Below are 461,373 nucleotides of genomic sequence, written 5' to 3' on the forward strand. Positions count from 1 at the left end.
GACGCTGTGCTCGTTCACCGTGCTCCTCCCCGGTTGATGTTCACGCCCTGCAGGTGGGTCGTGCGCAGCATGAGGTAGTTGGCCTCGCCGAACACGCCGCCGGTGAGGCCGGTGCCGCCGTGGGTGGGCAGGAACGGGCGGAACGCGGAGTGCGAGTCGTTGACGTTGACCACGCCGCCGGAGGTCACTCCGGCGGCGACTTCGGCGACCAGCGCTTCGTCCTGGACCCAGAAGGAGTTGCGCAGGCCGTAGCGGTTGGCGTTGACGAACCGCACGATCTCGTCGAACAGTCCGTCGTGCTCTTCGGGGACGACGACCGGCAGCAGCGGTGAGAACGTTTCTTCCCGCACCGCGGGCATGTCGCGGGCGCGGTCGAAGCCGTCGACCCGCAGCACGGCGGGTTCCACGAAGAAGCCCGTGTCCGATGGTGTCCCGTCGACTTCGAGTCGTCGTCCGCCGTGCAGCAGTGTCGCGCCTCGGCGCACGGCGTCGGCGATGTCGGCGAAGTAGGCGTCGGCCATCAGCACCGGTGTGAGCACCACGCCGGGTTCGTCGGGGTAGCCGGGTTTCGTGGCGGCCGCGGCGGCCACCAGTTTCTCCAGCAGCGCGTCGGCGATGGCCGGGTGTGCGATGACGTGGTTGGGGATGTTGCAGATCTGCCCGGATTGGCGGAAGTTCTCCGTGATCGCCGCCGCCGCGCTGTCGAGGTCGGCGTCGGCCCACACGACCACGCAGTCGTTGCCGGCGAGCTCCAGCACGGGTTTCTTGCCGGCGGCGATGGCGGCGCGTTCGAACTCCAGGCCCTTGGCGCTGCCGCCGACGTAGACGATGTCGTTGACGTGCGGGCTTGTGAGCCACAGGTCGGTCATCGGTGGCCCGCAGAGGATGTTGAGCACTCCGGTGGGTGCTCCGGCTTCTTCCAGCACGGGTACGACGACCTCGCGCAGTGCGTGGGTGGTGGCCAGTGGGACGCCGCGGGGGGCGCGCACCACCACGGCGTTGCCCGCGAGCAGTGCGGTTGCGCCGAACAGGGCGTTCGGGGTCGAGGCGTTCTGCGGTGGGTTCACGCACACCACGCCGTCGGGTACGCGTCGCACGATCGCCTGTCCGCCGCAGCCGCGGTGCTTGGTGGTCTGCATCTGCGATGCGCACCAGGTCAGCGTCTCGGCGCTGAAGTCGGCCCGCCAGTACTCGTCCAGTGTCGGGCCTGCCAGGTCGCGGGGCTGTCCTTCGGCCACCAGGAGTTCGACGATGTCGTCGCGCTTCTCCCGGAGTCGTTCGCCGATGCGCATCCCGATCTCCAGGCGGTCGCGCAGTGGCACCCGTGCCCACTCCGGTGCCGCTCGCGCCGCTGCTTCCAGTGCGTCGGTCGCCATCCGGTCGTCCGCCAGGGCGCATCCGCCGACCACGGCGGGTCCAGCGGTGCGCGGGTCGGTCAGACCGGCGTCGAGGTCGCGTTTGAGCGCGAGCGCCGGCATCGTGTCCTCCAGCACGGCCCGTGCCGTCACCGTGTGCACGTACCGGCCCTGTGGGTGCTCGACGTCCTTGCCGTCGATGTAGGCCGGGTACATCAGCAGGTCGTTCATGTCATCACCCCTCGTCGCACGTGCGCGGCGATCTCCGCCGCCTGCGCCCGGATCTCCGGTACCGCGGTGCTCTCGAACTCCTCGCCCCGGCGCAGCGCGCCGAGTGTGAACACCCGTCGTGGCGTGCCCCACCGGTCCAGCACGCGGCCATCGGTGCCGGTCCGCACGCCGAGCCCGACCGGGTCGGGTCGCGCGGTGCCTTCCGCGACCAGCTCCCGCACCAGTGGGCCACCGTCGCGGCGGAAACCGGTCGCGTTGACCAGCCACCCCACCCGCAGCGCCTGTCCGCCGGTCAGGACGACTTCGAACCCGTCCTGCACGGGTGTCAGCGCTTCCACGCGGCCGCGGTGCAGCCGCAAGCGTCCTGAGGCGAGCAAGGCCCGCACCGCGCGGTGGGTGTCGGGTGCGGCCCGGTGCCGGTGCACGTTCCAGTAGTGGTGCACCCGTTCCAGGAACCGCCGTTGTTCCGCCACTCCCAGCTGTCGCCACAGCCGGCGGGTGTGCGGCCGGAGGTGGTCCACGAACTCGCGCCACCGCTCGGGGTCGGCGGACACGCAGCGGCGGGCGAACCGGAGCAGCTCACCGAGCGAGCCGATCTGTTCCGGCGGGTCCGGGAAGGACGGTGCGCCCGGCTTGCGGCGGTGCGGGCGGGGGAGCAGTCCGTGCCGGGACACGGCGTGCAGCGGCGAGTCCGGTGCCAGGCTCACGGCGATGTCCATCATGGACAGTCCTGTGCCGAGCACCAGCACCGGTGCGCCAGCGGTGTCGGGCAACGGTCCGGCCCACGGGTCCGCGACGTAGCGCGGTGACCCGTCGGGCAGCAGGTCGGCGAGCGGGTCGCCGCCGCCCGCGCCCGGTGCGAGGACGGCGAAGTCGGCGTGCACCGGCCCGGTGCGGGCCAGTTCCACGGTGACGCCGTCGTCGCGGGTGGACAGTCCGACGGCGGTGTCGGCGACGTGCCGCACCTCGGCCTGGCGGTCTGCCTGCTGGTTCTCGGCCCGCTGTTCCTCGGCGGCCAGGGTCTGGGCCAGGTAGCGCCCGTAGTCCCGGCGGGGCAGGAACGCTCCCGGTTCCGCTCCGCTCCAGCGCACGAAGTGCTCCGGGTCGTCGTCGAACGCGCTCATCTTCTCGGCGACGGTGTTGAGCAGGTGCCCGGGATCGCCGGTCCGGTACGCCCGGCCCGGCCCGAACTCGCCGCTGCGGTCCACCAGGACCAGCTCGACGGGGACGCCGGAGCGCAGCAGGTGCACCGCGGCCAGCGTGCCGCTCGCGCCCGCGCCGATGACGACGACCCGAACCCGCTCGTCGGTCACGGGGCGGTCCCGGTCGCCGGCGACGACCCGGTCGTGCTGACCCGTCACCGGGCGGCCGCCGGCGCCGTCCTGCTCACCGGCGGCCGCCCGGACGCGCTCTTCCGCGACGCCCCGGTCCCGCTCACCCATCACCGCGCCCGTCGGTCACCGCCGAGAGCGTGTCGCCGACCTGGCCCGCGGCGAGGGTGTTGCCGCCGTTGGGGTCGATGAGCAGGAACGCGCCGGTCGCGACGCAGTCGGTGTAGTCGTCGAACGGCAGGGCGTCGGCGACCTCCAGGCGCACCTGGCCGATCTCGTTGAGCTCCAGGCACTCCGGGTCGCGTTCGAGCACGAGCTCCTGCTCGTCGAACCGGGCGGCCAGGCTCGGGACCCGGCACTTCGTGGTGCGCGTGCCGTGCCTGAGCAGCACCCGCGCACCGGGGCGCAGGGGTTCCTCGGCGAGCCAGCACACGGTGGCGGTGAGCTCGGCGGCCAGCTCCGGCAGGCGGTCGGCGGCGGCGATCAGGTCGCCGCGGCTCACCGGCAGGTCGTCGGCCAGCGTGAGGGCCACCGGCTGCCCGACGGTCGCCTCGTCGACCGGGCCGTCGGGGGTGCCGATCTCGGTCACCGTCGAGCGGGTGCCGGCGGGCAGCACCACGACCTCGTCGCCGGTCCGCACGGCGCCGGCGGCGATCTGCCCGGCGTAGGCGCGGTAGTCGTTGTCGCCGTCGCGCAGCACGTACTGCACCGGCACCCGCAGGCCCACGTCGCAGCCGCGGTCGTCGGGCTGCACGGTCTCCAGGTGCTCCAGCAGTGTCGGTCCGTCGTACCACGGGGTGTTCTCGGAGCGGGTCACGACGTTGTCGCCGGTCAGGGCCGACAGCGGGATGGTGGTGATCTGCTCTGGCCGGAAGCCCAGCGACTGCGCGTGTGCGACGAACTCCTCGCGCACGGAGGTGTAGGTCTCCTCGGAGAAGTCGACCAGGTCGAGCTTGTTGACCGCGAGCGTGATGCCGGGAACGCCCAGCATCGCCATCACGGCCAGGTGCCGGCGCGTCTGGGGGAGCACGCCCTTGCGCGCGTCGGTCAGCAGCACCGCGTGGTCCGCGGTCGACGCACCGGTCACGGTGTTGCGCAGGTAGTGCACGTGACCGGGGGTGTCGGCGAGCACGAAGGTGCGTTTGGCCGTGGCGAAGTAGCGGTAGGCGACGTCGATGGTGATGCCCTGCTCGCGTTCGGCCCGCAGGCCGTCCACCAGCAGCGAGAGGTCGGGGTTGTCGAGCCCGCGTTCCTCGCTGCTGCGCAGCACGGCGTCGATCTGGTCGCTGAGCACGGACTTGGTGTCGTAGAGCAGCCTGCCGACCAGGGTGGACTTGCCGTCGTCCACGCTGCCCGCCGTCACCAGTCGCAACAGGTCGGACGTCATCAGAAGTACCCCTCCCGCTTGCGGTCCTCCATGGCGGCCTCGGACATGCGGTCGTCGGCCCTGCTGGCACCGCGCTCGGTGAGCCGGCTCGCCTTGATCTCCTCGATGATGTCGGTGACCGTGGCCGCGTCGGACTCCACGGCACCGGTGCAGGAACCGTCGCCGACGGTGCGGTAGCGCACGGTCTTCTCGACGGTCTCCTCGTCGTCGGCCGGGCCACCCCACTGCCCGGAGGTCAGCCACATGCCGTCGCGCAGGAACACCTTGCGCTGGTGGGCGAAGTACAGCGAGGGCAGCTCGATGTCGCGGGCCTCGACGTAGCGCCACACGTCCAGCTCGGTCCAGTTCGAGATCGGGAACACCCGCACGTGCTCACCGGGGGAGTGCATGCCGTTGTAGAGGTTCCACAGCTCCACGCGCTGGCGGCGCGGGTCCCAGCGGCCGAAGCTGTCGCGGACGCTGAAGATCCGCTCCTTGGCCCGTGACCGCTCCTCGTCCCGGCGGCCGCCGCCGATCACCGCGTCGAACTTCTGCTCGGTGATCGTGTCGAGCAGCGGCACGGTCTGCAGCGGGTTGCGCATCCCGTCCGCGCGTTCCTGCACCGCGCCCTTGTCGATCCAGTCCTGGACCTCCGCGACGTGCAGCCGCAGCCCGAAGCGGTCCACGATGTCGTCGCGGAACTGCAGCACCTCGGGGAAGTTGTGGCCGGTGTCGACGTGCACCAGGGTGAACGGCGGTGCGATGGGGGCGAACGCGCGCACCGCCAGGTGCACCAGGACCGTGGAGTCCTTGCCGCCGGAGAACAGCAGTGCGGGCCGGTCGAACTCGCCCGCCACCTCCCGCAGCACGTGGATCGCCTCGGCCTCCAGCTGTTCGATGCCGGTGACCGCTTTTTCCTTGGCCGGCGCGCTCATCGCAGCACCACCTCCCGGATGTCCTGTTCACGGCGTTCGGACTCGCAGCGCTCCAGGGCGCGTTCGATCATCTCGACGCTCTCCTGCACGCTCAGCGACGCGGTGTCGACGAGCACGTCGGGGGAGGCGGGTGCCTCGTAGACGTCGCTGACCCCGGTCATCGCCTCGACCTGGCCGGCGTCGGCCTTGGCGTAGAGGCCCTTGACGTCGCGTTCGGCGCACACCTGCACCGGTGCGTCGACGTAGACCTCGACGAACGTCAGCCCCGCCGCCTCGTGCGCGGCGCGGACCTCCTCGCGCACCTCGCGGAACGGTGCGATCACCGACACCACCGACAGCACGCCGTGGGAGGCGAGCATGGCGGCGAGCTTGCCGATGCGGCGGATGTTCTCGGTGCGGTCGTGCTTGCTGAACCCCAGCTCGGGGAAGAAGTCCTTGCGCACGGCGTCACCGTCGAGGTGCTGCACCGCACGGCGGTCGCGCAGCCGCTCGACCAGCTCCCGGCCCAGTGTCGACTTGCCCGAGCTGGGCAGCCCGGTCAGCCACAGCGTGGTGGTCACGTGTTCCTCCTTGTCCAGTCGTGGTTTCGGTCCGGGCCCGTCAGGGCGCGTGCTCACGGCCCAGCAGCTCCCGTGCCACCACGAGCTTGGTGGCGTTCTCGGTGCCGTCGGCGATCTCCTGCCCGATGGCGTCGCGCACCCGCCGGCTCGCCGGGTGCTCGTCGCTCCAGCCGCGGTGGCCGAGCGTGAGCAGGGCCTGGTGCGCGGCGTCGACACCGACGCGCGGTGCCCACCACTTGGCCATGTTCGCCTCGGCGCGGTGCGGCAGCCCTGCGTCGGCGCGCCACAGCGCCTCGAACGCGAGCAGCCGGGCCGCGTGCACCCGTGTGGCGTGTTCGACCAGTGGGAACGCCACGCCCTGGTGCTTGCCGATGACCTGCCCGAACGACTCGCGCTCACGGGCGTAGGCCAGTGCGTCGTCCAGTGCGGCCTGGGCGTTGGCCACGGCCAGCACGGCGATCAGTGCGCGGGAGTGGTCGAAGCCGCGCATCACCCCGCTGAAACCCTCGCCGACACCGCCGACGACCTCGTCGTCCGCGGCGCGCACGCCGTCGAAGTGCAGCGTGGCCCGGCCTCCCGCGCGCACACCGAGGTCGGTGAGCCGTTCGCGGGAGATGCCGTCGCGGTTGAGCGGGACGAAGAACGCGGTCACACCGCGCGCCCCGTCCTCGCCGGTGCGGGCGAACACCAGCCCGTGGGTGGCGTGCATCCCGAGCATGATCGAGGTCTTGGTGCCGGTGAGCAGCCAGCCCTCGCCGTCGCGTTCGGCGCGCAGCTCGATCGCGGCCGCGTCCGTGCCGTGCTCGGGTTCGGTGAGCACCAGTGCCACCACCGAGTCACCCGAGGCGACCGCCGGCAGCCACCGGCTCTGCTGCTGCGCGGTGCCGCTGCGGCCGATGATGCCGCCGATCAGCGCCGCGTTGAGCACCGGGTAGCACGCCGTCGCCTCGGCGCGGGCCAGCTGCTCCACCGCGATGCCGACCTCGACCGCGCCCAGCCCGCGGCCGCCGTGTTCCTCGGAGATCGCCAGACCGGTCAGCCCGGCCCGGCCCAGCTCGGCGAAGAACCCGGACCAGAACGTGCCCTCCCGGTCGTCGAGTGCCGCGTGCCGGGCGATGGTGTCCTGGGCGAACGCGCGGACCTTGTCGGCCAGCGCCTGTTGCTCGTCGGTGAACGAGAAGTCCATCTCCTGCCCTCCCTCAGCCGCTGACCAGCTGCTCGCGCAGCTTGAACTTCTGGACCTTGCCGCTGGGCGTCGTCGGCAGCTCACCGACGTGCTCGACGCGTTCGGGCCAGTACTGCTTGGCCATGCCCAGCCCGTCGAGGTGCTCGCGCAACGCCGGCAGCTGCGGTGGCTCGCCCTGTGCCACGATCACCGCGCACGCCCGCTCACCGAGCCGGTCGTCGGGGTAGGCCACCACCGCGACGTCCTTGATGTCGGGGTGGCGGCGCAACGCCGCCTCGACCTCCACCACGGGCACCTTCTCGCCGCCGCGGGAGATCACGTCCTTCTCCCGCCCGGCGATGCGGATGCCGCCGTGTCCGTCGTCGCGGGCCAGGTCACCGGTGTCGAACCAGCCGTCGGCGGTCACGTTGTCCGCGTAGACCTCCGGGCGTTCGAAGTAGCCCAGGCACTGGGTCGCGCCCCGCACCTGCAGCCTCCCCGTGGCTCCCGGCTCGACCAGGGCGCCGTCCTCGTCGACGATGCGGACCTCCATGCCCGGCACCGGGGAGCCGTCGCTCTCGGCGGCCCGCATCTGCGGGTCCTCCGGCCGGGTGATCGTGGGGGCGCCGTTCTCGGTCATGCCCCACAACGCGTACAGCCGGCAGCCCAGCACGTCGCGGGCCTGCTCGACCAGCACCGGTGGGATCGGCGCGCTGCCGGTGGCGAACGTGCGCAGGCTCGACAGGTCGCGCTGCTGCTCGCGCTGGCGGTCGATCAGGTCCACCAGGAACGGTGGCGCGCCCATGAAGAACGTGACCTGCTCGGTTTCGAGGACGCGCAGCATCAGGTCGGCGTCCCAGTTGTCGATGTGCACGCACGTGGCGCCGAGCAGCAGCGGCATCGTGAAGTTCCACGTCCACCCGGCGTTGTGGGTGGTGGGGGAGCCCATCGCGGTGACCTCGTCGTCGCGCAGGTGCAGCGCGTCGATCTGCATGCGGTTGGTGGCGTGCAACGTGTTGTGGCTGTGCATCACGCCCTTGGGCTCACCGGTCGTGCCCGAGGTGAACATGACGTAGGCCAGGTCGTCGGGCTTGGCCTCACGGCCCTCGATGTCACCGAAGACCGCGCCCTCGGTGCCGGGTTCGCCCAGCAGCGCGGTGTCGAAGTCCCGGGCGTCACCGAGGTCGGCGTCCGAGCCGGCGGCGCCGACCAGGACACGTTCCCTGATCGACGCCACCTCGCGGGCGACCTCCTCGCTGAGACGGGCGTGCGAGAAACCGCGGTGCTCGACCGGTCCGATGTAGACCGGGCTCTTCGTCAGGGTCGTCATGAACGCCAGCTCGCGGCGGCGCATGATCGGCAGCACCGGTCCGGCGACCGCGCCGATGCGGGCGCACGCCAGCGTCGTCGCGAGCAGCTGCCAGGAGTTCGGCAGCTGCAGCGTCACCACGTCACCGCGTTCGACGCCGAGGCCGGCCAGTCCCGCCGCGATCCGCTCGACTCGGCGTTCCAGCTCGGCGTAGGTCAGCGTCTCGGTGTCGCGGCCGTCGGTGTGCCACACGACGACCGCGCGCCGGTCGGGGTGCTCCCGCGCCGCCCGGCGCAGGTCGTCGACGAGCGTCTCGTCGGTGCGCCACCACCCGTTGGCGCGGTAGGTCTCGGCCAGGTCCATCGTTCTCACTCCTGTCGCGGGGTCGTGGTCACACCGGCGCGCGCGTGTTGCCGCCGTCGACCAGCAGCAGCGCGCCCGTGACGAAGGCGGCCTGCCGGGAGGCGAGGAACGCGGCCAGCGCACCGAAGTCGTCCGGGTCGCCGACGCGGCGCAGCGGTACCTCGGCGGCCGCGGCGGAGGTGTCCTCACCGGACGGTCCGCGCAGCGCCGGGGTGTCGTGGTAGCCGGGTGCGAGGACGTTGACCGTCACACCGCTGTCGCCGAAGGCGTGCACGAGGTTGCGGGCGTAGGACAGCACCCCCTGCCGGGCCACCCCGGACAGCACGTTGTGCGGCATCGGCTGGCGCACCGCCTCCGAGGTGATCATCAGCACCCGCCCGTCGCGGCGCAGGTGCGGTGTCGCGGCCTTCACCAGCGCCACGTGGGGGATGAGCGCGGTGTCGACGGCCCGGCGGTAGTCCTCGGGCCCGAAGTCGGCGACCGGGCCCTGCACGACCCCGCCGGTGTGGCTGACCACGACGTCGATCCCGCCGAACTCGGCCACGGCGCTGTCCACCCAGCGCTGCACCGCGCCGTCGATGCCGACGTCGGCGATCTGGGCGTGCACCCGGCCACCGCCCAGCGCCTCCAGCTTGCCGCGCGCCTCGGTGAGCCGGTCGCGGTCGCGGCCGCAGATCGACACGTCCGCACCCTCGGCCACCAGGGCGCGGGCCACACCGAGCCCGAGGCCGCTGCTGGCGCACGCCACGAGGGCGACCTTGCCGTCCAGTCCGAGGTCCATCAGCCCTCCCTGCCCGCGCGCACCGGGTAGCCGTAGCGCACCAGCTGCGGTGCCGCGGCGGCCGTGGTGAACGCCCTGGGCTTCCACGGCAGGTCGGTGCGCCACCGGCCGTCGGCCTTGATCAGCACCTGGCCGTGGTGGAAGCGGTCCGGGTTGCCGGTCACCGTGTGGTTCACGCCCAGCTCGACCGTGCCGCCCGCGGTCACCGGGACGCTGCCCGGGATGCCCGCGAACGCCATCACCTCACCGATCACCTCGTCCGGGCGTGCGGAGAAGTCCTCGTGCCGCACCCGCAGGTACCGGTCGCGGCCGGCCAGCGCCAGCAGGTCGGAGGCGGCGTTGACCGCGCTCCAGTAACCGGTGCTGCGGGCCGCGCTCATGCGCGTCACGTAGCTCTTGTCCTTGCGGTAGGAGTGCGCGGTGGCCCGTGCGTCGCGGACCACGTGCAGCACCCGCACGTCCAGGTCGTCGCGGCCCAGCAGCGCGGCGGCCTCCGCGGGGTACTTCGAGCTGTCCACGACCACCTCGGCACCGGCGGCGCGTGCGGCGGCGCGGTAGAGCTCGGTGGTCACCCCGGTCACCCACCGCACGTCCGGGGGTGTGCGCAATGGGCCGAGCGACTCCGCCAGGCGCAGCGGGGTGTGGCGGGCGCGCAACCGGGTGGCCTGCACGGCCTCGACCGCCTCGGCGACGTGCCGGTCGGCGGCCACCTCCTCGGCCAGCACCTGCGACCACACCGGGCAGCCGGTCAGCGGTTCACCGCAGCCGCAGCTGGAGTTCGTGCCCCGCGTGAGGATTCCGTTGCGCCACAGGTAGTGCAGCTCGCCCACGTGGACCGCGTGCGGGGTCTCGTTGAGGACGTTGCCGATCATCGTGCTGCCGCAGCGCATCATGCCGGTGACGTAGAGGACCCGCATCAGCGCGCACCCTCCTGCTCCACGAGCACGAAGTGCTGCGGCAGGTGCACCGCGAGACCCATGCGGCTGCCCGCCTCCAGCAGGTCACCGCCGTCCGGGGCGGCACCGCGGCGCAGCGTCAGGTGCGAAATGCCGGGGTCCAGGAACGTGGTGGCGGCGCGGAAGTCACCGAGCAGCACCTGGTGCTCCGGGATCATCCTGGTCCGCGCGATCCGCACGCCCGCCTCGGCGAGCCGGCCCAGCAGCCCGGACTCCACGGCCTGCCAGTACACGGCGTTGTGCGCCACGATCCCGTCGCACGACCCACCGGTTTCCTCGACCAGTGCCGCCGCCCTGGTGAGCAGGTCCACCGGCCGGCAGTCGACGGTCATGCGGCGGGCCTCCGGCAGCTCCAGCAGACCGGGCACCGCGCCGTCGTCGCTGCCGCGCAGCAGCACCTGGTTCTCCGTGGTGCCGAACCGCACGATCAGCCGGAAGTCGATGAACGCCGCCAGCAGCCGCGGGTGCTCCAGCAGGCCGGCGGGCACCGGCAGCGACACCCCGATGTCGGTGAGCTTCGCCGCGTCCAGCAGCGGCTGGAACCCCGCCTCCGGGGTCGTGTCGAACGTGACGCCCGAGCGTTGCCCGCGGTCGGACTCCGGCTGCGGTTCCCGCACGAACGGCGTGTCGCCGTCGCGGACCGTCGCCATCTTCATCAGCTGCCGCACGGTGAACCGCGGTCGTTCGGCGAACAGCGGGAACGCCGTGGGCAGGTAGCCGCGGTAGGTGACGGTCACGTCCTCCGCGCGGTTGCCGAACGCCGCGGCCTGTGCGAACTCCGAGCCGGGCGAGCTCTCGGTCATCGCCGGGTCGGCCAGCAGCTGCCGCATCTGCTTGATCTGAGCAGTCATGAGTGCCTTTCCTCCCCGGTTCAGGCCGCGATCGCCATGCGGCCGTGCACGACGTCACCGATGTCCCTGGCCAACCGGCCGGGAGTGGGGTGCTGGAAGATGTTGCGGCCCATGGCGAGCCCGGCCGCTCCCGCCCGCATGGTGGCGGCGACGCGCTGCAGCAGCTCCCGCCGGTCGTCCACCGGTGCCCCGCCCGCGACCAGCACGGGGATCGGGCAGGCGCGCACCACGTCCGACAACGCGTCCGCCGTGCCGGGGTAGGTGACCTTCACCAGGTCCGCGCCCAGGTCCGCCGCGAGCGTGGCGGAGTGCCGCACCAGCTCGGTGTCGGTGCCGTCGTCGATCTGCGGGCCGCGGGCGTACATCATGGCCAGCAGCGGCACACCCCAGCGGTCGGTCTCCTCCGCGGTGCGGGCGAGGTCGGCGATCTGCTCGGCCTCCTGCTGCGAGCCCATGTTCACGTGCACGCTCACCGCGTCCGCGCCCAGCCGCAACGCGGCCTCCACGCTGGTGACGAGGTACTTGGCGTCCGGGTCGGGGGCGTGGGCGGTGCTCGCGCTCAGGTGCACGATCAGGGAGGTGTCGACGAACAGCTTCGGGTCGAGGTGGCGGACGGTGCCCTTGTGCAGCACCACCGCGTCGACCTTGGCGGCGACGAGCTGGCCGATCAGGTCGCCCAGGGAGTCGTCGGGGGTCACCGGTCCGTCGGCGACGGAGTGGTCGAGCGGGACGACCAGCAACCGCCCGTCGCCGTTGCGGTCGATGCGGTTCAGGCGCAGCTTCGCGCCGAAGGATTGCGGCTGGTTCACCGGAACTGGCTCCTTTCGCACAGTGGTGGGGTCAGGCGGGCAGTGCGCTGTCGGGGTCGTGCAGCCCGAAGCGCTCGTGCAGCGTCCGCACGGCGTCGTGCACGCGGTCGCGGGCCACCAGGAACGTCGTGCGTTCCTGGCTGCACGACACGCATTCGGCCGGGATGCCCGCTGTTGTCAGGGCGTTGAGGCCCAGCGCGGTGAGGCCGGGCCGGCTGAGCAGGCCGGTGCCGACGGCGCAGACCCGGCCGAGGTCCTGGCGCAGGGTGACCGCGCAGTCGTCGTCGGGCAGCTCACCGCGCACCGCGCCGGCCGCGTCGTCCGCGGCGGTGTCGGTGACGCAGAACCGCATCCGCAGCGGAGCGCCGCGGTGCGACAGCCACTGCACCGAGTCGACCGCGATTCCCAGGCGCGCCACCGCTTCCAGCACGCGCGCACCGCCGTCGGCCGGGTCCCGCCCTGCCTCGACCACGACCTGGGTGACCTTGTCGTCGTGGGTCACCGCCACCACACCGGCGCGTCCTTCCAGGACGTCCGAGTCGAGCATCGCCGCTCTCCCTCCGAAGATCGTGCTTCCCTCGCCGAGCCCGGCCGAGTCGCGCACCACGATGTCCACGCCGTGCGCCGCGGCCAGCTCGACCGACCGCGGGTGCAGCACCCGTGCGCCGGAGAACGCCATCTCGGCCATCACCGCGGCCGGCAGCCGCTGCAACAGCCCGGCACCGGGCACCACCCTGGGATCGGCGCTGGCGACCCCGAGGACGTCGGTGTAGATCTCGCACACCGGCGCGCCGTGGGCGACGGCCAGCGCGACCGCCGAGGTGTCCGACCCGCCGCGGCCCAGCGTGACCACCGCGCCCTCCTCGTCGAGGGCCTGGAAACCGGCCACGACCACGACGTGGCCGCGGTCGAGCCACTGCCGCACCGTGCCGGTGTCGATCGAGGCGATCACCCCGGCACCGGGCGGGCCCACCGCCTTGAGGCCGGCCTCCGGCCCGGACAGCGACACCGCCGGCACGTCCAGCTCGCGCAACGCGATGGCGAGCAACGCCGCGGAGGCCAGCTCACCGGTGGCGAGCAGCTTGTCGGTCTCCCTCGGGTCCGGTGACGTGCTGACCGCCGTGGCCGCCCGGACCAGCTCATCGGTCGTGGCACCCCGTGCGGACACCACGACGACCACCTCGGCGCCGGCCCGGTGGGTCTGCGCCACCCGCCGCGCCACCGCCGCCACCTGGGCGTCGTCGGCCAGCGAGCTGCCCCCGTACTTCTGGATGCTGATCTGCATGCCACTCCGTCCGGAATAAGTCCAGAAGGGAAGTCGAATTCGCTCAGAACCGGTCCGAGCAGCGCCACTCGTGGTGGGCTCGAACTCGTCGCGAATTAGAAGTTCCCCGTGGCGGGGGTCCGTGAAGCTCGCTCAAATCCATGAACCTGCGCGCGGCGAATGCCGAATGCGTGCGGCGCTTCTCACGTGAATGAGTGAGGCCAGATGGCGGTGAAAGAAAAAGAACGCCCGCCGGTGGCACCGGCGGGCGTTCGAAGGTCGGGGGTCGGTCAGGGGGTGCGGCGGGGTGCGCGGTCGCGGTCGTGGGCGATGACCTGCAGCGCCAGCTCGACCCGGTTGGTGACCTGCAGCTTCGTGAACGCGTTGCGCACGTGCGTGCCGATGGTGTTGGGGGAGAGGGTCAGCCGGGTGGCGATCGCCTTGTTCGTCAGGCCCTGGGCGACCAGCCGGGCCACCCTCACCTCGGTCTCGGTGAGGCTCGCCCACAGCTCCAGCGACGGCTCCGGCACCGCCTCCCGCGGCGGGCGGGTCTGCCGGGGGCCGTCGGCGAGGTAGCTGCCGGTGCGGCCGGGGGCCAGCGGGACACCGCACGCCGCCCACGTCTGCCGTGCCTGCTCCAGCAGCTCACGGGCCCGGTCGGGGTCGTCGTGGGCACGGGCCAGCCTGCCCGCGTCGGCCAGTGCGGCCGCGGCGGCCGCCCGCCGGTCGCTCAGCCGGTTCAGCTCCGCGGCGCGGACCACCGCGTCCGGGTCACCGTCGCGCAGGCCCGTGGCGTGCGCGGCCGCGGCGGCCACGCCCAGCACACCGGGGTTGAGCTCGCTGAGCTGCTGCGCGATCCGCACGACCTGGTTGACGCGGTGCTCGTCGGCGCGCCGGCGGGCCAGCCCCACCAGCACCGGTGCGACCGGTGACGGCGCGGTGGCCGTGATCGCCAGCAGGTCCGCGCCGCTGAGCAGCCCCTCGGCGACCTCGGCCGCCTCGTCGTGCCGGTCAGCCGCGCACAGCCACAGCACCCGCCGCCACGCCAGCCGGGCCGCCCCGGCACCGCGGCCGCCGACCTGTTCGGCCTCCCGCAGGTTCGCCTCGGCCGCCCCCAGGTCGCCCAGCCCCGTGCGGATCTCCGCGAGCAGCAGCAACGCCCGCCCCAGCAGCGGCGTGAACGGCCGGTCCCTGGCGCTGCGCACCGCCAGCTCGGCGTCGGACTCCGCGGTGCGCAGCCGGCCGCTGGCCAGGTGCGCCCTGGCCCGGTGGTACTGCCAGCGCGGCATCGGCCACGCCGTCCCCAGCTGGGCCGACTCACCGGCCACCACGGTCAGCGTCGAGTGCACCTCGTCGAACCGGTCCAGCGCCACCAGCGGCGCGCACAGCCACAACCGGGAGTGGTGCCTGCGCGGGAACGGCCCGGTCCGGTCGGCCTCCCGCACGGCGGCCCTGGCCAGCTCCAGCGACCGGCTCAGCTCTCCGCGGCGCAACGCGACCTGCGCCCGTGCCGCGGACCCGAACACCACCGCCTCACCACCGGCTGCCCGCGCCCGTGCCGCGGCGCTCTCCGCGGCGTCGGTGTGCCCGGCGGCCGCGAGCCGGTAGGCCTGCACCGCCGCGAGGTCGGCCCGGTGCTGGTCGTCGAGGTCCGGCCGGGCCAGCGCACGCCGCGCGTACTCCACGACCACGTGGTCGTGACCGGGGTCGCGGCCGTCGGCCAGCTCGCCCAGCGCGCAGACCAGCCGCGTCTGCGTGGCGGGGCCGGGCACCCGGCTCAGTGCCCGCACCGCCAGGTCCCAGGCCTCGCCCGTGCGCCCGGCCAGCGCGAGCAGCCGCACCGCCTCCACCACCAGCTCGTCACCGCCGGGGTGGTCGTCACCGACCACGTCCAGCAGCTTCACCGCCAGCTCAGCGGCCTCGACCGGGCCACCGGTGCGTTCCCGCACGGCCTTGCGCAGCGCCTCGACCACCGCGGGCGAACCCCGGCGGCCACCGCGTTCGAGGTGGCGCACGACCTCCGCCGGCGCACCGCCCTCCGCGGCGACGACGTCGGCGGCCTCGCGGTGCAGCGCGACCCGCACCGGCTCGGCCAGCCCCGCGTACACCACCCGCCGCACCAGCTCGCTGCGGAAGGCCAGGCCTCCGGCATCCGGTGCCAGCACCCCGGCCTCGACCAGCTGCGCGGCGGCCTGCAGCAGCTCGGGCACCGGCCTGCGCAACAACGCGGCCGCCTCGTGCACGGTGAACGCCCTGCCCAGCACCGCACCGGCGTGCAGCACGGCGGTGGGTGTCGCGGCCAGGTCACCCAGGGCGGCGCGGACGTCCGCGACCAGCCAGGACGGCAGCGGCTGCCGGTCGGCGTCGGCGGCGAGCACCGCCGTACCACCGCCGACCTGGATGTGCCCGGCCTCGTGCAACGCGCGCAGGACCCGCTCCGCGTCACCGTCGACGTCCGTCGCGATCGCGACCACCGCCGGGTCGGGCTCGGCGCCGAGCACCTGTGCGCACAGGCGCCGCGCGTCGTCCCCGGCCGGCCACCGCGCGGGCAGCAGCCGCGCACCGGCGTCCAGGAGCACGTCGACGACCCCGCGCACGGCGGGGGAGGCCTGCGCCGGGCGCAGCGAGAGCAGCCACAGCACCGGGGTGGTCGCCAGACCGGGGATCAGCACCCGCAGCGCCAGCGCCGTCGCGTCGTCGGCGTGGTGGAAGTCGTCCAGGCACACCAGCACGCCACCGTCACCGGCCAGCCCCACCAACTGTGCTCTGACCTGCCGCAACGCGGTCAAGTGGTCGACGTCGAAGTCGCGGTGGGCGTCGGGCACCCCGGCGCTGAGCGCCGCTCTGAGCGTGGACAGCGGTGCCACCCGGTCGACGTGGGTCGCGCGCCCGTGCACCACTCTCGTGCCCCTGCGCGCGGCCTCGGCCCGCGCGTGCCCGACCAGCGCTCTGCGCCCCAGCACGCCGTGCTGCTCGGCAACGAGCACGCTGCCCTCGCCGCGTTCGAGTGCGGCGAGGGCAGCGGTGACGAGCTCGGGGCTGCCGGGTGTTCGCGGTGCTCCCGGTGTTCGCGGTGCTCCCGGTGTTCGCGGTGCTCCCGGTGTTCGCTGTGTGGACGGTGCTGTGGCGGGCTGCTCGACGTCCTTGAGCACAGAGGTCCTCCCCGTCGGCGGACGTGGCGCGTCGTCACCCTCAGGCGCCGCGGTACTACTGCACGTACCCACTCGCTCACCCGCTTGAACCGCCCATCCAGGTGCTAATCGGACATCCGTGGCTGGGCTGATCCCGTGACGACTTTGGTTGGTCCTACGTGCGAAAATACGCGCAGATCCACCGGACCCGCGCTGAATGCCTGCGGGACCCCGTAGTCCGTCACGGGGAAATTTGCTTAGCCGTGAAGCGAGCTGAGAACCCTCTGCGCAATTGCGTTGTCGACGCGCACGCCTGGAGGGGGCAGTGAAGAGGATTTGGATATGGGCTTTGTTCAGCGGCGCGTTCGCGGTGGCGTGCACCGAATTCGCCGTCGTCGGACTGCTGCCCCAGATCGCGCGTGACCTGAACGTGTCGGAGGCGGCCGCGGGCCAGCTGGTGACGCTCAACGCCGTCGCGTTCGCCATCAGCGCCCCGGTGCTCGCCGCCGCCTGCCACCGGATGGACCGGCGCAAGGTCCTGTTCGGCGCGCTCATCGTGTTCGCCGTCGGGCACCTCACCGCCGGGCTCGCACCCAACTACGCGGTCCTGCTGGGCTCGCGCATCCTCTCCGGCGCCATGATGGGCCTCTACCTGGCCACCGCCATCGGTGCCGCCGCCCGCCTGGGCGGGGAGGAGAAGCGCGCCTCGAAGATCGCCACGATCCAGGCCGGCGTCAACACCGCCACCGCGCTGGGCGTGCCCATCAGCACCCTGCTCGGCCACCAGATGGGCTGGCGGGTCCCGATGCTCGTCATCGGCGGCATGGCGTTGCTGTCACTGGCGTTCATCGCCATCGCACTGCCGCCCACCGGTGCCGACGACGGCCCGCCGCTCAAGGTCCGCCTGCGCGCCATCCGCACCGCGCCCGTGCTCATCGGCCTCGCCGCGATCACCCTGTTCTGGGGCGCCTCGTTCACCGTCTACACCTACCTCGTGCCACTGCTGGAACAGCGCGCAGGCCTCGACAGCACGATGGTCATCGTCGTGCTCGTCATCGCCGGTGTCTGCGCCGTGGTCGGCAACGTCATCGGCGGCAAGGGAGCCGACACCGACTCCCGCAAGACGCTGCTCATCACCTCCGCCATCACCTCCGTGGCCCTGCTCGCCGTGCTGCCGATGTCCACCAGCGCCCTCCAGACCATCGCGCTCGTCGTGGTGTGGCAGCTGGCCGCCTGGTCGTTCGTCCCGGCGGTGCAGGCCGCGCTGTTCCAGGCGGCGGGGGAGGGCGGCGAGCTCGCGGTCTCGTTCGCCGTCTCGGCGTTCAACATCGGCATCGTCGCGGGCGCCGGCTTCGGCGGCATCGCACTCGACCAGTTCGGCCTGCCCGGTGTGGCCGTGCTCGGCGCGGCACTCAGCCTCGTGGCACTGGGCTTCGTCGTGCTGCTCGTCCGCCAGGTCGCGCGCCGCGAGCTCGCGGACACCACAGCGAAGTAACAGCACCGCGGTGAGGCCAGCCGGTCGTGACCGCCGTGACCCCTGCACCACCGGATCGAAGGGATGACCATGGGACTCGAATTCGACGCCGTCCTGTTCGACATGGACGGCACCCTGATCGACTCCACCGCCGCCGTGCGCAGGGCGTGGCACCGCTGGGCCGAGGAGGAAGGCGTCGACCCGGCCCGCCTCGCCGGCACGGAAGGCAAGCCCGCCAAGGACATCGTCGCCGCCCTGCTGCCACCGGACCGGCACGAGTCGGGCCTCGCCCACTACTCGCACATCGCCACCCACGACCTCGACGGCGTCGTCGTGCTGCCCGGCGCGCTCGACGCGACCACCGCCGTCGGCGACCGCAAGGCCATCGTCACCTCCTGCACCCGTGACGTGACCGACGCCCGCACGACCGCCGCCGGGTTACCCGTGACCGACGTGCTGGTGACCGCCGACGACGTCGACCGCGGCAAACCCGAGCCCGTCCCGTACCTCAAGGCCGCCGAACAGCTCCACGTCGACCCGCGCCGCTGCCTGGCCGTGGAGGACACCGCCTCGGGCCTCGCCTCCGGCCGTGCCGCCGGCTGCACCACGCTGGGCGTCGGCACCGACCTGGACGCCGACATCGTCGTGCCCGACCTCTCCCACGTCCGCTTCGAGCTCGCGGGAGACCGCGTGACCCTCCACGTCCGCACCCCGGCCTGAGCATCTGCAAGTACCACCAACCTGTTCGCCACCCGCAGGGGCCGGAGGTGCTGTTGGCGGTGGTTACGAGCCTGTTGATGTCGAGTTGGTGGTACTTGCAGATGCGGGGGGAGCGGTCAGAGGACGTCCAGGGGTTCGGGGCCGTCCGGGGGAGGGAAGGCCGTGTCGAGGTCGGCCAGGTCCTGGACGGTGAGGTCGAGGTCCACGGCCGCGGCGTTCTCCCGCACGTGCTCCGGGGAGCTGGACTTGGGAATGGCGGTGACACCGGGCCGGCGCAGCACCCACGCCAGCGCGACCTGCGCGGGGGAGGCGTCGTGGCGGCGGGCGACCTCCGCCAGCACCGGTGAACGCAGCAACCGGCCCTGCTCGACGGGGGAGTAGGCCATGACCGGGATGGACCGCTCCGCCAACCACGGCAGCAGGTCGTGCTCCGGCCCGCGGCGGCTGAGGTTGTAGAGGATCTGGTCGGTCTGGCAGACCCCGGACAACGCCGTCAGCTCGCTCATGTCGGCCACGTCGAAGTTGCTGACGCCCCAGTGCCGGATTTTGCCCGCCTCGACGAGCGCGGCGAACCCGTCGAGGGTCTGCTCGAACGGCACCCGCCCCCGCCAGTGCAGCAGGTACAGGTCGATCCGGTCGGTGCCGAGCCGCCGCAGGCTCGCCTCGCACGCCCGCACGGTGCCCGCCGCGCTGGCGTTGCGGGGGAGCACCTTCGACACGAGGAACACCTCGTCCCGCCGCCCCTCGACGGCCTCGCGCACGACCTCCTCGGCGCCGCCGTCGGCGTACATCTCGGCGGTGTCGACCAGCGTCATGCCCAGGTCGAGGCCCAGCCGCAGCGCGGTCACCTCGTCCGCGCGCGCCGCCCGCGACTCACCCAGGTGCCACGTGCCCAGGCCGAGGGAGGGGATGGACTCACCGGAGGGCAGCCGCACGTGCGTGGTCGTCATGCGCACAGGATGCCCGCCGCACCGCGCTTGTCACCCGTTGATCAGCCGGAACCACACGCACACGACAGGTGCCCGTCCGCTGGGCCGGCCACCGCCGTGCTCCGCCCAGAACCCGGCGTGCACCTCCCGCCAGTGCTCCACCGAGGTGAACCCCTCGCCCTCCGCCTCGGCGAGCTCCCAGCCGACCAGGTCGAACGGCGTCACGAGCACGGCCGTCACCTCGACCACCGCGAGCCGGTCACCGGCGCTGTCCACGAGCACCAGCCGCTCACCGACGTGCTCGGGCAGCTCACCCTCACCGGTGTAGCCGGCCAGCAGACCGGCGGTGGCCTGCTTCGTCCCGGCGAGCACCAGGGCGGTGAGCCGGTCGCGGTGCTCACCGGGCAGGCCGAGCTCGAGCGTGCGCAGTCCGTCCAGGCGTGGCCACATGATCAAGATCCTAGGCCGCACCCGGTGCGCCGCGTGCGGCTTTCCGGGCACGCAAAAAGCCGCCCCGGAAGGCGACCGGGACGGCTTGAGCGTCTGTGCTCGGATCAGGCCGTGCGGGTGCGGCGTCCGCGCAGCTCTTCGAGGCGCTCGTCGAGCAGCTCCTCGAGCTCGGGGATCGACCGGCGCTCCAGGAGCATGTCCCAGTGCGTGCGCGGCGGCTTGACCTTCTTCACCTCCGGCTCGACACCGTCGATGATCTTCGACTCGGTGCCGTGCAGACGGCACTCCCACGTCGGAGGCAGCTCGGCGTCGTCGGAGAACGGGACCTCGAAGTCGTGTCCCTTGGGGCAGGCGTACCGCGCTGCCCGGCGCGGAGCGAGATCGTGGTTGCGGTCGGTCTCGTAGCTGACTGCTCCGAGCCGGCTTCCACGCAAAACGCGGTCGGCCATGGCGGTGTCCTTTCGCTCGGCTCAGGGCCGGGGCCCAGGCTTCTTGCTCACCGTGTGCAACGCCCGGATTGCTCCGTTTGTTTCCGGTTCGCTCTCATGGTTGCCCACAGTGACGTCGTTCACTCGTCAACGAAGGCTTCCTACTAATGGATGCGATCGCTCAAGGATCGTGACGCGTTATCAAGCTACTGGGCTTATGCGTCACTCTAATGGCCTAGCAGGCCGCTGGGAAGTCGATCACGCCAACCGGAGTTGACCACTTTGTGCGACGTCAGGACCCAGATCACCTAGCCGGAAGTGACGCCGACAGAGGACCTGGTAGCGGACAGTAGTTTCCGTGGTATCGGTTACACAGTTGCTGTCCGTACCCGATCGGTGCTGTTCCGTGTCCGGCACCGTGTCGGCCACCAGAACCGTGTCCCCGGCCCGGATCACCCGTCCGGCCCGCACCCGCGCGTTGAACCGTCCCGGCACCCCGCACCAGCACAGGACCTCGACCTGGATCGCCTTCAGCTCGTCCGCGAGCTCGAACAGCCGCTGCGAGCCCGGGAACATCTCCCCGCGGAAGTCGGTGGCGAGCCCGAAGCAGTAGACGTCGACCTGGACGTCGTCCGCGAGCTCGGCCAGCTGCTCCACCTGGACGGGGGTGAGGAACTGCGCCTCGTCCACGATCAGGTAGTCCACCCGGCGGCCCTGCGCCCACTCGGCGCGCACCAGCCGGCGGAGATCGTCGTCGCGGATCTCCGCGGCCTCCCTGGTGATGCCGATGCGGCTGGAGATCTGCGGACGCCCCGACCGGTCGTGCCGCACCAGCAGCAGGCCGCGCCGGCCCTGCCGCGAGTTGTTGTGGTCGATCTGCAGGGCGAGCGTGGACTTGCCGCAGTCCATCGGGCCGAAGAAGAACTTCAGGTGCCCCACCACCGGGGTGGTCCGCCGCGAACCCGCTACGGGCACGGCGGACAGGGCGTCTGTCGGATCGGGTAGGGCGTCCACGGCGGGTCACCCTAGTGCCTGGCCGGTGATCAACAGGAATCGGCTGATCAACGCCGACCGGCACCGCGGCGTCCCCGCGCTGTGTCGTTGTCCATCGTGCTCCTCCTGTTGTGCTCGCCGGCCCCGGTGGGCTGGAGATAGCCGGTGCGCCGGAGGCCGAAACATCACGTTTGAATACACCTCCACCGCCGGTACCAGGTCGGTTCGCTGCGCCATGAGATCGGAACAATTGTTTTCAGAGTCTCCATGGCTTCAGTGTTGACTAAAAGAGATGCTTCACCGATGTCCGGCTTCCCGATATAGCTCGCGTCGCGATATATTCAGGCACATGAGTGGTCGGATCATGTCCGAGCAGGCGTTCCTGGTGCTCACCGCACTGGCCGAGGAGCCGCTGCACGGGTACGCGATCGTGCAGGCGGTGGAGCAGTTGTCGCAGGGCCGGACCGTGCTGCGCGTCGGCACGCTGTACGGGGTGCTGGACCGGTTGGTGGCCGACGGCCTGGCCGAGCGCGACCGCGAGGAGGTTCACCAGGGCCGCCTGCGGCGCTACTACCGGCTCACCGACTCGGGGGTGCGGGCGTTGCAGGCGGAGGTCGCCAGGCTCAGCGCGAACGTGCGCGCGGCGGCGGCGGTGCTGCGGGGGAGGGGGATCGAGGCATGAGCAACCTGGAGCGCCGCTACCGGCGGCTGCTGAAGGTCCTGCCGGGCTGGTACCGGCGTGACCGCGAGGAGGAGATGGTCAGCATCTTCCTCGCCGAGCGGACCGACGAGCTGGACCTGGAGCACAGCTGGCCGGGCTGGGGGGAGACGTGGGCGACGCTGGGCCTGGGGGTGCGCACCCACCTGGCCGCCGGCGCGGCGCTGGTGCACGTGCCGGACCGGGCGCGGTGGCGCGGTGAGGTCGTGCGCGCCCTGGGGGTGCTGGGACTGCTGCTGGGCGTGTTCTACGCCGGTGCCGCCGCCCTGCACCTGGTGCTGACCCGCGGCGGTTCACCGTGGGTGCCGCCGGCCGCGCCCGTGCGGTGGTTCGAGCTCGCGCCGGTCGTGGCGTTCGCGGCGCTGCTGGCGGGCAGGCGCACGGTGGCGAAGGCGGTGGCCGCGCTTGCGGTGGTGCCGGTCGTGGTGGCGCTGTCGGAACCGGGGCCGGTGCTGTTCTCGCTGGCGTTCCAGGTGCCGTCGCTGGTGCTGTTCGCGTGCCTGTGCCTGGGTTTCCACCGGGAGGCACCGACGCCGCCCGCGCGCAGGCCGGCGTGGTGGGGTGGGGGAGCGCTGGTGCTGGGGCTGGGTGCCGGACTCGCGCCGGGAGTCGGGCTGGTGGTCGTGGCGCTGCTGGCGGTCGCGGTGCGCGTGGTCGCCTACGTGCGCGGGGATGTGGTGCTGGGGAGGGCGCTGTCGGTCTTCGCGGCGTTGCTGCTGGTGCCGGTCGCGGTGCTGCTGGCCGGCGAGGTGACCTGGGTGGTGTGCGCGCTGGCCGTGCCGTTGGTGGGGAGCGTGGTCGCGCCGGTGCGGCGGGCGCGGGTGGCGTTGTCGTGACGGGGAAGGGGCGCTGACCGCGGTCAGCGCCCCTGAGCGGGTCAGACGAGGGTGGGTTCGGGGTTGCCGACGGCCTTGATGGCCCTGCGGACCGGCACGAAGATAAGCAGGACGAAGCCGGCGACGAAGAAGATGATCAGCGCGAGGATCGCGGGCCGCAGGCTGCCGGTGGCCTGGCCGACGCCCGCGAACACCAGCGGGCCGAGCCAGCTGGTGGAGCGCTCGCCGACCTCGTAGAGCGAGAAGTACTGCGCCTCGCGTCCTGGCGGGACCATCTGGCTGAACAGGCTGCGCGACAACGCGTTCGTGCCGCCCAGGACGATGCCGATGCCGGCGGCGACGAGGTAGAACTGCATCTCGTCACCGGCCTGCACGAAGAACGCCGCGGTGATGACGACGATCCACACGAGCAACGAGCCGAGGATCGTCTTCTTCGCGCCGACGCGCTTGGCGACGAAGCCGTGCAGCACGCCGCCGAGGAAGGCGACGAACTGGACGATCAGGATCACGGTGATCAGCGTCTGCTGCTCGAACTTGAGCTCGACGCTGCCGTACTGCGCGGAGACGTTCGCGACGGTGGCGATGCCGTCGGTGTAGATCAGGTAGGTGCCCAGGAACGCGAGGGTGAGCGGGAAGGCCTTGGCCTGGCGCAGGGTCGTGCCGAGCTCCTTGAAGCCGGCGGAGATGACCGAGGTGCCGTGTTCGCGGCCGTGCGGGTTCTGGTGCTCGGTGAGGGCGCGCAGCGGGATGATCGTGAACGCGGCCCACCAGATGCCGGAGATGACGAACGCGATGCGCGCGGCGTCACCGGAGCTGATGCCCAGCGAGTCGGCCGAGAGCGTGATGCCCAGCTGGACCGCGAGCGCCACGCCGCCGCCGAGGTAGCCGAAGGCCCAGCCGCGGCTGGAGACGGCGTCGCGTTCGTCGGGGGTGGCGATCTCGGGCAGGAACGCGTAGTAGACGACGACGCTGGAGCCGTAGCAGATGTTGGCGATGACGAAGAGGAGGACGCCGAGCTTCCAGTTGGTGCCCTCGACGGTGGCGAGGGCGATGGTGGCGGCCGAGCCGGTGAAGGCGAAGGCGCCGAGCATCTTCTTCTTGTTCTGGGTGCGGTCGGCGATGGCGCCCATGACCGGCAGGACGAGGACCTGGACCACCGTGGCGACGGAGAGCAGGTAGCCCCACAGGGACCCGGCGGGGAACTGCAGCCCGAGCAGCGTGACGTCGCAGCGGTCGAAGGCGTTGTCGCCGGCGCACGGGGTGGCGCCGTTGAGCGCGCTGTCGGCCTTGGCGGCGTTCTCGGCGATGCTGGTGAGGTACAGCGAGAGGAAGACGGTGATCACGGACGTGGGGAACACGGAGTTCGCCACGTCGTACCAGACCCAGCCGCGCTGTTCCTTGCGGCGGCCGGCGGTGGTGGCGTCAGTGGGGTCGTCGCCCTTGACCTTCATGTCGGCGGACTGTACTTGTCCGCCGACTCACCCGATCCGGTGACTGTCCAACCTGTTACCAGTCGCCACGTGAGCGCAGGACGTCGCGCAGGACGTCGGGCCGGTCGGTCACCAGGCCGTCGACTCCGAGGTCGAGCAGGGCGCGCATGTCGGCCTCGTCGTCGATCGTCCACACGTGCACCTCGAGGGCCCTTTTGTGGGCTGCGGCGACGAAGCGGCGGTCGACGACGGTGAGGCGGCCCTGGCTGCGGGGGACCTGGGCGACCTGGCCGCGGACGGCGAGCCCGGCGAACGGGACGCGGCGTGCTGCCCACAGCGCGCCGGCGGAGCGGGGGCCCATGGAGGTGAGCAGGCCCGCTCCGCCGAGGCGGCGCAGGCGGGCGAGGCGGTGGTCGGAGAAGCTCGCGAGGCAGACCCGGTGCAGCGCCCCGGTCCTGCGCAGCAGCGTGACGACGGGTTCGACGGCGTTGTCGGCCTTGACGTCGATGTTGAAGAACGTCTCGGGCAGTTCCTCCAGGACGTCGGCGAGGCGGGCGATGGGTTCGCGGCCGCCGACGCGGGCGTCGCGGACCCGGGCCCAGGGGAGTGCGGAGACCACGCCTTCGCCGTCGGTGGTGCGGTCGAGGGTGCGGTCGTGGTGGACGACGACCTCGCCGTCGCTGGTGGCGTGCACGTCGGTCTCGACGTAGCGGTAGCCCTCCCGGGCGGCGCGGCGGAACGAGCTCAGCGAGTTCTCCATGCCGGTGAGGTCGTCGAGGTGCCAGCCGCGGTGGGCGAAGGCCCGCGGGTGCGGGCCGGCGAGGTAGGGGTGGGTCACGGGTGCGAGTGTGCCTGGCGAAGCCGGCCGTGAGGTGGCGGTTGGGTGGCGCACCACTTTCTTGTTCAACTCTATGGTTTCAGTGCAGACCAAAGTTAACACTCCAAAGTGGTCACGCTCCCAACCAACCCCAGGACCACAAACAACCAGGAAAAGGCCAAGCAGGTCTGTGGCGGAATGGGACCAATCGCGCGACCGGTGCTGTCCGGTTCCCTACGAACGTCGGGGTTTGTGGCGCGTCGCTTACGCCCACCCCAGCTCACCCGCTACCGTCGCGCGCCATGGAGCGCTCCATGGAGGCGGATGAGCCCAGGCACTGCGCGTGGTGCGGGCGGCGGTTGCCGGGGAGTGGGCGGATCGGCCGGCCGCGCAGGTACTGTGCTCAGCCGTGTCGCCAGCGGGCGTACGAGCGGCGGGCGGCGTTGCAGCGCGGCGGGCTCCCCGAGGACGCCGTGGTGCTCAGCACGGCGGAGTTGGCAGACTTGCAGGACCGGCTGTTCCAGCTGCGGTGTGCCGCGGAGGACGTGGTGACGGCGGCGCAGGACGGTGCGGAGAACGAGGAGCTGCGCAAGTTGGCGGCGGAGTTGGTGGAGTCGGCGAAGGGGTTGGAGCGGCTGCGTTAGCCGTTCGCACTCCAGCGAACCAACCGGCGTAGCGGGTTGCTTACGTCCGGTGATCGGACGATCATGACGCGCGTGACCTCCTATTGCCGCACGGTGCTCGACCGGGCGGATGTCGGCTATGCCGTGACGGATGCGCGCGGCAGCCTGTTGTGGTGCAACCGCGCGCTGGGCGCTGTGCTGGGTGTGCCGGTCGAGCAGGCGTACGGGCGGTCGTTGCCCGCGTTGCTGCCGGGGGTGCCGGAGGGGCCGTCGCCCGCGCGGGAGGTGCTGGCGCCGGGGCCGCGGTGGCTCGAGGTGCGGTGCAGCCGTTTGGGTGACGACCTGATGTACGAGGTCGTGGACGTGTCGACGTGGCGTGACCGGGAGCTGACGGTGACGCAGGAGGCGGACGCGCTGCGGCGGGCGCAGGCGCTGGGCCGGATGGGCACGTGGGAGTGGTCGATCTCGGAGGACCGGGTGACGTGGTCGGACACGTTGCTGGAGATGTTCGGGTTCGCTCCGGGCACGGCGTTCGACTTCGAGATGTACGCGCAGCTGGTGCACCCCGACGACCTGCCGATGATCGAGGAGAAGCTGGACACGGCGCTCAAGACGGGGTCGGTGTTCACCTACACGCACCGGATGTTGCGCCCGGACGGTGCGGAGCGGGTGTTCGAGTGCTTCGGTGAGGTCGTGGTCGACGAGACCGGGGCGCCGTTGCGGGCGTTGGGGACGGCGCACGACGTGACGCAGTCGAGCCGGGTGCACGACGAGCTGGTGCGGATGGCCGAGCAGGACCCGTTGACGGGGTTGCCGAACCGGCGTGCGCTGACGCGGGCGTTGGAGAAGGAGCTGGCGAACAACGGGTCCGGTGCGTTGCTGGTGCTGGACCTGGACAACTTCAAGGACGTCAACGACCTGCGCGGGCACGCGGTGGGTGACCGGGTGATGCGGATGCTGGCGTCGGCGCTGCAGTCGCGGCTGGGTGAGCAGTTGATCGCGCGGCTGGGTGGTGACGAGTTCGCGGTGGTGCTGCCGGGGTCCTCTGCGCGGGACGCGGGTGCGGTGGCGGACGGGTTGCGCGACGCGGTGGCGGGTTTTCCGCTGGCGGGGATCGGGACGCCGGCGCGGATCACGGTGAGCACGGGGCTGGCGGAGTACGGGCCGGGTGACTCGTGGGAGCTGGTGCTGGCGAACGCGGACCTGGCGTTGTACGCGTCGAAGGCGGCGGGCCGGGACCGGGTGACGGTGTACGAGCCGAACCACTACGCGGACACGGTGAAGCGGGTGTCGGTGCTGGACCGGTTGCGGCAGGCGCTCGCGGGTGAGGGTCTGGCGTTGTACGGGATGCCGATGGTGGAGCTGCAGTCGGGCAAGACGCTGGGGCACGAGCTGTTGCTGCGGTTGGAGGACGGTCAGGAGCCGTACCTGGGGCCCGCGGACTTCCTGCCGGTGGCGGAGCGGTCGAACCTGATCCTGGAGGTCGACCGGTGGGTGTTGTCGACGGCGATCGACGCGCTGGTGGCGGAGCCGAGCTCGTCGTTGCGGTTCAACGTGAACGTGTCGGGGCGGACGTTGGAGGACCCGGACTTCGCGGGGTTCGTGCTGGACCGGTTGGGGCGTGCGGGGGTGGCGCCGGGCCGGTTGGGGTTGGAGATCACGGAGACGGCGGCGGTGACGAACCTGGACGCGGCGGTGTCGCTGGCGACGCGGCTGCGGCAGTTCGGGTGCCGGATCACGCTGGACGACTTCGGTTCCGGTTTCGGGTCGTTCGTGCACCTGAAGCACCTGCCGATCACGGGGATCAAGATCGACGGTGAGTTCGTGAAGGGGATCGAGACGAACGACGCGGACGCGGTGCTGGTGTCGGGGATCGTGCAGATCGCGAACGGGCTGGGGTTGTCGGCGGTGGCGGAGTGGGTGGAGCGGCCTTCTCAGGTGGAGGCGTTGCGGCGGTTGGGGGTGCGGGTGGGGCAGGGTTTCCACCTGGGCCGGCCGGTGCCGTTGCGTGAGGTGGTGAACGCGGAGCGCATGCCGCCGAATGGTGCATTGTCGTCTCGGGTGGTCGGCGCAGAGGATGGTGCGCGCTCCTGATCACCGCCTTGATGGGATGCCCGTGTCGTCTTGTGGTCTGCGTCGTCTTGAGTTGGGTGTTGCCGAGCCCGAGGTGTCGGTGGACTTCTTCGCCGGTGTGCTGGGGTGGACGGTGATCGCGGAGCCGGGTGGTTCGTTCTCGGGCTGGGTCGGTGACCGGTTGGCTGCGCGGGTGGCGGTGGGGGAGTCGGGCTGGCGCGTGGTGTTCGGTGACGACGGGGCGCGGGAGCTGAGGGACGGGTCCTGTGTGGACGTGGGCCGGGTGTTGCACGGTCCGTGGGCGCCGGCGCCGCGTGCGGGGGAGCCCTGCTGGGTGGAGCTGATGGTGGAGCGGCCCGACGACGCGTTCTGGGCCGGGGCGCTGGGGTGGGACGTGGAGGCGAGGTCGGAGGACTTCGCGGTGTTCCTGGCGGCGCGGCAGGGTGATCGGCGTGCGGTGGCGGGCCGGTTGCGGACGGGGCGGGCGCCGGGGTGGATGACGTACTTCGCCGTGGACAGCGTGGAGGACGCGTGTGCGCGGGTGTCCGAGTTGGACGGTCGGGTGCTGCTGGGGCCGACGACCGTGCCGACCGGACTGGTCGCGTCGATCTCGGGGCCGCACGGTGGTGCGTGTGCGGTGCTGGAGCGGCCCCGCGGCTGGGGCGGTGCCTGGGCGGTCTGAGCCCGGTCCGCGCGGTGCTCAGGCGTCGAGCTCGGGTGGGAAGCCGCCGGTGGCGATGGGGCCCCAGGTGTCGATGGTGATGCGGAGGAGGGCCTTGCCCTGGCGGAGCATGGCGGCGCGGTACTCGTCCCAGTCGGGGTGTTCGCCCGCGATGCAGCGGTAGTACTCGACGAAGTCGTCGAGGGCGTGCGGCAGGTCGAGGACCTCGGCGGTGCCGTCGACCTGGACGTAGGGGCCGTCCCAGTCGTCGGAGAGCACGCAGAGGGTGACGGCGGGGTTGCGGCGGGCGTTGCGGACCTTGGCGCGTTGCGGGTAGGTCGCGATGACGATGCGGCCGCTGGTGTCGACGCCGCAGGAGACGGGGGAGACCTGCACGCCGCCGGTGCTGGAGCGGTGGGTGATGAGGACGCCGTGGTGGCGCGTGCGGAGGAACTCGAGCAGCTGCGGCCGGTCGACGAGGTCGGTCGTGGCGATCTTCGGCATGATGTGCAGCATGGCACGGTTCACCTCGTTCGACGGTACTCGGCTCGCCTACCGGGAGGTGGGGGAGGGTGCTCCCCTGCTGGTGCTGGCGGGTGGTCCCGGCAGGGCGTCGGAGTACCTGGAGACGCTGGGCGGGCTGGACCGGCACCGCAGGCTGGTGGTGCTGGACAACCGGGGTACCGGTGAGTCCGACGAGCCGGTGGAGGCGTTCACCTACCGGCGGGACGTGCTGGTGCGGGACGTGGAGGTGCTGCGCAGGCACCTGGGGCTGGAGCGGGTCGACGTGCTGGGGCACTCGGCGGGTGCGGGGATCGCCATGGGGTACGCGGCGGACTTCCCGGACCGGGTGGGCCGGTTGGTGCTGCTCACGCCGGCGTTGCGGTCGGTGGGGCTGTCGCCGGAGCAGAGCGACTGGGACACCTTCCTCGCCGCTCGCGCCGATCAGCCGTGGTTCGCGGCGGCGCAGGAGGCGCTGGAGCGCAGCGCGGCCGGTGACGACTCGGTGGAGAACCGGGTGGCGGCGTCCCCGTTGCTGTACGCGCGGTGGGACGAGCGGGCGCGGGCGCACGCGGCCGCGGAGCTGGGGCAGTGGAAGTACCCGGTGGCGCTGGGCTACAACGCCGAGGGCGCGTTCGTGCCGGGGGTGCTGCGGCGGGCGTTGGTGGAGTTCGACCACCCGGTGCTGGTGTACGCGTGCGGTGAGGACCCGATCTCGCCGGTGCGGCGGTGCCGGGAGCTGGCGGAGCTGTTCCCGGACGCGGTGCTGACCGTGCACGAGGGTGTGGGGCACTACCCGTGGGTGGAGGAGCCGGACGAGGTGTCGGCGCGGATCGCGGCGTTCCTGGACGCGTGAGGGTTCGCCTGGGGGCCGGTCAGAACGCGGGTGCGGTGGCCACGCGGTCGCGGCCGGAGTTCTTGGCCCGGTAGAGCGCTTCGTCGGCGGCGAGCAGCAGTGGGCTGAGCTCGGTCGCGGTGTCGGGGAACACCGCCGCGCCCACGGAGGCGGTCAGGCCGGTGATGACGCGGGGTTCGCCGCTGCGGTCGACGGCGGGGACCTCGAGGCGGGCGATGTCGAAGCGGATGCGTTCGGCGGTGGCGCGGACCTCGTCGGTGCCGACGCCGGGCAGCAGGACGGCGAACTCCTCGCCGCCGAAGCGGCCGACGAGGTCGTAGGAGCGCACGGCGTGGCGGACGGAGTCGGCGATGGCGCGCAGGACCCGGTCGCCCGCGAGGTGGCCGTAGGTGTCGTTGATGACCTTGAAGTGGTCGATGTCGAGGATGAGGACGCCGACGGTGGAGGTCAGGCGGCGGGCGCGGGCGAGCTCGCGTTCGGCGACGTCGTGCCAGAAGGTGGCGTCGACCAGGCCGGTCTTGGAGTCGGTGCGGGCGGCGACGCGGAACTGCGGCAGCAGCAGGCCCATGTGCAGGGCCAGGACGGTGAGCAGCAGGATCGGCGTGAGCCAGGGCCGTGCGGTGGCGATGATGGCGACGCCGGAGCCGAGGCCGACGGAGGCGGTGACGATGAGGACGTCGGAGGCGTGGCCGAGCGCGGTCTTCACCGGGTTGGCCGGGTTGGTCATGATGATGGCGCCCACGACCAGGGCGTAGTTGACGAACCAGTAGAGGAACCCGGCCACCGCGAGGGCGATCAGCCCACGTGGACCGTCCAGATCAGACGGAGCTGACGCCGAGAACATGTGCAGCACCCATTGCGCTGCGGCACATCCAAGTATGACAGTGGCGGCGGAGAACAGCTTCCGGTACAGGACCGCCCGGCGTTTGTAGACCCGCAGCCACGCGTGCAGGTAGATGGTCACGACCAGCAGGACGACCAGTGGCATCGGGAGTACGAGCACGCCCGCGAACTGCCACACCGACTGCATCTGCGCGTGCGGGGCACCCTCCACGGAGATCTCGCGGATGCGTTCGATGCCGCGCGCCGCTTCCAGGTGGACCAGGGCGGCGACGGCGAGTGCCGCGAACCACGTCCACGAGCGCGCCTCGACAGGGGTAAGCCGTGCGGTTGCGAGCGTGACGAGTGCCGCCGTCACGGAGATCGTCACGACGTAGGTCAGCACGACAGGAGGAAGAGACCATAGCTTCCACCGGCGCGGGTCGAGCCAAGGCACGCTGCCACCCCCACCGAAAACCATCAGGAACCAACCACTGTAGCCACCGGGTCACGCCAAGTCGTGGCTCCATGTGGGGGACCTCACCCTGAGTAGTCCTCGCGTTCTCGCGCACCATTCACCCCTTGCAACTCCCGCATTCCCACAAGGAGACGGTCATCATGATGAACACCGCGCTGTCCACCGACTGGACCTTCGCCGCGTCGACGGACTGGACCTTCCGGTCCTCCACCGACTGGACGTTCACGTCGACGGACTGGACGTTCGCCTCGACCGACTGGACCTTCGCGTCCACCGACTGGACCGTCTGACCACCTGGGACGCAGTGGGAGAGGGGTGCGCCGGCCGGTGTGGACGGCCGGCACCCCGCTCTCTCGTTCACGGCGTGCCGCGGGCAGGCGCTGCCACCGCCTGCCGCCACGACCAGCCCGCCGCGCACGCCGCGAGCACGCCCGCGAGGCCCGCGGCGGCGATGACCTGGTGCGCCGCCCACCGTTCGGCCAGCAGCCCGGCCAGGCCGACCCCGACGCCCTGCGACACCCGCAGTGCGGTGACGGCGAGCCCGAAGGCCTGCCCGCGGGCGGCGTCGGGCACCTCGCGCACGAACGTGGTGTTCGCGAGCAGCTGGTAGGCGCTCGCGACCCCGGACAGTGCGATCAGCGCCAATGACCAGCCCAGTCCCGGTCGCAGCAGCACGGGCAGCAGCACCGCGCAGGAGGCGACCGCCAGCCACGGCATGGCGGCGAGCTGCCGGTGGTGCGGGATGCGCGCGACCACGGCCATGCCGGCGACGGCACCGGCGGCGTGCGCGGCGAGGATCAGCCCCACCGCCGACGCGCCCGCTCCCAGCTGTGCCGCGTAGGGAGCGGCCAGTGCCTCGGCGACGATGTAGAACCCGGACACGCAGGCCAGTGCGACCAGGGCCCGCAGCCGGCGGGCCCGCCAGACCAGCCGTGCGCCGCCCAGCAGGTCCGAGGACCAGGCCCGCACGTGCGGGTGCTCCGGGACCGCACGGCGCAGCACGTGGGCGCTGACCAGCAGGGCGGAGACGGCGAAGGTCACCGAGTCGGCCACCAGCACCGGACCGGGCCCCCACCACGCCACCAGCGCGCCGCCGGCGACGAACCCCAGCACCTGCGCGGCCTGGGTGACGGTGCTCAGCGCCGCCATCCCCAGCGGGTAGCGCTCATCGGGCAGCACGTGCGGCAGCAGCGCCGCCCGCGCCGCACCGTGCGGGGCCCCGGCGAGCTGCACCAGCACCAGCACGGCCGCCAGCACCCACAGCGGCAGCCCCGGTACGGCCATGACCAGCAGCAGCACCGCCCGCACCAGGTCGGCGGCCACCATCACGTCCCGGCGCGCGAACCGGTCGGCCAGCCCGGACAGCAGCGGCCCGCCCACCAGGTCGGGCAGGAACGTCAACGCGTAGGTCAGCGCCGTCAGCCCCGCGCTCGCCGTGCGGTCGTAGACGTGCACCGCCAGCGCGACCCGCGCGAACTGGTCCCCGGCCACCGACACCACGTGCGCGGCGAAGAGGGCGCGGAACTCACCGTCACGGGCAAGATCGCGGTAGCCGGGCATGGGCTACAGGATGGCCGACCCGGCCGCGTGCCGGGTGATCACCGGCGAAATCCGCTGTCCGGGTTGCCCCACCTGCCGTCACCGCGCCGCCGAACGCGACGACCCCCGCGGCAGGCACATGCAAATTGCACGCCCACGGCCGCCCCGGCCCTTCCGGTGACGCAGCGTCACCAGCAGGGCCGGGGCGGGCCGCGCCCGTTCCCGGTCTCAGAGCTGGGCCCAGAACCCGCACCGGTGGTCGCGGGCGAAGTCGGTGGGGCCGATGGCACCCGGAGCCAGCGACTGCACCGCGGCCCGCCAGCCGGGGTCGCCGGTGCGAGCGAACCGGCCCCACGCCGTGATCATGTAGTCCGACACCTCGCGTTGGGCCGGGGTGAGCACCACGCCGGGGAAGTCGAACAGCATCAGCAGCTCGGAGGCGTGGTAGGCCCTGTACCCACCGGGGAACGGCGGCAGGTCCGGGAACAGCAGCGGCACGCCCGCGTCCGCGAACTCGTAGCCCGACACCCGCTGGTGGCGGCCCAGCTCCCGGCGCGCGTCGGCCACCGTGCACGCCCACGACTGGTCGGTCATCAGCCGGGCCAGCTCGTCGCGCACGTCGCCGTTGCCGTCGGCGGGGTAGCGGGCCAGCACCCGGTCCACGTCCTCGGCCGCGTACAGCCCGGCCAGCGCCTGCCGGTAGGCCGCGGTCGGGATGGGCTGCGGGAAGAGCAACGCCGCGAACAGCGTCGCCTCGTCGTGCGTGGAGCCCACCAGGGTGGGCACGTGGTGCATCCGGCCCGTGCGCTGCGCCACCACCGGGTCGACCGGCAGCACCGCCGTGCCGTGCGCGGGGGTGCCGAACGCGGTGTGCACACCGAGCAGCGCGGTCACCGGCAACGCCCGCAGGCACGCCACGTCCGCGCACCCCAGCCCCGCGGCGGCCTGCGCGCCGGTCTGCTCGACCGCCGCCCGCTCGCGCCACAGCGTCGAGAACACCCCCGGCTGCCCGCCCGGTGTCGTCAGCCCGCACGGACCGGACTGGATGATCGCCTTGTCGAACAACCCCGCCGCCCGCGGCGATGCCAGCAGCGCACACACGCTCAACCCACCGGCGGACTCGCCGAACACCGTCACGTTGCCCGCGTCGCCGCCGAAGGCCCGCGCGTTGCGCTGCACCCACCGCAGCGCCGCCTGCTGGTCGGCCAGCCCGAACGCACCCGACCCGGCGAGGCCGGGCAGCCCGAAGAACCCGAACACCCCGAGCCGGTAGTTCACCGTCACCACGACCGCGCCGGTGCGGGTCGCGAGCCGGCGCGCGTCGTAGTCCGACGCCGCCCCCGCGGTGAACCCGCCGCCGTGGACCCACACCATCACCGGTCGCGGCCGTGCCGGGCCGGTGGGTGCGGTGACGTTGAGGTACAGGCAGTCCTCGGTCTGCGAGCCCGGCTGGCCCAGCTGCGGCAGCTGCGCGCACTTCGGGCTCGGCACCGTCGCGTCCCGCACCCCGCGCCACGCCGCGGCCGGCTGCGGGTCGCGCCACCGGTTCGCGCCCACCGGCGGCGCCGCGAACGGGATGGCGCCGAACGTCCGGTACCCCTCGGCCACCGTCCCGGCCACCAGGCCCTTGTCGGTGCGCACCACCCGGCCAGTCCCTGCATCGGCGGCCGCCGGGGCCGTCACCACCGCCGTGGCGAGCACCGCGGTCAGCGTCGCGGTCAGCACGGACCTCATCGGCTTGCGTCTCATGGAACCCCCTCAGTCCGCCACCGAACGTAGCGAGGCCGCCACGGGGCCGATACCGCCGGAGGTCGCCGTCCCCGTCATCCGAAGGCGGTCGCCCGGTTGCCGACATACCGACCGGTCGGTACCCTCCGGTCCGTGGGTGACACGACACTTCCCGACAGCCCGTCGGTCGACGCGCTGGTCTTCGACTGGGGCGGGGTCATGACCGTCTCCGTACCCGAGTTCGTCGGTCAGTGGATGCACGCCGAGGCCGTGGACCGCGACGTCTACGGCCGCATCATGCGCGACTGGCTGGGCCGGGAGGCCCGTCCCGGCAACCCGGTGCACCTGCTGGAGACCGGCGAGCTGACCGTGGCGGAGTTCGAACGGCTGCTGGCCGCCGAGCTCATCACCACCGGCGGCGACCCGATCCCCGGCAAGGGGCTGCTGCGGCGCATGTTCGGCGGCGCCACCCCCGACCCGGCGATGGTCGAGCTGGTCCGCAAGGCCCGCGCCGCCGGCCTGCACACCGCGCTGCTGTCCAACAGCTGGGGCGAGGGCTACCCCGCAGACCTGCTCGTCGAGCTGTTCGAGACCGTCGTCATCAGCGGCCGCGTCGGCCTGCGCAAACCCGACCGGCGCATCTACCACCACACCCTGGAGCAGATCGGCGTGCCCGCCGGGCGTGCCGTGTTCTTCGACGACGCGCCCGTCAACGTCGAGGCCGCCCAGGCGATCGGCATGCACGCCTTCCGCCACACCACCGCCGATGCCACCCGCGCCCACCTCGCCACCCTCGGAGTGACCCTGTGAGTGAACCCGTGACCGACCGCCCTGCCCCGGACCAGCCCGGCTCGGAGCTGCCTGGCTCGGAGTTGCCCGGCCTCGACCTGCGTGCCCTGGCCACCCACCTGGGCACGGGCCCGCTCACCGGTGAGCTGTTCCGCGGCGGCCGTTCCAACCTCACCTACCGCGTCGGCGACGGCACCCGCACCTGGGTCCTGCGCCGCCCGCCGCTGGGTCACGTGCTGGCCACCGCCCACGACATGGCCCGCGAGTTCCGCGTCATCTCCGCCCTGGCCGGCACCGCGGTGCCCGTGCCCGGCACCCACCGGCTCGTGGAGGACCCGTCGGTCATCGGCGCGCCCTTCTACCTGATGGACGAGATGCCCGGTGCCGCCCTGCGCGAACGCTCCCAGTGCCCGTGGCTGACCCCCGAGGACGCCCGCGCGTTGTCGCAGCGCCTCGTCGACGTGCTCGCCGACCTGCACGCGGTCGACCCCGCCTCGGTGGGCCTGGCCGGCTTCGGCCGCCCCGACGGGTTCCTCACCCGCCAGGTCACCCGCTGGGGCAAGCAGCTCGACGCCTCCCGCAGCCGCGACCTGCCCGGCATCGACGAGCTGCGCGACAAGCTCGCCGCCACCGTCCCCGCCTCCGGGCGCGCGACGATCATCCACGGCGACTACCGCCTCGACAACGCGCTGGTCACCCGCGACCCGCTCGCCATCAGCGCCGTCCTGGACTGGGAGATGGCCACCCTCGGCGACCCGCTGGCCGACCTCGGCCTGCTCTACGTCTACTGGGCAGGCCTGGGCGCGGACCCCGGCAAGGGCGCCGACCCCATCACCGGTGGCGTCACGTCCCTGCCGGGTTTCCTCACCGCCGACGAGCTCGTCGCCCGCTACACCGCCCGCACCGGCACCGACACCTCCGGCCTGGGCTGGTACATCGCCTTCGGCTACTTCAAGCTCGCCGTCATCGTCGAGGGCATCCACTTCCGCTTCGCCAGCGGCAAGACCGTCGGCGCGGGCTTCGACAAGCTCGGCGCCTTCACCGTCCCCCTCGTCCGCCAAGGACTCGCCGCCGCCCACAAGGAGCTCTGACATGGACTTCGCCTACGACGCCAAGACCGAGGAACTGCGCACCCGGCTCCTCGCGTTCATGGACTCCCACGTCTACCCCGCCGAGGCCGTGCTGGAGCAGCAGCTGCACGACGCCGAGGACCCGTGGCAGCGCCAGCCGGTCCTGGAGGAGCTCAAGGCCGAGGCCCGCCGCCAGGGCCTGTGGAACCTCTTCCTGCCCGACCCCGAGCACGGCGGCGGCCTGACGAACCTGCAGTACGCGCCGCTCGCCGAGATCACCGGCCGCAGCCCCCACCTCGCCCCCGAGGCCCTCAACTGCGCCGCCCCGGACACCGGCAACATGGAAGTGCTCGCCATGTTCGGCACCGACGAGCAGAAGAAGCAGTGGCTGCAGCCGCTGCTCGACGGCGAGATCCGCTCCGCGTTCTGCATGACCGAACCCGACGTGGCCTCCTCCGACGCCACCAACATCGCCACCCGCATCGAACGCGACGGCGACGACTACGTCGTCAACGGCACCAAGTGGTGGTCGTCGGGGGCGATGAACCCCAACTGCGCGATCTTCATCGTCATGGGCAAGACCGACCCCGACGCCGAACGCCACCGCCAGCAGGCCATGATCCTCGTCCCGCGCGACACCCCCGGCGTCACCGTCAAGCGCGCCCTGCACGTCTTCGGCTACGGCGACCACGCACACGGCGGCCACGCCGAGATCGAGTTCACCGACGTCCGCGTGCCGGCGGCGAACCTGATCGCGGGGGAGGGCGAGGGCTTCGCCATCGCGCAGGCCCGCCTGGGCCCCGGCCGCATCCACCACTGCATGCGCCTGATCGGCATGGCCGAACGCGCCCTCGAGCTGATGTGCCGCCGCGCCGTGTCCCGCGTCGCGTTCGGCCGTCCCATCGCCGCCCAGGGCGTGCTGCAGGAGTGGATCGCCGAGTCCCGCGTCCGCATCGAACAGGCCCGCCTGCTCGTGCTCAAGACCGCGTGGCTCATGGACACCGTGGGCAACAAGGGCGCCCACACCGAGATCCAGTCGATCAAGATCGGCGTCCCTGCCATGGCTGAATGGGTCATCGACAAGGCCATCCAGGCCCACGGTGGCGGTGGTGTCAGCCAGGACTTCCCGCTCGCGGAGCTGTGGGCGGCCACCCGCACGCTGCGCCTGGCCGACGGCCCCGACGAGGTCCACCGCATGTCGCTGGCCAAGCGGGAGCTCAAGAAGTACCTCTAGGACACGACCACCGGGCCGGGCCGCCACCGCCGTGGCGACCCGGCCCCGTGATGCTCAGGTGAACAGGCAGAACGGGTGCCGTCCGGGTCGAACAGCACCCGCACGCCGGGCTGCGGCTGCACCGGGGCCAGCACCGCCCCGCACGCCGGCGCGTGCCCGGTGGCCGCCTCCAGGTCCTCCACCTCGATGTCGAGGTGCTGCGTCGCGTTCTGCCCCGAGCGCGTGCTCGGCCACACCGGCGGCGTGAACTCGCGCTCCAGCTCGAAGTTCACCGCAAGCCCGTCCGGCGTGCGCACCAGCGCCCACCGCGGTTCCGCCTCCGCCACGTCCGCGCCCAGCAGCCGCGCGTAGAACTCCGCCAGCTCCCGCGGCCGCGCACAGCCGACCGTGACCGAGGTGAGCCGCATGCCGTGAACCTCCCGTGTCGCCTCCACCGGCAGGCGGCACCCGCCGCGGCCGGGTACCCGACACCGGTCAGTTGTTCAAGGCCTCGCGGGCCGCGAGAGCCGCGCGGCAGGCGTGCACGAAGTCCCAGAACACCTCGGTCGTGGTGTGCCGGCGGTCGGAGCGGGAGTTCTCGGCGAACATGGCGCCGCGCAGGGGAGTGGTGAGCTCCAGCTGCCCGCCCCGGCGCGACCGGGTGCGGTTGGCGATGTTCGCCCGGTCGCCGCCACCGAGGATCGGGTGGTCGGCGGCGTCGACCGTGTGGAACCCGGCGCGGCGCAACCGGGTCAGCAGCTCCGCGCGCAGCAGGGCGTCGCGGCCGCCGACCAGCACCGCCCGGTCGTGGTCCTCCAGGCCCGCCGCCGCCGCGGTGCACCCGTGCAGGCCCAGTGCGTGCGCCGCACCCGACACCAGCGTGCGCGCCACCCGGTCGTCGCAGTGCGACGAGGTCACGTGCAGCTCGTCGTTGGCGACCGAGCGCAGGCCCTCGAACATCCAGTAGTCGTGGGTCTGCCCGATGGGCACCCGCGTCGAGGGGTGGTAGCCGGCGATCGCGAGGCACAGCTCGGACGTGCCGACCTCGATGCCGCCGCCGTGCGGGGCGAGGACGACCGACTGCGTGCGGGGACGGTGCCGCTTGAAACGGCGCCGGTAGTCCACCCGTTCCACCAGTCGGGGATCGGCGTAGAGGTCGGTGTTGGACGCGTAGACGTCCAATGCCGCCCATTGGGGCTGGGGTCTCATGGCGGGCGGAAGCCTACCCGGGATCACCCGGTCGGCCGCCGCCCGCCGTGTGAATCATCACGCGCGGTGAGTCGTCACGCGCTGGGAACGGTCACGCGTCGATCTGCTTCGGGGACTCGTCACCCGAGGTGATCGCGATCTTGCGGGGCTTGGCGCGCTCGGCGATCGGGATCCGCAGCGTCAGCACACCCGCCTCGTAGCCCGCGTCGATGTGGTCGGTGTCGAGCGTGTCGCCCAGGAACAGCTGCCGCGAGAACACGCCCAGCGGCCGCTCCGAGACCTGCATCTCGACGTCCTTGCCGACCGGCCTGCGCTCGGCCTTGACCGTCAGCACGTTGCGCTCGACGTCGAGCTCGATCGCGTCCGGCGAGACACCCGGCAGGTCGAAGCACACGACGAACCGGTCACCGTCGCGGTAGGCGTCCATCGGCATGGCCGAGGGCCGCGACCACGTGCCCTGTCCGCCGAACACCTGCTGCGTCAGCCGGTCGAGCTCGCGGAACGGGTCAGTGCGCATCAACATCTGACACCTCCTGTCACCTCGTGGACTGTCAATGCGCTGCACCACTGTTGTAGCATGTCGTCGAGACGATGACAAGCCACCGATGTCATCAGGAGGACGACATGCCGAGTGACTACGAGACGGTCCGCGCGACCGCTGCCCGGCCGGGCAGCGCCACCGAGGTCCTGTCAGCCCTGATGCTGCTGCGCCGGCTGCGCGACGAGCTCTCCGACTACGAGCCGCAGCTCATCGAGGCCGCCCGCTCCCTGGGCACCAGCTGGGCCGACCTCGCCCCCGCGCTCGGTGTCGCCAGCCGCCAGGCCGCCGAACGCCGCTACCTGCGCGTGCGCCGCACCGATGACACCGGCACCGGCGACGAGCGCGTGCAGGCCGAACGCGACCGCCGCGCCGGTGACAAGGCCGTCACCGCCTGGGCGCGCGAGAACGCCGCCGTCCTGCGGGTGCTCGCCGCCCAGGTCGGCCCGCACGACGCGGGCGTGCAGGACGCCCTCGGCCACACCGACGCCGCCCAGCTCCTCGAACCGCTGACCCAGGCCGGTCCCGGCCTGCGCGACGGCCACCCCGGCCTCGCCGACCAGATCAGCGCCATCGGCCGGCAGACCGACCGGCTGCGCCTCGACGCCCAGCAGCGCCGCACCGCCCTCTGATCACCCACACGAGCCCCACCCGCCACATCCGAGGGCACGCGGGGACCTTTCGTACCCCTGGAGGGAACGAAAGGTCCCCGCGTGCCCTGAACAGACGGGGTCAGAGGAGGCGGAGTGTTGTGGCGGCGGCGTCGAGTTCCGCCGCCACGCCCAGAGGCAACGTCCACTGCCCGGCGCAGTGCCCGAACCCGAAGTCGCCCAGCACCGGCACCCCCAGCGGCACGAGCCGGTCCAGCAGCACCGCCGACGGGTCACCGCACCCGGTCCACGACCCCAGCACGATCCCCGACACCGGCTCGAACCACCCGGCCCGCAGCAGCTGCGTCAGGATCCGGTCCAGCCGGTAGGGCTCCTCACCGACGTCCTCCAGCAACGCGATGGCCCCCGGCTCGGGCACCGACCACCGCGGCCCGCCCACCGACGCCGCCAGCAGCGCCGCGTTCCCGCCCACCAGCACCCCGCGGGCGGTACCGGGCACCACGGGCGTTCCCGCGGTCCACGACGACACGCCCTCGAACAGGAACCGCCGCAGCCGCTCCTGCGCCACCGGGTCCTCGACGAAGTCCCGCGTGCCCGGCATCGGCCCGAACACCGTCGGCTGCCCGGCCGCGTTGAGCTCGGCGTGCAGCACCGTCACGTCCGAGGAGCCCACGAACACCCGCGGCGGCAGTGACCGCCACGGCACCAGGTCCGTCATCCGCAGGCACCCGTACCCGCCGCGCACGCAGAACACCGCCGCCACGTCCGAGCACCACGCGTCCACGAACTCCGCCGCCCGGTCGGCGTCGGAACCGGCCAGGTACGGCAACGACCACGCGTCCACCACAGGTGTGGTGACCGTCAGCCCCCACGACCGCAGCACCGCCACACCCGCGGCGACCAGCGGCGCGAGAGCCGGGCCGGCCGGTGACACCAGCGCGACCCGGTCCCCGCGCTTCAGAACGCTCACGAACGCACCGCGCGCAGGGTCACGAACGCAGGTCCAGCACCGGCACACCCGGCGGCGTGAACCCGAACACCTGCCCGTAGAACGACAGCTCCGCCTCCAGGGCGGCCTTGATGTTCTCGGCCTTGCGGAACCCGTGCTGCTCGCCCTCGAAGGTGAGGTAGGCGTGCGGGATGCCCGACCCGTCCAGGTCCGCGGCGAACCGGTCGGCCTGCTCGGGCGGGCAGATCTCGTCCTCCAGGCCCTGCAGCAGCAGCACCGGACCGGACACCGACCGCGCCTTGTTCGACGGCGACCGGTCCCGGTAGCGGTCAGCGGCCTCGGGCAGCGTGCCCACCAGGCCCTCGACGTAGCGGGACTCGAAGTCGTGGGTCTCCCCGCCCTCCGAAGTCCAGCCCGCCAGGTCGAGGATCGGGAACGCCACCATGCCGCACCGGTAGACGTCGGTGGAGGTCAGCGACGCCGCCGAGGTCCAGCCACCGGCCGAGCCACCGCGGATGGCCAGCCGCTGCGGGTCCGCCGTGCCCTCCTTCGCCAGCTCCTGGGCCACGAAGGCGCAGTCCTGCACGTCCACGACACCCCACTGCTCGCGCAGCCGTTCCCGGAACGCCCGGCCGTAGCCGGTCGAGCCGCCGTAGTTCACCGCCACCACGCCGATACCGCGGCTGGTGAGGTAGGCGATGTCGGAGTCGAGCTTGGGCAGCGCCCGCCCGGTCGGCCCGCCGTGCACGTGCACCACGTACGGCGGCAGCTCACCCTCGGGAGCGGCGAAGTCGGGGTTGGTCGGCGGGTAGACGTAGGCGGGGACCTCCCCGAACACCCGCTCCACCGGCACCGGCAGGTACGCGGCCTGCGCCGGTTCCTCACCGCCGGTCAGGTAGGTCAGCTCGCCGTTGGACAGGTCCAGCCGCACGACGTTGAACTCCGAGGTCGGCCCGGCCGCCCCGTCGATCACCACGCCGTCGCGCACCGACAGGTCCGCCGCCCACATCGGCAGGTCGGTCTCCACGTCGGTGACCGTGCCGCTGCGCTCGTCGAGCACCGCCAGGTGACCCGAGCGCACCACCAGGTAGCGGCCCGGCGCCAGGGTGGCGAACCAGCGGTTGCCCAGCCGCCACATCGGCCCGCCCAGCTCCTCCGCGCACTCGGCCAGGTTCGTGCGCGAGCCGTCCAGCCCGACGCGGAACAGGTTCCACCAGCCGTGCGGGTCGGTCAGCGCCAGCAGCGAGTCGCCCTCCCACTCGAACTGGCACACCGCCTCGGTCGTCGACCCGGTGAGCACCCGGTGACCGGGTTCGCCGATGTCGGCCACGCACAGCTCGGAGCCGTCCCACGGCATCTGCGGGTGGTCCCAGCCGATCCACGCGAACTTCGTGCCGTCGGGGCTGATCTTCGGGCCGGTCATGAAGTGGTGCGACGACCCCAGCACCCGCACCTCACCCGACGGTGTGATCGCCACCAGGTCGCGGCGCACGTCGGTGCGCGCGTCCCCGGTGATCGACTCGCGCACGCACCACACCTCGCCGTCCGGTCCCGCGGACAGGTCGGCGTAGCGCAGCCCGTGGTGGCGCTGCGGTTCCGGCGTCAACGGCGCCGGCGGCACCTGCGGGGTGTCCGGGTTGAACACGTAGACGCGCTGGTCGGCCCAGTGCGTGAACGCCACCCGGTCCTCGGCGAGCACCACGAACGGCCGCCCGCCGTACTCGTGCACCCGGTTGCGGGCGTTCCACGGCGCGGGCAGCACCTCCACCCCGTCGCGCACCAGAGCGACCCGGCCACCCTCGGCCGGCCTGCTCTCGGCCCACCACACCTGCTCACCGTGCAGGTCGGCCCACTGGAACCCACCACCCGGCTTGGAGGTGTCGCCGGCGCTGATCGGCGAGGTCCACGTCCCGTACGAAGCGATCTTCACCACAACCCGACCCTATACGCGGAGTGTTTGGTGGGGGAGGACCTGCCGACGATCTCCGCGTGGCCTAGGGTCGTAGGTGCCATGGCTCGCGTCATTCACGTATTCCGCGCACCCGACCGGTTCATCGCAGGAACCGTCGGGCAGCCCGGCGACCGCATCTTCTACCTGCAGGCCTCCGAGCAGAGCAGGTTGATCAGCGTCGCGCTGGAGAAGCAGCAGGTCCAGGTCCTCGCCGAACGCATCGGCTCGCTCCTGGAGGAGGTGCATCGCCGCTTCGGCACCGAGGTGCCCGACGACGCGCCACCCGACGACGTCGACACCGAACCCCTCGACGTGCCCGTCGAGGAGGAGTTCCGCGTCGGCACCATGGGACTGGGCTGGGACGCCGAGTCCAAGGCCGTCGTGATCGAGCTGCTCGCGATCTCCGAGGAGGAGGTCGACGAGGCGGTGGTGCTCGACGACACCGAGGAGGGCCCCGACGCCGTGCGGGTGTTCCTCTCACCCGGTGCCGCCCGCGCCTTCGCCGCCCGCGCCGACCGCGTCGTCAACGCCGGCCGCAAACCCTGCCCGCTGTGCGCCGAACCGCTCGACCCCGACGGCCACATCTGCCCGCGCCAGAACGGCTACCGCCGCACCGAGGAAGACTGACGTGGACACCGCCGCGGCCATCGAGTTGCTGACTCACGGCCGCATCGAGGTCGAGGGCAGGCTCGTCGACGCCTCCAACGCGACGCTGTTCTGCAAGATCTCCCACAACGGGCTCGACGCGCAGTGCGTGTACAAGCCGGTGCGCGGCGAACGGCCGCTGTGGGACTTCCCCGACGGCACCCTCGCCGGCCGCGAGGTCGCCACCTACCTGATCTCGGCGGCCTCCGGTGTCGGCGTGGTGCCGCCCACGGTGCTGCGTCCCGGCCCGTTCGGCTCGGGCATGGTGCAGCTGTGGGTGGACACCCGCGAGGAGGACGAGCTCGTCGACATCGTCGGCGTCGACGACGTGAAACCGGGCTGGATCCCCGTCTTCCACGCCCACGACCGCTTCGGCGACCCGGCCGTGCTCGTGCACGCCGACCACCCCCGCGTCCAGCTGATGTCCGCGTTCGACGTGGTGGTGAACAACGCCGACCGCAAGGGCGGCCACGTCCTGCACGCCGTGGACGGCGGGGTGTTCGGCGTCGACCACGGCATCTGCCTGCACGTCGAACCCAAGCTGCGCACCGTGCTGTGGGGCTGGGCCCGCGAACCGCTGCCCGAGCCGGTGCTGGAGGCCATGCGCCGCCTCAGGTCCGCGCTCGAGGGCGATCTGGGCGAACAGCTGCACGACCACCTCACCCGCGCCGAGGTCCGCGCGGTCTCCGAACGCACCGACAAGCTGCTCGCCGACGGCGTGTTCCCCGAACCGTCGGGCGACTGGCCGGCAATTCCGTGGCCCGCGTTCTGACGCACGGTTAGCGTCCGGGGTTGTGATCACCCCGCCCAAGCCCGTGCCCGGTGACCGCGTCGCGGTCGTCTCCCCCTCCGCGGGCCTGCCCGGGCTGTTCCCGCTGCCCTACGAGCTCGGCCTGCGGCGGTTGCGCGAGCTGGGCCTGGAACCCGTGGAGTACCCGGCCACCCGCAAGATGGGCGCGAGTCCGCGTGAGCGCGCCGCGGACCTGCACGCCGCGTTCGCCGACCCGGACGTCAAGGCCGTGATCGCGAGCATCGGCGGCGACAGCCAGATCGAAGTCCTGCCGCACCTGGACGTCGAGCTGGTCACCGCCAACCCCAAGCCGTTCGTCGGGTTCAGCGACAACACGAACCTGCTGGTCTGGCTCGCCAACCGCGGCATCGTCGGCTACCACGGCGCCACCGTCATGACCGAGCTCGGCCGTCCCGGTGCCCTGCACCCGGCCACCCGTGACTCGCTGCACGCCGCCCTGTTCACCACCGGCGAGTACGCACTGCCGCAGTCCACCGCCTACGGCGACGTGAACAAACCCTGGGACGACCCCGCCACGTTCGACGCCGAACCCGAGCTGCGGCCCGCTGCCGGCTGGCAGTGGCACCACGGCGACCGCGTCGTGGAGGGCCAGGCGTGGGGTGGCTGCCTGGAGGTCCTGTCGTGGCTGCTGATGGCCGACCGCGAGATCAAGCCGCCCGAGCACTACGAGGGCAAGGTCCTGTTCTTCGAGACCTCCGAGGAGATGCCGCCCGCCACCGAGGTGTTCTACGTGCTGCGCGCGATGGGCGAACGCGGCCTGCTGGCCCGGTTCGCCGCCGTCCTCGTCGGCCGCGCCCGCGCCTGGTCGTTCACCAAGCCCGGCACCGACCGGGCCGCTTACACCGCAGACCAGCGCGAGGCCGTGCTGCGGGCGTTCGCGCGGTACGCGCCGGGCACGCCGATCGTGTTCGACGTCGACCTCGGCCACACCGACCCGCAGCTGGTGGTCCCGGTCGGCGGCCGGGTGCGGGTGGACGGCCCGAACCGCACGATCACCGTCACCTACTGACCCGCACAACCTCACCTCCCCGCACCGATCTGCCCCCGGTAGCGACCGGAAAACGACCGGAAACCGGGGTGAATCCGGCCTCCGGGGCGAAACAGACCCGGCGTTCTGGCCCGAGTCGCTAGCGTGAAGCGGGTGATCGACGACCCCGCCAGAGCCCGCCTGGTCCGCCGTTTCGGAGACTCCGTCACCACCTGGCTCGACGCCCTGCCCGACCTGGTCGCCACCCTCTCCGCCCGCTGGGGCCTCACCGTCGTCGAGCCGATGCCCGGCGGCACCGGTGTCACGTTCCGGTGCACGAACGCGGTGCTCAAGCTGACCCCCGAGCACGACATCGCCGCGCACGAGGCCAAGGCGCTCACCGCGTGGGCCGACACACCCGCGGCGGTGGACCTGCTCGACACCGACCTCGCCCGCGGCGCCCTGCTGCTGGAGCTGCTGCACCCCGGCACCGAGGCCACCGTCCCGGCGCGGGTGGTGCCGGTGCTGCACCAGGCCGACCCGAAGGGGTTCCCGCCGCTGCGCGCCCGCGTGGACTTCCTGTTCGAGACGTTGCTGCCGCGCCGCACCGGCACCTACTACGCCACCGAGCACGCCAAGGCCCGCCGGCTCGCCACCGACAACACCCCGGTGGTGCTGCTGCACGGCGACATGCACCCCGGCAACGTCCTGCAGAGCGCGCGCGGGCCGGTGGCGATCGACCCACGGGCGTGCGTGGGTGACCCGGCGGTGGACTGGCTGGACTTCGTGCACGGCGGGTACGACCTGCACGGCGCCGACGTGGACCTCGACCGCGTGCACGAGTGGCTCACCGCCTTCAAACCGTTCTACGGCTAGGGTCTGCGGGTGCGTTCTCACGACTACGGCCGCGATGTCCTGTCCACCCCGAAGCGCAAGAAGGTCCGCGAGGTCGCGGCCGAACCCGGTCTCGTCGTCGAGGACCCCGCCAGCGGCTTCTGCGGCGCGGTCGTGAAGTTCGAGCACGGCAACGTCGTGCTGGAGGACCGCCACGGCCGCCACCGGCTGTTCCCGCTCACGCCCGCCGGGTTCCTCGTCGACGGGCAGCCCGTCACGCTCGTGCGGCCCGTGGCCGTGCCGCAGAAGGCGCGCATCAGCGCCTCCGGTTCGGTGAAGGTCGAGGGGCTGCGGGCGCGGACGGCCAAGGCCAGCCGCATCTGGGTCGAGGGCAAGCACGACGCCGAGCTCGTCGAACGCGTCTGGGGCCACGACCTGCGCGTCGAGGGCATCGTCGTGGAACCCCTCGACGGCGTCGACGACCTGCCCGCCCGCATCGCCGAGTTCGGCACCGCGGCGCACCGCCGCCTGGGCGTGCTGGTGGACCACCTCGTCGCCGGGTCGAAGGAGCAGCGCATCGTCGATCAGGTCCGCGACGACAACGTGCTGGTCACCGGCCACCCCTACGTCGACATCTGGCAGGCCGTGAAACCCGCCGCCGTGAAGATCGAGGCGTGGCCGGTGGTGCCCAGGCACATCCCGTGGAAGGAAGGGGTGTGCGCGCAGCTGGGGTGGGGTGAGACCTGGGAGGGCTGGCAGCGGGTGCTCGGCGCGGTCAGCAGCTACCGCGACGTCGAGTCCGACCTGCTCGGCGCCGTGGAGCGGCTCATCGACTTCGTCACCGTTCCCCGGGACTGACCCGCCTGTAGCGGGCGACGAGCACACCCGTGCCGGTGGTGGTGCTGCCGGTGAGCGCGAACCGGGTCAGCGGCGCCGGCCCCTCCCTCACACGAACGGCGGCCGCAGGTGTCGACGCCGCAGGATGATCGGTTTTGTCACGGTCGGGGGCGCAGCGCGCTGAAGTTCAGCCGGTCGGGCGGCCCGTGGTGTATGTATGGGCGCATGGCCGCGCTGATCTGGCTGATCGTCGGGATCCTGCTCGTCGTCGCCGAGGTTCTCTCCGGTGACTTCGTGCTGGTGATGCTCGGCGCCGCCGCGCTGGCCGCGGCGGGGGTGACCGCGCTGGGTGCTGGTGACCTGGTGAGCGTCCTCGTCTTCGCCGCGTCCTCGGTGGGTCTGATCGCCGGTGCCCGGCCGCTGCTCAAGAGGCGGCTGCAGCTGGGTTCCAGCGTGAGGATGCACCACGAGGCGCTGCTGGGCAGCAAGGCCGTCGCGGTGTCCGAGGTGGACGAGCACGGCGGGCAGGTCAAGATCGGCGGCGACACCTGGAGCGCGCGCACCCTCGACGGGTCCGTGATCGCGGCAGGCGAGGCCGTCACCGTAGTCGAGATCTCGGGAGCGACGGCCGTGGTGATCGCCGCGGTCTGACCGCCGCGCTGCGATCACGCGACCGGCCGTCGGAGCCCAGAAGGATGTGAACCGAGTTGGACCCGATCACCGGCGTGGTCGCGGCCGTCATCGCCCTGTTCGTGTTGATCGTCGCCGTGAAATCGGTGCTGGTCATCCCGCAGGCGCAGGCCGCCGTCATCGAACGTCTGGGCCGCTACCGCAACACCGCCGCGCCCGGCCTGAACATCATCGTGCCGTTCATCGACAAGGTGCGGGCCCGCATCGACCTGCGCGAGCAGGTCGTGTCGTTCCCGCCGCAGCCGGTGATCACCCAGGACAACCTGACGGTGTCGATCGACACGGTCGTGTACTTCCAGGTCACCGAGCCGCGCAGCGCCGTCTACGAGATCTCCAACTACATCGTCGGTGTCGAGCAGCTCACGATCACGACGCTGCGCAACCTCGTCGGTGGCATGAGCCTGGAGGAGACGCTGACCTCCCGCGACCACATCAACGGTCAGCTGCGCGGGGTGCTCGACGAGGCCACCGGCCGCTGGGGCCTGCGGGTGGCGCGGGTGGAGCTGAAGTCCATCGACCCGCCGCCGTCGATCCAGGACTCGATGGAGAAGCAGATGCGCGCCGACCGCGAGAAGCGCGCCATGATCCTCAACGCCGAAGGCCAGCGCGAGTCGTCCATCAAGACCGCCGAGGGCCAGAAGCAGTCGCAGATCCTCGCCGCCGAGGGCGCCAAGCAGGCCGCGATCCTCACCGCGGAGGCCGAGCGGCAGTCCGCGATCCTGCGCGCGCAGGGTGAACGCGCCGCCCGCTACCTGCAGGCGCAGGGCCAGGCGAAGGCGATCGAGAAGGTCTTCGCCGCCATCAAGGACGGCCGTCCCACCCCGGAGGTGCTGGCGTACCAGTACCTGCAGACGTTGCCGCAGATGGCGCAGGGCGACGCGAACAAGGTGTGGATGATCCCGTCGGACTACGGCAAGGCCCTCGAGGGGTTCGCCCGCATGCTCGGCGCACCCGGTGAGGACGGTGTGTTCCGCTACGAGCCGCCCGCCGACACCGGTGAGCGGCCGAAGCCGGAGCAGGACGACCCGTCGGTCGCCGACTGGTTCGACACCAAGCCCGACCCGAAGGTCGCCGAGGCCGTCGCCGCCGCGGAGGCGGTGGCCCGCAAGGAGGTGCCCAGTCCGCTGAGCGCACCGCCGCGGTCCGTGGGCGGCGCGGCGGCGTTCCCGGAGCTGGAGGCCGAGCAGCCGCGTTCCCTGCACCAGCCCGACGAGCAGGCCTGAGCACAAGACACGACGAGGAACGGCCCGCCCCTGCCACCGGGGGCGGGCCGTTCGCCGTCGTGAGCTGCGGAAACAAGAAAGTTCGGAAAATCTGCGGGCCGGGTGTCGATCCCGGCACCGGCCCGTTCGACCTGGGCGTGAAAGGGTCCACACCGGACCCACCCGAACCCCCTGGGGAGATCGTCATGAAGTTCATGCTCATCTGGCGCGTCGAGTCCGACGAGGCGTGGAGCAACCTGGGCGAGATCGACTTCGACCAGATGATCGAGACCGTCGGCCGCTTCAACGAGGAGCTCATCGAGGCCGGTGTGCTGATCGCCGCCGAGGGCCTCGCACCCGCGGAGGAGGGTGTGGTCGTCGACTTCTCCTCCGAGCCGCCGGTGGTCACCGACGGCCCCTACGGGGAGACCAAGGAGCTGTTCAACGGCTTCTACCTGATCCGGGTGGACTCCATCGAGGAGGCCGTCGAGTGGGCCAAGCGCACCCCGATGACCGCCGCCGGGTTCAAGACCGAGATCCGCCGCGTGTCCGAGATCCACGAGTTCCCCCAGGACAACGAGTGGATCAAGAAGGAGCGGGCCTGGCGCGAGTCCACCGGCCAGCTCTGAGCACACGCGTCTGATCTATTTTGGGCGCCATGAGCGACCCCACCGGCCGCAAGGCCGTCGCCGCGGTGTGGCGCATCGACTCCGCACGGATCGTCGGTGCGCTCACCCGCTACACCGGTGACTTCGCCCTGGCCGAGGACCTCGCGCAGGAGGCGCTGGCCGAGGCGCTGGTGACGTGGCCGCGCGAGGGCGTGCCGGCCAATCCGGCGGGGTGGTTGCTCACCGTCGGGCGGCGCCGGGCGATCGACGCGTTCCGCCGGCGCAGCACCCGTGACGAGAAGTACGCCGCCCTCGCCCACCACCTGCCCGAGGGCGGCGCGCTGACCGGTGCCACCGAACCCGGCCCGGCCCCCGGCGACGTGCTGTGGGACCCCGACCAGATCGATGACGACACCTTGGCGCTGGTGTTCACCTCGTGCCACCCGGTGCTGTCGCGGGAGGCCGCCGTCGCGATGACGTTGCGCGTGATCGGCGGTCTGAGCAGCGACGAGATCGCGCGGGCGTTCCTGGTGCCGACCGCGACGGTGCAGGCGCGCATCACGCGGGCGAAGAAGACGCTGGGCGCGGCGAACGTGCCGTTCGAGGTGCCGCCCGCCGCCGAGCGCCCGAAGCGCCTCGCGCAGGTGCTCAGCGTGATCTACCTGATCTTCACCGAGGGTTCGTCGGCCAGCTCCGGTGACGAGGTGATGCGCCTGGACCTGGCCGGTGAGGCGCAGCGCATGGCCCGCATCCTGGCGCGGCTGATGCCGGGGGAACCCGAGGTGCACAGCCTGCTGGCGTTGCTGGAACTCACGGCCGCCCGCTTCCCGGCCCGCCGCGGCCCCGACGGGGAGACGGTGCTGCTGGAGGACCAGGACCGCTGCCGCTGGGACCGCTCGGCCATCACCCGCGGCCGCGCCGCCCTGGCGAAGGCCGCCGACGCGGGCCGCGGCTACGGCTACTACGGGCTGCAGGCCGCGATCGCCGAGTGCCACGCCTTGGCGCCCTCGGTCGAGCAGACCGACTGGAACCGCATCGTCGTCCTGTACGAGGCGCTGGGCCGGCTCGCGCCCTCACCGGTGGTGGACCTCAACCGCGCGGTGGCGGTGTCGATGGCGCGGGGGCCGGAGGCGGCGCTGCCGATCGTGGACGCGCTGGCCGGGTCGGAGGCGTTTCGCGACTCCCACCAGCTGCCGGGGGTGCGGGGGGAGTTGCTGCGGCGGTTGGGGCGGGTGGACGAGGCCCGTGCCGAGCTTGAGCGCGCGTTGGTCCTGTGCGGCAACGAGCGTGAGCGGGCGGTGCTGACCCGCAAGCTCGCCTCCCTCTGACCTCGCCTGGCCGTACTCGTCTGACACGAGGTGGGTGGGTGCCGTAGGTTCGGCCGGTGCAGCAGGTCCGGTTCGTCCTCAACGGGCGCCCCTACGAGTTGTCCCGAGCGCACGTGGAAACACGCCTGTCCGGCGTGGTGCCGGAACCTGTGCACAAGCACGCTGTCCTGGTCGACGGCATCTGGTTCCCGGTCGTGCAGGCGTTCGAGGCGGCGGTCGGCGTTCCGCGATCGGAGTTCATCTCGCACACCGCTCGGCGCCACTTCGTCGCCCTCGGCTTCGAGATGCGCGGGGAGATCACCCTGCGCGACGCTCACGCCGGTGCCGCGGCCGGAGACCGGACGAGCTCCGCGCGCCGGGAGGCGCCTGCTGTCAGCGCGGTCGAGGAATGGCACTCCGAGGTCAACGCGCAGGCAGCCGTGGTGGCCGCACTGGTGGCGGCAGGGTGGAGGATCCGCTCGGTGGCGAACACGGTCACGAAGGAACACGGCGTCGATGTCATCGCCGACCGCGCGTCGATCACCGTCGGTGTCGAGGTCAAGGGCTATCCAAGCCGCGGCTACGCCGACCCGGCCCGCGCGGGCGAGATCAAACCGACCCCTCCGGGCACCCAGGCCGGTCATTGGTTCGCCCAGGCCGTCCTCGCGGCCATGCGCCTGCGCGGCCGTGAGCCTTCGTGGCGCAGTGTCGTGGCGCTGCCGGACTTCCCGCGCTATCGGCGGCTGCACGACGAGGTCGCGGGTTCGCTCCGGGCCGCGCAGATCGAGGTCTGGTGGGTGCTCGAGGACGGCGCGGTGCCTGCCGTGACCGGCGGCTGACTCGACCCCGCGTGCCGTCACGACCACGAGCGGTGAACAGCAGGGTTCCGTTAGGGCGACATCGGTAGCACTCGGTCGAGTGACGAGTGTTTGATGTTGTGATGAACTCGCTGCCCGCCGCCGTGGCTTCCGCGCTCGCCGAGGCCGGTGGTGAGGACGACGCCGATTGGCCGGCGCGCTGGCAGGAGCTCACCGCCGTGTCGGTGGAGCTGCAGTCGTTGCTGCTCACCGATCCCGGGCCGGAGCTGGTGGCGCTGGTCGAGCAGATCGTCACGCAGCTCGCCGACGGGGTCGCGGGCAGCCGAAGACACCGGGTGGAGCTGGCGGAGCTGACCCACCGGGTGCTCGACATCCACGCCCGCGCGTGCGCGGTGAGCACGCCTGACCCGGTGCGGCTCGCCGACTGGCTGCTGGACCTGCAGCTGGAGCACCCGGAGGCGCCCGAGGTCGCGCTGGCGCCGTACGCGGGGGCGCTGGACGACGAGGGGCTGGCGCACTACCGCGAGCGGGCGGTCGCGTTGTTCGAGCCGTTGCCGGTGGTGGGGTTCGGGGAGACCGGCCGCTACGACCGGGCCCGGTGGGCGTTGCTGCGGGTGATGGAGGAGCTGGCCGAGTACACCGACGACGTGGACCTGCAGCTGCTGGTGCTGTCCAAGGACCTGTCCTCGGGGTGGCACTACCTGCAGGTCGCCACGGTGCTGCGCGACGCGGGCCGCGCCGATGAAGCGCTGGAGTGGATCGACCGGGGGTTGCGCGCGACCGGTGGGCGGGGTGCGGCGTTGCGGTTGATCGACCTGGCGGTGGAGGAGCACCTGCGCCGGGCGGCACCGCACCGGGCGGTTGCGGTGTGCCGGGAGGCGTTCCTGGTGCGGCCCAACCTGGAGATCTACCTCAAGGCCCGTGCGCTGGTGGTGCACACCGACGAGTGGCCGCCGTTGCGCGCGGAGCTGGTGGAGCACCTGGTGCGTGACGGTGGCCGGTTGGCGATCGAGGTGTACCGGCGCATCGTCGAGGTCGAGCTGGCGCGGCGCGGGGTGCAGGAGCAGGAGGTGGTCGTGGGGTGGTTGCGGCAGCTGCGCGGTCTGCAGCCGGACGCGTTCGCCGACTACCTGGAGCACATCAAGTCACGGCACGTCGCCGACCGGGAGCTGCTCGACGAGCTGTCGCGCCGCGGCCTCTGACCAGTTCACCTCCGGACAGTCCGCACTCGTGCTGCGTGGTCGAGGCCGGAAGGGGTCCGGTCCGCCCACGGCCGGACGCGTTCGAGCTGGGCGGAGAGCGAGAGCAGGGTGCACTCGTCGTGCTGGCGGCCCACGAGCTGCACCGCGAGCGGCAGTCCCGCGGCGCTGCGGCCAGCGGGGACGCACGCGGCCGGGTTGCCCACGATGTTCCACAACGGCAGGAACGTCGTGTAGCGGGCGGCGGCCAGCAGAGCCGCGACGACGGTGGTGCGGTTCCACTCGCCCACGCGGATCGGCGGCCGGGTCAGCGCCGGGGTCAGCAGCACGTCGACCCGGCCGAAGACGCGGTTCGCGTGCGCCGTGAGCGCCGCGTCCTGGCTGCGTGACCAGCGCACGAGCGCCCGCGGCAGGCGCCGGCCGAGGTCGGCGGCGGCGCGGGTGCGCGGTTCGAGCAGGTCCGGCAGCTCCACCTCGGTGCGGGCGAGGTGGGCGTTGTGCAGGTAGCGCAGCGCGAAGCGGGTGGAGGCCGACAGGTCCTTCATCGGCGGGTCGAGCCGCACGACGTCGTGGCCCAGGTCGGTCAGCAGGGCGGCGGTGTCCTGCACGGCGTCGCGGACCTCGTCGTCGATGCCGATGCCCGGTCCCCACGGCCGCAGCGACACCCCGATGCGCAACCGGCCGGGGTCGGTGCGGGCGGCGTCGGTGAACGTGGTGCGCGACGGGTGGGCGACGTGCGCGTCGCCGGGCACGGGGCCGTGGATCTGATCGGCGACCAGTGCCCAGTCCTCGACCGTGCGGGTGATCGGCCCGGCCACCACGAGCCCACCCCACGCCTGGGGCTGCGGGGCGAGGGAGACGCGGCCGCGCTGGGGCTTGAGCCCGAACAGGCCGGTCACCGCCGCCGGGATGCGGATGGACCCGGCGCCGTCGGTGCCGATCGCCGCCGCGGCCAGTCCCGCCGCGACCGCGACCGCCGATCCGCCGCTGGACCCACCGGGGGAGTGCGTCAGCGACCACGGGTTGCGCGTGGGCCCGGCCCAGCCGCTCTCGGTGTGGGGCCACAGCCCCAGCTCCGGCATCCTGGTGCGGCCGATGACCACCGCGCCGGCGGCGCGCAGCCGGGCCACGACCGCGGAGTCGGCCGGCTGCGGGGTGCGTGCGGCGTTGGTGCCCCCGGTGGTGGGCAGACCGGCGACCGCGAGGTCCTCCTTGACCGCGATCGGCACACCGCGCAGCGGCAGGTCGGCATCGCAGCGGTCGGCGGCGTCGGCTTCGGCCAGCGCCTGCTCGGCGAACACGACCCGGAACGCCCGCAGCACCGGGTCGAGCCGTTCGATGCGCTCCAGGTGCCGCCGCACCAGCTCACGCGAGGTCACCTCGCCCGCTCTGATCGCCGCGGCCTGCCCGGCGACACCGGCGAACACCAGCTCCTCGGTCATGGCCCGACCCTAACGTGATCACCCGGACCGCAGTACCGGTATGAGAGTCCGCGGTCCTCGTCACCGGCTGAGCCGGCCGGGGGAGTCAGGCGGGCCGGCGGCTGCGGTGGTTGGCGACGTTGACGCGGTTGGCGCACCTGGTGGAGCAGAACCGGCGGCGGCCGTTGCGGCTGGTGTCGACGTAGACGGTGTCGCAGCCGTCGCGGTCGCACCAGCCGATGCGCCCGGCGTCCTCGCAGAACAGCGCCGCCATCCCCGCCGCGGTGTAGGCCTTGAGCCGCACGTCGGTCGGCGCGTCCTCGCGTGCGTAGTGCAGGTGCGGCGCGCGGCCGTCGTGGGTGGAGATGTAGTGCGTGGTCGAGGACCGGGCGAGCAGGTCGTTGAGCAGGTCGACGCCCGGTTCGCGGAAGACCTGCCGCAGCCGCTCGACCCAGTTCCGCACGTCACGTTCCTGGCGTGCGTCCAGCGAGCCCAGCGGCCTGTAGTCCGAGGCTTTCAGCACGTCGAGCAGGGGTGTGGCGGGGTCGGCGTTGACCAGGGTCGCGGCGAGCTCGGCGGCCGCCCCGCCGTAAGGGTTGAAATGCACTAGACCATGACACCAGAGTTGGGGGCATGATCGCCACCTGCCCCGCGTGCCACTGGCCCTGCGACTCCGCCCTGTCCCGCCACGGCCCGGTCGCCTACGTGCGGTGCGTGTGCGGCCTGTTCCTGGTGATCGACCGCGGGGTGCTCACCGCGACCGCCGGGACCAGCGCGTTCCGCCCGGTGCCGCGGACCAGCGGTGACCAAGTACCCTCGGGGCGTGAGCCGTCGTGATCTCCTGTGCGACACCGCGATCCAGATCCTCGCGGTGGAGGGCGGCCGGGGACTGACCCACCGCGCGATCGACCGCGAGGCCGGCGTCCCCATCGGCACCACCAAGAACTACTTCCCGACCCGCGAGGCCATCCTCGAGGCCTCCGCCGCGCGCATGACCGCACTGCACCGCGCCGCCGTGGACCGCCTGCGCGAGACCACCCCGGCCGACATCAGCCCCGCCGACGTCGCCGAGCTCTACCCGGCGCTGCTGCGGCGCGCGGTCGCCGAGGACCCGACGCAGATGCTCGCGATGGTGGAGCTGTACCTGGAGGCGGTGCGCCGGCCGGGGGTGCGTGCGGCGTTGTCGGGCATGGTGCTGGCCAACGCCGAGGCCGCCGCCGCTCTGCAGCAGGCCGCGGGGCTGCCCTCGACGGTGCGCGACACGGGCCTGCTCGACGCGTACTTCCTGGGAGTGGCGATCTCGTTGCTGGCGTTGCCGGTGGACACGCTGGAGACCGTGGGCCTGGACGACCCGTACGCGCTGGGCATCGGCGTGTTCTCCGCGACCGTGCCCGACCCGGTCGCGCCCCCGGCGCAGCACCGCGAAGCGGGCAGCTAGCCCAGGGCCGCGAGCAGCGCGGCGTAGGTCTGTTCCACGTCCAGCCCGCCGTTGTCGATGACCGTCGTCCCCGGTGTCAGGTACCGCCGCAGGTCGTCGAACACCTGGTGGATCAGCGCCTGCCCGCCCAGTGCCCTCACCACGGCGTCGATGGGGTCGTCGCGCTGCTCGAACCGGGTGATCGCCGTGGTCCGCGGGGCGAGCAGCACCACCTCCACGTACCACGCGCCGGCGGAGCTCACCGCGTCGGCGAGGACGTCGCGCTGGTCGCGGCGGGTGATCAGCTGCGGCATCACGACGTCGTGCCCGGTGCGCAGGTGGTGGGCGGCCATGGTGAGCGCGAGCGGGCGGACCAGGTCGACGGTGGCGAAGAAGTCGTCCTGCCAGCCGCCGACCAGGCCCACGATCCGGTCGGCGTCGAGGTTGAGCGTGAGCGGGTGGTCGGCGGCGTAGCGGGCGGCGAGGGTGGACTTGCCCACGCCGGTGGGACCGTTGAGGTGGATCAGCCTGGGCGGCACGCGCTCACCAGTTCGTCGACGGCGGTCGCGACCAGTGCGGTCGCGGTGTCGGGTGAGCGGCCGCAGCTCGACGGGCGCGGGGGCACCGGCCGCTCGGTCAGGGTCACCCGCCATTCTCGGCCATCGGCGTGGCGCACGGTCGCGGAGCCGGCGTTCTCGGCCACGACGGTGAGCACGTCGCCGGTCTCGCCGATCCGCTCGCGCACGGCGACCTCGGCGACCTGCCCGCGCGGGGTGAAGCAGGACCGGCCCCGGCAGCGTTCGGCGGAGACGCCCTTGGTGGTGAGCCGTTCGGCCAGGTCGTGGTCCAGGCGCCCGTAGAGGTGGCCGGTGGGCAGCAGCACACCGGTGGGGGCGAAGCGGTGGCCGCCGGTGTGGGTGCACTCCCACAGGTTCAGGGCGGTGGCGATCGGCCGCCCGTACAGCGCGCAGCACACGTCGCGTTTGCTGTTGGTGCACACCAGCAACAACGGGTCGTGCACCGGTGTGCCGAACGCCGTGGAACGCCCAGCGCCCAGCGCGGCGAAGTCCAGCTCCAGCAGCTCCTCGGGCGCGCCGACGTCGGCCTGTTCCAGCCACGACGCACCGGGGGTGGTGGCGGCGAGGTAGACGCGGCGGCGGGCGGGCACACCGGTGTCGGCGTGGCGGCCGGGACGGCGGATCAGCAGGATGCGCACCCCCGTGCCACTCGCACGGCGGTGCAGCTCGGCGCCCAGCTCGCGGTCGAGGTGGCTGTCGAGCAGCGCGTCGCGGCCCCACGGGCCGGGCTGCTCCAGGCACAGCCAAGCGGTGGCGGTCGCGGCCGTGCCGGCCAGCGGCTCACCCGCGAGGTCGGCGAGTACAGAGCACCTCATCTGCGCACTCTATACGGCCGATCGGGTGATGGCTAAGGACACCCTTACCTTCATCGTCGGCGGGTACCCGGCATCGACCGGGTGAACACACCACTGGGTTGTGCGACGGCGCCGCCTGCGTGCACGGCCGCCACGAGACCACGACCGCCCCGGTCAACGTCGTGCTCGCCGCGTTCGTCGCGGTGACCCGCGCCGGGCAGCTCTGACCGCGGGCGTGCGGGTCCTAGGGTGACCGGCATGACAACGGTCATCACCGGGGGAAGCCGGGGGATCGGTGCCGCGACCGCGCGCAGGCTGGTGCGCGACGGGCACCGGGTCGTGATCAGCTACCGGCAGGCCGCCGACGAGGCCCGTGCCCTGGAGCAGGAGCTGGGTGTGGTGGCCGTGCGGGCCGACACCGCGGACGAGCACGACGTGGCGCGGCTGTTCGACGCCGCCGGCGAGGTCACGGGCGTGGTGAACAACGCGGGCATCACCTCGCCGGTGGGGACGCTGGCCGAGCTGCGCACCGAGGATCTGCGCCGCGTCGTGGACGTCAACGTCGTCGGCGCGTTCTTCGTGGCCCGCGAGGCGGCCCGGCGGATGAGCGCGGGCGCGATCGTGAACGTGTCCTCCGGTGCCGCGACGCTGGGCAGCCCCGGCGAGTACGTGCACTACGCCGCCACGAAGGCCGCGGTCGACGCGCTGACGATCGGCCTGGCCAAGGAGCTGGCGCCGCGCGGGATCAGGGTGAACTGCGTGCAGCCGGGCACCGTCCGCACCGACATCCACCGGCTCTCCGGTGTGCCGGACCGGGCCGACCGGGTGGCGCCGCGGGTGCCGCTGGGACGCGCGGGGGAGGCCGAGGAGATCGCGAACGCCATTGCCTGGCTGCTGTCGGCGGAAGCCTCCTACACCACCGGGGCGGTTCTGCGGGTGACCGGCGGGATGTGACGGGCGGGCGCACCTAGACTGCTGGGTCATGTCCGCTCCGACCCTGGCGGAGTTCGTGCTCGCGAACACGACTCCGACGCCGGTGCCGCTCGTGCCCGAGATCGTGCTGCACAGCGCGTGCGAGGCCATGGAGCTGTGGGAGCGCACGCACCACGACCAGCCGCCGTTCTGGGCGTTCCCGTGGGCCGGTGGGCAGGCGCTGGCCCGGCACGTGCTCGACCACCCCGAGCTGGTCGCGGGCCGCACGGTGTTCGACCTCGCGTCCGGTTCGGGGCTGGTGGCGATCGCCGCCGCGCTGGCGGGAGCGCGGGAGGTCGTCGCGAACGACATCGACCCGTTGTCGCTGGCGGCGGTGCGGCTCAACGCCGAGGCCAACGGGGTGCGCGTCACGACCCTGGCCGCCGACCAGCTCGCCGGGGACGCCGCGGGCGCCGGCGTGGTGCTCGCCGGGGACGTGTTCTACGACGCGCGGATCACCGCGCTGGTGCTGCCGTTCCTGCACCGGGCGGCGGCACGGGGCGCGGTGGTGCTGCTGGGCGACCCGGACCGGGCGCACCTGCCGCGCGAGCGGTTCACGCAGCGGGCGCGCTACGAGGTGCCGGTGCCGTTGACGCTGGAGAGCACCGAGACCCGCAGCGCGACCGTGTGGACCGCCTAGTTGGTCACCAGGCAGAAGGGGTGACCGGCGGGGTCGGCGTAGACGCGGAACCCCGTCTTGGACCGCGAGCCCTTGAGCTTGGTCGCCCCGAGTTCGAGCACGAGCGGTTCGGACTCGTTGAGGTTGCTCACCATGACGTCGAGGTGCACCTGTTGCGGGTGCTCCTGGCCGGGCCACTGCGGCGGCTCGTAGTCGTCGACGCGCTGGAACGACACCCGCATCCCACTGGGAGCCTCCAGGGTGGTCCACCACCCGTCGGAGTCGGTGACCTTCCCGCCGATCAGCTCGCGGTAGAACTCCGCGAGCTCGTCCGGTTCGGGGCAGTCCAGCACCACGTCGTAGAGCTCACCGATCGCCACGACTCTCCTCGTCAGCCGCACCTCGCGCCACCTGCTGGCGGCGCGAGCGACCTTAACGCCCACCCGCCGGGCACCCCGCGTCAGCCCAAACGTTCCACCACGAACGCCGTGAGGAACCCCGCCGTGGTGCACAGCCCGGTGTAGAGGCGGGCCCGTTCGAAGGCCTCGGGGATCATGGTGTCGGCGATCATCGCCAGGATCGCACCGGCGGCCGTGGCGGTGATGACGGCGATCACCTGCGGGGAGGCGCCGTCGAGCAGCACGTTGCCCAGCGCCGCCGAGATGCCGCTGGCCACGGCGATCACACCCCACACGCCGAAGACGTAGCCCGCTCCGCGCCCCGCCTGCTTCATGCCCGCGACGCTGGACAGGCCCTCCGGGACGTTGGAGATCACCACGGCCACCAGCATCGCGACCCCGATGCCCCCGCCGTCGAGCAGCGACACACCGAGCACCACCGACTCCGGCACCCCGTCGAGCAGGGCGCCGACCGCGATCGCCGTGCCGCTGCCGGCCTGGTCGGACTCCGAGGGCTGGTTCGCGGCCCGTTTGCGGTGCCGTGCCCCGTGGCGGGCCAGCACCACGTTCGCCAGCACGTAGGCCAGCGCGCCCCCGGCGAACCCGGCCGAGGTGGCCAGCAGGCCACCGGTCTGCTCGGCCTCGTCCACCAGCTCGAACGACGCCGCCGCGATGAGCACGCCCGCGCCGAAGGCCATCACCACCGCGACCACGTCGCGCGGCACGCGCACGAACCAGGCGACGACCGCGCCCGCGACGAGCGCGCCGCCACCTGCCAGACCCCACAGTCCCGCTTCGATCCACTGCGTCACCGAGGCGGGGTGCCCTGCAACTTCGCGAAGAACACCTTCAGGTCCTCGGCCAGCAGATCGGGTGCCTCGTGCCCGGAGCAGTGCCCGCCGCGGCCGAACTCCGACCAGTGCACCAGGTTGTGGTGGTCGCGTTCGGCGAAGCGGCGGATCGACTGGAAGTCGTCGGGGAAGACCGCCACGCCCAGCGGGAACGTCGTCGGCTCGCCCGGGGTGTCCTCGCGGTGGGCGTCCTCGTAGCACAGCCGCGCCGAGGACCCGGCGGTGCGGGTGAACCAGTGGATCGACACGTTCGCCAGCAGGAAGTCCCTGCTCACCGCCGGCTCACCCATCAGCTGCAGGATCCAGGCGAGCTGACCGGCGGGGGAGTCGGCCAGGGCGAACACCACGTTCTGCGGCCGCGACTGCTGCAGCTTCGCGTACCCCGACATGGTGTCGTAGAAGTTCTGCAGCACCCCCGGGCGCCGGTGCTCGTCCTGCGTCAGCCCCTCCACCTCGGCCGGGTCGCCCGAGGGGAACGAGAAGACCTGCGTGACGTGCACCCCGGCCACGTGCTCGCCGTCCACCCGGCCCAGCTCCGGCCCGATGATCGCCCCGGCGTCGTTGCCGTGCACCCCGTAGCGGGTGTGGCCCAGCCGGCTCATCAGCTCCGCGTAGGCCCGTGCGACCCGCCCGGAGTGCCAGCCGGTCGCGGTCGTGGGACCGGAGAACCCGACACCGGGCGTCGAGGGGATCACCAGGTGGAAGTCGTCGCGCAGGTGCTCGATGACGTCCACGAACTCCAGGACCGTGCCCGGCCAGCCGTGGATCATCAGCAGCGGCAACGCGTCCGGATTCGTGCTGCGCACGTGCAGGAAGTGCACACCCGTGCCGTCGATCTCGGTGACGAACTGCGGGAAGGAGTTGAGCCGCGCCTCGACCGCCCGCCAGTCGAACTCCTCGGCCCAGTACCGCGCCAGCTCCCGCACGGTCTCGACCTCGTCGCCGTAGCGCGCCCCCGCACTGGGCACCTGGTCGGTCCACCGCGTGCGCGCCAGGCGCAGCGCCAGCTCGTCGAGTTCTGCCGCGCCGACCGCGACCCGGAACTCCCTGATTTCCGTCGTGTCACCCATCCTCCGCGGCATTGTGGCCAGCTCCTGTCCTAAAGTTCCGGGTCATGTTGGAAACCTCCGCACGCTTGCTGCGCCTGCTCGCCCTGCTGCAGTCCCGCCGCGACTGGCAGGGCTCGGAGCTCGCCGACGAGCTGCGGATCAGCCCCCGCACCGTCCGCCGCGACGTCGACCGGCTGCGCGAGCTCGGCTACCCGGTCAACGCCACCACCGGCAGCTTCGGCGGCTACCGCCTCGGCGCCGGCGCCGAGCTGCCCCCGCTGCTGCTCGACGACAACGAGGCCGTCGCCGTCGCCGTGGCCCTGCGCACCACGCCGGTCACGGGCCTGGAGGAGGTGTCGCTGCGCGCCCTGCTCAAGCTCGAACAGGTCCTGCCCTCCCGGCTGCGCCACCGCGTCTCCGCGCTCGAAGGCGTCGAGTCCGTCCCCCGCGACAGCCCCGCACCGGCGCTGGACCCCGAGCTGCTCACCACCCTCGCCGCCGCCTGCCGCGACAGCGACACCCTCCGCTTCGACTACACCTCCCACGACGGCACCCCCACCCGCCGCCGCGCCGAACCCCACCGCCTCGTCAACTGGGGCCGCCGCTGGTACCTCGTCGCCTGGGACGCCGACAAGCAGGACTGGCGCAGCTTCCGCGTCGACCGCATCAGCCGCCCCGTACCACCGCACGGGCCCCGCTTCACCCCGCGCGAGCTCGACGCCACCACCTACGTCGCCTCCCGGGTGACCTCCGCGGCCTGGCGCTACGAGGCCCGCGTCCTCGTCCACGCCCCCGCGACCGAGGTCCTCACCCGGATCAGCCCCGCCATCGGCAGCGTCGAGGCCGTCGACGAGCACACCTGCGTCCTGGTGACCGGCTCGGACTCCGTCGAGACCCTCGCCGTCTGGATCAGCATGCTCGGCTTCGACTTCGAGGTCACCTCACCGCCCGACCTGGTTGCACACGTTCGCACCCTTGCGGCCCGCTACGCCCGCGCCGTACAAGACTGACCATGGCCATCACGGGTAGGGACATCGAGCACCTGCTCTACACCGACACCCCCGACCCGGTCCTGGTCCTGCACGACGGGGCCACCGAGATCGTCGCCGCGGCCGAGCTCGGTGCCTGCCCGGGAGCGGTGGTGGTGTGCTCGCGCGCGGAGGTGCTGCGCCGGGTGGGGGAGAGGGACCTCAGCGAACAGGACCTGGCGGGACTGGCCGCCGCCCTGTCCGACGCGGTCGCGGACCCCACCCGCGCACGGCCGCTGTGGCCCCTGTGAGCACCCGGCCTACCGCCTGCGGCGCAACCTGACCGGGTCACCGGGCGCGGGCGCCTCGTCCTGCCGCTGGGCCTCGGCCTGGACCTCGACGTTCGTCCGGTGTGCAACCGGGTCCCAGATCTCCTCGAACGGCGCCATGAGCGAATGCCCGCTGCCGCTGCGCCGGGCCCGATGGGCGTACCAGGCGAAACCCGCCAGGAAGAGGGGCAGGCTCAGCAACGCGGCCACGGACGCCAGGAGCTCCACTCACCCGACGGTACAGTAACGTCGCGTATCCAGAAACACCGTGTTACCGAATGGACGGCGATGACCCGCCTCACCCGAGCCGAGCAGCAGCGGCTCACCCACGACCACCTGCTCACCGCCGGCCGCCAGGTCTTCCTGCGCCGCGGCTTCCTCGCCGCCACCGTCGAGGAGATCGCCGCCGACGCCGGCTACACCCGCGGCGCCGTCTACAAGCACTTCGGCGGCAAGGAAGGCCTCTGGCTCGCCCTCGTCGACACCGACGCCGACGCCCACCTGCAGACCCTGCGCACCGCCCTGAGCGCGGCCACCACCCGCGACGAGCTGATCGCCGCACTCACACCCGCCACCACGACCGGCGACCAGGCCGCGCGGTGGAGCGCGGCCGCCGCGGAGGTGCTCGCCGCGACCGCCCAGAACCCCGGCACCGCGGCCCAGGTCGCCGCCGTCCAGCAACGCCACGACGACGCCGTCACCGCACTGCTGCGCGAACACTCCCGCCGCCTCGGCCTGCACCCCGCCCTGCCCCTGGAGCAGGCCGTCGTCCTGCTCGGCGCACTGGGCATCGGCCTCGCCCTGCGCCAGACCGTCGCCCCGGCCGCCGACCCCGCCGCGATCCTCGGCCACGTGCTCGACACCCTGTTCCGGTGACTCAGCCGGAGAACAACACCAGCAGACCGATCCCGACCAGCACCACCGGCAACGCGATGTGACCCCACCTGGCCAGCGCGCGGGCGACCACCTGCCGGGAGGCCAGGAACCAGCCCGCCAGGCACCACACGCCCACGAGCGCCAGGAACACCACGACGTAGAGCCACAGCGCGTCGGTCACCGTGAAGACCGGGACGTAGACGCCGATGTTGTCGCCACCGTTGGCCAGCGTCACACCCGCGACGGCCAGGACGCCCGGAGCCGCGCCGGGGTCGCCGTCGTCGTCCCCGCGCCACAGCGACCAGGCCGCCTTCAGGCCCAGCGCCAGGGGGATCAGGCCGAGCCAGGGGCGGAACTGCTCGGGCAGCAGGGAAGCGCCGAGGGCACCCAGCACCGCCACCACGAGGATGCCCGCGAAACCCAGGTACTGACCGGCCACGATCTGCCAGGCGGAGCGGGCGCGGGCGAAGAACAGGGCCAGGAGCACCAGGTCGTCGACGTTGGTGACGGCGAACATGCCCGCGGCCTGGGCGATCACAGCGAGGTCCACGAGCGGGGATTCTCGCGCACGCGACAAACGGATAGCTCATCCGGATGTGCTAGCGTCCCGAAACGGATCAACTATCCACACAGGAGACGCCATGCCACCCAAAGCAGTCATCACCGCCGCAACCGCCGGCATCGGACTCGAAACCGCAAAAGAACTCGCCCGACGCGGATTCGCCGTCACCGTCATCGGACGCGACCCACAACGAGGACACCAAGCAACCGCACAGATCGGGGGAGAAGCCCGATTCCTCCGCACCGACCTCGCCTCACTGCACCAAGTACGCGCACTCGCCCGCAAACTCACCGACGAAGGACCACTCGACGTCCTCATCAACAACGTCGGCGCCATGTTCCCCCGACACCAGCACATCGACGGCCTCGAAGCCACCTTCCTCGTAAACCACCTCTCGCCCTACCTGCTCACCGAACTGCTCCTGCCCGTCATCACCGGCCGCATCGTCAACGTCACCTCAGCAGCCGTCATCGCCGCCAAGAAGAACTTCGACCACACCGAACCACCCGGCGGCTACTACGCCTTCCACTGGTACGGCCGCGCCAAACTCGCCAACCTCGCCTACACCCTCGACCTCAGCACCCGCACCAACGGCATCACCGTGATCGCCGCCGACCCCGGCGGAGCAGCCACCGACATGACCAACGGCACCATGAACGACCCGAACATCGTCTCCCCACCACTGCGCCTGCTCTGGCCACTGGTCAAACGCACCTTCGACCGCTCCACCGCCCGACCCGCCACCCACGCCGCACAATCCTCCATCACCGCCGCCACCGACCCCGCACTCACCGGCCGAACACAACTCCTCATTGGGCCGAACGGGACACCCACCACCCCCCACCGCACCGCACTGCAACCCCACGTGATCGCCGCCATCCGCCGCCTCAGTGAACAGCACGCGCCACTCGAGCCCAGCTGACCCAATACGGATGGGCTATCCAATTACCCTGGACACATGACGCCGCTGCGCAAGGACGCCGCCCGCAACTTCGACCGCATCGTGGCCGTCGCACGCGAACTCGTCGACCAAGGCACCCCACTGCAGCTCAACGACGTCGCCCGCCGCGCAGGCCTCGGCGTCGGCACCGTCTACCGCCACTTCGCCACCACCGAAGCCCTCCTCGAAACCATCGCCACCCCCTGCCTCGAAACCCTCACCGCACACGGCCACCACGCCCTCACCGCCGACAACCCCTGGCACGCCCTGCGCACCTTCCTCGAACGCACCGTCGAAGCCCAGGTCACCGACCCCGCCATGGTCAAAGTCGTCGCCTCCACCACCGACGCCCTCCCGCACACCACCGAGCTCAAACACCAACTCCAAGCACTCGGCAAAGCCCTCTTCGCCCGCGCCCGCGACGCCGGCCACGTCCGCACCACCGTCCACGACGGCGACATCGTCCCCCTCATGTGCGGCATCGCCTACGCCGTCCACCTCCACGGCCACCCCACCCACGACCGCGTCACCACGGCCCACCGCTACCTCGACACCCTCCTCGAAGGCCTCCACGCCTCCTGACCGCACACCTACCGCGGGGGACCGGCCACCACGAACTCCCGCAACCCCGCCACATCCCGCGCACCACCATCAGTCAGCACCCACGTCACCCCCGCCTCCTCATACGCACCCACATCCGACAACCCCGGACCCCAGATCACCAGATCACCCCCGACCGGCCCACCCGACGCCACGAACTCCGCCTTGATCCGCGCCGCATCAGCGGGGGAGACCACCGCCAACCCCGACCCACCGAACACCGCCGGCACCACCCCGTCCGCCAACGCCGCCGCACGGAACGGCACCTCCCGAGGCCACACCCCACCCACCCAGATCGGCACCTCCACCGGCGCGAACCGCACACCCTCCGCACGGAACAACGCACCCCGGTGATCCACCACCTCACCCGACAACAACGCCCGCACCAACCCCACGCCCTCCGACATCGCCTCCGCCCGCGACACCACCTCACCGAAGGGGGAGAAGTCCTGCGGCGTCCCCGCACCCACCCCCAGCACCAACCGCCCACCCGACAACCGCTGCACCGTCGACGCCTCCAGCGCCACCTTCCACGGCCGCCGCCGCCCCAACGACGTCACCACCGGCCCCAACCGGATCGACGACGTCCGCGCCGCCACCGCACCCAGCACCACCCACACGTCCGCCACCACCGGCTCGTCCGGCACCACCACGTGGTCCCACAGGAAGAACCCGTCCCACCCCGCCTCCTCGGCGGCCACCGCCAGCGACACGAGCTCAGCCGGGTCACCCAGCTCCGGACCGAAACACGGCACGTACATCGCAAATCGCATGCACCGAGTGTGGCAAGCACCCCTGACAAGATCATCTGACCAGGGGAGCTAACGCCACGGTGACGAAAGCAGGCGAGCGTCGGCGAGCGGCCGCAGCGCGGTCACCGAAGCGCCACCTTCACCAAGCGGCAACAGCGACGCGCGTCCCGACGCAGAACGACGAACCGACACGCGAACCGAGCGTCGGCGCCCGGCGAACGCAACGCGGCGCAAGGCAGGCGCGCGAACCCCGGAGGAGGACTTCAGGAGCACCAGATCCGCGTTACTTGACATAATGTAGATTATCGGCGAAACGGCGACCTGCGGAGATCGTCCAGAAGGACCCGAATCCCAGGCCGTCGCGCCGGACCGTCCTCAGGTGCGTCTGCGGGTGTCGCCCACGGGCAGGTCGGCGGACACCCCTGCAGACGCCTGAACCTCGAACCTCGGCGATGCCGGAGCGCGGTCGGCATCGACTGGTTGTGGAAGAGACGCGCGAACCGGTGAATCGTGACGCGGGCTCCCCGAGGAACTCCGGCGCCACCGACCGTGCCACCGCCCGCCGCCGGAGTCCGGCGAAACGGACATTTGATGCATAATCGCCATTATCCAGCACAGAACGCGGAATTGTCGGTGCTGTGCGGTACAAGATCCATATGCACGTGCTCGCCGCGCAGGACGCCTTCTTCCTCGCCCGCCGGACCCGCAAGGACTCGCCGCACACCACCGCGGCCTACCAGCGGGATCTCGCCGGCGTGACCGCACTCCTGGCCGAGACCCTCTCCTCCCCCGTCGAGGACCTCGTCGTGCAGGACCTCACGGGCGCCAACCTGCGTCACGCTTTCGGGTTGTTCGCGGACACGCACGCCAAGAGCTCCGTGCTGCGGGCCTGGTCGACGTGGAACCAGTTCCTCACGTTCTGCGTGGCCGAGGACCTGATCGCGGGCAACCCGATGGGTGCGGTGGCGCGGCCGAAGACCCCTCCCCTGGTGCCCAAGCCGTTGCGGGGTGAGGACACGCCCGAGCAGTTGCTGACGGCGGCCGCGGAGGGGGCGCGCAAGGGGCGTGACCCGTGGCCGGAGCGGGACGTGCTGGTGATCGCGCTGGGGTTGGTGGCGGGGTTGCGCAGTGCGGAGATGCGGACGTTGACGCTGGCGAGCGTCGTGGGGCGGGAGGGTGATCGGCGGTTGCACGTGAAGGGCAAGGGGAACCGGGACCGGTCGGTGCCGATCGAGCCGCCGATGGAGCGGATCGTGGAGGCGTACCTGGCGAGTTGCCGGCGGCGGTTTCCGCAGGGGCGGTTCGACCGGGACAGTGCGTTGTTGCGGGATCGGCATGGTGAGCCGATCGGGCGGGGTGGGTTGGAGTACCTGGTGAAGTCGTGTTTCCGGTGGGCGGGGTTGCACGACCGGGTGCCGACGGGGGCGAACCTGCACGCGTTGCGGCACACGTTCGCGACGCGGTTGGCGGAGGACGGGGCGTCGGCGAGCGAGATCATGGCGTTGCTGGGGCATGCGAGTTTGGCGACGAGTCAGAACTACATCGAGGCGACGGCGCGGGAGCGGCGTGCGGCGGTGGCGAGCAATAGGACGTATCGGGCGTTGCGGGACATGTAGTGGGGTTCGACCGGTGTGCGGGAGCCTCGGTGGGTCGGGGTTGCCCTGGTGCCGGTGGGGTGGGCCGTGTGGGTGACGTGGTGGTGCGAAAACCGCATTTCAGGGGTACTCAGTGGGAATGAGATCCGTGTGGCGTGGGGCCATCTCCTTCGGGTTGGTGACGATCGCCGTGCGCCTCTACACGGCTGTCGAGGAGCACGACTTCCGTTTCAACCAGGTGCACCGTGAGGACGGCGGGCGCATCAAGTACAAGCGTGTGTGTTCGGTGTGCGGCAACGAGGTGGAGTACGGCGAGATCACCAAGGGCTATGAGCTGGACGACGGCCGGATGGTGGTCATGGAGAACGAGGACTTCGAGAAGTTGCCGGTGAGGACCGACAAGTCGATCGAGGTGCTGGAGTTCGTGCCGGCGGAGGAGATCGATCCGATCTACTTCCAGAAGACGTACTACCTGGAGCCGGACAAGGCGGCGGCGCGGCCGTACGTGTTGTTGCGGGATGCGTTGGTGAAGACGGGTCAGCTGGCGGTCGTGAAGATCACGATCCGGCAGAAGGAGACGCTGGCGACGATCCGGGCGCGTGATGACGTGCTGGTGTTGCACACGATGTTGTGGCCGGATGAGATCCGCAGGGCGGAGTTCGACTTCTTGGAGCAGGACGTGGAGGTGCGTCCGCAGGAGTTGAGGATGGCGACGTCGTTGGTGGAGTCGATGGCGGGTGACTTCGATCCGGGCTCGTTCACCGATGACTACCGGGATGCTCTGGAGAAGGTCATCGCGGCGAAGGCGGAGGGTGCGGAGTTGCCCGAGCAGCCGGAGTCGGAGGACAAGGGCGATGTGATCGACCTGATGACGGCTTTGGAGCGGAGTGTGGAGAAGGCGAAGGCCGGGCGCAAGGGTGCGTCGGCGAAGAAGGCCGCTCCGAAGAAGAAGGCTTCGTCGGCGTAGATGGCCGGGCTCGACGAGTACCGGCGCAAGCGGGATCCGGCCAGGACGCCGGAGCCCGTGCCGGGTGCTGCGGTTCTCCCCCGTGGTGACGGGGACACGTTTGTGGTTCAGGAGCACCACGCGTCGAGCCTGCATTGGGATGTGCGGTTGGAGCGGGGTGGGGTGCTGGTGTCGTGGGCGGTGCCGAAGGGGTTGCCGCCGACGACGGATGTGGTGCGGCTGGCGGTGCGCACGGAGGACCACCCGCTGGAGTACGCGGAGTTCTCGGGTGAGATCCCGAGGGGTGAGTACGGCGGCGGGTCGATGGTCATCTGGGACCGGGGCCGGTACGAGACGGTGAAGTGGTCGGACCGCGAGGTGGACGTGGTCCTGCGCGGGGGTCGGGTCGAGGGTCAGTTCGTGTTCTTCCGGTCGGGTGGGGACGGGAAGAACTGGATGGTGAAGCGGCGGTACGCGAATGCGCGGCCGGACTGGCAGGTGTTGCCGGAGCAGGTGAAGCCGATGCTGGCGGTTCCGGGTCCGTTGCCTGCTGATGATGACGACGAGTGGGCGTACGAGTTCAAGTGGGACGGTGTCCGGGCGATCCTGCGGGTCGAGGGTGGCCGGGTGCAGGCGTGGTCGCGGTTGGGCAACGACATCACGGTGGCGTATCCGGAGCTGCAGGCGGTGGGTGCGCAGCTGGGGTCGACGGAGGCGTTGCTGGACGGGGAGATCGTGGCGTTGCGGGATGGGCGGCCGAGTTTCAGCGTGTTGCAGAACCGGATGCACGTGAGCAAGTCGGATGCGGCGCGGCGGGCGGCGCGGCAGTACCCGGTGACGTTGTTGGTGTTCGACCTGTTGCACCTGGATGGCCGGTCGTTGGTGTCGTTGCCTTTTCGGCAGCGCCGTGAGTTGCTGCGGGAGCTGGGGCTGAGGGGGCCGAACTGGCTCACTCCCCCGTCGTATGACGCCGATGGGGCGGCGGTGCTGGCGGCGAGCCGGGAGCAGGGTCTGGAGGGTGTGGTGGCGAAGCGGCTGGACTCGGTGTACCAGCCGGGGTTGCGGTCGCCGGTGTGGCGCAAGATCACCGATCTGATGGCGCAGGAGGTGGTGATCGGGGGCTGGCGGATGGGTGAGGGCAAGCGTGCGGGGGTGGTCGGTGCGTTGTTGCTGGGTATTCCGCAGGACGGCGGGCTGGCGTTCGCGGGGTCGGTGGGCACGGGGTTCAGCGACGCGGAGCTGGCGGTGCTGACGCCGCGGTTGAAGGCGTTGGCGCGCAGGTCGTCTCCGTTCGTGACGGAGATGCCGAGGGAGAGGTCCAGGGGCGCGAAGTGGGTGGAGCCGGAGCTGGTGGCGGAGGTGGTGTTCCGGCAGTGGACACCGGACGGGCGGATGCGGTTCCCGGCGTGGCGGGGGTTGCGGCCGGACAAGACGCCCGGGGAGGTGACGCGGGGTGAGCGGTGAGGTGTCGGTGCGGGTCGAGGGCCGGGTGCTGAAGCTGACGAACCTGGACAAGGTGTTGTACCCGGGGTTCGGGTTCGCCAAGGGTGAGGTGATCGACTACTACACGCGGGTCGCGCCGGTGCTGCTCCCCCACCTGAAGGACCGGCCGGTGACGTTGAAGCGGTTCCCGAACGGGGTGGACGGGAAGTGGTTCTTCGAGAAGAACGCGCCGCAGCACCGTCCTGAGTGGGTGCGGACGGTGCGGTTGGAGTCGCCGGGCAGCACGAAGGGCAACGAGACGGTCAACTACGTGCTGGTCGACGAGTTGGCGACGGTGGTGTGGCTGGCGAACCTGGCGGCGTTGGAGTTGCACGTGCCGCAGTGGACGGTGGGTCCGCGGGGTGGGAAGCGGGATCCGGACCTGCTGGTGTTCGACCTGGATCCGGGGGCGCCGGCGACGGTGGTGGAGTGTTGCCGGGTGGCGGAGCTGGTGCGGACGGTGCTGGACGACGACGGTGTGGACTCGTGGGCGAAGACGTCGGGCAACAAGGGGATGCAGGTGTACGCGTACGCGCCGGCGAAGGACACGTCGGAGTACGCGAAGGGGGTGGCGCGGCGGTTGGCGAGGGAGTTCCCGGAGCTGGTCGTGTCGACGATGGCGAAGGCGCAGCGCACCGGGAAGGTGCTGATCGACTGGTCGCAGAACAACCCGGCGAAGACGACGGTGGCGCCGTACTCGTTGCGGGCGCGGGAGCGGCCGACGGTGTCGGCGCCGGTGACGTGGGACGAGGTCGAGGAGTGCCGGGTGGTGGAGGACCTGGTGTTCACGGCGGATGAGGTGCTGGCGCGGGTTGATGCGGTGGGTGACCTGTTCGGGGGTTGATATTCTGGCCGACTGCCTACGAGGGGGTGTGTCGTGGACGTCGAGCTCGTGGAGTACGACTGCGCGTGGCCGGGGTTGTTCGAGCGGGAGCGTGCGCGGGTGCTGGGGGCGGTGCCGGGTGCGGAGCTGGAGCACGTGGGGTCGACGTCGGTGCCGGGGTTGTGCGCGAAGCCGGTGGTCGACCTGATGCTGGTGGTGGAGAGCCCGGATGTCGAGGCGTCGTACGTGCCGGCGTTGGAGGCCGTGGGGTATCGGGTGGTGGTGCGGGAGGACGATTGGCACCACCACCGCATCCTCAAGGGGCCGGACACGAACGTCAACCTGCACGTGTTCGCGCGGGGGTGTGCGCAGGTGCGGCGGCATCGGGTGTTCCGCGACTGGTTGCGCGTGAACGACGAGGACCGTGCGCTGTACGCGCGGGTGAAGCGGGAGCTCGCCGGGCGGCAGTGGGAGCGGGTGCGGGACTACGCGGCGGCGAAGAACGAGGTCGTGCTGGAGATCCTGGAACGCGCGTACGTGGCGTGGCGGTTGCCGTCGGACGACGTGGAGTTCGTGACGGAGTCGCCGGTGGGGTCGGGGCAGGTCGTGCTGGAGGACTACAACCCGGACTGGCCGGGCTGGTACGAGCGGGAGGCGCGGCGGATCCGGGGTGCGCTGGGGGCGGCGGTGCTGCGGCTGGAGCACGTGGGGTCGACGTCGGTGCCGGGGCTGGCGGCCAAGCCGTTGATCGATGTTCTGCTGGTGGTGGCGGACTCGAACGACGAGGACGCCTATGTGCCGGCGTTGGTGGCGGCGGGCTACTACCTGCGGTTGCGGGAGCACGGCTGGTACGAGCACCGGTTGTTGCGCGACCACGGGCCGGACGTGAACCTGCACGTGTTCTCCCCTGCCTGTGAGGAGGTCGACCGGATGCTGGTGTTCCGCGACCGGCTGCGTTCCCACCCGGCGGACCGGGAGGAGTACGAGCGGACCAAGCGCGTCTTGGCGGGGCGGACCTGGGACCGGGTCCAGGACTACGCCGACGCCAAGACGCGCGTGGTGGAGCGGATCATCCTGCGGGCGCTGGCCTGATCAGCCCAGGCGGCACGCGCTGATGACGATCTGCTGGCCGAGCAGCGTCTGCACGCGCACGGCGGTCTGGGTCAGCTGACCGCCGGGGCCGGTGGTCGTTTCGTTGAGGTGGACGGTGGCGACGCCGGGGATGCCGATGGTGGCGGGTGCGGAGCCGATCGGCTGGCCGTTGAGGCTGCCGACCTTGGAGGTGCCGGTGATGCCGCTCGAGTCGCTGGTGCAGGAGGCTTCGACGGCGTTGAGCTGGATGGCGCCGCCGAGCAGCGTGGCGCCCTCGACGCGTGCGTTGGCCCGGGTGCGGCCGGTGGTGGGGTCGAGGGTGCAGTCGGCGTGCAGGGCGTTGACCGACGCCAGGCCCAGGACGTTGACCGTTGCGATGGTCTTGTCCTCGTTGGGCGGGCACGTGGCGTGCGGGGTCTTGGCGACGGTGATCAGGCCGCTGGCCGAGAGGGCCCATGCTTCGCCGCGCAGGTAGATGACGACGGTGAGCACCGCGGTGGCGGAGCCGCCGTCGTCGTCGGTGACGGTCACCAGGACGTTGTGCACGCCCAGGGTGGTGAAGGCGTGTGAGCCGGTGCAGGTCTTGGCGCTGTGGTTGACGGTGCCGTTCTCCGGCGCGCCGCCGTCGACGTAGTCGAAGGTGCAGGTGTGGGTGTCGTTGGCGGCGATGTCGGTGAACGGTGCGGTGAAGTTCACGGTGGTGCCGCGGGTGGCGAGGGTCTTGTCGGCGGTGAGGGTGGTGTTCGGGGCGACGTTGGTCAGGGTGAGCGTCGTGGTCGTGGAGACGGCCGGGTTGAGGCCGTCGTCGGCGGTCAGCCGCAGGGTCCACACGCCGTCATCGGTGCACCTGACCGTGGTGGTCTGGGCGGTGGGGTCGGCGAAGGTGCAGGTGGCGCCCGCGTCGACACCGGACTGCGGGGTGGCGGTCCAGGAGGTGGTCAGCGAGGGGCCGTCGGGGTCGGTGACGGTGCCGGCGAGGGTGACGTCGGTGCCTTCCTGGCCGGCGTAGGGGCCGCCGGGCAGCACGACGGGTGGGGCGTTGACGCGCACGGTGGTGCATTCGGTGACGCTGCCCGGTCCCCCGCCGTCGGTGCCGCGGGCGGTGACGCACAGCTGGTGGGTGCCCGCGGTCAGCGCCGGGGTGTCGACGGTGTAGTTGACGGTGGCGGGGCCGTCCTGGGGCAGGGCCGGGGTGATGGCGGTGACGGGCAGGTCGGCGCCGCCGTCGACGGTGAGCGTGAGCTGGGTGAGCTTGGAGGCGATCACGCCGGGGACGAGGTCGGGCAGCTGGGAGACGTCGGGGACCTCGGTGCAGGTGCCGCCGGTGGTCTCGGCGATCTTGCGCAACGAGCTCTGCGAGCCGGCGAGGTCGCAGGCGACGCCGTTGGACACGGCGAAGGTGTAGATCGTGATGCCGGCGGCGACGGCTTGCTGCAGCTGGGCGTCGACGGAGCCGGCACCGGCGCCGTCGGACAGGAACACCATGAGCTTGCGCTGCTGCGGTGCGGCGGTGGCGGAGGCGAGTCCGGCGGTCAGCGCGGCGGTGTAGTTGGTGCCGCTGGGGAAGCTGTGGTCGGTGAACAGGCCGACGCCGCCGTAGCGGGCGGTGGTCACCGCCTCGATGACGTCGGGGGTGCCGTTGCCGTTGGTGTCGGCGGCGGGGGCGGCGGTCTTCTGCTCGCCGGCGGCGGGGCTGACGTCGACCGGCGTGCCGTCGGTGCCGAACACGGCGGCGCCGACGCTGCCGACGACGGTGTTGGGGACGGCGGCCTTGGCGTGCAGGGCCTTGGCGGCGGCGACCTCGCAGTCCAGGACGGTGTTGGGCTGGCCGTCGCCGTTGTGGTCTCCGCCGCAGCCGGCGGCCACGGGTGAGGCGGTGGAGCCGGACACGTCCAGGACGTAGGTCAGCGCGGTGTCGACGATCGCGACGCCGGTGCCGATGGTGGCCTTGCCGGTGACGGTGACGGGGCCCGGTACGACCAGGGTGCCGGGTGCGGGGCTGGTGATGGTGACGCCGATGCTGGTGCCGCCGGGCAGGTTGCCGGTGGCCGCGTGCGCGGGCAGGGCCAAGGCCACGGTGGTCACCAGTGCGGTGCCGACCGTGAGGGTGGGTCTCATGCGCGTGGTCTCCGCTCGTTGGGTTCTGTTCCCCGACCGATCGGAAGGAGATCGCACGCGGGCGTTCGGATACACACCATCACCGCTTTGCACCGGTAGTCGGCCTGTTCGGACCAATGCCGGTTCCGGCTCGGTGGGTGTGCGGTGCCGGGAAGGAGCACTGGTCGTGGTGGTGGGGTGCCGGGTCCGGGCAGGTCGGTGGGCGGGAGGCCGCCGCGATGCGGCAGTGGGCGCTGCTCGCGCTGGAGGTTGGGCGGATCGTGGGGCACGAACAGCTGATCGGCGGCTTGTACCCGCGGCCGCTGGCGGGTGCGGTCGCAGCGGTCCACGCCGCCCCTGCCGATCTCGGCGGGGGCGGTGCAGCGCCTCAGATGCGCGGTACCGCGCGGACCAGGGTGCGGGTGTAGTCGTGTTCGGGGTTGAGCAGCACCTGGTCGACCGGGCCCTGTTCGACGATCTTGCCCTGGTGCATCACCGCGACCCGGTCGGCGATCTGCCACGCCAGCCCGAGGTCGTGGGTGATGATCAGGGAAGCGAGGCCCAGCTCGCGGCGCAGCCGCAGCAACAGCGCCACGATCTCGCCGCGCACCGAGGCGTCCAGGGAGGCGACCGGTTCGTCGGCCACCAGCAGGCGGGGTTGCAGCACCAGGGCGCCGGCGATCACCACCCGTTGCTGCTGGCCGCCGGACAGCTCGTGCGGCACGGCGTCGAGGTACACCGTCGCGGGCCGCAGCTCGGCTCGTTCGACGGCGGTTGTGACCTGTGCGTGTTCGTCGTCGGCCAGGCCGTGCACGCGCAGTCCCTCCGCGACGGCGGCGTAGACGGTGTGGCGGGGGTTCAGGGCGCTGGCGGGGTCTTGGAGCACGAGCTGCACCTGGCGGCGGAACGCCTTGAGCGCCCGGCCCGAGCGGGGCACCTCGGCGCCGTCGAAGACCACCGTGCCGCAGGACGGTGCCCGCAGGCCCATGATGGCGCGGGCCAGTGTCGTCTTGCCGGAGCCGGACTGCCCCACCAGCGCCACGATCTCCCCGTGGCCGACCTCCAGGTCGACGCCGTCGACCGCGCGGGTCCGGCCGTAGTCCACGCGCAGGTCGCGCACCTGCAGCAGTGGCCGCGGGGGGTCTTCCGCGGGCTCGGTCCAGCGGTGGGCGGGGTCGCCGATGACCGGGAACGCCGCCGCGAGCGCCGCGGTGTGCGGGTGGTGCGGGTTCGCGATCACCGTGCGGGTGCCGCCGCGTTCCACGAGCGCGCCGCGGTGCATGACCGCCAGGTCCTCGCAGGTCTGCGCGAGCACCGACAGGTCGTGGCTGATCATCAGCAGGCTCAGGTCCTGCTCGGTGACCAGCCGTGTGACCAGTGCCAGCACCTGGGCCTGCACCACGACGTCGAGTGCGGTGGTCGGTTCGTCGGCGATCACCAGCCGCGGTGAGCACGCCAGCGCCATCGCGATCATCACCCGCTGCTTCTGCCCGCCGGAGAGCTCGTGCGGGTAGGCGCGGGCTTTGCCGGCCGGCAGCTCGACCTGTTCCAGCAGCTCCCGGACGTTGCCGGGCGTGTGGTGCAGGCGCATCGGTTCGGCGATCTGCTCGCCGACGCGGCGCACCGGGTTCAGCGAGTGCATCGCCCCCTGGAACACCACCGACGCCGATGCCCACCGCACCGCTCGCAGCCGGCCCCACGACATCGCCGCGACGTCCTCGCCGTCGAGCAGCACCTCGCCCTCGACCCGCGCGGTCTTGGGCAGCAGCCGCAGCACCGACATCGCCAGCGTCGACTTGCCCGACCCCGACTCCCCCGCCAGGCCCAGCGTCCGCCCGGCGGCCAGGGTGAGGCTCACGTCGTCGACGACCCGCTTGGGTCCGTAGTGGACGGTGAGGTTCTTCAGCTCCAGCACCAGGTCACCTCTTCGGTGTCACAACGGCTTCCAGGGCGCGGCCGACCAGCGTGAACGCCAGCACCACCACGACGATCGCCACTCCCGGCGGCAACAGGAACCACCACGCCCGCTGCGGCACCGCGCCGTGCAGCTGCGCCTGGTGCAGCATCGCGCCCCACGAGATCCGGGTCGGGTCGCCCAGCCCGAGGAACGCCAGCGTCGACTCCGCCACGATCGAGGACGCCACCGCCAGCGTCGTGTTCACCAGCACCAGCGGTACCACCGAGGGCAGCACGTGCCGGCCGATCACGTGCAGGTGCCCGCCGCCCAGGGCGCGGGCGCGTTCCACGAACGGCCGTGCCTCGATCGTCAGGGTCTGCGCCCGCACCATCCTGGCCGTCGAGGGCCAGCTCGTCAGCCCGATGGCCAGCACGATGGTGCCCAGCCCGCGCGGCAGCACCGTGGACAGCGCGATCGCGAGCACCAGTGCCGGCAGCACCAGGAAGAAGTCCGTGACCCGCAGCAACGCCCCCGACACCAGTCCGCCGAAGTGCCCGCTGGTGATGCCCACCAGCGTGCCGATGCCCACCGACAGCACCGCCGCGGTCAGCCCGACGAACAACGACGTGCCCGCACCGGAGACGACCAGGGCGGCCACGCTGCGGCCGGTGTGGTCGGTGCCCAGCCACGCGGCCGCGTCCGGTGGCTGCCAGGCCCGTGCGCTGACCCGCGTCACGTCCAGCGCCTCCGCCGGCACCAGCCACGGCGCGAGCACCGCCACCACCGCCGCGACCAGCAGCACCACCGCGCCCGCGACACCCGAGCGGTGGGACAGCATCACCCTCATACGACCTTCACCCGTGGGTCCAGCACGCCGTGCAGCAGGTCGGCCAGCAGGTTCATCACCACGACCCCGCCCGCCGTCACCACCAGCAGCCCCTGCAGCAGGAAGTAGTCCGGTCCGGTCAGCGCGTCGTAGAACAACAGCCCCAGCCCCGGCCAGGAGAACACCGTCTCCGTCGTGATCGCCCCGCCGACCACCAGTCCGAACCGCAGGAACACCAGCGTGATCGCCGGCAGCACCGCGTTGGGCACCGCGTGGCGGCGGCGCACCAGGTCGTCGCGCAGCCCCTTGGCCCGTGCCGTGGTCAGGTAGGGCGCGTGCATCTCCTCCAGCAGCGACGAGCGCATCACCAGCATGTACTCCGCCGCCACGACCGCGACCAGCGTGAGCGACGGCAGCACCAGGTGGTGCCCGACGTCCAGTGCCTGGGACAGGAAGTCGGGTGCGGTGTCGGTGTCGCGCATGCCGCGGGAGGGGAACAGGTCGCCGGTGGCCATCATGAGCAGCATGCCGAGCCAGAACGTCGGCACGGCCCACAGCGTCAGCGACACCCCGGTCGTCACCCGGTCGAACGCCGTGTCGCGCTTCCACGCCGCCCGGATGCCCAGCCACAGGCCCAGCAGCACCGCGATGAGCGTGCCGGTGCCGACCAGCAGCAGCGTCGGGCCCAGGCGTTCGGCGATCACGTCGGCCACCGGCCGGCGGAACGTGAACGACGTGCCCAGCTCACCGCGCAGCAACCCGGTGAAGTAGGTCCAGAACTGTTCCGGCAGCGGCCGGTCCAGGCCGAACTGCGCGCGCAGCTCGGCCTGCATCGCCGCGGTCGTCGGCCGTCCGCGCGTCATCGACACCACCGGGTCGCCGGGCACCACGCGGAACAGGAAGAACCCCAGCACCGCCACCATCACCAGGCTCAGCGCAGCACCGCCGAGCCGACCGAGCAGCCGCACGCTATTCGCGCTCCCCCACCGTCGCCCGCCGCCGCGCCACCACGGCGACCACCACCGCGACCAGCCCCAGCAGCACCACGCCGCCGATGACCAGTGCCGTGCGGCTCACCGTCGCCGTCGTCGCCGCCCGGTCGGCGGGTTCGGCGCCGTAGTAGCCCCACACGCCGTTCTGCGCCATGATCACGCCGCCCTGCGCCGGTTGCGTGGTGAAGCGGGCGACGTGGTCGGACCGGTAGGCCTCCAGGGCGTTGTCGTAGGCGAGCACGACCGCGGGCACCTGGTCGTAGAAGCGGGCCTGCATCTGCTTGACCAGCTCGATCCGCTTGGTCTCGTCGAACTCCGAGAGCTGGCGGGCGTAGAGCCGGTCGTAGGTCTCGTCGCAGAAGTAGGCGTCGGTGGTGCCGCCCTTGCCGTCCGCGCCGGGACGCTGCCCGCAGGTGTGCAGGCTCAGCACGAAGTCGGGGTCGACGTTGGTGGCCCAGCCGGAGAACGCCAGGTCGTAGGTGCCGGCCGTGGTGGCCTCGTTGAGCTGGTTGTCCGACACCAGCCGCACGTCCAGTGCGATCCCGACCTCGCCCAGCGACCGCTTCAGGTACTCCGAGGCCTGTTCGTCGTAGGCGCGTCCGGCCCGGCCCATCAGCCGCAGCGCCAACCGGGTCCCGTCGGCTTTGCGCGCGACACCGGCGGCGTCGAGGGCGGCGTTGGCCGCGGCCGGGTCGTACCTGCGGCGTTCCTGCTCGCTCGGTTGCCAGTGCCACTTGGCGAACACCGGTGGCACCAGGCCCGCACCGCGCTCGGCGTAGCCGAGGTTCACCCGGGAGACCAGCGCGTCCATGTCGACGGCCTGCGCGATGGCCCGCCGCACCCGCACGTCGCGCAGCGCCGGGTTGCCGTCGCCGATCGGTTCACCCGAGCGGGTGGCGGCGCCGGGGTTGATCAGCAGCTCGGTGAACCGGCGGCCCTGCGCCTTGTTGCGCGTAACGCCCTGCCGGCCGGCCAGTGAGTCGAACTGGGCCGGTGCCATCCGGTTGACCAGGTCGACCTCGCCCTTGCCCAGTGCCTGCACCGCGGCGTCGGAGTTCTGGAAGTACACGAAGTGCAACTCGTCGTACTTCGGTGCGCCCCGCCAGTGGTCCTTGTTGGCCTTGAGCTTGATGAACTGCCCGGCCACGTGCTCGGTCAGCACGAACGGCCCGGACCCGACGACGGGCATCCGGTCGTTGGCGTAGTCCTTGACGCCGGTCACCTCCTCCCACACGTGCCGGGGCACGATCGGGATGTCCAGCGCCAGCATCGTCACCTGCGGTGCCTTGGTCCTGATGACCACGGTGCGGTCGTCGGTGGCGGTGACGGACTCGAAGTTCGCGACGAAGCTGCCGTTGGCGGTGCGCGCGGCCTCGTCGGTCAGCATCAGGGTGTAGGTGAACGCGACGTCGTGGGCGGTGATCGGCTGCCCGTCGCTCCACCTCTTGCCCTCGGGCACCGTGAAGGTCCAGGTGAGCTTGTCCGCCGAGGTCTCCCACCGGCTGGCGATCCCCTCGGTCACACGCTGGTCCTCGGCGGCGTAGGCGGTGAGGTAGTCGTACATCAGCCGGTTGACCTCGGTGCTCGACTGGAACACCGCCAGGAACGGGTTCAGCGAGTCGATCTGCTGCACGATCGCGACCTTCAGGATCGTCGGCTGCTGCGCCACCGCCGCCGGTGTCGTGGCCCCCAGGACGGTCGCGGCAGCGACCAACGCGCACAACTTCACCCGCACGAAATACCCCTCTCCCCAGCCGCCCGCCGCTACGTTACCCAGATGTGCGGATCATGATCTCGGCAGACATGGAAGGCGCCACCGGCGTCACCTGGACCGGTGACGTCGTTCCCGGCACCGAGCCGTGGCAGCGGTTCCGGCGGCTGTTCACCGGCGACGTCAACGCCTGCGTCGAGGGCCTTGTCGCCGGCGGGGCGACCGACGTGCTCGTCAACGAGGCCCACTCCTCGCAGCGCAACCTGCTGCTGGAGGAGCTGCACCCGGCCGCGCGGCTGCTCACCGGCCGCCACAAGCCGCTGTCGATGATGCAGGGCGTCGACTCGGGCGTGGACGGGGTGGTGTTCCTGGGCTACCACGCCGCCGCGGGCGACACCGGGGTGCTGGCCCACACCTACCTGGAGAACTCCGTCACCGGTGTGTGGCTCGACGGCGTACTTGCCTCCGAGGGCCTGCTCAACGCCGCACTGGCCGCCGAGCACGGGGTGCCGGTGCTCATGGTCACCGGCGACGACCGCACCTGTGCCGACGCCCGCGCCTACGCGCCCGGCGCGCAGCTCGTGGCCGTGAAGGAGTGCGTGTCGCGCTACGCCGCGGTGTGCCTGCCGCCCGCGGTGGCCCACTCCCGCATCACCGAGGCGGCGACGCTGTCGATGGCACGCGCCGGGCGTGACCGCGGTGCCGTGGCGGCGCATCGCGTCGAGGTGGAGTTCGACGCCACCCACCTGGCCGACGCCGCCGCGGTCGTGCCGACCGTCGAGCTCGTCGGGGTGCGGCGGGTCGGGTTCGACGCGGTGTCGATGACCGAGGCGATGAAGGCGTTCAAGGTCGTCACGCACGTGGCCGCCGGGGCGATCGAGGGCATCTACGGCTGACCCCCGCCGCACACCCGGTGCGTGCGATCGTCCCGGATCGTGGGTGCCGTGACCTTCTCACGAGGCACCTGTGGTTACGGTGGCCCCATGACGTTGGACGTGGCACAGCTGTGTGCGCAGCTCATCCGCTTCGACACCACCAACCGCGGCGGCGGTGAGTCCCGGGGCGAACGCGAGGCCGCCGAGCACGTCGCGGCCGTGCTGCACGACAGCGGCGTGGTGCCGACGCTGCTCGAACCCGCGCCGCGGCGCACCAACGTGCTCGCCCGCATCCCCGGCACCGACCCCGGCCTGCCCGCCGTGCTGGTGCAGGCCCACCTCGACGTGGTGCCCGCCGACCCCGCCGAGTGGAGCTTCGACCCGTTCAGCGGCGAGATCCGCGACGGGTTCGTCCACGGCCGCGGCGCGGTCGACATGAAGGACATGGTCGCCATGACGCTGGCCGTGGTGCACCGCTGGCACACCGAGGGCCGCCGCCCCCGCCGCGACGTCGTGCTCGCGTTCGTCGCCGACGAGGAGGACCTGGGCGCCTATGGTGCGCACTGGCTCGTCGAGCACCACGCCGGCCACTTCGCCGGGGTGCAGGCCGCGATCAGCGAGTCCGGGGCGTTCTCCTACGACGTCGACGGTGTGCGGCTGTACCCGGTCGGCACCGCCGAGCGGGGCACCTCCCACATGCGGCTCACCGCCACCGGCCGCGCCGGGCACGGGTCGCGGCGCAACCCCGACAACGCCGTCACCGCCCTGGTCACCACCCTCGCCCGCATCGCAGCCCACCGCCACCCCGTCGTGCTCACCCCGACCGCGGAGGCGTTCCTGGTCGGCGCGGGCAAGGCACTGGGGGTCGAGGTCGACCTCGACGACGTCGACGCCACCGTCGCCCGCCTGGGCCCGGCCGCCAAGCTCGTCGAGAACACCGTGCGCTGCTCGACCACCCCGACCGTGCTCGACGCCGGCTACAAGGTCAACGTCATCCCCGGCACCGCCACCGCCGAGCTCGACGTGCGCACCCTGCCCGGCACCGTCGAGGAGGTCCTCGCCACCATCGACTCCCTGCTCGCCCCCGGCGTGACCAGGGAGCTGATCAACAGCCAGGCACCGGTCGAGGCGCCGGTCGACACACCCTGGTTCACCGCCATGGCCGAGGCGCTGCGCGACGAGGACCCCTCCGCCGTCGTCGTCCCGTACTGCCTGGGCGGCGGCACCGACGCCAAGGCGTTCAGCAAGCTGGGCATCCACTGCTACGGCTTCGCGCCGCTGCTGCTGCCCGCGCGGGGGTACGACTACCGCGCGATGGCGCACGGTGTCGACGAACGCGTTCCCGTCGAGGGCCTGGAGTTCGGTGCCCGCGTGCTCGACCGGTTCCTGATGTCCTAACGCGGCGGCAGGGGCAGCGGCACCGCGGGCAGGCCGTCGATGCTCGCGACGTTCGTCGGTTTCTTGCCGGTGTACTCGCGGAACTCCTCGTCGGACTTGCGGCCGAAGTAGTCCGCGTGCAGCGTGCGTTCGGAGCGGTAGTCCATGAACGGCACGGCGAACCCGCAGGTGTCGCTGACCAGCTCCGCGTGCACCACGACGACCGCCCGCAGCCCCGGCCCGTCGGCGTCGCCGAAGCCGGTGACCAGCTCGGTGAAACGCGCGTCGTCGCGGAAGACGACCTCGCCGCGGCCGTGCACGCGCACGATATTGGGCGGCCCGTCGAACGCGCACCACATCAGCGTGATCCGGCCGTTCTCCCGCACGTGCGCGATCGTCTCGGCGTGGCTGCCGCCGAAGTCCAGGTACGCCACCGTCCGGTCGTCGAGGACGCGCAGCGTGCCCGCGCGGCCCTTGGGCGAGAGGTTCACGTGACCGTCCCCGGCCAGCGGCGCCGTCGCCACGAAGAACACCTTCTGGTCCTCGATGAACTCCCGCAGTCGCGGCTCGATGCGCTCGTAGCTCTTACCCATGCCCGGCAGTATCGACGGCGTTGCGGAACCTGTCAGCCGTCTTTCCCAGGTGCTGAACCAGCTCCGGCGGACCGTCCACCTCGAACTCCGCGTCCAGCATTCCCAGGTGCACCGCCAGCACCTGCGGGGTGTCCGACCCGGCCGTCACCCGGCACGTGCGCTCGTCCACCGCCTCCACCAGCGCCGCCGGCACCCTCGCCGCGATCTCCGCCGCCGGCGCGTGCACCAGCACCGTCGTGCGCCACCGCCACGCCGCCGTGGCCAGGCCCTGGGCCAGGTGGGTCTCCAGGTCCGGCAGCTCCCGCGGCGTGAACCGCGGCCCGGCCGGCACCCGCGGCCGCACCCGGTCGGCGCGGAACGTGCGCCAGTCCTGCCGCGCCACGTCCCAGGCCACCAGGTACCAGCGGCCCCGCGCGTGCACCAGCCGGTGCGGCTCGACCTCGTGGCGGTCCTCGGTGCCGTCGAACGCCACGTAGTCGAACCGCAACCGCTCCCGTGCCCGGCAGGCGTCGACGATCGTCACCATCGCGTCCGGGTCCGGCTCCGCGCTCGTGCCGGTGCTGTGCTCCCGCACCGCCGAGACCCGGTGGCGCAACCGGGAGGGCAGCACCTGCTCCAGCTTCTTGAGCGCCCGGTCCGCGGTCTCGGAGTCCTGCGTGCTCAGGCTCAGCGCGACCGCCACCGCCTCGTCGTCGTCGAGCAGCAACGGCGGCAGGCTCGCTCCCGCGCCCAGCCGGTACCCGCCGGTCACCCCGGGTGTCGCGTGCACCGGGTAGCCCAGGGTGCGCAGCCGGTCCACGTCGTTGCGCACCGTCCTGGTCGTCACCTGCAACCGCCGTGCCAGCTCCGGACCCGTCCAGTCGCGCGGGGACTGCAGCAGTGACAGCAGCTTCAGCAGCCGGGCCGACGTCTCCAGCACGAGTTCCACCCCTCCCCGCGAACGCGGAATGAAACTTTCCGCAATTGTTCCCAGTGTGTCAGCCGTGAACACAGTCCGCGTGGAGGTTCCCCGGAGCGAGCCCGGCGACCTGCGGCAACGCCTCACCACGCATCAGGCGGACCCGCGGGAGACCGCCTGTCGATCATGGCAGGGTGACGCCCATGTCCCGTGACCCCAAGGCAGACCTGCACCACTACCTCAAAGCAGCCCGCGAGGCCCTGCTGTGGAAGCTCGACGGCCTGTCCGAGTACGACGTGCGCCGCCCGCTCACCCCCACCGGCACCAACCTGCTCGGCCTGGTCAAGCACCTCGCCGGCGTGGAGCAGGAGTACTTCGGCGCCTGCCTGGGCCGCCCCTTCGGCGAGACCCTGCCCTGGATCGACAACGGCGACCCGAACGCGGACATGTTCGCCACCGCCGAGGAGTCCCGCGAGTTCGTCCTGTCCCTGCACGCCCGCGCCACCGCGTTCGCCGACAGCTCCATCGAGGAGCTGCCCCTGGACGCACCCGGTGTCGTGCCGTGGTGGCCGCAGGACCGCAGGCACGTCACCCTGCACCTGCTGCTCGTGCACGTGATCGCCGAGACCAACCGGCACTGCGGCCACGCCGACATCGTCCGCGAGACCCTCGACGGCACCGTCGGCCTGCGCGCGGCCGTGTCGAACCTGCCCGACGGCCAGGACTGGCCCGCGCACGTCGCCCGCGTCGAGCAGGCCGCCAGGGAGGCCGCCGCGCGCACCGCCTGACCTCGGACGGGGTGCGCCGCCCGCGGCGTGCGGCGCACCCCGTCGCGGCGCGCACCTCGGTTGACGGTCAGCCCCGTTCCACCAGGTGGCGCCATACGGATGGCGGGATGACAGCGGGGCTTCACACGCACTACACATTGCGGAGCCATGTCCCTGCCGTGGTTCGAAAGGGTTGCCCTGCATGCGAAAAAGCCATCTCAGACCCCTGATCGGGGTCACCGTCGCCGCCTCGGTGTGCTTCGCGATGGGCGGCGTGCCCACCGGCGCGGCCCCCGACCAGGCCGAAACGACGACGAACTACCAGGTCAGCGGGGTGCGCACCGCTGAGCAGCGCACCAAGGTCGCCAAGTCCGGTGCGGCGATCGACTCGGTTGAGGAACACGGCATCGTCGTGGTCACCGCGACCGGTCGTGAGGTCAGGAACCTGCGCGCGCAGGGGTTCGAGGTCACCGAGCTGCCCAAGCGGCTGGAGGCGAGCTCCGCCATCGGGCCGTTCGACTTCCCCGCGGCGGACTCGAACTACCACAACTACGCCGAGATGACGACGGCGATCAACAACGCCGTCGCCGCCTACCCGAACCTGATCAGCAAGCAGGTCATCGGCAAGTCCTACGAGAACCGCGACATCGTCGCCCTCAAGATCAGCGACAACGTCACCACCGACGAGAACGAGCCGGAGGTGCTGTTCACCCACCACCAGCACGCCCGTGAGCACCTCACCGTCGAGATGGCGCTGTACCTGGTCAACCAGTTCACCACCCAGTACGCCACCGACGCGCGGATCAAGGGTCTCGTCGACAGCCGCGAGATCTGGATCATCCCGGACGTCAACCCCGACGGCGGCGAGTACGACATCGCGACCGGCACCTACCGGTCGTGGCGCAAGAACCGCCAGCCCAACGCCGGCTCCAGCAACGTCGGCACCGACCTCAACCGCAACTGGGCCTACAAGTGGGGCTGCTGCGGCGGGTCGTCGGGCAGCACCGGCAGTGAGACCTACCGCGGGCCGAGCGCGGAGTCCGCGCCCGAGGTCAAGGTCGTGGCCGACTTCGTGCGCGGCCGCAACGTCGGCGGCAAGCAGCAGATCACCGCGTCCATCGACTTCCACACCTACAGCGAGCTCATCCTGTGGCCGTGGGGCTGGACCTACGACGACATCGCACCGGGCCTGACCCAGGACCAGCGCGACACCTTCGCCACCATCGGCCAGTCGATGGCGCAGAGCAACGGCTACACGCCCGAGCAGTCCAGCGACCTCTACATCACCGACGGGTCCATCCCGGACTGGCTGTGGGGCACGCAGGGCATCTTCGCCTACACCTTCGAGATGTACCCCGGCAGCGCCGGCGGCGGCGGTTTCTACCCGCCCGACGAGGTCATCCCGGCCCAGACCTCCCGCAACAAGGAGGCCGTGCTGCAGCTGCTCGAACGCGCGGACTGCCCGTACGAGGCGATCGGCAAGGAGGCGCAGTACTGCGGTACCACGCCCCCGCCGACCGGCAAGTACTTCGAGAACGCCACGGACTTCCAGATCAAGGATAACGCCACGGTCAACTCCCCGATCGCGGTGTCGGAGGTGGCGGGCAACGCCCCGTCGACCCTCAAGGTCGCCGTCGACATCAAGCACACCTACCAGGGCGACCTGCGCGTCGAGCTGGTCGCACCGGACGGCACCGCCTACGTGCTGCACAACCGCTCCGGCGGCGGCACGGACAACATCAACACCACCTACACCGTCAACGCCTCCAGCGAGGTCGCCAACGGCACCTGGCAGCTGCGGGTGAACGACAACGCCGCCCAGGACACCGGGTTCCTCGACAAGTGGAGCCTGCAGTTCTGACCGGCTGACCGAAGCGGTCCCTCAGGGCGCCGGCAGCACACCGGCGCCCTGAGGGCCGTAGTCGCGCACGACCATCGAGTCGTGCAGCCGCACGCCCTTCGAGTTGAGCTTGGCCAGCGGCCGCACCAGCCACACCGGCAGCGACGTCGCCACCTGCATGCCGCGCACCAGCCCCGTGACCCCCAGCCGCGACCGCGGGATCAGCGTCCTGGCCATGCCGAGCGCGAACTCCCGGCTCGCGTGCACCACGCCGCGCATCTCCCGCTCGTAGCGGGCGAACCCCGCCACGTGGTCGCCGTCGGCGAGCTCCCCGGCCAGCACGTACGCGCCCAGCACCGCCAGGCTCGTGCTCCCGCCGACCGCGGGCCCGGGGCAGTGGGCGGCGTCGCCGACCAGCCCCACCCGCCCGCGTGACCACGTGTCCTCGCGCAGCTGGGTGATCGAGTCGAAGTAGAACGCCCCCTCGCCGTCCAGGTGCCCCAGCCACGAGTCGACCTCCGGGTGCAGGCCCGTGAACGCCTCCCGCAGCAGCTGCTTCTGCCGTGCCACGTCGCGGTGGTGGTAGTCGAGCTCGCGCTCGCGGCGGAACAGGAACACCGCCCGCGCGTCGCCCAGGTGCCGCGCCCCGTACAGCGCCGCACTGCGCCCCGGCCCGATGTGCCCGGTCATCGCCCCCGGCACGCCCAGCTCCCGCGGCACCGACAACACCGCCAGGTACGCGCCGGTGAACCGCTTCGCCACCTCGCCGAACACCAGCCGCCGCACGTTCGAGTGCAGCCCGTCCGCGCCGATCACCAGGTCGAACCGCCGAGGTGCCCCGGCCTCGAACGTCACGTCCCCCTCGGTGATGGAGGCGATCGAGTCGCCGAAGACGTACTCGACGTCGGCGCGCGTGGCGTCGTAGTAGACCTCGCTGAGGTCGTCGCGCATGACCTCGACGTGCCGGTCCGACGCCGCCGCGAACAGCTTCGTCGCGTCCCCGCTGATCGGCCGGCGCGTGCCCTCGCGCAGGAACGTCAGCCGCTCGGTGCCGGTCTTCATCGACTCGATGCGCTCCAGCACGCCCATGCGCTCGGAGATCTCCATCGCCGGGGCGAACAGGTCGACCGCGTGCCCGCCGGTCTTGCGCAGCACCGGTGACCGTTCCACCACCGTCACCTCGTGCCCGTACCGCGTGAGCCAGTACGCCAGCACCGGACCCGCGATGCTCGCCCCCGAAACCAGAACCCGCACGTCACACCCCCTTACTTAACGGTCGGTAAGTGACCTGGTGCCAGGCTAGCACCGCCGCTTACCTAACCGTTAAGCAAGTTATGCTGCGCCCGTGGCCCGACCGTCCGACACCAAGCAGCGCATCCTCACCACCGCCCGCGAGCTCTTCGCGGCCAAGGGCGTGCAGCAGACCAGCCTGCAGGAGATCGCCGACCGCCTCGGCATCACCAAACCGGCGCTGTACTACCACTTCTCCTCACGCGAGGAGCTGATCCGCAGCATCGTCGAACCGCTGCTCAACGACGGCCAGAGCTTCCTGGGGCAGATGGAACGCCGCGCCGACGTCGCACCGCGCGAGCTGCTGGAAGGGTTCTTCGACTTCCACCACCGCTACCGCGCCGACATGCTGTTCCTGCTCACCGAGATGACCACGCTCGCCGAGCTCGGCCTCATCGACGTCGTGCTGTCGTGGCGCGCCCGCCTGAGCAGGCTGATCTTCGGCGACCACCCGACGCTGGAACAGGAGGCCCGCGCCGTGCTCGCGTTCGGCGGCATGCAGGACTGCGCCATGCAGTTCCCCGACGCCCCGGTGGACGAGCTGCGCGCCGCCACCGTCGCCGCCGCGTGGGACGCGCTGGGCCTGCCCGACTGAGCACCCGGCCGTTGCTGCCCAGGCGTCTGCAAGTACCACCAACACATGATCAAATCGCCGCTGACTACCACCAGCTGGCAACCTGCTCAGACGAGCAGCCGCTGCTGCGCCACGGCGCGCGCGAAGCCGTCCACGTTGTCGATCATGATGTTGTGCCCGGTGCCGGGCACCGCGACCAGCTGCACCCCGGCCTGCGTCAGCTCCCGCGCACCGGCCGGTGGGCTGTCGGCCGGGTGCAGCAGGACGCAGGGGATCTCCAGCTCCAGCAACAGCCTGCGCATCGTCGGGTGCGTGCCGCGCACCAGTCCGGCCGCGCTGCGGTACAGCGCCTCGCGCCCGGCCAGCCGCATCGTCGCCGCCCACTCGGGACCGGCGTCGGCGAGCACCTGCTCGTAGCCGTGCGAGAGGAACTCGGCCTCGTCGTAGGCGGCGATGCCGCGGCTGCCCAGCGCGCCGAGGTACGGCTCGAGCGGGTCGAGGTTGGGGTCGACGAGCACGAGGGAACGCACCATCTCCGGGTGCCGCGCGGCCAGCACGACCGCCACCGCGCCACCCATGCTGTGCCCGACGATCTCACTGCGCCGCAGGCCGATCTTCGCCAGCGCCACGGCGAGCGCGTCGGCGTGGCCCTCCAGCGAGTAGGCGAACCCGGTGGGGCGGTCGCTGATGCCGAAACCCAGCAGGTCGAGCATCAGGCTGCGGCGGCCGGCCAGCAGCGGGTGCGCGACGGCTTCCGCGTAGTAGGGCGCGGAGGCCGCGCCGAGACCGTGCAGGTAGACGCGAGCGGGTGAGGCGCCGGGAACCTCGACCCACCGGATGTTGACCCCAGGTCTGATCTCGACGGCGCGCATGGCTGGACATTACCCTGCCGCACAGCGGTCTCAGACCGCTTTCGACAGCAGCCCCGTGTTAGTCGACCAGGCCCGCCGACAGCACCGCGAGCACCAGCGACACCGCCGTGAACACCAGCGTGTAGCCGAAGGCGATGCCCGCGTGCAGCCACCGTGAACGCGCTCCCTCGCACAGCGACAGCTGCCAGTACCCGGCGCCCAGACCGAACACCAACCACGGCAGGACCAGGAGCGCCGGCGCCGGTTCGCCGAGCACACCGGTCACCGCGAACGGCGTCAGGACGGTGACCGCGCCCGTGCCCAGGGCCAGCGGCCACGGCCGGTCCACCGGCTCCCCGGACAACCGCCCCGCACCCAGTGCCACGACCACCGCCAGCACGACGGCGGCGATCAGCACCCCCAGCAGCCACACGTCACCGGCCGGAGCGGACCGCGCGACGGGCACGAGCACCACCGCGAGCGCGACGACGACGGCGGTGGGCAGCACCGGCAACACCCAGGCGTGGCGGAGGGTCACGCCCGTGATGGTCGCGCACCACCCCTGCGCCTGTCGCCGCGTTCGTGTTATTCCACCCCGAGCTCCCGGTCGATCGCCCCCGACACCAGCTCCCGCGCCCGCGCCACGCTGACCGAGCCGCTGTGCCACCGTTCGCCGAGCCCCTCCACCAGCGCGGTGAGCCGCTCCGCCGCCGCATCCGCGTCCTCGCCACCGGCCGCGCGGACCAGCTCGGCCACGTCGGCGTTCCACGCGCCGGTCGTGCGCTCCAGCGGCTCGCGCAGCTCCTCGCAGAACACCGCGCTGGCCCGCAGCTCACCCCACGCGACGCTGTTCTCCCGCACCTCATCGACGTCCTGCAGCTCGGCCAGCAGCAGCTCCCGCAACGCCTCACGCGGGTCCCGCGCGATCGTGCCGGTGTACTCGGCGGCGCGGTGGTTCACGTGCTCCAGCGCCGCGCGCAGGATGCCGGCCCGGTCCTTGAAGTGGTAGTAGATCAACGCCGTCGACACCCCGGCCTCGGCGGCGAGCTTGTCCACCCGCAGCCCGCGCACCCCGTCCTGCGCGATCACCCTGACCGCCGCGTCGAGCAGCTGGGCCCTGCGCTGCGACACGCTCACCTCGGTTCCTGTTGCGTCGTGCGGTGGCGACTACCGCCGTCTCCGCGGCTCCGCCCAGTGAGCAGGCCGGGTGAGCACCGCGGGGAGCTTCGTCCCTGCGTTGCCGCGCGCGGCGTTGACCTGCATCTGCGTCAGGAACAGGCTCGTGCTCAGGTCCGCACCCGACACGTCCGCGCCCCGCAGGTCCGCCCCGATCAGGTCGGCACCGCGCAGGTCGGCACCCGTGAGGTCCGCGCCGATCAGGTAGGCGCCGCGCAGGTCCGCGTCGACCAGCTTCTTGTTGCGCAGCCGGGCCCCGATCAGGTCCGCGCCGCGGTAGGACTTCGCACTCGACCGCAGCCGTTCGCTCGTGCGCAGCAGCAGGACGTCGACCTTCGCGCGGATCTCGGCGACGTCCAGCGCGAGAACGGTGTCCGGATCAGCCGAGGCACAGCCCTCGACCTCCGCGTACGCCGCGGTGAGGTCGTCGTGCGGGTCGCGCCGCTGGGCTTCGGCGAGGTACCAGAGCAGTTCGTGCAGCTGCCGCACGACGGGGAAGACGTCGAACATCTTCTGCCGCTCGGCGGTGCGCCAGTCGACACCTCCGAACACCGTCTGCGACACCCGCTGACCCGCACCGAAGCAGTCGTACACGGTGCAGCCGGTGTAGCCGGACGTGCGCAGCTTCGCGTGGATTCCGCAACGGTGATCGGCCAGCAGGTTGCGGCACGGCGTGCCCGCGTCCTTGGTGGCCGCGAAGTCCGCCGACCTCGCGAACGGCAGCGCCACGCAGCACAACCCGAAACAGGCGGCGCAGTCCGCCTTGAGCTCGTCCATCGCGGTCAGGATACGGGCCAGATCAATGCCATCACTCGCGACGGTCACCATGCGGCCAGAACACTGGGACGCGAGGGGACCGTGCACACCGAGGCGCACCACCGCGAGGCCGCCGGCACCGGTGCCCGCGTGGGGCGGGATGGGCGCGGTGCTGCGGCAGCGCAGTGACCTGCCGGGCGCCCACGAGTGGTTCCGGCACGGCGCCGAGCTGGGCGACGAGTACTCCGTTCTCAGCTCGGCGCGCGCAGGCTTCGCAGTTCGACCATCACCTCGTCCAGCTGGCGCTCGGCTCGTTCCGCACGCGCCAGCGTTTGCGCCCGTGCGTCCTCCACCGCCGCCAACGCCTGCCGCACCGCCGCCACCTGCTCGCCGCTCTCCCGCCGGACCTGCGCGAGCCGTTCGTCGACCTCGTCCCGCATCCGTTGCACCTCGGCGCGCGCGTCGGCCGCCGTCTGCTCGGCACGTTCCGCGCGCACCACGGCCTGATCGCGTGCCATCGCCGCCTTGCCCACGGTGTCCGCGGCGGCCTGGCGTGCCTGCTCGACCTGCGCCGCGGCCTCCGACCGGGCCTGGTCAGCGGCTGCCTGCGCCTGCTCGGCCGCCGCCTGAGCCTGCTCCACCTGGGCCTGGGCTTCGGCGCGGGCTTGTTCGATCTCCTTCGCCGCCTGCCGCCGTGCCTGCTCGGCGTGCTTCACCGCGTCCGCCCGCGCCTGCTCCACGGCCTCACCCGCAAGCCTCACCTTCTCCTCGGCCTCGGCCCTGATCTCCTCGACCACGGCCGCCGCCTGCACCCTGACCTCGGCGACCTCCGCCTCGGCCCGCTCCTTCGCGGCCTGCGCCTGCTCACGCGCCTCGTCCCGCTCGGTGAACGCCCGGTCCGCGGCCTCGTCGGCTTCCTCCGCGGACCGCACCGCCTGCTCGGTGACCACCTCGGCCGCCTTGCGTGCCTGCTCAGCGTCGTGGCGGCGCCGTTCCGCGGCCGCGAGGTCGGCCTGCGCCTCCGCGACCCGGCGAGCCGCCTCGGCCTCCGCCGCCTGGATCTGGCTCTCGGCGACGCTCGGGTCCGCCATCGCGTTGAGCTCACCGACCGCCCGCCCCAGCGTCTGCGTCATCTGCTCGGACAGCACCCGGAAGCGGTCGAGGAGCTCTTCAGCCCTGATCTTGGCGGTACCGGAGACCCTAGGCAGATTCGTCACGGTGACGACCTCCAGGTTTTGCTCCGCCCCTTTCTCGGCCGCCTCTTGGAGCCGTTGCCGTTCCCGCCATGCCCGCCAGCGCGTGTGCTCGGGCAGGTCGCAGTACTCCGAGGGCCTACCGGGGCCGCTACCTCGGAAAACGGGACGTTCGCAGCTTGGGAAGTTACAGCTCGTTTCCACGGGCAATATCGTAGCAGAATTACGTGTGTAGTTACGTTATGCGACGCAACGAAAACCAAATAAGCGTCTAGAACCTGACCGCCGATAATGTTCACTTATCGGCTGTCAGCATCCGGGGAGGCTGCCAACGAAACCGGTCCCCCGGCAGCCTCGAAACGCCCTGCGAAAACTGTGAACCGCCTACAAACTTCCCTAAGAGCGGCGATCGCGGAACGTGGCCCGCAGATCGCTCACCCACGCCTGCGGGTTCTCCCACGGGATGAAGTGCCCGCCACGCTCGTGGGCGTTGACGTTCACGTGGTTGAACCACGCCGCCTGCGGACCGCCGAGGAACGCCGCGACCCGCTCCTCGGCGGTGTGGATGCCCGGCGGGTTCTCGTAGGTGACGAACGTGAGCCCGACCGGCGCCTCCACGACCGGGGTGCGGGAGTGCGAGGGCTGCCACGGGTACCGGTTGGCGTTGGCGTAGTAGCGCATCGAGGTGGCGATGGAGTTCGTGACCCAGTAGATCGTCGCGTGCGTCAACAGGTCGTCCCTGGTGAACACGGACTCGACATCGCCGCCGTTGTCGCTCCACGCGGTCCACCGCTGCAGCAGCCACGCGAGCAGCCCGGCCGGCGAGTCGCTCAGCCCGTGCGCCAGCGTCGCGCCGTCGAGCATGTGCACGGCCAGGTGCGTCGCCCAGCGGCGGTCCATCTCGATGATGCGGTCGCGGACGTCGGCGGGCTGGTCGTCGGTCAGCGGGCGGTTGCGGGCGAAGTCCCAGGCGCGCGGGCCGGTGAAGAAGTCGAGCGGCAGGCCGGAGCCGATGTGGATGCCGTGCAGCGAGCCGGCGTACTTGTGGCCGAGCTGGCTGGAGACGATCCCGCCGATGTCGCACCCGCCGGCGGCGTACCGGTCATGTCCGAGGACGTCGGTCATCAGCGCGTGCCACAGGTCGGCGACCTTCCAGAAGTTGACGTCCGGGAACCCGGTGAGCGGACCGGGGAACCCGAAACCGGGCAGCGACGGCACGATGACCTCGAACGCGTCGGCCGGGTCACCGCCGTGCGCGGCCGGGTCGGCGAGCGGGCCGATGACCTTCGACCAGTGCCAGAACGTCCACGGCCAGCCGTGGGTGAGGATCAGCGGGATCGGCGCCGGGCCGCGTGCGGGTGCGCGCAGGAAGTGCACCGGGACACCGGCGACGGTCACCTCGTAGTGCTCGTGGGCGTTGATGGCGGCTTCGGCCGTGCGCCAGTCGTAGCCGTCGCGCCAGTACGCGACCAGCTCGCCGAGGTAGCCGGCCGGTACGCCGTAGGACCAGTCGTCGTTGCCCTCGTCCAGCGGCGCGCGGGTCCGCGCGAGGCGGGCGCGCAGGTCGTCGAGGACCTCGTCGGGCACGTGGATCGGGGTCGGGTGCAGCGGGAAGGCCTGCCCAGTGGTCATGACCTTCGTTCTACCCGCCGGTGCCGGCCGGGTTCAGGCGGGCCAGGCGCGCAGCAGCGAGTCGAGCGCGTCCACGGCGCGGGTCCACGACGCCTCGACCCCGCGCGGGTGGCTGTGGAAGGCGCCCGCCTGCTCCAGCGACACGTACCCGTGCAACGTGCTGTGCAGCAGCCGCACGGCGTCGGTCTGGTCGGGTTCCCACAGGTCGTAGCCGCGCAGCAACGCCCGTGTCAGCTCGGTGTGCCGCTCGGCCGCGCCGGTGGCCGCCGTGTCCGGGTCCAGTGCGATCCGCGTGGCCGCGTACCGGCCGGGGTGCTGTTTGGCGTAGCCGCGGTAGGCGTCGGCGAACGCGCGCAGCGCCTGCTTGCCGGAGCGGCCGGCCAGTTCGGCGGCGACGCGGTCGGCGAGTTCGGCCAGCGACTGGACGGCGACGCGGGTGCGCAGGTCGTGGGCGTTGCGGATGTGCGAGTACAGCGAGGCGTCCTTCACGCCGAAGTGGCGGGCGAGCGCGGACACCGTCACGTTGTCGAAGCCGACCTGGTCGGCCAGCTCCGCCGCCGCCTGCGTGAGGCGGTCGGCGGTGATCCCCGCGCGTGCCATGCACCACCCTTCCTAGGGCTCTTAATCATTTGCCTAGGACCTCTAGGTAAACCTACCGTCGAGGTCATGAAGCCGCTGACCGAACACGACATCCGCGCGTCCTTCGTCAATTCCACCAAGGGCGAGGCCAAGCGCATGCACGTGCCCCGCGATCTCGCCGACCGCCCGTGGGACGACCTGGACTTCCTCGGCTGGCGCGACCCTGCGGCACCCGACCGCTCCTACGTCGTCACCGAGCTCGGCGACCGGTTCGCGGGCGTGGCGCTGCGGCGGGCCGCCCAGTCCGGGCTGCCGCGCAAGTCGATGTGCTCGTGGTGCCTGACCACGCACTCCGGTGACGGCGTGTCGCTGATGACCGCGCGCAAGGCCGGCAAGGCGGGACAGCTGGGCAACTCGGTCGGCGTCTACCTGTGTGCGGACCTGGACTGCTCGCTGTACCTGCGGGGGCGCAAGGACGCCGGGTTCGGCGGGCGGATCCACGAGTCACTGGCGCTGGAGGACAAGGTCGACCGGCTGCTGGGGAACGTGGCGGCGTTCTTCGCGCGCGTCAGCTCCTAGGGACCGCCGTCTACAGCTCCAGCACGAGCTCGGCGGTGCACGCGCGGGCGCACGGCCACGGGTCGCCGCACTCGGTGCAGCCGGAGGTCGCGGGCAGGTGCGCCTCGAGCACGCTGACCGCCCGGTCGCGGTAGCGCTCCAGGTCCGACTCCCAGCCGTGGCGGGAGGACGCGGTCGCACTCGTCATCGTCATCAGTCCTCAGGGTTGTGCTGTAGGACACAGGATGCACCCGCGCGAGCGGTTGTGGGTGCGCAACGGGCGAACAGGTCCCGTTCCGGCAGGAAAGCGCACGGCACGTTCGCGCGGCGGGCCGGGCGGGACGTGACCTCCAGCCACGCCCCGCCCGCCCCCAGCCCGCACCACCGGCCCCCCGGTCGATGGCTGCCGGCGCCCCCGACGAACGCCGGCACCACCGTTGTATCGGTCCGGGATTTTTCACGTTCGGGCATCGGCGGCTAATCAACGGGAAACGTTCCACCGACCGGGGGACCCGCACCGCCCGCACGGCGAACCCGGTGCGCGGAAGGCGAATCTGGGCGGGTGCGGGCGGCATCATGTGGGCATGGACATACCGGCGGCGCTGGCCGCGGCCGCGCGTGGTGACCAGACGGCGTGGGATGCCCTGGTCAGGCAGTTCAGCGGGCTGCTGTGGTCGGTCGCCCGCGCCCACCGGCTCAGCGACGCCGACGCCGCCGACGCCGTGCAGTGCACCTGGATCAAGCTGGTGGAGCACCTCGACCGCATCGCGGAGCCTGAGCGGCTGGCGGGGTGGCTCGCCACCACGGCGCGGCACGAGTGCCTGCAGCTGATCCGGCGGTCGGGGCGGTTGCCGGAGCCGACCGAGATCGACGACTCCGCCGACCCCGCGCCGCCGGTGGACCACGCGCTGCTCGTCGGTGAGCGGGACGCGGCGCTGTGGCGGGTGTTCGAGGGGCTGCCGGACCGGTGCCGGCGGCTGTTGCGCGTGCTCATGGCGTCACCGCCGCCCGCGTACGCCGAGGTCGCGGCCGCGTTGGACATGCCGGTGGGCAGCATCGGGCCGATCCGGCAGCGGTGCCTGAACCGGCTCAGGGCGCTCGTCAGCGGCGAGCCGGTGCTGGAGGAGCGGTCATGAGCGAGGACGACGACTTCCTGGCCGAGCTGCGGGCGGCGGCGGACCGGTTCGACCCGGTGCCGGCCGGGGTGCTGCGCGACGCGAGCGCGGCACTGGCGCTGCGGGCGCTCGACGAGGAGCTGGCGGTGCTCGTGGAGAACGAGGCGGCGCTGGTGCGCGGTGACGACGGGCCGTTGCTGCTGGCGTTCGAGTCCGAGCGGGTGACGCTGAACCTAGAGATCAGCGGCGACACCGTGCGCGGGCTCGTCACCGGCGCGGTGGGCGAGGTGGTGGTGGAGACACCGCGGTCACGGCGTTCCACCCCGGTCGTCGACGGCTGGTTCACGGTCACGGACGTGCCGTCCGGGCTGGTCAGGGTGCGGGTGACCGCCACGGACGGCACCGTCGTGGTGACCCAGTGGGCGCGCTTCTAGAGCAGGACCCGCACGTCGAACGGGCCGTTGACGCCCCACGCGTGCCGGGTCTCGCACCGGCCGAGCAGCACGTCCCGCGCGGCCGTGGCGGTCAGGCCGCTCTCCATCAGCGCACCGATCCGCCCGGTCACCGCGGCGGCCGCGAACGAGGTGCCCGACCACGTCGCGAACCCCTTCTCGAACGGGCCGTGCACGTCCTCACCGCGGGTGAAGACCGTGATCCACCGGCCGCAGGCGCTGAACTCGGCGATCTCCCCGCTCGCCGTGGTCGCGCCGACCGAGAGGACGCCCGCGTCGGCGGCCGGGTAGTTGCGCAGCGGTGAGGCGTTGTTGGGCACCGCTGCGACGACCACGACGTCACCGGCCAGTGCGTCGAGCGCGGCCCGCAGACCCTCGGGGGTGCCCTGTTCGGAGAGGCTGCCGCCGAACGACAGGTTGATCAGCTTGATGTCGGGCCGGTTCAGGTTCTCCAGCGCGGCCACGACCTGGGTGTCGTCGTCGGGTCCCTCGACCAGGGCGCGGCGCAGGACGACCGTGGCGGTCTTCGCGTGGTCGAGGACCACCCCGGCGACGAACGTGCCGTGCCCGGAGCCCGCCGCCTCGACGTGGTCGTCGTCGACCTCGACGTGACCGTCGAGCCACGGGTGCGGCGCGTAGCCGGTGTCGACCACGCCGATCTTCAGTGCGGCGTCCGCCGCCGGCAGCGGCACCCTGGTGATGGTGCTGACCGCCTGGGCGAGGCCGTAGGCGTGCGGGTCTCTGCCGCCCATGGTGTCCACTCCCCTCCTGCGTCCGGATGAGCATGTCCGAAGCTTGATGCCGCGGCAACGGATAGCTGATACACACCGCCTATGACGCTCGTCCGTGCGGAGCAGGCGAAGGACCTCGCCTACACCTCACCGGCGCGTGCCCGCCGCCTGGCCGAATCCGTACGCGGCAGGACGGACGCGGAGACCGAGTCGGTGGCGCTGCACGCCCTGGGCATGGCGGCCTCGGCGGTGGGGCGGCTCGACGAGGCCGAACGGCACCTGCGCGCGGCCGTGTCGGTCGCGTCGGTGGCGGGGCTGGTGGTGCGGGCCGCGCAGGCGCGGGGGTCGCTGGGGTACGTGCTGACGCTGACCGGGCGCACGGCGGAGGCGTTGCGGGCGCTGGCCGACGTGCCCGAGCAGGTCGACGGGGTGACCGCGGCGCGGCTGCTGATGCAGCGGGCGCTGGTGCTCACCGAGATCGGCCGGTTCGCCGAGGCCGCCGACGGGTTCGCCGCGGCGCTGGCCGCGAACCCCGGTGACCCGCTGCTGGAGGCGACGATCCGCAACAACCGGGGCCTGCTGCGCGCGCACCGGCGGGACTGGCGGGGTGCGGCGGAGGACCTCGACCTCGCCGAGTCGCTGTACGTCGCCGCCGGTCACACCGGGCGGACCGCGATGGTGTTCCACAACCGCGGGGTGGCGTTCGAGGCACGCGGCGACGTGCCGGCGGCGCTGGCCGCGTTCGACGAGGCGGCGGCCCGGTACGCGGCGGCCGGGCGGGACCCGGGGTTGCTGCCGATCGAGCGGGCCGAGGCGTTGCTGTCGGTGCGGCTGGTCGCGGAGGCCCGGTCGGCGGCCGCGGCGGCGGTGGCGGCGTTCACCCGGCAGCGCAACTTCGTGGACGTGGTGCAGGCACGGCTGGTGCTGGCGCGGGTGGAGCTGGTGGCGGGGGACCCGGTCGCGGCACTGGCCTCGGCGGTGTCGGCGGGGCGGTCGGCGCGGCGGCAGGGGCGGCCCGCGTGGGCGGCGTTCGCCGGGTACCTGGCGTTGCGGGCGCGGTGGGAGCGGGGGTCGGCGTCGCTGCGGTCCGCGCGCCGGGTCGTCGAGGCGCTGGCCGGTGAGGGCTGGGTGGTCGCGGCGCTCGACGCGCGGCTGATCGTGGCGCGGCTGGCTCTGCAGGCACCGCGGCACCGGGCGGTGGCGCGCGCGGAGCTGACCGCCGTCGCTGCGGCCGCCCGCACCGGTCCGGCGGAGCTGCGCGCACGGGCCTGGCACGCGACGGCCCTGCTGCGGCTCGCCGACGGTGACGTGAAGGGTGCCGAGGCGGCGCTGCGGTCCGGGGTCGACGTGCTGGCGGCGTTCCGCAACGGTCTGGGCGCGACGGAGCTGCGGGCGCACGCGTCCGGGCTGGCGGGCGAGCTGGTCGCCACCGGCACGCGGCTGGCCCTGGCCGGCGGCCGTCCCGCCGCGGTGTTCGGGTGGGCGGAGCGGTGGCGGGCGGGGGCGTTGCGCGTGCGCCCGGTGCGGCCGCCCGACGACGACCGGCTGGCCGACGACCTCGCGGAGCTGCGGCAGGTCATGGCCGCCGGAGACCTGCGCCGGCAGGCCGAGCTGGAGCAGGCGATCGGGGCACGGGCCCGGCACGCGACCGGCATCCGTGCCGCCGACCCACCGCCGTCGCGCACCCGGCTCAGCACGGCGCTGGGCGATCACGTGCTGGTCGAGTACGTCGAGTCCGACGGGCGGCTGCACGCGGTCGTCCTCGATCGCGGCAGGGTCCGGTTGCTCGACGCGGGCCCGGCCGAGGCCGCCGCACGGGAGGTGCAGGCGCTGCGGTTCGGCATCAACCACCTCGCGCACCGCATCGGCTCCGACCGCACCCGCAAGGCCATCGAGGAACGCCTCGGCCAGGCCGCCGACCGCCTCGACCGGCTCCTGCCCGCGACGAGGAAACCGCTGGTCATCGTGCCGACCGGTGCGTTGCACGCACTTCCGTGGCCCGCGCTGCCCAGCTGCCGGGGCCGGGCGGTGACCGTCGCGCCGTCCGCGGCGCTGTGGCTCAGGGCCGCGGAGTCCGACCACGTCACCGGGCGCACGGTGCTGGCCGCCGGACCGGGCCTGCGCCACGCCGTGGCCGAGGTCGAAGCCCTGAAGCGCCGCTACCCGCACGCCGAGCGGTTCACCGGCAGGAGGGCGACCACGGCGAACCTGCTGCACGCCCTCGACGGCGCCGAGCTCGCGCACATCGCCGCGCACGGCCGGTTCCGCGCGGACAACCCGCTGTTCTCGACGCTCACCCTCGCCGACGGTCCGCTCACCGTCTACGACCTCGAAGGACTGCGCCGGCCGCCGCGGCAGGTGATCCTGTCCGCGTGCGAGGCGGGCAACTCGGGCATCCGTCCGGGTGATGAGCTGCTCGGCCTCGCCGCGGCACTGCTGGCGCTGGGCACCAGGACCCTCATCGCCTCGGCGGTGTCGGTGCCCGACGACACCAGCAAGGCGCTGATGCTGCGCTACCACCGGGAGCTGGCGGCCGGCCGTGCCCCGGCGGAGGCGTTGGCGAAGGCGCAGCGCACCTGGACCGAGGCGGTGTTCCAGTGCTACGGCGCGTCTCTGCCCTGACAAAACGGTCCGACGGGTGCGGTGCGCTCAGGTCTCCGTGCGATCACGCGTGGAGAACCGCCCGCAGCCCGTCGATGCCCGTGAAGTGGTGCCCGCGCATCCCGGCTCGCCGCGCCGCCTCGACGTTCTCCAGCCGGTCGTCCACGAACAGGATCTCGTCGTCGCCGAGGCGTTCCCGGCACCACTCGAACGCCTCGATCGACGGTTTCGCGTGTCCGATGCGGCAGGAGAACGCCCGCAGCTCGAACAGGTCGAGCCACGGGTAGCGGCGTTCGAAGTCGCGGGCGTGGTCCTCGGGGATGTTCGACAGCAACGCGATGCGCCTGCCCGCGGCGTGCAGTGCGCCGAGCAGGGCGACCATCTCGTCGTCGACCTCGGTCCAGCTCGCCACGTCCTGCTCGACCATCGGCGGGTACCCGACGCGCCGCCAGTACTCGGCGGCGGTCACGTCGCCGCGGTCGTAGGCGGGGCGGTGCGCCCAGTAGGCCTGCCAGAACGCCGGGTCGGTGCTCATGGTGTCCATCACCGCCCGGGACTGGTCGCGGGCGATCACCCCGAACATGTCGAACAGCACGATCACGCCGTCACCACCGCCACGCCCGCCGCCGTCAACCCGTCGTCGCCGTCCGCATCGGTCACCACGGCGTCCAGGGCGGACACCGGTGCCACGAACGCCAGCGCGGTGCGCGTCAGCTTCGAGGCGTCGGCCGCGGCGATCACGCGCCGGGCCGACGAGATCGCCGCGCGCTTGACCGCGGCGTCGTCCAGGTCGAACGCGGTCAGGCCCTGCTCGGCGGAGAGGCCGCAGCAGCCGATGACCGCCGTGTCGAAGCGCAGCGACTGCAGCGACTGCAGGGTCAGCGGTCCGGTCAGCGCCAGCTCCCCCGCGCGCGGTGTGCCGCCGGGGATCAGCAACGTCAGCGACGGGCCGCCCACCAGCGCGTTCACCGCGTGCAGCGACAGCGGCATCACGGTCAGACGGCGCGCATGCAGCACGTGGGCGACCTCCACGCACGTGGTGCCGCTGTCGAGCACGACCGACTCGCCGTCGGAGAGCAGGCTCGCGACGACCCCGGCGATGCGGCGCTTGGCGTCCAGCGCCTCCTCCGAACGCAGTGCGTACGGTGGTTCAGACCCGCGCAGCAGCAGGCTGCGCGCACCACCGCGGTAGCGCTCCAGCACGCCTTGCGCGGCGAGCACCTCCAGGTCGCGGCGGATCGTCATCTCGGACGCGCCGGTCAGCGACGCGAGCTCCGCCACACCGAGGGAGCCGGCGTCGCGCACGGCCTCGGTGATCTGCCTCAGTCGGGACACACTCGCGATTGAACACCAGCTGTGTTCGAAGTTCAAACTTTCAAACACGCGGATTGTTCGTTAGCGTGAAGCATGTGAACGCTCTCAGGGCCGCGCGGGTGGCCACCTTCACGTACTTCGCACTCAACGGCTTCCTGCTCGGCATGTGGATCGTGCACATCCCCACGGTCGAGCGCCGGGTCGGCATCGACCACGCGGAGCTCGGCCGGTTGCTGCTGGTCCTCGGGCTCGGCGCGTTCATCGGCATGCGGGCCGGCGGCTGGCTGACCGACCGGTTCGGCGCGCGCACCGTCACCCCGCTCGCGGGCGTGCTGTGCAGCGCGGCCGTCGTGCTGCCGGGGCTCTCCACCGGTGAGCTGGCGCTCGCCGCGGCGTTGCTGGCGTTCGGGTTCGGCAACGGCGTGCTGGACATGGCGATGAACGGGCACGCGGTCGTCGTCGAACGCGAGTACGCGCGCCCGGTGATGTCGGCCTTCCACGCGACCTGGTCGCTGGGCGGTGTCGCCGCCTCCCTGGTCGGCGCGCGCACGCTGAGCTGGGAGCTCTCGCCGGCCACGACGCTCGCGGTGGTCGCCGTCGTCGGCGTGGTGGTCAGCCTCGTCACGGCACCGGCGTTGTCGCACGGCGCGACGACCATCCCGCACGAAGGCGACGAGGACCAGCCCAGGACGAAGAAGAAGGTGCCGCTGCGGATCTGGGTCATGGCGGGGCTCGCGTTCATGGTGATGCTCAGCGAGGGCGTCGCCAACGACTGGAGCGTGCTGCACCTGCAGGACGTCCTGGGCGCCGAACCGCAGATCGCCGCGATCGCCTACGGCGCCTTCGCGACCACCATGACCGTCGGGCGGCTGCTGGCGGACCGGGTCACCGCGAAGATCGGGCCGATGGCGGTGCTGCGCTGGGGTGCGGTGATCGCGGCGGCCGGGTTGCTGCTGGCGGCGTTCGCACCGTGGACCGGCCTGGCGATCGCGGGCTGGGCGGTGGCCGGCGCCGGGTTGTCCGGCACGGTGCCGCAGCTGTTCAGCGCGGCCGGGCACAGCGACCCGAGCTCCGCGGCGGTGAACATGTCGCGGGTGGCGGGCCTGGGCTACATCGGCGTGCTCGCCGGGCCCGCGGTGATCGGCTGGCTCACGCACCTGATGCCGCTCAACGTCGCGTTCGTGCTGCCGGTGCTGTTCTGCGTGGTCACGGCGTTCGCGGCCGGTGTGCTCAGGCCCGCGGCCACCGAGGTCGAACGCACCGCCGACCCCGTGCACTGACGGAACGGGCGCGGCACGCCGGAAAGGCCTCGATCTTTCCGGCGTGCCGCAGCGCTCGCAGGTGATTCACTGTCCCGCATGGATCTCCCCGAACTGGACCTCGCCGCGCTGGACCTGACCACCGCGCACCTGGCCGACGCCTGCATCCGCACCGGCGTCCCGGTCCGCACCGCCACCCTCGCCCCGGTCGTCCCCGGCAGCAGGGTCGCCGGCCGCGTCCTGCCCGCCCGCCACGCCGGCAGCGTGGACGTCTTCCTCGAAGCCGTCGAGCGCAGCGCACCCGGTGACGTGCTCGTCGTCGACAACGACGGCCGCACCGACGAGGCGTGCATCGGCGACATGGTCGTGCTGGAGGCCCAGGCCGCGCAGCTGCGCGGCCTGGTGGTCTGGGGCCTGCACCGCGACACCTCGGACATCCGCGCGATCGGGCTGCCGGTGTTCAGCCTCGGCGCGAACCCGACGGGGCCGCTGAGCCTGCGCGACCGGGCACCGGAGGCGCTGTCGACCGCCCAGGTCGACCAGTGGACCGTCACCAGCGGCGATGTCGTGTTCGGCGACGACGACGGCGTGCTGTTCGTGCCCGCCGACCAGGTCGAGACCGTGATCGCCAAGGCGCGGGGCATCCGCGACGTCGAACGGGCGCAGGCGCAGCGCGTGCGGCAGGGTGAGTCCCTGCGCAGCCAGCTGCGGTTCGACGAGTACCTCGCGAGCGGGCTCACGTTCCGCGAGCACCTGCGCGAGATCGGCGGCGCAGTCGAGGAGTGAGGACCGCGATCGCGCAGCTCCGGTATGCGGGTCGCGACCCCGTGTCGAAAAGGTCCTGAGCCCTTCGACGGACCGGTGACAACGCCAGCCGCGGAGAGGAAGCGCAGAGATGGACTGGACCCTCGAGGTCGTCGTCGTACCGGTGTCGGACCTGGACCGGGCGAAGCACTTCTACGCAGAACAGCTCGGGTTCGTCGTCGACCACGACACGACGTTCGACGAGAACACGCGCATCATGCAGCTCACGCCACCCGGCTCCGGCTGCTCGGTGGTGATCGGCAAGGGGATCGTGAAGGGCGAGCCCGGCACGCTCAAGGGCGTCCAGCTCGTGGTCTCCGACCTGGAGAAGGCCCGCGCGCAGCTCGTCGAGCGCGGGGTCGAGGTCAGCGAGATCGTGCGGATGAACGAGAAGGACGGCGGGTCGTTCGTGTTCTTCGACGACCCGGACGGCAACAGCTGGGCCGTGCAGGAGATCAGGGCCCGCGCGACCGGTGGGGAGTGGAAGTGAAGTACATGCTGGTCAGCTACGGCGGCGCCCAGGAGGACTGGGAGGGGCTCGCCGCGTGGACCGACGAGGACATGCACCGGATGATCGGGTACATGCGCGACCTGGACGCCGAGCTGCGCGCCACCGGTGAGCTGCTGCAGTCCGAGGGGCTCAGCGGGCCCGCGCGGGCGTTCGTGGTGCGCGGCGGCGAGGACGGCGTGCCGAACGTGGTCGACGGGCCGTTCGCCGAGTCCAAGGAGGTCATCGCCGGCTACTGGGTGGTCGACGTGGACAGCCGCGAGCGGCTGCTGGAGATCTGCCAGAAGGCCTCGGCGTGCCCCGGCCCCGGCGGGAAGGTCCTGAACCAGCCGATCGAGGTGCACCCGATCATGGGCGCCCCCGACGTCGACCAGGACACCCTGGCGCCGTACAAGCAGTGACCGGGACGGGGTCGGACCGCTCAGGCCCGACCCCTCCAGCCTCAGCCGTGCGGGTAGCCGCTGACGTAGAGGACCTGGCCGGTCACGAAGTCGGCGTCCTCGGCGGCGAAGAACAGCACCGCACGCGCGATGTCGTGCGGTGTGCCGATCCGCCCGACCGGGATCGACCTGCGCACCACTTCGAGGTGTTCGTCCATGGTGCGCCCGGCCCGCGCGGCGCTGACCTCCGTCATGCCGGTCCGCACGGTGCCGGGACCGACGGCGTTGACGGTGATGCCGTGCGGTGCGAGGTCGAGCGCGGCACCGCGGGTGAGCCCCTCGACACCGGCCTTCGCGGCGACGTAGTTGATCCGCTCGCCCTGCACGATCGCGGAGATGCTGGAGATGGTGACGATCCGCCCCCACCCGGCGTCCCGCATCGCCGGCGCGGTGGCCTTGAGCATCAGGAACGCGCCGCGCAGCACCGTGCCCTGCACCGCGTCCCAGTCCTCCAGGGACATGTCCAGCGGGTGGTTGTCCCGCGCGAACCCGGCGTTGTTGACCAGGATCTCCACCGGCCCGAACGCCGCGACGACCTCGGCCACCGCCGCGTCCACCGAAGCCGGGTCGCTGACGTCGCACTCCACCGCGACCGCCTGCCCACCCGCCTCGGCGATCCGGCCGGCGACCGCGCGGGCGCCCTCGACGTCGCGGTCCACCACGGCGACCCGGTGACCCAGCTCGGCCAGCTCCTGCGCGATACCGGCGCCGATTCCCGATCCAGCGCCGGTGACCAGCGCGACACGTGACTGCATGTGGTCAACCTGCGCGAGGCCGGTCCCGTCCGCAACCGGGTTTCGCGAACGGTGCGGCATCACCAGATGAGCAACGGCTCAGGCCAGCGCGCGTGCGACGGCGGCTTCGACGTGCAGCCGGGTCGTGGGGAACACCGGCAGCGGCACATCGTGCTGGCTGATCAGCAGCTCGATCTCGGTGCAGCCGAGGATCACGCCCTGCGCGCCCTCGAACCGGCTGATCACGTCCTGGTAGGCGCGCCGCGACTCGTCCTTCACCACACCCAGGCACAGCTCGTCGTAGATGATCCGGTGCACGGTCGCGCGGTCCTGCGGGCTGGGCAGCAGCACCGTGAGGCCGTGCTGCTCCAGGCGTTCGCGGTAGAACGGCTGGTCCATGGTGAACCCGGTGCCGAGCAGCCCGACGGTGGTGAGCCCGGCTTGCGTGATGGCGGTGGCGGTGGTGTCGCCGAGGTGGACCACCGGGATGTCGACGGCGGCCTGGACCTCGTCGAACACCTTGTGCATGGTGTTGGTGCAGATGAGCAGGAAGTCCGCGCCGCCGGCCTGCACGAGCCGCGCGGCGTCGGCCAGTGCCTTCGCCGCGTCGTCCCACCTGGCCTCGACCTGCATGCGTTCGATCTCGGCGAAGTCGACGGAGTGCAGCACGACCTTGGCCGAGTGCAGGCCGCCCAGCCGTTCGCGCACGACGGTGTTGGCGAGCCGGTAGTACTCCGCGCTGCTCTCCCAGCTCATGCCGCCGAGCATCCCGATGGTCAACATGCCGTCAGTCAAGCACTCCAGCGCGCGTCGCGTCCGGTCTTGGCGAGCAGCCGTTCGAACGCGGTGGCGTCGGCGGGTGGTTCGGTGGGGGCCTGGAAGACGTTCCACTCCAGGGCGGTGGGGCCCATCTGCTCGACGAGGCCCTCGACGGCGGTGAGCACCTCGGGGTCGGGTTCGAACCGCTGACCGGTGGCCTGTGCGAGGTCGGAGGCGTGGATGGTGAGGTCGAGCAGCGCGAGCCCGCCGACCACGGAGGCGGGCAGGTTCATGGTGCCGGCGATGCCCTCGTCCGCTCCGGGCTGTCCCCAGGCCTCGACGAGCCGGGCGGTCTCGGCCGGGTACTGCGCGCGCCAGTCCGGGTAGTGCGGTGTGGTGCTGAAGTCGGCGTCCTGCTTGACGGCGAGCTTCTGGAACTCGACGACGACGTGCAGCAGGTGGTCGAGCAACGCGCGCACGTCGTAGTCGGCGCACGGGGTCGGCTTGGTCAGGTCGTCGTCGCTGATGGTCGCGATGACGGGCAACGCGTGGTCGCGGGCCCGGTCGAGCAGAACGCTGAGCTTCATGGTGAGGACGGTAGGACGCGGCGTGGGGACGTTCTTGAAGAAACGCGCCACATAGGATTCCCGGCGTGCAGGGGCCGCGCCGGGACACACGGGGGATCGTCGACGCACGGGAGCTCTTCGCCCGTGTCCGGTTCCGCCGCCGCCTGCCCGCGCCCGAGCTGCGGCCGTACCTGGAGCACTACTGGCTCATCGACGGCGAGCTGGACACGCCCTACACCTCGCACGTCGTGCCGCACCCGTCGGTGAACGTCGTGTTCGAGCACGGCCACGAGCACCCGGAGATCGCCGGGGTCGGGCTGGGGTTGTTCAGCCGGGAGCTGCGCGGGCGGGTGCGGGTCGCCGGGGTCCAGTTCCGGCCGGGCGGGTTCCGGCCGTTCCGCGCGGAGCCGGTGTCGCGGTGGACCGGGCGGCACGTGCGGCTGACCGACGTGCCCGCGGCGCTCGTGCTGGCCGTGGAGGGCGAGGATGATCGGGTGGCGGCGCTGGACGCGTTCCTGCTGGGCCTCGGACCGGTCGCCGACCCGCAGGCGGCGCTCGCGGTGGAGCTGGTGCAGCGCATCCGCGAGGACCGGGAGATCCGCCGGGTCGCTGACTTCGCCCGTGCCGAGGGCGTGGCGGTGCGGACGTTGCAGCGGCTGTTCGCCGACTACGTGGGGGTCAGCCCGAAGTGGGTGATCCTGCGCTACCGCATCCACGAGGCGCTGGAACGGGCGGAGACCGACGTCGAGTGGGCCGGGCTCGCCGCCGACCTCGGCTACAGCGACCAGGCGCACCTGGTCCGCGACTTCACCCAGACCGTCGGCGTCTCCCCCACCGCCTACGCCAGGGCGCTGACCTGAAAACGGTTCGACGCCGCCGCCGGCCCCTGCCACAGTGCCCGCTGTGACGACCGAACTCCTCACCGCCGAGGACGTGCGCCTGATGCAGGGCCTGGCTCAGCGGGTCACCGCGGTCCGCCCGGAGCTGGTCAACAGCGACGCCTCCTACGGTGAGCTCGCGTGGAACTGGGGCAAGGACCACGCCACCGAGGGCCACGCCTGGGTGCGCCGGCTCTGGTTCGCGGGCGACGACCTGGTGGCCTGGGGATGGGCGCAGCTGCCGCGCCGGGTGGTCCGCCGTGACGGTTCGGTCAGGGACGTCACCGGCGCCTACCTCGCCCACCAGGTGCACCCCGGCCACCCGGCGCTGCTGGACGAGGTGGTCGACTGGTTCGACGGCGTCGCACCGGGTGTCGACCGCACGGTGCTGCCCAACGCCGACGACGAGGCCGCCCTCGCGCGGTGGACGGCGCACGGCTACGAGGTTGATCGGGACTCGCTCGGCGGCTGGACCCAGCTCAACGAACGCGACCTCACCGAGATCGCGCAACCCGTGCTGCCGGCCGGTTTCCGGTTCCGCACCGCCGACGAGGCCGGTCCGGAGGCGGTGGTGCGGGCGCACGTCGACGCCTGGGCCGGCTCGACGTACTCGCTGCGGTCCTACGAGGGTGTCCGGCAGACGGCCGCTTACCGCGGTGACCTGCACGTCCTGGTCGAGGCGCCGGACGGGACGATGGCGTGCTCAGCGATCATGTGGCTCGACGAGGTCAACCGGACCGCCGAGTTCGAACCGGTCGGCACCCATCCGGAGCACCGCAGGCGTGGCCTGGCCAGCGCGGTGTTGCTGCACGGCATGGGGCTCGCGCGGGCGGCCGGGGCGGTGCACGTGACGGTCGCGTGCCTGGGCGCGGAAGAGCACCCGTCGGCACGGGAGCTGTACTACGGCGTCGGGTTCCGGCTGCTGTCGCGCGACCTGCCGCTGATCAAGCGGGCGGACAGCGCCTGATCGGCCACACCACGGCTCACCTCGCCAGTGCGCGTCCGATCGCGGCCACCGCCGTCGTGATGTCGCCCGGTGTCGTCGCCGCGTACCCCAGCACCAGCCCCGGCGCGTGCTCGGTCTGGCAGTGCCACGACAGCGGCTGCACCTTCACCCCGCCGGCGAGCACCCGCGCCCGGTTCTTCGCGGTGTCGTTCGCCGCGCTGGGGGTGACGCTCGCGCTCACGTGAGGCAGGCGGCGGCGCGGTCGAGCAGCAGGGTGCGCTCGCGTTCGTTGCGGGTCAGGCCCGCCGCCTTCTCGAACTCCGCCCGTGCCTCGTCGGTGCGGCCGAGCTTGAGCAGGAAGTCGCCGCGCACGCTGGGCAGCAGGTGGTAGCCCTGCAACGCCTTCGCGCCCGCGATCTCGTCGACGAGCGCGAGCCCGGCGGCCGGTCCGTAGGCCATGGACAGCGCCACCGCCCGGTTGAGCTCGACCACCGGCGAGGGCGAGAGCCGTGCGAGCACCTCGTAGAGCGCGGCGATGCGCCGCCAGTCGGTGTCCTCGGGCCTGCGGGCGCGGGCGTGGCAGGCCGCGAGCGCCGCCTGCACGTAGTAGGGGCCGGGCGGCTGGTTGAGCGCCTCTGCCCGTTCCAGCGCCGCGAGGCCGCGGCCGACGAGCAGCCAGTCCCACCGGGCGCGGTCCTGCTCCAGCAGCAGGATCGGCGTGCCGTCGGGGGCGGTGCGGGCCTGGGAACGGGAGGCCTGGATCTCCATCAGCGCCACCAGGCCGTGGACCTCGGCCTCCTTCGGCGCGAGCTCGGCGAGCACCCGGCCCAGCCGCAGCGCCTCCGCGCACAGCTCCGGCCGCATCCAGTGGTCGCCCCGGGTGGCGGAGTAGCCCTCGTTGAAGATCAGGTAGATGACCTCGAGGACGCTGGCAAGGCGGGCGGCGAGCTCCGGTCCCTCCGGCACCTCGAACGGCACCCCGGCCTCGGCCAGCGCCTTCTTCGCGCGCACGATCCGCTGCGCCACCGCGGTGTCGCTGACCAGGAACGCCCGCGCGATCTCCTCGGTCTTGAGGCCGCCGAGCATCTTGAGCGTCAGCGCGACCCGCGCCTCGGTGCCCAGCACGGGGTGGCAGGCGGTGAACATGAGGCTGAGCAGGTCGTCGCCGATCTCGTCCTCGACGCCCTCACTGGCGTCCGGTGAGGACTCCCGGACGCCGCGGCCGATCTCCTCGACCTTGCGGTTGAAGTTCTCGCGGCGGCGGATCTGGTCGACGGCCCGGCGCTTGGCCGTGGTCGTCAGCCACGCGCCGGGGTTGTTCGGCACTCCCTCGACCGGCCACTGCTCCAACGCCGCGACCAGCGCGTCCTGTGCCATCTCTTCGGCCAGGCCGACGTCGCGCACGTACCTGGCGAGCGCGGCGATGACCTTCGCCGACTCCATCCGCCAGACCGCGTCGATCGTCCGGTGCACCGAGGTCGTAGCCCCCATGGGGGCATCAGACCACAGCCACCTGCCGGATTTCCACGACGCACCCGGCCACCGGGATGCGCCGCACGCGTTCGACCGCTTCGGCGTGGTCGCGCACGTCGATCAGCCAGTACCCGCGCACCGGCGCACCCGTTGTGACGCGGCCGTTCCCGTCGACGGCGCCGGCGCGCAGGTCGGCCGCGTCGAGCAGCACCCCCGCCCGCGCCAGCGCGTCGCAGTACCTCGTGGCGAACGGCAGCTCAGCCGCCGTCCTGACGATCACCAGAAACCGCACCGGGTCCTCCTCGTCGCGCGTCCCCCGCGGGAACGTCGATCGAGGAGCCGCCGAAATCGACGGCGTGGTCGCGCGCCCATGCCGCGAACGTGCGGTAGGGCCTGCCGGTGACGGTCTCGAAGTCCGGCTCCACCGCGAACTCGTAGTCGGAGAAGTCGTCCGCGTCGCCGCCCTCGTAGCCGCCGAGGCCCAGGACGTAGCGGGCGATCTCCTCCGGCCAGCCCACGCTCACGTAGTAGGCCAGTGCCTGCTCGACCGTGACGTCGGCGAAGCGCAGCTCCCGCCCGAGCACCTCGCCGATCGCCCGCGCCATCTCGCGTTGCGTGAGCGGCGCGGGGCCGCTGAGCGTGTAGGCCTTGCCGTCGTGGCCGTCCTCCAGCAGCGCGGCGACCGCCACGTCGGCGACGTCGGCCTCGTGGATCGGCTGGCCGAGCTCGTCGGGATTGGGGTGCACGATCGTGCCGTCGGCGCGGATCGACGGCGCCCACAGGTCGACCTTGTTGACCGCGAACTCGCCTGGCCGCACGTGCGTCCATGCCACGCCGGAGGCCTCGACCGCCTGCTCGACCGGCAGGTGGTGGGTCCGGTCGTAGCCGTGGGTCACCGCGCCCGAGGACAACGTGACGATCCTGTGCACACCGGCCCGCACGGCCAGGTCGACGACACGGTGCGCCGTGGGCGGGTGCGCGAACAGGTAGAGCTTGTCGACGCCGTCGAACGGGATGCCGCCGGGGTCGTCGAGGTCGCCGCGCACCACCTCGACGCCGTCCGGGAAGCTCGCCTTCGCGGGGTCGCGGGTCATCGCCCGCACGCGAGTGCGGTCCGCGAGTCCCCGCACCACCAGCCGGCCGACGTTGCCGGTCGCCCCGGTCACCAGGACCGTCATCGCAGGCCTTCCTCGATGCCGTCGAGCAGCTTGGTCAGGCCGTAGTCGAACGAGCCGCGCACCTGCTCGGCGAGCGTGCCGCCGGTGTCGTAGGCGCCGGCGTTCCACAGGGTCGTCATCGTCGGGTAGCGCTCCACGTCGAAGTAGTCGTCCCAGAACAGCTGCCGCGCGTGCCACCAGGAGTCGCCGGACTCGCCGGTGACCTGTTCGAGCTGCTGGTCGTCGACCTCGGCGGCCGCGGCGCCGTGCACGAACCCCTCGACGGCGGTGTGCGCGACGATGACCTGCCGCGGTTCGAGCCCGGAGTCGGCCAGCGCGGCCAGCACGAACTCCTGCCCGTCCATCAGGCCCGGTCCGAGCGGTGGCCGCACCATCGACACGTCCCGCATCCACGGGTGCGCCTGGTAGACGGCGCGGGTGCGGTCGGCGTAATGCTGGATGCGTTCCCGCCACGTGCCCTCGGCGCTCAGGTCGCGTTCCTGCAGCACCGTGTCGGCCATCAGGTCGATGAGCTCGGCCTTGCCGGGCACGTGCCCGTAGAGCGACATCGTGCCGACGGTGAGCTCCTGTGCGACGCGCGCCATCGACATCGCCGCGAGTCCTTCGCGGTCGGCCACGGCGATGGCGGCCGCGACGACCTGGTCGACGCTCACCTTGGGCTTCCTGCCGACCGGTTTGGGCTCCGGCGGCCGGCGCCAGAGCAGTGCGATGGTCTTGGCGGCGTCTCCTGCGCCGCTGCGTTCGACGGCCATGCGTCCCCCTCATTTCCGTAGGCCATGCGGAAACAATACCGTACGTCATACGGAAACTGGGGTCAGTTCGTGCCGAGCCGCGCCCGGAGGTCCGTCACCTGGGCTTTCGCGGCGGTCAGGTCGTCCTGCAGCCGGACGATCACGATCGCGGAGGCCAGCGGGTGACCGTCGTCGAACAGCGCCCGGAAGCGCTGGGCGAGGCCGAGCTGACGGCGGGAGTAGCGGCGGTGACCGCCGTCGGAGCGCTGCGGCACGAGGACGTCGGCCGCGTCGAGGCTGCGCAGGAACGCCTGCTGCACGCCGAGCAGCTCGGCCGCCCTGCCCATGCTGTAGGCCGGGTAGTCCTCGTCGTCGAGGTCGCTGAGCGGCACGCCGGACTCCTCTATCGGGTGGTTGACTAAACCTACAGTGCGCGCTACAAAAAATATGTACCTGCTAGCTCTTCATCGAGGAGTGGTACAAGGTGCTGACGACCGGTGAGAGGGCGTTCGCGGACCTGGTGTACGCCGACCCGGCGTGGGTGAGCGCGGAGTTCGAGGCGATCATCGACGCCAACTTCGGTACGACACCGAGACCGCGTCACCACCGCCCCGCGGCCGCCGTCGGGTTCGCGGAGCCCGCGGCACTGCGAGGGGTGTGGCGCACCGGGTCCGCGAGGTCGCGGCAGCGATCTCCCCCGGCCGGACGAGGCAGTCGCGTTCTCGTCCAGCCGACGCGGGAAGGAGCCCGGACACAGGGGAAGGGGCGGCAGACCCGGAGGTCTGCCGCCCCTTCCGCGTGGTGGGAGCTGGTCTTCTAGGCGGCGAGGTCGGCGCCCGCCGGTTCGAGCAGGAGCTGCGCCACACCGAGCTGGCGGGCCGCGGCGCGCAGGTCCTTCACGACCTCGGCGACGTCACGGCCGAGGTCGCGGTCGGCGCGTGCGGCCAGCTGGGCCGCCGCCGCGCTCAGCTCGGCGCTCCTGAGGCTGATCTCTTCCACCGCCGCGCGCAGTTCCCCGGCGGTCAGCGGGGCGCTCATCCGCGCCACGCCAGCTTCGTCAGCATGTCCTTGCCGCGTTCGGCGCTGCGCGGGTGGCTCAGCACGTCGTAGCGGCCCGCGACCAGCTGCGTGGTCGAGGCGAAGTCGCGCTTGCCGCGCGTGGCCGCGTAGCGCATGGCCGACGAGGCCAGACCGAAAGCCGTACCGACGAGCAGACCGGTGACGATCGGGGCGATGGCGCCGCCGGTCGAGAACAACCCGAGCAGCAGACCGACGAACAGACCGAACCAGGCACCGGACGCGGCGCCGGCGCCGAGCACGCGACCCCAGGTCAGGCGCGCGGTGACGCGTTCGACGATCATCGGCTCGACACCGACGATGGTGACGTCGGCGACCGGGAAGTCGTTGTCCGCCAGGTGGTCGACGGCTCGCTGCGCCTCTTCGTAGGTGGCGTAGGACCCGATCGGCCAGCCGCTGGGCGGGGTGGGCAGTGCGTTGACGCCGGTCGTGGCTCCAGCGGTGAACGGAGTCGCGGTGGTCATGTGCAACACCTCCGATGTGCGATCCCCTACATCTATTAGTACGAATGTGCGGGCACGGGTGTTCCTGAAGTTGAGCCGATGTGACTCAGCTCCCTCTCGGTGAGCGCGATGTCCAGCGACTCCAGTGCCGCACCGAGGTCCTCGACCTCGACCCGCTCCGGTTCGGCGCCCGCGCGGTCGACGGTGAGCGTGCGGCCGACCAGCCGCCGGCTCAGACCGGGTTCCAGGCGCATCACGACGAGCTGGCCGCTGAACGGCGACCTCGGGTGCGTGGCCACGTAGTAGTTGGCCGCCAGGTAGTCGACCGGCAGCTGCTCGACGTCGTCCTCGAACGCGTGCTGCAGCTCCCAGCCGTCCGCGGTCTGCTTCTCCAGCACCCAGCGGCGTTGCGCGCGCCGCAGCCGGTGCGGCCACCCCGCCTGGTCCACGACCGCGCCGTCGCGCAACGGCATCGGGTGCAGCATCCCCGCGCCGAACCCGACGTCGGCGAGCTGACCGTCCACGATGGACATCATGTGCGTGCGCGGGCCGGTCCTCACCCGGCTCATCCGCCGCTGCACCGTGTGCCCGAGGCGTTCCAGCACCGCCGTGAACAGCAGCTGGTGCTCGAAGCAGTACCCACCGCGGCGGCGGTGGACGAGCTTGTCCTGGATGTCGGCCATGTCCAGCGACGGCACGAGACCCAGCATCACGTCGATGTTCTCGAACGGAATGGCGCGCACGTGCGCCTCATGCAGCTCCGCGAGCGAGCTCGACGCGGACGCTCCCGTGCGCTCCAAGTACGCGTCCACGTCGACGACGTCCGTCTCCCACATGCGTGACCCCCTTCGGCTGTGAACCCCTCGCCCACCCCAACTGGATCACGCCGACTCCCATTCCTGGCGGGTCAGCTCGTACTCGACGTCACCGTGCTCGGCGCCGGGCAGCGGCTCGTCCCACTGCGGGAACACCGTGCGCACGTACCGCAGCCCGCATTTCCGCATGACCCGCCGCGACCCGGCGTTGACCGCCATCGTGGTCGCGACGACCCGCTGCGCCCCGCATGCGCGGAACGCGTGCTCGACCAGCGCCCCGGCCCCCTCGGTGGCGTACCCGCGGCCCCAGCAGTCGCGGCGCAGCCGGTAGCCCAGCTCGAACACACCGGCGCCGGTGTCCCCGAGTTCGAACCAGCCCAGCCACTGCCCGGTGCGCCGCTCCACCGCCGCGTGGAAACCGCCGGCCAGGTAGTGCTCGACGGGCGCGGGGTCGAGGAACCGCATCACCTCGGGGTCGGCGTGCAGCCGCCGCAGGTCGTCCACGTCGGACTCGGTGAGCGGGCGCAGCGTCAGCCGTTCGGTCCGCAGGCGTTCCACACCGGCATCCTGTCCGGCCTGTCCACCGGATTACGGCTGGGTCGCGCGCAGGGCGAGTGCGGCGACCAGGCGCAGAGGTGTCCTGCGGAGCAGGAAGGCGGTGAGCTTGTTGAGGTGCCCGTCGACCACGGCCGGTCCGCGGCGCTCCAGTGCGGCCAGCGCGGTGCGGGCGACCTGGGCGGGATCGCGCTTCCCGTGGCCGGGCCGGGCGTTCATCGCAGTCCGCGTCGGTCCCGGGCTCACCGCGACCACGCGGACGCCGCTGGAGCGCGTCTCGGCCCACAACGCCTGCGTGAAGGACAGGACGTAGGCCTTCGACGCCGCGTAGGCGGCGAGCACGGGCGCCGGGGTGTAGGCCCCGGTGCTCGCGATGTTGACGACCGATCCGCGGCCCCGCCGGACCATCCCGGCGACCACGAGCGCGGTCAGCTCGGTCAGGGCACCGGCGTTGAGGTCCACCAGCCGGCGCAGGGCGGCGGGGTCGCTGTCGGCCACCAGCGCACGTGAGCTGGTGCCGGCGTTGTTGACCAGCATCTCCACCTCGACACCCGCCTCCCGCACGACCTCCAGCAGGCGGTGGGGAGCGCCGGGCTCGTCGAGGTCGAGCGGCACGCACCGCACGACGACACCGTGCCGCTCGCGCAGTCCGGCGGCGGTCTTCTCCAGCCGGTCGGGATCGCGGGCCACCAGCACCAGGTTCGCCCCGTGGCCCGCGAGCGCGTCCGCGATGGCCTCGCCGATGCCGCTCGACCCGCCGGTGACCAGGGCGTGGCGGCCCTTCATCTCGGATGCCGTTGTCATGGCGGCTAACCTAAACATTGACGTCAACGTGAAGGTCAAGCCGACGGCCGGGAAGGCGGGACGTGATGCGCATCGGAGAGCTCAGCCGGGCGACCGGCGCGAGCACGCGGGCTCTGCGCTACTACGAGGAGCAGGGACTCATCCGCAGCGAGCGCCTGCCCAACGGGTACCGCGACTACGGGCCCGAGGCGGTCGGCGTGGTGGAGTTCGTCCAGGACCTGCTCGCCGCCGGGCTGTCCTCCAGGGTGCTGCGCGACGTCGTGCCCTGCGTGGGCGGCGGCCACGAGAGCACCGCGTGCTCCGAGCTGCTCGCCCTGGTTCAGCAGGTCCGCGATGACCTGCTGGACCAGGAGCGGCGCATCCGCGCCCGCCGGCAGGCGCTGGAGCAGTACCTCACCGGCCGGCGCAGCCCGCGCGGCAGCACCGGTCTGACCGGTGTGCCCGGGACTTCGGCCTGACCGTCTCCGGTGCCCCCGGCGTCCGATGTGGTGGCCGTGACCGGGGTCACGGCAGGCCTGCCCTCGTGCGGGGCGCAGGAGGGCGCGATGGCAAGATCCTCGCGTGCCGATCGATCAACAGTCCGGCAGTGCAGAGCCGGCGACCGAGGTGTTCGCGAAGATCACATCAGAGGAACCGAAGGCGGCACCCGCGCCGGCGCCCGTGCGCCGACGCAGGTCGCTGTCGCGGCGGCTCGCCCGCCGCATCCTCGGCCCTACTCTGATGACCAGGAAGGACTGAGCTCACTACCGGTCGGGGACCTGGCCGAGCCCGCCGCACGCGCGGCAGGCGGTCCGGTCCTCGTTGAGCCCAGATCCATGGCAACGGCTGCACTCCTTCACAGGACGACAGTGTCCGCTTCTACTCCGAGTGGCCGCAGCCGCCGAAAAAGGGACCCCTTGGCAATAATGGGTGAACCCCATCGTTCACGCTCGGTGACGACCCGGTGGTCAGGCCGGGGTGGACGGTCCCGCCGGGATCTCGTTGGCACGTGCGACGTTCCCTGCGACGATGCCGCTGCGCTCGGCCGCCGGGACCCGCCACCAGCCCGAGCAGCCGCGCGGGCACGGGTGTGACATCTCCTGCACGACAAGGCCTTCGTCACCGAACACCGGCTGTTGCCACGACATGGTCCCCGACCCCGCGCACAGCAGGCAGGTGTCCTCTTCATGTTCCACCAGTGGTGATTACTCCACACTCGACACCGCGGGCAATCGCTGGATCGAGGGGAGAAGCGGGCATGGCGGTAGCGGTCGTGACGGGAGCGGGTTCGGGTGTGGGGCGTGCGGCGGCGCGCACCCTGCTGGCCGCGGGGTTCCGGGTGGCGCTGGCCGGTCGGCGCGCGGACGCGTTGCGCGAGACCGCCGAGGGCTTCCCGGACACCGCGCTGGTGGTACCGGCCGACGTGTCGCGTGAGGACTCGGTGAGCGCTCTCTTCCAGGCGGTGGTGGACTCCTGGGGCCGGGTGGACGTGCTGTTCAACAACGCCGGCACCACCGTGCCGGCCACACCGGTCGAGGACTTCGGCCTCAGCGCGTGGGAGGAGGTCGTCGGGGTGAACCTGACGGGCGCGTTCCTGTGCGCACGGGAGGCGTTCCGGGTGATGAAGACCCACGGCGGCGGGCGGATCATCAACAACGGCTCGGTCTCGGCGTCGGTGCCGCGCCCGCACGCGGTGGCCTACAACGCGACCAAGCACGCGATGACCGGGCTGACCAAGTCGTTGTCGCTGGAGGGCCGCGCGCACAACATCGCCTGCGGGCAGATCGACATCGGCAACGCGGCCACCCCGATGACCGAGCGGATGGGCCGGGGCGTGCTGCAGGCCGACCTCGAGACGCGGCCGGAGCCGACGTTCGACGTGCGGCACGTGGCCGACGCGGTGCTCTACCAGGCGCGGTTGCCGCTGGAGGCCAACGTGCAGTTCATGACCGTGATGGCCACGGCCATGCCCTACATCGGCCGGGGTTAGACCGCGGCATCAGATCGGCAGGGGCTGGGCCTGGTACATGCCGCCGCCGCGTTCGAGCAGGCCGTGGTCGACGAGGTAGCGGCGGAGGGTGACGTGGTCGACCTCTCCCCCGTCGCACCACGCCCGCAGCCGTTCGTTGACCTGCTTCTCGTCGTAGTACTCGCGGGCGGTGAAGGCGCGTGCGGCGACGTGTTCGAGGATCTTGCGGCGGCGTTCGGCCGCCACCGGGAGCGAGATCAGCTTGTCGCCGCGCACGAACGGTGCGAGCCCGTCGGCGGGCATCGCCTCGGTGAGCGTGGCGGCGAGCGGCTTGAGGTCGGCCGGGCGGGCCGGTTCTCCCTCGACCAGCCCGGCCTCGCGCAGCTTGAGCAGTGCGACGCCCGCGTCCTTGACCTTGAGCCCAGACGCGGCGGCGACGTCGGCCAGCGTTCCCGCGCCGAGGACGACGGCGGCGAACGCCCGCAGCCTCGACGGTTCGGCCAGTGCGCGCACGACGTTCTCGGGGGTGGTCATGTCTGCGAACCTAACCACCCCGTCCAGCCGTTTACCGGGACGGCGCCCCCGTCCAGTCGCTCATCGGCCGACCGGTCCCCGCGCCAGGCTGTCGGCGAGGTAGGCGGTGAGGTCCGGCTCGTCGGTGTCGAGCACGTGCCGCACCCAGGCCCTGCGTTCGTGTTCGAGCGGCGGCAGCTCCCAGACGCAGCCGATGAGGTCCTTGGGGATGACGCTGAAGCGGGTGAGGTCGGGGTCGGTGGAGCCGAGGAACGGCTGGTCGCCGGAGACGGCGGTGCGGCAGTGCAGGACGTTGTCCCAGACCCAGTTGTAGGCGTTGAGGTACATGCCCGCGGCGCTGCGGTGCAGCACGGTGACCGTGGCGGGCGGGGTGGGGTCGGCGAAGTCCGGGTAGATCGTCGGCAGGAAGTCGTACGCGGCGGCGCGGACGTCGTCGGTGATCTCCAGTCCGGGGGTGACCACCTCGTACCGCTTCACGTGTCTGCCCGCGACCACCAGGGGTTCGCGCACCGTCAGGTTCTTCTCGTAGAACGCCATGCGTCGAACGTATGAGCCCACTGCTGACACCTTGTGGCAGTGTATTTCTGTGCGTGCGAGCCGGTTGGTGTCGTTGCTGCTGTTGTTGCAGGCGAAGGGGCGGATGACCGCGCAGGCGCTGGCCGACGAGCTGGAGGTGTCGGTCCGCACGATCTACCGCGACGTGGAGTCGCTGCACGCCGCCGGGGTGCCGCTCTACGGCGACGCGGGCCCGGCGGGCGGCTACCAGCTGCTGGAGGGTTACCGCACCCGGTTGACGGGCCTGACCGAGCAGGAGGCGGAGTCGCTGTTCCTGGCCGGGTTGCCGGGTCCGGCGGCGGAGCTGGGTCTGGGGGCGGCGGTGTCGGCGGCGCAGCTGAAGCTGATGGCGGCGTTGCCCTCGCCGATGCGCGACCGGGCGGCACGGATGGCCACGCGGTTCCACCTCGACGCCCCTGCCTGGTACTACGACCCGGAGCGGTCGCCGTTCCTGGAGCTGGTCGCCGACGCGGTGTGGCACGCGCGGCTGCTGGAGGTCTCCTACCGGCGCTGGCAGGCTCCGGAGGAGGTGACGCGGGTGCTGCGCCCGCTCGGCCTGGTGCTGAAGGCGGGCCGCTGGTACCTGGTGGCGCTGGGGTCCTCGCGCATCTCGACCTACCGGGTGGCGCAGATCCAGGCCGTGCGGGCGCTGGAGGGGACGTTCGAACGCCCGGCGGGTTTCGACCTGGCGGCGCACTGGGCGGCGTCGCTGGAGGACTTCCAGGCACGCCAGCACACGGGGTCGGCGGTGCTGCGGTTGTCGCCGCGCGGCTGGGAGTCGTTCGCCGTGCACGTGCTGCCGGTGGTGGCGCGGGCGGCGGAGGACTCGGCGGTGCCCGACGGCGGGTGGACGCGGGTGACGATCCCGATCGAGTCGGTCCCGCACGCGACGGGGATGCTGCTGCGGCTGGGCGCGGAGGTGGAGGTGCTGGAGCCGGCGGAGCTGCGCGAGCGGGTCACGGCGGTGGTGCGGGACCTCGCAGCGCTGTATGCGCCAGGTGGTGCCACAGGTGTTTCCTGACCTGCGGGTCGGCGTCAGCCTGCGCGAGGGTCCACGGGTCGATGACGCCGTCGACGGCGATGCGCAGTCCCAGCTCCACCGACTCGGGCGTGCGGAAGCCGGGGTCGAGGTCCGTTGTGGACATCCGGAACCCGCTGTGCCACTCGACGCGGGTGTCCAGGGCGTGCGCGGCGTCCTCTACCTCGGTGCCGCGGAAGGACGGGTCGAGCACGACCGCCTCGACGTCGGCGAGGGTGACCGGGCCGTGGACGTGGGCCTCGACGTAGTCGTCGAGCAGGTCGCGGTGGCCGGTGAGGGCGATCAGCGGCATGTGCCGCGCGGTGCCGAAGTCGACGGGTTCGAAGACGCTGTCGGGGTAGCAGAACGTGCTGCGGTCGAGGGTGTTCTCGGTGAGCCGCAGGTGCGCCGAGCCGAACCGCGGTGCGCCGCCGAACTCGCTGCGGCGGTGGTTGAGCGCCCCGTACTTGGGGCGCGCGGCGGGTGGGGCGTGGTCGTAGGCGCCGCCGAACAGGCGGCTCTCCCACTGCCAGCGGGCTCCGCCCGGGTGGGCGGTGAGGCCGCCGTTGCCGGTGCCGGTCTCGAACTGGGACCGGTAGACGCCGTCGCGGGCGAGGGCGGCCAGCACCCCGTGGCCGGGGTGGAAGTTGAGCGTGATGCGCAGGTCGCGTGGCACCGGCGGCCCGGTGAGGCCGCGGAAGTTGTCGGTGCCGGCTGCGATGGTGGAGGTGGGGGCTCGCGTCCCCCCGGCGGGGGGCCAGTCCGAATCGATCCGGTCAGAGCTCACGGACCACCCGGCAGGGGTTGCCCACGGCCAGCACGCGCGGCGGGACGTCACGCGTCACCACGCTCCCGGCGCCGATCACCGCGTTGTCCCCGATCGTCACCCCCGCGCACACGATGACGCCGCCGCCGAGCCACACGTTGTTCCCGATGACGATCGGTGCCGCGGTCTCGTACCGCTGCCGGCGTGCCTCGTGGTCCTCGACCGGGTGCAGTGCGGTGAGCAGCTGGGCGCGCGGGCCGATGGAGACGTCGTCGCCGATGGTGATGGTGGCGCAGTCCATGAGGATCGCGTCGTAGTTGAGGAAGCTGTTGGCGCCCAGGTGGATCTGGTAGCCGTAGTCGCACTGCAACCGCGGCATGACCCACGAGCCGGCGCCGATCGACCCGAACAGCTCCCGGATGACAGTGTCGTCGCGGGTGGCGTTGAACGTGTCCAGGAGCCGTTGCGCGCGGCGGCGTTCGGCGACCAGTTCGGGGTCGGAGTCGCGGTACAGCCGGCCGGTCATCATCTTCTGCTTCTCGGTGATCACCCTTCGAGGGTGCCCGACCGCAGCAGTGCGCGGGCGCGGGCGGCGGCGATCTCCATCAGTGCCACGAGCTCCTCGGCGGCGAACCCCGGTGGCGCCTCGACCGCGAGCACCACAGGTGTGGTGGCCGGGATGCCCGGTCGTGCGGGCAGCTGACCTGCGACGACGTCGGAAACCACCACAGGTGTTCTGGTGCCGACGGGTCCGGCGATGCGGGAACGCAGTGCGTCGAGCAGTTCCTGTTCGGGTTTGCCCTTGAGCAGCAGCAGGACGAACGGGTCGGCGTCGAGCAGCCAGCCGACCTGGAAGGCCAGTGCGGCGGCGTGGCGGCAGGGCAGCTCCCAGCCGGGGCAGTCGCAGTCGGGGTCGAGGTCGCCGATGCCGGGCAGCAGGTCCACGCCGACGTCGGCGGCGGAGGCGACCAGGGTGCGGGGCATGTCGTTGTCGAGCAGGGCGGCGATGTGACCGGACTGCTCGGCGACGCGGTCGAGGAACCGTCCCCAGTGGAGCTCGGTGAGCTCCGGGACGTGCACGGTGGTGCTGTAGACGGTGTCGTCGTCGTGGACCTGGGCGTGCAGGCGGCCGGGGCTGACGGTGATGGGGCCGACGACGCCGGCGTGGGCGTAGCGGCGGCCCATGCGGATCACGGCGGTGTCGAGAGCGGTGTCCTCCAGTGCCTTCACCCACGTCTTTCCCCACCAGGTGGTGGCGACGCGGCGCTTGGTCTTCGGGAACGCGGCGAACCCGCGGGCGGTCATCGGGTGCTCCTCAGTTCGACGAGCTCGGCGAGTTCGGCGTCGGTCAGTTCGGTGAAGGCGGACTCCCCCGCGGTGAGCACGGCGTCGGCCAGGGAGCGCTTCCGCGCCAGCAGTGCGGCGATGCGTTCCTCGACGGTGCCCTCGGTGACGAGCTTGTGGACCTGCACGGGCCGGGTCTGGCCGATGCGGTGGGCGCGGTCGGTGGCCTGGTCCTCGACGGCGGGGTTCCACCAGCGGTCGAAGTGGATCACGTGGTCGGCGCGGGTGAGGTTGAGCCCGGTGCCGGCGGCTTTGAGCGACAGCAGGAACACCGGGGCGCGACCGGCCTGGAAGTCCTCGACCATCTGCTCGCGCCGGGCGACGGGCGTGCCGCCGTGCAGGAACAGGGTGGGGGCGGTGATGTGCTGTTCGAGCAGGCGGGCCATGGCGGTGTACTGGGTGAAGACCAGCACGGAGCCGTCCTCGGCGAGGATCGTGGCGAGCAGCTCGTCGAGCAGCTCCAGCTTGCCGGAGCTGCCCCGCAGCGTGTCGTGGCCCAGGTACTGCGAGGGGTGGTTGCAGATCTGCTTGAGGCCGGTGAGCAGTGTGAGCACCAGGCCGCGGCGGGCCATGCCGTCGGCGGTGGCGATCCGGTCGAGGGTCTCGCGGGTCAGCGCCGCGTAGAGGGCGGCCTGCTCGGTGGTGAGCGAGACGGGCAGGTCGGTCTCGGTCTTGGCGGGCAGCTCGGGTGCGACGCCGGGGTCGGACTTGCGGCGGCGCAGCAGGAACGGCCGCACGACGCGGGCGAGCGTGTCGTCGGGCTCCGGCCAGCGGGCGCGGAACGCGCGGTGCGTGCCGAGCAGGCCCGGTGTCGTCCAGTCCAGGATGGACCACAGCTCCGACAGCGAGTTCTCCACCGGTGTGCCCGACAGCGCGACCCGCGCCGCCGACGGGATGGCGCGCAACGCCGTGGCGGTGCCGGAGTGCGGGTTCTTGACGTGCTGGGCCTCGTCGGCCACGACCATGCCCCACGTGTGCTCGCGCAGGACCTCGGCGTCCAGGCGCATGGTGCCGTAGGTGGTGAGGACGACGCCGTGGCCGGGCAGTGTCCGGTGTGGACCGTGGTAGCGGGTGACCGGCACGCCGGGTGCGAAGCGGTGCAGCTCGCGTTCCCAGTTGCCCAGCAGTGAGGCGGGGCAGACGACGAGCGTCGGTGCGTCGAGGTCTTTGTGCAGGTGCAGGGCGATGAGCGTGATGGTCTTGCCCAGGCCCATGTCGTCGGCCAGGCAGGCACCCAGGCCCAGGGAGGTCAGGTGCGCCAGCCACCGCAGGCCGTGCAGCTGGTAGTCGCGCAGGGTGGCGCGCAACGCCGCGGGCTGGGCGATCTCGGGGATCTGCGTGACGGTGCGGGCGAGGTCGTGCGGGGCGACCTCGACGTGCTCGCCGTCGATGACCGCGACCCCGGTGAGGGCGGCGGTGACGGCCTGGACCGCGGGGATCGGCGCGAGCCGTGCGCGGGCCTTCTTCGCGAGTGCGGGGTCGAGCAGCACCCACTGGTCGCGCAGCCGCACGACGGGGCGGCTGGCCTCGGCGATGAGGTCCATCTCGGCGGCGGTGAGCGGGTCGCCGCCCAGGGCGAGCTGCCAGTCGAACGTGAGCAGCTCCCCGGCCGTGAACTGCCCGCTCGCCTGGCCGATGACCGCCCTCGCGGCGAGGGTGGTGTTGAGCTCTTTGGGCCAGTGGACCTCGATGTCGCTGCCCAGCAGCGAGCCGACCTCGTCGTCGGTGAGGTCGAGGTGGTGCGGGGAGGCCTGGTCGAGCAGCCGGTGCAGCGGTGTCCAGCTCGACCGCCGGATCGCCTTGATGGCGTCGAGCTCGCGCCCGGAGCCGGCGACGTCACGGGGGTGGGCGTCGGTGACGGCGCGGACCTGCAGCGTCGCCCGGAAGTCCAGGTCCAGCCGCAGCGACAGGGTGATCTGCTCGTCGGCCCAGGCCTTGAGCTCGGGCACCGCGCACGGCTCGGCCGCCGCGAACGGCCCGTCGCCCCCGCGCGGCAGCGTGTCGGCGACCGCGTCCATGAACGCGCGCAGCTGGTCATAGGACCCGTGCGCGGCCAGCGCGCGCAGGTGCAGCTCGTCGGCGTGGTCGAGCGGCCCGATCCGCCACGTGTCGTGCCCGGCGGCGGTCACCCCGGGCACGATGCGGCCGCGGGCGACGAGGTGCAGCGCGGTGGCGGCGGCCACGGCCCAGTAGTCCTCACCGGCCAGCACCGCGGGCAGGGCGTCGAGCAGGGGTTTTCCGTCGAGCTGACCGAGGCGGGGCGGATCGGCAGGGGCGAACATACTCTGTACCGTACAGCATACGGTACGGTAGTGTCGTCGTCGTGATCGAACACACGGGCAGCGGTGACCCGGCACGGACGCTGGCGTTGCTGTGGCGCACCCAGGAGCGGACCAGCCGCAAGGGCAAACCGGACCTGAGCGTGGACCGGATCGTGCGGGCCGGCATCGACCTCGCCGACACCGAGGGCCTGCGGGCGCTGTCGATGCGGCGGGTCGCCGAGGCGCTGGGCGTGGGCACGATGTCGCTCTACACCTACGTGCCCGGCAAGGGCGAGCTCATCGACGTCATGGTCGACACCGTGCAGCAGGAGACCGGCCGCGTCCCGGCCGCGGGCTGGCGCGCGCACCTGGCGTCCGTGGCGCGGGAGAACCTCGCCCTGCACCGGCGGCACCCGTGGCTGCTGCAGGTGGCGCCGTCGCGGACGGTGCTGGGCCCGCAGGTGGCGGCCAAGTACGACTTCGAGCTGCGCGGCCTGGAAGGCATCGGCCTGTCAGACGTGGAGATGGACTCGGTGCTGAACCTGGTGCTGGGCCACGTGCACAACTCGGCGCGCGGGCTGACGGCGGCGGCGCTGACGGAGAAGGAGACCGGTCTGACCGACCAGCAGTGGTGGGACGCGGCGGCACCGGTGCTGATGACGGTGTTCGACCCGGCCCGCTACCCGGTGGCGGCACGGGTGGGCGGCGCGGTGGGCGAGCAGCACCACAGCGCGTTCAGCCCGGAGCACTCGTTCGACTTCGGCCTGGAGATGATCCTCGACGGCGTGGAGCGGCTGGTCACCACCCGCCAGGCAGACACCGGTGGCCGCTGACGCAACCGCCGTACGGGTGGCGGAGCTGATTCGCGCGGTTACGGCCTGGTGACACCTCGCACGTCCGGTCGCGAATTCGCACGCGGTGGTGCCCGGATGCCTACAGTTACGCCACGCGGCGTGGTGACGATCACCGGATCAGCGACCGCGCACCGGGCAGGCACCGCTGCAGGGAGGGCAGATCGTGGTGATCGACGCGCACCCCCGGCAGGCGCTCGTGCGCCGGATCACCGGTCTGGCGCGGTCGACGCCGGGGCGGTTGAGCCTGATCATCCTGGTGCTGGCGCTGGCGAGCCTGGCCAGCGGCACCCTGACCACCTACGGCGTGGTGCGGCAGTCGCAGGCCCTCGACGACCTGTCGGCGCGGTCGGAGCCGCTCGCGCACGCCGCGCAGGAGGTGTACCGGTCGCTGCAGGACGCGGACGCGACGGCGGCGAGCGCGTTCCTGTCGGGCGGGCTCGAGCCGGTGCGGCTGCGGGAGCGCTACGAGAAGGACATCGCGCAGGCGCAGGCGGCGCTGTCGGTGGCGACGGCCTCCTCCCCCGAGCTGACGGCGACGCTGTCGGCGCAGCTGCCGGTCTACACCGGGCTGATCGAGACCGCGCGCAGCAACAACCGGCAGGGCTACCCGGTGGGCGCGGCCTACCTGCGGCAGGCGTCGAACCTGATGCGCACCCAGCTGCTGCCCGCGGCACAGCAGCTCTACGCCGCCGAGACCGGGCGGGTGACGCGGGCGCAGGACGAGGCGCGGTTCCCGGTGGCGGAGGTGGGGGTCGCGGTGCTGTTCGTGGTGGGGCTGCTGCTCACCCAGCGGTACCTGACCCGCAAGACCAACCGCGTGCTCAACATCGGGCTGCTCGTCGCGACCGGCGCGGCGGTGGTGTCACTGCTGTGGGTGACGACGGTGTCGTTGCTGGTCATGCGCGACGTCAGCGACAGCCGCACGGCCTCGCAGCAGGCCGACGTGCTCGCCCAGGCCCGGATCGCGACGCTGACCGCCCGCGGCGACGAGACGCTCACGCTGGTGGCGCGCGGCGCCGGGCAGACCTACGAGAAGAGCTTCGTGGACACCTCCGCGCGCCTCAAGGGGCTGCTGGAGCAGGCACGCCCCGGTGGCGGTGAGCCGGTGGAGCAGGCCGGTCGGGCGTTCGAGCAGTGGCAGCAGGTGCACCAGCGGATCCGGGAGGCCGACGACGCCGGGCAGTACACCGAGGCGGTCAAGCAGATCAGCCTGCCCTACTTCGACTCGCTGGACCTCGCCCTGGTGCAGGCGATCGGACAGGCGCGGCAGGACTTCAGCGACGAGGTCGCGGTGGCGCGCTCGACGCTGGCGGGCACGGTGGTGGGGGTGCTGGTGCTGTCGCTGATCAGCGCGGCCGGGTCGACGACGGGACTGTGGCAGCGGCTCAAGGAGTACCGATGAGGCGGCTCGTGCTCGCGGCGGTGCTGCTGGCGGGGGCCTGCACGGGCGGCCCCGTCCCCAGCGAGGTGGTGCCCGAGGAGGTGCCGGCACCGCTGCCGGCGGGGGCGAGCACGGTGACGGGCGCCCCGACGTCCTCCCCCGGCCCGGCGCCGCAGTGCGACGCGACGGCGAGCCTGCGCCCGGGACCGCTGCCGCCCGCGGGGCAGATGCCGCAGGGCTCGGCGATGGACCGCATCCTCCAGCGCGGCCGGTTGATCGCCGGGGTGGACCAGAACTCGTACCTGATGGGGTTCCGCAACTCCTTCACCGGCGAGATCGAGGGCTTCGACGTCGACGTGGCGCGCCAGATCGCGCGGGCGATCTTCGGCGACCCGGCGAAGGTGCAGTTCAAGGTGGTCACGGCAGCGGAACGGATCGGGGTGCTGCAACGCGGCGAGGTCGACGTCGTGGCCAGGACGATGACGATCACCTGCGAGCGGCTGCGCGACGTGGACTTCTCGGCCGTGTACTACCAGGCGGGCCAGCGGGTGCTGGTGCGGCGCAACTCGGGCATCTCCGGTGTCGGCGCCCTGAGCGACAAGCGGGTGTGCGTGGCCACGGGCTCGACCTCGCTGGGCAACGTCGCGGGCAGGGCGCGCACGCTGGTGTCGGTGCCGAACTGGACGGACTGCCTGGTGATGCTGCAGCAGGGGCAGGTGGAGGCGATCTCCACCGACGACACGATCCTGGCCGGCCTGGCCGCGCAGGACCCCTACACCGAGGTGGTGGGGGCGCGGTTCACCGAGGAGCCGTACGGGGTGGGGGTGCCCAAGGGGCAGGAGGACCTGGTGCGGTTCGTCAACGGCGTGCTGGAGCGGATGCGTTCCGACGGCACGTGGGCGCAGACCTACCGGCGGTGGCTGAGCACGCTGGGCCCGGCCCCGCAGCCGCCGGTCGCGCGGTATCGGGACTGAGGAGGGCCGTGATGAGCGAGGACCTGGACCTGCCCGTCACCGGACCGGCGACGGCACCCGCGGAGCGCGGCACGGGACCCGCGACCTCCCCCGCCACGTCACCGGGGACGGCGCCGTGGTCGGTGTCGCAGCCGGCGGCGACGGGGTCGGGGCGGGCGCGGCGCACCTCGGTGCGCTCGATGAGCCGGGGCCGGCTGGGCGCGGGGCTGGTGGAGGTGCCGCGGGTGCCCTACCGGGACCCGACGACCGCGGTGCTGGCTGCCCCGGAGGTGCCGGAGGCGAAGCGGTTCTGCTCCCGCTGCGGCAAGAAGGTCGGGCGCACGCGGGAGGGCAGCCCCGGCCGGGTGGAGGGGTTCTGCCCGCAGTGCGGGCACCGCTACTCGTTCACGCCCAAGCTCGCACCCGGTGAGGTGCTGCACGACCAGTACGAGGTGCTGGGGTGCCTGGCGCACGGCGGCCTGGGCTGGTTGTACCTGGCGCTGGACCACGCGGTGAGCGACCGGTGGGTGGTGCTCAAGGGCCTGCTGGACTCCGGCGACGCCGACGCGATGGCGGCGGCGCTGGCGGAGCGGCGGTTCCTCGCCGAGGTCGAGCACCCCAACATCGTGAAGATCCACAACTTCATCCGGCACGCCGACCGGGAGACCGGCGGTTTGGTCGACTACATCGTGATGGAGTACGTCGGCGGCGAGTCGATCAAGGAGATGATCACCAGCCGGCGGCGGGAGGGCCGCGGGGACGAGGCACTGCCGCTGGCGCAGGCGATCGCCTACGTGCTGGAGATCCTGCCCGCACTGGGCTACCTGCACGGGGTGGGACTGCTGTACTGCGACTTCAAACCGGACAACATGATCCACACCGAGGAGCAGCTCAAGCTGATCGACCTGGGCGCGGTGCGGCGCATCGACGACCACCACTCCCCCATCTACGGCACGATCGGCTACCAGGCACCGGAGATCGGCACGATCGGCCCGTCGGTGTTCTCCGACATCTACACGGTCGGGCGGGCGCTGGCGGTGATGTGCTTCCCGTTCGACTTCCGCGGCACGTGCAAGGACCGGCTGCCCACCCCGCAGGAGCAGCCGCTGCTGGCGCGGTTCTCGTCGTTCCACCGGCTGCTGCTGCGCGCGACGCACCCGAACCCGGAGCTGCGCTTCGCCAGTGCCGAGGACATGGCCGAGCAGCTGACCGGTGTGCTGCGCGAGGTGCTGGCGATCGAGGACGGCGTGCCGCGGCCGGGCATGTCCAAGCAGTTCACCCCCGAACGCCGCCGCTTCGGCGTGGAGGGCGGCCTGGACCTGGTCGAGGCGGCGCTGGCGTTGCCGGCACCGAGCGTGAGCACCTCGGACGCGGCGGCCTCGTGGCTGGCCACGGCGGCGACGTCGGACCCGGCGGGGCTGCGCAAGGCACCGGAGTACACCGTCGAGGTGCGGCTGCGGATCGTGCGGGTGCTGATCGAGTCCGGTGACACCGCGGCGGCGCTGCGGGAGCTGGAGTCGCTGACGGTGCCGCCGCTGTTCGACGAACCGGACGTGGACCCCGAGGACTGGCGGCCGGACTGGTACCGGGGCCTGGCGGCCTTGCGCGACGGCCGCGCCGACGAGGCGCTGGGGTTCTTCGACGCCGTGTGCTCCGCACTGCCGGGTGAGGCGGCACCGAAGCTGGCGCTGGGGGTGTGCGCGGAGGCGACCGGGGACCTGGAGTCGGCGACGTGCTGGTACGAGCTGGTGTGGCGCACCGACCACGCGCACGTGTCGGCGGCGTTCGGACTGGCGCGGGTGCTGCTCGCGTGCGGTGACCGCGCGCGAGCGGTGCAGGTGCTGCTGTCGGTGCCCGACACCTCCTCCCAGCACCTGGCCGCCCAGATCCTCGCGGTGCGCGCGCAGCTCGGCGACTGCGCCGCGGAGGACCTCGTCGCGGCCGGGGAACGGTTGCGGGCCTTGGACATCGACCTCCACTCGCGCACACAGCTCGCGGCCGAGCTGCTGGAGGCGGCGTTCGACTACGTGACCCGCAATCACGCCGCCGAGGGCAGGGTGCTGGACTGTGCACTCTCCGAACACGAGCTTCGGCTGGGTCTCGAGCGGCGCTACCGCACGCTGGCCCGGTTCGCGGCCACGCCGGAGGAACGGATCGCATTGGTGGACCGCGCGAACGCGGTAAGGCCTAGGACGTTGGTTTGATGGACACCCTGAAGTGCCCGGACTGCTTCGCACCGATCGCCGCGGAGGACCGGTTCTGCGAGGCGTGCGGGCGCAACCTGCTGGTGCGGCGCACGCCGATCGGCGGACCGACCGGTCCCGCGCAGGCCTCGTGCATCCTGTGCGGATCACCCGACATCGACGACGAGGACTACTGCACCCAGTGCGGCCGGCACCAGCCGTCGGCGCGGGACCGGGTGGAGTACGCGCTGGGCGCGGTGTCGGGGGTGAGCGACCGGGGCAAGCGGCGGGCCCGCAACGAGGACTCGATGGCGTTCGGCCAGGTCGCGGGCGCCGGTGTGGCCGCGGTGGTGTGCGACGGGGTGGCGTCGTCCGAACGCGCGGAGCAGGCCTCGCAGGCCGCGGCCGACGCGGCGGTCGACGTGCTGCTCAACGCGTTGATCGAGGCCGCGGACGCCGAGCAGGCCATGGTGGACGCGGTGGCGGCGGCGTGCCTGGCGGTGGAGCAGCTGGTGGAGACCGACCCGGTCGAGGCCGGTGGCCGCGGTGTGGCGCCCTCGTGCACGTTCGTCTCGGCGGTGGTGACGCCCTCGGCGGTGACCATCGGCTGGGTGGGCGACTCGCGGGCCTACTGGCTTGCGCAGGAGGGCTCCCGGCAGCTGACCGCGGACGACACGTGGGCGGCGCAGCTGGTGGCCGAGGGGGTGCTGACCGAGGAGCAGGCCCGCACCGACCGGCGCGCGCACGTGCTGTCGCGGTGGATCGGCGCGGACGCGGGCCCGGTGGTGCCGCAGGTGGTGACGTTGCGGCCGAGCACGCCGGGGACGTTCCTGCTGTGCTCGGACGGCCTGCACAACTACCGGCCGCTGCCGGAGGACCTGCAGCCGCTGCTGCCGTGCGGGCCGGAGGACTTCGTGAAGGTGGCGCTGGACGCGGGCGGGCACGACAACATCACGGTGGTGCTGGTGCCGTTCGTGCCCGGCGACTGACCGGGGTGGTCGTCGTGGCGCGGGTTCGTCACCCCGGTGTTCGCGCAGGTCGCGAACACCGACCTTTGCTGCTGAGATGAGCGGGTGCGCGGGGCGGTGTTGATCTCGGCGGCGGTGGTTGTCACCATCGTCGCCGTGGTCTTCGCGTTCCAGCGCAAGCTGGTCTACTTCCCGTCCCCCGGTCCGCTGCCGTCCGCCGAGGAGGTCCTGCCCGGTGGGCGGGACGTGCGGCTGGTGACGGCGGACAGCCTGCTGCTCGACGGCTGGCACTTCGAGACCCGTGACGCCCCGGCGACGGTGGTGGTGTTCCCGGGCAACGGCGGCAACCGGCTGGGCCGGGTGCCGCTGGCGCGGGCGCTGGTCGACGCGGGGGTGTCGGTGCTGCTGTTCGACTACCGCGGCTACGGCGGCAACCCGGGCACGCCCTCGGAGGAGGGCCTGGCGATGGACGCCCGCGCCGCCTTGGACCTGGTCGACGGGCCGGTCGTCTACTTCGGCGAGTCGCTGGGGGCGGCGGTGGCGGTGGAGCTCGCGACCTGGCGGGCACCGGCGGGGCTGGTGCTGCGCTCACCGTTCGCGTCGCTGGCCGAGGTGGGCTCGCACCACTACCCGTTCCTGCCGGTGAGGATGTTGTTGCAGGACAAGTACCCGGTGGTCGAGCGGGTGGCCGGGCTGGACGTGCCGGCGGTGGTGCTGCTGGGGACGGTGGACTCGGTGGTGCCGCCGGCGCAGAGCCGGGCGGTGGCCGCGGCGGCACGGGCACGGCTGGTCGAGGTGGCGGGCGCGGACCACAACGACGAGGTGCTGCTCTCGGGCCGCGAGGTGGTGGACGCGGTCGTGTCGGTCACGCCACGCGGCTAGGCCCTGGTGCCGAACGGGTTGTCGATCACGTACCGCCACCGCCCGTCGGCGCCGAGGCGGGCGACGTCGGTGGCGGTGCCGGTGACGTCACCGATGGCCCAGTCCACGACGAGCAGCGCGATTCCGTCGTGGGCGTAGACGTGGCGCGGTGTGACGGTGATCGGCAGGCCGGTGTCGAGGAACTCCTGGTTGGCGGCGCGCCGGTCGCTGCCGGTGACGGCGTGGCCGGGCCGGGGCACGAACAGGGCGCCGGGTTCGTAGACCGCGTCGACGGCGCCGGCGTCGCGGGAGTTGAACGCGGCGGCGAACGCGTGGGCGACACTGGCGGGGTGGATGCTCATGGGCTCAGCGTGGCGAACGCCGACGTGGGTCACCAAACGGTGACCTGGGACGAGGAGCTGGTGCCGACCGAGCGGGGCCGGACGGTGGCGCCGTCGGCGGCGTGCCCGGTGGAGGTGGCGCTGGCGGCGGTCAGCGGCCGGTGGGCGACGCTGGTGCTGCGCGACCTGATGGGCGGGCCGCGGTCGTTCAGCGGGTTGCGCGCGGGGTTGCCGCAGCTCAGCGCGAAGGTGCTGACCGAGCGGCTGGACGGGCTGGTGGCGCAGGGGCTGGTGCGCCGCGACCGCTCCCCCGGTTTCCCCGCCCGCACCGAGTACGCGCTGACCGGCGCCGGTGTGGCGCTGCGGCCGTTGCTGCTGGAGCTCTACCGCACCGGTGAACGGCTGCTGGGCGTCGCCGACCGGTGAGATCGCCTGGTCGGCTGCCGCTGCGGCGGGGTCCGGACTGATCGCCGGGGCGGACCCCCGATGGCAGGCCAAGTGCTCGCGGCGGTGCTCGCCGCCGGTCGACCGAGCACCTCTTTCGGGTGGTCGAAGGCTCGAAATCGCACCCCGGCTGCGTCAAGGCTGGCACATTGGTCAGTTGCAGGAGCGGGTGAACGCACCACAGCCATGGATGCGTGAAGGTGACACGGGGGTGTCGAGATGAGATCCGTCAAAGCCATTTTCGGAACGGCTGTGCTCATGGCCGCGGCGTTGAGCGCGACCCTCACGAACACCGCGGCGGCGGTCGACGGGTGCGTTCGCACTGACCCCCATCCCAACTCCGGCACCGTGTACTGGGTCCACGTGATCAACGCCTGCAACTACACGCTCTACAACGTCGACGCCCACGTGTACAACGGTCCCGCCGGGATCGACAAGCGCAGCGGATACCGCGCCAACCTCAAACCGGGCGGCTGGTTCGAGCTCGCCGGCGCCTGGAAGGCGCCGGCGGGGTCGTGGACCTGCGGAGAACTGTGGGGCCCCGACGCGAAACACTGGGGGACCGACTGCGTGCGGATGTGACACGGCCTACCGCGTCCACCGGCAACGCTTCGACACCGGTCCGGTCGCGGCTGACCCGGAACCCGCAGTTCAGCCGCGGGCTTGCCCGGCTTCCACGAAGGTCTCACAGCGGTACGGCGTCGAGTGCCTTGTAGATGCGCTTGTCGCTGACGGTGTAGCGGGTGCCGATGGTCTGCGCGAAGTACGACAGCCGCAGTTCCTCGATCATCCAGCGGATCTCGTCGAGCTCGGGTGCGGGTTCGTCGGCGGGGCTCTGGGCGCGCAGCTCCCGGTACTCGGCGTGGACCTGGTGGACCTTGGCGGTCCATTCGAGGTCGCGGCGCGGGTTCTCGGGCAGCTTCTCGACGCGCCGGCTGATGCCCTTGAGGTAACGCACGAGGTCCGGCAACCGGTCGTAGCCGGTGTCGGTCACGAAACCCTTGTACACCAACGAGTTGAGCTGCCCGCGGATGTCGTTGACCGAGTCAGGGGCGCCCTTGAGGCCGGAGAGCTTGAGCTCGGCCTCGTGGGCGGCTTCGAGGACCTTGCGGACCTCCTGCACGGTGACCCAGGTGGTGTCGGTGAGCGCGGCCTGCACCTTCTTCAGCTGCGCGGCGTAGGCCTTGGCGTCCCAGGCGGGCTCGCCCATGAGCCGGTCGACGGCGGCGGTGATGCAGTCCGACAGCAGGTTCGCGACGCCGCCGTGGGGGTTGCGGGTCAACGCGAGCTTGGAGGCGTTGTCGAGGTGGCGCTGCAGGTGCTTGACCGGTGAGTTGACGCCCAGCAGCAACAGCCTGCGCACCCCGCGGCGGTGGGCGTGGGCCTGGCGGCCGGGGGTGTCGAGGACCTTCACGGCGACGCTGTCACCGCGGTCGACCAGCGCCGGGTAGGCGGTGACGGTGATGCCGGACTGGCGTTGCTCGATGGTGCGGGGCAGGGCGTCGAAGTCCCAGGTCGTGAGCCCGGTGCGTTCGAGGTGCCCGGCGGCCTGCGACAGCGACTCGCGGACCTCGGCGCGCAGCTGGGTCTTCAGCGCGGCGATGTCCTTGCCCTCGGCGAGGGTGCGGTTGTGCTCGTCGACGACCTGGAAGGTGAGCTTGAGGTGGTCGGGGACGGCGTCGAGCTGCCAGTCCTCGCGGTGCACGGTGACACCGGTGAGGGCTTTGAGCTCGCGTTCGACCCCGGCCAGCAGGCTGGTGTCGGCGGGGTCGATGCGGGCGAGCACGGCGGTGGCGACGTCGGGGACGGGCACGAAGTTGCGGCGGATCTGCTTGGGCAGCGACCGGATGAGGGCGACGACGAGGTCGTGGCGCAGGCCGGGGATCTGCCAGGAGAACGCGTCGTCGTCCAGGGTCGTGAGCGCCGGCAGCGGCAGCTGGACGGTGACGCCGTCCTTCTTGGCGCCGGGTTCGAAGTGGTAGCTCAGCGGCAGGGTGAGCTCGCCTTGGCGCCACTGGTCGGGGTAGGCGTCGGGGCGGACGTCGGCGCGGTCGTTGACCAGCATGTCCTTGGTGAAGGTGAGGAGGTTCTTGTCCTTCTGCTTCTTCCACCAGGTGTCGAAGTGCCGTGCGGAGACGACGTCGGCGCCGACGCGGTGTTCGTAGAACTCGTAGAGGGTTTCCTCGTCCACGACGATGTCGCGGCGCCGGGCCCGGTTCTCCAGCTCCCCGACCTCCTCCAGCAGGGCGCGGTTGGTGTGGAAGAACCGGTGGTGGGTGGTCCACTCGCCCTGCACGAGGGCGTGGCGGATGAACAGCTCCCGCGACAGCCCGGGGTCGATGCGCCCGTAGTTGACCTTGCGGCCGGCGACGATCGGCACCCCGTAGAGGGTGACCTTCTCCAATGCGACGACGGAGCCGCGTTTGGCTTCCCAGTGCGGTTCGGAGTAGGTGCGTTTGACGACGTGCTCGCCGAGGCGTTCGGCCCACTCGGGTTCGATCTTGGCGACGATGCGGCCCCACAGCCGGCTGGTCTCGACGAGCTCGGCGGCCATCACCCACTGGGGTGGTTTCTTCGCGAGGGCGCTGCCGGGGAAGATCGCGAACTTGGCGTTGCGGGCGCCGAGGAACTCGGTCAGGGGACGGCGTTTCTCACCGGGTGCCTGCTTTTTGAGGACGTCTTTGACGCCGATGTGGCTGAGCAGCCCGGACAGCAGCGCGATGTGGATGTTGCGCGGGTCGCCGGGCTGGTCGTTGAGGGTCATGCCGATCTGCTTGGCGACCTGGCGCAGCTGCAGGTAGATGTCCTGCCATTCGCGCACGCGCAGGTAGTTGAGGAACTCGGCCTTGCAGCGCTTGCGGAACTGGTTGCCCGACAGTTCCTTCTGCTGCTCCTTGAGGTAGCGCCACAGGTTGAGGAAGCTGACGAAGTCGGAGTCGGCGTCGACGAACCGGGCGTGCTGCTGGGTGGCGGCTTCCTGGGCGTCGGCGGGCCGTTCGCGGGGGTCCTGGATGGACAGCGCGGCGGCGATGATCATGACTTCTTTGAGGCAGCCGGTGGTGTCGGCCTCCAGGACCATGCGGCCCAGGCGGGGGTCGACGGGCAGGGCGGCGAGCTTGCGGCCGGTGGGGGTGAGCTTCTGCTCCCCCGCCCCCTTCTGCCCGGTGCTGATGGCGCCGAGCTCCTGCAGCAGGCCGATGCCGTCGTTGATGTTGCGGCTGTCAGGCGGGTCGATGAAGGGGAACTTCGCGACGTCACCGAGGCCGATGTTGGTCATCTGCAGGATGACGCTGGCGAGGTTGGTGCGCAGGATCTCCGCGTCGGTGAACTCGGGGCGGGCCTCGAAGTCCTCCTCGGAGTACAGGCGGATGCAGATGCCCTCGCTGACGCGGCCGCAGCGACCCTTGCGCTGGTTGGCCGACGCCTGGCTGATGGGTTCGATGGGCAGGCGCTGGACCTTGAGGCGGTGGCTGTAGCGGGAGATGCGGGCGGTGCCGGGGTCGATGACGTACTTGATGCCCGGCACGGTGAGGCTGGTCTCGGCGACGTTGGTGGCGAGCACGACGCGGCGGCCGGTGTGGCGCTGGAACACCCGGTGCTGCTCGCCGACGGACAGCCTCGCGTAGAGCGGCAGGATCTCGGTGTTGCGCAGGTCCTCTGCTTTGAGGGCGTCGGCGGTGTCGCGGATCTCGCGTTCACCGGACAGGAACACCAGGACGTCGCCGGGGCCTTCCGCCTGCAGCTCGTGGACGGCGTTGATGATGCCCTGGGTCTGGTCGTCGTCCTCCTCCAGCGGCCGGTAGCGGGTCTCGACGGGGTAGGTGCGGCCGGAGACCTCGATGATCGGCGCGTCGCCGAAGTGGGCGCTGAAGCGCTGCGGGTCGATGGTGGCGGAGGTGATGACGACCTTGAGGTCGGGGCGGCGCGGCAGCAGCTGCTTGAGGTAGCCGAGCAGGAAGTCGACGTTGAGGCTGCGTTCGTGGGCCTCGTCGATGATGATCGTGTCGTAGCGGCTCAGCGTCCGGTCGGTCTGGATCTCGGCGAGCAGGATGCCGTCGGTCATGAGCTTGACCAGCGTGTCGTCGCCGGACTGGTCGGTGAAGCGGACCTTGTAGCCGATGGTGTCGCCCAGCGTGGTGCCCAGCTCCTCGGCGACGCGTTCGGCGACGGTGCGGGCGGCGATGCGGCGGGGCTGGGTGTGGCCGATCTGGCCGGTGATGCCGCGGCCGAGCTCCAGGCAGATCTTGGGCAGCTGGGTGGTCTTGCCGGACCCGGTCTCACCGGCGACGATCACGACCTGGTGGGCCGCGATGAGGTCCTTGATCTCGTCCTTGTGCCGGCTGACCGGCAGCTCGTCGGGGTAGCTGATCGGGGGGACGGACTCCCTGCGCAGCGCGACCTTGACGGCGGCCTCGTCGATCAGGCCGGCGATCTCCTCGGTGATCTTGCGGCGCGCCAGGGGGTCTGTGACCTTGCGTGCGCCGTCGAGGCGCCTGGCGAGCCGGCGTTGATCACGCGGCATGAGCTCGGGCAGGCGTTTGTGCAGTTCAGCGAGCGGGGTGTCCATTTGGGCTCAAGGATAGTCAGGAGGGTGCGAATCCCTCGCGTCAATAACCGGGTGGGCTGGCTCACCGGCACCGCCCCCTCACCGCTTCGGGTGCTTTGCGGGGCTTCTGACCTGCGGTGACGCAAAATTGTCAGACCCCCTCGCTAGCGTGCTCGGCATGGACCTGAACCCGTTCGGGGCCCTGGCCGCCGGCCAGGCCGCCCGCCCGCCGTCGGCTCCCGCGCTGAGCCCGCGGCCGGTGCCGTTCGGTGGTGCGCGGGCCGCGGAGCCGGGAGCGGACCCGATCGTGGCGTTGTCGGTGGTGCCCGGTTCGGGGCGGTTATCGCACGGGCAACCGGTCGCGGCCGGGCCGGGTGTTGCGCGGCAGGCGCTGCTCCCGGGCCTGGGTTCGGGCTGCTCACGGCCGTCGCCGGACGGCCGGCGGGGGCCGGGACGCGCCGGCGGTCGGTGGTTCTCATCCGGTCCGCGGAGGATCTCGCGAGGGACTGCGCTGGGTGCGCTGTCGGGTGTGGTGTTCGGGAAGGTGGCGTGATGGACGTCCCGTTCGACGTGGTGGTGTGGCGGGCGCCGGGTCCGGCGTCGTTCGCGGAGGCGGCGGCCCGGTACGCGGAGCTGCGGGCCTCGCTGCTGGGGGCGTTCGACCCGGCGGTGGCGGCGTTCGTGCGGGAGCTGCGCCAGACCGCACCGGACCCGGCGGTTCCGGCCCGGTGGGACGAGGCGCTGACGGTGGGCACGGACGCGGTGATCGTGCACGTGGTGTGGCCGCAGTGGCGGCGGGTGGTGGAGCTGGTGGGGTTGCTGGCGGCCAAGCACGGGCTGGTGTGCTACGAGCCGTCGCGCCAGGCGGCGATGTCGTGACGCAGCCGCGCTTTCACCCGCGGCGGCGCGAAGGAGGCGTCGACGGCGGTGAGGGCGAAGGAGGCCATGCGGGTGTCGGTGAAGCCGAAGGTGGCGCGCACCCGTGAGTACTCCTCGGTCAGGGTGGTGCCGGTCGAGGCGGGGATGTCGGTGTTGAGCGTGACGGTCAGCCCGGCGTCGAGCAGGTGTGGCAGCGGATGAGAGGAGAGCGAGTCGACCAGTCCCAGCGCGACGTTGGACGAGGGACACACTTCGAGCGGGACGGCGCGGTCGCGCAGCAGTGAGACGACCCCGGGGTCGTCGAGTGCGCGGATGCCGTGACCGATCCGGTCGGCCAGCCCGGCGGTGACCGCGTCGGCGACACTCGGTGCTCCGCACGTCTCCCCGGCGTGGTGCACGAGCCCGATCCCGGCCTCCCGCGCGGCGCGGAACACGGGGGTGAACGGGGTGAGCGGGTGGTCTTCGGCCCCGGCGACCCCGATCGCGACGACCTGCGGGTGCCTGCGCGCGAGCCGCAGCGAGTCCTCGAAGCGCTGTACCGACCGCCTTCTCGGGTGGTCCACGATCACACGGCATTCGATGCCGTGGGCGGTCTGTCCTGCGGCGAGCCCGGCGATCACCGCCTCGAGCGGCATGTCCGGATCACCGAGTCGTTCCCCGTGGCCTGCCGCGGTGAACGTGACCTCGGCGTAGCGGGTCCCCTGCGCTGCTTCCTCGGCGCAGAACTCGTAGGCGATCCGGTGGAAGTCGCCGGGCTCCCGCAGGCAGTCCCGTACCGCGCCGTTGTGCGCGGCGAACGGCCCGAACCCGTCGAAGACCCCGGTGTGGGCGGGCACCCGCACCCCGTGCCGGTCGGCGAGCTCGGCGAGCGTGCCGGGGCGGACGGTGCTTTCCAGGTGCACGTGCAGGTGGGCCTTGGGCAACGTCGCAAGATCACGCATGGCCGTGACCCTAGAGAGCCGCACCGGTGCGGCGCCTGCCCATTTCCGCAGCTCACCTCCGCGGGCGAAATGCGCGCGACGGCGGCCGCGGGCGGCCGCTACTTTGCTGCGCATGTCGGATGTTGTGGGGACGCGCCACGGCGCGACGGTCCTGATGTGCTCGCCGGACGGCCCGCTGATCGGTGACGAGCAGTCCGCTGTGGACCTGATCGGCACGTTGTGGGGCCAGGACGTGGCGTGGATCGCGCTGCCGGTGGCGCGCCTGCCGGAGGACTTCTTCCGGTTGCGCACACGGGTGGCGGGCGCGGTGGTGCAGAAGTTCCAGCAGTACGGGTTCGGGGTGGCGGTCGTCGGGGACATCAGCGGGTACGTGGCGCAGAGCACGGCGTTGCGGGACTTCGTCTTCGAGTCCAACCAGGGCCGGCAGCTGTGGTTCGTGGCGGACGAGGCGGAGCTGGACGAGCGGTTCTCGGCACTGGCCGGCCGCGCCTGACCCCCACCTGGGTGTGCCCGGCCGCCTGACCGCCGGGCGCTCGACCGCGTGGCTGCTTCGGGTGCCCGGAACCTCCAGGCACCCGACCGTGGCCGGTCACCTGGCGTTCACCGGACACTCGGCGCTCGCCGCACACGCGGCCGTCGCCGTGTGCCTGATCGTCCCGTGTGCCTGTCCGGCGTCGCGCCCCTTGTCCGTCGCCATCCCCCGACCGCCGTCGCGGTGCGCTTGCCGCTCTCGAGTGCGTCCTGCTTCCGAGTACCTGCCGTTTCCGGGCGCCGCGTTCCGCAGCCGTACCACCGCCGTGCGGGCGCTGTTGCAGGCCACTGGCGAGACCTAGGCTCGGGTGGTGGAGATCCGCCGGTCGTTGTCGATGCACGCCAGTCCGCGCCGTTCGCCGTTCGAGGTGTTGCGGCGGCTGTCCGAAAGCGGCCTGATCGCCCCGGACACCACACCGGAGGAGCCGGTCGCGCGGCTGGAGGAGCGTGTGGCGGGGTTGCTGGGCAAGCCGGGGGCGTTGTTCTTCCCGTCGGGGACGATGGCGCAGCAGACGGCGTTGCGGGTGCACGCGGAGACCAGTGGCCGGCGTGCGTTCGCGGGGCATCCGCAGACGCATCTGCAGGTGTGGGAGAACCAGGGGTACAGCGCGGTGCACGGGTTGCGGTTCCACCCGGTGGGTGACCGCAACGCGCTGATGGGGTTGCCGCAGCTGCGGGCGGTGGGTGAGCCGTTGGCGGCGGTGGTGTTCGAGCTGCCGCAGCGCGATCTGGGTGGTGTGCTGCCCGCGTGGGAGGACCTGCGGGAGCAGACGCGGTGGGTGCGGGAGCAGGGGGCGGCGGCGCACTGCGACGGGGCGCGGTTGTGGGAGGCGCAGACCGGTTACGAGGCGTCGCTGGCGCAGGTCGCGGACCTGTTCGACACGGTGTACGTGTCGCTCTACAAGGGTCTGGAGGGTGCGCGGGGCGCGGTGCTGGCCGGGGACGAGGTGACGATCGCGCACGCGGCGGTGTGGCGGCGGCGGCTGGGCGGGGCGATCGCGGACGCGTGGCCGTTGGCGGTGCTGGGGTTGCTGGGGCTGGATGAGGTGCTGCCGCGGATGGCGGAGTTCCGCGACCACGCGCGGGCGCTGGCGAAGGCGATCAACGACGACGGGTTCGCCCGCACCCACCCGGTGGTGCCGCAGACGCCGATGTTCCACGTCCACCTGCCGATGTCCCCGGCCGACGCCGAACGCGCGGCGCAGGCCCTGGCGGAGGAGACGGGGGTGAAGCTGTTGCTGTACACGCGGTCGAACCCGGATCCGGGGCGGAGCAGCTTCGAGGTCGGGGTGGGGATCGGGGCGCTGGAGCTGTCGCCGCGGGAGGTCGCGGAGTTGATCAGAGGGCTACCATCGCGGGTGTGAGCCTGCCGGAGCCGGTGAAGAGCGCGCTGGTGCGGGTGTCGCACTCGGTGCTGGTGGACGGTGAGGCGCTGGCGGCGGTGCGGGCGCGGTTCGACGACGAGCAGGCGGCGTCGCTGGCGAGCTATCTGCGCAACGCCCAGTCGCCGAACACGGTGCGCGCGTACCGGTCGGACTGGGTGGGGTGGGCGGGGTGGTGCGCGGCGGAGGGCCGGCAGGCGTTGCCCGCGGATCCGCTGGACGTGGCGGTGTACCTGGCGGCGGCGGCGGACGCGGTGCGCGAGGACGGGTCGCCGGCGTTCGGGGCCTCGACGCTGGAGCGCAAGTCGGCGGCGATCTCGGCGGTGCACGCGGCGAACGGGTTGCCCAGTCCGACGCGCAGTGACGTGGTGCGGTTGACGTTGCGCGGTATCCGCCGCTCGCGCAAGGCGCAGCCGCGGCGCAAGCGGCCGGTGCTGCTGGACACGCTGGAGGCGTTGCTGGCCGAGCGGCCGGCGCAGGGTCCGGCGCGGGCGCGGGACGCGGTGCTGCTGCTGGTGGGGTTCGCGGGGGCGTTGCGGCGCAGTGAGCTGGCGGCGATCGAGTTCGAGGACGTGGCGGTGGACGTGGATCCGCGCACGCACGAGCCGTTGCTGCTGATCGCGCTGGGGACGACGAAGACCGACCAGACCGGCAAGCACCAGCAGACGGTGGTGCTGCCGCGTGGCAGCAGGCGGCCGACGTGCCCGGTGTGCGCGTTCGCGGACTGGGCCGATGTGCTGGAGGGCCGCGAGCCGCGGGACTCGGGTCTGCACCGCTGTCACGGCTACCGGGGCACCACGCGCACGGGGCCGGTGTTCCCGGTGGTCAACCGGCACGGCGGCATCGGGGAGAAGGCGATGTCGGGGCGTGCGGTGGCGGAGCTGGTGAAGCGGTACGCGGTGCGGGCGGGGCTGGACCCGGAGCTGTTCGGGGGGCATTCGCTGCGGGCGGGGTTCGCGACGCAGGCGGCGCTGGGCGGGGCGAGCGACCGGGAGATCATGCGGCAGGGCCGGTGGACGAACCCGCGCACGGTGCACCGCTACATCCGCACGGCGAACCCGTTGGAGGACAACGCGGTCACCCGTCTGGGCCTGTGAATTCGTGACCCAGATCTCAGTGAATCGCGTTAACTGTAAACAAGATCCCCGCCGGTAGGGCTGCACCGGCCGGCGCAGCGCGCTGCGCCGTCGGCAGGAGTGCCGCCGGGTGTTTCCGTCGCGTTTCCACATTGGTTGAGCTGTGGTTTTGGTCCAGCATTCGGACAAATCCCGATCTCGTGACCAGCACCGCAGGTCAATTCATGAAGCAATCTCGGATTCTGGGAGTGGATGGTTCCCTGCACTCTGCGCAATACGATCGCCACGCCCGGTCATCGAGACGAAGGTCGGGCTGTTCCACGGTGCCCGGTCCGGCACCCCTGTAACGCCGGAACGGGCTCCCCCTGCGTGTGAACAGGAGTCCCATGAAGCGCATCAGCCTGGGCATCACCACCGCCCTCGTATCAGCGGTGGCGTTCGCCGCCGCCGGTACCGCGGGAGCCGGCGCGGCACCACAGCCGGTCAACCCGTTGCTCGCCAAGTCCGAAGCACTGCACGCGGCAGCCGAGCAGGCGGGGACGATCTCCTCCGCCCTCGGCCTGTCCGGCGGTGAACGGCTCGTGCCCCGCGACGTCGTGCGCGACGCCGACGGCACCGCCCACATCCGCTACGACCGCACCCTGGGCGGCCTGAAGGTCATCGGCGGCGACCTGGTCGTCGCTCAGAAAGCCGGACAGGTCACCGGGGTGACCAAGGCGTCGCAGGCCTCCCTCGCCGGCCTCGACACCACCGCCGTCACCACCGCACGTTCCGACGCCACGCTGGTGGTGTTCGCCCTCGACCACGCCCCCGTGCTGGCGTGGGAGCAGGTCACCCACTCGGTCAAGGACGACCAGACCCCGAGTGAGCTGCACACCTTCACCGACGCCCGCACCGGGCAGACGCTGCTCAGCTACGACGGCGTGCACGACGTCGAGGGCACCGGCCAGTCGACCTTCAGCGGCACCGTCGCGCTCAACACCACCCAGTCGGGGACGACGTTCCAGCTCAAGGACCCGGCGCGCGGCAACCAGTCCGTGAACAACCTCAACAACACCTCCGGCACCGGCACGCTGTTCACCGACGCCGACAACAAGTGGGGCAACGGCACCTACACCGACAAGGCCACCGCCGGTGTCGACGCCGCCTACGGCGCCGCCCAGACGTGGGACTACTACAAGAACGTCCACGGCCGCAGCGGCATCAAGAACAACGGTGTGGGCGCGCTGAGCAAGGTCCACTACGGCAACAACTACAGCAACGCGTTCTGGACGGACTCGTGCTTCTGCATGACCTACGGCGACGGCGCCCAGAACCGCAACCCGCTGACCTCGATCGACGTGGCCGCGCACGAGATGTCGCACGGCGTCACCTCGGCCACCGCGGGCCTGGTGTACTCCGGTGAGTCCGGCGGCCTCAACGAGGCCACCAGCGACATCTTCGGGTCCACCACGGAGTTCCACGCGGCCAACGCCGCCGACGCCGGTGACTACCTGATCGGCGAGAAGATCAACATCCGCGGTGACGGCAAGCCGTTGCGCTACATGGACAAGCCCTCCAAGGACGGCAGGAGCCTGGACTACTGGTCGTCCTCGGCGGGCAGCGTCGACGTGCACTACTCCTCGGGCATCGCCAACCACTTCTTCTACCTGCTGTCCGAGGGCAGCGGCGCGAAGACGATCAACGGTGTCGCCTACGACTCCCCCACCGTCGACAACCAGCCCGTCACCGGCATCAGCCGCGCCAAGGCCGAGAAGATCTGGTACCGGGCGCTGACCACCAAGTTCACCTCCAGCACCAAGTACGCCGCCGCCCGCACCGGCACCCTCGCCGCCGCGGCCGACCTGTACGGCGCCTCGTCGCCGGAGTACGCGGCGGTCAACCGGGCCTGGGCCGCGGTGAACGTCAAGTAGAGACCCGCCGGAAAGAAGACCGGGGCCCGGACCGCTTCCCCCTGCACGGTCCGGGCCCCGGCCTACATCCACTAGGGCGTCTCCCGCGGCTCCAGATCGGTCGCCGCGAGGAACGACCCGTCCATGTGGAACGGCACCGACTGGTGCTCGTGGACCACCAGCCACCGCCCCTCCCGCCGGCGCAGGCCCACGGTGACGCGCATCCACATCGAGAACCCCTCCGGGTAGCCGACCGGGACCGCCGCCAGCCGCGCCAGACCGTGCGCGAACGCCACATCACCCGACACCGCGACCCGCAGATCCCGGTGCTCCAGCGTGATCGGCCCGCTGAACCCGGCCATCCACCCCGCCAGCGCCTCCGGGTCACGCGCGTCCAGACCCGTGTTGCGCAACGGCGGCGCCAGCGTGCACGTCACCGCGTCCCGCGCGTACCGGGCGACGATCCGTTCCGGGGACCGCAACCTCATGCCCTGCTCGTGCTCGGTGAACACCGCGCGAACCGCGGTCTCCTCCCGCACCGACGTCGTGGTCATCTCCCACACCTCCCTCTCGACTGACACACCGGTGTCGAGACACGCCCCGCGGATTCGACATGGCGGTGAGAAGATCTCTCGCCAGCCAGCCGAGCGGAGGCCGGAAGTGAAGTACCTGATCCTGATCTACAGCAACCCGAAGTCGCGGGCGGCCTGGGAGAAGCTGACCGACGAGCAGCAGAGGCAGTTCGGCCAGGCCCACTACGACCTCACCGACACGCTGCGCGCCTCCGGTGAGCTGGTCGTCAGCGAAGGCCTGCCCGGACCCGAGACCGGCAAGGGCGTCAGCATCCGCGGCGGCGAGGTCGTCGTCACCGACGGGCCCTTCGCCGAGGCCAAGGAGTACCTCGCCGGGTTCTACCTGGTCGAAGCCGACACGATCGACCAGGTCATCGCCCACGCCGCCACGTTGCCCGACGCCCACAACGACGGCATCGAGGTCCGCCCGGTGTGGGACAGGTCCACGCTGGACGACCTGTGACCACACCCCCGGTCGAGGGCCTGCTGCGTGAGCTCGCGCCGCAGGTCCTCGGCGTGCTCGTACGCCGCCACGGCCAGTTCGACGTGTGCGAGGACGCCGTGCAGGAAGCCCTGCTGCAAGCCGCGCAGCAATGGCCGGCCGACGGGCTGCCGGACAACCCCAAGGGCTGGCTCATCACCGCGGCGAGCCGCCGGTGGATCGAGCAGTACCGGGCAGACCTCGCCCGCCGGGCACGGGAGGACAAGGTCGCCGCCCTGACCCCACCGCCCGCGGACCCGGCGCCGGCCCGCGACGACACGCTCACCATCCTCGCGATGTGCTGCCACGAAAGCCTCACCACGGCCTCGCAGATCGCCCTGACACTGCGCGCGGTGGGCGGCCTCACGACAGCGGAGATCGCCAGGGCGTTCCTCGTACCCGAAGCCACCGTGGCACAGCGCATCAGCCGGGCCAAGCAGAAGATCAAACAGGCCGGGGCCACGTTCCGGCCGCCCACCGACCTCACCGCCGTCCTGCACGTGCTCTACCTGGTCTTCACCGAAGGCTCCACCGCCAGCTCCGGCGACACCCTCGTCCGCGTCGACCTCACCGCCGAAGCCCTCCGCCTCACCCGCCGGCTGCACCACACCCGCCCCGACGACGGCGAACTCACCGGACTGCTCGCGCTGATGCTGCTCACCGACGCCCGCAGACCCGCCCGCACCACCGAACACGGCGACCTGGTCCCGCTGGCCGAACAGAACCGCGGCCTGTGGGACACCGACGCCATCGACCAAGGCACCCGGCTCATCCGGCACGCCCTGCGCACCACCCAGATCGGCCCCTACCAGCTGCAAGCCGCCATCGCCGCCGTCCACGCCGACGCGACCACCGCCGACGACACCGACTGGCCCGAGATCCTCGGCCTCTACGACTTGCTCACCGCACTGGCACCCGGCCCCATGGTCGCCCTCAACCGCATCGTCGCCCTCGCCATGGTCCACGGCCCCGACCGGGCCCTCGCCGAGCTGTCCACACTGGACCTCGACCACCACCGCGTCCACGCCGTCAAAGCACACCTGCTCGACCTGCGCGGAGACCACCACCACGCCCGCGAAGAGTACGACAAAGCCGCCACACTCACGCTGAACGCCCAGGAACAGCGCTACCTCAAGCTCCGGTCGCGCCACCCACGGTAGCGTCCGACGACGGCTCCTCCTGCGGCGGCGCCTTCGGCACCACACCCGCCAGATCCCCACCGTTGTCGTTCACCCGCAACACGAACGGCCGCGTCTGCGTGTACTGCACCACCGACACCGAACACGGATCCACCACAATCCGCTGGAACCCGTCCAAGTGCACACCCAGCGCATCCGCCAACACCGACTTGATCACATCACCGTGCGAGCACAACACCCACACCGCACCCGGACCGTGCTCCTCGGCGATCCGCGCATCATGCGCCCGCACCGCGGCCACCGCACGCGCCTGCACGTGCGCCAACCCCTCACCCTCCGGGAACACCGCCGCCGACGGGTGCTGCTGCACCACCGTCCACAACGGCTCGCTCAACAGGTCCTTGAGCGCCTTGCCGGTCCACGCTCCGTAATCCACCTCGGACACGTCCGGCTCCGCGACCGCCTCCAGCTCCCGGTCCGCCAGCAACGGCGCCAACGTCTCCTCACACCGCTGCAACGGCGACGACACCACCGCAGCCACCGGGATGTCCCTCAACCGGGCGACGAGAGCCGCGGCCTGCGCCTGCCCCCGCTCGTCCAAACCCACACCCAACATCCGCCCGGCGAGCACACCGGAACCGTTGGCGGTCGAACGAGCATGTCGAAGCAGGATCACCGTGGCCACGGCACCCACCTTAGATCGGCTGGATCAACCCCATCGACAGCAGCCCCATCAGCACCAGGCCCAGCATCAGCCGGTACCACACAAAAGCCGAGTAGGAGTGCTTCGACACGTACTTCAACAACCACGCGATCGTCGCGTACCCGACCACGAACGAGATGACGGTCGCGACGATCATCTGCGGGATCGACGCCTGCACACCCTCACCACTGCGCTCCAGCACGTCCGGGATCGAGAACAACCCCGCACCGAACACCGCCGGAATCGCCAGCAGGAACGAGTACCGCGCCGCCGCCTCCCGCGTCAGCCCCAGGAACAACCCCGCCGTCAACGTCCCACCCGACCGCGACACCCCCGGGATCAACGCCAGCGCCTGCGCCAACCCCATCCCGATCGCGTCCTTCATCCGCAGCTCATCCCGCTGCTGCTTCGCCAGATGATCAGCCAAACCCAGCAGCAGACCGAACACCACCAGCATCGTCGCCGTGATCCACAGGTTCCGCGCCGACGTCCGGATCTCGTCCTTCAACAGGTACCCGAGCACCGAGATCGGCACCGAACCGATGATCACGTACCAAGCAAGCCGGTAATCCCGCTCCTTGCGCGCCTCCGCGTTGACCAAACCGCGGAACCAGGCGCTGATGAAGCGCCCGATGTCCTTCGCGAAGTAGATCAGCACCGCCACCTCGGTACCCAACTGGATCACCGCGGTGAACGACGCACCCGCATCGTTGCCGAAGAACAACGTCGACGTGATGCGCAGGTGCGCACTGCTGGAAATCGGCAGGAATTCCGTCAGTCCTTGGACCAGTCCGAGGACCAGAGCCTGCAACCAGCTCAACTACCCACTCCTGCCAGATCCAAAGCCTCGGCCGCGGTCCGAAGACCCGCGATCCCCTGCTCCAGATCTTGCAGCATCGGCGAAACGGACAGCGTGGTGACCCCCGCGGCAGCAAGCGCCTGCATCTTCTCCGCTATGCGCTCCCTCGACCCCAGCAACGCCGTCGCGTCCAAGAACTCCAACGGGATCGCCCCCATCGCACCCGCGTAGTCCCGCGACAGGTACCTCTCCTGGATCTCCTCCGCCTCAGCCGGGAAACCCATCCGCACCATCAGGTTGTTGTAGAAGTTCTGCTTCCGCGACCCCATGCCGCCCACGTACAACGCCGTGTACGCCCGCACCGGATCCGCACACGCCTTCCAGTCCTCACCCACCACCAACGGCACCGTCGGAACGACGTCGAACCCCTCCATCGACCTGCCGGCCCTCTCCCGGCCCGCCCGCACCGACGCCAGCGACTCCGCAGAGAACTCCGGCGAGAAGAAGATCGCCAACCACCCGTCCGCGATCTCCCCCGTCAACTCCAGGTTCTTCGGACCCACCGCCGCCAGGTACACCGGGATCTGCTCCCGAACCGGGTGCACCGTCAACTGCAACGCCTTGCCAGGACCATCCGGCAACGGCAACGTGTAATGCTCACCCTCGAACCGCAGCTTCTCCCGCGACAACGCACGCTTCACGATCTCCACGTACTCACGCGTCCGCGCCAACGGCTTGTCGAACCGCACACCGTGCCACCCCTCCGACACCTGCGGACCCGACACCCCCAGCCCCATCCGGAACCGGCCACCCGACAACGTGTCCAGCGTCGCCGCCGTCATCGCCGCCATCGCAGGCGTCCGCGCCGGAATCTGGAAGATCGCACTGCCCACGTCGATGCGGTCCGTCTGCGCCGCCACCCACGCCAGCACCGTCGGCGCATCGGAGCCATACGCCTCCGCCGCCCACACCACCGAAAAACCGAGCCGGTCGGCCTCTTTCGCCAGCTCGAGGTTCGCCGCGTCATTACCGGCGCCCCAGTACCCGAGGTTCAGTCCCAGCTTCACGCAGCGAGACCCTACCGGTCAGTAACACCGATTGCCAGGCTGACACGATCATCACCCCTTAGCATCCCGCACGTGGAACAGCGACACCTCGGCCGCAGCGGCCTCCGCGTCTCCCGCCTCGCACTGGGCACGATGACGTGGGGCCGCGACACCGACGCAGACGAGGCCGCCACCCAGCTCATGGCCTTCGCCGACGCCGGCGGCACCCTCATCGACACCGCCGACGTCTACACCGAAGGCGAATCCGAACGCATCCTCGGCACCCTCATCGACGAAGTCGTCCCCCGCGACCACCTCGTCATCGCCACCAAAGCCGTCGCACGCCGCACCGACGGCCCCTTCGGCGGCGGCGCCAGCCGCGGCGCCCTCCTCACCGCACTCGACGGCTCCCTGCGCCGCATCGGCGTCGACCACGTCGACCTCTGGCAACTCCACGCCTGGGACCCCACCGTCCCCGTCGAAGAAACACTCTCCGCACTCGACACCGCCATCACCGCAGGAAAAGTCCGCTACGCCGGCACCTCCAACTACAGCGGCTGGCAACTCGCCACCGCAGCCACCACCCCCACCACCTTCCCCCTCATCTCCACCCAGCACGAATACTCCCTGCTCGAACGCGGCATCGAACGCGAAGTCGCCCCCGCCGCCGCCCACCACGGCCTCGGCCTCCTGCCCTGGGCACCACTCGGCCGCGGCGTCCTCACCGGCAAGTACCGCAACGGCACCCCACCCGACTCCCGCGGCGCCTCCGCCCACTTCGCCGGCTACGTCGAACAACACCGCACCGACCGCGCCGCCCGCATCGTCCAGGCCGTCAGCACCGCCGCCGAAGGACTCGGCACCTCCGCCCTGTGCGTCGCACTGGCCTGGGTCCGCGACCGGCCCGGCGTCGTCGCCCCCGTCGTCGGCGCCCGCGACACCAACCAGCTCCTCGCGTCCCTCGACGTCGAACAGCTCACCCTTCCGCCCGCGATCCGCGCCGCACTCGACGACGTCAGCGCCATCGAGCTCGCCTACCCCGAGCGCCCGATGCCCTGAGTTCTTGGCTGTTTTGTGTTACTGAGTTTTCGCTGGTAGCTGTTCTCGTGAGGGTGTTAAATTTAGTCAACACTGAAGTTATTGAAATAACAGACCAGAAGGCCCTGAACGAGATTCACCCCACCCCTCGCGTGACCTTCGCGAGCACTGCGGGCATGCTGGAAGACCACGCAGATCCACGGAGGAACGACCTTGCACCGGCTCGCAGCTCTGATCTTGGCCACCGCGACGCTGACGGCGTGCGGACAGAGCGAGAAGTCGCAGGACCCGCTGCAGGTCGCCGAGACGCTCGAGGTCGCCAAACCGGCCCTCTCCCCCGCCCAGAACACCGCCCTGCCCGGCGACATCACGCCCGGCGGCTCGTTCACCGAGGGCGACACCACCCTGAAGTTCGAGGTCAACGGCCGCAAGGTCGAGCTCGACCGCCTCCGCAGCGCCGTCTTCGAGATGACCACTGACGACAAGGGCTCCCCCACCCGCGGCCCCGGCCTGCGCGCCGGCGACGGTGCCACCAACGCCGTCCCCGACCGCTTCGGCCGCCTGCTCGTCGTCGACACCCGCGGCGGCGAGTTCATCGCGTTCTCGATCGACCCGCTGATCATGCGCCAGCGCTACCCCGTGCCCGGCACCCCCTACGGCATCGCCTACGACGCCAAGCGCGACATCGCGTGGATCACGCTCACCGACCGCAACGAGGTCGTCGGCCTGGACGTCGCCGCCGGCGAGCCGTCCGAGAAGCACCGCTTCGCCACCGTGCGCCAACCCAACACGGTCAGCGTCGACCAGGAGACCGGACGCGTCACCGTCACGTCCGGCGACAACGGAGGGATACAGGTGATCTCGCCATGACCGAAGGGGTGATCGACGGGGACTGGGAGTACCGGCCGCTGCGCCTGCCGCCCGGCATCTCCCGCCGCACCGCGACCACGCAGCTGACCATCCACGCCGAGTTCGCGGGCTGGGAGCTGTCCCGCACGCTGCTCTACGGCGACGGCTCCCGCAAGGTGTGGCTGCGCCGCAAGCGCGTCCCGGGCGACCTGCCCGGGCTCATCACGTAACGCGTCACACGACACGAAGTGCCGCTCAAACGCCCCCTCCGCCTGCGGCCCACAACGTTGAGGTGCCCACGTCCTGGCGTTTGAGATCCTCTGTTCGTTCGTTGAAGCTGAGCACCGCGTGACGGTTCACTTTAGTTAACACTGAAGCAATAAAATTGACCGGAGTCGTAGAATATGTGATCAGATTCTGGGTCATGGAGCTCGTGCCGCAACAAGTCGGGGTCGCGCACAGCGCACTGCCGCACGACGAACCGTCCACCCGTGCCCTGCTCGCCGAAGCCGCGGCCCAGGGCCTGCACACCGTGGTCGTCACGGCCCCGGAGAACGATGAGAGCGCTCTCGCCGTCCTGCGCGAGCTGAGAGCCGAGTGGTACACCGAGAACGGCCAGGTCACCGCCCAGCTCGACACCGACGCCCAGGGCCAGCTGGCGCACCTGTGGGGACTGTCCGCGCAGGACAGAGCGGCGTGGCTGGCCGCGTTCCCCCGCGCCGACGACCCGAACTGGTGGATGCACCGCCTGCTGGTGCTGAACCACCACCCCGAGTGGGCACCGCTCAAGGAGTGGCTCGTCGGCGAGCACGTGCGGCTCTTCGGCCGGCCACCGGGACGGCGCCGCACCCCCGCGTCGTAGACGATTCCGGAAAGCGTGTCGAGAACGCGCCACCTGGCAGGCCGCGCGTTCCTCACCTGCTCCACGACCGGTTGCGGCCGCGAGATGGTCGGTGGGGGGCACGTCGCTGTGCCCCCCACCGACCATCAGGCCTTGGCCACCTCGCGGATCAGGTTCGCGATCTCCGCGGGACGTTCCAACGGGAGCATGTGCCCCGCGTCGGGCAGCACCACCGACGTGCCGCCGAACCTGGCCACGTCCGACTCGGACACCAGCCGGTCCTCGTCGCCCACCACCGCGACGACGGCCTTCTCCTGCGCCACGGTCAGTCCCGCCTCGCGGTCGTAGCGGTCCACGGCCGGGCGGAACAACGCCACCGTCTCCGGCCACTCCCCCCACACCATGTCCGCGGTCAGCTCGACGTCGTCGTCGGACGGCTCGTCACCGAAGAGCCACCACCGCAGGCCCGCGGTCTTGGTGGGCTCGATCTTCTCCCTGACCGCCCGCACGATCGGCCCGAACGCGCGTTCCAGCTCCCGCACCAGCTTGCCGAGCGACTTGGGCCACGCGAGCGAGGTCTCCGACAGCCCGCTCGCCGCCGTCGACACGAACACGATGCCCAGCACCCGCTGCCGGAACAGCCGCGGCCTGCGTTCGGCCATCGCCAGCGCCGCCATGCCGCCCATCGAGTGCCCGGCGATCACCACGTCACCGCTGGGCACCGCGCGTTCGATCAGCTCACCCAGGTCGTCGCCGAGCTGCTCGATCGTCGCGGTCTCCTTGTCGGCCTTCGAGGACTCGCCGTGGCCGCGGTGGTCGTAGGCGATCACCTGGAAGTCGCCGCTGAGCCGGTCGACGACCTTGTGCCAGCTGCGGTGGTCGAGCGCGTACCCGTGCGCCAGCACGATCGTGGTCCGCGCGTCGGGATCGCCCGCCCGCAGCACGTTGAGCTCGGTCCCGTCCTCCAGCCGCACCATGCCGTTCCTTTCGCCGTGCCGTCTGCATGCCCAACGACACGACACACCGAAAAGACACGGTCCATCTGCGACACAGCACCACCTGTCCGTTGTGGATTCCTTCACTGGAACGGGTGATACAGCGCGTGTCCCCGCGTTCGAGGTGGTACTCCGGAAGAACGAAGCGAAGGAGGAGGTTGTGATGATGCGAACACTGGCCCGTCCGGTTGTTGCGCCGGAGGACATGGCCGAACTGATGACGGCGGTGGCGGAGCCCGAGGCCGCGGTGGCCGACCCGCCGCTGCACGTGCCCACCGCCGGCGGCGCGCTCCTGGCCGGTCTGCTGCTGATCGTCTCCCCCGGCAACCCGACGGAGCCGGAGAAGCGGTGACCACAGGTGGCGCGATCGACCGCACGTCTCGTGCGGACGCGGTCGCCGCACTGGCCGGACACCTCGTCGGCGCACTCGGGGAAGGTGTGCCGACGAGGCTCGCCGACTTCCTCGACTCCTGCGCCGACGGCGTGGCCGGCCTGTGGGCGGTCCGCCTGGTGGGCGCCGACGCCTTCGCGCCGCACCTGCTGGCGGGCCGCCCCCTGGAGGGCCGGGACGCCGCTGTCGTGTCCGACGCTTTCGAGGCGTTCCCGCCCGTCCAGCAGCCGGTGACGCACCAGCAGCGCGTGCTGGCCCACCGGGACCAGGCAACCGCCGAGCTGCTGGTGCGGCTCACCGACGGGCGGTGCGCGCCGCCCGGGACCGTCGAGGTGTGGGAGAACCGGGAGGCCTCGGCCCACCTCGGCACGTCACCGGTCGACGCCCTGCTGGGCCCGGCCGAGCAGTGGGCGCGCTGGTCGGTGGCCGTCGCCCAGCTCTCGCCGCTGGCCCTGCCGGGCTTGGACGGCCCGGTGTTCCAGGCGGTGGCGGGTGCGCCGCTCGCACTGGCCAGGGGCACCACCCGGGCCGTGCTGCGCCGGGACTACGCCACCGCAGCACGCCTGGTTCGCTGGGTGGCCCTGCTCGCCGACCGGGTTCCGCTGGACGCGGCCCTGCTGGTGGAGCACCTGAGGCTGCACGCGGGCGCCGACGCCCGGCTGCTGCTGGATCTGGCCATCGCCGAACGCGTTCTCGCCGCCGAGCCGGTGTCCTCGCGACCGGCGCTCCCGGCTCCGACGCCTCCGGTGCCCTCGGCACCGACCGCGGTGGTGCACGACGTGGCGAGCCGGGCGATGGCCTGGCTGCACGCGCACCACGAGCTGGGTGCCTTCACCGACACGGCGACCGCCGACCTCGACGACCCCAACAGCGTCTACAAGCCCCTGTGCGAGGTGGCCCTGGCGTCCGCGTTCGTGCTGCGCGAGGGCGTTGCCGGTGCCGCGCAGCTGCGGCACGCGCGAGAGCTGCTCGACTTCTCCTGGGAGCAGATGCGCCGCGGCGACCTGCTCTACGAGCGCCAGCTCCGGCACGCCCTGCTCACCGACCCGGTGGAGACCTACGCGTCGTTCGCCCGCTCCGGGTACCGGCACGCCGCCCTGGAACGGGTCGCCGCGCACAGCTCGGCCGCCGACGCGGTGAACGAGGTGGTGCCCAACCGGCGGCTCGCCGTGGCCAACGCGCACCGCGTCGTGGGCATCCCGCGCGACGACGACTGGGACGCCCTGACGGCCGCGACCTGGCTCGGCCGCGAGCCCGAGCCGTGGGTGATCGACTGGTACACCGGGTACTGCGCCACGCACACCGTCTTCCACCTCACCGACTGGGGCGCGCGTCCGGAGGGCCTGCCGGCCGGCACGGCCCGCTACCTCGACGCGTGGCTGCCGGTGTGGATCGACGTGTGGACCGAGGCGCGGCAGTGGGACCTGGTGGGCGAACTGCTCCTCGTGGGCGCGTGCCTGCCGGAGCCGCGCATCGAGGCCGCCGAGTGGGCGCCGTTCGCCGCCGCCCAGCACGAGGACGGCCTGGTGCCCCGTGACGGCGAACCCGTGTCCGACGACCCGCGCACCCGGTTCCTCGACCACCAGCACACCGCCGTGGTCGCGACCGCGGCGGGCACGCTCGCGCTGTCCCGGCTGCTCGCAGGGTGAACGAGGACCGGATCACCGCACTGCTGTCCGCCGCACCCGGTGTCGCCGTCGCCGCTCGGGTGGGCGACGAGGAGACCGTGCTGGTCGCGGGCGTCACCGCGCTGGACGACCCGCACCCGGTCACCGCCGCCACCCGGTTCGAGATCGGCTCGCTGACCAAGACGTTCACCGCGCTGCTGCTGGCCGAGCTGGTGGCGCGCGGCGAGGTGCGGCACGACGACCCGGTGGACCGCTTCCTGGACACCGGCCTGGGCCCCGGCGTCACACTGGAGCGCCTGGCCACGCACACCTCCGGCCTGCCCCGGCTGCCACCGGGCCTGCTGCGCGCGGCCTTGCCCGCCTGGCGCACCAACCCCTACCGGGCGTTCGGGCCCGAGCGCCTGACGGCGGCGCTGCGCCGCACCCGCGTCCGCCCCAACGACCGAGCGCGGTACTCGAACTTCGGCGTCGCCGTGCTCGGCCTGGCACTGGCCCGCGCGACCGGCCGGCCGTTCGAGGACCTGCTCGCCGACCGCGTCCTGCGTCCCCTCGGCCTGACCGACACCGGCTTCGACACCGCGCCGCAGGCCACCGGTCACCTGCGCAGCCGGGCGCGCCCGCCGTGGGAGATGCCCGGGATGCCCGCCGCCGGCGCGCTCCGGTCCTCCGCCCGCGACCTGCTCGTCCTGCTGACCGCCCTCCTCGACGGCCGACCGGCCTCCCTCGCGCCCGCGCTCGCCGACGTCGTCGCGCCCCGCGTCGCCGTCTCCGCCACCGACCACCTGTGCCTGGTGTGGAACCTGCGCCGCCTCCCCGACCACGACCTGCTGTTCCACTCCGGGGGCACGCGCGGCTGCACCGCGTTCGCCGGGTTCAGCCCGCAGCGCCGCACTGCGCTCGTGGTCCTCGCCAACACGGGCCCGACCGTGCGAGCCACGCTCGTGCAGGACTCGTACAACGCCCTGCGCGCCCTCGACGACCCGGCCGCCGCACAACGGCCCGGGACGGGAGGGAGCGACAGGGATGCGACGCGGGAGACGACTGCTTGAGCCGCCGGACGGTCCCGTCAGCTGTTGCGCAGGAACCGGTCCAGCACCCGCACACCGAACTTCAGCGCCTCCACCGGCACGCGCTCGTCCACGCCGTGGAACAGCCCGGAGAAGTCCAGGTCGGCCGGCAGCTTCAACGGTGCGAAGCCGAAGTTGCGGATCCCCAGCTGCTGGAACGACTTCGCGTCGGTGCCGCCGGAGAGCATGTACGGCAGCACGCGCGCACCGGGGTCCTCGGCGGTGATCGAGGCGGTCATGGCGTCCACGAGCGCGCCGTCGAACGTCGTCTCCACGGGCGGCAGGCCGATCCACTCGCGTTCCACGTCCGGGCCGAGCAGCTCGGCCAGCTCGCGGTCGAACGCCTCCTCGCGACCGGGCAGGATGCGGCAGTCGACGGTCGCCTCGGCGGTGGACGGGATGACGTTGGCCTTGTAGCCGGCCGTGAGCATCGTCGGGTTCGCGGTGTCGCGCAGCGTCGCGCCGATCATCCGCGACAGCGCGCCGAGCTTGCCGATCGAGCCCTCGACGTCGTCCTCGGGGAAGTCCAGGCCGGTGATCTCGGTGACGCCGTCGAGGAACTCGCGCACCGACGGCCGGATGATCAGCGGCCACTGGTGCTGGTCGAGCTTGGTGACGGCGGCGGCGAGCTTGGCCACGGCGTTGTCGCGGTGGATCATGCTGCCGTGCCCGGCGGTGCCCTTGACCCGCAGCTTCAGCCAGCGGATGCCCTTCTCGGCGGTCTCCACGAGGTAGGCGCGGACGTCGTCCTTGAGCGTGATCGAGAACCCGCCGACCTCGCTGACCGCCTCGGTGACGCCCTCGAACAGCTCCGGCCGGTTGTCGACCAGCCACTTCGCCCCGTAGAGGCCGCCGGCCTCCTCGTCGGCGAGGAACGCGAACACGATGTCGCGTGGCGGCACGACGTTCTCCCGTTTGAAGTGCCTGGCCAGCGCGAGCGTCATGCCGACCATGTCCTTCATGTCGACGGCGCCGCGGCCCCACACGTACCCGTCCTGCACCGCACCGGAGAACGGGTGCACCGACCACTCCGACGCGTCGGCGGGCACGACGTCGAGGTGCCCGTGCACGAGCAGCGCGCCCCGGTTCGGGTCGGCGCCCGCGAGCCGCGCGACCACGTTGCCGCGCCCCTTCGCACCCGACTCGACGTAGGTCGTCTCGTAGCCGACCTCCCCGAGCTTCTCGGCCACCCACTCCGCGGCCTTGCGCTCCCCCACCACCGTCGCGGGGTCACCGGTGTTGGTGGTGTCGATCCTGATCAGCTCGCTGACGAGCGTGACGGCCTCGTCCTCGGCTTGTGCCAGCGCGTTGCCCAATGTGCTCACCCCGTCTTCCTACCACCCGTCAGAACACGGACCACCCTGTGAGAGTGGTGAACCTGTCGAGCGCGTCGACCCCGGCCACCGAGTTGCCGCGGGCGTCCAGCCCGGGACCCCACACGCAGATCGCGCACCTGCCCGGCACCACGGCCACGATGCCGCCGCCGACGCCGCTCTTGCCCGGCAGCCCGACCCGGTAGGCGAACTGCCCGGCCGCGTCGTAGGTGCCGCACGTCAGCATCACCGCGTTGACCCGCTTCGCGCCACTGACCCCGAGCAGCCGCTCGCCGTCGTTGCGCACCCCGTGCCGTGCCAGGAACAGCGCGCTCCTGGCCAGGTCCGCGCAGCTCATCGCGATCGAACACTGCCGCACGTACTCGTGCAACACGACGTCGACCGGGTTGCGCATGTTGCCGTAGGAGGCCATGAAGTGCGCCAGCGCCCGGTTGCGGTCGCCGTGGTCCAGTTCGGACCTGGCGACCTCCTCGTCCACGTCGATCGCGTGGTTGCCGCTCTCCGCGCGCAGGAAGTCGAGCAGCCGGTCCGACGCGCCCGGCCCGAGGTGGTCGGTGACCACGAGCGCCCCGGCGTTGATGAACGGGTTGCGCGGGATGCCGTTCTCGGTCTCCAGCTGCACCAGCGAGTTGAACGGCGACCCCGACGGCTCCCGGCCCACCCGCTCCCACAGCTCGTCGCCCACGGCGAGCGCCAGCGTGAACGCCTTCGAGATGCTCTGGATCGAGAACGGCGCCCGGTACTCCCCCGCCCCGCACACCTCGCCGTCGAGCGTGGCGACCGCCATGCCGAACCGCCGCGCGTCGACCCGTGCGAGCGCCGGGATGTAGTCCGCGGCCGCACCGCCGGGCATGACCTCGCCCGCGATGCGGTCCACCAGCTGCTGGAGCTCCATAGCGGCCATCCCACCACTTCAGGGCACGAGCGACGCGGCCACCTCCTCGGCCGTGCGCCCGGACGTGTCGACCGCCGTGCCGATCCCCCGCAGCCGCCCGGCCTGCGCCACGGCCTCCTCGACCACCCGGTCGAGCTCCTCCTCCGACCGCCCCGCCAGCGGGTCACCCGGCTCCGGCCAGCCCTCTCCCCTGCCCCGCCGCCGGATCCGCTCCACGAGGTCCGCGCGCGAGGCCTCCAGCCGGTACACCGTGGCGCCGGGGAACACGTCGGCGTACGGGCCGACCACGACCAGCACCCGTGCCCCGGCCTCCCGGTAGGTCCGCCACACCGCCGCGAGGTTGTCCGCGCGGGCCTGCTCCATCCCGAACCCGAGCTGGCCCGCGTCGACGAACCCGGCGCGCACCCCCGTGCCCAGCAGCCGCAGGTACACCGCGAAGCCGACGACCGACTTGCCGACACCGGTCGTGCCGCAGAACCACAGGACCCGCTCCGGCCCGGCCCAGTCGCCAGCCGCCCGCTCGACCCGGTCCGCCACCTCGGCGACCGACAGCCCGGTCGTGTCCACGCACACGTCGCCGATCGCGCGGGCGTCGAGCTCGTCGGCCTCGCGCAGCACGTGGTCGAGCTGCTCCGGCCGCATCCCGCGCCCGAGGTACCGCTCCCGCAGCACCTCGCGGTCGGCCCGCAGCCGGCACACCGTCAGCGTCGCGCCGGGAATCGGCGCGGCGCCGTTCGGATCGGCCACACCGGACACGACGAGGCTGCGCACCCCGCTCGCCCGCGCGCCGGCCACCACCGCGGCCAGGTTGCGGGCCTTCATGCGGTACCGGCCGGGGTCGTCGTCCGGATCCGGGTAGCAGATGCCGAGCTGGTCGACGTCGACGTACGCCCCGCCGTTGCGGCGGTGCACCTCCCACCCGACCACGGTCTTGCCGACACCGGGAGGTCCGCAGATCCACAACACCGAAACCACGACCGCAGTCTCCCGGCCCCGTCAACGCGTTTACAGGAAGAACAGCCGCGCGACCGCGTCCCGCGCCACCAGGAACCCGGCGATCCCGAGGATCCACCCGGTGGCGCCGGCGCCCTTCTCCGCGAACCACCTGCTGATCCGCTGCAGCACCGGCTCGACCCGTTCCCGCAACGCGATCCGCGCGGCCAGCAGCACCAGCGCGGGCACGACCATGACCACGCAGTACCCGGCGAGCAGCAACCCGGTCTGCGCCGGCGTGATGTCCGCGGCGCTCATCATCCCGATCGCGCCGAGGTAGGGCAGCATCGTCGCGAGCTCCACCACCCCGGCCAGCAGCGCGACCCCGACGAGCGCGGCCGTGGACCCGCCGACCCGCCTCGTCCACTTCGTCGTGTCGGTCTTCTTCTTGCTGTCGAAGCGGAAGCTCACGACGAACAACCCGACGCCGATCACGAGCTGGACCCACAGCGCGACCCGCCCGTCGAGGTGCTCCAGCACCTGCGCCGCCCCCAGCACCAGCCCGATGCCGACCACGAAGTAGAACACCGTGATCGTGCCCAGGTAGACGGCGAACCGCCCGACCCGCAACCGCCCCGGCGCGAGCATCAACCAGATCGGGACGAACAACGTCCCGATGCTCGTCGAGTCCAGCAACGCCAGCCCCGCCAACGCGAGCAACAACCCCGTACCCACCGCGTCCCCCTCGCCCCACTTCGCACAGTGCCCGTGCCGGATCTTTTTAGCACAAGTGTGACATTAAAGCGTGCGCGGGCCTGCCGGGGACATGACATCTGTCATCACGTTCCGATGCGTCCTGACACTGCCGGGACCAGGAATTTCACGCGATCGTTGAACACATGACAGCGATCGAGGTGAAAGACCTGACCCGGCGCTACTCAGGGGGATTCGAGGCCGTGCGCGGCGTCTCGTTCGAGGTGGAGCGCGGCGAGATGTTCGCGTTGCTCGGCACGAACGGCGCGGGCAAGACCTCGACCGTCGAGGTGGTGGAGGGCCTGACCCGGCCGGCGGAGGGGACCGTCCGGGTCCTGGGCCACGACCCGTTCCTGGAGCGCAAGGCCGTGCGCCCGCGGGTGGGCGTGATGTTGCAGGAGGGCGGCTTCCCGCCCGACCTGACCGTGTCCGAGGCGACCACGATGTGGGCGGGCACGCTGACCCGGCCCCGCCCGGTCGCCGAGGCGCTCGACCTCGTCGACCTGGGCCACCGCTCGGCGGTGCGGGTGAAGCAGCTCTCCGGCGGTGAACGGCGGCGCCTGGACCTGGCGCTCGCGTTGCTCGGCCAGCCAGAGGTGCTGTTCCTCGACGAGCCGACCACCGGCCTCGACCCGGAGAGCCGGCGCAACACGTGGCAGCTGATCCGCACCCTCCTGCACGAGGGCACCACCGTGCTGCTGACGACGCACTACCTGGAAGAAGCGCAGGAACTGGCCGATCGGCTGGCCATCATGCACCGCGGCCGCATCGTCGCGCGCGGCACGGTGTCCGAGGTCGTCGACGCCCACCCGGCGCGCATCACGTTCACGCCGCCCGCCGGCATCGCGCTGCCCGTCGTGGCCGACCTCGACGAGTCCGGCCGCGCGACCGTGCGCACCAACACCCTGCAGGAGACGTTGCACGAACTGCTGACGTGGGCACACGCGCAGGACGTCGTGCTGTCCGGTCTGGACGCCCGCTCGGCGTCCCTCGAAGAGGCGTTCCTGGCGATCGCGGAGGAGGCGGCATGAGGGCCGTGGCCATCGGGCAGGCGGAGCTGAAGCTGTTCTGGCGCAACCGCACCGCCCTGTTCAACTCGCTCATCGTGCCGCTGCTGGTCGTGCCGCTGCTGCTGTCGATCGACGCCGACGGCGTGCCGCTGGTCGTCGGCCTGACCGGGTTCGTGCTGCTCATGGCGGTCTACTACAACCTCGTCACCGTGTTCGTCGCGCGCCGCGAGGAGCTCGTGCTCAAGCGCCTGCGCGTCGGCGAGCTGACCGACCCCGAGGTGCTGTTCGGTGCCGCGCTGCCGTCGATGGTGGTCGCCATCGGGCAGATGGTGCTGTTCGCGGTGATCATCGGCGTGATCACCGGCGTGGCGGTGCCGACGAAGCCGTGGTTCCCGCTGCTGGGCGTCGTCGGCGGGACGCTGCTGTTCGCGTTGCTGGCGGCGGCGTCCGCGGCGTTCACCCGCACCGTCGAGATGGCGCAGGTGACGTCGTTGCCGGTCCTGATGGCGTGCATCATCGGCAGCGGCCTGATGGTCCCGCTGTCGGTGTTCCCCGACGAGGTCCAGACGGTGCTGCGGTTCCTGCCGCTCACCCCGGTCCTGGACCTGCTGCGGGCCGGCTGGCACGACGGCCCGGTGCTGCAGCCGGTGGTCGTGCTGGCGGCGTGGGTCGCGGCCGGTGTCTACGCTGTCCGGCGATGGTTCCGCTGGGAGCCGCGGAGGTGACCTTGCTGTCCTGGTGGCGCTCGCGCAGCAGCGCGTCGCGGTTCGACTACTTCACCCGCTCGTCGTTCTACCTGACCCTCGTCGCGCTGCCGATCCTGCCGATGACGAGCCTCGCGAACGACGACTCCGTGAGCCGCACCGCCGCCGTCGCCACTATCGTCGCGATCGTCGTGCACGCCGCGTGCTGCACGTGGCTCGTCCACCAGGGCATCGAGCACTACCTGGGCAAGGCGCCGTTCCCGCGCCTTGCCCTGACCGTCGCCGCCGTCGTGACCGCCGTGGTGGTGGCAGGCGGCATGGCCGTCCTCCCCGGCGCACCACCCGGCGGGCGCGACGGCCCGGTCGACGCCGTGACGCTGTTCGTGCCGGTGCTGTTCGTGACCGCGGTGTCGTGCACCCTGCGCCCCCGCGTGACGGCGGCCGTGGTGGCCGCGACCGGCGTGTTCCTGGTGCTGACCGTGCCGCTGGGCGCCGCGGTCCCGATGACGATCGCCCTGGTCTTCTTCACCGCCGTCTACCGCACCTCGGTGTGGATGATCGGCACGATGTGGGAGCTCGACCGCTCCCGCGAGGTCCGCGCCAGCCTCGCCGTGGCCGAGGAACGCCTGCGCTTCGCCCGCGACCTGCACGACGTGGTCGGCCGCAACCTCTCCGTCGTCGCCCTGAAAGCCGAACTGGCCGCGAAACTCGCCCAACGCGGCCGTGACGAGGCCGTCGCCGAGATGCTGGAGGTCCGCCGCATCGCCCAGGAGTCCCTCGACGAGCTCCGCGCCGTCGTCTCCGGCTACCGCACAGCGGACCTCACGGTGGAGCTCGCCGGCGCCCGCTCCCTGCTCACCTCCGCGGGCATCGACTGCCGCGTCATCGGCGAGCCCTCCCTCCCCGACGAGGCCGCGGGAGCCCTGGGCTGGGCCGTCCGCGAGGGCGTGACCAACGTCCTGCGCCACAGCGAAGCCCGCACGTGCACCATCGCGTTGCGCGGCACCACCCTCACCATGTCCAACGACGGCGCCACCGCCACCACCATCCGCTTCGGCAGCGGCCTCACCGGCCTGCGCGAGCGCGTGGCCACCCTCGGCGGCTCGGTGACCGCCACCCCGGAGCCCCCCAACCGCTTCGTGCTGACCGTGGAGCTCCCGTGATCCGCATCCTCCTGGCCGACGACGAACACCTGATCCGCGGCGCCCTCGCCGCCCTCCTGGCCCTGGAGGACGACCTCGAGGTGGTCGCCCAAGCCGCCACCGGCGCCGAAGCCGTGGCCACCGCCCGAGCAGTCCGCCCCGACGTGGCCGTGATCGACCTGCAGATGCCCGACCTCGACGGCGTCACCGTGGCCCAAACCCTGGCCACCGAGCTCCCCACGTGCTCCACGATGATCGTCACCTCCCACGGCCGCCCCGGCCACCTGAAACGCGCCCTGGCCGCCGGCGTCCGCGGCTTCCTCCCGAAGACCGTCTCCGCCGACGTCCTGGCCACCGTCGTCCGCACCGTCCACTCCGGCGGCCGCTACGTCGACCCGGCCCTGGCCGCAGAAGCCATCAGCGCCGGCGACAGCCCCCTGACCCCACGCGAGGCCGACGTCCTAGAACTGGCCCTGGAAGGCGCCCCGATCGACGAAATCGCCCGCCGCGCCTCCCTCTCCCCCGGCACCGTCCGCAACTACCTGTCCTCAGCAGTCGGCAAAACCGCCGCCTCGAACCGCCACGAGGCCGCCCGCATGGCCCGCGCCCGCGGCTGGATCTAACCCCACCACTCCAGCACCCTGGCCCCGTACAGCGTCAGCCACTTCGACGGCTGCCCTCGTTCGACGTCGACCTCGAACCACATCCGCCCTGGATGCCGCCCAGCCTGCACCCACGTCCCGTCGGGCTGCCTCTGCTGCCTGATGCGCTCGACGGCCTGCGCCATGCGCTCATCAGGCCGCGCTGCACGCCGGAAGTAGTCGGCCGCGTTGAGCACGCTGTACTGCCACCGCAACGGGTACCGGAACGTGTCCACCCACTCCGCCACCGGCTCCCCCGTCGACAACCGCCGGAACAGGTGCCTTTCGAGCAGGTACTCCTCCCCTCTCCTGCGCGCACTCCTCGACTCGTCGGTGCCCCCCGTGGCCACCTCGTAGTCCAGCAACCCCTTGAGCGAGTTGAGCGTGGAGTGGAACGACGACCTCTTCGCCCCCTCAACCCACTCGCAGTTCCACCCGCCGTCCTCAAGCTGGTGCTCCACGAACCACGCGACGTTGTGGTGGACGTCCACCCCGAGCCACAGCCCGTTCGACACCGTCATCGCGTTGATGCAGCAGTCGACCTCGCCACCCCAGTACGGCAACCCGTCGTACTCCCACCGGCTGTTGGCGGCCAACAACTCCGCAGTGCCGTGCAGCGCTTCGGGGTCGAGCCCCCACTCGCGCAACGTGACCAACGTCCAGGTGGTCGCGGTCCACGGCTGCGGCTCGTCGCCGCGCATGTCGTAGTCAGGCGGGAAGAAGGCCCCACCCGCCCACTGCCCGTCCTCGCCTTGGAGTTCCAGCAACCGCTTCCCGAAGCCTTCCGTGGCAACTCGTGCTCTCGTCGCCTTCCACACCTCTTTGGGCTCGTGCAGGAGGTCCCGTTCGACCTGCCAACGCAGGGCCGGGTCCGCGTCCTTCAGCAACCACTCCACCAACGCCGTCGTCAGCACCCGGTGACCCTAGCCCCGCTTGAGTTTGATCTGCCTGGCTTCCGCTGCCCTGTGCACCCGACCATGCTCCTACCAGCGAAAACCTTGCTGGGGGCGCTCGATTTTGGTCGTTGCCGACGATCATGTAATCTATGCACGCACCACGGCGCGAGCTGCGGTGACAACTGAACAGGTCCGGGTGGCGGAATGGCAGACGCGCTAGCTTGAGGTGCTAGTCCCCGAAAGGGGGTGGGGGTTCAAGTCCCCCCTCGGACACCAGCATTAACCACACGCACGCAGAGGTCGTCGCGCAGACGGCCTCTTCTGTGTTTTGCACCGAAGCTCGATGTCCAGCTGCTTGCAGAGCCGGTCGAGCCTCTCTGGCTTGCCTTCCGTGATGATCGTCGCCACATCGTCTAACCCGTCGAGCCGCGCTTGCACCCTGGCGGCTGTGACCACAGACGGCGCAGGCAACCCGTTCAATTCGGCGCACGCCGCCGCACGCTGTTCCTCGGCTTCGTTGATCGCATCAACAAGGGCGGCAGGATCGACGCCTGCCGCAATGGCCGCCTGGAACCTCCGCAACTTCGCGCCGGCAGTTTCCAACCGCTTCTTCACCGCATCTCGTACGGCCGACTTTCCCGCCGTCCCGTCTTGCGACTCGACGAGGTGCGCCACCGTCCGATCGATGCTCTTCCGGTCGAAGACCTGAGACAACCACTTGGTCAGCGGCTCCAACACTGCGTCCTCGGCGAGATTTATCGTCTTCGGGTTGCCGGTCAATGCGGCGGAAATTGAAGCCAACGAGCGCGCCAACACCGGTAGCAGGTGCGCTCTTCCGGATGATGGCTCCCTGCATTATCCGCGAGCAAATACCTCACTCGCGTAATGCGTTCAGGTCTTGCATGCATCAAGCGCGTACACCAGGGTCGGGCGGCGAAATTTTCGCCACGCTAAATACCAAGCAGGCTGGTTCAGCTAGCCATAAGAGCAGTTGGGGCAGAGCATACGACCCTGACCCTGCCCCAACTGCGCTTTGCAATGCAGCACTTGGGTTTCCCTTGATCGAATTCGCCCCGAACAGGCAAGCCTTGCCACGCAGTGCGGGCCTCCGTAACATTTACATCACTCGATCCGCCACGGAGGGCAGAGAAAGCAGTCGCGAGCGAACCGGAAGCCGAGGGCCAGGGTGACCACACAAGTTGTTTACACCCCCGACAACCGCAAACTGGACCTGTCCAGTCTATCCAGCTCAGATTACGCACTCATCTGTTCATTGCATCAGAAGATTCATCACGGTGACCGCGTCCTTCTGTGTCTGACGCCTGCCACTCCAGGCCATGACGAGATGTTCATACAGAGGCGTCGAGGAAAATATTATGCCGTCCACTTCTCCGGCGGCGGACATCGCCATGAAGTCTCTTTCGAGAGCGACGAACACAAGCGTCAAAAGGAATACTGGTATCGTGCAGCCACAGACGCTGGTTTCTCTTCACACACAGAGTACTCCACCGGCGCGGGCACCATTCTGGACGTAGCAATACACGGTCCGATCCCCACAGGGATAGAGGTTCAACGGTCCGCAATTACCGCACGCAAAGCAACAAATCGAACAAAGAAGTCATACTCGGCTGGATGGCTGGCCGTATGGTTCTCTGACGCCGGCGAGAACCCCACCTGGTTTCATCAAGTACCTTCCGTCGGCTGCAACAGGATGCCGTGGACAGACCTACCGCCACGCCGAGCGGCGACCGCAACAAGCGGACTCCGCACAATAGAGGCCACAAGATGTTCTATCGATTCATTTGACCGCTGCCCTGAAGGCAAGAGACGTCATTGCGGCAAGCATCATCCCTTCCCGCGGCCTTGGTTCGGCATGACGATAGATGACGTCGCTGCACGCTTACCAGCCAGAGAGGCCGTTCTACTACTCGTTAAGAGCAGCGTCTACATCGTCCCACCCGAGGGAGCAGATTTATTCCAAGAACTCACCGGAACATCGGGAATCTATATCCCTTCCAAGTCGACAACTCCGAACCCAAGCACTCCAATCCCGACAGAATGCATCAACCCAACGCACGCATCCGCAATAGCCGAATCGCCTAACTGCGAAGTCTGCAACAACAAACTGTTCTTGATTACACCGGGCCGTACCCGTTGCGAAAGATGCGAGCCAACGATGTTGGCACACACGATCGAGATGTGGAAGAAATATGATTGAGCTCGTTTGAACAGGTTGGGCACGGCTCGGCCTCGAAGCACTGGCTTCAGTGTTCCGTACGTCTTACCGACGTGTCCGGCGCTCTCGTCGCCGCGAGGCTGTGGGGGCCGCCCGTTTTAGGGGCACTCATCATCGCCACGACGGGCCGCTTCACTACGGACGCCGTCGCGTGGGCTGAGATGCACCACAACACTGGCACCTCGCCACTGATCGAACCCTGGCCGAACAGCAGGCTTGAAACGCTTTCTGCTCAGAAGTCCCACCTCGTGGCCAGGCATGGCCTTCGATGAGCACCGCACGCCGCTCAGCTCACCAGGTTGTCGGTGATCATCGTTGACGTCTACCTCTAAGTCGACGAAGATCGCGGCGTCAACCATCCAGCGCTTCGCGGCCGTGTCCGTGGCCCATGTCGCCTCTGGCTACGAACTGTCGTTACCGTCATTAGTTCGATATGGGATGCGATCAGGCCGGTGTCCCGTCCTGTCCACGTCTGCACTCAGCAAGGCCCTGCAGAGGCTAGAAACACGGGAGCGGGACAGGCCCTTCGCCTCGTCCCGCTCTCACTGATCAAGCCATCTATGCAGGTAGACAGCAGCACACCACTGTCCCAACAGGCCGTCCCGACCGGAAGCGTTCACAGGACAACCGGGATAGATTAACGATGAGGTTCAGCTCAGGTCGAGGCGTGTGCTTAGCGAGCAAGTCCCCCCTCGGACACCAGCACTATTCACCCCCACGGGGTTGATGGAGACATCAGCTTCGTGGGGGTTTTGCTTGTAGCGGACCTGCAGGTCGATCGCGTCGTACAGCTCCTCCAGCCTCGTCGGCGCATGACCCTTGAGCGCTGCGCTGACGTCTCCGATGGAGTCAATCGCCGCGTAGATCTCGGCGATGTCCCGCTCGACTGGTGCCGGGACGTTGTCCAGGGCAGCCCGTGCCGCCAGCCTCTCGCCTGCGCGTCGTTGATCGCCTCGACCAACGCAGCTGGATCGACGCCGGCCATGATGGCGTTCTGGAACCTCGTCAGCTTGGCTTCCGCGTCAGCGAGCCTCCTCTTCGCGGCATCGCGACTGACCTCGATCACCGGTTCTTGTGAGTCCATCAACGCGGCGACGGTCCGGTCCCGGTTCTTCCGGTCGAACAGGTGCCCGAGCCAGCCGTTGATGGCGTCCTGAAGAAGGTCCTCCCGCAAATAGACCGCTCCGGGATGCGACGCGAGCACCGGAGATCTCGGAGCGAGGGTGCGTGCCGGGCACCGGTAGTACATGGCTTTCTTACGTGGGCTGCGCTCCATCTTCCGCCCGCAGATGTCACACCGAATCCGGCCGCGAAACAGATAGCGGTGCTTCACCGCCCGTTCGGACCGCTCTGCCTTCCGCGCGATCCGCAGGCTGCCCTTTGATTTCCGCAGGAGCTGAGCAGCCGTGAAGTCCTCGATCTCCACGATGTTCGGGTGCGCCGGATTACGCGGCCGGATCACGCGGTCCGGACTGGCCTTGCGGAAGCGGACCACCCGGTCGGCGCCACCGGCGTACGCATGCTCGGCACCCTCGCGCGCGAACTGCACCGCCGCCAGACACGCTACGGCCTCGAGACCATGTGCATCGGTGGTAGCCAGGGCATGGCCGCCATCTTCGAACGGATCACGTAAGCGGTTGAGTCCTGTTTGAACACTCACGACCGGACGGAGCACCCGGCGATCACTCACCGCGACAACCGCTGAGAACTCGCGACAGTTGAATACGCGGCCTCATCAGTCTCAAGGGCCAACTCCTGCGGGGCGGGGGAAGCGGAGAACGCCCGCGTCTACCCGCAACCGAAACGGACCATCTGCCTCGGCCAGGTCCAGCCCCGCCGCAGGCCCGTCATAGCATCCGGTCATGGCGAACCGTTCGTACCTGTACAGCACCAGCAACCGGCCGGAGTCCTATGAGGACCGGCCGGAGACGGTCTCCGGGCTGTCGGAATGGCCCTACGCCATCCCGTTCTCCTTCCTGGTGCTCCTGTCCGGCGATCCCCGGCTGTGCGCGTCCCTGATCGCCGACGGGTTCGACGGCGAGCCCCCGGAGAGCAGGACCACGCTGTACGCGATCAGCGGTGAGTTCGACGCCGGGTTCGCGCGGCTGACGAAGTTCGCCGCCGCCGTGCGCGCCGTGAGCGACGCCGAAGGCCTGCACGCCGGGCTCGCCGAGGCGGAGCGGTTCCTCGACGCGCACCGCGACCGGTACGTCCTGCTCGAGACCATCGAGCTCGACACCATGATCGAGAGCGGCGAGGACGAGCTGCGGGCGCTCATCGAGGGCCACCTCGACCTGTGCCGGGCGGCGGGCGCGGCCATCGACGCGCTGCCCGACGATGCGGCGGCGGCCGGGGCCGTGCTCGCCGCAGCGGCGGCCGAGCGGTCGGCGCCGCCGCTGGACGCGTTCCACGGGCTCGTGCTGACCGACGACTTCGACAACACGCGTGACGACAGGACCGAGAACCCGATCGGCCTCAGCTGGTGGACCGACGTCCTCTACTTCGCGCTGTGGAACCGGGCGGAGTACGCGGCGAACCAGCCGAAACAGTAGCTCGCGGCGGCCAGGACGATCTCGGCGATGGCCTCGTGCCGGCTGGGGTGGACGTCGGTAACCATGCAGAAGTACGTCAGCACGCACACCCGCGCCACCGGCTGTGCGTGCCGAAAACTACGTCCGTGCAGGTCAAGACATGACGATACTTGTGGAAGAAGACTCAGCCAAGAAGATCATGTCCGTCTACGGTGAAGCGTTCGATCTGATTGGCTTTGACAGGCTGAGGCCGGACCCGCAAAGATGCCGCACCAGCGATCGGTGGGTGCGGTGCTCGTTGCGGTGGCGGTCGTACTCACGCAGCGCCTGCCGCATATGGGCCTGATTCCACACCAGTGCGTGGTGCAACAGGTCGCCGCGAAGTTCTTGCTCCAAGTCGATACAACTCAGCGACGAAGATTGATCAGTGTCGACTGGCCCTCTATACTAAATTCGAGCTATCCAATAGCGCATGAACACACGAACTGCGCAAGCTCGCTACTTGTGGGGGTTCAAGTCTCCCTCGGACACGTACGCTAAGCACACGCGGAGAGGTCGTCGCATAGACGGCCTCTTTTGCTTTGTCGTACCTCAGCTCGATCCCGAGTTCCTCGTAGAGTCTCGCCAGCTTCTCCGGCTGCCCTTCGTTGATGATCACGGTCACCTTTGCGAGGGAGTCCACCGCGGCCTGTAGCTCTGCGGCAGTCGCCAGGTTCGGTGCGGGCAAGCCGTCGAGTTCGGCTCTCGCCGCGGCCCTGCGCGTGGCAAAATTACGTTTGCGCAGGTCAGGCGGCATGCCGATACACGCGGAGAACTCAGCCTAGACACTCCCGTTGGAGTACCGCGAGGCGTCCGATCTGGTCGGGTTCAAGAGCCTGCGACCGCTCGCAAGGGCGCTGCGGCGGCGAGTGACCGGTGGGTTCGGTGCGCGTCGTAGTGCCGCTCGTACTCACGTAGCGCCTGACGCAGATGGTCTCGCGTGTTAGGGGTAACTGGGAAGACCTCCTGCCAGCTGGAGCGACGTATCAATCTCATCAGCGTGGCGAACCAGAAACGGTTCGCGAGCTCGTAACGAACCGGTCGGGCCAACTGCCGACGAAGCACAACGTTCTCGTGCCACAGACCAAGAAGCTCCGCGTCCTTGGTTGCTTTACTGCGAACTAGCACCGCCGGAACAGACAGCAACTTGCACAACGCCTGGTACAACAGCGAACTAATCACCCATGCATGCTCACAGCCGGTACGACCTCGCTTATCAGCGAGGCGATGACCTTATGGGCGGCACAGCTGCGGAGATCGGGTCTCCCGCAGCGAAGACGTCCGGATCTCTCTGCTGGGACTGCCCCTGACCACGATCAAGGCCACCAGGGTCAGGCTGACCGGCGTGCAGACGTAGGCCGGGCTGCTGAGAGAGAAGTACCTGGTGCTGCTCGGCTCCAGCGCCGGCGCTGCGACGGACCGACGGGTGTGGCGGGTGTCCACCGACTCCGCGATGACCTCCTCCGATTGTTGATCCCGCGGGTGTTCGCGAGCGAGCTGGACTCGCGCCGACCCTCTGGCAGTGGAGTGCCGCGTTTGGGCCGAATGGTGCCTGGGTGCCAGGAGCAGGTCGCCTTATGGTTCTGGGAGCGCTCCCAGAACCTGGAGGATTCTCGATGAGGAGAGTTCTAGCCGGTCTGCTGGTCACCTCGGTCGTGGCAGGGCTGCTGACGCACGGTCCCGCCGCGCTCGCCGCCGACACACCGGTGACGGTGGTGTCCAGCACGTTCGAGGACGACACGGTGCAGGGCTGGACCTCGCGCGGGGGAGAGACCACCGCGGTGAGCTCGGCCGTCGCGCACGGAGGTGCCCGGAGCCTCCTCGTCTCGGGCCGGACTCAATCCTGGGAAGGGCCAGTGCTCGCCCTGCTCGACGACGTCGAGAAGGGCGTGCGGTACAGCCTGTCGGTGTGGGTGCGGCTCGCGGGCGGTGAGGAGCCCACGCGGCTCCGGATGTCCGTCGAACGCCATGCTGACGGCGTCACGTCCTACGAAGGGGTCGTCGGCGACACGCTCGTCACCGCCGACGGCTGGGTCAACCTCACCGGTGGCTACACGCTGGCGTCCGATGCCGACTTCCTCACCACCTACGTGGAGAGCTCCAGTCCTGCGGCGTCGTTCCACCTCGACGACTTCGTCCTGTCGTACACACCGCTTCCCCCGATCCAGACCGACATCCCCGCGTTGCGGGACGTGGTGCCGTTCCGGCACTTCGGGGTTGCCGCCGAGCCCGCCCTGCTGTACGGGGAGCACGGCAGGCTGCTCGACCGGCACTTCAGCTCGATCACGCCGGGCAGCCAGCTGAAGTGGGACGCGACCGAACCCGCCGAGGGCGCGTTCCGGTTCACGGACGCGGACACGCTCGTCGACTGGGCCAAGGCGCGGGGGAAGGCGATCCGCGGTCACACCCTCGTCTGGCACCAGCAGACTCCTGACTGGGTCTTCAAGGACTCCTCCGGCGCCGAGATGACACCCACCGCGGAGAACAAGGCGCTGCTGCTGCACCGCATCGAGGCGCACATCCGCGCCGTGGTGGGCCGGTACCGCGACGACATCACGGCGTGGGACGTGGTGAACGAGGTCATCGACGAGGCGCAACCGGACGGCCTGCGCCGCAACAAGTGGTTCGAGATCGCGGGACTGGACTACATCCGCACGGCGTTCCGCGTGGCGCACGAGGTCGCACCGAACGCCAAGCTGGTCATCAACGACTACAACACCAATGTGCCCGCAAAACGGGACCGGTTGTACGACCTCGTGTCCCAGCTGCGCGCGGAAGGCGTTCCCGTCGACTCTGTCGGACACCAGATGCACGTCAACGTCGACTGGCCCTCGGCCGCCGAGACGGAAGCGATGATCACCAAGTTCCTGCCCCTGGGCGTGGACCAGCAGATCACCGAGATGGACGTCTCGATCTACACCGACAGCAACCAGTCGTACCCGAGCCCGCCCGCCGCTTCCTTGCTGGCACAGGCACAGCGCTACCGCGACCTGTTCGCTGTGTTCACCAGGTACGCGCACGCGATAAGCTCGGTGACGTTCTGGGGCCTGGCCGACGACAGCACGTGGCTCGACACGTTTCCGGTGACCCGCAAGGACCACCCGCTGCTGTTCGACACCCGACTGCGGGCCAAGGACGCCTTCTGGGCCGTGGCCGATCCCAGCCGGATCGGGACCGTTCTCCCCACTGCCACCTGCGAAATCACCTACGAGACAACGGCGCAGTGGCAGGGCGGATTTCTCGGCTCGGCGCGGGTCACCAACTCCGCCACCGCACCGCTCGACTCGTGGACCCTCGCCTGGTCGTACGCCAACGGCCAGCGTGTGACCCAGCTCTGGAACGGTTCGTTCACCCAGGACGGTGCAGTGGTGACGGTGCACGGTGCGCCGTGGAACTCGGCGATCCCGCCCGGCGAGTCCCGCTCGTTCGGCTTCCTGGCGGACTGGAGCGGTGCGAACGACCGGCCGGCGTCCTTCGTCCTGAACGGCGCGCCGTGCCGGTGGGTGTGACGGTATCCCTCGCGACATCCTTCTCCCGAGAAGGACATGCGCAGAAGCCCGATGACGACCGCTACCCACCAACGCTTACTGACCTGCACGGGCGTCTTTCTCGGGAGCACGAACAATTCGCACTCGACACGTCCCCCACGTCCATCGCTTTCTCACATGGCCCCGCTCGTCGAATTCGTCGAACCACCACTCGATTCGAGTGTCGAACCGCAGCGCACGTGAAGCGAGGACCCGATGGTGCCCGCGCGCAGCCACCCCACAAGCTAAAAAGTCACTCGAACTTTAGCGATCCCAAACACTCCGACGATCCACCTCTTAGCTGGAAGAAATCTCTTTGTCTCGTCTTGACCGCACCGAAATCATCCTTCACAGTTCAAGGCACAGTCCTCCAAGCGGAAGCGAGGATGTCACCGGCATGAACATCCGAGCACGGCAGCGAAAGATCGCGGTGGCCACGATCATCCTGGGCATGGTCTCCGCGAGCGTCACCGGCACCTCGGTCGCGGCACCCGAAGGACCGTGCCCCGGCGGGCCGTTCGGCACTCCGCTGCCCTCACCGAACCTGACCGCGGCCAAGATCAAGGACGGGTTCAACTTCCTGGAGGGCCCGACCTGGGACGCGGCGACGCAAACCCTGTTGCTGTCCAACATGTACGACGGCACCGGCCCGCAGAACGTCCAGCCTTCGGACATCCTGCGGTACACCCCCTCGACGGGCACGTTCACCACTTTCGTCAAGAACGCGGGCAGCAACGGTCTGGCGATCAGCCGTGACGGCACGTCCGTCCTCGCGGCGACCCACGACCAGCGCAGCCTGTCCTCGTACGACCTGGCCACCGGGCGGCGGACGACGATCGCGGCGACCTACCAGGGACGACTGTTCAACTCTCCCAACGATGTCACCGTGGCCGCGAACGGAACGGCCTACTTCACCGACCCGAACTTCCAGCGCGCGAACCGCCCGGACCAGATGTCGGGCAGGACCGGCGTCTTCCGCGTCACCAACGGTGTCGTCACCCTGATCGACGACACGATCCGCCAGCCGAACGGCATCGAGCTCTCCCCTGACGGCAAGACCCTCTACGTCGGCGGCAACGCGACCGGCAAGATCTACCGCTACCCCGTCAACGCGGACGGGAGCACCGGGCAGCGCAGCGATTTCGCGTCGCTCGACGGCACCGACGGCGGCACCGTCGACTGCGCGGGAAACCTGTACCAGGCCACCTACGGCAGCGGGAAGGTCTACGTCTACTCCCCGGCCGGCAAGCTCCTCGGCACGATCTCCGCCGGCCGCAACGCGACCAACGTCGCCTTCGGCGGCCCCGACCGGAAAACCCTCTACATCACGTCGGGTACCGCATCCACCGGCGGCAACACCGGAAACTTCGGCCTGTACAGCATTCGCTTGAACGTTCCCGGCTGGCCCTACTGACTCCGGCACATTCCGATGGGAACTCAAGTCCCCCTCGGACACCAAAATGTCGCAAATCTGCTACACCTACGTGCCAGGTGCTCAAGTCCGCTTGAGCACCTGTTCTGCACGGCGTCTTCAAGCCCGCCGGAAAGGGCTATCTCCGGCTGCCCGCTGATGCCCGATCGGACAGACCAGGGCGCCCGTCATGCGGGAACCAGCCGAGGAAGTCCTCGTCGGCCTACAACCCTTGCAGCCGATCCTTCATCCACATCGCAGTCGTACCGACCGATTCACTCGTTCGCGCAACCCCGTCGCACGGTGAGACCAAGATCACCTGCAGAGTTGAGCCAAGTTCTCACCGCGATCATTTCCGGCTTTGCGGGAGTCCGCAGTCCCTGCCTCACGCCGGAGCTTCCCACGGGCTGAGCCGGTGGAGGTGACGCCGCCCGGCTCGGCACCCAACGCGCTCCCGATACCGCCCGAGTACCGCGCGGCGAATCTAGGTGCTCGAAGGGCGTTCGAACCACGAGATGGCGCACGAGCTCAAAGTTTCCCGGCGCACGAACAAGTTCCACCTGCCGCAAGCTCGGGTGCGCCGCCGAACCCAGCTGTCGTCCGCACTCGGAGGCTTCGTGCTGCGGATGTGACTTCGCCCGGTCGCGCCGGGTACTGCGGTTCTCCGCAGTACCCGGCACTTCGTCCTGATTGACAGTGGGCTTTGCCAGCGGCGCTCCGTGCGCCGACAAGCCACTTGCCGCAGGAGGACACGTCTTTGTCCAGTGAGGAGGCCGTGCGAGGCCGCCCGGTCAAGAAGGCCTTCGAGCTCGTCGAGCTGTTGTCCTCTTCGGGAGCGATGACACTCGCAGAACTGGCGCGCGCGTCCGGCCTGCCGAAGTCCTCCCTGCACCGGATGATGGACGCCCTCACGGGTTCGAGCCTCGTCCGGCGCACGTCGAGCGGGTACGAGATCGGTGACTGTCTGTTCGACCTGATCGACGACAGCGCACGGGCGCGGGTCGATCGGGTGCTGAAGTCCACGCTGGCACCGCACATCATCGACCTGCGGGAGAAGACGGGCGGTGTCGTCAGCACCGGGATCTTGGCGGGATCGCACGTCCGCCAGGTCGACGTGCAGTACGACCTGCGGCACCTGTGCCTCGTGCAACGAGTGCCCACGATGCTTCCCGCGCATTGCACCGCGATCGGCCGTGCTCTGCGGTCCCGCGACCCGGACGCCGTCGTGGTGGCGAACGGCGAGTTGTACAGCGGGGTGATCGGTGTCGCCGCCTCCCTCGTGGCCGGAGACCACCTGCCCCGCATGGCGATCAGCGTCTGGGGCCCGGCGGAAACGATCAACGTCGACTTCACCACCGCCCTCCTCAAGTACGCCGTTCGCGCCATGCGTTCGGACCTGCTGCGCTGCGCCCGACCGAGCGCGGCTGTGCTGGACGCCCTGAAGCAGGCCAACTGATCCCGCCCGATCCAGCCACATTCCCAGGAGTCGTGCCGGTGGAGTCGCTTTCAGAAGCCCGCAACGCGCCGGGTGGTCCTCTGCGCAAGGCGCTCGCGTTGATCGAGGAGTTGGCTGGAGCCGAGGGCGCGATGTCGCTCTCCGACCTGGCCAGGCGGTGTGGCCAGCCCAAGTCGTCGGTTCACCGCGTGCTCGGCGTGCTGACCGACCTCAACCTCGTGGCTCCTTCCGAGGGTGGCTTCGTGCTCGGCGACCACCTCCACGACATGACCCGGCACAGCGACCGGGCCAAGGCCGAACGACTGCGCCGGATCTTCAACCCGCTCCTGGTCGACCTGCAGAACCGCACTCGCGGCATGGTCGCCCTGGACGTCCTCAACGGCACGCAGGTCCGCTACGTCGAACTGCTCTACCGCCACGAACTGGCCGGGTACGTGCAACGCCAGCCGTCGCTGCGCCAAGCCGCGAACACCGCCACCGGACGCGCCCTGCTGGCGTTCAGGCCGGATCTCCGCGAGCGCGTCGACGAGGTCGCCGCCGCGGCCGGTGTCAGGCCGGAACAGCTGATGCTCGACCTGCGCACCGTGCGCACGCGCGACATGGCGGTCGTGACCGAGGACGCCGGACGCGGCGGTTGCACCGTGGCGATACCGGTGCGCATCGGCGGTGAGCTGCCGTTCCTCGCGATCAGCGTCGCCAGTCCTGAACGGCTGGACGTGCCGCGCACCGCCATCGCGCTGCGCAGGGTCGCCACCATGGCGGCCGTGTTGGCCACCGCCCGGCCCACCAGCACGGCCAACGGCCGGCAGGTGGGCTGAGCGGCGCACGTCAAGCCATGCGCTCCAGCATCGACTCGACGTCGTCCTCGGGCGTCAGGTAGCGGCCCGACAGCGGGTCCGCCTTTCCGGACGCCAGCTCCATCAGCACTTCCGCGGCACGCTCCGGTGCGGCGAACCGCCCCTGCTCGCGCTGCTCGCTCAGCCACTCCTGCATCCGGTCGCTCCACTTGTCACCGGTGGGTTCGAGGTCCAGGGCCTGCTTCGTGATGCCCAGGTCGACCAGGCCCGGGTGGTAGCTGAACACCGACACGCCGGTGCCGAGCAGCTCAGGGGCCAGGTTGTCCGCCACCTTGATCATGGCGGCCTTCGACACCGAGTAGGACGAAGCGCTCGGCCAGCGGTGCCTGCCCGCGGAGCTCACGATGTTCACGATGCGGCCCGAACCCCGTTCGACCATGCCAGGTAGCACGGCGCGGCAGACCTTCAGCGTGCCGCGGAGGTTGATCTCCATGCCCCGCCACCATTCGTCCTCGTCGGTCTCCCACAGGGGTCCGATCGGGCCGGCGATGCCCGCGTTGTTGACCAGCACGTCCACCGAACCGAAGGTGTCGACGGCCTGCTTGACGACGCCGGCCACACCGGCTTCGTCCATGATGTCCGCGGTGTCGAAGACGACCTCGGCACCGAGGGAGCGCGCGGATTCCGCCACTTCGGCCAGTGCCGCGCCGTCCCGGCCGGTCAGCACCAGGTTCGCGCCGGCGGAAGCCATCGACTCCGCGAACAACCGACCCAGGCCACCGGTCGCACCGGTCAGCAGGACGGTGGTGCCCGTCATCGACACCAAAGCCGGCGTGGAGGTGGAACCGGCCGAAGCCGCCTCGAACCGGGTGCGCAGGTACTTGGCCAGGCTCTGCGGCGTGGGGTGCTCGAAGAGCGTCGTCAGCGGGATCGAGGTGCCGGAGGCCCGTTCCAGCGCGTTGCGCAGTTCCAGTGCGGTGAGCGAGCTCAGACCCATCTGGAGCAGCGCGGCGTCCGGTGACACGTCCTCGACGCGGTGACCGAGAGCCTCGGCGACCATGTCCGTGATCGCGGCGACGAGGTCGCTGTGTCCGAGACCGCTCAGCCTGGGCTCGTTCGTGATGACGCGGCCACGGGCCGGGACGGGCCCGGCAGCGGGCGCCAGCCGCACCGGCAGGAGCACGGCCTCAGCGGACCCCAGCGCGTTGTCGAAGGCCGACAGCGCGTCCTCGGTCGACAGCGGCAGCACACCGCTGCGGGCGAGACGTCGCAGGTCCACGTCGTCGAGGTGAGCACCGAGCGCGCCCTGTTCCGCCCACAGCCCCCACGCGAGGGAGATCCCCGCGAGACCGGTCGCGCGCCTGCGGCGCACGATGGCGTCCATGGACGCGTTGGCCGCGGCGTAGTTCGCCTGCCCGGCGGTGCCCCACCAGCCTGCCGCGGACGAGCAGACGACGAACCAGTCGAGGTCGAGCTCACGGGTCAGTTCGTCGAGGGCCGACACCGCGTCGACCTTCGAGGCCAGCACGCGGTCGAAGTCCCCGCTGGTGAGGCGTTCGAAGACCGCGTCGGACGTGGTTCCGGCCGCGTGCACGACACCGCGCAGATCGGGGATGCCCTTGATCAGTGTCGCGACCTGGTCGTGATCACCCGCGTCGCAGGCCTCCACGACCACGGAGGCGCCGAGGTCGCGCAGTTCCGCCGCGATCGCCTGCATTTCGGGCGATTCCGCACCGCGACGGCTGACCAGGGCGAACCGGTCGACCCCGTGGGCGACGGCGGCGTGCCGGGCCAGTGCCGAACCGACGACGCCACCGGCGCCGGTGATCAGCAGGGTGCCGCCCCGCCAGGCCGGCACCGGACTGGCCGTCGCCTTGCGGAGCCGCGGGACGTACGGCTTGCCGTTGCGAACCAGGACCTGGCGGTCGTCGGCGAGCACGACGTCACCGTCGGTGTCGACCAGCTGGATCCGGCCGGGGTGCTCGGTCTGCACGGACCGCAGCAGGCCCCAGACGGCGCTGCGCACCGGGTCGCTCTCGACCTCACCGCTGACCAGCACCAGCACGTCGTTCTGCTCGGCGAGCCGGCGCCGGGTGAAGGCGGTGACCTCTTCCAGTGCCGAACGCACTCGCTCCGGCAGGGCGGCGCCTTCCACCGCGGCCGGCACGATGTCGTCCAGCTTCACGAACGAGCCCGCCGCGACCGGTGTGGCCGGCACCCACTCGACCTGGTGCAGCACGTCGTCCACCGCGAGGGTGACCGGTCGCGCGACCAGTTCGTCGGCGGTGAAGACGGGAACACCCCTGGTGTCCCAAGCGGAGATCGACACTCCGTCGGGGCCGGTCGCCGTCATGCGCACGCGCAGCGCGGTGGCGCCGGGCGTGTGCACCTGCGCACCCCTCCACGCGAAGGGCAACCGCGTGCCCGTGGTGTCCGCCAGCAGGTAGCCGGCAGCGAGCGGGTGCAACGCCGCGTCGAGCAGTGCCGGGTGCAGCACGTGCTCCCCTGCCGCGACGGGCAGGCGCACGTCCAGGAACAGTTCGTCGTCCTTGCGCCACAACGCTTCGAGGCCGCGGAAGGCAGGACCGTACGTCAGGCCGCGATCGGCCAGCCGGTCGTGCAGCCCCGCGATCTCGACCGGCTGTGCGTCGGCCGGCGGCCATTCGGTGAGCGCGGCGGGAGCTTCCGCCGGCGCCGTCACCCTGGCGCGGGCGTGCTCGGTCCACGGCGCCTTCTCGGAAGCCCGCGCGGACACCACGACGGTGCCGTCGCCATTCTCGTCCACTGTGGACAGCTGCAGCTGCACCTCGGCCGGTGCGGCCACGGGAGCGGTGAAGACGATCTCGTCGATCCGCTCGGCCCCCGTCCGCAGGACCATGTCCAGCAACGCGGTGCCGGGAACGACGACGTCGTCACCCACCCGGTGGTCGGCGAGCCAGCCCTGGTGACCGGGCGACAGCCGGCTGGTGTGCACGCTGCCACCGGTCGCCAGCTCGACGACGGAAGCCTGCGGCGGCGCGGCGTCGGTGACCGCGGTGCTGTCGATCCAGTAGCGACGACGCTCGAAGGCGTAGGTGGGCAGCGGAACCGCGGTCCCTGAACCGGCGAACGCGGCCGCCAGGTCAACCTCGGTGCCCGTGACGGCGAGCGCGCCCAGAGCCGAGAGCAGCTCTTCGCGGTTCGAGCAGGCCGCTCCGATCTCCAGTCGCGTGACGGCCAGGTCCTCGGTGGCGGACCTCCACCCCGCACCGCTCGTGACATCGCGCGCCAGCGGGAACCGAGGACGTCGGTACGAGACGGTCTCACCCTTGTTCAGGGCGACGGCGTGCCGCGCGGCTTCCGGCAGGGACAGCAGACCCGCCAGGTGGGCGGCGACGAGCTCACCGACGCCATCGCCGTGCAGCAGGTCCGGTTTCACACCCCACGACCGCACCAGCCGGAACTGCGCCACCTGCAACGCGACCAGCGCGACGAGTCCGTTCTCCCGCAGGACAACGTCCCGCGTTCGGCCGAAGGCCTGGCACGTCTCGTCGAAAGCGTCCGCGAACACCGGATGCGCGTCGAAGAGGTCGTGTCCGATCGCGGAGGGCACGACGCCGGAGAAGACGAACTGCAGCGGAGTGGATCCGGCGACGCCGGTCAGGACGCCGGCCGTCTCCTCCCCCGCGGCGACGGCGGCGAGGCCGGCGAGGTGCCCTCCCCGTACGAGCGCGCGGTGCTTGAACCGCGTTCGCCTCGTGAGCGACACAGCCACGTCGCCCGGATGGAGGTCGGGGTGGCTCAGGAGGTGTTCGCGCAGGCGTGCGGCCTGAAGTCGCAGTGCCTGAGCGGTTTCCGCGGACAGGATCCACGGCGTCGAGACGCGCTCGACCGGCGGCGGTGCGTCCGCGGCCGGTGCCTCCTCCAGCACCACGTGCGCGTTGGCGCCGCTGATGGCGAACGCGGACACACCGGCGCGGCGGGGCTCTTCGCCCCGCGGCCACGGAGTCGCCTCGGTCACCAGCCGCACCGGGCTCGTGGCCCAATCGATCAAGGGGGTGGGCTTGCTGATGTGCAGGGTGCGCGGCAACATGCCGTGGCGCATGGCCTGCACGGTCTTGATCACACCGGCGACACCTGCGGCGGCCTGGGTGTGGCCGAGGTTGGACTTCAGCGAGCCGAGCCACAGGGGCCGGTCCCGGCCGGACCCGTAGACCGCGTCGAGCGCCTGGACCTCGATGGGGTCACCCAGCGGCGTGCCGGTGCCGTGCGCCTCCACCGCGTCGATCTGGTCGCTGGTCAGCCCGGCGGAGGCCAGGGCGGACCGGATGACCCGCTGCTGGGCGGGGCCGCTCGGTGCGGTGAGTCCGCTGCTCGCGCCGTCGGAGTTCATCGCGGAGCCGCGGACCACGGCGAGCACCGGGTGCCCGTTGGCCCGCGCGTCCGAGAGGCGTTCGAGCAGGAGCATGCCCGCGCCTTCGCCCCAGGCCACACCGTCGGCGTCGGCCGAGAACGGCTTGCAGCGGCCGTCCGGCGACAACGCGCGCTGACGGCTGAACTCGGTGAACGACCCCGGAGTCGCCATCACGGTGACGCCGCCGGCCAGTGCCATGGAGCACTCGCCCGACCGCAGCGCCCGGGACGCCAGGTGCAGCGTCACCAGTGAGGACGAGCACGCGGTGTCGACGGTGAACGTCGGGCCTTCGAGGCCGAGCAGGTAGGAGATGCGCCCGGAGGCGACGCTGCCCGCGATCCCGATGGTGAGCTGCCCCTCGACGGCCGGGGGCGCGAGGTGCGACGGCGGACCGTAGTCGTGGTACATCTCTCCGACGAAGACGCCGACCTGGCTGCCGCGCAGCGCCCGCGGGTCCAGACCGCCGTTCTCCAGGGCCTCCCACGAGGTTTCCAGCAGCAGCCGCTGCTGGGGGTCCATCGCCAGGGCCTCCTTCGGCGCGATGCCGAAGAACGGGGCGTCGAAGCCGGCGACGTCGTCGAGGAAACCACCGCGTCGCGTGTAGCTGTGACCGGACTTCGAGGGGTCCGGGTCGTAGAGCGCCTCCAGGTCCCAGCCGCGGTCCTCGGGGAACTCGCTCGTGGCGTCGCGCTCGTCCACGAGGGCCTGCCAGAGGTCCTCCGGCGACCGCACACCGCCGGGGTAACGACACGCCATGCCCACGATGGCGATCGGCTCCTCCGCGCGGTTCTTCACCGCACGGAGCTCCTCCCTGGTCTCGAACAGGTCGACGGCCAGCTTCTTGACCGCGGACCGCAGCTTGTCGTCGTTGCTCATCAGGAGACTCCGAACTCGCGGTCGAGGAATGCCAGCAGTTCGTCGTCGCTGGACGACTCGATCTCGGCGGCCAAGGAACGGGCTGCGCCGCCCCCTTCCGCCACCGGCTCGTCGAGGTCGGCGCAGAGCGTGCCGACCAGGTGCTCGGCCAGCGCCTTCGGGGACGAGTGGTCGAACAGGGCCGTGGCCGGCAGCTTGAGCTTCGTCGCCGAGTTGAGGCGGTTGCGCAGTTCCAGCGCGGTGAGCGAGTCGAACCCGATCTCCATGAAGCCCCGGTGCGGTTCGACCGAGCTCGGCGTCGTGTGGCCGAGCACCGCGCCGACGTGCTCGCGGACCACCGCCAGGACGATGTCGACGCGGTCCTCGGCCGGTGCCGAGGCCAGAGTCGCTGCCAGGTCAGTGCGGTCGGCCGTCACCGGCTTGGCCGCCTTCGAGGGCTTGGTGCGGACGAAGCCGCGCAGCACCGGGGCCGCCGAGCCGTCCTGCGGCACCGAGAACCGGGCCGGCACCAGGACCGCGGCGTCCGAGGCGACGGCGTCGTCGAACAGGCCCAGGCCCTCCTCACCGCTGATCGGCACGACGCCGAGGCGCAGGAGCCGCTTCCGGTCGACGTCGCTCAGCCGGGCCGCCATGCCACCGTCCTGCTCGGTTCCGGCCCACGGGCCCCAGGCCAGCGACGTCGCGGGCAGCCCCGCACCGTGCCGCAGGTCGGCCAGTGCGTCGAGGAACGTGTTCGCCGCCGCGTAGGCCGCCTGTCCCGGCAGGCCGAGCAGGCCGGATGCCGAGGAGAACAGCACGAACGAACGGAGACCGAGATCCTGGGTGAGCTCGTGCAGGTACCAGGCCGCGTCGACCTTGGGACGCAGCACGGCGTCGACGCGCTCGGGCGTCAGGTCGCTGAGGACGCCGTCGTCGACGACGCCCGCCGCGTGCACGACCGCGGTGAGCGGGTGCTCCGCCGGGATCGCGGCCAGTACCGCGGCCAGCGCGTCCCGGTCGGCGGCGTCACAGGCCGCGAAGGTCGCGGTGGCACCGAGCTCGGCCAGCTGGGCTTTCAGCTCGGCCGCACCGTCCGCGGCCTCACCGCGCCTGCTGAGCAGGAGGAGGTGCCTGGCGTCGTGCCGCACCACCAGGTGGCGGGCCAGCAGACGTCCGAGACCGCCGGAGCCGCCGGTGATGAGGACGGTGCCCTCGGGATCGAGGACGGTCCTGCCGGTGCCGGTCTGGGCGTTCGCCAGCCGGGGCACGTGGACGCGTCCGCCGCGCACGGCCAGCTGCGGCTCGCCGGTGGCGACCGCGGCGGGAAGCACCTGCCGGAACGCCTCGTCGTCGGCACCGTCGACCAGCACGAAGCGGCCGGGGTGCTCCGACTGGGCGGACCTGACCAGGCCCCACACCGAAGCCGCGGCGACGTCCACCTGCCCGGTGAAGACGGCGTCGGTCGTGTGCAGCACGATCGGGCCGTCGGTGTCCTGCACGGTGCGCAGCGCGCGGTGCAGGACGTCGTGCGTCTCAGCCACCGGGTCGGTGCCCGTTGTGCTGATCCGCACCACCGGCGGGACGTCGCCCGCGGTGCCCGTCGTCACGGGCTGCCAGTCGAGCCGGTGCAGCAGGCCGCCTCGGGTGGAGGTGGACGCCCGCAGTTGCTCGGACGACACCGGGCGCAGGGTGATCGAGTCGACCGTCGCGACCGGGGTGCCGTTCGGATCGGTGATGTCGATGGCCATGGTGTCGATGCCTTGCTGGGTCAGTCGCACGCGCACCGAGTCGACCCCGGTGGTGTGCAGCGTGACGCCCGACCAGGCGAAGGGCACGCGCACCTGGTACTCGCTGCCGGGCTCCGAGCCGACGGCGGCGAGCTGCAGCGTGGCGTCGAGCAACGCCGGGTGGATCCCGTAGGTGCTCAGGTCCGCGCCTTCGTGCAGGGAGACCTCGGCGTACCGGACGCCGTCGCCCTGCCAGCCGGCCCGGATGCCGGTGAAGTAGGGCCCGTAGCCGAGTCCGGCGTCGGCGAGCCGCTCGTAGAAACCCTCGATCGGGATGACCTCGGCGTCAGCCGGCGGCCACTGGACCTCGAACGGCCTCGGGGTCGCGGCGTCGGCCGCGAGCGCGCCGGTGGCGTGGTGGATCCACTCGCCGTGCGCCTCATCGGTGAACCGGGAGTGCACGGTGAAGGCGCGCAGACCGGCCTCGTCGGCGGCCTCGACCACCAGTCGCAGCTGGCGGACGCGGCCCGGCTCGCCCGAGACGAACACGTGGTGGTTGATCTCGTCGATGCGGTTGCAGCCGAGCTGACGGCCGGCCCACAGGGTCATGTCGACGAACGTGGTGCCGGGCAGGATCGGCTTGCCGTGCACGCAGTGGTCCGGCAGCCAGCTGGGGATGTCGACGGCCAGCACACCGGTGAACACGGTCGTGCCGTCCGGCAGCTCGACGATGCTGCGCACCAGCGGGTGGTCGGACGCGTCCTGACCGAAGGTGGCGGCGGCACCGAGGGGCGCCTGCGCGGCAGGCCAGAAGCGCTGGTGCCGGAAGGGGTAGACCGGCAAGCCCTGCGGCACGGTCGAACGCGCCGGGAAGAACCGGTCCCAGGCCACGTCGTGCCCGTGCCCGTGGATCCGGGCCAGCGCCTCGATCACGCCGACGTCCTCGGTGCGCGCCCGCATGCCGGTGGCGATGACCGTGCCACCCGTGGCTCGGGCGGCGAGCGGCATCAGCACCGCGGTCGGCCCGACCTCCACGAAGGTGGTGACGCCGTTGGCGGCGAGCCAGCGAACACCGTCGTCGAACCGCACGGCACCGCGGGCGTGCCGGACCCAGTAGCGCGGGTCCGCCAGTTCTTCGGCGGTGACGGGACGGCCGGTGACGTTGGAGACGAACGGAATGACCGGAGCGGAGTGCTCGATGGTGCGCACGGCGTCCGCGAACTCGTCGAGCACGGGGTCCATCAGCGGCGAGTGGAAGGCGTGGCTGACCTTCAACCGGGTCGTCCGGCGGCCGTCGGCGCGGTACCTCTCCTCCAGGCGAGCGACCGCGTCCTCGGCGCCGGCGAGCACGATCGCGCGCTCACCGTTGACCGCGGCGATCGAGACCTGGTCCTCCAGACCGGTCAGGTCGATCTCGTCCTCGGCGGCCTGCACGGCGAGCATCGCACCGCCGGCGGGCAGGGACTGCATGAGCCGCGCACGAGCGGAGACGAGCCTGCAGGCGTCGGTCAGCGACAGCACGCCCGACACGTGGGCGGCCGTGATCTCGCCGATCGAGTGGCCCATGACGTGGTCGGGGACCACGCCGAGGTCCTCGAACAGCCGGTGCAGAGCCGTCTCGAACGCGAACAGCGCGGGCTGGGTGAAGCCCGTCTGGTTCAGCAGGTCAGCGTCGTCGCCGAACATCACGGCCTTGACGTCGACGTCGAGCAGCGCGCAGACCTCGTCGAGCGCCTTGGCGAAGACGGGGAAGGTGTCGTAGAGGCCGGCGCCCATGCCCAGGCGCTGGGAACCTTGTCCGGAGAACAGGAACGCCAGCTTCCCGTCACGGCCGGACGGCACGAGGCGGGTCAGGTTGTCCACGGCCTCCTCCGCGGTGGCGGCCGCGAAGCCGGCTCGGCGGGCGAAGTGCGTGCGCGTGGTGGCCAGCGCGGCGGCGACGTCGGCGAGCCCGGCCTCGGGGTGGCCGGTCAGGAACGCGCGGAGCTGGTCGGCCTGCGCCTGCACCGCGTCGTCGGTCTTGGCCGACAGGACGAACGGCACGGCGGGAAGCGTCGTCTCCGCGGTGGGCCGGGTCTGCTCGGGTGCCTCTTCGAGGATCAGGTGGGCGTTGGTGCCGCTGATGCCGAACGACGAGACAGCGGCACGACGCGGCCGTTCGAGCTTCGGCCACGCCACGTTGCCGGTGAGCAGCGACATCCCGGACCAGTCGACGTCCGGCGTCGGCCGGTCGACGTGCAGCGTGCGGGGAAGCTCGCTGTTGCGCAGCGCCTGCACCATCTTGATGACACCACCGACGCCCGCGGCTGCCTGGGAGTGGCCGATGTTGGACTTGAGCGAACCCAGCCACAACGGCTGCTCGCGGCGCTTGCCGTAGGTGGCCGCCAGTGCGCGTGCCTCGATGGGGTCACCGAGCGTCGTGCCGGTGCCGTGCGCCTCCACGACGTCCACGTCCGCCGTGGTCAGCCTGGCGTTCGCGCACGCCTGGCGGATGACCGCCTCCTGGGCCGGACCGCTGGGCGCGGTGAGACCGTTGCTGGCGCCGTCGGAGTTGATCGCGGAACCGCGGATGACCGCGTGCACGAAGTGGCCGTTGGCGATGGCGTCGCTGAGCCGTTCCAGCACGACGACGCCGGCGCCCTCGCTCCACCCGGTGCCATCGGCCCCCGCGGCGAAGGACTTGCAGCGGCCGTCGGCGGCGAGGCCGCGCTGCCTGCTGAACTCGACGAAGGTGCCCGGCGTGGAGATCACCGTGGCACCGCCCGCCAGCGCGAGTCCGCACTCACCCGAGCGCAGGGAGTTCGTGGCCTCGTGGATGGCGACGAGGGACGAGGAGCAGGCGGTGTCGATGGTCATGGCCGGGCCGCGCAGGCCGAGCGTGTAGGAGATGCGACCGGACGCGACACTGCCGGCGTTGCCGGTGAGCAGGTACCCCTCGGTCTCCTGCACACCGCGGAGCAGGGACTCGTAGTCGTTGTGGACCGCGCCCACGAACACACCGGTCTCGCTGCCCCGCAGCTTCTGGGGGACGAGCCCCGCGCGTTCGAGCGCCTCCCAGGCGACCTCGACCAGCAGCCTCTGCTGGGGGTCCATCCCGAGGGCCTCGCGGGGGCTGATGCCGAAGAAGTCGGCGTCGAAGCCGGCCGCGTCGGCCAGGAAGCCGCCGCGGCGGGTGCTGGTCGTGCCGGGCGTCTCGCCGTCGGGGTCGTAGCCGACGTCCCACCCGCGGTCGGCGGGGAACTCGCTGATCGCGTCACGGCCCTCGCGCACGAGCTCCCACAACGCCTCCGGCGTGGTGACGTCACCGGGGTAGCGGCAGGCCATGCCGATGATCGCGATCGGCTCGTGGTTGCGGTTCTCGGCGGCCTTGAGCTGCTCGCGCGCCTGCTGGAGGTTCGTGGTCGCCCGCTTGAGGTAGTCGCGGAGCTTGTTCTCGTCGGTAATCGGATATCACCCTTCTTCTGCTCGAACTGCGCTTCGTGAAACCCGAACGGGTCCGAGAGGACGAGGTCCGCGGTCCCGACGTCACTGCGAATCTGCGAGCCGGGGCGCGTTCACTCGACTCGAGCGGCGGCGCGTTTCGCAGCGACTGCAGGGTGTGCCTCACCGAAGTTAGAGGCCGAGCGGACTCCACCCGAGGGCGCGTTCCGTTTTCCGGTACGCCTGCGATGAGACGCCCGACACAGTGGAATCCCTGCTCAGCGACCCGTCGACGAGGAGTTCCGAAAACCGGAACAGTCATTCGCATTGGCGGCCCGCGGTGGTCTTTCATCGATTCACACCGCTGCCGATCGATCCACGGGGGTCAATTGATGAACGCCGGTCAGCTCCACCCGCGCGACGCCATCGCCGTTGTGGGAATGGCGTGCCGAGCACCCGGCGCTCGTGATCTCCAGGATTTCTGGCGACTGCTCCATTCCGGTGAGAGCGCCATCTCCGCCGTGCCGTCCGACCGCTGGGACGCCACGACCGCACCGCAGGGCGCGCGGTTCGGCGGTTTCGTGGACGACGTCGCGGGTTTCGACGCCGAGTTCTTCGGGATCTCTCCGCGCGAGGCCGCCGCGATGGACCCCCAGCAGCGCCTCGTCCTCGAACTGTCCTGGACGGCGCTGGAGGACGCGGGCATCGTGCCCGCGACGCTGAGCGGCAGGAACGTCGGTGTGTTCGTCGGCGCGCTGCGCGACGACTACGCGATCCTGAGCCACGCGGACGAGGACACCATCTCCGGCACCACCATGACCGGGACCCAGCGGGCCGTCATCGCCAACCGCGTCTCCTACGCCCTGGGCCTGCGCGGTCCGAGCATGACCGTCGACACCGCCCAGTCGTCCTCCCTGGTCGCGACGCACCTGGCCGCGACCAGCGTGCGCTCCGGCGAGTCCGAGCTGGCGATCGTCGCCGGTGTGAACCTGAACCTGCTGCGCGCCGGTGCCGTCACCGCGTCGCGCTTCGGCGGGCTGTCCGACGACGGCCGGTGCTTCACCTTCGACGAGCGGGCCAACGGCTTCGTCCGCGGGGAGGGTGCCGGGGTGGTCGTGCTCAAGCCGCTGGAGCGTGCGCTCGCGGACGGCGACCCGGTGCACTGCGTGCTCCTGGGTGGCGCGGTCAACAACGACGGGTCCACCGACGGCCTCACCGTGCCGAGTGCCGAGGCTCAAGCCGAGGTCGTGCGAGCCGCCTGCGCCGACGCCGGCGTGGCGCCCGGCGACCTCCAGTACGTCGAGCTGCACGGTTCCGGCACTCCGGTCGGTGACCCGCTGGAGGCGGCGGCGCTGGGCGCGGTCCGCGCGGGAGCCGAGCCCCTGCCCGTCGGTTCGGTCAAGACCAACATCGGTCACCTCGAAGGCGCCGGCGGGATCCTCGGTCTCATCAAGACCGCCCTGAGCCTGGAACACGGCGTGATCCCGCGCAGCCTGAACCACGACCGGCCCAACCCGGACATCCCGCTCACCGAACTGGGCCTGCGGGTGGTCACCTCCACCGAACCCTGGCCGGAGAGCGACACCCGCCTGGCCGGCGTCAGCTCGTTCGGCATGGGCGGGACGAACTGCCACGTCGTGCTCGCCTCAGCGCCTGCGGCCGTTTCGCCGCAGCCCTCCGCCGAGCAGGTCAGCGCCGAGCAGCCCGCCGCCGAGCAGGTCGGCGCCGTGCCGGTTCTGCTGTCGGGCCGCACCGAGCAGGCTCTGCACGCCCAGGCCGCCCAGCTCGCCGCCCACCTCGACGCCGCGCCGGACGTCGACCTCGTTGACCTCGCCCACGCGACCGTCACCACCCGGACGCCCTTCCGGCACCGCGCCGTCACGGTCGCCACCACCCGCGAGGACCTGCTGCGGTCGCTGCACGCGGTCGCGGACGGACTGCCCGACGGGCGCACCGTCCAGGGCCAGGCCCGCACACCCGGCAAGACCGTCTTCGTCTTCCCCGGCCAGGGCTCTCAGTGGATCGGCATGGCGGCCGCACTCCTGGAGTCCTCCCCCGTCTTCCGCGACCGGATCGACGAGTGCGCGCGGGCGCTGGCCCCGTTCACCGACTGGTCGCTGCACGACGTGCTGAAGGACGGTGAAGGGCTCGACCGCGTCGACGTGGTCCAGCCCGCTCTCTTCGCGGTCATGGTGTCGCTGGCCGCCCTGTGGCAGTCCCTCGGTGTGCGTCCCGACGCGGTCGTCGGCCACTCCCAGGGTGAGATCGCGGCTGCCTGCGTGGCGGGTGCGCTCACCCTCGAGGACGCGGCCAAGGTCGTGGCCCTGCGGTCCCGCGCTCTCCAGGTGCTCGCCGGTACCGGCACGATGGCCGTGGTGGCGCTGTCCGAGGCGGAGGTCCGCTCCCGGCTGACGGAACGGCTCGAGGTCGCCGCGATCAACAGCCCGACCTCCACCGTCGTGTGCGGCCCCATCGAGGACGTCGAGTCGTTCGTGGCCCTGTGCCAGAACGAGGGTGGCCGGGCGCGTCGCATCGCCGTCGACTACGCCTCCCACTGCGCCGCCGTCGAAGCCGTGCGCGAGCAACTGCTGGCCGACCTGGGCGACATCACCGCCCGGGAACCGGACATCGCGTTCTACTCCACCGTCACCGGCGAACCGGTCTCGCGGCCGCTCGACCCCGGCTACTGGTACGACAACCTGCGTCAGGCCGTTCTCCTGGCCCCCACCGTCGCGACCCTGCTCGACGAAGGCCACTCCGTCTTCGTGGAGATCAGCCCGCACCCGGTCCTCACCGGCGCGGTCGCGGAAACCGCCGAAGCGGCCGGCGCCGACCCGGTCGTCGTCGAGACCCTGCGGCGCGACGACGGTGACTGGGCGCGCGTGCTGAGCTCCGCGGCTTCGTTGCACACCAGCGGAGTCGCCGTCGACTGGCACCAGGCCCTCTCCCCCAGGACCTGCGCGCGACTGCGGCTGCCCACGTACCCGTTCCAGCGGCGGCCGTTCTGGCTTCCGGCCACCGGTGCCCGTCCGGCACCGGCAGTTCCCGCGGCGGTCGTCGCCGAGCAGGAGGAGATCGTTGCGCAGACGCCCTCGGCGAACGGGCGGCAGCTGCTCCGGCTCGTCCTGGCGCACACCGCGATCGTGCTCGGACACGCCGACGCCGCCGCCGTCGACCCGGACCTCACCTTCAAGGAGATGGGTCTGGACTCCCGCATGGCCGTCGAGCTGCGCGGCCGGCTCAACGACGCCACCGGCGCGAAGCTGCCCTCCGGGGCGGTCTACGACCACCCCAGCCCGTCCCGGCTGGCCGAGGCGCTGCGCGTCCGGCTCGGCGGTGACACCGCTCCCGCCGCCATCACGGCTCCCGACGCCGGCAACGCCCAGGACGACGACCCGATCGCGATCGTCGCGATGGCGTGCAGGCTGCCTGGCGCCGACTCCCCGGAACAGCTGTGGCAGCTGCTCGTCGAGGGAGCCGACCTGACGAGCGAGCTCCCCGGCAACCGCGGCTGGGACCTGGACCACCCGGTGCGGATCGCCACCGCACGCGGCGGCTTCCTGCACGGCGCCGGCGACTTCGACGCCGACCTGTTCGGCATCTCACCGCGTGAAGCGGCCGCGATGGACCCCCAGCAGCGCCTGCTGCTGGAACTGGCCTGGGAGGTCTTCGAACGCGCGGGCCTCGACGCGTCGTCGTTGCGCGGCAGCCGGACCGGTGTCTTCGCCGGAATGATGGCGCAGGACTACGGGCCCCGCATGCACGCGCCGTCCGAGGAACTCGCCGGTCACCTGCTGACGGGCGGGGCCGCGAGCGTGGCCTCTGGCCGCATCTCCTACGCGTTCGGGCTGCGCGGGCCCGCCATCACGCTGGACACCGCGTGCTCCTCGTCGCTGGTGGCGGTGCACACGGCCGCGCGGTCGATCCAGGCAGGCGAGTGCACGCTCGCCCTCGCCGGTGGCGCGACGGTCATGGCCACCCCCGGCATGTTCGTGGAGTTCGAGAAGCAGGGCGGGCTCGCGCCGGACGGCCGCTGCAAGCCCTTCTCCGCGAACGCCGACGGCACCGCCTGGGGTGAGGGCGCCGGCCTGGTGCTGCTGGAGCGGCTGTCCGACGCCCGGCGCAACGGGCACCCGGTGCTCGCGGTGCTGCGTGGCAGCGCCATCAACTCCGACGGCGCCAGCAACGGTCTCACCGCGCCCAACGGCCGCGCGCAGGTCGAGGTCGTGCAGGAGGCGTTGCTCTCCGCCGGGCTCACCGCGCGCGACGTCGACGTTGTCGAGGCCCACGGCACCGGCACGGTGCTGGGTGATCCCATCGAGGCGCAGGCGCTGCTGGAGACCTACGGCAGCGCCCGGTCCTCCGAGAACCCGGTGTGGCTGGGCTCGCTGAAGTCCAACATCGGCCACGCCCAGGCGGCGGCCGGCGTCGCCGGCATGATCAAGATGGTGCTGGCCCTGCGCAACGGGACGCTCCCGCGCACGCTGCACGCAGCCGAACCGACCACGCACGTCGACTGGTCGGCCGGATCGCTGCGGCTCCTCGACGAGACGACGGCATGGCCCGCCGGTGGATCACCGCGTCGTGCGGCTGTCTCGGCGTTCGGCATCAGTGGCACCAATGCCCACGTCATCATCGAGGAAGCAGGCGCCACACCCGCGTTGTCCGAAGTGGACGTCCCGGCGGTGACCGCCTGGCCGTTGTCCGGCGCGACCGCCGCCGCCCTGCGGGCCCAGGCGACGCAGCTGCACGAGTTCGCGAGCAGTCGTGCCGACGTCTCCCCCGCACTCATCGGCGCGGCACTGGACCACAGCAGGACGGCGCTGCGGGAACGCGCCGTCGTTCTGGGCGAGGATCGCACCGAGGTGCTGTCGGCCCTCTCGGCACTCGGCGCCGGCCGGTCGGCGGAAGGCGTCGTGCGCGGTCACACGACGACCGGCGGCACCGCGTTCCTGTTCTCCGGGCAGGGAAGCCAGCGGATCGGCATGGGTGTCGCGCTGGCGCAGGCGTACCCGGTGTTCGCCGAGGCCCTGACGGAGTGCTTCTCCCACCTCGACCCGGAGCTGCCGCGGATCATCGCGGAGGACCCGGACCGGCTGAACCACACGGAGTTCGCGCAGCCCGCGCTGTTCGCCGTCGAGGTGGCGTTGCACCGCCTGCTGGCCGACTGGGGAGTGACCCCCGACTTCCTCGCCGGCCACTCGATCGGCGAGATCGCCGCGGCGCACGTCGCCGGAGTGCTGTCCCTGCCGGACGCCTGTCGGCTGGTGACCGCACGCGGCCGCCTCATGCAGGCACTGCCCGCCGGTGGCGTCATGGTCGCGGTCCGTGCCGCGGAGGCCGACGTCGCTCCACTGCTCGACGGCGACGTGGCGATCGCGGCGATCAACGGCCCTGAGTCGCTGGTGCTGTCCGGCGCCGAGGACGCGGTTCTGGCCGTGGCGCGGCACTTCGGTTCGCCCAAGCGCCTGGCCGTGAGCCACGCGTTCCACTCCCCGCTGATGCAGCCGATGCTCGACGAGTTCCGGCGCGTGGCGGAGGAGCTGACCTACTCCCCCGCACGCGTCGCGGTGGTGTCGACGGTGACCGGTCAGCTGATCACCGGAGACGACCTGCGCTCGGCGGAGTACTGGGTGCGGCACGCCGCGAACGCGGTGCGCTTCCACGACGCCGTCACGACCCTCGCCGCCGAAGGCGTTCGCACGTTCCTGGAACTGGGTCCTGACGCGGTGCTCACCGCGCTCGGTTCCGCGGGTCTGGCTTCGGCGGACGACTGCCTGTTCGCGCCGTTGCTGCGCCGCGACCGCCCGGAAGCCCTCACCGCCGTCACGGCGGTCGCCTCCGCTCACGTCCGCGGCCTCGCCGTGGACTGGGCACGCGTGGGTGGCGTCGCGCGGACACCGATGATCGACCTGCCGACGTACCCGTTCCAGCGCGAGCGCTACTGGGCGGAGGCGGTGCGGCAGAACGCCGCCGCACCCGCAACGAACGACTGGCGCTACCGGGTGGCCTGGAACCCCGTCCCGGCCGTCTCCGCCGCCCGGCCCGCCGGCACCTGGCTGGTCGTGGCCCACCCCGAGCACGGCCAGGCCTGGGTGCGCGCACTGACCTCCGGTCTGATCGACTCCGGCGCGCGGGTGCACCAGCTGCTGGCCGACGACCACCACGACCTCGCCGCACGACTGTCCGCGGTCGGTCGCGTCAACGGGATCGTCTCCCTGCTCGGCCTGGCCGAACACCAGGAGTCGGGCGTCTCCACCGGGCTCAGCTCGACGCTGGCGCTCCTCACCGCGACCGGCGACCTGGGCATTCCCGTCTGGCTGCTCACCGAGCAGGCGGTGGGCACCTCCGCCGACGACCCGGTGCGCAACCCCGTGCAGGCGCAGGTGTGGGGCCTCGGCCAGGTGGCGGCACTGGAACAACCCGGGTCGTGGGGCGGTCTCGTCGACCTGCCCTCCACCCCCGGTGCCCGTGCGGTCGACCGCCTGCTCGGCGTGCTGGCCGATCCGGCCGGCGAGGACCAGTTCGCGGTGCGCGACGAGGACGTGCTGGTGCGACGGGTCGTTCCCGCGCCTGCGGCACGCCGGAACCCCGCCCGCCGCTGGCGCCCCGAGGGCACCGTCCTCATCACCGGCGGCACCGGCGCGCTGGGTGCGCACCTGACCCGCTGGCTGGCGGCCGAAGGTGCCGAGCACGTCGTGCTGGCCAGCAGGCGAGGTGCGGCGCAGGAAGAACTGCACGCGGACCTCGCCGCGCAGGGCGTCCGCCTGACGTCCGCGGCGTGCGACGTCACGGACAGCACCGCCGTCGGGGAGCTGGTCTCCTCACTCGCGGCTCAGGGCCAGCCGGTGCACACCGTGGTGCACGCGGCCGGGGTCAACGTGACCCGGCCGTTGACCGAGACGTCCGGCCAGGACCTCGCCACCGTGCTCGCGGCCAAGGTCACCGGCGCCCAGGTGGTGGAGGACCTGCTCGTCACCGGTCAGGTCGAGGAAGCGGTCTTGTTCTCCTCCGCAGCCGGAGTGTGGGGCGGCAACGGCCAGGGTGCGTACGCCGCGGCCAACGCCTGCCTCGACGCGCTGGCGGATCGCCTGCGCGCCGACGGCCACCGCGTGACGTCCGTCGCGTGGGGCATGTGGGCCGGCGACGGCATGGGCGCGGACGACACGCTCGCGACCAAGCTCAGCCGTTCCGGAATGCGCGCGCTGGCACCGGAACTGGCTCTGCGGGCCCTGCACGAGGCCCTCTCCGCCGGTGAGTCGGCGCTCACCGTGGCGGACCTCGACCGCGACAAGTTCGCGTCGCTGTTCTCCTCGGCCCGCGAGCGCCACCTCTTCGACGAGTTCGTGGTCGTGTCCGAAGTGGACGGCTCGGGTGACGTGACCTTGCGCGACGAGTTGGCGGCCCTGCCCGCGGACAAGCGCCGCAGTCGCCTGCTGGACCTGGTGAAGAGCGAGGCCGCGGCCGTCCGGGGCCAGAGCGACCCGGAGTCGATCCCGTCCGACCAGGCGTTGCGGGACCTCGGTTTCGACTCCCTCATGTCCGTCGAGCTGCGCACCAGGCTCGCGACCGCGACCGGCCTGACCCTGTCCAGGACGCTCGTGTTCGAACATCCGGACGCCGAGGCGCTCGCCCGCCACCTGCACGACGAGCTGCGCGACGAGGACGAGGACGTCCTGGCGGTGCTGGACCGGCTCGAGCCGGCGATGACCGCTGATCCAGACCTCGTGCCGGACGTCATCAAGCACCTGCAGGAACTGCTCGTCCGTCTCGGCGGGTGGGAGGCCACGTCGCCCGGCCTCGAACTCGACGTCGCCACCGACGAGGAGCTCTTCGACCTCATCGACGGTGAACTGCGGTTCGACCCCCCGACGACCGGCCGGACGTCCGACGAGGACACCGGCGGCCTCTGATCTCACCCTCGCGGGACTGAACGTCCCCGGATCAGACAGGAGACCGGGCGGGAAGGCCGTCTGCACAACGGCCTTCCCGCGCCTTCGCACCGCCGTGGGTCCGACTACCGCACGCCGACACCCGTGAGTGCGTCAGTCGCCGCGGGCGTACGTGACCACGCCTCACCCCTCACCGGATGCGGCCGGAGGGCACGCCGTCGAATGTCGCGACGTGGATCCGACGCCATGGGCGGCGACTTTGGTCCTGACGTTGTCGGCGCTGGGGTGATCGAGGCCGGTGAGCAGTTCGAGGGCCTTGTGCCACGACCGGAAGGCCTTGGTGCTGTCGCCCATGTAGTGCTGGACGTCGCCGAGGTGCTCGAGTGCTTCCGCTTCGCCGAACTGGTCGCCCAGCTCCCGGTGCACCTCCAGCGCCTGCTCGTAGCAGACGACGGCCTGGGCGTGCTGGCCGAGGTGGTGGTGGATGTGGCCGAGGCTGTCCAGTGCCAGGCCCTGACCGGCCCGGTCGTTGTGCTCTCGCAGGAGGACGAGGGCTCTTTCGCAGTAGGCCAGGGCCAGGTCGTGGTCGCGGAGCAGCGTGAGGTGCCAGCCGATCGCGTTGTAGCACCTGGCCTGCCCGAGCCGGTGGCCGGTTTCGCGGTACAGGTCAAGGGCTTGGTGGTCGTGTCGGAGAGCCTGCTTCGGGTCGCCCCACCGCTCCCACATGATGGACAAGGTGTTGTGGATGTGCGCCTGTTCGGTGCGGTCACCGGCTTGGACGGCGAGGTCCAGGCCGCGGTGGAGCTGGTTGTCGGCGTCGTCGAACCGGTACAACCGCGTGTACGCGCGGCCGAGCTGGCAGTGGGCGCGCGCCTCCATGACCCGATCGGCCAATCGGGCCGCGGCCGCGATCGCGGTCCGCCAGATCACCAACCCGTCGTGCCAGTGCCCCCGGCGGTCCAGGAAGACCGCGATCGCCTGGGCGAGTTGTCCGACCTGCGCCTCCCGGCCGGTGGTGGCGTGTTCGATGATGTTGAGCAGGACGGCGCGTTCGCTGGTGAACCAGTCGAGTGCGCGCTGGTAGTCGGTGAACTGCTCCGGCACGGTTCCCCCGGCCGGTGGGGCCGGTTCGGTGTGGTCCGTGGCGGGGTCCAGCACCTGGTTGGCGTTGCACGCCGTGTGCAGGTAGTGGTCGAAGATCCGGCCGACGGCGGCCCGGCGGTCCGGTTCGGGTTCGGTGGACCGGGCCAGGTGTGCGGCGTAGTCACGCATCAGGTCGTGCCAGGTGTGCCGGTCGGGATGACGCTTGGCGATGAGGCTCGCCGAGGTCAGTTCGAGCAGCGACGCCCGCGCTTCCGGGAGGGAGACGGCGGCGAGGCTGGCTGCGGCCGCGACGGTGACGTCCGGGCCGGGGTGGAGGCTGAGGAGCCGGAACAGCCGGGCCGCCGGTGGGGTCAGTGCCTGGTAGGACCAGGAGAACGCTGCCCGGACGTCGGCCTGTGGGTCGCCGTCCTCGAAGACGTCCGACCGGCCCGGTGCGCCGGCCAGTTCCCAGACCACGGCCGCCAGCGGCAGCTCCGGGTCCATCGCCGCGCGGGCGGCGACCACGGCCAGTGCCAGTGGCAGCCGCGCGCAGCGGCCGACGATCTCGTCGACCGCTGCGGGCTCGGCGGTGACCCGGTCGAGGCCGAGCCGATCGGTCAGCGCGTCCTGGGCCTCCGAGGTGGTGAACAGGTCGAGCGTGAGCGGGTGCGCTCCCTCGGCGGCAACCAGACTGGAGAGCCGGTTGCGACTGGTGATCAGGACCAGACAGCCGGGTGCGGCCGGCAGCAGCGGACGTACCTGGACGGCGTCGCGGGCGTTGTCCAGCACGATCAACATGCGCTTGTCGGCGAGCAGACTGCGGTACAGCGCTGTCTGGGCGTCCAGATCGGCGGGGATGCGGCTCGGCGGCACCTCCAGGGCGTCGAGGAAACGGCGGACCGCCTCGGCCGGGTCCACCGCCCGGCCGCCGGGGTCGAAGCCACGCAGGTCCACGTACAACTGCCCGTCACGGAACCGGCCGGCCACCCGGTGCGCCCAGCACACGGCCAACGTGGTCTTGCCGACCCCCGCCGTGCCACTGATGGCGACGATCACCACCGTGCCCGCGCGGGCAGTCGTCTCGGCCAGGGCGTCCAGCGTCGTCAGCTCGCGGGCGCGACCCGTGAAGTGGCGCACCGCCAACGGAAGCTGTCGGGGAACCGGCATCCTACCCAGGTGGTCGGCACCGCCGCCGTCGGGAATCGCCGGTGCGGCGGACTTCTCGCCGAAGGCGTACTCCAGCAGGGTGTACCGGGGGCGCCAGTGCTCTTCGATGCCGGTTGCCACCGACAGCCGGTCCAGTCGGCCGTTCTCGTCGGCGTACCGGTGGCAGTTGGTGACCAAGCCCTTGACCAGTTCCCAGTCTGGAAGTCGCCGAACCTGGCCGTTCAGCACCGTCGCGAGCTGGCTCCTGCCCCGGCCGAGCTGCACCTCCAGGACCCGCAGACTCGGTCCGCCTGCCTGCGTCCGCAGACGCCGAAGATCATCACACAATCGCCGCAGGAGCTGCGGGGCGAAGTCAGTGGCCAACTCGGGGCCTCCGGTGTGTCCGCCGCCGTCCGCCCTTTCCCGCGGACAGCGCGCATTCACCTGCGCCGCACTGTTCGAGTGCCCGTAGCTGTCCGACATTCACGAAAGTGAGCGTACCGACGGATGATGATAATTCACTGATGTTGCGCCGATGAGAGGAACGCGATCATGCCGCCGACCTACTGCATCGCTATCGGCCACTCCCGTTTTCGTTCGGCCTGCGAACCGCGTCCGGGTATCCCGTGAACCATTCAGAGTGAACGCGGCACGCCGAACGGCGTAACCCGGGTGTTGGCCGGAATTTGCGGTGAGAAGGAGCAGCCTATGCGGTTCCGCATTCTTGGCCCACCGGAGGTCATCGGCGCGGTCGACCGACCGTCGTTCGCGCCTCGACAGAGGATGATCCTCTCCGGGTCGTCACTCGAACCCGACCGCGTGGTGTCCGTCGAACGTCCGGTGGACGCCGTCTGGGTACCGCGTCGGCGATGGTCCCCGTGCTCCACCGCCCGCTGACGGACCACGACCAACGGGGCCTCGCGCCTGTCGAGCGACCACGGGATCGTCCGCCACGACGCGGACCCTCCACCTCGCGTCCATCACGTCGAAATGGCTTCGTGTCATGCATTTCAGGATCCTCGGTTCGCTCGACGTCTCCCTCGGCCAAATTTCTTTGCAGTTTCCGAACGGCCGCCAGCGAACCGTGTTGGCGATGCTCCTCATGCAGGAAGGAAGCCTCGTATCGCTCGACCGGATCACCGAGGGGATATGGGGAGAGGATCCACCCGTCACCGCCAAGGGGCAGATCCACACCTGCATCTCCGCTTTGCGGCGTGAGCTGCGAAAATTCGGTGACGACCATGCGATCGCCACCAGCCTGATGGGCTACACGATCCATCTTCCCGCGGGTTCGCTCGACTCCACCGCGTTCCGCCGGATGGTCAGTTCCGGCCGAGAGCTGGCTGCCGCCGGGAAGATCAGGGACGCGGCAGCTGAGCTGCGTGCCGCGCTCGCGCTCTGGCGCGGCCCGGCGGTGGCCGCGGACGTCGAGAGCGCGGTGGTCAGAACAATGGCGATCCGGCTTGAAGAAGAACAGATCAGGACCACCGAGGAGTGCATCGAGCTGGAGTTCGAACTCGACAGGCATCACGAGCTCGTGGCCGAGTTGAGTGAGCTCGTCCGGGCTCACCCGCTGCGCGAGTCACTGAGAGCGCTCCACATGGTCGCCCTGCACCGGTCTGACCGGCAAGCGGACGCCCTTGAGTCGTTCCAAGAAATCAGGGACACCCTCAGGGAAGAACTCGGACTGGAGCCATCCGACCGGCTGCACAGGCTGCACAAGTCCTTCCTGAGACGGGTCGATCCGCTGTCGGTCACACCCCGGACTGCTTCTGGACCGAAAACCACCGGCAACTTTCCCGCCATCGTCCCCCGGCAGCTCCCGCCGACTGTCGCCGACTTCACCGGCCGGGAGGAAGTGGTCGACGCCATCGTCGCGAGGCTTTCCGGATCGGGTTCCGCGGAAGGCAGGCGATACATGCCTGTCGTGTGCCTCAACGGCAACGGAGGCGTCGGCAAGACGACCCTGGCCCTTCACGTGGCGCACGCCGTCCACCACCTGTACGACGAAGGCGCGATCTTCGTTCAGCTCCCCGGCGGCGACGGCCATCGCAGCGACCCGCTGGACGTGCTGGCCAAGCTGCTCGGCTCACTCGGCTTCCACCCCGCGGCACTTCCTGAGGACCTCGAACACCGGAAGGCCGTCTACCGCAGTTGGCTCGGCGACCGCAAGGTCCTGCTCCTGCTCGACGACGCCGACAGCGCGGCCATCGTCACGACGCTGATGCCGGGAAACGCCAACTGCTGTGTGATCGTCACGAGTCGCTACCCTCTCACCAGCCTGCCCGGCGCCGTGCACGTTCACGTCGAGAACCTGGATGAGGCGGCCTGCGTCGAACTGCTCGGCAAGATGGTCCGCCCCGAGCGCGTGGCCGCCGAGTCCGACATGGCACTCGAACTGGTCAGGCTGTGCGAGTGCCTGCCACTTGCCGTCCGGATCGTGGCCGCCAAGCTCGTGAAGTGGCCGCACTGGAGCATCAGGCAGATGGTCTCCCGCCTGAAGGACGAAACCCGGCGACTTGACGAGCTGACCCTCGGCGACATGAGCGTCCGGGCGACGATCGCTTCCTCCTGCAGCGGCCTCAGCCGGGGTGCGCGGCAGCTGTTCACCAGGCTCGGGCTCCTCGGCCCGGTGGACTTCGCGTCCTGGGTGTGCGCTCCGTTGCTCGATGCCGACGGTGATTCCGCGGCCGACCTCCTCGACGAGCTCGCCGCGGCTCGCCTCGTCGAGGTGAAGGCGGACGACACGGGCCGATACCGGTTCCGGCTGCACGCCCTGGTGCGCATCTTCTCCCTGGAGCGGCTGGCCGTGGACGAGGTGCCGAGCGAGCGCCGTGCGGCACTGTCCCGGCTGTCGCACTGCTGGCTCTCTCTGGCCGTCGACGCTCACCGCCGCGTCCACGGCAGTGACGGGCCACGCTGTGCCGCGCGGTCGTGGACGCTGCCGGCCGGTGTGCGCGATCAACTCCTGGTGGATCCGCTCGGCTGGCTCCGGCTGGAGAGCGCGGCACTGGTTCTCGCCGTGTCGCAAGCAGCTCATCTCGGGCTGGACGAGGTGTGCTGGGGGCTGGCTGTCGCCCTGGTCGCGCTGTTCGAGTCCGATCACCGGGTCGAGGACTGGCTGTACACGCACGAGACAGCGCTCGACGCCGTCAGACGGACCGGCAACGAGCGCGGTGAGGCCGCGTTGCTGTACTCGCTGGGGATGATGACCCTCAACGGCGGCGTGAAAGACGCGACGTCCACTTTGGAGTCCTCCCTCCGCCTCTACGAGGGACTCGGCGATGTGCCCGGCCGAGCACGGGCTCTCGGTGCGCTCGCGTTCGCTGACCGAATGGCCGGTCGGTTCGACCGGGCGCTGCTGGGCTACCGGCGGGCTCTGGCCGACCACCGGTCTGCCGGTGACCAGGTGGGTGAGGTCGACGTGCTGGGCGACATGGCGCAGATCCACATGGACAGGGGACTCTGGGACGACGCCAGGCTGTTCCTCGACCAGGCGGTTGCCAAGAGCACCACGCAGGCGCCGCGCACAGCCGCACGGGTCGAGCACCGGCTCGGCACCTTCCACCTCCGCACGGGGAACTGGCGGGACGCCGAGGAGTCGTTCGTCAGGGTGCTGGCACGGGCGCGGGAATGCGGTGACACGGTGGGCGAGGCGCACGCGTCGGCCGCTCTCGGCTCACTCATGACTCGCCGTGGGCACCACGAGTCCGCGCAGGCCGCCCTGTCTGCCGCGCTCACGCTGTCGCGTGGCACGGCCGGCGGTCTCGACAGTGCACGGGTCCTGCTGTCATTCGTCGAGTTCTGCGTTGTCGTCGGGGACTGGGACCGCGCCGCCACCCTGATCGGCGAAGCGCTGACGACCTTCGGTGAGACCGGTCCGGCTCCGGTGCTCCGTGCCAGGTTCCTCGAGTTCAAGGCCCACGTGGAGACGGGTCTGGGACATCCACGGGCCGCGGAGGCAGCCCGTGGCGAGGCCTTTGACATCACCCAGCGGTACGGCTCCGGCATCGCGTCGGACCTTCGGGGCGGCTATCGACTGCGCAGCGGCGCCTCGTGGGACTGGCTTTGAGCGTCCGGCAGCCCGCTCCTCCCGGACCCCGCGCTGATCGCCGGCCAGCCGATGGGGTTGTCGACGCCGGCCGGAACCGCCGCGCAGACGACGTAACGGCGCGGCGTCGTCGCTGACGGGTGTGCCGGTAGCACGGCCATGCACCGCGCGTGAGCTTGCTCCGGCGTCCGGACGGAGTCAGCGGCCTCGACGTACGCCACCAGCGGTTCATCGGCCACCTGCGCGAAAATACGCGCCCCGGCCGGTGCGAACGCGTCATCGAGGAGTCGCTGGACCTCAGCCAGGTCGACCCACTGGACATCGGTCTTGACCCAGGTCGAGTCCCGGCGGACCGGCTCCAGCCGAAGGGCGTCGACGATGCCCTCGTGATCGAGGTCGCCACCGCATGCCGCCACCAGGAGACGCTCGACGGCCTGCAGCAACGACGTCAGGTGTTCCACCGGCACCCGGCCGAGGTCGGAACTCCAGCCACACAGCTCCACCTCGTCGTCCAACTTGGAGACGTCGAACCGGACGGGTGTCGCCAGGCGGAATGGCATGGGGTGGTGACGCAGCCGGGTCCGGTTCAGCAAGGCGGTCAGGTGCTCCGGTGACGGTGGACGTTCCTCCACAGCCACACCGCTTTCGACGACACTGCAGTTGTAGATGGCGTCGAAGCAGAAGAAAACACCGCGTTCGTGCGCTATCCCGTCGCCGATTTCTGCGAGCTCATAGGCATCGTAAACGCCGTGCATGCACCCCTTCAGCATGCCACCCCACGCGTTTCTCACCACTTGGTCGAAGCTCGCGAAGCCGACGTCGATGGCGGCGATTCCTGTTTGGGCGAGCGTGCCGACGTAGTCGTAGAGGTGGCGCTCAAAACGGTTCGAGGGCATCACCGGGAACACTATCTCGCGATAGCCGGTGCGCACGGAAAGCACGGCGCACACCGCGGCAAGCAGAACACTGGACCGGCTGGTTCGCGTGCGTGCGCTCACGCTCCGCGCGGCCAGTGCGGCGGCCGGTGACGACATGGAGACGCCCACCGTGTCGTCATCAGCGTTCGCCTGCGCGAGTTCGGGCCGCGCGGAAGGCGTCAGGTAGAGAGGTGAGGGCATCACGGCGAGCTTGCCGCTCCAGTACTCCAGCGTTCTGCGACGTTTCGCGCGTTCACGCTCGGAGCATTCGAGTTCCGCCTGGTCCAGCGGATGATGGCGAGGCGGTCCCACGACCCGGGCCGCGGGATCGCTGATGAGTTCAGCCAGCTCACGCTGGAGGATCTGCGCGCCGGCCCTGTCCACCGCCATGTGCGAGAACTCGACGAGGACCGCCCGCACCACGTCAGCGCTGGTGGCCAGGGCGACTCGCAGCTGGTGGCCGGCCAGCCGCTCCCCCGCGGGCCGGTGCGGAGTTGTGCTCGCCAAGTGCTCGGCGAGCTCGGCCTCGACGTCAGACTGGTCGGCTCGGTCGTCGTCCAGCGAACAGATGTCGACCATCACCGTGCCGGCGGAGGAGACGCGCTGACATGGCGGCGGTCCGGTGACGAAGGACGTCCGCAGCACCTCATGGCGGGCGATCAGGAGCGCAAGACCGTCGGTGACGTCTTCCACGCTCGCCGTCTCACTCAAGCTGACCGCACACGTCACGACAGGGTACGGCTGGCCCTCTCGCGACTCGAAATCTTTGATCCACTTCAGAATGTTGATCTGGCCTGTGGTCAGCGGCCCCTGCCGGGTGGTCTCGGCGGAGAAATGCACGGGCACCGACGATCGCAGGGTGAGTTTGACGGCTGACATATCACTTCCCAGGCGCGTTCACGAAGTGCAAGAATTGATGGTTTTGCCATCTGGTTCAACCAGTTCTAGCGCAGGCGTCTGCCGTGGTCAACAAAGGAGAGACATACCTTGACGTCATGCCTGGGGCACGATTACGTCTTCGCGTATGGCTGATGTGGCCACCCTTCCGAGAGGAGCGGCCCAGTGCCCGTCAACAAGGGGGCCGAACCGCTCGGGTTCCTGATGAGGAATCCCCAGTTCGGGATGTTGCTGGTCGTCAACCTGGTCTCGTCGTTGGTGGGAGCGGGCGTGGGCATCGCCTTGAGCGTCCACCTCTACCAACTCACCGGCTCGCCGATCTGGACGGCCTTGCTCGCGGCCACCCCGACCGTGGCCGGGGTGGCCTTCGGGCACCTGGCCGGGACGGTCACAGATCGCTGGGGCACACCCCTGCGGATCATGCGGATCGCGCTCTTCCTGCGGGTGCTGGTGCTGCTGACCGTCTTCGCGGTCGCCGACTCGCCGATCGGCCTCCTCTGCGCGGTGTTCGCCCAGGCTGCCATCCAGCAGCTCTACATCCCGGCCGAGCAGGTCCTCATCGCCGACTACGTCACCGCCGAGGACCTGGTCGAGGCCAACGGCCTGAACTCGTTCGCCTCCAACGCCACCAGGCTGGTGGGGCCCGCGCTCGGCGGGTTCACGATGGGATGGGCCGGCTTCCGCTGGACGGTCATCGGGGTGACGGCGCTGATGCTGCTGTCCACACTGCTCAGCCTGCTCCTGCGGGGGTCAGGGCGGAAGACGCCGACCGCCGGCGACGCGCCGGAGGAAGGCACGGGAAGCACGGAAGGCGACGGCGACGGGTACCTGGCGATCGTCCGGCGCAGCCGTCGCGTCCGGGGCCTGGTGCTCCTGCAAGTCCTCGACGCGATCAGGGAGGCGCCGCTGTCCTCCCTGTTCCCCGTGCTCATGCTGGGCGTGATCGGTGCCACCTCCGGGCAGATGGGCCTGGTCAACAGCTTGTTCGCGGTCTCGGCCCTGATCGCGGGCCCGATGATCGGCACGGTGGTCCGCCGGCTGGGGTACCGCCTTCCCGTCCTGCTCGGCGCCGCCGTCTCCAACGCCGCGATCGTGGTGCTGATGATCTGGCCGTCGCTCCCGCTGGCGTTGATCGTCTTCGTCGTCTCCGGCCTTCCCTTCACCATCTCGTGGGTGGGCGGGCAGACCTGGCTGCTGCTCAGCACGCCGCTCTCGCTGCGCGGCCGGATCGTGGGCACGACCGGGGCCATCTACGCCGGGGTGTCGCTCGTCGCCATGCTCGCGAGCGGCGTGCTGGCGGAGTGGTTCGGCCCGCGGTGGGTCATCGGCGTGGGAGCCTCCATCGCGCTGATAGGCCTGATCGCCATCGCGGCACTGCTCGCCGAACGCCGGCAGCCGACCGGCACCGACCAGTCGGCACAGGCCACCTCCGTGATGTGACCACGACTCCCGGCCTCTGCCTGCCGGCGCACGTGCCGGCAGGCGGCCGCGGGCTCGATCGGCAACCCTTCACCCGGGTACCGCGGTTCGTGGTCCTGCCAGCAGGACAACACACTCACCGCGACGTTCCGCACCTCGCACCACGGCGTTGACAGTGGCGGATTTCGGCGGACAGCATTGCGCCATGGATATGTCGATTCCTGCGGCAGGACTCAAGTCCGCCTTGTTCTCCGATTCCGGAGTCAGCGATCAATCCCGCATCCGGTCGCTCATGGAAGACGTATTCCGACGCGCAGAAGACCCCCCGAACACCTTGGACGACCGGGTCAGCAACCTGTCCCAGCTCCTGTACCTGATGTACCTGGCGAGAGCCCGGAAGGCCACCCGCATAGCCGAGATAGGTTTCAGCATCGGCTTTTCGAGCATCGCCTTCCTGGAGAGCTCACCCGCCGCACAGGTCACGTCCTTCGAAATTCACGACGAGACACCGGCCAAGTCGGCGAAGGAGTTCATCGACTCCCGTTACCCAGGTCGCCACCAGCTGATCTACGGAGACTCCACGCAGACGGTACCGGCCTTCCAAGCTCCCCCGACATCAGATGGTTTCGACCTCGTCTTCATCGACGGCGCCCACGAGTACCCGTCGGTGAAGGCGGACATCGCGAACGCCCGCCGGCTGGCCAAACCGGGCGCCACGATCGTGGTCAACAGCATGACCCCCTGGTTCAAGTGGGGAATCGGCCCGACGACCGCGTGGGACGAGGCGGTCCAAGACGACGTCGTCACCCCGCTCGAGCACGTGTCCAACGCGGTCGCCGTCAGCCGGATTCGCGGGCCGATCGCACGTGCGTGGGCAGTCGGACAATTCCGGTAAGCGCACGCCCGGCACGTCGAAGCCGAAGTGTTGACAGCAAAAGATCGAGAAAGACAACATTGCCACATGGACATGTCGATGCCTTCAGCAGGACTCAAGTCCGCCCTTTTTCCCGATTCGGGAGCCAGCGACCGAGCACGCATCAACGCGCTCATGGAGGAAGTCTTCCAGTGCGCACAGGGGCCGGGAAACGCACTGGACGACGGAATCAGCTGCTTGGCCCAGGTCCTGTACCTCATGTACCTGGCGAGAGCCCGGAAGGCCACCTCCATAGCCGAGGTGGGTTTCAACATCGGCTATTCGAGCATCGCCTTCCTCGAAAGCTCCCCCCAGGCGAAGGTCACCTCCTTCGAAATCAACACCGAGGCCACCGTCAAATCGGCGAAGGAGTTCATCGACTCCCGTTACCCGGATCGCCACCAGCTCGTCTACGGCGACTCCACGCAGACGGTCCCGGCCTTCCAGATGCCCCCGTCCTCGGAGGGTTTCGACCTCGTCTTCATCGACGGGGGCCACGACTACCCGTGCGCGAAGGCGGACATCGCGAACGCCCGCCGGCTGGCCAAACCGGGCGCCACGATCGTGGTCGACGACCTGACCCCTTGGTTCAAGTGGGGAATCGGCCCGACGACCGCGTGGGACGAGGCGGTCCGCGACGACGTCGTCACCCCGCTCGAGTACATGTCCGACTCGGTCGCCGTCAGCCGAGTCGAGGGACCGGCCGAGCGCGCGTGGGCGGTTGGGCAATACCGGTGAGCAGCGCAGCGGCCGACCACGTCGAGGGTGTACGGCGTCAACGCGCGATTTTGCCGGTGACGACGAACCCCAGCATCCGGGCGTACCAGCCGTATGCGTACCCGGTCTCCATCGTCGAGGCGCATGTCCCCGAGAACCGTGACTGGATTCTCTCGAACTTCATACACCTGGCCTACGACGAACACCCGATGGAGTCCCCATCGCTGTGCTTCTACTCCTGCGATTTCGCAGCCAATCCGCACTTGCGCACGATCAGAGCCGACCGTGAGTGGATGCAGCGGTGGATCGGCCGCAGCTTCGCGCAGTTCGTGCACGCACAGCTCCTCGACGGTTGGTACGTGTACGCGTTCGTCGACGAGTTCTTCGTTCCGCGGCGACCGGCGCACGGGCGAAGTGCTCGTCATCACGACGTTCTCGTCCACGGATCAGACAGTGATGCGGAGATCGCGCATCTACTGGGTTATGACGAGGCGATTCGGTTCGACACGACCCAGATTTCCTGGAGAGAGCTCGACGCCGCCTACGAGTCCTGTGCGAACGCGGACCACCCGTGGTCGCGAGCGTTCATCCTCTTCAAGTTCGACCCGCTGGCGTCCTACCGGTTCGATCCGCAGTTCGTGATCGCCGAACTCGAGCTCTTCCTCGCTTCCGGGAACCCTGGCCGGGCCGCGCAGGGCCTGGTCATGCCAGACGACCGCCTGTACGGCGTGGCGGCGTTGGAGGCGTACCGGGACGAGCTCCTGGGCACGCTGCCCGATGACCCGGGGCTCGACCTGCACGCCCCGCGGGCGCTGTTCGAGCACAGCAGACTGATGTCCGAGCGGTTGCGCGCGTTGCTCGGCGATGACTTGTGGCAACGCCACGTCGCCGAGCGGTACAGCACGGTCCTCCGTTTCTATTCCGCTCTGCCCGTGGCGATGTTCGGCGCGAAGCACGAGAAAGACCATTCGGCACTAAGACGGCTGATGGCCGACTATCCCGAAATCATCGAGCGACAGATCAGCACGGTGACGGACGCACTGGACCGCAGAGCACGCTGACCCCGGGCATGCGACAAAGGAGGCTGACGATGCAGGCACGCAAAGTTCTTGAACAGGAGTTCCGCGTGGTGACTGGTCGCGAGCTGACGGACATGGCCGTGGACGTGTTCGGTCTCGGTCTCGACTCGCTGGGAATTCTTTCCTTGCTGGGAGGACTGCGGGAGGCCGGATACGACGTTTCCCTGGACGACCTCCTGTCCGCGGCCAGCATGAACGAGTTCGTGCTGACGATGACGGACGCCGCCGCGTGACCGGGGAGAAGCGATCATGATCAGCTCTGGTGCGGACGGACGGGCAGCCCTGGCGACGGTCTTGGCAGACCGCGTCCGTCGTGGAGCGGCCGAGACGGCTTTGGTGGACAACACCGGAACCGTCCTGTCCTACGCCGATCTCGGTGCCCTCGCCTGCACGTGCGATGAGTTCTTCGGTCAACGGCACGCGGAACGGGTCGTCATCGTCGGCGCGGCGTCGATCGAGGTCAGCGCGTTGATCGCGGCGTGCTTCTGGACGGGGCGGACCTTCATGGTCGTCGATGACCAGGAAAGCGACGCCGTGCGGCGGCAGCTCATCGACCAGTTCGGCGCCGACGTGGTCCTCCTGACCGGCTCATCCGCCCGCACCACACCCGCGAACCCGACGAACGAACCGGTCACCGTCACCGGGCGGGACCTGAGTGAGCTCGCCCGGCAATGGGACGACCACGCCGTGCTCGAACACAGCGAACGCATGGCGATGCGGACACCTCGGGCGGCCGCGTACTGCGTCCGGACTTCCGGCACGACGGCGGAACCGAAGCTGATCGAGATGAGCCGGGCGGCGATCGAGCAGTACTGCGTGGAGTTCATCGCCAGGTACGGCCTCGCGCCCGGCCACCGCCTGGCGGTGTGGGCGGCCCCCACCTACGACGCCCACTACTGCGAGCTGATCCCGGCCCTGGCCAGTGGTGCGGTGGGCGTTGTCGCGCCGATGTCCATCCGCGGTGACGGGGACGCGGTGCTGCGGTGGCTGAGCGAGGAACGCATCACCCACTTCGAGACCACGCCGTCGATCCTGAGGCGGGTGGCGTCCGCCGCGGTGCGGCCCGAGGCGTCGTGGCCGCCGTCCCTGACGGAGGTGATGTGCGCCGGCGAGCGGTTGGACCCGCGAGTGGCACGGCAGGTCTTCGACGCCGCGGAGCTCAGCGGGACCACGGTCAGGCTGCACAACGAGTACGGCCCTTCGGAGTGCATTCTGCTGACCTGGCACCAGGTCACGGCGGAGGACGCCGACTCGGGCGACATCCCGGTCGGTGCCGCGATCGCGGGACGGACGCTGTCCATCGAGCCGTTGGACGACCACACCGGCTCCTCGGCCCGACACCCCGGCGAGATCGTGGTGGAGTCTCCGTACCTGTGTCGCGGATACGGGTCGGAGGAGGCCGGCTCGCTCGTCGCCTTTCCGTCACCTCGCGGCGTCCCGCTCTTCCGGACGGGGGATCTCGGCCATCTGGACGACCGCGGTCGTCTGCGGTTGTCGGGACGGCGTGACCGGACCGTGAAACGACGCGGTGTGCGGATCAACCTCGACCAGGTGGAGGCGGTGCTCCACGCGCTCCCCGCCGTGGGGCAGGCGGCCGCTCGAGCCGACGAGGCGGACGGCCAGGTGCTGATCCACGTCTGGGTCGTGCCCTCCGACGGCAGCCTCGACCGTGACGCGGTCCTGACGCAGATCGCCGAGACGATGGAGGTCCGCCTCGTTCCCGACCGGGTGATGATCTGCCCGCAGCTGCCGCGCCTGCACTCGGGGAAGGTCGACTACCGGTCTCTGGAGGTGACCGGCCCCGGCGACGGACAGGTGGAGGTGACGGCGGACGAGACGACGGTGAAGGCGGTCGCCGAGGCGTTCGAGCGGGTACTGCCCCGCGTGCCCGCGACACCCTCGACCGACTTCTTCGCCAGCGGCGGGCACTCCCTCCTGGCACTCGAGCTGAGCGCCCACCTGGAGCGCGAGCTGGGAGTCAAGCTGACGATCCGCGACTACCTGGCCCACCCCACGGTCGCCGGGATCGCCGGTGTGGTGGACCGCACCCGTCGTCAGGCTCCGCGCTCCGCGCCGACCGCTCCCCTCCTGGCCCCCGATGACGAGCTGACCTCCACTGAACGGCCGATCTGGGTGTGGAGTCAGCTCTTTCCCGGCGACGGTGCGCTGAACGTCGTCGGGGGGTTCACCACACGTGCGGCCGTCACCGAGCAGCGCCTCCGGCACGCGCTGTCGGCCTTGCTGGAGGACGTGGCCCAGCTGAGGGTCCAGTACGTCCCCGGCCGCGACCGCCCACGACGGGTCGTGCGCGCGGCAGGCGTCGCGCGGGTCGACGTGCTCCAGATCTCCGCATCCGCTGACACCTTTCCCCAGCCGGAGGTGGACGGCATCGTCTACCAGCCGTTCGACGTCGGGGCGGATCAGCTGGTCAGGGCCGTGCTGGTCCGCTCGCGCACGGAGCCCGCACCGGTGGGCGTCCACCTGGTCGCCCACCACCTGGTGTGCGACGGAGTGAGCATGGGTCTTCTGGTGGCGGAGTTGCAGCACCGCCTCGGCACACCGGAACACCGGACATCGCTGTCCTCGCAGTGCGTGCTGCCCCCCGCGAGACCGGATGCCCGTCTCCTCCAGGCCGCGGCTGGGCACTGGTCCACCGTCAGGCGTGAGGTGGCGGCGCAGCCGTACGACGAGCGGCTTCGCCCGAACGATGCCGCCGCGGGAACGTCGAGCGTCCAGTGGCGACTGCCGACGCAGCCGGTCAGGGAACTCGCGGACGAGCTGTCGGTGAGCCGGGCGGCCGTTCTCATCACGGTGATCGCCACCGCGGTCGGCCGGGTGCTGGACCGGGACCAGGTCGTCGTCGAGACGCCGGTCTCGACGCGGACGCCGGACCAGGTGCGCTCGATCGGCAACTACGCGGTCGACGTGCCCCTGCTGGTCGACGCCTCCTGCCAGGGCGTCACCCGCGTCGTCGACGCGGTCAACCGCGACCTGCTGGCAGCCGTCGACTTCGCGGCGCTGGTGCCGGGGTTCGGCAGCGTACGGCCGGGACAGGCGTGGGCACCCGTCGGCGACGTCGTCGTCGTTCTGGAGGACCAGGTACCCGCGCCGGCCGTCGAGATCGACGGCGTGACGAGCTCGGCCACGCCGCCCGTCGGCTCGCCCCCGCGCCACGCCCTCGCGTGCTACTTCCGGACCGGCGCTCTGGCCGAGGACATCACCTGCGTCATCACGGGCCGCTCCGACGGTGGGCTGGCACGTGCTGTGCGTGCCGAGGCCGACGCCGCTCTCACCGCCATGACCACAGCAGTTCTCAACGAGGAGGCTCGGCGATGGCCGACGTCGTGATTCGGCCCGGTGAACGCCGGGAGATCGAGCACCCGCAAGCCGGGCTCTTCCTCTCCCCCGCCGCCGGTGCTCGGGACGAGGCGGATCGATGAGGGCGATCGACTACCCGAAGGTGCTGGAAGAGGTCGAGGCCTGCTGGCGCGACGTCGCGCCAGCCTCCGCGAAGACGCTGGCACCACACGACAACCTCTTCGAAAGCGGTGCCGACTCGTTCACCTTCATCCGGCTGGTGCGATCAGTCGAAGCCACGTGCGAGGTCACGCTGCCGCTGCTCGAGGTCTTCGAGGAACCGCGGCTGGCCACCATCACGCGCTGCGTCATCGAAGCGAGGAGACGCTGAGATGGCAACGGTTCTGCCCGCCACCGCAGCCGAGTTCGGCCTGTGGTACCAGGAGCAGGCGGCGGCACTGCCGGGGCGCTACCTGTGCCTCGCAGCTGCGGAGCCGCGCACGGGGACGCGGGTGGGCCTTCGCCACGCGGCGGACGCCATGACCGCCGTCCTGGCCGGTCACCCCGAGGCACTGGCACGGTTCGCGGTCGACGAGCACGGTCTGCTGCACAAGGTGCTCGAGTCGCCCACGGCAACGCCACCCGCGGAGTTCCTCACGTTCCCGGCGGAATGGTCGCGCACGGACGTCATCTCCCACTTGACCGGGCTGCCGACCCCCCTCGCAACCGGGCCGCTGGTCCACCTGGCCGCGCAGGCCGATGACAGGGGAAACGCCGCGCGGCTGTTCGTGCTGGCTCACCACATCGTGTGGGACACGCGTTCGGAGGAGGTCTTCTGGACCGAGGTCGACCGCAGGCTCACCGGGCCGGGGGAAGGCGGCGTCAGCCCTTCGGTGCACCACGTCGCCACGCAGGACCACGCCCCGCTCGTGACCGACCCACAACTGCACCTGACCATCCCGAACGAGGACCGCGTGTGGGAGCGGCTCGCGGCCGCGGCGCGGCGAGCCGGGGTCACCCCGTTCGCCTGGACGGTCGGGCACCTGGCGGCCGCGGCGGCGGTGTGGTCGGAGCCGGCGACGATCAGGGCGTACATCGACGTGGACCTCCGCCCGCTGGCCGGCACGTCCCCCGACACGATGGGATTCCACCTGTCCCAACTGGACATCGCCACCGTCGACCGCGGTACGTCCGGTGCGGCCGCGGCCGCGGCCGTCCACACGGCCGTGCTGCACCGGCTGGACGCCGCCGCGCGGCGGGGAATCCGTCCGGACAGCGAGACCACCGGCCACGACGGTCACCCCGTCAAGTTCTACTTCCGCCACATCCGGTACCAGAACCGCCTGCACAACCTGCGGCCCGTCGCCATCCGCCTGCCGGTGGCACGCAACCAGCTGTCGGTGGGCGTGACCGTCACCGACACCGGCCTCGACCTGACGGTCACCGCACGACGCGGCACCGCCGACAGCACCGATGTCGAGCGGTTGGCGCGGCTGGCACGTCAGCACCTCATCTCGGCGGCGGCACACGGCGAAAGGATGGCCGACGATGCGGCATCTCAGGCTCGACGGTCCACCGGAAGTGTGGTGGCACGACAACTCCGCGGCGCTCACGGAGCACCTCCGCCGTGACGGCGCTGTCGTCATCGACGGCGACGGGCTGTGCCAGGACGTGGCGACCTTCCAGCGACTCGCCGCCGCGGCGTGTGGACCGCTCACCAGGGACAACCCGGAGCACACCGGCGTCGATGACGACCCCACGGGCACGGTCAACAGTCCGACCCCGTTCTCCCGGACCAGAAAGCTGCTGTGGCACAACGAGAACACGTTCGCACGCCGGTGGCCCCGGCGGATCGTCTTCGGATGCCAGGAGATCGGGGACGGTGGACAGACACCGACCGCGGACATGACAGCCGTCTACACGCGACTCAGCCGCGCGACCAGGAACGTGCTCGCCACCGGGGTCACCTACGTCCGCAGGCTGGGCATGGACCTCGGGCTCGACTGGCGTCAGGTCTACCGCACCACTGACCCCGCCGCCGTCGAGCGCGCCTGCGAACGGGAGGACACCACCTGGAGGTGGGACGAGCGCGGCGGCGTCCTCACCACCGAGCAGCGGCGACCGGCTGTCATCCTCGACCCGGCCACCGGCCGGCCCTCGCTGACAGCACAGATCCTGCATTGGCATCCTCGCGCGCTGGACGAGGACCTCTACGATTCGCTCCGCCTGCTGTACGAGCCTCACGAGTTCCCCAAGGGGTGCCGGCGTGGGGACGGCGGGCCGATTCCCGACGCCGTCGTCGACGAGGTCATGGGAATCTGCTCCGACCTGGAGGAAGTCGTGCCCTGGCAACCGGACCGCACGATCGTCGTCGACAACCTGCGCCGCAGCCACGCGCGCAACCCCTACTCGGGTGTGCGTCGCCTGCTGGTCGCCGCCGGCGATCCCGTCGACTGCATGGAACTGGCGCGGCCATGACCACGTTCGCGCACAACCTCGTCGGAGGCCTGGCCGGTTCCACCGCCGCCGCGGTCGTGGAACAGGGCGTGGTCACCACCCACGCACAACTGCTGTCGCAGGCACGCGAGGTCGCCATCCACCTGCGCCGGCGCGGGGCCGAGCCGGGGGCCGTCGTGCCCATCCAGGCGGCGCCGAGCACGACCGCTCTCGTCCAGGTCGTGGCGATCCTGATGACCGGAGCCGCCTTCGCTCCGATCGATCTCCGCATGCCGCCCCGCACCGCCGCCAGGATCGCCCGTCTGTGCGGTGCCGACTTCATCCTCGGGGCCGCCGGCGGGACGACCGACGGCGTCGTCCGGCTCAGCCCGCGGGACCTGGCCGGCGACCCAGGCCCGCACCGCCTCATCCCCACGGTCCCGAGGGACACCTCGTACATGATCTTCACCTCGGGCACCAGCGGCGAGCCGAAGGGAGTCGTCGTACCCGAGTCCGCCGTGACGGCCTACCTGGGCTGGTCGATGCGCGAGTACGACTGCACCCGAGGGTGGGGGGCGCCGCTGTTCACCTCGCTGGGCTTCGACCTGACGATCACCAGCCTCCTCGGACCGCTGCTGAACGGCAGACGGGTGGAGGTCCTCGATCCGTTGCGCTGGCCGCTGCACGTCGCCAACGACCCCGGCATCCTGCAGGGCGCCAGTTTCGTGAAGATGACGCCGAGCCAGGTCACCGTGCTGTGCGAGCTGCTGGAGGCGCGTGGGGCCCGGTGCTCGATACCGGTCCTGGTGGTCGGAGGTGAGGCCCTGTACGGGCCCGGTGTTGCCCGCTGGCGCGAGAGCCTCCCCGACACGCTGGTGGTCAACGAGTACGGCCCTTCCGAGGCGACCGTGGGCTGCTGCCGCTACACCGTGCCCGTCGACTGCACCAGTCACGAGATTCCCATCGGGACCGCTCCCCCTGGCGTCGAGCTGAGCATCGAGGGACCGCCTTCCCCGACCGGGGACGGGTTCGAGGAGGGCGAGCTGGTGATCACCGGGGTGCAGGTCGCGACCGGTTACCTCACCGCCTCGGAAGCGGAAGCGGAATCGGGCGACGCCACGGCTCGCGGGCGGTTGCGACCGTTCCCCGGTCCGCCCGGCAAGCGCAGCTACCGCAGCGGAGATCGCGTGCGGCGCGACCACGACGGGACCTACACCTACCTCGGCAGACTGGGACGGGAGGCGAAGGTCGCGGGCTTCCGGATCAACCTGGCCGCTCTCGAGTCGCGCCTCAACGCCTTCCCGGGGGTGGTGAGCGCCGCCGTCCAGGCGGACGAGGTGCACGGCCTCCGCTCGGCCGTGGTGACCCGGGACGGCGGGACGACCCAGGAAGACCTCCTCGCACACCTGCGCGAGACGTTCCCGTCCTACGCACTGCCGAGCTCCATCCGGATCAGCACCCAGGTCAGCACCACAGAACGTGGGAAGTCGAGCGTGTCATGGGAATAACGGGAAAGATGCCGGCCACCCCGATCACACCGTCCGATCTGGACAGCGACCTGACCACCGGGCTGAGCGAGGAGCAGTCCCGGTACGTCGACGAGCGGCTGAGGTCAGCCGGCCGTGTCCTGTTCCGAGGATTTCCCCTCAATACCACGGCCGACTTCGCGAAGGCGGTTCAGGCGCTCGGCGGCGAACCGCTGCCCTACACGGAACGCTCCACACCGCGGAAGCAGCTCGAGTCCGGGATCTACACGTCGACCGAGTACACCCGTGAGGAGGAGATCTTCTTCCACAACGAGAACTCCTACCAGGCGACCTGGCCGAGCAGGCTCTTCTTCTTCTGTCAGCAGCCTCCCGCCTCGGGTGGGGCGACGCCGCTGGCCGACGTCCGCCAGGTCACCGCCTCGCTCGACGCGGGCGTCGTCGAGGAGTTCCGCCGGCGTGGCTGGCGGCACATCCGCAACTACCATCCGCAGATCGGCCTGCCGTGGAGCGAGGTGTTCGGCACCACGAGCCGCGAAGCCGTGGATCGCTACTGCGGAGAGAACGGCATCCGGACGCACTGGAACAACGACGGGACCCTCCGCACCGTCGCCGATCGGGTGGCCCTTCACCGCCATCCGGCAAGCGGCGACGAACTGTGGTTCAACCACATAGCCTTCTTCCACTGGACGACCCTTCCCGAGCGGGTCGTCGGAGTCCTCGAACAGCTCTTCGGCAGGGACGGCCTCCCCAACAACACCGTCTACGGCGACGGGGAGGAGATCCCCGCGGAGGTGTGCGCGCACGTCCGCGAGAAGTACCGCGAGGCGGCGACGCGGTTCGACTACCGGCAAGGCGACCTGCTGATGATCGACAACATGCTGACGGCTCACGGACGCGAACCGTACGAGGGGCAACGACAGATCGCGGTGGCGATGACCTGACGCCGGCGAAACCTCTGCTCAAGGCTCATCGAGAGCGAAGAAACCGATGTCAACCCGCGATGTCGACGAAGAGGAGCTGCAATCGTGCCATATGTCCTGGGAGTCAGTGGGCTGGGCCAGAGCCAGCCGTACATGCGGCAGTCGTTTCCGGGGCTGGGCGAGCGCGTGTACCGGCTCGCCCAGGGGGCGGACTCGGCAGCGGCTCTCGTCACCGAGGACGGCATCGTGGCCGCCGCGGCCGAGGAGCGTTTCGTGCGGCGCAAGGGAACCGGGGAGTTCCCACGGGCCGCGATCGAGTACGTGCTCGACGCGGCGGGCATCTCTCCGCGTGACGTGAGCGCGGTCGCGCACAACTTCGACTTCGGCCGGTACCAGACGTACTTCGAATCCGAAGGCGCGATCGAGGAATACCAGAACGTGTACGCGCCGGAGGTCATCCAGCGCGACCTGTTCGCGGCATTTCCCAGGGACCTCTGGAGCGACGACCTGAAGGTCATCCCGGTCTTGCACCACCAGGCCCACGCCGCCAGCGCGTTGCACTGTTCCGGCTTCGACTCCGCCGATGTCCTCGTCGCCGACGGGGTGGGCGAGTTCGAGAGCACCTCGCTGTACACCGGCGGACCGCGGGGACTGCGGCTGCGCGGCCAGGTGGGCGGGCTGCACTCCATCGGACTCGTCTACGGGCTGGTCACCATGCACCTGGGCTTCTGGATGAACTTCGACGAGTACAAGGTCATGGGACTGGCGCCCTACGGGGACCGGCGGCGACTCCGTTCGGCGTTCGACACCCTCGTGCTCCGCCACGACGACGGCCGCTACAGCACGCCACTGACATACCTGAACGAAACACCGCAGGAGCGCTTCACCTATCAGAAGTCACGGGACCACCTCGCCTCCGTCCTCGGCCCACCACGGGAACCGGGAGCGAGCCTCGATCAGCACCACCTCGACATCGCCGCCGCGCTGCAGGCCGTGACGGAGGAGACCGTCGTCGGTTTCCTCGCGGCGCACCAGGACGAGCAGTCGAGCGAGAACCTGTGCCTGGCCGGCGGCGTGGCCCTGAACTGCGTCGTCAACCAGGCCATTCGCAAGAGCGGGAGGTACCGGCGGCAGTTCGTCCAACCGGCGGCCGGCGACGACGGAACGGCGCTGGGTGCGGCGCTGGCGGTGGTCGAGGAGGGCACCGAGACGCCCCGCAGGCGAGTTCGCCCGCGCATCGGGCTGCCCTACCTCGGTCCGGCTTTCACCTCGGAGCGCATCCAGACCGCGGTGGAACGCGCCGGCCTGCGCTGGCGACGGCTCGAAGTCGACGACCTCGTCGGTGAGGCCGCCGCGCTCCTGAACGACGGAAAGGTCGTCGCGCTCTTCCAGGGCCGGATGGAGTACGGCCCGCGCGCGCTGGGCAACCGCAGCATCCTCGCCGATCCGCGAACCGTCGAGATGAGGGACCGGATCAACTCGATGGTCAAGCAACGGGAGGAGTTCCGGCCGCTCGCCCCGGCGGTCCTGGTCGAGTACGCGAAGCAGTGCTTCGAGATCGACGATCCCGAGGAGTACCTGTGGATGATCGAGACCGTCGATGTCCGCGAGGAGTGGCGTTCAAGCCTCGGGGCGGTGACGCACGTCGACGGCACCGCCCGGGTCCAGGTGGTGCGACACGAGGACAACGAGCTCTACTGGCGGTTGATCGACGCCTTCCGTGCGGTCACCGGCATTCCGGTCCTGCTCAACACGTCGTTCAACTCGCGGGGGGAGCCGATCGTCTGCTCACCCGAGGACGCGGTCGCGACGTTCTCCCGGATCGACATCGACGCGATGGTCATGGGCGACCTCCTGGTGTCGCGGTAGGAGGGCGGGCGGATCCGTGGATCCCGTGGCCAAGGCACATCTCGGACCTCAGGAGGCACCCGTGCGAACCATCGATGAAACCCAGGAGCTGATCTCGAGCATCTGGGTCGAGCTCCTCGGCCTTGACGCGCCGCCTGACCGCTCGGCGCACTTCTTCACCATCGGCGGCGACTCGATCCTGTGCGTGCGCTTCGTGGCCATCGCGTGCACCCGGGGTGTCGAACTCACCATCCGCGACGTGCTGGAGGACGACGAACTCGAGTCCCTCGCGGCACGAGCACGTCCGGCGAAGGAGCGATCGTGAACAGCCGGGGCCGCGACACCATCTCCGAGTCCGTCCGCGCGACGCTCTGCGCGGCAGCCGAGGCCAGCGAGGCGTTCGAGGTTCCGGACCACCGATGGGCGCGGATACCCGCGCTGGGCCTGGTCTCTCCGGCGGATCGCCGACGGCTGCCGGCCGGCGCCGAGGACGCCTTCCCGATGAGCGAACAACAGGCCGCGATGGCCACCCGGATGCTCATGGCCGCAGCACTTCGAGACCGCGGCGCAGTCGGTGTCCCGGCCTACCACAACGTCGCGACCTCACATCTGACCGTGCCTCGCGTGGACCCCGCGGCCTTCGAGGAGGCCGGGCGCGGCCTGGTGCGGGAGCACGAGATGTTCCGGTCGCTGCTGGACCTGGACCGCTACTCACGCCCGATGCAGGTCGTGCTGGACCACGTCGACCGGCCACTGGTGACGGTGCACGACCTTCGCGGGCTCCCCCACGGTGAGCAGCAACACCGGTTGGCCGAGTTCGCCGATGCCGAGAACGCGCGGACCATCGACCTGACGGATCCGCCCCTCGTCACGATCACGGTCCACCTCCTGAGCGATACGGCGATCACCCTGACCCTGACCGAGCCGCACGCGATCGCCGACGGGTGGAGCACCCACCTGAACCTGGTGGAGTTCCTGGACCGCTACGTCGCGGAGCTCACCGGGCGGCCACCCGAGCGGCCGGCGTCGTCCGGCGCGAACGACTCGCCCCGCTTCAGGCTCCGCGAGCACAGCGCGCAGCAGCTCTTCCAGTCACTCACGGTCGCCGACTCGCAGTGGTGGAGCCAGTACCTCTGCGGACTGGAACCACGGTCGAGTGCCGAGTCCACTCGCGACTGCCACACGTGGCAGGACTCGGTGGAGATCGTGGGCAGGGAGAACCGGATGCTGAGCCGGCTCGCGGCGAGCTCTTCCGGGGTGAAGGCCGTGCTCCTCGCCATCCACCTGGAGGCGCTGGCACGACTGGCCGGCGAGCGGAGGATTCTCACCGGCGTCCCCGTCAACACCCGGCTCGCGGTACCGAACGGCGTGGACGCGCGGGGGATGTTCCTCAACGTCGCCCCGCTGCGAGTCGACGTCCCGGCACCGGGCAGGGAGGCCGTCGCCCTGGCGCACCGGCAGCTGATGCAGGTCACCATGCGCGGCCGGACTCCGCTGGCCCAGCTGGCCCGCACCATCGGCCGGGCGGTGGTTCCCGCTTCCCTGTTCGGTTTCAACAGCTTCCACAGCATCGCCGGTGTCGCGCAACGGCTCGACCTGGACACGCTGGAGGCGTTCGACGACTGGTCCCACACGGACTTCCCATTCGAGGCCAGCTTCAACCGGAGCGAAGAGGTGGGTGAGCACATCCGCGTTCTGCTCTACTCCGAAGCCTCTTCACACACGCGCGCCGACGCGACAGCGGCGTACCGCGACGCCATTGCGCGGTTCGCCCGGATCGAGGAGTGAGTCAGCCGGCTCCGGCGGCTCGCGTCGCCGGAGCCGGTTCTCGCGAAGCGAACGCCAAGGTCGCGCGAGCTGCCTGCTCAAGCATCTGTTGTGCCCACGTGCCAACGGACAGCTGGGACCTGCTGGCCGCCTCCGTGATCATGGCAAGCTGATCGTCGGTGACATCCAGCTGCAGTTTCGGTGCCACGCCGACGTCTTCACGCCCGGCGTCCGTGGTCACCCCGGCCGCGACACCTCGGTCAGCGAGGTCCTCGCCGCGCGTGGAGAGGCTGGCGCGCACCTCGCGCCGCAGGTCGTTCCTCGACCAGCCGAACAACTCCGCCTTCCGAAGCCAGTAGTCCTGCTCCGGCCCGGGGAGACCGGCGACCGCGGCGTGGTGCTCGAAGCTCAACCCGGCCCTCCGTCTCGCGTGCGCGAACTTCCTGGCGACCCACGCGTAGTTGCGCAACGTCTTGTAGTCGAGCGCGGTCTGCTCGACGGCACTGCGGTAACGCCCGGTGAAGCGGGTTTCGCCGTAGATCAGCCAGTCACCCAGGCACCACGCCGAGTTGCTCGCGACCTCGGCCAGCCTCTGGCCGATCCCCAGCCAGTTGTCGAAGGGCATTCCGCTTTCGAGGCGCAGTCCCGGCGAAGGCAGCGTGGCGGCGCCGGCCGTGGTGGTGTCCGCGGGCAGGGGCGGGAACTGCGATGGCACTCCTGACTTGACTTTCATTGCCCATCCTCGCTGAATATGAAGCAGTTAGCGGGAGTCACCAGCAGCGTGATCCGGTGAACACGGTCACGGTTGGTCGTGAAGCTCACCCCGATCGCCGAGTTGCGGGGCGCGTACCCGAGCGTGTTGAAGTATTCGCCGAGGTCGAATTCCAGCCGATACGCTCCCCGCGGCAGTGAAAGCTCCCGCAAGCTCAGGACCTGCCCGCTTTCGTCCGCTCGACCAGTCCACCGCCGCACTGACCCACCATCGGACTGTCGGCTGAGGCTGACCGCGAGTCCGGCGGCCGGCCTTCCGTAGATGCCGTCGATGATCCGGACAGAGACGCTCATGACAAGACTCGACCCTCCTCGTGACCACAAGTCGAGAGCCGGCCCTCGCGGACATCCGACTCACACGTCCGACCATGGAAGGCGCCGGTCCTGCTCCGCTCTCACGGCGCTCTTGCCGGGCCCCTCCCGGGTCAGTACGCGGAGACCGCGCCAGTAGTGGCGTGAGAGCGACGTCCGACAACGTGGCCGCATGCCCAACCGCCCACAGCTGTCCGTGGTGATCCCCACGACCGCCTGGCGATCCACTACTGCTACCAGGAGGACCAGGGGTACCGGCCGGCCAAGGCGCGGAACACGGGCGCGGCACCGCGGACCTTCCGGCCGGGGCACGCGTGGCGGTCTTCGGCAGCGGCGCGAGCGTGCCTGGCCCGCCAACAGCTTCGACCGCGAAGCCCGCACAACCGTTTCGTCGTAGTACCCCAATTCGGCGTGGCATGCACGAAAGGCTGACAATGATTACCATCACCGGGCACAGTCTCACCATCCACGACGTGGCACGGGTGGCGATCAACCGGGAGACGGTCGAACTCGACGAGCAGGCACTTCAGAGGGCACGTGAGGCGCACGAGCGGATCACCGAGTGGGGCATGGATCAGCGCCCGATGTACGGCGTGAACACCGGTTTCGGCGAGATGGCGCACGTGACGGTGCCCGCCCGCTACATGAGTGAGCTGCAGGTCAACCTGCTCCGCGGGTGCGCTGCCGGCGGCAGCGAGGTGTTCGACGAGCCCGAGGCCCGCGCGATCCTGCTCGCCCGGCTCAACTGCCTCGCACGGGGCTATTCGGGCGTTTCGACGGAAACCCTGTCGCTGATGGCGGATCTGCTCAACCACGACATCACCCCGGTGATCCCCAAACAGGGCTCCCTCGGCGCCAGTGGCGACCTCTCCCCCTTGAGCCACATGGGACTCCCACTGATCGGCGAGGGAGAGGTCTTCTTCGGCGGAGAACGCGTGCCCAGCATGGACGCGTTGCAGGCCAACGGTCTCAAGCCCGTGGTGCTGGGATACAAGGAAGGTCTCGCGCTCAACAACGGGACCTCGGCCATGACCGGGGTCGCGTCGATCGCGCTCCTGGAAGCCCAGGAGCTGCTGGAGAGCGCCGTGCTCCTCGCCAGCGTCGTGATCCAGTGCCTGCGCGGCTCCGCGGCGGCCTACGACGCGCTCGGGCACGAGCTGAAAGGCCATCCCGGTCAGATCCAGGTCGCCGATCGGCTGCGGTCGCTGCTGGCCGGCAGCAGGCTCACCCACAGGCACGCGGAGCTGATGACGGCCATCGAGCAGCAGACCGGTGAAAACGACGCGGTCACCGACACCGGGATCTACATCCAGAACGCCTACTCGCTGCGCTGCGTGCCGCAGATCCTCGGCCCGGTCGTGGAGACCATCGCGTTCTGCCGCGGCATCGTCGAACGCGAGCTCAACTCGTGCAACGACAACCCGCTCGTGTTCGCGAGCGCGGACACCTCGTTCCACGGCGGCAACTTCCACGGCCAGTACGTGGCGATGGCGTGTGACTACCTCGCCATCGCGCTGACGGAGATCGGCGTGCTGGCCGAGCGCCAGATCAACCGCCTCGTCGACCCGGCGACCAGTGGCACGCTGCCGGACTTCCTCGCGCTGACCGACAGCGGACTGTCGTTCGGCCTGATGGGCGCCCAGTTCCTCGCCACCAGCGTCGCCTCGGAGAACCTCGACCTCGCGGCCCCGTCGTCGGTGAAGACCATCCCGTCGAACGGCCAGAACCAGGACGTGGTCAGCATGGGCCTCAACGCCGCGCGCCGGTGCCTGCAGCTGTCCGCCAACGTCTCGACGATCCTCGGGGTGCTGGGCGCGGCGTGTTACCAGTCGGCGCACATCCTCGGCGCGGAGCAGCTCAGCGAGCCGGGCCGGCTGTGGTTCGCGCACACCTCGCAGACCGTCAGGCCGCACGACGAGACGATCCCGGTGAGCACGATGCTGTCCGGCGCGCGCAGCAGCCTCCTCAGCCAGGAGGGCGCCGAGCTGGCGCACAAGTACGTCAACCTCGCGTGACGAGAAACCGTGCCGGGACGCCGTGCAGCGCCGCTACATCGCCCGCTTCGAGACCTGTTAGGACCGTCCCGGGCGGTCAGGCGCGCTCGACGGCGTCCGCCTGCGGGCCCCGGTCGCTCTGCCGGATGCGGAAGCGCACCCGCTCGCCGGCCACCAGGGGCTCGCCGGAGACCACCGAGACGTGCACGAAGAGGTCGGGGCCGCCCGCGTCGGGGGTGATGAAGCCGAAGCCGCGGTCGCCGTCGTAGCGGGCCACCGTGCCGTCGCCGGCGCGGGCTGCGGGCCGGGCGGCCAGACGGGCCTGGCTGGGGGTCGCGGCGGTGTCCACCGGCTCGCCTGCGGCCACGAACCGCACCTCGCGCGCCTGACGACCCTGGTCCACGGTGACCGTGGTGAACGAGACCCGGTCGCCCTCCACCGGCAGGTACCGGTCGTCGACCAAGGCGCGCTCGTGCAGGAAGACGTCGCCCGCCCCGTCGTCGGCGGCCACGAAGCCGAACGACTTCTCCTCGTCGAACCACAGCACGGAGCCGTCGGCGCCGTCGCCGGGGGCGACCAGAGGGGCGCGGTGGACGCCGGCGTCGAAGCTCAGCGGCACCACGTGCTGGGCCTGCGGACCCTTCTCCCCCGCCGTGACGACGAAGGCCACCCGCTGCCCGGCCGCGAGGACGCCCCCGGTGACGATGGCGGAGGAGTGCACGAACACCTCGGCGCCCCCGCCGTCCGGCGCGGCGAACCCGTAGCCCTTGGCCGGCTCGTACCAGGAGACGGTGGCGAGCACGCCCAAGGTCGCGTCGGGCGAGGCGTCCCCGGTGACGGCGACGTGCAGCGCCTGCGGACCGCGAGGTCCCTCACCGGTCTCGAACTCCACGGTCTGGCCCTCGCGCAGCGCCCGTGCCGCACCCTCGCCCTGCACCTGCGAGACGTGCACGAAGATGTCGGGGCCGCCGTCATCGGGGGCGAGGAAGCCGAAGCCGCGCTCGAGGTCGTACCAGCGGACGGTTCCCTGCTGCACTGTGCACTCCTGGTCTAGCGGGTGGTTGAGGGTCCAGTGTCCCAGGCGCATGAGATCCCGGTTGACCCACCAGCGGTGTTGGAGTGTGCGCGCACTACCGGGCGGCTTCAGGTAGAGGGTGACGTGTGGGAGCCACACGGGTGGACGTGTCCGGTGTTTCGCGGAGGCCCACGCGTCGGTGCAGGTGGCGCATCGGTGCGGGAGCCCACCACGCGTGGCGTCCGAGCAGTCGCATGCCGACCGGCATCAGCACGCCGCGGATGAGGGTGGCGTCCAGCAGGACGGCCAGCCCTGCTCCGATGCCGAACATCTGGACGAAGCTCACTCCGCTGAGGGCGAACGCGAAGAGGCTGACCGCGATCAGTGCCGCGGCGGTGGAGACGAGCCGGCCGGTGCGGGACATTCCGGTGATCACCGCCGAGTGGTGGTCGGCGCCCTGGTCGTGGGCCTCCTTGATGCGGCTCACCACGAACAGCTCGTAGTCCATCGACAGTCCGAGGATGATGGTGACCATCAGCACCAGCATGCAGATGTTGAGCGGTGACGGGGTGAAGCCGAGGACCGGTGCCAGCCACCCCTCCTGGAAGACCAGCACCAGCACACCGAGGGTGGCCGACAGGCCGAGCACGTTGAACGCCACCGCCCGCAGCGGTTGCAGGAGGCTGCCGGTGAACAGGAACAGCAGGGCGAACGTGGTGATCGCGATCAACGCGAGCGCCAGTGGCAGCCGGCTTCCGATGGCGTCCTGGCTGTCCGCCAGGAGCGCTGCCTCGCCGCCGACCGCGACCGAGGTGCCAGGCGGTGCCGGCAGCGCGCGGATCGCGCTGATCAGTTCGCGCGCCCGCGCCGAGCTGGGTTCGAGTTGGGCTGCGACGAGGAGGCGCTGGCTGTCGGCCCGGACGAGCGTGGCGCCGGCGGGGACCGGTCCGCTGTCGTGACCGCGGACGAACGCTCCCGCGCTGGAGGTCACCTGCGCCACGCCGGGAAGCTCGGAGATCCGGCGTGCGTGGCCGGCCACCGCGGCCGGTGTGGCAGTGCCCTGCACGACGACCTGGATCGCCCTGCCGTCCTCGGTGCGGAAGTGCCCGCGCACCACCTCGCCCACCACCCGGCTGTGTGCGGAGCTCGGGAGCACCCGGTCGTCGGGCATGCCGATCTCCGCCCGTGCCAGCGGCATGGCTGCCAGCAGCAGCAGGACGATCACCGGCACCCCGGTGAGCAGCGGCCGCCGCATGGCCGTGTCGGCGAGCCTTCCCCACAGGGCCGACCCGGAGCCGAGGGGGTAGCGGTGCGCCCACGGCAGGCGGCCGGCGTTGACCTTCGGTCCGAGCACGGTCAGCACCGCGGGCAGCACGAGCACCGCGCTGATCATGGACGCGGTGACCACGCCGATCCCGGCATAGGCGAACGAACGCAGGAAGTACATGGGGAACAACAGCAGCACGGAGAGCACGACGGCCACCGTGACGGCGCTGAACACGATCGTCCGGCCGGCGGTCTGCACGGTGCGGATCACCGCGGCGGAGGGGTCGAGCCCGGCGGCCAGCTCCTCGCGGAACCGGCTCGTCATCAGCAGCGCGTAGTCCACGGCCAGCCCGAGGCCCAGCCCGACGGCCATGTTGACCGAGTAGATCGACACGTCGGTCACCGACCCGATGACCGACAACCCGGCGATGGTGCACACGATCGCGGCACCACCCATGAGCAACGGCAGCGTCGCGGCCACGACCGTGCGGAAGGCGAGCACGAGCAGGAGCAGGATCACCGGAACGGCGATCAGCTCGGCCAGCAGCAGATCGGCGGCCAACTGCTGGTCGGCGTCCAGCTCGGCCGCCGCCGAGCCGCCGATGTGGACGGTGATCGGGCCCCGGTCGCCGGCATAGCGCTCACGCAGCCGCTCGACGGTGTTCTGGTTGTCCGCGAAGTCACCGGAGAACTGGCCGAGGGCGAGCGCGTGTCGGCCGTCGTCCGAACGCAGCTGCGGCGTCGCGGTGGCGAAGTAGGAGGTCACGTCGGACAGCACCGGGTCGGCCTTCAGGCGCGCGGTCAGCTCGCCGCCGGCTTGCCTGACCGCCGCGTCGTCGACCGTGCCGGTGCGGGCGGTGATCAGGACCAGGGCGTTGACGTGCCCGCCGAACCGCTCCTCGATGAGGGTCTGCGCCCGCCAGGACTCCGAATCCGGATCACCGAAACCGGAGGTCGTCAACGCACCGGAGGCGGTGAGACCGAGTGCCCCGGCGCAGATCACCACCGACACACCTGCCACGAGGACGGCGCGTGCGTGCCTGGAGACGAACCGGCCGATACCTCTGAACACGCAAGGACTCCCTCTGCGTCGGATGCCGGTGGACCGCTTGGCTGTCGCATCGGGAAGCTATTGCCACCGGGTTCCGCGCGCTCCTCGTGCCGCCCGATCGAGCGTCCCTCCAGAGGGTGCGAACGCAGAAGATCAACCGAGAGCGTGACCGTGTCACGGTCGGCGTGGACTGTGGTGCTCAGACGAACCACGTGCCGCCGCGGCCGGCCGGTGACACATCGGCCAGGGCGACCTCGCCCGAACCGGTCGACACCTGGAGGAAGTAGGCGCTCAGATGAGTCGCGCGCTGGGCCTCGGCCAGCCGGGCGTAGGACTCGCGGACCCGGTCCGGCTGGGTGTGCGTGGCGGCGGCGACCGCCGCGATGAGCCGTTCGCAGGTGTCCGTGCCGGTGGTCAGCGGTGAGTGGGAGACCACCGTGCAGCGGATGTCCAGGTCGTGCTCGCGGGCAGCCGCGGACAACCAGTCACCGAAGCGCCCCGGTCCGCCGTCGGTCAGCGTCATCCCGACCAGGTGCGCCCGGCCGCGACCGGTCAGGGCGTCCGGGAGGCCGGCGAGCACCCGTGAGGTCACCAGCAGGCCGTCCTCACCGCCGTGTCCGACACGGGGCGCCGGCAGGTCCGCCACCGGGTAGGGCAGGGTCGGCGGGTTGGCGACCACCAGGTCGAAGCGCCGCCCGGCGACGGGCTGGTACAGGTCGCCGGAGAGGACTTCGACGCGGTCGGTCAGCCCGTTCAGCGCGGCGTTGAGCCGGGTCACGCGGGCGACTCGGGGGTCGAGCTCCACCGCGGTCACCTGCGGTGCGAAGCGGGCGCAGTGCAGCGCGTGCAGCCCAGGGCCGGCGCAGAGGTCGAGGCACGCTCGGGTTCCCTGCGGCGTCAGCCGGCTCAGCAGTGCCAGGGAGTCGTCACCGAGGTAGCACAGCGGGTCCGGCTGCGGACGGTGGCAGATCAACCAGTTGCCGGCGACGAGCAGGACGGCGAGGCCGTCGGTGTCGACGCACCCGTCCTGCCGCTCGACGAGCACTCCCGCCGCCGTCAAGCCCGCCACCGACGCGGCGAGGTCCGGCGGCAGCGCGTCCGGGTGCACACCGCGGCCCAGCAGCAACAGGTCCACGACGGCACGCAGACCCGGTGCCGCGTGGTCGCGTGCGGCCCGCCACGCCCGCGGGTCGAGGACGGACGGGGTGAAGCAGGTCAGGAACTCGCCGTACCCGGTTCCGGTGAGCACCTCGCTCAACCGCTCCACCGCTGCGATGGCGGTGTCCTCCGACGGGGAGGTGCCTGCCTGGGCCGGTGTGCGCAGGACGAGGCCGCGGTCGGTGATCCGCTGGACCAGGCTCTCGACGTTCGGCGCTGCCTCGCCGTCCCGCTGTCCGACGGCCGCCTGTGCGGCGGCGGCCGTGGTCCTGCCGTCGCACAGCAGCAGGTGCGCGAACTCCTGTTCCGACAGCTGCAGCGAGGCCGCGAACTCGTTGAGCCGGGCGACGGCGATCCCCTGGCCGGAGAAGAAGAAGTCGACGTCGAACTCCAGGGCGGGCAGCACGGCGCCGGTGGCGCGGTCGTCGTCGCGCACCGGGACCAGCGGCACCCTCGCGGGTGCGGGGCGTCCGATGAGGTGGTGCTCCGCCCAGGCGAACACCGCCCGCGCGAAGGCGACGCAGCGGGTGGCGTGGGCCGCGGCCGACCGTGGTTCGGGTCTGGCCGGCGCCCGGTGGAGGTCCCAGAAGAGGCGGTCGGCGGGCAGACCGGTGCCGCGCGTCCACAGAGGACGGTCCCAGTCGCCGGGCAGCCGGGCCAGCAGCCGGGTGCGCCACTTGGGGTTCGGGTTGGTGAGGTGGTGGGCCGCGAGCAGGCCGTCGACGGCGTGGCCGAGGAGGTCTTGCGCCGCCAGCACGCACGTGGCGTCGTCACCCTGGCGGCGGTAGCCGACCAGGTCGACCTGGACGGTGCGCGCGAGGTGGCGCGCGACCTGGAGTTTCAGCCTCGCCACCGAGGCGCGGTCCGGCCGCCAGGACCACGGCGCCGGACCGGGGCTGGGCGGGTGGACCACGAGCCCTTCGAGCAGGCGGTGCAGCAGCAACCGCTCGCCGTCGTCGAACGGGGCCAGCTCGACCAGGTTCCACGGCAGGCACGCCCAGTCGCGCAGGCGGTGGATCAACGACTCGACTCCGGCTCGGTGGAGGATCCGCAGGTCGACCATGCTGTGCCCGACGGCCCAGCACAGCTCGTCCTCCGCGCGGTCGGTGTCGCCTTCGCCGGGGACGAGGATCAGGTCGAGGTCGGACTTGTCGTTGCCCAGCCCTTCCACCAGGGAGCCGACGGCGAGGACCAGGTCGCCGGGGCGCAGGCCGACGACGTCGTCGATGCCGGCCAGCAGGGCCGCCTGGTCGGTGCCGCACCGGGCCAGGCACGCCGTGAGCGCCGGTGACGTCTCCGTGGCGCTGCTCACGAGCGGCCGATCCCGATCTGGTGCAGGACGGGTTCCGGGTCGCCCGCTCTCGCGCGGCAGGTCGGCCGGCGGGCGCAGCACGCGACCGAGCAGTCGAACACGTTCCCGCCCAGCTCCTCGGTGGTGATGGTGTTGAAGTCGTGCAGCCGCTTGCGGAACAGCGCCGCGAACCGGCCGGGGTCGGCGTTCCGGCCGATCTCCTCGACGAGCACGGCGGTGTAGGCGATGTGGCTGAGCTCGTCGGTCAGCAGCGCGTCGTGCAGCCTGGTGATCTTGTCCTGGTTCTCGGGCGGGCAGTGGACGGCCAGGACCGGGCGCTGCATGGCGTGGTGGACCGTCGTGCGGATCTCGGCGATGTTCATCTGGAGGAAGTCGTCGATCGTGGGCACCCTGGCGTACGGGGACCCCGGGACCGGGAACAGCTCCCGCCGCATGGTGAACCCCGGTGACAGCTGCCGGAGCTCGGTGCGGAACTCCGGCGACACCGCCCCGGGGAAGGTCAGGTCGAGCAGCGACAGGTAGATCAGGGAGTGCCTGGACTCGTCGCAGGCGTGGCGCTTGAGCAGGCGCTGGTGGCGCGGGTCGACCGCGCAGGCCGCGAGGGACCACAGCCGCCGGGAGCCGTCGCCCTCGCGCTCCGCGTTGGTGATCAGGGAGATGCCCATCCACCTCGGTTCGACCGACAGGCTGCGGTAGATGAGACCGTACTCCGCTGTGCCGAACGGTGGCGGTTCGTCCCGCAGGGCTTGGTCCAGCGCCTCGAAGTAGCGCGGGCACCCGGCGTCCGGGTAGTGGGTTCGAACCGCCACCTCGGCGATGGACCGGATGAGGTCCGTGGAGGGTTCACGCCCGAGCAGAGTGTGCGCGAGAACAACGTCCTGGGACATCCGAACCTCACATCCTCGCGATCGGTGCTGGGGCCACGTTCGGCCAGACGGTGTGGCGGTCAGACGGCCTGGGGCTCGGCGTCGAACGGTGAGTTCATCGCGACGAACGCCATGTCGGCGTCCGGGTACTTCTCACGGATCTGGTCGAGCGTCGACTGGTCGAGCTGGAGCTCACCGTTCTTGATCCGACCGGTCAGGACCAAACCGGTGCGGTTCTCCTGAATGGTGCTCGCCGCGCTCGCGAGTTGTTCCACATCGGCCGCGCGTTCCTGGTTAGCCATCGGGATCGCCTTTCATCAACAGAACGTCGAAATGTTAATTGCCCGGTTTTCCGAGCGTACTGCGGTCAATCCCGGCCGACAAGGGCACGTGGCCCATTATTCGCAGCCGGGCGTTTTTGCATCCGATTCGGTGATTTCGAAGTACTATTTCGGCGGATGGCACCCCAGTGGTGGGGAGTGGCGTTACCGCCGGTGATGTCGCCGGCACCACCCAGGGGTAACTCACAGAGGTGGTTGCAGGACAGCCGGCCGGGCCCCGATCCACGTCCGCAACATCAGCCGGCCCGCACCCGCGCCGGGCCGGTCCTGGAACGCGGTCCTGCCGTGCACGACCGCCCTGTTGTTGACGACGACCACCTGGCCGGGTTCCAGGCGGTGGCAGGTGCGCAGGTCCGGGCGGGACAGCAGCGCGTCCAACCGGTTCATGGCCCGCGTCTGGGGCTCGGACAGCGGGGGGACTCCCGGTCGGCGGTGCGCGCTTTCGATGTACTCGCGCAGGTAGGCGATCCGCGCTTCCCCGCGGTCGAGCTCCAGGACGGGGCGCGGCACGGTGACCGGGTGGCCGGGGCGGTCGTCCCGCGTGTCGAAGTGCACCGGTTGCCGCAACGCGGCCACCGACTCCGGCTCCGACGCGAGCAGTTCGCGGACCAGGTCGGCCACGTGCACCAGGACCAGGGCCCCGCCTGCCGCCGCCTGCCGGACGCAGTGCAGCGCGAAGTAGGCGGGCACCTCGCCGGGCCGGTGGATGCCGTCGGTGTGCAGGTGCCCGCCCTGCCGGGTGTCGGAGTAGCGGACGGTGGGTCCGCTCTCCAGCCGGACGCCCCGGTCGCGCACCTCGCGGACCACCTCGCCGTCGAAGGTCTGGGGCAGTGGCCTGCCCAGCGCCACCGACAGCGCGAGCAGGAAGCGGCGTGCCGCGGACTCGTCGAGGTGACCGAGCCCGGACAGCAGGAAGTAGCCAGGCCCGGTCACCAGGTGCCGTTCCTCGCAGTCGCGCGCCGCCCTCGCCAAGGCGGCGCGGGAGGAGGGGTCGTCTCCGACCACCCCGTCCACCAGCCGCTGGTCGAGGTGGTGGATCGGGGTGGTCTGTTCGCTGTCGTCCATGTCGTCGTCACACCTCCGTGAGCGCTCGGGATCGCCGGAGGCACCACTGCGCGATGTCCGCGCCGTGGTGCCGGACACCGGCGAGGTGCAGATCGCCGACTGCGCGCGCCACGCGGTCGTACGCCTGGGCGCGGCTGGTGCCGGTGGTCAGCACCTGCGCCGCGATGGTGTCGAGCACGACCGGCTGCCCCACGTCGAGCGTGCAGTCGACGACCACCCCCGGCCGCTCGGCGGGCAGGCTCACCCGCCTGAGCACCCGGTTTGCGGGCGTCCCTGGGCGGAGGAACAGGTGGCCTTGCACGACGTGCGTGCCGGCGGGCGGGTCGACGGGGGTCGACCGCGCCCCGGCGGCCAGCCCGAGCTGCAGGGCGATCACGTCGATCCCGGTCACCGCTTCGGCGATCCGGTAGGCGCCGGTGAGGCGCGGGTTGACCTCCTGGAACGTGTAGCCACCCGCGTGGACGAGGAACTCGACCGTCACCACGTTGAGCAGGCCGAACGCGCGCGCCACCCGCTGGGCGTCGGCTCGCATCGCCGCCAGGAGCACCTCGGGCACGCCGTGGACGGGCGCGGCCTCCAGCAGCTTGCGGTTGCCCGCCACCAGCAGCGATTCCCGCTCGCACAGGTGTGCGGCGTTGCCCTGGTCGTCGACCGCCACCACCACTCCGACCACGCGCGCGGGTTCCACGTACCGCTCGGCGTACCAGTCCGGGTGGTCGGCCAGCGCGGCGGACAGTTCCGCCGGACACCGGACCACGCGGACCCCCTCACCCTGCCGGCAGCGCGACCGCTTGAGCACGACGGGCAGGCCGTGGCGGGCGACGAGCGCGCGGATCATCCGCCTGCCGACGGCGTGGGGAAGCACGGGCACGCCGGCGCGCTCGGCCGTCTCGACCGCCCAGGCCGTGTCACCGGCCACCGCGAGCGCCGCCTCCGGTGAGCCGACGAACCGGATGCCCCGCTCCGCGAGCCCGCGGGCCAGTGCCGGGTCCTCCGCGACGGCTCCCCAGCCGGGGTGCACGGCGTCCACCCCGGCCGCGACCGCCGCGCGGACGACGCAGTCGGCGCAGTCGTAACCGCCGCAGCCGGCACCGGCGCGGGTGGTGGCGGCGCAGCCGGCTGCGTCGAGCACCACGTGACCGGCGAGGACGTGCCGCCGCTGCGGGTCCGACGGCGTCACGACGGTCACCGGGGCGATGCCGAGGGCGCGGCACACCGCGGCCGCGCGCACCGCCGGTGCTCCACGCGCGGCGACCAGCACCGATCTCACCGGTCCACCCCGAGCCCGCTGGTGGCACACGCGGCGAACCGGAACCTCTCCCGGATGCCGCGGTTGTCGAGGACGGACGTGACGCGTGGCGGGGTCACCCCAGCGCCGGCCGCGATCCGCACCGCGACCAGGTGCGGGCCCGGTGCGCCCGCGACGCGCTCCAGGCAGGCGTGCACCTGCTCGACGGTCCGGCAGACCGCGGCGGTGCGGTAGCCGACGGAGAGCGCGAGGCGGTCCCAGGCGACCGGGTGGGCGCGGGTCCGCTGTCCACCCGTGGAGTCGTAGGCACCGTTGTCCAGCACCAGGTGGGTCAGGTTGGGCGGCTTCCTGTCACCCACCAGCGCCAGGCCACCGAGGTGCATCAACGCGGAGCCGTCGCCGTCCACCACGACGACCCGCCGGTCGGGCCGGGCGACCGCCGTGCCCAGGCCCAGGCCGATCGCGTGGCCCATGCTGCCCTGCACGTAGAAGTTGCCGGGGCGGTCGTCCAGCCCGAACAGCTCGCGGCTGATCATGCCGGTGGTGCTGTAGACCAGCGCGTCACCCAGGTGCGCGCAGATCGCGGCGACCGCGTCCGCGCGTCGCATCACCGCGTCCGCGGCCGTGTCCGGGACGGGGCACGAGGCCAGCGTCGCCTTCGGCACGAGCAGGGCGAAGCAGCGGTCGTGCCGGTACTCCCGCTTCGCCCGGTCGAGGGCGGCGTCGAGGGAGTCCACCGACGGTCCGAGCACCGCGTGCGCGACCCCCACGGCGTCCAGCAGCGCGGCCGTGGCGCGACCCATGACCTCGTGGTGCGGCTCGTCGTCGCGTGCGTCCGGCCACCCGCGCAGGCTCATCACGACCAGCAGCGGGATGTCGTAGGACATCAGCAGGGAGGTCAGCGGGTCGAGCAGGTTGCCCAGCCCGGAGTTCTGCACCAGCAGTGCGGCGCGGCGGCCGGCGAGCTGCGCGCCGGCCGCCATCGCCATCGCCACCCCCTCGTTGGGCGCGGGGACGTAGGCGCCGCGGCGTTCCAGGACGGTGAACGCGCCCTGCAGGTAGGAGCAGGGAACACCGGTGAAGAAGTCGAACCCGCGCGTCTCCAGCGCGCTGCAGAACACCTCCGCCTCGATCACGCTCCCCACTCCTCCCACTCGGCGGTCCTGGTCAGGGCGAAGACCTCCTTCACCGGCGCGATCGAGTCCTCGGCGGTGGCCGCGTCGCCACGCAGGTGGATCTCGCTCAGCACCGTGCGCACGGCCAGCACGGAGGCCCTCAGGGCCTGGTTGGCGTAGATGACCAGCGAGACCCCGGCGTCCTGCGCCTCGGCCAGGCTCCACCGGTAGTAGGTCGTCGGCACCACGACCACCGGCGCGCGGCGGCGCCACCGGTGGAGGAACTCGACGATCTCGTCGGGTTCGCGCCGCTTCGAGTGGACCAGCACGGCGTCCGCGCCGGCGTCGACGTAGTGGTGCGCCCTGCGCACCGCCTCGTCCATGCCCGCGCCGGCGATCAGGGCCTCGCAGCGGGCCACCACGGTGAAGTCCTGGTCACGCCTGCTGCGCACGGCCGCCTCGACGCGCTGGGCGAACGCGTCCGGGTCCTCCAGGACCTGTCCTCCGTCGAGATAGCTGTTGCGCTTGGGGAACACCTTGTCCTCGACGCAGATCCCGGCGATGCCCGCCGCCTCGCACAGCCGCACCACGCGGACGAGGTTGATCGCGGTGCCGAACCCGGTGTCGCAGTCGACCAGCGAGGGCAGGACCGTCGCACCGTCGATGAGCGCGGCGGCGTCGAGGCACTCGGTCATCGTCAGCAGACCGAGGTCGGGCAGCGCACGGGTGGCCGACAGCTCGAAGCTGGACACCCACACGCCGTCGAAGCCCGCCTCCTCGACCATCCGCGCGGTGAGCGGGTCCCTCGCCCCGACGATGCGCGAGACAGCCGGTCGCGTCAGCAGTTCGCGCAGCTCAGCGGCCTTGGTCATGCGTACCGCCCTCCGACGTGCCCGGGGCCGCGGTGCCGCGGCGTCGCGCGCTCCACCTCGAACAGGCAGTGCCAGTGGTACGAGCCGGGCGTCCCGTGCTCGGCGTCGAAGGCGTCGAGCAGTCTGAACCCCCGGTGCAGCCGCACCAGGTCGGCCTCGTCGGCGTAGAGGTGCGGATGGACCTTGTCGTCGGTCGCACGGGGCTGGACGAACGTGTTCGGCGCGACCTCGACGCCCCGGCCGTGCTGCGCGTTGCGCTTGGACAGCATCGTGGCCTGGTAGAGGCCACCGGGGCGGAGGACGCGGCGCACCTCCCCCAGCACCCGCGCCAGAACGTCCTCGTCGGCGTGGTAGACCACGTTGAAGGCCAGCACGAAGTCGAAGGCGCCGGCCGGACAGGGCAGGGACGTGATGTCGGCGACGTCCGCCGTCAGAAGCATTCGCCGGTCGGCCGCCTCACCGCGGACGAACTCCACCGCGGCGGCACTGCGGTCGATCGCGTGGACGGTGAAGCCCTCCTCCGCCAGCAGGAACGTGTGCCGTCCGATGCCGCAGCCGAGGTCCAGCACGTCGCGCACGCCGCGCTCGCGCAAGCGGTGGACGGTGTCCGTCACCCAGGGGTGCGGCGCGACCCAGCCGCTGCGGCCCTGCCGGGTGCGCCACATCCGGTCCCAGTAGAGGTGCGCGGTCATCTCGCCGCCCCACCGGGTTCTCGACCGGAGATTGCGACATCCGATCGGACAACGCGCGTTCGGGGCACGAGATCACCTACCTGACCGAGTGACGAGAATTGCGCACGGTGACGCACATCGATTCCGTCATCCATTCGGACAACGTGAGAAACTTTGAACATGAAATCCTCCCGGCCTGTCCGAGGTGACTGTACCGACATCGACTCCGCCCGGCGTGTCGAAATCCGACCCGACACTCATGTGGTGGGAATATCACCTTGACTCGAATGCAACGTGAAAGGCCTACGCAATTCCTGGAGAGGGATCGCCGTTCGGGCCGGGGAGGACGATCGAACAATGATCATCGCTTTGGACGGGCCCGATGGCGCGGGCAAGAGCACCCAAGTCCGCGACCTGGTCGCATGGGCACGGGCGGAGGGCCACTCCGCCGCCGTCGTCGGCAAATGGGACGTCTTCCGCCACGACGTGGTGCCGCACGCGCGGTTCCTGCGGGGCACGGACCAGGTGGACCTGCGCACCTGCATCGCGGAGATGCCCACCCCGGCACGGATGCTGTTCCTGGGGTGGATGAACGCCACCGCGGCCACACTCGCACTCGAACGCACCGAGGACCTCGTGGTCCTGGACGGCTACTGGGCGAAGCACGCGGCAGCCGAACTGCTCGCCGACTGCCCACCCGACCTCGTGCACACGATCAACGCCGCGATGGCGCCCGTCGACTCGGTCGTCTACCTCGACGTCACGCCGGAGGAGGCCTTGCGCCGCAAGGGCACCGACCTCGCCCCCTACGAGTGCGGCCGGGACGCCGGGTGCTCCCCCGCGCGCTTCCTGACCCACCAGACGGCCGTCCGCCGGGTCCTGCTCGACTGGGCGCGCACGCGGGGATGGACGGTGATCCCCAGCGACTCCCGGCAGAACGTCCAACGCGCCCTGCGCGACCACGTCGCCGCACTGCTCTCCGCCCCTCACCGCGGTACGACGGCGGTGATCGACTGGTCAACCGGATCACGCCCGCTCCGCGCAGCCACCACGGCCTCGGCGGACATCAGCCCGACCGCGACCGGGAGTCCGATCCGAAGCCGGTGATCCGGCGACCGGCCGAGTGGCGCGGGGCGCTCGGGGTCTACGAGGCCGGGCCGCCGAGCAGTCGTTTCCGTTCGGCGGCCACGATCTCGCGGGCGATCTCGGCGTCGGAGATGTCGAACGCCTCTGGCGCGCTGTCCGCCGTCGCCGAGGTGCGTGCGAAGTCGTCGAAGAGCTCGCGCTTGCGCCCGAGGATGTCGGTGATCCGGCGGTCGACGCCCTCCTCGGACAGCAGCCGGTGGACCTGGACCGTCTCGAGCTGGCCCATCCGGCGCGCCCGTGCGATCGCCTGCCACTCCGTGGTGGGCTTGAGCTGCGGCTCGCAGATGACGACCACCGAAGCGGACTGGATGTTGAGACCGACACCGCCGGCCACGATCTGGGCGACCAGGACCGCGCCACCGGCTGCCCCGGAGAACTCGTCGACCATCGCCTGGCGCCGGGCAGCGGGGACCGATCCGGTGAGCGGCCCGAACACCTTGCCGGGCAGGATGCGGGCGACGTCGTCCAAGACGCCCCGGAAGTGGGAGAAGACCAGCACCTTGCGCTGGTTCTCCTCGGCCTCCTCCACGATGTCGAGGAGCCTGCGGACCTTCTCGGACCTGTGGCCCGCCCGCAGCGCGGCCTGGCGCATCGCCATGAAGTTCGACTCGGCCACGGACGCGCGGTAGGCCCGCTGGTCCTCGTCCGAGAGCGGCAGCCACTCCTCCACCTCGACCAGCTCCGGCAGCTCGGTGAGCACGTCCTCCTGGTTGCGCCGCAGGTAGACGGGGGCGACCTGCTTGCGGAACTGGCGCGGGGCGTGCTCCCCCGCGTCGACCGCGAGGTCGGGGCGCAGGTAGTCGACGAGGTTGCGGAACTCCTCGATCCGGTTCTCCAGGGGCGTGCCGGTCAGCAGGACCGCGCGCGGGGCGCCGCCGATGAGCGCCCGCGACCTCGCCGTCCGCTTGGCCTCGGGGTTCTTGATGTAGTGCGCCTCGTCGAACACCAGGCAGGCGGGGGCGGCCTTCGCGGGAACCCGTCCCTCCAGCCACGCCAGGCTGTCGTACGTCGTGACGGCGACGCCGCCGTCTCTGACCCACTGCCTGAGCGCGTCGTCGCGGCCCTGGCCGTGCAGCCGGAACGCCCCCAGGTCCGACTTCGACCGGACTTCGCGGACCCAGTTCGTCACCACGGCCGCGGGGCAGACGACCAGGAAGTGGTGGGAGCCCTTGGCGCGCAGGTGCGTGAGCACGGCGATCGCCTCGACGGTCTTCCCGAGGCCCATCTCGTCGCCGATGATGACCTTGCGCTGCACGATCGCGAACCGCGCGCCGAACGACTGGTAGCCGCGCAGCGAGGCGCGCAGGTGGGACGTCTCCAGCTTGAGGTCGCGGATCGCGTCGAGGATCTCGTCCGGGAGGTCGCCGCCGGTGCCCTCCTCGTCACCGCTGAGGAAACCCAGCTCGGAGAGCATCGCGTAGTAGTCGGCGGGACGCGCGAAGAAGTCCTCCCACGGGTCGGCCGCGCCGCGGGACGTGCCGCCGCCGTCGTGGTGCCCGAGCGCCCCCGCCCAGTTCGTGACCCTGTCGCAGACCGCGCGAAGGTCCGCGACCTGCCGTTCGGCGGGGATCACCACCAGGTGGGTGGCGCCGTTGGCGACGGTGTTCGCGATGGCGCGCAGCTCTTCCACGGCCGCCAGCTCGGCGGCGGCCGCGCCGATGGACCGGACCGCGGACCAGGCGCGCAGGGCGCGGAGCAGCTCGGTGGCCGCGGGCGTCCGCTTGGCGATGTCGATGCGGACCGGCATTTCGTCCAGGGTGGTCTGCCAGATGGTGCGCGCGGCCCCGATCATCCGCTTGCCGGTCACCTCGCCCACGCCGGGAAGCGCGGGGATCGCGTGTTCGTGCCGCAGCACCGCGCCGACGGTGGTGATCCCGGCTTCGCGGAGCGCGCCGAGCCGGAGCTGTCCGCTCGTGGCCTCCCGCAGGCGTTCGACCGGCATCTCGGCGACCATCGCCATGGTCTCGTCCTGGCGCAGCGCTTCGGCGGCGGTGGCGACGACGGCCTGGACCTGGTGCACCTCGCGCAGCGACCGGTCGATCGCCGCCAGGGCCGCCCGTGCCGGTGCCAGGAACCGCACGTCGACCACCTGGGAACCGGCCGGGAGCCGGTGGGCGAAGCCGACCTCGGGCGCCAGCAGCATGTTCTCGGGGACGTCACGCGTCAGCGCCGGGTCCCACCGCTCCAGCTGCGCCAGTGCGGTCAGGGCACCCGAGCCGGTCAGCCGGCCGTCGAGCTCGGCGAGGTGCTGCACGCTGCCCGCTGCCTTCTCCTTGCGGGCCTTGGAGGCGAACAGGCGCCGGGCGCCGAACGCCGATCTGCTGTCGGCCAGCGCCGTGCGGACGCGGTCGTTCAGGAGACCGGTCAGAGCCTCGTGCGCCTGCTCGGAGACCTGCGGCAGCTCGTGCGCGCGCCGCAGCGCGGTGACGCAGGCACGGTCGTCGGGGCGCAGGCTGATGGTCTGCCACAGAACGGTCTGGCCGACCCCGCACCGGTGCACGCGGCGCTCGATCTCACTGGCGGCGGCCGCGGCCTCGTCCGCGACGGCCTTCCTGGTCGCGCGCACAGCCGCCGCCCGGTGGGACCACTGCTGGAGGCTGGCCGCGATCTCCTTGGCGCGCTCGCGTTCGACCTTGTCCATCGTTCTCTCTCGTCACCCTGCCTGCCGGCGTCGACCGGCGGGAGCTGCGGTCTGCTGTCCCCTCGCGAGCGTGTCCTGGTCAGAAGGGCGCTGTCCCCTTCGACCACGACTGGGCCCAGTCCCCGCGGACGCCCGTCGCCGCGAAGCCTCCCAGGTCGGTGGTCCTGAAGGGATCGGCGAGGTAGCGCACCTGGTCGTGCTCGGGACCGCGCGGGTCGACGGAGACGAGGGCGAGGCGGTAGTGGGGTGCGGCGTTCTTGCCCGTCATGACCTCGTTGTGGGTCACGAAGAAGTCCTCGGCACCCGCTGTGCGCGCCTTCACCTCGATCCGGATGGCGGTGCCGTCCGGGGCGGCGGAGAGCACGTCGAAGCCGGGGTTGGTGAAGGCCTGCTCCTCGGGTGCGCGGCCGAGCTTCCGCTCGGCCGCCAGGACGAGGTCGATCCCGCGCCGCTCGACCTCCTTGGTCTCCTTGGCGTGCAGGGGCGCGTTCCGGTCGATCTCGTCGGCGACCAGTGAGAGCGGGAGGACCAGTGCGGCGGTGACGAACCGCGGTGGCTGCGTCGACATGTGGCTCTGCCGGTCCAGCAGCTCCATGCGCCTGGCGAGCCGCACGTCGAGCTCGGCGGCCTTGCCGGCGAGGCTGGTGGCCGTCTCCTTCACCTTCTCCCCGCGCCGCTGCTTCTCCTGGGCGGCGGAGGCGTCCCGGAGCAGGCGCTCCCGCTCGGCGACCAGGCGTTCCCGGACCTGGTGGCGCGTCCGTTCCAGCTCGGCGGCACGGGCCGGGCGGACCTCGTCGAGGTACTCGCGGAGCCGGTGGGCGCTGATCCAGCTGAGCGCCTTGGTCTCGGCGTCGGCGAGCCACGCGGCGGTCTTGGCCTGGTCCACCCCGTGGCCGCGAGGAGCAGCCACGCAGTCCAGGTACGGCGCCGGGCCGGCGGAGGTGACGGTGCCGTGCTCGTCCACGAACACGTACCCGAAGCGGCGTGCCACGGACGCGCCGGTGGCGTCGTTCACGGTCTCCTCGACGCCGACCAGCAGATGGGGTTTCTCCAGCGTCGCCGACACCAGGACCGTGCCGGCGGCGAGGGAACCGGAGAACCGCTCGATCGCCAGGTCCACCACCGCGTCGTGCAGCGGGTGGCCCGGCGCGAGCAGGTCGGCCCGGACGGCTTCCTCGTCCCCGATGTGGTCGAGCGCGAAGCACACCCGCTCGTACCGCGACGCGACCGGGGCGTGCGCGTGGGCGCGGACCGCCGGTGGGACGTGGGGGATCTCGAAGCGCCCCTTCTCCCGCCGGACGACCTTGCCGCCCAGCCGGGCGAACGCGACCTTGAACGCCATCTCGACGTAGTGCGGCTGCAGGCGCTTCGCCCTGGCTTCGTCCATCGCCGCCCGCATCGTCTGGAGGTCGTCGTCCGAGAAGCCGGTCGCGGCCAGCGCCCGCTCGGTGAGCAGGTGCCGCACCCTCTTCCCGGCTGCCTCGTCGATGACCTCGTGCATGCGCGCCCGCACTTCGGGCTGCTCACCGTATTGGATGGCGCGCAGCAACAGATCGCGCAGAGGTGTCTCCGCGAACGCCTCGCCGAGGACGTCGAAGACCTTCCCGCCGTAGGACTCGCTCATCTGCTCCAGCTTCCGGAGCAGGGTGGCGAAGACCTCGCCCTCACGGGTGTCGGTGGCCACCAGGTTCCACAGCCGGCACACCTCGGTCTGGCCGATGCGGTGCACGCGCCCGAACCGCTGCTCGATGCGGTTCGGGTTCCACGGCAGGTCGTAGTTGACCACCAGGTGCGCGGCCTGGAGGTTCAGGCCCTCGCCCGCGGCGTCCGTGGCCAGCAGCACCTGGCACCCCGGGTTCTGGGTGAACTCCTCGGTGGTCCTGCGCCGGTCCAGTCGCCGCACCCCGCCGTGGATCGCCACCACCGCCTCGGGCCGCCCCAGCAGGGTGGTGATGCGTCCGCGCAGGTAGTCCAGCGTGTCCCTGTGTTCGGTGAAGACGATCAGCTTGCGCGGCACGCCTCTGCCATCGGTCGTGAGCGTGTGGTCGTGGAGGATGCGGGACAGCTCCGACCACTTGCGGTCCGTGCCGGACGCGCGGACCCGGGACGCGGCCGCGATGAGCACGCCGAGCTCCTTGAGTTCGGCGCTGAGCTCGGCGACGGTCTGGGCGGCCGTCGCGGCGTCCACGACCTCCTCTTCGAGGGACTCCAGCTCCTCGGCGCTCAGCTCGTCGTCATCGAGGACAGCGAGGTCGGCGTTCGGAAAGGACTCGGCGAACGAGCCCGCCTCGATCTCGCGCTTCTTGCGTTCGAGCCGCTCGGCGCGGCGGCCCAGTGACCGGTGGATCGCCTCGGGGCTCGAAGCCAGCCGCCGCTGGAGAACGGTCATCGCGAACCCGACGGTGTTCCGCCGCTTCCCGTCCAGGCGCTCGGCCCGGTTCATCCCGGTGCGCACGTACTCGGTGACGTCCTCGTACAGCTCCTGCTCCAGCGGGGTCAGCTGGTACGGGACCGTCTCGGCGACGCGTTCGGGGAACAGCCGCTTCCCCTCGAAGGTGAGGAGGCCCTCCTTGACCACGCGGCGCATGAGCCCCGCGGTGTCGACCGTGGTCTTCTTCCTTCCCGCGAACCGGTCCCGGTCGAGCAGGGTGAGGAAGGCCTGGAAGTCCTCCTCCTTGCCCGAGTGCGGGGTGGCGGTCATCAGCAGCAGGTGCCGAGCGATCTCACCGAGCTTCTCCCCCAGCAGGAACCGCTTCGTCTTGCGCAGCTCGCCACCGAACCAGTTGGCGCCCATGCGGTGCGCCTCGTCGACGACGACGAGGTCCCACCGGCTCTCCAGCAGCTTGCGCTGGAGCTCCTCGTTGCGGGCGAGCTGGTCCATCCGCGCGATCACGAGGTTCTTCGCCTCGAAGACGTTGACGTTGACGTTCGCGTCGATCAGCTGGTTGGTGAGCAGGTCGAAGCTGAGGCCGAACTTGAAGAAGAGCTCGTCCTGCCACTGCTCGACCAGCCCACCGGGAGCCACGACGAGACACCGCTGCACGTCGTCGCGGAGCACGAGCTCCTTGACGTAGAGACCCGCCATGATCGTCTTGCCCGCGCCGGGGTCGTCCGCCAGGAGGAACCGCAGCGGTGTGCGCGGCAACAGCTCCCGGTACACGGCGGAGATCTGGTGCGGCAACGGGCGGACGTTGCTGGTCGCCACCGCGAGCATGGGGTCGAAGAGGCCGGCCAGCTGGATCCGCTTGGCCTCGGCGGCCAGCTTGAAGTCCTCCGCGGGAGCGTCGAACGCACGCGCCCCGCTGTCGGCGACGGTGAGCGAGTCCTCGTCGTCGCGGTAGACGAGGCGCTGCCCCAAGGAGCCGTTGACGCGCTTGTAGGTCAGCTCGACGGTGTCGGCACCGTGCGGCTGAGCGAAGAGGACGGTGACCGTCTCGCCCGGCTCCACCCCGTTCAACCGGACACTGGACGTCAACGACTCCAACCGCACGCGCAAAGCTCCTGTCGACCGCACCACGACGTTCCCCACGGCATGTCGTGGCCTCGGCACGCGGTGTTACCGGCCGGCGTGCCATCACGTCACGGCTTGGCGAACGTCTCCGCAAGATCGCTTCAGCTCGATCAGGCGGCGGGCAGGGTGAACCAGACGGTCAAGCCGCCGTCGATGCCGTCGGCCATTCCGATCGTGCCGCCGTGGGCGGTGACGACGCGTCGGCAGGTGGCCAGTCCGATGCCCGTGCCGCCTTCGACCGTGCCGTGCTGGTGCACCTGGCTCAGCAGCGCGAAGGCCTCTTCGCGGCGTGCGGGTGGGATGCCCCTGCCGTTGTCGGCGATCTCGACGCGCACGAACTCGCCACTGTGCTTCGCCCGGATCCGCACGCGGAGCCGCCGGTCGGGGCGTGCGAAGCGGACCGCGTTGCTGATGACGTTCTGCAGCAGCGCTCGCAGGTGTGTCTCGTCGCCGCGGACTGCCGGCAGCGGTTCGAGGTCCAGCTCCACCGGCTCGGTTCCCGCGCCGGTGGAGCGGTCGTCGACGAGGTCGGCGAGGAGGGTGCCGAGGTCCACGGACCGGCACCTCAGCTGTCCGCCGAGCTTCGCGTACTCCAGCAGTTCGTCGACCAGGGCGTGCATGCGGTTCGCGGCGCCCCTGCCGCGTTCGACCAGTCGCCCGGCGGTCGGGGCGGCCACGACGGCAGGGTGGTCCGACAGCAGTTCGAGGAATCCCGTGATGCCCGCGAGCGGGTTGCGCAGGTCGTGGCTGACCCGTCCGGCGAAGTCGGCGAGCTCGCTGTTGGAGCGCAGCAGCTCGGCGCGGGCCGCGGACAGTTCCGCGACGGTGCGGGTGAGCGCCAGGCCGGACCGTCGCAGCTCCAGCACGTCGACGGCCTGGTGGGCGAGCAGGTCCAGGCTGCGCCGCTGTCGCGGGTCCAGCCGGCGGGGGACGTCGTCGAAGACGCACAGGGTGCCGAGCACGGCGCCGGAGGGCGCCTGCAGCCTGCTGGCGGCGTAGAACCGGACCGATGCGATCCGGCCCGTGACGAAGGGGTTGGCGGCGAAGCGGGGGTCCTCCCGTGCGTCGAACACCTCGACCGGCTCCGGGGTGACGATCGAGACCGCGCACATCGAGTCCTCCCGCGAGCAGACCGAGGGTGAGATCCCCACCGCCGCGACCTGGTGCTGCAGGTGCTCGCTGATCAGGTTGACCGCGCCGTGGGGTGCCCCGCAGACCTGCGCGGCCAGCTCCGCGAGAGCTTCCAGGTCGGGATGGCGCCCCAGGTCCTCGATGCCGTACTCGGCCAGCACGGAGTCGCGGTCACGCAGGTCAACGGGCATCGGGCACCGCCTCTCCCGGATGTGCCACCGGTCCGGACGCGGGCACGGGACCGCCTGCGGGCTCGGCGCTGGCGAACCCCACCCGCGTCATCCGGCCCCACTCGGCCTTCCCGCCCCGCAGGGCGTCCACCAGGCCGCGCAGCCGCCACACCGCCGTCAGCTGCCGGTAGCCGACGTTCTCGACGACCGCCACCACGAGGGCCACCGCCAGGTCACGCCAGCCGCGGTAGCGGTGGAACGAGTACTCCTCCACCACGAGGGCGACGAGGGAGAGCGCGACGCCGTAGCCGAACGCCACCAGGAAGAACAGCACGGCGAAGGCCCAGTCGACGGCCCCCATCAGCAGTCCGGCGGCGAGTGCGACGAGCCCGAACAGCTCGACCACCGGCGCGAGCAGCTCGAACAGCGCGTAGAACGGCAGTGCCAGCGTGCCGACCGCGCCGTACGCCGGGTTCCCGAGCATCCTGCGGTGCTTCCACAGGACCTCCGCAAGGCCTCGGGACCAGCGGCGCCGCTGGCGGCCGAGCACCCGCAGCGACTCCGGCACCTCGGTCCAGGCCACCGGCTCGGGGACGAACACGACCCTGGCGCGCCGCCGGTGCTCGCGCATCCAGCGGTGCAGGCGGACGACCAGTTCGGCGTCCTCCCCGATCGTGTCGACGTCCAGCCCACCGACCTCCACCAGGACGTCGCGCCGGAACAGGCCGAACGCCCCGGAGACGACGACGAGCGCGTTGAGGGCCGACCAGCCGGAGCGTCCCAGCAGGAACGCACGCAGGTACTCCACGACCTGCGTGCGTGCCAACCAGGTCCTCGGCATGCGCAGCTCGGTCACGCGTCCGGCCGTGACGGTGCTGTCGTTGACCGCGCGCACGACGCCGCCGGTGGCGACCACGTGTTCAGGGTCGTCGCCGAAGGGCCTGGCCACGACGAGCAGGGCGTCCGGGTCGAGGAGCGAGTCGGCGTCGACCATGCACACCAGCGGTTGGACCGAGACGTTGATGCCGGTGTTGTTCGCCGAGGCCTTGCCGCCGTTCTCCTTGCGGACCACGACCAGCGGCACCGCTCCCGGCGGGGCGTGCACCGAGGTGATGGCGCCGCGGGTGAGGACGTCCTCCGGCACCACCCGCGGGACCTCCACCAGACCGAAGTGGGAGCGCAGCACGTCGAAGGTGCCGTCGGTGGAGCCGTCGTCGACGACCACGACCTCGAAGAGCGGGTGCCGCAGGGCCAGCATGGCGTTGACGCTCTCGACGATCGTCGCTTCCTCGTTGTGCGCCGGCATCACGACCGAGACCCCGAGCGCCAACGGGTCGGTGTACGTCTCTTCGAAGCCCGCGTACGGGCGGCGCCGGAGGTGGCGGCGGAACTCGCGCACCGCGAGCAGGATCAGGCCGAGGTAGCTCGTGTTCAGCAGCAGGAAGTAGGCCAGCACGAACCAGTTGGCCAGAACGACGACGTCGCTGACGACGTCCAGCGCGGTCATGGCCGCACCGTCGCCGGCGGCCTCCTGGCGTTCGCCGCCGCCAGAGCCTCGCGGGCATGCCCCGAACGGTCAGCCACCCGCGCGAGAGCGGCCACTCCGTCAGGGCGAATCGCGGCGAGAGACGCGGCGGCCGTGTGCGCGACCCAATGCACGGGATCGTCGACCAGCTCGGTCAGCACCGGGACCGCGCGCCGCGCGCCCAGCACGCCCAGGGCCTCGGCCGCCGTCACCCGCAGCACGAGCGGCTCGCGGGCGGAGGTGGCGGCGATGACGTCGTCGACCGGGGTGGGAGCGCCGATCAGGCCGAGAGCACGGACCGCACGCAGGCGGACCTCGGTGGAGCGGTCGGTGCGCAGCATCGCCACGAGCACGGGTGCCGCCGCCACCGCGCCGATCAGGCCGAGGGCTTCGGCGACCTGGGCGCGAACGAGGTCGTCGGCGTGGTCCGCCGCGGCGAGCAACGGTGGGACCGCCGCCGGGCCGATCTGCCGCAGCGCGGTCATGACCAGGTGGTGCGGCAGCGGGGGTGTGCGCCGCAGGCCGTGCACGAGTGCGACCGCCGCGCTCGGGTCGGCCAGCCGGCCGAGGGCCCGCACGGCCACGGCCCGCACTTCCAGGTCTCGGTCCCCCAGGAGTCGTGCGAGCTGCGCCGTCGCCCCCGGTCCGCCCACCGCGCCGAGCAGGTGGGCCGACCGGGCACGCACCACGGCGCTGCGCCGATGTGCGCCGCGCATCGCCCGCTCCACCGAACCCCGCCGTTCGAGCAGGCCGACCACGGCGGTTCGCGCCTCGCCGCGCACCTTGCCGAGCATGGCGACCGCGACCGGCTCCAGTGCGCGCCACGTGCGCGCATCCACCGCGGCGAGCCGTTCCACGGACACGGCATCGTCGTCTTCTCCTGCGACCAGCCGGACCAGCCACGGGCGAGCGGAAGCCACCAGGCCCGCGCGGCGTGCGTCGGTGACCCGCAGCCACCACCGGCCGGCCAACACCGCCAGGGAGAGGGCGACGAGCAGCACGGCGAGGCATCCCACCGCGACGACCAGCACGTCGCGGTCGATCGACGGGGACACCGGTGAGGTCATCGCCGGCTGCGGGCCAGGACGGCGCGGACCCGGCTGGCCAGCTCACGGGGGCTGAACGGTTTGGTGAGGTAGTCGTCCGCTCCCCAGTCGAAGCCGCCTTCGACGTCGCTCTCCCGGGCACGGGCGGTCAGCAGGATCACCGGGATGCCGGCGGTGGCCTCGGCCGCGCGCAGTTCCCGGCAGACGTCCAGGCCGGTCATCCGGGGCATCATCACGTCCAGGACGGCGATGTCCGGCAGGGCGTCGCGGGCCAGGGTCAACGCCGTGGCGCCGTCTTCGGCGACGAGCACGTCGTAGCCCGACTGCTCGAGCTTGAACACCACGACGTCCCGGACGTCAGCATCGTCATCGGCGACGAGCACGGTGGTCATGGGAACTCCCGAACTCTCGGTCTCCCGTTCGAGGTACCCCTGATTAGACCATTCAGTCCTTCACGTCATCTGGATGGCGCAACCACCGCCGGATGAACGCCGTCTCACCGGTAGAGCATGACCAGGTCGGCCTTGCAGGCGGGACGGGGCTTCCCCTCGACCTCGACGACGACCGACACCACGACCTCCACGAAGTCACGCGGCCGCGACTTCGCCGACGTGAGCTCGGCGGTCAGCCGGATGCGTCCTCCGGCCGGAACCGGTGTGGTGAAGCGCAGCGCGTCGACGCCCCTGTTGACGACCGACGAGGCCCCGTCGACGCGGAGCACCTCGTCGAGCATCGGGACCACCAGCGACAGGGTGAGGAAGCCGTGCGCCACCGGTCCTCCGAACGGACCCGCGTCGGCCGCGGGACCCGCACGGTGGATCCACTGGTGGTCGCCGGTGACGTCGGCGAAGCCGTCCACCGTGCGCTGGTCGACGGTGCGCCACGAGCTCGTGCCGAGCCGGTCGCCGACTGCGTCGAGCAGGTCGGCCGGTGTGGCGAAGATCCGGGCCGTCATGAGGCGGTGAGCGGTACCGGGGAGGCGGTCACTCGATGACCAGTTCCGGCCAGGTCAGCACGGTGGAACCCCAGCTGAGGCCCGCGCCGAACGAGGTGACCAGTACGCGGTTGCCTGCGACCAGCTCCCCTGCGGCGGCGGCATCGCCGAGGACCAGCGGGATGGAGGCGGCGACCGTGTTGCCCACGCGGTCGACGTTCAGGAGGAAGCGCTCTTCCGGCACCCGGAGGTTGCGTGCCACCGCGCTGATGATCCGGGCGTTCGCCTGGTGGCACGCGAACCGGTCCACGTCCTCGAGGCGCCACCCTGCGTTGTCGAGCACCTTGCCCGCCGACTCGCTCATGCGCGCCACGGCGTGGCGGTACACCGGCTGGCCGTCCATCCGGAAGTGGACGTCGGCGGGGTCGAGCGGCTCTCCGGAACCGCGCTGCTCGGAACCACCGGCGGGCACGATCAACAGGTCCGAGCCGGTGCCGTCCGATCCCAGGTCGAACGGGCCGAAGGCGCCCGGTTCGTCCGCGGTGCCCGCGCGGAGCACCACCGCACCGGCGCCGTCGCCGAAGATGGCCGCGGTGGTGCGGTCCTGCGGGTTCAGCACCGTGGTGAAGGTGTCGGCGCCGATCACCAGCACGCGTTCGGCGATGCCCGCGGCGATGTGGCCCGCGGCCGTCGCGAGCGCGTACACGAAGCCCGCGCACACGGCGTTGAGGTCGAAGGCGGGCACCCCGCTCAGCCCGAGCCTGCTGGCGACCTCGGGCGCGGTGGACGGGCAGGGGTGGTCCGGTGTCGTCGTGGCCACGATCACCAGGTCGACGTCCGCGCCACCGGCCGACTTCAGCGCACGGGCACCCGCCTCCACCGCGAGGACCGAGGTCGACATGCCGGGTTCGAGCACCCGGCGTTCCCGGATGCCGGTCCGCTTCCGGATCCACTCGTCCGAGGTGTCCAGCTGACGAGCGAGCTCGTCGTTCGTCACCACCCTCGACGGCAACCACGTGCCGATCCCGCACAGCACCGCGGCACGGCGTTGATCCGCTGTCATACGTTCTCCCGTTGATCTCGCGTGGCGCGTCGACGCCGGTACGACGTCATCGACGCTAACCAGCGCGAGCCGGAATCGACTGTGGAAGTCCACAGCGGCGCGTTCCCGGCCGCATCGTCGCCAAGCCGAACCGCACCGATGTCATCGGCACACCAGCGGGCCCGTCATTTCCAGGTCCTAAGTGGACGGAATGGCGAGGTGGCCGCGCGGTCCGATCAGGTCACACAACCGACTGTGGTTCTCCACAGCACGGACCTCCCCCACCTGTCGCAGAGTTGGTGCTGCCAACGGTTGCCGACGCGCCGCCGAGCCGCCCATCGCAGGAGGAAACGTCTTGTCCAGCGTGTACAACACGATCGCCGAGGTCCTGACGACCAAGTTCGCGGTTCCGGCCGACACGATCACCGCGGACACCGCGCTCGAAGAGGTGCTGACCGACTCCCTGGACGTGGTCGAGTTCGGCGTCGTCATGGGCGAGCACTACAACGTCCTGATCTCCGACGAGGAGCTCGAGACGGTCACCACGATCGCCGACGTCGCCGGGCTGCTGAGCGGCAAGGTCGCGGCATGACCTCGCGTCCCGAGGTCGTCATCACCGGCCGGGGGATGGTGACCTCGGCGGGCGTCGGCGTCGACGAGAACTGGAAGCGCGTCAGCGCCGGCGAACCGACGGCCGTGCTCGGTCCTGACCTCGGTGTGCTGGGGACCCAGGTCGTGTGCCCGGTCACGGACTTCGACGCGCGGATGCTGCTCGGTCACGGTGCTCGGCGGCTCGACCGCTACAGCCAGCTCGGCATCGTCGCCGCCGGCGAGGCGGTCCAGGACGCGGGACTGCGGACCAGCGACTGGGACGGCGCCCGCGTCGCGATCGTCATCGGGGTGTCGGTCGGCGGCATGGAGACGCTGACCGCGCAGCACGTGGCGATGCTGAACCGCGGCCCGGCCGCGACCTCACCGCTCACGATGCCGATGTCGCTGGTGAACATGGTGGCCGGTCAGCTCGCCATCCACCTGTCGGCGACCGGTCCTAACCTGACGGTGTCGACCGCGTGCGCCTCCGGTGCCACCGCGATCGGCACGGCGCGGATGCTGCTGCAGTCCGGTGCGTGCGACGTCGCGGTCGCGGGTGCCGCCGATGCCTCGCTCGTGCCGCTCGTGCTCTCCGCGTTCGCCAGGATGGGGGCGCTCACCAAGCGGTCAGCGGACCCGAGCAGGGCCTCTCGCCCGTTCGACCGCGACCGGGACGGGTTCGTGGCGGCGGAGGGCGCGGCCATCGTCGTCCTCGAACGGGAGGCGGACGCCCGTGCCCGCGGCGCGACGGTCCGGGGCCGGGTGCTCGGCTACGGCGCCTCCGCCGACGCCCACCACGTGACCAGCCCGCACCCCGACGGCGTGGGCGCACGCGCGGCGATCACCGCGGCGCTGCTGGACGCCGGCCTCACCGGTGCGGACGTCGACCACCTCAACGCGCACGGCACGTCGACCAAGCTCAACGACCAGGCAGAGGCGAAAGCGGTGCGCGAGTTCTTCGGCGACGGGATCTCGGTGGCCTCGACCAAGGGCGTCACCGGCCACCTGCTCGCGGCGGCCGGGGCGGCCGAGACCGTCTACGCCTCCCTCAGCATCGAACACGGGCTGGTCCCGCCCACGGCCAACCTCGAGAACCTCGACCCGGAGATCGACCTCGACCTCGCCCCGGTGGCGAGGCGGCAGGCGATCGAGATCGCCATGAGCACCTCGTTCGGGTTCGGCGGGCAGAACGCCGCGCTGCTCGTCGGCGCGCCCTGACCGGCACCCAGAGAAGAAGGAGCAAGCAAGTGGTTGCGCACGACGCTCGATCGGAGGCGCTCGCGCGTCTCACCGCGGACCAGGTGGCGGAGTTGCGCGGACTGCTGCGGTACGGCGCCGACGAGGAGCACGACCGGTACGCCAAGCTCTTCTCCACCGCGGCCTTCGACCAGGTGGAAGGCCGCTCGCCCGCCGAGAACGCCGCTCTCGCCTACCGCCGGCTGCGGCAGGTCAACGCCGAGCTCGGACCCGTTCGCGAGTTCATCAGCGGTGACCTGGAGCGCTTCCTCGTCCTGCACGAGTGGGCCGGTGTGCTCGACCCGACCCTGGTGTCGGTGCTGACCATCCACTACAACCTGTGCCTCGGCGCCGTCCTGGAGCTCGGCGGTGACCGGCCGGAGCTGGCCGCCGTGGTCGACGAGCTGGCCAGGATGGACTCGGTCGGCGTCTTCCTCGCGACCGAGCTGGGTTATGGCAACAACGTCGCCGAACTGCGCACACGGGCGGTCTACGACCGTTCGACCGACGAGTTCGTGCTCACCACGCCGAGCCACGAGGCGCGCAAGTTCATGCCCAACACCGGCCTGGACGGCGTGCCGAAGATCGCCGTGGTGCTGGCCCGGCTGGAGATCGACGGTGCCGACGAGGGCGTGTTCCCCTTCGTGGTGCGCATCCGCGACGAGAACGGCCCGTGCCGGGGAGTCGACGTCAAGCCGCTGGGCGACAAGCCGGGGCTGGCGCTCGACAACGCCGTCACCACCTTCCGGGGCGTGCGCGTTCCGCGTGCGTTGCTGCTGGACGCCGCAGAGCCGGTCATCGCTGCGGACGGGAGCCGCACGGGTGCGGTCAGGTCGTTGCGCCGCAGGTTCACCAGGGCGATGACCAGGGTGCAGACCGGCAAGCTCTGCCTCACCTCCGCGACCGCGGCCGCCGCCCGCGCCAGCGTCTTCATCGCCGTCCGGCACGCGCACGGCCGGCACGTCACCGTCTCCGGTGGCCGGTCCGTTCCCGTCATGACCTTCCGGACCCACCAGGCCCAGCTGCTCGACGCCCTGGCCAGGACGTGCGCCGTCAGCGTGCTGTTGAACGGGACCAGGCGGCAGGCGGCGCGGAGCTCTCTCGCCTCGGTCGAGGTCAAACGCGCGCTCGCCGTGACCAAGGCGCTCGTCACGTGGACGGCGCAGGACGTGGTGACCACCTGCATCGAACGGTGCGGAGCACGGGGCATGTTCGCGCACAACAGGATCTCGCCCTACGTGGCACTGGTCCAGGGATCGATCACCGCCGAGGGCGACAACCAGGTCGTGCTCCTGGACGCCGCCAACGAGATGCTGCTCGGCCGCGGCTACGAGCCACCGGTCTCGGCACCCGGTCACGGCGCGCTGGACGACCCGGAGTTCCTGCTCCGCCTGTTCTCGCACCGCGAGAACAGGGTCTACGAGGAAGCACGCGCGGCACGCAGGACCGGTGACGACCCGTTCGAGCGGGCCAACGGCGCCGCGTTGCCGGCCTCGGAGCTCGGCAGGGTGCACGGCGTGCGGCGTGCCCTCGAAGAACTCCACGCACTGGCGCAGCGAGCCACCTCCGCCGAGGTCGGTGAGGTCCTCCGGGCGCTGTTCCTGCGGTTCGCCCTCGCCGAACTGGGCCGGGACGCGGCCTGGCACCTGTGCGACGGCACCCTCGAACCCGCTCAGGCCCGAGAGCTGCCCTCCCTGGTCGCAGCGGTCGACGAACGGCTCCTGCCCCGGGTCGAGGACGTCGTCGACGCCTTCGGCATCTCCAACGACGTGCTGCGCGCTCCCATCGCCTCCGCGGACTACGTCGAGGCCTACGCCGAACTGCTGCCCGTGCCCGATCTGCCGCTGGTCTGACCACGAGAGCCGACGGAGACAGAACCCGTGACCACGACGATGAACCCGGCCGCGACCCCCGCGCCGGTGAAACCGGCCAAGCCCGGTGCCCGCGACGCGCTGAACGCGCTCGTCGACGCCGGCAGCCTGGTGGAGTTCGGCGCGGAGGCGAAGCACCAGTGCACCGCCTTCGGCATGCAGGCCAAGACACCTGCGGGAGATGCGGTGATCACGGGCACGGCCGAGATCGACGCGCGGCCCGCCGCCGTGTTCGCCCAGGACGTCTCCGTGCTGGGCGGGACCCTGGGCGCCACCCACGCGCAGAAGATCGCGCAGGTCCTCGACCAGGCGGAGCGGGCGCGGTGCCCGGTGGTGGGCGTGCTGGACTCCGGCGGAGCGCGCATCCAGGAGGGGGTCTCCGCTCTCGACGGGTACGCGTCGATCTTCCGCCGCAACGTGGCCCTGTCCGGGCGGGTACCGCAGATCAGCGTGATCCTCGGTGCCTGCGCGGGCGGTGCCGCCTACTCCCCCGCGCTGACCGACCTGATCGTGATGGACCGCCAGGCGCACATGTTCCTGACCGGTCCCAAGGTCGTGCGCAGCGTGACCGGTGAGGACGTCACCGCCGCGGACCTCGGCGGTGCGCCCGTCCACTCCGCCATGTCCGGCCTCGCACACCTCGTGACCGAACGCCCCGAGGACGCGTTCCCGCTGGTGCGCCGGATCTTGTCCTACCTGCCCAGCTCGTGCTGGGACGAGCTGCCGCTGCACCTGGCCCGCGAGCCGGAGACCGACCCCGAGGTGCCGTCCGAACAGCGCAAGACCTACGACGTGCGGCGAGTCGTGCGCGGGCTGGTCGACGGGGACAGCTTCCTCGAGCTCCAGCCGCACTACGCCGCGAACATCGTCATCGGCTTCGCGCGGGTGGACGGCATGCCGGTGGGTGTCGTGGCGAACCAGCCGAACACGCTGGCGGGCACGCTCAACGCCCAGGCGGCCGAGAAGGGCGCACGGTTCGTGCGGATGTGCGACGCCTTCGGCCTCCCCCTGGTCACGCTCGTCGACACCCCGGGTTTCCTGCCCGGCCGGTCCCAGGAAACCGACGGCGTCATCCGCCGCGGCGCCAAGTTGTTGTACGCCTTCGCGGAAGCGACCGTGCCCAGGGTGACCGTGATCCTGCGCAAGGCCTACGGCGGCGCGTACATCGTGATGAACTCCAAGCAGCTCGGCGCCGACCGCGTGTTCGCCTGGCCCACGGCGGAGATCGGCGTCATGGGAGCCGAGGGCGCGGTGGAGGTCGTGTTCCGCCGCGAGCTCGCCGCGAACCCCGGCAAGCGCCAGGAGCTGCTGGAGAACTACCGCGCGGAAGCACTGTCGCCGGCGCTGGCGACCGCACGCCAAGCCGTCGACGCGCTCATCACGCCGACGCAGACCCGCGACGCGATCATCAAGGTCATCCGTCCGTTGATGCGTGCCCGGCGCCCGGAGCACCGGCACGGCAACATGCCGCAGTGACGACAGCTCAGAACTCCATCTCCGCCTCACCCAGGATGCCGCCTTCCGCTACCGCGAGGGCGGCATTCTGCTGCGCGCGGTGCGGTGCCTGAGCTGATCTCGCGGAGCCGTCAGCCGGAGGGGCTCGTCCTGTGCCAGGGACTGGAACACCGGTTTGCCCCGCCGGTCACGACTGCCTTCAATCGAGAGGCGACTTCGATCAAGTGGCAGCGCACACGGCGGAGGTGTGACCGAATTCATTTTTCTCTTTTTTCCTTATCGCCCCAAACGACATCCCCATGCGGATGTGATAAATCTCGTCGCACCCCGGGAGAAGCGTCCCCCGAATGCCTCATTTACGCCCGTGACCAGCAGGGTACCCTCGCGTGGAATTGAAAGAGCAAATTTAACACCCGTGGACTAATACGATTATTACCCGAACGGACCAGCCGCTGACTACGGAGCGTTCACGATGAAAGCCGACGCAAGTCGACGCCGGAATCTCAACAGCCGGACCGCCCTCGTCGGCCGCGGGGCCGAGTTGCAACGCATCACGGAGGCCCTGGACGCAGCGGAGGCCGCCATGCCCTCCACGCTCCTGTTCGAAGGAGCGACCGGCATCGGCAAGACGGCACTGCTGGACGCCGCGTGCTCGATGGCACGTGAACGCGGATTCGTCATCTGCAGGGCCGTGGCGTCGCCGATGGAGCGGGAGATGCCGTTCGCCGTGGTCCAGCAGCTCTTCGAGCACCTGCGCCTGGAGCGGACCAGCGGTTGGGACCAGGAAGCCGCACCGCACGGGCACGCGGTCATCGCCGGGCACCCCGCGGGCGACCTGGGCGACTTCGAGGAGGTCCACGTCCACCGGGCGATCCGCGACCTCTACCGCATCACGACCGGTCTCGCGCAGCACGCGCCCCTCTGCCTCGTCATCGACGACGTGCAGTGGACGGACGTGCCGTCCCTGCGCTGGCTGAACTACCTGGTCCACCGGGTGGCCCGGCTCCCGGTCACGATCCTGCTGGGCCGCACGTCCGGCATCCGGCCGACCGATCCGATCCTCCTCGCCGAGCTCGAGATCTACTCGGAGCGGCTGCGGCTGGGCGTTCTCACCGCACCGGACGTCGCGGCCCTCACCGAGCAGGTGCTCGGACGCGCACCGCACGAGAAGTTCACCGCCTCCCTCCTGCGGGCCACCAACGGCTGCCCCATGGTGTCCACCCAGATCCTCTCCCTGATGAGGGAGCAGTCGGTGGCACCGGACGAGCAGGCCGCGGCCAACCTGATCACCCCGCAGCCAGAGGAACTGGGGCGGTCCGTGCTCGCGCGGCTCAACCGGCAGTCACGCGAGCTGGTCGAGGTCGCCAAGGCGATCGCCGTCGTGGTGCCACCTCACCTGGAGCTCCTGGCCGCGGTCACGGGCATGAGCAGCGGCGCGGCCGCGGACCAGGTGCGCCAGCTCGAGGGGATGGGGGTGCTCGCTCCGGAGGGCGAGCTCACCTTCGCCCACTCGGCGCTCAGGAGCGGGATCGAGGAGGCCGTCGCCTACGGTGACCAGGAGGAGCTGCACGCCAGAGCCGCGCGGTTCCTGCACCGGACGCGCGCGTCCTCCCTCCTCATCGCACGGCACGTCCTGCGGACGTCCTCCCGTCTGGGTTCCTGGGCCGTGGACGCGCTCCGGGCCGCCGCCGAGACGCTGATCACCGAGGGCGATCCCCAGTCCGGTGCGAAACTGCTGAACAGGGCCCTGCAGGAGGACGTCTCCGCCGCCCAGAGGCGAGACCTGGTGCTGCGGCTGGGGTTCGCCGAGACCTACGTCGACCCGCGGATGGCGGTCGTGCACCTCGAGGAGGGCATCGGCGAGCTGGACGACCCGGAGAGAACCCTCGCGGTCGTCTGCCGGCTCGCCCAGGTCCTGTACCTCGACGGTGCCTACGACAAGGCGGACGAGGTGCTGAGCCGCGCCGTGGACGAGATCGGGCCCAAGATCCCCGCGGCGGTCGACATGCTGCAGCTGCTGAGAAAGCTCACGGTGCCGTCGCGGGACCCCTCGACCGGCCAGGTGGACCTCACCCGCTTCGACGAGCGGGAGTGGCGCAGTCGCGACGCACGTGGTCGCAGGCTCGCGGCGCTGATCGCCGAGGACGCCGGCAACCGGGGAACCGACCTGCACCTGTGCCGCGAGGCGGCCGTCGCGGCGATGCAGAACGGCGCGGCCGCCATGCTGCAGCACCCGCAGCGGCTCCTCGGCGTGCTCAACGCCTTCATCCGCACCGATGACCTCGAACTGGTGATGCGCTACTGCAACGACGTCCTGCTCGAAGCGCACCGGGAGGGGTTGTCGCTGATCGAGCTGCTCGGCCACACCGTCCGTTCCCGGGCGCACTACCACTGCGGGTCCTTCACCGAAGCGGTCGCGGACGCCAGGCTCGCGTTGTCCGCGGCGAGGAAGGCGGAGCTGCCCCCCGACCACTTCGGGAACGTCTACGCCGTCGAAGCGCTGATGCGCGCACACATGGAGCTCGGCGCGCTCGACGACGCGGAGGAGGCCCTCCTGCTCCTCGGCAGGACGAGGACGCTGCCGCAGACCTGGCCGCACACCGCGCTCCTGCACGCGAGGGGTGCGTTGCGCATGGAGCGCGGTGACGCCGCGGGAGCGCTCGCCGACCAGCTCGAATGCGGTGAGCGCCTGGTGTCCTGGGGCATGGGCAGTCCGGCCGTGCGCCCCTGGCGCTCCTACGCGGCGCTGGCCAGGCTCCGGCTGGGGCAGCGCAGGCAGGCACTGGACCTGGCGCTCGAAGAGCTGACGCTGGCACGGAAGTGGGGCGCGCCGACCGTCGTGGCCCGCGCGTTGCTGACCGTGGGCATCGTGACCGGCGGTGCCGCCGCCGCGCCCTGGCTGTCCGAGGCCGACGCGCTGCTGAGGGGGTCGCCCGCGCGGATGCTGCACGCCAGGGTGCTGCTCGAGCTCGCCGTCACCCAGTGGGAGAAGGGCCACCGCGACGCGGCACGGCGCCACCTCGCGGAGGCGCGGATGCTGGGCGAGCAGTGCGGCGTCGTCGTGGAGCCGGGACAGCGGCTCGCGGGTCTGGGGGCCGGCGCCGCGGGGAGTGAGCTGGTGCGGCCTCGTGCCGAGCCGGCGAGCGTGCCGCCACCGGGCCCCTCGTCCACCGCGCTGCTGACGCCGCACGAGTACCGCGTGGCGAGCCTGGTGCTGGAGGGGAGGTCGAACGACGAGGTCGCGCACAAGCTCAACGTCACCCGGCGCACCGTCGAGTTCCACCTCACGAGCATCTACCGCAAGCTCGGTGTGCGCCGCCGGACCCAGCTGTCCTCCGCACTCGGCGGCTTCGTCTCACGGAGGTGACGTCGCCGGAACGCGCCGGGCGCTACCGCTGGTCCAGCGAGGAGATCGTGTGCTTCGCCGGCGCACGGCCGGCGGGCGCTGTGCCTTCCTTCTGCTGGGTGTTCGCCGAGTAGTGGGCGACGGCGATGGCCCCGGCGAACGCCAGCACGAACCCGATGGTCGCGGCGGTCAGGTACCCGTCGCGGACGGTGTCACCGAGGTAGACCAGGCCGACGAACGACGAGAGCGCCGTGTTCGTGGTGAACATGATCGCGGTGACACCGGTCGGGCCGCCCTTCTGCAGGGCCATCGCGAACAGCACCGCCGCGACGAGGCCGTTGAGGACGATGGCCCAGGCCGCCGGTTCGAGGACCAGTCGCCACGCGGTGTCGGGGAGGTGGAGGGTCCTGGCCGAGATGCCGACGACGCTGTAGGCGATGCCGGAGCCGAAGGCCAGTGCGACGGTGGCCCAGACGTGGTTGTGGCGGCGGGCGTAGACGGCGATCGCCGCCACCGGGAGTGCCACGGCCACGAGGACCCACCGCCACTGCGGCGGCAGGGCCTGGGCCCTGCCCGGCTCCGCGGAGACGCCCAGCAGGACCAGGCCGATCGCGCCGACGGCCAGTGCCACCCACCCCGACCTGCGCAGGCGGGTGCCCATGAATGCGCTGATCATGGCGGTCACGCCGACGCTGAACGCGAGCATCGACTGGACGAGGAACAGCGGCAGGCGGTGCAGGGCCGCGGACGCGCACGCGAACCCCAGCAGGTTCACGCCGAGACCGAGGAAGTACCGCCACTGGCGCCAGAGAGCGATGAGATCGCGAGACGATCCGCCGTGCGCGGCGACACGCCGGACACCCATCGACTCCAAGATCGAACCACTGCCTGACGCCAGGGTCGCCAACACAGCGAGGACGTAACCCAGAGCCATTCGTCCATTGTGTCAGCCGGTGTGCGCGGTGCTTTCAACCTCCCCGGGCCAGTGCAGTCCCGACCCAGTCCCCCGGGGCACGGGTCAGGGGGTCCGGTGCGGCGGTGAACAGCGCAGCGGCCACCTGGCCGGTCAGCGATGCGGTACAACAGTCGCAGCGCCACACCCGCGATCGCGCCGTCACGACGGCAGAGACCCGGCCACCGCAGCAGGAAGGGTTCCCATGGGGATCTCGCTCACCGCAGCCGACGTCCTCCCCGGCGACGCAGCGGACGCCACGCTGGCCGGGAGGGTCTTCGACCCGTCCGTGAGCGGCCCTTCGGTCGTGGCGGTCCGCGGTGAGGAGGTCGTCGACCTGTCGCCGGTGGCGCCGACCGTGTCGGCGCTGCTCGAACGGCCGGACGCGGTGGAGGTCGTCAGGACGCACGCCGGTGGCACGTCGTGGCCGCTCGCGGAGGTGCTGGCGGCCACGGCGAGCCGGGCCGCCGGTGCCGTCCCCCGGTTCCTGGCGCCGGTCGACCTGCAGGTGCTCAAGGCCGCCGGCGTGACGTTCGTGCGCAGCATGCTCGAACGGGTCATCGAGGAGCGCGCCGACGGGGACCCGGCGCGGGCCGAGGAGGTGCGCGCGAAGGTGGGTGCGGCCGTGCGGGGCCACATCTCCCACCTGCGGCCGGGGTCCGCCCAGGCCGCGGAGGTGAAGGGGGTGCTGCAGGCGGAGGGGCTGTGGTCGCAGTACCTGGAGGTCGGCATCGGGCCCGACCCCGAGATCTTCACCAAGGCGCCGGTGCTCTCGGCGGTGGGGCTGGGCGCCGACGTCGGCGTTCTCGCCCGCTCGGAGTGGAACAACCCCGAGCCCGAGCTCGTCCTGGTCGTGGACTCGCGCGGGAAGCCGGTCGGCGCGACGCTCGGCAACGACGTCAACCTGCGCGACTTCGAGGGGCGCAGTGCCCTGCTGCTCACCGAGGCGAAGGACAACAACGGCTCCTGCGCCGTCGGGCCGTTCCTCCGGCTGTTCGACGACGGGTTCACGCTCGCGGACGCCAAGGCCACCGAGATCGCCCTGGACATCACCGGGCCCGACGGGTTCGAGCTGCACGGCGTGAACCCGGTCTCCGAGATCAGCCGGGAGCTGGAGGACCTCGTGTCCCACGCCTATGGTGCCCACCACCGCTACCCCGACGGGTTCGTGCTGTTCACCGGCACGATGTTCGCCCCGACCGAGGACCGGGACCAGCCCGGTGAGGGGTTCACGCACAAGGTCGGGGACGTCGTGCGCATCTCCTCGCCGCGGCTGGGGGCGTTGACGAACGTCGTGAACACGGCCGAGGACGCGGAGGACTGGGCGTTCGGCATCACCGCGCTGATGGAGAACCTCGCCGGCCGCGGTCTGCTGGGGTCGCGCGCAGGTCGCGGACCGACCGGCTGAGCAGGGGAACGAGCGCCGCGGCCACGAACGCGACCCCGCCGGCGAGCGCCACCGTCCGCGCACCCCACTCGGCCGCTGCTCGTCCCACCACGAGCAGCCCGATCGGAATCGCGCCGAAGGACAGCAGGTCGTCGTAGGAAGACACCCTGGAGAGGACTTCGGGGCGCACGTTCTGCTGCAACGCGGTGTCCCAGGTGACCCCGGACACCGTGAACCCCATCGCGCCGACGAAGACGCAGACCAGCAGCACCGGCAGACCGGCGTCCGCGCTCAGCGCGAACAGCGGGAGCGCGCCGAAGGCGGCCGCGACCATTCCGGCGCGCAACGGCCTGCGCAGCACGAGGCGGTACATCAGCAGGCTCATGGCGACGAGGCCGGTCGCGCGCACGCTCAGCACCAGGCCCCACGCCGCGTCGCCGCCGTCCTCCCTGGTGAGCGTCGGGCCGAGCACCTGCCAGGGGCCGACGTTCGCGAGGTTGACGACGAAGAACGCCAGCGACGTGACCCACACCCAGGTGGTCGACCTGAACTCCCGCCAGCCCGCCCGGATGTCGGGCAGCAGGCTGCCGCGCGCGCCGCTGACCCGTCCGGACCTCGGCAACCGGGACAGCAGCGCGGCCGCGATGAGGAAGCTCAGCGCGTCGGCGGCCACGGCCCAGCCGCCGCCGGCGACGGCCGTGATGACGCCGGCGAGGGCGGGGCCCGCGACCCGGCTGACGTTGCGGCTCAGGGACAGGGCGGAGTTGGCGCGGTGCAGGTCCTCCGGTGCGACGAGCTCGGGGACGATGCCGCGCAGGGCGGGCGACGCGAACGCCTCGAGTGCGCCGTGCGCCACCGCGAGCAGGGACACGGGGAGCAGGTCGAACGTGCCGGACAGCAGGATCGCGGCGACGCCCGCCTGCGTCAGTCCGGCCCCGAGGTTGGCGTGGACCAGCAGGGTCCTGCGCGAGAACCGGTCGGCCACGGCACCGCCGACGAGCAGGAGCACGAGCTGAGGACCGATCCCGGCCGCCAGCACGATGCCGAGGTCGGTGGCGCGTCCGGTGGCCCCGAGAACGCCGAGCGCCAGCGCGACGGACGACATCGAGGAGCCCAGGAGGGAGACGGTGCGGGCGGCGAGGAACCCCCTGAACGGTGGCCGGAGGACGGTAGAGTCGATCATCTTCACCGGGCGAGGCTCGCAGTGCCGGTTCCGGGATCTCCAGCTCTGCGACGAAAGGCGCAACGTTGACGCTCCTGCGCCTCAGCGCCACCGGCTTGGCGCGCTCGCACTTCGCCGTGTCGCCGCTCGCGGAGACCGTGGGGTCGCTGATCGCGCTGCACCGGCCCTGCGCCTGGCCGTGGCTCGCGCGGTGGCACTCGGAGAACCTGCCCGCCTACCGCTCGTGGCTCGCGGGCAACGCGGTCGCCGCGGGGCTCCTGGGCCTGGTCTCCGCCACGAAGTGGTTCCCCGACGTGGTCTCGGTCCCGCCGTCCGGCGGTGTGGACACCCGCCTGGCCGACGAGCTCGCCGAGGTGGCCGCTCAGTCCGACGCCGAGGTGCTGGCCACGATCGAGGACGCCGCGGCCTCCACGGGCTGCTCCACGACCGGCGCGTGGCTGCCGGCCGGCGGTGCCGGGTCCCGGATCGCCGCGGTGCTGGAGGAGGGCTGGCACCGGTTCGTCGAACGCGACTGGCCGCGCAGGCACGCGGTGATCGAGCGGGAGATCACCTACCGCGCCGAGCTCGTCGCCGCGCACGGCTGGCAGCGCGCGGTGAAGGGCATGACCCGGCGTTCGGTGTGGGTCGAGCCCGACGCGATCCGGTTCAGCAACCAGAGCTGGAGCGATCGGGACATCGGCGACCACGGCCTGGTCTTCGTCCCGTACACGGCCCGGCAGGGCTCGTGGACCTGTGAGCGTCCCGGCCGGTACGCGCTGGTGTACCCCGCGCGCGGGGCCGCTGTCCAGCCCGAGCGCGCCCACTCGGACCCGGTGTCCGTGCTGCTGGGAGCCGGTCGGGCACGGGTGGCCGTGGAGCTCAGGACGCCCGCGACGAGCACTCAGCTGGCGGCGGTGCTGGACCTCTCGCTCGGCACCGTGAGCGCGCATCTGGCGGTGCTGCGCCAGGCGGGCGTGGTGAGCCGGACGCGGTCCGGGCGGCACGTCGTCTACCGGCTGACCGAGCGGGGCAGCGGCCTGCTGGACCTCCTCGGGGACCGCGACGCGCAGAACACCGCTGGAACGGGAGACCGGCGGTGGCCGCTCCCCCGTTCCAGCGGCGGGACGGGCTAGGACGAGACCGGGACGACCGGGCGCAGCGGTGTCGCGTCCCGTGCGGAGAGGAACTCCGGCCGGGTCTGGTCCTGCGGGCGCGGGGCGTTGCGGACCGAGTTGAACGTGATGATCAGCAGCCTGCGGTCGGTCGCGGACATGTTGGGCGGCGAGCCGTGCAGCAGCTGCCCGTGGAAGAACAGGACAGAGCCCATGTCGCCGAGCGGGGCGACGATGCCGTTGTCGTTCATGCTCTTGCCGAGGGCCACTGGGTCGATCTGGTACTTCAGCGACGCCGACAGCGTGGACGCCCAGTCCTCCTCCTCGTCGAAGGTGACCGGCAGGAGGCCCTGGTGCGAGCCGGGGACGAGGTAGAGGGGGCCGTTGAACTCCGTCACGGGGTCGAGGAACACCACGGCGCTGAGCGCGTCGGGGCGGGGCATGCCGTCCTCGCGCTGCCAGAACATGAAGTCCTGGTGCCACTCCCAGATGCCGCCGCCGAGGCCGTGTTTCGCGTTGATCTTGAACTGGTGGACGTAGACGTCGTCGCCGAGCAGCTCGCTCGCCGGGCCGAGCAGGCGGGGGTCGCGGACGAGGTCGTGGAACACCTCGTTCGTCAGGTGCACGCCGTGCACCGCGCGGACCCTTCCGGAGGCCTCCTCCATCGTCCGGTGCGGGCCGGGGCGGCCGAACTCCGCCTCGGCCTGGTCGCGCAGCACCGCGAGTTCGTCCACCGTGAAGAGGCGTTCGCGCAGGAAGTACCCGTCCTCGGCGTACTGCCTGGACACCTCGGTTGACAGGGTCACGGACACGCCTCCTTGTCGTTGGCTCGCAGCGGCTGTCTCCACCACCTCGGCGAACTCGGCGGTGGTGGGGTGTTCGAAGAGCGCGTGCAGCGGGATGTCGACGGCGAACGACGAGCACACCTGCGCGAGCACCTGCGCGGCGAGCAGGGAGTGGCCGCCGAGGTCGAAGAAGTCCTCGTCGGCGCCGATCTCCGCCACGCCGAGCGCCGCCGACCAGATCTCGGCCACCCGTCGCTGGGTCGGGGTGCTCAGCGGTGCGCGCGCGGGGCGTTGCGGTGCGTCCCAGTCGGGGTCGGGCAGGGCGCGGCGGTCGACCTTGCCGTTCGCCGTGAGCGGCAGCCGTTCCAGCACCACCACGCTGGAGGGCACCATGTAGTCCGGGACCTTGGTCGCGGCGTGGGTCCGCAGCAGCCGGGCGAGGTCCGGGGTGCCGGGGCCGACGCGGCTCACGTAGCCGACCAGGCGGGCGTCACCGGCCGGGGCGGTGCGCACCAGCACCACCGCCTCACCGACCTGGGGATGGGTCTCCAGGGCGCTCTCGACCTCGGCGAGCTCCACGCGGAAGCCGCGGACCTTGACCTGGAAGTCGGCCCTGCCGAGGAACTCCAGCTCGCCGCCCGGCCGCCAGCGGCCCAGGTCGCCGGTGCGGTACATGCGGCGGCCGGGTTCACGGGCGAACGGGTCGGGCACGAACTTCTCGGCCGTGACGCCGGGCTTGCCGACGTAGCCGCGGGCCAGGCCGGCGCCGCCGATGTGGATCTCGCCGATCACGCCGTCCGGGACGACCTCGCCGTGCTCGTCGAGGAGGTACACGCTCGCGTTGGCGATCGGTGTGCCGACCGGTACGGGCGTGGGCCACTGCTCGTGGTCCCGCGGCAGGTCGTAACAGGTGACGACGTGGGTCTCGGACGGCCCGTACTCGTTGTGCAGGGACATGCCGGGGACGGTGCTCAGCTGCCGGACGTCCGGGGTGGCCATGAACTGCTCCGACCCGGAGATGACGGTGCGCAGCGCGGCCGGTGTCGTGCCGGCCTCCCGGTAGCCCGCCGCCACCTGGTGCAGGGCGGGTGCCGGGATGAACAGGCGCCGGACGCCCTGTGCGTCCAGGACGCCGTGCAGCCGTGCGAGGTCGAGCCGTTCGTCGTCGGTGATCAGGACGACCTCGCCGCCCACCAGCCAGGTCGAGAACATGTCCTGCACCGAGACGTCGAAGGCCAGTGACGCGAACTGCAGCGTCCGCGGCGGGTCGTCCGTGGTCATCCGGTAGTGGCCGGCCTGCCAGGCCAGCAGGTTGACCACGGCCCGGTGGGGCATGGCGATCCCCTTCGGCCCCCCGGTCGAGCCCGACGTGTACGTCACGTAGGCCACGTCCTGCGGGTCGAGGCCGCTGCCGGGGCCGGTCGGCTTGCCCGCCTCGGCGTGGATGCCGTCCAACGGCCAGACCTCGGCGGTGGTCGCGGGCAGCCGGTGTTGCGACCGCAGCGTCGTCAGCACGACCGGGGCGGCCACCTCGGACAGCACGGTGCCGATCCGGTCCGCCGGGTTGCGCTGGTCGATGGCCACGTAGGCGCCGCCGGCCTTGAGCACCCCCAGCACGGCCACGACCATCTCCAGGCCGCGTTCCAGGTACAGGGCGACGCGGACGTCGGGCCGCACGCCCGCCGCGCGCAGGCGGTGGGCCAGCAGGTTGGCGCTCGCGTCGAGCCCGGCGTAGGTCAGGGCGGTCTCGCCGAGGCGCACCGCGACCCGGTCCGGTGCGGCCACCACCTGCGCCTCGAACAGGTCGAGCAGCGTGGTGCCCGGCTCCGGCTGGACGGGTCCGGCGCTGCGGCCTGCGATCAGCGCGGCGCGCTCCTCGCCGGTCAGCAACGGGATGCGCGTCACCGGCACCTGCGCGCCCGCCGCGATCTCCGCGAGCAGCCGGTCGAGGTGCCTCGCCATCGCCGTGATCGTGCCGGCGGAGAACTCCCCCGCCGCGTAGTCGAACGTCAGCCGCCACACGTCACCCTCGCGGCGGGCGGTCAGGGCCAGCGGGTACCTGACGGCGGCCGGGTCGAGCGCGAGCCGCTCGGCCCGCACCCCCGGCAGTGCCAGGGCCGAGTCCTCGCCGGTGGCCTCGAACCACACCTCGAACAGGGAGTCGCGGCGGCCGCGGCGGCTCGGCCTGGCCACCTTGACCACCTCGTCGAACCCGAGCGCGCGGTGGGCGGCGGCCTCGCCCAGCGTGCCGTGCACCCGCTCGGCCAGGTCGCGGAACACCGGGTCGCCGGTGACGTCGAGGCGCAGCGCGAGGACGTGCTGGTGGCAGCCGATGTCGTCGGTGCCGTCGCGGTCCGGTGAGCTCGTGCCGACCATGATGTCGGTCTGCCTGCTGTAGCGGCGCAGCAACAACGCCCACACGGCCAGGAGTGCGCTGCTCGCCGGGCATCCGGCCTGGCGGGCCACCGCCGCCACGACCTCGGCGGGGACGTCGATGCCGTGGCTGGCCGCGCGGTCGCCGCTCTCCTGGCTCAGCCGCGGCAGGTCGAGCCCCACGGGGCACTCGGCCAGCCGGTCCTCCCAGTACCGCCGCGCCTCCTCGTGGTCACCGGGCTCCTCGTGCCCGCGTTCCGCGACCGGTGGCAGCGCCGGTGCCGCACCGGTCACCTCCGCCGCGTACAGCGCGGCGAGGTCGCGGGTCAGCAGGTGCTCGGACCACTGGTCGAAGGCGATCCGGTGGACCACGACAGCGAGGAGGTGGGTGTCCGGACCGCACCGCACCACGGCGGCCCGCAGGACCGGGCCGTCGGCGAGGTCGACCGGCTGCCGGGCGAACGCCCGCAGCACCTCGGCGGCCTCGTCCTCCGAGTCCACCACCTCGTGCGTGAGCGCGAAGTCCGCGGCGGGTTCGTCGACGACCTGCATCGGCGCACCGGCCACCTCGGCGAACCGCGTGCGCAGCGCCCGGTGCCGCGACCGCAGCGCGGAAAACGCTTTCCGCAGCGCCTCGACGTCGAGGGCCCCGTTCAGCCGCCAGCCGGCCGAGAAGCTGTGGGCGGGACTGCCCGGGTCCATCCGCGCGAGGAACCACAGTCCACGTTGGAACGTCGTGGCGGGTTCGGCCGCCACCTCACGTGATCGCCCGGTCATCGCTCACCCCAGACAGGCCGGTCCGATGTGCTCACGGCATCGTCATCGCGCCCGGAGGCACCCCACAAGTCCGGCACGCTCCCGACACCACCGTCCACCCGCCACCGTCCGGGGCTCATCCGACGCTCCCCTGCTCCTCGGCCAGCCGCGCGGCCACTTCCTCGTCCGACAGCGTGGCGACCATGGCGAGGACCTCGCGCAGGTCGTCCCTGGACGCCTGCTGCACCCGGCGTTCGCGGATGCGGTCGGCGAGGCGCTCCACCGTGGGGTCGGTCGTGAGCAGGTCCGCCAGCGGCAGCTCCACCCGCAGGGCCGACCTGATCCGGGTGACGACCCTGGTCGCGAGCAGCGAGTGCCCGCCGAGGTCGAAGAAGCTGTCCCGCACGCCGATGCGCGGGACGCCCAGGACCTCCGCCCAGATCTCGGCCAGCTGGCCCTCCAGGGCGTCTCTCGGCTCGACGTAGGCGGTCTCGGCGCTGCGTTCCAGGCTGACCGGCGGCAGCGCGGCCCGGTCGACCTTCTCGTTGGGCGACAACGGGATCGCGTCCAGCCACGTGAACACGGCCGGCACCATGTGCTTGGGCAGGGTCTCACCGAGGACCGCGCGCAGCTGCTCGGTGGCAGGGCGTTCGGCCTTCGCGACGAGGTAGGCCGCGAGGAACCGGTCGCCGTACTGGTCGGGCACCGCGACGACGACGGCGTCGGCGACGCCCTCGCACTCCCGCAGCACCACCTCGATCTCGCCCAGCTCCACCCGCTGGCCGTGCACCTTCACCTGGAAGTCGTTGCGCCCCCAGTACTCCAGCAGCCCGCCGTCGGTCCACCGCGCGCGGTCGCCCGTCGCGTACAGCCGCTCGCCGTCGCCGAACGGGCTCGGCACGTACCGCGCCGCCGTCAGGTCCGGCCGGCCCTCGTAGCCGTGCCCGACCTGCACGCCGCCGACGTACAGCTCACCCACCATGCCCTGCGGCACCGGCGACATCGACCGGTCGAGCACGAACAGCGTGACGCCCGCCAGCGGACGGCCCAGCGGCACGCGCGCGCCGAACGGTCCGGTGGCCTCGTGCGTGATCACCTCGACCGCAGCCTCGGCGGGCCCGTAGGTGTTCAGGAGCCGCACACCGGGGAACGTGCGGAGGAAGTCGGTGGCCAGCGCGGTGGGCAGCTCCTCGCCGCAGGACACCACCAGCCGCAGCGCCGGGTGCCCGCCGGGGTGCTCGTGCTCCAGGAACGGCCGCAGCATCGACGGGACGAAGTTGGACATCGTCACGCCGTGGCGGTCGAAGACCTCGTGCAGGTGCGCCGCGTCGCGGTGCCCGCCCGGCTGGACCAGCACCAGCCGCGCCCCGTGCAGCAGCGGCCACACCAGCTCGGGCACCGAGACGTCGAACCCGATCGGGGTCTTGGTCGCCAGCACCTGGCTGGAGTCCAGTCCGAGCCGGTGCCGGTAGGACTCCAGCCGGTTCACCAGTGCGCCGTGGGTGTTGGTGGCGCCCTTGGGCTTCCCGGTCGAGCCGGACGTGAACAGCACGTACGCCACGTCGAGCGGGCCGATCACCACCCCGGGCGGGGTGGTGGGCCGTGCGGCCACCTCGGCACTCACCGCCGGGTCGTCCAGGCACACCGAGCGGATGTCCGGCGGCACCACCTTCCGCGCCGCCGAGGAGGTCAGCACGACGGCCGGGCGGGCGTCGGCGATCATGCCCGCCAGCCGCTCGGCCGGGCTGTCCGGGTCCAGGGGCAGGTAGACGCCCCCGGCCTTCCAGATGGCCCACACCCCGATCACGAGGTGCTGCCCGCGTTCGAGGCAGACGCCGACGCGGGAACCGCGCCCGACGCCGTGGTCGCCCAGCCACCGGGCCAGCTGGTTCGCGCGCCGCTCCACGTCCAGGAACGACAGCTGGTCACCGCCGTCCTCGACGACGGCGATCCCGTCGCCCCACCGGTCCACCACCGCCTCGAACCAGCTGACGGCCGTGTCGAACTCGGGCCGCAACGGACCGCCGTCGCCCAGCGAGGTGGTGCGGGACAACGCCGCAGCCGACATGACCGGCAGTCGTGACACGGGCTGCCCGGCGTCGGCGGTCCCGGCGCGCAGCAGCTCCACCAGTGCCTCTCCGAGGCCGGTCGCGGTCAGCTCGCCCAGCACGTCGGTGGAGTACTCCAGCCGGCCGCTCAGGTCACCGCCGGGGGCCGCCGCCAGCTCGATCCGCACGTCGAACTGCGCCGTCCCGGTGTGCAGCTGGGAGATCCGGCCCGCCGGGACCACCGGCGGCAGCTCCTCCCGCAGCACGAGCATGGTGCGCACGATCGACAGCCGGTCGGAGAAGTCCTGGTCTTGGCGGGCAGCGCGGACGATCTGGTCGAACGGCAGGTCCTGGTGCGCGTAGGCGGCCAGGCACGTCTCGCGGACGCGGCCGAGCAGCTCCCGGAACGTCGGCTCGCCGCCCAGGTCCACGCGCAGCGGCACGGTGTTGGCGAAGAAACCGACGACCCCGGCCAGTTCGGGGCGCGAGCGACCGGCGGTGACCGTGCCGATGACCACGTCCTTCTGGTCAGCCCACCGCGACAGCACCGCCGCCCAGGCTGCGGCGAGCACCATGAACGGCGTCACCTGCTCGGCGGCGGCCAGCTGCCGCACCTGTGCCATCAGCCCGGCGGGAACGATGAGGGGCAGCGCGCTGCCCTCGAACGAGCGGTCGGCACCCGCCGCGGCGTCGGACGGCAGCTCCAGCGGCACGGCACCGGCCAGTCGTTCCCGCCAGTGCGCCACCTGCCCGGCCACCGCGTCACCTGAGACCTGGTCCCGTTGCCAGGCCGCGAAGTCCGCGTACCGGACCGGCAGCTCCGGCAACGCCGACGGGCCGGCGGCGAGGAGGGTGTTCAGCTCGCGCGCCAGAACGCCGGCTGACTCGCCGTCGGCGACCGTGTGGTGCACGCAGAGCACGAGCACCCACCGCCCGTTCGCGGTGACCTGGACCACCGTCGCCCGCACCAACGGGGGTGCGGCGAGGTCGAACTCCTCCTCGGCCACCCGCCGGCACTCCTCGTCGAGCGCCGTCTCGTCCGGCACCTGCCGGACCGCCACGTCGAACTCGACGTCGGCGTGCACGACCTGTTCCAGGCGGCCTTCCGACGTCAGGCGGAACCCGGTGCGCAGGGCGTCGTGCCGGGCCACGAGTGCACGCAGCGCGGAACGCACGGCCTCGACATCGGGTTCGTCGTCCCAGTCGACCCGGCCGGCGATGTGGTACGCGGCCCCGGCGCCGATCTGGTCGAGCAGCCACAGGCGCTCCTGCCCGAACGACGCCGGTGCCACCACGCCGTCGGCGAGCCGGGGAACGGGGACGTTCTCCCGCAGGCCGCGGGACGCGGAGGCGACCGCCGCGGGGGTCGCCTCGCTCAGCAGCCACTCCAGCTCGACATCGGTGTCGTGGCCGGACAACAGCGCGGACCGCAGCCGGATCGCGCGCAGTGAGTCCAGTCCCTGGCCGACGAGCGGGCGGTCGGGGTCCAGCGCCGCGTGGTCGAGCTGGAGCGCCTCGGCGACGAGCCGGGTGATCGGGTCCGCGGTGCCGGGCGCGGGCTCGCTCGGCTGGGCCGGTCCGGCGGGTTCCGCGGCGAGGGCCGCCAGCGTCCCGGCGAGGTACTGCTCGCGGCACGCGGTCCGGCGGACCTTGCCGCTGGAGGTCCTGGGCACCGAACCCGGTCGCACCAGCACCACATCGGCCAGTTCGAGCAGGTGGTCGCGGGTGACGGCCTCGCGCACCGCGCGGATCAGCGCCGCCACCTCGGCCGGCTGGTCGGTCGTGAACCCCCTGGCCACCTCGTGCACCAGGACGACGCGTTCGGTCTCGCCGTCGTCCACGGCGAACGCGGCAGCCCGGCCGGCGGCCAGACCGGGACCGGCGGTGGCGGCGGACTGCTCGATGTCGGCCGGGTAGTGGTTGGCGCCCCGGATGACGATCAGCTCCTTGAGCCGCCCGGTCACGAACAGCTCGCCGTCACGCCGGAACCCGAGGTCGCCGGTGCGCAGCCAGTCCCGGTCGGACCCGTCGAGGCGGGCGCGGAAGACGCGCTGCGTCTCGTCCTCGTTGGCCCAGTAGCCCGCGCCGACCGTGGGACCGCTGACCCAGATCTCACCGACCTCACCGGCCGCGCGTTCCCGGCCGGTGGCCGGGTCCACCACGGCGACGAGATCCGTGCCCCTGGCGGTGCCGCAGCCCACCAGCGTCGCCCCGGACCCGGCCGGCACGACGCTGCCCCTGGCCAGTTCGGCGCGGTCCACGGTGAGCTCCACCGGCAGCACCGACGCGGCGGCACCGGCCACGAACAGCGTCGCCTCCGCGAGGCCGTAGCAGGGCAGGAACGCCTCCGCGCGGAAGCCGGCCGGCCCGAAGCGCTCGGCGAACGCGCGCAACGTCGGGGCGCGCACCGGTTCCGCGCCGACCAGGGCCAGCCGCCAGGCGCTCAGGTCGAGCCCGGCCAGGTCCTCGTCGCTGACCCGGCGCACGCACTCCGCGTACGCGAAGTCCGGTGCGGCACTGGCCGAGGCGCCGAACTCGCTGATGGCGCGCAACCACCGGACGGGGTGGTGCAGGAAGGCCATGGGGGACATGAGCATGCCCGGGAATCCACTGTGGAGCGGCTGCAGGATTCCGCCGATCAGGCCCATGTCGTGGTAGGGCGGCAACCAGCTGACGCTGCGGGTGTGCTCGTCCGGTTCGAGCACGCCGGAGATCACCGCCGAGTTGTGCAGCAGGTTGCCGTGGCTCAGCAGCACGCCCTTCGGCGTCGCCGTGGAGCCCGAGGTGTACTGGAGGAAGGCGACGGTGTCCGGGGTGAGCGCGGGCCTGGACCAGCCCGCCGGCTCGCCGGTGGGCACCAGCCAGCGCAGCGGCAGGTCGCCCAGGCGCTCCCGCACCGCGGGCAGGATCGCCTCGTCGGTCGTGGCGACGGTCGCGGCGCAGTCCTCGGCCACGGCGAGCACCCGCGCGATGCCCGCGCGGTTGGTCGGCGGGTACACGGGGACCGCGACCGCCCCGGCGTACAGGCAGCCGAAGAAGGCGGTGACGTAGCTCGCGCCGGGCGGGTGCAGCAGCATCACCCGGTCGCCGGGTGCCACCCCGGCGGACTGCAGCGCGGCGGCGGCGCCCCGCGCGGCGGCGTCCAGTTCGCGGTAGGTCAGCGCGAGCTCGGAGCCGTCGCCGTCGGTGAACACGTAGCCGACGGCGTCCGGTCGCCCGGTCGCCCGCGCGAGCAGCAGCTCGACGAGATCTGCGGGGTCACTCAGCCCCATGGTCGCTCCTGTCGTCATCCGCCCGGAACCGCGCGCGGTCCAGCTTGGGAATGGATCTCGTGGGCCTGGCCGGGGTCGCCTTCTCCACCAGGGCCGCCACGTTCGCGACGGTGCCCGCTTCGAAGAAGTCGACGAGCTCCAGCTCCACGTGGCAGGCCGCGTGGATCCGGTGCAGGATCCGCACGGCGAGCAGCGAATGTCCGCCGAGGTCGAAGAAGTCGTCGTGCACGCCGAAGTCGTCGGCGTCCAGCAGCTCCGCCCAGATGCCCGCGACCACGCGCTCGGTCTCGGTGCGGGTGGCGACCTTCTCCTGACGCGGCTCGACCGGGTGTTCCACCGCCCGCCGCGGCTCGTCGTCCACGGCGGGTGCCAGGAACTCCAGTGCTCCCGCCGCGGTGCGCCGGGCCCGCAGCCCGGTCGCGTACAACCGGGTGCCCGACCCGGTCGGGTCCGGCACGAACCGCTCGGCCGTGCGGCCGGGACGTCCCGCGAACCCCTCGCCCGCCTCGGCCGCGCTGACGAACACCTGGCCGACCACACCCGCTGGCACCTCGGTCAGCGACCGGTCGAGCAGGTGCATGCGACCGACCTGGGCGTGCCGTTCCGCCGGGGCCAGCGGCAGTCTCCACACCGGACACCCGGCGTCGGCCACGCCGGCGCGCAGCACCTCGGTCAGCGCGCCCACCAGCCGCCGGACCGAGGACTCCGCCAGCACGTCCGCGGCGAACTCCACGAACCCGGTCAGCCCGCCGTCGGCCGCCGGGGACAGCTCGATCTCCAGCTCGAACTTGGCGGTGCCGGTGTGCACCGGGACCACGTCCATGCTGATCCCGGGCAGCTGCGCCGTGGCGGGCGGGGTGTTGTGCAGCACCAGCAGGTGCCGCACGACCGGCGAGCGGCCCGTGGCGTCCCTGTCCGGCCGGACCACCTTGACGAGCTGGTCGAACGGCAGGTCCTGGTGCGCGTAGGCGTCGAGGCACGTCCGGCGCACCCGGCCGAGCAGCTCCCGGAACGTCAGCGGGGCCCGCACGTCCACCCGCAGCGCCAGCGTGTTCACGAAGAACCCGACGAGCCCTTCGAGCTCCGTCCTGGTGCGCGCGGCGATGGCGGTGCCCCACACCACGTCCGAGCGGTCCGCCCACCGCGACAGCACGACCGCCCAGGCCGTGGCCAGCACCATGTAGAGCGTGGCGCCCTCGGCCTCACCGAGCCGCCGCATGCCGTCCACGAGGTCCGCGGGCAGCGACATCGGCACGTCTCCGCCGGAGAACGGCCGTCCTGGGCCGGACGTGACGTCGGCCGGCAGAGCGAAGGGCCGCACACCGGCGAGCTGCTCGCGCCAGTACTCGACCTGCCCGGCGAGCGCGTCACCGGACACGTGGTCGCGGTGCCAGGCGGCGAAGTCCGCGTACCGGATCGGCAGCGGCCGCAGCACCGGGAGCTGTCCGCCGCGCAGCGCGCCGTACACGACGGCGAACTCCTCCGCGAGGACGCCGAGGGACCAGCCGTCCACGACGATGTGGTGCACGCACAGCACCAGGTACCACTCGGCCGGTCCTACCCGGAACAGCGCCGGCCGCAGCAGGCTCGGCCCGGCGAGGTCGAAGGGCCGGCGGCAGGTGCGGCCGACCTCGTCCCACAGCTCGTCCGCGGTCACCTCGCGGACCGGCAGCTCGACCGGGACTGCCTCTGGCGGGTGCACGACCTGGACGACAGCGCCGTCGGTGTCGACCTCAAGGCCCGTGCGCAGGGCCTCGTGCCGGTCGACCAGCCGGCGCACCGTCTCCCGCAGCACGGCGAGGTCGAGCTCGCCGTGCATCCTGAGCGCACCGGCCACGACGTAGAGCGGGCTGCCGGGGTTCATCCGCTCGAAGAAGAAAAGCCGTTCCTGGGCAGGGGATGCCGGGCTCCGCGTCTCCCCGGCGGGGCGGCGCGGGATCGGTGCGGGCGCCGCGCCGACACCCGCCTCGTCCAGTCGCCGCTGGAGCAGTCGCAGCTGGTCAGCCGAGAGTGGTCCTGGAGCCAAAACGCCGGCACCTCCCCTGTGGTGGCGACGAACGCCGCAGCCGAGCAGTCACGTCATCACGTTTGCCCTGCCCGGCACCGCCAACAAGTCGGTGAGTCCCCCGACAGTGCACGGCGTCACCGCCCGCCGAGCGACTCCTCGACCACGCGCAGCACCCGGTCGGCGGAGGTCAGGAGGTACATGTGCTCACCGGGCAGCTCCCGCAGCGTGAACCCGCGGCTGGTCGCCTTTTCCCACTCGCTGGCCAGCTCGGCGGACACCAGGGCGTCGTGCTCGCCCCGCACCGCGGTGATCGGTGCCGCGAGCGGCACGTCGGTGCTGGGCCGGTAGTCCTCGTGCATCTCCACGTCCGCCCGCAACGTCGGCAGCACCATGCGGCGCACGTCGGGGTTGCCGAGCGCGTCGTCGCGGTGCCCGGCGAGCTCGGCGACCCGGTCGGCGAACTCGTCGTCGGGCAACCCGGTCGCCCGCCGCGTGCGCTGCGTCCACGGTCCCGGTGAGCCGCTGACGACCAGGCTCACGACCTCGGCGGGCGTGGTGTCCGCGAGCAGGTGGGCCAGCTCGTAGGCCAGGACGGCGCCCAGGCTGTGGCCGAAGAGCGCGACCGGGCCGCCGCCCCCGACGTCGGCCAGCACGTCGGGCAGCACACCGCGCGCCGCCACGTGGACGTCGCGGTACGGCTCCTGCCTGACCAGCCGCTCGCGGCCGGGCAGCCGCACCGGGACGATCTCCAGGCCGGCCGGGGCCACCGCGCGCCACTGCCGGAAGAACGCGCTGCCGCTGCCGGCGAACGGCAGGCACACCAGCGGAATGCTGCTCATCAGGTCCTCGTTCCGTTCTGCACCTCGGTGCGCGCCTGCTCGTCGGACAGGGCGCTCACCTCGACGACGAGCTCGGCGACCGCGTCCACGTCGATGCCTTCGGTCGCGCCGAGCTGGCGCATGTAGGCGGCGAGCGCGCGCACCGTCCGCGCCGCGAGGAAGCCGGGGATGTCCAGCTTGATGCGGAACAGCTCCCTGATCCGCGACACCGCCTGGGTGGCCAGCAGGGAGTGACCGCCCAGCTCGAAGAAGTCGTCCACCGCGCCGATCCGCGGTGCCGCGAGCAGTCCCGACCACAGGTCGGCGAGCACCTGCTCCAGGTTCCCCTCGGGCGGGGTGTAGTCGCTCCGCGCGGCGCCCGCACCGGGCACCGGCAGCGCCGCGCGGTTCAGCTTCCCGCTGGGCAGCAGGGGAAGCCGGTCGAGCACGACGTAGGCCGACGGCACCATGTGGTCCGGCAGGCGTTCGGAGAGGTAGTCGCGCAACGCGTTCGCCTCCGGCCGCTCATCACCGCGCGGCGTCACGTAGGCCGCGAGCCTCCGCTCGCCGACGGAGTCGGTGTAGGCCAGCACCACCGGCTCGTTCACCCCGGGGTGGCCGGCGAGCGCGTTCTCGATCTCCCCCAGCTCGATCCGGAACCCGCGGATCTTCACCTGGAGGTCCAGCCGGCCGAGGAAGTCGAGGTCCCCGTTGGGGAGGAACCGCGCGTGGTCGCCGGTGCCGTACATCCGGCCGCCCGGCTCCGGGCTGAACGGGTCGGGAACGAACCGCTCGGCGGTCAGCCCCGGCCGCCGCCAGTACCCGCGGCCGGGACCGGCTCCGCCGACGAACAGCTCCCCCGCCACCCCGACCGGGACCGGTTCGCCGTGCTCGTCGAGGACGTAGAGCCGGTGGTTGGGCAACGGCCTGCCCCAGGGCACACCGGCCGGACTGCGCCCGGTCACCGGGTGGGACGTGCTGCAGTAGGACACCTCGGTCATGCCCGCGAGGTTGAGCAGGCGCACACCGGGGACGAGCTCGGCCAGCCGGGCGGGCAGCGCGGGCGGCATCCGGTCACCGCCCAGACCGACCGCCCGCAACACGACACCGGGCATGCCGCCGCGCCCGTAGGTGTGGTTGACCAGCATGTCCAGCAACGCCGGCGCCGAGCTCCACGCGGTCACCCGCTGCCGCTGCAACAGCTCCAGCAGCTGCTCCGGGTCGGTGGTCTCGATGTCACCGGGCACGACGATCGTCGCGCCCGCGGCCAGCGTGCCGAAGACCTCGTAGACGGACATGTCGTAGTTCAGCGAGGAGATCGCCAGCATCCGGTCAGCGGGCTGGAGCCCGTAGGCCCCGTTGACGCCGTGCAGGGTGTTGGCCACCCGGCCGTGCTCGTTCGCCGAACCCTTGGGGCGGCCGGTGGAGCCCGAGGTGTAGATGACGTAGGCGAGGTTCGCCTCGGTGACGACGGGCTCGGGTCGTTCCCGCGACAGCTCCTCGATGCGGGTGGCCTCGGTGTCGAGGCACACCAGCCGGGGTCCGGCGGTGTCGTCGCCGACCCGCATGCGGTCGGGGTCGGCCACCGAGGAGTGGGTGAGCACGAGCTCCGCCCGGGCGTCCTCGGCCATGTAGGCGACCCGCTGGCGGGGGTAGAACGGGTCGAGGGGCACGTAGCCCGCACCGGCCTTCAGGATGCCGAGCACCGCGACGATCATCAGCTCCGAGCGCGGCAGGGAGACGCCGACCAGCTGCTCCGGTCCGACGCCCTCGGCGCGCAGGAACCGGGCGAGCTGGTTCGCCCGCTCGTCCAGCTCGCGGTAGGACAGCGTCCGGTCGCCGAAGACCACCGCTGGAGCGTCGGGCGCGCGGTCGGCCTGCTGCTCGAAGAGCCCGTGCAGGGTGCCCGCGGTCCGCGCCGGTGCCGCCGAGCCGCCACCGCTGAACTCCGCCACCACGCGGGCGCGTTCCTGCTCGGTGGCGATCGGCAACCGCGAGATCCGGGTGTCCGGAGCGCGCAGCCCGGCCGCCAGCAGCAGGTCGAACGCCGTCATCATGCGCCGCACGGTGCCGGCCTCGAACAGGTCGAGGCTGAACTCGGCGCGACCGGCGATGCCGCCGTCCGCGTCCGGCACGAGGTCGAGGGACAGGTCGAACTTGGTCGACTCGGTGTGCAGGTCCAGCACCTCCACCCGGACGCCGGGCAGCTCCAGCGCGGACATCGGCACGTTCCGCAGCACCAGCAGCGTCTGCACCAGGGGGACGGTGCCCGCGGACCGGTCGGCGACGGTCTCGGCGACCATCCGCTCGAACGGCAGGTCCTGGTTGGCGTACGCGGCGAGGCAGATCTCGCGGGCCGTGCGGACCAGTTCGCGGAAGGTCGGGTCCCCGGACGTGTCCACGCGCAGCGGCAGGGTGTTCACGAAGAACCCGACCAGCGGCTCGACGTCCACGTGCACGCGGTTGGCCACCGGGGAGCCGATGATCATCTCCGGCTGGCCGCTCCACCGCCGCAGCAGCAGGGCGTACGCGGCGAGCAGCACCATGTACTGGGTGGCCTGCTCGGTCTCGGCCAGCCGGTCCACGGCGCGGACGGTGTCCGCGGTCAGGTGCAGGGGGACCGAGGCGCCGTGCGAGGTCCGTTGTGCGGGACGGGGTTTGTCCGCGGGCAGCTCCAGGACGGGTGCCCCCGCGAGGAGGTCCCGCCAGTACTCCAGCTGACCGGCGCCGGGCCGGTTGCGCTGCCAGACCGCGAAGTCCGCGTACTGCACGGCCAGCTCCGGCAGCGGCGACGGCTCGCCGGCCGCGAACGCCCGGTAGAGCGTCGTCAGCTCGTGCTGCAGGACGCCGAGCGACCAGCCGTCGGACACGATGTGGTGCAGGCTCAGCAGCAGCACGTGCTCGTCGTCGGCGACCCGCAGGACGCTGGCCCTGATCAGCGGTCCGCGCGCGAGGTCGAACGGCAGCCGGACCTCCTGCTGGTAGCGCTCGCGCACCTCGGCTTCCGCGGCCTCCCCGCCCAGCTCCACCAGGGGGATGCTCAGCGGTTCGGCGGGCAGCACCACCTGGTGCGGCAGGCCGTCCCGTTCGACGAACACCGTCCGCAGCACCTCGTGCCTGCGCACGATCTCGTCGAGCGACCGGCGCAGTGCGCCGACGTCCAGCCGTCCGGTGAACCGCACCGCCGCCGGCACGACGTAGGCCACGGACCCGGGATCGGCCTGGTCGAGGTACCACAGCCGTTCCTGCGCGAACGAGCACGGCAGCGGGTCACCGGTTCGCGGGATCACCGGGATGCCCGCCGCCGACGCGGCCCTGCGCGCCAGCTCCGCACCGACCAGCAACCGCTTCTCCGGTGACAGGCCGCGCAGCACCTCCTCCAGGTCGATGTCCGCCGCGTCGTACTCGCCCACCACATCTGCCATTCACGCAGGATCGGGTTCGCGCGACCCTTCCGGGAAGACGGGGATTCTCCCGACTGCCGGGGTCAGAGCGCCGCGGCGACGGCGGCCATCCGGTCCACTGTGGCCAGTTGGTCCGCCAGCAGCGCGGTCGTCCGCCCGGCCAGCGCCCTGCCCGCGGTGGCCGGGTCGTCGCGGCCGGTGGCGACCATGATGCGGACGGCGGACCAGTGGTGGGCGATCCGGTCGACCTCGCGGGCGAGCGTGAGCAGCGGTCGCTCACCGAGCCGGCGACCGGCCGCGGCGAGGTAGTCGCCGTGCAGGCCGGTCACCGCGAGGGCGACACCGGCCACGACGAACACCTCGTCCACGACGGACGCGTCACCGCCGGACAGACGTGCGGCCGCCTCGCGCAGGAAGCGTTCCTGGCCGGGCAGACCGCGGTGGTCCGACGACCCGTCGTCCACGCCTCGCAGGCCCTCCAGGTTCGCCGTCATGATCTCGCGGAGGCGCTCGCGGGACGCGGGACCGGTGTGGCCGCTGACGGTCACGTCCAGCCAGCGGTTGCCGATCGGGTTGGCGGTGAAGAACATGTCGCGGCTGTGCCGGACCGGGTTGGCCGAGTCACGTGCCGCGGTCAGCTCCTCGATCCGGATCTCCCCCAGGAACCTGGGCGGCACCGGGTCGCACACCGACACCGTGCCGCGCTCCTCGTCGAAGCCGTGCACCACGAGCAGGTGGTTGGTGTGGACGTCCTGGTAGGCCGGGCGGAACGGGAGGAAGTAGTTGTCCGCGGCCACCGCGACCGGTGTGCCCGCCAGCACCCTGGCCCGCACCTCGTCCCAGCCCTGCTCGGGCGAGGACGGTGCGTGCCAGGTGGACGTCACGTCGTGGAACGGCGCGAGGCTCGCGAACAACGACCGCTGCCCGCAGGGGAAGTAGTACTCCTCGCGGCGCATGTCACCCGCGGTGTAGTCGAACCCCCAGGCCGCGCCCAGCAGGTCCAGCGGGTCCGCGCCGTGGAAGCCCAGCAGCACGCCCGCGGTGGCGTGCAGGCAATGACCGAGGTCGTGGCGCCAGTGCGCGATGCCCGGCAACGAGGCTTTCATCCGACCGCCTGCAGGGTGAGGGCGAAGACGTGCAACGCGGGGTTGTCCGGCAGGACGAGCGCGACGACGCCCGACGGGACCGTCAGCGGGACGCGCTGGGCCCAGATGGCGGGCGACGTCGTGCGCTGCACGTGCCGGGGGTAGTGCATGTGCCGGCAGCGGAACGCGAGCACCTCGCCGAAGCGGGGTTCGGTCTGCGGCCAGAAGTCCGACATCCGCAGCCACTGGCCGCGCACCGAGCCGTCCGCGTAGTGGACCTCGACGAGGTCCTCGGTCCGGCGTTCCGCGGCACCGAGCACGTGCACCCAGTCCCAGTCGCCGGCGGGGACGTCGACGCGCTGGCCGCGGCAGCGGACGTTGTCCGCACCCGCGACCGGGAACAGGAACGGCACCTCGCCGACCACCGCCGTGCCACCGGCGGGTGGGAGCTCGGCCGCGGGGAAGGTGTTGCCCCAGATGTTGAAGCCGCCGCCGTCGAGCCTGTCCTCGCCGGTCAGCCCGGTGTTGTTCAGGTGCGGTGCAAGGGAAAGCGGTCGCATCATGACAGGGCCGTCCCCAGCAGGCGGACGCCCGGCAGCACCGGCAGTTCCACGGCGAGCAGCTCGGCGCGCCGGGGCATCCCGATGCGGGCGACCGGCGTGCCGGGCAGCGAGCGCAGGAACTCGGGGTCGACGGCGTCGCGGTAGTGCAGCCACACCGCGGCCTCCCCGACCGGTGCCGACAGGTGGAGGTGCACCCAGTCGTACCGGCCGGGTCCGACCTCGACCAGCCTGCCGTCGAGCGGCAGGTCGCACGGGCTGAACGTGAGCTGTGCGGCGGTCATGCCGGGTTCACGTCGACGAGGAGCATGTCCCGCACGGTGCGCCCACCGGCCGGGTCGAGGATCGAGATCGGCGACGCCTCGTGCCAGATGGCCGTGTCGTCGACCAGCACCGACTCCAGCGGGTCGCGCAGGGTGAAGCGGACCTCCGGCAGACCGTCCCGGTAGATCGTCGACTCCCCGCCCGCACTGTTCTCCCTGCGCACCAGGTGCATGCCGACGAACGAGTGCCCGTCGCGGTGCCGTCCCTCCGGCGTGGGCAGGCCGGGTTCACCCGGCACGGCCACGATCCGGATCATGTGCAGGCCCACCGTCCACTCCGGACAAGACCGGACCAGAGCCGCGAGGGCGAGGTCGGTCGAGATCAGGTCGTGCAGGCACGGATTGGTGAGGAAAGCGGGCTCGATCGGGGCGAACAGGCGCTCGTTCGACCGCCACATCGGGATGCTGTCCTGGCGGAACGCCCGGTGCGGCAACGGGGTCAGCTCGAAGCCCTCGCCCACCGGCGCTGCCGCGAGCCGGCCGTACCGGCGGTACCGGTAGCTGCCGCCGTCGACCAGCGCGTCGTCCCGGATCAGGTCCTCCCAGCCGGCGCGGAACTCGGCGAACTCGGCGCCGCCGGTGTCGACCGGGAAGTCCGTGCCGGACAGGCGGACGAAGCCCTCGGCGGCCAGGCCCGCGACGAGCTCCGCCGTGGCCGGCCCGGTTGTGCGAACGTTCTCGGGCACTGGCCCTCCTCAGTGGTCGACCCGGATGCGGGCGCGGTGGGACTCGTCGGACGGTGCTGCCGGGTACCTCGCTGCCGCCGGCGGCGCTGGGGACGTCACAGCGACGGCACCTCCACGGCCGCCAGCACGTCGGCGCGCAGCTGGGCGAGCACCACGTCGGGGAGGTCGCGGGGGAAGAAGTGGCCGCCGTCGAAGGTGTGGACGCGCGCGTCGCCCTCGGTCTCCGCCAGCCACGCGTCCGCTTCGTCGTCGCCCACCAGCGGGTCCGCCGCGCCGCGGTACACCCGCAGCGGGCAGCGCAGCGGTGGCAGCGGTTCCGGTTCGAAGGTGTTGACCAGCGTGAGGTCCGCGCGCAGCATCGGCAGGAAGTACTCGAGGAACAGCGGGTCGAGCGCGGTCTGCGCCGGGAGGCCCTCGGAGCGGGTGATCAGCTCGTGCAGGCCCTCATCCGTGGTCTCGCTGTACCACCGCGGTGAACGCAGGCGGGTCGGCGCCGCGGCCGCTGCCACGACCAGGCCCCGCGGTTCCCGCGGCAGCCTGCGGCAGAGCTCCCAGCCGACGATGCCGCCCATGCTGTGGCCGAACACCACCAGCGGCAGGTCGTCGAGCCGCCCGAGCTCGGCGACCAGGACCGGTACCAGGGCGCCCATGTCCGTCAGCGGTGGCTGCAGGCTCCGCGCGCCGCGGCCGGGCAGCTCCACCGCGACGACCTCGACCTCGGGGCCCAGGACCGCGGGCCACCGGTGGTAGAGCTGAGCGGACCCGCCACCGGGCGGTAAGCACACCAACCTCGCCTTTGCCCGCCCAGGTGGCGAGAAGCGCTGCAGCCATTCCGTCACGTGTCGAGGTTCATCCGGTCCGGATGTCCGGACAAGTCGGTGACGTTCCCGACAGGCCCGGTGTTACAGGTCGAACTCCCCCGGCGCGAGGCTGCGGGCCAGGCAGAACTCGTTGCCCTCCGGGTCGGCCAGCACGACCCAGGAGCGGCCGTCGCCCTGGCCGACATCCACAGTGGACGCACCGAGCGCGAGCAGCCGGTCCAGCTCGGTCCGCTGGTCGCTGTCGATCGGGGTGATCTCGAAGTGCACCCTGTTCTTGCCGCCGTCCTTGCCCTCGGGCACCTGGACGAAGGACATGCTCGGCACGGCGGGCGCGCGGCGCAGGTCAGCGAGCCGTTCCGCGTCCGGCGCCTCGGGGTCGGGGCCGATCTCGACCACGGTGCCGTTCTTGTCCTCGTAGACGACGTAACCCAGGACGCCGCACCAGAACTGGGCCAGCCGCCGCGGGTCCACGCTGTCGATCGTCGTCCATTCCAGCCTGCTCGTCATGTACAACGCCCTTGTCCGTCGATGTCCTTTGAGCTCGAACACTGTCCCACAGGGCTCAGGCCGGCTTCAGGGTGAGGTGCTGCCGTGCCGCCGCCGTCACGGCGTCGCGGCTGAACGGCCACGCGGTGGTCTCCCCGCGCTGCCACAGCGGCAGCTGGTCGTCGTAGTGGTCGTCGAACGCGTGGCCGGAGGCGCCGGTGAGGTTGACCCACCGGGAGGCGTCCAGGTCGGCCCAGTCCACGACCATCCGCATGGACGGCACCCAGTTCACCTGGTAGGTCTTCTTCGCGTTCCAGCCGGTCGCGTTCACCGTGGCGGGTCCGCCCGCGACACCGCCCGGTTCGCGGTTGAGCAGCCACTGGACCGGCGCGGGGCCGGTGCCCAGCGTCTGGTTGCGCACCGTCAGCTGGTGCAGGTCGCCCCACCTCCACGCGGCCGGGTCGGCGCCGAGCCGGTCGCGCAGCTCGGCGTTCGCGTCGTCCATGGCCGCGCGCAGCACGGCGTCCCGGCCGGTGAGGGCGCGCTTGGCGTTGTGCCAGAAGTCGTCGTCGGGGCGGTTCAGCAGGTCGCGGACGACCTCGAACCACTGGCCGCCGCCGTCCACGTCGACCTTGGGCGCGCCGTTGGTGAGCTTGTCCACGAACATCAGCTGCAGCAGGTTGCGCCAGACGGCGTTGAAGTAGGCGGCCGCGGCGGAGTCGGCGGGCTGGGTGAAGTCCCAGCCGCGCAACAGGTCCCGCGCCTTCGCCGTGTCACCCTCGACGGGCACCCGCAACAGGTGCGGGGTCAGGTTCGCGGCATTGGCGTTGCGGGTGTCGAGCTGGATCCGCTGCATCGCGGCCGCGTCCAGCTTGCCGCCCTGCTTGATCAGGTCGGTGATCCGCTGGCTGCGGTTGCCGTCACCCCAGTCCTTGGTGATCAGGTGCGGGTAGGACGGGTCGGTCACGGCGTTGTTGGCGTTCACGAAGTACCCGCCCGCGGGGTCGAGCGCGCTGGGCAGCTGCTCGAACGGCAGGTACCCGGCCCACTCGGTCGCGCTGGTCCAGCCGGGCACCGGGAACCGCCCGTCGCCCTGCTTGCGGACCGGGATGAGACCGGGCACCTGGTAGCCGATGTGGCCCGCACGGTCGGCGTAGAGCATGTTCTGCGCCGGTGCCGCGAACAGCGACGCGGCCTCGCGGAACGAGGTCCAGTCGCGGGCGAGCGCCAGCTGGAACACCGCGTCCAGGGTCCTGGCCGGTTGCAGCGCGGTCCATTTGATCGCGACGGCGTGCTCACCGGCCTCGACGCCGGGCACCCTGCCCTGCGCGCCGGCGTTCTTCAGCCGGTCCACCACGTCGGACAGCAACGGGCCGTGGCCGGTGGACCGGACCGTGATCGTCCGTGGTTGGGCGCCCGCGACCTTGATGACCTCCTGCCTGGTCTCCAGGGGCTTCTGCACGCCGTCGTACTCGTAGGTCGAGCCGGTGACGCGTTCCAGGTACAGGTCCGTGACCGCGGGGTCGAGGTTCGTCAGCCCCCACGAGACGTCCCGGTTGTGGCCGATGACCACACCGGGCATGCCGGAGAACGTGAAGCCGCTGACGTCGAACGGGCACTCCTGACCGACCGAACGGCAGTGCAGGCCCATCTGGTACCAGATGCTCGGCATCGCCGGTCCGAGGTGGGGATCGTTGGCCAGCAGCGGTTTGCCGGACTTGGTGAGCTTGCCCGACACCACCCAGGCGTTGGACCCGATGCCCTGGCCGCGCGGCCCGAGGACGCCGTCGAGCGAGCTCGCGGCGTCGGCCGCGTTGTCCAGCGCCGCCGTGAAGGCCGCCTTCTCGGCACGTCCGGCGCCCTGCGGCACGGTCGCGTCGGAGGCGGCGGGCACGCTGGGTTCCCAACGGCTGTAGTCGTACTCGGGGAACAGCCGCGCCACGGTGTCCGCCGGCAGGCTCGCGGACAGCATCGCGCGCCTGGTCTGATAGGTGACCGTGCCGCTGAGGTCCCAGGCCATGGCCTTGAGCCAGGCCACCGAGTCCACCGGGGTCCACTGCTCCGGCACGTACCCCGGCGTGATCACCCCGAGGACCGCGTACTCCACGCTCAGCTCGGACCCGGAGTGCTCGGCGAGGTAGGCGTTCACGCCGTCGGCGTAGGCCTGCAGGTGCTCGCGCGTGCTCGCCGAGAGCATGCCGTACTCCTGCTCGGCGACCCGGCGCCAGCCCATCGTCCGCACGGTCGCGTCCACGGTCACCTGGTCGGCGCCGAACAGCTCGGAGAGCCGCCCCGCGGTGATGTGGCGGCGGACGTCCATCTCCCAGAACCGGTCCTGCGCGTGCGTGTAGCCCTGCGCGAGGAACAGGTCGTGGGGGTTGTCCGCGTAGACCTGCGGCACGCCGTACTGGTCGCGCAGCACCTCGACCGGTGCGCGCAGACCGGGCACGGCCAGCTCGCCGTCCGTCGTCGGGAACGAGTTCCGCACGGTCCAGGTGACGAAGAGGCCCGCCGCGGACGCCACCACGACCAGGACCACCACGAGGCACCAGGCGGTGATCCGCAGCCGTCGCAGCCACGTCGATCTCGGTCGCGCCGGCGGGACGGTCTCGGCCGCGGTGTCCGGGGTGCTCGCCACATCTACCACCCGTGGAGCATCGCCGCGCCCGCGTGCGGGGCAAAGTGAGGGGTTCTCCTGACTTAACCGGTGTCCGCGCGGGTGGAAGGCTCGCGGCGTGGCTACCGACACCGCCGTGCGCACCGGACCCGGCCGCGACTTCCGGCGGTTCTGGGCCGGTGACGTGGTCTCCCAGTTCGGTTCCCGGATCACCGAGTTCGTGCTGCCGCTGCTCGTCGTGACCACCCTGGACGGATCGGGCACGCAGGTCGGCCTGTTGCAGGGCCTGTACCTGTGCCCGTTCTTCCTGCTGCCGCTGCTCGCTGGCGTCTGGCTGGAGCGGCGCGCGAAGCGGCCGGTCATGATCGCCGCGGACCTCGTCCGGTTCGTGGTCGTGCTGTCCGTGCCGGTGCTGGCCCTGCTCGGCCTGCTGACGCTGCCGCTGCTGTACGTGATCGCGGTGGTCGGCGGCACGATGACGGTGCTCTACGACATCGCGGCGACCAGCTACCTGCCCCTGCTCGTGCAGGGCGGTGCGCTCGCGTCGGCCAACAGCAGGGTCCTGGCAGGCCAAGCCGCCGGTGCGACCGGCGGACCCGGTCTCGCGGGCTGGCTCAGCGCCCTGTTCGGCCCGGCAGCGACCCTCGTGTTCGACGCGTTGTCGTACCTGACCTCGGCGAACGCGTTGCTGCTGATCCGCCACCGCGAGCAGGTCCCGCCGCCGTCCCCGCGCAACCTCCGGCGTGAGGTGACCGAAGGGCTCCGCGCGGTGCTGCACAACCCGCCGGTCCGGGCGTTCGCCGTCCACGCCGGGATCTACAACGCCGCCACCGCGATGACGACCGTGGCGTTCCTGATCTACTTCGTGCGCGAGCTCGGGCACAGCTCCGCCGCGTACGGGCTGATCATGCTGTGCGGCGGGCTCGGCGGCATCTGCGGCGCGCTGACCACGCCCGCGTTGATCAGGCGGCTCGGCTACGGGCGTTCGATGCTGGTCGTGCTCGTGTTCTCCACGTCGTCGTACTTCCTGCTGCCGCTGGCCGACGGTGGCCGTCTGGACTCGGTGCTGTGCGGCCTGGCCTACTTCCTCGGCTCGGCCGGTGCCGCGGGCGGGACCGTGGTCGCGTTGACCGTGCGGCAGAAGACCACGCCGCCCGAGCTGCTCGCGCGGATGAACGCCAGCTACCGGCTGTTCGCGTTCGGCATGCTGTCGCTGGGTTCGGTGGTCGCGGGTTTCCTGGTCGACGGGGTTGGCGCGCGCACCACTCTGGTCATCGCGCCGATCCTGCTGCTGTTGTCCGCCATCCCCGCGGCCAGCCGCCCGATCCGCACGATCCGCCACCTGGACTGACGTGGGGGCGGCCCGGCACGCCGGGCCGCCCCCACGTCACGGTCAGCGGTAGGAGCGCAGCAGCTCGGTGAGGCAGGTCGTGCCGAACTCCAGTGCGTCCATGGGAACGCGTTCGTCGACCGTGTGCAGCAGGCCGCGGTAGTCGGTGCCCGCCGGGAGCCGCAACGGGAGCCAGCCGTAGCAGCGGATGCCGAGCTGGGCGAACAGGCGGGCGTCGGTCGAGGCCGGCGAGACCATGGGCAACGGCACGGCGTCCGGGTCGGCCTTGGCGAGGATCTCGGCCATCGTGTCGTAGAAGCCGCCGAACTCGGGTTGCCGGATCCGTTCCGGCCGGACCATCGAGCCCTCCAGCAGCAGCTCGTGCTCGAAGTCCTCGCCGGCGAGCTCGCGCAGCTCACCGACGAAGTCCTCGACGGTGAAGTTGCCGGGCAGGATCCGGCCGTCCAGGTCGACGGTGATCTCGCTGGGCACGACGTTGATCTTCTCGGTCGTGCGGACGATCGTGGGGTTCGCGGTGTGCCGCAGCACCGAGTCCAGCCGCAGCGCCTCCCGCAACGGCAGGCCCTCCGGGCGGGGGTCGCCGGTCTGGTCCGCGCGGTACCGGGCCACCTGCTCCGACAGCGGTGACGGCAGCGCGCCCGCGAGCACCTCCAGCATGCGGTCCGCGGCCGAGGTCTGGTGCCGCGGCATCCGGGTCCCGGTCAGCGTGGCGAGCAGCCGGCCCAGGCGTGCCATCGGCGAGTCCGGCGGTGCCAGCCGGGAACCGTGGCCGCCCGGACCGCGCAACGTCAGGCGCAGCCAGCAGGCCCGCTTCTCGGCCACCACGATCGGGTGGAACCGGTGGCCGGGGAGGTCGATGCCGGCACCGCCCTCCTCGCCGATCGCGTACTCCACGCCGTCGAACAGCTCCGGGTGCTCGTTGACGAGGTAGCGGGCGCCGACCGCGCTGCCCGCCTCCTCGTCGGCCACCACGGCCAGCAGGACGTCACCGGCGGGGCGCTCGCCCGCGGCCGCCAGGCGGGACAGGGCGGACAGCATCATCGCCAGGCCGCCCTTCATGTCGATCGCGCCCCGGCCCCAAACGTGCCCGTCGACGATCCGCGCCTCGAACGGCGGGTGCGTCCACTGCTGGCCGTCCACCGGCACGACGTCGGAGTGCGCGTGCAGCAGCAACGGCGGTGCCTCGCCGCGGCCGGGGAACCGCGCGACGAGGTTCAGCCGCTCCGGGTCCGGGCCGAGCACCTTCAGGTCCACGTCCACGCCGGCGAGCAGCCGCCGCAGGTGGTCGACGACGGCGGTCTCCCTGCCGGGCGGGTTGGTGGTGTCGATCCTGATCAGGTCCCGCAGCAGCGGCACCGGTTCGTCGGCGAACGACATGGGAGGTCCGTCCTTCTTCGTCAGGTGAGCAGGGCGACCACGCGTGCGGCCAGTTCCTGGACGTCGCCGTCGTCGGGCCGCAGCACCAGCTCGGGGTGCTCCGGCGGTTCGTACGGGTCGTCCACGCCGGTGAACCCCGTGATCTCGCCACGGCGAGCGCGCGCGTACATGCCCTTGGGGTCGCGGGACTCGCACACCTCGACGGGGGTGTCGACGTGCACCTCCCGGAACGCCAGCCCGGTGTCGGCGTGCCGGGACCGCACCTGGTCGCGGTCGGCTCGGTACGGGCTGATCAGCGCGACGATCGCGACCACGCCCGCGTCGGCGAACAACCGGGCGACCTCGCCGACCCGGCGGACGTTCTCCGCGCGGTCCTGCGCGCTGAAGCCCAGGTCCGAGTTCAGGCCGTGGCGCAGGTTGTCGCCGTCGAGCAGGTAGGCGGGCCGGCCGGCCGCGACCAGCAGGCGTTCGACCTCCGCGGCGATCGTGGACTTGCCCGCGGCCGACAGACCGGTCAGCCACACCGTGCACCCCGGCGTCGTTCGGGCCACGTCGGTGCGGTGCCAGACGACGGTGGGTGCGGCGGGCCGCAGGACCATGCCGGCACCGACGGTGTCGTTGGTGGCCTCGTCGACGAGCACGAAGCTGCCGGTCGCCCGGTTGCGCCGGTACACGTCGTAGGCCAGCGGGGCGTGCGTGTGCAGCGTGACGCGGCCGATCTCGTTGAGCGACAACGACTCCGCGGACTCGTCGCGGTGCAGGGTGGTGATGTCGAGCCGGTAGCGCAGGGCCTGCACCGTGGCGCGGACCTCCTGCGTGGTGTGCTGGACGAGCAGCCGCGAACCGGGTGAGAGCGCGGACCGGTCGCCGAGCCAGCAGACCATGGCCTCGACGTCCCTGCCGACCTCGGGCCGGTTGCCGGGCTTGCAGATCATGTCGCCGCGCCGCACGTCCACGTCGTCGGCCAGCCGCACGGTGACCGCCTGGGGCGCGAACGCATACGGCAGCGCTCCTCCGCCGGGCCGGTGGATGGCCGAGATCGTCGAGGTCACGCCGGAGGGCAGCACGACGACCTCGTCGCCCTCGCGGAACGTGCCGCCGCCGACGGTGCCCGCGTACCCGCGGAAGTCGCCGTGGCGCACCACGTACTGCACGGGCAACCGGGCGTCGACGAGGTTGCGGTCGGACGCGATGTGCACGTTCTCCAGGTGGTGCAGCAGCGGGGTGCCCTCGTACCAGGGCATCTGCGTGCTCCGCTGCACCACGTTGTCGCCGTGCAGCGCCGAGACCGGGATGAACGTGACGTCCGCGACGTCGAGCCGGGACGCGAACTGCTCGAACTCCGCGCGGATCTCGGCGAACCGGCCGGCGGAGAAGTCCACCAGGTCCATCTTGTTCACGCACACGACCAGGTGCGGGATGCCCAGCAGGCTCGCGACGAACGCGTGCCTGCGGGACTGGTCCAGCAGCCCCTTGCGGGCGTCCACCAGGACCAGCGCGAGGTCCGCCGTGGACGCGCCCGTGACCATGTTGCGGGTGTACTGCAGGTGACCCGGGGTGTCGGCGATGATGAACCGGCGCCGGGGCGTGGCGAAGTGCCGGTAGGCGACGTCGATGGTGATGCCCTGCTCGCGTTCGGCGCGCAGGCCGTCGGTGAGCAGCGCCAGGTCCATCGCCGTGCCGCGGGCCTCGCTGGCGCGCTCGATCGACGCCAGCTGGTCGGTGAAGATCGCCTTCACGTCGTAGAGCAGCCGCCCGATGAGGGTCGACTTGCCGTCGTCCACGCTGCCTGCCGTGGCCAGGCGCAACAGCTGGGGGTCCATCAGAAGTACCCCTCCCGTTTGCGATCCTCCATGCCGGCTTCGGAGATCCGGTCGTCGGCGCGGGTCGCGCCGCGTTCGGTCACGCGGGTGACCTCGGTCTCCGCGACCACCGCGGCCGGTGTGTCCGCTGTGGACTCCACGCAGCCGGTGCAGGTGGCGTCGCCGACCGTGCGGAACCGGACCGTGGCCTCGTGCGGCCGCTCCCCCGCCTCCAGCCGCAGGAACCGGGTGTGCGCCAGCAGCATCCCGTCGCGTTCGACCACCTCGCGGCGGTGGGAGTAGTACAGCGACGGCAGGTCGATGCCCTCGCGGGCGATGTAGGACCAGATGTCGAGCTCGGTCCAGTTCGACAGCGGGAACACCCGCAGGTGCTCGCCCCTGCGGTGGCGGGCGTTGTAGAGGTTCCACAGCTCGGGCCGCTGGTTGCGGGGGTCCCACTGGCCGTGGTCGTCGCGCAGGCTGAAGACGCGTTCCTTGGCGCGGGCCTTCTCCTCGTCACGGCGGGCACCGCCGAACAACGCGCCGAACCGGTGTTCGGCGGTGGTCCGCAGCAGGGTCGTGGTCTGCAGGCGGTTGCGCCCGCCGGAGCCCTCCACCACCCGGCCCGCGTCGATGTCGTCCTGCACGCGGCCCACCACCAGCCGCACGCCGGTCCGGCGCACCACCTCGTCGCGGAACTCGACCACCTCGTCGAAGTTGTGCCCGGTGTCGATGTGGACCAGGGGGAACGGTGGCGGCGCCGGCCAGAACGCCTTGACCGCCACGTGCAGCATCACCATGGAGTCCTTGCCGCCGGAGAACAGCAGCGCAGGCCGCTCGACGGTCGCGACCACCTCGCGCAGCACGTGCACCGCCTCGGCCTCGACCGCGTCCAGGTGCGACAGCACGTAGTCCTCCGCGACGGCCACTACACCCCCATCGCGCGGCGCAGGCTCAGCGGCCGCATGTCCGTCCAGACGGTCTCGACGTGCGCGAGGCACTCGCTCTTGGTGCCGGTGACGCCGACCTCGCGCCACCCGGACGGCACCTCGCGGTACGTCGGCCAGATCGAGTACTGCTCCTCGTGGTTGACCACCACGGTGAAGCGGGTGCCGTCCTCGTCCTCGTCACGCATGTCCATCCTCCATCTCGGTTTCCCGCTGGTCAGCCAGCGACCGCAGGACCGCCGCCAGCTCGGCGGCGTGGGCGGTCTGCATCATGCTGAAGTGGTCGCCCCGCACGGCCGTGGTCCGGACCTCGCCGTCCACAACGGACTCCCAGCCCGCCGCGGTGGTGCCGGAGCCGTGCGGCACCAGGAGGTCCACGACGCCGCGGTGGCGTTCCGGTCGCCACACCGACACGGCCGTGGTCAGGTCGGTGAACGTCCTCGCCCTGGCCAGCATCTCGGCGCGCTGCCCGTCCGGCAGCAACCCGGCCTCCGCCAGGGCGTCCAACGCCTTGGCGTACTGGGCATCGGGTTCGAGTGCGCTGAGCTCGGCGACGTCCAGGGTCACCTCGGCGCCCGAGGCCGCCGCCACGCTGCGGACGAACCCGTCGACCGCGAACGGCAGCGGGACGGCGACACCGGTGTCCGCGGGGGCGACCGTGTCGAGCAGGGCCAGCAGTCCGACGTCGCCGAGCTCGGCCGCCACGGCCACCGCGAGGCTGCCGCCCAGTGACCAGCCGACGAGGTGGTACGGGCCCTCCGGCCACCGCTGCCGGATCGCCGACGCGTAGCCGCGGGCCAGCTCCGCCACGTCGGGCGAGGCGCCCTCGGGCAGCTCGATCGCGTAGCACGGCCGGTCGCCCAGGTGCTTGCTCACCGGCACGTACGGCAGGGACGACCCGGTGCTCGCGTGCAGGCAGATCAACGGCCTGCGGGTGCCGGACTCGTTCAGGGGCACGATCGCGCCACCGTCCTCGGCGGTGCCCGCGGCGACGCCGGCGAGCTCGCGGACGGTCTGGTGCTGGAACAGCTGGCGCGCGGTGATCGGCACGCCTCGCCGGTTCGCCTTGTCCACCACCAGCACCACGGAGATCGAGTTGCCGCCGAGGTCGAAGAAGCCCGTCAGGACACCGACCGGTCCCCCGCCGAGCACCTCCTGCCAGATCTCGGCGAGCACCCGCTCCGTCGCGGTGGCGGGCGGCTCGTAGGTCACGTCCGGTCCGGCCGCGCCGGGGTCGGGCAGCCGCTTGCGGTCGACCTTTCCGTTGGGCGTCAGGGGGAACGCGTCGAGCCAGGTGAACCGGGCCGGGACCATGTGCTCGGGCAGCAGGTCCCTCAGGTGGCGCCGCACCTGGGCGTCCGTCGGCCGCGTGCCGTTCTCGGGCACCAGGTAGGCCGCGAGGTACTGGCGTCCTGCCTCGCCCCTGGCGGCGACGGCGGCCGAGCGGACCGCGGGGTGGTCGAGCAGCGCGGCCTCGACCTCGCCGAGCTCCAGCCGGTGGCCGCGGATCTTGACCTGGTCGTCGGCCCGGCCGAGGAACTCCAGCTTGCCGTCGGCACGGCGGCGGGCCAGGTCACCCGTGCGGTAGAGGCGCCGGCCGCCCCCGGCGAAGGGGTCGGGGACGAACCGCTCCGCGGTGAGACCGGGCCTGCGGTGGTACCCGGCCGTGACGCCGTCGCCGCCGAGGAACAGCTCCCCCGCCACGCCGATGGGCTGCGGCTGCAACCGGTGGTCCAGCACGTAGGCGGCCTCGTTCGCCAGCGGCGTCCCGATGGTCACCTCGTCCACGACGCGGTCCGCGGTCGACCACACCGTCGTCTCCGTCGGGCCGTACATGTTGTGCAGCTCGGCGGGGGTGATCTCGCGCAGCCTGCGGGCCAGGTCGGCGGTCAGCGCCTCACCGCCGACGAACAGCACCTTCAGCGACGCCAGGGCCTCGGCCGCGTCCTGCGCACCGGCGAGCAGCCCCGCCAGCGTCGGCGTGCACTGCAGGTGGGTCACGTCGTGCGCGCGGATCAGCGAGGCGAGGCTGTCGTCGCGCCGGGCACCGGTGAAGGCGCGGCGGACGGTGTCGACGTGCGGCAGGGCCGCGAGGACGTCGTCGGTCGCGATGCCGAAGTCGACCAGGCACGCGATCTCGTCGACGCCCAGCTCCGCGAGCCGCTCGGCGAACCGCACGCACTCCTCCGGGGTGCCGAACAGGCCACCGGACTCCATGTACCGGTCGGCGGCGTGTTCGAGCAACGCCAGCCGGTCGTCCTCGCTGAGCGTGTCGAACTCCAGGCCCATCTGCTTGGCCAGGCCGCGCAGCAGGTCCAGCGAGGTGCTCAGGTACCGGGTGAACGGGCCGCGGGCCACGTCCAGCGCGCGGTCTCGGTCCGGGTCGATGAACGTGTGCAGCATCAGCGCCACGTGCCCGCCGTCGGTGCCGTGGCGTTCCCGCCAGGCTTCGCGGTAGACGGCGATCTTCCCGGCGAGCGCGTCGAGGTCCTGGCCGAGCATGTGGGTGAGCAGGCCGAGTCCGGCGTGCCCCGCCGCGCGGAACGTCTCCGGGCTGCCCGCGGCGCTCAGCCACATCGGCAGCTCGGCCTGCACGGGCGCGGGCCGGATGCGGACGTCGACCTCGGCACCCTCGCCGGCGGGCATGCGCACGCTCTCCCCGCGCCACAGCGACCGCACGGTCTCGACGCCGTCGAGCATGATCTTCTTGCGTTCGCCGTAGTTCTCCGGCGCGAACACGAAGTCGTTGCGGTGCCAGCCGGACGCCACCGAGATGCCCACGCGGCCGTCGGACAGGTTGTCGACGACGGACCACTCCTCGGCCACCCGCACCGGGTTGTGCAGCGGCAGCACCACGCTGCCCGCGCGGATCGAGATCCGGTCGGTCGCCACGGCCAGCGCCGCCGCCATGACCGACGGCGCCGGGTAGAGCCCGCCGAAGGCGTGGAAGTGCCGTTCGGGCGTCCAGACCGAGCTGAACCCGTTGCGGTCCGCGTACTTCGCGCCTTCCAGCAGCAGCCGGTAGCGCTCGCTGCCGGGCGTGCTGGAGTCGTCGCTCGCGAAGTAGAACAGGCCGAAGTCGAGTTTGCGCGTGGGCCGCGCGGTGCGCCCGCCCAGCATGGTGTCGGTGTTCGCCTCGGCGACCACGACGGTGTAGCCCCTGGCCAGCGTCCACAGCAGCTCGACCACGGAGATGTCGAACGAGATGCTGCTGACCGCGAGCCACACGCCCGGATCGCGGGTGCCCAGCCGCCGGTCCAGCTCCCCGTACAGGGTCATGACCTCGCGGTGGTCGACCATCACGCCCTTGGGCTGACCGGTCGAGCCCGAGGTGTAACAGACGTACGCCAGCATCTCCGGCGCCACCGCGGTCTCCGGCGCCGTGTCGGGTTCGCCGCTGACCTCGGCCACGTCGACCAGCGGGACGCCGTGCTCCGACATCGCGGTCTTGCTCTGCTCGTCGACGAGGACGGCGACCGGGGCCGCGTCCTGGAGGACGAACCCGAGCCGGGTGGCCGGGTACCTCGGGTCCAGCGGCACGTACGCCGCACCGGCCTTGAGCACGCCGAGCAGCGCGGCGGTGGTGTCGACCGACCGGCCCACGGCGACCCCGACCAGGCTGCCCGGTCCGGCGCCGGCGGCGAGCAGCCGGTGCGCGACCTGGTTCGCCCGGCACCGCAGCTGCGCGTAGGTCAGCGAGTCCTCCCCGCTCACCACGGCGGTCGCGTCCGGGGTGCGCTCGGCCTGGGCGTCGAAGGCCTCGTGCACGGTGCCCGCGGGGACGGGTGCGCTCGTGTCGTTCCAGTGCACGGTCAGCCGGACGCGTTCCGACAGCGGCAGGAGCTCCAGCTCGGACAGCCGGGCGTCCGGGCGGGAGACCGCGGACTCCAGGAGCTGGCGGGTGTGCTGCAGGAACCGGTCCATCCGGTCGCGGTCGAACAGCTCGGTGGCGTACTCCAGGCCCAGCTCGACGCCGCCCGCGGACCGCTCGGCGACGCTGAGGGTGAGGTCGAAGCGCGCGGTGCCGGTGTGCAGGGCGACGCCCTCGACCTCGACGTCGCCCATCCGCACGGACTTGAGGTGCTCGTCGACCTGCAGCAACGCCACCTGGAACAGCGGGTTGGCGCCCGCGTCGCGGTCCGGCCGCAGCTCGTTGACCAGCTGGTCGAACGGCATGTCCTGGTGCGGGTGCGCGGAGTAGACGGTCTCCTGGGCGCGCGCCAGCAGCTCGCGGAAGTTCGGGTCGCCCGCGGTGGACACCCGCAGCACCACCGTGTTCGCGAAGTAGCCGATCAGCCGCTCCAGCTCCGGCCTCGTGCGACCGGAGAACGCGGTTCCGGCGACGATGTCGTGCTGGCCGGTGTACCGGGAGGACACCGCCGCCAGCGCGGCGAGCATCAGCGGCAGCACCCTGGTCGGTTCGGGGCCGCCCAGGGCCTGCAGCTCGCGGTGCAGCCGTGCGGGCAGGACGTGGTGGACGGTGTCGCCCGCCCAGGTCGGGGCCGCCGGTCGCGGCCGGTCGGCCGGGAACCGCAGGGTGTCCAGGTCCGCCAGGGCCGTGCGCCAGTACTCCAGCGACGCGGCACGCCGCGCGGTGGCCTCCGGGCCGTGCTGCCAGGCGGCGAAGTCGGCGTACTGGATCGGCAGCTCCGCCAGCACGGCGGCCCGGCCCGCGCGGGCGGCGCTGTAGAGCTCGATCAGCTCCCTGGTGAGGATCTCGGTGGACCACGCGTCGGTGGCGATGTGGTGCAGGGCGAGGACGAGCAGGTGGTCGTCGGCCGCCAGCCGCACGAGGTCGGCACGCAGCAGCGGGTCGCGCTCCAGGTCGAACCGGCGGCGCCCGGCCGCGGCCAGCAGGTCGGCCGCCCGGCGTTCGCGGTCCTCGAACTCCCGCAGGTCCGTCGCGGTGAACAGGCCGGTTCCGGGTGGGCCGACGAGCTGGCGCGGGCCGTCGGGCGTGTTGACGTACCGGGTGCGCAGGCTCTCGTGCCGGGCGACCAGCTCGGCGACCGCGTTCCGCAGCAGCGGCACGTCGAGCTCGCCGCGCAGGCGCATGGCCAGCGGCGTGTTGTAGATCGGCTTCCCGTCCGCCCACTGGTGCAGGAACCACAGCCGCTGCTGCGCGAACGACAGCGGCAGCGGCGCGTCCCGTCCGACGGCGGGAATCCGGTCGGCCTCGCGGGCGGCGGCGCGCTGGGCGCGGAGCTCGGCCACGAGTGCGGCGCGCTGCTGGGCCGTGAGGTTTCCCAGCCGCTCTTCAGTGCTCTCGTGCATCGCGCTCCTCACAGCTCGGCCGCCCTGCCCAGGCAGACTGTCCTGCGGGCGGACACCCCGGCCAGTCCGGGGATTCCCCTACCCGCCACCAGGCCAGGAACTCCGGCCGGTCCAGCCTGGGCTGGGCGAACGAGCCGATCACCGCGGCGGGCTCCGACCAGCTCCGCCGCACCGGCGCGACGTCGGCGAGCGGGGCCCAGTCAGCGCCCCGCAGCACCCCCAGGTGACGGTTCCTGTCCACCTCGGCGGAGATCCCGTCGGGCGCCGGCGCCGTGACGCACACCGTGCCGCCGGCCACCGACCACCAGGACCGGATGGTTCCGGGCGTGTGGTCGGGTTCCGGGTAGTCCTGCGCCCTCACCGGTTCGCCGAGCAGCAGCTCCATGTGCACTTCGGACAACGGCTTGTCGTCTGCGGGGAAGTGGTGGACCGTCCGGTAGCCCGCGCGGGCGTAGAACGCCGGGTTGCCGCGTTCGACCACGGCGTCGAGCACCACTCGCGCCGCCCCCTCGGCGCGCGCACCGGCTTCGAGCGCCCGCAGCAGCCGCCTGCCCACGCCGAGCCCGCGGGCTTCGGGTGACACGGCGAGCCGGCGCACGCACCAGTCCCGGCTGTGCGCCCGCACCGCGCCGACGACCCGGCCACCGGCCGTCGCGGTCCACAGGTGGTACCCGGCGGCCAGGTCGGCGCGCACGTCGTCCGCCGTCTCCCGGGCGCCGTCCGCGACCGGCAGGCCTGGCACCAGGTCCCCCGCCCGGTAGGCGGCCCTGGTCACGGCGGCGACCTCGGCGGCCAGCTCGTCGGCCGGTCGCAGGGCCTCCGCGACGGTCAGAGTGTCTGATGTGGACACACAGCACCTCCCCGCCGCAGAGTGGCACGCCGGGACCGTGCCGGACCTGTAGGGGTATTGCCGGACTCGTCCGGCTCCCGCGGTCTGGACAGGGTGGAGGCTCGCCCACGGGCAGCCGAGGACGCGCAGTCGAGGAGCCGAGCATGCCGAACCCGCCATCCCGACCGGCCGCGAGTGGACTCGCCGAAGCGCGCAAGGCGGTACTGGCGCTGCGCACCCGGCAGCACACCGCGAGCCACGGCGGCGGCACCCGGATCGAACCCGCCGCGCGGGACCGGCGGCTGCCGTTGTCGTTCGCCCAGCAACGGTTGTGGTTCCTCGACCAGTGGTCGCAGGGCCAGCCGGTCTACAACGCGCCGATGGTGCTGCGGCTCAAGGCCGACCTCGACGTGGACGCGTTGCAACGCGCGCTCACCGAGGTCCTCACGAGGCACGAGGTCCTGCGCACGCGCTACCCGAGCGAGAACGGCGTGCCGTACCAGCAGGTCGAGCCCGCACCGGACCGGGTTCCGCTGCCGGTCACCGACATCGCCGCCGGGGACGTGGACGCGTTCGTCGGCGACCTCGTGCGGGAGCCGTTCGACCTGGGCACCGGCCCGGTGTTCCGGCCGGCGCTGGGCCGGGTGAGCGCCACGGAGTACGTCCTGGTGCTCGCCATGCACCACATCGCCACCGACGGCTGGTCCGTCGAGATCATGCTGCGCGAGCTGATCACGAGCTACCAGCGCGCGATCGGCGCGCCCGTCGACGCCGTGCCGCTGGCCGTGCAGTTCGCCGACTACGCGGTGTGGCAACGGGACTGGCTGGCCGGCGAGGCACCGCAGGACCAGCTGCGGTACTGGCGGGAGCAGCTGCGCGACCTGCCGACGCTCGACCTGCCGACGGACCGGCCGCGGCCGGCGCACCGCACGCAGGCGGGGTCGATCGAAGAGGTCATGCTGCCGGGCCCGCTCGCGGAGAAGCTGTCCGCGTTCGCCATCGCCGAACGGGCCACCGTGCTGACCGTCGCACTGGCCGCGTTCAACGTCGTGATGGCGCGCTACAGCGGCCAGGACGACATCGTGGTGGGGTCGATCTTCTCCGGTCGCACCCGGCCCGAGATCGAGCCGCTGATCGGGTTCTTCGCCAACACCCTGGTGCTGCGCACCTCCACCGCGGGCAACCCGACGTTCCGGGAGCTGGTGGCGCGCACGGGCCAGACCGTGATCGACGCGCACCTCAACCAGGACCTGCCGTTCGGTCGGCTGGTCGACGAGCTGAGCCCCGAGCGCGACCCGAGCCGCAACCCGCTGTTCCAGGTGTCGTTCACCCTGCAGCACGCGTCGGTGGAGTCCGCGACCGTCGGCGACCTGACCGCCGAGGTGTACTCGCCCGACATCGGGACCGCCCGCTTCGACCTCGCGTTCCAGGTCACCCAGGTGGCCGGGAGCGGGCTGCGGCTGTGGGCGGAGTACTCCACGGAGCTGTTCGACGCCGACCGGATCCGGCGGCTGTTCGCGCACTACCGGCGCGTGCTCGAACTCGTGCTCGACGCCCCCGAGACGCCACTGGGCCGGGTGCGGCTGCTCACCGACGACGAGTACGACTCGGTGGTGGTCGAGGCCAACCGGACGGAGCGGTCGTACGGCCCGCAGGAGCGCTGCCTGCACCACCTGTTCGAGTCCGTTGTGGACAGGGCGCCGGACGCGGTCGCCAGCCGGTTCGCGGGCGCGTCGCTGACCTACCGGGAGCTCGACGAGCGGGCCAACCAACTGGCCCGGCACCTGTCCTCGCTCGGGGTGGGGCCGGAGTCGGTGGTCGGCGTCCTGCTGGAGCGCGGGCCCGCGCTGCCGACGGCGTTCCTGGGTGTGCTGAAGGCGGGCGGCGCGTACCTGCCGCTGGACCCCGACCACCCCGTGGCCCGGCGGGAGCTGGTGCTCGGCGACGCGGGCGCGGCCGTGGTCGTGACGACCACCGACCTGGCCGGGGGCGTGCCCGAGGGCGTGCGGGCGGTGTGCCTGGACGACCCGGCGGTCGCGGCGCAGGACACCGCGCGGCCCAACCTCCCCGTGCACCAGGACAACCTGGCGTACGTGATCTTCACCTCCGGCTCGACCGGGCGGCCGAAGGGCGTGCAGGTCTCCCACCGGTCGATCGCGGGCTTCACCCCGGCGGTGATCGAGCTGTTCGGACTGGAGGTCGGCGACCGCGTGCTCCAGTTCGCCAACCCGGCGTTCGACGTGAGCCTCTTCGACTTCTTCGGCGCGCTGTGCAGCGGCGCGACCCTCGTGCAGGCACCCCGCGCGGACCTGCTGGACCCGGTGCGGCTGACCGAGCTGATGCGGTCCGAGCGGGTCACCGTCACCGACCTGCCACCGGCGGTGCTGCGGCTGCTCGACCCGGCGGCCCTGCCGGACCTGCGGGCGTTGTTCGTCGGCCTGGAGTCGTTCCCCGGTGAGCTGGTCAACGCCTGGAACACCGGGAACCGGATGTTCCACAACGGCTACGGCCCCACCGAGGCGACGGTGGCGTGCGTCGACTACCTCTGCCCGCACGAGCACCACGACGCGATGCCGCCGATCGGCGTGCCGATGGCCAACTACCAGGCCTATGTCGTCGACCGGTTCGGCGAGCCGGTGCCGGTGGGCGTGCCGGGTGAGCTGCTGATCGGCGGGGTGGGCGTGGCGCGCGGGTACGCGGGGCGGCCGGACCTGACCGCGGAGAAGTTCGTGCCGGACCCGTTCGGCGCACCCGGCGGCCGGCTGTACCGCACGGGCGACCTGGTGCGCCGGCGCGCGGACGGCAACCTGGAGTTCGTCGGTCGGATCGACAACCAGGTCAAGATCCGCGGCCTGCGGGTGGAGCCCGCCGAGATCGAGCACGCCGTGATGGCGTTGCGCCAGGTCGAGGACGCGGCCGTGGTGGTGTCCGGCAGTGGCGGTGACGCCCAGCTCGTGGCGTACGTCGCGCCCGCGGCCGGTGCGACCGTGGACACGGCGGTGCTGCGGTCCGAGCTGAGCGAGTCGCTGCCGGTCTACCTGGTGCCGTCGACCTTCGTCGTGCTGCCGTCGCTGCCCCGTGCGGCGAGCGGCAAGCTCGACCGCGCCCAGCTGCCCAGGCCGGGCGCGGCGCACGTGCCGGAGACCTCCCCGCCCACGACGGCGACCGAGGTGGCGCTCGCCGAGATCTGGCAGGAGCTGCTCGGTACCGAGTCGATCTCGGTGCAGGACAACTTCTTCGCCATCGGCGGCACGTCGTTGAAGATCACCCAGGTGGCCACCAGGGTCCAGGAGCGCTTCGGGGTCCGGCTGGAGCTGCGGGACCTCTTCCTGCACGCCACCCTCGGCGGGCTCGCGGCGCTCGTGGAGGAACGGGAGCTGGCGGACGTCTCCCCCGACGAGCTGGCCGCGTTGCTGGACGCCGTCGACGGGCGGTCGTCGTGAACTTCCGCGAGGAGATCCGCGCGTTCTTCGCCTCCCGGCGCGTTCAGGACGAGGTCGCCGCGATCCGCGCCCTGCCACCGGAGGCGGAGACCGGGCGGCTCGCCGTCTACTCGTGGCTGGGTGAACGCGGCTGGCTCGCCCCGCACTGGCCGGAGCGCTACGGCGGCCTCGGCCTCGGTGTGGCGGAGGCGGCGGCGCTCACCGAGGAGATGCTGTACGCGGGCGTGCCGGACGACCTGCACACGTTGAGCATCGGCATCGTGGGCACGTTCCTGCTGCACAGCGGGACGGAGGCGCAGAAGCAGGAGCACCTGCCCGCGCTGGCGCGCGGTGACCGGATGGCCACCGTGCTGTTCACCGAACCGTCGTGCGGCTCCGACCTGGCCGCCCTGCGCACCGAGGCACGCCCCGACGGCGCCGGCTGGCGCCTGCACGGCACGAAGATCTACAACCAGAAGTCGCAGTTCGCCGAGATGGCCCTGTGCGCGGCCCGCACCAGGGACAGCGGTGTCGGCATGGACGGCATCACGCTGTTCCTCGTGCCCCTCGACTCCGCGGGCGTGCACGTGTCCACCGTCGCGTCGATGGGCAACGACCGGTTCACCCAGGTCGTCATCGACGGGCTGCTGCTCACCGAGGACGCCGTCGTCGGCTCGGTGCACGACGGCTGGACGTTGATGAACTCGTTGCTGCTGCTGGAACGCACTGGCATCGACTTCCACGCCAAGGCGCGGGTCCTGCTGGACACCGTCCTCGACCGCGCCCGCGCCACCGGCCGCCTGTCCCCGGAGCTGGCCGAGCTGGACGCACGGCTGGCCGCGGCGCACGCGCTGGCGTGGCAGCAGGTGCACAACCTCGCGGCGGACCGGCCGTCACCGGGCGGGTCGGCCATGGCCAAGTGGTACGCCTCCGAGCACTTCCGGCCGATCCTGCGGGCCGCGGCGGAGGTCGACGGCCTGGACTCCGTGCTCACCTCGTGGGACGGCGGCGCACCCGCGCACGGGAGCGTCGAGTCGGCCTACCGGACCGGGCCGAGCCTGCGCCTGGCCTCCGGCACCTCCGAAGTCATGCTGTACCTCATCGCGACCGGGGAACTGGGACTGCTGTGATGCTGACCGACCTGTTCGACGACGACACCACCCCGCTGCTGCGCAGGCTGGGCGAACGGCCGCGGGGCGGCGGTGCGCCGCAGGACGAGGAGACGCGCCGGCAGGTGCTGGCCGCGCTCGCGGACTCCGAGCAGTCCCCGGCGGAGGTGCTGCGGGCCGCCGAGCTGATGGGCGCCGCGCTGTACCAGAGCCCGTTCCTGGACACCGTCGCGGCCGCGGAGCTGTTCCCGCTCTCCCCCGGCCGCACCGTCGCGCTGGCGTTGCGGGAGAACGGCACCGACAACCCCGCCACGCCCGCGCCGTTCGTGCTGCGGGACGGCAAGGTCACGGCCGTGCGGCGGTTCGTGGCGTTCGCGTCCGATGTGGACGACCTGCTCGTCGTCGGTGGCACCACGGCCGCGCTGGTTCCCGTCGAGCAGCCCGGTGTGCGGACCCGCCGGCAGGACGACGTCGGCCGTGGCGACCTGCACACCGTCGAGCTCCAGGACGCGGTGGCGCAGGTGCGGGACGTGACGGCCGACTACCCGGCGGTGCTGGCCAGGGCCCGGCTGCGGCACGCCGCGTACCTGGTCGGCGCGGCGCAGGCGGCGATCCGGCTGACCGCGGACCACCTGCGGGAGCGCAAGGTCTTCGGTCAGCCGCTGGCCAAGTCCACGGCCCTGGCGTACCGCTTGGCGGCGCTGCACGCGGAAGCCGAGGCCGTCCGTGCGCTGGTCGGCACGGAGCCGAGCCCGCGGACGGGAGCGCAGGCGGTGCTGCTGGCCGGCGCGGTCGCCCGGCAGAGCGCGGAGGAGGCGGTGCACCTGCACGGCGCGCGCGGCATGACCGAGCACAGCGACGCGCAGCTGTTCTACCGGCGCGCGGCGGTCGACGCCCAGTGGTATGGGACGGCAACCGCCCTCCGCGCCGAACTGCTCGCGGCGCTGAGCGCCTGACCTGCTCCCCTGCCGTGCCCACGGCGTCTGCAAGTACTGCCAACACAGGTGTTGGCAGTACTTGCAGATGCGTCAGGGAAGCAGGCGGTGGGTGGACAGCAGGTCGTAGAACGGCTCGTGGTGCTTGCTGAACGCCGCGAGCGCCTCGTTGTTGTCCACCGTGTCCGGGTACGCGGTCGACGTGGCGGTGAACCCGGTGCTGTTGCTGACCGCCGTGTGCCACCGCGCGGAACGGGACCATTCGGAGCGGTCGCCGGAGGACCACGTCGTCGCCTCGGCGCGGTAGGTGATCCCCACGCGGTCGCAGTACGCGCGCAGCACCTCCGACGGCGCGCTGACCAGGTCCGCGGCGTCGAGCACGACGGGCACCTGCCCGCCCGCGTCGAGCACGGCCCGGTAGATCTCGTACTGGCCCTCGATGCCGATGTCCGAGCACACCATGTCCGGCTTGAGCGCGTAGAACGAGGCCGCGATCTCGTCGGGGCGGCGGATCAGGAACGTGTGCCGCACCTCGGCCAGGAACCGGCGGTCGGCCAGCACCGCGTCGTAACGGAGGTCCGTGGTGTCCTTGAAGAACACCGTGCGGGTAGCCGACTCCTCCCGGATCGCCGCGATCAGGTCGGTGTGGGTGTGCACCTCGCGGGACCCGACGGTGGTCGAGCCGTAGTCGGAGATGTTGCAGAACGGCTCGTGCAGGGCGAGGAGCCCGTCGTGCTCGACCATCGAGCGGAAGAGCGCGGTCGACCGGGAGCGCGGGGCCGCCCACAAGGCGATGATCATGTGGCTTCCTTCCTGGGGTGCTCACGGTCCCCCAGGCCGCGCGGGCGGGACAAGCCAGGTATGTCCCCGACTTGAGGGTCCCGTGCGCCGGCCGCGATTCTCGGGACCGATTGGCGAAGGGCGGCCGCATGCGACTTGAGTCCACAGCAGACGGATGGGCGCCGGCCCCACCGCGCCGGGTGCCGCGCGCCGGTCGCGGTGACGGACGGCTGCCCTGCTCACCGGCGCAGGAACGGCTGTGGTTCCTCGAACAGGTGGACCCCGGCTCGCCGGCGCACGTCGTCCCGGTCGCGGTGCGGTTCACCGGCGACCTCGACGTGCCCGTGCTGAGCCGGTGCCTGGACGAGGTCGTGCGGCGGCACGAGGTGCTGCGCACCAACATCGTCGAGCGCGCCGGCGTGCCGTACCAGGTGGTGAGCCCGCCGGCGCCGGTGCCGTTGCCGGTGCGGGACATCAGGGACGCGCCCGACGTCGAACGGGCGGTGCTGCGCGAGGCCGCGACCGCGTTCGACCTGGCGACGGCGCCGATGCTGCGGGCGAGCCTGCTGCGCGTCGACGATCGCGTGCACGTGCTGCTGCTGAGCATCCACCACGTCGCGTGCGACGGCTGGTCGATCGGCGTGCTCCGCGCGGAGCTGACCGCGTTGTACGAGGCGTTCCGCGACGGCCGGCCGTCCCCGCTGCCGGAGCTGCCGGTGCAGTACGGCGACGTCGTGGTGTGGCAGCGCGACCGGCTCCGCCGCGGCGAGCTGGACGCCCAGCGGGAGCACTGGCGGACGGCGCTGGCCGGTGCGGGTGAGCTGCTGCTGCCGGCGGACGGCTCGCGGTCCGCCGCCCGGACCGCACGCGGTGACACCATGGCGTTCCGGTTGTCACCGGACCTCGTCACGTCCGTCGGCGCCGTGGCGGCCACGGCGGGGACGACCCGGTTCGCGGTGCTGCTGGCCGCGTTCACGGCCGTGCTGTCGCGGTGGAGCGGCCAGGACGAGGTGGTGGTCGGCTCCCCCGTCGCCGGCCGGTGCGCGGCCGAGACCGAGCCGGTGGTCGGGCTCCTCGCCAACACCCTCCCGCTGCGCCTGGACCTGTCCGGCGACCCGGCGTTCGCCGACCTGGTCGCCGCGGCCGGTGAGGAGCACCGCGCGGCCCTGGCCAACCAGGACTACCCGTTCGACCTCGTGGTCACCGACGTCGGCGCCGGCCGCACGGACGGGCTGGCGCCGCTGGTCCAGGTGGTGCTGGCGCTGCGCGACGCACCGCCCGCGCCGGTGCGGCTCGGCGGGCTGGTCGTCGAGGAGCTCCCGGTCCGGTCGGTGGCCACGAAGTTCGACGTGGCGCTCGACCTCGTGCCCAGCGCGGACGGCGGTGTCGACGGGCGCCTGGAGTTCAGCGCGGACCTGTTCACCCGCGACACCGCGGCCCGGATGGCCGACGCCTTCGTGCGGCTGCTGCGGCACGGCGTGTCCCGGCCGGACGAGGCCGTGTCGGCGCTGCCGCTGATCGCGCCGGCCGAGAGCACCCGGATCACCGGCGAGCTCAGCGGTCACAGCTCCGCCGCGCCGTTCGAGGGCCCGCTGACCGTGCACGGCGTGGTCGAGCAGTGGGTGGAGCGGACTCCGGACGCACCCGCCGTCGTCTTCGGGGACCGCACGCTCACCTACGCCGAGCTGGACGCGCGCGCCAACCAGCTCGCGCACCGGCTGCGGGCGCTGGGGCTGACGTCCGAGCAGCTCGTCGGCGTCTCGCTGCCGCGGTCGGAGCTGGTGGTCGTCGCGGTGCTCGGCATCCTGAAGGCCGGTGCGGCCTACCTGCCGCTGGACCCCGGCTACCCGCGGTCGCGGGTGGCGCACATGGTGCAGGACGCGGCAGCGCCGGTGGTCCTGACGCACTCCTCGGTCGAGACCGGGGACCTCGACGGCCCGGTCCGGTTCCTCCGCCTGGACACCGAGTGGCCCGCGGACGAGCCCGTCTCCCGGCCGGACGTCCCCGTGCACGGCGCGGGGCTCGCCTACGTGATCTACACGTCCGGTTCGACCGGCCAGCCGAAGGGCTCGGCCAACGAGCACGCCCGTGTGGTGAACACGCTGCACGGCGTCAACAACGCCTACGACCTCACGCAGGAAGACCGCGTGCTGGCGGTCTCGTCGCTGAACTACGACATGTCGGTCTACGAGGTCTTCGGCACGCTCGCGGCGGGCGCGACCGTCGTCGTGCCGAGCGACGAGGAGACCACGGACCTCGACCGGCTGTTGGACCTGTTGGTGCGCCAGGAGGTCACGGCGTGGAGCTCGGCGCCGGCGCTGCTGGACGCCCTGGTCGGTCACGCCGGCCGGCGCGGCGGCATGCCCGGTGTCGTGTTGCGCGCGATCGGCCTGGGAGGTGACCGGATGCCGCCCACGCTGCCCCGCCAGCTCACGGACCTGCTCCCCGGCATCCGGCTGCTCAACCTGGCCGGCATGACCGAGACGTCGTACTGCAGCCTCGCCCACCGGCTGACCCGCCGCAGCTACGCGGGCGGTGTGCCGTGGGGCAGGCCGTTCGCGAACCACCGCATCTACATCCTCGACCGGCACGGCCGGCCCGCACCCGTCGGCGTGCCGGGTGAGCTGTTCATCGGCGGAGCGGGTCCCGGCCGCGGCTACTGGCGGCGGCCGGGGCTGACCGCGGACCGGTTCCGGCCCGACCCGTACGGCCAGGAGCCCGGCGGCCGGATGTACGCCACCGGTGACCACGCGCGGTTCCTGTCCAACGGGGACGTCGAGTTCCTCGGCCGGCTGGACCAGCAGATCAAGGTCCGCGGGTTCCTGGTGGAGCCCGGTGAGGTCGAGGCGGAGCTGGCGACGCACCCGGCGGTGCGCGAACCGGTGGTGACCGCCTTCGACGACGCCGGCGGCGAGCGCAGGCTGGCCGCGTACGTGCTGCTGCGCGGCAACCACCGCCCGTCCACCGCCGAGCTGCGCGGCTACCTGGCCGCGCTGCTGCCCGAGCACATGGTGCCGTCGGTGTACGTGGTGCTCGACCGGTTCCCGCTGCTGCCCAGCGGAAAGCTCGACCGGGCCGCGCTGCCGGCGCCGTGGGCGGACCCGCCAGGCGAGGCCGTCGTGACCGCTGCCGACGACGAGGTCCGGGTGCGGCCGCGGGGGTGAGCCGGGGAGATCCCCGACTGTCCCGGACACCGCGGGACCGGCAACGTCTGCAGACCAGGATTGGGAGGTGTCGTGGAATCGTTCACCGCGGACCGGCTGCGGCTGGTGTGGCAGCCCGGCGTCCCCGCCACCCCGGGAGGGCTCCGGTGACCGACACGTACGTCTTCCCGGCGTCCTTCGGCCAGGAACGGCTGTGGATGCTGCACGAGATGGGCGCGGGCAGCGCCTACCACGTCAGCGGCGCGCTGCGGCTGACCGGCGACCTGAACGCGGACTTCCTGCGCCAAGCGCTGCAGCTGCTCGTCGACCGGCACGAGGCGCTGCGCACCGGTGTCGAGATCGGCGAGGGCGGCGCGGTCACGCAGGTCGCGATCTCCGAGCTGACCGTCCCGTTCAGCACCGGGGACACGGCCGAAGCCGGGCTGGACGACGCCATCCGGGCCGTCGTGGAGCCGCCGTTCACCCTGTCCGCGCCGCCGTTGCTGCGGGCGCGGCTGCTGCGGATCACCGACGCGCCGGAACCGCAGTGGGTGCTCGTGCTGTGCGTGCACCACATCGTGGTCGACGGCTGGTCGCTGGGCATCCTGATGGCCGAGCTGGGCGCCGCGTACGCCGCGCTGGCGGGCGGCACCCCGCCGCGGTGGCCAGAACCGGAGATGCAGTACGCCGACTTCGCCCTGTGGCAGCGGGACTTCCTGGCCGGCGACGAGGTCGCGGGACAGCTGGAGTTCTGGCGGACCACCCTGGCCGGTGCGACCGCGCTCGACCTGGTGACCGACCACCCGCGCGGCTCGGCCACCGGCTACCGGGGCGGCACGGTCCGCGCGGTACTGCCGGACGTGCTGGTGAAGCGGCTGGCCACGGCCGCGCAGAGCGAGAACGCCACCGAGTTCATGGTGTTCGTGGCCGCGTGGTCGATCGTGCTGGCGCGGTGGAGCGGCCAGGACGACCTCGTCATCGGCACACCGGTCGCCGGCCGGCCCAGTGACGAGCTCGACGGCGTCGTCGGGTTCTTCGTCAACACGCTGCCGTTGCGGGTGCGGCTGGACCCGCGGGAGACGCTGCGGCAGGCGCTGGTGCGGTGCCGGTCGGTCTGCCTGACCGCGCTGGCCCACCAGGACGTGCCGTTCGAGTGGATCAAGCAGGCGCGCGGTGACGGCCCGAAGATCCCGCAGACCGTGCTGGCCCTGCAGAACACCCCGAGCGGCGACCTCAGCCTCCCCGGCGTGCAGGTGCAGCCGGTCGCGGTGCACAGCGGCGGTGCGCAGTTCGACGTGGGGCTGTACCTCGCGCCGGCCGACGACGGTCTCGCCGCCGAGGTGGCGTACTCCACCGGTCTGTTCGAGGAGGCGTCCGCGCAACGCGTGCTGGACGCGTTCGTGACCGTGCTGACCGAGTTCACCGAGCACCTGGACGCTCCGCTGTGGACGCTTCCGGTGCTGTCCGCGGCCGAGCGGGCGCGGGTCGAGGCGATGACCGGGTCGACCGAGCTCGCCGAGCCGCTGCCGTCGATCACGGAGTGGTTCGGGCGGACCGCCGCACGCACACCGGACGCGGTCGCGGTCGTCGCGGACGCCACCGGTGACTCGATGACCTACCGCGAGCTGGACATCCGCGCGGCGGAGGTCGCGTCGTGGTTGCGGACCAACGGCGTCCGGGTGGGCGACTGCGTCGGCGTGTGCCTCGAACGCGGCCTCGACCTGGCCGTCGCGGTGCTGGCGGTGCTGAAGGCGGGCGGCGCGTACCTGCCGCTCGACCCGGACTACCCCGATGGACGGCTGGCGGCGGTGCTGGCCGGTGCGAAGCCGGGCATCGTGCTCGCCTCGGCCGCGACGCGGTCCCGGGTCTCCGGCGGCACCCGCGTCGTGGACGTCGCCGAGGTCACGGGAGAACCGGCGGCGCCGGTGGAGGTGCCCGGGGACAGCGCGTCCTACGTGGTCTTCACGTCCGGTTCGACGGGCGTGCCCAAGGGTGCGGTCAACACCGTCGCGGGCCTGGCCAACCGGCTGCGCGCGGCGGAGGCGCGGATGCCGCTGGGCACCGGCGACGTGGTCGCCCAGAAGACCCCGATCGGCTTCGACGTGGCCGTGCCCGAGATCCTCTGGCCGTTGCTCGTGGGCGCCCGGCTGGTGTTCGCCGCACCGGGCGGTCACCGCGATCCTCGTTACCTCAAGGAGTTCTTCACCCGGCACGGCGTCACGCACACGCACTTCGTGCCGTCGATGCTGCGCCTGTTCCTCGACTACGGCATCACCGCCGCCGACGTGCCCTCGCTCCGGCGGGTGCAGTGCAGCGGCGAGGAGCTGCCGGCAAGGCTGGCGGCGGACTTCCTCGCCGCGTTCCCCGGCGTCGAGCTGCACAACATGTACGGCCCGGCCGAGGCCGCGGTCGAGGTGACGCACTTCCGGGTCGACACGGCGGCGGACAGCAGCCGGGTGCCGATCGGCGACCCGTTGCCGGGCGTGCAGCTGCTGCTGCTCGACGCGCACGGGCAGCCCGTGCCCGTCGGTGTTCCCGGTGAGCTGCACATCGCGGGCGTGCAGACCGCCCGCGCCTACCTCGGCCAGCCGCAGGCGACCGCGGCCGCCTTCCTGCCGCACGAGAACGGCACGCGGATCTACAAGACCGGCGACCGGGCGTACTGGAACTCGCACGGGCAGCTGGTCTTCCTCGGCCGCACCGACCACCAGGTCAAGATCCGCGGCCAGCGCGTCGAGCCGGCGGAGATCGCCAGTGCGATGCGCACGCACCCGGCGGTCACCGACGCGGTCGTGGTCGTCCGGCCGGACGAGCACGGCGGCCCGCGGCTCGTCGGCTACCTCGTGACCGACGGTGACGTGGCCGTGGACGAGCTGCGGCGCCACCTCGCCGACCGGCTGCCCGCCGCCATGGTGCCCGGCCGGTTCGTGACCGTGCCGTCGTTCCCGGTGAACGACAACGGGAAGGTCGACCACGCCGCGCTGCCGCTGCCACCGGCGGACCTGGTGGAGTCGGTCCGCGTGCCGCCCAGGACGCCCGTGGAGACGCTGCTGGTGAAGCTGTGGGCCGACGTGCTGGGCGTGCCCGAGGTCGGCATCCGCGACGACTTCTACGAGCTCGGCGGCGACTCGCTGCGCGCGGTGAACCTGTTGCAGCGCACCCGTGAGCTCGGCCTGGACTTCCCCCTGCAGGTGCTGCTCGGCCGGCACACGATCGAGGAGCTGGCCGAGCTGGCCCCGGAAGGGCGCGGCTGATGACCCGCACCTCCCCCACCTCCGCGAACACCGTGCCCACCGCCGCGGTCTCCGACGGCAGAGCGGTCGACCTCCTGCACCGGATGGTGGCCATCCCGTCGGTGTCCGGCCAGGAGGGCGAGCTGGCCCGGTTCGTCGTCGGCGCCATGACCGAGCTGGGTTTCGAGGCGCACGTGGACGACGCCGGCAACGCCGTCGGTGTGATCGGCGCCGCCGACGGTCCCACGATCATGCTGCTCGGCCACCTGGACACGGTGCCGGGCGGGCCACCGGTCCGGCTCGACGGCGACAAGCTGTACGGGCGTGGTTCCGTGGACGCCAAGGGACCGCTCGCGACGATGATCGTCGCCGCGGCACGGGCACGGGCGGCCGGTGCGCGGATCGTGGTCGTCGGCGCGGTCGACGAGGAACGCGACTCCGTCGGCGCGCACTACGTCGCGGTCACCCAGCGCGCGGACGCCGTGGTGATCGGCGAACCGAGCGGTGTGGGCACGGTCGTGGTCGGCTACAAGGGCGTGCTGCGGTTCACCTGCTCCGTCGACCGGCCGCAGGCGCACACCAGCTCGCCGGACCCCAACGCGAGCGAGGTCGCCGCGGCCTTCTGGGAGGCGCTGCGCGCGCGGTACGCGGTGGCCGGTGGCCGGGTGTTCGACCAGCTGTCCCCCACCCTGGTCAGCACGTCGGGCGACCTCGTCCACGCCGACCTGGTGGTCTCCTGCCGCACACCGCTGGACTTCGACACCGCCGCCTTCCTGGCCGAGGTGCGCGATCTCGCCGGTGACGCGCAGATCCGGGTGCTGGAGACGACGCCGGCGATCCGCCGGTCCCGCGCCGACCCCGTGGCCAGGGCGCTGGCCGCCGCGGTGCGGGAGCACACCGGCGGCGCCGAGTTCAAGCTGAAGCTCGGCACCTCGGACATGAACGTCCTGGGTCCGGCGTGGCAGGTGCCGATCGCCACGTACGGTCCCGGTGACCCGCACCTGGACCACACGCCCACCGAGCACGTCGACCTGTCCGAGTACCTGCTGGCGGTGACGGTCCTGACCGACGCCGTCGGCCGGCTCGCCACCGATCTGATGTCACCGAGCTGACCAGGGGATGACCTGATGGACCTGCCTGTCGCCGTACTGGCATCGCGCATCCGGCTCGAGGAGAAGCTGATCCTCGCCGAGCTGGCCCGGCGCGGGGTGCCGGTGGAAGTGATCGACACCCGCCGGGCGCTGTTCGAGGTGCAGGCGCCCACACCCGCCTACGCGGGCGTGATCAGCCGCGAGATCTCCCACACCCGCAACGTCTACGCGGCGCGGTTGCTGGAGCACTCCGGCCTCACCGTGGTCAACAGCGCCGACGTCGTCGCGCTGTGCGGGGACAAGCTGCTCACCACCCTCACCCTGCACGCCGCCGGGCTGCCGGTGCCGCGGGCGGCCGTGAGCCTGTCGCCGGAGCACGCGCTGGACCACCTGGAGGACTTCGGGTTCCCGCTGGTGTCCAAGCCGGTGAACGGGTCGTGGGGGCACCTGGCCGCACGGCCCACCGACCGCAACTCCGCCGAGATCATGCTGGAGCACCGCAGCGCGCTGCCCGGCCTGCACCACCAGGTCGTCTACGTGCAGGAGTACGTCGACAAACCCGGCCGCGACATCAAGGCCTACGTCATGGGCGGTGAGGTCGTCGGCGTGATCTACAAGATGTCCGACGAGTGGCGCACGAACACCGCACGCGGTGGCACGACGATGCGCTGCGACCCCGACGAGGAGCTGACCAAGCTCCTGCGGGCCACGGCCGACGCGGTGGGCGACGGCATCCTCGGCATCGACGTGCTGGAGTCCGAGCACGACGGCTACCTCGTCAACGAGGTCAACCACACGCCGGAGTTCCACGGCGCACTCGAGGTGCTGTCGGTGGACCTGGTCGGGGCCTACGTGGACTTCGCGACCCGCAAGCTCGGCATCGGTGCGGCGGCATGAGCGACAAGCTGGCGATGTTCGGCGGCACCAGGGTGATCGGGAAGGGCAGCGTCCCACCCGAGCAGGTCCGGTGGCCGGTGATCACGGACGCCGAGCACGAGGCGACCCGGCGCGTGCTGGACAGCGGGCAGTTCACGTCCAACAGCACCGGCGGCGGTGAGGTGGCCGCGCTGGAGGCGGAGTGGGCCGAGTTCGTCGGTACCCCGCACTGCGCGGCGGTGGTCAACGGGACCGCGGCCATCGAGCTGGCGCTCGCCGCGGCCGGGATCGAGCCGGGCGCGGAGGTCCTGGTGCCCGCGCTGAGCTTCATCGCGAGCGCCATCGGTGCCGTGCAGCGGATGCTCGTGCCGGTGTTCGTCGACATCGACCCGGTCACGTACAACATGTCACCCGAGGCCGCGGCGGCGGCGGTCACCCCGCGGACCCGCGCGATCCTCGTGGTGCACCTGCACGGCCTGCCCGCCGACATGACCGCGTTGCGCGCACTGGCCGACCGGCACGACCTGCTGCTGGTCGAGGACGCCGCGCAGTCGCACGGTGCCACCTACCGGGGCAGGCGCACCGGCACGCTCGGCGACATCGCCACGTTCAGCCTCAACGTGGTCAAGAACCTGCCCACGTGCGGCGAAGGCGGCCTGATCACCACCGCGGACCCGGAGCTGCACCGGAAGGTCGTGCTGCACCGGCAGTTCGGCGAGGACCTGCGCGGCGGCCGGGAACGGGACTACGTCTCCCGCGTGCTGGCCGGAAACGCGAAGCTCAGCGCCATCCAGGCGGCGTTCACCCGCGCCCAGCTCGCGCGCCTGCCGGAGTACGACGCCGCCCGCAAGCGCAACGTCGAGGCGATGCTCGCCGCGCTGGCCGGCCTGCCGGGACTTGTGCTGCCGGAGGTGCCGGCCGACCGGACGCACGCCTGGCACATCCTGCGGTTGCGCTTCGACCCGGCGGCCACGGGCCACCCGGACGTGCGCCCCGGTGCACTGCGGTCGATCCTGCACCGCGCACTGCGCGCCGAGGGCGTGCCGTTGCAGCCGTACCAGCTGGTGCCGCTGCCGATGCAGGAGGCGTTCCAGACCCGTGCCGGGTTCGGCGGGTACCCGTGGAAGCTCGGCGGGGACGTCCGCGGCGGGGAGTACCCGGAGACCACGGCGGTCATCGAGTCGTCGCTGACGTTGCAGCGCTGGCACCTGAACCCGCACAGCGGCCCGGTGCTGCTGCGGTGCGCCGAGGCGATCCGCAAGGTGTGGGACAACCTCGACACCCTGATCCCGATCGCCCGCAGCGTGGACCACCAGTCGAAGGCGGCCGTATGACCACCCCGCTCGCCACCAAGGCGCTGCGCAACCGCGAGCAGATCCTGCGGATGGGCTCCTCGCCGTCCGGCACGCACGTCGGCGGCAGCCTGTCCTGCGTCGACCTGCTCACCGTGCTCTACGACGAGGTGCTCGACCTGCGGCCGGACGAGCCGGACTGGCCGCTGCGGGACCGGTTCATCCTCAGCAAGGGCCACGCCAGCGCCGCCCTCTACGCCGTGCTGGCCGCCAACGGCTTCCTGCCCGAGTCCGAACTGGAGACCTACGCCGCCAGCGGTGGCCGGCTCGCGGGGCACCCGCTGCGCCGCCTGCCCGGCGTCGAGTTCCCCAGCGGCTCGCTGGGCCACGGGTTGTCGCTCGGCGCGGGCGTGGCGCTGGCCGCCAAACGCGCGGGGCACCCGTACCGGGCCTTCGTGCTGATGGGCGACGGTGAGCTGCAGGAGGGCTCGGTGTGGGAGGCGGCCCAGTTCGCGCCCGCGGCGGGCCTGGACAACCTGGTCGCCATCGTGGACCGCAACGGCTGGCAGATCACCGGCCGCACCGAGGACCTGGGCCTCGAACCGCTCGCCGACCGGTGGCGCAGCTTCGGCTGGACCGCCGTGGAGGTGGACGGCCACGACCTGGACGCGCTGCGCGAGGTCTTCGCGTCGCTGGAGCCGGGTCGTCCCACGGCCGTCATCGCGCGAACGGTCAAGGGCAAGGGCGTTCCGCTGTTCGAGGACAAGAAGAAGAGCCACCACGTCACGCTGACTCCCGCGTTGCTCACCAGGGCGCAGGCGGGTCTGCGGGCGCGGTCGAGGAGGACGTCATGAGCGTCGAGACAGCACCCGGCGTCCTGGTGCCCACCCGCGAGGTCTACCGCCGGGTCCTCGGCGAGCTGGCCGAGCGGGACCCGCGGGTGTTCTGCGTGGACTCCGACATGGGCGGGCTGGAGACCGGTTTCGGCGAGCGGTTCCCCGACCGGTACACCAACGTGGGCATCGCCGAGGCGAACATGATGGGTGTCAGCGCCGGACTGGCCTCCGCGGGCTTCCTGCCCTACGCCAACACCATCAGCACGTTCGCCGCGTGCCGGGCGTGCGAGCAGATGAAGGTCGACGTCGCGGGCAACAACCTGCCGGTGCGGATCGTCGTCACGCACGCCGGGTTCTCCGCGGGGCACTACGGTCCCACGCACCACGCGCTGGAGGACATCGCCATCGCCCGCACCATGCCGAACATGACCGTCGTCGTGCCGTCGGACTCGGTGTCGACCGAGGCGGCCGTGTGGGCGACCGCGGACCTGCCCGGTCCGCTGTTCCTGCGGCTGGGCCGGGCGGCCACCCCGCTCGTGCACGAGTCGCCGGACGACTTCGTGCTCGGCAAGGCCACGCGGCTGCGCGACGGCGACGACGTGACGATCATCGCCACCGGGCCGTACCCGGCCGTGCTGGCCCTGCAGGCGCACGACCTGCTCGCCGCGGCCGGTGTCAGCGCGCGCGTGCTGGACATGCACACCGTCAAGCCCATCGACCGCGACGCGATCGTGGCGGCGTCCGAGCAGACCCGCGGCATCGTCACGGTCGAGGACCACGTGCTGGAGGGCGGCATGAGCAGCGCGGTCTGCGAGGTGCTCGCCGAGACCGCGCCGTGCCGGGTCCGCCGCATCGGTGTCCCCACCTCGTTCTTCGACGTCGTCGGCGACGAGCTGGAACTGCTGGCGGCGACCGGGGTCAGCGCGGAAGCCGTCGTCGCGGCGGCCGAGGCCCTGCTGTAGGGGACTCTCCGGACTACTTCGGGGAGTGCACGGACCACATGCTCGGCTGGACATCAGAGGAGGAGCCATGACCACCGCGACGGCGTGCCCCGAGTGCGAGGGCGCGATCGAGATCACGAGCTCGGTGACGCAGAACGAGATCGTGGAGTGCCCCGACTGCATGAGCGAGCTCGAGGTCGTCACCGCCGAGCCGCTGGTGCTGGCGCTGGCTCCCGAGATGGACGAGGACTGGGGCGAGTAGGTGACCTCGATCTCCGCCGGCGTCGTCGGCGCGGCCGGGTACATCGGCGGTGAGCTGCTCCGGCTGCTCACCGCCCACCCCGAGGTCGAGGTGACGCGCGCCTACTCCGCGAGCCAGCAGGGCAAGCGGGTCGACAGCCTGCACCCCAACCTGCGCGGCCACACCTCGCTGACCTTCACGCACCCGGACGAGCTCGGCTCCCACGACGTGCTGTTCATCGCCGTGTCGCACGGGAAGGCCGCCGAGCTGGTCCAGGCGATCGGCCCGGCCGCACCGCTCGTCGTCGACCTCACCGCGGACTTCCGGTTGAAGGACCCCGCGGTCTACGAGACGTACTACGACTCGGCGCACCCGGCGCCGGACCTGCTGGCCGGGTTCACGCCGGGACTGCCGGAACGCCACCGGGACGCGCTGCGGACGGCGGCGCGGATCAGCGTGCCGGGGTGCATGGCGAACGCGGCGATCCTGGCGCTGGCACCGCTGGCCGGGATCGTCGACCAGGACGTGACGATCGACGCCAAGATCGGCTCCAGCGGTTCCGGCGCGACCGCGACCGGGATGAACCTGCACTCCGAGCGCAGCGGGGCGATGCGGGTGTTCGCGGCGGTCCGGCACCGGCACGAGGCCGAGGTCGGGCAGGAGACCGGGCTGCGGGTGCGGATGACGGCGACCGGCGTCGAGGCGGTGCGCGGGGCTCAGGTCCTGTGTCACGCCACGGCCTCCGGTGTCACCGAGAACGACCTGCGCCGCGCCTACCGCACCGCCTACGGGAACGAGCCGTTCGTGCGGATCGTCGCGCAACGGCGTGGCCTGTACCGGCTGCCGGAGCCGAAGATCCTGGCCGGGACCAACTTCTGCGATGTCGGGTTCGCCGTGGACGGTGACCGCGTGCTGGCCGTCGCGGCGCTGGACAACCTCGGCAAGGGCGGCGCGAGCAACGCCGTGCAGTGCCTGAACATCCGCATGGGCTGGGCGGAGAGCACCGGCCTCGGCTTCGTCGGGCTGCACCCGATCTAGCACCGCGACCGGCCTGAGACCGCCGGCGCGGCACCGACACAGGCAGGAGAGACATGGACGGCGTGCTCGTGGTCAAGGTCGGCGGGGCGGCCGGTGTCGACGCCACCGGGGTCTGCGCGGACGTGTCGGACCTGGTCCACGCCGGTCGGCGGGTCGTGCTGGTGCACGGCGGCTCGGCGACGGTCGACTCACTGGCGGACCGGCTCGACGTGCCCCAACGTCACCTCACCTCCGCCAGCGGTGTCACGACCCGGCACACGGACGCGGCCACCCTGGAGGTGCTGCAACTGGCGCTGCTCGGCCAGGTCCGCCCGGCCGTGCTCGGTGCGCTGGGCGAGCGCGGCGTCCGCGCGATCGGACTGTCCGGGCTGGACGCCGGTCTGCTGCGGGCCGAACGCCGCGCCGCCGTCCGCGCCGTGGTGGACGGCAAGCGCGTCCTGGTCCGCGACGACCACAGCGGACGGATCACCTCGGTGTCCGGGGCGCTGCTGGAGTTGCTGCTGGACAACGGGTACACCCCGGTGATTTCGCCGCCGGCGGTCGCCGAGGACGGCCGCCCGGTGAACGTCAACGCGGACCGGGTCGCCGCCGCGGTGGCCGCCGAGCTCAAGGCGGACACGCTGGTGTTCCTCACCGCCGCCCCCGGACTGCTCGCGGACCTGGGCGATCCCACGTCGCTGCTGAGCAGCTACCCGCTCACCGCGGCCAGCGCGTCCACCGTGTCCGGTGGCATGTCGGTGAAGCTGATCGGGGCGCGCGAGGCGTTGCAGGGCGGCGTGCGGACGGTGCTGATCGCCGACGGCAGGGCGGAGTCGCCGGTGAGCCGGGCGCTCGACGGCGCCGGCACCCGCGTCACCCTCGCCTGAGAGACATGTCTCCCCCGGCCGGCGAACCGACCGGGGGAGAACGCTGTCACGCGATCCGGCGCATGGTGCCGGTGAGTGCCGCGACCTCCGAGCGGGACGAGACCTCCAGCTTGTCGAAGATCCGGCGCAGGTAGGTCTCCACCGTCTTGTGGCTCAACGTCAACGCCCGCGCGATCTGCTGGTTGGTCCGTCCCCTCGCCACGAGCTCGGCCACCTGGTTCTCCCGAACGCTCAACAGGCTCAGCCGCTCCACGACGGCCTTCTCGAAGTCCTCGACCTCGGCCTCCCCCGCCGCGCGCACGGGTGCCCCGTCCAGGTGCAGCACGGCGAGCAGGACCGGGTGCGACCGGGCGGACAGCACGGCGACGGCCGCGCGCACCAGCTGCCGCGCCTGCTTCTGCTCGGTCACCGACTCCAGGCACGCCAGCGCCAGCAGGGTCAGCCCCAGCTGGTCGGCCGGACCGCGCCGGGACAGCAGCTCGTCCTCCAGCGCGTGCCAGAACCGCGCCTCGTCGTTCCTGCCCACCGCCGAGCTGAGCCCGGCCAGCACCGCGCACAGCGACCCCGGCACCGCCGTGCCGCCGCTCGCGATCACGTGCCGGATCTCGGCGCACAGCCGTTTCGTCCGCACCGCGACCCCGGCCGAGCCGGTCGAGGAGGCGAGCGCACTCGCGTCCTGTGCGTGTTCCACCGCCAGTCCCAGCGCGCCGTCGCGCAGGTGTGCGGTGGCCAGGCCGAGGTGGATCCGGCCGAGGACGTGGACCTGCTGGTGCCGCTCGGCGAGCTCCAGCCCGCGGGTGAACTCGGTCAGCGCGTGCGCGGTGCGGCCGGACCAGATGTTCGCCCAGCCGAGCCAGTCGAGCGCTTCACACGTCGACGTGACGTCATCACCCAGTCGGTCGAGCGCCTCGGCGGTGCTGTCGGCCACTGCCGCCGCCTCGGTGCCGCGGCCCAGTGTGGCGAGCATCGCGCTGTGCACGGCCGCCGCGCGCGGATCGGCCTGCGCCAGTGGTGCGACGGTGTCCAGCAGACCGGCCACGTCACCGCCGCTGTCCAGTGCGATCTCGGCGAGGGCGAGCGGCACCTCGACGTGCCGGACGGCCGTGCGGACCACCTCCGCCGCGTCGTCGAACCTGCCGAGCAGGCGCAACGCCCGGACGTGGGACTCGGCCAGGCCGGTGAGGGTCGCCGGGTCCAGCTCGTCGTGGTGCCGCCACGCCTGCTGGTGCTCCGGCAGGCTCTCGGCCAGCCGCCCGGACAGCGCGGTGGCCCTCGCGAGCCGGGTGACCAGCTCGCCGCGGTGCAGGTCGTGCCGCTCCAGCAACGCCCGCAGCCAACGCGACACCGCGCCGGGCATGCGGTCACCGGTGCTCCTGACCGCGGCCAGGAGCGTCTCGGCGTCCCGCTCGGTCGCCGGTTTGCCGGACCGTTCGAGGTGGTGCGCCTGGTCGGCCAGCGGTGCGCCGCGCTTCCACAGCGCCTCGTAGGCCCTGGCGTGAGCACCGATCCGCCACCCGCCACCCGACTGCCGGTAGCAGATCGCCCTGACCACGCCGTCGCGGAAACCGAGCCGGTTGTCCCTGGTGCGCACCAGGTCCTGGGCGATCAGCTCGTCCAGGCCGGCCAACGCGCGGTCGTGTTCGAGCTCGGCGACCTCGGCCACCAGCACCGGGTCGATCGCGTCGCCGACGACGGCGGCGGCCTGGGCGAACAACCGCCCCTCCGGTCCCAGCGCCTGCAGGTCCACGCCCACGGCCGCCGCGACCGGGTGCGGCGACGGCAGGTCGTCCACGACCGCCGTGTCGTCGTGCGCACCGGCGGCCAGCGCGCTCAGCAGTCCTGGCTGCCCGCCGCTGAGCCGGTGCAGCACCCTGCGGCGACCCGGCCGCATGGTGGCGGGCAGCAGCCGCGCCGAGTCGGCCGGGTCCAGCGGTCCCAGCTCGATCCGCCGCACCGCACCGGTCTCCGCCGCCGTGCCCAGCGCGCTGACCAGGTCGACCGGCGTCTGCCGGGGACGGTGGGTCAGCACGAGCAGCACGGGTGCGGCCAGCGGGCGGCGCACCAGGTTGAGGATCATCTCGACGGAGCTCTGCTGCGCGTTGTGCACGTCGTCGAGCAGCAGCACGAGCGGTGCGTCCTCGCTCAGCTTCCCCAGCAACGCGCGGATGCCCTGACAGGCCCAGTACCGCCGTTCCTGCGGCTGTGTCCGGGTGGCGCCGGACGCGTGCAGCACGGGGAACATCTCCGGCAACCGGACTGCCGCCCGCGGGTCCATTCCGGACAGCAGACGCGCACCGCCTGCCGCCAGCAGGTCGTCCAGTGCGTCGGCGAACACCGCGAACTCCGTCATCAGCGGCTTGCCCACGGCCTCGCCGTGCGCCACCAGCACACCCGCGCGTTCCGCCCGTTCCCGGAACGCGGCCAGCAGCCGGGTCTTGCCCATGCCGGGCTCACCGGCCAGCTCCAGCACCCTGACCGGGCTCCCGCCGAAGGTTCCCAACAGGTGGTCGAAGAACTCGAGCTCCCGCGTCCTGCCCCTCAAGACCGACTGCCCGGACAACTCTCCCGTCCTGCCAAGCCCGCCCCCGAGCATCGACGGCTCCCTCCTCGACAGAGACATACCGCCGTTGGCGCACACCCGCAGGCGCGCACCAGTGCGTGCACGCCGTACGCACTCGTGTGCGCATCGGCATACACCCATGCGTGTATGAATCTGCACGAATAGACCCCAGTACCCGCCTGTCAGTATTACCCGCACACCACACGGCGGCAAGTCTGGCTAATCCGGCGCACGTCAGGGGGAACCTTGACACGCCTGCGGAGATTTGGTTACGTTCGCTTCGGGTCCAGCGACATGGGGGCTGTGACCCAGAAATGGCACTGGGGGCCGACCGGGGGGTTGACATGTCGCGAACTGGAAATACCAGACATCCGCGCAGGCCTTCCACCGGCAGAGCGCAGGCCTGACCTGATCGTCGCTGGCGAGGTAGCACGCGACCGTTGATCTCACGAACCTGACAGTTGACGCCGAGCCGTCCGGCCGGCTCCATTCGTGCTGCCCGCGTTCGATTGATTGTTCACCGACAAGACCACTTCCGCGCAAATTCGACGTGCAAATTTTCGGAACGGCAGGGGTAATCATGGTATCCGAAAGCAAGGCGTTCACACTGAGCGACGAGGAACTCGCGAAGTTCCACCGCGACGGATACATAGGTCCATTCGACCTCTACGAGCCCGAGGAGATGGCCGCGCATTTGCAGGCCCTGCGGCCGAAACTGATCAACACGAAAAAGGCCGTGTACGGCGGCGGCAAGACCATCTCCGGCGTGACCAACCTGTCGAACTACGACCGGCACTTGGACGTCGACTTCCTGGCCGAGCACATCACCCGGCCGGAGATCGTGGACCGGGTGTCGAGCATCCTCGGGCCGGACACGCTGTGCTGGCGCTCGGAGTTCTTCCCCAAGTACCCCGGTGACGAGGGTACGGACTGGCACCAGGCCGACAACTTCTCCAACGTGGCCGGCTCGAAGCACCCGCAGATCGTGTGGCCGGAGGACGCGGACTTCGGCGGCACCATCACGGTGTGGACGGCGTTCACCGACGCGTCGGTGGACATGGGCTGCCTGCAGTTCATCCCCGGCTCCCACAAGTCGATGAACTACGACGAGTCCAAGGTCATGGACTACAACCCGGAGCTGATCAACAACCAGGAGAAGGGCGGGGTGCGCCGCGGGTTCTTCGGCTACGACTACCGGCAGCTGCAGAAGGACCCCAACTGGTCCCCGGACGAGTCCAAAGCGGTCTCGCAGGCGATGAGGCAGGGCCAGTTCATCATCTTCTGGTCCACGCTGATGCACGCCTCGCACCCGCACGCGGGCAAGACCGACCAGATGCGACTCGGCTTCGCGGGGCGTTACCTGCCGACCTCCGTGCGCGTCTACCCGCACTCCGACGCGCTCGCCGAGTTCGGTGGTGCGGCCAGCCTGGAGAAGTTCGGCAACGTGCTCACCTCGGGCCGGGACAACTTCGGGCACAACAAGTTCGTCGAGACCACCGTGAACGGCTTCCGCTTCCCCGTCAGGGACGGGGTGCCGGCCTGATGGCGACCGACGACATCGACACCATCCAGAAGTGGGTCGTGACCACCTGTCAGGACCTCGGGCTGAGCGTGGACGCGGAGTCCGACTTCTTCCGGTCCGGCGGGTCCTCGCTGACGGCGGTCAAGCTGATCGCCAGGGCCGAGGAGGCCTACGGCGAGGACGCGCTGCCGCCGGACGACCTGTTCAGCAACAGCAGCGTCCGCGAGATCGCCGAGAGCATCGCCCGCAACGGGCAGCAGGCCGACGCGTCACCGGCGTAGGCGCACCGCGATGAGGGGTGGCCCCCGGTGTGCCTGCCGGGGGTCACCCCTCCACGCCGTCCACCCGGAAGCAGGGAGCAGATGTCGAGGGGAAGCGCATGAAACGGCTCACCGCCGGACCCAGAGCGCGCGATGTGCACGCTCTGGCCAATGTGGACACGTCGGTTCCCTTTCCGTCGGACAGCAGTATGAAGGAGCTGTTCGAACACCGTGCCCGGCGGAACGGCGAGGCGACCGCGCTCGTGCACGGCGACCGGCGGATGACCTACGCGGAGCTGAACGCGGCGGCCAACCGGCTGGCGGGGCACCTCGTCCGACAGGGGTGCCGGCGCGGTGACGTGGTGGGCGTGTGCGTGCGGCGGTCGTGCGAGCTCGTCGTCGCGCTGCTCGCGATCGTCAAGTGCGGGGCGGTGTACCTGCCGTTCGACCCGTCCTGGCCGGACGAGCGCCTGCACGTGATGTTCGACATCGCCGGCTGCGACCGGGTGGTCACCGACCAGCGGGAGGCCCTGGCGGCGCGGCTGCCGCGGTGCCAGGTGACCGATGTGTCCTCTTCGGACGGTGACGGTGCCGCGGACCCCGCGGTCGCCGTGCTGCCCACGGACATCGCGTACGTCAACTTCACCTCGGGGTCGACCGGGCGGCCCAAGGGCGTGCCGATCCAGCACCGGTCGGTCGTCCGGCTGGTCCACGACGCCCGCTACACCCGGCTCGACGACAGGGTCGTCACCCTGTTCCTCGCGCCGGTCACCTTCGACGCGGCCACGTTCGAGATCTGGGGAGCGCTGCTCAACGGCGGCACGTGCGTGGTCTACCCCGGTGGTTTCGTCCGGCTGTCCGAGCTGCGCCGGGTGGTCCGCCGGCACGTGGTCAGCACGGTCTTCCTGACCACGGCGCTGTTCAACACGATGGTCGACGAGGACGTCGACGCCCTCGGCACCGTCGACACCGTTCTCACCGGCGGTGAGGCGCACTCGTTGCCGCACGTCGAAAAGGCGCTGGCGCACTACGGCGCGGGCCGGATCGTCAGCGTCTACGGCCCTACCGAATGCACCACGTTCGCCACCTACTACCCGCTCACCGGGCCGCAGCCGGAGGACCGGCCGCTGCCGATCGGGCGGCCGATCCAGAACACCCGCGTGCACCTCGTCCGCGACGACAGGCTGTGCGAGCCGGGTGAGACGGGTGAGGTTTGCCTGTCGGGTCCCGGCCTGTCCCCCGGTTACCTCGGGATGCCGGAGGAGACCGCGCGGCGGTTCGTGGACTGCGAGGTCGACGGCGTCACCGAACGCCTGTACCGCACCGGTGACCTCGCGTACTTCGAGGCGGACGGCGTGCTCGTGTTCCAGGGCCGTGACGACGACCAGGTCAAGGTCAACGGTCATCGCATCGAGCTGGGCGAGGTCCAGCACGTGCTGACCGGGCACCCGGACGTGCGCCAGGCCTTCGTCACCATGCACGTCACCGGCACCGGCGAACGGGTGCTCATGGCTTTCGCCGTCTCGGACGCGCCGGCGGAGGCGTTGCGGGAGCACCTGGCGCACCGCCTGCCGCCGTACATGGTGCCCGCGGTGATCGAGGTCCGCGCGTCGCTCCCCCTGTCGGCGCACGGGAAGGTGGACCGCGAGGCCCTCCTGTCGTCACTGCGGTCCGGGTCATGAGCGACGACATCCGCCAAGAGATCCGGTCCGTCTTGGACGCGGTCGTGCTGCCGCACGCCGACAGCTGGGAGGAGCAGGGGCACATCCCGGCCGACGGGTGGCGTGCGCTGGCGGAGACCGGTCTGCTCTCCCTGCCGCACGAGGGCCCAGGCTTCCTGCGCAGCGCCGTGTTCCTGGAGGAGCTCGGCGCCACCGGGTACGCCGGCGTCCGCGCGGCCATCGGCGTCCACGCCTACATGGCACCCGCCTACCTGCGGATGTTCGGCACCGACGCCCAGCGGGCGGCCTGGCTCAGATCGGACCGGATCGCCGCGCTGGCCATCACCGAGCAGAACGCGGGAACGGACCTGTCCTCGCTGTCCACAGTGGCCAAACCGGACGGTGCCGGTCACCGGCTGACCGGGGAGAAGTTCTACGTGGCCAACGGTTCCACCGCGGACTACTTCGTCGTGCTGGCCAAGACCCGCGAGGGCGGCACCACCCGCGTGCTGTCCGGGGCGAGTCTGTTCGTGGTGGACGGCCGCTCCCCTGGCATCACCCGGCACCCGCAGCGGACGCTCGGCTGGCGCGCGGCCGGCACGTGCCGGGTGTCGTTCGACGGGGTGGTCACGGACGGGGTGATCGGCCGGCCGGACCGGGCGCTGCTGCAGCTGATGCCGGCGCTGGACTTCGAACGGCTGGTCGCCGGTCTGCTGGCGGTCGGCGGCGTCCGGCACTGCCTCGACCTGCTGCGGTCGTTCGTGCGGTCGCACCGGGTGCGCGGTGAGGCGCTGAGCGCCAACCAGGCGGTGCGGCACCGCCTGGCCGACCTGGACGCCCAGTTCGAGCTCGTGCGGGCCTTCGCCCACCGGCTGGCGGAGGAGCACTGCGCCGGGCGGCTGGACACCAAGGCCGCGGCCGTTCTCAAGCTCACGGCGACCGAGCTGGCGGTCGCGGCCGCACAGGCGTGCGTGCAGTTCCACGGGGCGCGGGGGTATCTCGACGACTCCGCGCCGGCCCGCCTGTACCGCGACGCGATGGCGGGAACCATCGCGGCCGGCGCGAGCGAGCTCATGCGTGACTTGATCTTCGAGTCGGGGCGATGAGGAGTGGAGACATGGGGAACTTGGACGCCGCGACGGTGAGCGGCCGCCTGCTGCTCGCCATGGCCGTGCTCACGGTCGCGGTGCGGGTCGTCGGCTGGGCGGTGAGCAAGATCGGCCAGCCGCGGGTGCTCGGGGAGATCGTCGCCGGCATCCTGCTGGGACCCAGCGTGCTGGGACTGGTGTGGCCGGAGATGATGGCCCACCTCTTCCCGCAGCAGGTGATCGCGGGGCTGAACGTGCTGGCCCAGACCGGCCTGGTGATGTTCATGTTCCTGATCGGCCTGGAGATCGACCTGAGGTCGCTGCGCGGGCAGGGGCGCAAGGTCACGGTCATCAGCCACGCGTCGCTGCTGGTGCCGATCGCGCTCGCGGTGCCGCTGGCGCTGTGGCTGTACCCCCGGTTCGGTGCGCAGACCGACCGGCTGGCGTTCTGCCTGTTCTTCGCCGCGGCCATGGCGATCACCGCGTTCCCCGTGCTCTCCCGGCTGTTGCGGGAGTCCGGCCTGATGCCCACCCGCGTGGGCGTGATCAGCCTGGTGTGCGCGGCGATCAACGACGTCTACGCGTGGATCATGCTGGCCGTCGTGGTCGCCGTGGCCAAGTCGACGGGCCTCGGGGACGTGCTGCTGACGCTCGCCCTGTCGACCGGCTACCTCGTCGTGATGTTCGCCGTGGTCCGGCCCCTGTTGCGGCGCCTGGGCCACCCGTCGATGTGGGTGATGGTCGCGGTGGCGATCCTGAGCGCCTGGACGACCGACCAGATCGGCATCCACGCGATCTTCGGCGGTTTCCTGGCCGGTGCCGTGATGCCGCGCGACCCCGAGTGGCAGCGCGGCGTCGAGGCGAAGCTCGAGAGCATGATCTCCGTGCTGCTGCTGCCGATGTTCTTCGGCCTGGTGGGGCTGTCCACCCGGATCGACCAGCTCACCACCGCCGCCCTCTGGCTGACCGCGCTGCTGGTCGTCGTGGTCGCCACGGCCGGCAAGCTCGGCGGCGCGGCGATCGCCGCGCGCCTGACCGGTGACCGGTGGACGGAGTCGCTGCTGATCGGCGTGCTCATGAACACGCGCGGGCTGACGGAGGTGGTGATCCTGACCGTCGGCGTGCAGCTGGGCGTGGTCTCCTCCTCCCTGTTCACGATCATGGTCCTGATGGCGCTGGCCACCACGTTCATGGCGGCACCGGTCATCACCGTGCTGCAGCGCCGCCTGGCGGACCCCCTCGTGACCGCCGATCCGCTGGCCGGCCGCGGCGCAGGAGCCGGTCGATGAGCCGGCCCGGTCAGGACGCCTGGCTGCGCGGCTTCTCGCCCAGCCCGGACAGCGAGGTCCGGGTCGTCTGCTTCCCGCACGCCGGTGGTTCGGCGAGCTACTACGTGCCGTTCGCCGAGCAGCTGTCCCCGGTGGCCGACGTGCTGGCCGTGCAGTACCCGGGCCGGCAGGACCGCAGGCACGAGCCGTGCATCGACGACATCGCCGTGCTGGCGGACCGGGTCGCCGAGGTCCTCGCACCGCACCTGGACCGCCCGACCATCTACTTCGGACACAGCATGGGCGCGACGCTCGCGTTCGAGGTCGCCCGCAGGACGACCGCGGCGCACCTCTTCGCGTCCGGCCGGCGTGCGCCGTCGTGCTGGCGCGACGAACGCGTGCACCAGCGCGACGACGACGGCCTGATCGCCGAGATGCGCGCGCTGAACGGCACGAGCTCCGCGCTGCTGCAGCACGAGAAGATCCTCCGCATGGTGCTCCCCGCGGTGCGCGCGGACTACCGGGCCGCGGAGACCTACCGGTACGCCGAGGGCCCGGACCTCACCGCGCCCGTCACCGTGCTGGTCGGCGACGACGACCCGCTGGTGACGCTGGACGAGGCCCGCGCCTGGCAGCGGCACACCACCGGGACGACGGAGCTGCACGTGCTGCCGGGTGGCCACTTCTTCTTGGAGGACCAGTGGCCCCGCATCACCGGCCTGGTCGGGGACGAGGTGCGCGGACTCGTGTCGTCGCGCGCGTGAGGACTCAGCCGGGCAGCAGACCGGAGTCCGCGAGCCACCTGTCGTCGTAGAGCGACTCCAGGTAGTTGCTGCCCAGGTCCGGTGCGATCGCCACGCACGTCAGGTCCTCGTCCCTGGACTCCAGCCACCGCAGCGCGCCGCTGACGACGGTGCCGGTCGACCCGCCGAACAGGTAGCCGTGCCGCACCAGCTCGTGGCACGTCCGGACGGTGTCGCTCTCCTCGACGTGCACGACGTCGTCGACGAGCGACTCGTCCAGGATCTGCGGGCGGACGCTCGTGCCCAGGCCCGGGATCAGCCGGGTGGCCGCGGGCGTGCCGAAGGTGACCGAGCCGACGCTGTCGACGGCGACGATGCGCACGGCCGGCTGGGTCTCGCGGAAGTACCGCGCACAGCCCATCAGGGTGCCGGTGGTGCCCGCGCCGATGAACAGCACGTCCAGGTCGGGGAACTCCTTGGCGATCTCGGGCGCCGTGGAGCGGTAGTGGCCCGTCCAGTTGCCGGGGTTGGCGTACTGGTTGAGCCAGACGAAGCCGGGGTTGTCGCGGCACAGCGCCTGCACGTGCGCGATCCGGGTGCCGAGGAACGCACCGGACGGATCCGGCTCGGACACCACGTGCACCTCGCTGCCCAGCGTCTCCATCGCGCGGCGGGCCGCACCGGTGCAGCGGACGTCGGTGACGCAGATGAACCGGTACCCCTTGCTGGCCGCCACGAGGCTGAGGGCGACGCCCATGTTGCCGGAGGAGGACTCGACCAGGGTCGAGCCGGGGGTGATGCGGCCGTCGCGTTCCATCGCGCCGACCATCTCCACCGCGGCCTTCAGCTTGATCGAGCCCGCGAAGTTGAAGCCCTCGCACTTGAGCAGCAGCCGCCGTCCGACGACCGGCCGCAGGTCCACGTACAAGTCCGCGACGTTGAACTCCAGCGGACTCGTGATGACAGCTGCCACACCGAAATCCCATCTCGTAGCCGACGCGCAAATCCTTTCCAGGGACGCCATATTTCCGCTATACGGACGGCCATAGGTGCGATACCGATGAAATATAGGCGCTCTCCGCAGGGTCGTTTTCACGACGAACCGGAGGGAGAGGCAGATGGGACACTGGGCTCCACTCGAGCTCGACCCGGCAGGCATCGGAGCCGAGCCAGGTCCACACGGGCTGGTCGACCATCTGCGCGGACGGGCCGACCTGGCCGGGCTGCTGGCGGCGAACAAGGCCCTGGTCTTCCGCGGTTTCCAGGTCACCACCGCGGAGCTCGACGAGGTGATGGACCTGCTGCTGCCCAACCGGCTCGCCTACGTCCACGGCAACTCGCCGCGCACGAAGGTCGGTCAGAACGTGTACACGTCCACGGAATACCCGCCGGAATTCGACATCTCCATGCACAACGAGATGTCGTACGCCCATCAATGGCCGGAACGGCTGATGTTCTTCTGCGACGTGGCACCGGAAACGGGTGGCGCGACCCCCGTGGTGGACGGGGTGCGCTGGCTGGGTTCCCTCGACGACGAGGTGCGCGAGGCGTTCGCGAAAGGCGTGCGGTACACGCAGAACCTGCACGGCGGCAAGGGCTTCGGCAAGAGCTGGCAGGACACGTTCGAGACCGGCGACCGGGACGTGGTCGAGGAGTTCCTCGGCACCTCCGGCAGCGAGTTCTCGTGGCGTGCCGACGGCGGGCTGCGGGTCAGCCAGGTGCGGCCCTCGACCGTGGAGCACCCGGTGACCGGTGACGAGGTCTGGTTCAACCAGGCCGACCAGTGGCACGCGGCCGGGCTCGGCGACGAGACCGCCGCGGCGCTGTACCAGATCATGTCCGAAGAGGACCTGCCGCAGTCGGTGACGTTCGCCGACGGCTCCCCCATCCCGGCGGAGCACGTGCGGCAGATCCGCGACCGCGGCCTGTCCGAGGCGGTCGACGTGAGCTGGCGCGCGGGCGACGTGCTGCTGATCGACAACGTGGCGGTCGGCCACGGCAGGCGGTCGTTCACCGGGCCGCGCCGCATCCTCGTCGCGATGTCGGACTGACCCCGTGTCGAGCGCCCAGCTCCACCACGAGCACCAGGCCGAGTCGCTGCGCCGCGCCGCCCGCCGGTTCGCCACCGGCGTGACGGTGGTGGCGGTGAGCGACGAGGGTCGTGACCACGCGCTGACCGCCAACTCGTTCGTCACGCTGTCGCTGCAGCCGGCCCTCGTGGGCGTGTCGGTCACGACGGGTGGCCGGATGCGCCTGCTCGCCGAACGCGCCCGCTACTTCGGCATCAGCGTCCTCGACGCCGGCCAGGAGGAGTACGCGCGGCACTACGCGAGCCGCGGCCGCGCCGGTGCTCCCGACCACCTCGTGCTGCGCACGCTGGGCAGCGTGCCCGCGCCGGTCGTGCCGGGCTGCGTCGCCTACTTCGTCTGCGAGTTCGCGCACACGCACCCGGTCGGCGACCACGACCTGATCATCGGCTCGGTGGTCGAGAGCCGCGTGGTCAGCGAGGAACGCGCGCCGCTCATCTTCCTCGACGGCAAGTTCAGCTGACTGGAGCCACCTGACATGACCCCGGTACCGCCCTTCGGCGGCCACTCCCTGTTCCTGTTCCTGGTCCAGGTCGCGGTGCTGCTCCTGCTGGCGCTGCTGACGGGCAGGCTCGCGATGCGGTTCGGGATGCCCGCGATCGTCGGCGAGCTGCTCACGGGCATCCTGCTCGGCCCGTCGCTGCTCGGCGCGGTGGCGCCCGGCTGGGCGGAGTGGCTGTTCCCGCACCAGGCGGAGCAGTTCCACGTGCTCGACGCGTTCGGGCAGATCGGGGTGCTGCTGCTGGTCGGCGTGACCGGGGTGTCGCTCGACCTCAAGCTCATCCGCAAGCGCGGCAGCACCGCGGCGAAGATCAGCATCCCCGGTCTGGTGATCCCGCTGGGCCTCGGCGTCGGCGCGGGATTCCTGGTGCCGTCGGCGCTGCTGGCAGGCTCCGGTGACCAGCGCGCGGTGTTCGCGTTGTTCCTCGGCATCGCCATGTGCGTCAGCGCGATCCCGGTGATCGCCAAGACCCTGATCGACCTGAAGCTGTTGCACCGCAACGTGGGCCAGCTGATCCTCATCTCCGGCACGGTCGACGACATGGTCGGCTGGCTCGGCCTGTCGCTGGTCACCGCGATGGCCACGACCGGCCTGCACGCGGGCACGGTCGCGCGGTCCGTCGGGTTCCTCGTGCTGTTCGTCGTGGTCTCGGTCGTCGTCGGCAGGCCGGTCGTGCGCGCGGTGATGCGGCGGGTGAGCGACGGCGCCACGATCGGTGCCGCGGTCGTGGTCCTGCTGACGATGAGCGCCGCCAGCCACCTCCTCGGCCTCGAAGCGGTGCTCGGCGCGCTCGTCGGCGGCATGCTGATCCGCAACGCGGGCGGCGACGTGCTGGAGAAGCTGCTCCCGTTGCGCACGGTCGTCATGACGTTCCTCGCGCCGGTCTTCTTCGCGATGGCCGGGCTGCGCATGGACCTCACCGCCCTCGTCCAGCCGTCCGTGCTCGTCGCCGCCGTGGTCCTGCTGCTGATCGCGGTCCTCGGCAAGTTCGCCGGCGCGTTCCTCGGCGCGTGGCTGAGCGGCCTCAACCGCTGGGAGGCGCTGGGGATCGGCGCCGGCATGAACGCGCGCGGTGTCGTCGAGGTCGTGGTCGCGATGGTCGGGCTGCGGCTGGGCGTGCTCAGCACCGAGATGTACACGATCGTCGTGCTGATCGCGATCGTCACGTCGCTGATGAGCCCGCCGATCCTGCGTGCCGCGGCCGCCCGCATCGAGGTGACCGCGAGCGAGCGGCTGCGGTTGAGCGAGTACGAGCCCCCGTCGCGGCAGCAACCCGCCGCCGACCCCGCCTGAGGAAGGACACCCCGTGCTGCCTCCCCCCTTCACCGTCATCTCCGGCGCGCAGGTCCGCAAGGTCCTGACCGGTGCCGAGAAACAGGTCACCGACGTGGTCGAGGCCGCGTACCGGCTGCACGGCGACGGCCGGACGGTGAACCCGGACTCGTACTTCCTGCGCTTCCCCGACCGGCCGTCAGCGCGGATCATCGCGCTGCCCGCGTCGCTGGGCGCGGTGCACGGCATCAAGTGGATCTCCAGCTTCCCGGAGAACGTCGCGGGCGGACTTCCGCGCGCCTCCGCAGTGCTGATCCTCAACGACGCCGAGACCGGGTACCCGTTCGCCTGCGTGGAGGCGTCGGTCATCAGCGCCGCCCGCACCGCCGCGTCCGCCGCCCTCGCGGCCGTGCGGCTCAGCGCCGCGCGCGGTGTCCGGCCCACCCGCGTGGGTTTCGTCGGCGCGGGGCTGATCGCGCGGTACGTGCACACCTACCTGCTGGCCAACGGGTTCGCGTTCGACGAGGCCGGTGTGCACGACCTGTCCCCCGAGCACGCCGACGGGTTCGCCGCCTACCTGCGCCGGTCCGGACCGGTCGTGGTGCACGACCGGTCCGAGGACCTCATCCGCTCGTCGGACCTCGTCGTGTTCGCGACGGTGGCCGGCGAACCGCACGTGCACGACCCGGCGTGGTTCGCGCACAACCCGCTGGTGCTGCACCTGTCGCTGCGGGACCTGTCGCCCGAGGTGGTCCTCGCGTCCTGCAACGTCGCCGACGACGTCGAGCACTGCATGAAGGCGAACACCTCACCGCACCTGACCGAGCAGCGCACCGGGGACCGCTCCTTCATGGCGGGCGACATGCGCGCGCTGCTGGCGGGCGAGATCGACGTGCCGGCGAACCGGCCGGTGGTCTTCTCGCCGTTCGGGCTGGGCGTGCTGGACCTCGCGGTGGCGGTGCACGTCCACGAGCACGCGGGCGGGCTCGTCGTGGACGGGTTCTTCGACGAGCTGAAGCGCCACGGCTGAGGGGGAGGCATGACCGAGCGACTGCCGCTGTCGGCGGCACAACGGGGTGTGTGGTTCGCGCACCAGCTGGACCCGACCGGGCAGCTGTTCAACTGCGCCGAGTACCTGGCCGTGGACGGTCAGCTGGACGTCGGCGTGTTCACCGTGGCGTGGAACCGGCTGCGCGCCGAGGCCGACGCGCTGCGGATCACCGCGCTCGACCGGGCCGACGGCGAGCTCTGGCAGTTCGTCGCACCCGGCGGCGACGCGCCGCTGCCGTTCTTCGACCACACCGGCCACGCCGATCCCGAGGGCGACGCGCTGCGGTGGATGCGCGCGGACACGACCGGTGCGGTCGACCTGGCCGTGCCGCCGATCTCGGCGTTCGCGCTGTTCAAGGTGTCCGACTCGCGCTTCCTCTTCTACTACCGCATGCACCACGCGGTCGTCGACGGGTACGGGGTGCAGCTGATCGGCACCCGGCTCGCGGAGCTCTACACGTCACTGGTGTCCGATGTGGACGGCGGGACGCCCTGCACGTCGTTCGAGCACATCCTCACCGAGGACCTGGCCTACCGGGCCTCCGCGCAGTTCGAGCAGGACCGCGAGTACTGGATGAAGCGGTTCGGCGACCAGCCCGCGCAGATGCGGGTGCTCGGCGACGTGCCGCCCGGCGCCGATCCCGCGTCGCTGCCGCTGCGGCTCAGCCGGGTCGCGGAGCTGGCACCCGCGCACGTCTCGGCGTTGCAGCAGGCCGCCGCGGCGACGGGGTCGACGTGGCAGGTGGTCGTGCTCGCCGCGGTCGCGGCCTACGTGCACCGCGTCACCGACCGCAGGGACGTGGTCATCGGCATGCCGGTCGCGGGGCGGCGCAGCACGGTGTCGCGGCGTGCGCCCGGCATGGCGACGAACTCCGTCGCGCTGCGGATGGACGTCTCCGCGGCCGAGAGCCTCACGGACCTGGTGCCCCGCATGGCCGAGGTCGTGCGCGCGGCGCTGCGGCACGAGCGCTACCGCGCGGAGGACCTGCGCCGCGACCTCGGGCTCGACGGCAGCGAGCAGGCGTTCATCGGACCGATGGTCAACTTCATGCCGTACGACCGCACGCTGCGGTTCGGTGCCGCGACGGCCACGACGCACAACCTGGCGTCGGGCCCGATCGTGGACCTCTCGCTGGGCGTGCGCGGTCAGGTGGGCGGCCAGATGTCGCTCGTGTTCGAGGCGAACCCCCAGCACCACAGCCTGTCCGGGTTCCTGGCCCACCGCGACCGGCTGTCCGCGTTCCTCCGTGCGGTGACCGCGGACCCGGCGCGGCCGATCGGTGCCGTGTCGCTGCTGTCCGACGTGGAACGACGCGACCTGCTCGTCGACCGCAACGCCACCGCGCGCGACCTGCCGGGCGAGACCGTGCCCGAGCTCGTGGCCCGCCAAGCCGCTCGCACCCCCGGCGCACCGGCCGTGCGGTTCGGCGACCGCACCCTCACCTACGGCGAGCTCAGCGCACGCGCGTCGGCGCTCGCCGCCGGGCTGGTCGCACGCGGGATCGGCGCCGAGGACCTCGTGGCGGTCGCGCTGCGCCGCTCACCCGAGCTGGTCGTGGCGATGCTCGGGGTGCTGCGGGCCGGTGCCGCGTACGTGCCGGTCGACCCCGAGTACCCGGCCGAACGCGTCGCGTACCTGCTCGGCGACCTCCAGCCGGCGGTGGTCATCGACGACGCCGCGTTCGACGATCCCGGGTTCAGCGGTCCCTCCACGGCGACCCCGCCCGCCCCTCGCGGCGAACACGCGGCCTACGTCGTCTACACGTCCGGGTCGACCGGTGCCCCGAAGGGTGTCGTCGTACCGCACGACGCGATGCGCAACTTCGTGCTGGACCACGCCGAACGCTTCGGCGTGACCGAACGCAGCCGGGTGCTCCAGTTCGTCTCGCCCAGCTTCGACGTGGCCGTGGGCGACATCTGGCCGACGCTCGTGTCGGGTGGCTGCCTGGTGCTCGCACCGGACGGGCAGGACCTCGCCGGGCTGCTGCGGTCGGAGCGGGTCACGCACGCCACCATCCCGCCGGTCATGCTCGCGCAGCTGCCGTCCGACGGGCTGCCCGACCTGCGGTTGCTGATCACCGGCGGGGAGCCGCCCGACCAGGACGTGGTGCGGCGGTGGGCGTCGGGCCGGCGGATGGTGAACGTCTACGGCGTCACCGAGGCCGCGGTGGCCAGCACGACCTGCCCGCTCACCCCGGGGGACGGGGCGCCGATCGGCAAGCCCGTCGCGAACACGCGGGTGTACGTGCTGGACTCGCGGCTGGAACCCGCGCTGCCCGGTGTCGAGGGCGAGCTGTACCTCGCCGGGGACGGGCTGGCGCGCGGGTACCTGCGCCGGGCCGCGTTGACGGCCGAGCGGTTCGTGCCGTGCCCGTTCGGGCCACCGGGTGCGCGGATGTACCGCACCGGCGACCTGGTGCGGTGGCGGCCGGACGGCAACCTGGAGTACCGCGTCCGCGTCGACGACCAGGTCAAGATCCGCGGGTTCCGGGTCGAGCTCGGCGAGCTGGAGGCCGTGCTGCTCCGTCATCGCGCGGTCCGGTCCGCGGTCGCCGTGGTGCGGCTGGACGAGGGGCGCAAACGGCTCGTCGCGTACGTGGTGCCGGACGGTGCGGTCACCGCGGAGGAGCTGCGCGAGCACGCCGCGCGCCTGGTGCCCGACTTCATGGTGCCGGCCGCCGTGGTGCTGCTGGACGAGCTGCCGGTCACCCCGAACGGCAAGGTGGACCGCAGGCTCCTGGTCGCGCCGGACTTCTCCTCGACCGACGACGCCACCCCCGAGGACGGGCGGGAGGCCCTGCTGTGCGGGCTGTTCGCGCAGGCGCTCGGGGTGGCCCGCGTGGGTCCGCAGGACTCGTTCTTCGACCACGGCGGCGACAGCATCATGGTGTTCCCGCTGGTGGCGAACGCGGCCGCGGCGGGACTGGAGTTCACCGCGCGGGAGGTGTTCCAGCACCCGACGCCGGCCCGGCTCGCGCGGGTGGCCAGGGACGTCCTGACCGCGGCGGGCACCGGCCCGTTCCCTCCGACCCCCGAGCTCGCGCGGCTGGGCACCCGGTTGGACGGCCTGCACCAGTCGGTGGTCGTGCCGGTGCCGCTCGGCACCCGGCTGAAGGCGGTGACCTCGGTCGTCGACACCCTCGTCGCGCACCACGAGGCGCTGCGGATGCGCGTGCTGGCGGACGGGACGTGGGAGGTCGCCGACGCCGCTGCCGACTGCCTGAACCGCGTGCTGCTCGTCGGTGACCCCGAGCCGGAGGTCGTGGACGCCGAACGGGCGGCGGCCGCCGAACGCCTCTCCCCCGCCGACGGACGGGTCGTCCAGGCGGTGTGGTTCGACTCCGGTCCCGCGCACCCCGGTCGGTTGCTGCTGGTGCTGCACCACCTGCTCGCCGACGGCGAGTCGTGGCGGACCTTGCTGTCCGACCTGGACGCCCTGTGGTCCGGGGCCGCGCTGCCCGCCGCCGTCCCGTTGCGCGACCACGTGTCGGGCACGCCGGGCGGGCCGGTGGACGCGGGTCCCGTGCGGACGGTGGAGATCACGCTGCCCGACGCCGACTGGGACTCGCTGGCCGAGCGGTACCGGGTGGACCGGGCCGACGTCGTGCTGGCCGGGCTCACCCAGGCGGTGACCGAACCGTGCCTCGCCGAGGCGCCGCGCTCCACCGGGCCGGTCGGGCGGATCGCCGCCCAGGTGCCCGTGCACTGCGCGTGGGCGCCGGCGGAGAAGGCGTTGCGGCAGGTCAAGGAACAGCGGCGGGGCGGCGGTGCCGACGCGCACCCGCGGATCGCGTTCCGCGACCTCGGCGAGCTGCCGGCCGAGTCGTTCACCTGCACCCCCGATCCGGGATACGCATTGGCGTGCACCACGTTCTCCGTCGGTGGCGTGCTGCGCGCACAGCTGGCGTGGCGCGAGTCCGCCTTCTCGGAGGCGGACGTGCACGAGTTCGCCGACCAGTGGCGTGCCGCGCTCGGCGACCTGGCCGCGTTGCGGGGCCGGGCTGCGCTGACGCCGGCGGACGTGCCGCTCACCGGCCTCACCCGGGCCGAGCTCGACGCGATCACCGCCGCGCACCCGGACGTGACCGACGTGCTGCCGGTGTCACCGCTGCAGGCGGGGTTCGTGTTCCTGCACGCGGTGTCCGGGCAGCACGCGGACTCCTACGTCTCGCAGCTGCGGTTCGACCTGGAGGGCCCGTTCGACGCCGCACGGATGCGGGCGGCGGCCACGGCGTTGCTGCGGCGGCACCCGAACCTGCGGGCGGCCTTCCGCGACGACGTCCAGATCGTGTGCTCGGACGTCACGCTGCCGTGGCGCGAGACCGCGTGCACGGCCGGCGACGCCGACCGGATCGCGGCCCGGGAGCGCGCCGAGGGGTTCGACCTCACCCGCCCGCCGCTGGTCCGGTTCCACGTGCTGCGCTTCGGCGAGCACCACCACCGGCTGCTGCTGACCGCCCACCACGTGCTGTGGGACGGCTGGTCGACCGGGCTGATCGTGCGCGAGCTGTTCGAGCGGTACGCGCAGGACACCGAACCCCGTCCCGGCCCTCCCTACTCCGACTACCTGCGGTGGCTCGCCGGTCAAGACCTCGACGAGTCGCGCCGGGTCTGGGCCGCGGCGCTGGAGGACTTCTCCGCGCCGACGCTCGTGGCACCCGGCGCACCGCCTGCCCGCGAACGGCAGGAACAGGTCAGGACCGACCTCGACGCCACGACGACGGCCGCGCTCGCCCGCATCCCCGGTGTCACGCTGAACACGGTGGTGCAGGCGGCGTGGGCGACCGTGCTGGGCCAGGTGACCGGGCGCGACGACGTGGCGTTCGGCTGCTCGGTGTCGGGCCGGCCGCCGCACCTGCCGGGCATCGAGCGGATGGTCGGGCTGCTGACCAACACGGTCCCCGTGCGCGTGCGGCTGGGCCCCGACCTGCTGACCCGGCTGCAGGCCGAGCAGGCGGCCCTGATCCCGCACCACCACCTGGGGCTGGCCGACATCGGCCGCGACCTGTTCGACACGGCGATCATGTTCGTCAACTACTCCTTCGACCGCGCCGAGTGGGCGGACGCGCTGCCGAACCCGCTGCGGCTGACCGGGTTCGAGGTCGAGGACGAGACCCACTACCCGCTGCGGCTCGCCGCGGTGCCCGGTGAACGGCTGCACCTGCGGCTCGGCTACCGGCCCGACCTGTTCCGCCCGGCCGAGGCACGGCGGTTGCTCGACCGCCTGGTCCACGTGCTCGGCACCTTCGCCGACTGAGGGGACACCCCGTGCGCGACGTGTACATCAAGGGAATCGGCGTCCACCTGCCGCCGGTGGTCGGCATCGAGTCGGCCGTCGCGCAGGGGCTCTACCCCGCGGAGGAGGTGGACCTGCACCAGCTCGCCGGCGCCGCCGTGGCGGGTGAGGTGCCCGCGCCGGAGATGGCCCTGCTCGCGGCGCAGGACGCGTTCAAGCGCACCGGCCACGACCCGCACGACGTCGGTGTGCTGCTGTACGCCGACTCGTGGCACCAGGGCCCGGACGGCTGGCAGCCGCAGTACCACCTGCAACGGCACCTGCTCGGCGGTGACGTGCTCGCGGTCGAGGTGCGCATGGGGTGCAACGGGATGTTCGGCGCGCTGGAGCTGGGTGCGGCGCACGTGCTGGCCGGCCGCGGGAACGCCTTGCTGGTGGCGTCGGACAACTTCGGCACCCCGATGATGGACCGGTGGCGGATGGGCCCCGGCTACGTCGCCGGTGACGCGGCGTCGGCCGTGATCCTGTCGCGGGAACCGGGTTTCGCCCGGCTCCTCGCGGTCGCCTCCGTGGCCGTGCCCGAGGCGGAGCAGATGCACCGGGGCGACGAGCCGCTGTTCCCGCCGGGACCGACGGTCGGCGCACCGCTCGACTTCGTGGCGCGCAACGCCGCGTACAAGAGCCGGATGGTCTCCTCCGGGGAGGGCACCGGCGCGCTGATCCGCATCCACCAGCAGACGCTGTCCGTCGTGGAGCGCGTGCTCGACGAGGCCGGCATCGGTCTCGGCGACGTCACGCGCGTGGCGTACATGAACTACTCGCGGGAGATCGTCGAGCAGCGGTGCATGGCCGCGCTCGGACTCGGCATGTCCCGCTCCACCTGGGAGTTCGGCCGCACGGTCGGCCACCTCGGCGCGAGCGACCAGGTCGTGTCGCTCGACCACCTGCTGTCCGCGGGCGAGCTCGGACCGGGCGACCACCTGCTGATGCTCGGGGTCGGTCCCGGCGTGACGCTGTCCGCCGCGGTGGTCGGCATCGACCACCCCGCCCCCTGGCTGGACTCGCCGGAACAACCGTGAGCACACCACCGGTGGGCCGTGACCGGCGGCTCGGTCCCGCGGTCACGCCCTCCGCCGTCGGGATCGAGAATGCGAGGAAAGTCATGAGCACACCACCGGTGGCCGTGATCGGCGTCGGCTGCAGGTTCGCGGGCGGCGCCGATGGCCCGGCCGCGTTCTGGGACATGCTGGTCTCCGGCCGGGACGGTGTCGGCGACCTGCCGGAGGGCCGGTGGCGCGCCTACGACGGCTCGTTCCCCGCGGAGCTGCGCCGCGCCGCCGTTCCCGGCGGCTTCCTGGACGACGTCTCCGGGTTCGACTCCGGCTTCTTCGGGCTCACCCCGCGCGAGGCCGAGCTGATGGACCCGCAGCAGCGCCTGCTGCTGGAGGTGGCGTGGGAGGCGCTGGAGCACGCCGGCATCCCGCCGCGGTCGCTCGCGGGCGGTGACACCGGCGTGTTCGTCGGCATCGGGTCCGACGACTACGGCCGCCGGATGCTGGAGGACCTGCCCTCGATCGAGGCGTGGACCGGCATCGGCAGCGCGCTGTGCGCGGCGGCCAACCGCATCTCCTACGCGCTCGACCTGCACGGGCCGAGCCTCGCCGTCGACACCGCGTGCTCGGCGTCGCTGGTCGCGACGCACCTGGCGAGCAGGGCGCTGGCCGACGGGGAGTGCGGCATCGCGCTGGTCGGCGGTGTGAACCTGATCATCGGGCCGGGGCTGACGCTCACCCTCGACGCCGCCGGGGCGACCTCGCCCGACGGCCGGTGCAAGCCGTTCTCCGCCGACGCCAACGGTTACGGGCGCGGCGAGGGCGGCGGCGTCCTCGTGCTCAAGCTGCTCGACGACGCGCTGCGCGACGGCGACCGGGTCCTGTCGGTGATCCGCGGGTCGGCCGTGCACCAGGACGGGCGCACCAACGGCATCATGGCGCCGTCCGGTTCCGCGCAGGAGGCGCTGCTGCGGGAGGCCTGCTCCCGCGCGGGCGTCGAACCGTCCTCCGTGGACTACGTCGAGGCGCACGGCACCGGCACCCGGCTCGGCGACCCGCTGGAGGCCGGCGCGCTGGCGGCCGTCTACGGGGCCGGGCGGACCGAGCCGGTGCGGATCGGGTCGGTCAAGCCCAACATCGGGCACCTGGAGGCGGGCGCCGGGATCGCGAGCCTCATCAAGGCCTCGCTCGCCCTGCACCACGGCGAGCTGCCGCCGAGCCTCAACTGCGCCACCCCCAACCCGGCGATCGACTGGGCCACGTCCGGACTGCTGGTCAACACCACCCGCACGCCGTGGCGGCGCGGGGACCGGGTGCGCCGCGCCGGGGTCTCCGGGTTCGGGTACGGCGGCACCATCGGGCACGTCGTGCTGGAGGAGGCACCCGTGCGTGCGGCGGTGGCCGCACCGGACGACGCGCCCCGGCTGTTCCCCGTGTCCGCCGCCTCCCAGGACGCCCTGCGTGCCTTCGCCGACCGGCTCGCCGGGCACGGCGACCTCACCGCGGCCGGCCACACCCTCGCCCACCGCCGGTCGCACCTCCCGCACCGCGCCACCGTGGTCGCCCAGACCGCCGAGGAGCTGGCCGAGGGCCTGCGCGAGGTCGCGGCCGGTGAACGACTGCCGAACCCGGTCCCGTCGAACCCCGGCACCGGGCTGGTGTGGGTGTTCTCCGGGCACGGCGCGCAGTGGCCGGGCATGGGCAGGGAACTGCTCGACAGCTCACCGGAGTTCGCCGCGGCCGTCGCCGAGCTGGAACCGGTCTTCCTGGAGGAGATCGGCTTCTCCCCCACCCAGGTGCTGCGCGACGGCGACTTCGACACGATCGACCGCATCCAGACGATGATCTTCGTGGTGCAGGTGGGCCTGTCCGCGGTGTGGCGGTCGTACGGCGTCACACCGGACGCGGTGATCGGCCACTCGGTCGGCGAGATCGCGGCCGCGGTCGCCTGCGGCGCGCTGACCCCGCAGGACGGTGCCCGGCTGAGCTGCCGCCGTTCCGCGCTGCTGCGCCGCGTCGCCGGGCAGGGTGCGATGGCGATGACGTCGCTGTCGTTCGAGGAGGCGGGTGAGCGCCTCGGTGGCCGCACGGACGTCGTCGCCGGCATCTCCGCCTCGCCGTCCTCGTCCGTGGTCTCCGGCTCGCCCGCCGCGATCGACGCCCTCATCACCGAGTGGGACGACGTCCAGGTCCGGCGGGTCGCCTCCGACGTGGCGTTCCACAGCCCGCAGATGGACGCGCTCACCGCCGGCCTCGCCGCGGCCGCGAGCGATCTGGAGCCGCGCGAACCGCAGATCCCCATGTACTCCACCGCTCTGCCCGACCCGCGGTCGACCGGGCTGCTGCACGGCGACTACTGGGCCGCGAACCTGCGCAACCCGGTGCGCCTGCTGGACGCGACCCGTGCCGCGATCGAGGACGGCTACCGGCGGTTCGTCGAGGTCTCGGCCCACCCGGTCGTCGCGCACTCGCTGACCGAGACGCTCGGCGACGAGGAGGCGTTCGTCGGGATCACGTTGCGGCGCAACAAGCCCGAGCAGGTCTCGGTGCTCACGGCGGTCGGTGCCGCGTTCTGCGCCGGTGTCGACGTCGACTGGGACCGCCTGCACCCCGCCGGCGACCTCGCCGACCTGCCCGTGCGCGCCTGGCAGCACACGCCGCACTGGCACGAGTCCTCGGTCAGCGGCGCACCGCAGCAGCACGACCCGGCCGACCACGCCCTGCTCGGTGCCCCCGTGCCGGTGGCGGGCCGCCCGGACCTGACGCTGTGGCGCACCGCGCTCGACGACGCCAACCGCCCGTACCCCGGCAGCCACACCATCCACGGCACCGAGATCGTCCCGGCCGCGGTGCTGGTCAACACCTTCTTCCTGGCAGCGGGCGTGACAGCGGTCCGCGACGTCGACCTGCGGCTGCCGGTGCGCGGCGGGGAGATCCAGGTCGTGCGCGACGGCGACGGCCTGCGGATCGCCGCGAAGGCCTCGGACAGCTGGCTCACCCACTGCACCGCCGCACTCGGCCCGGTCGCCGGCCTCCCGGCCCGGCTGCCGAAGCTGCCCAGGGGCTCCGCACCGCTGCCGCCCGGCCACGTCCGCGCCCACCTGCGTTCGGTGGGCGTCCCGGACATGGCGTTCGAGTGGACCGTCGAGGAGCTGCTGCGCACCGACACCGTCCTGCGCGCACGCGTGCTGGCCGACGGCTCGTGGCCGGCGGTGCTCGACGCCGCGCTGTCCATCGCCCCCGCCGCGTTCCCCGGTCCCGCCGAGCTGCGGATGGTCGCCGGGATCGGTTCCGTCCAGGTCTCCGGCACGCCGACGGCCGCGGTGGACGTCCAGGTGTCCGTCACGTCGGCCGACACCGTCGACGTCCTCGTCGCCGACAGCGGTGGGACCGTGCGGGCGCAGCTGACCGGTCTGCGGTACGGCGGCATGACCGAGCAGGCCGCCCCGGCGGACCTGGTGCACGAGATCGGCTGGCGACCCCTGGAGCTCGGCCCCTCCCGCGAGGTGGTGCCCGGCGTCACGGACGAGCTGTTCTTCGCCCCGAGCGACGGGGAGCCGGCCGCCATCGCCTGGAAGCTGCTGGAGGAGGCCCACCGGCTGTCCACGATGGACAGCCCGCCGCGGTTGTGGTGCGTCACGACCGGGGTGCGGGAAAGCGCGACACCGCAGGCACTCGCGCAGTCCGTGCTGTGGGGGCTGGGCCGGGTGCTCGCGAGCGAGTACGAGGAGCTGTGGGGCGGCGTCGTCGACCTGCCCGCCGACGGCTCCACCGCGCGGCTGCACGAGGTGATCGGCTCGGCGCCGGCAGCGGACGTCATCTCGCTGCGGTCCGGGGTCGAGACGGCCACGCTGCTGCCGACCACCCGGGAACCCTCCCACACCCCGCTGACGTGCCGCCCGGACGGCACGTACCTGGTCACCGGCGGTCTGGGCGTGCTGGGTCTGGAGGTCGCCCGGTGGCTGGCCGAGCGCGGCGCGCGGCGGCTCGTGCTCGTGGGCCGCACCCCGTTCCCCGCGCGCCGGGACTGGGCGGCGCACCCCGACCAGCGCCAGGTCGAGGCGATCCGCGGGCTCGAGAGCGCCGGCGTGACCGTCCACTGCGTCGCACTGGACATCACCGATCCCGCGGCCGTGACGTCGTTGCGGGAGCTGGACCTGCCGCCGATCAGCGGGATCGTGCACGCCGCGGGTGTGCTGGACAACCGCATGGCCGCCGACGTCGACCTCGCCTCGATGCGGGCGGTGCTGGCCCCGAAGGTCACCGGTGCGTGGAACCTGCATCAGGCGTTCCCGGTGGGGAGCCTCGACTTCTTCGTCCTGTTCTCGTCGTGCGGCCAGCTGCTCGGCCTCCCCGGCCAGGCGACGTACGGTGCGGCCAACGCGTTCCTCGACGCGCTGGCCGCCCACCGCCCCGACGTCACCAGCCTGGGCTGGACGTCGTGGCGCGGCCAGGGCATGGCGGTCAACGCCTCCGTCGACCGCCAGCTCGCCGCACGCGGCGTGGGCGACATCTCCGCCGCCGAGGCGTTCCGCGCGTGGGACTACGCGGCGGCGCGGGGCCCCGGCCACTACCCGGTCCTGCGGGTGGTCGCCGCGGCCGACGCCGACCGGCCTCCGCTGCTCAGCGAGCTCGCCACCGTCGAGGCCGTCGCCGCGGAGGACACCGCACCGGACGACTTCCAGGGGCTCGGCTCCGACCAGCTCCAGGCCCGGCTCATCGAGGTGATCGGGGCGCAGATCGCCGGCGAGATGCGGCTGCCGGCGGCCTCGCTCGACGTGCGCAGGTCGTTGGTGGAGCAGGGGCTCGACTCGGTGATGACGATCGTCGTGCGCAAGCGGCTGGAGAAGCGGTTCGGCCACAAGCTGCCGTCCACGCTGCTGTGGCACCAGCCCAGCGTCACCGCGATCGCCGACCACCTGGCAGAGCACCTCGGAGCCAGCTAGGCAGGTTGCCGGCTGTCGTGCCTCTGCCGCCCCAAGTCCCCGCCCCTGGCTCTACTTGCAGACGCCCTGGGCAGCAACGAGAGGAAGGGGCGGACAAGACTGCTGGCCAAGGGGCTTAGCCCGTAGGACAGAACAACAAGGGGTGTTCGGGCCACGGTCCGGGCACCCCTTTCGTCGCGCCGAAAGCCATCGGCGCACACGACAGCGGGCCGGCTCCCGGAGGAGCCGGCCCGCTGGGGTCGAACCGTCAGAAGCTGGGTGCCGAGGTGGGTGCCTTGAGCGTGCCCAGGTACGGGTGCCAGAGGTGGTCGGGGTTCGCCTCGACGGCGGCGACCACCTCCTTCATCGCCTTGAGCGCCTTGGGTTCCTCGCCGTCGTACACGTCGCCCTGCAACATCTTGAGCACGTCCACGCGATACCGGTGGTCCTGCACGAACGCGGTGAACAGCACGTTGAGCCGGTAGTAGATGGAGATGAACTCGTACCAGTACTTCACCGCCCGCCGCAGCTTCGACTCATAGGTGCCGAAGCGCTCCTTCTCGTACGAGCCGGCGGCGTGCGCGGCGATGATGTCCTGGGCCGCGATCCGCGCGCTGTTGAGCGCCACGCTCACACCGCTGGAGAAGATCGGGTCGACGAACCGGGCCGCGTCACCGATCAGCACGAACCGGTCGCCGCAGATCTTCTCCATCGCGTAGCTGTAGTCGCCCTCGACCTTGAACGGGCGCAGCCGCTGCGAGTTCTTCAGCGCGTCGGCCAGCTCCGGGCGGCTTCCCACGAAGTCCCAGAAGAACTCCTCGCGGTCGCCGGAGCTCTCGCGGAAGCGCTTCTTCTGGGTCACCACGCCGATGGACGTGATGGTGTCGGTGATCGGGATCTGCCACACCCAGGTGTCCTTGATGGGCAGGAAGTGCACGAAGATGTGGTCCACCTGCGACGCGTCCCCCGCCAGCGCACCGCGGTCGAGGCCCTCGAACCAGGTGTGCACCGCGTACTGGTCGAACACCGGGTCGCTGACCTTCACCTTGAGCTGCTTGCCCAGCAGCGTCGAGCGGCCGGAGGCGTCGACCACCATGCGCGCGGTGAACGGGACGTCGCGCGGGCCGACGCGGCAGGTCAGGCGCACCTCCGACGGGGAGGAGAAGTCGACGTCGCGCACGCGGACGCCGTTGAAGACCGTGGCGCCCTGCTCCTGGGCGTGCTTGAGCAGGATCGCGTCGAAGCGGCCGCGGTCGACGTGGAAGGTGTAGTCGCGGTCCACACCGGGCTGGTTGCGCTCCACGAACTGGATGTCCGCGGTCCAGCCGTGGCTCAGGCCGCTGTAGCCCATCTTCGGGATGTCGCGCGACTCCGCGGACGTCCAGGACGCCCCGTACTTCTTCGGGAACCCGGCCTCGTCGACCTTCTCCAGCGCGCCGATCTCGGCCAGCACCGGTGTGGTGGCGGGGACCAGGGACTCGCCGACGTGTTCGCGCGGGAAGGTCTCGCCCTCGAACACGACCACGTTCAGGCCGGCCCTGGCCAGGTAGGACGCCATCGTCGAGCCGGCCGGGCCGCCGCCGATGATCGCGACGTCGTAGTCGGTGCTCATGCGCGCACCCCCTGCTCCTCGTGCAGCATCGCGGCGATGGTGCTGATGTCCGCGAAGTGCCGCGCGTCGATCTTGGTCAGCGGCACCTGCACGGCGAACTCGTCGCGGATGAACGCCATCAGCACGGCGATGCGCAGCGAGTCGAGGACGCCCGACTCGATCAGCGGCGTGGCCGCCGTCAGCTCCACGTCGTCGGAGTCCGACAGGAACTCCCGTCGCACGAAGGCGAGCAGTGCGGAGACGTATTCTTCCTCGGTCATCGGTTCTCACTCTCGTCGAGCAGGGCCAGTTCTTCGTCGGACATCCGGTCGAGCTCGGCCCGCACCTGCTCCTCGACCACGGCGGCGAGGTCGGCGACCGTGCCGCCTTCGAAGACCGCGCGCATCGGCACGGTCACCTCGAACTCGGACTGGATCGTCGCGATCAGCCGGATCGCGAGGATCGAGTTGCCGCCGATCGAGAAGAAGTGGCTGTGCGCGCCGACCGGGACGCCGAGCAGCGCGGTGAACACCTCGGCAACCCGTTCCTCGACGACACCGCGCGGTGCGACCAGGGTCTCGGCGGCGGGGCCGGGTGCGGGCAGTGCGGCGCGGTCGAGCTTTCCGTTGGCGTTCAGGGGGAACGCCGGGAGCGCGGTGAACGTCGCGGGCACCATGTAGGCGGGCAGCTTCCCGGCGCACCACCCGCCGAGCTCCACGTCACCGGCCACCGGCACGTAGTACGCGGTCAGCACGCCGTCCCCGGCGACCACGACCGCGTCGCGCACGCCGGGGTGCTCGGTGAGCACCCCGGTGACCTCGCCCAGCTCCACCCGGTAGCCGCGGATCTTCACCTGCTGGTCGCGCCGGCCGACGAAGTCGACGGCGCCGCCGGGCAGCAGCCGCACGAGGTCGCCGGTGCGGTAGAACCGCGTTCCCGGCGGGCCGAAGGGATCGGGCAGGAAGCGCTCCGCGGTGAGGTCCGGCCGGTTCGCGTAGCCGCGGGCCACGCCGGCGCCGCCGACGAACAGCTCCCCCACCACGCCGACCGGCACCGGCTCCAACCGGGTGTCGAGCACGTGCATCGTGACGCCGGGCAGCGGTGTCCCGATCGGCACCGAGTCGCCGAGCGGCGAGCGCACCGGATGGGTGCACGTGCCGACCGAGGTCTCGGTGGGGCCGTACTCGTTGACCAGGTCGACCAGGCCGTCCCACTGCGCGGCGAGCCGGGGCGGGAGCGCCTCGCCCGCCACGACGACCACGTCGGCGAGCCCTGCGCGCTGCGCGGGCTCCAGCTGCTGGGTGAGCACGTCGAGGTGGCCGGGTGTGAGCTTGAGGAACCCGAACGGTGCCGCGGCCAGCAGCCGCGCGCCGAGCTCGGTGAGGTCGAGGTCCTGGGGCAGCAGGTGCGTCGGGTGCCCGGCCAGCAGCGGCGCCCACACGTTGGGCACGACCAGGTCGAACGCGACCGACGAGAACACCGGCGCACCACCGGTTGCGGCGAGCTCGCCGACCGCCCAGCGGACGTGGTTCGCGAGGCCGCGGTGCGGCACCTGCACGCCCTTGGGCCGCCCGGTCGAACCGGAGGTGTAGATGACGTACGCCAGCGCGTCCAGGTCCATCGAACGCGGCAACGGGCTCGCGTCGCCGTCGTGGACGTCGGGCCGCAGGCCGCCGAAGCCGTCGCGGTGGGTGATCAGGACGTCGGCCCCGGCGTCGGCCAGCACGTACCGGACGCGGTCGGCCGGGAAGTCCGGGTCCAGCGGCACGTACGCACCGCCCGCCTTCCACACCGCCAGGAACGCCGCCGGCAGGTCCGCGCCGCGGTCCAGCAGCACGCCGACGACCGACTCCGGTCCGACGCCCACGTCCCTCAGCCTCCGGGCCAGGCGGTTGGCGTGCGCGTCGAGCTCGCGGAACGTGACGGTCGCGCCGGCCACGACCAGCGCGGTCGCGTCGGGGGTCGCCGCGGCCTGCCGCTCGAACCCGTCGAGGACCGACGACGTGACCGGCTCGACCGGGTTGCCGCTCCACGACAGCACGTCGCGGCGCTCGTCCGCGGGCAGCAGGTCCGCGGTGCCGAGCAGCGTCTCGCCCGTGACGGACGCCAGCAGCTGCCCGAGGTGCCGTGCCATCCGCTCGACGGTCGACCGGTCGAACAACGAGGTCGCGTACTCCAGCATCCCCGTCATCGATCCGTCGGACTGCTTGCGCAGGTAGAGCGTGAGGTCGGTCTTGGCGACCTGGGACGCTTCGAGCAGGGTGGTCAGCTCGGCGTCGTCGGAGGGTGCGCCGGTCAGCTCGTCGCCGTGGAAGTCGAACGCCACCTGGTAGAGCGGCGTGCGGGACAGGTCCCGTTCCGGGGCGAGTGCGGCGACGAGCCGTTCGAACGGCAGCTCCTGGTGCGCGAACGCCTGCTTGCACGTGTTGCGCACGGAGTCGAGGGCCTGTTCGAAGGTCAGGTCGCCGTCCAGGCGGCAGCGCAGCACGATGCTGTTGAGGAAGAACCCGACGACGTTCTCGATCTCGGGGCGGTCGCGGCCGGCGACGGGGCTGCCGACGACCACGTCCCACTGGGCGGTGTAGCGGGCGAGCAGCGTGGCGTAGGCGGTGAGCAGCACCATGAACGGGGTCGCGTCGCTGCGCCTGCCGAGCTCCTCCAGCTGCCGCGAGACCGCGGCCGGGACGGTGAAGCCGACGACCGCGCCACGGGCGTCGCGCGCGGCGGGCCGCGGGTGGTCGGTGCGCAACGCCAGCGGCGTGGCACCCGCCAGCTCCTCGCCCCAGTGCGCCAGCTCGCGGGCGAGGACCTCCTCGGTGAGGCGGTCCCGTTGCCACACCGCGTAGTCCGCGTACTGGACGTCCGGTGTGGACGGTGTGCGGCCGGCCAGGACCTCGTGGAACTCCCGTTCCAGCACCGCGGAGGACCAGCCGTCGCAGACGATGTGGTGCATCAGCACGACGAGCCGTCCCGCCGCCGGGAACAGCAGCGCTCGCACGACGGGGCCGGTGGCGAGGTCGAAGCCGCGCCGGGCGTCCTCGTCGAGGACGGCCGCGATCCGGTCGGCCGGGACGTCGAGCACGCGCAGCTCCACCGGCCGCGGTGGGTCGACGACCTGGCGTGGTTCGCCATCCTCGACGACGAACCGGGTGCGCAGCGACTCGTGCCGTGCGATCAGGGCGTCCAGTGCGGTGCGCACGGCGGTTTCACCGGCGTCGGTGCGCAGGAACAGCCCGGAGACCCACTCGCGTGCGGCGGGGTGGATCCGGTCGAGCAGCCACAACCGCTGCTGGCCGAACGACAGCGGCAGCGCGCCGTCGCGCGGCACCGGGCGCACCGGTACCGCGGACGCCGGCCGCGGGTCGATCAGCCGGGCCTGCGCGGCCACGGTGGCAGAGGTGAGCAGCGCGGCCAGCGGGACGTCCACACCGGTGGCCGCGCGCAGCCTGTTGCCGAGCCTGGTCAGCTGCAGCGAGGAGCCGCCGAGCCGGAAGAAGTCGTCGTGCGCGCCGACCTGCTCGACGCCCAGCAGCTCACGCCACACCCCGGCGACCAGCTCCTCGGCCTCGGTGCTCACGGCGGGTACGGCGGTGCCGGGCGCGGGCAGGGCGGTGCGGTCGACCTTGCCGCTGGACGTGCGCGGGAAGTCGTCGAGCTCGACGAACGCGGCGGGCACGTGGGTCTCGGGCAGCCGGGCGGCGAGGTAGGCGGCCAGGTCGACCGCTGAGCCCAGCCGCGCGTAGGCGGCGAGCCGGGTGGCACCGCTGGCCGCGGTGTAGGGCGCGACGACGGCCTCGCGCACGTCGGGGTGGGCGTTGAGGACGGCTTCGACCTCGCCGGGCTCGATCCGCACGCCGTTGACCTTGACCTGGTGGTCGAGTCGGCCGAGGTGCTCCAGGGTGCCGTCCGCGCGCCGGCGGACGCGGTCGCCGCTGCGGTACCACCGGGTGCCGCCGGGACCCGGGACGAACCGCTCCGCGGTCAGCGCGGGGTCGGCGAGGTATCCCTGGGCGACGCCTGGTCCGCCGATGAGCAGCTCGCCGTCCTCGGCGATCTCCACGCGCATGTCGTCGATCGGTGTGCCGATCGGAACCGGGCCGGACCGCTGCAGGTCGTCGAACCGGTGCGCGGTCACGTCGATGGCCGCCTCGGTCGGCCCGTAGGTGTTCCAGACCGTGACGGGGCAGTTCTCCGCCACCCGCAGGAACCGCTGCACGAGCTCGGCGTGCAGCTGCTCGCCGCCGGAGGAGAGGACGCGCAACGTCGTGCAGCGGTCCCACCCCGGCTCCTCGACCAGCGCGCGCAGCATCGAGGGCACCACCTGCAGCACCGTGATCCCGTGGTCGGCGACCGCGCGCACGATGGCGGCGGGGTCCCGTTCCGCCCCGGGCGGTGCCAGCACGACGGTCGCGCCGCTGATCAGCGGCGCCCAGACCTCCCAGCCCGCCGCGTCGAACGTGAGCGCGGTCTTCTGCAGCACCCGGTCCCCGGCCGCGAGACCGTGGGTGCGGGTCAGCCACCGCAGCTGGTTGCCGATGCCGGCGAGCGTGACGACCACGCCCTTCGGGGTGCCGGTGGAACCGGAGGTGTGGAGCACGTACGCCGGGTGGTCGCCGCTGAGGGGCACGTCCGGTGCGACCGGGTCCTGGTCGTGCAGCACGGTCAGGTCGGGGTCGAGCACGACGTCCGCTGCCGCGTCCGAGACGACCAGGCGGGGCTGCGCGGCCGCGAGCACCGCCGCGTTCCGCTCGGCCGGGTGGGCGGGGTCCAGCGGCGTGTAAGCCGCGCCCGCCTTCCACACCGCGAGCAGCGCGACGACGAGGCGCACGCCTCGGGGCAGCCGCACGGCGACGAGGTCACCGGGCCGGACACCGTTGGCGCGCAACAGGTTCGCGAGCTGGTTGGCCGACCGGTCCAGCGCGCGGTAGGTGATCCGGCGGGTGCCTTCGACGAGCGCTACCGCGTCCGGTTCGCCGGCCGCCCGCCGCGCGATCCATGCGTGGGGCACGCTGTTCATTCGTCTCTCCACTGTGTGCGCGTTGGGACGGTTGCCGTCCCGAAACTCCCGCCGGTCCCGATACTCGGGCTATATCGCGGCCATACCGGTGGCCCAGTTCTCCTCGGCCCTGATCAGCTCGGCGAGTCCCGCCGCGGAGTCGTCGAAGTAGAAGTGGCCACCAGGTTGGGTGGTCGCCTCGAACGGCCCGATGGTGATCTCCTGCCACCGCAGGACGTCCGCGAGCGCCACCGACTCGTCGCGGTCGCCGGCGATCGCGGTCACCGGGCACGTGAGCGGTGCGCCCGCCGTGTACCGGTAGGACTCGATGAGGCGGAAGTCGTTGCGCAGCGCGGGCAACGACAGCTGCCACAGCTCGGCGTCGTCGAGCAGCGCCGCGCCGGAACCGCCGAGGAACCGGACGTACTCGCGGATCTCGGCGTCGCTGTGGTCGGTCGTGCGGCGGCGGTGCGCGGGTGGGGCGTCGCAGGCGGACGCGTAGAGCCGGGCGAGCCGCGACGGGAACCGCGGCCGCAGCCGCCGTGCGGTCTCGAACGCGACCGCGGCGCCCATGCTGTGCCCGAAGAACGCGGTCGGGCGCGTGAGCCGCGGTTCGACCTGCTCGGCCACCCACGTCGCGAGCTCCGCGAGGTCGGCGGGCAGCGGGTCGCCGATGCGGTCCTGCCGTCCGGGGTACTGCACGGCCACCACCTCGACGGCCGGTCCGAGCAGCTCGGCCCAGCCGCGGAACGCGCTGGCAGCGCCACCGGCGTGCGGGAAGCACACCAGCTGCCGCGGTGCCTGCGGACGCGGCACGAACGCGCGGAACCAGCGGCCCGTCACCGGACCTCGATCCGCAGGTGCCGCAGGAACCGGAAGTTGATGCTCTCCAGCCAGGCAGGCGACCGGTCCAGCAGCTCGATGGTGGAGAACCGGCCGAGCAGCCGGGAGACGGCGATCTCGATCTCGGCCAGCGCCAGCGAGGCGCCGAGGCAGTAGTGGATGCCGTGCCCGAACGACAGCTGGTCGTGCGCCCTGCGGGTCACGTCGAGCCGGTCGGGGTCGGCGTAGCGCTTGGGGTCCCGGTTGCCCGCGCCGAGCACGAGCGCCACGGACTGGTCGCGTTCGATGCGCTGCCCGGCGATCTCGATGTCCTCCAGCGCCACCCGGCTGGTGAACTGCACGGAGCTGTCGTAGCGCAGGAACTCGTGCGCCGCGTTCGCCGCCAGCTCGGGCCTGGACCGCAGGAGCTGCTGCTGGTCGGGGTGTTCGACCAGGGCGAGCACGGCGTTGCCGATCAGGTGCGTGGTCGTCGCCTGGCCCGCGTCGATGAGCAGCAGGAAGTTCGCGAAGACCTCGTCCTCGGTGTAGTCGTCCTTGACGAGCTGCCCGGACACCATCCTGGTGAACAGGTCGGTGCCGGTGCCGTCGCGGCGGGCCTGCGCGCCCTCGTCGAACAGGCCGCGCAGCGCGGCGACCCGCGGCACCTCGCGCCGGGACTGGGTGAAGAACTCGTGCAGCAGCCCCTGCCAGCTCTCCAGCAGGTGCGCGCCGCGTTCGGGAACGCCGGCGAGCTGCCCGACCACGTCCCGCGTGAGCGGTTCGGAGAAGTCCGCGATCACGTCCATCCCGCCGCGGGCAGCGGCCTCGTCGAGCAGCGACTCCACCCGGTCGGAGATGACCGACCGGATCTCCTTGACGAACCGCGGGGTAAGCCCGGGGCGCAACAGCTGCCGCAGCCGGGTGTGCCGGGGCGGCTCGTTGAACAGCATCATCGGCGCCAGCGCGTCCTTCAGCGTCGCCAGCCCGGTGCGCGCCCCCTCGGGGAGCTGTTCGTAGAACTGCTCGATCCGGGCGCCGGAGAGCCGGGGGTCCTTGGACAGCCGGGTGATCTCCTCGTGGTCGAGCACGATCCAGGTGCGCATCCACTGGTCCCAGTGCACCGGGCCGAGCTCGCGCAGCCGCCGGTACAGCGCGTACGGGTCGGTTTCCCCGTACTGGCTGAACAGGCTCTCGATCGCCTTGGTCATGCGGTCACCCTTTCCCGGTACTCGGTGGTGCGGACGGCGGGCATCAGCCAGGCGGTCACGGCGACGGCGGCCATCACCGCGCCGACGCCGAGCACCGTGTGCCAGGTCCCCCAGGACGCCAGCAGGAACCCGGCGGCCAGCGCGCCGAACGAGTTGGCACCCGAGCTGAGCAGGCCGGCCACGCTGCCGACCCGGCCCTGCATCTCGTCCGGCGTGACCTGCACCTGGTAGACGCCGGCCATCACGTTGACCAGGGCACCGGCGAACGACATGCCGGCGAACAGGCCGCCGAGGACGACCGGGCTGGAGGTCAGCGCGACCATCGGCATCAGCAGCGCCCACACCGCGAACACGGTGATGATCACCATGCCCGGCCGGAGCCTGCGGACGAACCACGAGCCGCTCATCGCGCCCAGCACGCCGCCGACACCGGACGCGGCACCGATCACGCCGATCACCGCGGGCGAGCCGCCGTTCTCCTTGACGATCAGCGCCAGGCTCAGGGACAGGACCTGGAACAGCACGTTGGTCACGGCCACCAGGAGCACGGCGGAGCGCAGGAACCGCTGCCGCAGCAGCCAGCCGACGCCCTCGGCGATCTCGGCCCTGATGTTCTTGCGCTGACCCCGCTCGGTCTGGAAGTCCTTGCGGATCAGCAGCAGCGTGACCAGCGCGACGAGGTGCCCGAGCGCGGTGAACACGAACGGCGCCCACCGCACCAGCGCGAACAGGACGCTGCCCAGCGGCTGGCCCAGCAGCCCCGCCGCACGGCCGCGCGCCTCGTTCTGCGACAGCGCGGCCGGCAGGTGGTCGGGGTGCACGACGTTGCGCACCGCCGCGCGTTCCGACAGCCGGTAGAAGATCTGCGCACTGCCCTCCAGGAACGCCACGGCGAGCAGGTGCGGCAGCCACAGGTGCCCGAGCAGCAACGAGATCGCGACGCTGCCGATCGACAGGAACGACACCGCGTCGCACGTGATCATCACGCGGCGCCGGTCCCAGCGGTCGACGAACACCCCTGCGGGCAGCTGGAGCAGCAGCATCGGCAGCAGCGCCGCGAACCCGACGAGCCCGGCCCGCACCGGTGACCCGTCGTGCCAGATCATCAGCAGCGGGTAGGTGACCGTCGTGACCGTGCCGCCCAGCGCGGAGATGCCCGCGCCGGTCCACAGCAGCCGGAAGTCCCGGTTGTGCCGCAGCACCCCCGCGCTCATCGGTCGCCTTCGAGCAGGGAGGTGTACTGCTTCACCACGTCGGCGCCCGCGTCGGAACCGGTGAGCGCGACGAACCCGGTGCCCTGGCCGATGCGGCACATCGCCATGGCGTGGAAGCCACCGCCCGTGCCGCCGTGCCCGAACTGGACGTCGGTGCCGAGGTCGTCCACGACCACGCCGAGCCCGTACGCGCTGTGCCGGTGCTGCGGTGTCACCATCTCCCCGGCCAGCTCCGGTGACAGCAGCGCACCGGCGTGGCCGAGGCGCGACCGGCGGACCTCCAGCAGGAACGACGCGAGGTCGCCCGCCGTGGTCCACAGACCGCTCGCCGCGGCGGGCCACAGCAGCCACGGGACGGGCTTGCCGTCCTGGTCGTGCCCCTGGGCCGCCGGTCCGGTCGCCGGGCCGTAGCCGCTGCGCGCCATGCCGAGCGGTGCGAACACCAGCTCCCGCACCAGCTCGGCGAACGGCCGGCCGGTGACGTCCTCCAGCAACTGCTCGACGACCGTGTAGTTGACGTCCGCCTTGCGGAACATCGCGCCGGGCGGCGTTTCGAGCCGGACGTCCCGCAGCAGTTCCGCCAGTCCGGGCAGCTCGGCGTAGCCCGGGTTGGGCGCCGGGGCGAGCCCGGACAGGTGGCTGAGCAGCTGCCGCAGGGTGACGCGGCCGTCGGCGGGGACCGACCAGCTCGTCAGGTGGGTGTTCACGTCCGCGTCGAGGTCGAGCACGCCCTGCTGGACCAGCCGCAGCGCGGTGAACGCGGTGACCGGCTTGCTCAGCGAACCGACCTGGAACACCGTGTCCGCGCTGACCGCGCCGCCAGTGCGGGCCTCGGCGAGCTCACCACCGCGGATCACCGCCACGCTCACGTCTGTCACGCTCACGTCCGCCACGCTGTGTTCGACCGGCGCCGGCCGTGCCTGGTCGATCGCCGCGGCCACGGCCGAAAGGCGGTCGTCGGCGTACATCGCCAGCAACGACAGCGCCCGTCCCGCGCGCCGGGCCGCCGCGATCACCTGGAAGACCAGGATCGAGTGGCCACCGAGCTCGAAGAACCGGTCGGCGGCACCGACCCGCTCCAGGCCGAGCACCTCGGCCCACACGTCGGCGAGCCACTGCTCGGTGTCGGTGATCGGTTCCTGGTAGGACCGCTGCGCGAACGCCGACCCGTCCAGCGCGGGCAACGCGCGGAGGTCGAGCTTCCCGTTGGCGGTCAACGGGATCTCCGGTACCGGCACGAACGCGGCCGGCACCAGGTGGGCGGGCAGGCGGGAGGCGAGCCACGGGCGCAGGTCGTCCCGCTCCCCCACCACGTAGGCGACGAGCCGGCCGGCGTCCACGACGACGCGGGCGTCGTCGAGCCGTTCCCGCAGGACCGATTCGATCTCACCGAGCTCCACCCGGAACCCGCGGATCTTCACCTGGCCGTCGTCGCGGCCGAGGAAGTCGACGTCACCGGAGGGCAGCACGCGGGCGAGGTCGCCGGTGCGGTAGAGCCGGGAACCGGGCGCGCCGAACGGGTCCGGCACGAACCGGTCCGCGGTCATCGCGGGCTCGTCCCGGTAGCCGCGGGCCACCCCGGCACCGCCGACGTACAGCTCGCCGGGCACGCCGACGGGCACCGGTCGCAGCGCGGAGTCCAGGACGTAGGTCGAGACACCGGGCAGCGGCGTGCCGATCGGCACGGCGTCGGCGCCGTCCGGCACGACGAACTCGTTGGACGTCACCGTGGTCTCGGTCGGTCCGTAGGAGTTGACGATCCGACCGGTGACCAGGCCGCGCGCCGACGCCACCACGTGACCGGACACGGCCTCGCCGCCGACGACCAGGTCGCGGGCGAGCACGCCCGGCACCTGCCCGGTGACCAGCTCCAGGTGGCTGCGGGTCAGCTCGACGAAGTCGAACGGGCCCTGCCGGACCAGCCAGTCGCCCAGCTCGTCGAGCGGGAGGTCGCGCGGCGCCAGGTGCAGCGGCGCACCGGCGGTCAGCGGTCCGTGCACGTTGGACACGACCATGTCGTAGGCGATCGACGCGAACAGCGGCGCACCGCGGTCGCGCACGTACTCGGCCCGCACGTAGGCCAGGAAGTTCGCCAGGCCGCCGTGGGTGACCTGCACGCCCTTGGGACGGCCGGTCGACCCGGACGTGTAGATCACGTACGCCAGGTGGCCGGGGTCCGTCGCACGATCCGGCGTGGTCGCCGGGAAGGCGTCGAGCCCGTCGAGCGCCGGCGCGTCGAGCACCGCCGCACAGCCGCGCAGCATCTCCTCCGCCCGCGCCGCCGGGAACGACGGGTCCACCGGCACGTAGGCCGCGCCCGCCTTCCACACGCCCAGCAGCGCCGCGACGAGGTCCACCCCGCGGTCCAGCAGCACGCCCACGAGGGACTCGGTGCCCACGCCCTTCGCGCGGAGCAGGTGGGCGACGCGGTTGGCCCGCGCGTCGAGCTCGGCGTACGACACGGTGGCGCCCTCGAACGTCACCGCAGGTGCGTCCGGTGTTGCCCGGACGTGCGACTCGAACATGTCGGGGGCCGGCCTGGACACCGCCGGCTCCGGGCCGACCGGCAGCACCGGTTCGCCCTCGGGCAGGTAGGTCCCGCAGTCCTCACCCGCGACGACCGACGCCAGCGCCGCCCGGTACATCTGGGCGAGCCGCTCGGCGTTGGCCCGGCTGAGGACCGCGCCGTCGCACGCCAGGAACAGGCAGGTGTCGGAGGCCGTCACGGCGAGCGGGAACTCGTCGTGGCTGAAGCCCTCCGCGGGATCGGCGGCCACGTCGGGCGTGCCGAAGTCCTCGTAGCTGAAGTACACCTGCACGAGCCGCCCGCCGCCCGCCAGCTCGTGCTGGATCGCGGGCATCGGGAAGTGCCGGTGCGGCCACATCCCCAGCTCGCGGTCGAACACCTGCCGGGCGAGGTCCGTCCAGGACGAGGTGACCTCCACCGGGAACGGCACGGTGTTGAGGTGCGTGCCGTAGACGCGGTCGCCGCCGTCCGGGCGGCAGTGCGTGACGAGCCCCGAGTGGAACCGCCGCGCGGGCGTGAGCTGGCTGAGCACCTTGAGGTGTGCGGCCAGCAGCACGCTCTTCACCGGCACCCCGACCGCCGCGGCGACCGCGCGCAGCCCCTCCGACAGGTCGTCGAGCGGCACGCGGAGGTGGCTGTCCTCACCGGAACCGCCCCATCCGTCGGGCAGCGCGAACGGTTCGAACCCGTCGACGACGTCCTGCCAGTACGCGCGGTCCTCAGTGGACCGCAGCGCGCGCAGCTCCGCCGCGACGGTGTCCGCGAACCGCAGCCGGGACGGCGTGAACGCGGGCAGGTCGGCACCGTCGCGCACGGCGCGGTAGGTCTCCAGCAGCTCGGCGCGCAGGGTGCTGAACGTCCAGCCGTCGATGACCACGTGCGACTGGGTGATCGTCAGCTGCCACTGCCCGCCGGCGAGCCGGTGCACGGTCAGCCGCAGCAACGGTGCCGCGGAGTGCGGGATCGCGGTCTCCGCCTCACCGCGCAACGCCGCGCGCACCTGCTCGTCCGCGTCAGCGGCCGTGGTCAGGTCCACCACCTTCAACGGCGCCTCGGCCGAGGCGTGCACCAGCTGCACCGGCACCGAGCACCGGTCGAGGTCCACCGACGTCCGCAGCGCCTCGTGCCGTGACACGAGCAGGTGCAGGGCGCGGTGCAGGGCGTCGCGGGAGAACGGTTCGCTGATCCGCGCCGACGCCACCCGGTGGTAGCTGCGCGGGCCGTCCCCGGCCAGCATCTCCACCAGCATGCCGGTCTGCGGCTGGGTCAGCGGGTAGGCGTCCACCAGCCCGTCCGGCAGCAGCGCCCGGTCGGCGTCGGAGAGCAACGCGAACGGTTCGACCGGCTCGGCACCGGCGTCGTGGGACGACAGCGCCAGCACCGCGGCGATCGTCTGGTGCCGCAGCACGTCGAGGGCGGTCACCGCGATCCCGGCGGCCTTCATCTCCCCCACGACCATCACGGCGCGGATCGAGTCCCCGCCCAGGTCGAAGAAGCTGTCGGCCAGCCCGACCCGGTCGACGCCGAGCACCGCGCGCCAGATCGCCACGACCCGTTCCTCGACCGGCGTGCGCGGGGCGACGAACTCGGCACCGGCGAACGCGCCCCGGTCCGGTGCGGGCAGTGCCCGCTTGTCCAGCTTCCCGTTGGGGGTCAGCGGAATCCGGTCGAGCACCGGGTAGGCGGCCGGGACCATGTAGTCCGGCAACGTGCGGCCGAGCCAGGCCCGCAGGTCGGCGGGGTCGAGGCCGGTGGGGTTCGGCCCGGCGGAGTCCGATCCGGCCGGGTCCGCGGCAGCGTCCAGTCCGGCCGGGTCACCCGCGGGCACGACGTAGCCGACCAGCGACTCGTCGCGCAGCACGACCACCGCGTCACGCACGTCCGGGTGAGCGACCAGTGCCGCCTCGATCTCGCCCAGCTCGACCCGGTAGCCGCGGATCTTGACCTGGTCGTCGGCCCGGCCGGCGAAGCCGAGGCTGCCGTCCGGTCGCCGCAGGGCCAGGTCGCCGCTGCGGTACAGCCGCGATCCGGGCGGTCCGAACGGGTCCGGCACGAACCGCTCGGCGGTCAGCTCCGGCCGGTTCAGGTAGCCGCGGGCCACGCCGGGGCCACCGACGTGGATCTCGCCGCGGGTGCCGATCGGCACGAGGTTGCCGTGCGCGTCCAGCAGGTGCACGGCGAGGTCGCTCAGCGGCCGGCCGATGGGGTTGCCCGCGCCGGGCAGCGTGTCCTTCTTGGACAGCCGGTGGTAGGTCGTGTGCACGGTCGTCTCGGTGATGCCGTACATGTTCACCAGCGCGACCCGCCCGAGTCCGACGCGCTCGACCCACGGCCGCAGCTCGCCGATCTCCAGCTTCTCACCGGCGAAGACCACCGCGCGCACCGATAGCCGCGTGATCCGCGGGTCGTCCGCGAACGCGACGATGGACCGGAACGCCGACGGCGTCTGGCTCAGCACGGTGACCCCGGTGTCCACCAACAGATCGAGGAAGTCCTCCGGCGAGCGGGTGACCTCGCGCGGCACCACGACGAGCGTGCCGCCGTGCAGCAGTGCGCCCCACATCTCGAACACCGACACGTCGAACGCATACGAGTGGAACAACGAAAAGACATCCGACTCGTCGAACGCGTAGTGCTCCTGGGCCGTCGCCATCAACCGCACGACGTTGCTGTGGGTCAGGCAGACGCCCTTCGGCTTGCCGGTCGAACCCGAGGTGTAGATCGTGTAGATCAGGTTGTCCGGCACCGTCAGCGACACGGGGTTCGCGTCCGGCCCCTCGGGCAGAGCGGCCAGCACCTCCGCGTCCACCACGATCGAGACGCCGGCGTCCTCGCGGACGTACTCCAGCCGCTCCGGCGGGTTCACCGGGTCCAGCGGCAGGTAGCCCGCGCCCGACTTGAGCACGCCCAGCAGTGCGGGCAGCAGGTCGGGACCGCGGTCGAGGCACACGCCGACGAGCTGCTCCGGCCCGGCGCCCAGGGAACGCAGGTGGTGCGCGAGGCGGTTGGCCCGCGCGTTGAGCTCGGCGTAGGTCAGCGACACCCCGCCGGCGATCACGGCCACCGCGTCGGGGGTGCGCGCCGCCTGCTGCTCGAACAGCTCGTGCACGCAGGACGACACCGGTTCCGCGACGGCGTCGGTGAAGCCGAGCAGCCGTTCCCGTTCACCGGCCGGCAGGTGCACGGCCCGCGCGTCACCGTCCACGTCGGACGCGATGGCTTCGAGCACCGCGCGGTACATGCCGGCGAGGCGTTCGGTGTTGGCGCGGCTGAGCACGCGTTCGTGCGAGTTCACCCAGAGCCGGTCGCCGCGGTTGAAGATCGACAGGTCGAACTCGTTGGGGCCGATGTTCATCCGGGTGCCGGTCGCGACGCGGTCGGTGTCGACGTGGTGGAAGTCGAGGTAGTTGAACAGCACGTTGATCAGCCGGCCGCCGCCCCAGTCGTGCTGGACCGCGGGCATCGGGTACCGCCGGTGCGCCCACAGCTCGACCTCGGCGTCGAACACCTGCGTCAGCAGCTCGCGCCACGTCCGCGCCGACCGGTCGACGCCCATCGGCAGGGTGTTGAGGTACATGCCGGGCACCCGGTCCGCGCCGAGCACCTCCGGGCGGACGTCGCACACCAGGCCGGTGTGGTACGCCGGTTCGTCGGTGACCTGGCCCATCACCTTGAGGTGCGCGGCCAGCAGCACGCTCTTCATCGACACACCGGCGGCGCTGGCCGCCGAGCGCAGGGCGGCGCCGAGGTCGTCGAACGGCACCTCGACGTAGACGCGCTCGTCGGAGTCGCCGGCCCACTCCGGTGGCATGACCACCGGCGCCTGCGTGCCGGTGACGCGCTGCCAGTAGGCCCGGTCCGCCGCGGAGCCCAGTGCCGCCAGCTCACCGGCGATCGTGTCGGCGAACCGCACCCGCGGCCGGTCGTACGGCTCGGGTTCGGCGCCGTCGCGGATCGCCCGGTAGACGTCCAGCAGCTCCATGAGCAGCAAGTGGTAGCTCCAGCCCTCGGTGATCGCGTGCGACTGGGTGAACGTCACCCACCACGCGTCGTCGGCCTCGACGTGCGCGATGATCCGCATGAGCGGTGCCCTCGCGACGTCGAACACCGCGGCGCGCTGCTCGGCCGCCAGCTCCTGCCTGACCCCGACCAGGTCCTCTTCGGACAGTCCGCGCACGTCGCGGAGCTCGACCGGCAGGTCGGCGCTGCCGTGCACGAGCTGCAGCGGCTCGGAGAAGCCGGTGAGCCGGAACGACGTGCGCAGCACCTCGTGCCGGTCGGCCAGCACGCGGGCGGCCGCCGTGAGCGCGGCGGGGTCGAGCGGCTCGGGTTCGGTCACCCGGAACGTGTTGATGATGTGGTACGGGTGCCTGCCGTCGTCGGCCAGCATCTCGATGATCATGCCGAGCTGGGTGCGGCCCACCGGGTAGGCGTCGACGACGTCCGCGGGCAGCAACGCCCGGTCCTCCGCCGAGACCAGCGCGAACGGCTCGACGTACTCCTGCTCGGCCGCCACCCCGCGACCGGTGAACAGCCGGCACAGGTTCTCGACCGTGCGCGCCTCGAAGACGTCCCGCACGGCGACGTCGAAGCCCTCGGCCCGCAACGCGCCGACCAGTCCGACCGCGCGGATCGAGTCACCACCGATGTCGAAGAACCCGTCCCGCACGCCTACTCGGTCGAGTCCGAGCGCGGTCCGCCAGATCTCGGCGACGCGGGCCTCGGTCTCCGTGCGCGGCGCGAGGTGCTCGCCGCGGGCGAACGCGTCGTCACCGGGTTCGGGCAGCGCCTTGCGGTCGTGCTTGCCGTTGGGCGTCAACGGGAACTCGTCGAGCCGCACGAACGCCGCCGGCACCATGTAGTCGGGCAACGTGCGGGCGAGCCGGTCGCGCAGCTCCTCCCGCGCCGGTGACCCACCGGTGTAGTAGGCCACCAGCCGGTCGTCGCGCACGACCACCAGCGCCTCGCGGACCTCGTCGAACGCCGAGAGCTCCGCCTCGATCTCGCCCAGCTCGATCCGGTGGCCGCGCACCTTCACCTGGTCGTCGATCCGGCCGAGGAAGTCCAGTGCGCCGTCCGGCCGCCAGCTCGCGAGGTCACCGGTGCGGTAGAGCCGCGCGCCCGCCGGGCCGAACGGGTCGGGCACGAACTTCTCCGCGGTGAGGTCCGGCCGGTTCAGGTAGCCGCGACCGACGCCGAGCCCGCCGACGTACAGCTCGCCCGCCACACCGGAGGGCACCGGCTCCAGCCGGGCGTCCAGCACGTAGAGGCGGGTGTTGCGGACGGCCTCACCGATCGGCACGCGCCGTCCGTGCAGCCGCTCGGTCAGGAACGCGTGCGTCACGTCGTCCGAGCACTCGGTCGGGCCGTAGGCGTTGACCAGCGGGATGCGCGGGTACCGGGTGAACCACCGCGGGCACAGCTCCGCCGGCAGCGCCTCACCGGTCACCATCAGCCACCGCAGGTGCGGCAGCGGAGGCAGCCCGGTGCCGTCCGCGCCCGTGCTGTCCAGCGCGGTGCGCAGCAGCGAGGGCACGACCTCCAGCACGGTGATCCGCTCCTGCGCCACGAGGCCGAACAGCGCGTCCGGGTCGAGCGCCGTGTCGCCGTCCACGACCCGGACCTCGCCGCCGACGACCAGCGGTGCGAGCATCTGCCACACCGAGATGTCGAACGACGGCGAGGCGTTCTGCACCACGCTGTCCCGCTCGGTGAGCCCGAGGTCCTCGACCTTGGCGAGCAGGTGGTTGCCCATGCCGCCGCGGCGCACCATGACGCCCTTGGGCCGGCCGGTGGACCCGGACGTGTAGATGACGTACGCGAGGTTGTCCTGCGTGGCCCGCGGGGCGGGGTCGGTGTCGGGCAGGTCCTGCAGTGCGGGCTCGTCGACCAGGACGACCGTCTCGTGCGACACCCGGTCCAGCAGGGAGCTCCGCGTGACCAGGAGCCGCGCGCCGGCGTCGGAGTGCATGAACTCCAGGCGCGCGGGCGGGGTCTCCGGGTCGAGCGGCAGGTAGGCGCCGCCCGCCTTGAGCACCGCGAGCACGGCGGTGACCAGCTCCGGTGAGCGCTCCAGGCAGATCGCGACGACCGTCTCGGGTCCGACGCCGAGGCCGGTCAGGTGGTGCGCCAACCGGTTGACGCGTGCGTTGAGGTCGGCGTAGGTCGCCGCGTAGTCGTCGGAGGTCAGGGCGATGGCGTCCGGGGCGAGCGCGACCCGGCGCTCGAACTCCTGCTGCACGCACAGGTCGACCGGTTCCCGCTCGGTCGCCGACGCCTCGATGAGCAGGCGGGCGCGTTCCCCGGTGGGCAGGTGGGTCGTGCGGGCGTCACCGTCGAGGTCGGCGGTCATCGCGTCGAGCACCGCCGCGTACATCTCGCCGAGCCGCGCACCGTCCGCACGGGACAGCACGGCGGTGTTCGCGGTGAGGTTCAGGCGGTTCGGGCGGCAGTGCAGCGTGAGGCCGAACTCGGTCTGCGACACCGCGTACCGGGACTCGACGTCCTCGCCGGCGGACTCCTCGTGCCGCAGGTCGACGTAGTTGAACGCGACGTCCACGAGCCGTCCGCCCGGCCAGGCGCGCTGGATCGCGGGCATCGGGTAGCGGCGGTGCGGCCACAGCTCGACCTCGCGGTCGAACACCCGCAGCACCAGCTCGCGCCACGTCGTCGCGGACCGGTCCGCCGGGAACGGCACGGTGTTGAGGTGCATGCCGTAGACGCGGTCGGCGCCGTCGAGCTCCGGCCGCGCGTCGCACACCAGGCCGACGTGGAACGCCGGTGCCCCGGTCAGCTGCCCCATCACCTTGACGTGCGCGGCGAGCAGCACGGTCTTCACCGACACGCGCAGCTCGGCCGCGACCGCCGTCAGCGCCTGCTCGTCCAGCGCGACCGGCACGTCGTAGCTCTCGCCGGGTTCCTCGCCGCGCCACGGTTCCGGCAGCGTCACCGGGGTGTGCGCGTGCACGACGTCACGCCAGTAGGCGGCGTCCTCTTCGGACTCCAGTGACGCCAGCTCGGCGGCGATGTAGTCGGCGTACCGCACTCCGGGCGGGGTGTGCGGCGCCGGCGCGAGGCCGTCGCGCAGCCGCCGGTAGCAGTCGACCAGCTCGGCGAGCAGCCAGTTGTGGCTCCAGCCCTCGACGATCGCGTGCGGCCGGCACAGCGAGAGCCACCAGCCGTCGTCACCGGTGAGGTGCGCGGCGATCTTCAGCAGCGGCGCCGAGTCCAGGTCGAAGGTCGCGTTGCGCTGGGCGAGCAGCGACTCCATCAACGCGTCCTCGCCGTGCACCTCGTGCACGGTCACCGGGACGTCGACCTCGGCGTGCACGACCTGCATCGGGACGGAGTACGTGTAGAGGTCGAACGAGGTCCGCAGCAGGTCGTGCCGTGCCACCACGATCCGCGCCGCCGCGCGCAGGGCGTCCGCCGAGAACGGCCCGGCGATCCGGTAGGAGGCGAAGCTGCGGTAGGCGTCGTCCTCGGTCAGCAGCTCGACGACCATGCCGGTCTGCACCTGCGACATCGGGTACGCGTCGGCGGCACCCGCGGGCACCTTCGCCCGGTCCGCCGCGCTGACCAGCTCGAACGGCTCGACCGGTCCGCGTGCGGTGACGTCCGCGCGTCCGGACGCGATCGAGGCGAGGCCGGCGATCGTGCGGTGCTCGAACACCTCGGGCACGGACAGGTCGACGCCTCCCGCACGCAGCGCGCCCACCAGGCGCACCGCGCGGATGGAGTCGCCGCCCACCTCGAAGAACCCGTCGTGGACGCCCACGCGGTCGAGCTTCAGCACGTCCCGCCACACCGCGGCGATCCGCTCCTCCACGGGGGTGCGCGGGGCGACGTGACCGGTGCCCGCGAACGCGCCGGCGTCCGGGTCCGGCAGTGCGCGCCGGTCGAGCTTGCCGTTGGCGGTCAAGGGGATGGCGTCGAGCGACACGAACGCCGACGGCACCATGTAGTCCGGCAGGTTCCTGGCCAGCGCCGAGCGCAGGTCGGTCCCGTCCGCGCCGACGACGTAGGCGACGAGCCGGTCGTCGCGCACGACCACGACGGCCTCCCGCACGCCGGGCAGCGAGCTGAGCGCGACCTCGATCTCGCCCAGCTCCACGCGGTAGCCGCGGATCTTGACCTGGTGGTCGGCGCGTCCGAGGAAGTCCAGGCTGCCGTCCGGGCGGCGCCGTGCGAGGTCACCGCTGCGGTACAGCCGCGAGCCGGGCGCACCGAAGGGGTCCGGCACGAACCGCTCGGCGGTCAGCTCCGGCCGGTTCAGGTACCCGCGGGCCACACCGGGACCGCCGACGTGGATCTCGCCCGGCACCCCGAACGGCACGAGCTCCCCGTGCGGGTCCAGCAGGTGCACCGACAGGTCGCGCAACGGCGAGCCGATGGCGTTGCCACCGGCCAGGTCGGCCGCAGCGACGCGGTGGTGGGTCGTGTGCACGGTCGTCTCGGTGATGCCGTACATGTTGACCAGGGCGACCCGGTCCAGCCACGGCCGCAGCTCGCCGATCTCCAGCTTCTCACCGGCGAAGACCACCGTCCGCACCGACCACCGGCCGGTGCGCGGGTCCTCGGGGTCGATGGACCGGAACGCCGACGGCGTCTGGCTCAGCACCGTGACCCCGGTGTCCACCACCAGGTCGAGGAAGTCCTCCGGCGACCGCGTCACCTCACGCGGCACCACCACAAGCGTGCCGCCGTGCAGCAGTGCACCCCACATCTCGAACACCGACACGTCGAACGCATACGAGTGGAACAACGAAAAGACATCCGACTCGTCGAACGCGTAGTGCTCCTGCGCCGTCGCCATCAACCGCACGACGTTGCGGTGGGTCAGCACGCAGCCCTTGGGCTTACCGGTCGACCCGGAGGTGTAGATCGTGTAGATGACGTTGTCCGGGCCGGACACCGTGACGGGGTTGGTCTCCGGTCCCTCCGGCACCTCGGGCGAGGTGATCACGATGGAGACGCCGGCGTCCTCGCGGATGTGCTCCAGCCGCTCCGGCGGGTTCACCGGGTCCAGTGGCAGGTAGCCCGCACCGGACTTCAGCACGCCCAGCAGTGCGGGCAGCAGGCCGGGGCCGCGGTCGAGCGAGACGCCCACCAGCTGCTCCGGTCCCGCGCCGAGCGAACGCAGGTGGTGCGCCCACCGGTTGGCCCGCGCGTTGAGCTCCGCGTAGGTCAGCGACACCTCGCCGGCGACCACGGCCACCGCGTCCGGCGTGCGCGCGACCTGGTCCTCGAACAGTTCGTGCACGCACTTCACCACGGGCACCCGGCTGGTGCCGCCGAGCTCCAGGAGCCGGTCCCGCTCGCCCTCCGGCAGGTACACCACCCGTGCGTCACCGTCCACCTCGGCCGCCATGGACGCCAGCACGGCGCGGAACATCCCGGCCACGCGGTCGGCGTTGTCCTGGCTGAGGACGTGCGAGTTCGTGGTGATGGCGAGCAGACCGCCGAGCGTCGTGATCGCGAGCGCGAACTCGTTGGGCGCGTCGTTGAAGCCCCAGCCGTCCTCGGCGACCTGTGCGTCCAGCCGGTGGAAGTCGAGGAACCCGAAGAACACGTCCACGAGCCGGCCACCGTGCCCGCGGATGGCGGGCATCGGGTAGTGCCGGTGCGCCCAGGCCTCGATCTCCCGGTCGGACACCTGCCGCACCAGCTCGCGCCAGGTGCGCGCGGAGCGGTCGGAGGGGAACGGCAGGGTGTTGAGGAAGTTGCCGTACAGCCGGTCCGCGCCGGGCGCCTCCGGCCGGGAGTGCGTGACGAGCCCGGTGTGGAACGCGGTCTCGCCGGTGAGCTGGCTCATCACCTTGACGTGCGCGGCGACGAGCACGCTCTTCATCGACACCTTCGCCGCCGACGCCAGAGCGCGCAGCCCGTCCGCGAGGTCGCCGAAGTCGGTGCCGGCGCGCACGGGTGCCACCGGCGCGGTGCGGTCACCGTGCCAGCCGGCGGGGATCTCGAACTTGGCGTGCTCGTCGACGAGCCGCTGCCAGTACCCGGCGTCCTCCCGCGACTCCAGCGACCTCAGCTCGGCCGCCACGAAGTCCGCGTACCGCACCGGGACCGGCTCGTACCGGTCGGGCTCCTGGCCGTCGCGGACCCGCCGGTAGACCTCGACGAGCTCCATCAGGAACAGCTGGTTGCTCCAGCCGTCCATCACCGCGTGGTTCTGGGTGAACGAGCACAGCCACTCGTCGTCGGTCATGAGGTGTGCGCTGACCCGCAGCAGCGGTGTGCCGGCGGCGAGGTCGAACACGTCCGCGCGTTCGGCGGCGACGAAGTCCGACACCGCGGCCCGCCGGTCGCGCACGTCGAGGTGGCGCAGGTCGAACCGGCCGATCGGCGTCTCGGTGACCCAGTGCACGAGCTGCAGCGGTACCGAGAAACCGGTCAGGTGCACGCTGGTGCGCAGCACGTCGTGCCGTGCCACGACGATCCGCACCGCGCGGGCGAACGCCAGCACGTCGAACGGCCGGTCGTCGTGCACGGTGTAGACGTTGACGTTGTGGTAGTTGCTGCGACCGGGGTCGGCCAGCATCTCGACCAGCATGCCGGTCTGCACCTGCGACAACGGGTACGCGTCGACGACGCCGTCCGGCAGCGCCGCCCTGTCCTCCGCGCTGATCAGCGCGAACGGCTCGACGAAGGTCTCCTCCGACACCGCGGCGCGGCCGGACAGCCGCTCGCACAGCGCCGCGACCGTGCGGTGCCCGAACACGTCCTTCACGGACACGTCGAACCCGGAGGCCCGGAGTGCGCCGATCAGCGCGACCGCGCGGATCGAGTCGCCGCCCAGGTCGAAGAAGTCGTCGTGCACGCCGAAGTCGGCGCCGAGCACGTCGTGCCACACCGCGGCGACCCGCTCCTCCAGCGGTGTCCTGGGTGCCACGCTCACTGCCCGCGCGAACGCGTCCGCGCCGGGTGCGGGCAGCGCGGCCCGGTCGACCTTGCCGTTGGCGTTCAACGGGATGGCGTCGAGCTGGACGAACGCCGACGGCACCATGTAGGTGGGCAGCACGGGTTCCAGCAGCGCGCGCAGCTCCTGCGGGTCGGCGTCCGCGCCGACCAGGTAGGCCACGAGCTGCTTCTCACCTGGGTTGTCCTCGCGCAGCACCACGCGCACGTCCGTGACGCGCGGGTCCTCGGCGATCCTGGCCTCGATCTCGCCGAGCTCCACCCGGTAGCCGCGGATCTTGACCTGGCCGTCGCCGCGGCCCAGGAAGTCCACGTCACCGGTGGGCAGCACGCGGACCACGTCGCCGCTGCGGTACAGCCGCGCTCCCGGCGGCCCGTACGGGTCGGGCAGGAAGCGTTCCGCGGTGAGCTCCGGCCGGTCGGCGTAGCCGCGTGCGACACCCGTGCCGCCGACGTACAGCTCGCCGGGCACGCCCACGGGCACCGGCTCCAGCCGGTGGTCCAGCACGTACATCGTCACGTTGGGCAGCGGCCGCCCGATGGGCTGGACCTCCGCGGTGATCGGGCCCTCGACGGGGTGGGTGCACGTTCCGACGGACGTCTCGGTCGGGCCGTACTCGTTGACCAGCCGCACGTCCGGCGCCAGCTCGCGCCACGCCGTGACGACCCGGCGGGTCAGCGCCTCACCCGCGACCACCAGCACCGACGCGAGCGCGTTGGCCTGCTCGGGCGGCAGCTGGTGGGTCAGCACCTCCAGGTGCGCGGGCGTGAGCTTGATGAAGCTGTACGGGCCGGACAACGCCTCACCCAGCGCGGCCAGGTCGGTGTCCTGCGGCACCATGTGCACGGCCTGCCCGGCCAGCACCGGCGCCCACAGGTTCGGCACCACGAGGTCGAAGGCGATCGACGAGAACAGCGGCGCGCCACCGGTGCCCTGCGACGCCAGCTCCTGCACGGCCCACCACACGTGGTTGACCAGGCCGCGGTGCGGCACCTGGACGCCCTTGGGCCGGCCGGTCGAGCCGGACGTGTAGATCACGTAGGCGAGCCGGTCGAGGTCGGCGACCCGCTGGGGAGCGGTCGCCGGTTCGGCCGAGACGTCGTCCACGCCGACGAGGAGCGTCGGGCCGGCGAAGTCGTTGGTGTACCCGGGTTGCGTGACGAACGCGGCGGCCTCGGCGTCGGCGAGCGCGCCGGTGACGCGGCCGGCCGGGAACGACGGGTCCATCGGCAGGTACGCCGCACCCGCCTTCCACACGCCCAGCAGGCACGCCAGCAGGTCGGGGCCGCGGTCGAGCAGCACGCCGACCACGGACTCGGTACCGACGCCCATGCCGCGCAGCCGGTGCGCGTACCGGTTGGCGAGCGCGTCCAGCTCCACGTAGGACAGTTGCCGGGTTCCGTCGGTGACGGCGACGGCGTCCGGCGTGCGGGCGACCTGGTCCTCGAACAGCTCGTAGGTGCACTTCTCGACCGCGGGGGCGGGGTTGACCGCCCACTCCCCCAGCGTCCGCGCGGTCTCCTCCGGTGCGACGAACGTCTTCTGGGCGTCGCGCGCCGGGTCAGCGGCCATGTCCGCGAGCACCGCGCGGAACATCGCCGCGATGCGCTCGGTGTTGGCGAGGCTCAGCGACGACGAGGCGGCGGTGAGGAAGATGTGCTTGTTGCGCGAGGAGATCGTGAGCGGGAACTCGGTGGGGCTGTCGTCGATGCCGACGGAGGCGTCCACCAGCCCGGTGTCCACCTGGCGGAAGTCCTGGTAGTTGAAGAAGACGTCGATCAGCTGGGCCGCGCCGTACTCGCGTTGCACCGCGGGCAGCGGGTACCGGCGGTGCTCCCAGGACTCGACCTCCTGCGCGAACACCTGCCGCACCAGGTCGAGCCACGAGGGCGCGCCGCGGTCGAACGGCAGCGGCAGCGTGTTGAGGTACATGCCGAACACCCGGTCGGCGCCGAGCACCTCGGGCCGCACGTCGTAGACCAGGCCGCCGTGGAACGACGGCAGGTCGGTCAGCTGGCTCATCACCTTGAGGTAGGCCGACAGCATGACGGCCTTGAGCGAGGCACCGGCGTCCGCGGCCAGCGCCCGCAGGCCGGGCTCCAGGTCCTCCCACGAGACCCGCACGTGGTGCGTCGTCCCCGGCTCCTCGCCCCAGCCCGCCGGCAGCGTGACCTTCGGGTAGCGGGTGACGACGGAGCGCCAGTACGCACCGTCCACACCGGACTCCAGCGAGTCCAGCTCCGCCGCGACCGAGTCGGCGAACCGCACGCCGGGGCGGTCGTGGGGCTCGGGTTCCACGCCGTCGCGGATCGAGCGGTACAACCGCAGCAGCTCCATCAGCAGCGAGTGGTAGCTCCAGCCCTCCATCACCGGGTGGCACTCGGTGATGGAGATCCACCACCGGTCGGTGCCGGTGAGGTGGGCGTGGAACCGCATGAGCGTGGGCTCGGTGAGGTCGAACGGCGTGGCGCGCTGCTCGCGCACCCACTCCCGCAGCGTCGCGAGCTGGCCCTCCTCGTCGAGGTGGCCGAGGTCGCGCTGACCGACCTCCATGGTCGCGGTGGCGTGGACCAGCTGCAGCGGCACCGAGTAGTCGGTGAGGTGCACGCTCGTGCGCAGCATGTCGTGGCGCTCCACCACGATCCGCGCGGCGCGTTCGAAGGCCTCCCACGAGAACGGGCGGTCGTCGAGGATCCGGAAGCAGGAGCAGTTGTGGTAGTTGTTCTTGCTGTCGTCGGCCAGCATCTCGATGACCATGCCGGTCTGGATCTGCGACAGCGGGTAGGCGTCGACGACGCCGTCGGGCAGTGCGGCCCGGTCCTGCGCCGAGATCAGCGCGAACGGTTCCACCAGCGCGTCGTCCGCGGCGACCAGGGCGGTGCGGCCGGTCAGCAGCTCGCACAGCTCGGCGACCGTGCGGCGCTCGAACACGTCGCGCACGGCGAGGTCGAAGCCCTCCGCCCGCAGCGCGCCCACCAGCGCGACCGCCCGGATCGAGTCGCCGCCGAGGTCGAAGAACCCGTCGTGGACACCGACGCGCTCCACCTCCAGCGCCGTCGCCCACACCGCGGCCACCTGCTCCTCGACCGGCGTGCGCGGCGCCACGTACTCGCCGTGGGCGAACGCGCCGAGGTCGGGTGCGGGCAGTGCGCGGCGGTCGAGCTTCCCGTTCGGGGTCAACGGGATCGAGTCGAGCCGCACGAACGCGGCCGGCACCATGTAGTCCGGCAGGTCGCGGCCGAGCGCCGTCCGCACCGACGCGGTGTCCAGCTCTCCGGCGACCGGCACGACGTAGGCGACGAGGCGTTCGTCGCGTGCGATCACCACGGCGTCGCGCACGTCGTCCAGTGCCGTCAGCGCGAGCTCGACCTCGCCGAGCTCGATGCGGTAGCCGCGGATCTTGACCTGGTGGTCGGCGCGTCCGAGGAAGTCCAGGCTGCCGTCCGGGCGGCGCCGTGCGAGGTCGCCGCTGCGGTACAGCCGTGAGCCGGGCGGCCCGAACGGGTTCGGCACGAACCGCTCGGCGGTCAGCTCCGGCCGGTTGAGGTACCCGCGGGCGACTCCGGGGCCGCCGACGTGGATCTCACCGGGCACGCCGACGGGGACCAGCCCGCCGTGCGCGTCGAGCAGGTACACGTTCAGGTCGCCCAGCGGCCGCCCGATCGGGTTGCCGGCCGACAGCTCCAGGTCTCCCGGCCGCACCTCGTAGAACGTGGTGTGCACGGTGGTCTCGGTGATGCCGTACATGTTGGCGAGCACCGGCTCGTCCAGGCCGCGCCGGTCGGTCCACGGCCGCAGTTCGGGCATCTCCAGCTTCTCGCCCGCGAAGATCACCGCCCGCAGCACCAGCCGGTCGATGCGCGAGTCGCCGTCGGCGGCGGCGGACACGAGCGAGCGGAACGCCGACGGCGTCTGGCTCAGCACCGTGACCTCGTTGTCCACCAGCAGGTCCAGGAAGTCCTCCGGTGACCGCGTCACCTCCCGCGGCACGACGACGAGGGTGCCGCCGTGCAGCAGCGCGCCCCACATCTCGAACACCGACACGTCGAACGCATAGGAGTGGAACATCGACCACACGTCGGACTCGTTGAACTCGTAGTGCTCCTGGGCGGTGCGCATGAGCCGCACGACGTTGGCGTGGGTGAGCACGCAGCCCTTGGGCTTGCCGGTGGAGCCGGAGGTGTAGATCGTGTAGACGACGTTGTCGGGAGCGGACCGGTTCACGGGGTTGGTGTCTGGCCCGTCCGGCAGTGCGGCGAGCAGCTCCTCGTCGACCACGACGGACACGTCCGCGTCGGCCTGCACGTACCGCAGCCGGTCCTCCGGGTTCACCGGGTCCAGCGGCAGGTAGCCCGCGCCGGACTTCAGCACGCCGAGCAGGGCCGGCAGCAGGTCGGGCCCGCGTTCCAGGCGCACGCCGACCAGCGTCTCCGGCCCGGCGCCGAGGTCGCGCAGGTGGTGCGCCAGCCGGTTGGCGCGGGCGTTGAGCTCGGCGTAGGTCAGCCTGGTGCAGCCGGCGACGATCGCCACGGCGTTCGGCGTGCGGGCGGCCTGCTCCTCGAACAGGGTGTGCACGCAGTCGGTCACCGGGCTGCCCAGACCGGGCACCACGCCGGTGACGAGCGCGTACTCCGCGTCGTCAAGGATGTTCAGGCGGGACACCGGAAGCGCGGTGTCGGCCAGCGCGGACTCCAGCAACCGCACCAGGTGCCCGGCGGCGCGCTGCACGGTCTCCTCGTGGAACACCGACGTCGCGTACACCAGCTGCCCCGCGAACGAGGCGTCGGGCAGGTCGTTGATCTGCAGTTCGAGGTCGCACTTGGCCACCCGCCCGGTGGCGGTGCGCGGCTCGACGGTGACGCCGGGCAGCCCGAACGGCGCGCCGCCGCGGTCGTGCATGGTGAACGCGACCTGGTACAGCGGGGTGCGGGACATGTCCCGCTCGGGCTGCAGGTCGTCGACGAGCCGGGCGAAGGGCACTGCCTGGTGGTCGTAGGCGTCGGCGAGCGTGCCGCGTGCCTGGACGAGCAGGTCGCGGAAGGACGGGTCGCCCTCCCACCGCGCGCGCAGCACGAGGTTGTTGACGCCGTAGCCGATCATGCCCTGCAGCTCTGGCCGGGTCCGGCCGGACACGGTGGTGCCGACCGGCACGTCGGAGCGGCCGGTGTAGCGGGCCATCAGCACCTGGAAGGCCGTGAGGAGCACGACGAACGGCGTCGTGCCGTACTCCTTGGCCACCGCCCTGATCCTGCCGGCGACCTCGGCCGGCACCGCGAACTCCACGGCGTCACCGGCGGCGTCGCGCACCGCGGGCCGCGGCAGGTCGGCGGGCAGGTCGGCCACCTCGATGCCGGCGAGCTGCTCGTGCCAGTAGGCGAGCTGCTGCTCCAGGGCCGGGTCCTCGCGCTGCCACACGGCGTAGTCCGCGTACTGGGTCGGCACCGGCGGCAACGGCGCGGGCTCACCGCGCGTGAACGCCGTGTAGAGCGCCTCCAGCTCCTCGCCGACGACGCGCGTGGACCAGGCGTCGAACGCCACGTGGTGGAAGACGAGCGTCAGCACGTGGTCCTCGGGCCCGGTGCGCCACAGCTTCGCGCGCACCGGCCAGTCGTGTTCGAGGTCGAACGGCGCGACGGCCTCCTCGCCCACCGCCTCGTCCACATCGGACACCCGCGTGACCGGCAGCGCGACCGGCGCGGGCGGGTCGATCACCTGCACGGGCTCGGTGCCGTTCACCGCGTACCGCGTGCGCAGGACCTCGTGCCGGGCGACGACGTGCTCCCAGGCCCGTTCCAGCGCGGTGACGTCCAGCGGCCCGCGCAACCGGAACGCCAGCGGCACCAGGTACTCGGCGCTGCCGGGGTCCAGCCGGTTGAGGAACCACATCTGCCGCTGCCCGTGCGACAGCGGCAGCGGCGCGGACCGGTCCGCCCGCCCCATCGTCCGCCGCCTGCCCCGCACGCCGCCGCTGAGCCACCGGCGCAGGAGCTCGTCCCTGTCGGCGGAGGTGCTCGTGTGCTCGATCTCGCCGGTGCTCATGGTCGACCCGTCCTCCCGATCGTGTGGACTAGTGCGCTGCTTCCGCCATGCGGCGGCGGAGGCTGAGCGGGCGCATGTCCGTCCACACCTCACCGATGTGCGCGAGGCAGTCGGTCCGAGAACCCTCGGTGCCGTCCGCGCGCCATCCGGCGGGCAGGTCCCGGTCGGCAGGCCAGATCGAGTACTGCTCCTCGTCGTTGAGCACGACGCGGTAGGTCTGCTTGTCGTCCTGTTCCTCGGCCACGAGAACTCCTCAGGTGATCGTCTCCGGTCGCCTGAACAGTTCTCGCGGGCCCAATACTGCGTCTATACGCGAACTATCCGGAGCCGAGGCGCGCGGCCACCGGCTGCGGCGAAGCGCCGCCGGCCAGCCGGGGAACGTGCGAGAACCGCCCCAGGCCACCGGGCAGCACCCAGGCGCGCTCGCCCAGCACCGCCATGGCCGCGGGCAGCAGCACACCGCGCACGACGGTGGCGTCGACGAGGATCGCCACGGCCATCCCGACGCCGAGCATCTTGTACTCGATGGCGCTGAGCGTGACGAAGACGGCGAACACCGCGGTCATGATCACCGCGGCGCTGGTGACCACCCCGGCGCTGCTGCCCACTCCCCCGACGACGGCGGCGCGCGCGTCGGCACCACCGAACCAGCGCTCGCGAATCCGGCTGAGGATGAAGATGTGGTAGTCCATGCTCAGCCCGAACAGCAGCACGAACATGAACAGCGGCAGCCACCCGACCACGCCGCCGTAGGACGTGAAGCCGAGCGCCGACTCCAGGTGCCCGTCCTGGAACACCCACGTGAGCACCCCGTAGGCCGCGCCGATCGACAGCACGTTCAGGCCGATGGAGATCAGCGGGATGGCCAGCGCGCGGAACGCCACGACCAGCAGCACGAACGCGAGCAGCAGCACGAACCCGAACACCAGCGGTGTGGTGGACCGGATCTGCGCGGTGAAGTCGTGGGCGAACGCCGTCTTCCCCGAGACCGCGTACGACACTCCGGGCACGTCGCCGAACGCGGCGGGCAGCGCCTGGGACCGCAGGTGCTCCAGGGCCCGGTTGGACAGGTCGTCGGTCCCGGTGCCGGCGAGCGGCACCCGCACCACCAGCGCGGAGTCCACCCGTGCCGCGGTGAGCGGCTCGTGCAGCAGCCCTCCGCTGGCCGCGATCTCCCGGCGCAACGCGGCGACGTCCACGTCGTCCACCTGCCCCCACAGCACGACCTGCGCGGGCGTCGGGGTGCCGGGGAACGCCTCCTGCATGCGGATCGCGCCGTCGACCGCGGCGACCGTGCGCGGCAGGCTGTTCACCGCGCCCGCGTCCTGCAACCGCATGTCCAGCGCGGGAATCGTCAGCACCACCAGCGACAGCGCGGCGAGCCCGCCCCACAGCCACGGGCGGCGGACCACCATGCGCGCGACGGCGGTCCACAGCCGTGACTCGCGCACGTGCGTGCGGCGCAGGAACGGCACGCGCACCCGGTCCACCCACGGGCCCAGCAGCGACAGCAACGCGGGCAGGGCGGTGACCGATCCGAGCACGGCCAGGCCCACCACCAGCGCGGTGCCGACGGTGAGGCCGCGGAAGTTGTCCAGACCGGTGAACAGCAGGCCCGCGACGCACAGCATCACCGTCAGCCCGGCCACCAGGACGACCCGGCCGGAGGTGCGGGCGCTGATCCGCAGCGCCTCGGCCACCGACCGGCCCGCCGCGCGTTCCTCGCGTTCGCGGCGCAGGTAGAACAGCGAGTAGTCGATCCCGACGGCGATGCCGATCAGCAGGATCATCGACGACGTCGCGCTGTTCACCGGTACCCAGGTGCCGACCAGGCCCAGCAGCCCGAACGCGGCGACCACCGTGGTCCCGGCCAGCAGCAGCGGCACCGACGCCGCGATCAGCGAACCGAACACGACCAGCAGGATGACCACGGTGATCGGCAGGGAGATGAGCTCCGAGCGCTGGAAGTCGTCCTTCACCGCCTGGTCGACGGCTTTGGCCAGACTGCGGTCGCCCGCCTGGGAGAACCGCGTGTCCGGGTGCCGGGACGACACCTCCGCCACGACGCGGACCACCGTGTCGTAGTTGCCGGCGATCCGGTCGTCGGGACCGGCGACGTGGAACGTCACGAGCGAGGGCGTCCCACCGGTGGTGGTCAGCTCGGTGACCGCGCCGCTGCCGCGCAGGGCGGCGACCAGGTCCTCGGTCCCCGACCCCTCGACCAGCACGTTCTCCCGGACGGGGGCGTAGGTCCGTTGCCGGTCCAGCACCTCTCCCGCCACGCCGGACTCACCGGGGTCCCGTGCGGACGCCCCCTGTCCCGCCAGCGCACCGGCCAGCACGGCCAGCAACACGACCAGGAGCCATCCGGCCACCGCCACGCCCCGGTGCCGGACCGACCACGTGGCCACCCGTTCCACCAGTGCGACCTTCGACCTGCGCGCAGGCAGCATCGACTAAAGTCCTTCCTCGAAGGAGTGCTCACCAGAACTCGCCCTCGGGCGAGAGCCGCTTCTTCCGCTGGGCCGCCGAGTTGCCGCTCGCCGGCCCAGCACTTCCCCTACTCGACTTCCTTGAGGATGCGTTCGACCGACCGCATCCGCTCCTGCAGCTCGTCGAGCTTGCGCTCCGAGCTCTCCTGCGCCTGGACCGCCCGTTCGGCGAGCGCCCGGTACTCGTTCTCCCGCGCCAGCGCCGCCTTCGCCCGCCAGGTCGCGGCCAGCTGCCAGATGAGGACGGTCGTCACCGCGGTGATCAGGACGAACACCCCGACGACGCCGATGATCTCCTGCCAGTCGTAGGGGCTCATGCCTGCGCTTCCTTCTCCGTGAGAGTCCGCACGGCGACCGCCACCGACTCCGGTGACAGCTCGACGGCGAACGGTTCGACCTCGTAGAACTTCATCGCCTTGCCGTCCTCGGACAGCTCCAGGTGCGCGCGCACCAGACCGGCCGACTCCAGCTTGCGCAGGTGCACCTGCAGCAGCGCGCGGCTGATCCCGAGCTCGCGGGCGAGCGCGCTGACGTAGGTGCGCTCCCTCGTGAGCACCGCCAGCACCCGCAACCGGTGCGGGTTGGCCAGCGTCGCGAGGATGCGCAGCAGCTCATCCCCTGTCACAACTGAACCCTGCACATGCCAAGAAATGTTAGCAGGTGTCAGGCGAGCCTGCGATACGCCCTGGCCACCGCGACGAGGAACGCCGTGTCGCTGTCGAGGTCGCCACCGCCGGGCACGCCGACCCGCGCCTCCACGGTGAACACCCGGCCCCGTGACGCGGCCTGCACCGCGTCCGCCAGCACCGCCGCCTCCACGTGCGCGTCGACGTCCGTTCCGCGCACCCCGTCGTGCTCGGCGGTGCGCCGGGCCCGCGCGGCGACCTCCGGGTCGAGGTAGGGCTGGAGCGCGACCCGGCCGTCCCGGATCTCGATCACCCGCCGGTACAGCCGCAGCCCCAGGTCGTCGGGCAGCAGGTCGACGGCGGCGCTGCGCGGCGGGTGCAGCGCGATGTGCGGGCTGACCCGGTGCAGGTCGACCCACAGCGGCCGCAGCCACCGGTACGTGCGGTACTGCTTCACCCGCGCCACCAGCGCGGTCAGCCCGATCCGGGGCGCCCACCAGCGGATCGTGGCGCCGCCGAAGGCGAACACGTTCGCCGCGAGCGGGAAGTACTTGTCCACGAACGGGACGGACAGGTACGGGAGGCCGAACCTGGCCGCGGCGAACAGCAGACCTTTGTGGACGTGATAGGCCAGTGCGCAGAACCCGCCGGCCGCCACGAACCGCAACCCCAGGCGCAGCACGGCATCCGGCGTCACCCGCGCGAACCGCCACGACTCGCGCACGACCGTGGCGAACGCGGGGGTCAGGCACGCCGCGTAGAAGACCCAGTACTCCAGCACCCACGGCGTGCGCGCGTACCGCGTGGAGAAGCGGACGTCGTCCACGTCGACCGGGGCCAGCACGAACAGGACCACCAGCACCGCGAACCCGGCGAGCAGCCACCACGCGACGCGCCTGGACCGGCGCCGGGCGGTGAGCGGCGCGGTCAGCCAGGCGACGAACGCCAGCCCCGCCCACGCCACCACGAGCATCGTGCCGTGCCCGATGAGCCGGCCGATGTTGGGAACGCCGGTCACCCGCGCCGCGAACGCGTAGCCGGCGGGGGTCAGCACGATCAGCGAGATGCCGAGCGCCAGCAAGCCGAGGCGCACCGCGCGCTGGGCGTCGGTGCGCGGCCGGTACTCGCCGTTGACCAGCATGGCCACGAAGAAGCTGATCACCAGCAGGGGCGGCAGGTAGAACCGGAGTGCGTCCAGCATCAGCGCGGGTCTGGCCAGTTCAGCGCCTCGGAGATCCGGTGCGCGAGCCCTTCGGCGGGCGGTGCGGCCGGATGACCGGCCTGCTGCAGGATCAGCGACGCGAGCAACTCGGCCTCCTGTTCCTCCACCGCCGTGTACCCGGTGCGCTCCAGCACCGAGCGGACCATGTCGGGGTCGAGGTGGGGCATCAGGTTCGCCGCGGGCAGCGGTGCCGCGTAGTGGTCGCAGAGCAGGTGGCACAGCTCGTGCAGGATGATGTGGTCCTGGTGCGGCCGCGTGGTCGCCTCTTCGTAGAAGATCAGGTCGCTGTCGTCGGTGGCGACCCACAACCCGAGCACGCCGTGCCGTCCGGTCATCGGGAGCAGCGTGATGGGCCGATCGCGCTGCCCGGCGACGAGGGCGCAGAGCGCGCGGACGTCGAACGGGTCGGGCATCGGCAGCTCCCGCACCCGTGCGGCACACCGGCGGCGCAACCGCCGCAGGCTCAGTCCCCCACCGAACACGACACCCCCCACCGGCGGGTCACGAGCCCGCTTCCTCCTCCGACCCCTCGGAAAGGCCTTCGAGCTCCCGCGCCCGTTCCACCATAGCGGTGAGCGCGTGCAAGCTCTTGGCCGACAAACCCGACGCCCGCAACGCCATCCGGCGCACCGAGCTGTCGCGCAGCGCGATCAGCAGCGCGAGCTCGGAGTCGATCATCTCGGTGACCGCGTCGTCGAAGAAGTAGGCGGGCGGCACGCCGAAGAACCCGGCGAGTGCCTCGAGGTGGCGCTTGGTGGGGTTGTCCCGCAGGCCCCGGCGCAGCTGCCACACGTAGGTGGCGGAGATGGTCGGCCCGCCACGGGCCTTGATCGTCTCGGCGACCTCGTCGAACGAGTACTCGCGCCCGGCACGCGGGCGCACGGTCCGGAACAGGTGGTCGACCTTCGCCGCCAGGGAGCCCTCCGGCGGCCCGTCCGCATCGGCCATCCACTACCTCCGCTGTCAGCACACCCGCCACCGGTGGGCCCGTCGACCCTACACGTATCAGCCGATGTGGATGAAAGGTACATGAACCACCCACCACAGTTGACGCCCCCCGGGGCGTCTCGGTACGTTGGCCTTGTTTGGGGATTAACCAACGAGATCGCGCGACAACTGGTGAGGAATGCGCTCGCCCAGGGGAACACCGGCGAGCGGATTTGGCGCGCACGACGACCGAGCTCACGGCCGGAACGCACAATCCTGGTCCGATCAGGTCCTGAGCTCGGTTCTTCAGGGTATGCACCAATCCTGAACTGCTGAAAGGTGCACACTTCGAATGGGGGAAGTGTCCTTTGGAGTTCCGAATACTGGGACCGGTCGGCCTGTGGCTGGACGGTGCTGAGCTTCCGCTGAAGGGTTCCAAGCAGCGCACGATCCTGGCGGCACTGCTGCTCGCCAGGGAGAAGGTGCTCTCCGACGCCCAGCTCGGCGAGGTGCTGTGGGGCAAGCACCCGCCCGCGACCTATCAGGCCCAGATCTACACCTACGCCTCCCGGCTGCGCAGGCACCTGCAGGGCAGCATGGCGCTGATCCGGCAGGGACCGGGCTACTTCATGCGGATCGGGGCGTCCCGGTTCGACTTCCACGAGTTCGAGGAGCTCGCGGTCACCGGCCGCGAGGCGTTGCGGGCCGGCCGGTTCGACCACGCCTCCGAGACGTTGCGCGGTGCGCTCGACCTGTGGCGCGGCCCGACGCTCACGGACGTGACCGACCTGCTGGCCGAGACCGAGCGGCCGCGGATCGAGGAGGTCCGGATGAAGACGCTGGAGCTCCGGATCGACGCCGAGCTCGCACTCGGCCGGCACCACGAGCTCACCTCCGAACTGGTCGGGCTGGTGAACGCCAACCCGTTGCGCGAACGGTTCAGAGCCCAGCTGATGGTCGCGCTGTACCGGGCGGATCGGCAGGCAGAGGCGTTCGCCACGTTCCACGAGGGCAGCAGGCTGCTGTCCGACGAGCTCGGTGTCGACCCCGGACCGACGTTGAAGGGCGCCTACCAGGCGATCCTGACCAACGAGGTGCCGTCGGCGTTCCCCCAGCAGCGCCACGCGATGACCGCGGCGCCGAGACCGGTGGCGCTGGCCGCCGACACCCCGGACTTCACCGGCCGCGCCGCCGAGCTGACGCTCGCCGCGGACCGGCTGCGCCACAGGTCCGCGCCGCTGACGATCACCGGCATGGCGGGCGTCGGCAAGACCGCGTTCGCGTCGAGGGTCGCGGGCGGCCTGCGCGCGGACTTCCCCGACGGTCAGCTGCTCGTCGACCTGCGCGGCAGCGACCGCACGCCGCTGCCGCCGGGTGAGGCACTCGGCGCACTGCTCACCGCGCTGGGCCTCGACGAGGCGTTACTGCCGGCGAGCCTGGAGCAGCGGGCGCTGCTCTACCGGGGCTTGCTGGCCGATCGGCGGATGATCGTCGTGCTCGACGACGCCGCGACCGACCGGCAGGTGCGTCCGCTGCTCACCGCGGGAACGCACTGCCGCACGATCGTCACCACCCGCCGTTCGCTCACGACACTGGCCGGCCAGTACACGCTCGACCTCGCACCCCTTGGCGACGAGGCCGCGCTGTCGCTGTTCACCAAGATCGTGGGACCGGAGCGCACGGCCGCCGAGGCCGGTGCGGCGGCGGGGATCGTGGACTTCTGCCACGGTCTGCCGCTCGCCATCCGGATCGCCGGCGCGCGCGTCGCGGCCAAGCGGCACTGGCCGCTGGCCCGGTTCGCCCACCGGCTCGCCGATCCCGACCGGCTGCTCGACGAGCTGCGGCTCGGCGACCTCGACGTGCGGGAACGGCTCACGGGCGGCAGCAGCTCGCTCGACCCGCGGGCCCGCGGCGCGCTGCTGCGGTTGTCACTGCTGGACCTGCCGTCATTCCCGCACTCGGTGACGAGCTCGCTGCTGGGCCTGTCCGACGCCGACGGCGAGCAGATCACGGAGTCGCTGCTCGACCTCCACCTGCTGGAACTCGCCCACGTCGACGCGGAGGGCGAACCGGCCTACCGGTTCCACCCGCTCGCCCGGCTCGCGGCGCGGGAGACGGCGCTCGCCGAGGGGTTGTCGGAGCTGTCCCTCATCTGAGTCCCCGACCGGAAGGGGCTGCACCCGGTGCACCGGGTGCAGCCCCTTCCGGCTTGTGGGATCCCCTCGCGGGGCCGATCCTGGGCGGCACCCGCAAATAAAACTTAGCAGGTGCCGCCAGGAGTCGGCATGCCACCGTCCGGGTGATCAACGGCCGTGGAGCTCACGCACGTAGTCGTAGGCGGTCGGCAGTGTCTTCAACAGCTCGGCCTGCTTCTGCCTGATCTGCGCGAACGCCGGCTCGGCCCCCTCGACCGCGTGCGGCCGGAACGCCAGCGCCGGCAGCGGGTGCTCGGGCAGCACGTCCAGACCGGCGAAGATGCAGTAGTAGCTGCTGTTGGTCCAGAAGTTGCGGAACTCCGCCTCGAAGTTCTCGTAGTAGGTCGCCTCGTCGGTGATCGGCATGTTGACCGCGAGCCCCGCCCGGTACTGGGCGATCTTGAACTGGATGTCGTCGGGCAGCACGATCTCCTTGCAGGCCCGCCAGAACGGCGTGTCGTTGCGCGGCGCCAGCGTGAAGTGCGCCTGCAGGAAGTCGCGCGAGTCGTCGAACATCGTCTCGATCTCGCGGTTGAACGAGTCGATCAGCACCGGGTCGAACCGCTTGTCCGGGAAGTGCTTGCCCAGCTGGTAGAGCGCCGCGGTGATGAAGTAGATGCCGGTCGACTCCAGCGGTTCGAGGAAGCACGACGACAGCCCGATGCTCACGCAGTTGCGCACCCAGGTCCGCCGGTTGCGCCCGACGCGGAACTTCACGTGGTTGAGCGGCTGCTCGTCGGGGTCCAGCCCCCACATCGCGCAGAGGTCCTCGGCGGCCTCGTCTCCGTCGGTGAACCGGCTGGAGTAGACGTACCCGGTGCCGAACCGGTCGAGCATCGGGATCTTCCACGTCCAGCCGGACTTCATCGCGATCGCCGACGTGGCCGGCTCGACCCCGTGAGCGGCGTCGTCGTGCGGCACGGCCGTGGCGACCGCGCTGTCGTTGAGCAGGTGGTCCCCCATGTCGAGGAACGGCTCGCGCATCAGCTTGTTGATCAGCAACCCGCGGAAGCCGGAGCAGTCCACGAAGAGGTCACCGGCGATGGTGCGCCCCTCCTTGGTCTTCAACGAGGTGATGTGCCCGCGCTGGTCGATCGTCGCGTCCACCATCTCGTCCTGGACGTGCACCACCCCCTGCTTCTGGATCGCGAACCGCTTCAGGAAGTCCGCGACCAGCTGCGCGTCGAAGTGCCACGCGTAGTTCGTCCACTTGGTACCGTCGGCGAACCGCGGCGACAACCGCGCGTCGATCATCGGCGACTCGCGGTAGCACGCGTAGTCGAACGGCTCGTCCGTCTGCCCGTCGAGCCTCTTCGCCGCCCAGTAGTGCGACAACGGCAGGTGCTCGTGCGTCGGCAGCAGCCCGAACAGGTGGTAGAAGTGGTCCGGCCGGCCCCGCAACGGCCTGCCCTCCGCCTCCCCTTCACCGGGCGTGCGCCAGTTCACGAACTTCACCGCCATCTTGAAACTGGCGTTGCACTCCCGCATCCACTCCTCCTCGGGAATCCCCAAGAAGTCGAAGAACGTCTTGTGCAGATTCGGGACCGTGGCCTCCCCGACGCCGATCCGGGGAATCGACGGCGCTTCCAGCACCGTGATGGTCGCGTGCCGACCGAGCGCTTTCCCCAGATAGCTGGCGGTCATCCAGCCGGCGGTGCCACCACCGAGAACGACGACGTTGGAGATCCTGTGGTCTTCCATCCGGACCACTACCCTTCGATTCCACGACAATACTGTGGACGCCACTGTTCCCCGGGCACCTGATACTCGGTCTATATTCAGCCTATTCCGCCGAAACCCCTGTGTGCACCGAGCTTTCCAACCTGGTTCGGCACGTCTGGGCGGTGTCGCGAAAGCACTGCGCGTCGTCGACGTGCGGAAACGCTCTCACGCTGCTACCGCACTGAGTTGGTTGTAGTTACAGGTTGATGACAACGTCGTCAGATCACCTCAACTACCGCCAACTGGTCGGCGATTGCCAGTGAGAGCGCGACCATCGAGATCGCGAGCGCCGTGAAACGATGGCTCCCGATCGGGAGTCCGGGCCGCCACCGCAGGTGAACGAACACCGGAACCGGTGAGCCGGCTCAGCGGGTCCGCGACTCCGTCAGCCGCTGGTCCACCGACGTCGCGGCACTCGTCATCCGCCCCAGGAACGCCGCCACGGTCCGGAGTTCGGCCGGTGACGTCTCCCGCAGCACACCGGCGATCTCCGTTCCGGCGAGGCCGAGGAAGCGCCGGGCGTGGTCGCGGGAGGCCGGGGCCGGGCGCAGGGTCACGCGGCGGCGGTCGGTGCTCTCGCGGGTGCGGAGGAGGTGGCCGGCGGCTTCCAGGCGGTTGAGCAGGATCGTGGTGGCGCCGGTCGTCATGCCGAGCTGGTGCGACAGCTGCGCCGGTGAGAGCGGGGTGCCGGCCTCGGCCGCCCAGATGACCTGGCCCAGCGCGTTCGCGTCGGAGGCCGGGAGCCGCATCCACGCGGCCAGGTGCTGGTTGAGGGTCGTGAACGCCACCACCCAGTCGCGCAGGCGGTGCATCACGTCGACCTGGTCCGGGGACCAGTCTTCGACCAGCGGGTCCGCGGCTGTCATGCACACCCCTTCACAGCGAAGTAGCTTTGCCGCAAAGCTACCAAACGAGGGGTTGGACATGACGGCACGGCACGCGGTGGTTTCCGGTGCGAGCATCGCCGGGCTCTCGGCGGCGTTCTGGTTGCGGCGCACCGGCTGGGAGGTGACCGTGCTGGAGCGCGCGGAGGAGTTCCGGGACGGCGGGCAGAACGTCGACGTGCGCGGCACGGCCCGGGAGGTGCTGACCAGGATGGGGTTGTTCGAGGCGGTCAAGGAGCAGAACACCACCGAGACCGCCACGGTGTTCGTCGACTCGTCGGGCCGGGTGCGTGCCGAGATGCCGGCGGGCACGGACGGGGCCACCGCCGAGCTGGAGGTGCTGCGCGGCGACTTCGCGAACACGATCCTGCGGAACCTGCCCGCCGGGGTGGAGATCCACTACGGCGACACCGTCTCCGCGGTGGACGAGGAGGCAGGCGAGCACGTCACGGTGACCACCGCCGCCGGGCGGACGTTGAAGGCCGACCTGCTCGTCATCGCCGAGGGAGTGCGGTCCACTACGCGCGACATGCTCTTCGGCGACGACGTCGAGCGGCGCGATCTCGGCGTCTCCATGGTGTTCGGCACGATCCCCCGCACGGCGGGCGACGACACGCGGTGGCGCTGGTACACCACGACCGGCGGACGGCAGGTCCACCTGCGGCCCGACAACCACGGCACGACGCGCGCGATGCTCGCCTGCACCGGGAACATCGCCGTGCGCGACCGCGGTGAGGCGTTGAGGCGGTTCCGCGAGCGCTTCGCCGACGCCGGGTGGGAGGCGCGCCGGGTGCTCGACGAGCTCGACCGGTCGCGGGACGTCTACGTCGACCAGCTCACCCAGATCAGGATGACCACCTGGCACCGCGGGCGGGTGTGCCTCGCCGGGGACGCCGCGTGGTGCGTCACGCCGATGGGCGGAGGCGGCGCGTCGCTGGCGCTCATCAGCGGTTATGTGCTGGCGGCCGCCTTGTCCGCGAACGGCGTCGAGGACGGGCTCGCGGCCTACGGCAAGTGGATGCGGCCTCTCGTGGACGACGTGCAGAACTTCCCGCGCTGGGTCCTGCGGTTCGCCTTCCCGCAGACGGCACGCGGCCTGCGGTTGCGCCACCTGGCGGACAGGGTGGTCACGTCGCGGCTGCTCGCGCCGTTGACCGCCAAGGTGACCCAGGTCGCCGACAGCGAGCAGGCCCTGCCGCCCATCACGGTGCCGCAGGCCTGATCCGCGCCCGGCGGTCCTTTCCCGACAGGGTTTCCCGTTCCTGCAACGATTTTCCGCGCTGGCACTGGGTCTTCGGACTAGGCTCGGTGGTGGACGGCACGGAACTTCCCGACAGCGCAGCGCGAACCCGAGGGAGCCACCGACGTGGTCGAGACGCACGACATCGCCCGCCCGCCCGCCGAGCTCAGCGCGGCGCTCGCCGCCATCGGCAGCGCCACGGCCAGTGGTGAGCTCAGCCGCATGGGCATCCGCAGCGCCGCCATCCGCGGCCCGGTGTCGGTGACGCCCGGTCTGCGGGTGGCGGGACCGGCGTTGACGTTGCAGTTCATGCCGAAGCGGGAGGACCTCTACCCCGTCGACGAGTACGAGGACCCGGAGAAGCAGCTGCACCGGCACGTCATGTACCACGCCCAGGCCGGCGACATGATCGTCGTCGACGCGCGCGGGGACATGGGCAGCGGGGTGTTCGGCGAGATGATGCTGACCTACTTCAAGGGCCGCGGCGGTGCCGGTGTGGTGGTCGACGGGTGCCTGCGCGACACCGGTGAGGCGAAGACGCTCGGGCTCGGGCTGTGGATCCGCGGTGCCACGCCGAACTACCACGCGCAGACCGACATCGTCCCGACCGCCGTCAACGTGCCGGTGGCCTGCGGTGGCACGCTGGTGGAGCCGGGCGACATCGTCGTGGCCGACGACGACGGGGCGGTGGTGGTGCCGATCAAGCTCGCGCCCGCCGTGCTGGCCGCCGCGCAGGAGCACGCGGAATGGGAGGAGTTCTCCCGGAAAAGGCTTTCTGAGGGTGGCGACCTGCGCCTGTACTACCCCCTGTCGGACGAGGCCCGTCCCGAGTACGAGCGGTGGCGCGCGCAGCAGGGGCGCTGACTCAGCTCCACAGCCGGTCGTGGCTCGACTCGCGGTCCCAGTGCGTCGTCTCGGCGAAGAACACCGGGTCCCGCGGGTCGAGGTGCCGTTGCAGCAGTTCCTCGTCGACGTCGCCGAAACCGAGCCCCGGTGCGTCGGGCACGGTGATGTGACCGTTCTGGATCAACGGGCGGGGCAGGCCGGTGACGAGGTCGCTCCAGAAGTCCACCTCGGCCGCGTGGTGCTCCAGTGCGAGGAAGTTCTCCGTGGCGGCGGCCAGGTGGACGCACGCCATCGTCGCGATCGGGGACGCCGCCAGGTGCAGCGCCATCGGGATGCCGCGGTCCTGGGCGTAGTCGCCGAGCCGCTTGGTCTCCGCGATGCCGCCCGCGGTCGCCGGGTCGGGGTGCACGACGCGGATGGCGCCCGCGTCGAGCAGCGGCTTGAACCCGTCGAGCAGGTAGATGTCCTCCCCCGTGCAGGTCGGGACGGCGACGGACGTGGTGAGCTGGCGCCACTGGTCGGTCAGCTGCCACGGGATCAGGTCCTCGATCCACGCCAGCGTGAACGGCTCCAGCGCGCGGCCGATGCGGATGCACGAGTCGAGGGCGATGTGGCCGAAGTGGTCCGCGGCGAGCGCCACGTCGTAGCCGACGACCGAGCGCACGACGTCCACATAGGACGCCAGGTGCTCGACGCCCTTCGCCGTGACCTGGATGCCGGTGAACGGGTGCATGGTCGTCTGGTCCGCACGGGCTCCCGCCGGAGCGATCAACGCGCCGGGCACGTCCCACAGCAGGTCGATGCCGACGTCCATCTTGAGCATGGTGAACCCGCGCTGCTTGCGCTCCAGCAGCCGCGCGCCCATCGCGTGCGGGTCCGGCAGCGTGGGGGTGTCGGCGTAGCAGCGGACCGCGTCCCGGAACCGGCCGCCGATCAGCGCGTACGCGGGCACGCCGTAAGCCTTGCCCGCGAGGTCCACGAGCGCCATCTCGACGCCGGAGACCCCGCCGCCCTGGCGGCCGTGGTGTCCGAACTGCTTGATCTTGCGGAAGACCTTGTCCAGGTTGCAGGGGTTCTCCCCCACGAGCCGGCTCTTGAGCACCAGCGCGTAGGTGGCGCTGGCCTGGTCGCGCACCTCCCCGTACCCGACCAGGCCCTGGTTGGTGTCGATCCGGATGATCGACGAGCGGAACGGCACGCCGGCGAGGGTGGCCACCCGCAGGTCGGTGATGCGCAGGTCGCTCGGCCGGGACGCCGTGGCGACGTGCTCCTCCGTGATCGCGGACGGCTCGCTCATCCCTTCACGGCTCCCGCGGTGAGGCCCTCGGTCAGGAACCGCTGGCCGAAGCCGTACATGACCACGACCGGGATGCTGATCAGCAACGACGCCGCCGCCAGCTGGCCCTGCGGCACGACGTCGCCGAAGATCATCGACTGCATGCCGACGGGCAGCGTCTTGTAGTCGTCCTTGGTGATGAACACGAACGCGAAGAGAAACTCGTTCCACGCGTTGGTGAGCGTGAACAGCGCGACCGCGAGCAGTCCCGGTTTGGCCAGTGGCAGCACGATCCGCAGGAACGCGCCGAACCGCGTGCAGCCGTCGACCAGCGCGGCCTCCTCCAGGTCCGCCGGGATCGACTTGAAGTAGCCGACGAGCAGCCACGTCGCGAACGGCAGGGTGAAGGTGGGGTAGGCGAGCACGAGCGACCACAGCGAGTCGTTGAGGCCGATGCCGCTCATCATCTGGTACAGCGGGATGAACAGCAGCGCCCCCGGCATCACGTAGGTGAGCAGGATCGTCACCGTGAAGCTCTCCGAACCGCGGAACTTGAGCCGTGCCAACGCATATCCCGCCAGCGCCGCGCAGACCAGCGCGATCGCGGTGGACGCCAGCGACACCAGGACCGTGTTGAGGTACCAGGTGCCGAACGCCCTGCCGGAGAACAGGTTCGTGAACTGCTCGGTCGTCCACGGCGTCGGCCAGAGGTCGTCGGTGCGCGCGACGATCTGGTCGTCGGACTTGAACGCCGTGACCGTCATCCAGTAGAGCGGGGCGAGCACGAAGCCCAGCAGTCCCAGCAGCGCGATGCCGCTGCTCGTCCCGCTGACCAGGCGGGCGGCCAGCCGGTTGCCGCGTGCGGCGAGCACGGACACGACCCGTCCGACGGCGGCCGCGAGGACCACGAACACGCCCAGCACCAGTGCTGCCTTCCACACGATGTGCGGCGACGCCCAGATCAGCACGAGCGTCGAGGCCACGACGATCACCCACGGCAGCGCGGTGCGTTGAGCGGGGGTGAGCCTCCGGCGCCCCAGGTCCGCGGCGCCGGGCTGGTCGCTGCGGCGCATCATCCGCACCAGGACGACGACGAGGACGGCGATGACCGGCAGCATCACCAGCGTGACCGCGGCACCCGCCCCGAGCTGCAGCTGCTGGATGGCCTTGGAGTAGGCCACCATCACGTACGGGGCGGTGGCGTCGCCCGGTCCGCCCTGGGTCATCAGCCAGATCAGGTCGAAGTTGTTGAACGTCCAGATCGACGACAGCAGCACCGTCACGATCATGATGTTGCGCAGGCCCGGCAGCGTGATGTGCACGAAGCGCTGCCACGGCGTCGCACCGTCCACCACGGCCGCCTCGTACAGGCCGCTGTCGATGGCCTTGAGCCCGGCCAGGAACGTCACCGTGAAGAACGGGATGCCCTTCCACACGTTGACCAGGATGACCGCCGGCATCGCGAGCGCGGGGTCGGACAGCCACTCCGCGGGCCAGCGGTCGACGAGCCCGACCGCCGCGAGCGCTGGCCCGATGCCGGAGTCGGTGAGCAGGACGTTGACGCTGCCGAAGATCGGGTCGAGCAACGACCGCCAGGTGAACGCCGTGACGACGGTCGGCACCACCCACGGCAGCAGGATGATGCCGGCGATGACCGCCCGGCCGCGGCGCATGTGGTGCAGCATCAACGCCGCGATGAGGCCGAGGACCACCTTGAAGATCTCGGCGTACGCGGTGAAGACGAACGAGTTCAGCACGCCCTTGTGGAACACGGTGTCGCCGGCGAGCGCGGTGTAGTTGTCCAGGCCGACGAAGACCGTGTCCTCGCCGTGGCGTTCGGTGGTGCTGGTGACGACCGAGTCGATGATCGGGAACAGGATCAGCCCGGCCACGAGCACCAGCGTCGGCCCGATGAACACCGCGGCGAGGCGCCAGTCGCGCCCGAGCGCGCGTTGCGTCGAGCTCAGCGAGGGAGACCGGTTCGGCGCCGGGCGGACCGGCGCCGGCCGGGTGCGCAGGTCAGTCACTGCCGGTAGCCCTGCTGCTCGAAGACCTGGACGATCCGGGCGTGGGTCGAGGCCACGGCGTCGGCGGGCTTGGTGCCCTGGATGACCGACTGCATCATGTCGGTCAGCAGGTACGCCGCGGTCGCCGCCTGCTCGCCGGGGCTCGGGGCCTGGGGGAACGCGAACCCGGTCTTCGTGGTCACCGGCAGCGGTGTGCGGGTCTGCTCCCGCAGAGCGGGGAACGCCGGGTCACCGGTGGTGTAGTAGGGGTCGGAGTCCCACACCTTGTCCCACGAGGGGTTCACCAGGCACGGTGCTCCCTTCGCGACACCGAGCAGCGCGCTGCCGCTGACCATGAACTTCGCCACCAGCTTGGCGAGGTCGGGGTTCTTCGCGCCCTTGAACACGACGAACGAGTTGGACTCGCCGAACGCGAGCGGTTTGTCGAGCGCGGGTCCGGTGGCGCCGTTGAACGGGTGGGTGTTGGCGTAGACCGGGTTGTTCTTGGTCTTGGAGTCGGCGTAGACGCTGAACTGGTTGAGCGTGAGCCCCAGGATCTGGGCCAGCCAGTTCTCGTTGTTGCTCGAGTCGGTCCAGCTGCCGACGCCCGGCGGCAGCATCGGCGTGTACTTCGGGTTCGTGTAGATGTCGCCGATGAACGTGACGGCAGCGACGGTCTCCGGCGAGTTGAACACCACCTTCGTGCCGGTGTTGTCCGCGATGGCCCCGCCGTAGGTGTTGATGACGTTCGCGATGAACCCGTTGGCGTCGCCCGAGCGGTTCACCGTGAGACCCCAGCCGAACCGCTTCTTCGCCGGGTCGGACACCTCCAGGGCGTTGTCCCGCAGCTCTTCCCAGGTGTAGTGGGGTTTGAGCGGGAGGCCCTTCTCCTGGTACCAGTCCTTGCGCAGGTACATCGCGGACGCGATGAAGTGGTACGGGATCGCGAACCAGCGGCCGTCGAAGACGCAGTAGTTCGTCGCCTCCGTCGCGGGGTCGCCGTAGAGCCCGCGCATCTGCTCGACCACGTCGGTGACGTCGGTGAGGGCGCCGAGGTTGTGCAGCTGGCCGACGAACCGCCGGTCGCTCACGAACGCGAAGTCGCGGCTGGTGCCCGCCCTGACCTCGGCGTCCATCTTCGCGACCATGTCACCGGCGTCGCCGGAGACCAGGTCGTTGCGGACCGTGGTGCCGGTCGCCTGCGCGAAGACCTGCAGCGACTTGTCGAGCGCCTTGTTGGCGGACTCGGAGTAGAGCTTCTGCGACAGCATCCCGACCGACCCGCCGCGCAGCGAGGCGGCCTGGTCGAGCAGGGCCTGGGGCACCTGGACGTCGACCTGGGGCGCCGCGGGGCCTCCTCCCCCGCCGCAGCCGGCGAGACCGAGCACGCCCAGCGCGCTCATCCCGAGGAAGGTGCGCCTGGATAAGTCCGTTTTCTCTTCCATGAGACCACTCCTCTCGCGTCCGGTCGAGCGGACGCGTACCGACGGGGCGACGTTGCAACCGGCGGGACAGCACGGCGAGGGCCGCGCTGCCGGGTTCATGCGGCGAAGAACGGCGGAACGGGGTGGCAACCGGCGGCACCCCGGGCGGACGAGGTGCGACGGCGTGGGACTTCCTGCGGTACGGCGGTGGTGCGGTACGGCGGCGGAACAATCGCGGGGTGGTGCGGTCTTGCGGCGGAACGGTCCGTGCGGTGGCCTAGCGGCGCCGGGTGGCGCGCCTGGTCTGCTCCTCCTTCTCCGCGAGGAGCGTGGAGTTGTTGCTGAGGTGCCTGCGCATCGCGTCGCGGGCACGGGCCGGGTCGCGCGCCAGGATCGCCTCGTAGATCTCGGTGTGGTCGGCGGTGGCCTTGCGCAACGCGGCCGGTGCCTCGTTGGTGATGCGCCGGCTGGCCGTGCCGAGCCAGCGGGCGGAGTACATGATCCGGTCGAGGATGCGGTTGTCCGCAGCCCGGCAGATCTCCATGTGGAACTCGTGGTCCACCGCGAGGTAGGCGTTGGGGTCGGCCTCCAGCGAGGCCATGCGGCCGACCTCGTCCCTGAGCCGGTCGAGCGTCTCGTCGGTGACGCTCGCCGCGGCCATGGCGGCGAGCTCGGGTTCGAGCAGCACGCGCATCTGGTGCAGTTCCTGCAGCAGCTCGCCGACGATCTCCTGCGGCAGCCACTCGATCAGCAACGGGCTCAGGTAGTCCCACTCGGCGGGAGGGCGCACGACCACGCGGCGGCCCTGGGCGACCTCGACGATGTCGAGCGAGGCGAGGATCTTCAGCGTCTCCCGCGCCACGACCCTGGACACCCCGAACTCGCGGGAGATGTCGAGTTCGGACGGAGCCCGGCCGTCCTCCACGTCACCGCTGACGATGCGCCGGGTCAGGTGTGCGGCCACCTGCACCGGAAGGGTCCGGACCTTGACAGCGTCCGCGGACTCCTGTCCCCTTTGCATGTCATCAGCTTATAGGACAAGTTGCACACCGCGACAGTCTCCGTTCCTGTGCACCACCCGGCGACGGGAGAGCAATGCGGATCGTGAACGTCACGACAGCAGTGGTGGCCTACCACGGTGAGGCCACGCTGGTGCGGATCGACACCGACGAGGGCCTCAGCGGTTTCGGCGAGGCCAACCCCGACGCCGGCGCGGGAGCCGTCGTCGGAATGATCAACTCACTCACCCCGCTCCTGATCGGCGAGGACCCCCGCAACGTCGAGCGGTGCTGGGAGAAGCTGCGCCGCAACAAGGTCTTCGCGGGCCCGCAGGGCGGGGTGTTCGTCATCGCCCTGTCCGGGATCGAGCTCGCGCTGTGGGACCTGGCGGGCAAGGCGGCGGGCCAGCCGGTGTACCGGATGCTCGGCGGGAAGTTCCGCGACCGCATCCGCCTCTACGCCGACTGCGGTGACGGCGACGACCCGGCGGGCTCGGTCTCCGGCTGCGTCGACCGGGCGCAGCGGATGGTCGCCGAGGGCTTCACCGCGCTGAAGTTCGACATCGACGACCTGCACCACCCGGACAAGTTCGACGCGTTCAACCACACGGTCAACACCGGCGAGCTGCGCTCGATGGTCGACCGCGTGGCGGCCGTGCGGGAGGCGATCGGACCGGACGTCGACCTGGCCATCGACCTGCACGCCCGCTACGACGTGCCGAGCGCGTGCCGGATCTCGTGGGAGCTCGAGCCGTTCAACCTGATGTGGCTGGAGGAACCGCTGCCCGCCGAGAACGTCGACGCGCTGGTGCGGGTGCGCGCGCAGACCCGCACACCGATCTGCGCGGGCGAGAACCTGTACCTGCGCTGGGGTTTCCGCGAGCTGCTCGAACGCGGCGCGGTGGACGTGATCGAGCCGGACGTGCCCAAGTGCGGTGGTCTCGCCGAGGCCAAGAAGATCGCGAACCTCGCGGAGCTGCACTACATCCCGTTCGCACCCCACCTGGTGTCGACGCCGTTGGGCACGATGGCCACCTCGCACCAGTGCGCGGCGATCCCCAACTTCTTCGTCCAGGAGTGGCACGCCCTCGACGAACGCGCGGTGTGGGACAGCTACGTCCAGGCACCGGACGGGAGCGGCTCGATCGTGAAGGACGGCTACATCACCGTTCCGGACACGCCCGGCATCGGTGTGGAGCTGGACATGGACGGCGTGCGAGCCCACGCCGTCGAGGGCTACGGGGTGTTCGAGTAGCGCGCCGGGGGTCCGTGTCCTTTGTGGACGCGGACCCTCCACCCCCACCGGGCCGATCCCCTGTTCGGCGGTGCCGCGTGCGGTACCGCGGGCATAGACAGGAGTCGTCCGCGGCCACGGGGAGGGGCGGTGCGATGACGGTGGAGCCGCGCGTGCGGGCCGGTGCGTCGTGACGGGCCGGGCGGTGCTCGCCCTGCTCGCCGGCGTGGCCGTGCTGGCCGCGGGGATGGCGGCGACCTACCTGGCGGTCGCGGCGTTCATGCGGGTGTGGCGGCGGGCGCAGGCGAAGGGCTACACGGGCCCGCTCACGCCCGCCGTGCTCGCGACGTCCACCTTCGCCGGCCTGGTGGGCTGGCCGCTCCTCGTCGCCCTGGTGGTCCGGTCCGGCGACGGACCGGTCCTCACCGCCGTCGCCGTGCTCGGCGTCGCGGTGACGCTGGCCGGTCTGGCACTGGCCGTGCGCCTGGTGCCCGCACGCCCTGTCCGGTCCGGCCGGCGGCGACGGCCGCGCACACCGTTCCGCGTGCTGGGCAATGCGGCGGTGGCGGTCCCGCCGCTGCTGTACGTGCTGCTGGCGTTCAACGGGAAACCCGTGACCCTCGCGGTGCAGTCCATGCTGCCGACGGCGATGGCCTACGTCCTGTGCCACGCGGCGGCCCGGCGCGCGGACCGCCTCGACGCCCCACCCGCGGCCGATCCGCGCCCGGCCGTGGTGTGGATCCGCGGCTTCGGCAACGAACGCAGGCTGTTCGCCTTCCGGCGCCGCGAGCCCGACGAGACGCGCGCCCGGCCGGAACTGCGGAAGGTGTTCCGCCGTCCGGAACCGATGGCGTTCGACGACTACTTCGCGCCGACGATCGCACGGACCCTCGGCCGCGGCCACGGCCTCGGCAACCCGCGCGACTACCTCCCGCCCGAGGGCATCGACCGCCACTACGCGACGGACGACTCGTGGCGCGAGCAGTTCGCCGAGCTGGTCGCCGGGTCCCGCTGCGTGATCATGGCCCCTGGCGACTGGCCGGAGCTGCGGTACGAGTTCCGGGTGATCAGGGAGCTCGGGGCGCACCGCAGGCTGTTCGTGTTCACGCCACCGGCGGCGCGGGCGGGGCAGACCCGGCGGGTGAACCTGCTCAAGGGGTTCCCGCACGAGACGTGGGCCGACTTCGCCGCGGCTCTCGGTGACGACTCCGGTTACCGGGTCGGGCCGGATCCGGGGGCCGGGGCGGTGGTGGCGTTCGGCGACGACGGGGGTGCCGTCGTCGTGGCGCGCGGAGCCGAGGGGCCGGAGGACTACGTGGCGGCCGTGGTGCGGCACCTGGCCGAGGCCGAGGAGGGGGCACCACCGGAGTAGCCGGCACGGGGGTTCCCGCACCGCGGGCTGCGGCGCTCACCGCAGCCCGCGGGAGGGGTCACCGCACGGTGATGTTGGAGTTGCCGCTGCTGCGGTACCCCTCGGTCGCCATGATCATGTAGTAGTTGAAGCTGCCCAGCCGCATGTTCGCGCGGCTCCACGCGTCGAAGTGGTTCCCGGTGGTGATGGAACCGCCGGTGCGCCTTTGCTGACGGACGCTCCAGAACTGCGGGAAGGTCTTGTTGTTGCCTTCCACGGAAGGCGCGTTGTACCTCATCGTCTGGTAGATGTCGTACGTTCCGCCATCGGTGGTCACCGTGCCCTTGTAGGTGCCGGTGGGCCGGTAGTCGCCCCAGTTGTCGACGATGTAGTACTCGACGAGCGGATTCGACGTCCAGCCGTACAGGGTGAGATAGGCGTTGCCGGACGGGTTGAAGCTGCCGGAGTAGTTCACGGTGCGCCGGGAACCGTTGCTCCAGCCCTTGCCGCCGACGAAGTTGCCGACGTTGCTCCACGACGTGCTGTAGTTGCCGCCGGACCCGAGCTCCATGCAGACCCGGCCGCCGCCGTCGGTCCAGAACGAGTAGTAGTACCCGCCGTTGTTGCCCGTCTGGCTCGAACACGTGGCGGTGATGCCGACATCGGCGCCGGCGACGCCGGGTGTCAGCGACATGACCAGCGCGATGCAGGCACCGCGGACGAGCGTGGCCATGCGGCCGCGAACGCGGCCGGACGAGCGGGAAGTGGCCTCAGCCATGTGCAGTACTCCTCGTCGTCGAGGGTGGCACGGCAGCCGGGCAACGCGATGCGAGCCGCGAGGGCAGTGGTGATCGTGCTGGGGGCCGCCGTCGGTGCTGGCCTTTTCGGAAATGGCCAACTGCGTGGTTGCGACCGGCCGGCCCGGATTCGGCGGAGACCCAGGTCGACGGTGGCCGAACCTTTTCGGACACTAGCAGTGCCGACACGACTCCGTAAGGTTGCCGCGAAGTTTCGACAATGTTTCGAAACTTCGGCGGAAGTGCCAGAGGATCGCACTCCGGCATTTGTGGGCGGCTAAATTTTAGCGCCCGAAAAGCCCGACGACGACATCTGGACCCGCGGGCGCTCGCGGACTGAGGACTAAATGGATGGTCACCGCACGCTCCTGTCTGCAGGATGAGGTCGTGCAGACACACACCGGCCGGGGTTCCGCCGCGTTCGCGGTCCGCGAGGCGCACGACGACGACTGGCCGGGGATCTGGCCGATCATCCGGTCCGTCGTCACCGACCAGCGAACCATCCCGTACGACCCCGCCATGACCGAGGACGACGCCCGGCGGATGTGGGTGCTGCCCGCACCCGCGCGCGTGGTCGTGGCCGCCGGCGAGGGTCAGGTGCTCGGGACGGCGAACATGTACGCCAACCGCCAGGGCCCGGGAAGCCACGTCGCCTCGGGCACGCTGATGGTCGCCGAGCACGCGCGGGGCGCCGGGGTGGGGCGGGCGCTCACCACCGACCTGGTCGACTGGGCCCGGCGCACCGGTTTCGCCGCCGTCCAGTTCAACGCGGTCGTCGACACGAACACCGCCGCCGTCCGCCTCTACGAAAGCCTCGGGTTCGTCACGCTCGGCGTCGCTCCCGGGGCCTTCCGCCACCCCACCGAGGGCTTCGTGGGTCTTCGCATCATGTGGCTCGACCTGCAGCACACCCCGTAGGACACCGCAGGCCGGTGCCGCCACCAGTCGGTGACGGCACCGGCCTCGCACTCGGACCGGCCGAGCTACACCCGCTCGGCCTCCGCCGTCGTGGCGGGCTGGGCGCCGGGCTGACGGCGGTCCTCCAGCTTGATGTCGCACTTGCCGACCAGCGCGACACCGGCGCCGATCGTCGTGGCCACCGGAGCGGCCAGCGCCGCTACCACCCCGAGAGCCACCGGCACCTCCAGCACCACGTCGTCCTTGCTGTCGCGCACGACCACGCGGCGGTTGATGCCCTCGCTGACCAGCCCGCGAACGGCGTCGACCACCGAGTCGACGGCGGAACGGGCGGACTCGGGCTTGGACTCGCTCATGACTCTCCTAGAACCGTGGGTCTTCCCTGACGACTCCAGAGTGCCCGTGCGCGAGCGCGGTGCCATCAGGGTTTACCCCTGATCCGCACCTGATTCGACCCTCAGGGCCGATCCGGCCCCCAGGGGGCAACGACGTCCACTGTGGACATATTTTTCACCGATGTGAACTGTCAAGTTATTGTCCTGTAACGGATCGTTGGACGCGCCTAGCATGTTCTCGCGTGACGACAGCCGACGAGATCGAGACCATGAAGGCGGCGGCGCGGCGACACGTTCTCGCGGTGCAGAGCTCCCCGCTGGTCAACGGCAAGGCGGGCCCGTTCCTCGAAGACCTCGCCGACCGGTGTCTCGACGACGACTTCCACGACGCGCTCAAGCACACCGCGGCACAGCACCGGCTCGACGGCGCGGCCGACATCGCCGCGCTGCACCGGCTCCTGACCGACAACGGGGTCGTGGCCGAGCGGAACGGCGTGGTCCGGTTCGTCCCCGACCGGATGGGCGACTTCCTCGCCGCGTGCCGCGCGGTCCACGAGGACGGGGGCAGGCTCCGCTTCTGGTTGCGTCAGAAGGCGTTCCTGCGTCCCGGTGGCGCGTGGCGGAAGAACAGCGGGGTCGCGCAGTACCAGGTGGCGCTGTGGTGGGACACGGCCGAGGCGATGCTGCGCAAGCGGCTCGACGCCCTGCTGAGCCCCAAGCACGCCGACACCCACGTGCACTTCGTCGCCGAACTGCTCCACCGGCGCCTGGTACCCGCAGACGACCTGCGCGAGAAGACCGTCGGGGTGCTGCACGAGCAGCTCGCCGACCTCCGCAGGGAGGCCGGCGCGTGGCGGGCGTCGGTCGCCACGCTGCGCGAGCTCGAACCGGAGCAGACCGCCGACGCGCTGGAGCGGCTGGCCCGGCTGCAGAACCGGGACACGCCCTCCCTGCGCCGGTTCAACGCCGTCGAGGTGCTGACCGAGATGGACCCGGTGCGCGGTGAGCAGTGCCTGCGCCTGCTGGCGGGCACGCTCACCGGCGGTCGGACCGAACGGCTGGACGTGGCCGGGCTGATCTGGCGCCAGGAGGCCGCACTCGGCCTGCACGCCTACCGCTGCCTCGCGGCCGACCCGGACATGGGCGACCGGCGGCTGGACGCGGCCAGGCTCAGCGGCGACACCGCGCTGTGGGCCGGTCTGATCGGCCGCGAGGGCACCCTGAGCGATGCGGCACGGCTGGCGCACCTCGGGCAGCTGGCCGAGGCCGACGAGGCCGAGGCCGTCAGGACCGCCGAACGGTTCGCGGACAGCGCGAGCACCGAGAACACACCGGTCGCGGTCGCCAGGGCGGTCCGCCCGTGGGACGCGCGGGTGGCGCTGCGCATCGCGGAGGGGGTCGCGTGGCCGCCCCGGCGCAAGATCGCCGGTCCCGTGCGGCTCGAGGCGGTGCACCTGATCGGCGACCTCGTGCCGTCCCGCCGCTTCTCCGACCTCGCCCGGCTCTCCCGCGAGGCGGAGGACGAGGAGACCCAGCTCGCCGCCGCGCTCTCCATCGTCGACCATGGCGGCCCCGTCACCGCGCTGCACGCCTTCGCCGCGAACCCGAAGAAGAGCCGCGAGCGCCGGCTGGTCGGCGCCCGCAGGATCTGCAAGGCCGAGCCGAAGTCCGGTGGCCTGCTGCTCATCGACATCGCCAAGACTCACAGGGCGGTGGACCGCGCCGGGGTCGACCTGCTCCTGGAAGCGCTCAAGTTCGCGGACGGCCCCGCCGCCGAGGCGCTGGAGAAGGTCGCACGGGACACCGGCAGGCCTGCGGAGCTGCGCATCCTCGCCGTCGAGTCCGGCGCGTTCGACAAGGCGAAGTCCATCACGCTCTACGAGCTCATCGCGACCACCACCACCTCGGACAGGGACCTGATGCTCAAGGCCGCCCGCAAGGTCGTGGGGATGAAGAAGGACGCCGGCGAACAGCTGATGGCGCGGCTCGCCGAGATGTTCCCCTCGGACATCTCCTTCCAGGTCAGCCTGCTGCGGGAGGCGGGCGGCCGGGGCAAGGGGAAGCTGCGGCAGATCGGCTTGTTCGCGCAGTCTGCGGACCACCGGCTGGACGCCGCGAAGGCGCTCGTGGGCATCGACCGGAAGTTCGCCGCCGAGGTGATCGACAAGATCGTGAAGAAGCGCCGTGCGGGCGAGGTCCGCATCGAGGCCGCCTGCCTGCTGCCCGGTGAGCAGCGGCTCAAGTGGTTGCTGCACGTCGTCGGCGACCTCGACACCGACGCGGTCCGCTTCGAGGCGGGGCGCAAGGCCGTGGAGGTGGACGAGGAGCGCGGGAAGGAGGCACTGCGGAAGCTGGCGGAGGATCACCGGGTCTCCCGGCGCACGCGCGAGGAGATCAAGGCGTTCCTCGGCCGGTGAGGTGGCGGCTCCCAGCCGGAGCTGCCGGTCAGGCGACCTTCACCAGGCACCTCGGTGACCGGTGAGACCGGCTGACGGACGAACCCGCGTCTGTCCGCCGCGCTGATCCGACGCCGGGCCGAGTCGCTGCCGTGATCACGGGTACGCAGGCTGTCCGGCATGAGAGCTGGGGGATTCCTGCGCTGGGTGGCGCATCCGGTGTCGCTCGGGGCCGCCGCGGTCCTGCTGCTGAACGACCACGTGCTCAAGCGGGCGTGGCCGGGTCTCGTCACCGGCAAGCTGAGCGACGTCGCCGGTCTGGTGGTGGCACCGGCCGTGCTGGGCCTGCTGGCCGGCCTGTTCCGCGCGGGCCGGGCGGGTGCGGCGGCCGCGGTGGCGCTGACCGGTGCCGGGTTCGCGTGGGTCAAGACGACCGCGGTGGGCGCGGAGGTCGCGTCGGCGGCGTGGTCGCTCGTCAACGGCCCGTCGGTGGTGCTGGCCGACCCGACGGACCTGGTGGCGCTCCCGGCGCTCGGCCTCGCCTGGTGGACGTGGCGGCGTGCGGCGGCCGCTCCCCCGCTGCCCGACGGCCTCGCGCACCGGCTGCGGGTGGTGCTCGCCGTCCCGTTCGCGGTGCTGGCGGTCGGCGCGACCTCGGCGCCCTACGTCTCGCTGCCGGCCGTCGACTCCGTGCGGGCCGCGGACGGCGGACGGGTCGTGGTCGAGATCGAGGAGCGGTTCTACGGCTCCCCCACCGGCCTCGGCGGCTGGACCCCGCTGCCGCAGCCCCCGCCCGAACACCAGCTCCAGACCGAGGCGTGCGTGCCCGGCACCGCCGCACACTGCTACCGCGTGCACGGCGGCGGCGAGCTGGACCTCGACGAGACCCCGCCCCGCGGCGGCCGCCTGCTCGGCGTCGACGAGACGACCGACGGCGGCCGGACCTGGCGCACCGCCTGGGAGGTGCCGGCCGCGCGGTGGTCGTTCATCGAACGCCGGCACCTGATCCCCAGCGGCGTCGACCGCAGCTCCAAGATCGCCAGCGTGGACCTGCTGGTCCGGCAGGTGCCGGGCGGGCACGAGGTGTTCGTGGCCAACGGCGCCGAGGGCATGGCCGTCCGCGACACCGACGGCACGTGGCGCGCCGTGCCGGTCGTGGTCCCCGCGACCGGGCTGGACGTCCGCCCCTCCCCGCTCACCGGGTTCGGCCAGGTCATCGGGGACCACGTGCGGCACGCCGGCCTGGTCACCGCACTGGCCCTGCTGCTCGGCATGGCGGTGGCCGTCAGCCGGTCCCGCACCCGCCCCAAGACGTTGCTGCCGTTCGCCGCCCTGCTCGCGTCGTCCCTGCCGGTCGCCGGTTGGGTGAGCTTCTTCTTCACCACGGCGGACGAGACCACGCCCGCGCCGCTGCTCTACGCGCTCGGCGTGGCGGCGGTCGGCGTCACCCTGACCCTGGTCCAGGACTCCGTGCCCCGGCGTCGCGCCGTGGTGGTCGGTGTCGCCGCGGTGCTCGCGGGCGTCGCGTTCCTGGCCCCGCTGCTCGGCTGGACGGCCGGCTGGCCGGCCGACCACGACCTCGCCACGCAGCTGGGGCTGGTCACCGCGGTGGTGTGGTCGTTCGTGATGTGCGCGGCCGGGTGGTGGGCCGGTTCCGCTGCTCCGAACCGTCCCGAGTGGACTCCGTCGCGATAGGACAAGCGTTTGTGGACGCGGTCAGACCCCGGCCGGGCACACGTCGTTCTCCGCCGCGCCCCGGCGGCGCCGGTCGGCAGCGGTGTGCGCCAGCACGACGGCGGCCTTCTCGGGCGCGAGGAAGCGCAACCCCATGAAGTTGTCGCCGGTGCTGAAACCCGGCAACGCCCAGATCTCCTCGTAGGGCATCAGCACCGGCCAGTACCGTCGGAGGCTGTAAACGTTGCTCCACAAGCACTTCGAGGGATCGGGCCGCCACAGCCGGCGCGCGAACGCCGGGTCGCGGAACGAGTGCCCCACCTCGCCGATGGCCAGCACGTGCTTGCGGCCGGTGAGCAGCACGACGTCACCGGTGGTCACGGTGTCCATCCTGCGGTCGTGCTTGGCCGTCGCACCCCAGAACCGCGCCCGGCCACTCGGGTGCACGGCCGCCAGCCGCGCCGAGTCCGCCGGATCGGGGTCGAACGCGCGGAACTCGACCGCGCGTTCCAGCGAGTCGGCCCAGTGCCTGCGCGCTCCGGGTGTGCCGTACGAGGGCTGGATGAAGACCTGCACCACGGCTCTTACGCTACCCGCGTTTGCGTTGGAGTCTGAGCAGGGTTCCAGTCAGTCATCACACCGGTGATTTGAATTTAGTCTACACTGAAGCAATCATCAATACTGACCCGCTGATCGCGGAGCTGCGCTGCGCGGGTGGAGCCTGCCGATGGAGCAGGTGAGGTCGCCGAACGGCTCGGCATCTCCCGCAAGACCGCAGGCACGCACATCGAGCGGATCTACCCAAGACCGGCGCGTCGTCCCGGTCGACGGCGACGCTGTTCGCGTTGCGCAACGGCCTGCTCGACCTGCAGCCCACTCCGTGGAGAGAACGCCCGGTGGCACCGCCACGGGTGCGGCGTGCGACGGCTGCCCGCCGCTCGCGGACCTGCTGCAGCGCTACGAGGCCGTCACGCCGTGCCGATGGCGAACACGTGGAGCTGCCTGTCCACGGGCATGGTCACGCTCGCGATCACCTTGCCCTCCGGCGCGGCGAACGGCGCGGTGGCGAAGACGAACGCCGGTCCAGTGCCGCCGCGCGGCACGTTGCGGTAGCGGGGGTGCGTGACGACGGTGTTGCCGAACACCGGGGTGTCGGGCTTGCCGCCGGGCAGGACCCAGTCGCCGAACGACAGGTCCGCCGGTGCCGTGGTGCCGTCGGTGAACGTGACGGTGGCCGTGCCGCGGTGGTCGCCGTTGGTGGCGGCGCCGATGAACGTCAGCCGTGTCGGGCCGCCGGTCAGGGTCACGGTCTGGCCGTCGGCGGCGACGTTGTCCGGGCGACCGGGCGGGGTGGCGGGCCAGGTGAACGTCGTGCCGGCGACCTCGGCGCGTGTGCCGCCGGTCAGGCCTGCCTCGGCGAGGGCCTGGCGGGAGTGGCTGTTGCCGGCGCCGTCCAGGTTCGCCTGCGACCTGTCGTCGTCGTCGGAGACGCCGGTGTTGCCGTAGCGGGTGACCAGGCTGCCTTCGGGGGCGACGAGCACGGTGACCGCGGTGGTCACGGTGTGGTGCTCACCCCTGATGGTCAGCGGGACGTCGTGGTAGCCCTCGGGTGCGGTCGCGCCCACCTGGAGCTTCACCTGGCCGTCGGCGAGCGGGAACCGCTGCGGGCCGGTGACGGTGATGCCGGCGGGCGGTGCGCTGGTGACGGACAGCGTGCGGTCGTCGCCGGCCAGCCTGCGCGCGGACACGGTCAGCTCGGCGGTGCCGCCGGGGCGCACGGTGACCAGGTTGTCGGCGCTCGCGAGGAAGTCGTGCTCACCGTCGCGGTAGGACGGTGGGGCCGCGTCGGCGCCGGTGGCCCAGCCGCGGTCCGGGGTGGTGCTCAGGTCGAAGTCGAGCCGGCCGCCGGTGCGGAGCAGGTCGCGCGGCAGGCCGGTGCGTTCGTGGTCGCGGCCGTCGAGGTGCAGGGCGTGCACGTACGGCGCGGTGGCGGAGGCCTTGGGCGCGGTGATGGTCAGGTCGCGGCCAGGCAGGTCGAGCACGATCCGCGGGAACAGGGGGCTGTGCACGGCCAGGTCGGACGTGCCGGGTGTCGCGGGGTACAGGCCCAGCGCGGCCCAGACGTACCAGGAGGACTGGGCGCCGAGGTCGTCGTTGCCGGGCTCGCCGTCCGGGGTGGCGTTGAACAACGTCGTCATGATCTGCCGGACCACCTGCTGGGTGCGCCACGGGCGGCCGGTGTGGTTGTAGAGCCACGGGATGCCGAACGCCGGTTCGTTGCCCGCCCACATGTACGGCTCTGACGGGCCGGCGTTGAGCTTGGTGGTGAACGCGTCCAGGCGGGCCGCCGCGGCGTCGCGGCCGCCCATCGCGGTGATCAGGCCGGCCGGGTTGTGCGGCACCATCCACGTGTACTGCACCGCGTTGCCCTCGTCGAAGCCGTCCTGGCCGAAGCCGCCTGCCGACGGGGGCCACGCGGGACCGGCCGGGAACCGGCCGGCGCCGTCGCGCGGCTGGACGTGCGCGGTGGCGGGGTTGAACAGGTTCTGCCAGTTCTGGCCCCGCCTCGCGAACTCGGCGGCCGTCGCGCGGTCACCGGCGGCCTGCGCGAGCTGGGCGATGGCGAAGTCGTCGACCGACCACTCCAGGGTGATCGAGGCACCGGCCCGCGCGTGGTCGCCGCGGGCAACGTCGGTGTTGGGCAGGTAGCCGCGCCGCACGTACTCGTCGATGCCCGGCCGTTCCCGGTAGCCGCCCGGTGTGGTGTCGACGCTGGTCGCGCCCTTGACCAGGTACTTGAGCGCCGTGGCGAGGTCGAAGTCGCGCGCGCCGTACGCGTGCAGGTTCGCGATCAGCGGGACCGAGCTGTCGCCGGTCATCTGGGCGGTGTGGTCGTTGGCGAGCGGCCAGCGCGGCCACCAGCCGCCCTGCACCGCGTCGTTGACCAGCGACTGCGCCATGTCGCTCGCCTGCCGCGGCCACAGCATGGCGTGCAACGGCGCGAGGCTGCGGTAGGTGTCCCAGTCGGAGAAGTTGGCGTACTGGGTGCGGCCGGCGGGCAGCGGGTGGACCTGGTCGTCGAAGCCGGTGTAGCGCCCGTCCACGTCGTTGAACGTGTTGGGGTGCATCAACGAGTGGTACAGCGCGGTGTAGAACGTCTTCAGCTCGTCGGCGTTCGTGCCCGCGACGCGGATCTTGCCGAGCTCGGTGCGCCACCGCGCCCTGGTGTCCGCTCGCACCCGGTCCGCGTCCCAGTCGGGCACCTCCTGCGCCATGTTCCGCTTGGCGCCGTCGACGTCGACGTAGGACAGCGCGACCTTGGCCTTCACCTGCCCCGCTGGGAAGCTCAGGTAGGCACCGGCCCGCGGCGCCCGGACGCTGCCGCTGCCCGGCGTGACGGTGCTGCCGTCCCAGGTGCCCTTCGCGGTGAACGGCCGGTCGAACGTGATGGCGTAGTAGACGGTGTACTTGTTGGCCTTGCCGCAGAAACCGCCGGTGCTGGCCGAACCGGTGACCGTGGTGTCGTTCTCGACGGTGAGGTCGGCCGCGGAGTTGCCCGAGAGGCTCGCGCCACCCTTGACCAGCACGTGCCCGTCGGCGGGGAGCGTGAATGTCGCGAGAGCGGTGCGGGTGGTGGCGGTCAGCTCGGCCCGGACCCGCGAGTCCTCCAGCGTCACCGCGTAGTGGCCGGGTTCGGCCTGCTCGCTGCTGTGCCGGAAGGTCTCCACCCGGTCCCAGGGCTGCTCCCCCACGGCGCCGGTGACCGGCAGGATCGGCACGTCACCGAACACGCTGCACCCCGCGCTGGCGTGCGTGAGGCTGAATCCCCGGATCTTGTCGCTGTGGTACTGGTAGCCGGCGTACGAGCCGAGGGTGTCCGGCGAGAACTGCACCATGCCGAACGGCACGGACGGGCCGGGGAAGTTGTTGATCTCGCCGACGGCGGCGCCGGCCTTCCCGGTGCCGATGAACGGGTCGACGTGGGCGGTCGGGTCGGCGACCAGCGGTGGCGGGGTCTGGGGCTGCGCCGACGCGGCCAACGGGACCACCAGGAGGAACGCGGCTGCCAGACCCACCACTCCGCTGCTGCGCATGTATCGGAACGTTCCGCAGACGTGGAGGGCTGTCAACGTTGTCGGCGGTGATTTGACCGGTTCGGGACAGGCCGTCCTCGTTGATGGGGCACGGCCAGCGGGATGCGGCGATCTGCGGGAGCAGCGGCCCGCATCGGTGGGAGGTACCCGATGGTCCCGGCTGCCAATCGCGCCGTCGCTCCTTCGTGGAGGGACGATTGCGCTCACCCGAAAGTGGGCACGTCTTGCGCGTGACGACCGACCACGATGACCTCCTGCACGCGCACCTCGACCGCGAGGCGCAGGAGTTACTGGATCCGCACCACCACCGGGCGAGCGCCCACCTCGGCGACAGGTTCGTCGTCGACCCCGCGCAGGTGCTCGCGAACGTCGCGATGGCCATGGAACGCCTCGACCTCGACATCGCCACACCGGTCAGCATCGAGGACGACGTCGCGACGCTCGACGAGCTGGTCGCGATGGTCGACCACTTCGGCAAGGGGGCCGAGCTCATCGCCCACGCGCTCAACACGGCGGCGCGGGTCATGACCGCCCGCTACCCCGCAGAGCTCGTCCGCCACCCGCTGCCGCCCGACTGCGACCTGCGCAGGCTGTTCCACGCCGATGTGGACGAACGCAGCCAGGACGTGGCGCGCGCGGTGTTCAACCGGCGGCTGGCCGAGCCGGCGGACGTGCGGGAGACGGAGGTCGCGGTCGACCTCGACGGCCTCACGTCGCAGCAGCAGATCGAGGTGTTCATGGCGGTGTTCTTCCTGTACGGCATCAAGGTCGGGGCGTTGCAGAACAGAACCGGCATCCGGTGAGGTGCCTCGTCATGGGCGCGACCGGGCACCTGGGGTCGCGCCTCGTGCCGGAGCTGCTGCGGCACGGCCACGACGTGGCGGTGCTCGTCCGCGACGGCACGCAGGCGGCGCGGTTCCCCACGAACGTGCTGGTGCACGTCGGCGACGCCACGCACCCGCACGTGGTCGGGGAGGCCGTGACCGGCTGTGACGTCGTGTACTTCCTGGTGCACTCGCTGGACCGTCCCGACTTCGCCGAGGTCGACCGCGAAGCCGCCGCGGTGCTCGTCACCGCGGCGGCGGACGCGGACGTGCGGCAGGTCGTCTACGTCGGCGGGCCGCGACCCGACTCCCCCGGCCTGTCCGCGCACCTCGCGTCCCGGGCCGAGGTCGGTGACGTCGTGGCCGCGGGACCGGTGCCCGCGCTCGTCATGCAGGCGTCCATGGTCATCGGGGCCGGTTCGGCGAGCTTCGAGCTGCTGCGGTCCTCGGCGCGGCTCACGCCGTGGGTGCCGGTGCCGTCGTGGATGCACAACACGAGCAGGCCCGTCGCGGTCCACGACGTCGTGCACTTCCTCGGGGCCGCCGCTGACCTGCCGGAACCGGTCGACGGCGTGTTCGACGTCCTCGGGCCCGAGCAGCTCAGCTACCTGGAGCTGGTGCAGCGGTGCGCGCGGGTGCTGCGGCTGCCCGTGCGCCTGCCGCTGCCCGCACCGCTGTGGTCGCACAAGCTCGCCGCACAGGTCGCCGGGCTGGTGACACCGGTGTCCGCGGCCGTCGCGGAACCGCTGTTCGCCTCGCTCGACCACGACCTCACCGCGACCTCTCCCCCGGTCACCGACGTGCTGCCCGCACCGCCCGGCGGTCTGACCAGTGTGGACAACGCCATCCGCGCCGCGACCACCCCGGTGGACGAGCGCACCGACGGCGAGGTGTTCACCGAGGAGCGGACCGTCCTGACCGACGCGGCACCGGAGGACGTGTGGCGCACGGTGAACGCGCTCGGAGGCAAGGACGGCTGGCACACCATCCCCCTCGTGTGGACGGTCCGGGGCGCGATCGACCACCTGTTCGGCGGCATCGGCCTGTACCGCGGCCGGGCACCCGAGGTCGGCGAGGGTGACGTGGTCGACTTCTGGACCGTCGTGCACCGCGACGACGACGCGCGGCAGCTGGTGCTGCGAGCGGACATGAAGATGCCCGGTCACACCCTGCTCGACATGCGCGTGGACCGCGCGGGCGACCGCACCCGCTACCGGCAGAAGATCACGTTCACCGCCGACGGGCTGCTCGGCCGGCTGTACTGGGTGGCGCAGAAACCGTTGCACGACATCGTGTTCGCCACAATGGCACGCGGAATCGTCCGAAAGGCGTGCACGCGCCCATGATCACCTGCATGATTCCCGCATGCGCAGCTCACTGTTCAACCACCAGGAACGGTCCGTCGAGCCGGGAAGCTTCCAACTGCAGAACGAACGCATGCTGAAGGTGGACCTCACCGGCAGCGGCGGTCACTTCTTCGCCAAGCAGGGCTCCATGGTCGCCTACCAGGGCGACGTCGACTTCGCCTACGAGGGCGCCGGCGGCCTCGGCAAGCTGTTCAAGAAGGCGTTCACCGGCGAGGGCATGTCGCTGATGAAGGTGTCGGGCAGCGGGGACGTGTTCCTCGCCCAGGACGCCGACGAGATCTTCGTGCTGTACCTGGAGAACGAGTCCGTCACCGTCAACGGCAAGAACGTCCTCGCCTTCGACAGCACGCTGACGTGGGACATCAACCGCACCGAGGGCGCGTCGATGCTCAGCGGCGGCCTGTTCAACACCACGTTCACCGGCACCGGTGCGCTGGCCGTCACCGCCTACGGCACGCCGGTCGTGCTGAACGTGGACGTGCCGACGTTCGTCGACATGCAGTCCGCCGTGCTGTGGTCGACCTCGCTGCAGTCGTCGATCCGCAAGACCGCCAAGCTCGGCGCGGTCATCGGCCGCGGCTCGGGTGAGGCCTACCAGCTCGCGCTGTCGGGTCAGGGCATCGTCGTCGTGCAGGCGTCCGAGGGCCACCCGGTGCCGACCGCGCAGTGACGGACACCCGGCTGAGCGGCCTTGCCGCTCAGCCGCCCGGCCGCCACGGACACCGCGATGTGCGGGGTGAGGACACGCTTCGGACCAGGTGCTCCCGTCATCCCAGCCGTTCCAGCACCTCGGCGTCCTGGACGGGGTCCAGCACCTCGGTCGAGTTGTGCTCGCGGACGATCCGCCACCCGTCCGGTGTCCGGCGCCAGACCAGCGAGGTCGTGGTGCGGATGTGCGTGACCTGCTCGTGCGTCACGATCCGCGCCACGAACCGCAGCGTGGACGCGGCCAGGTTCCCGTCGGCGATGACGTGCGGGCCGTCGTCGATCACGTGGTGCGCCGAGGTCGTGGTGCGGAAGGCGGGTTCCCAGATCGCGCCGTACCCGGCGGCCGAGGTGGCGACCCGGTGCCCGGGGTCGAAGTCGTCGTAGAGGCGGACGTCCGGTGAGCCGAAGTCGTAGAGCTCGCCGAAGACGCGCCGGAAGTCGAAGGGCTCGTCCCCCTCGCGGCGGTCCCAGCCGAACACCCACCGCTCGTGCTGGTCCGCGATCACCTGTGCAGCGTTCATGATCTCGACGGTAGGACCGCGCACGCGCGCCCGGCAGGGTGCGTCACACCCACCCAGCCGGTGGGTCACCTCCGCTCAGGCGCCGCGGCAGGCGAGCCAGTCGAGGTTGATCGCACCGGTGTCGCCGGCGCCGTACGAGAGCGTGACCACCGGGTCGCGGCCGGTCAGCGGGACGTCGTCGAACGTCACGGTGCCCCAGGCGTCCCAGCTGTCGGAGACCTTCGGGAAGCTCACCTGGCGCACGGCCCGCCCGTCGACCGACAGCGTCATCGTGCGGGCGTCGCCGTGGGCGTTCGCGTACCGCAGGGTGAGCGCGCCCGAGCCCGGCTCCGCCGTCGTGCGGTGCAACGTGAACGACGACGCGGCGCCCTGGGCCCACAGCCCGTCGAGGAACGCCCGGCCGGAGTAGCCGGTGTGGTTCACGTTCGTCTTGACGCCACCGGTGTTGTGGGCGTCCTCGGCCTCCAGGCGGGTGGGTGCCGGGCAGCCGGAGACCGTGCCGGCGGTGTCGGCGCAGCGGTCCCGTGCGTCGGTGACGCCGTCACCGTCGCGGTCGCCGTCGGTGGCTCCCGTCAGCGTGATCTCGACGGTGTGCGCACCCGTGAGCGTGGCGGGCACCTCGGCGCGCGACGGTCGGCCGTCGACCGTGACCGAGCGGATCGTGGAACCCGCGCCGCGCAGGGAGATCGTGAGGTCGGCGCCGCGGTAGCGCACGTCGCGCAGGGTCACGTCGCCCCAGCCCGCGGGCAGGTTCGGCGCGAACGTGAGCCCCCGGTCGGTGTACCCGAGGCCGAACAGTCCGGTGTGGACCATGTCCAGGAACGCCGTGGCTGACCACGTCTGGTCGGGTTCGGAGCCCCAGTGGAACTTCACCGCGTCCCCCAGCCGCTGGTAGCCGCCGTCCACCACACCTGTGGTGCCGTTGTAGACCTCCCAGAAGCCGCTGTTGTTCACGGCGAGCTTCGCGAGGCGGGCGGTCTCGGCGGCGAACCGGTTCGTGTCGCCCTGCCGGGCCAGCGCCTTGGCCCACAGGCCCTGCACGAGCGGCCAGACGATCGCGTTGTGGCGGCCGGGCTGGGCGTCGGAGTAGCGGTCCCAGTGCGGGAACGTGTCGGGCATCCCCCACGTCATGCCGCTGGCGTTCGCGACGATCGACCGCGCCTGCGCCGGGCTCGCGATGCCGAAGAGGATCGCGAACGCGAGCCCGGTGCCCTCCTGGTGGGCGCCGCGGGTGCCGTCGGCGAGCAGCTGGTAGTCGTACCGGCCGGTCGCCGGGTTCCAGAAGTGCCGGTTGATCGCGGCCTTGAGCGCGACGGCCTTGGCGCGGTGCGCGGCGGCCTGCTGCGGCAGCCCCAGCCGGTCGGCCATGTCCGCGGCACCGGTGTAGGCGGCGTAGTAGACCTCGTTGGTGCTCAGGTACATGCCGCTCGCGATGCCCGGCCACGGCATGCTGCCGGTGCTGACCGACTCGGTCGCGTCGGCGGGCGGCGCGGGGTAGCCGGCGATGCCGTCGTTGAAGAACGACGCGCCGGTGAACAGCCCGTAGGTGCGGTTGAAGCCGGCGCTGCTCGCGTTCTCCCGGATGGCGAGGGTGTTCGCGGCGGTGCGGTGGGCGTGGGCGAGGAACTCCCGGTCGCCGGTGACGAGGTAGTGGTGCCACGCGGCGGTGACCCAGACGACCTGGTCCCACTGCTGGTCGTCCTGCTGCACCCGCAGCGCACCGGTGGAGTCCTTGTCCACCACCGCCCAGAGCGTGTTCTCCGCGAGGGCCGGGTCCAGCAGGCTCGTCGCGTTCCAGCTGTTGATCGACGCGTCGCGCGTCCACGGCTGCTCGTACCCGCCGCCCGCGCGGACGATGCCGGTGCCGGGGTCCAGCAGGCCGCTCTCGTCGTAGCGGGGGTCGTAGGCGATGGTGTTGCGGCGCAACAGGTTGTCCAGCGCGGTCGCGTAGGCGTTGCCGTACAGCGCCTGGCTGTGCGGGTTGGCGAACCGCAGTGACGGCGGTGTGACCACCGCCGCGGCCGGTGTGGCGGCCGTGACCGCGCCGCTCACCACCAGCAGGGCCAGGAGGACATGTCCGATCCGCCGCCGGGGACCCATCCGCCGCACCTCCCTCGGCACCGGACCCGCCCGGAGCCGATCAGCAGTGCACCACGGGAACGCTCTCACGGACCGTGCCGGAGAAGATCCTGTCCGCTTCTGTCACGGCGTTGCGCCGACTGGACGGCGGTGCGGTCCCGGGCCGCGGCGGCGGTGCGGCCCGGGACCACGCGACCGGGGTCCTGCGCCGCAGCGGCGTCGGCGCGGTCCCCGTCGCGCTCCTCAGCGGCTCACCGGGCGCCGAGCGGCAGGATGCGGATCAGCACCGGCACGGTGGCTGCGGCGACCACGAGGTGCATCGCCATCAGCGCGAGCGAGTTCACCACGGACGCGCCCCCGGCGAGGATGCCGAGGTCGGGAATCCACGAGACCACGACGACGACCGGGACGAGCACGCGCAGCACGCGCCGCGGGTTGCCGGCGAAGCGGCGCACCAGGTACCAGCCCAGCGTGCCGAGCGCGATGCCGATGACCGTGGCGGGCGCGTACTCGTTCAGGGCGAGGCCCATCCGCTCGGTGCCCTCGGGGATGAACTTGGCCGCGACCAGGGCGATCACCGCGTTGACGACGGTCGAGATGACCGCAGCGCCGAGGAGGCCGACGACGACCTCACCGGTGCTGGGCGCGAGACCTGCGGGGCGTGCGGGGAGGCTGGTGTCGGCCATGGGCCCTGTCCTTCGGTAGGCTGAATTGCAAGCGGTCACTTGCAAACGAAGGTAGCCATCCGGCGCCGATAATGCAAGTGTCCACTTGCATTATCGGACGATCGGGGAGGGCTGAGTGGCTGGCCGGGTGACCGACGCGGCGGTGTTCGACGCGGTGCTGGCGGTGATCGCCGAGCAGGGCTACGAGCGCGCGACGACCCGTGCCATCGCCGACGCCGCCGGGATCAACGAGGCGACCCTGTTCCGCCGGTTCGGCTCCAAGAAGGACCTGCTGCGCCAAGCCGTGCGCAGCAGCTTCGCCGGGTTCTCCCTGGACATCGACACTCCGGGCGACGACGTGGCCGCCGACCTGCTCACGATCGTCAACTACTACGCGCGCCTCTACGAGACGCGCGGTGGCGTGGTGCTGACCCTGATGCGGGAGGCGAAGTTCAGCCCCGAGGTCGCGGCCGTGCTGGCCGAGCCGGAGTCACTGCTGGAGAAGGTCGACGCGGTCGTCCTGCACCACCAGCGGCGCGGCGCCCTGGTCGTGGAACCGCCGCGGCACACGTTCTTCGCCCTGGTCGGCCCGGTGATGATGCGCGGCATCGCACGGCGCATCGACCAGCGCGCCACGCAGGCACCCGCCGACCCCGAGACCGTCGTGCGCCGGTTCCTGCGCGGTCACCTGGCCGACTAGGCACCTGGCCAGCAGTCTTGCCCGCCTCTCCCCCTCCTTGCTGCCCTGGCAGAGCCGGGGGCGGGGACTTGGGGCGTCGAAGGCACGACAGCCGGCAAACTGCTCAGAACTTGGACAGGATCTGGGTGTTCCACCACAGGTCGAGCTTGTCGAGGGTGTCGATGTCGCCCGGCCTGCGCAGCACGCCGATCGTGAGCGTGCGCGAGTCGACCCACCAGACCTCGGCCTTGCCCTCGGCGAGGAAGCACGTCGTGAACTCACCGGGCAGCGGTCCCGAGGTGGAGCGGTAGTAGAGCGCGTAGTGGATCGGGTCGGACTTGGGCCGGCACCCGCCGCGGTCGTCCATGCGCGGGATGCCCCGCGCGGTCACCAGTCCGATGAAGAACGCGTTCTGCGCGGCCTGGTCGGCGAACAGCCGGAACTCCGCCTCGTCCGGCTGCGCCAGCCGCCCGTCGTAGGCGGCGTTCGCGGTGGTGCACCGGACCGCGGCGACCGCACCGCTGTCCGGCTCCTTGCGCACGCACGAGTTCGCCGTGCGGTACACGGTGGGCAGCGCGGCCAGCAGGGCGTCGTCCTGCGGCGTCCGGGTCGTGGTGGTGGTCGTCGGCGTGGCCGAGGTGGTCGTGCTCGTCGTGGTGCTGGTCGGGGTGGTGCTGGACGAGCCGGACCCGAGGGTGCGGTCCCCGTTGGCGATGATCAGCGCCGTCGCGACGATGCCCACCACGACCGCGAGCGTGCCGCCGACGAGCGCGGCCCGTTTGGCTGGTGAGGTGCGCCGGGGCGGCTGGCCGGTGAACGGTTGGGGGCCGGTGGAGGGGAACGGCGGAGCGGCGGGGGTGGTCGCGCGGGGGAACTGGGGCTGGCCGGGGTGTTGGGCCCAGTGGTGAGCGGCGGGGAGGCCGGGAGTGGCTTGGCTGGCCGGTGGGGTCATGGGCGCGGGCTGCCCGGCCGGTGGGGTCGGGTGCGCGGCGAGGGCGCCGGGCGGAGTGGGGTGAGCCGGTGCCGGGCCGCCGGACATTGCGCCGCGACCGACCGCACCGCCGTGGCCAGCGGGCCTGGGCGGCGTGCCCTGGGCCGGAGCGGGCAACCCGGCGGGTGGTGTGCCGTGGCCGCCGGGCGCGTTTGGGACCGGAGCGGGCAACCCAGCCGGCGGCGTGCCATGCCCGGCGGGCGCGCTTGGAGCCGGAACGGGTAGCCCACCAGGCGGCGTGCCGTGACCGGCGGGCGCACCTGGGACCGAGGCGGGCAACCCACCAGGCGGCGTGCCATGCCCGGGAGCTGCGGCGAACCCGCCCGCGGGCGTTCCGTGACCGCCCGGCGCCCCGATCCTCGGAGCCGTCAACGCCCGCGCTGCCGCCTGCGCCAGCTCCCCCGCCGTCGCGTACCGGTCGGCGGGGTCCTTCGCCATGCCCTTCGCGATGACGTCGTCCAGCGCAGGCGGCACGGCCGGGTTCAGCGGCGAGGCCTTGGGCGGGGCCTCCTTCATGTGCGCCCAGATCTGGGCGGCGGTGCCGTCCGCGGTGAACGGGCGGCGGCCGGACAGGCACGCGAACAGGACGCAGGCCAGGGCGTACACGTCGGCACGGCCGTCGACCGGGCCGCTCTCGAAGCGTTCCGGGGCCATGTAGTCGAGGGTGCCGACCACCGAACCGGAGGCGGTCAGGCCCGTCACGGACGGGGAGGCGCTGCGGGCGATGCCGAAGTCCACCAGGTAGACGAAGTCGCCGGAGGTCACGAGGACGTTCGACGGCTTCACGTCGCGGTGCACGAGGCCGTCGGCGTGGGCGGCGTCGAGGGCGCTCGCGACCTGTTCGACGATGCGGACGGCGCGGGCCGGTTCGAGGGTGCCCTGGTCGATGACGTCGGACAGGTCGGCGCCCTCGACCAGGCGCATGTCGAGGTAGAGGCGGTCGTCGATCTCGCCGTAGGCGTGGATGGGGATGACGTGCGGCTCGCGCAGCCGGGCCACGATCTGCGCCTCGCGGCGGAAGCGGGCGCGGAACTCCTGGTCGTCGTGGTAGCCGGGCGACAGGCGCTTGAGCGCGACGAACCGGTCGTGCGCCGTGTCGTAGGCCCGGTGCACCTCGCCCATTCCGCCGCGACCGAGCAGCTGCTCGATGCGGTACGGCCCGAACGTCTCTTCCGTCATCGTCCCCGTGTTCCCGAGCGCCTTGTCCGTCCGAGTCGACGCGCGCAGACCGCTGCGGGTTCCGCCGACCGCAGCAGCCTAATCGGCGCCCGGCGGGCCTGGACGCCGATCGGGTGATCACGGTGTCGTCAGGCGCACCAGGAACCCGTCGTGGTCGGTGTGGCTCAGGCCGTACCTGGCGGTGCTGACGAACGCGTGGTCGCCGGAGAACACCACGTGCTGCACGTCGCCGTCGCCCTTGCGGACGTGGCCGGGCGGAACGCAGTTCTGCGCGTTCTCCGGGTCGGACGGGTCGTGCTCGAGGTTGAAGTCGCCGCCGACGACCGTCCGGCCACTCAGCCCCTCCGCCGACCGGATGGCCGGGACCACGTCGAACAGCAGCGCCCGGCACTGCGCGAGCGCGACCGGTTCACTGCTCGCCGACAGGTGGGTCGTGCACGCGAGGTGGTTGCCGACGGCGTAGGCGCAGGCGTAGGTCCGCTGCTCGTTGCCGCCGTCCTGGCTCGCGTACCGGCCGGTGTACGTCCGCACGCCCTGATGACCGGCTGCCGCGACCCGGCCGAGCACCGCGTTGCCGTAGTCCTGGCCGTTGGTGCACTTCACCGGCGTGCCGGTGTCCCGTCGCAGCGCCGGGGCGAACACCTGGTAGACCACGTCGCCCGGCCACGCCTGCGTCATCGCCGCCACGAGGTGGCCCGGGAGGTCGCCGGCGCAGATCTCGTTGAGCGTCACCAGGTTCGGCCGCACCCGCCGGATGAGGTCGGCGGCCTCGGGGACCGCGCGGCCCTGCGCGTAGCAGCCGGCCACCCCGCTGTTGCACAGGTTGAGCTGCAACGCCCAGAACCGTTCCGCGGCCGCCGCCGGCACCGCCGTCGCCAGCACCACCACGAGCGCCGCCAGCACGGCCGAAACCCTCGCCCCCATCGGTTCCCCTCCGGTCGTCAGCGGCGCGCGATCTCCTCGACCACCGTGCGCGCCGCGGTCGCCGGACGCCCCAGCAGCTCTTCGAGCGCCGGGTCGGTGACCGCGAACTGGCCGGCCCGCGCCGCGCGGAACATGCCGAGGGTGAACTCTGCCAGCCCTTCCGGCGTGCCGTGGCCGATCACAGTTGCCTTCCACTCCTCGTCGTCGACGACGACCCGCCTGATGGTCCGCCCGGTGACCTCGCTCAGAACCCTTGCCACGTCGGCGAAGTCGAGCAGGCCGGGTGCGGTGAGCGGCGGGCTCGCGCCGTCGAAGAGACCGGGCTTCGTCACCGCGGCGGCGTCCGCCTCGGCGAGGTCGGCGTGCGCCGTCCACGAGAACGGCCCGTCCGCGGGCAGGCGGAGCTCACCGGTCCGCAGCGCATCGGGTACGTAGTGCTCCAGCGTGCTGACGTAGAAGCCGTGCCGCAGCGCCGTGTGCGGGACGTCCTGCTGCGCCAGGTGTTCCTCGACCGCCGCGTGCTGCCGTCCCGGGTCGAACAACGAGTCCGGCGAGGCCGCCTGGTGACTCGTGTAGAGCACCCGAGACGCTCCCGCGCGCACGGCCGCGTCGACCGCCGCACGGCTCGCCTGAGCCGCCTGGGGCCCGCGGATCGCGGCCGAGACGAGCAGCACCTGGTCCGCACCCTCGAACGCGCGGTCCAGCGTCGCGGGCTCGGTGAAGTCGCCCGCGCGAACCCGCACGCCCCGCGCGGCGAGGTCCGCCGCCTTCCCGGGGTCGCGCACGCTCACGCCGACGATCCCGGCGGGAACGCGCTCCAGCAGCTCCTCGACGACCTGGCGGCCGAGCCGTCCGGTCGCCCCGGTGACGATGATCATGAAAGCCTCCCTGAACCAGTGATTCACAATCACGCTATCACTGATTCGGATCGGCGATAGCTCGATGCTGATATCGTTGATCCATGACGGAGACCGGCGCCGACGCTCGCGTGAAGATCGTCACCGCGGCCGCCCACCTGCTGCGCACCGGCGGCGCCAAGGCCGTGACGACCCGCGCCGTCGCCCAGGAGGCAGGCGTCCCGGCACCGACGATCTTCCGGCTGTTCGGCGACAAGGACGGCCTGCTGGAGGCGGTCGCGGAACAGCTGATGGCCGACCACGTCACCGAGAAGTCCGCCAGAGCCCAGGCGGAGGACGGCGACCCGGTCGAGGACCTGCGCGCCGCCTGGCGCACCCACCTCGCCTTCAGCCTCTCCCACCCCGATGTGTTCCTGCTGCTGACCGGCCCCGGCCGCCGGCACTCCCCCGCCGCCACCGGCGGCACCGAGGTGCTGCGGGCCCGGATCACGCGGCTGGCGGCGGCGGGACTGCTGAACGTGTCCGTCGCACGCGCGGTGGACCTCGTCCACGCCGCGGGCAGCGGGGCCGTGCTCGCGCTGCTGGGCAAGCCGGAGGACCAGCGCGATCCTCAGCTCGCCGACGTGCTGCTGGAGGCGGTGCTCTGCCAGGTCCTCACCACAGCACCGGCGCCGCCCGCGGCCGATCCGCTGGCGCTCGTGCTGGCGTTCGAGGAGGCGCTGCCGGAGCTGCCGGCGCTCAGCGACGGGGAGCGCACGTTGCTCACCGAGTGGTTGTCCCGCACCACGACCGCGCTGCAGGACCAACGGAGACGCTGATCCACAACAGGCTCCGTTCACTCGATAGGTTGATCATCACCAGTCGACCTCTCGCACCAGGAGCCCTCCGTTGACCGCCCGTGCCCGTTTGCGCGTCCTGGTCGACGCGCCGTGGTTCACCAGAGTGATCACCGCCGTCATCCTGATCAACGCGGTCACGCTCGGTCTGGAGACCTCGCCCCAGCTCCTGGCCGACCACGGCACCGTGCTGCACGCGGTCGACCGGGTGGCGCTGGCGGTGTTCGTGGTCGAGCTCGCCCTGCGGTTCGCCGCGTACGGCGGGGAGTTCTTCCGCGACCCGTGGAACTGGTTCGACACAGTGGTTGTGGGCGTCACGCTGCTGCCGGCCACCGGCACGTTCTCGGTGCTGCGGGCGCTGCGGGTGTTGCGCGTGCTGCGGCTGGTGTCGGTGGTGCCGAGCATGCGGCGGGTGGTGTCCGCGCTGCTCACGGCGTTGCCGGGGATGGCGTCGATCACCGCGTTGCTGGCGCTGGTGCTCTACGTGTCGGCGGTGATCGCCACGAAGCTGTTCAGCGCGGTGGCGCCGGAGTACTTCGGTGACCTCGGGGACTCGCTGTTCACGCTGTTCCAGGTGATGACCGGGGAGGCCTGGTCGGAGGTCGCGCGCACCGTCATGGCGGAGAAGCCGTTCGCGTGGGTCTTCTTCGTCGGCTACCTGGTGGTCACGACGTTCACCGTGCTCAACCTGTTCATCGCCGTGGCGGTCAGCGCCATGCAGACGCAGATGACCGAGGAGCACGACCGCGAGGAGATGGCCGCGACGCTGCAGATCCTCGACGAGGTGCGGTCGCTGCGGGCCGAGCTGGCGGCGATGCGCGACCGCGTGCCGGGCTGAGGCGGACGAACGGCGGGCGACCCCCTGCAGGGCCGCCCGCCGTGTCGTTCGATCAGGTCACTCCTCGCCGAACGCGAAGTCCCCGCCGTCGTCCTCGAAGACCTCCTCGACGACCTCGCCCAGCACCATGCCGCCGACCACACCGGCCGCACCGGCGGCGATCATGCCGCCCATGCCCGGCCCGCTGCGGTGACCGTGCTGGCCGTGGTGGCCGTGGTGCCCGTGCTGGTCGTAGCCGTACTGGCCGGGGTGCGGCTGGCCGTACCCCGGCTGGCCGCCGTAACCCGGCTGACCGCCATAACCCGGCTGGCCGCCATAGCCCGGCTGACCGCCGAACGCCGGGTTGCCGCCGAACGGCATGCCGCCGTGGCCGCGATCGGAGATCTGCGACAGCCACCCGTTGATCGCCGACGCCCAGTCGGCGACCTGCGCCTCCTGGTGCGACATCCGGAAGTGGCCGAACGCGTCACCGCCGGAGGAGAACATGCCGCCGCGCTTGTCGGCCTCCAGCACGACGTACAGCTCGTGCGGGGAAGCGACGAAGGTCAGCTCGACCTCCTGGATGCGGCCCGCGAACTGGGCCGGCGGGAAGAACTCGATCTCCTGGTAGAACCCGAGCTCCTGGTGCACGCCGTGGATGCGGCCGGCCTCGACGTCCGCGCTGCGGAACGAGAAACCCAGCTGCCCGAAGGCGTTCAGCACCGCGTCCTGCGACGGCAGCGGGCCCACGTGGACCGGGTCGAGGTCGCCCTTGTCCGGCGCGCCCGCGATGACGAGCTCGGTGCGCACACCGACGGTCATGCGCGGCAGCGGCTGACCGCCGACCGCGGTGATCGGCGTCTCCCACGGCAGCGGCAGCTGGAACGGGATCGAGACCGGCTGACCGGCGGGCACGCGCACACCCTGCTGCACCACCAGCCGGAAGAACTCGGACACACCGGCGTACTCGTGGTCACCGTGCTCGACCTCGACGCGCGTGACCAGCGACAGCACGACCTGGCCGATCTCGGCGTCCGCGCTGCCACCCTGGATGCGCACCTGGCCCGTGACCACCTGGCCGGGTGTGGCGTACGGCGAGTCGAGCACTGTGTCGACGGACGGGCCACCGACACCGAAGGCGCTCAGCATCCGCTTGAACATGGACAGTCTCCTCCTGCGGGGACTAGGTGAGGATCAGTTCGAACGCACTGCTGCGCGCGGTGCGTCGGTCTCGTCGTCGAACTCGCCGATCAGTTCTTCGAGCAGGTCTTCCAGTGCGGCGATGCCGACCACGGCCTCGTCGGCGCCGGCCACCAGCGCGAGCTGGGCGCGGTCGGCGCGCATCGCCGTCACCGCGGCCGCCACCGGCATCCCCTGCGCCAACGTCAGCACAGGGCCCATCAGCTCCCGCGCGGTGGGATCGGCCCCACCGGCGGTCGCCCTCATGGCCTCGCGGATGTGCACCAGGCCCACGTAGGCGCCGCGCTCGTCCCTCACCGGGAAGCGCGACCGTCCACAGCGGAGGCTGGCGCGCTCGACGTCGCGCGCCGACGTCAGCTCGGTCACCGTCGAGACGTCCGCGATCGGCACCATCACCTCGCGCAGCGTCGTCTTCTGCACCTGCAGCATCCGGGTGAGCAGCCGCTGCTGGTTCTCCGGGATGAGGCCGTGCTCGGCGGACTGGCGCACCAGCAGCCGCAGGTCGTCCGGGCGGTGTGCCTGGGCGAGCTCGTCCTGCGGTTCCACCTTCAGCAGGCGCAGCAGGGCGTTCGTCGTGCCGTTCAGTCCACTCAGGACCCAGCGGACCGAGTGGGCGAACGCGCGGAACGGCACGGCCAGCAGCAGCGCCGACCGCTCCGGGTGGGCGATGGCCCACGACTTGGGCGCCATCTCGCCGACGACCATGTGCAGGAACACCACCAGCACGAGGCTGATCGTGAACGCGATGCCGTACGCCACGGCGTCGGGCATCCCGGTCAGCTGCAGCAGCGGGTCGAGCAGGTCCGTCACCGCGGGCTTGGCCAGCGCACCCAGGCCGAGCGTGCACAGCGTGATGCCGAGCTGTGCGCCGGCGAGCATGAGCGACAGCTCGCGGACACCGGCCACGGCGGCACGTGCGGCGCGGGAGGTCTCCGCCTCCTGCTCCAGCCGGTGCCGCTTCGCCGCGATGAGCGCGAACTCGGCGGCGACGAAGAACGCGTTGGCCGCCAGCAGCACCAGCGACACGAGCAGGGACCAGGTCGTGCTCATCGGGCCTCCTCCCGCTGTGCGGTGCGCGCCGTGAGCACCACGGTGTCCGGCACGTTGCGCGCCACCGCGGCGACCAGCAGGGTCACCTCGCCGAGCTCGATCTCGTCACCGGCCTCCGCCGTGCGGCCGAGCTGGTGCAGCACCAGGCCCGACACCGTGTCGTAGGAGTCGTGCGCGGGCAGCGGCACGTCGGTGGCGTCCTCCACCTCGTCCAGCCGCATGCGGCCGGGCACCTGCCAGCGGCGGTCGCCGAGGGGTTCGATCGCGTCCTCGACGATGTCGTCCTCGTCGTGGATCTCACCGACGAGCTCCTCCGCCAGGTCCTCCAGCGAGACGACGCCGGCGAACCCGCCGAACTCGTCGACCACGCAGGCGAGCTGGCGGCGCTCGGTGCGCAGCCGCTCCAGGACCGCGGGCAGCGGCAGCGTCGTGGGCACCACGAGCGCCGACGACGCGATGTCACCGATCGGCGTGTGCGGCCGCTGCTCCGGCGCGAGGGTCAGCACCTCGGCCAGGCCCACGACACCGCGCAGGTCGTCCAGGTCGGTGCCGGTCACCGGGAACCGCGAGTGCCCCGTGGCGAGCAGCTCGACCACGCGGGCGGCGGGCTCGTCGGCCCGCACCGAGTGGACGTTCACGCGCGGCGTCATGGCCTGCTCGGCCACCAGCTCGCGGAAGTCGAGACCGCGGTCGAGCAGCCGGGCCAGCTCCGGTTCGAGGTGGCCCTGCTCCTGCGCGTCCCCGACGATCTGCTTGAGGTCCTCGGGCGTGGCGCCCTGCGGCAGCTCCTCCACCGGCTCGATGCCGAGGGAGCGCAGCAGCTTGTTCGCCGTCGCGTCGAACAACCGGATCACCGGACCGGCGATCTTGAGGTACACCAGCGTGGACGAGGCCAGCCACGTCGCCAGCGCCTCCGGCTTGGCGATCGCGAGGTTCTTCGGCAGCAGCTCGCCGAGCACCATCTGCACGGCGGTGGCGAAGATCAGCGCCACGGCCATGGCCAGCGGCACGCCCACGGACTCGGGCAGTCCCAGCACGGTCGCCAGACCCGTGCCGAGCAGCGGCTCGGCCACGTACCCGACGAGCAGCGCCGTCACCGTGATGCCGAACTGCGCGCCCGACAACATGAACGACAGCTTCTGGGTCACCCGGTAGGCGCGCTCGGCGGCCTTGTCGCCCGCCTCGGCCATCTGCTGCAACCGGCCCCGGTCGACCGCCATGTAGGCGAACTCCTGGGCGACGAAGTAGCCGGTGGCGGCGGTCAGCGCCACGATCACCAGCAGGCCGGAGAAGATCAACATGTCGCACCCGCGACACGGAAGGGAGAGGTTCGCCGGGCTCGCCCCGGCGCAGTACTGCAGCCGTCTACATCGGCTTCGGAAGGCATGCTTCACAGTAGCACGTGACACTGTACGGTTGTGAGGACGAGGAGGTGTGCGTGTCCGAGGCCCTGCTGAAGATCGGAGAGCTGGCCGCCCGCGCCGGCGTGAGCATCCGCACCGTCGACTACTACACGACCCTGGGTCTCATCAGCCCAGCTCAGCGCACCGCGGGCAACTACCGGCTGTACTCCCCCGCCGACGTCGACCGCATCCACCTGGTGCAGCGCCTGGAGGTGCACGGCCTGCCCCTGGAGGAGATCGGCACTGCACTGCAGGCGCGGACCGGCGACGTCACGCTGCTGCTCGACCGCATCGACACCGACCTGCGGGTGCTGCAGGAGGCCGCGGACAGCGCGTCGCCGGAGATGCAGGGCCTGCTCGCGGTGATCGCGACGCGGGTGCACAACCTGATCACGATCGCGTTGCAGCTGCCGCCGGACCTGCCACTGCCGTGAGCGGTTCCCTGACACGGGACGGCGGTGCCGTCCCGTGTCAGGGCGGTCAGGCCTGGAGTTCCGGAGCGACCCAGTAGTGGCTGTCGCGCCACGTCTCGGTCGGGAACCCGTCGTCGTAGCTGTACACGCCGGCGTGCGCGGGCAGCACGAACGGCGCGCGCACGACCGTTGCCGGGAACGTCTCGGTGCTCGCGCGGTACAGGCCGTGGCGCGAGGTGAACGAGGCGACGTACTCCACCCCCGACACCACCGGCACCGGCGTGGCGAACGCGTCGGCGTACGCGCCGGTGACGGCCTGGTCGGCGAGCAGCGTGCCGTCACCGCGCCACAACCGCACGCGGCTGGCCCGGTCGTGGTTCCACGACGTGACGACATGGCTGACGATCGTGTGGAACGCCTGTTCGACACCGGTCTCGCCGCCCAGCGGCACGGTGGCGGTGCGGTACCCGTCGCGCCAGGTCTGGCCGCCGTCGACCGGGACCTGGAAGTCCCGCAGCGTGTCGGACCGGTACCCGTCGTGGCCGCTGTCCGTGGGCGTGCAGAGGTGGGACTGCGGCAGTGTCGGCGTCAGGGGTCCGCTACCGGCTGCGGCGAGCAGAGCAGCGGTCACCGCGCGGACGGCGCAGCACGGTGGTCGGACGCGACCACCCACTCGCGGAACAGCTCGAAGTGCCGGTTCGCCGCCGCGCAGGCGGCCGGGACGTCCTGCGGCGGCAGGACCTGCCCGGCCAGCTCACCGAACCGCCGCAGCCGGCGGCGCGCGTCCCCGTCACCCGCGAAGAACGACACCGGCACCGGGCCGAGTGCGCCGGCGACCCAGCGGGTGATCAGCTGCCCGCCGAGCCGGGCGCCCTCGACGACGTAGAGCGAGCCGACCAGCGCGGGCAGCGACTCGACGTCCGGCGCGGCCGACCGCGGCAGCGACGCGATGCGCGCCGGGCTCCAGCCGGAGTCGCGCAGGTCCGCGGCGAGCAGGTCCGCGCCCGGCAGTACCGACCACGGCAGCCGCTGCGCCGTGACGGCGGCGGCCAGCGCCTCCTCCAGCGGTTCGTGGAAACCGAGGAACGCCGCGAGCACCTCCTCGTAGCGCTCCGGTGAGGTGAGCCGGCCCGACAACCCCAGGTCGTCCTCCAGCGCATGGTGCGCACCGCGGGTTTCTGTGCGCAATCGTGCGAGCAAGTCCACCCGCGCACCCTATTCTCGGGGGTGCGGCGGCCTCCTCGGCGGAACGGAACCTCAAAAGACCCGAACCGCGTCCGAACCCACGACGAACGTCCGGATGGCAGCTCTGCGCACCGACCACGAACTGGAGGCGACGTGTCCACGACGGAAGACGTGCTGCCGGACAGATCCGGCACGCGGCGGACCCTCGCGATCGAGGACGACGTCAGCGAGCTGCGCCGCGCCAGGGACTGGGTGCGCGAGCAGCTCACCGGGCTGACTGCGGACCAGGCGGAGGACGTGGTGCTCGCCGCCGACGAGCTGGTCTCCAACGCGCTGCGGCACGGCGCGGCCCCGCGCACGCTGACCCTGCTGCTGCGACCCGGTTCGCTGCGGTTCGAGGTCGAGGACGGCGAGCCGGCACCGGCCCGGCCGCGTGAGGGCACCACGACGGGTGGCCGCGGGCTGACGCTGGTCGACGCGCTCGCGACGGACTGGGGGCAGCAGCCCACCGGCCGCGGCAAGGTCGTGTGGGCGGAGTTCACCCTCGACTGACGGGGGAACGCGCGGCGACGTCGCGCAGCCGGTCGACGACGGGGTGGCCGTCGGGCCGGAACTTCAGCACGGGTCCCCGGGGTGCGAGCTGCGGCCGGGCGCTGCGCCAGGTGGCGGAACGACCGTCACGTCCACCCTCCAGAAGGGGGACGATGTGCGGGTGCAGGTCCCTCGACCGGGTGGAGGTGGCGAGCAGTGGGTGACGACTGGCTGTTCGGGTTCGGGTCCAACTCGCTGGAAGACCTGGTGGGCAAGCTGTTCGGCGGGCTGGGGCAGCCGCCGTCGGCGACCAGGCGCACCGACCACTTCGGCCGCGACCTCACCGCGGCGGCCCGCGACGGCCTGCTCGACCCGGTGGTCGGCCGCGAGGACGTGATCGAGGAGGTCCTCGAGGTGCTGTCGCGGCGCACCAAGAACAACCCCGTCCTCATCGGCGATCCGGGCGTGGGCAAGACGGCGGTCGTCGAGGGCATCGCGGCGCTGATCGCGAGCGGCGACGTGCCGGCCACGCTGCAGGGCAGGCGGCTGATCTCGCTCGACCTCGCGGGCATGGTCGCCGGGGCGAAGTACCGCGGCGAGTTCGAGGAACGGCTGCAGGGCGTCGTCGAGGAGGTGGCCGCGACGAACCGGATGGTGGTGCTGTTCGTCGACGAGCTGCACACCGTGGTCGGCGCCGGCAGCGCCGAGGGCGCGCCGATGGACGCCGCGACCATGCTGAAACCGGTGCTGACCAGCGGGCGGTTGCAGGTCATCGGCGCCACCACGGCCGAGGACTACCGCCGGTACATCGCGAAGGACGCGGCACTGGAACGCCGGTTCCAGCCGATCCTCGTGCCCGAACCGTCGGTCGAGGAGTCGATCGCCATCCTGCGCGGCCTGCGCCCGCGCTACGAGCTGCACCACGGCGTGCGGATCACCGACGAGGCGGTCGTGGCCGCGGTGGAGCTGTCGGCCCGCTACGTCACCGACCGGTTCCTGCCGGACAAGGCCGTCGACCTGGTGGACCGGGCGGGCGCACGGCTGCGGCTGCGCGAGAAGTCCCCGCTGCCCGCCGACCCGGTGCAGCTCGAACACCGCGTGCGGCGCCTGAAGCGGGACCGCGCCACCGCGCCACCGGAGGAGGCGCTGGCGATCGACGACGAGCTCGACCGCGCCGTCGCCGACCTGGAGGCCGCCCGCGCCGCACTGGCCGACGCCCCGGAGGTGGGCGCGAACGACGTCGCCGAGGTCGTGTCCCGCAGCACCGGCATCCCGGTCGCCCAGCTCACCGAGGCCGAACGCCACCGCCTGCTGCACCTGGAGGACCACCTGCACCGCCGGATCATCGGCCAGGAGGAGGCCGTGGAGGCGGTGGCCGACGCCGTGCGCCAAGGCCGTGCGGGCCTCAAGCACCCGAACCGCCCCATCGGCTCGTTCCTGTTCCTCGGCCCGACCGGCGTGGGCAAGACCGAGGTCGCCCGCGCGCTGGCGGAGGCCTTGTTCGGCTCGCAGGACCGGCTGATCCGCTTCGACATGAGCGAGTTCGCCCAGCAGCACACCGTGACCCGCCTGATCGGCGCACCCCCCGGCTACGTCGGCTACGAGGACGCGGGCCAGCTCACCGGCGCAGTCCGTCGCGTGCCGTACTCGGTGCTGCTGCTCGACGAGATCGAGAAGGCCCACGGCGACGTCTTCAACACCCTGCTGCAGGTGCTCGACGCGGGCCGCCTGACCGACGGTCAGGGCCGCACCGCGAACTTCGCCAACACGGTCATCATCATGACCAGCAACATCGGCGCCGACCAGCTGCTCGCCGCGGCCACCTCGGGCGTGCCGGTCGAGGACCTGCGCGGCCCGCTGCTGGGCACCGTCCGCCGGTACTTCCGCCCGGAGTTCCTCAACCGCCTCGACGAGATCATCCTGTTCCGCGGCCTCGACGCCGGCCAGCTGCGGCAGATCACCGCACTGCTGCTCGACCGCACCCGCGACCGGTTGCGGGAGAAGGACATCACGCTGGAGGTCGACGAGCAGGCCGTGGAGTGGCTCGCGGCCCGCGGGTACGTGCCCGAGTACGGCGCGCGGCCGTTGCGGCGGACCATCGGGCGGGAGCTGGACCGGCGGTTGTCGCGGGCGTTGCTGGCCGGGGAGCTGCGGGAGGGGCAGCACGTCGTGGTGACGGCCGGGGAGGGCGGGCTGGAGCTGACCGTCACCGACCGGCCGGGATGACCGGGTGACCGGGTCGGGCAGTCGCGCGCCGCGATCGGCAACGCCTCCCCGACCGCCGCCTCCACGCTCCGCCGTCCCCTGGCCCGAACGCGTGGCGCTCCCCCGGGGTCACGCCCTGGGCTTGCGCCGGTACTGCGAGCGGGCCCAGGCCCACCCGGCGAGGAGGGCGAACACGAGGATGCCCATCGGGTGCCCGAGCACCAGCGCCGCACCGCCCAGCAGGACGACGGCGATGACGAGGGCCTGGTGGCGGTCCGCCGCGGGCCGGCTGGCGCCCTCCAGCTTCGCCGCGAGCTCCGGGTCCTGCTCGCCGAGGGTGCGCTCGATCTCGCTCAGCGCCGCGCGTTCCCGGTCATCGAGCACTGCGCACCTCCTGCTCGCCGTGCGCCTGGCCGTACGGCACGGCGCTGAGCAGGGTCACCGGCACCGCGGCTCCGCTGGGCGTCCGGTACGTGCGCCGCTCCCCCTGCCGGGCCCCGTTCACCGCCGCCCCGAGCGGTGAGTCCGGTGAGTAGACCTCGACCGCGCCGTGCTCCGCGCCGCGGGCACCGAGCAGGAACGTCTCGGTCTCGCCGGTGTCGTCGAACCGGACGGTGAGGACCATGCCGGGTTCCGCGATGCCGTCGTCGGGCGGGTCCTCGCCGACGATCGCGTTGGTGAGCAGGTCGGTGATCTGGCGGATGCGCGCGGTCCGCTGCTGTTGCGGCACGGGGCTGGTCTCGTCGTCGGACTGCGCGCGCGGTGGGGCGAGCAGGGTCGTGAGCTCGTTGCGGAGCCGGTGGTGCGCCTGCGGCGTCAGCCACACGCGGGGAGTCGTCATCGTTGCTCCAGGGCGAGGAGTAGGGGGGTGTCCGTGTGGGCCGGGTTCGTCAGCCCACGACCCGCACGGACAGGAGGGTGGTCAGTGGTCGCGGCGCAGGGCCTCGAAGTCGTGCGCGTAGTCGGAGGCGACGCGCAGCAGGATGTCGCGCTGCACGCGGAGGAAGTCGTTCTCCTTGCGCAGCCAGGCGAGCTCGGCTCGTTCGCCGTCGGTCAGCGGCGGTTCGGCGGGGTGCATGCGGCGGTCACCGGAGCGGGTCGAACTCGCGCAGCGCGGCGGGTTGCTTGCCGGTGGTGATCTGCTCGGCCAGCAGGCGGCCGGTGACCGGTCCCTGCGCCAGGCCCCACATGCCGTGGCCGCCGGCGACGTACACGCCGGGGACGCGGGTCGCTCCGATCACCGCGCGGCCGTCCGGGGTGACCGGGCGGGGGCCGACCCACACGTCGGTGCGGTCCTCCCACCGCACGCCGTCGAGCAGCGGCCGGGTGGAGGCGATGATCGCGTCCACCCGCGCCTTGTCCAGCGGTGCGTCCGGGTCGCGGAACTCCATGGTGCCCGCGACCCGCAGGCCGTCCCGGTACGGGGTGCAGGCCACGCGCACCTCCGGCAGGTAGATCGGGCCGCGGACGGGTTCGCTCACGGGGACGGTGAACGAGTAGCCGCGGCCGGCGCGGACCTGCGTGCGGACACCGGCCCGTGCGGCGAGGGCGGGCAGCCACGCGCCGGTGGCCAGTACCACCGCGTCGGCGGAGATCGCGGTGCCGTCGCTCGTGTGCACGGAGACACCGGGGCGGACGCCGGTCACCTCGCCGGACCGGATCGTGGCGCCGCGGGCGACCACGGCGCGGCCCAGCGCCCGCACGAACGCGCCGGGGTCGACGAACCGCTGCCCGTCGATGCGCACCCCGGCCGTGAGGGCGGCCGAGGCCTGCGGGAGCTGTTCCCTCAGGTCCGATGTGGACAGAACGGAGTGGGCGACCGGTTGTCCTGCCGCGGCGAGCCGTTCCAGCTCGCGCACCAGACCCTGCGCCTGCCGGGCCGAGGTGAAGGCCGCGGTGAACGGCGCGTCGACGGTCGGCACCGCGACGCCGTTGGCGGTGAGCACGTCGTAGGCCTCGATGCTCTCCTCGTTGAGCGGCAGGTTCGCCTTCGCCACGCGCGTCCACGACGACCAGCGGCAGTGGGCGGCGAACCGCGTGAGGAACGACCACAGCCCGGGGTCGGCGGTGAGCGGGATGTGCAGCGGCGCGGCCGGGTTGAGCAGGGACCGCAGCCCGTAGCGCAGCACCGCCGGTTCGTTCAGCGGGATCGCCAGGCCCGGCGCGATCCACCCCGCGTTGCCCCACGAGGCGCCGGCGGCGACACCGGTCCGGTCGACGACCGTGACCTCGACCCCGCGTTCCTGCAGGAACCACGCCGTGGACAACCCCACGACCCCCGCACCGACCACCACCGCTGAGCGCGGACCGCCGTCAAGGCGCTCGACGCCGTCCATCCCGGGCCTCCTGTCATCGCTTGCCCCCAGGATGGAGTGAGGACAGGCCGATCCGGTTGTCCGATTCCTACAACCGCGGCTCAGCGGTTGTAGGTTTCCGACACCGTGGCGGCGAGGTCGATGAGCATGGCGACCCGCTTGGCCGGGTCGTCCAGGCCGAGGGCCGTCACCTCGCTCATCTTGCGCAGCCGGTTGCGGACGGTGTTGCCGTGCACGCCGAGCCGGTCACCAGCCGCGGCCAGGTCTCCCTGCGCCTCCAGCCACGCGCGCAGCGTCGCGACGTACTCGGTGCCGTGCTCGGCGTCGTGCCTGCGCAGGTCGGCCACCGGTCCGCGCGCGGACGCCCGGCCGACGCGGGCCGCGGCGCGCAGCCGGTGCAGCAGGATCTCGTCCCACGACTCGTCGTAGGCGGGGGCGGGCGTGTCGCCGGTGCGCATCTCGTGCAGGGCAAGGCACTCGTCCGCCTCCTGCCGGGCAGCAGGCAGGTCGGCGGGGCCGGCGACCGCGCTGATGCCCGCCGCCAGGGTGACGTTGTCGGGCAGCGCCGACCGCAGCGCCGCCAGCCAGTCCCGTGCCGCCGCCACCCGCTCGCCCGGCAGGACCGTGTAGATGCTGTTGCCGGTCACCGCGCTGCGCCCCGGCCGCGACCAGCCGAAGCCGGTGGTCGCCTGCTCGAACGCGAGCAGCACGGCCGCGTGCCGCTCGGCGCCGACGTGGGCGCGGACCGCGACCACCCTGGCCGGTCCCGGCGGCAGGCCGAGCTGGCTGATCACCGTCGCCGCGTCCGCCGTGCCCTCCAGCAGCCGGATGACCCACTCCGACTCCACCTGGCGCTCCAGGTCGGCGCTGGCCCGCAGCCGCAGCAGGTGCAGCGCCACGATCCGGGCGCCGTCGGTCAGCGCCGTGCGCTGCGGCCCCCGCAGCGGCGCCGGGCAGGCCACCCAGACCGCACCCAGCAGCTCCCGGCCCACCCTGACCGCGGCCACCATCCGGCCGGTCAGCCCGCGTCCGGGTGCCCCGGCCACGAACAACGGCTCGTCGGACGCCTGCAGGTGCGCCCGCACACCCGCCGCCTCGAACAGCTCCCGCACCCACGCCGGCACCTGCCGGCCCATGATCGTCTCCAGCCGGGCGGCGTCGACCTCCTGCTGCGGTCCCGAGTAGGCCAGCACGCGCGAGAGCTGGTCCTCGATGGTCACCGCACCGCCGGTGGCCGCGGCGAGGCTGTCGGCCAGGGCGAACAGGTCAGTGGGACCACGTCCGGACTCGGTCTCCCTGCCTTCGAGCACCAGCCCGTAGACGACGCCCGCGAGCTGGCTCCACGACAGCGCCGGGTCCGCCAGCATCACCGCGACGCCCTCGGCCTCCCCCACCGCGACGACGTCCGCGAGCAGCTCCTCGCCGCCCCGCAGCAGCACGACGACGGCCCGCGCCGCCACCGCCGCGCGCACCGCTTCCGCGACCGAGCCCGCGCCGACGGCGAGGTACACGTCACCCACCTCGGCGCGCTCGTCCGCGGCGTCGCGCAGCACCACGCCGCGCAGCTCCGCCGACCGCGGCACCGGGCAGCAGCACAGCCGCACCCCGTACCCGCCCAGCACGTTGACCAGCCGGTCCAGTCTCACCACGGCCGTGCTCCCCGTCCCGGCGTCACCGCCGCTTCGGCCAGGGCACGAGCAGCAGCACGCCGGCGGCGGCGCACAGCAGGCCGATCGTCGTCCAGAGCTGCTGCCCGGTCATGAAGCTGCCCTTGAGGTGGCCGAGGCCCTGCGCGGTCCAGACGCCGCCGAGCACGAGCAGCACGACGCCGACCCCGACCACCACTTTTCTGCTCATGCCCGGCAGCCTACCGGCCGGGCGGTCGCCGGCGCTCCACAGTGGACGGACGGGTGGGACACGACCGCGTCGGTCGTTGATCGCGCCCGCCGGAACGGGTGGAGTGGGCGGTGTGGCGACGACGATCGTGAACGCGCGGGTGTTCGACGGCAGGGCGGTGCGGGACTGGACCTCCGTCCGGTTCGCGGAGGGCCTGGTCACCGGCTGCTCGGTGGGCTCGGCCGCGCAGGACGGCGACGAGGTGGTCGACGCGCGGGGCGGGACCGTGCTGCCCGGCCTGATCGACTCGCACGTGCACCTCGTCCCCGGCGCCCTCGCGCAGTCGCTGAACCACGGCGTCACGACCGTGCTCGACATGTTCAGCAAGCCCGACGTCGTGGCCGCGGCCAGGCAGCAGGCCGCCACCCGCACGGACGTGGCCGACGTGCGGTCCTCCGGCATCGGGGCCACCGCACCCGGCGGGCACCCGTCGCCGCTGTACGCGCCGATCCCGACGGTGAGCGCTCCCGGTGAGGCCGAGCGGTTCGTCGCGGACCGGGTCGCGGAGGGCGTGGACCACCTGAAGGTCATCTCCGGGGTCGGTGGCCTCTGGCCGGCGCTGGACTCCGCCACGATCGCCGCCCTGGTCACCGCCGCGCACGCCCGCGGCCTGGTGGTCGTCGGGCACGTGAGCTCGGCGGCCGGGCTCGACCAGCTCGTGTCCGCCGGGGCCGACGTCGTGGCGCACGTGCCCACCGACGACCTGGACGACACCCTCGTCGACCGCATGGCCCTGGCCGGAATCTCCGTCGGCCCCACCCTCGTCACCGCGGAGAACGCCCTGCGCTCCGCGAACCGGGCAGCGGCCACCGTGCGGCGGCTCGCCGAGGCGGGCATCCCCCTGCTGGCGGGGACCGACGCGCCGAACCCCGGCACCGCGTTCGGGCAGGCGCTGCACCGCGAGCTGGAGCTCCTGGTCGGGTGCGGTCTCAGCCCGGCGGAGGCGCTGGCCGCCGCCACGGCCGAGCCGGCACGGGTGTTCGGGCTCGGCGACCGCGGCCGGATCGCACCGGGCCTGCGCGCGGACCTGGTGCTCGTGTCCGGCGACCCGCTGGCCGACATCACCGCGGTCCGCGCGGTCGAACGGGTCTGGCGCGCGGGCGTGCAGTGCGAGCGGCGCCCGTTCGTCCCGGACGCCGCCGAGGCCGAGGAGCTGGCCGCGTTCGACGCGCGGGTCGCCCGCGCCGTGGCTGCCGTGCGCGCACGCAGGCTCGGCTGACCCGAGCCACCGCACTTCACAGGACCGGGCTGAGCCCATCGAGCTGATGGGCCGGCACGTCGAGGTGCTGCGGGCGAGCCGCGGCGGTCCACGCGCCCGGCGGCGACCGGCGGAGCCGTGTCAAGCTGACCACGATCCACCAGGAGAACGCACCGGAGCTCGTCCCCGCCACGGGATGACCCGACCGACCCGGGAGAAGCACCTGATGCCGCGGATTCGCGCCGCCACCATCGAAGAGCACCACGAGATGGTGTGGGCCGACCTCGCCGAGGCGGTGCGGCAGCTGCTGCTCGAACGCGACTACGACTCGATCAACATGGGTCACATCGCGGCCAGGGCGGGACTCGCGCGCAACACCCTCTACAACTACGCCCGCGACAAGAGGGCGCTGGTGCTGGCCCTCGCGCACCGGGCGAGCCTGCCGCTCGCCGGGCAGGTCGCCGAAATCGCCGCGCGGTCGTCCGACCCGGCAGCCGACCGGCTGCGGGAGGTCGTCGAGACGATCCTGGCCGCGTCCACGCAGCACGCGCTGCGGCTGATGTTCCTGCCGAACTCCAGCCCGCTGGTGGCGGAGCTGCCGGACGGACCGGAGAACCCGTTCTCCGTGCTCGTGGCCGAGGTGGTGAACATCGTCGAGGCTGGCGTGGCCGCCGGGGAGTTCCGGCCGGTCGAGGACGTGCGGCTCACCGTCGAGCTGCTGTCGGGGGCGATGCGCGCGGGCATCGACCGGATCACCAGGGGACCGGACGCGTTCGCGGCCACGGTGCGGGCGGCGCAGGAGATCGTGCTCGCCGCGGTGACCCGCACCGGGGACTGATCGACGGGGCCCCGCCGGCTCCGTCCACTGTGCGCAGTCGGCTGCGTCACACCGGCGCCCCTGATCCACTGAGGCCGGGAACTCGGCGAGGGCTTCGTCCGACCGCCTGGGCATGAGGGTGGACAGGGCCGTCGCGGTCGCGTCGGTCGGCTCGGTGGTGTGCGTCGCGGTCGTCGTGCTCTGGGCGGGTGACGTGCACGCCGCCTTGGGCGACAGCGATCCCGGCAGGGCCACGGCGCTGGCGTTCGGCCTCGTGCGCACCGCGGCGAACGCCGCTGCCACGATCACGGTGGGAGCGCTCGTCTTCGGGGCGTTCGTCGTGCCCGCACCGCCGAAGCGCGCCCAGCTGACACCGCACGCCTTCGCCGCCGTGCGCACCGCCGCAACGGCTGCGGCCGTGTGGGCCGGTGCGGCCGCTGCCGCCGTCGTCCTGTCCGCCGCCGACGCGTCCGGGCAGTCCGTCGCGGTCGCGCTGGAGCACCTCGGCGGGCTCGTGGCCGCCACCGAGGAACCCAAGGCGTGGATCGTCTCGGCGGTCGCCGCCGTGGTCGTCGCGGCCGGTGCGCGGGCAACGCTGACGTGGACGACCTCGGTGCTGTGGCTCGGCCCCGCGCTGGCCGGGGTGCTCGCGCCGGTCGTCGCCGGGCACGTCGCCAACGGTGCGTGGCACGACGTCGCCACCAACGCGGTGGTGTGGCACATCCCGGCCGCCGCCGTGTGGGTCGGTTCGCTCGTCGCGCTGCGGGCGTACCTGCGCAGGCCGGGCACCGCTGCGACCGATGTCGTCGTCCGGCGCTACCACCGGCTCACGACGGGCTGCGTGGTCGTGCTCGTCCTCAGCGGCGCGGTGACCGCGGCGGTCCTCATCGGACCGTCCGGGCTCCACACCGGGTACACGGTCCTGTTGCTGCTCAAGCTTTCCCTTTGTGTGGCCGTGCCGCTGCTGCGTGCGCGCTGGGGCCCGCAGCGGCCGCTCGGCACCGAGCTGGTGGTGCTGGGACTCGTGCTCGGCGCCTCGACCGGTCTCACCCACCTCGTGCCGCCCGCGTGGTTCGCCGACCGGCCGTCGCCGCAGGAGACCGTGCTCGGCTACGAGCTGCCCGACCCGCCGAGCCTCGCGGAACTGGTGCTGGGCTGGCGCCTCGACCTGGTGTTCGGCCTGGGCGCGCTGGGGCTGGCTGCGGGGTACGCGGTAGCGGTGCGGAAGCTGCGGCGCCGAGGTGACACCTGGCCCGCCGGGCGGACGGTCGCGTGGCTGCTGGGGTGCGCGGTGGTGCTGGTCGTGACGTCGTCCGGGGTCGGCCGGTACGCGGCGGGGATGTTCAGCACCCACATGGTCGCGCACATGTCGCTGAACATGCTGGCACCGGTGCTGCTCGTGCTGGGCGGACCGGTGACGCTCGCGCTGCGGGTGCTGCCGGCCGGGCCGCGGCAGTGGGTGACGGCGCTGCTGCACTGCCGGGCCACTCGGCTGGTCGCGCACCCCGCGGTGGCCGCGACGGCGTTCGTCGGGTCGTTCTACGTCCTGTACTTCTCGGACCTGTTCGGTGCCGCGATGCGCTTCCACTGGGCGCACCAGCTGATGAACCTGCACTTCCTGGTCACCGGCTGCGTGTTCTTCTGGCTCGTCATCGGCGTCGACCGCGCGCCGCGGGCGTTGCCGCACCTGGCCCGGCTCGGGCTGCTGTTCTCGGTGATGCCGTTCCACGCGTTCTTCGGCGTGGTCCTGATGAACCACCAGACCGTGATCGCCGAGCACTTCTACCGCACCCTCGGCCTGACGTGGCTGCCCGACCTGCTCACCGACCAGCGCCTCGGCGGCGGCATCGCGTGGGCCACCGGGGAGGTGCCGATGCTCGTCGTCGTGCTCGCACTGCTGCGGCAGTGGGCGGTGGCGGACCGGCGGGAGGCGGTGCGGTTCGACCGCGCCACCGACACCGGGCACGACGACCGCTTGGCCGCCTACAACGCGATGCTCGCGGAACTGTCCGGAAGGAAGAACTGACCCGCCATGACCACCACCACCGCGGACAACGCCGTCGAACTGTCGGTGTCCGGGATGACCTGCGCCGCCTGCGCCACCCGGATCGAACGCAAGCTGAACCGGGTCGACGGCGTGCGCGCCACCGTCAACTACGCCACCGAACGCGCGATCGTCCAGCTGCCGCAGGGGATGCGCACCGACGACGCCGTGCAGGTCGTGCGCGCCGCCGGGTACGACGCGGCCGTGGCCGGGCAGGAGCCCGGTGACGACGTCGTCACCGGGCTGCGGCACCGGCTGGTGGTCGCGGCGGTGCTCGCCATCCCGCTGGGCAACCTGTCGATCAGCCTCGCGCTGGCGCCCGCGCTGCGCTTCCCCGGCTGGGAGGCGGTGTGCGTGCTGCTCGCGCTGCCGGTGGTCGCGTACTCGGCCTGGCCGTTCCACCGCGCGGCGCTGCGCAACCTGCGGCACGGCGCGTCGAGCATGGACACCTTGGTGTCGCTGGGCGTGCTGGCCTCGTTCGGGTGGGCGGTGTGGTCGCTCGCGGCCGGGCCGTCCGGGCCGGGTCACTGGCTCGGCTTCGGCGTGACGGCGGAGGGCGCGGACGCCGTCTACCTCGACGTGGCCGCCGGTGTCACGACGTTCCTGCTCGCCGGCCGCTACTTCGAGCTGCGGTCGCGGCGCTCCGCAGTGGGTCTGCTGACAGCGCTCGCGGGCATCGCGGCCAAGGACGCCAGGGTGCTGCGCGACGGCGTCGAGACCACGGTCCCCGCGGCGCAGGTGCTGGTCGGCGACCTGGTGGTGGTGCGACCGGGCGAGGCACTGCCCGCAGACGGCGTCGTGACAGAAGGGTTCTCCGCGGTCGACACGGCGACCATGACCGGCGAGCCCGTCCCGGTGGAGGTGGGTCCGGGCGCACCGGTCGTCGGCGGCACGGTCAACAGCGCCGGGCGGCTGGTCGTGCGGGCGACGGCGGTCGGCGCCCACACCCAGCTCGCGCAGATGCGGGCGCTGGCCGAACGGGCGGCCGAGCGCAAGGCCGCCGTGCAACGCCTGGTCGACCGGGTGTGCGCGGTGTTCGTGCCCGTCGTGCTGGTGCTCTCCGCGCTGACGCTGGCCGGGTGGCTGCTCACCGCCCACTCCCCGCGCGAGGCGTTCACCGCTGCGGTCGCGGTGCTGATCATCGCCTGTCCCTGCGCGCTCGGCCTCGCCACGCCGACCGCGCTGATGGTCGGTGTGGCACGGGCGGCACAGCTCGGCGTCCTGGTGAAGGGGCCGGAGGCGCTGGAGGCGACCCGCGGTGTGGACACGGTCGTGCTGGACAAGACGGGGACCGTGACGACCGGCCGCATGGAGGTCGTGGAGACGTGGGCGCTCGGGGACGAACGAGTGCCGGGGCCGGAGGCCGTACACGACGACCCGCCCACCCTCACCGACCACGTGCTTCGGGCTGCGGCTGTGGAAGCCGCCTCCCAACACCCGCCCACCACCGCCGACCACGTGCTCCGCGCCGCAGCCGCCGTGGAAGCCGCCTCCGAGCACCCCATCGGCGTGGCCATCGCCGCCGCCTGCTCGGACGCACCCGCGGTGACCGCGTTCGAGGCCCTGGTCGGTGCGGGCGCACGGGGCGAGGTCGAGGGCGTCGCCGTGGTCGTCGGTTCCGCGGAGCTCATGGCACGGCTGCGGCTCCCGGTCCCGCCGGCGGCGACCGAGTGGCTGGCGGGTCTCGGCGCGGCGACCGGGGTGCTGGTCGCGCGCGGCGGTGTGGTGGTGGGCGGCATCGCCCTGCGCGACACGGTCCGGCCGTCTGCCAGGGGTGCGGTCGCCCGCCTGCACTCGCTCGGTCTGCGCACCGTGCTGCTGACCGGCGACCACGACGCCGCGGCCAGGGCCGTCGCCGCGGAGGTCGGGGTCGGCGAGGTGGTCGCGAACGTGCGGCCCGCGGACAAGGTCGCCGTCGTGGAACGGTTGCGCGCGCAGGGCCACCGGGTCGCGATGGTCGGTGACGGCGTCAACGACGGGCCCGCACTTGCCGCCGCCGACCTGGGCATGGCGGTCGCGCACGGCAGTGACATCGCCGCGCAGGCCGCCGACGTGGTGCTCGTGCGCGACGACCTCGGCGCCGTCGCGGACACGGTCGTGCTCGCCGGGCGGACGCTCGCCACCATCCGGGGCAACCTCGTCTGGGCGTTCGGCTACAACGCCGCCGCGCTCCCCCTCGCTGCCTTCGGGTTGCTCAACCCGCTCATCGCGGGCGCGGCCATGTCGTTGTCGTCGGTGCTGGTGGTCGCGAACAGCCTGAGGTTGCGCAACGCGCTCGGGAACCGGACCGACCTCACGGCCGACTCCTAGGACGACACCGGACCTGGGAGGCCACCGTGGAACGACGGACATTCCTGCGCGCATCGGCGCTGTCTCTGGGGATCACGGGCGCGGCGGGCGCCACCGCGTCGGCGGCGCAGCCGCTGCGCGTCCAGGTGCTGCTGTTCGACGGCGTGGAGGAGCAGGACTTCGTGGCACCGGTGGAGGTGCTGGGGCTGGCCGGTCGGATGTCCGGCGGTGCCGTCGTGACCACCCAGGTCACGCCCGGCCGGCCGGGCACGGTCACCTGCACGTACGGCACGAAGGTCGAGGTCGCGCGCGGCTGGTCACCCGGCGAGGCCGACGTGCTGGTGGTGCCCGGCGGCGGGTACGCCGCGCGGACCGGCCCCGGTGTGCACCGGCTCATCGGCGACCAGGGCTTCCTGCGCCGGCTGGCCGGGGCGGACGTGCTGCCGGTGGGCATCTGCACCGGGACGATGGTGCTGTCCGCGGCGGGCCTCACCCGCGGCCGCAACGCCACCACGCACAGCGGCGCGAAGGCCGACCTCGCCGCGCAGGGGGCGACCGTGGTGAACGCGCGGGTGGTCGACGACGGCGACCTGATCACCGGCGGCGGCATCACGTCCGGCCTGGACGTCGCGCTCTGGCTGGTGGAACGGTTCGTCGGCGCGCAGACCGCGCAACGCGTCGAGACCGTGCTGGAGTACGAGCGCAGGGGCACCGTCTGGCGCAAGTGACGGTGGACCGGGAACTCCTCGGCCTCCGATCCGACCACTACCTGAGCAAGGAGTCCCCGAACAACCCGAGGCGCAACAGGATGTCCCGCACGAAGAAGAATCCCGTCACGGCACGCCGCGGCGTGTCGCTCAACGTGGTGCTGACCGCCGTGGTCGTGCTGCTCGCGGCCGCCGTGTTCGGCGGTGTGCTGCTGTTCCAGCGCGATGGCGCCGAGGACAGGACCGCCGCGCTGGTGCCCGCCGGTGCGCACACGCTCTCCAAAGTGGACGGTGACGGGGTGGTGCTGGTCGAGTTCCTCGACTTCCAGTGCCCGGCCTGCTCCGCCTACTACTCCGGCGTGACCAGGAAGCTGGAGGACGACTACCGGGGGCGCGTCACCATCGTGCCCAGGAACCTGCCGCTGGAGATGCACCCGCTGGCGCTGCCCGCGGCGCAGGCGGCCGAGGCGGCGGGCCGGCAGGGCAAGTACGCCGAGATGTACCACGCGCTCTACGGCAACTACGACCGCTGGGCGGTCGACGGCCAGAACACCAGTGCGGACCGCGACCGCGCGATCGGCCTGTTCGAGCAGTTCGCCACCGCCGCCGGGCTCGACCTGGACCGGTTCCGCGCCGACATGGCGTCCGCGGACGTGCGGGCCGCGATCGACCGCGACGTGGCCGACGCGCGCAAGCTCGGGGTGCAGAGCACGCCGACGCTGTTCCTCAACGGCGAGCAGTTCCAGCCGTCGGGCAAGTCGTTCGCCGACGTCGACCGCGAGCTGCGCGCGAAGATCGACGCGGCGCTGGCCGGATGAGCCGCCCGCTGGCGTGGCTGTACGTGGCCGGCGGCGCACTCGGGTTCGCCGCGTCCGCCGTGCTCACCCTGGAGAAGCTGGCGCTGCTGCGGAACCCGGCGCACGTGCCCACGTGCTCGCTGAACCCGGTGGTGTCCTGCGGGCCGGTGATGGACAGCCCGCAGGCGGCGGCGTTCGGGTTCCCCAACCCGCTGCTCGGCATCGCCGGGTTCGCGGTCGTGGTGACCACCGGGGTCGCACTGCTGGCCGGGTTCGCGCCGCCGCGCTCCTACCGGCTCGCCCTCAACGCGGGCACCGGCCTGGCCGTGGTGTTCGTGCACTGGCTTGTCGTCGTCAGCCTCTACGACATCCACGCGCTGTGCCTGTACTGCATCGTCGTGTGGATCGTCGTGATCCCGTTGTTCTGGTACACCACCCTCGACACCTGGCCACGCCTCGCGCCGTTGCGCCGCTTGCACAGCACTGTGCTCGTGCTCTGGTACGCGGTCATCGTCGCGTTGGTGCTGCACGCGTTCTGGGACTACTGGGTGACGGCGTGACGGCCGTCCTGGCGACGGCCGCGATGGCCGTGTCGATGCTGCAGCTGTTCGTGCTGGGCGCGCTGGGGCCGGTGCTGGTCACCGACCTCGGCGTGGCGCAGTGGCAGCTCGGTGCGCTGGTCGCGGTGGGGTTCGCGGTGGCGGCGCTGCTGTCGCTGCCCGCGGGGGCGCTGGTGGACCGGGTCGGGGCGCGGCGCGGGCTGGCCGGGGTGTTCGTCGTCAGCGCGGTGGCGCTGGCGGTGCTGGCGGTCGCCGGGTCGGTGTGGTGGATCGCGGCCGGGGTGGCGCTGGGCGGGGTGCCGCAGGCGCTGGCGAACCCGGCCACCAACAAGGTGGTCGTCGCCGCCGTGGCACGGGAGCGGCTCGGGGCGGTGACCGGGTGGAAGCAGTCCGGGGTGCAGCTCGGCGCGTTCGTCGCGGGCGTGCCGCTGGCCGGTGCCGCCGCGGTGGTGGACTGGCGCTGGGGCGTCGGGGTGCTCGCGGTGCTGTGCCTGGTGGGCGCGGTGCTGACCACACGGCTCGCGGTGCCGGCGGTTCCGGCCCAGCGCGGGCGCGGGCGGGTGGGTGGCCGGGTGCGCGCGCTGGCGGTGTTCTCGCTGGCGCTCGGCTTCGGGCTGGCGTCGGTGAACACCTTCTTCCCGCTGTACGGCGTGGACCGGCTGGAGCTGCCGGCACCCGTCGCGGCGTGGTCGATCGCCGTGGTGGGGCTGGTCGGCATCGCGGGACGGGTGTGCTGGAGCGCGGCGGCGGGGCGGTCGGGTGACCCTGCCGCCGTGCTGCCGTTGCTGGCGCTCGGGGCCGTCGTCTCGGTCGCGGTGGTGGCGCTGGCCGAGCACGTGCACTGGCTGGTGTGGTTCGGTGCGGCGGGGATCGGGGTGTTCGCGGTGGCGGGCAACGCCGTGTCGATGGTCGCGGTGCTGCGGGCAGTGCCGCAGGGGCTGGCCGGGCGTGCGGCGGCGGTGGTGTCGGCCGGGTTCTTCTCCGGGTTCGCCGCCGGGCCGCCGATCACCGGGCTCGTGCTGCAGCAGGCCGGTTACCCGTGGCTGTGGGGTGTCGTCGGCGTGGCGTTCGGGCTGGCCGCCGCCGTGGGCGTGCTGGTCGTCCGGCGCACCGCGGTGGCGGTGTGAGCGGCTGGGCGCACGACCTGGTGCGCCGGCTGTGCGACCGGGTCGACGAGGCCGAAGCCGCGGCGGGAGAACGGTTTCCGCTCTACCGCCACGACGGGCGGTGGAAGACCTCGGCCCGCGGGTCGTGGACCGGCGGGTTCTGGGCGGGGCTGCTGACGCTGCGGAGTCTCGCCACCGGCGTCGGTGACGTCGCCGCGGTGCGGGACCGGCTGGACGTCTGGGCGGACGCGGACACGGTGCTGCGCGGCATGATTTTCTGGTACGGCAGCGGCGCGGAACGGCTGGGGACCATCGCCGCACGCCCCAGCACGGCCCTGGTCGCGGACCGGCTCGCGCGGTGCTACGACCGCGAGTTGGGCGCGGTTCCGTGGGGCACGGCGCTGGCCCCCGACGGACCGCCCGTGCGCGCGGACGGGGCGGCCGGGCTCGTTCCGCTGCTGAACGCCCACGGCCACCACGCCGTCGCGCGCTGCCATCAGCAAGCGCACCTGGCACTGGACCCGGACTGGCCGCGCGGCAAGGCGTGGCTGCAGCTCACCCACCCGCGTCCGGCTTGGACCGTGTCCACACAGGACAGTTCGGCGGTGGCGATCGCCGCCGTGGCGTTGCTGAAGGCCGGTCGGCGCGAGGAGGGCGAACGACTGCTGCGCACGTTGCCGGACGGTGCTGAGTACGACGGCCTGACCGGTCTTCAGGTGGTGTGGGGCGACTTCTTCACGTTCCTCGGCGCCGCGCTCCTCACCGGTCTGGTGCCGCCCGACGCCTGGTGAGCAGCCGCCGTCCGGTGGTCGCGACGTGCAGCTCGTCCGCGCCGTCGAGGATGCGGGCGGCCCGTGCCACGCGCAGCAGCCGCGGCAGACCCGTTGCGGCCATGAGCCCTTCCGCCCCGTGGACCTGGACCGCGGCGTCGGCCGCGGTGTTCAGCGCCCGTGCGGCGGCGACCTTCGCGAGGCTCACCTCGACCGGCGCGCGCTCACCGGCGGCGACCAGCGCGGCCGCCTCGCGGGCCAGCAGCCGGGCCGCGCGCACCTCCAGCTCGGACTCGAACGCCAGGCGCTGCACCAGTTGCCGGTCGGCCAGCACGCCGTCGCCGAGCGCCCGCGCCACCGCACGGTCCGCGAGCAGGTCGAGGCACCGCTGCGCCTGCCCGACCCAGCGCAGCGCGCGCAACGTCCGCCCGAGCGCGAGCCGTTCGCCGGCGAGCCGCATCCCGTTCCCCTGCTCACCGACGAGGTGCGTCGGTGGCACGCGGACCGCGTCGAACGAGATCTCGTGCTGCCCGCCCGCACCGAGGACGTCGAGCTCGCGGTCCACCCGGAACCCGCCTGCCTGCACGGCGACGACCGAGAAGCCGTCGCCGGTGCGGGCCACGACCAGCACGAGGTCCGCGCGGGCCGCACCGCTGGTGAACCACTTGCGGCCGGTGACGGTCCACCAGCCGTCCGCGCCGCGCTCGGCGGTGGTGCGCAGCCCGGACGGGTCGGAGCCCGCGACCCCCGGCTCGGTCATCGCGTAGCTGACGTGCGCGCGCCCGGCCACGAGGTCGGTCAGCACGGCGTCCCGCAGCTCCGGATGTGCGTGCGCGGCCAGCATCCGCGTGTTCAGCAGGCTCGACGAGCCCACGACGTCAGGGCCGTGGTCGCTGCGCCCCTCGTCCTCGGCCTCCGCGAGGTAGCCGGCCAGCGGCTGACCACCGCCGCCCAGCTCGACCGGCAGCGGCCGGGCCCACAACCCGGCCTGCTTGGCGAGGTCGCGCAGTGCGAGACCGCCGCCCGCGTCGAGCTCCGGTTCGGCGGGGATCACGACCTCGTCCACGAACCGCCGCAACTGCGTGTCACCTGTCACCGGCACATCACACCACCGTGGGAACCCGAATGGGCGCGCGTACGACCTCTGGGTCATGACGGAAGCCACAGCACTGCACGCCTTGGCCCTGGAAGGCGCGACCGCGTCGGTCTCGGGCACGAGCGCGGCGGCACGCGTGCTGCGCGCGCACCTCCGCGCGCTGGGAGCGGAGGTGCACACCGGCTTCGCGGAACGACCCGCCGAGGCAGTTCTGGTGCTGGACGGCGGTGATCGGCACGAGGTGGTCGTCGACTGGGCCGGTCCGGTGGACGTCCCCGGTCTGCGCGACGAGGCGACCGTCCAGGCCGCGTGCGGGGTGATGCACGTGCACGGCAGGCGGTCCGGCTCACCGCGCGGCCTCGGCGTGGACCACTGCGGCACGGCGGCCGGGGTGCTGGCGGTGACGGGGTTGCTCGCGGCGGTGCTGCGGGGCGCGCCGCGGGTGCGGACCAGCGTGGCCGAGGCGGCGTTGCTGACGGTGTCCCAGTACCTCGCCGCAGCGGGGGCGGACGAGGCGGAGGCGGTCGACCTGCGGCCCGGTGGACCGCCGTTCACCACCGCCGACGGGGTGCGGTTCGAGGTCGAGGCGCTGGTGCCCGAGGTGTGGGCGGCGTTCTGGGCGGCGCTCGGCACGGACTCCGCCGCGGTCCGCGCGGGCTGGCGGCCGTACCAGTTCCGCTATGCCACGGCGACGGCGCCGATTCCCGAGGCCCTGCACGCGGCGACCCGCGTCGTCACGTTCGCGCAGATCGCCACCGCCGCGGCGGTGAGCGGGGCCAGCGTCTGCCGGGTGCACCGTCCTGTTCAGCCGCTCGAACGGCCGTGGAGCATCCGCCCCACGGCCGGCGTCGCGACGCGCACCGGCGACGACCTGGTGGTGTACGAGGCGGGCCGGCGCATCCAGGCACCGATGGCTGCGCACCTGCTGGGTCTGCTGGGCGCCAAGGTGATCCGCGTCGAACCGCCGGGCGGTGACCCGTTGCGGGGCATGCCGCCGATGTGCCGCGACCTGTCCGCCCGCTGGCTCGCGCTCAACCGCGGCAAGGACGCCGTCGAGGTCGACCTCAAGGACCCCGCCGATCGTCAACGGCTGCGCGACCTCTTGGTGGACGCGGACGTGTTCCTGCACAACTGGGCGCCGGGCAACGCCGAGAGGTGGCGGCTCACGGCGGCCGACCTGCCGGACGGACTGGTGTACGCCCACACGTCCGGCTGGGGCGGCGGCGACCTCGTGGACCCGCCGCTGGGCACCGACTTCATGGTCCAGGCCCGCACCGGTCTGGCCGAGCTGGTGCGCCCTGCCGACGAGGAGCCCGCGCCGTCGCTGATGACGCTGGTGGACGTGCTCGGCGGCCTGATCGGCGCCGAGGCCGTGCTCGCCGGGGTGCTGACCCGGCGGCGCACCGGTCGCGGCGTCGCCGTCGAGAGCAGCCTGCTCGGCGCGGCCGGTGCGTTGCTCGCCGGCGCGAAGTCCCGGCCCTCCCCCGGTTTCCGCGTTCCCGTCGACGGCCGGGTCGGCGGCGTGGACGTGCTCACCGACCTCGCGGCGCTGCCGGGTGACCCCCACTTCGCCGCCGTACTGGGCCGCGACGACCGCGGCTGTCCCGCTCTCGGCTCCCCGTGGAGGTTCCTGTGACACTCGCCGCGACCACCGCCGTGCGGCACCTGGCGGACCTCGTGCCGTACGAGCTCCGCCGCGGCTGGGCCGCCACCGGTCTGTACCGCGACCGCGACCTGTACTCGTTGTTCCGCGAGCACGTCCTGGCCAGTCCCGGCCGCGTCGCCGTCGTCGACGCGCAGGGTGAGGTCACCTACGGCGAGCTCGACCTGATGGCCCGCTCCCTGGCGGCGGGCCTCGCGGGCATGGGCGTGGAACCGGGTGACGTCGTCGGCATCCAGCTGCCCAACGGCCGGCTGGCGTGCGCGTTCGACCTCGCGGTGGCCGCGCTGGGTGCCGTCGCGCTGCCCTACCCGGTCGGGCGCGGTGACCGGGAGGCGGCGAGCCTGCTCAGCCGGTCCGGCGCGGTCGCCGTGGTCACGACGACGCGCTACGGCGACTACCCCTGCGCCCAGCGGACCCGCGCGCTGGCCGGCGAGCTGCCCGAGCTGCGGACCGTGATCGCGGCGGGCGACGGCGTGGTGCCGGCGGGCTGCGTGCCGGTGGCGGCGCTGCTGGCCGCCCACCCGGCCCGGTTCACCCCGGCGTCCCCCGACCCGGACGGACCCGCGCGCATCCTCGTCACCTCCGGCTCGGAGGCAGCGCCGAAGATGGTGCTGTACTCGCACAACGCCCTCGTCGGCGGTCGCGGCCGGTTCATCGGCGAGCTGATGGGCGGCGACCCCGAGCTGCGGAACCTCGTGCTGGTGCCGCTGGCGTCGTCCTACGGCAGCAACGGCACGTCCGTCACGCTCGCCGTCCACGGCGGAACCCTCGTGCTGCTGCCCAAGTTCGACGTCACGGCCGCGCTGGCGATGGTCGAACGCGCCCGCCCCACGCACGTGCTCGCGGTGCCCACCATGCTGCGGATGATCGCCGACTCCCCCGACCTCGACCGGTACGACACGTCCAGCCTGCGCGTGGTCGCACTCGGCGGCGCCGCCCTGGACGCCACGACCGCCGCACGCGTCCGCGACAGGCTCGGCTGCATGGTCGTGAACGTCTACGGCTCGGCGGACGGCGTCAACTGCCACACCGCCCTGGACGACCCGCCCGGCCACGCCGACACCGCGGGCCGCCCCAACCCGTTCGTCGCACGCCTGCGCATCGTGGACGACACCCTGCACGACGTGCCGCCCGGCGCGGTCGGCGAGATCATCGCGCTCGGCCCGATGTCACCGCTGTGCTACGTCGGCGCACCCGAGCTGAACGAGCGCTACCGCACGCCGGACGGCTGGGTGCGCACCGGCGACCTCGGCCGCATCGACGACGAGGGCTACCTGCACGTGGTCGGGCGGCGCAAGGACGTGATCATCCGCGGTGGCCTGAACATCAGCCCCGCCGAGGTCGAGGCGCTGCTCGTCACGCACCCGGCGGTGCGGGACGTGGTGTGCGTGCCGGTGCCGGACGACGTGCTGGGCGAACGGTTGTGCGCCTGTGTCGTGGGCGATCCGGCGCTCGTGCTGGAGGACCTGACGGCACACCTGTCGGCGCAGGGGCTGGAGCCGCGGAAGTTCCCCGAGCGGCTGGTCGTGGTGGACGCGCTGCCGCTGGGCGCGGCCGGGAAGGTGGACCGCCGCGCCGTGCAGGACCTCGTGCGGCGGTCGTGAGGCGCGCCCGGCGGACGGGCCGTCCGCCGGGCGCATGCCCCGTCAGGCCTTGAGGGCCTTCGAGATCTCCGCGGCGTTCGCCGTGAACACGCCGAGGAGGTCGAGGTCCTCCCCCGGGTAGTTCACGATCCGCACCTGCCGCGCGGCCGAACCGGGCAGCACCGTCCCGGTCGACATGTGCGCGTTGTCGAACACCAGGTCCGGCTGCTTGCCCGCGAGCTCGGCGAGCTGCGCCGGGGTGACCGGCTGCGGGCCGAACGTGCCGACCACCTCGGCGCCGGTGACCGCGGCCATGTACGCCACGAACGCCTGGCTGACCACCTTCGGCGCCTTGCCGCCGGGGAACGAGCCGCGCACCTGCTGCTCGACCGACTTCAGCGTGGTGTCGAACTCCGCCAGCCACTTCTCGGCCGCGTCGGTGGTGCCGAGCAGGCCGGCCAGCCGCGTCACCTCGGCGCGCACCACCTCCGGTGCGTTCTCCAGCTTCACCGCCTCCACCTGCGCCGCCCCGCCCGCGGCCTCCTTCAGCCGGGGCGCGAACCCCTCGAACTCCGCGTACAGCACCAGGTCCGCGCCCGCGACGGCGGCGAGGTCGGACGGTTTGGGGTCGTAGTCCGCCGCGTGCGCCACGGTCGCCGGCACCACGACCCGCACGTCGGTCGCACCTGCGGCCTTGGCCAGCGCGGCCTCCCACGCCGTGGCGGCGACGACCTTCTTGCCCGCCGGGGCGGCCGGGGACGCGGGCTGGGCTCCGCCGCCGCAGGCGGTCAGCGCGAGCACCGCGCCGAGCACCACGAGCTTGGTCTTCACGGGTCAGGTTCTCCTCATCGGCGACAACTGGGCCAGCAGAGCGATCACGCCCGCCAGCAGGACGAGCACCGGACCGGGTGGCTGGTCCAGTGCGAGTGCGAGCAGCAGACCGCCGACGGCCACGACGAGGCCGATGCCGACCGACGCGACGACCATGCCGGTCAGGCCGCGGCCGATCCGCCGCGCCGCCAGCGCGGGCAGCAGGGTCAGCGCGTCCACGAGCAGCGCGCCGGTCAGCTTGATCGCCGCGGCGATCGACACCGCGATCACCACGAGCAGCGCCGCGGTCAGCGGTCCGGTGCGCACACCGGAGCACGCGGCGAGCTCCCTGTCGTGCAGCAGCAACGCCAGATCCCCGCGACGCCACCAGAACAGCGCCGGAATGGCCACCGCCAGCACCCCGAGCACCACCAGGTCGACCGGCCGGGTCGACAGGATCGAGCCCCACAGCAGCTCGAACGCGCCGTTGGCGTTCACGCCGGAGATCGACAGCACCAGCAGCGCCACGGCGATGGCGAGGCTCATCAGCAACCCCATCGCACCGGACAGCCCCGCCGACGTCGTCGCGAACGGCGCCAGCCCACCGCCGGCGAGCGCGCACAGCGCCAGCGCCCACAGCAGCGGGTCGGTGCCGGTGAGCAGGCCGATCGCGCTGCCGAGCAACGCCACGTGCATGATCGCGAACCGCACCGGGTAGATGTCGAGGCCGACGACCAGCACCCCGACTGGCGGCAGCGCGACGGCACCCAGCAGCAGGCCGAGACCCGCGCGCTGCACCGGGACCAGCGCGAGCAGCTCCGCGATCACGCCACGTCCCGCAGCCGCCCGGCGGCCATCTCCACGACCCGGTCGCACGCGTCGGCCACGGCCCGGTCGTGCGTCGCCACCAGCACCGTCACCGGCAACGCCGCGATGACCGCCGCCGCTTCCTCCTGGCCCGCGAAGTCGAGCGCCGCGGTGGGTTCGTCGGCCAGGAGCACGCCCGCTCCGGCGGCCACGGCCCCGACCGCCCGCGCGAGCCACGCCCGTTGCGCCTGACCACCGGACAACGTGTGCACGCCACGGGACTCCACCCCGGCGAGCCCGAGCCGTTCCGCCGCCGCACGCGCCGCCTCGCCGTGACCGCTGCTGTCGAGCAACTCACCCAGCAGCAACGGGAATCGCCCCGCCGACCGCAGCTGCGGGATCCACGCGACCTCGGCCCGCCTCCGGCGCCACTGCGCGGCGTTGCCGGCCCGCACCCCGCCGACCTCCACCACGCCGTCCGCGATCGGCTGGAACCCCAGCACCGCGCGCAGCAACGTCGACTTGCCGGAGCCGTTGGTGCCGATCAACGCCACCCGCAGCCCCGCGGGCACGTCGAGGTCGACGGCATGAACGGCGGTGTGCCTGCCATAGCGGCAATGCACACCTCGGAACAGCAGGGACGACGCGGTCACGTGCCACAGGTCGTTCACCCGGCCGGGTCAGTTCCCGGCAGTTGTCAGCCGACTTCGGTGGCGTCCTGCCCGGCGGCCCTGACCAGGTCCTCCCGCGCCCGCGCCACCCGCGACCGGATCGTGCCGATCGGGCAGCCGACGACCTCCGCGGCCTCGGCGTACCCCAGCCCGAGCACCTGCGTGAGCACCAGCGCCTCCCGCCGGTCCTCCGCGAGCCCGTCGAGCAGCACGTTGAGCTCGACGATCGCCGTGAACCCCGACGACGTGCCCTGCCCCCGGTCCGCGGCCTGAACCCAGTCGACGTCCGCGGACACCCGCGGCCGCGACTGCGCCATCCGCACCTGGTCCACCACGACCCGCCGCGCGATCGACAACAGCCAGGTCATCGCCGACGACCGCGCCTCGAAGTTGCGCAGGCTCGGCAACGCCCGCAGGTACGTCTCCTGCGCCAGGTCGTCCGCGACGCCGACGTCCGCGAGGTGCGCGACGAACCGCCACACGTCCCGCTGCGTCGCCCGCACGAACCGCTCGAGGGCAACCCGGTCACCCCCGCGTGCCTGCAACGCCCAGCGGGTCACCTCGTCATCGGGGGAGTTCACGAGGCCGCATCGTAACGGCCACCGTCCGGTGACCTCACCGGCCATTCGGACCCGCTGGGCCACGTGCCGGACCCGCGTCCGCCGAACCGTTCACAGATCACCGGGAACCAACTGGGCCGGATGACCGACAATGTGCATGTGGACTGCAGCACCTGCCGCGAAGCCCTGTCCGCCCGCCTCGACGGGGAAGACGAGGGCGTGCCCGCCGAGGAGGTGGACGCGCACCTCGGCTCCTGCGCACCCTGCCGCCAGTGGCAGGAGACCGCCACCGCCCTGACCCGCACGCTGCGCGTCCGCCCAGCCGCACCGGCGCCGGACCTCGCCGCGGCCGTCCTCGACGCCACCCCCGCACTCACCCCACCCGCACCGCGGGCGTGGCTGTCGCGGGCCCTGCTCGGCGGGGTCGCTGTCGCACAGCTCACCCTCGGGCTCGCCCAGGTGCTGGGCACGGGCTCCGCGGCGCACGGCGGGCACACGACCGGTGTGGACAGCAGCCACCTGTTCAACGAGAGCACGGCCTGGAACCTGGCCCTGGGCCTCGGTCTCCTGTGGACCGCGCTGCGGCCGGCGGCAACGGCGGGCGTGCTCCCGGTGACGGCGGCTTTCGTGGCCGTGCTGGTGCCGTACTCGGCGAGCGACCTGGTCAACGGAACGGCGACCGCCGGCCGGGTGCTGTCGCACTCGTTGCTGGTCATCGGGCTGGCCTTGCTCGCGGTGGCGCACTTCCGCGATCGGGGGCCGGGTGGGCGGGTCTCCTCCGGTGGCGAGTCCGGCGGAGGCTTTGCTGACGAGGCGTCGCGGGCTGAGCAGCCTGCGGCTGGGCGGGCCGCGGCTGGGCGGCGGGTCCGGTTGCGGCCGGTGAACCGGCGCCGGGCGGCGTGACCGGGCGCCGGTCGGCGTGAACCGGTGCCGGTCGGCGTGAACCGGTGCCGGTCGGCGTGAAGCGGTGCCGGTCGGCGTGACCAGGCGCCGGTCCCGTGAGGAGCCGCTGCCGCGTCAGCCCTCCAGCGCGTCAACCCACCCGCGCGTCGCCCGCCTCGGTGTTGGCGAGCCAGCCGGCCATGCCCTGCGGGTTCCAGTCGTACGCCTCGTACCTCTCCACCACCGTGCGCACGTGGTCCGCCGGGGTTCCCGGCCACGCCTCGAAACCGGTCCCGCCGAGGTCGCCCGCGACCATCAGTCCACCCAGAACCACGTACTCGACCACGGCGACGGCGATCGGTTTGAAGTCCTCGCCCACGGTCTCGCGCGCCCAGCCGATCGGCAGGTCGGCGTGCACCCAGTCGGTGAGGCCGTCGATCAGCATCTCGGTCGCGATGGACTCGACGACGTTCTCCATGTGATGGCACTTCCTGGCTGTGCGGGACCGTCGCACCGTTGTAGCACGACGGCCCGCAGCGCGCTGCACATCAGCCGGTCGTGCAGGTGCTCCCGTTCAACGAGAACGCCCCCGGCGCCGAGTTCACCCCGCTGTACGTCCCGTTGAACCCGATGCTCACCGACCCGTTGGGCGCCAACGTCCGGTTCCAGGCGAGGTTCACCGCCGTGACCGCCGCACCGGACTGCGCGAACGTGGCGCCCCACCCCGGCAGCGTCAGCCGCTGCCCGTCCGCGTAGCTGAACGCCAGCGTCCAGCCGTCGACCGGGGCGGCACCGGTGTTGGTGATGGTCACACCCGCCGTGAACCCGTTGCCACCGCCCCAGTTGTAACCCGAGTACGCGACCTTGCAGCTCGCCGAACCCGCGCCCGTCGTCACCGACACGACCGGGGAGTCGGCGGAGACGTTGCCGGTCGTGTCCTTGGCGCGCACGCGGTACCGGTACGTGGTCGAGGCGGTCAGACCGGTGTCGGTGTAGGTGGCCGACGGGACCGAACCGACCAGGGCGAACGCAGCCGGGCCCAGGGCGCGGTAGACGTCGTAGCCGGTGACGCCGACGTTGTCGGTCGAGGCGGGCCAGGTCAGCGTCAGGCCGGTGGAGGTCACGTTCGACGCGACCGGGGCACCCGGAGCGGACGGCGGGACGGGGTCCACCGCGCCGCCGAAGATCGTGGCCTCCTTCGCGGTCTGGCGGATTCCGTTGGCGCCGTTGAGGAAGCGCTCGCCCCACGGGGTCAGTGCGGCCGGGTCGAAGGAGGTGGTCATGTCCAGGTAGGCGACGTCGCTGCCGTTGCCGCTCCACGACCAGCCGAGGTAACCGAGACCGCGGGCCTGCGCCTGGGCCATGATGGTGTCCTCGTCGGGGTCGCCGTCGCTGTGGTCGAAGCCGAACTCGCCCACCACGAGCGGCAGGCCCGCGGTCTGGAACGCGTCGAAGTAGGCGTTGATCTCGACCGCGGTGTCGTAGACGCCGTACATGTGGATGGAGAACACGGTGTTGCGCAACGGGTCGGCGGCGAACACCGCTGCCGCGCCGTCCCGCATGACGTTCTGCCAGTCCTGGCCCCACATCGGGGCGTCCGCCATGATCAGGTGGTGCAGGCCGGCGCCGCGCAGGCGGGTGATCGCGCTGCTCGTCGCCGTGGCCCACGTGGCGCTGACCTGGGCGTTGTTGCCGAACGGCTCGTTGCCGAGGTTGATGACGACGTAGTTCTCCTGGCCCTTCAGGGCGTCCGCGACGCCGAGCCAGTAGGTGGCGGCCTGGTCGAGGCTCGCGGCACCGCTCTGCTCGCCGTAGCCGGTGGTGTCGTGGACCTCCAGGACGCAGATCATCCTGTTCTGCTTGCACAGCGCGATGACGGACGACACCTCGGCGGCCGGGGTCGGGCCCCACCGCTGGCCGCTGCCGAGCACGACGCGGACGGTGTTGGTGCCGAAGGACTTCATGTCCGCGAACGCCCTGGTCCGGTTCGGGTACCAGACGTGGGCGTGGTTGACGCCGCGCATCACGAACGGGGTGCCGTTCGCCTCGACGACGCGGGTGCCCTCGACGTGCAGGCCGGGCGCGGCCGGGGGTTGCGTCCCGAGAGCGGCCACCACGGCCGGGTACCAGCGGCTCTCGATCTTCTGGATGCCGGTGGTGGTGTTGGGGTGGACGCCGTCGGTGGTGTCGGTGGCGGTGCTGAAACCGGTCCACTGGTCGACGACCGTGATCGGTGAGGCCGTCGTGCTGTTCGCCCTCGCCCAGGCCGGGATGGCGGCGTTGAGGTCGGCCACGCGCTGGCCGCAGGCCGGGCAGCCGGAGGGGTTCATCGGGATGAGCTGGGCCACGACCAGCTTCACCGCCGGGTTGGCGGCGCGCATCTGGCCGAGCATGGTGGTGTAGGCGTTGAGGATGGTCTGCGCCGGGATGTTGTTCCACACGTCGTTCGTGCCGAGGTGCATCAGCACGACGTCCGGCCGTGCGGTGGCCAGCCAGCCGGGGAGCTGGTTGTCCCGCACGATGTTCGTGGCGAGGATGCCGCCGTGGCCCTCGTTCTCGCCGTCATAGGGGAAACCGCAGCCCGGCGCCGGGAGCGAGCCGACGAAGTCGACGCCGGTGTGACCGGTGTCCTGCAGGTGCTTCCACAGCAGCGCACGCCAGCAGCCGGGTGAGCCGGTGATCGAGTCGCCGAGGGCCATGATCCGAACGGGTGCGGCGGCGCCGACGGGCGTGGGAGCGACGACCGCGCAGGCCGCCAGCACCAGGACGGCCACCACCGCTCGGAGGAGTCTGCGGGCCACCACGACCTCCTGAGGTGTTCGACAGGGGAGGACATCTTCTGGGAGCGCTCCCGGAGTGGGACTGTAACCACGGCGGATCAAGCGACCACACCGCCGACTGGCCCCACCGGGACGCGCAACACCGGTCGATGGCCGTTCGACCCGTTCGACACCTGCTCCGTCGAACGGCGCACCCGAATCGACGATCAAGTCTGGAAAACGCTTTCCACATTGCTGCACAACACTTCTCACCCTTGCGCGCGCCAGTACGCCGGGCCATCCTGACCGCTGTGGACCCGCGACGAAGCGTGCTGCTCCCAGTGGTGGTCACCGCCGTCCTGGCCGGACGGGAGCCGCGGCAGGAGGTCGTCCACGGCGGTGCGACGCTCGACGACGACGGGTCGCTCGCGTACAGCTCGACCGGCGTGCTGCCACCGGGCAGCGCCGTCACCGGAGCAGCGGTCCGGGTCGGGCACGGTGACGCCCTGCACGTCACCGACATCGACCCGAACCGCCCCGGTCTCGAAATCTTCATGGTCCACGAGGGCGCGCGTCCCCTGCCCTCGCGCGGAAAGGTCGCACCATGATCAGGACCCTGCTCGTCGCGGTGGCGGTGCTCGCGGGCACCGCCGTCGCGGCACCGGCGGCCACGGCGGCCGTCACGAGCCCGCCCACCGATCCGAACGCCCGCTACACCGGCCGCTGGAACACGAGCTCGGCCGGCGCCTACGTGTCCGAGTGGGCGGGTGCGCACGTCGTCATCGGGTTCACCGGACGGACGGTGAAGCTCCGGCAGCGCGGCACGATCGACTTCTTCGCCAGCATCGACGGCGGCCCCGACGTGTCGTACGTGAACCGAAGCGGGACGGTCGACCTCACGCCTGCCCCACTGGCCACCGGCAACCACACCCTGCGCGTGTCCTACCGCCCGATCGCAGGCTCCTACAAGGGCGACGCGGTGTACCAGGGCATCGAGATCGACACCGGCGCGCGGACGTTCGCGCCCGCCGTGCCCGCGAAGACCATCGAGTTCGTCGGCGACTCGATCACCGTCGGCCAGCAGTCGTCCAAGCAGGCGCTGACCGCGTACGGCTGGCTGACCGGCGAGCGGCTGAAGGCCGGCCACACCCAGATCGCTGTGGGCGGCGCGTGCCTGCACCCGGCGGCGGACGGGTGCCTGAGCATGCGCGAGGGTTTCCTGCGCACCGGTCTCGCCCTGAACGCCCCGGCGTGGAACTTCGGCCGTTACCGGGCGGACGCGGTCGTGATCAACCTCGGTACCAACGACGTCGGTCACAGCGTCACCAAGGAGCAGTTCCGCGCCTCCTACGTGACGCTGCTGCGGCGGGTGCGGGAGAAGTACCCGACCGCGGCGGTCTTCGCGCTGGGCACGTTCCGCAAGCGGTACCTGCCGGAGACGCAGGCGGCCGTGCAGGAGGTCATCAACGGCGGTGACGGCCGCGTCTGGTTCGTCGACACGACCGGCTGGATCGTCGAGGCCACCGACACGACCGACAACGTGCACCCCAACGACCAGGGGCACCGCAAGATCGCCGACCGCCTGGCGCCGATCGTCGCCGCGAAGTTCTGAGGGAGCCGGTCCATGCCGCGCACAGCACTCCGGCTCGTCCTGCTCGTGTCCGCGCTCGTCGCGGCGGCCGTCGTCGTCCCCGCCGCCTCGGCGGCAGGTCCGGTGCCGCATTACCTGATGACGGCGTTCACCAACAGCAGCGAGTCGAACATGTACGTCTACGACTCGGCCAACGCCACCGGTTTCACGCAGGTCAGGGCGAACGCCTACACACCGCCGTCGGGCCTGATCCGCGATCCCAGCGTCATCCGGCACACCGACGGCTACTACTACCTGGTCTACACGACGAACTGGACCGGTGACACGATCGGTTTCGCCCGCAGCGCGGACTACGTGACGTGGACCTTCCTGCGCAACGTCCGGGTAGGCCTCAACGGCGTCACCGGCAGCACGTGGGCGCCGGAGTGGTTCAAGGACTCCGACGGCAGCGTCCACGTCGTCTTCTCCGCGTCCACGACGGGAACGGCCGGGCAGTTCCGCCCGTACCGGATCACCGCGGCGAACGCGGACCTGTCGGCGTGGACGAGCCCGGTCGCGCTGGGCATCCCGGCCAACTACATCGACAGCTTCCTGGTCAAGGTCGGCGGCACCTACCACAACTTCCTCAAGAACGAGACGACCAAGTACGTCGAGCACGCCACGGCCACGTCGCTGACCGGGCCGTGGACGTTCGTCGGCACCGGGAACTGGGCGGGCTGGGGTTCCGGGCTGGAGGGACCCGCTCTGGTGCGGCTGCCCGACGGCCGCTGGCGGATCTACTTCGACCAGTACGGCCAGCGGCGCTACTTCTACGCCGACAGCGGCAACCTCACGACGTTCGGCGCCAAGACCGAGCTGGCGGGGCTGTCCGGTACCGCACGGCACTTCACGGTCCTGCGTGAGGACTCCGGCGACGGCACGGCCATCGCCACAGGCGCCCGCTCGTTCCGCTCGGTGAACTTCCCCGACCGGTACGTCCGCCACCGCGACAACCTCGCGTACGTGGACCCGGTGAGCTCGTCCAGCCCGCTCTCCACGCGTCAGGACGCGACGTTCACGGTCGTGGCGGGCCTGGCCAACGCGAACTGCCACTCGCTGCGCTCGGTGAACTTCCCCGACCGCTACCTGCGGCACTACGACTTCACAGCACGGCTGGACGCCAACACCGGTGACGCCACGTTCGCCCGCGACGCCACGTTCTGCGCCCGCACCGGACTCGCCGGCACCGGCACGTCACTGGAGTCCTACTCCCACCCCGGCCGCTACCTGCGCCACCACAACTACGAACTGCGCGTGGACTGGCGCACCTCCGACTCGGCGTTCGCCGGTGACGCGTCGTTCACCGCCGCCGCCCCACTGGCCTGAAAGGACAGTCGATGAGGACGGTCTTCCTCCGCCTGGCGGTGCTGGTGCTCGCGGTCGTCACCTGCGTGGCCGGGATGCCGGTACCGCAGGCCGGTGCGGCGTCCGCGGTGCGCTACACCAACCCGATCGCCGAGAAGCGGGCCGACCCGCACGTCTTCAAGCACACCGACGGCTTCTACTACTTCACCGCGACCGTCCCGGAGTACGACCGGATCGTCCTGCGCCGCGCGACGACGATCCAGGGCCTGGCCACGGCGGCGGAGACGGTGATCTGGCGCAAGCACTCCAGCGGTGAGATGGGCGCCCACATCTGGGCACCGGAGATCCACTTCATCAACGGCAGGTGGTACGTCTACTTCGCCGCCGGGCGCACCGACGACGTCTGGCGCATCCGCATGTACGTGCTGGAGAGCTCGGCTGCCAACCCGCTGACCGGGCCGTGGACCGAACGCGGCCGGATCACGACGCCGTGGGACACCTTCTCGCTGGACGCCTCGACGTTCGTGCACAACGGCGTGCGGTACCTGACCTGGGCGCAGCAGGAACCGGGCATCGCCACCAACTCGAACCTCTACCTGGCCCGCATGGGCGCGAACCCGTGGACCATCACCGGGACGGTGACGCGGCTGACCGTGCCGGCGCTGGCGTGGGAGACCCGCGGGTACAAGGTCGCAGAGGGGCCGTCGGTCCTGCAGCGCAACGGGCGGCTCTTCCTGACCTACTCGGCCAGCGCCACCGACGCGAACTACTGCCTCGGGCTGCTGACCGCCTCCGCGTCGGCCGACCCGCTCAACGCGGCGTCGTGGACGAAGAGCGCCGACCCGGTGTTCACCAGCAACGCGGCGACCGGCCAGTACGGTCCCGGCCACAACTCGTTCACCGTCTCCGAGGACGGTGCCAGCGACGTCCTCGTCTACCACGACCGCAACTACCGCGACATCAGCGGCGACCCGCTCAACGACCCGAACCGCCGCACCCGCGTGCAGAAGGTCCACTACCGCTCCGACGGCACCCCGGACTTCGGCATTCCGGTGCCCGACGGCCCGACGCCGGTGCGGCTGCGGTCCTACGCCGCCGCCGACCGCTTCGTGCGGCACTGGGAGTACCGCGCCCGGCTGGAGGCGAACGTGTCGCCGCTGGCCGACTCGCAGTTCCGGGTCGTCACCGGGCTGACCGGGTCCGGCACCGTGTCGCTCGAGTCGACCAACTTCCCCGGCTACTACCTGCGCCACCGCAACAACGAGCTGTGGGTGGACCGCAGCGACGGCAGCACCCTGTTCCGCAACGACGCGAGCTTCACCCAGCGCGCGGGACTCGCCGCGAGCTCGGCGGTGTCGTTCGAGTCGGTCAACTTCCCCGGCCTCTACGTGCGCGTCAACGGCGGTCTGCTCTTCCTGCAGGCGGTCACCGACGCGCAGGGCCGTTCCGATGCGACGTTCGTGCTGGAGTGATCCGCGATGACGAGGAAGATCGCACTGGTCGCGGCGGTGGTGCTGGCCACCGCCGTCGGGACGGCACCACCCGCCTCTGCCTATCCCCTGCCGGGCCGCGTCACGGGTGACACCGGCGTGCACGACCCGAGCGCGGTCCGGCGCGCCGACGGCAGCTACCTGGTGGCGCACACCGGGAGGGACATCGCGCTCAGGACCTCCACCGACCGGGTCGCGTTCCGCTCCGCCGGGTCGGCGTTCCCGAACGGGGCGTCCTGGACCACTCCGTACACGAACGGCGACCGCAACCTCTGGGCACCGGACCTGTCGTTCCGCAACGGCCAGTACTGGCTGTACTACTCCGCTTCGACGTTCGGCTCGAACCGGTCGGCGATCTTCCTCGCCACCAGCCCCAGCGGGAACGCCGGCACCTGGACCCACCGCGGTCTCGTCGTCGAGTCGCGGACCTCCGACGACTTCAACGCCATCGACCCCGACCTCGTCGTGGACGACCAGGGCCGCTGGTGGCTGAGCTTCGGCTCGTTCTGGTCCGGGATCAAGATGGTCGCGCTGAACCCGTCCACGGGTCTGCGGGCCGACTCCACGATCCGGTCCCTCGCCGGGCGCAACGGCGGCCCGATCGAGGCGCCGAACATCGTCAAACGGGGCTCCTACTACTACCTGTTCGTCTCGTTCGACTACTGCTGCCGGGGCGCGTCAAGCACCTACCGCGTCATGGTCGGCCGATCGACGAGCGTCACCGGTCCCTACGTCGACCGCAACGGCACCGCCCTGACCTCGGGCGGCGGCACGGAGGTCCTGGCGGGGCAGGGCAGCGTGCACGGGCCCGGCCACCAGGACGTCCTCAGCGACGTCGACGGCGACCTGCTCGTCTACCACTACTACACCGACTCCGGCGCGTCCCGGCTCGGCGTCAACCTGCTGGCCCTCGACTCCGCGGGCTGGCCGTACCTGCGGTGAGGGGTGCCCGCGCAGCGCGGGTCACCGGTACGGCGACCGGCCCGCTGCCGGGTCGTGGACGTCGAGGCGGCCGCACATGCCGAACCGCTGCGGTTCCTCCCCCCGCACCACGTGGACGTCCGCGCCGGCGAGGTGCCCGATGTCCCCGGCGCGCAGGCGCTCCAGGTGCTCGCCGGTCAGCTGAGTGGCCGCGAGCGCCCCGGCCCGCCACCGCTGTTCCCAGTCGTCCAGCGACTCCCGCTTCAACGCGAGCGCGGCCGCGTAGAACGCCTCGATCGCCGCGGTGTCGCCCGCCTCCAGGCGTTCCCGCAGCTCCAGGAACCCCTCGACGGCCAGGTCGCGGCGCCGGCGGGCGGCGGGCTCGGAGGCGGCGTAGGCGTGCCCGGGTTGCGCGAGGGACGCGGCGGTCGCGTAGCGCTCGGGGTCCGCCAGCACCTCGGGCGGGAACGTGAACACCGCGTCACCGGCCTCGGGCAGGCCGCTGTTCTGCATCACGACGACGATGTGCAGGTCGTCGTCGTTGACCAGCCGGTGGACCGTGCCGGGCGTGAACCACGCGACCGTGCCGGTGCGCAGCGGGGTCTCGGCGAACCCGCGCCGGGTGAGGGTCTGCACCCGGCCCTGCCCGCCGACCACGTAGTAGCACTCCGCGCAGGTGAGGTGCACGTGCGGCGACCCGCCGCACACCCCGTCCGCGGTCGGCCAGTCGTACACCCGCAGACCGGACAGGCCGATCCCGCCGGGGAACGGGGTCACCACGCGTGCTCCTCCACATAGGACTCCAGGCGCCCGCGGTCCCAGCCGCCGGTCGCGACGACCAGCCGGTGGCGCAGGTGCAGCGACTCACCGGGTGGCACCTCGACGGTGTCGAAGAAGGCGAACGACGGGTTGACCGCCGCGAACGGTGTGCTGCGCACGAACCAGTGGGTGTTCTTGTTGTCCGGGTGGTCGATGAACAGCAGTGTCGAGGACCGGTCCACCTCGTCGTGCTGTCCGACGAACGCCAGCCACGCGGCCTTCTCGCCCATCAGCTCCTGCCCGCTCCCGCCGCCGGCCGCGAGGACCTCGCCGCCGGTGAACGAACGCGGACCGCGCCAGAAGAACCCGGTGTAGCCCGCGAGCTCGCGGCCGTTGGTGGTCGGGCTGCCGAACGACAACGACTCCGAGCGCGCGTTCGTCAGCGTGGTGGCGAACTCCAACGTCCACGCCTCGTCCTCGACGTCGCGCACGGTGAGCCGACGTTCCTCGTCGACCCAGTGCTGCCCGGCCTCGGTGACCCAGGAGAGCCGTTCGCCGATGGTCAGCTCGCCCTCGGCCTCGGCGGTGCTGAACTCCTCGTGCCGCATGCTGCCCACGTTCGGCAGCACCACGTACCCCTCGTCGCGCACGTAGGTGACGCCGCCCCAGAAGTTCTGCCCGGACACGTCGGTCGCGGTCATCTGCACGCCTTTGTGCCAGCGGTGGTCGTGCGGCCGGAACGCCGTCACGACGTCACCGGCCAGCGTGCGCACGGGGTGCAGGTAGGGCTTGGGCCCCTCGAACGCCGGGGTCGTCGGCCGGTGCACGTACCGGAACAGCTCGGCCGGGCCTGCCGACACGACGAGCACCTCGTCGTCCTGGCGCGTGATCACCGGTTGGTCGCCCACGGGGCACCGCTTCCTTCCATGCTGGTGTAGAACGGGTCGCCCGGCCCGATCCGGCCGGCCTGCACGACGGCGCCGGTGAACGCCGAGGCGTACAGCGCCGCGATGAACTCCATGGTGTCCCTGGTGTCGGCGAGGGTGACCGGGGGCGGTTCGCCGCCGTCCAGGGCGTCGAGGACCGCCGCCAGCTGGCCCCGGTGACCGCTGACCTCGTCCGACCGCTGCTCCTGCTGCCAGCGGGTGAGGACGTCGTCGTGGCCGGGCGCCGGGGTGACCGTCCAGTGCGCGTCGCTGTAGCCGTAGAGGTGCTCGACCTCGACCGTGGCGCGTTCGAAGTCGAACCGCAGCTGCGAGGTCTCCCTGGGTGAGAGCAGCGAGTTCACCACTGAGGCGACCGTCCCGTCGGCGAAGGTCACCAGCGCCATCGAGACGTCCTCGGTCTGCACGTCCCTGGCCTGCCTGGCAGCGACGGCCCGCACCTCCCGCCACGGTCCCAGCACCGACAGCAGCAGGTCGAACTGGTGGATGCCGTGCCCCATCGTCGGACCGCCGCCCTCGCTGTCCCACGAACCGCGCCACGGCACGGCGAAGTAGGCGTCGTCGCGGTACCAGAGGGTGTCGCACTTCGCGACCAGCGACCGGCCCAGCACCCCCTCGGCGGCCAGGCGCCGCAGCCGCACCGCCGCCGGGCCGAACCGGTGCTGGAAGACCGTCGCGACCCGGCCGGTCGAGCTCCGCTCGGCGACGACGAGCGCGTCGACCTCGGCCAGCGACAACGCCGGTGGCTTCTCGACGAGCACCGTCGCGTTCGCGGCCAGGCACTCCAGCGCCAGCGGCACGTGGTGGCGGGGCGGGGTGCAGATGTGCACCACGTCCGGCTCCTCCTCCGCCAGCAGCGCGGTGAGCCCGGGGTGCACCCGCGGCACACCCCACCGCTCGGCGAACGCGGCGGCGCGGCCGGCGTCCACGTCGGCGACCGAGACGAGCTCGACCCGGTCACCGCAGGCCCGCACCGCCTCCGCGTGGGCGGCCGCAATTGCACCCGTTCCGACGATGGCGGCGCGCCTCACCGGGCCGCGTCCACTTCCGCCTGGACCTCCCTGATGAACGACGTGGCCGCCGCATCGGGGGTGGTCCGGCCGAACAGCACGTCCTCGGTGTGCCGCTTGAGGATCGCGTCGACCGTGCTGGCGCCGTTCGGCGTGATCCTGGGCGGGTCGCTGACCGGCACGGTGTCCAGGTACTCCTTGGCCGCCTTGTCGGTCTCCTTCAGCTGGCCGGCGATCGCGTCGCGGATCTTCTGGTTGGCGGGCACACCGCGTTCGGTCAGCATGATCTTCGCCGCCTCCTCGTCGTTGGCGAGGAAGCTCACGAACGCCGCCGCCTCCGCGGGGTGCTTCGACCGCGACGACACCGACCAGAACATCGACGGCTTGTAGTACGCGCCGGGTGCCTTGCCCTGCGTCTCCCCCGGCAGCCGCAGCAACTTCAGCCTGGCGCCGCTGGCAGCGGTCAGCGCGGTCAGCTGGGTGTTCCACCACAGGCCGAACGCGGCGGTGCGGGTCGCGGTGGCGGACTGGTTGAGTCCCGCGGAGGCCTTCTCGATCGTCACCGACGGCGGTGCCGCGACGCCGGACTTCGCGAGGTCGGCGATGTACTGCCAGTACTCGCGGGCGATCTCCTGCGGCAGCACGACCTTGCCCTCGGCGTCGAACATGGCCTTGCCCTGCTGGCGCGCCCGGATGCTCAGCCCGGCGGTGTCGTTGATGCCCGGCGACTGCACGCCGAACACCTGCCCGCCACCGGCCTCGGACACCTGCTCGCCGATCCGCTTCAGGTCGTCCCACGACCACTTCGTGTCGTCGGGCACCGGGATGCCGTACTGCGCGAGCAGGTCGAGGTTCACCATGACCGAGTACATGCCGAGGCCGACGGGCAGCCCGTACTGCTTGCCGCCGATCGCGCCGGTGGCGAGCGCCTTCTGGTCGAAGTCCGCGGTGTCGAGGTGCTTCTTCGCCTCGGTGAGGTCGAGCAACGCGCCGCGCTCGGCGTAGGACGCGATGTACAGCTCGTCCATCTGCATGACGTCGGGCGCGTCGTTGGCCGCCATCGTGGTGGCGAGGCTGTCCCAGTAGCCGTTCCACTCCTTGAACTCGCCCTTGATGGTGATGTTCCGGTGCTGCTCCTGGAACAGCTCGATGATCCGCTGGGTCCTCTTGTGCCGGTCGTCGCCGCCCCACCAGGTGAAGCGCAGCGTCACCGGCTCCGCGGTCAGGTCGCCACCGGCGTCGGAACCGGCCCCGCACGCGACGAGCAGCGACGCGGTCAGGGACAGCAGGGTGGCCCACGCGACCCTGCGGCGAGCACCTCTTGGCATGAGCTGTCCTTTCGGCTACTTGCCCCCGGTCGTGGCGATCCCCTTGACGAGGTACCGCTGGCCGACGAGGAAGGCGAGGAAGATCGGGACGAGCGACACGACGCTCATGGCGAACTGCGCGCCCCACGACGTCGCGACCGTGGAGTCCACGAACGACCGCAGGGCGACCGGGACCGTGTACATGTCCGGGTCGGTGAGGTAGATCAGCTGGCCGAAGAAGTCGTTCCAGGTCCAGATGAACGTGAAGATCGCGGTGGTCGCGAGCGCGGGCGTCATGAGCGGCAGGATGATCCGCAGGAAGATTCGCGGGTGGCCGCAGCCGTCGATGCGCGCGGCCTCGTCCAGCTCGCGCGGCAGGCCGCGGATGAACTGCACCATGAGGAACACGAAGAACGCGTCGGTGGCGAGGACCTTCGGCACGATCAGGGGCAGGAACGTGTTGACCCAGCCGATGTTCGAGAACAGCACGTACTGCGGCACGATGATGACGTGGATCGGCAGCATGATCGTGCCGAGCATGATGCCGAACCACCAGCGCTTCCCGCTGAAGTGCAGCCGGGCGAACGCGTAGGCCGCCATCGAGCACGACACCAGGTTGCCGAGGATGCAGCCCAGCACCAGGACCGACGAGTTGACCAGGTAGGTCCCGAACGACGGTGTGAGGGCGGTCCACCCCTCGGTGTAGTTCTCCGTCCGCAGGCCGTCGAGGACCAGCCCGGGGCTGCGGAAGATCTCGTCGTCGGGCCGCAGCGAGCTCACGACCATCCACAGCACCGGGTACAGCATCACGAAGCCGGCCAGTACCAGGCCGGTGTGCTTGGCGAGGGAGGACAACCGGCTAGTCGTCATAGAAGACCCAGTACCTCGCCGCCCAGAAGTTGATCGCGGTGAACGCCGCGATGATCAGCAGCAGGAACCACGCCAGCGCCGACGCGTAGCCCATGTCGAACCGGCTGAAACCCTGCTGGTACAGGTAGAGCGTGTAGAACATCGTCGAGTCCGACGGGCCGCCGGTGCCGCCGGAGACGACGAACGCCTGCGTGAACGACTGGAACGCGTGGATGATCTGCAGCACCAGGTTGAAGAACAGGATCGGCGACAGCAGCGGCAGCGTGATGTGCCAGAACCGCGACCAGCGGCCGGCACCGTCGATCGCGGCCGCCTCGTGGTAGACGGCCGGGATCTGCCGCAGCCCGGCGAGGAAGATGACCATCGGTGACCCGAACGTCCACACGTTCAGCACGATGAGCGTCGACAGGGCGGTGTCGGGGTCGGAGATCCAGCCCCCGCCCTCGACGCCGAAGAGGCCGAGCACGCGGTTCACCAGGCCGTCGGTGCCGAACACCTGCGTCCACAGCACGGCGATCGCCACGCTGGAGCCCAGCAGCGAGGGCAGGTAGAACGCCGAGCGGTACAGGGCGAGCCCGCGCAGCCCGCGGTCCAGCAGCAGTGCGACGGCGAGCGCGCAGGCCAGCTGGAGCGGCACGGACACGAGCACGTAGGTGAACGTCACCCGCAGGGCGTTGTGCAGCCGTTCGTCGGTGAGGATCCGCGCGAAGTTGTCCAGCCCGGTGAACCTGGGCGGCTGGATCAGGTTGTACTTCGTGAAGCCGAGCCCGAACGACGCGAGGACCGGGCCGAGGGTGATGAACAGCAGTCCGGCGAACCAGGGTGCCAGGAACCAGAAGGCCGCCCTGTTGTCGCGCTTGCGCACCTGCGTGCCGTCGCGGCGCAGCCGGCGCAACTCGTCGAGAGCACTCATGGAGCCCCTGATCCGTTTGGAAAACGCTTTCCGGAGTTTGCATCGACGTCACCCGACCGTCAAGCAGCGGCGTCGAACGCCGTCGAAAGCTTCGTTGAACACCGATTCGACCTGCGTTCGACCCGGTGTTCGACGGCGCGGTGCACAGTGGACCGACTGCGGCGCACCACCACCGGACGTCGAATCGACGATTCGCGGAAAGCGCTTTCCGCGCACCGTGACCACGGGCTACGCTCGGTTCACCCGCCGTTCCCGCCCGCCGTCTCAGGCAGCCCCTGCCCGTCTGGAGACCACTGTGAGGACTCGTTTCCTGGCCCTGGCAGCACTCGTCGTGCTGCCGTTGTGCGCGGCGGCCACGCCGGCCGTCGCGGAGGAACCCGGCTGCTCCCCGGCGAGCACGGCGCCGGCCGGTGCGGCCGCGGTGAAGGTGTGGCTGGCGGGTGACTCGACGATGGCCGACCCGAAGGCGAGCTGCCCGGTCGGCTGGGGCAGCCAGTTCGGTGCGCTGTTCACCTCCGACGTGACCGTGGTGAACAGCGCGGTGGCCGGTCGCAGCGTCCAGACCTGGCTCTACGAGTCGAACGTGCAGAACGCCAAGGACGCGGCGGGCGAGTGCGTGGTGAGCCCGCGGACCTTCCACCAGCGCTGGCAGGCCATGCTCGACCCGGCCACCGGGATGAAGGCGGGTGACTACCTCGTCGTCCAGTTCGGCATCAACGACGGCAGCCCCGACTGCCCCCGGCACGTGGGCAGCGCCCGCTACCGGGAGCTCCTCGCGCTGATGGCCAAGGCGGCGAAGGACCGCGGTGCCACGCCGATCTTCCTCACCCCGGTCTCCGCGATCCGGTGCAGTGGCAGCACCGCCGTCGCCACCCGCGGGTTCCTGACCGAGACCTTCGACGCGGGACGGACGAGCGGCGTCACCGTCGTCGACCTGCACCGGTTGAGCTACGCGCTTTACAACTCACTGCGGCTCTGCCCCAACGACGGTGACTACACCAGGGGCCCGGTCGGCGCGTTCTTCTGCAACGACCACACGCACTTCGAGGCCGCCGGCGCGAGGCAGATCGCCGGTGTCGTGGCCAAGGCGCTGCGCGACCAGCGCATCCCGCTGGCGAACTACCTGAGGTAACGGGTTCGCCGAGCCCGTAGTTTCCGCACACCGCCGCCGCCCCTCGTGGAAAGGACTTCTTCGCATGCCCTCGACCAGGACGTGGATGAGCGCGGCAGCGGCGGCAGCGGTCGTGATCGGCGGCCTCGTGCCGGTGGCCCACGCCGAGGTGCGGGCGCTGGCCTGCGGTGACCGGGCGTTCAACGCCGAGGCCGTGCTCAGCGGCAGCACCTGGACCTCCCGCACCGGCGGCCGGACCGTCTACACGGGCACCGACATGCGCTCCGCCGTCCAAGCCGCCGTCGACAGCCTCACCGCGGGCCGGACCGCGAAGCAGTGGGTCCTGGTGCGCGGCAGCGGTGCGATGAGCGCGGGCTCGCGGATCTCGCTGCCCAGCTACACCGGCATCGACGTGTGCGGCACGATCAACGTGACCGGCACCGGCTCCGGCGACCAGGCGCCGATCTACTCGCGCGGCACCCGTGACGTGGAGGTGCGCTACCTGAGCCTCACCGGCCGTCCGCTGTACGGGATCTTCATGCGCAACGTCGACAACCTCGTGCTGGGCCAGCTCGACATGCGCCTGTCCGGCGGCCTGGGCGTGCGCATCGACAACCGCGGCAACACGAGCGTGCGCAGCCGCAACATCAGGATCGACAACGTGTTCGTGTCCGGTGCGAGCAGCCACGCCGTCGAGACCTACGGGGTGGACGGCCTCACGGTCGGCACCGTGACGGCGCGCAACGTCGGCGAGTCCGGGCTGTTGCTCAACGACACGATCAACGCGACGGTCGGCACGGTGGACGCGGAGAACGCGGGCGCGGGCACCGGGTACGCGGCGTTCCGCACGGCCAACCGCAACGGCCGCATCGGCACCGCCTACCCCACGAACGTCCGGGTCGGCACCGTCCGCGCCCGCGGTGGCGGCCGTGGCGTGTTCTGCGTGTCGGAGAGCGGTGGCCTGACGATCGACCGGATCGACCTGGCGAACACCGGCAACAACGCGGTGCTGATCGAGAACTGCACCAACGTGGTCCTGGCGGCGCAGAGCGGCACGGTGACCGGCGGCGGGGAGATCCGGCTGGCCGCGCGCTCGGAGTTCCCCGGCAACCGCGACATCACCGTCCAGAACCTGACGGTGACCAACTCGGCCGTCCGCGAGAGCCCCTGCGGCACGAACACGACGTTCCGCAACCTCACCCTGAACAACAGCCCGTCAAACGTCTGCTCCTGACGGCATCTGCAAGTACCACCGACACCTGATCAAACCGCCGCCAACTACCACCAACACGTTCGTCATCCGCCGAACCGGACCACCCCGAGGAGCTGCCATGGTCACCCGCAGGACGGTGCTGTCCGGTGCGGTCGCCACCGTCGCCGCGGCGGCCGTGGGAACGGGTTCCGCCCACGCGGACCAGACCATCACCGTCGACCCCGGTCCAGACCACGGCACGTGGGAGGGCTGGGGCACGTCGCTCGCCTGGTGGGCCAACGTGTTCGGCGACCGCGACGACCTGGCGGACCTGTGGTTCACCACGAAGACCGTCGTCTACAGAGGACAGCCCTTACCCGGCCTGGGGCTCAGCATCGCCCGGTACAACCTCGGCGCGTGCAGCTGGAACAGCGTGAACGGCGAGACCATGGTCACCTCGCCGAACATCCCGCGGTTCAAGCAGATCGAGACCTTCTGGCAGGACTGGCGCAACACCGACCCGGCGTCGGCGGCGTGGACGTGGGCCGCCGACGCCAAGCAACGCGCGGCCGTCGTGAAGGCGGCGCAACGTGGTGCCGTCACCGAGCTGTTCGCCAACTCGCCCGCGTGGTGGATGTGCGCCAACCACAACCCCTCCGGTGCCGCCGACGCGAACAGCGACAACCTGCAGACGTGGAACCAGCGCACCCACGCCGCCCACCTCGCCGAGGTGGCCAGGCAGTTCCGCGACCGGTGGGGCGTCACCTTCCGCACGATCTCGCCGTTCAACGAGCCGGCGTCGGACTACTGGTCGGCGACCGGCAGGCAGGAGGGCTGCCACTTCGACCCGGCGACGCAGCGGGTCGTGCTCCAGCACCTCCGGCAGGAGATGAACGCCCGCGGTCTCACCGGCATGCGGATCGCGGCGTCCGACGAGACCAGCTACGACGCGGCGCGCAGCACGTGGGCCGCGTTCGACGCCACCACCCGGTCCGTCGTGGACCAGCTGAACGTCCACGGCTACCAGGGTTCCGGCGGGCGCCGCGACCTGCTGCACACCGACGCCCGCTCGGCGGGCAAGGTGCTGTGGAACTCCGAGTACGGCGACGCGGACGGCACCGGCCTGTCGATGGCGAGCAACCTGTGCCTGGACTGGCGCTGGCTGCACCCGACCGCGTGGTGCTTCTGGCAGGTGATGGACCCGACCCCGGCGTGGGCGCTGATCAGCTACGACCCGGTCACGCTCGAAGCCGGTGCCGTGCAGAACAAGCTGCACGTCCTGGCGCAGTTCACCCGGCACATCCGGCCGGGCATGCGCATCGTCTCCGCGTCCACCGGCAACGCCGCTACCGCCTACGACCCGGTGGCGCGCCGGCTGGTCCTGGTCTGCGTCAACACGGCCACCTCGGCGCAGACGACCACGTTCGACCTGTCCCGGTTCACCACCCTGCCCACCGGGCAGCTCACCCGCTGGTCCACGTCCACGACCAGCGGCAGCGACCGCTACGCGCAGCGCACGGACGTCCGCCTGGACGGCAAGCTGCTGCGGGTCGCCTTCGCACCGGGTCAGGTGCAGACCTTCCAGCTCGACGGGGTGGCCGTCTGAGCCGGAGCGGTCAGCGACTCCCGTGCGACCTCACGGGGTTCCGGACACGGTCGCCGGGGCGTCCGCGCCGACCCGCGGCAGCGTGAAGCGGACGGTCGTGCCCGCGTTCACCCCGGTGGCCTCCGTGTCCAGCCAGATGCGGCCGCCGTGGAACTCGACGATCTTGCGGCACATCGCGAGCCCGATGCCGGTGCCGGGGTAGCGGTCCTTGGCGTGCAGGCGCTGGAAGATCACGAAGATCCGCTCGGCGTACTGCTCGTCGATGCCGATCCCGTTGTCGCTCACCGAGAACCACCACGTGTCGTCCTCACCGGGCTCGGCCGCGATGCGCACGTGCGGCGGCTCGTCGCCGTGGAACTTCAGCGCGTTGCCGATGAGGTTCTGGAACACCCCGACCAGCAGCCGGACCTCTCCCCTGACCTCGGGCAGCGGTCCCACGTCGATCCGCGCTCCCGAGGACTCGATCGACAGCGCGAGGTTGCGGCGGGCCTCGTCGACCAGGTCACCGGCCGGGACCACCACCTGCTTGTCGCGCATGCGGCCCACCCGGCTGAACGCGAGCAGGTCGTTGATGAGCAGCTGCATGCGCTTCGCGCCGTCCACGGCGAAGTCGATGTACTGCGTGGCGCGCTCGTCGAGCTGGTCGCCGTAGCGCTTCTCCAGCAGCTGGCAGAAGCTCGCGACCTTGCGCAGCGGCTCCTGCAGGTCGTGGGAGGCGACGTACGCGAACTGCTCGAGCTCGGCGTTGGAGCGGCGCAGCTCGGTCGTGGCGGCGTCGAGCGCGGCGTTGCGCTCCCGCGCCTGCTCCAGCTCGGCGACGATCCGGGTGCGCATGGTGTCGACGTCGACGCCGAGCTCGCGCAGCTCCGTCGGCCCGGTCGCGGCCACGGTGTGCGCGAACGACCCGCCCGCCACCGTCCCGACCTGCCGGCGCAGCCTGCCCAACGGCGCCACGACGAACACCCGCAGCGCCACCACACACCCGAGCACGGCGGCCAGCAGCACGGCCATCGCGACGATGCACGTCACCGCCATCCGCGTGGACGCGTCGTTGAGCGCGGCCCGTCCGGCGGCGCGCTGGGCGGCGATCTCGTCCTGCAACGCCGACAACGCCGCGCGCACCGCGTCGAACCGCTGCTTGCCCAGCGCCTCGGCCGGAACGACGCCGCCCGTCCGCACCGCGGCGACCGCGGGGTCGGCGTAGTCACCACGCCAGTCCGCCAACGCCCCGTCCAGCGCGGTCAGCGCCCGCAGCACGGCCGGGTCGTTCGTCGCCTCGACGGTCGCGCGTGCAGCGGCCTGGCGTTCCCCCGCGTCGCGGTACGGGTCGAGGAACGCCTCGCTGCCGCTCAGCAGGTAGCCCCGGACGCCGTTCTCCTGGTCCACCACGAGGGTGCCGAGCTGCTGCGAGCTCACGACCGCGGGCCCGACGACGTCGAGCAACCGCGAGCGCGCCCTGGACAGGTCGCCGATGGCCAGCAGCACGGCCACCGTCGCCCCGAGCAGGACGACGACGAGCGCCACCGAGATCAGCAGCGACCACCGCCGCAGCGACGGGCCGCCGAGCCCCGCCCCGGAGTCCGGACTCGTCCGCACAACACCTCCCCGGCACCGGCGCCGAGGCGCCGCGCTCGTCCCCTCGACGAGTCGCGCAATCGTAGAGAAGGGGCCGTTCCCGTCGTGACGGCCGGGTGAGTGAGCGTGAGCACGGTCCTCGGTGAACCGCTCGTCGTGGTTGACCCTCACACCGTGGGAGGGTCGAGACTGACCGCACCCCCGCACGACGCACCAGCCCAGGAAGCCACATGATCATCGACGACGTCTCGTTCCCCCGCGGTCAGCACTGCGAGACCACCACCCTCGGCGCCCTGCTGCGCCACGAGGGCCTCGACCTGTCCGAACCGCTGCTGTTCGGCCTCGGCGAAGGCCTGGGCTTCGTCTACTGGGATGCGAAAAGCCTCGACTTCCCGTTCCTCGGCGGACGCGTCAAGCCGTTCGCGCTCACCCGGACCGCGGCCACCAGGCTGGGCCTCGACCTGCGCGCCGAGGAGACCACCTCGCCGCGCAAGGCGTGGCAGAACGTCGTCACCCACCTGTCCGCGGGCCGCCCGGTCGGCCTGCAGCTGGACTCGTTCCACCTCGACCACTTCACGACGAAAGTCCACTTCGGAGGTCACTTCGTCGCGATCCACGGCTACGACGACGACACCGCCCACCTCGTCGACACGGCTCAGCAGGGCGGCAACGTCACCACGACGCTGGCGAGCCTGGCGAAAGCCCGTGCCGAACGCGGACCGATGACCGCCCGCAACCTCTCCTATACCGCCACCGCGCCCACCAGCCGTCCCGAGCTCGGACGCGCGGTCCGGGAAGCGGTGCGCGCCAACGCACACGCGTTCCTCACGCCGCCCATCGCCAACCTCGGGCACCGCGGCATCGCCACGGCGGCGAAGCGGGTGGCGCGGTGGTTCGACCGGGCCGGCGACCCGTCCCGCGACCTCCCGCTCGCCGCGATGCTGATGGAGCGCGGCGGCACCGGCGGATCGCTGTTCCGCGCGCTGTACCGGGACTTCCTCGCCGAGGCCGCCGAGCTCACCGGCGACGACACCCTGCGGCACGGCCACGGGCTGTACGCCGCGATCGCGCCGCTGTGGACCGAGGTGGCCGACCACATCGCCGCGGCCGGGGAGACGGGTGACCAGGGGCGGCTGGACCGGGCAGCGGCGGTCCTGGGCGAGCTGGCGGAACGGGAACGGGCCGCGATGGAGGTGCTGGCCCGCGTACGCATCGGCTGAACCGGCCGTGCCGATCAGGGCACGACAGCAGCGCGTGCGCGGTCGAACCGCCGGGACGTGGCCACGACGCCGCAGCCACGTCACCGCGCCCGAGGAGAACGAGCGTCAGAGTTCGGAGAAGTGGGCTGCGTCGCCGACCACGGTCGTGCTCGCCACGCCCTCGACGCTGACCGGCACGTCGCCCGCGAGGGTGATGCGGTGCAGCCGACGGCGGGCGTTGTCGTAGTCGTCGACGCCGTAGTGCTGGGTGGCCCGGTTGTCCCAGATCGCCACGTCACCGTCGGCCCACTGCCAGCGCACGGTGTTCTCCAGCCGGGTGACGCGGTCCTGCAGCAGCTGGAAGACCGCCTTGGACTCCGCGGCCGTCAGGCCGACGATCCGCTTGACGAAGTGCCCGAGCAGCAGCGCTCGTTCGCCGGTCTCCGGGTGCACGCGGACCAGCGGGTGCTCGGTCTCGTAGCGCTGCGACTCGAACTCCGAGCGGTAGGCCCGTTCCTTCACGTCGACACCGCCGATGCGGGTCGAGTCGACGTGGCCCGCGTAGTCGTAGACGTTGGTGTGCACCGCCCACAGCCGGTCCACGAGCGCCTTCAACGCCTCGGGCAGCTCGTCGTAGGCGCGTGCGGTGTTCGCCCAGACCGTGCTGCCCCCGTACGGCGGCAGCTCGACGGCGCGCAGGATGCTGATCGCGGGCACGCGGTCGACGAACGTGACGTCGGTGTGCCAGCTGTTGGCCTTGCCGTAGTCGGAGTCGATCGCCAGCACGTTGGTGTGGTTCTGGCCCTTCACCGTGGGGTGCGCGAGGGTCGGGCTGCCGAACAGCCGCGCGAACGCGAGCTGCTCCGCGTCGTCGAGGTGGTGCTGGTCGCGGAAGAACACGACCTTGTTGGCCAGCAGGGCGGCCCTGATCTCCGCCACGACGTCCTGCGGGAGGTCGCCGCCGAGCCGGACGCCGTCGACGCGTGCGCCGATGCCCGCACCCAGTTTGGCGACGGTGGCGGAAAGTTGTGCGGTCATCGCGGACTTCCTCTCGTGGTGGCCAACTTCCCCACCACCGTGCTGATGTCCGCGCCGCGTGCGCAACATCGCGCGGCCGGAAAACAAGTCTTCCCAGCACCTGGAAGGGATTGACCGGCCGAGTTCCTTCCAGCGTGAAAAATAGGCGGGACCGTCCAGCCCGGCTCCATGATGTGGGACGTGCGGTCCGGCCGTTGACCCCGTCCGATCCGGGTGTGACGCTCGCTCCGTGAGCCAAGCCGCCTCTCTCAACTCGCGCCGGCACGTCGACCTCCGACGGCACGCCAGCGCCTTCTGTCGCGCCGGTCGCTGAATCCGCTCCGCATTTCCACCGGGACCGTTCGTCCCGTTCTTCAGCGTGCCCGATTTCCCTTCGACAAAGGACCTGCCGTGACCACCACGCGACGGAACTTCCTCGGCCTTTCCCTGCTCGGACTGACAGCGGCGACCGTCGGCTGCTCCACCGCCGCCGGTGCCGGCGTCGAGACCAAGACGCTGCGCTACCAGGGCTGGGCGGGCGACGTGACGCTGCCGGAGCTGGCAGCGGAGCTGGGCTAC

The 461,373-nt window shown here is 71.8% G+C and carries 376 protein-coding genes, 1 tRNA gene and 4 pseudogenes (2 of these 381 cut by a window edge); 183 read left to right on the forward strand and 198 right to left on the reverse strand.

Annotated features, from left to right (window positions below):
* The 14 genes and pseudogenes from ACZ7CH_RS12565 to ACZ7CH_RS12630 form a co-directional block, all read right to left on the reverse strand.
* Positions 1-18, reverse strand: a pseudogene (locus ACZ7CH_RS12565) (SRPBCC family protein); its annotated part reaches 372 nt to the left of the window's first position; the annotation flags it as partial.
* Positions 15-1,586 carry an aldehyde dehydrogenase family protein gene (locus ACZ7CH_RS12570; RefSeq protein ID WP_458432214.1) on the reverse strand — a complete coding sequence of 524 codons (1,572 nt, stop codon included), beginning with the start codon at positions 1,584-1,586 and terminating at the stop codon, positions 15-17. The gene ACZ7CH_RS12570 and the pseudogene ACZ7CH_RS12565, both read right to left, overlap by 4 nt.
* The gene (locus ACZ7CH_RS12575; protein ID WP_470373898.1) at positions 1,583-3,028 is read right to left on the reverse strand and encodes an FAD/NAD(P)-binding protein; all 1,446 of its coding nucleotides are present in this window, start codon (positions 3,026-3,028) and stop codon (positions 1,583-1,585) included. Before ACZ7CH_RS12575 ends, ACZ7CH_RS12570 begins: the two co-directional genes overlap by 4 nt.
* Entirely contained in the window at positions 3,021-4,304 is a 1,284-nt protein-coding gene (locus ACZ7CH_RS12580; RefSeq protein ID WP_360396657.1) for a sulfate adenylyltransferase subunit 1, read from the reverse strand. The genes ACZ7CH_RS12575 and ACZ7CH_RS12580 overlap by 8 nt, the downstream gene beginning before the upstream one ends.
* Positions 4,304-5,218 (reverse strand): sulfate adenylyltransferase subunit CysD, encoded by a 915-nt coding sequence (gene cysD, locus ACZ7CH_RS12585; protein WP_360396659.1) that lies wholly within the window; start codon positions 5,216-5,218, stop codon positions 4,304-4,306. The genes ACZ7CH_RS12580 and cysD (ACZ7CH_RS12585) overlap by 1 nt, the downstream gene beginning before the upstream one ends.
* Positions 5,215-5,835, reverse strand: a complete 621-nt coding sequence (gene cysC / locus ACZ7CH_RS12590) for an adenylyl-sulfate kinase (RefSeq protein ID WP_470369302.1) — start codon at positions 5,833-5,835, stop codon at positions 5,215-5,217. The genes cysD (ACZ7CH_RS12585) and cysC (ACZ7CH_RS12590) overlap by 4 nt, the downstream gene beginning before the upstream one ends.
* Entirely contained in the window at positions 5,819-6,964 is a 1,146-nt protein-coding gene (locus tag ACZ7CH_RS12595) for an acyl-CoA dehydrogenase family protein (RefSeq protein ID WP_360396663.1), read from the reverse strand. The genes cysC (ACZ7CH_RS12590) and ACZ7CH_RS12595 overlap by 17 nt, the downstream gene beginning before the upstream one ends.
* Positions 6,965-6,977: 13 nt before the next feature.
* Positions 6,978-8,615 carry an AMP-binding protein gene (locus ACZ7CH_RS12600; RefSeq protein ID WP_360396665.1) on the reverse strand — a complete coding sequence of 546 codons (1,638 nt, stop codon included), beginning with the start codon at positions 8,613-8,615 and terminating at the stop codon, positions 6,978-6,980.
* 28 nt (positions 8,616-8,643) lie between these two features.
* On the reverse strand, positions 8,644-9,396 hold the full coding sequence (locus ACZ7CH_RS12605) for an SDR family oxidoreductase (RefSeq protein ID WP_470373899.1): 753 nt from the start codon (positions 9,394-9,396) through the stop codon (positions 8,644-8,646).
* Positions 9,396-10,313, reverse strand: a complete 918-nt coding sequence (locus tag ACZ7CH_RS12610) for a sulfotransferase (protein WP_470373900.1) — start codon at positions 10,311-10,313, stop codon at positions 9,396-9,398. Before ACZ7CH_RS12610 ends, ACZ7CH_RS12605 begins: the two co-directional genes overlap by 1 nt.
* A complete protein-coding gene (locus tag ACZ7CH_RS12615) occupies positions 10,313-11,203 on the reverse strand; it encodes a family 3 encapsulin nanocompartment shell protein (protein WP_360396671.1) in 891 nt (296 codons plus the stop codon). The genes ACZ7CH_RS12610 and ACZ7CH_RS12615 overlap by 1 nt, the downstream gene beginning before the upstream one ends.
* A gap of 20 nt (positions 11,204-11,223) precedes the next feature.
* Positions 11,224-12,012 (reverse strand): 2-amino-3,7-dideoxy-D-threo-hept-6-ulosonate synthase, encoded by a 789-nt coding sequence (locus ACZ7CH_RS12620; RefSeq protein ID WP_360396673.1) that lies wholly within the window; start codon positions 12,010-12,012, stop codon positions 11,224-11,226.
* Positions 12,013-12,043: 31 nt separating this feature from the next.
* Entirely contained in the window at positions 12,044-13,297 is a 1,254-nt protein-coding gene (locus ACZ7CH_RS12625; RefSeq protein WP_360396675.1) for an aspartate kinase, read from the reverse strand.
* 269 nt (positions 13,298-13,566) lie between these two features.
* Entirely contained in the window at positions 13,567-16,428 is a 2,862-nt protein-coding gene (locus ACZ7CH_RS12630; RefSeq protein ID WP_470373901.1) for a helix-turn-helix transcriptional regulator, read from the reverse strand.
* A 304-nt stretch (positions 16,429-16,732) separates the two neighbouring features.
* On the opposite strand from ACZ7CH_RS12630, the gene ACZ7CH_RS12635 reads away from it, so the two are divergent.
* Positions 16,733-17,902 (forward strand): MFS transporter, encoded by a 1,170-nt coding sequence (locus ACZ7CH_RS12635; protein ID WP_360396679.1) that lies wholly within the window; start codon positions 16,733-16,735, stop codon positions 17,900-17,902.
* A 69-nt stretch (positions 17,903-17,971) separates the two neighbouring features.
* Entirely contained in the window at positions 17,972-18,601 is a 630-nt protein-coding gene (locus ACZ7CH_RS12640) for an HAD-IA family hydrolase (protein ID WP_360396681.1), read from the forward strand.
* 116 nt (positions 18,602-18,717) lie between these two features.
* On the opposite strand, the gene ACZ7CH_RS12645 is transcribed toward ACZ7CH_RS12640, so the two are convergent.
* From ACZ7CH_RS12645 to ACZ7CH_RS12660, 4 genes are all read right to left on the reverse strand, one after another.
* Positions 18,718-19,551, reverse strand: a complete 834-nt coding sequence (locus ACZ7CH_RS12645; RefSeq protein ID WP_470373902.1) for an aldo/keto reductase — start codon at positions 19,549-19,551, stop codon at positions 18,718-18,720.
* A gap of 30 nt (positions 19,552-19,581) precedes the next feature.
* Complete coding sequence (locus ACZ7CH_RS12650) at positions 19,582-19,980, reverse strand: ASCH domain-containing protein (RefSeq protein WP_458432220.1); 399 nt, start codon at positions 19,978-19,980, stop codon at positions 19,582-19,584.
* A 104-nt stretch (positions 19,981-20,084) separates the two neighbouring features.
* A complete protein-coding gene (locus tag ACZ7CH_RS12655) occupies positions 20,085-20,429 on the reverse strand; it encodes an RNA polymerase-binding protein RbpA (protein WP_030466135.1) in 345 nt (114 codons plus the stop codon).
* Between the two features lie 237 nt (positions 20,430-20,666).
* Positions 20,667-21,422, reverse strand: coding sequence for a thymidine kinase (locus ACZ7CH_RS12660; RefSeq protein WP_470369298.1), 756 nt, complete (start codon positions 21,420-21,422; stop codon positions 20,667-20,669).
* Between the two features lie 328 nt (positions 21,423-21,750).
* On the opposite strand from ACZ7CH_RS12660, the gene ACZ7CH_RS12665 reads away from it, so the two are divergent.
* Together ACZ7CH_RS12665 and ACZ7CH_RS12670 are read left to right on the forward strand one after the other, a co-directional pair.
* Positions 21,751-22,083, forward strand: a complete 333-nt coding sequence (locus tag ACZ7CH_RS12665; RefSeq protein ID WP_360396688.1) for a PadR family transcriptional regulator — start codon at positions 21,751-21,753, stop codon at positions 22,081-22,083.
* Entirely contained in the window at positions 22,080-22,955 is an 876-nt protein-coding gene (locus ACZ7CH_RS12670; protein ID WP_470373903.1) for a hypothetical protein, read from the forward strand. Before ACZ7CH_RS12665 ends, ACZ7CH_RS12670 begins: the two co-directional genes overlap by 4 nt.
* A 41-nt stretch (positions 22,956-22,996) precedes the next feature.
* Here the strand turns inward: ACZ7CH_RS12670 and ACZ7CH_RS12675 are convergent, their stop codons facing one another.
* Together ACZ7CH_RS12675 and ACZ7CH_RS12680 are read right to left on the reverse strand one after the other, a co-directional pair.
* On the reverse strand, positions 22,997-24,406 hold the full coding sequence (locus tag ACZ7CH_RS12675; protein ID WP_470373904.1) for an MFS transporter: 1,410 nt from the start codon (positions 24,404-24,406) through the stop codon (positions 22,997-22,999).
* A 55-nt stretch (positions 24,407-24,461) separates the two neighbouring features.
* Positions 24,462-25,223 carry a glycerophosphodiester phosphodiesterase family protein gene (locus tag ACZ7CH_RS12680; protein WP_360396694.1) on the reverse strand — a complete coding sequence of 254 codons (762 nt, stop codon included), beginning with the start codon at positions 25,221-25,223 and terminating at the stop codon, positions 24,462-24,464.
* 281 nt (positions 25,224-25,504) lie between these two features.
* On the opposite strand from ACZ7CH_RS12680, the gene ACZ7CH_RS12685 reads away from it, so the two are divergent.
* The 3 genes from ACZ7CH_RS12685 to ACZ7CH_RS12695 all read left to right on the forward strand — a co-directional run bounded on the left by ACZ7CH_RS12685 (position 25,505) and on the right by ACZ7CH_RS12695 (position 28,580).
* Positions 25,505-25,846 carry a hypothetical protein gene (locus tag ACZ7CH_RS12685; protein WP_030475304.1) on the forward strand — a complete coding sequence of 114 codons (342 nt, stop codon included), beginning with the start codon at positions 25,505-25,507 and terminating at the stop codon, positions 25,844-25,846.
* 72 nt (positions 25,847-25,918) lie between these two features.
* Positions 25,919-27,919, forward strand: coding sequence for a putative bifunctional diguanylate cyclase/phosphodiesterase (locus ACZ7CH_RS12690; RefSeq protein WP_360396696.1), 2,001 nt, complete (start codon positions 25,919-25,921; stop codon positions 27,917-27,919).
* A gap of 52 nt (positions 27,920-27,971) precedes the next feature.
* Positions 27,972-28,580, forward strand: coding sequence for a VOC family protein (locus tag ACZ7CH_RS12695; RefSeq protein ID WP_470373905.1), 609 nt, complete (start codon positions 27,972-27,974; stop codon positions 28,578-28,580).
* 18 nt (positions 28,581-28,598) lie between these two features.
* Here the strand turns inward: ACZ7CH_RS12695 and ACZ7CH_RS12700 are convergent, their stop codons facing one another.
* A complete protein-coding gene (locus tag ACZ7CH_RS12700; RefSeq protein ID WP_470374186.1) occupies positions 28,599-29,063 on the reverse strand; it encodes a PPOX class F420-dependent oxidoreductase in 465 nt (154 codons plus the stop codon).
* 10 nt (positions 29,064-29,073) lie between these two features.
* On the opposite strand from ACZ7CH_RS12700, the gene ACZ7CH_RS12705 reads away from it, so the two are divergent.
* Entirely contained in the window at positions 29,074-29,916 is an 843-nt protein-coding gene (locus ACZ7CH_RS12705) for an alpha/beta fold hydrolase (RefSeq protein WP_470373906.1), read from the forward strand.
* Positions 29,917-29,935: 19 nt separating this feature from the next.
* Here ACZ7CH_RS12705 and ACZ7CH_RS12710 read toward each other — a convergent pair whose 3' ends face one another.
* On the reverse strand, positions 29,936-31,141 hold the full coding sequence (locus tag ACZ7CH_RS12710; protein WP_360396702.1) for a GGDEF domain-containing protein: 1,206 nt from the start codon (positions 31,139-31,141) through the stop codon (positions 29,936-29,938).
* Between the two features lie 176 nt (positions 31,142-31,317).
* On the opposite strand from ACZ7CH_RS12710, the gene ACZ7CH_RS12715 reads away from it, so the two are divergent.
* Positions 31,318-31,503, forward strand: coding sequence for a hypothetical protein (locus ACZ7CH_RS12715; RefSeq protein WP_360396704.1), 186 nt, complete (start codon positions 31,318-31,320; stop codon positions 31,501-31,503).
* A gap of 67 nt (positions 31,504-31,570) precedes the next feature.
* On the opposite strand, the gene ACZ7CH_RS12720 is transcribed toward ACZ7CH_RS12715, so the two are convergent.
* Together ACZ7CH_RS12720 and ACZ7CH_RS12725 are read right to left on the reverse strand one after the other, a co-directional pair.
* On the reverse strand, positions 31,571-32,773 hold the full coding sequence (locus ACZ7CH_RS12720; RefSeq protein ID WP_458432226.1) for an MFS transporter: 1,203 nt from the start codon (positions 32,771-32,773) through the stop codon (positions 31,571-31,573).
* 207 nt (positions 32,774-32,980) lie between these two features.
* Entirely contained in the window at positions 32,981-34,501 is a 1,521-nt protein-coding gene (locus ACZ7CH_RS12725; protein ID WP_470373907.1) for a carboxylesterase/lipase family protein, read from the reverse strand.
* A 132-nt stretch (positions 34,502-34,633) separates the two neighbouring features.
* Here ACZ7CH_RS12725 and ACZ7CH_RS12730 point away from each other — a divergent pair, with 132 nt between their 5' ends.
* From ACZ7CH_RS12730 to ACZ7CH_RS12740, 3 genes are read left to right on the forward strand one after another with little or no spacing between them, the layout of a single operon-like run.
* A complete protein-coding gene (locus ACZ7CH_RS12730) occupies positions 34,634-35,290 on the forward strand; it encodes an HAD family hydrolase (protein ID WP_360396710.1) in 657 nt (218 codons plus the stop codon).
* Between the two features lie 47 nt (positions 35,291-35,337).
* Entirely contained in the window at positions 35,338-36,360 is a 1,023-nt protein-coding gene (locus ACZ7CH_RS12735; protein WP_360396886.1) for a phosphotransferase family protein, read from the forward strand.
* Between the two features lies 1 nt (position 36,361).
* On the forward strand, positions 36,362-37,573 hold the full coding sequence (locus ACZ7CH_RS12740; RefSeq protein ID WP_470373908.1) for an acyl-CoA dehydrogenase family protein: 1,212 nt from the start codon (positions 36,362-36,364) through the stop codon (positions 37,571-37,573).
* On the opposite strand, the gene ACZ7CH_RS12745 is transcribed toward ACZ7CH_RS12740, so the two are convergent.
* The 3 genes from ACZ7CH_RS12745 to ACZ7CH_RS12755 all read right to left on the reverse strand — a co-directional run bounded on the left by ACZ7CH_RS12745 (position 37,570) and on the right by ACZ7CH_RS12755 (position 39,284).
* A complete protein-coding gene (locus tag ACZ7CH_RS12745; protein ID WP_470373909.1) occupies positions 37,570-37,980 on the reverse strand; it encodes a VOC family protein in 411 nt (136 codons plus the stop codon). The genes ACZ7CH_RS12740 and ACZ7CH_RS12745 overlap by 4 nt on opposite strands.
* A 67-nt stretch (positions 37,981-38,047) precedes the next feature.
* Entirely contained in the window at positions 38,048-38,761 is a 714-nt protein-coding gene (locus ACZ7CH_RS12750) for a poly-gamma-glutamate hydrolase family protein (protein ID WP_360396716.1), read from the reverse strand.
* 91 nt (positions 38,762-38,852) lie between these two features.
* Positions 38,853-39,284, reverse strand: coding sequence for an Hsp20/alpha crystallin family protein (locus ACZ7CH_RS12755; RefSeq protein ID WP_360396717.1), 432 nt, complete (start codon positions 39,282-39,284; stop codon positions 38,853-38,855).
* Positions 39,285-39,385: 101 nt separating this feature from the next.
* Here ACZ7CH_RS12755 and ACZ7CH_RS12760 point away from each other — a divergent pair, with 101 nt between their 5' ends.
* On the forward strand, positions 39,386-39,931 hold the full coding sequence (locus tag ACZ7CH_RS12760; RefSeq protein WP_470369289.1) for an HSP18 transcriptional regulator: 546 nt from the start codon (positions 39,386-39,388) through the stop codon (positions 39,929-39,931).
* A gap of 100 nt (positions 39,932-40,031) precedes the next feature.
* Here the strand turns inward: ACZ7CH_RS12760 and ACZ7CH_RS12765 are convergent, their stop codons facing one another.
* Both ACZ7CH_RS12765 and ACZ7CH_RS12770 read right to left on the reverse strand, forming a co-directional pair.
* The gene (locus ACZ7CH_RS12765) at positions 40,032-40,880 is read right to left on the reverse strand and encodes a S66 peptidase family protein (RefSeq protein ID WP_470373910.1); all 849 of its coding nucleotides are present in this window, start codon (positions 40,878-40,880) and stop codon (positions 40,032-40,034) included.
* 19 nt (positions 40,881-40,899) lie between these two features.
* Positions 40,900-42,792: a prolyl oligopeptidase family serine peptidase gene (locus tag ACZ7CH_RS12770; RefSeq protein WP_470369287.1), complete on the reverse strand. Its 1,893-nt coding sequence runs from the start codon at positions 42,790-42,792 to the stop codon at positions 40,900-40,902.
* A 78-nt stretch (positions 42,793-42,870) separates the two neighbouring features.
* Between ACZ7CH_RS12770 and ACZ7CH_RS12775 the strand changes: the two genes are divergently transcribed.
* The 11 genes from ACZ7CH_RS12775 (at position 42,871) to ACZ7CH_RS12825 (ending at position 52,731) form a co-directional block, all read left to right on the forward strand.
* Positions 42,871-43,437, forward strand: a complete 567-nt coding sequence (locus tag ACZ7CH_RS12775) for a DUF3090 domain-containing protein (protein ID WP_360394440.1) — start codon at positions 42,871-42,873, stop codon at positions 43,435-43,437.
* Position 43,438: 1 nt separating this feature from the next.
* Positions 43,439-44,227 carry an SCO1664 family protein gene (locus ACZ7CH_RS12780; RefSeq protein WP_360394443.1) on the forward strand — a complete coding sequence of 263 codons (789 nt, stop codon included), beginning with the start codon at positions 43,439-43,441 and terminating at the stop codon, positions 44,225-44,227.
* A gap of 22 nt (positions 44,228-44,249) precedes the next feature.
* Entirely contained in the window at positions 44,250-45,275 is a 1,026-nt protein-coding gene (locus ACZ7CH_RS12785) for a S66 family peptidase (protein ID WP_458432233.1), read from the forward strand.
* A gap of 132 nt (positions 45,276-45,407) precedes the next feature.
* Positions 45,408-46,109, forward strand: coding sequence for an aminoglycoside phosphotransferase family protein (locus ACZ7CH_RS12790; RefSeq protein WP_470373911.1), 702 nt, complete (start codon positions 45,408-45,410; stop codon positions 46,107-46,109).
* A 9-nt stretch (positions 46,110-46,118) separates the two neighbouring features.
* The gene (locus ACZ7CH_RS12795; RefSeq protein WP_470373912.1) at positions 46,119-46,925 is read left to right on the forward strand and encodes a DUF3097 domain-containing protein; all 807 of its coding nucleotides are present in this window, start codon (positions 46,119-46,121) and stop codon (positions 46,923-46,925) included.
* 204 nt (positions 46,926-47,129) lie between these two features.
* Entirely contained in the window at positions 47,130-47,555 is a 426-nt protein-coding gene (locus ACZ7CH_RS12800) for an NfeD family protein (protein WP_360394452.1), read from the forward strand.
* Positions 47,556-47,620: 65 nt separating this feature from the next.
* Positions 47,621-48,817, forward strand: coding sequence for an SPFH domain-containing protein (locus ACZ7CH_RS12805; protein WP_458434399.1), 1,197 nt, complete (start codon positions 47,621-47,623; stop codon positions 48,815-48,817).
* Between the two features lie 185 nt (positions 48,818-49,002).
* Entirely contained in the window at positions 49,003-49,425 is a 423-nt protein-coding gene (locus tag ACZ7CH_RS12810; protein WP_360394457.1) for a YciI family protein, read from the forward strand.
* A 29-nt stretch (positions 49,426-49,454) separates the two neighbouring features.
* Positions 49,455-50,732 carry an RNA polymerase sigma factor gene (locus tag ACZ7CH_RS12815; protein WP_470373913.1) on the forward strand — a complete coding sequence of 426 codons (1,278 nt, stop codon included), beginning with the start codon at positions 49,455-49,457 and terminating at the stop codon, positions 50,730-50,732.
* 56 nt (positions 50,733-50,788) lie between these two features.
* Positions 50,789-51,550: a hypothetical protein gene (locus ACZ7CH_RS12820; RefSeq protein WP_470369280.1), complete on the forward strand. Its 762-nt coding sequence runs from the start codon at positions 50,789-50,791 to the stop codon at positions 51,548-51,550.
* Between the two features lie 101 nt (positions 51,551-51,651).
* Positions 51,652-52,731 carry a hypothetical protein gene (locus tag ACZ7CH_RS12825; protein WP_458432237.1) on the forward strand — a complete coding sequence of 360 codons (1,080 nt, stop codon included), beginning with the start codon at positions 51,652-51,654 and terminating at the stop codon, positions 52,729-52,731.
* 5 nt (positions 52,732-52,736) lie between these two features.
* On the opposite strand, the gene ACZ7CH_RS12830 is transcribed toward ACZ7CH_RS12825, so the two are convergent.
* Positions 52,737-54,170: an amidase gene (locus tag ACZ7CH_RS12830; protein ID WP_470373914.1), complete on the reverse strand. Its 1,434-nt coding sequence runs from the start codon at positions 54,168-54,170 to the stop codon at positions 52,737-52,739.
* 85 nt (positions 54,171-54,255) lie between these two features.
* Complete coding sequence (locus tag ACZ7CH_RS12835) at positions 54,256-54,756, reverse strand: CGNR zinc finger domain-containing protein (RefSeq protein WP_470373915.1); 501 nt, start codon at positions 54,754-54,756, stop codon at positions 54,256-54,258.
* Between the two features lie 26 nt (positions 54,757-54,782).
* Here ACZ7CH_RS12835 and ACZ7CH_RS12840 point away from each other — a divergent pair, with 26 nt between their 5' ends.
* Positions 54,783-54,986, forward strand: coding sequence for a hypothetical protein (locus ACZ7CH_RS12840; RefSeq protein WP_360394470.1), 204 nt, complete (start codon positions 54,783-54,785; stop codon positions 54,984-54,986).
* Entirely contained in the window at positions 54,973-55,587 is a 615-nt protein-coding gene (locus ACZ7CH_RS12845) for a TetR/AcrR family transcriptional regulator (RefSeq protein ID WP_470373916.1), read from the forward strand. Before ACZ7CH_RS12840 ends, ACZ7CH_RS12845 begins: the two co-directional genes overlap by 14 nt.
* On the opposite strand, the gene ACZ7CH_RS12850 is transcribed toward ACZ7CH_RS12845, so the two are convergent.
* Positions 55,584-56,105, reverse strand: coding sequence for an AAA family ATPase (locus tag ACZ7CH_RS12850; protein ID WP_470373917.1), 522 nt, complete (start codon positions 56,103-56,105; stop codon positions 55,584-55,586). The two genes, ACZ7CH_RS12845 and ACZ7CH_RS12850, sit on opposite strands and share 4 nt — an antisense overlap.
* Positions 56,090-56,959: a sucrase ferredoxin gene (locus ACZ7CH_RS12855; protein WP_360394478.1), complete on the reverse strand. Its 870-nt coding sequence runs from the start codon at positions 56,957-56,959 to the stop codon at positions 56,090-56,092. The genes ACZ7CH_RS12850 and ACZ7CH_RS12855 overlap by 16 nt, the downstream gene beginning before the upstream one ends.
* A 237-nt stretch (positions 56,960-57,196) precedes the next feature.
* Here ACZ7CH_RS12855 and ACZ7CH_RS12860 point away from each other — a divergent pair, with 237 nt between their 5' ends.
* Positions 57,197-57,892: an SDR family NAD(P)-dependent oxidoreductase gene (locus ACZ7CH_RS12860; protein ID WP_458432241.1), complete on the forward strand. Its 696-nt coding sequence runs from the start codon at positions 57,197-57,199 to the stop codon at positions 57,890-57,892.
* A 28-nt stretch (positions 57,893-57,920) separates the two neighbouring features.
* A complete protein-coding gene (locus ACZ7CH_RS12865) occupies positions 57,921-58,550 on the forward strand; it encodes a class I SAM-dependent methyltransferase (protein ID WP_470373918.1) in 630 nt (209 codons plus the stop codon).
* On the opposite strand, the gene ACZ7CH_RS12870 is transcribed toward ACZ7CH_RS12865, so the two are convergent.
* The 3 genes from ACZ7CH_RS12870 to ACZ7CH_RS12880 all read right to left on the reverse strand — a co-directional run bounded on the left by ACZ7CH_RS12870 (position 58,547) and on the right by ACZ7CH_RS12880 (position 60,848).
* Positions 58,547-58,909, reverse strand: a complete 363-nt coding sequence (locus ACZ7CH_RS12870; RefSeq protein ID WP_360394854.1) for a VOC family protein — start codon at positions 58,907-58,909, stop codon at positions 58,547-58,549. The two genes, ACZ7CH_RS12865 and ACZ7CH_RS12870, sit on opposite strands and share 4 nt — an antisense overlap.
* Before the next feature lie 80 nt (positions 58,910-58,989).
* Positions 58,990-59,739: a ZIP family metal transporter gene (locus ACZ7CH_RS12875; protein ID WP_458432244.1), complete on the reverse strand. Its 750-nt coding sequence runs from the start codon at positions 59,737-59,739 to the stop codon at positions 58,990-58,992.
* Positions 59,736-60,848 carry an epoxide hydrolase family protein gene (locus tag ACZ7CH_RS12880; RefSeq protein WP_470373919.1) on the reverse strand — a complete coding sequence of 371 codons (1,113 nt, stop codon included), beginning with the start codon at positions 60,846-60,848 and terminating at the stop codon, positions 59,736-59,738. Before ACZ7CH_RS12880 ends, ACZ7CH_RS12875 begins: the two co-directional genes overlap by 4 nt.
* A 44-nt stretch (positions 60,849-60,892) precedes the next feature.
* On the opposite strand from ACZ7CH_RS12880, the gene ACZ7CH_RS12885 reads away from it, so the two are divergent.
* Positions 60,893-61,837 (forward strand): helix-turn-helix transcriptional regulator, encoded by a 945-nt coding sequence (locus tag ACZ7CH_RS12885; protein WP_360394493.1) that lies wholly within the window; start codon positions 60,893-60,895, stop codon positions 61,835-61,837.
* Positions 61,838-61,839: 2 nt separating this feature from the next.
* The gene (locus ACZ7CH_RS12890; RefSeq protein WP_360394496.1) at positions 61,840-62,106 is read left to right on the forward strand and encodes a hypothetical protein; all 267 of its coding nucleotides are present in this window, start codon (positions 61,840-61,842) and stop codon (positions 62,104-62,106) included.
* A gap of 9 nt (positions 62,107-62,115) precedes the next feature.
* Here the strand turns inward: ACZ7CH_RS12890 and ACZ7CH_RS12895 are convergent, their stop codons facing one another.
* Positions 62,116-62,352, reverse strand: a complete 237-nt coding sequence (locus ACZ7CH_RS12895) for a hypothetical protein (protein ID WP_360394499.1) — start codon at positions 62,350-62,352, stop codon at positions 62,116-62,118.
* 60 nt (positions 62,353-62,412) lie between these two features.
* Between ACZ7CH_RS12895 and ACZ7CH_RS12900 the strand changes: the two genes are divergently transcribed.
* Entirely contained in the window at positions 62,413-63,000 is a 588-nt protein-coding gene (locus ACZ7CH_RS12900) for a TetR/AcrR family transcriptional regulator (protein ID WP_470373920.1), read from the forward strand.
* Between the two features lies 1 nt (position 63,001).
* Here ACZ7CH_RS12900 and ACZ7CH_RS12905 read toward each other — a convergent pair whose 3' ends face one another.
* The gene (locus tag ACZ7CH_RS12905; protein WP_458432248.1) at positions 63,002-63,550 is read right to left on the reverse strand and encodes a cadmium resistance transporter; all 549 of its coding nucleotides are present in this window, start codon (positions 63,548-63,550) and stop codon (positions 63,002-63,004) included.
* A gap of 91 nt (positions 63,551-63,641) precedes the next feature.
* On the opposite strand from ACZ7CH_RS12905, the gene ACZ7CH_RS12910 reads away from it, so the two are divergent.
* Both ACZ7CH_RS12910 and ACZ7CH_RS12915 read left to right on the forward strand, forming a co-directional pair.
* The gene (locus ACZ7CH_RS12910; RefSeq protein WP_470373921.1) at positions 63,642-64,484 is read left to right on the forward strand and encodes an SDR family NAD(P)-dependent oxidoreductase; all 843 of its coding nucleotides are present in this window, start codon (positions 63,642-63,644) and stop codon (positions 64,482-64,484) included.
* Positions 64,485-64,520: 36 nt separating this feature from the next.
* Complete coding sequence (locus ACZ7CH_RS12915; RefSeq protein WP_360394510.1) at positions 64,521-65,084, forward strand: TetR/AcrR family transcriptional regulator; 564 nt, start codon at positions 64,521-64,523, stop codon at positions 65,082-65,084.
* An 8-nt stretch (positions 65,085-65,092) separates the two neighbouring features.
* Here ACZ7CH_RS12915 and ACZ7CH_RS12920 read toward each other — a convergent pair whose 3' ends face one another.
* Positions 65,093-65,875: an LLM class flavin-dependent oxidoreductase gene (locus tag ACZ7CH_RS12920; RefSeq protein ID WP_360394512.1), complete on the reverse strand. Its 783-nt coding sequence runs from the start codon at positions 65,873-65,875 to the stop codon at positions 65,093-65,095.
* Between the two features lie 617 nt (positions 65,876-66,492).
* Between ACZ7CH_RS12920 and ACZ7CH_RS12925 the strand changes: the two genes are divergently transcribed.
* The 5 genes from ACZ7CH_RS12925 to ACZ7CH_RS12945 all read left to right on the forward strand — a co-directional run bounded on the left by ACZ7CH_RS12925 (position 66,493) and on the right by ACZ7CH_RS12945 (position 71,792).
* On the forward strand, positions 66,493-67,470 hold the full coding sequence (locus ACZ7CH_RS12925; RefSeq protein WP_360394514.1) for a tyrosine-type recombinase/integrase: 978 nt from the start codon (positions 66,493-66,495) through the stop codon (positions 67,468-67,470).
* A gap of 118 nt (positions 67,471-67,588) precedes the next feature.
* Positions 67,589-68,416, forward strand: coding sequence for a non-homologous end joining protein Ku (ku, locus tag ACZ7CH_RS12930; RefSeq protein ID WP_360394517.1), 828 nt, complete (start codon positions 67,589-67,591; stop codon positions 68,414-68,416).
* Positions 68,417-69,859, forward strand: a complete 1,443-nt coding sequence (ligD, locus tag ACZ7CH_RS12935; protein WP_470373922.1) for a non-homologous end-joining DNA ligase — start codon at positions 68,417-68,419, stop codon at positions 69,857-69,859.
* Entirely contained in the window at positions 69,849-70,721 is an 873-nt protein-coding gene (gene ligD, locus ACZ7CH_RS12940) for a non-homologous end-joining DNA ligase (protein ID WP_360394522.1), read from the forward strand. The genes ligD (ACZ7CH_RS12935) and ligD (ACZ7CH_RS12940) overlap by 11 nt, the downstream gene beginning before the upstream one ends.
* Positions 70,722-70,754: 33 nt before the next feature.
* The gene (locus ACZ7CH_RS12945; protein ID WP_470373923.1) at positions 70,755-71,792 is read left to right on the forward strand and encodes a GrpB family protein; all 1,038 of its coding nucleotides are present in this window, start codon (positions 70,755-70,757) and stop codon (positions 71,790-71,792) included.
* On the opposite strand, the gene ACZ7CH_RS12950 is transcribed toward ACZ7CH_RS12945, so the two are convergent.
* The gene (locus tag ACZ7CH_RS12950) at positions 71,793-73,910 is read right to left on the reverse strand and encodes a choice-of-anchor P family protein (RefSeq protein WP_470373924.1); all 2,118 of its coding nucleotides are present in this window, start codon (positions 73,908-73,910) and stop codon (positions 71,793-71,795) included.
* A gap of 116 nt (positions 73,911-74,026) precedes the next feature.
* Here ACZ7CH_RS12950 and ACZ7CH_RS12955 point away from each other — a divergent pair, with 116 nt between their 5' ends.
* On the forward strand, positions 74,027-74,317 hold the full coding sequence (locus ACZ7CH_RS12955; RefSeq protein ID WP_470373925.1) for a hypothetical protein: 291 nt from the start codon (positions 74,027-74,029) through the stop codon (positions 74,315-74,317).
* Here the strand turns inward: ACZ7CH_RS12955 and nikE are convergent.
* Genes nikE through ACZ7CH_RS12975 form a run of 4 tightly spaced genes read right to left on the reverse strand, consistent with a single transcriptional unit; the run spans position 74,278 to position 79,339 of the window.
* Positions 74,278-75,804 (reverse strand): nickel ABC transporter ATP-binding protein NikE, encoded by a 1,527-nt coding sequence (gene nikE / locus ACZ7CH_RS12960; protein ID WP_470373926.1) that lies wholly within the window; start codon positions 75,802-75,804, stop codon positions 74,278-74,280. The two genes, ACZ7CH_RS12955 and nikE, sit on opposite strands and share 40 nt — an antisense overlap.
* 4 nt (positions 75,805-75,808) lie before the next feature.
* Positions 75,809-76,633: an ABC transporter permease gene (locus tag ACZ7CH_RS12965; RefSeq protein ID WP_360394535.1), complete on the reverse strand. Its 825-nt coding sequence runs from the start codon at positions 76,631-76,633 to the stop codon at positions 75,809-75,811.
* A complete protein-coding gene (locus ACZ7CH_RS12970; RefSeq protein WP_458432257.1) occupies positions 76,630-77,580 on the reverse strand; it encodes an ABC transporter permease in 951 nt (316 codons plus the stop codon). The genes ACZ7CH_RS12965 and ACZ7CH_RS12970 overlap by 4 nt, the downstream gene beginning before the upstream one ends.
* Position 77,581: 1 nt before the next feature.
* A complete protein-coding gene (locus tag ACZ7CH_RS12975; protein ID WP_470373927.1) occupies positions 77,582-79,339 on the reverse strand; it encodes an ABC transporter substrate-binding protein in 1,758 nt (585 codons plus the stop codon).
* A gap of 44 nt (positions 79,340-79,383) precedes the next feature.
* On the opposite strand from ACZ7CH_RS12975, the gene ACZ7CH_RS12980 reads away from it, so the two are divergent.
* A complete protein-coding gene (locus tag ACZ7CH_RS12980; protein ID WP_360394543.1) occupies positions 79,384-80,211 on the forward strand; it encodes a M55 family metallopeptidase in 828 nt (275 codons plus the stop codon).
* A gap of 87 nt (positions 80,212-80,298) precedes the next feature.
* Entirely contained in the window at positions 80,299-81,588 is a 1,290-nt protein-coding gene (locus tag ACZ7CH_RS12985; protein WP_470373928.1) for a M20/M25/M40 family metallo-hydrolase, read from the forward strand.
* Here ACZ7CH_RS12985 and ACZ7CH_RS12990 read toward each other — a convergent pair.
* Positions 81,585-82,160, reverse strand: coding sequence for a pyridoxamine 5'-phosphate oxidase family protein (locus tag ACZ7CH_RS12990; protein ID WP_470369259.1), 576 nt, complete (start codon positions 82,158-82,160; stop codon positions 81,585-81,587). The genes ACZ7CH_RS12985 and ACZ7CH_RS12990 overlap by 4 nt on opposite strands.
* Positions 82,153-83,079 (reverse strand): helix-turn-helix transcriptional regulator, encoded by a 927-nt coding sequence (locus ACZ7CH_RS12995; protein ID WP_360394856.1) that lies wholly within the window; start codon positions 83,077-83,079, stop codon positions 82,153-82,155. The genes ACZ7CH_RS12990 and ACZ7CH_RS12995 overlap by 8 nt, the downstream gene beginning before the upstream one ends.
* Before the next feature lie 182 nt (positions 83,080-83,261).
* Here ACZ7CH_RS12995 and ACZ7CH_RS13000 point away from each other — a divergent pair, with 182 nt between their 5' ends.
* Positions 83,262-83,846, forward strand: a complete 585-nt coding sequence (locus ACZ7CH_RS13000) for a DinB family protein (RefSeq protein WP_470373929.1) — start codon at positions 83,262-83,264, stop codon at positions 83,844-83,846.
* Positions 83,847-84,027: 181 nt separating this feature from the next.
* Positions 84,028-85,686, forward strand: coding sequence for a M14 family metallopeptidase (locus ACZ7CH_RS13005; RefSeq protein WP_470373930.1), 1,659 nt, complete (start codon positions 84,028-84,030; stop codon positions 85,684-85,686).
* A 21-nt stretch (positions 85,687-85,707) separates the two neighbouring features.
* On the opposite strand, the gene ACZ7CH_RS13010 is transcribed toward ACZ7CH_RS13005, so the two are convergent.
* A complete protein-coding gene (locus ACZ7CH_RS13010) occupies positions 85,708-86,919 on the reverse strand; it encodes an FAD-dependent monooxygenase (RefSeq protein WP_470373931.1) in 1,212 nt (403 codons plus the stop codon).
* 91 nt (positions 86,920-87,010) lie between these two features.
* Between ACZ7CH_RS13010 and ACZ7CH_RS13015 the strand changes: the two genes are divergently transcribed.
* A complete protein-coding gene (locus ACZ7CH_RS13015) occupies positions 87,011-87,550 on the forward strand; it encodes a TetR/AcrR family transcriptional regulator (protein ID WP_470373932.1) in 540 nt (179 codons plus the stop codon).
* An 86-nt stretch (positions 87,551-87,636) separates the two neighbouring features.
* Here ACZ7CH_RS13015 and ACZ7CH_RS13020 read toward each other — a convergent pair whose 3' ends face one another.
* The 7 genes from ACZ7CH_RS13020 to ACZ7CH_RS13050 all read right to left on the reverse strand — a co-directional run bounded on the left by ACZ7CH_RS13020 (position 87,637) and on the right by ACZ7CH_RS13050 (position 93,737).
* The gene (locus ACZ7CH_RS13020) at positions 87,637-88,401 is read right to left on the reverse strand and encodes an alpha/beta fold hydrolase (protein ID WP_470373933.1); all 765 of its coding nucleotides are present in this window, start codon (positions 88,399-88,401) and stop codon (positions 87,637-87,639) included.
* A 58-nt stretch (positions 88,402-88,459) separates the two neighbouring features.
* Positions 88,460-88,918 carry a hypothetical protein gene (locus ACZ7CH_RS13025; RefSeq protein ID WP_470373934.1) on the reverse strand — a complete coding sequence of 153 codons (459 nt, stop codon included), beginning with the start codon at positions 88,916-88,918 and terminating at the stop codon, positions 88,460-88,462.
* 47 nt (positions 88,919-88,965) lie between these two features.
* A complete protein-coding gene (locus tag ACZ7CH_RS13030) occupies positions 88,966-89,517 on the reverse strand; it encodes a TetR/AcrR family transcriptional regulator (protein ID WP_470373935.1) in 552 nt (183 codons plus the stop codon).
* A gap of 30 nt (positions 89,518-89,547) precedes the next feature.
* On the reverse strand, positions 89,548-90,333 hold the full coding sequence (locus tag ACZ7CH_RS13035; RefSeq protein WP_470373936.1) for a pentapeptide repeat-containing protein: 786 nt from the start codon (positions 90,331-90,333) through the stop codon (positions 89,548-89,550).
* A gap of 230 nt (positions 90,334-90,563) precedes the next feature.
* Entirely contained in the window at positions 90,564-91,529 is a 966-nt protein-coding gene (locus ACZ7CH_RS13040) for a hypothetical protein (protein WP_470373937.1), read from the reverse strand.
* 372 nt (positions 91,530-91,901) lie between these two features.
* Positions 91,902-93,137, reverse strand: coding sequence for an epoxide hydrolase family protein (locus ACZ7CH_RS13045; RefSeq protein WP_470373938.1), 1,236 nt, complete (start codon positions 93,135-93,137; stop codon positions 91,902-91,904).
* Positions 93,138-93,170: 33 nt separating this feature from the next.
* On the reverse strand, positions 93,171-93,737 hold the full coding sequence (locus ACZ7CH_RS13050) for a TetR/AcrR family transcriptional regulator (RefSeq protein WP_360394580.1): 567 nt from the start codon (positions 93,735-93,737) through the stop codon (positions 93,171-93,173).
* Between the two features lie 66 nt (positions 93,738-93,803).
* Here ACZ7CH_RS13050 and ACZ7CH_RS13055 point away from each other — a divergent pair, with 66 nt between their 5' ends.
* Positions 93,804-94,295, forward strand: a complete 492-nt coding sequence (locus ACZ7CH_RS13055) for an FBP domain-containing protein (protein ID WP_360394583.1) — start codon at positions 93,804-93,806, stop codon at positions 94,293-94,295.
* Positions 94,296-94,305: 10 nt separating this feature from the next.
* Here ACZ7CH_RS13055 and ACZ7CH_RS13060 read toward each other — a convergent pair whose 3' ends face one another.
* Entirely contained in the window at positions 94,306-94,488 is a 183-nt protein-coding gene (locus ACZ7CH_RS13060; protein ID WP_360394586.1) for a hypothetical protein, read from the reverse strand.
* A gap of 370 nt (positions 94,489-94,858) precedes the next feature.
* Between ACZ7CH_RS13060 and ACZ7CH_RS13065 the strand changes: the two genes are divergently transcribed.
* Together ACZ7CH_RS13065 and ACZ7CH_RS13070 are read left to right on the forward strand one after the other, a co-directional pair.
* Positions 94,859-95,410, forward strand: a complete 552-nt coding sequence (locus ACZ7CH_RS13065) for an RNA polymerase sigma factor (protein WP_470373939.1) — start codon at positions 94,859-94,861, stop codon at positions 95,408-95,410.
* Positions 95,407-95,823, forward strand: a complete 417-nt coding sequence (locus tag ACZ7CH_RS13070) for a hypothetical protein (RefSeq protein WP_360394592.1) — start codon at positions 95,407-95,409, stop codon at positions 95,821-95,823. Before ACZ7CH_RS13065 ends, ACZ7CH_RS13070 begins: the two co-directional genes overlap by 4 nt.
* On the opposite strand, the gene ACZ7CH_RS13075 is transcribed toward ACZ7CH_RS13070, so the two are convergent.
* A complete protein-coding gene (locus ACZ7CH_RS13075) occupies positions 95,820-96,593 on the reverse strand; it encodes a S8 family peptidase (RefSeq protein ID WP_360394595.1) in 774 nt (257 codons plus the stop codon). The two genes, ACZ7CH_RS13070 and ACZ7CH_RS13075, sit on opposite strands and share 4 nt — an antisense overlap.
* Before the next feature lie 81 nt (positions 96,594-96,674).
* Here ACZ7CH_RS13075 and ACZ7CH_RS13080 point away from each other — a divergent pair, with 81 nt between their 5' ends.
* Entirely contained in the window at positions 96,675-99,194 is a 2,520-nt protein-coding gene (locus ACZ7CH_RS13080; protein ID WP_470373940.1) for a CHAT domain-containing protein, read from the forward strand.
* A 43-nt stretch (positions 99,195-99,237) separates the two neighbouring features.
* Here ACZ7CH_RS13080 and ACZ7CH_RS13085 read toward each other — a convergent pair whose 3' ends face one another.
* Positions 99,238-99,774, reverse strand: a complete 537-nt coding sequence (locus tag ACZ7CH_RS13085) for an HAD family hydrolase (RefSeq protein WP_458432275.1) — start codon at positions 99,772-99,774, stop codon at positions 99,238-99,240.
* Positions 99,771-100,508, reverse strand: a complete 738-nt coding sequence (locus tag ACZ7CH_RS13090; protein WP_470373941.1) for a DeoR/GlpR family DNA-binding transcription regulator — start codon at positions 100,506-100,508, stop codon at positions 99,771-99,773. The genes ACZ7CH_RS13085 and ACZ7CH_RS13090 overlap by 4 nt, the downstream gene beginning before the upstream one ends.
* 74 nt (positions 100,509-100,582) lie before the next feature.
* Here ACZ7CH_RS13090 and ACZ7CH_RS13095 point away from each other — a divergent pair, with 74 nt between their 5' ends.
* The 4 genes from ACZ7CH_RS13095 to ACZ7CH_RS13110 all read left to right on the forward strand — a co-directional run bounded on the left by ACZ7CH_RS13095 (position 100,583) and on the right by ACZ7CH_RS13110 (position 103,459).
* Positions 100,583-101,767 (forward strand): MFS transporter, encoded by a 1,185-nt coding sequence (locus tag ACZ7CH_RS13095; RefSeq protein WP_470373942.1) that lies wholly within the window; start codon positions 100,583-100,585, stop codon positions 101,765-101,767.
* Positions 101,768-101,845: 78 nt separating this feature from the next.
* Entirely contained in the window at positions 101,846-102,532 is a 687-nt protein-coding gene (locus tag ACZ7CH_RS13100) for an RraA family protein (protein WP_360394610.1), read from the forward strand.
* Between the two features lie 109 nt (positions 102,533-102,641).
* Entirely contained in the window at positions 102,642-103,040 is a 399-nt protein-coding gene (locus ACZ7CH_RS13105; RefSeq protein ID WP_360394613.1) for a VOC family protein, read from the forward strand.
* Positions 103,041-103,045: 5 nt separating this feature from the next.
* Entirely contained in the window at positions 103,046-103,459 is a 414-nt protein-coding gene (locus ACZ7CH_RS13110; RefSeq protein WP_360394859.1) for a YciI family protein, read from the forward strand.
* Positions 103,460-103,500: 41 nt separating this feature from the next.
* Here the strand turns inward: ACZ7CH_RS13110 and ACZ7CH_RS13115 are convergent, their stop codons facing one another.
* From ACZ7CH_RS13115 to ACZ7CH_RS13125, 3 genes are all read right to left on the reverse strand, one after another.
* On the reverse strand, positions 103,501-104,253 hold the full coding sequence (locus ACZ7CH_RS13115; protein ID WP_470373943.1) for an SDR family NAD(P)-dependent oxidoreductase: 753 nt from the start codon (positions 104,251-104,253) through the stop codon (positions 103,501-103,503).
* 78 nt (positions 104,254-104,331) lie between these two features.
* Positions 104,332-105,015: an aspartate/glutamate racemase family protein gene (locus tag ACZ7CH_RS13120; RefSeq protein ID WP_458432279.1), complete on the reverse strand. Its 684-nt coding sequence runs from the start codon at positions 105,013-105,015 to the stop codon at positions 104,332-104,334.
* An 8-nt stretch (positions 105,016-105,023) separates the two neighbouring features.
* Entirely contained in the window at positions 105,024-105,578 is a 555-nt protein-coding gene (locus ACZ7CH_RS13125) for a TIGR03086 family metal-binding protein (RefSeq protein ID WP_470373944.1), read from the reverse strand.
* Positions 105,579-105,643: 65 nt separating this feature from the next.
* On the opposite strand from ACZ7CH_RS13125, the gene ACZ7CH_RS13130 reads away from it, so the two are divergent.
* Entirely contained in the window at positions 105,644-106,417 is a 774-nt protein-coding gene (locus ACZ7CH_RS13130; protein WP_360394625.1) for a helix-turn-helix domain-containing protein, read from the forward strand.
* 43 nt (positions 106,418-106,460) lie between these two features.
* Complete coding sequence (locus ACZ7CH_RS13135) at positions 106,461-107,402, forward strand: GNAT family N-acetyltransferase (RefSeq protein ID WP_470373945.1); 942 nt, start codon at positions 106,461-106,463, stop codon at positions 107,400-107,402.
* A 16-nt stretch (positions 107,403-107,418) separates the two neighbouring features.
* Here ACZ7CH_RS13135 and ACZ7CH_RS13140 read toward each other — a convergent pair whose 3' ends face one another.
* From ACZ7CH_RS13140 to ACZ7CH_RS13190, 11 genes are all read right to left on the reverse strand, one after another.
* The gene (locus tag ACZ7CH_RS13140; RefSeq protein ID WP_470373946.1) at positions 107,419-107,622 is read right to left on the reverse strand and encodes a hypothetical protein; all 204 of its coding nucleotides are present in this window, start codon (positions 107,620-107,622) and stop codon (positions 107,419-107,421) included.
* Positions 107,619-108,872 (reverse strand): RNA polymerase sigma factor, encoded by a 1,254-nt coding sequence (locus ACZ7CH_RS13145; RefSeq protein ID WP_470373947.1) that lies wholly within the window; start codon positions 108,870-108,872, stop codon positions 107,619-107,621. The genes ACZ7CH_RS13140 and ACZ7CH_RS13145 overlap by 4 nt, the downstream gene beginning before the upstream one ends.
* Before the next feature lie 7 nt (positions 108,873-108,879).
* On the reverse strand, positions 108,880-109,146 hold the full coding sequence (locus ACZ7CH_RS13150) for a YciI family protein (RefSeq protein ID WP_470373948.1): 267 nt from the start codon (positions 109,144-109,146) through the stop codon (positions 108,880-108,882).
* A complete protein-coding gene (locus tag ACZ7CH_RS13155; RefSeq protein WP_470373949.1) occupies positions 109,112-110,032 on the reverse strand; it encodes an NAD(P)H-binding protein in 921 nt (306 codons plus the stop codon). Before ACZ7CH_RS13155 ends, ACZ7CH_RS13150 begins: the two co-directional genes overlap by 35 nt.
* Positions 110,029-110,784 (reverse strand): TetR/AcrR family transcriptional regulator, encoded by a 756-nt coding sequence (locus tag ACZ7CH_RS13160; protein ID WP_470373950.1) that lies wholly within the window; start codon positions 110,782-110,784, stop codon positions 110,029-110,031. Before ACZ7CH_RS13160 ends, ACZ7CH_RS13155 begins: the two co-directional genes overlap by 4 nt.
* Positions 110,785-110,846: 62 nt before the next feature.
* The gene (locus tag ACZ7CH_RS13165; RefSeq protein ID WP_470373951.1) at positions 110,847-111,155 is read right to left on the reverse strand and encodes a MerR family transcriptional regulator; all 309 of its coding nucleotides are present in this window, start codon (positions 111,153-111,155) and stop codon (positions 110,847-110,849) included.
* Between the two features lie 424 nt (positions 111,156-111,579).
* On the reverse strand, positions 111,580-111,801 hold the full coding sequence (locus ACZ7CH_RS13170) for a hypothetical protein (protein ID WP_470373952.1): 222 nt from the start codon (positions 111,799-111,801) through the stop codon (positions 111,580-111,582).
* Entirely contained in the window at positions 111,798-112,304 is a 507-nt protein-coding gene (locus ACZ7CH_RS13175; protein WP_360394652.1) for a YflT domain-containing protein, read from the reverse strand. Before ACZ7CH_RS13175 ends, ACZ7CH_RS13170 begins: the two co-directional genes overlap by 4 nt.
* A gap of 35 nt (positions 112,305-112,339) precedes the next feature.
* Complete coding sequence (locus tag ACZ7CH_RS13180) at positions 112,340-113,119, reverse strand: arylamine N-acetyltransferase family protein (protein ID WP_458432288.1); 780 nt, start codon at positions 113,117-113,119, stop codon at positions 112,340-112,342.
* Positions 113,120-113,164: 45 nt separating this feature from the next.
* Positions 113,165-113,656, reverse strand: a complete 492-nt coding sequence (locus ACZ7CH_RS13185; protein WP_470373953.1) for a GNAT family N-acetyltransferase — start codon at positions 113,654-113,656, stop codon at positions 113,165-113,167.
* A gap of 30 nt (positions 113,657-113,686) precedes the next feature.
* Positions 113,687-114,457 (reverse strand): SDR family NAD(P)-dependent oxidoreductase, encoded by a 771-nt coding sequence (locus ACZ7CH_RS13190; RefSeq protein WP_470369238.1) that lies wholly within the window; start codon positions 114,455-114,457, stop codon positions 113,687-113,689.
* Positions 114,458-114,522: 65 nt separating this feature from the next.
* Between ACZ7CH_RS13190 and ACZ7CH_RS13195 the strand changes: the two genes are divergently transcribed.
* A complete protein-coding gene (locus ACZ7CH_RS13195; RefSeq protein ID WP_470374187.1) occupies positions 114,523-114,915 on the forward strand; it encodes a MerR family transcriptional regulator in 393 nt (130 codons plus the stop codon).
* 103 nt (positions 114,916-115,018) lie between these two features.
* Entirely contained in the window at positions 115,019-115,195 is a 177-nt protein-coding gene (locus ACZ7CH_RS13200) for a hypothetical protein (protein ID WP_360394664.1), read from the forward strand.
* A 209-nt stretch (positions 115,196-115,404) separates the two neighbouring features.
* Here ACZ7CH_RS13200 and ACZ7CH_RS13205 read toward each other — a convergent pair whose 3' ends face one another.
* Positions 115,405-115,632, reverse strand: a complete 228-nt coding sequence (locus tag ACZ7CH_RS13205) for a hypothetical protein (protein ID WP_360394667.1) — start codon at positions 115,630-115,632, stop codon at positions 115,405-115,407.
* A gap of 62 nt (positions 115,633-115,694) precedes the next feature.
* Here ACZ7CH_RS13205 and ACZ7CH_RS13210 point away from each other — a divergent pair, with 62 nt between their 5' ends.
* Complete coding sequence (locus ACZ7CH_RS13210; protein WP_458432291.1) at positions 115,695-116,426, forward strand: SDR family oxidoreductase; 732 nt, start codon at positions 115,695-115,697, stop codon at positions 116,424-116,426.
* A 9-nt stretch (positions 116,427-116,435) separates the two neighbouring features.
* On the opposite strand, the gene ACZ7CH_RS13215 is transcribed toward ACZ7CH_RS13210, so the two are convergent.
* Both ACZ7CH_RS13215 and ACZ7CH_RS13220 read right to left on the reverse strand, forming a co-directional pair.
* Positions 116,436-116,939, reverse strand: coding sequence for a DUF2087 domain-containing protein (locus ACZ7CH_RS13215; protein ID WP_360394673.1), 504 nt, complete (start codon positions 116,937-116,939; stop codon positions 116,436-116,438).
* A gap of 60 nt (positions 116,940-116,999) precedes the next feature.
* Positions 117,000-117,476: a hypothetical protein gene (locus ACZ7CH_RS13220; protein WP_458432292.1), complete on the reverse strand. Its 477-nt coding sequence runs from the start codon at positions 117,474-117,476 to the stop codon at positions 117,000-117,002.
* 49 nt (positions 117,477-117,525) lie between these two features.
* On the opposite strand from ACZ7CH_RS13220, the gene ACZ7CH_RS13225 reads away from it, so the two are divergent.
* Positions 117,526-118,515 carry a helix-turn-helix transcriptional regulator gene (locus ACZ7CH_RS13225; RefSeq protein WP_360394678.1) on the forward strand — a complete coding sequence of 330 codons (990 nt, stop codon included), beginning with the start codon at positions 117,526-117,528 and terminating at the stop codon, positions 118,513-118,515.
* Here the strand turns inward: ACZ7CH_RS13225 and ACZ7CH_RS13230 are convergent.
* The 4 genes from ACZ7CH_RS13230 to ACZ7CH_RS13245 all read right to left on the reverse strand — a co-directional run bounded on the left by ACZ7CH_RS13230 (position 118,451) and on the right by ACZ7CH_RS13245 (position 122,904).
* Entirely contained in the window at positions 118,451-119,170 is a 720-nt protein-coding gene (locus ACZ7CH_RS13230) for a DUF3626 domain-containing protein (protein ID WP_470374188.1), read from the reverse strand. The genes ACZ7CH_RS13225 and ACZ7CH_RS13230 overlap by 65 nt on opposite strands.
* Positions 119,171-119,288: 118 nt before the next feature.
* Positions 119,289-119,807 (reverse strand): sugar O-acetyltransferase, encoded by a 519-nt coding sequence (locus ACZ7CH_RS13235; RefSeq protein ID WP_470374189.1) that lies wholly within the window; start codon positions 119,805-119,807, stop codon positions 119,289-119,291.
* A gap of 17 nt (positions 119,808-119,824) precedes the next feature.
* Complete coding sequence (locus tag ACZ7CH_RS13240) at positions 119,825-120,583, reverse strand: SWIM zinc finger family protein (RefSeq protein WP_470373954.1); 759 nt, start codon at positions 120,581-120,583, stop codon at positions 119,825-119,827.
* Positions 120,580-122,904, reverse strand: a complete 2,325-nt coding sequence (locus tag ACZ7CH_RS13245) for a DEAD/DEAH box helicase (RefSeq protein ID WP_470373955.1) — start codon at positions 122,902-122,904, stop codon at positions 120,580-120,582. The genes ACZ7CH_RS13240 and ACZ7CH_RS13245 overlap by 4 nt, the downstream gene beginning before the upstream one ends.
* Before the next feature lie 41 nt (positions 122,905-122,945).
* On the opposite strand from ACZ7CH_RS13245, the gene ACZ7CH_RS13250 reads away from it, so the two are divergent.
* The 6 genes from ACZ7CH_RS13250 (at position 122,946) to ACZ7CH_RS13275 (ending at position 130,104) form a co-directional block, all read left to right on the forward strand.
* A complete protein-coding gene (locus ACZ7CH_RS13250) occupies positions 122,946-123,716 on the forward strand; it encodes a TetR/AcrR family transcriptional regulator (protein WP_360394691.1) in 771 nt (256 codons plus the stop codon).
* 184 nt (positions 123,717-123,900) lie between these two features.
* Positions 123,901-125,139, forward strand: coding sequence for a hypothetical protein (locus tag ACZ7CH_RS13255; protein WP_360394694.1), 1,239 nt, complete (start codon positions 123,901-123,903; stop codon positions 125,137-125,139).
* A complete protein-coding gene (locus ACZ7CH_RS13260) occupies positions 125,136-126,092 on the forward strand; it encodes a glutamate ABC transporter substrate-binding protein (RefSeq protein WP_360394696.1) in 957 nt (318 codons plus the stop codon). The genes ACZ7CH_RS13255 and ACZ7CH_RS13260 overlap by 4 nt, the downstream gene beginning before the upstream one ends.
* Positions 126,093-126,103: 11 nt before the next feature.
* Positions 126,104-128,275 carry a serine/threonine-protein kinase gene (locus ACZ7CH_RS13265; RefSeq protein ID WP_458432299.1) on the forward strand — a complete coding sequence of 724 codons (2,172 nt, stop codon included), beginning with the start codon at positions 126,104-126,106 and terminating at the stop codon, positions 128,273-128,275.
* On the forward strand, positions 128,275-129,243 hold the full coding sequence (locus tag ACZ7CH_RS13270; protein ID WP_360394701.1) for a PP2C family protein-serine/threonine phosphatase: 969 nt from the start codon (positions 128,275-128,277) through the stop codon (positions 129,241-129,243). The genes ACZ7CH_RS13265 and ACZ7CH_RS13270 overlap by 1 nt, the downstream gene beginning before the upstream one ends.
* Positions 129,244-129,327: 84 nt before the next feature.
* Positions 129,328-130,104: an alpha/beta hydrolase gene (locus ACZ7CH_RS13275; RefSeq protein WP_470373956.1), complete on the forward strand. Its 777-nt coding sequence runs from the start codon at positions 129,328-129,330 to the stop codon at positions 130,102-130,104.
* Here ACZ7CH_RS13275 and ACZ7CH_RS13280 read toward each other — a convergent pair.
* A complete protein-coding gene (locus tag ACZ7CH_RS13280) occupies positions 130,101-130,445 on the reverse strand; it encodes a YybH family protein (protein WP_470373957.1) in 345 nt (114 codons plus the stop codon). The genes ACZ7CH_RS13275 and ACZ7CH_RS13280 overlap by 4 nt on opposite strands.
* 39 nt (positions 130,446-130,484) lie before the next feature.
* Between ACZ7CH_RS13280 and ACZ7CH_RS13285 the strand changes: the two genes are divergently transcribed.
* Entirely contained in the window at positions 130,485-130,850 is a 366-nt protein-coding gene (locus ACZ7CH_RS13285; RefSeq protein WP_470373958.1) for a winged helix-turn-helix transcriptional regulator, read from the forward strand.
* A 237-nt stretch (positions 130,851-131,087) separates the two neighbouring features.
* Positions 131,088-131,450 carry a hypothetical protein gene (locus ACZ7CH_RS13290; RefSeq protein ID WP_470373959.1) on the forward strand — a complete coding sequence of 121 codons (363 nt, stop codon included), beginning with the start codon at positions 131,088-131,090 and terminating at the stop codon, positions 131,448-131,450.
* Positions 131,451-131,553: 103 nt separating this feature from the next.
* Here the strand turns inward: ACZ7CH_RS13290 and hrpA are convergent, their stop codons facing one another.
* On the reverse strand, positions 131,554-135,435 hold the full coding sequence (gene hrpA, locus ACZ7CH_RS13295; RefSeq protein WP_470373960.1) for an ATP-dependent RNA helicase HrpA: 3,882 nt from the start codon (positions 135,433-135,435) through the stop codon (positions 131,554-131,556).
* Positions 135,436-135,966: 531 nt separating this feature from the next.
* Between hrpA and ACZ7CH_RS13300 the strand changes: the two genes are divergently transcribed.
* Positions 135,967-136,293: a hypothetical protein gene (locus tag ACZ7CH_RS13300; protein ID WP_470373961.1), complete on the forward strand. Its 327-nt coding sequence runs from the start codon at positions 135,967-135,969 to the stop codon at positions 136,291-136,293.
* Here the strand turns inward: ACZ7CH_RS13300 and add are convergent.
* On the reverse strand, positions 136,260-137,234 hold the full coding sequence (gene add, locus ACZ7CH_RS13305; RefSeq protein ID WP_470373962.1) for an adenosine deaminase: 975 nt from the start codon (positions 137,232-137,234) through the stop codon (positions 136,260-136,262). The genes ACZ7CH_RS13300 and add overlap by 34 nt on opposite strands.
* Positions 137,235-137,346: 112 nt before the next feature.
* Here add and ACZ7CH_RS13310 point away from each other — a divergent pair, with 112 nt between their 5' ends.
* From ACZ7CH_RS13310 to ACZ7CH_RS13325, 4 genes are all read left to right on the forward strand, one after another.
* A complete protein-coding gene (locus ACZ7CH_RS13310) occupies positions 137,347-137,727 on the forward strand; it encodes a DUF4180 domain-containing protein (protein ID WP_360394724.1) in 381 nt (126 codons plus the stop codon).
* 349 nt (positions 137,728-138,076) lie between these two features.
* Positions 138,077-139,129, forward strand: a complete 1,053-nt coding sequence (locus tag ACZ7CH_RS13315) for a threonine aldolase family protein (RefSeq protein WP_470373963.1) — start codon at positions 138,077-138,079, stop codon at positions 139,127-139,129.
* Positions 139,126-140,244, forward strand: coding sequence for a site-specific integrase (locus ACZ7CH_RS13320; RefSeq protein WP_470369225.1), 1,119 nt, complete (start codon positions 139,126-139,128; stop codon positions 140,242-140,244). Before ACZ7CH_RS13315 ends, ACZ7CH_RS13320 begins: the two co-directional genes overlap by 4 nt.
* 365 nt (positions 140,245-140,609) lie before the next feature.
* Positions 140,610-142,136 (forward strand): M4 family metallopeptidase, encoded by a 1,527-nt coding sequence (locus tag ACZ7CH_RS13325; RefSeq protein WP_470369224.1) that lies wholly within the window; start codon positions 140,610-140,612, stop codon positions 142,134-142,136.
* A 71-nt stretch (positions 142,137-142,207) separates the two neighbouring features.
* Here ACZ7CH_RS13325 and ACZ7CH_RS13330 read toward each other — a convergent pair whose 3' ends face one another.
* A complete protein-coding gene (locus ACZ7CH_RS13330) occupies positions 142,208-142,669 on the reverse strand; it encodes a YybH family protein (protein ID WP_360394733.1) in 462 nt (153 codons plus the stop codon).
* A 106-nt stretch (positions 142,670-142,775) separates the two neighbouring features.
* On the opposite strand from ACZ7CH_RS13330, the gene ACZ7CH_RS13335 reads away from it, so the two are divergent.
* On the forward strand, positions 142,776-143,150 hold the full coding sequence (locus ACZ7CH_RS13335; RefSeq protein WP_360394736.1) for a YciI family protein: 375 nt from the start codon (positions 142,776-142,778) through the stop codon (positions 143,148-143,150).
* Positions 143,147-144,328: an RNA polymerase sigma factor gene (locus tag ACZ7CH_RS13340; RefSeq protein ID WP_470373964.1), complete on the forward strand. Its 1,182-nt coding sequence runs from the start codon at positions 143,147-143,149 to the stop codon at positions 144,326-144,328. The genes ACZ7CH_RS13335 and ACZ7CH_RS13340 overlap by 4 nt, the downstream gene beginning before the upstream one ends.
* Here ACZ7CH_RS13340 and ACZ7CH_RS13345 read toward each other — a convergent pair.
* Genes ACZ7CH_RS13345 through ACZ7CH_RS13355 form a run of 3 tightly spaced genes read right to left on the reverse strand, consistent with a single transcriptional unit; the run spans position 144,300 to position 146,876 of the window.
* Positions 144,300-144,992: a histidine phosphatase family protein gene (locus ACZ7CH_RS13345; protein ID WP_458432311.1), complete on the reverse strand. Its 693-nt coding sequence runs from the start codon at positions 144,990-144,992 to the stop codon at positions 144,300-144,302. The genes ACZ7CH_RS13340 and ACZ7CH_RS13345 overlap by 29 nt on opposite strands.
* A gap of 10 nt (positions 144,993-145,002) precedes the next feature.
* A complete protein-coding gene (locus ACZ7CH_RS13350) occupies positions 145,003-145,830 on the reverse strand; it encodes an undecaprenyl-diphosphate phosphatase (protein WP_470373965.1) in 828 nt (275 codons plus the stop codon).
* Positions 145,827-146,876: an LLM class F420-dependent oxidoreductase gene (locus ACZ7CH_RS13355; RefSeq protein WP_470369220.1), complete on the reverse strand. Its 1,050-nt coding sequence runs from the start codon at positions 146,874-146,876 to the stop codon at positions 145,827-145,829. The genes ACZ7CH_RS13350 and ACZ7CH_RS13355 overlap by 4 nt, the downstream gene beginning before the upstream one ends.
* 72 nt (positions 146,877-146,948) lie before the next feature.
* Here ACZ7CH_RS13355 and ACZ7CH_RS13360 point away from each other — a divergent pair, with 72 nt between their 5' ends.
* The 4 genes from ACZ7CH_RS13360 (at position 146,949) to ACZ7CH_RS13375 (ending at position 149,604) form a co-directional block, all read left to right on the forward strand.
* Entirely contained in the window at positions 146,949-147,914 is a 966-nt protein-coding gene (locus ACZ7CH_RS13360; protein ID WP_360394749.1) for an aldo/keto reductase, read from the forward strand.
* A 192-nt stretch (positions 147,915-148,106) separates the two neighbouring features.
* The gene (locus ACZ7CH_RS13365) at positions 148,107-148,763 is read left to right on the forward strand and encodes a YncE family protein (protein WP_360394752.1); all 657 of its coding nucleotides are present in this window, start codon (positions 148,107-148,109) and stop codon (positions 148,761-148,763) included.
* Entirely contained in the window at positions 148,760-148,972 is a 213-nt protein-coding gene (locus tag ACZ7CH_RS13370) for a DUF5703 family protein (protein WP_470373966.1), read from the forward strand. The genes ACZ7CH_RS13365 and ACZ7CH_RS13370 overlap by 4 nt, the downstream gene beginning before the upstream one ends.
* Before the next feature lie 194 nt (positions 148,973-149,166).
* Positions 149,167-149,604, forward strand: coding sequence for a hypothetical protein (locus tag ACZ7CH_RS13375; protein ID WP_470373967.1), 438 nt, complete (start codon positions 149,167-149,169; stop codon positions 149,602-149,604).
* A gap of 125 nt (positions 149,605-149,729) precedes the next feature.
* On the opposite strand, the gene ACZ7CH_RS13380 is transcribed toward ACZ7CH_RS13375, so the two are convergent.
* The gene (locus tag ACZ7CH_RS13380; protein ID WP_360394760.1) at positions 149,730-150,560 is read right to left on the reverse strand and encodes an alpha/beta fold hydrolase; all 831 of its coding nucleotides are present in this window, start codon (positions 150,558-150,560) and stop codon (positions 149,730-149,732) included.
* Between the two features lie 181 nt (positions 150,561-150,741).
* On the opposite strand from ACZ7CH_RS13380, the gene ACZ7CH_RS13385 reads away from it, so the two are divergent.
* From ACZ7CH_RS13385 to ACZ7CH_RS13395, 3 genes are read left to right on the forward strand one after another with little or no spacing between them, the layout of a single operon-like run.
* Positions 150,742-150,930: a hypothetical protein gene (locus ACZ7CH_RS13385; protein ID WP_360394762.1), complete on the forward strand. Its 189-nt coding sequence runs from the start codon at positions 150,742-150,744 to the stop codon at positions 150,928-150,930.
* On the forward strand, positions 150,927-152,618 hold the full coding sequence (locus tag ACZ7CH_RS13390; RefSeq protein ID WP_470373968.1) for a DUF6895 family protein: 1,692 nt from the start codon (positions 150,927-150,929) through the stop codon (positions 152,616-152,618). Before ACZ7CH_RS13385 ends, ACZ7CH_RS13390 begins: the two co-directional genes overlap by 4 nt.
* Positions 152,615-153,646, forward strand: a complete 1,032-nt coding sequence (locus tag ACZ7CH_RS13395; RefSeq protein ID WP_470373969.1) for a serine hydrolase domain-containing protein — start codon at positions 152,615-152,617, stop codon at positions 153,644-153,646. Before ACZ7CH_RS13390 ends, ACZ7CH_RS13395 begins: the two co-directional genes overlap by 4 nt.
* A 17-nt stretch (positions 153,647-153,663) precedes the next feature.
* On the opposite strand, the gene ACZ7CH_RS13400 is transcribed toward ACZ7CH_RS13395, so the two are convergent.
* Genes ACZ7CH_RS13400 through ACZ7CH_RS13415 form a run of 4 tightly spaced genes read right to left on the reverse strand, consistent with a single transcriptional unit; the run spans position 153,664 to position 157,561 of the window.
* Positions 153,664-154,980, reverse strand: coding sequence for a M20/M25/M40 family metallo-hydrolase (locus ACZ7CH_RS13400; protein WP_470374190.1), 1,317 nt, complete (start codon positions 154,978-154,980; stop codon positions 153,664-153,666).
* A 28-nt stretch (positions 154,981-155,008) separates the two neighbouring features.
* On the reverse strand, positions 155,009-155,893 hold the full coding sequence (locus ACZ7CH_RS13405) for a glutaminase (protein ID WP_360394866.1): 885 nt from the start codon (positions 155,891-155,893) through the stop codon (positions 155,009-155,011).
* 18 nt (positions 155,894-155,911) lie between these two features.
* Complete coding sequence (locus tag ACZ7CH_RS13410; protein ID WP_470373970.1) at positions 155,912-156,868, reverse strand: AAA family ATPase; 957 nt, start codon at positions 156,866-156,868, stop codon at positions 155,912-155,914.
* Between the two features lie 30 nt (positions 156,869-156,898).
* The gene (locus tag ACZ7CH_RS13415; protein ID WP_470373971.1) at positions 156,899-157,561 is read right to left on the reverse strand and encodes a GAP family protein; all 663 of its coding nucleotides are present in this window, start codon (positions 157,559-157,561) and stop codon (positions 156,899-156,901) included.
* Between the two features lie 164 nt (positions 157,562-157,725).
* Between ACZ7CH_RS13415 and ACZ7CH_RS13420 the strand changes: the two genes are divergently transcribed.
* Genes ACZ7CH_RS13420 through ACZ7CH_RS13435 form a run of 4 tightly spaced genes read left to right on the forward strand, consistent with a single transcriptional unit; the run spans position 157,726 to position 161,058 of the window.
* Positions 157,726-158,610: an ABC transporter ATP-binding protein gene (locus ACZ7CH_RS13420; RefSeq protein ID WP_470373972.1), complete on the forward strand. Its 885-nt coding sequence runs from the start codon at positions 157,726-157,728 to the stop codon at positions 158,608-158,610.
* Positions 158,607-159,314, forward strand: coding sequence for an ABC transporter permease (locus ACZ7CH_RS13425; RefSeq protein ID WP_360394776.1), 708 nt, complete (start codon positions 158,607-158,609; stop codon positions 159,312-159,314). The genes ACZ7CH_RS13420 and ACZ7CH_RS13425 overlap by 4 nt, the downstream gene beginning before the upstream one ends.
* Complete coding sequence (locus ACZ7CH_RS13430; RefSeq protein ID WP_470373973.1) at positions 159,287-160,456, forward strand: sensor histidine kinase; 1,170 nt, start codon at positions 159,287-159,289, stop codon at positions 160,454-160,456. Before ACZ7CH_RS13425 ends, ACZ7CH_RS13430 begins: the two co-directional genes overlap by 28 nt.
* Complete coding sequence (locus ACZ7CH_RS13435; protein WP_360394781.1) at positions 160,453-161,058, forward strand: response regulator transcription factor; 606 nt, start codon at positions 160,453-160,455, stop codon at positions 161,056-161,058. Before ACZ7CH_RS13430 ends, ACZ7CH_RS13435 begins: the two co-directional genes overlap by 4 nt.
* Here the strand turns inward: ACZ7CH_RS13435 and ACZ7CH_RS13440 are convergent.
* Entirely contained in the window at positions 161,055-161,990 is a 936-nt protein-coding gene (locus tag ACZ7CH_RS13440; protein ID WP_470373974.1) for a squalene cyclase, read from the reverse strand. The two genes, ACZ7CH_RS13435 and ACZ7CH_RS13440, sit on opposite strands and share 4 nt — an antisense overlap.
* 172 nt (positions 161,991-162,162) lie before the next feature.
* Here ACZ7CH_RS13440 and ACZ7CH_RS13445 point away from each other — a divergent pair.
* A tRNA-Leu gene (locus tag ACZ7CH_RS13445) sits at positions 162,163-162,248 on the forward strand.
* Positions 162,249-162,251: 3 nt separating this feature from the next.
* On the opposite strand, the gene ACZ7CH_RS13450 is transcribed toward ACZ7CH_RS13445, so the two are convergent.
* Positions 162,252-162,785 carry a hypothetical protein gene (locus tag ACZ7CH_RS13450; RefSeq protein WP_470373975.1) on the reverse strand — a complete coding sequence of 178 codons (534 nt, stop codon included), beginning with the start codon at positions 162,783-162,785 and terminating at the stop codon, positions 162,252-162,254.
* Positions 162,786-164,917: 2,132 nt separating this feature from the next.
* The gene (locus ACZ7CH_RS13455; RefSeq protein WP_470374191.1) at positions 164,918-165,484 is read right to left on the reverse strand and encodes a hypothetical protein; all 567 of its coding nucleotides are present in this window, start codon (positions 165,482-165,484) and stop codon (positions 164,918-164,920) included.
* A 216-nt stretch (positions 165,485-165,700) separates the two neighbouring features.
* On the opposite strand from ACZ7CH_RS13455, the pseudogene ACZ7CH_RS13460 reads away from it, so the two are divergent.
* From ACZ7CH_RS13460 to ACZ7CH_RS13485, 6 genes and pseudogenes are all read left to right on the forward strand, one after another.
* Positions 165,701-165,841 (forward strand): annotated as a pseudogene (locus tag ACZ7CH_RS13460) (acetyl-CoA C-acyltransferase); the annotation flags it as partial.
* 229 nt (positions 165,842-166,070) lie between these two features.
* Positions 166,071-166,760: a DUF7822 domain-containing protein gene (locus tag ACZ7CH_RS13465; protein ID WP_360383472.1), complete on the forward strand. Its 690-nt coding sequence runs from the start codon at positions 166,071-166,073 to the stop codon at positions 166,758-166,760.
* 1,634 nt (positions 166,761-168,394) lie between these two features.
* A complete protein-coding gene (locus ACZ7CH_RS13470) occupies positions 168,395-170,287 on the forward strand; it encodes an endo-1,4-beta-xylanase (protein ID WP_470373976.1) in 1,893 nt (630 codons plus the stop codon).
* 415 nt (positions 170,288-170,702) lie between these two features.
* Positions 170,703-171,719: an SMP-30/gluconolactonase/LRE family protein gene (locus ACZ7CH_RS13475; protein WP_470373977.1), complete on the forward strand. Its 1,017-nt coding sequence runs from the start codon at positions 170,703-170,705 to the stop codon at positions 171,717-171,719.
* Between the two features lie 754 nt (positions 171,720-172,473).
* Positions 172,474-173,172 carry a helix-turn-helix domain-containing protein gene (locus ACZ7CH_RS13480; RefSeq protein ID WP_470373978.1) on the forward strand — a complete coding sequence of 233 codons (699 nt, stop codon included), beginning with the start codon at positions 172,474-172,476 and terminating at the stop codon, positions 173,170-173,172.
* Between the two features lie 38 nt (positions 173,173-173,210).
* Positions 173,211-173,990 (forward strand): IclR family transcriptional regulator, encoded by a 780-nt coding sequence (locus tag ACZ7CH_RS13485; RefSeq protein WP_470369206.1) that lies wholly within the window; start codon positions 173,211-173,213, stop codon positions 173,988-173,990.
* Between the two features lie 10 nt (positions 173,991-174,000).
* On the opposite strand, the gene ACZ7CH_RS13490 is transcribed toward ACZ7CH_RS13485, so the two are convergent.
* On the reverse strand, positions 174,001-179,238 hold the full coding sequence (locus ACZ7CH_RS13490) for an SDR family NAD(P)-dependent oxidoreductase (RefSeq protein WP_470373979.1): 5,238 nt from the start codon (positions 179,236-179,238) through the stop codon (positions 174,001-174,003).
* Positions 179,238-184,370 (reverse strand): annotated as a pseudogene (locus ACZ7CH_RS13495) (type I polyketide synthase); the annotation flags it as partial. The pseudogene ACZ7CH_RS13495 and the gene ACZ7CH_RS13490, both read right to left, overlap by 1 nt.
* A 386-nt stretch (positions 184,371-184,756) precedes the next feature.
* Here ACZ7CH_RS13495 and ACZ7CH_RS13500 point away from each other — a divergent pair.
* Positions 184,757-192,277, forward strand: coding sequence for a type I polyketide synthase (locus tag ACZ7CH_RS13500; protein WP_470373980.1), 7,521 nt, complete (start codon positions 184,757-184,759; stop codon positions 192,275-192,277).
* Between the two features lie 162 nt (positions 192,278-192,439).
* Here ACZ7CH_RS13500 and ACZ7CH_RS13505 read toward each other — a convergent pair whose 3' ends face one another.
* Positions 192,440-194,770, reverse strand: a complete 2,331-nt coding sequence (locus ACZ7CH_RS13505; protein WP_470373981.1) for an ATP-binding protein — start codon at positions 194,768-194,770, stop codon at positions 192,440-192,442.
* Positions 194,771-195,488: 718 nt separating this feature from the next.
* Here ACZ7CH_RS13505 and ACZ7CH_RS13510 point away from each other — a divergent pair.
* On the forward strand, positions 195,489-198,557 hold the full coding sequence (locus tag ACZ7CH_RS13510) for an AfsR/SARP family transcriptional regulator (RefSeq protein WP_470373982.1): 3,069 nt from the start codon (positions 195,489-195,491) through the stop codon (positions 198,555-198,557).
* Here the strand turns inward: ACZ7CH_RS13510 and ACZ7CH_RS13515 are convergent.
* On the reverse strand, positions 198,518-200,293 hold the full coding sequence (locus ACZ7CH_RS13515; RefSeq protein WP_470373983.1) for a condensation domain-containing protein: 1,776 nt from the start codon (positions 200,291-200,293) through the stop codon (positions 198,518-198,520). The genes ACZ7CH_RS13510 and ACZ7CH_RS13515 overlap by 40 nt on opposite strands.
* Before the next feature lie 222 nt (positions 200,294-200,515).
* On the opposite strand from ACZ7CH_RS13515, the gene ACZ7CH_RS13520 reads away from it, so the two are divergent.
* The 14 genes from ACZ7CH_RS13520 to ACZ7CH_RS13585 all read left to right on the forward strand — a co-directional run bounded on the left by ACZ7CH_RS13520 (position 200,516) and on the right by ACZ7CH_RS13585 (position 216,254).
* Positions 200,516-201,790: an MFS transporter gene (locus ACZ7CH_RS13520; protein WP_470373984.1), complete on the forward strand. Its 1,275-nt coding sequence runs from the start codon at positions 200,516-200,518 to the stop codon at positions 201,788-201,790.
* 154 nt (positions 201,791-201,944) lie between these two features.
* Positions 201,945-202,664, forward strand: coding sequence for an O-methyltransferase (locus ACZ7CH_RS13525; protein WP_470369199.1), 720 nt, complete (start codon positions 201,945-201,947; stop codon positions 202,662-202,664).
* A gap of 66 nt (positions 202,665-202,730) precedes the next feature.
* Entirely contained in the window at positions 202,731-203,420 is a 690-nt protein-coding gene (locus tag ACZ7CH_RS13530; protein ID WP_470373985.1) for an O-methyltransferase, read from the forward strand.
* A complete protein-coding gene (locus ACZ7CH_RS13535) occupies positions 203,417-204,460 on the forward strand; it encodes a hypothetical protein (protein WP_470373986.1) in 1,044 nt (347 codons plus the stop codon). Before ACZ7CH_RS13530 ends, ACZ7CH_RS13535 begins: the two co-directional genes overlap by 4 nt.
* A 29-nt stretch (positions 204,461-204,489) precedes the next feature.
* Positions 204,490-204,711 (forward strand): phosphopantetheine-binding protein, encoded by a 222-nt coding sequence (locus tag ACZ7CH_RS13540; RefSeq protein ID WP_360383513.1) that lies wholly within the window; start codon positions 204,490-204,492, stop codon positions 204,709-204,711.
* Between the two features lie 16 nt (positions 204,712-204,727).
* Entirely contained in the window at positions 204,728-207,826 is a 3,099-nt protein-coding gene (locus ACZ7CH_RS13545; protein ID WP_470373987.1) for an AMP-binding protein, read from the forward strand.
* Positions 207,827-207,914: 88 nt separating this feature from the next.
* A complete protein-coding gene (locus tag ACZ7CH_RS13550; protein ID WP_360383519.1) occupies positions 207,915-208,166 on the forward strand; it encodes an acyl carrier protein in 252 nt (83 codons plus the stop codon).
* Between the two features lies 1 nt (position 208,167).
* Entirely contained in the window at positions 208,168-209,406 is a 1,239-nt protein-coding gene (locus tag ACZ7CH_RS13555) for a hypothetical protein (protein ID WP_470373988.1), read from the forward strand.
* Positions 209,324-210,253, forward strand: coding sequence for a TauD/TfdA family dioxygenase (locus tag ACZ7CH_RS13560; RefSeq protein WP_360383525.1), 930 nt, complete (start codon positions 209,324-209,326; stop codon positions 210,251-210,253). Before ACZ7CH_RS13555 ends, ACZ7CH_RS13560 begins: the two co-directional genes overlap by 83 nt.
* The gene (locus tag ACZ7CH_RS13565) at positions 210,250-211,719 is read left to right on the forward strand and encodes an AMP-binding protein (protein ID WP_470373989.1); all 1,470 of its coding nucleotides are present in this window, start codon (positions 210,250-210,252) and stop codon (positions 211,717-211,719) included. Before ACZ7CH_RS13560 ends, ACZ7CH_RS13565 begins: the two co-directional genes overlap by 4 nt.
* Positions 211,720-211,727: 8 nt before the next feature.
* Positions 211,728-212,639, forward strand: a complete 912-nt coding sequence (locus ACZ7CH_RS13570) for a TauD/TfdA family dioxygenase (RefSeq protein WP_360383531.1) — start codon at positions 211,728-211,730, stop codon at positions 212,637-212,639.
* Positions 212,640-212,723: 84 nt separating this feature from the next.
* The gene (locus tag ACZ7CH_RS13575; protein WP_470373990.1) at positions 212,724-214,487 is read left to right on the forward strand and encodes a carbamoyltransferase family protein; all 1,764 of its coding nucleotides are present in this window, start codon (positions 212,724-212,726) and stop codon (positions 214,485-214,487) included.
* 61 nt (positions 214,488-214,548) lie between these two features.
* A complete protein-coding gene (locus ACZ7CH_RS13580) occupies positions 214,549-214,791 on the forward strand; it encodes a phosphopantetheine-binding protein (protein WP_360383537.1) in 243 nt (80 codons plus the stop codon).
* Complete coding sequence (locus ACZ7CH_RS13585; protein ID WP_470373991.1) at positions 214,788-216,254, forward strand: condensation domain-containing protein; 1,467 nt, start codon at positions 214,788-214,790, stop codon at positions 216,252-216,254. Before ACZ7CH_RS13580 ends, ACZ7CH_RS13585 begins: the two co-directional genes overlap by 4 nt.
* Before the next feature lies 1 nt (position 216,255).
* On the opposite strand, the gene ACZ7CH_RS13590 is transcribed toward ACZ7CH_RS13585, so the two are convergent.
* The gene (locus ACZ7CH_RS13590; RefSeq protein ID WP_470373992.1) at positions 216,256-216,948 is read right to left on the reverse strand and encodes an LmbU family transcriptional regulator; all 693 of its coding nucleotides are present in this window, start codon (positions 216,946-216,948) and stop codon (positions 216,256-216,258) included.
* A gap of 14 nt (positions 216,949-216,962) precedes the next feature.
* Positions 216,963-217,298, reverse strand: coding sequence for a hydroxyisourate hydrolase (locus ACZ7CH_RS13595; protein WP_470373993.1), 336 nt, complete (start codon positions 217,296-217,298; stop codon positions 216,963-216,965).
* Between the two features lie 452 nt (positions 217,299-217,750).
* Here ACZ7CH_RS13595 and ACZ7CH_RS13600 point away from each other — a divergent pair, with 452 nt between their 5' ends.
* Positions 217,751-219,331 carry an HAL/PAL/TAL family ammonia-lyase gene (locus ACZ7CH_RS13600; RefSeq protein ID WP_470373994.1) on the forward strand — a complete coding sequence of 527 codons (1,581 nt, stop codon included), beginning with the start codon at positions 217,751-217,753 and terminating at the stop codon, positions 219,329-219,331.
* 76 nt (positions 219,332-219,407) lie between these two features.
* Here ACZ7CH_RS13600 and ACZ7CH_RS13605 read toward each other — a convergent pair whose 3' ends face one another.
* The 11 genes and pseudogenes from ACZ7CH_RS13605 to ACZ7CH_RS13655 form a co-directional block, all read right to left on the reverse strand.
* Complete coding sequence (locus ACZ7CH_RS13605; RefSeq protein WP_470374192.1) at positions 219,408-220,112, reverse strand: cold shock domain-containing protein; 705 nt, start codon at positions 220,110-220,112, stop codon at positions 219,408-219,410.
* Between the two features lie 30 nt (positions 220,113-220,142).
* A pseudogene (locus ACZ7CH_RS13610) lies at positions 220,143-220,346 on the reverse strand (cold-shock protein); the annotation flags it as partial.
* 94 nt (positions 220,347-220,440) lie between these two features.
* A complete protein-coding gene (locus ACZ7CH_RS13615) occupies positions 220,441-222,663 on the reverse strand; it encodes an MMPL family transporter (RefSeq protein ID WP_470373995.1) in 2,223 nt (740 codons plus the stop codon).
* Positions 222,664-222,841: 178 nt separating this feature from the next.
* Positions 222,842-225,112 carry a methyltransferase gene (locus tag ACZ7CH_RS13620; RefSeq protein ID WP_470373996.1) on the reverse strand — a complete coding sequence of 757 codons (2,271 nt, stop codon included), beginning with the start codon at positions 225,110-225,112 and terminating at the stop codon, positions 222,842-222,844.
* Positions 225,109-225,999 (reverse strand): hypothetical protein, encoded by an 891-nt coding sequence (locus ACZ7CH_RS13625; protein WP_470373997.1) that lies wholly within the window; start codon positions 225,997-225,999, stop codon positions 225,109-225,111. The genes ACZ7CH_RS13620 and ACZ7CH_RS13625 overlap by 4 nt, the downstream gene beginning before the upstream one ends.
* Positions 226,000-226,058: 59 nt before the next feature.
* Complete coding sequence (locus ACZ7CH_RS13630; protein WP_360383559.1) at positions 226,059-226,280, reverse strand: hypothetical protein; 222 nt, start codon at positions 226,278-226,280, stop codon at positions 226,059-226,061.
* A gap of 222 nt (positions 226,281-226,502) precedes the next feature.
* Positions 226,503-227,384, reverse strand: a complete 882-nt coding sequence (locus tag ACZ7CH_RS13635) for a TauD/TfdA family dioxygenase (RefSeq protein ID WP_470373998.1) — start codon at positions 227,382-227,384, stop codon at positions 226,503-226,505.
* Positions 227,385-227,391: 7 nt separating this feature from the next.
* Positions 227,392-228,654 carry an ATP-binding protein gene (locus tag ACZ7CH_RS13640; protein ID WP_360383565.1) on the reverse strand — a complete coding sequence of 421 codons (1,263 nt, stop codon included), beginning with the start codon at positions 228,652-228,654 and terminating at the stop codon, positions 227,392-227,394.
* Positions 228,651-229,769: a phosphonopyruvate decarboxylase gene (gene aepY, locus ACZ7CH_RS13645; RefSeq protein ID WP_470373999.1), complete on the reverse strand. Its 1,119-nt coding sequence runs from the start codon at positions 229,767-229,769 to the stop codon at positions 228,651-228,653. Before aepY ends, ACZ7CH_RS13640 begins: the two co-directional genes overlap by 4 nt.
* On the reverse strand, positions 229,766-230,620 hold the full coding sequence (locus tag ACZ7CH_RS13650) for an isocitrate lyase/phosphoenolpyruvate mutase family protein (protein ID WP_360383570.1): 855 nt from the start codon (positions 230,618-230,620) through the stop codon (positions 229,766-229,768). The genes aepY and ACZ7CH_RS13650 overlap by 4 nt, the downstream gene beginning before the upstream one ends.
* Positions 230,617-231,312 (reverse strand): class I SAM-dependent methyltransferase, encoded by a 696-nt coding sequence (locus tag ACZ7CH_RS13655; protein ID WP_360383573.1) that lies wholly within the window; start codon positions 231,310-231,312, stop codon positions 230,617-230,619. Before ACZ7CH_RS13655 ends, ACZ7CH_RS13650 begins: the two co-directional genes overlap by 4 nt.
* Positions 231,313-231,648: 336 nt before the next feature.
* On the opposite strand from ACZ7CH_RS13655, the gene ACZ7CH_RS13660 reads away from it, so the two are divergent.
* Positions 231,649-232,398, forward strand: coding sequence for a dTMP kinase (locus ACZ7CH_RS13660; RefSeq protein ID WP_470374000.1), 750 nt, complete (start codon positions 231,649-231,651; stop codon positions 232,396-232,398).
* A gap of 37 nt (positions 232,399-232,435) precedes the next feature.
* Here the strand turns inward: ACZ7CH_RS13660 and ACZ7CH_RS13665 are convergent, their stop codons facing one another.
* From ACZ7CH_RS13665 to ACZ7CH_RS13700, 8 genes are all read right to left on the reverse strand, one after another.
* Positions 232,436-235,078, reverse strand: a complete 2,643-nt coding sequence (locus ACZ7CH_RS13665; RefSeq protein ID WP_470374001.1) for a DEAD/DEAH box helicase — start codon at positions 235,076-235,078, stop codon at positions 232,436-232,438.
* A gap of 79 nt (positions 235,079-235,157) precedes the next feature.
* Positions 235,158-238,568 (reverse strand): helicase-related protein, encoded by a 3,411-nt coding sequence (locus ACZ7CH_RS13670; RefSeq protein ID WP_470374002.1) that lies wholly within the window; start codon positions 238,566-238,568, stop codon positions 235,158-235,160.
* 131 nt (positions 238,569-238,699) lie between these two features.
* Positions 238,700-239,911 carry a sensor histidine kinase gene (locus ACZ7CH_RS13675; protein ID WP_470374003.1) on the reverse strand — a complete coding sequence of 404 codons (1,212 nt, stop codon included), beginning with the start codon at positions 239,909-239,911 and terminating at the stop codon, positions 238,700-238,702.
* Positions 239,901-241,397: a glycosyltransferase family 2 protein gene (locus ACZ7CH_RS13680; RefSeq protein WP_458432352.1), complete on the reverse strand. Its 1,497-nt coding sequence runs from the start codon at positions 241,395-241,397 to the stop codon at positions 239,901-239,903. Before ACZ7CH_RS13680 ends, ACZ7CH_RS13675 begins: the two co-directional genes overlap by 11 nt.
* Positions 241,394-242,482: a HEAT repeat domain-containing protein gene (locus ACZ7CH_RS13685; protein WP_360383590.1), complete on the reverse strand. Its 1,089-nt coding sequence runs from the start codon at positions 242,480-242,482 to the stop codon at positions 241,394-241,396. The genes ACZ7CH_RS13680 and ACZ7CH_RS13685 overlap by 4 nt, the downstream gene beginning before the upstream one ends.
* A complete protein-coding gene (locus ACZ7CH_RS13690) occupies positions 242,479-242,853 on the reverse strand; it encodes a response regulator transcription factor (protein ID WP_360383593.1) in 375 nt (124 codons plus the stop codon). Before ACZ7CH_RS13690 ends, ACZ7CH_RS13685 begins: the two co-directional genes overlap by 4 nt.
* Before the next feature lie 104 nt (positions 242,854-242,957).
* On the reverse strand, positions 242,958-243,416 hold the full coding sequence (locus ACZ7CH_RS13695; protein ID WP_470374004.1) for a MaoC family dehydratase: 459 nt from the start codon (positions 243,414-243,416) through the stop codon (positions 242,958-242,960).
* Between the two features lie 28 nt (positions 243,417-243,444).
* Complete coding sequence (locus ACZ7CH_RS13700) at positions 243,445-244,458, reverse strand: beta-ketoacyl-ACP synthase III (RefSeq protein ID WP_360383599.1); 1,014 nt, start codon at positions 244,456-244,458, stop codon at positions 243,445-243,447.
* Positions 244,459-244,801: 343 nt separating this feature from the next.
* Here ACZ7CH_RS13700 and ACZ7CH_RS13705 point away from each other — a divergent pair, with 343 nt between their 5' ends.
* The 5 genes from ACZ7CH_RS13705 (at position 244,802) to ACZ7CH_RS13725 (ending at position 252,957) form a co-directional block, all read left to right on the forward strand.
* Positions 244,802-245,029 carry an acyl carrier protein gene (locus ACZ7CH_RS13705; protein WP_458434402.1) on the forward strand — a complete coding sequence of 76 codons (228 nt, stop codon included), beginning with the start codon at positions 244,802-244,804 and terminating at the stop codon, positions 245,027-245,029.
* Positions 245,026-246,246, forward strand: coding sequence for a beta-ketoacyl-[acyl-carrier-protein] synthase family protein (locus tag ACZ7CH_RS13710; protein ID WP_470374005.1), 1,221 nt, complete (start codon positions 245,026-245,028; stop codon positions 246,244-246,246). Before ACZ7CH_RS13705 ends, ACZ7CH_RS13710 begins: the two co-directional genes overlap by 4 nt.
* Positions 246,247-246,275: 29 nt before the next feature.
* A complete protein-coding gene (locus tag ACZ7CH_RS13715; RefSeq protein WP_470374006.1) occupies positions 246,276-248,117 on the forward strand; it encodes an acyl-CoA dehydrogenase family protein in 1,842 nt (613 codons plus the stop codon).
* Between the two features lie 27 nt (positions 248,118-248,144).
* On the forward strand, positions 248,145-249,611 hold the full coding sequence (locus ACZ7CH_RS13720; RefSeq protein WP_470374007.1) for an acyl-CoA carboxylase subunit beta: 1,467 nt from the start codon (positions 248,145-248,147) through the stop codon (positions 249,609-249,611).
* A gap of 451 nt (positions 249,612-250,062) precedes the next feature.
* A complete protein-coding gene (locus ACZ7CH_RS13725; protein WP_470374008.1) occupies positions 250,063-252,957 on the forward strand; it encodes an ATP-binding protein in 2,895 nt (964 codons plus the stop codon).
* 22 nt (positions 252,958-252,979) lie between these two features.
* Here the strand turns inward: ACZ7CH_RS13725 and ACZ7CH_RS13730 are convergent, their stop codons facing one another.
* Positions 252,980-253,801 (reverse strand): hypothetical protein, encoded by an 822-nt coding sequence (locus tag ACZ7CH_RS13730; RefSeq protein ID WP_360383612.1) that lies wholly within the window; start codon positions 253,799-253,801, stop codon positions 252,980-252,982.
* 292 nt (positions 253,802-254,093) lie between these two features.
* Between ACZ7CH_RS13730 and ACZ7CH_RS13735 the strand changes: the two genes are divergently transcribed.
* A complete protein-coding gene (locus tag ACZ7CH_RS13735) occupies positions 254,094-255,296 on the forward strand; it encodes a fumarylacetoacetate hydrolase family protein (protein ID WP_470374009.1) in 1,203 nt (400 codons plus the stop codon).
* On the opposite strand, the gene ACZ7CH_RS13740 is transcribed toward ACZ7CH_RS13735, so the two are convergent.
* Complete coding sequence (locus ACZ7CH_RS13740; RefSeq protein ID WP_470374010.1) at positions 255,223-256,458, reverse strand: MFS transporter; 1,236 nt, start codon at positions 256,456-256,458, stop codon at positions 255,223-255,225. The two genes, ACZ7CH_RS13735 and ACZ7CH_RS13740, sit on opposite strands and share 74 nt — an antisense overlap.
* 65 nt (positions 256,459-256,523) lie before the next feature.
* Here ACZ7CH_RS13740 and ACZ7CH_RS13745 point away from each other — a divergent pair, with 65 nt between their 5' ends.
* Positions 256,524-257,570: an ArsR/SmtB family transcription factor gene (locus tag ACZ7CH_RS13745; RefSeq protein ID WP_470374011.1), complete on the forward strand. Its 1,047-nt coding sequence runs from the start codon at positions 256,524-256,526 to the stop codon at positions 257,568-257,570.
* Here ACZ7CH_RS13745 and ACZ7CH_RS13750 read toward each other — a convergent pair.
* The 12 genes from ACZ7CH_RS13750 to ACZ7CH_RS13805 form a co-directional block, all read right to left on the reverse strand.
* Entirely contained in the window at positions 257,567-261,484 is a 3,918-nt protein-coding gene (locus tag ACZ7CH_RS13750; protein WP_470374012.1) for an amino acid adenylation domain-containing protein, read from the reverse strand. The two genes, ACZ7CH_RS13745 and ACZ7CH_RS13750, sit on opposite strands and share 4 nt — an antisense overlap.
* A 115-nt stretch (positions 261,485-261,599) precedes the next feature.
* Positions 261,600-266,783, reverse strand: coding sequence for an amino acid adenylation domain-containing protein (locus ACZ7CH_RS13755; RefSeq protein ID WP_470374013.1), 5,184 nt, complete (start codon positions 266,781-266,783; stop codon positions 261,600-261,602).
* A complete protein-coding gene (locus ACZ7CH_RS13760; RefSeq protein WP_470374014.1) occupies positions 266,770-268,809 on the reverse strand; it encodes a condensation domain-containing protein in 2,040 nt (679 codons plus the stop codon). Before ACZ7CH_RS13760 ends, ACZ7CH_RS13755 begins: the two co-directional genes overlap by 14 nt.
* 116 nt (positions 268,810-268,925) lie before the next feature.
* Positions 268,926-269,630, reverse strand: a complete 705-nt coding sequence (locus ACZ7CH_RS13765) for a thioesterase II family protein (protein WP_360383630.1) — start codon at positions 269,628-269,630, stop codon at positions 268,926-268,928.
* Positions 269,630-273,034, reverse strand: a complete 3,405-nt coding sequence (locus ACZ7CH_RS13770) for a non-ribosomal peptide synthetase (RefSeq protein WP_470374015.1) — start codon at positions 273,032-273,034, stop codon at positions 269,630-269,632. Before ACZ7CH_RS13770 ends, ACZ7CH_RS13765 begins: the two co-directional genes overlap by 1 nt.
* 62 nt (positions 273,035-273,096) lie before the next feature.
* On the reverse strand, positions 273,097-274,119 hold the full coding sequence (locus ACZ7CH_RS13775) for a BtrH N-terminal domain-containing protein (RefSeq protein WP_458432365.1): 1,023 nt from the start codon (positions 274,117-274,119) through the stop codon (positions 273,097-273,099).
* Positions 274,116-274,661 carry a hypothetical protein gene (locus ACZ7CH_RS13780; protein WP_458432366.1) on the reverse strand — a complete coding sequence of 182 codons (546 nt, stop codon included), beginning with the start codon at positions 274,659-274,661 and terminating at the stop codon, positions 274,116-274,118. Before ACZ7CH_RS13780 ends, ACZ7CH_RS13775 begins: the two co-directional genes overlap by 4 nt.
* A complete protein-coding gene (locus ACZ7CH_RS13785; protein ID WP_470374016.1) occupies positions 274,658-274,942 on the reverse strand; it encodes a hypothetical protein in 285 nt (94 codons plus the stop codon). The genes ACZ7CH_RS13780 and ACZ7CH_RS13785 overlap by 4 nt, the downstream gene beginning before the upstream one ends.
* The gene (locus tag ACZ7CH_RS13790; RefSeq protein ID WP_470369167.1) at positions 274,939-275,667 is read right to left on the reverse strand and encodes a 2OG-Fe dioxygenase family protein; all 729 of its coding nucleotides are present in this window, start codon (positions 275,665-275,667) and stop codon (positions 274,939-274,941) included. The genes ACZ7CH_RS13785 and ACZ7CH_RS13790 overlap by 4 nt, the downstream gene beginning before the upstream one ends.
* A 95-nt stretch (positions 275,668-275,762) precedes the next feature.
* A complete protein-coding gene (locus tag ACZ7CH_RS13795) occupies positions 275,763-276,506 on the reverse strand; it encodes a thioesterase II family protein (protein WP_360383643.1) in 744 nt (247 codons plus the stop codon).
* A 63-nt stretch (positions 276,507-276,569) separates the two neighbouring features.
* Positions 276,570-276,995, reverse strand: a complete 426-nt coding sequence (locus ACZ7CH_RS13800; protein WP_470374017.1) for a VOC family protein — start codon at positions 276,993-276,995, stop codon at positions 276,570-276,572.
* Positions 276,996-277,050: 55 nt separating this feature from the next.
* The gene (locus ACZ7CH_RS13805) at positions 277,051-279,612 is read right to left on the reverse strand and encodes a penicillin acylase family protein (RefSeq protein ID WP_470369166.1); all 2,562 of its coding nucleotides are present in this window, start codon (positions 279,610-279,612) and stop codon (positions 277,051-277,053) included.
* 97 nt (positions 279,613-279,709) lie between these two features.
* Here ACZ7CH_RS13805 and ACZ7CH_RS13810 point away from each other — a divergent pair, with 97 nt between their 5' ends.
* Positions 279,710-280,942 (forward strand): MFS transporter, encoded by a 1,233-nt coding sequence (locus tag ACZ7CH_RS13810; protein ID WP_470374018.1) that lies wholly within the window; start codon positions 279,710-279,712, stop codon positions 280,940-280,942.
* 42 nt (positions 280,943-280,984) lie between these two features.
* Here the strand turns inward: ACZ7CH_RS13810 and ACZ7CH_RS13815 are convergent, their stop codons facing one another.
* Genes ACZ7CH_RS13815 through ACZ7CH_RS13840 form a run of 6 tightly spaced genes read right to left on the reverse strand, consistent with a single transcriptional unit; the run spans position 280,985 to position 291,192 of the window.
* Positions 280,985-282,319 (reverse strand): M20/M25/M40 family metallo-hydrolase, encoded by a 1,335-nt coding sequence (locus ACZ7CH_RS13815; protein WP_470374019.1) that lies wholly within the window; start codon positions 282,317-282,319, stop codon positions 280,985-280,987.
* A gap of 20 nt (positions 282,320-282,339) precedes the next feature.
* Positions 282,340-284,142, reverse strand: a complete 1,803-nt coding sequence (gene cysC, locus ACZ7CH_RS13820) for an adenylyl-sulfate kinase (RefSeq protein ID WP_470374020.1) — start codon at positions 284,140-284,142, stop codon at positions 282,340-282,342.
* Positions 284,142-285,050, reverse strand: a complete 909-nt coding sequence (gene cysD / locus ACZ7CH_RS13825; RefSeq protein WP_470374021.1) for a sulfate adenylyltransferase subunit CysD — start codon at positions 285,048-285,050, stop codon at positions 284,142-284,144. Before cysD (ACZ7CH_RS13825) ends, cysC (ACZ7CH_RS13820) begins: the two co-directional genes overlap by 1 nt.
* Positions 285,050-285,256 carry an MbtH family protein gene (locus ACZ7CH_RS13830; RefSeq protein ID WP_360383660.1) on the reverse strand — a complete coding sequence of 69 codons (207 nt, stop codon included), beginning with the start codon at positions 285,254-285,256 and terminating at the stop codon, positions 285,050-285,052. The genes cysD (ACZ7CH_RS13825) and ACZ7CH_RS13830 overlap by 1 nt, the downstream gene beginning before the upstream one ends.
* Positions 285,249-290,342, reverse strand: a complete 5,094-nt coding sequence (locus ACZ7CH_RS13835; RefSeq protein ID WP_470374022.1) for an LLM class flavin-dependent oxidoreductase — start codon at positions 290,340-290,342, stop codon at positions 285,249-285,251. Before ACZ7CH_RS13835 ends, ACZ7CH_RS13830 begins: the two co-directional genes overlap by 8 nt.
* Complete coding sequence (locus ACZ7CH_RS13840) at positions 290,326-291,192, reverse strand: GNAT family N-acetyltransferase (RefSeq protein ID WP_470374023.1); 867 nt, start codon at positions 291,190-291,192, stop codon at positions 290,326-290,328. Before ACZ7CH_RS13840 ends, ACZ7CH_RS13835 begins: the two co-directional genes overlap by 17 nt.
* Positions 291,193-291,335: 143 nt before the next feature.
* Here ACZ7CH_RS13840 and ACZ7CH_RS13845 point away from each other — a divergent pair, with 143 nt between their 5' ends.
* From ACZ7CH_RS13845 to ACZ7CH_RS13855, 3 genes are read left to right on the forward strand one after another with little or no spacing between them, the layout of a single operon-like run.
* Positions 291,336-294,614, forward strand: coding sequence for a non-ribosomal peptide synthetase (locus ACZ7CH_RS13845; protein WP_470374024.1), 3,279 nt, complete (start codon positions 291,336-291,338; stop codon positions 294,612-294,614).
* Entirely contained in the window at positions 294,611-295,723 is a 1,113-nt protein-coding gene (locus ACZ7CH_RS13850) for an acyl-CoA dehydrogenase family protein (RefSeq protein ID WP_458432373.1), read from the forward strand. The genes ACZ7CH_RS13845 and ACZ7CH_RS13850 overlap by 4 nt, the downstream gene beginning before the upstream one ends.
* Positions 295,723-296,658 carry an acyl-CoA dehydrogenase family protein gene (locus ACZ7CH_RS13855; RefSeq protein WP_458432374.1) on the forward strand — a complete coding sequence of 312 codons (936 nt, stop codon included), beginning with the start codon at positions 295,723-295,725 and terminating at the stop codon, positions 296,656-296,658. Before ACZ7CH_RS13850 ends, ACZ7CH_RS13855 begins: the two co-directional genes overlap by 1 nt.
* A gap of 72 nt (positions 296,659-296,730) precedes the next feature.
* On the opposite strand, the gene ACZ7CH_RS13860 is transcribed toward ACZ7CH_RS13855, so the two are convergent.
* The gene (locus ACZ7CH_RS13860; RefSeq protein ID WP_470374025.1) at positions 296,731-297,438 is read right to left on the reverse strand and encodes a sulfotransferase-like domain-containing protein; all 708 of its coding nucleotides are present in this window, start codon (positions 297,436-297,438) and stop codon (positions 296,731-296,733) included.
* Between the two features lie 128 nt (positions 297,439-297,566).
* Between ACZ7CH_RS13860 and ACZ7CH_RS13865 the strand changes: the two genes are divergently transcribed.
* The 10 genes from ACZ7CH_RS13865 to ACZ7CH_RS13910 all read left to right on the forward strand — a co-directional run bounded on the left by ACZ7CH_RS13865 (position 297,567) and on the right by ACZ7CH_RS13910 (position 310,974).
* Positions 297,567-300,581, forward strand: a complete 3,015-nt coding sequence (locus ACZ7CH_RS13865) for a non-ribosomal peptide synthetase (protein ID WP_470374026.1) — start codon at positions 297,567-297,569, stop codon at positions 300,579-300,581.
* Positions 300,582-300,727: 146 nt separating this feature from the next.
* On the forward strand, positions 300,728-303,814 hold the full coding sequence (locus ACZ7CH_RS13870; RefSeq protein WP_470374027.1) for a non-ribosomal peptide synthetase: 3,087 nt from the start codon (positions 300,728-300,730) through the stop codon (positions 303,812-303,814).
* Positions 303,814-304,905, forward strand: coding sequence for a M20/M25/M40 family metallo-hydrolase (locus ACZ7CH_RS13875; protein ID WP_470374028.1), 1,092 nt, complete (start codon positions 303,814-303,816; stop codon positions 304,903-304,905). The genes ACZ7CH_RS13870 and ACZ7CH_RS13875 overlap by 1 nt, the downstream gene beginning before the upstream one ends.
* A gap of 15 nt (positions 304,906-304,920) precedes the next feature.
* Complete coding sequence (gene lysX, locus ACZ7CH_RS13880) at positions 304,921-305,781, forward strand: lysine biosynthesis protein LysX (RefSeq protein WP_458432378.1); 861 nt, start codon at positions 304,921-304,923, stop codon at positions 305,779-305,781.
* Entirely contained in the window at positions 305,778-307,094 is a 1,317-nt protein-coding gene (locus ACZ7CH_RS13885; RefSeq protein ID WP_470374029.1) for a DegT/DnrJ/EryC1/StrS family aminotransferase, read from the forward strand. The genes lysX and ACZ7CH_RS13885 overlap by 4 nt, the downstream gene beginning before the upstream one ends.
* Positions 307,091-307,906, forward strand: a complete 816-nt coding sequence (locus tag ACZ7CH_RS13890; protein ID WP_360383691.1) for a transketolase — start codon at positions 307,091-307,093, stop codon at positions 307,904-307,906. The genes ACZ7CH_RS13885 and ACZ7CH_RS13890 overlap by 4 nt, the downstream gene beginning before the upstream one ends.
* Positions 307,903-308,850: a transketolase family protein gene (locus ACZ7CH_RS13895; RefSeq protein WP_360383694.1), complete on the forward strand. Its 948-nt coding sequence runs from the start codon at positions 307,903-307,905 to the stop codon at positions 308,848-308,850. The genes ACZ7CH_RS13890 and ACZ7CH_RS13895 overlap by 4 nt, the downstream gene beginning before the upstream one ends.
* Before the next feature lie 67 nt (positions 308,851-308,917).
* Positions 308,918-309,091, forward strand: coding sequence for a lysine biosynthesis protein LysW (gene lysW, locus ACZ7CH_RS13900; protein WP_360383697.1), 174 nt, complete (start codon positions 308,918-308,920; stop codon positions 309,089-309,091).
* Positions 309,092-310,108, forward strand: coding sequence for an N-acetyl-gamma-glutamyl-phosphate reductase (argC, locus tag ACZ7CH_RS13905; RefSeq protein ID WP_458432381.1), 1,017 nt, complete (start codon positions 309,092-309,094; stop codon positions 310,106-310,108).
* Positions 310,109-310,161: 53 nt separating this feature from the next.
* The gene (locus tag ACZ7CH_RS13910) at positions 310,162-310,974 is read left to right on the forward strand and encodes a [LysW]-aminoadipate kinase (protein ID WP_470374030.1); all 813 of its coding nucleotides are present in this window, start codon (positions 310,162-310,164) and stop codon (positions 310,972-310,974) included.
* Between the two features lie 46 nt (positions 310,975-311,020).
* Here ACZ7CH_RS13910 and ACZ7CH_RS13915 read toward each other — a convergent pair whose 3' ends face one another.
* Positions 311,021-313,516 (reverse strand): AAA family ATPase, encoded by a 2,496-nt coding sequence (locus ACZ7CH_RS13915; RefSeq protein ID WP_470374031.1) that lies wholly within the window; start codon positions 313,514-313,516, stop codon positions 311,021-311,023.
* Positions 313,517-314,114: 598 nt separating this feature from the next.
* Between ACZ7CH_RS13915 and ACZ7CH_RS13920 the strand changes: the two genes are divergently transcribed.
* The 6 genes from ACZ7CH_RS13920 (at position 314,115) to ACZ7CH_RS13945 (ending at position 320,097) form a co-directional block, all read left to right on the forward strand.
* Positions 314,115-315,077: a chlorinating enzyme gene (locus ACZ7CH_RS13920; RefSeq protein ID WP_360383708.1), complete on the forward strand. Its 963-nt coding sequence runs from the start codon at positions 314,115-314,117 to the stop codon at positions 315,075-315,077.
* Complete coding sequence (locus ACZ7CH_RS13925; RefSeq protein ID WP_360383711.1) at positions 315,077-315,337, forward strand: acyl carrier protein; 261 nt, start codon at positions 315,077-315,079, stop codon at positions 315,335-315,337. The genes ACZ7CH_RS13920 and ACZ7CH_RS13925 overlap by 1 nt, the downstream gene beginning before the upstream one ends.
* Before the next feature lie 188 nt (positions 315,338-315,525).
* The gene (locus tag ACZ7CH_RS13930) at positions 315,526-316,998 is read left to right on the forward strand and encodes an amino acid adenylation domain-containing protein (protein WP_470374032.1); all 1,473 of its coding nucleotides are present in this window, start codon (positions 315,526-315,528) and stop codon (positions 316,996-316,998) included.
* Positions 316,995-318,083 carry an acyl-CoA dehydrogenase family protein gene (locus ACZ7CH_RS13935; RefSeq protein ID WP_470374033.1) on the forward strand — a complete coding sequence of 363 codons (1,089 nt, stop codon included), beginning with the start codon at positions 316,995-316,997 and terminating at the stop codon, positions 318,081-318,083. The genes ACZ7CH_RS13930 and ACZ7CH_RS13935 overlap by 4 nt, the downstream gene beginning before the upstream one ends.
* An 11-nt stretch (positions 318,084-318,094) precedes the next feature.
* The gene (locus tag ACZ7CH_RS13940) at positions 318,095-319,354 is read left to right on the forward strand and encodes a cation:proton antiporter domain-containing protein (protein WP_458432386.1); all 1,260 of its coding nucleotides are present in this window, start codon (positions 318,095-318,097) and stop codon (positions 319,352-319,354) included.
* Positions 319,351-320,097 carry a thioesterase II family protein gene (locus ACZ7CH_RS13945; protein WP_360383721.1) on the forward strand — a complete coding sequence of 249 codons (747 nt, stop codon included), beginning with the start codon at positions 319,351-319,353 and terminating at the stop codon, positions 320,095-320,097. Before ACZ7CH_RS13940 ends, ACZ7CH_RS13945 begins: the two co-directional genes overlap by 4 nt.
* A 4-nt stretch (positions 320,098-320,101) precedes the next feature.
* Here ACZ7CH_RS13945 and sbnA read toward each other — a convergent pair whose 3' ends face one another.
* A complete protein-coding gene (gene sbnA, locus ACZ7CH_RS13950) occupies positions 320,102-321,049 on the reverse strand; it encodes a 2,3-diaminopropionate biosynthesis protein SbnA (RefSeq protein WP_360383724.1) in 948 nt (315 codons plus the stop codon).
* 145 nt (positions 321,050-321,194) lie between these two features.
* On the opposite strand from sbnA, the gene ACZ7CH_RS13955 reads away from it, so the two are divergent.
* From ACZ7CH_RS13955 to ACZ7CH_RS13985, 7 genes are all read left to right on the forward strand, one after another.
* Positions 321,195-322,127, forward strand: a complete 933-nt coding sequence (locus tag ACZ7CH_RS13955; protein ID WP_360383727.1) for a TauD/TfdA family dioxygenase — start codon at positions 321,195-321,197, stop codon at positions 322,125-322,127.
* 4 nt (positions 322,128-322,131) lie between these two features.
* Entirely contained in the window at positions 322,132-322,626 is a 495-nt protein-coding gene (locus ACZ7CH_RS13960; protein ID WP_458432387.1) for a flavin reductase family protein, read from the forward strand.
* A gap of 15 nt (positions 322,627-322,641) precedes the next feature.
* Entirely contained in the window at positions 322,642-323,958 is a 1,317-nt protein-coding gene (locus ACZ7CH_RS13965) for a cation:proton antiporter (RefSeq protein WP_360383731.1), read from the forward strand.
* A 13-nt stretch (positions 323,959-323,971) separates the two neighbouring features.
* Positions 323,972-324,967, forward strand: coding sequence for a 2,3-diaminopropionate biosynthesis protein SbnB (sbnB, locus tag ACZ7CH_RS13970; RefSeq protein ID WP_470374034.1), 996 nt, complete (start codon positions 323,972-323,974; stop codon positions 324,965-324,967).
* A gap of 9 nt (positions 324,968-324,976) precedes the next feature.
* Complete coding sequence (locus tag ACZ7CH_RS13975) at positions 324,977-330,244, forward strand: amino acid adenylation domain-containing protein (RefSeq protein WP_470374035.1); 5,268 nt, start codon at positions 324,977-324,979, stop codon at positions 330,242-330,244.
* 11 nt (positions 330,245-330,255) lie between these two features.
* Entirely contained in the window at positions 330,256-331,302 is a 1,047-nt protein-coding gene (locus tag ACZ7CH_RS13980; RefSeq protein ID WP_360383737.1) for a ketoacyl-ACP synthase III family protein, read from the forward strand.
* A gap of 83 nt (positions 331,303-331,385) precedes the next feature.
* A complete protein-coding gene (locus ACZ7CH_RS13985; protein ID WP_470374036.1) occupies positions 331,386-336,221 on the forward strand; it encodes a type I polyketide synthase in 4,836 nt (1,611 codons plus the stop codon).
* A gap of 247 nt (positions 336,222-336,468) precedes the next feature.
* Here ACZ7CH_RS13985 and ACZ7CH_RS13990 read toward each other — a convergent pair whose 3' ends face one another.
* The 14 genes from ACZ7CH_RS13990 to ACZ7CH_RS14055 all read right to left on the reverse strand — a co-directional run bounded on the left by ACZ7CH_RS13990 (position 336,469) and on the right by ACZ7CH_RS14055 (position 370,812).
* The gene (locus ACZ7CH_RS13990; protein ID WP_470369146.1) at positions 336,469-337,812 is read right to left on the reverse strand and encodes an NAD(P)/FAD-dependent oxidoreductase; all 1,344 of its coding nucleotides are present in this window, start codon (positions 337,810-337,812) and stop codon (positions 336,469-336,471) included.
* On the reverse strand, positions 337,809-338,072 hold the full coding sequence (locus tag ACZ7CH_RS13995) for a phosphopantetheine-binding protein (protein WP_360383744.1): 264 nt from the start codon (positions 338,070-338,072) through the stop codon (positions 337,809-337,811). The genes ACZ7CH_RS13990 and ACZ7CH_RS13995 overlap by 4 nt, the downstream gene beginning before the upstream one ends.
* A complete protein-coding gene (locus ACZ7CH_RS14000; RefSeq protein WP_470374037.1) occupies positions 338,069-342,808 on the reverse strand; it encodes an amino acid adenylation domain-containing protein in 4,740 nt (1,579 codons plus the stop codon). Before ACZ7CH_RS14000 ends, ACZ7CH_RS13995 begins: the two co-directional genes overlap by 4 nt.
* Positions 342,809-342,877: 69 nt before the next feature.
* Entirely contained in the window at positions 342,878-343,630 is a 753-nt protein-coding gene (locus ACZ7CH_RS14005; RefSeq protein WP_470374038.1) for a thioesterase II family protein, read from the reverse strand.
* Positions 343,627-344,817 (reverse strand): cytochrome P450, encoded by a 1,191-nt coding sequence (locus tag ACZ7CH_RS14010; RefSeq protein ID WP_470374039.1) that lies wholly within the window; start codon positions 344,815-344,817, stop codon positions 343,627-343,629. The genes ACZ7CH_RS14005 and ACZ7CH_RS14010 overlap by 4 nt, the downstream gene beginning before the upstream one ends.
* A complete protein-coding gene (locus tag ACZ7CH_RS14015) occupies positions 344,814-346,031 on the reverse strand; it encodes an MFS transporter (RefSeq protein ID WP_470374040.1) in 1,218 nt (405 codons plus the stop codon). Before ACZ7CH_RS14015 ends, ACZ7CH_RS14010 begins: the two co-directional genes overlap by 4 nt.
* Positions 346,028-365,524: an amino acid adenylation domain-containing protein gene (locus ACZ7CH_RS14020; protein WP_470374041.1), complete on the reverse strand. Its 19,497-nt coding sequence runs from the start codon at positions 365,522-365,524 to the stop codon at positions 346,028-346,030. The genes ACZ7CH_RS14015 and ACZ7CH_RS14020 overlap by 4 nt, the downstream gene beginning before the upstream one ends.
* A gap of 28 nt (positions 365,525-365,552) precedes the next feature.
* Positions 365,553-365,768: an MbtH family protein gene (locus ACZ7CH_RS14025; RefSeq protein ID WP_360383759.1), complete on the reverse strand. Its 216-nt coding sequence runs from the start codon at positions 365,766-365,768 to the stop codon at positions 365,553-365,555.
* Between the two features lie 73 nt (positions 365,769-365,841).
* Positions 365,842-367,977, reverse strand: coding sequence for an MMPL family transporter (locus tag ACZ7CH_RS14030; protein WP_470374042.1), 2,136 nt, complete (start codon positions 367,975-367,977; stop codon positions 365,842-365,844).
* 107 nt (positions 367,978-368,084) lie between these two features.
* Positions 368,085-368,333 (reverse strand): hypothetical protein, encoded by a 249-nt coding sequence (locus tag ACZ7CH_RS14035; RefSeq protein ID WP_360383763.1) that lies wholly within the window; start codon positions 368,331-368,333, stop codon positions 368,085-368,087.
* Positions 368,330-368,641 (reverse strand): ArsR/SmtB family transcription factor, encoded by a 312-nt coding sequence (locus ACZ7CH_RS14040; RefSeq protein WP_360383766.1) that lies wholly within the window; start codon positions 368,639-368,641, stop codon positions 368,330-368,332. The genes ACZ7CH_RS14035 and ACZ7CH_RS14040 overlap by 4 nt, the downstream gene beginning before the upstream one ends.
* Positions 368,642-368,679: 38 nt before the next feature.
* On the reverse strand, positions 368,680-369,843 hold the full coding sequence (locus ACZ7CH_RS14045) for an MAB_1171c family putative transporter (protein WP_470374043.1): 1,164 nt from the start codon (positions 369,841-369,843) through the stop codon (positions 368,680-368,682).
* Positions 369,843-370,346, reverse strand: a complete 504-nt coding sequence (locus ACZ7CH_RS14050; protein WP_470374044.1) for a hypothetical protein — start codon at positions 370,344-370,346, stop codon at positions 369,843-369,845. The genes ACZ7CH_RS14045 and ACZ7CH_RS14050 overlap by 1 nt, the downstream gene beginning before the upstream one ends.
* A gap of 19 nt (positions 370,347-370,365) precedes the next feature.
* The gene (locus ACZ7CH_RS14055; RefSeq protein ID WP_360383773.1) at positions 370,366-370,812 is read right to left on the reverse strand and encodes a helix-turn-helix domain-containing protein; all 447 of its coding nucleotides are present in this window, start codon (positions 370,810-370,812) and stop codon (positions 370,366-370,368) included.
* Between the two features lie 347 nt (positions 370,813-371,159).
* On the opposite strand from ACZ7CH_RS14055, the gene ACZ7CH_RS14060 reads away from it, so the two are divergent.
* Positions 371,160-372,947, forward strand: coding sequence for an AfsR/SARP family transcriptional regulator (locus ACZ7CH_RS14060; RefSeq protein WP_470374045.1), 1,788 nt, complete (start codon positions 371,160-371,162; stop codon positions 372,945-372,947).
* 147 nt (positions 372,948-373,094) lie between these two features.
* Here ACZ7CH_RS14060 and ACZ7CH_RS14065 read toward each other — a convergent pair whose 3' ends face one another.
* Positions 373,095-374,687: a tryptophan halogenase family protein gene (locus ACZ7CH_RS14065; RefSeq protein WP_360383779.1), complete on the reverse strand. Its 1,593-nt coding sequence runs from the start codon at positions 374,685-374,687 to the stop codon at positions 373,095-373,097.
* A gap of 386 nt (positions 374,688-375,073) precedes the next feature.
* The gene (locus ACZ7CH_RS14070; RefSeq protein WP_470374046.1) at positions 375,074-375,574 is read right to left on the reverse strand and encodes a MarR family winged helix-turn-helix transcriptional regulator; all 501 of its coding nucleotides are present in this window, start codon (positions 375,572-375,574) and stop codon (positions 375,074-375,076) included.
* A gap of 58 nt (positions 375,575-375,632) precedes the next feature.
* On the opposite strand from ACZ7CH_RS14070, the gene ACZ7CH_RS14075 reads away from it, so the two are divergent.
* Both ACZ7CH_RS14075 and ACZ7CH_RS14080 read left to right on the forward strand, forming a co-directional pair.
* The gene (locus ACZ7CH_RS14075) at positions 375,633-376,814 is read left to right on the forward strand and encodes an FAD-dependent oxidoreductase (RefSeq protein ID WP_470374047.1); all 1,182 of its coding nucleotides are present in this window, start codon (positions 375,633-375,635) and stop codon (positions 376,812-376,814) included.
* A gap of 144 nt (positions 376,815-376,958) precedes the next feature.
* Positions 376,959-377,696, forward strand: coding sequence for a ribonuclease activity regulator RraA (locus tag ACZ7CH_RS14080; RefSeq protein ID WP_360383794.1), 738 nt, complete (start codon positions 376,959-376,961; stop codon positions 377,694-377,696).
* A gap of 1 nt (position 377,697) precedes the next feature.
* Here the strand turns inward: ACZ7CH_RS14080 and ACZ7CH_RS14085 are convergent, their stop codons facing one another.
* From ACZ7CH_RS14085 to ACZ7CH_RS14100, 4 genes are all read right to left on the reverse strand, one after another.
* Positions 377,698-378,975 (reverse strand): mandelate racemase/muconate lactonizing enzyme family protein, encoded by a 1,278-nt coding sequence (locus ACZ7CH_RS14085; protein ID WP_470369135.1) that lies wholly within the window; start codon positions 378,973-378,975, stop codon positions 377,698-377,700.
* Complete coding sequence (locus ACZ7CH_RS14090; protein WP_470374048.1) at positions 378,972-380,981, reverse strand: ABC transporter permease; 2,010 nt, start codon at positions 380,979-380,981, stop codon at positions 378,972-378,974. Before ACZ7CH_RS14090 ends, ACZ7CH_RS14085 begins: the two co-directional genes overlap by 4 nt.
* Positions 380,978-382,405: an extracellular solute-binding protein gene (locus ACZ7CH_RS14095; protein WP_470369133.1), complete on the reverse strand. Its 1,428-nt coding sequence runs from the start codon at positions 382,403-382,405 to the stop codon at positions 380,978-380,980. Before ACZ7CH_RS14095 ends, ACZ7CH_RS14090 begins: the two co-directional genes overlap by 4 nt.
* A 256-nt stretch (positions 382,406-382,661) precedes the next feature.
* Positions 382,662-383,405 carry a FadR/GntR family transcriptional regulator gene (locus ACZ7CH_RS14100; RefSeq protein WP_360383804.1) on the reverse strand — a complete coding sequence of 248 codons (744 nt, stop codon included), beginning with the start codon at positions 383,403-383,405 and terminating at the stop codon, positions 382,662-382,664.
* 74 nt (positions 383,406-383,479) lie between these two features.
* Between ACZ7CH_RS14100 and ACZ7CH_RS14105 the strand changes: the two genes are divergently transcribed.
* Positions 383,480-384,637 carry a mandelate racemase/muconate lactonizing enzyme family protein gene (locus ACZ7CH_RS14105; RefSeq protein WP_360383806.1) on the forward strand — a complete coding sequence of 386 codons (1,158 nt, stop codon included), beginning with the start codon at positions 383,480-383,482 and terminating at the stop codon, positions 384,635-384,637.
* Between the two features lie 169 nt (positions 384,638-384,806).
* Entirely contained in the window at positions 384,807-385,988 is a 1,182-nt protein-coding gene (locus ACZ7CH_RS14110) for a hypothetical protein (protein ID WP_470374049.1), read from the forward strand.
* Positions 385,989-386,046: 58 nt separating this feature from the next.
* On the opposite strand, the gene ACZ7CH_RS14115 is transcribed toward ACZ7CH_RS14110, so the two are convergent.
* Positions 386,047-386,745 (reverse strand): glycoside hydrolase family 11 protein, encoded by a 699-nt coding sequence (locus tag ACZ7CH_RS14115; RefSeq protein WP_458432414.1) that lies wholly within the window; start codon positions 386,743-386,745, stop codon positions 386,047-386,049.
* Between the two features lie 406 nt (positions 386,746-387,151).
* On the opposite strand from ACZ7CH_RS14115, the gene ACZ7CH_RS14120 reads away from it, so the two are divergent.
* Positions 387,152-387,682: a GNAT family N-acetyltransferase gene (locus ACZ7CH_RS14120; RefSeq protein ID WP_360383811.1), complete on the forward strand. Its 531-nt coding sequence runs from the start codon at positions 387,152-387,154 to the stop codon at positions 387,680-387,682.
* A 65-nt stretch (positions 387,683-387,747) separates the two neighbouring features.
* Here the strand turns inward: ACZ7CH_RS14120 and ACZ7CH_RS14125 are convergent, their stop codons facing one another.
* The gene (locus ACZ7CH_RS14125; protein WP_458432415.1) at positions 387,748-388,038 is read right to left on the reverse strand and encodes a DUF4342 domain-containing protein; all 291 of its coding nucleotides are present in this window, start codon (positions 388,036-388,038) and stop codon (positions 387,748-387,750) included.
* 221 nt (positions 388,039-388,259) lie between these two features.
* Here ACZ7CH_RS14125 and ACZ7CH_RS14130 point away from each other — a divergent pair, with 221 nt between their 5' ends.
* The gene (locus ACZ7CH_RS14130) at positions 388,260-390,434 is read left to right on the forward strand and encodes an NACHT domain-containing protein (RefSeq protein ID WP_470374050.1); all 2,175 of its coding nucleotides are present in this window, start codon (positions 388,260-388,262) and stop codon (positions 390,432-390,434) included.
* A gap of 159 nt (positions 390,435-390,593) precedes the next feature.
* A complete protein-coding gene (locus ACZ7CH_RS14135; protein ID WP_470374051.1) occupies positions 390,594-392,108 on the forward strand; it encodes a hypothetical protein in 1,515 nt (504 codons plus the stop codon).
* Between the two features lie 21 nt (positions 392,109-392,129).
* Here the strand turns inward: ACZ7CH_RS14135 and ACZ7CH_RS14140 are convergent, their stop codons facing one another.
* On the reverse strand, positions 392,130-392,666 hold the full coding sequence (locus ACZ7CH_RS14140) for a hypothetical protein (RefSeq protein ID WP_360383820.1): 537 nt from the start codon (positions 392,664-392,666) through the stop codon (positions 392,130-392,132).
* A gap of 389 nt (positions 392,667-393,055) precedes the next feature.
* Positions 393,056-396,181: a GH92 family glycosyl hydrolase gene (locus ACZ7CH_RS14145; RefSeq protein ID WP_470374052.1), complete on the reverse strand. Its 3,126-nt coding sequence runs from the start codon at positions 396,179-396,181 to the stop codon at positions 393,056-393,058.
* Between the two features lie 230 nt (positions 396,182-396,411).
* Between ACZ7CH_RS14145 and ACZ7CH_RS14150 the strand changes: the two genes are divergently transcribed.
* Genes ACZ7CH_RS14150 through ACZ7CH_RS14160 form a run of 3 tightly spaced genes read left to right on the forward strand, consistent with a single transcriptional unit; the run spans position 396,412 to position 399,042 of the window.
* On the forward strand, positions 396,412-396,984 hold the full coding sequence (locus tag ACZ7CH_RS14150) for a hypothetical protein (protein ID WP_470374053.1): 573 nt from the start codon (positions 396,412-396,414) through the stop codon (positions 396,982-396,984).
* 11 nt (positions 396,985-396,995) lie between these two features.
* Entirely contained in the window at positions 396,996-398,351 is a 1,356-nt protein-coding gene (locus tag ACZ7CH_RS14155; RefSeq protein WP_470374054.1) for a DUF2867 domain-containing protein, read from the forward strand.
* A 19-nt stretch (positions 398,352-398,370) separates the two neighbouring features.
* The gene (locus ACZ7CH_RS14160; RefSeq protein ID WP_360383842.1) at positions 398,371-399,042 is read left to right on the forward strand and encodes an AIM24 family protein; all 672 of its coding nucleotides are present in this window, start codon (positions 398,371-398,373) and stop codon (positions 399,040-399,042) included.
* A gap of 97 nt (positions 399,043-399,139) precedes the next feature.
* Here the strand turns inward: ACZ7CH_RS14160 and ACZ7CH_RS14165 are convergent, their stop codons facing one another.
* The 3 genes from ACZ7CH_RS14165 to ACZ7CH_RS14175 form a co-directional block, all read right to left on the reverse strand.
* Positions 399,140-399,601 (reverse strand): YybH family protein, encoded by a 462-nt coding sequence (locus ACZ7CH_RS14165; RefSeq protein ID WP_458432429.1) that lies wholly within the window; start codon positions 399,599-399,601, stop codon positions 399,140-399,142.
* Positions 399,602-399,676: 75 nt separating this feature from the next.
* Positions 399,677-401,701: an MGH1-like glycoside hydrolase domain-containing protein gene (locus ACZ7CH_RS14170; RefSeq protein ID WP_470374055.1), complete on the reverse strand. Its 2,025-nt coding sequence runs from the start codon at positions 401,699-401,701 to the stop codon at positions 399,677-399,679.
* A gap of 230 nt (positions 401,702-401,931) precedes the next feature.
* Entirely contained in the window at positions 401,932-402,366 is a 435-nt protein-coding gene (locus tag ACZ7CH_RS14175) for a DUF6069 family protein (RefSeq protein ID WP_470369123.1), read from the reverse strand.
* A 115-nt stretch (positions 402,367-402,481) separates the two neighbouring features.
* Here ACZ7CH_RS14175 and ACZ7CH_RS14180 point away from each other — a divergent pair, with 115 nt between their 5' ends.
* Positions 402,482-403,045: a TetR/AcrR family transcriptional regulator gene (locus ACZ7CH_RS14180; protein ID WP_360383853.1), complete on the forward strand. Its 564-nt coding sequence runs from the start codon at positions 402,482-402,484 to the stop codon at positions 403,043-403,045.
* Positions 403,046-403,148: 103 nt separating this feature from the next.
* On the opposite strand, the gene ACZ7CH_RS14185 is transcribed toward ACZ7CH_RS14180, so the two are convergent.
* From ACZ7CH_RS14185 to ACZ7CH_RS14195, 3 genes are all read right to left on the reverse strand, one after another.
* A complete protein-coding gene (locus ACZ7CH_RS14185) occupies positions 403,149-405,194 on the reverse strand; it encodes a serine/threonine-protein kinase (RefSeq protein ID WP_470374056.1) in 2,046 nt (681 codons plus the stop codon).
* A gap of 117 nt (positions 405,195-405,311) precedes the next feature.
* A complete protein-coding gene (locus ACZ7CH_RS14190; RefSeq protein WP_458432433.1) occupies positions 405,312-406,118 on the reverse strand; it encodes an endonuclease/exonuclease/phosphatase family protein in 807 nt (268 codons plus the stop codon).
* A 17-nt stretch (positions 406,119-406,135) separates the two neighbouring features.
* On the reverse strand, positions 406,136-406,996 hold the full coding sequence (locus ACZ7CH_RS14195) for an NmrA family NAD(P)-binding protein (protein WP_470374057.1): 861 nt from the start codon (positions 406,994-406,996) through the stop codon (positions 406,136-406,138).
* Between the two features lie 83 nt (positions 406,997-407,079).
* Between ACZ7CH_RS14195 and ACZ7CH_RS14200 the strand changes: the two genes are divergently transcribed.
* Entirely contained in the window at positions 407,080-407,793 is a 714-nt protein-coding gene (locus ACZ7CH_RS14200; RefSeq protein WP_470374058.1) for a TetR/AcrR family transcriptional regulator, read from the forward strand.
* A 70-nt stretch (positions 407,794-407,863) separates the two neighbouring features.
* Positions 407,864-408,649 carry an ion transporter gene (locus tag ACZ7CH_RS14205; protein ID WP_470374059.1) on the forward strand — a complete coding sequence of 262 codons (786 nt, stop codon included), beginning with the start codon at positions 407,864-407,866 and terminating at the stop codon, positions 408,647-408,649.
* A gap of 57 nt (positions 408,650-408,706) precedes the next feature.
* Here ACZ7CH_RS14205 and ACZ7CH_RS14210 read toward each other — a convergent pair whose 3' ends face one another.
* Genes ACZ7CH_RS14210 through ACZ7CH_RS14220 form a run of 3 tightly spaced genes read right to left on the reverse strand, consistent with a single transcriptional unit; the run spans position 408,707 to position 412,179 of the window.
* Entirely contained in the window at positions 408,707-409,789 is a 1,083-nt protein-coding gene (locus tag ACZ7CH_RS14210; protein WP_470374060.1) for a sporulation protein, read from the reverse strand.
* 33 nt (positions 409,790-409,822) lie between these two features.
* Entirely contained in the window at positions 409,823-410,878 is a 1,056-nt protein-coding gene (locus tag ACZ7CH_RS14215) for a hemolysin family protein (RefSeq protein ID WP_470374061.1), read from the reverse strand.
* Positions 410,875-412,179, reverse strand: a complete 1,305-nt coding sequence (locus tag ACZ7CH_RS14220; protein ID WP_470374062.1) for a hemolysin family protein — start codon at positions 412,177-412,179, stop codon at positions 410,875-410,877. Before ACZ7CH_RS14220 ends, ACZ7CH_RS14215 begins: the two co-directional genes overlap by 4 nt.
* 137 nt (positions 412,180-412,316) lie before the next feature.
* Here ACZ7CH_RS14220 and ACZ7CH_RS14225 point away from each other — a divergent pair, with 137 nt between their 5' ends.
* On the forward strand, positions 412,317-412,715 hold the full coding sequence (locus tag ACZ7CH_RS14225; protein ID WP_360383876.1) for a MerR family transcriptional regulator: 399 nt from the start codon (positions 412,317-412,319) through the stop codon (positions 412,713-412,715).
* 46 nt (positions 412,716-412,761) lie between these two features.
* On the opposite strand, the gene ACZ7CH_RS14230 is transcribed toward ACZ7CH_RS14225, so the two are convergent.
* A complete protein-coding gene (locus tag ACZ7CH_RS14230; protein WP_470374063.1) occupies positions 412,762-413,325 on the reverse strand; it encodes a DUF4082 domain-containing protein in 564 nt (187 codons plus the stop codon).
* Positions 413,322-413,900 carry a biliverdin-producing heme oxygenase gene (locus ACZ7CH_RS14235; RefSeq protein WP_470374064.1) on the reverse strand — a complete coding sequence of 193 codons (579 nt, stop codon included), beginning with the start codon at positions 413,898-413,900 and terminating at the stop codon, positions 413,322-413,324. The genes ACZ7CH_RS14230 and ACZ7CH_RS14235 overlap by 4 nt, the downstream gene beginning before the upstream one ends.
* Before the next feature lie 132 nt (positions 413,901-414,032).
* Here ACZ7CH_RS14235 and ACZ7CH_RS14240 point away from each other — a divergent pair, with 132 nt between their 5' ends.
* Positions 414,033-414,431: an ATP-binding protein gene (locus tag ACZ7CH_RS14240; RefSeq protein ID WP_360383885.1), complete on the forward strand. Its 399-nt coding sequence runs from the start codon at positions 414,033-414,035 to the stop codon at positions 414,429-414,431.
* A gap of 195 nt (positions 414,432-414,626) precedes the next feature.
* The gene (locus ACZ7CH_RS14245; RefSeq protein ID WP_470374065.1) at positions 414,627-416,636 is read left to right on the forward strand and encodes an ATP-dependent Clp protease ATP-binding subunit; all 2,010 of its coding nucleotides are present in this window, start codon (positions 414,627-414,629) and stop codon (positions 416,634-416,636) included.
* Positions 416,637-416,744: 108 nt separating this feature from the next.
* On the opposite strand, the gene ACZ7CH_RS14250 is transcribed toward ACZ7CH_RS14245, so the two are convergent.
* From ACZ7CH_RS14250 to ACZ7CH_RS14275, 6 genes are all read right to left on the reverse strand, one after another.
* Positions 416,745-416,999, reverse strand: a complete 255-nt coding sequence (locus tag ACZ7CH_RS14250) for a DUF3040 domain-containing protein (RefSeq protein ID WP_470374066.1) — start codon at positions 416,997-416,999, stop codon at positions 416,745-416,747.
* Complete coding sequence (locus ACZ7CH_RS14255) at positions 416,989-417,456, reverse strand: GreA/GreB family elongation factor (protein WP_360383894.1); 468 nt, start codon at positions 417,454-417,456, stop codon at positions 416,989-416,991. The genes ACZ7CH_RS14250 and ACZ7CH_RS14255 overlap by 11 nt, the downstream gene beginning before the upstream one ends.
* An 81-nt stretch (positions 417,457-417,537) precedes the next feature.
* Complete coding sequence (locus tag ACZ7CH_RS14260) at positions 417,538-417,693, reverse strand: hypothetical protein (RefSeq protein WP_360383897.1); 156 nt, start codon at positions 417,691-417,693, stop codon at positions 417,538-417,540.
* Between the two features lie 7 nt (positions 417,694-417,700).
* Complete coding sequence (locus ACZ7CH_RS14265) at positions 417,701-418,951, reverse strand: NAD(P)/FAD-dependent oxidoreductase (RefSeq protein WP_470374067.1); 1,251 nt, start codon at positions 418,949-418,951, stop codon at positions 417,701-417,703.
* Between the two features lie 80 nt (positions 418,952-419,031).
* Complete coding sequence (locus ACZ7CH_RS14270) at positions 419,032-420,579, reverse strand: PucR family transcriptional regulator (RefSeq protein ID WP_360383903.1); 1,548 nt, start codon at positions 420,577-420,579, stop codon at positions 419,032-419,034.
* Positions 420,580-420,601: 22 nt separating this feature from the next.
* Positions 420,602-420,787, reverse strand: a complete 186-nt coding sequence (locus ACZ7CH_RS14275) for a hypothetical protein (RefSeq protein ID WP_360383906.1) — start codon at positions 420,785-420,787, stop codon at positions 420,602-420,604.
* A 112-nt stretch (positions 420,788-420,899) separates the two neighbouring features.
* On the opposite strand from ACZ7CH_RS14275, the gene ACZ7CH_RS14280 reads away from it, so the two are divergent.
* The 9 genes from ACZ7CH_RS14280 (at position 420,900) to ACZ7CH_RS14320 (ending at position 431,135) form a co-directional block, all read left to right on the forward strand.
* A complete protein-coding gene (locus tag ACZ7CH_RS14280; protein WP_470374068.1) occupies positions 420,900-422,045 on the forward strand; it encodes an amidohydrolase family protein in 1,146 nt (381 codons plus the stop codon).
* Positions 422,046-422,250: 205 nt separating this feature from the next.
* Positions 422,251-422,862 (forward strand): TetR/AcrR family transcriptional regulator, encoded by a 612-nt coding sequence (locus tag ACZ7CH_RS14285; RefSeq protein WP_470374069.1) that lies wholly within the window; start codon positions 422,251-422,253, stop codon positions 422,860-422,862.
* Between the two features lie 112 nt (positions 422,863-422,974).
* Complete coding sequence (locus ACZ7CH_RS14290) at positions 422,975-424,867, forward strand: bifunctional copper resistance protein CopD/cytochrome c oxidase assembly protein (protein WP_470374070.1); 1,893 nt, start codon at positions 422,975-422,977, stop codon at positions 424,865-424,867.
* Between the two features lie 6 nt (positions 424,868-424,873).
* Positions 424,874-427,195 (forward strand): heavy metal translocating P-type ATPase, encoded by a 2,322-nt coding sequence (locus tag ACZ7CH_RS14295; protein WP_470374071.1) that lies wholly within the window; start codon positions 424,874-424,876, stop codon positions 427,193-427,195.
* Positions 427,196-427,221: 26 nt separating this feature from the next.
* Positions 427,222-427,902 (forward strand): DJ-1/PfpI family protein, encoded by a 681-nt coding sequence (locus ACZ7CH_RS14300; protein WP_470374072.1) that lies wholly within the window; start codon positions 427,222-427,224, stop codon positions 427,900-427,902.
* Positions 427,899-428,699, forward strand: coding sequence for a DsbA family protein (locus ACZ7CH_RS14305; RefSeq protein WP_470374073.1), 801 nt, complete (start codon positions 427,899-427,901; stop codon positions 428,697-428,699). Before ACZ7CH_RS14300 ends, ACZ7CH_RS14305 begins: the two co-directional genes overlap by 4 nt.
* Positions 428,696-429,238 (forward strand): vitamin K epoxide reductase family protein, encoded by a 543-nt coding sequence (locus ACZ7CH_RS14310; RefSeq protein ID WP_360383924.1) that lies wholly within the window; start codon positions 428,696-428,698, stop codon positions 429,236-429,238. The genes ACZ7CH_RS14305 and ACZ7CH_RS14310 overlap by 4 nt, the downstream gene beginning before the upstream one ends.
* Positions 429,235-430,365: an MFS transporter gene (locus tag ACZ7CH_RS14315; protein WP_470369104.1), complete on the forward strand. Its 1,131-nt coding sequence runs from the start codon at positions 429,235-429,237 to the stop codon at positions 430,363-430,365. The genes ACZ7CH_RS14310 and ACZ7CH_RS14315 overlap by 4 nt, the downstream gene beginning before the upstream one ends.
* Positions 430,362-431,135 carry a hypothetical protein gene (locus ACZ7CH_RS14320; RefSeq protein ID WP_470369103.1) on the forward strand — a complete coding sequence of 258 codons (774 nt, stop codon included), beginning with the start codon at positions 430,362-430,364 and terminating at the stop codon, positions 431,133-431,135. Before ACZ7CH_RS14315 ends, ACZ7CH_RS14320 begins: the two co-directional genes overlap by 4 nt.
* On the opposite strand, the gene ACZ7CH_RS14325 is transcribed toward ACZ7CH_RS14320, so the two are convergent.
* Positions 431,104-432,210, reverse strand: coding sequence for an acyl-CoA dehydrogenase family protein (locus ACZ7CH_RS14325; protein ID WP_470374074.1), 1,107 nt, complete (start codon positions 432,208-432,210; stop codon positions 431,104-431,106). The two genes, ACZ7CH_RS14320 and ACZ7CH_RS14325, sit on opposite strands and share 32 nt — an antisense overlap.
* Positions 432,211-432,265: 55 nt before the next feature.
* Here ACZ7CH_RS14325 and ACZ7CH_RS14330 point away from each other — a divergent pair, with 55 nt between their 5' ends.
* Together ACZ7CH_RS14330 and ACZ7CH_RS14335 are read left to right on the forward strand one after the other, a co-directional pair.
* Complete coding sequence (locus ACZ7CH_RS14330) at positions 432,266-433,846, forward strand: CoA transferase (protein ID WP_470374075.1); 1,581 nt, start codon at positions 432,266-432,268, stop codon at positions 433,844-433,846.
* Positions 433,843-435,477, forward strand: coding sequence for an AMP-binding protein (locus ACZ7CH_RS14335; RefSeq protein ID WP_470374076.1), 1,635 nt, complete (start codon positions 433,843-433,845; stop codon positions 435,475-435,477). The genes ACZ7CH_RS14330 and ACZ7CH_RS14335 overlap by 4 nt, the downstream gene beginning before the upstream one ends.
* A gap of 42 nt (positions 435,478-435,519) precedes the next feature.
* Here the strand turns inward: ACZ7CH_RS14335 and ACZ7CH_RS14340 are convergent, their stop codons facing one another.
* From ACZ7CH_RS14340 to ACZ7CH_RS14355, 4 genes are read right to left on the reverse strand one after another with little or no spacing between them, the layout of a single operon-like run.
* Positions 435,520-436,287: a metal ABC transporter solute-binding protein, Zn/Mn family gene (locus tag ACZ7CH_RS14340; protein ID WP_470374077.1), complete on the reverse strand. Its 768-nt coding sequence runs from the start codon at positions 436,285-436,287 to the stop codon at positions 435,520-435,522.
* 3 nt (positions 436,288-436,290) lie between these two features.
* Positions 436,291-437,094 carry a metal ABC transporter permease gene (locus tag ACZ7CH_RS14345; RefSeq protein WP_360383943.1) on the reverse strand — a complete coding sequence of 268 codons (804 nt, stop codon included), beginning with the start codon at positions 437,092-437,094 and terminating at the stop codon, positions 436,291-436,293.
* Positions 437,091-437,744, reverse strand: a complete 654-nt coding sequence (locus tag ACZ7CH_RS14350) for an ATP-binding cassette domain-containing protein (protein WP_360383945.1) — start codon at positions 437,742-437,744, stop codon at positions 437,091-437,093. Before ACZ7CH_RS14350 ends, ACZ7CH_RS14345 begins: the two co-directional genes overlap by 4 nt.
* A gap of 26 nt (positions 437,745-437,770) precedes the next feature.
* Positions 437,771-438,370 carry a sigma-70 family RNA polymerase sigma factor gene (locus ACZ7CH_RS14355; protein ID WP_458434410.1) on the reverse strand — a complete coding sequence of 200 codons (600 nt, stop codon included), beginning with the start codon at positions 438,368-438,370 and terminating at the stop codon, positions 437,771-437,773.
* A gap of 93 nt (positions 438,371-438,463) precedes the next feature.
* Between ACZ7CH_RS14355 and ACZ7CH_RS14360 the strand changes: the two genes are divergently transcribed.
* Entirely contained in the window at positions 438,464-439,207 is a 744-nt protein-coding gene (locus ACZ7CH_RS14360) for a zf-HC2 domain-containing protein (protein ID WP_470374078.1), read from the forward strand.
* Between the two features lie 130 nt (positions 439,208-439,337).
* Here ACZ7CH_RS14360 and ACZ7CH_RS14365 read toward each other — a convergent pair whose 3' ends face one another.
* Positions 439,338-439,664, reverse strand: a complete 327-nt coding sequence (locus ACZ7CH_RS14365) for a hypothetical protein (RefSeq protein ID WP_470374079.1) — start codon at positions 439,662-439,664, stop codon at positions 439,338-439,340.
* A 70-nt stretch (positions 439,665-439,734) separates the two neighbouring features.
* Positions 439,735-441,987, reverse strand: coding sequence for a cellulase family glycosylhydrolase (locus ACZ7CH_RS14370; RefSeq protein ID WP_470374080.1), 2,253 nt, complete (start codon positions 441,985-441,987; stop codon positions 439,735-439,737).
* A 269-nt stretch (positions 441,988-442,256) separates the two neighbouring features.
* Here ACZ7CH_RS14370 and ACZ7CH_RS14375 point away from each other — a divergent pair, with 269 nt between their 5' ends.
* The 5 genes from ACZ7CH_RS14375 to ACZ7CH_RS14395 are packed head-to-tail and all read left to right on the forward strand — an operon-like array spanning position 442,257 to position 447,312.
* Positions 442,257-442,553, forward strand: a complete 297-nt coding sequence (locus ACZ7CH_RS14375; protein ID WP_458432468.1) for a rhamnogalacturonan lyase family protein — start codon at positions 442,257-442,259, stop codon at positions 442,551-442,553.
* Positions 442,550-443,557, forward strand: coding sequence for an SGNH/GDSL hydrolase family protein (locus tag ACZ7CH_RS14380; protein ID WP_470374081.1), 1,008 nt, complete (start codon positions 442,550-442,552; stop codon positions 443,555-443,557). The genes ACZ7CH_RS14375 and ACZ7CH_RS14380 overlap by 4 nt, the downstream gene beginning before the upstream one ends.
* Positions 443,558-443,569: 12 nt before the next feature.
* Complete coding sequence (locus ACZ7CH_RS14385) at positions 443,570-444,901, forward strand: glycoside hydrolase family 43 protein (RefSeq protein WP_470374082.1); 1,332 nt, start codon at positions 443,570-443,572, stop codon at positions 444,899-444,901.
* An 11-nt stretch (positions 444,902-444,912) separates the two neighbouring features.
* Positions 444,913-446,352 carry a family 43 glycosylhydrolase gene (locus tag ACZ7CH_RS14390; protein WP_458432472.1) on the forward strand — a complete coding sequence of 480 codons (1,440 nt, stop codon included), beginning with the start codon at positions 444,913-444,915 and terminating at the stop codon, positions 446,350-446,352.
* A 6-nt stretch (positions 446,353-446,358) separates the two neighbouring features.
* The gene (locus tag ACZ7CH_RS14395) at positions 446,359-447,312 is read left to right on the forward strand and encodes an arabinan endo-1,5-alpha-L-arabinosidase (protein ID WP_458432473.1); all 954 of its coding nucleotides are present in this window, start codon (positions 446,359-446,361) and stop codon (positions 447,310-447,312) included.
* A gap of 21 nt (positions 447,313-447,333) precedes the next feature.
* Here the strand turns inward: ACZ7CH_RS14395 and ACZ7CH_RS14400 are convergent, their stop codons facing one another.
* From ACZ7CH_RS14400 to ACZ7CH_RS14425, 6 genes are read right to left on the reverse strand one after another with little or no spacing between them, the layout of a single operon-like run.
* Positions 447,334-448,071, reverse strand: coding sequence for a cupin domain-containing protein (locus tag ACZ7CH_RS14400; protein ID WP_458432474.1), 738 nt, complete (start codon positions 448,069-448,071; stop codon positions 447,334-447,336).
* Entirely contained in the window at positions 448,065-448,958 is an 894-nt protein-coding gene (locus ACZ7CH_RS14405) for a DUF6807 domain-containing protein (RefSeq protein ID WP_470374083.1), read from the reverse strand. The genes ACZ7CH_RS14400 and ACZ7CH_RS14405 overlap by 7 nt, the downstream gene beginning before the upstream one ends.
* Positions 448,940-450,025 (reverse strand): Gfo/Idh/MocA family protein, encoded by a 1,086-nt coding sequence (locus ACZ7CH_RS14410; RefSeq protein ID WP_470374084.1) that lies wholly within the window; start codon positions 450,023-450,025, stop codon positions 448,940-448,942. The genes ACZ7CH_RS14405 and ACZ7CH_RS14410 overlap by 19 nt, the downstream gene beginning before the upstream one ends.
* Positions 450,022-451,332: an ABC transporter substrate-binding protein gene (locus ACZ7CH_RS14415; protein ID WP_470374085.1), complete on the reverse strand. Its 1,311-nt coding sequence runs from the start codon at positions 451,330-451,332 to the stop codon at positions 450,022-450,024. The genes ACZ7CH_RS14410 and ACZ7CH_RS14415 overlap by 4 nt, the downstream gene beginning before the upstream one ends.
* Before the next feature lie 15 nt (positions 451,333-451,347).
* Positions 451,348-452,181, reverse strand: coding sequence for a carbohydrate ABC transporter permease (locus ACZ7CH_RS14420; protein WP_360383982.1), 834 nt, complete (start codon positions 452,179-452,181; stop codon positions 451,348-451,350).
* Positions 452,171-453,094, reverse strand: coding sequence for a carbohydrate ABC transporter permease (locus ACZ7CH_RS14425; RefSeq protein WP_470369090.1), 924 nt, complete (start codon positions 453,092-453,094; stop codon positions 452,171-452,173). The genes ACZ7CH_RS14420 and ACZ7CH_RS14425 overlap by 11 nt, the downstream gene beginning before the upstream one ends.
* Positions 453,095-453,389: 295 nt before the next feature.
* On the opposite strand from ACZ7CH_RS14425, the gene ACZ7CH_RS14430 reads away from it, so the two are divergent.
* The 3 genes from ACZ7CH_RS14430 to ACZ7CH_RS14440 all read left to right on the forward strand — a co-directional run bounded on the left by ACZ7CH_RS14430 (position 453,390) and on the right by ACZ7CH_RS14440 (position 457,003).
* Entirely contained in the window at positions 453,390-454,226 is an 837-nt protein-coding gene (locus ACZ7CH_RS14430) for an SGNH/GDSL hydrolase family protein (protein ID WP_360383988.1), read from the forward strand.
* Between the two features lie 64 nt (positions 454,227-454,290).
* A complete protein-coding gene (locus ACZ7CH_RS14435; protein WP_360383991.1) occupies positions 454,291-455,439 on the forward strand; it encodes a hypothetical protein in 1,149 nt (382 codons plus the stop codon).
* Between the two features lie 97 nt (positions 455,440-455,536).
* The gene (locus ACZ7CH_RS14440) at positions 455,537-457,003 is read left to right on the forward strand and encodes a glycoside hydrolase (protein ID WP_470374086.1); all 1,467 of its coding nucleotides are present in this window, start codon (positions 455,537-455,539) and stop codon (positions 457,001-457,003) included.
* Positions 457,004-457,033: 30 nt separating this feature from the next.
* Here ACZ7CH_RS14440 and ACZ7CH_RS14445 read toward each other — a convergent pair whose 3' ends face one another.
* On the reverse strand, positions 457,034-458,599 hold the full coding sequence (locus ACZ7CH_RS14445) for a sensor histidine kinase (protein WP_470374087.1): 1,566 nt from the start codon (positions 458,597-458,599) through the stop codon (positions 457,034-457,036).
* A gap of 209 nt (positions 458,600-458,808) precedes the next feature.
* Here ACZ7CH_RS14445 and ACZ7CH_RS14450 point away from each other — a divergent pair, with 209 nt between their 5' ends.
* On the forward strand, positions 458,809-459,798 hold the full coding sequence (locus ACZ7CH_RS14450) for a BtrH N-terminal domain-containing protein (RefSeq protein ID WP_470374088.1): 990 nt from the start codon (positions 458,809-458,811) through the stop codon (positions 459,796-459,798).
* A gap of 105 nt (positions 459,799-459,903) precedes the next feature.
* Here ACZ7CH_RS14450 and ACZ7CH_RS14455 read toward each other — a convergent pair whose 3' ends face one another.
* Complete coding sequence (locus ACZ7CH_RS14455) at positions 459,904-460,815, reverse strand: TauD/TfdA dioxygenase family protein (protein WP_458432480.1); 912 nt, start codon at positions 460,813-460,815, stop codon at positions 459,904-459,906.
* Between the two features lie 229 nt (positions 460,816-461,044).
* On the opposite strand from ACZ7CH_RS14455, the gene ACZ7CH_RS14460 reads away from it, so the two are divergent.
* Positions 461,045-461,128 (forward strand): putative leader peptide, encoded by an 84-nt coding sequence (locus ACZ7CH_RS14460; RefSeq protein WP_470374193.1) that lies wholly within the window; start codon positions 461,045-461,047, stop codon positions 461,126-461,128.
* A gap of 77 nt (positions 461,129-461,205) precedes the next feature.
* Positions 461,206-461,373: the 5' end (the start) of an ABC transporter substrate-binding protein gene (locus ACZ7CH_RS14465; protein WP_470374089.1), read on the forward strand. Its footprint extends 837 nt past the window's final position; the window shows 168 of its 1,005 coding nt (coding positions 1-168); its start codon is at positions 461,206-461,208; the stop codon falls past the right edge of the window.

The organism is Lentzea sp. NPDC037011, from assembly GCF_055607425.1.

What these genes read in the sequence shown, in the direction of transcription:
- ACZ7CH_RS12570 (WP_458432214.1), bottom strand. Translation starts at nt 1,586, where the DNA reads ATGAACGACCTGCTGATGTACCCGGCCTACATCGACGGCAAGGACGTC.
- ACZ7CH_RS12575 (WP_470373898.1), bottom strand. Translation starts at nt 3,028, where the DNA reads ATGGGTGAGCGGGACCGGGGCGTCGCGGAAGAGCGCGTCCGGGCGGCC.
- ACZ7CH_RS12580 (WP_360396657.1), bottom strand. Translation starts at nt 4,304, where the DNA reads ATGACGTCCGACCTGTTGCGACTGGTGACGGCGGGCAGCGTGGACGAC.
- cysD (WP_360396659.1), bottom strand. Translation starts at nt 5,218, where the DNA reads ATGAGCGCGCCGGCCAAGGAAAAAGCGGTCACCGGCATCGAACAGCTG.
- ACZ7CH_RS12595 (WP_360396663.1), bottom strand. Translation starts at nt 6,964, where the DNA reads ATGGACTTCTCGTTCACCGACGAGCAACAGGCGCTGGCCGACAAGGTC.
- ACZ7CH_RS12600 (WP_360396665.1), bottom strand. Translation starts at nt 8,615, where the DNA reads ATGGACCTGGCCGAGACCTACCGCGCCAACGGGTGGTGGCGCACCGAC.
- ACZ7CH_RS12605 (WP_470373899.1), bottom strand. Translation starts at nt 9,396, where the DNA reads ATGGACCTCGGACTGGACGGCAAGGTCGCCCTCGTGGCGTGCGCCAGC.
- ACZ7CH_RS12610 (WP_470373900.1), bottom strand. Translation starts at nt 10,313, where the DNA reads ATGCGGGTCCTCTACGTCACCGGCATGATGCGCTGCGGCAGCACGATG.
- ACZ7CH_RS12615 (WP_360396671.1), bottom strand. Translation starts at nt 11,203, where the DNA reads ATGACTGCTCAGATCAAGCAGATGCGGCAGCTGCTGGCCGACCCGGCG.
- ACZ7CH_RS12625 (WP_360396675.1), bottom strand. Translation starts at nt 13,297, where the DNA reads ATGCAGATCAGCATCCAGAAGTACGGGGGCAGCTCGCTGGCCGACGAC.
- ACZ7CH_RS12640 (WP_360396681.1), top strand. Translation starts at nt 17,972, where the DNA reads ATGGGACTCGAATTCGACGCCGTCCTGTTCGACATGGACGGCACCCTG.
- ACZ7CH_RS12645 (WP_470373902.1), bottom strand. Translation starts at nt 19,551, where the DNA reads ATGACGACCACGCACGTGCGGCTGCCCTCCGGTGAGTCCATCCCCTCC.
- ACZ7CH_RS12650 (WP_458432220.1), bottom strand. Translation starts at nt 19,980, where the DNA reads ATGTGGCCACGCCTGGACGGACTGCGCACGCTCGAGCTCGGCCTGCCC.
- ACZ7CH_RS12655 (WP_030466135.1), bottom strand. Translation starts at nt 20,429, where the DNA reads ATGGCCGACCGCGTTTTGCGTGGAAGCCGGCTCGGAGCAGTCAGCTAC.
- ACZ7CH_RS12665 (WP_360396688.1), top strand. Translation starts at nt 21,751, where the DNA reads ATGAGTGGTCGGATCATGTCCGAGCAGGCGTTCCTGGTGCTCACCGCA.
- ACZ7CH_RS12670 (WP_470373903.1), top strand. Translation starts at nt 22,080, where the DNA reads ATGAGCAACCTGGAGCGCCGCTACCGGCGGCTGCTGAAGGTCCTGCCG.
- ACZ7CH_RS12675 (WP_470373904.1), bottom strand. Translation starts at nt 24,406, where the DNA reads ATGAAGGTCAAGGGCGACGACCCCACTGACGCCACCACCGCCGGCCGC.
- ACZ7CH_RS12685 (WP_030475304.1), top strand. Translation starts at nt 25,505, where the DNA reads ATGGAGCGCTCCATGGAGGCGGATGAGCCCAGGCACTGCGCGTGGTGC.
- ACZ7CH_RS12700 (WP_470374186.1), bottom strand. Translation starts at nt 29,063, where the DNA reads ATGCCGAAGATCGCCACGACCGACCTCGTCGACCGGCCGCAGCTGCTC.
- ACZ7CH_RS12705 (WP_470373906.1), top strand. Translation starts at nt 29,074, where the DNA reads ATGGCACGGTTCACCTCGTTCGACGGTACTCGGCTCGCCTACCGGGAG.
- ACZ7CH_RS12720 (WP_458432226.1), bottom strand. Translation starts at nt 32,773, where the DNA reads ATGCCCGGCTACCGCGATCTTGCCCGTGACGGTGAGTTCCGCGCCCTC.
- ACZ7CH_RS12725 (WP_470373907.1), bottom strand. Translation starts at nt 34,501, where the DNA reads ATGAGACGCAAGCCGATGAGGTCCGTGCTGACCGCGACGCTGACCGCG.
- ACZ7CH_RS12740 (WP_470373908.1), top strand. Translation starts at nt 36,362, where the DNA reads ATGGACTTCGCCTACGACGCCAAGACCGAGGAACTGCGCACCCGGCTC.
- ACZ7CH_RS12745 (WP_470373909.1), bottom strand. Translation starts at nt 37,980, where the DNA reads ATGCGGCTCACCTCGGTCACGGTCGGCTGTGCGCGGCCGCGGGAGCTG.
- ACZ7CH_RS12750 (WP_360396716.1), bottom strand. Translation starts at nt 38,761, where the DNA reads ATGAGACCCCAGCCCCAATGGGCGGCATTGGACGTCTACGCGTCCAAC.
- ACZ7CH_RS12755 (WP_360396717.1), bottom strand. Translation starts at nt 39,284, where the DNA reads ATGTTGATGCGCACTGACCCGTTCCGCGAGCTCGACCGGCTGACGCAG.
- ACZ7CH_RS12760 (WP_470369289.1), top strand. Translation starts at nt 39,386, where the DNA reads ATGCCGAGTGACTACGAGACGGTCCGCGCGACCGCTGCCCGGCCGGGC.
- ACZ7CH_RS12775 (WP_360394440.1), top strand. Translation starts at nt 42,871, where the DNA reads ATGGCTCGCGTCATTCACGTATTCCGCGCACCCGACCGGTTCATCGCA.
- ACZ7CH_RS12800 (WP_360394452.1), top strand. Translation starts at nt 47,130, where the DNA reads ATGGCCGCGCTGATCTGGCTGATCGTCGGGATCCTGCTCGTCGTCGCC.
- ACZ7CH_RS12810 (WP_360394457.1), top strand. Translation starts at nt 49,003, where the DNA reads ATGAAGTTCATGCTCATCTGGCGCGTCGAGTCCGACGAGGCGTGGAGC.
- ACZ7CH_RS12815 (WP_470373913.1), top strand. Translation starts at nt 49,455, where the DNA reads ATGAGCGACCCCACCGGCCGCAAGGCCGTCGCCGCGGTGTGGCGCATC.
- ACZ7CH_RS12825 (WP_458432237.1), top strand. Translation starts at nt 51,652, where the DNA reads ATGAACTCGCTGCCCGCCGCCGTGGCTTCCGCGCTCGCCGAGGCCGGT.
- ACZ7CH_RS12830 (WP_470373914.1), bottom strand. Translation starts at nt 54,170, where the DNA reads ATGACCGAGGAGCTGGTGTTCGCCGGTGTCGCCGGGCAGGCCGCGGCG.
- ACZ7CH_RS12840 (WP_360394470.1), top strand. Translation starts at nt 54,783, where the DNA reads ATGATCGCCACCTGCCCCGCGTGCCACTGGCCCTGCGACTCCGCCCTG.
- ACZ7CH_RS12855 (WP_360394478.1), bottom strand. Translation starts at nt 56,959, where the DNA reads ATGAGGTGCTCTGTACTCGCCGACCTCGCGGGTGAGCCGCTGGCCGGC.
- ACZ7CH_RS12860 (WP_458432241.1), top strand. Translation starts at nt 57,197, where the DNA reads ATGACAACGGTCATCACCGGGGGAAGCCGGGGGATCGGTGCCGCGACC.
- ACZ7CH_RS12865 (WP_470373918.1), top strand. Translation starts at nt 57,921, where the DNA reads ATGTCCGCTCCGACCCTGGCGGAGTTCGTGCTCGCGAACACGACTCCG.
- ACZ7CH_RS12880 (WP_470373919.1), bottom strand. Translation starts at nt 60,848, where the DNA reads ATGGGTGACACGACGGAAATCAGGGAGTTCCGGGTCGCGGTCGGCGCG.
- ACZ7CH_RS12885 (WP_360394493.1), top strand. Translation starts at nt 60,893, where the DNA reads ATGTTGGAAACCTCCGCACGCTTGCTGCGCCTGCTCGCCCTGCTGCAG.
- ACZ7CH_RS12890 (WP_360394496.1), top strand. Translation starts at nt 61,840, where the DNA reads ATGGCCATCACGGGTAGGGACATCGAGCACCTGCTCTACACCGACACC.
- ACZ7CH_RS12900 (WP_470373920.1), top strand. Translation starts at nt 62,413, where the DNA reads ATGACCCGCCTCACCCGAGCCGAGCAGCAGCGGCTCACCCACGACCAC.
- ACZ7CH_RS12910 (WP_470373921.1), top strand. Translation starts at nt 63,642, where the DNA reads ATGCCACCCAAAGCAGTCATCACCGCCGCAACCGCCGGCATCGGACTC.
- ACZ7CH_RS12915 (WP_360394510.1), top strand. Translation starts at nt 64,521, where the DNA reads ATGACGCCGCTGCGCAAGGACGCCGCCCGCAACTTCGACCGCATCGTG.
- ACZ7CH_RS12920 (WP_360394512.1), bottom strand. Translation starts at nt 65,875, where the DNA reads ATGCGATTTGCGATGTACGTGCCGTGTTTCGGTCCGGAGCTGGGTGAC.
- ku (WP_360394517.1), top strand. Translation starts at nt 67,589, where the DNA reads ATGAGATCCGTGTGGCGTGGGGCCATCTCCTTCGGGTTGGTGACGATC.
- ligD (WP_470373922.1), top strand. Translation starts at nt 68,417, where the DNA reads ATGGCCGGGCTCGACGAGTACCGGCGCAAGCGGGATCCGGCCAGGACG.
- ACZ7CH_RS12950 (WP_470373924.1), bottom strand. Translation starts at nt 73,910, where the DNA reads ATGAGACCCACCCTCACGGTCGGCACCGCACTGGTGACCACCGTGGCC.
- ACZ7CH_RS12955 (WP_470373925.1), top strand. Translation starts at nt 74,027, where the DNA reads ATGCCGGTTCCGGCTCGGTGGGTGTGCGGTGCCGGGAAGGAGCACTGG.
- ACZ7CH_RS12965 (WP_360394535.1), bottom strand. Translation starts at nt 76,633, where the DNA reads ATGAGGGTGATGCTGTCCCACCGCTCGGGTGTCGCGGGCGCGGTGGTG.
- ACZ7CH_RS12985 (WP_470373928.1), top strand. Translation starts at nt 80,299, where the DNA reads ATGACGTTGGACGTGGCACAGCTGTGTGCGCAGCTCATCCGCTTCGAC.
- ACZ7CH_RS12990 (WP_470369259.1), bottom strand. Translation starts at nt 82,160, where the DNA reads ATGGGTAAGAGCTACGAGCGCATCGAGCCGCGACTGCGGGAGTTCATC.
- ACZ7CH_RS13000 (WP_470373929.1), top strand. Translation starts at nt 83,262, where the DNA reads ATGTCCCGTGACCCCAAGGCAGACCTGCACCACTACCTCAAAGCAGCC.
- ACZ7CH_RS13005 (WP_470373930.1), top strand. Translation starts at nt 84,028, where the DNA reads ATGCGAAAAAGCCATCTCAGACCCCTGATCGGGGTCACCGTCGCCGCC.
- ACZ7CH_RS13020 (WP_470373933.1), bottom strand. Translation starts at nt 88,401, where the DNA reads ATGCGCGCCGTCGAGATCAGACCTGGGGTCAACATCCGGTGGGTCGAG.
- ACZ7CH_RS13035 (WP_470373936.1), bottom strand. Translation starts at nt 90,333, where the DNA reads ATGGACGAGCTCAAGGCGGACTGCGCCGCCTGTTTCGGGTTGTGCTGC.
- ACZ7CH_RS13045 (WP_470373938.1), bottom strand. Translation starts at nt 93,137, where the DNA reads ATGACCACTGGGCAGGCCTTCCCGCTGCACCCGACCCCGATCCACGTG.
- ACZ7CH_RS13050 (WP_360394580.1), bottom strand. Translation starts at nt 93,737, where the DNA reads ATGGCACGCGCGGGGATCACCGCCGACCGCCTCACGCAGGCGGCGGCG.
- ACZ7CH_RS13055 (WP_360394583.1), top strand. Translation starts at nt 93,804, where the DNA reads ATGAAGCCGCTGACCGAACACGACATCCGCGCGTCCTTCGTCAATTCC.
- ACZ7CH_RS13060 (WP_360394586.1), bottom strand. Translation starts at nt 94,488, where the DNA reads ATGACGATGACGAGTGCGACCGCGTCCTCCCGCCACGGCTGGGAGTCG.
- ACZ7CH_RS13065 (WP_470373939.1), top strand. Translation starts at nt 94,859, where the DNA reads ATGGACATACCGGCGGCGCTGGCCGCGGCCGCGCGTGGTGACCAGACG.
- ACZ7CH_RS13070 (WP_360394592.1), top strand. Translation starts at nt 95,407, where the DNA reads ATGAGCGAGGACGACGACTTCCTGGCCGAGCTGCGGGCGGCGGCGGAC.
- ACZ7CH_RS13075 (WP_360394595.1), bottom strand. Translation starts at nt 96,593, where the DNA reads ATGGGCGGCAGAGACCCGCACGCCTACGGCCTCGCCCAGGCGGTCAGC.
- ACZ7CH_RS13080 (WP_470373940.1), top strand. Translation starts at nt 96,675, where the DNA reads ATGACGCTCGTCCGTGCGGAGCAGGCGAAGGACCTCGCCTACACCTCA.
- ACZ7CH_RS13100 (WP_360394610.1), top strand. Translation starts at nt 101,846, where the DNA reads ATGGATCTCCCCGAACTGGACCTCGCCGCGCTGGACCTGACCACCGCG.
- ACZ7CH_RS13105 (WP_360394613.1), top strand. Translation starts at nt 102,642, where the DNA reads ATGGACTGGACCCTCGAGGTCGTCGTCGTACCGGTGTCGGACCTGGAC.
- ACZ7CH_RS13110 (WP_360394859.1), top strand. Translation starts at nt 103,046, where the DNA reads ATGCTGGTCAGCTACGGCGGCGCCCAGGAGGACTGGGAGGGGCTCGCC.
- ACZ7CH_RS13115 (WP_470373943.1), bottom strand. Translation starts at nt 104,253, where the DNA reads ATGCAGTCACGTGTCGCGCTGGTCACCGGCGCTGGATCGGGAATCGGC.
- ACZ7CH_RS13120 (WP_458432279.1), bottom strand. Translation starts at nt 105,015, where the DNA reads ATGTTGACCATCGGGATGCTCGGCGGCATGAGCTGGGAGAGCAGCGCG.
- ACZ7CH_RS13125 (WP_470373944.1), bottom strand. Translation starts at nt 105,578, where the DNA reads ATGAAGCTCAGCGTTCTGCTCGACCGGGCCCGCGACCACGCGTTGCCC.
- ACZ7CH_RS13145 (WP_470373947.1), bottom strand. Translation starts at nt 108,872, where the DNA reads ATGGGGGCTACGACCTCGGTGCACCGGACGATCGACGCGGTCTGGCGG.
- ACZ7CH_RS13155 (WP_470373949.1), bottom strand. Translation starts at nt 110,032, where the DNA reads ATGACGGTCCTGGTGACCGGGGCGACCGGCAACGTCGGCCGGCTGGTG.
- ACZ7CH_RS13160 (WP_470373950.1), bottom strand. Translation starts at nt 110,784, where the DNA reads ATGGCCGTCGAACGCAGCGGCGCAGGAGACGCCGCCAAGACCATCGCA.
- ACZ7CH_RS13170 (WP_470373952.1), bottom strand. Translation starts at nt 111,801, where the DNA reads ATGAGCGCCCCGCTGACCGCCGGGGAACTGCGCGCGGCGGTGGAAGAG.
- ACZ7CH_RS13175 (WP_360394652.1), bottom strand. Translation starts at nt 112,304, where the DNA reads ATGACCACCGCGACTCCGTTCACCGCTGGAGCCACGACCGGCGTCAAC.
- ACZ7CH_RS13180 (WP_458432288.1), bottom strand. Translation starts at nt 113,119, where the DNA reads ATGTGGGAGACGGACGTCGTCGACGTGGACGCGTACTTGGAGCGCACG.
- ACZ7CH_RS13190 (WP_470369238.1), bottom strand. Translation starts at nt 114,457, where the DNA reads ATGACAACGGCATCCGAGATGAAGGGCCGCCACGCCCTGGTCACCGGC.
- ACZ7CH_RS13195 (WP_470374187.1), top strand. Translation starts at nt 114,523, where the DNA reads ATGCGCATCGGAGAGCTCAGCCGGGCGACCGGCGCGAGCACGCGGGCT.
- ACZ7CH_RS13210 (WP_458432291.1), top strand. Translation starts at nt 115,695, where the DNA reads ATGGCGGTAGCGGTCGTGACGGGAGCGGGTTCGGGTGTGGGGCGTGCG.
- ACZ7CH_RS13215 (WP_360394673.1), bottom strand. Translation starts at nt 116,939, where the DNA reads ATGACCACCCCCGAGAACGTCGTGCGCGCACTGGCCGAACCGTCGAGG.
- ACZ7CH_RS13220 (WP_458432292.1), bottom strand. Translation starts at nt 117,476, where the DNA reads ATGGCGTTCTACGAGAAGAACCTGACGGTGCGCGAACCCCTGGTGGTC.
- ACZ7CH_RS13235 (WP_470374189.1), bottom strand. Translation starts at nt 119,807, where the DNA reads ATGATGACCGGCCGGCTGTACCGCGACTCCGACCCCGAACTGGTCGCC.
- ACZ7CH_RS13240 (WP_470373954.1), bottom strand. Translation starts at nt 120,583, where the DNA reads ATGACCGCCCGCGGGTTCGCCGCGTTCCCGAAGACCAAGCGCCGCGTC.
- ACZ7CH_RS13245 (WP_470373955.1), bottom strand. Translation starts at nt 122,904, where the DNA reads ATGTTCGCCCCTGCCGATCCGCCCCGCCTCGGTCAGCTCGACGGAAAA.
- ACZ7CH_RS13260 (WP_360394696.1), top strand. Translation starts at nt 125,136, where the DNA reads ATGAGGCGGCTCGTGCTCGCGGCGGTGCTGCTGGCGGGGGCCTGCACG.
- ACZ7CH_RS13265 (WP_458432299.1), top strand. Translation starts at nt 126,104, where the DNA reads ATGAGCGAGGACCTGGACCTGCCCGTCACCGGACCGGCGACGGCACCC.
- ACZ7CH_RS13270 (WP_360394701.1), top strand. Translation starts at nt 128,275, where the DNA reads ATGGACACCCTGAAGTGCCCGGACTGCTTCGCACCGATCGCCGCGGAG.
- ACZ7CH_RS13280 (WP_470373957.1), bottom strand. Translation starts at nt 130,445, where the DNA reads ATGAGCATCCACCCCGCCAGTGTCGCCCACGCGTTCGCCGCCGCGTTC.
- ACZ7CH_RS13290 (WP_470373959.1), top strand. Translation starts at nt 131,088, where the DNA reads ATGAGATCCGTCAAAGCCATTTTCGGAACGGCTGTGCTCATGGCCGCG.
- hrpA (WP_470373960.1), bottom strand. Translation starts at nt 135,435, where the DNA reads ATGGACACCCCGCTCGCTGAACTGCACAAACGCCTGCCCGAGCTCATG.
- ACZ7CH_RS13300 (WP_470373961.1), top strand. Translation starts at nt 135,967, where the DNA reads ATGGACGTCCCGTTCGACGTGGTGGTGTGGCGGGCGCCGGGTCCGGCG.
- add (WP_470373962.1), bottom strand. Translation starts at nt 137,234, where the DNA reads ATGCGTGATCTTGCGACGTTGCCCAAGGCCCACCTGCACGTGCACCTG.
- ACZ7CH_RS13310 (WP_360394724.1), top strand. Translation starts at nt 137,347, where the DNA reads ATGTCGGATGTTGTGGGGACGCGCCACGGCGCGACGGTCCTGATGTGC.
- ACZ7CH_RS13325 (WP_470369224.1), top strand. Translation starts at nt 140,610, where the DNA reads ATGAAGCGCATCAGCCTGGGCATCACCACCGCCCTCGTATCAGCGGTG.
- ACZ7CH_RS13330 (WP_360394733.1), bottom strand. Translation starts at nt 142,669, where the DNA reads ATGACCACGACGTCGGTGCGGGAGGAGACCGCGGTTCGCGCGGTGTTC.
- ACZ7CH_RS13370 (WP_470373966.1), top strand. Translation starts at nt 148,760, where the DNA reads ATGACCGAAGGGGTGATCGACGGGGACTGGGAGTACCGGCCGCTGCGC.
- ACZ7CH_RS13375 (WP_470373967.1), top strand. Translation starts at nt 149,167, where the DNA reads ATGGAGCTCGTGCCGCAACAAGTCGGGGTCGCGCACAGCGCACTGCCG.
- ACZ7CH_RS13380 (WP_360394760.1), bottom strand. Translation starts at nt 150,560, where the DNA reads ATGGTGCGGCTGGAGGACGGGACCGAGCTCAACGTGCTGCGGGCGGGC.
- ACZ7CH_RS13385 (WP_360394762.1), top strand. Translation starts at nt 150,742, where the DNA reads ATGATGCGAACACTGGCCCGTCCGGTTGTTGCGCCGGAGGACATGGCC.
- ACZ7CH_RS13405 (WP_360394866.1), bottom strand. Translation starts at nt 155,893, where the DNA reads ATGGAGCTCCAGCAGCTGGTGGACCGCATCGCGGGCGAGGTCATGCCC.
- ACZ7CH_RS13420 (WP_470373972.1), top strand. Translation starts at nt 157,726, where the DNA reads ATGACAGCGATCGAGGTGAAAGACCTGACCCGGCGCTACTCAGGGGGA.
- ACZ7CH_RS13425 (WP_360394776.1), top strand. Translation starts at nt 158,607, where the DNA reads ATGAGGGCCGTGGCCATCGGGCAGGCGGAGCTGAAGCTGTTCTGGCGC.
- ACZ7CH_RS13430 (WP_470373973.1), top strand. Translation starts at nt 159,287, where the DNA reads ATGGTTCCGCTGGGAGCCGCGGAGGTGACCTTGCTGTCCTGGTGGCGC.
- ACZ7CH_RS13455 (WP_470374191.1), bottom strand. Translation starts at nt 165,484, where the DNA reads ATGGAGCGCAGCCCACGTAAGAAAGCCATGTACTACCGGTGCCCGGCA.
- ACZ7CH_RS13465 (WP_360383472.1), top strand. Translation starts at nt 166,071, where the DNA reads ATGGCGAACCGTTCGTACCTGTACAGCACCAGCAACCGGCCGGAGTCC.
- ACZ7CH_RS13470 (WP_470373976.1), top strand. Translation starts at nt 168,395, where the DNA reads ATGAGGAGAGTTCTAGCCGGTCTGCTGGTCACCTCGGTCGTGGCAGGG.
- ACZ7CH_RS13475 (WP_470373977.1), top strand. Translation starts at nt 170,703, where the DNA reads ATGAACATCCGAGCACGGCAGCGAAAGATCGCGGTGGCCACGATCATC.
- ACZ7CH_RS13490 (WP_470373979.1), bottom strand. Translation starts at nt 179,238, where the DNA reads ATGAGCAACGACGACAAGCTGCGGTCCGCGGTCAAGAAGCTGGCCGTC.
- ACZ7CH_RS13500 (WP_470373980.1), top strand. Translation starts at nt 184,757, where the DNA reads ATGAACGCCGGTCAGCTCCACCCGCGCGACGCCATCGCCGTTGTGGGA.
- ACZ7CH_RS13510 (WP_470373982.1), top strand. Translation starts at nt 195,489, where the DNA reads ATGCATTTCAGGATCCTCGGTTCGCTCGACGTCTCCCTCGGCCAAATT.
- ACZ7CH_RS13530 (WP_470373985.1), top strand. Translation starts at nt 202,731, where the DNA reads ATGGACATGTCGATGCCTTCAGCAGGACTCAAGTCCGCCCTTTTTCCC.
- ACZ7CH_RS13540 (WP_360383513.1), top strand. Translation starts at nt 204,490, where the DNA reads ATGCAGGCACGCAAAGTTCTTGAACAGGAGTTCCGCGTGGTGACTGGT.
- ACZ7CH_RS13545 (WP_470373987.1), top strand. Translation starts at nt 204,728, where the DNA reads ATGATCAGCTCTGGTGCGGACGGACGGGCAGCCCTGGCGACGGTCTTG.
- ACZ7CH_RS13550 (WP_360383519.1), top strand. Translation starts at nt 207,915, where the DNA reads ATGAGGGCGATCGACTACCCGAAGGTGCTGGAAGAGGTCGAGGCCTGC.
- ACZ7CH_RS13555 (WP_470373988.1), top strand. Translation starts at nt 208,168, where the DNA reads ATGGCAACGGTTCTGCCCGCCACCGCAGCCGAGTTCGGCCTGTGGTAC.
- ACZ7CH_RS13560 (WP_360383525.1), top strand. Translation starts at nt 209,324, where the DNA reads ATGCGGCATCTCAGGCTCGACGGTCCACCGGAAGTGTGGTGGCACGAC.
- ACZ7CH_RS13565 (WP_470373989.1), top strand. Translation starts at nt 210,250, where the DNA reads ATGACCACGTTCGCGCACAACCTCGTCGGAGGCCTGGCCGGTTCCACC.
- ACZ7CH_RS13570 (WP_360383531.1), top strand. Translation starts at nt 211,728, where the DNA reads ATGCCGGCCACCCCGATCACACCGTCCGATCTGGACAGCGACCTGACC.
- ACZ7CH_RS13595 (WP_470373993.1), bottom strand. Translation starts at nt 217,298, where the DNA reads ATGAGCGTCTCTGTCCGGATCATCGACGGCATCTACGGAAGGCCGGCC.
- ACZ7CH_RS13600 (WP_470373994.1), top strand. Translation starts at nt 217,751, where the DNA reads ATGATTACCATCACCGGGCACAGTCTCACCATCCACGACGTGGCACGG.
- ACZ7CH_RS13625 (WP_470373997.1), bottom strand. Translation starts at nt 225,999, where the DNA reads ATGTCCCAGGACGTTGTTCTCGCGCACACTCTGCTCGGGCGTGAACCC.
- ACZ7CH_RS13630 (WP_360383559.1), bottom strand. Translation starts at nt 226,280, where the DNA reads ATGGCTAACCAGGAACGCGCGGCCGATGTGGAACAACTCGCGAGCGCG.
- ACZ7CH_RS13635 (WP_470373998.1), bottom strand. Translation starts at nt 227,384, where the DNA reads ATGGACGACAGCGAACAGACCACCCCGATCCACCACCTCGACCAGCGG.
- ACZ7CH_RS13650 (WP_360383570.1), bottom strand. Translation starts at nt 230,620, where the DNA reads ATGACCAAGGCCGCTGAGCTGCGCGAACTGCTGACGCGACCGGCTGTC.
- ACZ7CH_RS13655 (WP_360383573.1), bottom strand. Translation starts at nt 231,312, where the DNA reads ATGACCGCGCACCTCTACTGGGACCGGATGTGGCGCACCCGGCAGGGC.
- ACZ7CH_RS13660 (WP_470374000.1), top strand. Translation starts at nt 231,649, where the DNA reads ATGATCATCGCTTTGGACGGGCCCGATGGCGCGGGCAAGAGCACCCAA.
- ACZ7CH_RS13665 (WP_470374001.1), bottom strand. Translation starts at nt 235,078, where the DNA reads ATGGACAAGGTCGAACGCGAGCGCGCCAAGGAGATCGCGGCCAGCCTC.
- ACZ7CH_RS13675 (WP_470374003.1), bottom strand. Translation starts at nt 239,911, where the DNA reads ATGCCCGTTGACCTGCGTGACCGCGACTCCGTGCTGGCCGAGTACGGC.
- ACZ7CH_RS13680 (WP_458432352.1), bottom strand. Translation starts at nt 241,397, where the DNA reads ATGACCGCGCTGGACGTCGTCAGCGACGTCGTCGTTCTGGCCAACTGG.
- ACZ7CH_RS13685 (WP_360383590.1), bottom strand. Translation starts at nt 242,482, where the DNA reads ATGACCTCACCGGTGTCCCCGTCGATCGACCGCGACGTGCTGGTCGTC.
- ACZ7CH_RS13690 (WP_360383593.1), bottom strand. Translation starts at nt 242,853, where the DNA reads ATGACCACCGTGCTCGTCGCCGATGACGATGCTGACGTCCGGGACGTC.
- ACZ7CH_RS13695 (WP_470374004.1), bottom strand. Translation starts at nt 243,416, where the DNA reads ATGACGGCCCGGATCTTCGCCACACCGGCCGACCTGCTCGACGCAGTC.
- ACZ7CH_RS13700 (WP_360383599.1), bottom strand. Translation starts at nt 244,458, where the DNA reads ATGACAGCGGATCAACGCCGTGCCGCGGTGCTGTGCGGGATCGGCACG.
- ACZ7CH_RS13710 (WP_470374005.1), top strand. Translation starts at nt 245,026, where the DNA reads ATGACCTCGCGTCCCGAGGTCGTCATCACCGGCCGGGGGATGGTGACC.
- ACZ7CH_RS13725 (WP_470374008.1), top strand. Translation starts at nt 250,063, where the DNA reads ATGAAAGCCGACGCAAGTCGACGCCGGAATCTCAACAGCCGGACCGCC.
- ACZ7CH_RS13730 (WP_360383612.1), bottom strand. Translation starts at nt 253,801, where the DNA reads ATGGGTGTCCGGCGTGTCGCCGCGCACGGCGGATCGTCTCGCGATCTC.
- ACZ7CH_RS13735 (WP_470374009.1), top strand. Translation starts at nt 254,094, where the DNA reads ATGGGGATCTCGCTCACCGCAGCCGACGTCCTCCCCGGCGACGCAGCG.
- ACZ7CH_RS13740 (WP_470374010.1), bottom strand. Translation starts at nt 256,458, where the DNA reads ATGATCGACTCTACCGTCCTCCGGCCACCGTTCAGGGGGTTCCTCGCC.
- ACZ7CH_RS13750 (WP_470374012.1), bottom strand. Translation starts at nt 261,484, where the DNA reads ATGACCGGGCGATCACGTGAGGTGGCGGCCGAACCCGCCACGACGTTC.
- ACZ7CH_RS13755 (WP_470374013.1), bottom strand. Translation starts at nt 266,783, where the DNA reads ATGGGGCTGAGTGACCCCGCAGATCTCGTCGAGCTGCTGCTCGCGCGG.
- ACZ7CH_RS13765 (WP_360383630.1), bottom strand. Translation starts at nt 269,630, where the DNA reads ATGAGCAGCATTCCGCTGGTGTGCCTGCCGTTCGCCGGCAGCGGCAGC.
- ACZ7CH_RS13770 (WP_470374015.1), bottom strand. Translation starts at nt 273,034, where the DNA reads ATGGCAGATGTGGTGGGCGAGTACGACGCGGCGGACATCGACCTGGAG.
- ACZ7CH_RS13775 (WP_458432365.1), bottom strand. Translation starts at nt 274,119, where the DNA reads ATGAAAGCCTCGTTGCCGGGCATCGCGCACTGGCGCCACGACCTCGGT.
- ACZ7CH_RS13780 (WP_458432366.1), bottom strand. Translation starts at nt 274,661, where the DNA reads ATGATGCGACCGCTTTCCCTTGCACCGCACCTGAACAACACCGGGCTG.
- ACZ7CH_RS13785 (WP_470374016.1), bottom strand. Translation starts at nt 274,942, where the DNA reads ATGACCGCCGCACAGCTCACGTTCAGCCCGTGCGACCTGCCGCTCGAC.
- ACZ7CH_RS13800 (WP_470374017.1), bottom strand. Translation starts at nt 276,995, where the DNA reads ATGACGAGCAGGCTGGAATGGACGACGATCGACAGCGTGGACCCGCGG.
- ACZ7CH_RS13815 (WP_470374019.1), bottom strand. Translation starts at nt 282,319, where the DNA reads ATGTCGTTCGCCGACGAACCGGTGCCGCTGCTGCGGGACCTGATCAGG.
- cysC (WP_470374020.1), bottom strand. Translation starts at nt 284,142, where the DNA reads ATGGACCCCCAGCTGTTGCGCCTGGCCACGGCAGGCAGCGTGGACGAC.
- ACZ7CH_RS13830 (WP_360383660.1), bottom strand. Translation starts at nt 285,256, where the DNA reads ATGCGTGACGAGGACGAGGACGGCACCCGCTTCACCGTGGTGGTCAAC.
- ACZ7CH_RS13835 (WP_470374022.1), bottom strand. Translation starts at nt 290,342, where the DNA reads ATGCACGAGAGCACTGAAGAGCGGCTGGGAAACCTCACGGCCCAGCAG.
- ACZ7CH_RS13845 (WP_470374024.1), top strand. Translation starts at nt 291,336, where the DNA reads ATGCCGAACCCGCCATCCCGACCGGCCGCGAGTGGACTCGCCGAAGCG.
- ACZ7CH_RS13855 (WP_458432374.1), top strand. Translation starts at nt 295,723, where the DNA reads ATGCTGACCGACCTGTTCGACGACGACACCACCCCGCTGCTGCGCAGG.
- ACZ7CH_RS13860 (WP_470374025.1), bottom strand. Translation starts at nt 297,438, where the DNA reads ATGATCATCGCCTTGTGGGCGGCCCCGCGCTCCCGGTCGACCGCGCTC.
- ACZ7CH_RS13865 (WP_470374026.1), top strand. Translation starts at nt 297,567, where the DNA reads ATGCGACTTGAGTCCACAGCAGACGGATGGGCGCCGGCCCCACCGCGC.
- ACZ7CH_RS13875 (WP_470374028.1), top strand. Translation starts at nt 303,814, where the DNA reads ATGACCCGCACCTCCCCCACCTCCGCGAACACCGTGCCCACCGCCGCG.
- lysX (WP_458432378.1), top strand. Translation starts at nt 304,921, where the DNA reads ATGGACCTGCCTGTCGCCGTACTGGCATCGCGCATCCGGCTCGAGGAG.
- ACZ7CH_RS13885 (WP_470374029.1), top strand. Translation starts at nt 305,778, where the DNA reads ATGAGCGACAAGCTGGCGATGTTCGGCGGCACCAGGGTGATCGGGAAG.
- ACZ7CH_RS13890 (WP_360383691.1), top strand. Translation starts at nt 307,091, where the DNA reads ATGACCACCCCGCTCGCCACCAAGGCGCTGCGCAACCGCGAGCAGATC.
- ACZ7CH_RS13895 (WP_360383694.1), top strand. Translation starts at nt 307,903, where the DNA reads ATGAGCGTCGAGACAGCACCCGGCGTCCTGGTGCCCACCCGCGAGGTC.
- lysW (WP_360383697.1), top strand. Translation starts at nt 308,918, where the DNA reads ATGACCACCGCGACGGCGTGCCCCGAGTGCGAGGGCGCGATCGAGATC.
- ACZ7CH_RS13910 (WP_470374030.1), top strand. Translation starts at nt 310,162, where the DNA reads ATGGACGGCGTGCTCGTGGTCAAGGTCGGCGGGGCGGCCGGTGTCGAC.
- ACZ7CH_RS13920 (WP_360383708.1), top strand. Translation starts at nt 314,115, where the DNA reads ATGGTATCCGAAAGCAAGGCGTTCACACTGAGCGACGAGGAACTCGCG.
- ACZ7CH_RS13925 (WP_360383711.1), top strand. Translation starts at nt 315,077, where the DNA reads ATGGCGACCGACGACATCGACACCATCCAGAAGTGGGTCGTGACCACC.
- ACZ7CH_RS13930 (WP_470374032.1), top strand. Translation starts at nt 315,526, where the DNA reads ATGAAGGAGCTGTTCGAACACCGTGCCCGGCGGAACGGCGAGGCGACC.
- ACZ7CH_RS13935 (WP_470374033.1), top strand. Translation starts at nt 316,995, where the DNA reads ATGAGCGACGACATCCGCCAAGAGATCCGGTCCGTCTTGGACGCGGTC.
- ACZ7CH_RS13940 (WP_458432386.1), top strand. Translation starts at nt 318,095, where the DNA reads ATGGGGAACTTGGACGCCGCGACGGTGAGCGGCCGCCTGCTGCTCGCC.
- ACZ7CH_RS13945 (WP_360383721.1), top strand. Translation starts at nt 319,351, where the DNA reads ATGAGCCGGCCCGGTCAGGACGCCTGGCTGCGCGGCTTCTCGCCCAGC.
- ACZ7CH_RS13955 (WP_360383727.1), top strand. Translation starts at nt 321,195, where the DNA reads ATGGGACACTGGGCTCCACTCGAGCTCGACCCGGCAGGCATCGGAGCC.
- ACZ7CH_RS13965 (WP_360383731.1), top strand. Translation starts at nt 322,642, where the DNA reads ATGACCCCGGTACCGCCCTTCGGCGGCCACTCCCTGTTCCTGTTCCTG.
- ACZ7CH_RS13975 (WP_470374035.1), top strand. Translation starts at nt 324,977, where the DNA reads ATGACCGAGCGACTGCCGCTGTCGGCGGCACAACGGGGTGTGTGGTTC.
- ACZ7CH_RS13985 (WP_470374036.1), top strand. Translation starts at nt 331,386, where the DNA reads ATGAGCACACCACCGGTGGCCGTGATCGGCGTCGGCTGCAGGTTCGCG.
- ACZ7CH_RS13990 (WP_470369146.1), bottom strand. Translation starts at nt 337,812, where the DNA reads ATGAGCACCGACTACGACGTCGCGATCATCGGCGGCGGCCCGGCCGGC.
- ACZ7CH_RS13995 (WP_360383744.1), bottom strand. Translation starts at nt 338,072, where the DNA reads ATGACCGAGGAAGAATACGTCTCCGCACTGCTCGCCTTCGTGCGACGG.
- ACZ7CH_RS14000 (WP_470374037.1), bottom strand. Translation starts at nt 342,808, where the DNA reads ATGAACAGCGTGCCCCACGCATGGATCGCGCGGCGGGCGGCCGGCGAA.
- ACZ7CH_RS14010 (WP_470374039.1), bottom strand. Translation starts at nt 344,817, where the DNA reads ATGACCAAGGCGATCGAGAGCCTGTTCAGCCAGTACGGGGAAACCGAC.
- ACZ7CH_RS14015 (WP_470374040.1), bottom strand. Translation starts at nt 346,031, where the DNA reads ATGAGCGCGGGGGTGCTGCGGCACAACCGGGACTTCCGGCTGCTGTGG.
- ACZ7CH_RS14020 (WP_470374041.1), bottom strand. Translation starts at nt 365,524, where the DNA reads ATGAGCACCGGCGAGATCGAGCACACGAGCACCTCCGCCGACAGGGAC.
- ACZ7CH_RS14030 (WP_470374042.1), bottom strand. Translation starts at nt 367,977, where the DNA reads ATGCTGCCTGCGCGCAGGTCGAAGGTCGCACTGGTGGAACGGGTGGCC.
- ACZ7CH_RS14035 (WP_360383763.1), bottom strand. Translation starts at nt 368,333, where the DNA reads ATGAGCCCCTACGACTGGCAGGAGATCATCGGCGTCGTCGGGGTGTTC.
- ACZ7CH_RS14045 (WP_470374043.1), bottom strand. Translation starts at nt 369,843, where the DNA reads ATGCTGGACGCACTCCGGTTCTACCTGCCGCCCCTGCTGGTGATCAGC.
- ACZ7CH_RS14055 (WP_360383773.1), bottom strand. Translation starts at nt 370,812, where the DNA reads ATGGCCGATGCGGACGGGCCGCCGGAGGGCTCCCTGGCGGCGAAGGTC.
- ACZ7CH_RS14065 (WP_360383779.1), bottom strand. Translation starts at nt 374,687, where the DNA reads ATGGAAGACCACAGGATCTCCAACGTCGTCGTTCTCGGTGGTGGCACC.
- ACZ7CH_RS14070 (WP_470374046.1), bottom strand. Translation starts at nt 375,574, where the DNA reads ATGACAGCCGCGGACCCGCTGGTCGAAGACTGGTCCCCGGACCAGGTC.
- ACZ7CH_RS14075 (WP_470374047.1), top strand. Translation starts at nt 375,633, where the DNA reads ATGACGGCACGGCACGCGGTGGTTTCCGGTGCGAGCATCGCCGGGCTC.
- ACZ7CH_RS14085 (WP_470369135.1), bottom strand. Translation starts at nt 378,975, where the DNA reads ATGAGCGAGCCGTCCGCGATCACGGAGGAGCACGTCGCCACGGCGTCC.
- ACZ7CH_RS14095 (WP_470369133.1), bottom strand. Translation starts at nt 382,405, where the DNA reads ATGGAAGAGAAAACGGACTTATCCAGGCGCACCTTCCTCGGGATGAGC.
- ACZ7CH_RS14100 (WP_360383804.1), bottom strand. Translation starts at nt 383,405, where the DNA reads ATGCAAAGGGGACAGGAGTCCGCGGACGCTGTCAAGGTCCGGACCCTT.
- ACZ7CH_RS14105 (WP_360383806.1), top strand. Translation starts at nt 383,480, where the DNA reads ATGCGGATCGTGAACGTCACGACAGCAGTGGTGGCCTACCACGGTGAG.
- ACZ7CH_RS14115 (WP_458432414.1), bottom strand. Translation starts at nt 386,745, where the DNA reads ATGGCTGAGGCCACTTCCCGCTCGTCCGGCCGCGTTCGCGGCCGCATG.
- ACZ7CH_RS14125 (WP_458432415.1), bottom strand. Translation starts at nt 388,038, where the DNA reads ATGAGCGAGTCCAAGCCCGAGTCCGCCCGTTCCGCCGTCGACTCGGTG.
- ACZ7CH_RS14135 (WP_470374051.1), top strand. Translation starts at nt 390,594, where the DNA reads ATGAGAGCTGGGGGATTCCTGCGCTGGGTGGCGCATCCGGTGTCGCTC.
- ACZ7CH_RS14145 (WP_470374052.1), bottom strand. Translation starts at nt 396,181, where the DNA reads ATGCGCAGCAGCGGAGTGGTGGGTCTGGCAGCCGCGTTCCTCCTGGTG.
- ACZ7CH_RS14155 (WP_470374054.1), top strand. Translation starts at nt 396,996, where the DNA reads ATGGGCGCGACCGGGCACCTGGGGTCGCGCCTCGTGCCGGAGCTGCTG.
- ACZ7CH_RS14160 (WP_360383842.1), top strand. Translation starts at nt 398,371, where the DNA reads ATGCGCAGCTCACTGTTCAACCACCAGGAACGGTCCGTCGAGCCGGGA.
- ACZ7CH_RS14165 (WP_458432429.1), bottom strand. Translation starts at nt 399,601, where the DNA reads ATGAACGCTGCACAGGTGATCGCGGACCAGCACGAGCGGTGGGTGTTC.
- ACZ7CH_RS14170 (WP_470374055.1), bottom strand. Translation starts at nt 401,701, where the DNA reads ATGGGTCCCCGGCGGCGGATCGGACATGTCCTCCTGGCCCTGCTGGTG.
- ACZ7CH_RS14175 (WP_470369123.1), bottom strand. Translation starts at nt 402,366, where the DNA reads ATGGCCGACACCAGCCTCCCCGCACGCCCCGCAGGTCTCGCGCCCAGC.
- ACZ7CH_RS14185 (WP_470374056.1), bottom strand. Translation starts at nt 405,194, where the DNA reads ATGACGGAAGAGACGTTCGGGCCGTACCGCATCGAGCAGCTGCTCGGT.
- ACZ7CH_RS14190 (WP_458432433.1), bottom strand. Translation starts at nt 406,118, where the DNA reads ATGGGGGCGAGGGTTTCGGCCGTGCTGGCGGCGCTCGTGGTGGTGCTG.
- ACZ7CH_RS14195 (WP_470374057.1), bottom strand. Translation starts at nt 406,996, where the DNA reads ATGATCATCGTCACCGGGGCGACCGGACGGCTCGGCCGCCAGGTCGTC.
- ACZ7CH_RS14200 (WP_470374058.1), top strand. Translation starts at nt 407,080, where the DNA reads ATGACGGAGACCGGCGCCGACGCTCGCGTGAAGATCGTCACCGCGGCC.
- ACZ7CH_RS14210 (WP_470374060.1), bottom strand. Translation starts at nt 409,789, where the DNA reads ATGTTCAAGCGGATGCTGAGCGCCTTCGGTGTCGGTGGCCCGTCCGTC.
- ACZ7CH_RS14215 (WP_470374061.1), bottom strand. Translation starts at nt 410,878, where the DNA reads ATGAGCACGACCTGGTCCCTGCTCGTGTCGCTGGTGCTGCTGGCGGCC.
- ACZ7CH_RS14220 (WP_470374062.1), bottom strand. Translation starts at nt 412,179, where the DNA reads ATGTTGATCTTCTCCGGCCTGCTGGTGATCGTGGCGCTGACCGCCGCC.
- ACZ7CH_RS14255 (WP_360383894.1), bottom strand. Translation starts at nt 417,456, where the DNA reads ATGACGACTCCCCGCGTGTGGCTGACGCCGCAGGCGCACCACCGGCTC.
- ACZ7CH_RS14260 (WP_360383897.1), bottom strand. Translation starts at nt 417,693, where the DNA reads ATGCACCCCGCCGAACCGCCGCTGACCGACGGCGAACGAGCCGAGCTC.
- ACZ7CH_RS14265 (WP_470374067.1), bottom strand. Translation starts at nt 418,951, where the DNA reads ATGGACGGCGTCGAGCGCCTTGACGGCGGTCCGCGCTCAGCGGTGGTG.
- ACZ7CH_RS14275 (WP_360383906.1), bottom strand. Translation starts at nt 420,787, where the DNA reads ATGAGCAGAAAAGTGGTGGTCGGGGTCGGCGTCGTGCTGCTCGTGCTC.
- ACZ7CH_RS14285 (WP_470374069.1), top strand. Translation starts at nt 422,251, where the DNA reads ATGCCGCGGATTCGCGCCGCCACCATCGAAGAGCACCACGAGATGGTG.
- ACZ7CH_RS14290 (WP_470374070.1), top strand. Translation starts at nt 422,975, where the DNA reads ATGAGGGTGGACAGGGCCGTCGCGGTCGCGTCGGTCGGCTCGGTGGTG.
- ACZ7CH_RS14295 (WP_470374071.1), top strand. Translation starts at nt 424,874, where the DNA reads ATGACCACCACCACCGCGGACAACGCCGTCGAACTGTCGGTGTCCGGG.
- ACZ7CH_RS14310 (WP_360383924.1), top strand. Translation starts at nt 428,696, where the DNA reads ATGAGCCGCCCGCTGGCGTGGCTGTACGTGGCCGGCGGCGCACTCGGG.
- ACZ7CH_RS14330 (WP_470374075.1), top strand. Translation starts at nt 432,266, where the DNA reads ATGACGGAAGCCACAGCACTGCACGCCTTGGCCCTGGAAGGCGCGACC.
- ACZ7CH_RS14355 (WP_458434410.1), bottom strand. Translation starts at nt 438,370, where the DNA reads ATGGCCGGTGAGGTCACCGGACGGTGGCCGTTACGATGCGGCCTCGTG.
- ACZ7CH_RS14365 (WP_470374079.1), bottom strand. Translation starts at nt 439,664, where the DNA reads ATGGAGAACGTCGTCGAGTCCATCGCGACCGAGATGCTGATCGACGGC.
- ACZ7CH_RS14380 (WP_470374081.1), top strand. Translation starts at nt 442,550, where the DNA reads ATGATCAGGACCCTGCTCGTCGCGGTGGCGGTGCTCGCGGGCACCGCC.
- ACZ7CH_RS14385 (WP_470374082.1), top strand. Translation starts at nt 443,570, where the DNA reads ATGCCGCGCACAGCACTCCGGCTCGTCCTGCTCGTGTCCGCGCTCGTC.
- ACZ7CH_RS14390 (WP_458432472.1), top strand. Translation starts at nt 444,913, where the DNA reads ATGAGGACGGTCTTCCTCCGCCTGGCGGTGCTGGTGCTCGCGGTCGTC.
- ACZ7CH_RS14395 (WP_458432473.1), top strand. Translation starts at nt 446,359, where the DNA reads ATGACGAGGAAGATCGCACTGGTCGCGGCGGTGGTGCTGGCCACCGCC.
- ACZ7CH_RS14415 (WP_470374085.1), bottom strand. Translation starts at nt 451,332, where the DNA reads ATGCCAAGAGGTGCTCGCCGCAGGGTCGCGTGGGCCACCCTGCTGTCC.
- ACZ7CH_RS14420 (WP_360383982.1), bottom strand. Translation starts at nt 452,181, where the DNA reads ATGACGACTAGCCGGTTGTCCTCCCTCGCCAAGCACACCGGCCTGGTA.
- ACZ7CH_RS14425 (WP_470369090.1), bottom strand. Translation starts at nt 453,094, where the DNA reads ATGAGTGCTCTCGACGAGTTGCGCCGGCTGCGCCGCGACGGCACGCAG.
- ACZ7CH_RS14435 (WP_360383991.1), top strand. Translation starts at nt 454,291, where the DNA reads ATGCCCTCGACCAGGACGTGGATGAGCGCGGCAGCGGCGGCAGCGGTC.
- ACZ7CH_RS14440 (WP_470374086.1), top strand. Translation starts at nt 455,537, where the DNA reads ATGGTCACCCGCAGGACGGTGCTGTCCGGTGCGGTCGCCACCGTCGCC.
- ACZ7CH_RS14450 (WP_470374088.1), top strand. Translation starts at nt 458,809, where the DNA reads ATGATCATCGACGACGTCTCGTTCCCCCGCGGTCAGCACTGCGAGACC.
- ACZ7CH_RS14455 (WP_458432480.1), bottom strand. Translation starts at nt 460,815, where the DNA reads ATGACCGCACAACTTTCCGCCACCGTCGCCAAACTGGGTGCGGGCATC.